The following is a 440,752-nucleotide window of genomic DNA, read 5'->3' on the forward strand; positions in this document are numbered from 1 at the left end:
TTCAGGAATCCGCCGAGGACGGCGACGAGGCTCGACGCAACCGTGAGCGGATGCGCGATAACTCCCCGGAGCGTGAGTGCAGTCATGAGTCGTTACTACCTCCGATATACTCGATTGCGAACGATGCGGCGGCGTCGAGGATGGACCCGATCACGGGAACGGCGCCGAGGGCGTCGCTCGCGGCGACAAGTGCCGGCGGAATCGCCCGGATGACGAGCGCCACCTGCAGCACAATTACGCCGACGATAACGAACGGTGCCGCCGGCCCGAGAAGGTCCGTCGAGGCGCGGGCGATCATGAGGTTCAGATCGACCCAGCCGCCGACGACTGGCCCGACGATGCCCCCGATAGCACCGCCGAAGGAATCGGCCGCTTTCCGAATCGCGTCGGCGACGCTCGTGAGGGAGTCTCGGCCGACGGCGCCGGTCGCCGAGGCGAGGCTCGCGACGACGCCGACGATAAACGAGACGACTCGCTTGCGGATGAATAGAGCCGGAGCGCTCCCGAACGCGATGAGAGTGTCGGCGTAGGGAGCGAGGTCTGATATCCAATCGGGGAGAGTGCTACTCAAGAGCATCCCTCCCGTAGACGGCGATCATGGCGAGGCCGACGACGATCGCGACGGCGGCCGGGAACGCGAGCGGGCCGAGGCTGGCCTCGCCCAAGAATCCGCGAGTGGTACGGTAGGCGAGGTCGAGCGCGTCGGTCGGGCCGGCAAAGAAGCCGGTAGCGAGGCCCGCAAGAACGTCGCGAGTCGCGTCGATCGGACTCCGCAGGAACGCGAACAGCGCGCCGATGAGCGTTGAGGCTCCGGCGGCGAACTGCGCGCCGATATACCCGAGTGCGGCGGCGGCGAGGCGCTCGCCGTTGATGCTCGCGCCGTCGACGAAGGGCGTCGAATCACTCACGGGTCACACCTCCGGCGAGCGTCGCTCGAGGTCGGCGCGTGTTGAATCACTCCTCGTCCTCGTCGGTTCCGATGATCGGGAGGTCTGTGCCGGTGAACAGTCCGAGAATCGAGTCGGACGTGAAGGGCATTTCGAGGTACTGCAGTAGGAGGTAGATACCAGCGAGCACGGCGCCGATCGACGCGGGATAGGCGAACGGGCCGAGGGCACCCCACACGCCGGTAAGGAACGCCTCGGTTGCGGCGCCTGAACCGGCGCCGATCACGTCGGCGCCACCGACAACGAGGGCCAGAATGAACTGACCAAAACCGTCGATGAACGACGTTGTCGGGACGATTATCACGTCGAACAGGGCGCCGATGAGTTCGCTGGTCTTTCCGAGGAACTGCAGCACCGGGTAGATGAACGCCGCGAACAGGATTCGCTGAACGTTACTCTCCGCGATAGACCGTAGGGATTCGAGCGGCGGGCCGGGAGTTTCTGCCACGCTCAATACCCCCTAAATCAGCCCTTTGATGCGGCCCCAAATCCCACCGAGGGCGGCGATGATGCCGCCGATGATCGGGATGTTGACCCCGCCACCGGAATCCCCCATCGGGCCACCGACCACGCCGGCCGATTCGATCGCGTCCCTCTCGTCGCCGGTGACGAGATATTTCGCGTGGACGGCGATTTTCTGGCCGGGCTGAATGGTGGTGTCGAGCGAGACCTCGTCGCCTTCGTTGTCGAACATCGAAGTCGAGTCGGACCACGTCGAGATATCTCCGAACTCGGTGTCTGAGACGCCTTCGGCGGTCTCGACGGCGAGATACCGGTTCGAGGGGAGTTCGGTCTCGGCGACGAGTTCGGCGTTCGAGTAGGACAAGTCGTAGGCCGAGGGGAGTTCGAGCCGATAATAGAGATTCACACGGTCGGAGAAGGACGGGTAGCCGTCGGCGGCGGTGAAGTTAACCGAAACGTCGGAGGTACCGAGGTCGGCGGTGCGGAACTTCACCGGCATCGTGAGGCCGTGAATCGACCCCTCGTCGAGCGCGTCGGAGAACGTCGAGAGGTCGTCGATCGCGATCGTGCCGGTCGTCTTGTGTTCGGTGACGGTCTCGGTCTCGAGGTCGTCATCGTCGTCGGTGTCGACCTTGCGTTCACCGAACGACCACGTCGACATCTTCTCGACGTTCAGGGCGGTGAGGGTCACGTCGCCGGTGCCGCCGACAAAGTGAATCTCGACGGACTCGATGTTGTCGAACGTGCCGTCTCCGGCGGTGTTCGTCGCCATTTCACCGAGTTGCCGCTGGTAGACGTAGCCCTCGCCGGTGCCGGTCGCGATCACGTCCTCGTCGAGAGAGGCCGAGCCGTTGATGCGGGCCGTCTTGTAGTCGCCGTCGGAGTCGACGACGCGCACTTGTACCTCGGCGCCGCTCCCGAGGGAGTTCACGTCGAGGACGAGCTGCAGGTAGCGGTTCGGCTCGTCGGAGCCGACAGAGAAGTTCGAGTAAGTTGCCGAGTCACCGGCCGCCGAGGCACTCACGCCGATCGCCTCGACACCGGCGGCCGGTTCGGTGTCGCTCACCGTGGCGCCGTTCGCGGTCCACTCGCTCGCGTCGAGTCCCGACGCGGAGTTGTTAGACTCGTCGGATTTGCGCGGGAACTCGCCGAGTGCGGCGGCATCGAGGTCACTCGCCTGAAACTCGAACGTGTTGTTTGCCGAGTCGTTCAGGGTTCCGGGTAGTGTTGCCTGGGTCCCGTCGTCGGCTTCGTAGGTGAGCGGAGAGTCCCAGGAGAGTTGATGCACGTCCTTCGTTACGTCGGCCTCGAGGCGAGCGCCCTGCGTGTAGTCGCTCGAGGAGTTGACTTGTGCCATCGCTGCGGGTGCGACCGCCGATACCAGGAGAAGGGCGACGAGGCCGATCGCGGGGAGGCTACGTCGCACGGTCGTCGAGCACCTCCTGGGGCGCGCGGAGATAGTCGTCGTGTTCGATACGTCGATCGGCCACCCGGATGCGGGTGGGGGGTTCGCCGGTCATACAACCACGACCGGGGCATCGGCCCCGGATAATCGCGCGGAGGGGCCGGGTGTTGATATGTAAGTCGAGTATAACGACTTGAGTAGTGGGCCGTGTAGTAACTCGCGGCAATGTTTATCTGATAATGTGAGTCATAACAGGTTGCAGTCCCACCTCCCATGAAGCGACAGATTGCGGATAGTCGGAAGTTGAACGATGCGGGCAACAGCGTAACGGTATCCTTACCGAAACGTGAACTCGAGACCTACGGAGTTTTGAACGGGGACGGACTCGCGGTCGACGAAGCGTCTCCGTACCTCGATATCGAGCGGGGTGTGATCGGCATCGAGGTACCGATTCCGTCCGAATAGCGGTCTCATCTTTTAGAATCGAGCCGTCTCGTTTATGACCGGGGAGAGGAGAGTGTCGCTGCCGGCACGAAAACGGCCCCCGGAAAGTCCCACCTCCCTGGGGGCCGACTCGGAGACGTTCTCCGAGCGGTCGTATGTCTCACTATTCTTGTATAACGGCTTTGGGGAGTTTCCCGTCTAAAGACATACTGCAAACTGGTTTCCGATTTGGTGGGGGGTATCCGACCCCTTGTGTTTTCGAGGATGAACCGGTTCACGCCACGAGTCGGCCGGAGCGAGGTGGTTCGGCGGTAGCGGCGCGCGTTCTGCGCGCCGCGTTATTTCCTCTCCTCCTTAGAGGCATTGTCGTAAGCGGATTCCGCAAACCGGTTTCGGCGGCGCTCGCGCCTCACGCCCCGAAACGGCTGTTTCGCGAGCGGCGATCGACGGCGCTCGAGGCCGGCTCGACGGCGTCGACGGTCGCGATCGCGTCGATCACGCCGAGCGCCTGCGCGTCGATCACGCCGAGCGCCGGTCTAAAGTGAAAATCGGCGCGTTCACGCCGCTAATGCCTGAAAATTATTGACGTCGAGGGGTAGAAACCGAGCGATGCGACTAAGAAAAGAGCGAGCGCCGGCCGAGGTCGTCGCTACCTCGGCGGGCCGAACTCGCGGATTCTCACGTCCTCCTCGTCGCGCCGGTGATCGGGCGACTCGAGTTCATGCTCGAGGTCGAGGAGGTTACCCTCCCACTCCGAGAGGTAAACGAACTCGCCGCGATCGCCGTCGGCGTCCTCCTGGTCGTCGGCGCGTTCCTCCTGGTCGCCGTCGCCGGCGTCGCTCGACGAGCCGCACCCGTTCGCCTCGCCGTTCTCGCGCGCCTCCTTTCGCTCGCGAGCACGTTCTTCGCGACCGAGCCGGCGCGCGGAGATAGTCTCCTCGTCGAAGTGGGGGGCGATTTTCGAGTCGATTAACTCCGAGACCTTCTCGTAGAGGTAGTCGGCGTCGAAGGCGATGATCGCGGGGTTCCCGACCGTGACCAGGAGGCCGAGGTCTTTGAGTTCGCCGACGTGATACTCGATATTCGACCTACTGTAGCCGGTAGCCGAAATGAGTTGCTCGTACGTAGCGCCGTAGTTCTCACAGATAATCGAGAGGATATCATACTGCGCGTCGGTCTGATACTTCATCGCCGCCGACCAAACGACCGGCTCGAAGCGGCTGTAGAAGCGACGAAGGTCCTCGCGACGACCGTCGGGGTGAGCGACCTCGACGGTCGGCTGTGTGCTCGGCTTAAAGTAGTCGTCGGCGACAAGGTCACCGTCGTCGACGCCGGCCCACTCGAGGTGAGAGAGGACGAGCCGACGGAGCGACTTGAGTGTAGAGTCCCACTCGGAGAGGTGAGCCGTCGAATCGCCGGCGAGACTCGCCTCGAGCTTCGGATGGTGAAGTGGGTCGTCGCGAGAGCGGTCCTCCCAATCGGTCGCCTGGTAGCACTTGAGTTCTCGAGAAAGACGTTTTGTCGTCTCCTCGCCGTCCTCGATCGCGTCGACCTCGAGGGCGTCGAAGCCGAGCCGGTCCCACCGATCGGAGGTAATACGGGCTTCCATCCACCCGGCCTTGTCTCGGCGTTTCCAGGTCTTCACCTCGGCGCCGCCGCCCACGTCGATGAGGTTCTCGCTCTTATCGAGGCACAGTTTCACCGGATGTTTCTCGTCGATATCGAACCGGACGTGAGTCTCGAGCTTGAAGATGCGCGCCGAGTCGGCTTTCATATCGCCCACGTCGACGAGGTCGGGGTCGCCACCGAGGCGCTCGAGGGCGTCGGAGAGGCAGGTAAAGAGCCGGTCGATCACCTGGCCGGAGCGCTCGACATACGTCGTTCGGATTCGGAGACGAGTGCCTTCACCGTACGGAATCGAGTAGTCGTTTCCGTCCTTGTAGGTGAGGTCCTCCGCCTGGGGCTGAATATCAATCGAGCACGACGTAGGGGGTTTCTTGAGTTCCTCCTCACCATCCTCGTCGGTCTCACGACGTTTCAGCGTAAGCTTGTATTCGTACCATTGTTTCCACTCGCCGGCCGAGTTCTCTTTACCAGCTGTCCATCCGCTCGATTTAAAGACCCAAACGTAGTCTCCGTCGGGGAGAAAGTCGGGGTCGGCCTCGACAATTTTCTCGCCGCCGGCCTCGCCGATCACGTCGCGCCACACGTCGCGACGGGAGTGGTTGTAGAGTTCGAGGCCGTCGTCGAGCACGACCGAGACGCCGACACCGTGAGTGATCGAAGCGGTCCGTCGAATCTTCGTCGCCGTCGAGCCGCTTTCGAGGTCCTGGGGAACCACGTCGGCGCCGAACTCGCCGCTCGCGAGGGATTCCGAGTCGAAGCTCATAGTTCGCCGGCCCCCTCAAAACAAACGTCCATCCCGGTGTATCCACAGTTAAGGCACTCGTACAGGTCGGCTTTCTGCAGGTCGTCGGTAGGCTCCGTAGCATATCCCTTGTCGATCACGCCACCGACGCCAGCGAATTTACACCTCGGACAGACCGGGTTTTCAGGAGCGGTCATCGGCCGAGGACCTCCTGATTCGGAACTAACCCCCGGATGCGGGGGCCTCTCTCGGGAGCGAGTCGAACGACTCCCCACCCGGAAACGTCGGGGGCGATCGCCGGCTCGCGGCGAGCGAGGTCGGCGTCGAGCGGGAGGACGAGCGAACAGTAGTCGCACGCCCACCCGAAGACCGGCACCTCGTCGACGCCGAGCGCCTCGAGGCCGGCCTCGTCGACGAGGTCGGCGTCGATGCGGTGCGGCCTCCTGGTCGAACTCACATCGCGGCTGCAGGAGGGGCACTCGAAGCGACCTCGCGAGGGGTCGCCGTCGATCGGCGCGACCTCGGCGGCGATCGGGAGCGGTGCCTGGTCGTCGAGCGTCTCCTCGTCGACGGGGAGCGAGCCGCGCGGGCCGGGGTCGGAGTGATGCGATTCGCTCATGGGTCGACCTCCTCGAGCGCTTCGCCGCAGGAGGAACAGTAGGAGTGTCCGACGAAGACTCGCGAGCCACAGTCGGGACACTCATAGGAACAGGTTTCGCGATAGGTCATCGGTCGGCCTCCTGGTCGACGGCGTAGTTCGCGAGCGGTTCGGCGAGGTCCGGCTCGAGGACGGTCGAGAGGGAGGACCCACGCCGAATCACGACCACGTCGGCGGTCGGGATGTAACGCGCCTCATCGGCCACGAACTCGTCCGCAGGGACGCGCGCGCCGCGCTCCCACAGTACCGCCGGCTCGAGCGAGGGGGCGGCCGAGCGGTCGAGCCACCGCTCGCGCAGGTGACCGGAGACGATGGGAGCGGCGCTCATCGGTCCTCACCTCCGTCGGTCGCGACGGCGCCGTTCGAGGCGATCGCGTCGAGGTCGCCGTCTCCGTCGCCGGCCGGAACACACTCGAGGCACGCCCACCCGACGCCGTCGACGGGCCGGCACCGGCGGATGCGGCCACAGTCGTCACACGGGCCGAGCGGCGCGTGTTTCCGCAGGTTCATCGGCGGCCCTCCTGGTCGGCTTCGAGATACTGTAGGGCGTGGCGAGCGTGATAGCGGGCCTCGGAGTCGTCGCTCGCGTCGAGCACGTTCTGCAGGTGACGCTCGATATCGTCGCCGGCCTCGAGACCGCGAATCGAGCCACCGTCGGGCCGGAGGGTGTCGCCGTCGTCGTGGTCGGCCGGATCGGCGCCACAGTAGGGGCACTCGGACTCACCTTCGTGGAGGTAGCCGCACCGGGGACACTCCTCGCGACCGCCGTCGGCGCTAAGGTCCGACGCCGCCGAGGCAACCTCGTCGCCGTTCTCGTCGATGAGGTACTCGTGGCTCGTGTTTTTGAGGTGTTGGTAGTGCTCGCCGCAGTCGTCACACTCGATCGCGCCGACTCGCGGGGTCGCGTAGCGAAGGCGGCCGCCACACTTGGGGCACGTCTCGGCGCGGAAACCGCCGTCTTCGGCTTCGACGAAGACCTCGTGACCACCGTCAGTCTCGACACCGTCGGCTCGGCGGCATCGGTAGCACTTGACACCCTCGCCGCTCGTCCGGCCGCCACAGGAGGGACACTCCGGGTGGTCGTCGTCTCGATGCTTGGCGCGTTCTGCGGCGCGCTCATCTATCTCACAAGCACGACACTTGCGTCGCGGCGTCGGCCGACCGCAGGTGACGCACCCGCTCATCGGTCGACCGCCTCCTGTACCTCGGCCGCATCGGCCGCTCGCGTCAGGATGTTCGCGAGTTCCCGACAGTCCCTCGCGGAGAGGTTCGCGAGGAGGCTCATCTCGACCGCGTTACCCTCCTCGAACTGCGCGAAGAAGGCGACGACGCCGGCGTTCACCTGGTCGACGAAGAGCGATACGTCGACGCCGTCCTCGTCCTGATAGAACGTGTGGGGCGTCTCGAAGCGAGCGAGCCCACCGGCTTCGATAACGGAAGACCCACCGTCTGTCTCGACACTATCGCCGCGATCGACGCCGTCGCCTTCCCGATCGCCGCGATCCTCAACGAGCCACGTCGTCGAGCGACCGTTGTGTGACCACTTCTCGGCGTGAAGACCGGCGCGCTCGGCGGCGGCTTCGAGGTTCCGACCGATGCGCCTCGCGTTCGCGTCGAGGTGTTCGGCGAGGTCGCTACTGTGGAGGTACGCAGTTGAATCGTCTCCGAGCTGTTCATGCAGGAGGGCCGCAAGGTCGTCACGAAGTTGGTCGGACGGGTACTCGGAGCCGCCCGAGTCGGTGTCCGCCATCACGCCGTCCACCCCCGATTTCCTTCGATAATATCGGTGGACTGCGTGGACCCGGATTCGGTTGCGGAAGTCCTTCGATTCGAACGGCGATTAGTTGCGGCTTCGTCTCCAACGCAGAATACCGTAGTCGCGACGCTACTGCCGCTTATCGGCGTAGTTCGACAGGAAGAAAGGGGGTAGTGGACTCGCCGGGATTCGAACCCGGGGCCTCTTCCTTGCGAAGGAAGCGATCTGCCACTGATCTACGAGCCCGCACTGTGACCCAGCCGTCGGGCGTACTTGTAAGCTTCTGTTCGGACCGAAAGGGCGATGAAACGCCTTAGCGCCGTGCGATCAGTCTTCGAGGACGATCTCGATGCTGACGTCGTTCGGCACCTGGATGCGCATGAGCTGACGAAGCGCACGCTCGTCCGCGTCGATGTCGATCAGCCGCTTGTGGACGCGCATCTCCCAGTGTTCCCAGGTGGCCGTCCCCTCGCCGTCGGGGGACTTCCGCGACGGGACCTCCAGGGTCTTCGTGGGCAGCGGGATCGGTCCGCTGAGGTTGACGCCCGTCTTGCTCGCGATCTCGCGGACTTCGTCGCAGATGCTGTCGAGATCCTCGGGGCTCGTGCCCGCCAGGCGAACGCGTGCCTGCTGCATCTATCGCTCGTTGACCGAGAGCACTTTGCCGGCCGCGATGGTCTGACCCATGTCGCGGATGGCGAAGCTCCCGAGTTCCGGAATCTCGGACGACGGCTCGATGCTGAGCGGCTTCTGCGGTCGAACCGTCACGACGGCAGCGTCGCCGGACTTGATGAAGTCCGGATTCTCCTCGGCGACCTCGCCGCTGGCGGGGTCGAGCTTCTGGTCGATGGACTCGATGGTACACGCGACCTGCGCCGTGTGGGCGTGGAAGACCGGCGTGTAGCCCGCCGTGATCACGGACGGGTGCTGCATGACGACGACCTGCGCCTGGAACGTCTCGGCGACCGACGGCGGGTCGTCGGCCGGGCCACAGACGTCGCCACGGCGGATGTCGTCCTTACCGATGCCGCGGACGTTGAATCCGACGTTGTCGCCGGGGCCGGCCTCGGGCACCTCTTCGTGGTGCATCTCGATGGTCTTGACCTCGCCACCGACGTCCGAGGGCTGGAACGACACGTTGTCACCGGTGTTCATGATCCCCGTCTCGACGCGGCCGACCGGGACCGTCCCGATGCCCGAGATGGTGTAGACGTCCTGGATCGGCAGGCGGAGCGGCGCGTCCGTCGGCGGCTCCGTGGCCGGCAGGTCGTTCAGGGCTTTGAGCAGCGTCGGGCCGTCGAACCAGTCCATGTTGCCGGACTGTTCGGCGACGTTGTCGCCCTCGAAGGCGGAGATCGGGATGAAGGAGGCGTCCTCCGTACCGAAGCGGACCTGCTTGAGGAGCTGCTTGACCTCCTCGACGACCTCGTTGTAGGTGTCCTCGCTGTAGTCGACGATGTCCATCTTGTTGACGCCGATGATCAGCTCGTTGATCCCGAGCGTCCGCGCGAGGAAGACGTGCTCGCGCGTCTGGGGCGCGACGCCGTCGTCGGCCGCGACGACGAGCACCGCGTTGTCGGCCTGGGAGGCCCCCGTGATCATGTTCTTCACGAAGTCACGGTGACCCGGACAGTCGACGATGGTGAAGAAGTACTCGTCCGTGTCGAACTCCTGGTGGGCGATGTCGATGGTGACACCACGCTCTCGCTCCTCGGCGAGGTTGTCCATGACGTAGGCGAACTCGAAGCCGCCCTTGCCCTTCTCCTCTGCTTCCTCGCGGTACTGCTCGATCACGTGCTCGGGTACGGACCCTGTCTCGAACAGGAGTCGCCCGACGAGCGTGCTCTTGCCGTGGTCGACGTGGCCGATGATGGCCAAGTTCTGGTGCGGTTTGTCACTCATAGTGGAATCACGCGCTAAGGCGCTTGGTGACGACTATTTGCCGCGAATCACCTAAAACCATTTCGATACACGCCACAGAGCAGCCCGCCGCTGTCTTGCGGTTCGTGACACCGTACCGCACGACTGCGGGGTGACGGGAGGGCTACTCCAGTCGGCCCACGTCCGAGAGGATGGCCGTCGCCGTCTCGGGCCCCCCCGCGCCGCGGCCGCTGAGGTGGAGTTGGCCGGCGTTGACCGTCTCGAACTGGACGATGTTACGCGTCCCCGTCACCGCCAGGGCGTCGTGCTGGGGGACGAGTCGCGGTCCCACGCGGACGCCGTCGGCCGTCGCCTCGCCGATCAACCGGATCGTCCGGCCGTCCTCCGCGGCCAGGTCGAGCGCGCTCGCCGGGATGTCCCGGATGCCTTCGACGTCCGCGTCGGCGAGGCTGTACACTTGCTCTCCCTCGCCGAGAACGTTCGCCAGGATGACGAACTTCAGCGCCGCGTCCGTCCCCTCCACGTCGAATGCGGGGTCGGCCTCCGCGACGCCCAGGTCCTGTGCCTCCGCGAGGACGTGTTCGTAGCCAAGTCCCTCGGCGGCCATCCGCGAGAGGATGAAGTTGGCGGTGCCGTTGAGCACGCCACGCGCCGCCGTGATCTGTCCGGGGCCGAAGTCCGCGATGGTCGAGAGGATGGGGATGGCGCCGCCGACCGCCGCCTCGAACTGGACCGTGCCCGCACTCTCGGCGTCGAGTGCCATCAGGTCCGCGTACCGCTCCGCGACGGGACCCTTGTTCGCCAGGACGGCGTGTCGGTCGCGTTCGAGCGCCGCCTCGACGTGCGAGAAGCCGGGTTCGGCGTCGCCGAGCGTCGTCGGCGTCGCCTCGACTAGGACGTCGTACTCCGCGGCCAGCGCGTCCTCGGGGTCGGCCGATCCGACGACGCCCTCCGCCTCCTTGCGGTCGAAGACAGTCTCCGCGTCGAGTCCGCCGGGGTCGACCGCCGCCGACCGTGAGTCCGCGACGGCCGTCACGGCGTGGCCGTACTCCGGGGCGAGTTCGACCACCGAGCGGCCGACGGCGCCGACGCCGATCACCGCGAGTCGGAGGCTCATTCCGCCACCCCCACCAGCGGTTCGATCACGTCGAGGTCCTTCTCGTCGGCGACCTGCCGGACGTGCTCGAACACCTCGTCGGACCTGCCGGTCCGGGTCGCCAGCCTGAGACGCGCGCTGGAGGCGCCGCTACGGCCCTCGGGCGCCGAGAGCGACAGGTCCGCGAGCGCCGCGTCGGTGCTCGATTCGATCCGCTGGAGCGTATCCGAGAGGTCGGTGTCGACGATGTCGCCGACCAGCAACAGCGTCAGTTCCTCACCGTACCGCTCGGCACCCGCCTGAATGACGTTGACCCCCTCCGCGCGGAGGGCGTCGACGATGGTCTCGAACCGATCCGGCGGGCACTCGACGTCCACCTCGACGGGGATGTGTCCCCGCGGGGTGAGGTTCCCCCGCTCGTGGAATATCGAGAGGAGGTTCCCGCCGTTCTCGGAGATGGGGTGGAGCGCCGACAGCAGTTCGCCGGGCTTGTCGACGAGTTCCAACCGGATCGTATGGGTCTGTGGACGCTCGCCGCCGTCCGTCCGTTCTCCGTCCACGTCGTCGGTGACGGCCTCGGTCTCCGCGTCGCCCGCGTCGACCATTCAGGCCGTCACCCCCGCGGCACGTCCCGTCGACGCAATAATTGTAATCGGCGACGGGGAGGGGCCGCGGGGTAGCTCCGTGCCGACACGTCGACTGCCGGTGTTCGTGCCGCGAGGCATGGTACACACTGTGCCGGTGGGGTATAAGATTGCATCGGTCGCGGACGATTCAGACCGTGGACGACTGTGCGGGGGCCGCGGCATCGTCGTCCGCCATTTCGACTGCGGCCGGGACTGCGGCCCGGTCGTGGACGAGCCGAACGACGGTTCGCTCGCCGTCGGTGTCGAAACACAGATCCCCGCCGGCGGCCTCCGCGACCGATCGGGCGACCCAGAGGCCGAGCCCGCTCCCGTGTTTGAGCTGTGTGATCTCCTCCTCACCCGAGATGACGACGCGTTCGTCCGCGGGGACGCCCGGGCCGTCGTCCGCGACGTCGATCCGAACGGCCCCGTCGTCGGCGGTGTCGGCGCTGACGTGGACCTCCGAGCCGCCGTGTTCGACCGCGTTCTCGACGAGTTCGGCGAGTGCCCGTTCGATGCTGTCGTCGGCCCAGATCCACAGGTCTCGCGGCACGTCGACGGCGACCTCCGCCCCGTCGGCCGCCGAGACGTCGTCGACGGCGTCCGTGGCGACGTCGTGGACGTTCAGCCGTGCGTTCGGCGACGACCGCCGATCCAACGCCTCGACCATCGCCTTGGTCTTGTCGGCGAGTCCCCCCACCTCCCGGGAACGCCGGCTGAGCGTCTCGGCGGTCTCGGCGAGCGACGGGTCGTCCAACTCGGCCGCCAGCTGACGTGATTGACCGATCAACACGGTCGCGTCGTTCCGGAGGTTGTGCCGGAGGACGCGGCTCAACACGGCGAACTTCTCGCGTTCGCGCGCCAGTTGCTCCGCACGCACTCGCCTGGCGTCGTGGACGCCGATGATGACGTGGGCGGCGGCGCTGATCGCGAGGACGTTCCCCGCCGCCAGCGCGTCGGCCGGCGTGACGGTCCCGAGCGCGCCGCGGTAGACGCCGTGTGCGAGCAGGACGGTCCCGAGGACCACGAGCCCGAGGAAGTTCCACGTGGCGATCCGAACCGCGTTGGGCGTCGAGAAGTCACTCCGATACAGCAGGACGCCGGCGGCGACCAGGCCGAGACAGACGAGCGTCCCCAGGACCGCTAACCCGGCCCCGACGATCGGTTGGGATCCCACCAGAAACGGCGCCAGGTTCGGAACGAACAGCGCGACGCCGGTCAGACCGACGACCGCACACGAACCGAGCCGGGCCAGCCGTTCCCGGCGCCGCCCCTCGGCGGTCGGTCCCGGGCCGAACAGTCGAACGAGTGCTCGGTCGATGCGGGCGAGTACTCCTGTCATCGGCGGAGCAAGGCAGAGACGGGTCATGAACCTGTCCGCCGAGTTATCGTCGTTGAGAGAAGAAGGGCGGCCGACGGCGTAGTCGACCGACTGCGCCGTTAGATGTAGTCGACCGACGGCGGCAGTTCCAGCTTCATACCCTTGCGCTCGCGGATCTCTTCGATCAGGTCCGGCTGGAGGTTGTCGGCGAGCACGCGGAAGCCGGCGTTCTCGGTGTTCCACGACGCGCGACCCTCGGTGGCGCTCCGGATGTCCGAGGAGAAGCCGATCATCTCCTCGACGGGCGCGATACCCTCGATGACCATGAGGTCACCCTCCTGGTACATGTCGTCGACGCGGCCACGGCGGCCCTGGATTTCGCCGGAGGCCGCACCCATGTGCTCCGAGGGGACGTCGATGCGGACGTCCTGGATGGGTTCGAGCAGGCGGATCTCGCCGTCGATGAGCGCGCGGTGGACGGCCTCCCGGACCGCGGGGATGACCTGTGCCGGACCGCGGTGGATGGTGTCCTCGTGGAGCTTCGCGTCGTGAAGCCGGATGAGCGCACCCTGCACGGGTTCGGCCGCGAGCGGGCCGTCGTCCAGGGCTTCTTCGAGCCCCTCGACGACGAGTTCCATCGTCTCGTTGAGGTGCTGGATCCCCTTCGTGTCGTCGATGAGGATGTTCGTCCCGTGGATGTGCTCCACGTTCTGGGAGGTGTCCTTGTCCATGCCGGCCTCCTGCAGCGCCTCGCGGCGCTCCAGTTCGGGCATGTCCATCGAGACGTTCCCGAGCTGGATCTCGTCGACGATATCGTCGCTCAGGGGCTCGACCGTGATGTAGAACTTGTTGTGGCGGTTCGGCGAGACGCCCTCGACCTCGCCGGAGGCCTCCTGGGGTGCCTCGCGGTAGACGACGATCGGTTCGCCGGTGTTGATCGGGATACCCTGGTTGCGCTCGATGCGCTGACCGATGACTTCGAGGTGGAGTTCGCCCTGGCCGGAGATGAGGTGTTCGCCGGTCTCCTCGTTGATCTCGACCTGAATCGTCGGGTCCTCCTTGGCGACCTGCTGGAGCGTCTCGATGAGCTTCGGCAGGTCGTCCATGTTCCGGGCCTCGACGCTCTTCGTGATGACCGGTTCGCTGATATGTTCGATGGACTCGAACGGCGTCATCTCGACGCTCGACACCGTGGAACCGGCGATAGCGTCCTTGAGTCCGGTGACGGCGGCGATGTTGCCCGCAGGGACGCGCTCCACTTCCTCGCGCTCGCCGCCCATGTAGATGCCGACGCTCTGGACGCGGTTCTGCCGAGCGGTGCCCGAGACGTACAGCTCTTGGCCCTTCTCGATAGTGCCGGAGAAGACACGCCCCGCGGCGATCTCGCCGGCGTGGGGGTCGATCCCGATGTCCGTGACCATCAGGACGAGTTCGCCGTCCTCGTCGACCAGCCGCATCGTCTCCGCGAGGTCGGACTCCGCGTCGCCGCGCCAGATGCGCGGGATACGACGGGGCTGGGCGTTCAGCGGGTTCGGGAAGTGCTCACACACCATGTCGAGGACGACGTCGGAGAGCGGCGTCCGCTCGTGGAGTTCCTGCCGCTTGTCCGCGCGTTCGAGGTCGATGATGTCGCCGAAGTCCATGCCCGTCCGCTGCATCGAGGGCATGGACACGCCCCACTTGTACAGCGCGGAGCCGAACCCGACCGTGCCGTCCTCGACGCCGACGGTCCAGTCCTCGGTGATGTCGTCCATCTCCTCGGTCATGCCACGGATGAGTTCGTTCACGTCGTGGATGACCGACAGGAGTCGGTCCTGCATCTCCTGGGGGCCCTCCTGCAGTTCGGAGATGAGTCGGTCGACCTTGTTGATGAACAGCGTCGGCTTGACGCCCTCGCGGAGCGCCTGTCGGAGCACCGTCTCCGTCTGGGGCATGGCGCCCTCGACGGCGTCGACGACCACGAGCGCACCGTCGACGGCGCGCATCGCTCGGGTCACGTCGCCACCGAAGTCGACGTGGCCGGGGGTGTCGATCAGGTTGATCAGGTGGTTGTCACCCTCGTACTCGTGGGTCATCGAGACGTTCGCGGCGTCGATGGTGATGCCGCGTTCCTGCTCGTCTTCCTCCGTGTCCATCGCGAGCTGTTCGCCCGCGGTGTCCTGGGAGATCATGCCCGCACCGGCGAGCAGGTTGTCCGTCAGCGTCGTCTTGCCGTGATCGACGTGAGCGGCGATGGCGATGTTCCGGATGTTCTCCGGTTTGTCCATCAGCCGTTCACATTCTTGTACGATCTTCTTTCGTCGGCCCATTACAGTCCCATACCGCCAGGAGGGTCAAAAGGGTAGTGCTTTGCCGGCAACGAAACCGCCGATTTCCGGCGGTTAGCCCCGCGTGTTACGTGATACCACGAGTCGGCTCGTCGGACGCCCGGACCGCAACCGTCTTACCGGTCTGACCCGTGATAACGGTAAGCATGGACGTACGCGTAGGGGCGGGCGCGCCACCGGACCCGTTTCTCGGCGCCGCCGACCTGCTCGCCACCGAACACGACCTGGATCGACCCGTTCGCGTCCGCGTCCGGGACGACCCGGACGAGCGGACCTGGACCGCACACTACGACGACCACCACGTGCTCAACATCTCCCGGCAGGCCGCCACGAGCGCCATGGCGCGGGAACTCGCCCTCCACGAACTCGCCCACATGGTCCGGTACGAACAGGGCCACGCCTCCCACACGCAGTCGACGGACGAGGCGCTCTTTCTCGCGCTCTCCGGCCGCGACGTCGAACGCCGGAAGCTGACCCACTGCTATCAGATCGCCAACCACATGCGCGACATCTACGCCGACGACATCACCCTCTCGGTGGCGCCGGCGGCCAAACTCGTCCAGTTTCTGGAGTCACAGCTCGCGGCCGCCGTCGCCGACGCCCCCGGCCCCGGTCCCACCGGCGCGGCCGCCGACTCCCGTCGCGTCTCCGTCGGCGCCGACCCCGACATCACCGCCGTCAACGCCGCCTTCGCCCTCGCCTTGGTCGAGCGCCACGGCCTGATCGACGCCGAACACCGCCTGTACGACCTGGCGCGGGCCGCCGCCGCCGACGCCCCGACCGTCGGGATGGAGACGTTCAAACGCCTCTTTCGCACCCTCGGCGAGGACCCAAGCGAGAGCGACTTCCGTCGCGACCTGGTGACGGCGACCCGGGAGTACGCCCTCGACGCGGGGCGGGCGGCCGACTAGCGGCCCGCGACCGCCGCCTCGAACACGTCGATCACGTCCTCGCGGTCCATCGCCCGAGGGTTCCGCTCGATGTTGTGCTCGGAGTGTTCGAACGCCACGTCCGCGAAGTCGGCGAAGGCCCCTCGGTCGAAGTCGTCGAACGCCGCGATGCTCGTCGGCACGTCCACGTCTTCGAGCAGGTCGAACGTCGCCTCGACGCTCCGCTCGGCGAACGCCCGTTCGGACTCGCCGGGGCGTCGCTCCGCGCCGAGTGCCGCCGCCAGGTCGGCGAACCGATCGACCTCCGCGGGCACGTTGTACCGCATCACGTGTGGCAGGAGGACGCCGTTCGCCAGTCCGTGGCCCAGGTCACACTCCATGCCGAGCGGGTAGGTGAGCGCGTGGACCGCCCCCAGTCCGGAGTTGACGAACGCCTGCCCGGCGAGCGTGGCCGCGAGGCTCATGTTGGCCCGGGCCGCGTCGTTGGCCGTCCCCTGCGTGACCGCGGGCCGGAGGTTCTCGGCGACCAGTTCGACCGCCCGGAGCGCCAGCGTGTCCGTATACGGCGTCCGCAGGAGCGTGACGTAGCTCTCGACGGCGTGTGTCAGGGCGTCTAGCCCCGTCGCCGCGGCGACCCCCGGCGGCAGCGTCGCCGTCAGATCCGGATCGACTGCCGCGAGGTCGGCAAAGAGGTGTGGGGAGAAGACGACCTTCTTCACCCCGCCCGCGCGCTCGTCGGCGAAGACGCCGATGTGGGTCACCTCGCTTCCCGTGCCCGCCGTCGTGGGCACGAGCGCCAGCGGCTTCGTCGGGTTCGGGACGTTGTCCATCCCCAACAGTTCGCGGACCGGACGGTCCGTGGCCGCGAGCGCCGCCGCGAACTTCGCGGTGTCCATGGAACTCCCGCCGCCGACGCCGACGACGACGTCGTGGTCGGCCACCAGTTCGGCCGACGCCTCGACCATCGACAGCTTCGGCTCCGGGGCGACGCCGTCGTACACTGTCACGTCGACGCCCGCGGCCTCGAGGCGGGCGCGGGGCCCGTCGACGACGCCGGTCGTCGACAGGTGCTCGTCGGTGACCAGCAGGGCCGAGTCGGCGTCGCGGTCGGCCGCGAACGGTTCGAGGGCGTCGATCGCCCCCGACCCGTACTCGACGTGGGCGGGGCTCCGGATCGCGTGTGACGTATCGAGGGACCCGATGTCCGACATATCCGCTCCGTCGGACGGGAAGTAAGTAGCTCTTCGGGCGTTACCGGGCGGCCGCGGCGACCCGCTCGGCTTCCTCTTTCTGGTTGATGGCGTAGGTGCCGACGTCGTAGTCGGCGGCGCCCATCAGCTGGTTCGCGAGCGCCTCGGCGGCGCTCGTCGGCGTCTTGTACGACCCGCGGTAGGTGCCCTCGGCGAGGAACTTCAGGGCCTGATCGACGCGGCGCTGGGGGGCCACGTCGACGGCCTGCGGGACGGAGATGCCACCGTACTTCAGGCGGACGGTCTCCTCGCGCGGCGCGGCGTTCTCGACGGCCGTGACGAGGACCTGTACCGGATTCTCGTCGGTGCCCTCGTGGACGAGTTCGAACGCGTCGCGGACGATCCGCATCGCCTGTTGTTTCTTGCCCGTGTTCTCCTCGGTCTGCATCAGGCGGTTGATCAGCCGCTCGACGACGGAGATCTCGCTTTTCTGGAACTGCTTGGAGGCGTGCCGACCCATCGTGTGGGCGATGGGGGTCACGTTGATGTACCGCTTCGTACTCGGATCGGCGTACGCGATGTCGTCGGTCTCCCAGACGCCGAACAGCAGGGCGTCCGTCTCCGTCTCGTCGCTGCCGGCCGGGGCGTCCGGATCGGGGGTGTCGCCTTCGCTCTCGGACATTATCGGACCGGTTTCTCCGCGTTACCGCGCACGAGTTCGATGAGCGAGACGCCGTTGACCTTCTCGACCTTGTAGTTCACGCCGGAGAGGTCGCCCATCGCGCGACCCTTCGCGCCGCCGATGCCGGCGATGGTGACCTCGTCGTGTTCGTCGATGAAGGAGATGGCCCCGTCGCCGGGACAGAACGCCGTCACCTGCTTGCCGTTCTTGATCAGCTGGACCCGGACGCACTTCCGGATCGCCGAGTTGGGCTGTTTCGCCTCGATGCCGACCTTCTCGAGGACGATGCCCCGTGCCTGGGGCGCCCCCTCGAGCGGGTCCGACTTCTTCCGGAGGCCGCGCTCGCGTCGCGCGTACTCCGAGTCGGACCACCGCCGCGTCTGGCGGTCCTTCTTGAGTTTGCGGGCCGCATATTTGCCGTTCGCCATAGTGCAACCTCGTTGCCGACGGAGCTACTTAAGCCTCCCTTTTCGGTCGCGGCGAAACCGTCTCAGAACGCGTTAGGGCACCCGCTACTCCGATCTGAGGAGTTCTTCAGTAGGAATCGGCGTCGGGAGAACGACGATGAGCACCGAAAGAGCGTCGAGAACCCGTGAGAGACGGAACGGCGGAAGGCTTATTCCGCCGTCCCGGGGAGACGGCGTATGCCCGCTCGCCGTGCCGCCCTCGCCCTCCTCGGAGGAACCCTGGCCGCCGCGCTGTCCGGCTGTCTCGGCGACGACACCGACGACCCGGAACCGACGACGGTGACGAACCGGCCCGTCGACGCCGCGGGATCGGTCCCGCAGTACCAGGTCGACGCCGGGAACGGCGGCCGCCTCGACGGCCCGACGCCCTCGTCCCCGACGGTCGCCTGGCGGCGGACCCCGGCACGCTACGACGCCAGCCAACCGGTCGTCGACGGCGACGCGGTCTACGTCGGCTTCGACGGCGACCTGGTGAAACTCGCGGCCGATACCGGCGACGTGGCGTGGACGGTCGACGCCGGCCACGCCTCGGACGCCACCCCCGCGGTCCACGGGGACGTCGTCTACACGACGGTCTGGAACGGCGGCGAGTCCGTCCCTCGCGGGCTGGTCGCCGTCGACGCCGCCGACGGCACGGTGCGCTGGCGTGCCCTGACCGACAACGACGTGAACGCCTCGCCGACCCCGACGGACGACGCCGTCTTCGTCGGCGGAGGATACGAGAACGGCGAGGTCGCCGCCGTCGAACACGACGGGACCGTCAGGTGGCGGCGCGACCTCGGTGCGTACGCGGCCGCGCCGGCGACCGTCGGCGACCGGGTCGTCTACGCGACCGGCGAGTCCGCCTCGGCGGTCGCCCTCGACGCCGACACGGGCGAGACGGTCTGGGACCGGTCGCTCGACGGCCGCGCCGTGGCCGCCCCGACCGTCGTCGGGGACGCGGTGCTCGTCGCCGACGAGTCCGGGCGCGTCCGCGCGCTCGACGCCGCCACCGGGGACCGCCGGTGGCGTACCGCCGTCGACGACCGGGTCACACACTCGGTCGCCCGTGGCGACGGGACGGCCGTCGTCGCCCACGGCGGCGGGGTGACGGGGCTCGGGGTCGAAGACGGCGAACGGCGGTGGTGGACCGAAATCGACCGCGATCCGACTGCGCCGGTGGTGGTCGGTGGGACCGTCCTCGTCGGGGCAGGCCGGGCGGTGATCGCACTCGGGGCGGACGGGGTGGAGCGCTGGCGGGTCGAGACACGGGAGCGGAGCTACACGGACGTCGTGCTCGGCGGCGTGACCGGGTCGCCGGTCGCCGTCGACGGAACGGTCCTCGTCGCGACCCAAGCCGGGGACGTGTACGCGCTCGACGACGGGTAGTCAGGTCAACTGCACGTCGTCGAGGTCGTAATGCCGGCTGGCGAGCCGCCGGGCGGTCTCGATGTTCCGCCCGTCGCGGCCGATGGCGGCGCCGCGGTCGGCCTCGGGCACCTCCGCGTAGGCGATCCGGTCGCCCTGCTCGCTGATCGTGACGTGCTGGACCGCCGCCGGGGCGAGGGTGTTGGCGACGAACGCCTCCGGCGTGTCGGCGTCCTCGACGAGTTCGACCGAGCGGCCGAGCGTCTCCTCGACCGCCCGTACCCGCCGGCCGCCGGGGCCGACCGCGTCGGCCATCTCGCCGGCAGCGACGAGGAAGACGACCCGATCCTCGTCCTCGTAGACGAGGCAGTCGCGGGCTGTCGCGCCGGTCTCGTCCTCGAAGCAGGCGATGTACCGACGGTCGCGATCCGACAGGGTGATCCGCATTATCGGGGTAAGGACGTCCGGATACCGGCGGGTCCCGCGTCCGCGCGCCGCCGGAACCGACGTTCGTTCTCCATCGCTAGTCGTCCGAGGGCTGTGCGCTGAACGAGCCCATCCGGAGGTCGACGTCGCCGGTACCGATGGCGACCGGCTTGCCGACGATGACGTTCTCGATGACGCCGTCGAGTCGGTCGCGCTCGCCGTGGACGGCGGCGTCGAGCAGGTGGTTCACCGTCACCTCGAACGCCGCACGGGCGAGCACCGACTCCTTCGACCCCGAGATGCCGTGGCGGCCGATGGACTCGATGGTGCCGCGGTTGGTCATGATGTCCGCGACCAGCATCAGGTGCCGGACGTTCACGTCGTCGAGGCCCTGCTCCTCGAGGGTGTCCATCGTCTCGTTGATGATGGCCTCGCGGGCCGCCTCGACGCCCAGATTCCGGTAGATCTCGTGGATGTTGTTACACGTGGTGCGGGAGGCGTCGACGCCCTCGATTTCGATCACGTCGCCGAAGGCCGACCCCTCGGTGTAGAGGACGAACTCCTCGCCGTCTTCGAGGGTCTCCTTGCGGATGACGACCCGGGAGACCTCCTCGATCCCCTTGAACACGACGTCGCGAAGCTCCTCGACGAGCTGGAGCAGTTCGCGATAGCTGGGTTCGGAGGGACCGAACTCGATGAGCGTTCCCGAGCGGCGGGTCGAGACGCCGAGCGCATCCTCGATGGTCTCGGCGATCCGGGCCGCCACCTCGTCGACGTCGTCGACGGTCGGCCACCGCTCGATCAGCGTCTCCTCGTTGAGGTCGACCTGGACGAGCATGTCCGCGACGTTCGTCGAGACGTCCCCCAGCGAGAGGATCTTCGTGGACTCGATGGACCACACCACCTCGTGGGCGCGCTCGCGGTCGGTGGCGTACTCCTCGTCGAGGTACACCGTCATCATCGGCGTGTCGGGGGTCTTCCGGGCGTCGACAAGCTCGATCAGCCGCGGGAGCCCCTGGGTGACGTCGATCTCCGCGACACCCGCGTAGTGGAACGTGTTCATCGTCATCTGGGTCCCCGGCTCCCCGATGGACTGGGCCGAGACCGTCCCGACCGGGTCCAGCGGGTCGACCCGCGTGTCGATGTACTTCGTCTCGGTCGCCTGTGCGATCTCGTTGGCCTGCTCGGTCGTGATCGGCCCGCGCTCCTCGACGGTCTCGTAGATCCGGTCTTTCAACCGCCGAGGGAGCTCAGTGTCCTCGACGACCGCCTCGATGTCCTCGGTGACGTGTTCGTACTCGGCGTCAGTCATCCGACTCCACCTCCATGCCCTGGGCCTTGTTCAGCCCGGGGCCGGCGTACTCCGAGAGGTTCGTCGGCGGCTCGCGCCCGCCGAGGAACTGCTCTTTCTCGGCCTCGGAGTCGAACTCCGCCTCGATCACGCGGTCCGCGATCCCCTCGACGTCGATCGGGTTGTCGTCGTTGGAGGAGACCTTCACCGGACTGGTGCCGTCCTCGCCGAACTCGAACTGGACGATGGTGTCGGAGGTGTCGCGGACGGTGCCGTCGTACTGGGACTCCAGTTCCGACAGCGCGTTGATGAGCCGCCGCTGGAGGTAGCCGGACTTCGAGGTCCGGACCGCCGTGTCGACCAGCCCCTCGCGGCCGCCCATGGCGTGGAAGAAGAACTCCCGCGGGGTCAACCCGTCACGGTAGGAGTTCTCGACGAAACCGTGGGCCTCGGCCGAGAGGTCGTTGGGCTGGTAGTGGCTCAGCGTGCGGTCCTCGTAGCCGCGGTTGATCCGCTCGCCGCGAACTGCCTGCTGGCCGACACAGCCGGCCATCTGGGTCAGGTTGAGCATCGACCCACGGGCACCCGAGCGGGCCATGATGACGGCCGGGTTGTCCTCGTCGAAGTGCTCCTCGGCGATCTCGCCCGCGCTGTCGCGGGCCTTGCCGAGCGTCTGCATGATCTTCATCTCCAGGGTCTCGTCGATGGTCCGACCCGGAAGGGACTCCAGATCGCCCGCCTCGTAGCGCTCGATCAGTTCGTCGATGCGCTCGTAGGCGTTGCCGATGGCATCGTCGACCTGCTCGTTGGCCGCCGGCGGGATCGACTCGTCGTCGATACCGAGCGAGAACCCGAAGTGCATGATCGCCCGCATCGCCAGCGCGGCCACCTCGTTGATGAACACGCGGGCGCGGGTCTCGGAGTACACCTTGGTGAGGGTGTCGACGATCTCGCCGCCGAACGCGCCGACCGCGTCCTCGTCGATGGTACCCGAGACCAGCTGGCCGTCGACGATCTCGACGGTGTCGCCCGCCGACGACGTGAACTCCAGGTTGAGGTCGTCGGGCAGGAGCTCCGAGAAGACGGTGCGGCCCGTCCAGTAGGGCTCGCCGTCCTCCTCGTCACCAGAAGCGACTGCTTCTGGTTGGCTCGCGAGAGCGCCGCTCTCGCGAACGCCGTCGGCCGGCGGGAGTTCGTCGACGCTCGTCGCCCGCAGCAGGTCGAGCGCCTGCGTCTCGGTGAAGCGGGGGTTGTCGTGGGTCAGCAGGTAGGTCCCGCTGATGTGGTCCTGGATGGCCCCGATGATGTTCTCGCCGAATCGCGGGCTGAGGATCTGCTCTTGGACCCGCATCAGCACGCGCGCTTCGGCCCGCGCCTCCTCGTTCTGGAGGGCGTGCATGTTCATCTCGTCGCCGTCGAAGTCGGCGTTGTACGGCGGGCAGACGGTGGTGTTCAGCCGGAAGGTCTTGTACGGCATCACGACCACCTCGTGGGCCATGATCGACATCCGGTGGAGCGACGGCTGCCGGTTGAAGATCACGATGTCGCCGTCGACGAGGTGGCGGTTGACCTCCCACCCCTCCTCGACCTTGGTGGCGAGCTCCTCGCAGTTCTTCTCGGTCACCTTCAGCCGCCGGCCGTCGGGCCGCCGGACGTAGTTCGCGCCCGGATGGCCCTCGGGGCCGTTGGCGACGTACTGCCGTGCCTCCTCGACGTTGCGCTCGGTGACGTTCAGCGTCTGGGTCATCTCCTTGGCCACCCGGTCGGGCACCCCGACCTCGTTCAGCGAGAGGGTGGGATCCGGACTGATGACCGTCCGGGCCGAGAAGTTGACGCGCTTGCCCGAGAGGCTCCCGCGGAACCGGCCTTCCTTCCCCTTCAGGCGCTGTGAGAGCGTCTTCAGCGGCCGGCCGGAGCGGTGCCGGGCCGGTGGCGTCCCGGAAATCTCGTTGTCGACGAACGTGGTGACGTGATACTGGAGCAGCTCCCAGAGGTCCTCGATGATGAGCTGGGGGGCACCCGCCTCGCGGTTCTCCATGAACCGCTGGTTGATGCGGATGATGTCGACCAGCTTGTGCGTGAGGTCGTCCTCGGAACGCTGACCGTTGTCGAGCGTGATCGACGGCCGGGCCGTCACCGGCGGCACCGGGAGGACCGTCAGGATCATCCACTCGGGGCGCGAGCGTTCGGGGTCGATGCCGAGGACCTCGATGTCCTCGTCGGGGATGTCCTCGAACCAGTCGCGGATGTCGGAGGGCATCAGCTTGTTCATGTCCTCCTCGGTGAGGTCGACGTCGAGGACCTTCTCCAACTTCTTCCGCGTGTCGCTCTTGGGGCGGAACTCGCCCGCCATGATGTCGTTGATGCGGTCGAGGTCGACGCCGACGGCCTCGGCCAGGTCGCGGGGACTGGTCCCCTCGTCGTCCTCGTCGTCGGGGTCGGGCTGCATCGCCTCCGCGATGCGCTCGGAGTAGTCCCCCGCGAGGACGTCCTGCACCTCGTAGTAGGTGGTCGGCTTCTCGTGTTTGATGTCGTGCATCACGCCGTCGCAGTCCGGGAACGGGCAGTAGCTCTGCTTGCGCGCCTGCCGGACCGCCGACTTCAGCACGTCGTTGGGATCCTCGCCGAGCTCCAGATCACGCTGGAGTTGATCGCGGTACTCCTCGCGTTCCTCCTCGGTGAGCGCGAGTCGACCGCACTCCCGGCACGTCGAACGCAGGAGCCGACGGATGAGCTTCGTGAAGCCGACGTGGATGACGGGCGCCGCGAGTTCGATGTGACCGAAGTGACCGTTACACGACCCGGAGTGCTGGCCGCAGGTCCGACACTCCAGCCCGGGATCGATGACGCCGAGCCGCGGGTCCATCAGCCCCATGTCGATGGGGTAGCCGTCGTCGTCGTAGGTGTCCGCGGTGATGACCTTCGTCGCGGACATGTCTCGGTACGTCTCCGGGTCCATCAGCCCGAACTGAATACCGCCGATCTCCTTTGGTGTTTGCATTGACATTTTTACACTGCGTCCTCGAGTTCCAGCCGCGGTCGGATGCCGAGCGCCATCATCTCGTCGAGGAGGAGCTTGAACGCGTAGCTCACCTCGAGTTCGTGGATGTCGTCCTCGTCGCCGGTGGAGGGGTCGTACACCCGGCGCTGATCGGTGTCTTCGACCGCGACCATTCCGGTCTCGGCGCTGATGTAGACGCTCTCGCGGTCCGAGGAGTCGAGTAGGCGCTCCTTGAGCGCCATCGCCGCCCCGTGACCGATCAGTACCTCACGTTCCATCTCGCCCACGCGCAGGCCGCCCTCGCGGGCGCGACCCTCGGTGGGCTGGCGGGTGAGCACCTGCACCGGCCCGCGGGAGCGGGCGTGCAGCTTGTTGCTCACCATGTGGTAGAGTTTGTGATAGAAGATGGTGCCGACGAAGATTTCGGCCTCGATCTTCTCGCCGGTCACACCGGAGTACATGATCTCCTTCCCGGAGGACTCGAAGCCGTGGTCCTCCAGCGCAGCGCGGAGATCCTCCTCGTCCTCGCCCTGGAAGGCGGTGCCGTCGACGCGGCGACCCTCCAGGGAACCGACCTTGCCGCCCAGCATCTCCAGCACGTGGCCGACCGTCATCCGGGACGGGAGCGCGTGGGGGTTGAGCACCAGGTCGGGGACGAGCCCCTCCTGGGTGAACGGCATGTCCTCCTGGGGCGCGAGGTGGCCGACGACGCCCTTCTGGCCGTGGCGGGACGCGAACTTGTCGCCGAGTTCGGGGATCCGCTCGTCGCGCACGCTCACCTTCGAGAGCTTCGAGCCGTCCTCGCCCTCCATCAGCGTGACCGTGTCGACGACGCCGTCCTCACCCGAACGCATCGTGACGCTCGTCTCGCGGCGCTTCTGGGGCGACAGGCCGCCCATGTCGTCCGGCTCCTCCAGGAACCGGGGCGGACTGGTCTTACCCAGCAGGACGGAGTTCTCGTCGACTTTCGTCTCGGGGTTGACGAGGCCGTCCTCGTCGAGGTGGGTGTAGGCGTCCTCGCCGCGGGCACCGCGGACGTCCTGGCTGGGGACCTCGAAACGGTCCTCCTGGCCGCCCGGATACCGGCGCTCCTCGCCCTCGTAGGTCCGGAAGAAATGCGAGCGGGCCAGGGCCCGGTCGACCGACCCCTTGTTCATGACCAGCGCGTCCTCGATGTTGAACCCCTCGTAGGACATGACGGCGACGACGAAGTTCTGGGCCGCCGGCCGCTCGTCGAAGCCGATCTGCTCCGTGGTCTGGGTCTTGACCATGGCCAGCTGGGGGTAATGCATCAGGTGCTGGCGCGTGTCCGGCCGAATCCGATAATTGGCCGCCGGCAGTCCGAGGGACTGCTTCATCATCCCCGCACCCATCGTAATCCGGGGCGAGGCGTTGTGTTCGGGGTAGGGGATCATCCCGGCACCGATCCCGAAGATCAGCTGCGGGTCGATCTCCAGGTGGGTGTGTTCCTCGGTGATCTCGTCCTCGTCGACGGCGACGTAGATGTCCTCCTCCTCCTCGGCGTCGATGAACTCGACGTAGCCGCGGTCGACGAGCTGTTCGAAGTCGAGGTCGCCCTCCTCGACGGCCTCGATCTCCGCATCGGTGAGCAGCGGTTCGCCGTCCTCGACGACGATCAGGGGCCGGCGGGCCCGACCCGCGTCCGCGTTGATGATGACCTCGCGGGTCCGCTCCTTGATGGAGACGTTGACCATGTCGCTGACGTCGCCCCGCCGGCGCGCTTCGCGGATCTGTTCTGCGAGCTGTTCGGGGTCGGGATGGGTCCCGACCAAACTGCCGTTGACGTATACTTTCGCCTCGCGTGCCTGAGCCATGTTAATCCGCCATCGAGTCGACGCCTTCGATTCCGGGGATGCCCTCGACCCCCATCGACGCCAGTTCGCGCTTGAGTCCCTGTTCGTCCTCCACGTTCTGGGAGAGCTCCATCGCCTGTGCGAAGTTCTTCACCAGTCCGCAGTTCGGCCCCTCCGGCGTCTCGGAGGGACAGATGCGACCCCACTGGGTCGCGTGCAGGTCCCGCGCCTCGAAGTGTGGCTGGGACCGCGAGAGCGGCGAGCGCAGGCGCCTGAGATGGGAGAGGACGCCCATGTAGTCGGTGCGGTCGACCAGCTGGGAGACGCCCGAACGGCCGCCGACCCAGTTGCCCGTCGCGATGGGGTGTTCCAGCCGCTCGGTCAGCACGTCCGACCGGACGACCGTGTTGACCGTCAGCTGCCGGTTGCGCATGTTCGCGCGTTCGAGCTGGTATTTCACGTCGCGGGCCAGCTTGTTCAGCGCCGTCCGGAACAGGTCGCGCATCAGGTCGCCGCTCACCTTCAGGCGCTTGTTCGCGTAGTGGTCCTTGTCGTCGGCCTCGCGGCGCTCCAAGGCGAGTTCGAAACACGCCTCGGCCATCCGACAGAGGTAGTACGCCTTGTTGATCCGGACCTCCTCCTCGTCGACGCCCTCCTCGTGGAGATGCGGCAGGAGGTAGCGGTCGATCACGTAGTTGGCGCGTTTGAGCTGGTAGTTCTTCCCCTGGCCGCCGGCGACCCGCTTGCCGAGCGTCTCGATGGCCTCCTCCTCGCTCTGGACTTCGGCCATCTCCAGGTTCTCCAGCATGAACTTCACGATCTCGGGATCGTCGCTGACGCGGTGGACGATCTCCTCGTCGGATTCGAGGCCGAGCGCCCGCACCAGCGTCACGAAGTCGACGCTCCCCGAAACGGAGGGGAAGGAGACCTCCAGGATCCCCTCGCGATTGCGCTCACAGAGCACCAGCGCGCGGTAGCCCCGTCGCTGGCTGAACGTCTTGGCGACCTGGATCTCGTCGCCGTACTTCGTGTCGTACTCCGCGAGGATCTTGTTCGGCGCGAGGTCCTCGCTCGTCATCAGCACCCGCTCGGAGCCGTTGACGATGAAGTAGCCGCCCGGATCGACGGGGTCCTCGCCGATGTCGATCAGTTCCTCGCGGGTCAGCTCCGCGATGTTACATTTGCGGGAGCCGACCATGATCGGCATCCGGCCGACCTTCGTCTCGGTGGAGTCGACGACGACTTCCTCCTCCTCCTCGCCGCCCCGGACGATGGCCATCTCCATGAACACCGGCGCGGCGTAGGTGATGTTTCGCAGGCGTGCCTCCTGCGGGTAGAGGAGTTCCTCGCTCCCGTCGGCCTCCCGCACCCGCGGCGTCTCGACGCGCACGTCGCCGAGTTCGACGAACACCGGCTCCTGGCCCTCCTTGTCGCCGATGTCGGTTTCGATCCGCTCTTTCTCGTCGACGACTTCCTGCATCCCCCGGTCGAGGAAGGCGTTGAACGAGCGGAAGTGGTGTTCGGCGAGGCGTTCCTGTGAGAAATACTCCCGTGAGATGGTACGTCGACTCTCTCGGTTCATTCGACCACCAGTCGGTACACTGTCGCCTGATCAGTCGTTCGCGAGTCACGGACGATTTCGATCACGTCGCCGACCTCGGCCTCGTCGGGCAACGCGGGGTCGCTCGATTTGATCTTCGGCAGGTTGGTTTTGCTGACGTTGTACTCCGCCAGTACCTCGTCGACCCGATCCGGGTCGTCGAGGACTGTATGCTCCGGAACCAGTTCGTGTTGGCTTACGTCTACCATGGATGTTCGGGTGGAGAAGTTATCACGAGATACTACGGCGCCTTTGTAGGCCCACCCATTTAACGCTTGCTAAGGAGGGCGAAGCAAAGCTATTCGACCCGCCGACCCCCGGCCGGCGAGCGACGCTCGGTACGGGGTGACACACGCTCTCCCGGTACAAAACCGTTCCGGCGCGGGTCACGTCACGACGGCACACGGCGCCCCGATATGGCAAGTCTTATTTCCCAGTCCCCGGTTGGTGTAGATGCGAAGGCCCGGATGGTGTAGTGGCCCATCATACGACCCTGTCACGGTCGTGACGCGGGTTCAAATCCCGCTCCGGGCGTCTTTCTGCCGACGCCGACGACGAACGAGGAGCGTAGCGACGAGTGAGTGCTGGCGTCCGCGAAACGCTACAGCGGATTTGAACCTGAGGACGAGCGACCACCGCGAGCGAAGTCCTCCGGGTTCAAATCCCGCTCCGGGCGTCTTTCTGCCGACACCGACGACGAACGAGGAACGTAGCGACGAGTGAGCACCGGTATCGGCTCACCCGACGACGAACGCGGCGACGAGACCGAGCAGGATCAGCAAAAAGATCAACAGTACCCCGAGGAGCATGACTCGGTCCGCTCCGTTCATGCCGAAACCGTAGGTGCTCCGTGGACAAAACGTGTGTGTGTCGCCGTTCCCGGGGGCGATCCGTCCGACGCCGAACGTTTACCCTCGCCGGGGTCGAAGCCGGGGTATGGGCGAGCCCACCTGTTATCTCGACTACTGTCCGACCTGCTCGGCGCCGGTCCCCGTCGTCGAGGGCGAGTGTCCCGACTGTGGGACGGGACTGGACGACTGACCGGCGCGGTCGCTGGCCCGCGGGTCGGCGCCGCCGTGGGGCGTCTCCCGGCGCCGCACCTGCACGCCGTGGACCGACTCGGTGGCGTCATCGACGACGACGGCGCCGCCGGGGGTCGTCGGCAGACGCTCGCGGAGCGTCCCCGAGAGGTAGGTCGGGGCGGCGGCCGCCAAGGCCTCCACGTCGGCGGCGGCGGTCAGCCGGTGGGCGATCAGCAGGTCCGCCTGCGAGACGGCGACCGACGGGAGCGCGCTCGGCCGCTGGGTGGCCGCGACCAGCGAGACGCCGGGGGTCCGCCCGCGGGTCACCACCGTCTCCAGCGCCGACGCCGCCACGCCGTCGGCGAAGGCGTGGACCTCGTCGACCATGAGCCAGGGCAGGCGGTCGGGGCAGCGTTCGACACAGACGTCGTACAGGCCGCGAGCGACGGCACGGACCAGCGCCGCGGCCGGTCTGTCGTCGAGCCCCGAGCAGTCGAGGACGGTCGCCGCACCCGAGAGGAGGGCGTCCGGCGCGAGGCCGTCGGGGGCGAACACCCCCCAGGAGTCGGCGAGGTCGAGGTGGTTGCGGGCGGCGCGCCGGACGTCGCCGTCGACGGCCGCCGTCTCGACCCGATCGATCATCGCCGCCAGGGAGTCGGCCGCCGCCGCCGCGTCCCAGAGCAGGGCGCCGACGGGGTCGGTCGGCGAGAGGTCGAACAGCGCGGGCCAGGCCGGCGGCGGGAGCGTCGCCGCGGGGACCGTGGGTGCGTCGACGGCGTGTGCCGGCACGGCGTCGCCGACGGCGAGGCCGTCGAAGCCGCCCATCGGATCGACGACGACGGGGGCAACCCCCGCCGCCCGCGCCGCGTCCTCGGCGAGGACGCCGAGCGTGTGTGACTTGCCGTACCCCCGCTTGCCGACGATCAACGCGGCGTGCGGACGGTCCAGGTCGAGCCCGACCGTCGCCCCGTCGCTGCCGTCCGCCGCACGGTAGCGCCCCAGTCGAACCGCCGGTCCCGTCCCCTCGTCGCGTCCGAGTACGTGCACGACGGGGAGTGGCCGCCCGACCGTACCTAAAGCTCCGCCCGGAGGTTCAAATGCGAGGGCGGAAGCATGCCGGGCCGTGTTCGAATCGTTCCGAGCGGATCGACGGGCCATCGAGGGGTTACCGATCAGGCTGGTCATCGCGCTGGTCATCGGCGTCGCCAGCCTGAGCGTCATGATGAACATGCTGACCGGGATCCAGGGGTTGTCGACGACGGAACTCGACGTGCGGCCGGAGCCGGAGGTGGTGAACCCTGGGGAGCGGTCGCTCGAACTGACCGTCGTCGGCGCCGACGGGTCGTCGGTCGCCGACGCGACGGTGATCGTCAAGGCCGGGAGCGCCGACCTCGACGGGGTCCGGACGGCGACCACCGGCGAGGACGGGACGGCGACGGTCACGGCGACACCGAGCCTCCGGTCGAATCAGGACGAGGGGACGCTGGTAATCGAGGTGAAACCGCCGGCCGGGAGCGGCTACGTCGACCGCCGGGGGAACGCGAAGGTACTGGTGGTACGGGGGTAGGCGGCCGGCGTCCGCCGCTCAGCGACGGTGGTGGCCGCGGCCGCCGTCGAGCCGTTCGTCCCAGTCGATCCACTCCTGTTCCCACCCGGTCGGCGCGAAGTAGCCCTGCTCGGCGAACTCGCGGTCCTCGCGCTCGGTGCGGTTGCGGGTGACGCCCCCCGCCTGTTCGCCGTCGACGAGCAGGGGTGCGAGCGTCAGGGGGCCGAACTCCTCGACGACCGCGTACCCGTCGGCGGAGTCGTCGGCTTCGACCGCGACGAGCGTCGGGTCGGGCGTCCCCATCGGCATCACGAGGCGGCCACCCGGGGCGAGCTGGTCGACCAGCGCCCGCGGCGGGCGGACCGCTGCCGCCTCGACGAGGACGCGGTCGAACGGGGCGTACTCGGGGAGGCCGTCGGCGCCGTCACGCCGGTCGACGAGGACGCCCTCGTAGCCCGCCTGCCCGAGGTTGTGGCGCGCTTCGAGGACGAGTCGGCGGACGATGTCGACCGCGTGGACGCGTCGCTCGCCGACGAGTTCCGCGAGGAGGGCGGCCGTGTAGCCGACGCCGGCGCCGACGACGAGGACGGTGTCGTCGTCCTCGACGGCGAGCGCCTCGACGAGCCTGGCGACGGTTCGTGGCGCGAGGACCGCGGTCCCGGCGTGTTCGCCGCGACGGTCGTCGTAGGGTCGGTCCTCGACGAACGCGTGCCGGGGGACCGATCGCATAGCGACCCCGAGCGACTCGTCGAGGCCGCCGAGGGCGTGGTCGAGGCCGTCGACCATGTCCTCGCGCAACACCGTTTGGTCCATGTCGGGACAACGGAACGGGTGCTTATGCATCTATTGAAACCGGGGACGACCGGGACGGGGACGGCCGACGGTCGGGGACTCACTCGTCGCTGGTCAGTTCCGAGACGCTCCCGTCGATCTCCGAGACCATCGCGGCTTGCTCCTCGGTACTGGCGACGATGTCCGTGACCGAGTCCGACACGGTGTCGGCCTTGCTCGCAGCCTGATCGACCATGCTCGCGATCTCCTCGGCGCTCGCGGCCTGTTCGTCGGTCGCGTCTGCGACCTGGGTGATGCCGTCGGAGGCCTCGGTGACCGCTTCCGCGATGTCCTCGAAGCGGGCCATCGCCTCCTCGACCTGGTCGACGCCGCCGTCGAGGCGGTCGGTCGTCTCCTGGAGGTTCGACATCGTGCGATCCGTCTCGGAGCGAATCTCGGCCACCATCTCCTCGATCTCGCCGGCGTGGTTCTGGGAACGCTCGGCGAGGCTCTTGACCTCGTCGGCGACGACGGCGAACCCCTCGCCGGCCTCGCCGGCCCGCGCCGCCTCGATGGAGGCGTTCAGCGCGAGGATGTTGGTCTGCTCCGCCAGGTCGTTGATGACGTCGACGATCTCGTCGATCTCGGCCATCCGTCCGCGGAGGGCGTCGACGTCGTCGGCAACGTCGTCGGCCGAGTCGCCGACGGTCTCCATGACAGTCATCGCCTCCCGCGCTGAGTCGCTCCCGCGATCCGCGAGTCGCTCGGCGCGAGTGCTCGTCTCCGCGACCTGCTCGGCCGTCGAGGCGACCTCCTCGACGGTCGCACTCAGATTGCTGACCTCCGACGAGATGCGGGTGATGTCGTCGGCCTGTTCGCTCGTCAGATCGTTGATCTGCTGGGCGGAGGTCGCGACGTCGTCCGCGGCCCGGTCGAGTTCCGCGATATCCATCTCGATCTCCTCGATCAACGCCTCGATCCGTGCTCCCATCCGGTCGACGTTGTCGATGATGCGGAGGAAGTCGTCTTCGAGGATCGTCTCCGCCGTGTCGAACTCGACGGTCGCGTCGAACGTTCCCGTCTCGTAGGCACTCATCGTCTCGATGAGTGCGTCGAACAACTCCTCTAGCTCGCGCTGGTGGCGGGCCGACTCGGAGATATCCTGAACGATCTCGATGACGCCGGTCAGGCCGTCGTCGTCCGCGAAGATCGGTGCGGCGATGAACCAGATGTCCCGTCCGCGAAGCGTACTCTTGTCCTCGTAGACGTTACCGGCCTCGCTACTGAGGAGCGCGTACTCCTCGTCGGCCAGTTCGACGTCCTCGTACGCGACGTGTGTCTCGGCCGGCGCTTCGAGGACCTTCTCCGCCAGCGTCAGTTTCGTCTCGTCCGCGTAAACCTGGCTCCCGAGTTCGCGTTCGCCGACGATGTCGTCCGCGGGGACGCCGAGCAGATCGGCGATCTGTCGATCCCACGCGACGACCGTTCCCGACGCATCGAGTGCGAACGAAGGGAGGTTGAACGCTTCGAGAACGCTTTGCAGATCGAACGCCTGGGCAGTCGATTGGCGGGTCGTGGCCCCACTCATCTCCTCACTGGCTACAACGGAGCATTAATAAAAGGCGGGTCATGATTCTCGACCGATAGGAATTACCCCGCCTGTCGTGGGGATTCACGGACGGTCGCGGCCGCTCAGTCGTCGCCCTGCATGGAGACGAACCGCACCGCGCCGTGGGTCTCGCGGTCGACGCCGCCGTCGGCCCGCCGGGTCAGGCTGACGAGTACCTGCCGCCCGCGGCCGACCGGGCCGACGATCCGGCCGCCGGGACGCACCTGCTCGACGACGGGTTCGGGGAGCGACGCGGGCGCACACGTGAGATACGCCCCGTCGTAGGGAGCGTGTTCCGGCCAGCCGTCGCGGCCGTCGCCCACGCGGACGCGAACGTCGTCACCGTAGCCCAGGCGGTCGAGTCGGTCGCGCGCCTCGCGGGCGAGGGCGGGTTCGTACTCGACGCTGTAGACGGTCCCGTCGCCGATGACCTCGCTCGTCACCGCGGCGTGGTAGCCACAGCCGGTGCCGATCTCCAGGACGTCGTCGCCGGAGTCGGGCGCGAGCAGGTCCGTCATCGTCGCCACCATGTGCGGGGCGCTGATCGTCTGTCCCTCCCCGATCGGGAGGGGCCGGTCGTGGTAGGCCGCGTCGCGGCGCTCGTCGGGCACGAACTCGTGGCGGGGGACGGCCCGCATCGCCCGTTCGGTCTCGGGGCGCTCGATCCGCCCCGCCTCGATCAGGCGGTCGGCGAGGGCGTCGCGGGCGCGGTCGAAGTCGGTGGGCATCCCGCCCGTCACCACGCCGACCACGCGGCGGAGGTGACGTCACGGCCGTACACCCGCTTCGTGTCCTTCGCGAACACGGAGTCGCCGTCGTGGTCGAGTTTCTCGAAGCGGTACTCGGGGGCGTCGTCACGCACCTGGACGCCGGTGATCTCGAACTCCTCGTCGCCGAACGCCGCCGTCTCGCCGACGACGAACTCGTGATCGCCGGGCACCGAGACGGTGACGCTCCGGGAGTCGTCACGCCGCCCGTCGTTCGGGTGGACGGTCACGTTGACGCGGACGTTGTCGACGGCGCGGGTCCACAGCGTCGCGACGTCCTCAACCGTCGCCTCCTCGGCGCGGGTGTCGCCGCCGACTTCGATCGAGGTGATCCGCACCTGCATGATCGCCTCGGCCGTGTCGACGACGAACTCGTCGCCCACGGCGACCGTATCGGCGGGTGGCGCGTCGACGGTCGTCGACAGCGACTCGTCGTCCTGTGAGACGATCACGTCGAGTTCGACCTCGCGGGGCGGGTCGTACCGCTCCTTGTGGACGTGGTCGCAGGCCGTACACCGGACGGTGACGTGACCGCCGGGTTTCAACACCTCGTGGACGGTCGGTTCCGTCGTCGAACAGGAGGGACAGGCGAGTGCGACGCGGTCACCCGCGTCGGGGCCGGGATGGCTCATGGCTCGACGTAGCCGGTCAGGCGGTAAAAATCCGCCCTTCCGACGACGGCCGTCGACGTGCCCGCCGACGGGATCAGAAGACGAACCGTTCGAGCAGCTGTCGGGCGAACGGCGGTCGACGGTCCGCCTGCGGGTAGACGGTGACGGTCGTACAGCCCGGACTCGGGACCGTCGGCCGGTCGTCGAACAGGGCGTTCCGGAGCCGGTGGTCGGCGCCGGTGCGCACGAGCAGGTCCGGGGACGCGAGGTTCCCGCCGTCGGTGCGGAGCGTCTCGGAGCGGACGGGGACCGACAGCAGCGACGACAGCTCGGACTGGTAGTCGTCCATCGTGCGGCTGTGTCGGTCCGTCCCCCCGTCGTCGGGGTACCAGAGCGAGATCCGACCGTCGTTCGCGGTGGCGACGGCGTCGGCCAGCGCCACGGCCCGCGAGTCGTACGGCCCGCCGTCCCCGGAGAGGGCGACGTGGGTCGGGGCGTCGTAGCCGACGTTGTCGACGAGGAACACGTCACAGGACGCGTGCCGGACGACCCAGTCGACGGGGTCGCCGAGCAGCCGTGATCGGAGGCGGAGCGGTTCGTGTTCGGCGAGGATCGCGTCCATGCCGTGGTGATCGGCGAAGTTGACGACGGCGTGTTTGGTGTCGTGGCTGACCACCTCGTCGGCCTCGACCGCGACGTCGAACTCCGCGCCGAGGGCTTCGACCCGGGCCTCGAAGGTGCGATCGGCCGCCGACTGGACGGTGGCGTTCTCGGTGAGCGGGGCCTGGTCGGGAATCTCCTCGAACCGAACGACGACCACGCGCCCGTCGTGTGGCCGGACGACGTCCGCCGCCAGCGCGACGAGGGAGCGTTCCCGCTCCGCGCCGACGGCCTTCGTCAGCGCGACGAGCACCTCGTGGGTGTCCTCGGTGGCGGCGGACTCGACGTCGGCGAGCGCGTTCCGTCCGACCTGTCGCCGGATCGCGTCCGTCGCGACGCCCTCGCGGCGCACCCGCGGGCGGACGTAGACGAAGTACCAGACGACGCTCCCGACCGTGATCACGAGGGCGCCGAGGAGCGCGACGGCTCCCATCTGTGTCAACAGGAGCACGCCCGTGATGGCGCCGAAGATCTGCATCCAGGGGTACAGCGGCGACGTGAACTCGGGGTCGTAGTCGGCGTTCCCCTCGCGGAAGGCGACGACCGCGACGTTGATCAGGGCGAAGACGATGATCTGGAAGGCGCTCGCCAGTTTCGCGATCTCGAGTATCGGGACGAAGGCGATGAGCGCGAGCAACACCACACCCGTGAGCGTGATCGAGGTGACCGGCGTCCCGAACCGGTCGCTGACGCCCGAGAGCGACGGCGGCGCCAACTTGTCCCGGCTCATCGCGAAGGGGTACCGCGACGAGGAGAGGATGCCGGCGTTGGCCGTCGAGACGAGCGCGAGGATGGCCGCGAGGATGACGGCGACGACACCCGCCTCGCCGAGGGTCACCTCGGCGGCGACGGCCACCGGCGTCAGCGACCCGGCGACGCTTCCGGGGTCGGTGATCCCGACGAGGACGGCGACGATGGCCACGTACAGGACGGTCGTGAACGCGAGCGACCCGAGGATGCCGAGCGGGATGTTCCGGCCGGGATCCTCGACCTCCTCGGCGATGCTCGCCACCTTGGTGACGCCGGCGTAGGAGACGAACACGAGACCGGTCGCGGCCAACAGACCCCCGAACCCGGAGCCGAAGAAGTCCACGTAGTTGGCCGACTGTACGGCCGGAGCGCTTCCGGCGGCGAACCAGCCGAGCGCCGCCAGCATGACGACGACGATGGCGACCTGGAGGCGGCCGGTCTGTTTCGCGCCGACGAGGTTCACCAGGATCAGGACCGCCGCCAGTCCGAGGGCGACCGGCTTCAGCGGCAGGTCGAACAGCAGGAGCAGGTAGGGGACGCCGCCGACGAGCGCGAGCGCACCCTTGAACGAGAGCGAGAACCAGGTGCCGACGCCGGCGACGGTGCCGAGCAGCGGGCCCATGCCGCGCTCGATGTAGATGTAGGTCCCGCCCGCCTCGGGCATCGCGGTGGCCATCTCCGATTTCGAGAGTGCGGCCGGAACCACCAGCAGTCCCGCGAGCAGGTACGCGAGGACGACGGCGGGGCCGGCGATTTCGAGCGCGAGCGCGGGTAGAATGAAGATGCCGCTGCCGATCATCGCGCCGATGCTGATCGCGAGGACCGACGGGAGGCCGAGGTCGCGTTCGAGTTCCTTCATGCGTTTTCGCGTACCGGTCGCGTCAGTTCGTCCACGAGGGCGGTCGAGAGAGCGGTCGACACACAGAACGGATCGTGGCCGGCGGCGGCGACGACGTCGTGACGGTCGGGGTCGTTCACCCGGACGACGACGTCGGCGACGCCGAAGTGAGTCCGGACGAGTTGGGCGAGGAGGAGGTTTCGTTCGTCCCGGGGTGTCGCGACGATCACCGTCGAGCCGTCGCCGATATCGGCCGCCGCCAACTGCTGGAGATCCGTCGGATCGCCGCGGACGACACGGTGGTCGGCCGCACCGTCGGACCCCTCGTCGACGGCCGTGACGAGGTGCCCGTCCGCGTGGAGGGAGCGGGCGATGGCTGCGGCGACGGGACCGCCCCCGAGGACACAGAAGTCGACCCCGGAGCCGTCGTCGGTCGTTTCGTCGGTCGAACGTCGGAGTGAGCGTATTTTCATGGGCTCGTGGCTGGCAGGCGTCGGTCGTCGCAGCGACGTGGTCACATCCCAATTATATCACGGAACCACATAAACTAGCCGGTCTAATCAACGATCCGTCAAAATAGTTCGTCAATATTCCCGATACCGTTACCGGACTGCGGAGGAGGTGGCCACGGACGAGGCCGTCGCCGTCGGCCGGTGTGACGGACACGCATAAGTCGCGGTGACGAGAGGGAACAGTCATGAAAGACGGGGAACTGGATGCCATCGATCGCTCCATCCTCTACTATCTCCAGCAGGACGCCCGGCGGACGTCGTCGAGCGACATCGCGGAGAAACTCGACCTGTCCCCGAGCACCGTGCGGACGCGACTCGGTAAACTGGAGGAGAGCGGGATCATTCGAGGGTATCACATCGACATCGACTACGACCTGGCGGGGTACCCGCTGTACACGAAGATCATCTGTACGGCGCCGGTAACGGAGCGGGACACGCTCGCGAACGCGGCCCGGAAGGTCAACGGGGTCACGGCCGTCCGCGAGATCATGACCGGCAAGCGGAACGTGTACGTCAACGCCATCGGAAAGACCCACGACGACCTCAACCGGATCGCCGGCGAACTCGACGAACTCGGCCTCGAAATCGTCGACGAACAGATCATCCGCGACGAGTACGTCTGCCCCTACCACGGGTTCCTCGACGGCGAGGAAACCCTGGACGAGGACGCCGAACCCTGACGGCGGGCGACGGTCTCAGCCCCCTACTCGACCGTCGGAAGTTCCACTTCCGTCCCACCTCGCGGTTTCACCGCTCGGTTTCCGGGAGGTCTACGACCTCCCCGTCCGCGTACACCGTCGGCTCCCGAAGGATTCCGTCGAGGTGAAGCGGTGCCTCGACGTCGCCACCGATGCTCGCGTCGTCGCCGATGGCGACGTGGACGGTCCCCGCGGCCTTCTCGTCCAGGAGGACGGAGCCGACGAGGTCGGTCACGCCGACGTTGGTACCGATGCCGAGTTCCGCGAGGTTGGCGGCGTCCCGGCCGACCTGCTCGCGGCCCGCTTCGACTTGCTCCTGGACGGCGTCGTCGGAGATGTGAGTGACGTAGCCGTCCTCGACCTCGAACCGGATCGGCTCCTCGATCAGCCCGTGGGGCATCATCGTCCCGTCGACGACGTAGGTCCCCGCGGCCGTCTCGGGGCTGACGAACACCTCGCCGGCCGGCAGGTTCGAGAAGTCGCCGCCCTCGTGGACCATCCCGGTGTCGGTGAGCCACTCCCGGTCGCCGGGTTCGACCGTGAGGTCGGTGCCGGCGGGCGTGGTCACCCTGATCTCGTCGGCGTCCGCGACGCGGGCGTGTACCTCCCGGCAGTGCCGGGCGATGGCCGCGTAGTCGGCGTCCAGGCCCGCGATCATCACGTCCTCGGTGATCCCCGGAAGGGTCGCGACGCGGGCGCCGGCGTCGGTCGCGTGCTTCCGGGCCCGGGTGTGGCTCAGGCTCTTCGTCGTCGGTGCGAGCACCACGTCCGCGTCGGCCATCGCCGCCGCCACCGGGGCGGGCGGTTCGGTGCCGTGTTGCTCGCCCGGCGGGTACCGGAGGACGACCGCGTCGTCGGTCACGTCGCGGGCGACTTCGTAGAGGGTGTCGCCGATGTGGCGGCGCTCGTCGTCGGTGACGACGGCACAGGACTCGCCGGCCTCCAGGGCCATGCACTGGTGGACCGCCGTCTCGGCGGCCTCTCGGAGCGCGTCGGACATGGGAGAACGGACGCACGCGGCGGGGTTATCCCTTGCCCTCCGCCCGCGTGAGAGCGGGGGGACGGAGGACAAAAGCACTATTCGCTCCCGGACCATACCACGAGTATGGTCGACCCGATCCGCGTGCTCCACGTCGACGACGATCCGGAGTTCGTGGAAATGACGGCGACGTTCCTCGAACGGGCCGACGAGCGGATCACGGTCGAAACGGCGACGGCCGTCGACGAGGCACTCGCCCAACTCGACGGGGCGGACGTGGACTGTATCGTCTCCGATTACGACATGCCCGGCCGGAACGGCATCGAGTTTCTGGAGACCGTCCGCACGGGACGGCCGAAGCTCCCCTTCGTCCTCTTCACGGGCCGTGGCTCGGAGGAAATCGCGAGTCGAGCCATCTCCGCCGGCGTCACCGAATACCTCCAGAAGGGAGGCGGCACCGACCAGTACACCGTTCTCGCCAACCGGATCGAGAACAGCGTCCGGGCGTTCCGCGCCGAGACGGCGGTGAGCCGCACCGAGGAGCGGTACCACAACCTGGTCGATACGGCCCCCATCCCGATCATCGTCTTCGACCGCGACGGCGTGTTGGTCTACTCGAACGACGCCGCCGTCGACTTCCTCAACGCCGACACGCACGCGGGCCTGGAGGGATCGACGTTCACCGACTTCCTCCACCCGGAGGACCGAGAACACGCGAGCGAGCGGTTCGAGCGCCTCATGGAGGAGGGGATTCCGCTGCCGGAAGTCGAGTTCCGACTCAGGGCGGTCGACGGGGAGATCAAGCCTGCGACCGTCGCGACCGCTCCCGGGTACTACCGCGGCGAGAAAGTCGCACAGGCGATGGCCTACCGGTGACCCGCCGCGGCTCGAAACGATTATTGCCGTCGCTACGCGACTCCGCGCTATGACACAGGTCGGCGTCAACGGCTACGGAACCATCGGCAAGCGCGTCGCGGACGCGGTGACGGCACAGCCGGACATGGAACTCGTCGGCGTCGCCAAGACGCGGCCGAACTTCGAGGCGGAGGCGGCCGCGCGCAAGGGGTACCCCCTCTACGCGGCCGTCCCGGAGCGCGCCGACCGGTTCGGCGAGGCGGGACTCGACCTCGCCGGCGAAGTCGAGGATTTGGTCGACGCCGCGGACGTCGTCGTCGACTGTACGCCCTCCGGCGTCGGCGCCGAGAACCGCTCGCTCTACCGCGACCACGACACCCCGGCCGTCTTCCAGGGCGGCGAGGACGCGGACGTGGCCGAGGTGAGCTTCAACGCCCGCGCCAACTACGCCGAGGCCGTCGGCGCCGACTCCGCGCGCGTGGTCTCCTGTAACACGACGGGGCTATCCCGCATCCTCGCCCCGCTGGAGGAGGCCTACGGCGTCGGGAAGGCACGTGTCACGTTGGTCCGTCGCGGGGGCGACCCCGGACAGACCGGCCGCGGACCGATCGACGACATCCTCCCCGACCCGGTGACCATCCCCTCCCACCACGGACCGGACGTGAACACCGTCTTCCCCGACCTCGACATCGACACGCTCGGGATGAAGGTGCCGGCGACGCTGATGCACACCCACAGCGTCAACGTCACGCTGGAGAGCGAGGCCGACGCCGCCGCGGTCCGTGAGCTGTTCGCCGACGAGTCCCGACTGTTCCTGATCCCCGAATCGGCCGACATCGACGGCTCGGGCAAGCTCAAGGAGTTCGCGAACGACGCCGGCCGGCCCCGTGGCGACCTCTGGGAGAACTGCATCTGGGCGGAGTCGATCACCGTCGAGGGCCGCGACCTCTACCTCTTCCAGGCGATCCACCAGGAGAGCGACGTGGTGCCCGAGAACGTCGACGCGGTCCGGGCGCTCACCGGCGGCGCCGACGCCGCGGAGAGCAGGGCGACCACCGAGGACGCGATGGGCGTCGGCATCGACTACTGATCCGGGGCGAAGGTCGTGCCGTCGGTCACGACGGCGTGACTTTTGCCGTTCGGGTGTCTAGTCGTGGGAACATGAAACGAAAGAAGTCCATCCGTCAGGGGAAGCTAGTAGTCGTCGGCCTGCTGTTGTTGTTCGTGCCGGTGTTGATACTCGTCGCGACGCTCGCGTTCCTCCTGGTCGCGGAGGGCCTCGTTCTCGGCGAGCTGTCGGTCGTCGAACTGCTGGAACTCTACGTGATCGAACTGCTCCTCACGGCCGTCGGCGCGTACCTCCTCTTTCGGTTGCTGGGGTACTCGATCGATGCGCACCTTCCCGGCGCACGCGAGGAGACGGGCGTGGACGGGGCAGTCGATGAGGAAGCGGCCGACGAGAAACCCGTCGAAGTAGAGTGACGGGAGCGGGAAATCAGTCGTCCCGTGACAGCGCCTCGACGCCGGGAAGCGACTGCCCGGTGAGCGCCCGCACGTAGGCGCCGCCGGCGATGGAGACGTGAGAGAAGTAGTCCTCGTCGAGGCCGTAGAGTTCGATCGCACGGGAGGTGTCGCCACCGCCGATGACGGAAAAGCAGTCCGTCGAGGCGATGGATTCGAGGATGCCGACGGTGCCGTCGGCGAAGCGTTCGTCCTCGAACACGCCGAGGGCGCCTTTCACGAAGACGGCCGCGGAGTCCTCGATGACCTCGCCGTAGTCGCCAACGGTGGTCGCTCCCACGTCGAGCAGCGGTTGGGTCTTCTCGACGCCCTCCACGGGAACCTCCGCCCGTTCCTCGTCGCGTTCGTACGCCAAGTCGGCGGGGAGACGGATGCGATCGGCCCGCTCGGCGAGGAGCTCGCGGATGCGGTCCTCGTTGTCCGCCCACTGGTGGTCGTAGAGTTCGCCGTCGCCCACGTCGTAGCCCACGTCGTAGCCGGCCGCCCGGAGGAAGAGTTCGCCGACGATGCCGCCGAGCAGGTAGTTGTCGACCCCCTCGTCGAGGGCCGACATCACGTCGATGACGTCGGTGGCCTTCGCGCCGCCGAGCACCATCGTCACTGGGCCGTCGAACTCCCGGTTGGCGATGCTGGTGTTGGCCTCGTACTCCGCCTCCATGACGCGTCCGGCGTAGGCGGGGAGGTGGCGCGGGAAGCCGACGAGCGAGGCGTGCGAGCGGTGGGCCGCCGAGTAGGCGTCGTTCACGTAACAGTCGAACTCGGGGGCGAGCGATCGGACGAACTCGCTGTCGGCGTGTTCCGTGGGGGATCTCTCCGGGAGTTCGTCCTCGCACATCCGCACGTTCTCGAGCAGGAGCACTTCGCCGGCGCCAAGGTCGCGGATGGCCGCGACGGCCGCCTCGCCGTGGACGTCGTCGACGAATGCGACGGGTGTCTCGACGTACTCGGCGAGGAGGTCCGCGTGCTGGTCGAGCGAGACGAAGGAGTCCCGGCCCGGTCGGCCCTGGTGGGCTATGACGACGACACGATGTTCGGCCTCGACGAGTTCCCGCACGGTCCGGGCGTGGCGTGCGAACCGCCGATTGTCCTTGACGATGCCGTCCTCGACCGGCGAGTTGAGATCCAAGCGGACGAGGACGCGTTTCCCGGACCCGATATCGTCGAGCGTCTTGAACATGTGCCTCGTCTCGTGGATGGCAGGTCGAGTATTTCAAACGGGCGATTCCGCCCGAACGAGCGTGTGAAATCCCCCCGTGGGTACCGGCGACGGAAAGTTTTTGACCGGGAGCGGTCTACGGTCGTCCATGAGAGGCGACGACCGCGACGACCCGTTCGGCGACATCTTCGACGAGATCGAACGGATGATGAACGAGATGACGGGAACGGGAGGCGCCGTCGGCGATGGCTCCGGGTTCTCCTCCGAGACCCACGTCGACGTCTACGACGAGTCGGGGCAGGTGCGGCTCGTCGCCGACCTCCCTGGGGTCGAGAAGGAGGGGATCGAGCTGAAGTGTGACGGCAAGACCCTCACCATCAGCGCCGCGTCTCCACACCGCGAGTACGACGAGCGCGTCCGCCTTCCCGCCCGCGTCGACGAGCACTCCGCCTCGGCCACCTTCAACAACGGCATCCTCGAGGTCACCATGGACAAGCTCGGCGACTCCGCCGCCATCGACGTCGAGTAGCGCGGTCCCGCGTTACGCCTCCGCGGTCCGCCGGATCAACGCCGCCAGCCGATCGTAGAACTCCGGGACGTACTTCGTCGCCGCGTCGACCGTCGGTCGCGCGTTCGTCTCCGCGACGACCGCCCGGTCGTCGGTCACCAGCAGGTCCACGCCCAGATAGTGGACGTCGAGCGCGTCGGCCGCCCGCTCGGCCAGCCGCCGGAGGGCCGGATCGAGGTCCACCCCAGCCGCCTCGGCCCCCCGGTGGACGTTGTGTTTCCACCGCCCCGCCGCCCGGTCGGTCTCGGGGAGTCGCCGCTCCACCGCCCCCGCGTACGCTCCGTCGACGACCATCACCCGGTAGTCGCGGGCGTCGGGGAGGTACTCCTGGAGGAGGAAGGTCTTGTCGCCGGTGGCGCGGTAGTCGTGGACCAGATCCAGGTAGTCGATCACGCCGAGCAGCGAGTCGAGGTCCGTCGCCTTCGTCACGCCCGTCCCGCGGGTCGTGGAGTTGGGCTTGACGACGACCGGCCACGACAGGTCGGCGGCGGCGTCGGCGACAGCCTCGGCGTCGACGGGACTCGAGACCATCGTCGTCTCGGGGACGGGGAGGCCCGCCGCGCCGAGCGTCGCGAGGACGCCGCCCTTGTTCCGCGAGGTGTGGACCGCCTCGCGGCCGTTCACCCACGCGAGGTCGTGGAGCGCCGACAGGGCGGCGCCAGCCTGGGTGCGCGAGGGGAAGACGAAGCCGACGTCGAACCGCTCGTCCGGGGGCGCCGAGAGGTCGATCGTCCGCCCCTCCGCGGGGAGGTGTGCGACCTCGATACCCCGGTCGGCGAGCGGGTCGCACAGCCGGTCGAAGGTCTCGGCGCGGGTCGTCACCGCGAGGCGGAGCATACCCTCAGTGACGGTGGCGCGGAGAAAAGTCCGAGGGTCGGATCAGGCGACCAGCAGTTTCTCGCCCTTCTCGACGACGATGCGGCAGGGGGGCGAGATCTTGTTGTACGAGCGGCGGAACGCGTCCTTCACCGTGGCGGCGTCCTCGGGGTCGCAGTAACAGGTGAAGACGGTCTCGTTCGCTTGGATGCGGGCGGCGGTGCCGACCGGCTTGCCGAACGCCTGTCGCATCCCGTCGGAGACACGGTCCGCGCCCGCGCCCGTCGCCTGCTTGTTCTCGCGGATGACGTGGTGGGGGAACTTCCGGAGCACCATCTTGTAGTTCTCCTGGCCGACCTCCTTCAGGAGGCGGCGGTTGGCCGACAGCCGGGAGGCTTCGAGCGCGCCGTGGCGGATCTGACACTCCTCCTCGACTTCGAGGCTGATGTGGACCGGGTAGTCGTCGGGGTCGGTCTGGAGGTTACCCATGTTGTGCTGTGCGATCTTGGAGCCCGGGATGCCCGTGATGTACTCGCGTCGCGTGTACGGGCGCTTGCTGAGTTCCCGGTACATGGAGGCCGGTTTGTCCGTCATGATTACTTGTCGTAGCCGAGGCCGAGGCGGCGAATAAAGCCTTCGATGCCGTACGACGCCGGCAACGGGCGCCTATCCGGTGCTCTTCATCCCCGCGGCGATCCCCTTGACCGTCAGGCGGAGCGTCCGCTCCTCGGAGGGGGTGCGGTCGTCGCGGGCGAGCAGTCGCGTCTGCAGCAGGTTCAGCGGATCGACGTAGGGGTTGCGCCGATCGAGGCTCTTCCGGAGCCACTCCTCGCGCACCAGGTCGTCGCGGTCCGAGACCGTCAGGGCGAGCTCGACCGCGCGCTCGTACTCCCCGCTGATGCGCGGGAAGAAGCGGTCGCGCAACTCGGCGGGCGCCAGTCCCGCGTACACTTCCGCGATCTCCATGTCCGTCCGCGCCATCGACTGGGCGGCGTTGTCGAGGGTGGTCTTGAAGAACGGCCACCGGTCGTACATCCGCCGGAGCGTCTCCATCGATCCGCCATCGTCCAGATAGGCGTCGATACCGGTCGCGAGGCCGTACCACCCGGGGATGATACACCGGGACTGCGTCCACGAGAACACCCACGGGATGGCCCGAAGGTCCTCGACGGTCCGGTCGCCGGAGCGCGAGGCCGGCCGCGACCCGAGATTGAGGTCCTCGATGACCGTGATGGGGGTCGCCGTCTCGAAGTAGGGAATGAACCCCTCGGTTTCGAGGAGGTCCTTGTAGGCCTCCCTGGCGGCCGTAGCCATCGTCTCCATCGCCTCGGTCCACGCGTCGGGGGTCTCCTTGGCCGGCCCGTCCATCGACTGGTGACGGGCGCGCATCTGGGCGTCGAGCATCCGTTCGAGGTTCCGCTCGGCGATCCGTGGGTTGCCGTACTTCTCGGCGATGGCCTCGCCCTGTTCGGTGAACTTGATCTCGCCGGTGACCGTCTCGACGGGCAGGGCGAGCATCGCCTCGTGCATCGGGCCGCCGCCGCGGGAGATGGAGCCACCGCGCCCGTGGAACAGGCGCATCTGCACGTCGAACTCGTCGGTGATGCGGGCGAGACGCCGCTGGTTCCGGTAGAGGTCCCAGTTGGCCGCCAGGAAGCCGTTCTCCTTGTTCGAGTCCGAGTAGCCGAGCATGATCTCCTGGGTGTCGCCCCGACAGTCGAGCGCCGCGGCGTACGCCTCGTTCTCGAACAGCGTGCCCATGATACGCCGGGCGCCCTCGAGGGCGCTCTCGGTCTCCAGCAGTGGCACCACGTCGAGGCCGCTGTACTCCGGGAGGTCGACCACGTCGGCCTGGTCCGCCAGGAACAGCACCTCGAGGACGTGACTCGGCTCCTCGGTCATGCTGATGCAGTAGGTGTCGATGGCGTCGGCGCCGTACTCCCGCTGCCAGCGCCGGAGCGCCTCGAACCGCCGGCAGACACGTTCGGTCGTGTCGCTCACGTCGCCCGGGTCGCCGAGGTCGACCACGTCGGCGTCCTGGAGGATGGCCTCGGTGAGCACCTCGACTCGGCCGTCCTCGTCGCGGTCGTGGTAGTCGATACCCTCGCCGGCAAGCAACTCGCCGACCGCCTCGGTGTGGTTCTGCTGGTGGTCGCGCAGATCCAGGCTCGCGAGCGAGAACCCGAAGGTGTCCACCTTCCGGATCAGCGGCGCGACGTAGGCGTCGGCGATGGATTCGGCGTCGTTCAGCCGTAGGCTCGCGTCGATGGCTTCGAGGTCGTCGACCAGTTCGTCGGCGTCGGCGTAGCCGCCGGGGCGCACGTCGCCGACGCGTTCGAGTCGCTCGCGCATCAGCTTCAGCTTCTGGCGGTAAAACTCGTGGGCGTACCGCTCCTCGGCTTCGGCGGCGACGGTCGGGAGCCGGTCGCGGTCGGCGACGAGCGACTCCTCGAACCGCTCGCCGGGCGTGATCCAGGCGGCGTCCTGGCTGAGAACCCCCGAGAGCCGCTTCAGCTCGTCGCGGTAATTCGAGAGGACGACGGAGCGCTGGCGGTCGAGCGTCTCGCTCGTCACGTCGACGGTCACCGAGGGGTTGCCGTCGCGGTCGCTCCCCGCCCACGACCGGAACTCGAAGAGTTTGGGCACGTCCACCTCCGGATACGACTCACCGAGGGTGTCCTCGAGTTCGGCGTACACGTCGCCGACGACGTCGAAGAGGGTGTTCTCGAGGTACCACTGGACGTTCCGTGCCTCGTCTTCGGGTTCGGGCGCCCGGTCGCGGACCTGCGGGGTCTGCCACAGGCTCGTCACTTCCGCCTCCAGCCGGTCCCAGGACTGTCGGCGCTCGGCGTCGGTCAGCCGGCGCTCGTCGAGTTCTTCGATCAGGGTCGTGATCGTCCGGAGTTTCGCCTTGATCGTCTTCCGGTGGGCCTCGGTCGGGTGTGCGGTGAAGGTGGGTTGGATGAGCACGTCGTCGAGCAGCCGCTGGACCGTCTCGGCGTCGGCCTCCGCTTCGACGAGCGCGGCGACCGTCGCGCGCTGGCTGTCCGTCAGTCCACCCTCCTGGGAACTGCGACGGATGGCGCGTACCCGTTCGCGCTCCTCCGCGAGGTTGATGAGCTCGAAATACGCCGTGAACGCCCGTGCGGCCGCCCCTTCGAGGTCGGAGTCGAGCGAGCCGAGCGTCGTCCGCAGCGGCTCGCGCGACGGCAGGCTCCCGTCGCGGTAGTCGATGGCCGCGGTGCGGAGCTCCTCGACCGCTTCGAACGCCTGCGTGGAGGACTGTGCCTCCAGCACGTCGCCGAGGAGTTCGCCCAGTTCCCGGACGTCCTGTCGGACGGTTCGGTGGTGGAGATCCATCGGCAGTTGGTTCCGTGACCACGTACATTAAACGCCGGGATAGTGCAGGGTTGACGGCGCTGTCGTCGTATCGTGGCGGTCGTTCGTGTCGGTGCTCGGGCTACGACGTCGCGTCGTCGGGCGGGCGACCGGTCGCCGGATCGAGCGCGACGAACTCCAGCCCGTCGCGTTCCAGTAGCGACGCCGCCCGATCGGTCACGGAGGGCGCGACGAGGACGCCGCGGATCGACGCCTCGTCGCCGAACTCGCGTTCGAGCGCGTCGACGTAGCGGCGGAGTTGACCGACGGCGTCCGGCCCCACCCGCCGGCGCTTCAACTCGACGGCCACCGGCCGCCCTGCCGCGTCTTCGCCGAAGACGTCGACGGGGCCGGCGTCGGTCTCGCGTTCCGTCGCCAGCGGCTCGAACCCGGGGTCGATCCGCTCGGGGTTGGCGACGACGTGTTCCTTGAGGTCGGCCTCGCTCCCCTGCAAGTCGAGTTCGTCGGGGTCGGTCACGTCGTAGGCGGCGAGGTGGTGGACCCGATCGAACCGGACGTCGAGGAGTTCCTCGGGCGATCGGCGGACGCTCCGCACGCGCAGTCCGCCGTCCCGAACGCTCGCGAAGTGGTCACAGCCCGGCGGTTGCCAGTTGACCGGCGTCCGCCCCTCGTCGGTGTGGACGAGCGCCGAGCCGTCGGGTTTGAGCAAGAGAAGTCGGTCACCGGAACCGAGGCTGCTCGACGCGCGGCCGTCGTATTCGACGGTACACCGCCCGAAGACGGTGATCAGGTCGCCGCGACGGAAGGCGTCCTCGAGGTGGGTGAGCGCGTCCCGGTGGGCGGGGCGGTGGAGCGTGGTGACCGTCATCCGTCGCCGGCCGTACGCCGTCGCCGTACAAAAGGAGCGCGTCGGGGGCACGGCCACGGATCGGTGTACGGGATAAAAGCACAAATAGCGCCCGCCCGTCTACGGGGACGAATGGGGCTGTTCGAACTCATCGCGGCGGTCGAAGCGGAGGAAAAGACGCTGACGGTGTTCAACCCGGAAGCGGGCGTAGCGACCGCGCTCCGCGAACACTTCGCCGACCGCAACCTCACCATCGAACGGACCGAGAGCGACGCGGGGCCCCACAACTACGCGGTGTTGAGCCGCGACGACGACTTCCTCGCCGCCATCGACGTGAGCGACGTCCTCGGGACGACGGGCGGTGTCACCCCGGAGTTCTCCCGGGAGACCTACGAGACGGTCCTCGACGAACTCGACGAGACGCTGTTTACCTCCTACGACACCGAGCGGATGGTGGCGGCCTCGAAGGAGATCGAGGACCGCGCCTGGCGTGGCGCGAGCGGCGAACTCCACGCCGGGTTCCAGACCTGCGCCCGATTCGCCTCGCAGGCCGACGTGTACACACACCTGGCCGAGCGGGGTGACCTCTCGATCCACGTCTACGCACATCCCGAGGGCCGCGAGGACGTAGGCGACGTCGGGGGGGCGAACCTCCATCTCTCGACGGCGACGGAGATCCACGACTCGTGGTTCGTCGCCTACGACGGCGGCGGCGTCGACGCCACGAAGTGTGCGCTCCTGGCCGAGGAACGGCTCCCGGGCTCGTTCTACGGCTTCTGGGCGTACGATCCGGAGACCGTCGACGCGATCATCGACCACCTCCGGGCCACCTACGTGGCTCCCGAAGCCGACGGCACCGCGCCCGACGGCGGGTGCGGCGGGACCTGAGGCCGACCGATCGACGGTCCCGGAAGCGGCGGGCTCCCGCCGCCGGGAGAAACACGATATCGTACGCCATGGCCGGTAAGTCGGCCGACGAACCGAAAACGCGGACGGTCGCCGCGGAAGGTTACGGGTCGAGGGAGTGGTCGTCCCGTCCGCCGTCGGCGAGCGCACGGTTCAGGTACGGGTCGTCCAGTGGGCGGTAGTCGATCCGCGAGGCGAGACGCGACAGTTCGGCTTCGAAGGCGCTGTAGATGGGATCGGCTTGGAGAACCGACTGCGACTCCGATTCGAGCAGGGCCACCCGCTTCGAGAGCTTCTCGACGTACCGGTCGACCGTCTCGGGGAGCGACTCGCGACGGAACAACGACTCGACCATGTCCCCGAACTCGTCGCGGGACACCGGCTTGGTGAGGTAGGCGTCGATGTCGAGGTCGACGATATCGACGTCCGGCGTCGCCGCCGTCACGAACGCGACCCGCGGACCCGCAGGGTCGTCACGGAGGGCGTCGAGCACCTCGTCGCCGGACACGCGGGGCATATGTCGGTCGAGGACCGCCACGTCGACGTCGCCCTCGTCGCAGTGGGCGAGCGCCGCCGCGCCGCAGCCCGCGCGGACGACCTCCGCGTCGATGTCGCCGAGCCACGTCGCATAGAGGTCCAACAGCGCGGGTTCGTCGTCAGCGATCAGCACGCACGGCGCGTCGGTCATCGGTTGCCCCCGGCGTTGCCGTTGCCGCCCGAGCCGCCCGAGCCGCCCGAGCCACCCGAACCGCCCGAGCCACCCGAGTCGCCCGAACCACCCGAGCCACCCGAACCGCCCGAGCCACCCGAACCGCCCGAACCGCCCGAGCCACCCGAGTCGCCCGAACCACCCGAGCCGCCCGAGCCGCCACCGGCACTGTCACCATCGTCGGATCCGCCCGAACCGCCACCGGCACTGTCACCATCGTCGGATCCGCCCGAACCGCCCGAGTTCCCGTTGCCACCGGCACTGTCATCGTCGTCGGAGCCGCCGGCATCACCGGAGCTGTCGTCGTCCGAGCCGTCCGAGTCGTCCGAGCTGTCCGAGTTGCCCGAACGGCCGTCACCGTTTCCCGAGTCGTCCGAGTTGCCCGAACGGCCGTCACCGTTTCCCGAGTCGTCCGAGTTGCCCGAACGGCCGTCACCGTTTCCCGAGTCGTCCTCCCGGCCGTTGCCGTTCCCGGCCTCGTCCGGGGGACCGGAGTCATCGTCGTTGCCCGCCTCGTCGGGAGAGCCTGCACCGTTGCCGTTGCCCTCGTCGTCTTCGTCGTCCTCGTCGTCCTCGTCGTCCTCGTCGTCCTCGTCGTCTTCGTCGTCCTCGTCGTCACCCTGTGCGGGCTCCGGCAACTCGCCCGGGCCGCGCTCGGGACCGACCCCCCGACCGGGGTTCTCGCCGGCGATGTCGCGGGCCATCTCGGCGACCTCCGGACCCTGCATTTCGTCGGCGTCCTCCCGCAGTCGGTCGAGTTCGGTCCGCTCCACGCCGGAGGATTCGAGCGCTTCGTCGGGAAGCTCGTTCGACACCTCGGAGTTCGCCTCGATCCGGGTCTGGAGCGAGCGCACCTGGGCACTGATCACGGCCATCCGGGAACGGAACTCACCGGTCGAAATCTCCCCGGATCGGTGCCGCTCGCGGAGGCGATCCTGGCGTTCGCGAAGGTCGGCGAGTCGGTCGCGGATCCGGTTGACGTCCGACGCGACCACCGCCGCCTTCGAGTCGTTGGATTCGGCTCGCGCGACGCGGGTCGCCAGCGACCGTTCGCCGATCTCTCCCTCGATTTCGGCGCCCTGAACGCCGATGACGCCGGCGAGTCGCTCCCCCGGCGCGACGGACGCGTTGTCGGTCCCCGCGGCTCCGCCGGTCGTCGTTTCGTTGTCGGTCCCCGCGTCGGTCGTCTGTGGCGACACCTCGTCGGTCGCCGTGTCGGGGGCTGCGGGCGAATCGGGCGCCCCCAGCGCCGACGCCGGCGCCGCCACCGCGCCGACGACGGCGACGAGGGCGAGTGCGAACACGACGACGTTCGGAACGTCCCTGCTCATCTTGTCCTTCGCTACGTGACTAGGGTGGATAAACTACGACGAACCTGAAGCACCGTTAACTCGGATTAAACCGTGTTTAGGTCGAGCCTGAACGGCGTCACGTCCCCCGGGGGATCCGTAGATCACTCCTCGTCCGGAAGTTTCAGGACGTTCTCGCGGCCGAGGCGGAAGCCTTCGAGCGATCCGTCGTCCCGCAGGTCGCGGACGATCTGGCTCGTCCGGGCCTCGGTCCAGTCGAACGCCTCGACGATTTCCTGTTGTTTGACCCGGCCACCCTGCTCTCTGACGAACTGGAGGACGCGCTCCTCGTTGCTCAGGAGGTCCTCCCGCTCCGACTCGGGGGCGGCTCCGGCGGCTCCGGCGGCGGCTCCGACGGCGTCGCTCCCATCGGCGGCGTCGACGTCAACCGCGGGGCCGGACGCACCGTCACGGAGCCGGTCGCGGTAGCGCCACGCGACCCCGCCGACGAGCGCGACCAACAGCCCGAGACCGAGCAAGGGGAGGGAGCCGGGGCCGCCGTCCGGCGCGGCGGTCGACGGGCCGCCGTCGCCGCCCGCCCCGTCGCCGCCCGCGGCGGTCGGGGTGGCCGTGGCGGCCGCCGATGTCTCCGGAGCGGGTTCGAGGACGATGATCGGCTCCCCGGAGACGAAGCTCGTCTCGGCGCCGCGCCAGACGACGGCGTTGGTCCGCCGCTCGTCGGGCTCCGGCGTCACCCGGGCGGTGGTGTACTCCGCGGGCCACTCCACGACGAGGCGGGTCCGCTCGTCCAGGAAGAGCCCCTCGATGGCGTCCCCGACCCGGAGGGTGTCGCCATCCACGGCGGCGAAGCCGTCCCACTGGAAGGTGTAGGCGACGACGCCGTACTGCGGAGGGGTCCGCGTCTCGGCGCTCACCGCGAAGCCGCTCGCGTTCATCTCGCGACCGGTCGAGTTCTCGGCCGCGGACACCGTCGAACGCATCCGCGACGCGAACCGGTCGGAGTAGTTCGCGGGGTTCGCCCGGATGTCCTCCTGGAGCGACTCGAAGGCGGCGGTCGTGTTCTCGTCGTCGAGGCGGGTCCAGTACTGGACGGTCCAGGTCGCGGAGCCGTTCGGCGCGACCCCGACGATCAGTCGGACCGAATCGGTGTCGACTCCCTGCTGGAAGGTCGGCCCCGGAGCCATCTGGGCCGGCGGCGTCGACCGTTCCGTGGACGCGAGTACACCGATCCCCGGAACGGCCGCGACGACGAGCAGCGCGACGGCGACGACGGTAATGACCCGACCGGACGAGCGCTCCCACATCTGCGTGTGCCTGCGTTTCCCCCGGGCATAGATAGGTCTTGTCGCTTCGGTCGAGAGCCACGGCGTCCATCATCGATAAATATCAGCTCGTAATAGTCGACACCATGGCACCGACACTCGGTACGGAGCCGCTTCGGGAGCATCCGGCGAGCACGCACGGAGGGAACCGATGACGCGCCGTCGCGCGCCCGTCTCGTCGCCGGTCGCGCTCACCGTCGCCGGGAGCGACTCGGGCGGCGGCGCGGGCATCCAGGCGGACCTGAAAACCATGGAGGCCCACGGCGTCTTCGCCACCTCGGTCGTCACCGCGGTGACGGCCCAGAACACCCTCGGCGTCGAGCGCTCGCACGTCCTGCCCGTCGCGGAGATCGACGCCCAGTACGACGCCGTCGCCACGGACTTCGACCTCGGGGCGGTGAAGACGGGGATGCTGGCGACCGAACCGGTGATCGACCTGGTGGCCGAGCGGGTGGCCGACGCCGACGCGCCGGCGGTCGTCGACCCGGTGATGGTCGCCGCGAGCGGCGACCGCCTGCTCGATCCGGACGCCGAGGCGGCCTACGAGTCGCTGATCGGCGAGGCGACACTCGTCACGCCGAACGCCGACGAGGCGGCGGTGCTGACGGGCGTCGAGCCGACGGATCGCGAGCGCGTCCGCGAGGCCGGCGAGGAACTGGTGTCGATGGGCGCCGACGCGGCGCTCGTGAAAGGCGGGCACGTCGGCGACGGCGGGACGGTGACGGACACGCTCGTCAGCACGCTCCCGGACGGGGAGCCGACGGTTCGGCGGTTCGAACACCCGCGGATCGACACCGACGCCACCCACGGCTCGGGCTGTACGCTGTCGAGTGCGGTCGCCGCGCACCTCGCCCACGGCGAGACGCTCGGCTACGCCGTCGAGGCGGCGACGGCGTTCATGGAGCGAGCGGTCCGGTACGGCCTCGACGTGGGCGAGGGACCGGGATCGGTCCACCACCTCGCCGCGCTCCGCGAGGCGGCCGACCGCCACCGGACGATGACGGACGTGGCGGAAGTCGTCGAGGCCTTCGTCGATCGGGACGTCTCGCGGCTCGTCCCGGAAGTGGGCATGAACGTCGTTGGGGCTACGGAGTACGCCGAGCGGGTCGGCGAGACGGCCGCCGTCGAGGGGCGGATCACGCGCACGCTCTCGGGCGCCGCGCCGAACCGCGGCGTCAGGCTCGGCGCGTCGAGTCACGTCGCCCGGTTCCTGCTGGCGGCCCGCGAGTTCGACCCCGATCTCCGCTTTGCCGTCAACTGCCGGTTCGACGACGAAATCGAGGCGGCGACGGGCGAGCTGGACGGGCCGGTGACTGAGTACGACCGCGACGCCGAACCCGCGGACGCGAGCGGGACGATGGGCTGGGGCGCCCGGCGGGCGTTCGGCACCGTCGACGCCGACGAACCGACACCGGTCGCCGTCCTCGACCGGGGTGCCGTCGGCAAGGAGGCCATCGTGAAGGTCGTCGCCGAGACGCCCGAACGGCTGGGCGAGCGCGTGTTCACGCTGCTGGACGCCGTCGACGCGTAGCGCCCCGGACCCACAGCGTTTTACACGACGACGGCCCGGGTGGGAGTATGACCGCCGATGGTATCGTCGGGGAGTTCCTCGCCCTGAAGGCGGAGACCGACGCCGACCTGCTGGCGATGCAGTGTGGCGACTTCTACGAGTTCTTCGCGGAGGACGCGGAGTTCGTCGGGGACGAACTCGACCTGAAAGTCTCGGAGAAGTCCTCGCACGGCTCGACGTATCCGATGGCGGGAGTGCCGGTCGACGACCTCACGCCCTACCTGAAGGCGCTCGTCGAGCGTGGCTACCGCGTCGCCGTCGCCGACCAGTACGAGACCGATGACGGCCACGCCCGCGAGATAACGCGGGTCGTCACCCCCGGAACGCTGCTGGAGACGACGGATCCCACCGCCCGGTTCCTGGCGGCCGTCGTCGCCGTCGACGGCCGCTACGGGCTCGCGCTCGCTGACGTGACGACGGGCGAGTTCCTCGTGACGACGACGGACGCGGCCGCGGAGGTGCGTGCCGAACTCCACCGGTTCGACCCCGCGGAGGTGTTGCCGGGGCCGACCGTCCGCGACGACGACTCCCTCCCGAACGGGGTGGGGACCGACGCCCCGGTGATCGAGTACGACGACGCGGCGTTCGCCCCGGGGCGGGCCGACCGGCGACTGCGCGAGCACTTCGGGGAGGGCGTCCTCGACAGCGTCGGCCTGACGGATCGGGCGGGCGTCGCCGCCGCGGGCGCCGTCCTCGCGTACGTCGACGAGACGGGGGTGGGCGTCCTCGACGCGCTGACGCGGCTGGGAACCTACGACACCGGCGACCACCTCGACCTGGACGCGACGACACAGCGCAACCTCGAACTCACGGAGACGATGCACGGGGAGCGCGAGGGGTCGCTCCTGGCGACGGTCGATCACACGGTCACGAGCGCCGGCGGGCGTCGCCTCCGGGAGTGGCTCACCCGGCCCCGGCGCGACCGGGACGTGATCGACAGACGGCTCGACAGCGTGGCGGCGTTCGCCGAGGCGGCGCTCGCCCGTGACCGGGTTCGGGAGGTGCTGGACGACGCCTACGACCTCGAACGCCTGGCGGCGCGGGCGACGAGCGGGAGCGCGGACGCGACGGACCTGCTCTCGATCCGGGACACCCTCGATACCCTCCCCGCGCTCGCCGACGCAGTCGCGGACTCCCGGCTCGCGGAGTCGCCGCTGCCGGGGATCGTCGATCGCCCGGATCGGGAGACTGCGGCGTCGCTCCGGGCGGAACTCGACGCCGCGCTCGCGCCCGACCCGCCGGGGACGGTCACCGAGGGCGGCCTCTTTCGCCGCGGCTACGACGACGAACTCGACGACCTGATCGACCGGTACGAGGAGGCCCGAGGATGGCTCGACGGTCTCGCCGACCGCGAGAAGGCCCGGACCGGGATCACCCACCTGCAGGTCGACCGCAACAAGACCGACGGCTACTACATCCAGGTGGGGAACTCGGAAACCGACGCCGTCCCCGAGGAGTATCGGGAGATCAAGACGCTGAAGAACTCGAAGCGGTACACCACCGACGAGTTGGCCGAGCGGGAACGCGAGGTGTTGCGACTGGAGGAGGCCCGCGGCGACCTGGAGTACGAACTCTTCGGCGAACTCCGCGACCGGGTGGCGGGCCACGCCGAACTCCTGCAGGACGTGGGGCGGATGCTGGCGACGGTGGACGCCCTCGCCTCGCTCGCGACCCACGCGGCGAGCCAGGACTGGACGCGCCCCGAGGTGGTCGAACCCGGGCCGCTCGTCGTCGAGGCCGGCCGCCACCCGGTCGTCGAGACGACGACCGACTTCGTCCCCAACGACCTCCACCTCGATTCGGACCGCGGGTTCCTGCTCGTCACCGGGCCGAACATGAGCGGCAAGTCGACGTACATGCGCCAGGCGGCGCTGATCGTCCTGCTGGCGCAGGCGGGGAGTTTCGTCCCCGCGCGGACCGCGACGGTGGGCGTCGTCGACGGCATCTACACCCGCGTCGGCGCCCTCGACGAACTCGCGGGCGGCCGGTCGACCTTCATGGTCGAGATGGAGGAGTTGAGCAACATCCTCCACTCGGCGACCGAGGAGTCGCTGGTCGTCCTCGACGAGGTGGGCCGCGGGACGGCGACCTACGACGGCATCTCCATCGCGTGGGCGACGACGGAGTATATCCACAACGAGGTGGGCTGTAAGTGCCTCTTCGCCACCCACTACCACGAACTGACGGCGCTCGCCGACCACCTCCCGCGGGTCGAGAACGTCCACGTCGCCGTCGCGGGCGACGACGACGAGGACGGCGACATCACGTTCCTCCGGACGGTCGAGGAGGGGCCGACCGACCGGAGCTACGGCGTCCACGTCGCGGAACTGGCGGGCGTGCCCGCTCCGGTCGTCGACCGATCCCGGGACGTGCTCGACCGCCTGCGCGAGGACCGGGCCATCGAGGCCCGCGGGGCCGGGACGGGCGACGGGGGGACCACGCAGGCCGTCTTCGACCTCGGATCCGGCGACTTCCGGACCGACGGGACGGCGGCGGCGGACGACGCGGCGACGCTCGATCCGACCACTGAGACGGTCCTCGCGGAACTGCGGGAGACGAGCGTCGCGGAGACGTCGCCGGTCGACCTCATGACGCGGGTCCGCGAGTGGCAGGACCGACTCGACGACGGCGACTGACGGGGCGGAACGGACGCCCGGCGGTGACGGCCGCCACGGGCCACTGCCCAGCCAGTTGTGACGGATTCTAGACGGCCTTTGGATTCATCTACGACGCACCTTGAAAAATCTACTTTCGATCCCCGGTCGGCGTGTCGGACGTGATGTCGAACCACGCGTCACGACGACGATTCCTCGCGGTCGCGGGAAGCACGACCATCGCGGCGCTCGCCGGGTGTAGCGGCGGCGACGGCGGTGGCGGGAGCACGGAAACCGAATCCATGGACGGCGAAACGACCGAGTCCATGGACGGCGAGACGACCGAGTCCGCGTCCGATCCCATGGACGGAGGGACGACGGAGACCGATTCGATGGACGAGGGGATGGAGTCGGTCACCGTCACCGTCCGGGTGGCGAACGTCGCCCCGACGGACGTCTACGGCGCGGAGACGCCGACGGGCGGGGCCGTCTGGCTCACGCCGGGGGTCTTCGCGGTCCACACGGGCGAGAACCCCGTCTTCACCCCAGGCGAACCGGCGTCGGTCGGCCTCGAAGCGCTGGCCGAGGCCGGGCCACCGACCGGCTTCGAGGGCGAGACCGGTCTCCTGGGCGAACTCCGGGAGCGAACGGGGAGCATGGGCGTCGTCGCCGCGGGGGCGTACACGCCGGACGACACCGTCGCGGACCCGAACGACCCCACCGGCGAGGTGCCCGGCGCGCCGCCGGTCGCACCCGGCGGTGCCTTCGAGTTCGACGTCGAGGCCCGGCCCGGACGCCGGCTCTCCCTGGCGAGCATGTTCGTGCCGTCGAACGACGTGTTCGTCGCGCCGGGAGCGTCGGGTATCGCGCTGTGGCCCGCCGACGGCACCCCGGTCGAGGGCGACGTGACCGCCGCCATCGACCTCTGGGACGCGGGGACCGAACCCAACGGCCCCCCGGGAGAGGGACCGGACCAGGCGCCCGCACAGGAGCGCCCGACGCAGGGCGCGGACGAGGACGGCGTCGTGCGCCGTCTCAGCGACGTAGACGACGGCCACGAGTACCCCGCGGCGAGCGAGGTGGTGCGCGTGACGCTCACGCCACACGGAGCGATGGACGACGGGGCGTAGCGCCGTCGCTTCGGTCGCCGGACGGGGCGGTTCGGACTCGGAGGCGAGTGCCAGTTGAGACATCTATTTCAGTCGGGGCGATGACATGGGAGGTATGGCGTCAGTCATCGTCGTCGGCGGCGGTCCCGCCGGCCTGAGTGCGGCACTGTTCACGGCGAAGAACGGCCTCGACACGACGGTGTTCGACACCGACGAGACCTGGATGCACAAGGCCCACCTGTTCAACTACCCCGGGATCGGTTCCATCGGTGGATCGGAGTTCATGGGCGTCGCGCGACAGCAGGCCGACGACTTCGGCGTCGACCGGCAGCAGGGCGCGGAAGTGACCGACGTCGAGGACGGCGACGGGGGCTTCACCGTGACGGCCGACGGGGAGGAACACGAGGCGGACTACCTCGTTCTGGCGACGGGAGCCGACCGGAGCCTCGCCGGGGACCTCGGCTGTGCGACGGACGACGACGGCGTGATCGAGGTCGGGGTGGAGATGGAGACGAGCGTCGCCGACGCCTACGCGACGGGCGCGATGGTCCGGGCCGAGGAGTGGCAGGCGGTCATCGCGGCGGGCGACGGCGCGGCGGCGGGGCTGAACATCCTGAGCAAGGAGAAGGGCGAACATTACCACGACTTCGACGTGCCCGCGGACGCGACGGAGACGTTCGGCGCGATGGCCGACGACGAGGCCTGATACGGATTATTGTAACTGTGTCCCGGTGGTTCGCCGGACTGTCCTGGCGAACCACCGGCAACGACGTACAGTGAACAGTGTGAGTCGGGGCGGAGCCGAACGTACAAACCATCGGCGCCCCTACGAACGTCCATGTCCTCACTCGCGGACGAGCCGTGTGAAGCCTGCACCAGCGACGACGAACCCCTGACGAGCGAGGAGTACGAGTCGTATCTGGACGACCTCCGGACGGACGTGTGGGAGGTCGTCGACGACCACCACCTACACGCCCACTACGAGTTCGAGGACTTCAGGGACGCCCTGGAGTTCACCTACGAGATCGGTGAACTCGCCGAGGAGGAGTGGCACCACCCCGACCTCGCGCTCGCGTGGGGCGAAGTCGAGGTGGAGATGTGGACCCACAAGATCGACGGCCTCCACAAGACGGACTTCGTGATGGCCGCACGGATGGACCGTATCTACGAGGGATACGAGCCCGCGGAGTGATACCAAGCCCTTATGGGTCCCACGCCACTGGATCGAGCATGACGATTTCTACCGGCGATTCGGTCACCATCGCGTACACCGGCCGTCTCGACGACGGGACGGTCTTCGACACCACCGACGAATCGGTCGCCGAGGAGGCCGGCCTCCTCGACGAGCAGCCCGACCGCGAGTTCGAACCGCTCACCGTCGAGGTCGGGGAGGGCAACCTCATCGAGGGGATGGAGCAGGGACTGCTCGGCCTCGAAGCGGGCGACTCCGAGACCATCACGGTCCCGCCGGAGGAGGCCTACGGCGAGGCCGACGGCGACAGCGTCCGCGAGTTCGAACCCGCGCAGTTCGAGGAGATGGTGGGCCAAGAGCCCGCCGAAGGACTCCAGGTTCGCGCACAGGGCGGCGCGGTCGGCACCGTCGTCGACGTGAGCGCCGACACCGTCAGCGTGGACTTCGAACATCCGCTGGCCGGCGAGACGCTGACCTTCGAGATCGACGTCCTCGACGTCGAATAGCGGCGTCGAACCGCCACGGGCGGCACCGTGGCGTTGATGATCCTTCCTCCCGAGCTATCGAGCGTGAGCGAGACGCCGACCATCCACGCACTGGACGACGCGACGGTCCGACGCATCGCCGCCGGCGAGGTGGTCGAGCGTCCGGCGAGCGTCGTGAAGGAACTGCTCGAGAACAGTCTCGACGCCGACGCCTCGCGCGTGACCGTCGCCGTCGAGGGCGGGGGCGTCGAGGGGATCCGCGTCCGCGACGACGGGGTCGGCATGACCGCCGCGGACTTGGAGCGGGCGGTCGAGGAGCACACGACCAGCAAGATCACGGGGGGCGACGACCTCGACCAAGTGGGCACGCTGGGGTTCCGCGGTGAGGCGCTCCACACCATCGGCGCGGTGTCGCGGCTGACGATCCGGTCGCGCCCCCGGTCGGGCGGGCGCGGGCACGAACTCACCGTCGAGGGCGGGACGGCCGGCGAGGTCACCCCCTCGGGCTGTCCGCCGGGAACGGTCGTCGAGGTCGCGGACCTGTTCTACAACACGCCGGCCCGGCGGAAGTTCCTCAAGACCGAGACGACGGAGTTCGACCACGTCAACCGCGTGGTGACCCAGTACGCCCTCGCCAACCCCGACGTGGCGACGACGCTCGAACACGACGGCCGCGAGGTGTTCGCCACCGAGGGTGCGGGCGACCTCGAATCGACCGTCCTCGCGGTCTACGGCCGCGAGGTGGCGTCGTCGATGATCGAGGTCGACGGGGGGCGACCGGAACCCGGCGCCGACCCGTCGGGCCCCGTCGAATCGGTGTCGGGGCTCGTGAGCCACCCCGAGACGACGCGGGCGGGCCGGGAGTACCTCTCGACGTTCGTCAACGGCCGCTACGTCACCGCGGGGACGCTCCGCGAGGCCGTCCTCGACGCCTACGGCGGCCAACTGGCGACCGACCGCTACCCCTTCGCCGTCCTCTTCGTCGAGGTGCCGCCCGACGCCGTTGACGTGAACGTCCACCCCCGCAAGATGGAGGTGCGGTTCGACGACGAGGCGGCCGTCCGCGAGGCGGTGACGGCGGCCGTCCGCGAGGCGCTGCTTGAGGAGGGGCTGGTCCGGACGGCGGCCCCGCGTGGGCGCTCGGCGCCCGCGGAGACCGAAATCGACCCGTCGTCGCCGGATCGGGAGGTGGCCGGGGGGGAGGCGGCCCCCGATTCCGATTCCGATTCCGATTCCGATTCCGATTCCGATTCCGATTCCGATTCCGATTCCGATTCCGATTCCGATTCCGATTCCGATTCCGATTCCGATTCCGATTCCGATTCCGATTCCGATTCCGATTCCGATTCCGATTCCGATTCCGATTCCCACGCCGGTGCCGGCTCGGACTCCGACGACGGATCCGACCGGGACACGAGCCCGACGCCCGACCGCGACGCGGGGACCGCCGCCGTCCCGACGGGGACCGAACCGGCGGACGAGCGCGGGTCCGACGACGTGGGGAGCGACACCCGCTCGGACGGGACGACCCGAGCGTCGACCCTCGACGAGGCGACGGCGGACGGCGCGGTCGGGACCGGCGGGAGCGAGGAGGTGACGCCGGAACCCGTCGGTGACGACGGTGTCGAGGGAACGGCCAGCGACCCCGCCGAGCCGGCGGCCGACCGCGACGCGGACGCCGACGGCCCGTGGCACGCCGGCGGGATCCGTCCGCCGAGCGAGCAGCGGACGCTCGACGGCGACCGGGCGGCGCCGGACCGCGACTTCGAGCGCCTGCCCGCAATGTGCGTCCTCGGACAGTACGACGACACGTACCTGGTCGCGGAGACGGCCGACGGCCTGGCCCTGATCGACCAGCACGCGGCCGACGAGCGGGTGAACTACGAGCGGCTTCGGGCACAGTTCGACGGCGACACGACCACCCAGGTGTTGGCGGAGCCGGTCGAAATCGAACTGACCGCCCGCGAAGCGGCGGTGTTCGACACCTACGAAGACGCCGTCGCTCAGTTGGGATTCCACGCCGACCGCGTCGACGACCGAACCGTCCGGGTGACGACCGTGCCCACCGTCGTCGCCGACTCGGTCGGCCCGACGCTGATCCGCGACGTTCTGACCAACTTCGTCGACGACGAGCGGGATGCCGAAGGGACGATCGACGAAGTGGCCGACGACCTGCTGGCGGATATGGCGTGTCACCCGTCGATCACGGGCAACACGTCGCTGACGGAGGGGTCGGTGTTCGACCTCCTGTCGGCGCTCGACGACTGTGACAACCCGTGGGCGTGCCCGCACGGCCGGCCGGTGGTGATCTCGTTCGACCACGACGAGATCAGCGACCGGTTCGAGCGGGACTACCCGGGACACGACTGATCACGGGAAGGTTCGGCAGTTGAGCAGTCACCGCGACATCGGTCCCCAGGATCGTCGTAGAAGGGATCGAGCCGCGAAGCGAGTGAGTTTCGCCGCCGGATCGGACGCCGTCGCAACGAACGGGGTCACGAGGGCGGTCCCGTTCGCCCGCGAACCACGCCGTCCGTGGGTGACGGCGAGACGGTCGGCTAGGAACCGAACCCGCGTACCATATTTATACATGTGGCTAACAAGTCACGATCGAAATGTGTGCGTGCTGGACTCGACGGGAGGCTCTGCGGATGGCGGGCTGTACGGCCGTAGGAGGGCTGTTGCTATCGCCGGGTACTGCGAGTGGACAGAGCGGTGAATCGTGGCCGGAATCGGGGTACGACGACGGGAATACGGACTACGCTCCCGAGAATACGGGCCCGGTGGCGAACGTGGAAGAAGCGTGGCGTCACGAACTGGATTCCACCCCCGGCGACATAACGGTCGCGAACGGGAACGTCTACGTGAGCAGTCTGCAACTCGACAACCCGCTATACTCGCTGGAAGCTACTTCCGGTGCCGAACGTTGGACTGCCCAGGGTAACGACGTTGAGATAGCGGACGGCTCCATCTACACACACGACGAGAGAAACGTGCTCGCGTTGAATCCGGGCGATGGGACCGAGCGATGGCGGTCGGAGCGTACGTTTTCGGACGTCGATATCGGTCCCCCGTCGATCGCGGACGACCAAATATTCGCCGTATCGTACGACACTGGAAACGAAACCAGTGGTGTACACGCATTAGGGATCGACAGTGGAGCCGAACGATGGCGTTTCGAGGGGAAGGGAAGAGTTATCGCCCATCCAGCGATAGGAGCCGATTCGGTGTTCGTAGGGACGAACAGCAATTATCTCTACGCGATCCGGAGGAGCGATGGGACCGAGCGGTGGCGGTTCCGTACCCAGAGCATGGTCCTATCAACGGTTCTATCCGACGGGGTCGTGTACTTCGGCGGCGACGAGTACGTGTATGCCGTCGATGCCGCCACCGGGAGCGAGCGCTGGCGGTTCCAAGCGGGAACGCCGTCTACGGGGTCAACACCGACGGCGTCGGTACCCACGATAGTCGCCGAGGATACCGTATACGCCCGAGGTGACGATACCATCTACGCGTTGAACACGACCGACGGTACGGAGCGATGGCGGATCGAAAGTGGGGGTACGGCAATTGCGATGGTCGGGGACGTGATCTATGCGTACGACGACCGTGGGCTCTATGCGCTGGATTCGGATGACAGAAGCGAACGATGGCGCGTTCAGCTGGACGATGGATTGGCAGGGTTCGCGGTGGCCAACGGAACGATCTATGCCGGAAGTCGGAACGATTCCGTATATGCCCTGAGCGGTGACACGCCGAATCAGGGTCAGATGGCGTCCACGACGACGAACACGCAGGCCGACAACGGCAGTGATCTCGGAGGAGGAACGGGGAAGCCATCCCAAGGTACCGAAGGCGGGGAGGGTGGTTCGGGGGTCATGGTCCCGCTCGCGGGTGCACTCGCTGCCGGGGCGGGGGGCGGCCTCTGGTACTGGCACCGCAGTGACGACGACGGGGAGCGGAGTCAGGGTGGAGTGACCGACGACGACCGTTCGACAGCTAGCGGATCGATGGGCGAGCGGGCACGGAGTTACGACGGCCCGGATCGGTCGTCCTCCTTAGGCGTCGCTACCCAGTTCGACCGCGCACCGGGCGAAATACCTCGCGCACCGGACGTCCCCATCGACTACGAGGACCTCGTCGAGCGGGGGACGATCGGAACGGGCGAAGAAGCCGAAGTCGTGCGAGCTACGTACCCGACAGCGGAGGGAGACGTTGACCTCGCAGTGAAACGGCCCCGTATGAGCGGAACACTACACCAGGAGAGAGTCGAGGAGATCATGGAAAGTGCCGAGACGTGGGACAAGTTGGACGACCACGATCACGTCGTCGGCGTCCTCGATTACGACGCGGACCCCGTTCCGTGGATCGCCATGGAGTACATGGACGGTGGGACGCTCTCCGAACGAGCGGGTGACCTCGACTTCGACCGCGCGTGCTGGGTCGCGGTGGCGATCGCCGACGGCGTCCACCACGCCCACCGAAGGGGGGTCGCTCACCTCGATCTCGTCCCCTCGAACGTACTCTTCCGATCGGTCGAGAACGCGTGGGACGTTCCAAAAGTCGGGGACTGGGGTATCGCGAAACGCCTGTTCGAACACTCGAAAAGCATCGAGACGATATCGCCACAGCACGCCGCACCCGAACAGTTCAGCGACGAGTACGGTGCGACGGACGATCTGACCGACGTATATCAACTCGGATCGATATTCTACGAGCTGTTCACGGGGAAGCCACCGTTTACCGGCAGACCAGCTACGGTCATGGATCGCGTTCTACACGAGGAGCCGACCCCACCGAGCGAGGTGGCGGAGGTCCCCACGGAACTCGACGACGTACTGTCGACCGCACTGTCCAAGCACAAAGACGAGCGGTACGAATCCGTTCTCCTACTGCAGCGGGCCATCCGTGACCTGTACGTCGACCGACACGGCCAGCAGTAGCTCCGTCGGGACAGGGGTTCAGTAGCGAACGATTTATTGAGAGACGAACACAGACGTCATGTCGATGGGTCGACACTGGACGCGAAGAAAGGCGATACGGGTCGCCGGAAGCGCAGCTATCGGAGGCGGGGCACTGCTGTCGGGGGGAACGAACGGGGCCGCCGGCCAGCGCGCAGAAACGTGGACGCAGTACGGATACGACGGCGCAAATACGGGACACGCACCGGACAACACGGGGTTCACCGAAAACGTGGGGGTAGACTGGCGGTTTCAGGCGGAGCGAAGCGTGATGTCGTCGCCCGCAGTCGTCAACAACGTTCTTTACGTGGCCACCGGACCGCATCAAAACCCGGGGAACGGACACGTCTACGCGCTGGATACGGGCGCTGGGACGGAGATCTGGCGTTTCGAAACCGAAGACGAGTTCGGTGCGTTTGGCCTCTCGTCGCCGACGATCGTGGACGACAAAATAATATTGAATAATGAAGGAAGAGTCCACGCACTCAGTCGGGACGATGGTAAGGCGCTGTGGAGCGAGTGGGTCAGTTCCAACGCACACACTTCCTCGACTGTCGTAGATGGGACCGTCTTCGTGGCGGGCGATTCCTCCGATGCGGGTCTGTACGCGCTATCGGCGAGCGATGGCACCGAGCAGTGGTTCTTCGGGACACAGGGGCGGGTGAGTACGACACCCGCAGTGGCAAACGGCACCGTGTACGTCGCGGCACGGGAGAGAGGGAGCGACGAAGCGACGGTGCATGCCATAGACACCGCGAACGGAACCGAACGCTGGCGATTCGACGGAGCCAGCGACGCGATTCACTCCTCGCCAGCGGTGGCCGGGGATACGGTCTATTTCGGCAGTCACGATACTACCGTATACGCCCTGAACACGGACGACGGAAGCGAACGCTGGCGATTCGAAGCAGAGCAAGAGATCTTTTCTTCGCCCGCGGTTGCGAACGGGACCGTCTACGTCGGGGCCGTCAGTCAACTCCATGCCCTGGATGCACAGGACGGAAGCGAACGCTGGCGCTTCGAGATGGGCACGTTCCGATCCTCACCGGTGGTGGTGAACGGAGTGGTGTATTTCGGCGGCACCAACGACTACGTGTACGCAGTAAACGCGAACGACGGGTCCCAACTGTGGCGGTTCGAGGCACTCAATTCGGTTTCGTCCTCTCCAGCGGTCGTGAACGGGACCGTCTACATCGGCAGCGAAGATAACAACGTGTACGCACTGACGGGCGACGCAACCTCACAGGTCGAGACGGAGAGCCGGATCCAAACACCGACCGCGACCCAACCAGCAACCGCTTCGAGTACCGGGACCGACGGCGATGAAACCGACGAGAACGGTGTCGGTGGTGACGGACGGACGTCGAGTCGAACGCCCGAGGGAGACGGTGGTAACGGGGACCTCATCGTGCCGCTAACGGGCGTACTCGCGGGGGCTGGAGGCGGAATCTGGTACTGGCGACACAACGGTGAGAACGGGGCCATCTGGACGCACGGTCCACTAGGGGGAACACAAAGTATGGGCCCCCCCGAACGAGTGCCGCAGGCCCCGGCAGTGGACGTTGTTTACGATGAGCTCACGGACGAGGAACCGATCGGGGCAGGAGGGAGCGCCGATGTGGTCAAAGTAACGCTACCGACATCCGAGGGCGACGTCCCCCTCGCGATCAAACGCCCACGGACGAGTAACACGCTGGAGGTTGACGAAGTCGAAACGTTGTTACGAGAGGCCGAGACGTGGGACAAACTCGACGATCACGACCACATCGTCGGCGTGGTGGACTATGGAGCGACTCCGCTTCCCTGGATCGCCATGGAGTACATGGACGGCGGTGATCTCTCCGAGCGAACCGGCGATCTCGAGTTCGATCAGGCGGTGTGGACTGCGGAGGCGATCGCGAGGGGCGTCCGCCACGCTCACCGTCGCGGCGTCGCTCACCTCGATCTCAAGCCCGCGAACGTCCTCTTCCGGTCGATCGAGGACGCCTGGGACGTGCCGAAGGTCGCCGACTGGGGCCTTTCGAAACATCTGATCGAACGTTCGGAAACGGTCGAGGGACTGTCACCACAGTACGCGGCACCCGAACAGTTCGATGACGACTTCGGAGTTCCCGACGACGTCACGGACGTGTACCAACTCGGAACGGTCCTGTACGAGTTGTTCACGGGGAAGCCGCCGTTCGAGGGCCAGCCGGCGAAGGCGATGCACAGAGTGTTGAACGAACGACCGACACCACCGAGCGAGATATCGGATGTGCCCCCTGCGTTGGACGACATCCTTCTTCCCGCATTGGCCAAGGAGAAAAAAGACCGCTACGAGTCGGTTTTGCTGTTACAGAAGGCACTGCAAGAGCTACGAGACGACTGAGATACCGCGTCGAATAGTCGAACCGTCGGAAAACGAATCCCCGTCACGACCATCCAACACCCCCGAAGTCAGTGGTCCTGGTACAGTTCTTGGAGATCGTTTCTGAGGAGGAGCGTCGACTGATATCGGTGGGATTTCTTTTTCGCCAAGGCCGTCAGTAGTACGTCGTCCAGCGCGGGAGGAACGTCGGCTATCTCGCTTGGCGGCGTTGGTGTCTCGTTCAGCACCTGGCCCATTATTTCGGTCGACGATCCTTCGAACGGTGGCCGCCCCGTGAACAGTTCATAGAGGACGGTTCCCAGCTGATACACGTCAGTAATGTCATCCGCTACACCGTATTCGTCGTCGAACTGTTCGGGAGCGGCGTACTGAGGTGAGAGGCCTTCGACGCTCTTGGAGTGCTCGAGCAGGTGTTTCGAGAGCCCCCAGTCGGCGACCTTCGGCGCGTCCCAGGCGCCATCGGTCGACCGGAAGAGGACGTTCGCGGGCTTGAGATCGAGGTGGGCGACCCCGCGGCGGTGAGCGTGGCGGACGCCGCGGACGGTTGCGATCGCGGTCCACACTGCTTGAGCGAAGTTCAGGCGACCAGCTCTATCACCGATATCGCCGCCGTCCATGTACTCCATGGCGATCCACGGGATCGGCTCGGCACCGTAATCAAGCACGCCGACGATATGGTCATGATCGTCGAGTTTGCTCCACGTCTCGGCCTCCCGAAGCAGCCGTTCAACCGTATCGGTGTGGAGCGTCCCGCGCATCCGAGGTTTCTTGATCGCTACTGTCACGTCCCCATCGGCGGTGGCGAGCGTCGCCTTCGTTACGTCGGCGTTACCTCCGCTGCCGATAGGTGGCCCCTCCGTCAACTCGTCGTAGGATACGGACAGGTCCGGTGCGCGGGGAACGGTATCGGGAGCGTCGGCTGGGACGTGAGTGTTCGGCGAAACCGCGTCGTCTTCGCTGTGAGTACTCGGAGGAGTAATCGTTCCAAGCACAGGGCCACTCTCAACCGAGCCACCCGATCCTGTTCCCGTTTCGGCATCGCTTCGCGCACTGCCGGCGGGACCCCCACCATCGCGGCGCCAGTACCAGAGGCCACCCCCCGCCCCGGCGGCGAGTGCACCCGCGAGCGGGACGACGAGATCCGAGTCGTCGGCGAACCCGTCGGCGTTCGATCCGCCACCAGCATCACCCCCTCCGTCACCGGCACCACCGTTAGTGGTGACCGGCGCGGTACGGGTACGTTCGGTCGTGGGACGTGTGTTCGTGGATCTTGTTTCTGTCGACACTTGTTCCGGAGTATCCCCGGTCAGGGCGTACAGGGCGTTGTCCGAGCCGACGTAGACAGAACCGTCCACGATCGCCGGTGAATTCACCCGACCGCCCGCTCGGAAACGCCATCGTTCGGTGCCCTCAGTCGCATCGAGTGCATAGAGATAGGTGTCTTGACTGCCGACGTACACGGTGTTGCCCGCGACGACGGGAGAGGCCACGCGGCCGCCGGTTTCGAAGCGCCACCGTTCGGCGCCACTCTCCGTATCAGCCGCGTACAGGGAGCCGCCGTCGCTCCCGAAATAAACGGTCCCGTCGGCTACCGCCGGCGATGAATAGAGACTGCCGTCGGTTTCGAAGCGCCACCGTTCGGTGCCGCCACCCGTGTCTACTGCAAAAAGAGTGTCCGCACTCCCGAAGTAGACGGTTTCCTCAACGACTGCTGGCGTGGAGCTGAACGTTAGCCCCGTCTCGAACCGCCAGATCCGGCTTCCATCCGCCGCATCCAATGCGTAAAAGTCGTCGTTCGAACCGGACTCCCCGTATGAGATATACAGGATGTCATCCGAAACCGTCGGGGCCGATCCGATGGGGCCGTCGGTTTCGAGACACCACCGTTCGGTCCCGTCACTCGTGTTCAGAGCACAGAGACGACTGCCGTTTGCGACGTAGATGGTGTCGTTCCATACCGTAAAGTTGCTCTGGGGCCGGTCGTCGACCTCAAAACGCCAGCGTTCGCTTCCGTCGTCCGTGTTCAGAGCGAACACGTTACTATCCCCATCCAAACCAAAGACCGTTCCGTCCACCACCGCTGGTGGGGGATAAAGCGTCGGATTTTCCAGCTCGAACTGCCATCGCTCGGCACCATCGTCGGCGTCCAGTGCGTGGAAATCGCCACTGCCAACGTAGACGCTCCCGTCGACTACCGCGGGAGAGGAAGACCCTGCCCCGAACTCCCACGCGACTGATATATTGGCGACCGGTGAGGTGTTTTCGCGTGCATATCCCGTGTTCGCGGCATCGTATCCGTGCTGTGGCCACGATTCGCCGCTCTGTCCGGTGGCGATGTCGGAATCCCCCACAATCAGCGCACCCCCGAACACAGCCCCGCTGGCCGCCCGCAACGCCCCCCGCCTCGTCCATCCCGCCGAATCGGTCATTGCCGACGTATGTGTCACCAGTGCATAATAAACGCTCCCCCGACGGCTCGGTGTCGCACCGTGGAGCCGTCCCCAGGAAGGCGAGCATCAAGGGGGCGACGATATTAGCGGCGCCCCACGGTCTGGGACACCGAACACCGTCACGAACCGGTCGTCAACGACGCGTGCGGCGCGGTCCACGTGACGGGGGCACAGCTTTTTGCGCCGGTCGGTCGAAACACGTCCGTGACGGATCTGGTCACCGTCGGCGACGCCACCCTTCGGTTCTCGCCGCCACGGGGCGAACGCATCGAGACGGCCGGCGACTTCGCCGCCCACGTCGGCGGCCCGGAGAGCAACGTCGCCGTCGCGGCGGCGACGCTCGGCCTCGACGCCGCGTGGCTGTCGAAGCTCCCGGACACCCCGCTCGGGCGGCGGATCGTCGGCGAACTGCGCCGCCACGGCGTCCGGACGGGCGTCGTCTGGGCGGAGTCGGGGCGGGCGTCGACGGCGTTCGTCGAGCGCGGCGGGGCGCCCGGCGCGCGGTCGGTGTCCGACCGCGAGGGCGCGGCCGTCGCCACGGCCACCGCCGAGGACCTCCCGCTCGGGGTGGTCCGGGAGGCCGACACCCTGTTCGTCAGCGGGGCCACGCCCGCCCGCTCGGAGGCGCTCTTGGAGACGACGGCGACGCTCCTCTCGGTCGCCGGCGAGGCGGACACGACGCGGGCCTTCGACACCCGCTTCGAGGCGACGGGACTGGAGGCCGACCGGGCCCGCGACCTGTACGACCACCTCCTCGACGCCGTGGACGTGCTGGTGATCGACGAGGCGGACGCCGAGGCGGTCTTCGGCCTCGACGGCGACGTCGTGCCCGCGGCCCACACTCTCCGGACGCGATACGACTGCACGACGGTTGTCGTCACCCGCGAGGAGGACCGTCACCCGACGGTCGGCCTCCACGGCGAGGAGATATACGAGGTGCCGCCGTTCGAGGGGGAGACCCGCGACCCGGCCGGCGTCCACGACGCGTTCGTCGGCGGGTTCCTCGCCGGGCGACGGCGCGGCGCGAACGTGAAAGAGGCGCTTCGCCAAGGGGCGGCGACGGCGGCACTCAAGCGAACCATCGTGGGGGACGTCGTCGTCGGATCGCCAGACGACGTGGCGGCGATCCGCGACGGTCGGGAGTGATATCAAAAAGTGGCAGCAGCCGCGACCGGCCGGGACCCCGGTCGGGGAACTCGGGGCGAGGCCGGCGCGAAGCGTCGGTCGGGTCGGGGAGACGCGTTGCGGGGACCGACGCCACCGGCACACGGGGAACGTCCGGAGGGCGTCGGCATCCCAACGTACCGCCGCTTGTAACATAAATCCATCAGAGGCTTAGATGCCGATTTCAGTCTCGGCAAGTGGGGTCCAACCAGCCAGTCCGCGGATCGGCGCCGACGACGGCATCCCGGCAGTGGCCCAACTTTATCGGCGGACAAGGCGAATACCCCGGGGCTTGACCCCGGGGATGAAGCCGACAACCCGTGACACAAACCATTAACTGAACACATCGCTAATCAAGAGACAGCGATGGAACACAGTCACCGCTACCACGCTTACCCAACACAAGAGGTAGCGGAGGGACTGGAACATCATCTCGATGTTCATCGCCAACTCTACAACCACGTTCGCTGGGACTACGAGAACAGTCCAGAAAACGACAAGCCGAGTGAGTACGCCCAGAACAACAAACTCCCCGAGTGGAAACAGCGGTGGCCTGTGTTCGGAGAACTGCACTCGAAAGCCGCGCAAGCCACCGTCGCCCGCTTCCACCGCAATCTCTCGAACCTTCGCAAGAAAAAAGAGAAGGGGTACAATGTTGGTCGGCTCAAGCGGCAAGCACCCACCAAGTATCGAAGCGTGACGTACAACCAGTCTGGTTTCGACCTCGATGAAAAGAGGGGCCGAGACAGGTTCGCTTACGTCCGTTTCAGCAAGATTGGGTGGATCAAGATACGGTATCACCGCCCGATTCCCGACCACGCTACCATCAAGGAGGTCACGTTCAAGAAGGAGACGACCGGCGAGTGGTTCGTCTCCTTCGGCCTCGAAACCGACGACGCCGACCTACCCGAGAAACCCGCCGTGGACTCGTTGGACGCGAGCAACAGCGTCGGGATTGACCTCGGCATCCAGAACTACATCCACATGTCTGACGGCAAGACTGTGGACTGGCTCGACCTCGAAGACGACTACGAGCGCCTTCGACGTGAGCAACGCAAACTCTCACGGAAAGAGAAAGGGTCGAGCAACTGGGAGAAACAACGCCAGGAAGTAGCTAACGTCAAGCGACACATCAGGCGGAAGGTGCTGGACTATCAGCACAAACTCACGACGTGGCTCGTCCGCGAGTACGACGCCGTATTCGTTGAGGACTTGAACGTGAAGGAGATGTTGGAGCAGTCGCATACTGCTCGGAACAAGCAGGAAGCGGCGTGGCGACAATTCATCACGCTCCTCGAATACAAATCCGACCTGTACGGCACTCACGTCAAGCAGGTCGAAGCACGAGGCACCACGAAAGAGTGCGCGTCGTGTGGCGTGGAGACAACGAAGCCTATCTGGGTGCGGGAACACTCCTGCCCGTCGTGTGGGTTTGAGACGGATAGGGATGCGAATGCGGCGATGAACGTGTTGCAGAGAGGCTTTTCTGAGTTAGGGCTGGGATGGCCCGAAGACACGCCCGTAGAGACTGTGACCGCTACGGACACGACTCACTTCGAGTCCGTGTCTGCAAGTCACGCCGTAGAAACGGGAAGCCTCGGGGCTTGACCCCGAGGCGATTCACGGGGAAACCGATCCCACGGGAAGTGAGATGCCGATCAGCGTCGCGTTGCAAGGAAGCGTCGGAATCGAGACGTCGGTGGCCGTCACCATCTGGGGGCTGATCGGCGTGTTGGGGCTGGTCACCGGATATCTGCTCGGCCTCACGGTCGGAGGGTAAACGGATGCGAACGCCGGTCACCGAGCCGGGCGTCGTCTCCCACGTGCCGGCTGTCCCGACCGTCGACGCCCCGCTACAGATGGCGCGCGTCGGCCCCGATCCCGAGACGGTCGCCCTCTACGCCGTCGTCGCCGTCGCGAGCCTCGGCCTCGGGTTCGGCGTCGGGGTCTACCGTGCGCGGCGCCGGGGGGGCGAGGACCCGTCGGCGTCGGGGCCCGAACGGGCCGGCAGCGGACCGCGAGGGTCGGCGTCGACCCCCGAACCGGGGCGCGACGCCGAATCGCAGGCGGGCGATCGGCTCGGGCAGTCACCGAGCGTGAGCGGCGGGAGAGAGGAAAGCGAGAGCGTGGCCGGAAGCGCGAACCAACCGCCCGACTCGGCCCCGCGGGCGCCCGACGTACGCGTCGATTACGACGCGTTGACCGACGAGGAGCCGATCGGCGGCGGGGGCAACGCCGACGTGACGAAGGCGACACTGCCAACGCCCGAGGGTAACGTGACGCTCGCGATCAAGCGCCCGCGGATGCAGGGGACGCTCCACGCCGACGCCGTCGAACGGATGCTCGACGAAGCGGAGACGTGGGACAAACTCGACGACCACGACTACGTCGTCGGCGTCGTCGACTACGGCGCCGAGCCACTGCCCTGGATCGCCATGGAGTATATGGACGCCGGTCACCTCGGGGGACGGGCGGGCTCCCTCGGTTTCGATCAGGCGCTCTGGACGGCCGTGGCGATCACGAAGGGCGTACGTCACGCCCACCGTCGGGGAGTCGCCCACCTCGATCTGAAGCCGGCGAACGTCCTCTTTCGCGAAGTGGCGGGCGCCTGGGACGTGCCGAAGGTCGCCGACTGGGGACTCTCGAAACACCTGCTCGAGCACTCCCAGAGCGTGGAGGGGCTCTCGCCGGGATACGCCGCACCCGAACAGTTCGACCGGTCCTACGGGACGACCGACGACATCACCGACATCTACCAACTCGGCGCCGTCTACTACGAACTCTTTACCGGCCGGCCGCCGTTCGAGGGCGAATCGACGCGCGTGATGCGTGCCGTCCTCGACGAGACGCCGACGCCACCGAGCGAGGTGGCGGACGTCCCCTCGGCGCTCGACGACGTCCTGCTGACCGCACTGGCCAAGGACAAAGCCGACCGCTACGACGACATCGTCTACCTCCGGGACGACCTACAGGCGCTGTTCGAGGGACGGCGAGCGTGAACCGCCTCGGGGTCAAGCCCCGAGGCACTCGCCTTGCTCATCTGTAGACTCGTCGGCGACGTGTCGATGCTGGACGTCCCCCTCGAACGGGACGGCCACTCCGAGCGGTTTCACTACTGGCGAACGGAGTGAGCCAGCAGGGGTTTTCCCCACGTTTTTGCAAGGCGTGGTTCCCGCAGCGAGCCGAAGGCTCGCGAGGAAACCCGACGCAGCGAAAAGTGGGAATATGCCGCCTCCCCGATTTGAACTCCGGAAGACGTGCTCGCTCCGCTGCACGCGGCTTCCGTGCTCAAATCGGCTCGGCGTCGTTTCTTCACCTGCTCGCTACGCTCACGGGTTCAGAATATGCCGCCTCCCCGATTTGAACGGGGGACAGCTCGATCTTCAGTCGAGTGCTCTCCCAGTCTGAGCTAAGGCGGCGCAGTTCCGACGAAGTGGATTACGGTCAAAAGGATTTCGAAACACCGCCGGCGGGCGGTCAGGCGACCGTCCGTCGTTCGGTGAACGTCCGGGTGGCGTTCGCCGTCCGGACCGTCGTCTCGATCCGGATGCGGCCGTCGTTGGCCTTGATCCGTACGGCGTCGGCGTAGCCGACCCGGACCGTCCGGGTCCGTGTGACCGTCTCCCCGGCGTCCAGTCGCCCGACGTCGGAGCTCCCCTCCCAGACGAGGCGGTCACCGGTGGTGATTCGGGTGGCAACGCGGACGTCGCGGGCCGTATCCGTCCCCTCGTTCGACAGCCCGATGGTGACCGTCCGACACCGCGACCCGCAGGACTCGACCGAGCGGACGCGCATGGTGACGTTCGGCGACGTCGAACCGGTCGACGAGGGCGTCGGCGTCGCGGTCACGGTCACGGCGGCAGCGCCACCGTCATCCGTGTCCGCGGTGGTCGTGTCGCCGCCCGGCGCGACGAAGAGGGCGGCCGTGCCGGCGACGGCGACGACGAGCAACACGGCGAAGACCATCTCGGTCCGGCTCCAGGAGCCGAGGACGCCCGCCTCGTCGGCGTCGGCGTCGCCGTCGCTCCCCCCGTCACTCCCCGCGTCGCCGTCGGTTCCGGTCCCCGCCGGGGCCGACGGCCCGCGCTCTCCCGACATGAGTGAACGATGGGGATCGGCGCGCATAGCTCTGGTGGCAGGGGGCGAGACGCGTTCGCTCACGCCCGAATACGGTTCCACACGGCCGAGACGGCCGTTCGTCCGGTCCGCGACCACGAGTACGACCCACAACTGCCTGCGCAAACACCTGCAGGACCGCCATCACGAGAGCGAAATCGTCGACCGGTACCCGTCGTCGCCGCCGGCGTGAGTGCCGTCACGCCGGGAGACGGTAGGTATCGACGTCGGTCCCGGTTCCGGGGTCGCGCTCGGCGGCGGCCGCGAGGGCGTCGCGGGCGAGCGCCGCAGCGTCGTCGAGCGACGCCTCGGGATCGTGACCGGCTTCGAGGACGCCGAGGGCGAGGGCCGCGCCGCTCCCCAGCGCCGCCAGCGACTCCTCGGTGACGCCGCCGTCGGGATCGATCGATCGGAGGCGCGGGACGCCCGCGTCGTCGGGGGCGGTGACGAGTACGGAGGCGTCGAACTCGGTGGCGACGTCGGCGACGAGGCGGGCGACGGCGTCGATCCGGAGGCGACCGCGCTCCGTGCGGTAGGATCGGATCTCGGCGTCGAGACGGTCGGCGACCGCGGGAACGTCCCCGCAGACCACGGCGGCGCCGACGCGGTCGAATTCGAGGACGTGCCGACGCGACCGACTCCGGATGCGGCCCCCGCTCGCGACGACGCGGTCACCGGCGAGGACGACTCCGGCGGGGCAGGCGACTCCGGCGACCGTGCTCATGGTCGTTCGTTCGCGGCGAACGGAGGTAGGCGTGTCGCTTACGCCCCGAGGAGGTCGTCGACCAGCGCTTCGGGATCGAACCGTTCGAGGTCGTCGTACCCCTGCCCGGTGCCGAGAAAGAGGACGGGCTTGCCGGTCACGTAGGCGACGGAGATGGCGGCCCCGCCCTGGGAGTCGGCGTCCGCCTTCGTCAGCACGGCGCCGTCGATTTCGGCCGCCTCGTCGAACTGCTGGGCGCGTTCGACGGCGTCCTGGCCGGCGACCGCCTCGTCGACGAACAGGGTGAGGTCGGGGTCGACGACGCGGTCGATCTTCTCCAACTGGGCCATCAGGTCGCTGGAGGTGTGGAGGCGCCCGGCGGTGTCGCCGAGGACGACGTCCACGTCGTTGGCCTCCGCGTACTCGACGCCGTCGTAGACGACGGCGGCGGGATCGCCGCCCTGTTCGTGGGTGATCAAGCGCTTGTCGAGCGCCTCGGCGTGTTCCCGGATCTGCTCGTTGGCCCCCGCACGGTACGTGTCGCCGTTCGCGAGCACCGTGGAGTACCCGCGCTCCTCCAGATAGCGAGCCAGTTTGGCGATGGTGGTGGTCTTGCCGACGCCGTTGACGCCGGTGAAGACGATGGTCACCGGCTTCTCCGCCTGCGCGATGCGCTCGTCGAAGTCGAACTGGCCGACGCTGATGACCTCGAGCAGGGCGTCCCGAAGGGCGTCCTCGACGAGGTCACCCGTGCTCGCCATCTGGGATTTGGTCTCGCCGATCAGGTTCGACCGGATCTGATCCAGGATGGCCTCCGCGACGCCCATCTCGACGTCGCTCTCCAGCAGCGCCATCTCGAGGTTCCAGAGGGGATCCTCCAGGTCCTCCTCCTCGAGGACGACCTTACCGGTGGCGAAGGCCTTGGCCCGCTGGAGGCGACCGGGCGAGTCGGCGTCGGCCTCGTCGGGCGCGTCCGTCTCGTCGGCGGTGTCGGCGTCGTCCGCCGAATCCGTCTCGGCCTCCCCGTCCGGTTCCGCCTCCGGATCGGCGTCCTCGGCACTCTCCTCGACGTCGCTCCGGAAGGTATCCAGCTTGTCTTTCAGTCCGTCGAACATCGGCCGCTACTCGTCGTCGCCCTGCTCTTGTTGGAGCTGCTGCATCTGCTGTTGTTGCATCTGCTGTTGCATCTGCTGGGCCTGCTGTTCGAGCTCCTGGCTCTCGGATTCGAGCTCCGAGATCTCGTCCTCGACGTCGTCGACGCGGTCGTCGAGCACGTCCCGCTTGCGTTCGAGGGCGTCGATGGCGTCGCCCTGGGGCTGTTCGGCCGCGTAACCGCCGCCGAGATCGACGATCACTTCGTCGATGTCCTGGACCTCGGCACGGAGGTAGGCGCCGCCGCCGAGGGGGACCTGCACCGTCGAGCCGGTGTCGAGGGTCTCGATGGCCTCGACCGCCTCGTCGATCTCGCTTTGGCGGGTGCGAAGCGATTCGATCTCGGCTTCCAGCTCCGCGATCTCCTCGTCGATGGCCTCGATCTCCTGGGTGAGCTGCTGGAGTTGCTGCTGACCGCCACCCATCATGCCGCGGTCACCCCCTCGATCTCGACCTGCGTGCGCTTGAGGCCGTGCTCGCTCCCGAGCTGGGCGAGGGTGTGCTCGCGCGCGACGTTCTCGTTGGTGGCCTCTACCGACTTCTCGAACTGTCGGTAGCCGGTTCGGTCCTGAAAGCGTCCGCTGACGACGAATTCGCTCATGTACCGAAGGGTCGTGAGGAAGCGGGAAGTATCTTCCTACTGGCGCTCGATGTAGCCGAGCGTCTCCTCGATGCGGCCGAGCTCCGGGCCCGTGGTGTCCGTGCCGACGACGTAGCCCGCGTCGGTGGCGACGAGTCCGGAGCCGACGAGGGGGGCGCCGTAGTTCACGGTGCCGATGTCGGCCCGCACGTCGAGACAGTCTTCGAGCGCCTCCAGTTCCGGCTCGCGCGATTTCGGGTGGCAGAGCACCCCCTCGTTGGTCGCGACGGCGGCGGTACCGACGGTGCGGACGTCCGCCAGGTCGCCGCGCTCGACGGGCACGTCGAGGGCGTCCTTGACCGTCCGGATGGCCTCCCGGCTCAGGTCCGGGTGGACGTACGCGCCGTAGTCGTTCGCGAGAACGACGTTGCCGGCGGCGTTGATGCGTCCCGGAAGTTCGGTCACGTCGAGTCCGGTCTCGTCCTCGATGGTCGAAATCTCGCGGTCCGTCGCCCGACCGGAGACGAGGAGCCCGTGCTCGTTGCCGACGGCGAGGGCGCCGACGGTTCCGGAGCCGCCGACCGTGGTCGACACGGGATCGACGTCGAGTTCGGCCGCGATGTCGGCCACGGTGTCCGCGTCGGCGTCCGGACGCACCAGCAGACAGTCGTTGGTCGCGCGGGCGAACACCCCGACGTACGACGATCCGGCGAAGGAGGCGCGTAACACGTTATTCTGCGGTCTCTGCTTCGACGATCGGTTCGCCGTCCTCGACGAAGCGAGCGGCGCGAACGCGGAGCTTGCTGGGCGGGTTGTTCCGGCCCTGGGCCCAGATCGCCTCGTTGATGTCCGGATCGAGACGGACCTCGCTCTCGTCGACCTTGAAGTGCGTAGCGAGGTGTTCGCGGACGATGGTCATCGCCCGGTCGGCACGCTCGTTCGACGGCTCCGCCCGTGCGTCGCGGAGCGGGACGGTGACGACGCGCTCCTCGAAGTCGTTGGCGCTCATCTATTCGTCCGTATCGTTCCGGCGCCAGTTGCGGCGCTTCGGGTTGCGGGTGACCTGCCGGTCCGTCTTGAGCATGACCCACGCGGGGACGCGGCTGTTCTGGTTCTCCAGTTTGGCGAGTCGCTTCTTCTTCGCCTTCGATTTCTTACCCATAGTGCCCCTGTCTACCCCGTCGCCGCATAAAATCTTGTTCTTTCGGGCGTTGGTCGGGGCACACCGTGGGACCGTTCGATATCGCGATATGCGATTGATGGACGGTGCGACCGTGACCCCATCCCCCGAACGGGCCTTCGGCGACCGAGCGGCGCGAAAACAGAGGGGGCGCGTGCAGCACCGGGAAATCGCCGTGCTCGCCGGCGTTTCACGTCGAACGGTAGTTCGAATCCACCCGATCCCACGCCGACGAGCGCGCCGGTGAAGTGGCTGGCGTGGATTCGAATCAGGGAGTGAAACGACCGTGGTTCGAATCCATCCGCGAACGACAGCGAGCGGATGGGAGGTTCGAGCCCAGAGGACGGAAGTCCTCGTGGTTCGAATCCATCCGCGAACGACAGCGAGCGGATGGGAGGTTCGAGCCCAGAGGACGGAAGTCCTCGTGGTTCGAATCCATCCGCGAACGACAGCGGTGCCGTCCACCCGGGACGCTCGCCCCGGAGACACCGGTGAGCGGGGAAAGGAATCCCGTGGGCGACCCGGGGACGAGGTAGCTTCGGGGCGACTCCGGACGTCGCGCATGCGGTCGTTCTCCCACGGCCCGCGAGGGATCGAACGAAAGGAGCGTGGTCGGCGTGCGCCGGTATCGAGTCCGATCGGCCGGGGTGTGGGTCGGGCGAAGAACGGGTGGCCCCGGACGGGATCTACCGGAGCCGACAGTTCCTGATAAATCTCATATCGCGATACGGAATCGATCGGGCGCGGCTACAGCGGGTACCGACCGACCGTCTCGTAGACGGGGCCGTCGTCGGTGAGCGTACTCTCCGTGAGACGGACCTCGCACACCTCGACGGAGCCGACGTCCGGGTTGGCGTCCGCGACGACCCGCTGGACGGCTGCCTTCCCGCGGGCGTCGTCCATCCGGGCGAGGGTGACGTGGGGCGTGAAGTCGTGGTCGGCGGGATCGAACCCCAGGGCCGTCGTCTCGCGTTCGACCGCCTCGTGGAGGCGGGTGAGTTCCGGGCCGCCCCGGCGGACGCCGGTCCAGACGACGCTGATGTAATCGAGCGAGGGGAAGACGCCGTAGCCGCCGAGGGTCAGTTCGAAGGGGTCCACGGCCGCGTCGTCGACGGCGGTGGCGAGGGCGGATTCGAGGGCGTCCCGGCGGTCGGGGGTAACCTCGCCGAGGAACTCGAGGGTCACGTGGGCGTTCTCGGGGTCGACGAAGCGGAGACTCCCGGCGTCGGGCAGGCGATCCTGGGCGTTCGCGATCCCGTCGGCCAGCGGGGCCACGTCGACGCTGACGAACAGTCGCATACGCACGGCTCGCCGCGCCGAGGACGTAAGTGCTGGCCCGTGACGCAGGCCTTAACCGCCCCGACGTCCAATTCCAGGGCATGGACGACGAGCAACCCCATCGCTTCTCGGAGGGGCAGGGGTTCGACGAGGAGTACGAGGAGTTCTCGCTCGATCCGCCGGAGCTGTCGGTCGATCCGACGGAGGTCGATCCGGTGGACTCGCGGGTACTGACGGACATGCTCGACGAACGCAACGTCGGGAGCGACCAGGTCGACGCCGAACAGCTGGTCGACGTCGGGCTCTCCTACATGGGTATCAACCGGTTCGAGGAGGCGACCGGGGCGTTCGAACGTGCGGCGCAGTTCGCGGCGGACGACCGGATCGAACAGGAGGCGTGGGTGAACAAGGGTGCGGCACACGCCGAACTCGAGGAGTACGACGAGGCCATCGGCGCCTACGAGGAGGCCCTCGACATCGACGGCGAGTCCGACCACGCCGCCACGGCCCACACGAACCTGGCGTACGCCCTCTGGGAGTGGGGGCGGACCGAGCAGGCGCTCGAACACGCCGAGCGCGCCGTGGAGGTCGACCCTCGGTTCGGACAAGCGTGGTACAACCGCGGTTTCTTCCTCTCGGAGCGAGGCCTCCACGAGAGCGCGGTCGACTGTTTCGACAACGCGATCCGACTGGGGATGCGCAACGCCTCGGTGCTGGAGGAGAAAGCGCGGGCCCTAGAGGAACTCGGCCAAGACGAGGAGGCCGAGCGCGTCCAAGAGCAGGCGGCGGAACTCCGCGAGGAGGCCGAGCGCGAACTCGTCGAGGATCGGTAGATGCTGATCCGCGAGCGCGACACGCCCGAGGGACTCCTCGTCGCGGTCTGTGACCGGGAGTGTCTCGGCGAGACCTACGCGGACGGCGAGGTGTCGCTGACGGTGACCGAGGAGTTCTACGGCGGGGACCCCGGCGACGCCGAGGACGTGGTGGACGCGCTACGGCGGGCCTCGGTCGCGAACCTCGTCGGCGAGCGCTGTGTCGACGTCGCCGTCGAGGCCGGACTCGTCGACGCGGAGAACGTCCTCGAACTCGAGGGCACGCGCCACGCCCAACTGCTCTGGCTCTAGCCGACCATCGAACTCTCGAGCATCTGTATCTCCGAGACGGGACCGATCTCGACGTAGTGGGTCTCGCCCGCGTCGCCGGTCGGGCGGATCTCGAGCCAGTAGGAACGGTCCGGGTCGAGGTCGAACACCACCGCACCCGCCGCCGACTGGCCCGCCGAGAGCGTCGTGGCGGCGACCGACTGGGCGTCGATCCGGTCGTCGTCGCCGATGCTCGTCGTCCCCCGGTCGTCGAAATACCGGATCTGATCCTCGTTAGTGGCGAGGAACGAGTTCTGGGGGAAGGTAGTGGAGTCGTCCTGCGGGTTCTCGAACTCCAGAAGCACGATCAGGAAGGTCCCGTCCGCGGTGGCGGGGTTGGCGCTGCTACCGACGCTGTCGGCGCGGAAGAAGTCGATAATGCGGTAACGGATCCGGTTGCCCTCGGTGCCGACGACGAACGACTCCTCGAGGGCGTGTGTGGGGCCACCGGGGCCGGATGCCGCCGTCTCGGTCGGCTCCGCCGTCGCCGTCGCCGTCGCCGTCTCGGTCGGCTCCGCCGTCGCCGTCGCCGTCGCCGTCTCGGTGTCGGTCGCCGTCCCCGTCGGCGTACTCTCCGAGCCACCGCCGCCACACCCCGCGAGCAGTCCTGCCGTGAGCGTTCCACAGATTCCCAAGACCCGTCGACGTTGCATGGTTGCATGTAAGCGGTCGGATACCTGAAGAAAGTGGTGGGTCGGGGACGTAACCGGTCGGGGTTTCGTCGGGTGTGAGACACCGAAGGGGTGTTATTCCTCCGGATCCTACAACTGGGCGATGGGAGTCCAGGAATCGTATCCGATCGACGTGGAGGCCATCCGGGCCGATTTCCCGATCCTCGACCGCCTGGTCGGGGGCGACGTGGAGACGTCCGGACAGGGTCCCGACGACGACACGCCCCTCTACTATCTGGACAACGCCGCGACGAGCCACACGCCCGAGCAGGTAGTCGAGACGATCAGCGACTACTACCGCGGCTACAACGCGAACGTCCACCGGGGCATCCACCAGTTGAGTCAGGAGGCGAGCGTGGCCTACGAGGAGGCCCACGACACCGTCGCCGACTTCGTCGGCGCGGCGGGTCGCGAGGAGATCGTCTTCACCAAGAACACCACCGAGGCGGAGAACCTCGTCGCCTACGCCTGGGGACTGGCCGAACTCGGTCCGGATGACTCGGTCGTCCTCTCGGAGATGGAACACCACGCGTCGCTCGTGACGTGGCAACAGATCGCCAAGCGGACCGGCGCCGAGGTGCGCTACATCCGCGTCGACGACGACGGCTACCTCGATATGGACCACGCCGCCGAGTTGATCGACGACTCCACGGCGATGGTGTCGGTCGTCCACGTCTCGAACACGCTGGGGACGGTGAACCCCGTATCCGACCTGGCCGACATGGCCCACGACCACGACGCGCTGATCTTCGTCGACGGCGCACAGTCGGCGCCGACCCGCCCGGTCGACGTGAAAGCCATGGACGCCGACTTCTTCGCGTTCTCCGGACACAAGATGTGTGGCCCGACCGGCATCGGGGCGCTCTACGGCAAGGAAGCGATCCTCGAATCGATGCAGCCGTACCTCTACGGCGGCGACATGATCCGTCGGGTCAGCTTCGACGACTCGACGTGGGAGGACTTGCCCTGGAAGTTCGAGGCCGGTACTCCCTCCATCTCGCAGGGCATCGCCTTCGCCGCCGCCGTCGACTACATGGAGGATATCGGCATGGAGGCCGTCCAGGCCCACGAGGAACTGCTCGCGGAGTACGCCCACGACCGCCTCGACGAGTTCGACGACGTGACGATCTACGGCCCGCCGGGCGACGACCGCGGCGGCCTCGTCGCGTTCAACGTCGAGGGCGTCCACGCCCACGACCTCTCCAGTATCGTCAACGACCACGGCGTGGCCATCCGGGCCGGCGACCACTGCACCCAGCCGCTCCACGACAAGCTCGGCATCGCGGCCTCCGCGCGGGCCTCCTTCTACGTCTACAACACCCGCGAGGAGATCGATCGGCTGATCGACGCCATCGCCGAAGCCCGAGAGCTGTTCGCGTAGCCGCGTTCGCGGCGTTTTCGACGGTGTCCACCGGTAGCCGTCGGCTCCACGCGTAGCGTCGAAAGAAAAACGGGATCGTTCGGTCGGGCGATGCGGTGCGGCGATGGATCGAGAGGGATGGGGCGCGCGCCTATCTCACATCGCGCCGCCCATGCCACCCATGCCGCCCATGCCGCCGCCCATGCCGCCGCCCATGCCGCCGGCGCCGCCGGGGCCGCCTTCGTCGCCGCCGTCGTCGCTGCCGCCGCCCTTGAGGTCGCCGGCCGCGATGACGTCGTCGATGCGGAGGATCATGACGGCCGCCTCGGTGGCGGACTCGATGGCCTGAGTCTTGACGCGGAGGGGTTCGACGACGCCCTCCTCCTCCATGTCGATGATGTCGCCCGTGTAGGCGTCCAGGCCGGCCGAGAGGTCGCCCCCGTCGTGCTGGGCGCGCAGGTCGACCAGCGAGTCGATGGGGTCGAGACCCGCGTTCTCGGCGAGCGTGCGCGGGATGACGTCGAGGGCCTCGGCGAAGGCCTCGACGGCGAGCTGTTCGCGCCCACCGACGGAGTCGGCGTAGTCACGCAGGGCGAGGGCGAGCTCCGCCTCGGGCGCACCGCCGCCGGGCAGGACCTTGCCGTCCTCCAGCGTGGTGCGCACGACGCCGAGGGAGTCCTCGACGGCGCGCTCGACCTCGTCGACGACGTGTTCGGTCCCACCGCGGAGGACGAGCGTCACGGACTTGGCGTCGGGGGTGTCCTCGACGAAGATGCGCTCGTCGCCGCCGATGTCCTTCTGGGCGACCGAGCCGGCGAAGCCGAGGTCGTCCTCGGTGATGTCGTCGACGGAGCCGACGACCGTGCCGCCCGTCGAGCGGGCGAGCCGGGAGAGGTCGCTGTCCTTCGCACGGCGGACGGCGAGGATACCCTCCTGTGCGAGGTAGTGCTGGGCCATGTCGTCGATGCCGCTGCCGACGACGACGGCGTCGGCGCCGACGTCGACCAGCTTGTCGACCATCTCGCGCAGCTGTTCCTCCTCCTGGTCGAGGAACTGCTGGAGCTGGTCGGGGTCGGTGACGTTGACCTCGGCGTCGATCTCGGTCTCCTTGACTTCGAGGTCGCCGTCGATCAGGGCGACGTTCGCGTCCTCGACGGCGTAGGGCATGCTGTCGCTGACGCGTTCCTTGTCGACGATGACGCCCTCGATGAGCTCGGAGTTGTCGATGGCGCCGCCGACGACCTTCTCGATGGAGACGTTGTCCGTGTCGACGCTACCGTCCTCGTCGCGCACGGCGAGCACGGCGTCGACCAGCAGGTCCGCGAGGTCGTCCTTGGCGCTCTCGGCGCCCTTGCCCGTCATCGCCGTGGAGGCGATCTTGACGAGGGTCTCGCGGTCGTCCGGCGACACGTCGATGGCGTTGTCCTCGAGGACCTCCTTGGCCTTCTCCGCGGCCTGGCGGTACCCCTGGGCCAGCGTCGTCGGGTGAATGTCCTGATCGATGAGCTCCTCGGCCTCGTCGAGGAGTTCGCCCGCGATGACGACGGCCGTCGTCGTGCCGTCGCCGACCTCGTCCTCCTGGGTCTCGGACACCTCGACGATCATGTTCGCCGCGGGGTGGTCGATGTCCATCTCTTTCAGGATCGTGACGCCGTCGTTCGTGACGACGACGCTCCCGCCGGAGTCGACCAGCATCTTGTCCATTCCTTTCGGACCGAGTGTGGTCCGTACGGATTCCGCGACGGCCTTCCCGGCCGTGATGTTCATCGACTGAGCGTCCTTCCCTTGGGTTCGCTGGGAGTCCTCGCCGAGAATGATCATCGGCTGACCCTGCTGCATTCGCTGAGACATAATCAACCTTTGATTGATTGTGATTCTATAAAAACGTTTCGTTTCGGCGTATGGTACGTCGTACCGCAGTCAGGTGATTAGCGGTCACGGCAACGGCTGTCACACCGGGGGGATATCGTCACTCGAAACCACGGATCGAGGAGGAGTTACAGTTCGACGCCGCGGGTGAGTTCGTTGTGTTTGCGCTCGAGGAAGCCGTAGACGGCGCCGTGGGGCGCGCCGTCGAGGATCATCTCGGCGGCCCGGCGGACGGCCTGGACCTCCTCGGGTTGGCCGATGATCCCGAGAGTGGTCCCGTAGATGACCACCTCGGCACCGGTAAGTTCCTCCATCAGTTCCCGGGTGCGACCGTTCTCGCCGATGAGCCGTCCCTTCTGTCGCTGGAGGTCGTTCCTGTTTCGGGTGGCGTCCTCGATGTCGATCAACTCGAACATCCGCATCTCGTCGTCGAGGAGGGAGAGGGCCGCGTCGGGCTTGAACCCGCGACCGATAGCGCGGACGATGTCGGGGGCGACCATCGCGGTGACGGGGTCGCCGGTGGCGTCGATGGCGACGCTCCCGCTCTCGGAGTCGATGTCGAGGCGAACCTCGGCACGCCGCTCGATCTCGCGCATGGTCTCGCCGCCCTCGCCGATGAGGACGCCGAGGCGGTCCTGCGGAACCTTCACGTGCTGCATACCGCGGACTACCGGGCGGAGCCGTTTAAGCGTTCTCGCTCGGGGATTACGTCTCCGCGCCCGTCACGAACGCACGCAGGTCCGTGGGGTCGACGTCGATCCCCTGTCGCGTGAAAAAGGCCGCCACGTTCCGGCAGTCCCGGTCGAGGAAGTCGTCGGCGTTCGGATGGTGGACCGTCACCGCCTGCCCCAGGTCGATGACGACCAGTTCCCCGTCGTGGATGATCAGGTTGTACTCGGAGAGGTCGCCGTGGACGAGTCCGGCGTCGTAGAGCCGGCGCATGTACTCCCGGACCACCTCGAAGGCCGTCTCGGGGTTCTCGACGTTCACCTCCGCGAGCCGCCGGGCGCGCTCCTCGACCAGCCCCACCAGCTCCATCACCAGGACGTTGCGCTCGACGGCGATGGGTTCGGGCACCCGGACGCCCGCGCTCCGCGCCCGCCGCAGGTTGGCGAACTCCTTTTTGGTCCACGCGAGGACGACTTTCTTCTTGTCCGAGCCGATCCCCTCGAACCGCGGATCGCCCTCCAGATACGCCCGCATCTCCTGGAAGTTCGAAGCGTTGATGCGGTAGATCTTCACCGCCACGTCCCGGTCGTCGGCGCCGAGTGCCTCGTAGACGTTCGCCTCCTTGCCCGTCGAGATGGGGCCGCCGAAGGCGTCGATGTGGCCGTCTTGGACCAGCTTGTAGATGGCCGCGAAGGTGGCGTCGTCGAACACCGACTGTGCGACCTTGAACTGGTCGGCGTCCTTCAGGCGCTTGCGGAACTCGGCGAACTCGCGGTCCCGCTTTCTGGCGATGCGGTCCGCGTCGGTGTCGGAAACGTCGATCTCCTCCCACTCGTCGCCGAAGTCCTCGCCTTCCCCCTCCTCGGGGTCGAGCAGGCCGTACTCCTCGCGGTCACTCATTCGTTCCCGTTACGTCGTCACGCCTCAAAAGTCCCGCCGCTACTCGATGTGGCCTTCGCGCCGCAGCTGGTCCGCCTCCGACTTCTCGTAGCGCCACGAGATGTCGGCCTTCTCGTCCTGCCAGTCCCACGGCTCGACGAGGACCACGTCGTCCTCCCGGATCCAGATGCGCTTTTGCATCCGCCCGGGGATGCGGGCGGTGCGCTCCTGGCCGTCCGCACACCGTACCTGTACCCGGTTGGCCCCGAGCATGTCCGTTACGACGGCGAACACCTCGTCGTCGTCGGGCATTCGAAGGTCCTTGCGCCCGCCGTTTTCGTTCTCGCTCATGGCTGACCGTTCGCGGTCGCGAGTTTTAAAACCGCCGACGTATCGTCGCGCCCTCAGGCGTCGGACGTGGCGTCACGCAGTTTCGCCCGTCCGGGCGCGATGAGTTCGTCGAGGTACGTTGCCAGCGCCCCCTTCGCGTCCGCCGGGTGCAACTCGCCCGACTCCAGATCCGCCGCCAGCGACTCGTAGTCGCCGTAGGTCAGGTCGCCGCCGTACTCGTCGGGCCGTTCGACGACCACGGTGTCGTACCGCGGGAAGACGTGGTACTCGAAGATCTGGAGGACGGGGTTCTCCCGCTCGCGGCCCGCGTCGTCCGGCTCCGGATCGCGAGTCGGCGGACAGAAGGCGCCGTTGACCTTCCCCTCGATGTCCGCCGTCGAGTCCTCCATCGAGATGGAGACGCCCTCGCTCGCGGACATCTTCCCCACGCCCGTATCGAGGTCGGCGATCAGCGGCGTGTGGAGGCAGGTCGGGGCGTCCTCGCCGATCTTCGGCAGGACGTCGCGGGCGAGCATGTGGACCTTGCGCTGTTCCATCCCGCCGATCGCGAGGTCGACGTCGAGATAGACGATGTCGAGCGCCTGCATCAGGGGGTAGACCGCCTGCGAGACGGTGACCGAGTCGCCGCTCTTGATCTCCGCCATCGCCCGCTCGGCCCGGGAGAGGGTCGTCTCCAGTTCGAGGGCGTGCAGGTCGAGGACGTACTCGCGGTCGAACTGGAACTCGGAGCCGTAGACGAACTCGGTGCGCTCCTCGTCGAGACCGTACGCGAGGAACTGCGCCTTCATACGTTCGGCCGTCTCCCTGATCTCCTCGAAGGTGCCCTTGTCGTTGAGGTAGGCGTGGACGTCCGCGAGCAGGACCGTCACCTCGAAGCCGGCCTCCTGGAGGTCCATCAGCTTCGTCGCGGTGAGCATGTGGCCGATGTGCAGGACGCCCGACGGCTCGTAGCCGACGTACGCGCGCTTGCCCTCGGGGTCTTCGGCCAGTTCCCGTCCCTCCGCCTCGGTGACCACCTCGGTCGCGTTCCGGGTGATCCGCTCGTAGACGTCCATACCGTATACCGCGGGAGCGGGAAAATATGACTTCCCCTTACGATCCCGGGAGGATGTCGCCCAGCGCCGCCCCGACGCTCATCGGGACGAACGCCACGACGACGTTGGCGAAGGCGAGCGTCGGCGCCGCCCAGTCGACCCGTCCCCACCCGGTCAGCAGGACGAACGCCATCGTCAAGGAGACGCCGACGACGCCGGCCAGTCGACGCGGGATCACCCCGAGGATGGGTTTGTGGACGCGGACGTCCTGGAAGTCGGCGACGTAGATGATCCCGACGACGAGCCCGACGCCGAAGACGATGGTCGCACCGAGGTGGAGCGGCCGGGCAGCGAGGAACTCGCCGACCTCCTGGGTGCCGCCCTCGACGGCCATCGGAATTCCGAACAGGAAGCTCCCGAGCAACGCCTCCGCGAGGTCGCCGCGGTCGTACCCCCGGATCACGCGTCCGAACGGGCTCGCCGCGGTGCTCGCGCTCGCCGCCATCGCCACGCGCATCGTCTCGCGGACCTGTCTGCGGCCCGCCGGCGTGTCGACGATGCCCTCTAGCTCTTCGAGTTCGTCGAAGAGGTCCCCCATGTCGGTCGGCTCGTCGCCGTCGCGGGTTGGGTCGGTCGTCGTCCCGGACGCGTCCTCGCTCATACCCCCACGTCGCGGGCGGGGATCAAAATCGTAGGGGCCGCGATCAGTCGCCGCTCTCGGCCCGGTGTTCGCTGATGATCTGGTCCACCATCTCCGATTTCCGCTCCTTGGAGCGCTCCTCGGCGCGTCGCTCCCAGTCCTCGACTGCGGCCACGACCTCGCTCTCGCGGGCGACCGCGAGTTCGTCCACCTCCTGGACGGTCACGTCGTCGGCTGGCGCGACGGGGACCTCGGCCTCGAACAGGACCTCGTCGGCGGCGTTCGAGAGGTTCCCCGACCGGAGGACGAGACGTGGCTCCGTCGCCGCCAGGCGCTCGGCGGTCGACCGGCCGGCGCCGCTGGCGTCCCGGAGGTAGACCACGTCGCCCGCCGCCAGCCCGTAGGCCGCGTCGGCGTCGTCGATGGCGTCCCGGGTGAACTGCTCGATCACCTTCACGGGGACGAGGTCACGCCCCTCCGAGACGTCGGCGAAGTCGGAGTGATCCAACTTCCAGAGGGTCTTCAGCCGCTCCAGCTTCGATTCGAGTTCGTCCGCGCGCTCGCGCTCCCGGTCGCACTCCCGCTCCAGCCGCTCGGTCTCGCGTTCCAGCCGGTTGACCTCGCGGCGCTCGCGGACCTCGCGGCGCTCCTCGCGGCGGGCCTCGGAGAGTTCCTCCTCGTACTCCGCGATGCGCTCGTCCCGCTCCGCCAACTGTCCCTCCAAGTCGTCGACCTGTGACTCCAGCCGCTCGACCTGGCGTTCGAGGCGCTTGATGCGACGCTCCTCCGGCGAGAGTTCCCGGGGTTCGTGGGTCGACTCCGCCTCCTCGTCGCCGTCGTCGTCGGCCAGGTCGTGGAGGACGGCCTCGACGGAGGCGTCGCCGGTGACGACCCGCTCGATCACCTCCCCGCGGTCGAACTGCGGCGGCACCTTCCGGGTGATCCGCTCGAACCGGTCGGCGTAGGCGTCGAAGGCGAAGAGCGCGGCCGCCATCGCGTCGCGTTCGTGGTCGTTGTCGTAGGACTGCTCGCGGGTGCGGTGGAGCTTCTCGTCGATCGGCAGGTCGGCGTCGGGGGCCCAGCCCGCGGCGTCGAAGCTCCGGCGGAACTTCTCGACGGTTTCGGGCATCGGCTCCACGTCGGCGGCGACGACGACCGGCCGCCCGCGCTCGATCAGCCACTCGATGACACCCGCCGTGTCCGCGGTGCGCGTCGAGAACACGTCGAGCACCTCGCCGTCGAGCGAGACGACGGCCGCGGCGGTGGTCGTCCCGGGGTCGATGCCGACGAGGACGCGGTCACGCCGTTTCACCAGCGGTTCGAACTCGATACCGTCGCGGCGCTCGCGCTCGATTTCGACGCGCGTGTCGCCGGCGCGGGACTTGCCAACCGGGAGATCCTCGGGCGCCGCCTCGACGGTGAAGGTGGCGTTGGCGTAGCCGCCGTACTTCTCGGTCACTTCGCGCTCGTAGTCGAGGTTCGCCGAATCGAGCGCGTCGGCCACCTCGCGGGTGCGCTTCTTGACGTTCCCGTGGATGCGGCGGGTGTAGCGGTCCTGGCTCCACCCGCCCGACCCCGTCGAGCGCCCGCGGGACACCTTCACCGTCGTCGTGTCGGTGAAGGCCGTCACCTCGTGGCCGACGTTGGCGGCGGCGAGGCGGGCCGCGGCCTCCGCCTCCTCCATCGGCTGCTTGCCGTAGGGGACGCCGTGACGCGAGGCGACCCGCGAGAGGGGTTCCGGTCGCTCGGCGCCGGTCACCTGGACGAGCCGCGTCCCGCCGGGCAGCCACCGGAGGAACCGCACGAGGTCGTCGTGGTCGGTCGCGAGTTCGTAGACGTTGTCCGTGGCGACGATGGCCGGCTCCTCGCGTTCGATCAGGCGCCGGAGCTTGCGAAAGGAGACGACGTCCCGGTCGAAGTTCTCGCCGTCGTAGGCGACCACCGCGTAGGAGGGGGCGTCCCCGCGGACGTCGCCGCTCTGTACGTCGACGCCGAACACCAGCGCGTCGAGCGCACTCGTCCGGGCGTTCACGACCGGCGGTAGGGAGCCGCGGAATAAATACTCCACGCCGGGGGTTACAGCACGGCGACGACCAGCGCCGTCGCCACCGCGGCCAAGGCGACGCTGATCACGCTGATGCGGAAGGCGTGGCGCCGGTCACGCCGGCGGTGTTCCGGATCCGAGACCCCGCCGGTCGCCTTCGCGTCGTTGCCGGCGCCGGAGAAGTCGTACCGACCGAGGAGCGCGAGACGCACGCAGAACCCCTCGTAGGCCTGAATCCCCCACTCGAAGGCCACGGCGAAGGGGACGAAGACGCCGGCGAGTAGCAGTTCGGGGAGGTGGCCGGCGAGGTGTGCGACGACGATGGCACCCGCGGCGACCAGTCCACCCACGGAGAGCGCGGCCCGGCGGCGGCGTTGCTGGGGACCGATGTTGCACTGGGCGGGGCGGTAGTCCACGTCGGATCGACGGACTGGAGGCAGTTGACGGTTCCGTTTCCGGTCACTCGGGGTAGGGAACCTCGACGGTCTGGCCGTCGCTCGCGACGAAGCACTCGCCGTCGAAGACCTCCCGTGCGTCCCGTTCGAGCCGCTCCCACTCCCCGGCGTACCGCGAGGAGATGTGGGTCAGGGCGAGTCGCTTGGCGCCGGCGCGGGCGGCCACCTCGGCGGCCTCGCGCGCGGTCGAGTGGCCGGTCCGGCGGGCCCGCGCGGCCGCGTCGGCCGCGAACGTCGCGTCGTGGATCAGGAGGTCGGCGTCCGCGGCCGCCTCGACGACCGCCTCGACCGGACGGGTGTCGCCGGTGTACACCAGCCGCCGACCGGGGCGTGGCTCGCCGACCACCTGTTCGGGGTCGATCACGCGCCCGTCGTCGAGTTCGACCGACTCGCCCTCGTGGAGACGGCCGAACTTCGGCCCGACCGGCACGCCGAGTTCCTCGGCCCGCTCCCGGTCGAAGCGCCCGGGGCGGTCGTCCTCGACCAGCGCGTACCCCATCGAGCGGGTGCGGTGTTCGGTCTCGACGGTGCGGACCGCGAACGCCTCGGCGTCGTAGGCGACCGACCCCGGCGCGACCTCGTGGATCCGGACCGGGTAGCCGGGACGGTGACCGCCGGCGTGGACCAGACTCTCGATCTCCCCGCGGGCGCCCGGGGGGACGTGGATCGCCAGCGGGTCGGTGCGGTCGTTGAAGTCGAGCGACTGGATCAGCCCCGGAATCCCGAGGATGTGATCGCCGTGGAGGTGCGTGACGAAGATGTGAGAGACGTCGAAGCCGGTTCCGAACCGCATCATCTGCCGCTGGGTCCCCTCGCCGCAGTCGAAGAGGAACCGCTCCCCTTCGCGGTTGACGAGGAGGGCACTCGGCGCCCGCTGTGTCGTCGGAACGGCCCCGCTGGTGCCCAGAAACGTCACGCGCATCGACATACGATCCGATCCGGGCGGCGACCGTAAACCCGTATCGGTGTCGACGGCGACGCCCGACACGGGATTTATGTCGGCCTCGGGCGAAGCCACGCGCGTGCCTGGGGACGATGCCGACCCGGTCGTCGCGACCGTCTCCCTCGCCGTCCTCGCCCTCGGGTTCGTGGCGATGGCGGTCGACCTGCCGGCGTTCTGGATCGTCTGGGCCGTCGGCTTCGGCGCCGTCGTCCCCGCGCTCGCGTATCTCCGGCGGGACGGCGGGGAGACGGACGCAGACGCCGCGTCGCGAAACGACCGCGACGTCGACGACGCGCTGTCGACCCTCCGCGAGCGGTACGCGCGCGGCGAACTCTCGGAGGCGGCGTTCGAGTCGAAGCTGACGGCGTTGCTGGAGACGGAGACGCCGGAGAGAGCGAGGGAGCGGCTCCGACGGGAGGGCGGGGACCGGGACGGTCCGCCGACCCCGGAGCGGGAGCCGAACCGGCGGTCCGACGCCGACGCCGACGCCGAGACATAGGGATTCTTACCCGTCGGTCGACTAGGGAGCGGCGATGGACGCCCCGCTCTGGACGGACGAACACTCGCCGAGCCTCGACGACCTACCGCAGTCGTCGGTCCGCGACCGACTCCGGCGGGCGGTCGACGAACCGATGAACCTCGTCGTCCAGGGGCCGCCGGGGGCCGGCAAGACGGCGGCCGTCCGCGCCCTGGCCGAGACCGCCCACGCGGACCCCGCGAACGACCTCGTGGAGATCAACGTCGCGGACTTCTTCGGCCGCACGAAGAAGGAACTCCGCGAGGACCCCCGGTTCGAGCAGTTCCTCGCCGGGCGGTCCCGGATGGCGAAACGCGACATGATCAACCGCGTCCTGAAGGAGTCCGCGAGCTACGCCCCGGTGTCGGGCGAGTACAAGACCATCGTCCTCGACAACGCCGAGGCGATCCGGGAGGACTTCCAGCAGGCCCTCCGGCGGGTGATGGAGCAGTACCACCGAACCACCCAGTTCGTGATCGTCACCCGCCAGCCCTCGACGCTCATCGCCCCCATCCGATCCCGGTGTTTCCCGGTGCCGGTCCGAGCCCCGACGACCGACGAGATCGAGGCCGTCGTCGAGGGGATCCTGGAGGCCGAGGACGTCCCCTACGACGACGACGGGTTGGAGTTCGTGGCCGGCTACGCCGAGGGCGACCTCAGGCGAGCGATCCTCGGCGCGCAGACGACGGCCGAGCAGGCCGACGAGGTGACGATGTCGACGGTTCACGAGACGCTGCGGGACGTGGGGCACGACGACGACCTGGAGTCCATCCTCGCGGCCGCGGAGTCGGGGGACCTGACCGACGCCCGGAAGACCGTCGGGACGCTCCTCGACGACGAGGGGTACGACGGCCAGTCCCTGCTCGCGGACCTGCTCTCCGTGGCCCGCAAGCGCTACGACGGCGAGGAACTCGCCCGCCTCCACCGGCTGGCCGGCGACGTCGACCACGACCTGGTGACCGGAACCGACGACCGACTCCACCTCGCGCACCTCCTGGCGACGTGGGGGGCGCGGGGCGAGGGGCGGCCGTGAGGCTGGCTCCCGGTGCCCGGCGGTACGCCCTCCCGCCGCTCGTCGCCGCGGTGGCGCTCGCGTTCGTCTCACCGCCCCTGGCCGCCCTGGCGCTCGCCCTCGGCGGGTTCGTCGTCCACTTCTTCCGCGACCCGGACCGGTCGCCGCCGCCGCGGGGCGTGGTCGCGCCCGCGGACGGCCGCGTCTCCGTCGTTCGCGAGGAGGACGGCCGCCTCCGCGTCGGCGTGTTCATGAACGTCACCGACGTCCACGTCCTCCGGGCGCCGCGGACGGGCGTCGTCGAGTCGCTAACCCACCGACCGGGCGCCCACCGCCCGGCCTTCAGCAAGGACTCGGACCGCAACGAGCGCGTGGACGTGACCCTCGACACCTGCGAGTGCTCGATGATCGCCGGCTGGTTCGCCCGCCGCATCCACCCCTACGTCTCGACGGGCGAGGAGGTGACCCGCGGCGACCGGATCGGCCACATCGCCTTCGGCAGTCGGGCCGACGTGCTCCTGCCGCCGGCCTACGACCGTGGGGACCTGCTCGTCGCCGAGGGCGACGCCGTGCGCGCCGGGGAGACGGTCGTGGCGCTCCGCGCGGCGGACGACTGAGCCGTTCACCGGAGCAGGTGGACGTGGCGCACGAGCGATCCGTGGACCCGTCGCTCGAAGGTCGCCTCGACGGTCCACCCGGCCGCGCGCGCCGCCTCGCTCCAGGATCGGTCGCCGACGACGACCGCCCGGGGTGCGACCCGGCGTGCCGCCGTCAGCGCACCGCCCACGAGGTCGGCGAGCGTGTGGCGTTCGATCTTCGACTGCCGACCGTAGGGCGCGTCGAAGACGACGGCAGAGACGGCATCGTCGCCGAGGGGGAGACGGGTGGCGTCCCCACGGACGATCGACGGCTCGGTGTCGAGGTACGCTCGACAGTTCTCGCGGGCGCCACGCACCATCTTCCGCTGGGCGTCGATCCCGACGGGCCGGGCGCCGACCAGTCCCGCCTCGATCAGGACGCCGCCGGTGCCACACATCGGATCGAGGAGGCGGTCCCCGGGGTCGACGCCCGCGAGGTTGACGAGCGCACGGGCGTCGAGGGGCGCCATGCTCCCCGGCTGGAAGAAGGGGCGGTCGGTGGGGCGGCGGTCGCCGTAGTCGCGGACGCTCTCGGCGACGAGCCAGCCGACGAGACAGGTGTCGCCCGCGAAACACGCCCGGAGTTCGTGATCGGGGGTGTCGAGGTCGACGGTGAAGCCGCGGTCGACGAGGGCCGAACCCAGGGCTCGCTCGGCGCGGCGGGTGTCGACCCCCGCGGTGCCCCGCACGTCGCGGGCGCGGACGGCGACGCTGCCCGTCCGGTCCATCGTCGCCGCCTCGACCAGCGCCCGGGCGTCCGCGACGCTCGCGGCGGCGTGTCCGAGCAGGTGGCTGGCGCGGTGGGTGTAGGCGAGCGACCGGAGGCGGTCGGCGTCGACGCCGCGGGCCGTCGCGAGGCCGGGCGCGACCACCTCGACCCCCGTCGCCGCACACGCGGCTTCCCGGGCGGCGAAGGCGTCGTCCTCGCCGGCGAGTTCGAGACCGTACACGCGTCGTCGTCCGTGGCCCGGCGCCATGAGGATACCGGACCGGCGCCGACCGCTCGCGGCGTTGACTTATCAGTTGCTCGCACCAACCTTTTTGAACCTTAAATACGACACTTAAGTCGACACATGACCGATCCCAAGGAGACGATAAACATCGAGAACGTGGTGGCTTCTACCGGCATCGGACAGGAACTCGACCTCCAGAGCGTCGCCATGGACCTAGAGGGGGCGGATTACGACCCCGAACAGTTTCCCGGCCTCGTCTATCGGACACAGAACCCGAAGTCGGCGGCGCTGATCTTCCGCTCGGGCAAGATCGTCTGCACGGGCGCGAAGTCGACGGCCGACGTCCACGAGAGCCTGCACATCGTCTTCGACAAGCTCCGCGACCTGCGGATCGACGTCGACGAGGAACCCGACATCGTCGTCCAGAACATCGTCACGAGCGCGGACCTGGGGCGCAACCTCAACCTGAACGCCATCGCCATCGGGCTGGGTCTGGAGAACATCGAGTACGAACCCGAGCAGTTCCCGGGACTGGTCTACCGGCTCGACGACCCCGACGTGGTCGCGCTCCTCTTCGGCTCCGGCAAACTCGTCATCACGGGTGGCAAACAGCCCGAGGACGCCGAGGAAGCCGTCGACGTCATCGTCTCCCGACTCGAAGACCTCGGTCTCCTGGAGTAGTCCGTCGCAGATGGGTCCCCTGCAGACGGGCGTCGGATCGGCGCCGCCGCTCGCCGTCGCCGGCACCGTCGCCCTCTTTGCCCTGTTTCTCTCCGTGACCGCCCACATCGCCGCCAGAAACGTCCTCGGCGACGTCCCGATCAAGAACGCGTTCCTGATCGGCCCCGTCCCCGCCGCCGTCGCCGTCGTCGCTGCGGCACTCGAACTGCCCTCCATCCCCGCCGTCCTGGTGGCGCTCGGCCTCGACGCCGTCCTCGTCCACTACGTCTACGACCTCGACCGTCGGCTCACCGCCGGCGTCACGGCTATCCACGCCGTCGTCAGCGTCATCCTGGGCAGTGTCGTCTTCAGCCTCTACGTGCTCGTCCGCTCGGCGCCGGGGTGATCACAGCGCGTCGACGGCCGTCCGGGCGCTCCGCGCCCCCAGCGCCCCGAACACGGAGACGACGCCGAGTCCGACGCCGGTCGTCGCCGCCCCGACGTCGCCCACCAGGAGCCCGACCCCGTAGGTGACGATACCGAGCGCGGCCCCGACCGAGCAGAGCGAGTCGACCGCGTCGACGGGCGATTCGACCGATGGCAACAGGTCGTGGTCGGTGGTGGCGGAGCTCATGGCGTGTCCTTCGTTCCCTACCCACACATAAATTGTGTATATATTCATTATGGATTCTCGTTGAACTTTCTGCGGGCGAGTCGACGGCAACTCCTATGCGTGCACGCCACCCAGATGCGGGCGATGGGGCCACGGACGCTGCTGTGGAACGACGGCGAACGTCGGCCGCGGGCGCTCCTGCGGGTCGCGTTGCTGGTCGTCGTCACGGCCTCGCTGGTCGTCGGGACGAGCCTGGGAGTCGGGAGCGTCGGGGGCGTCGGCGCGTTCCGGGCGGCGCTGGCGGCGTCGGTCGGCGAGGCCGTCGCCGCGGCCGCCGGCGCCGCCGCGGGCATCGTGCTCGTGGGCGGCGTCGTCTCCCTGTCGATCCTGATCGCCGGGCGGTACGTCGACCGGCGTCGCCTGCGGGACTTCGGGTTCCGGACGGACCGGGGGTGGTGGCTCGACTTCGGGTTCGGCCTCGCGCTCGGCGCGGGGCTGATGACGCTGATCTTCGCCCTCTCGCTCGCCGCCGGGTGGGTCCGGATCACGGGAACCCTCCGCCCGCGCGACGGCTTCGCCGCCCGGTTTCTCGGCCTCGTCGTCGTCTTCGTCGTCGTCGGCGTCTACGAGGAACTGCTCGCGCGGGGCTACCTCCTGACGAACGCCGCGGAGGGGCTGGTCGGGTGGACCGGGGAGCGGGGCGCCGTCGTCGGGGCCGTCTGCCTCTCGTCGCTCGTGTTCGGCCTCGCACACGCCAACAACCCGAACGCGACGGCGCTGAGCACCGTCGCCATCGTGCTCGCGGGGGGAATGCTCGCGGCGGGGTACGTCCTGACGGGCGAACTCGCCGCGCCGATCGGCCTGCATATCACCTGGAACCTGTTTCAGGGCGGCGTCTACGGCTTCCCCGTCTCCGGCCTCGGCGTCGACGCGAGCGTCCTCGTCGTCGTGGTGTCGGGGCCACGGCTCCTCACCGGCGGCGACTTCGGGCCCGAGGCGGGGCTGCTCGGAGTCGGCGCGATGGTCGTCGGCACGGCCGTCATCGCCCTGTGGACACGGTGGCGGACGGGCGCCCTGCGCATCGACCCGTCGGTGACGACCCCGGACCTGCGCGAGACGGGTCCCGAGGACGACGTCGACCCGAACCGATGGGAGCCACGGCCCGAGGAGTGACGGGCGTCACTCCACCAGCCGCTCGATTTCGGTGACGAGGATGTCGCTCGCGCCCATCGCCTTCAGGTCGTTGATGACGCCGAAGACGGCCCGTTCCTCGACGACGGCGTGGACCGCCACGTCGTCGGTGCCCGCCACGTCCATGACGGTCGGGCCGCCCATGCCGGGCAACACGTCGCGCACGTCGTCGAGGCGTTCCTCCGGAACGTTCAACATCAGGTACCGTCGGTCCTCGGCGGCGAGGACGGACTCGAAGGCCGTCACGAGCTGCCTGACTTTCTCGTCGTCGACGGCGTCGGGGTGGGCGAACAGGCGGACGGAGCTCGACAGGACCTCCGCGATCTCGGTCAGGCGGTTCACCCGCAGGGTCGTCCCCGTCGACGTGATGTCGACGATGGCGTCGGCCATGTCGACGTGGGGAGTGAGTTCGGTCGCGCCCGTCACCTCGACCACCTCGGCGTCGACACCCTGCTCGGCGAAGAAGTCGCGGGTGATCCGGGGGAACTCGGTGGCGACGGTGCCGCCGTCGAGGTCGGCGACCGCCCCGATCCGGCCGTCCTCGGGCGCCGCGACGACGAGTCGGCATCGGCCAAAGCCCAGGTCGAGCAGGTCCACCAGATCGTGACCCGACTCGCGGACCTGATCGAGGCCGGTGATGCCGACGGCGGCCGCGCCGTCCGCGACGTACTCGGGGATGTCGGCGGCGCGGGCGAAGAGCGCGGTCACGTCGGGGTCGACCGTGTCCGCGTACAGTTTCCGGTCCGCGCCGCCCTGGAGGTGCAGGCCGGCGCGTTCGAGCAGGTCGATCGACGGGTCGTGCAGGCGGCCCTTGTTGGGGACGGCGATGCGCATTGTCGGACTGTGGCGGGCAGGGGGGAACTGCTTTTCGGGGGCGAGGTCGCGTGACCGAAGGGAACCGCGACCTCGAACCGGAACGGCGAGCGTTGCGAGCCGTGGAGCGCGAACCGCGGAGCGGGGCGGGAAACCGCGGGGAGCGTCGCTCCGAAACGGCCCGCCTACCCCGTCCGCAACGCCTCGGCGACCCGTCGGCTCGCCGCCGGCGTCGCCCGCGCCCGTGCCTCGACGGTCAGGAACGTCGCGGCGTCGTTGCGGAGCCAGGCCGCCCGGACGCTCCCCTCCTGGGTCAGCAGTTCCTCGTCGGCCCACGCCAACTGATCGGCGAGTTCGGTCGTGGAGTGTCGCGTCAACGCCGGTTCCCCCGGCGACTCCTCGGCGGCGCGAAGCGCCTCGACGGCGGCCGTCCGCACGGCACCCACGTCGGCGGCCGACTCGATGGCGAACGTCTCGCCCTCGCGCACCCGCTCGCGGAGGGCGAGGAAGGCCTCCAGCGTGACGAAGGAGGCGTGAGCCCACGTCAGCGCCTCGGCGGGCGTCCCGTCGGCCCAGCCGTCGTCGTCGTCCGCGGGATCGACCGGCCGAAAGAGTTCCTCCAGCGCCTCGGCGGCCGGCGTGTCCGCGACGTCGACCCCCTCGACCCGCCAGGGCTCCCGCGGATCGACCGACGACAGGGCGTCCTGTTCGTCCTCGAACGCCTCGTGCAGTCGCCGCCGGGCGTCGTCCAGCCGCGGGCGCAGGTCGACGGGATCGTCGAGCGACGCGGTCAGCCGGTCGTAGCAGTGGGCGGCGTCCTCGACGGCGACGCGGGCGCGCTCGACCGCCTCGGCGACTTCGCCGACCCCGAGCGGGTTGCCGGGGCGGTAGCGGTGCGGTTGGTCGACGACGACGTCGTGTCGTCCGGACGCGATCCGATCCTCGATGGCGGCGTGGACGAGCGTCGCCTCGACGGGATCGGCACCGACGTAGCGCCACCGCTCCCGGAGTGTCCGCCGGTCCGCGCGGACCGTCTCGGCCTCGGCCGCGAGGTCCTCGCGGGTCAGTCCCTCGTCGATGGCGCGCCACGCGCCGGCGGCGAAGCGGGCGTCGGCCCGGGCGTCCGCGAAGGCCACCAGCCGCTCGAACGGGGTCGGGGCCTCGGTCGCCGCCGAGAGCCGCTCGGCGGCGTGGCTGCGCGCGTCGCGAACCCGCTCGCGGATGGCGCCGTTCGGAACCTCGTCGGGACCGAGGCTCGCGGGCACCGCATCGAGGAGCGACCGCGCCCGGCGTTCGGTCGCGGCGAGGTGGTCGGCTCCGATATCGATCGGGAGCCGGGCGGGAACCGTCGGCGCCGAACCGTCGACGGCGGCACGGATCGCGGCGGCGTCGAGTTCTGGGGACTCCGACCCCGAATCGAGGGGGTTCGCGTCGCTACAGCCGGCGAGGGTTCCGAGGAGGGCGAGCGCGCCCCGTCGGGTGAGACGGCTCATCGGGCCCCTCCGTCGTCGCTCCGGTTCCGTCGGCGTCGCAGGTGCTCGTTGCTCCGCTCGCAGGTCCCCGAGCCGCGGCTCGACCCGTAGCTGTTCACGCCGCCGGGGTCGAACGCCTCGGGGATGCGGATCAGCGTCACGAGCACGTCGCGGGCGTCGGTCTCGCAGGCGACGTCCGCGTCGCGGTAGTGGCGGGCGTAGTCGGTGTCGACCTCCGTCTCCGACCAGCGGACGTGACAGAGTTCCTGCGTGAAACACTCGCGGATGCCGATCTGCTCGACGTACACCGTGGCGGCGTCGTAGTCGGTCGAATCGAGGAACTCGCGGGCGCCCGCGGCGCCGTCGACGTCGGCGATGGACACGGCGGCCGCGTCGTCGGCGTCGGCGACGAAGCGGTGATCGGCCAAGTGCCGGATCCGCGCGTCGTCGTCCGTGCCGGGCTCGGTCGTCGGCCGGTCGCCGGACCAGAGGATCGGCTCGAGGTCGGCGTTGCGGAGGCTGTACGACTCGGGGTCGAAGGCGACGTTGCCGGTGGCCTCGGCCGGGTGGGTCGACGTCGACGACGACTCGCCGGAGCAGCCGGCGAGGCCGACCCCCGCGAGCAGCGTCGCTACGCCGTGGAGGGTGCGTCTTCGCGTGGTGGAGGGCATCTCCCGCACACTCCCGGAGCGACGCCTAAAGCTCTTTCCGCCGATCCCCGGCGCTTAACCCGCCCGGGGGTCCAGAGGGGATATGGGGACGCTCCTGATCCGCGACGGTCGCGTCCTGCGCCCGGACATGACCGTCGTCGACGCGGACGTACTGGTGGACGGCTCGGCGGGCGAGATCGTCGAGGTCGGTCCGGATCTGTCGGGCGAGGAGACCCTCGACGCCGACGGCGGGCTGGTGATTCCGGGGCTGGTGAACGCACACACCCACGTCGCCATGACGCTCCTGCGGGGCCACGCCGACGACAAGCCCCTGGATCGGTGGCTCCGCGAGGACGTCTGGCCGGTCGAGGCGGCGCTCGAACCGGCCGACATCGAGGCCGGGGCCGAACTCGGCGTCCTGGAGATGATCCGCTCGGGGACCACCACCTTCGCCGACATGTACTTCGAGATCGATCGCACGGCGGCCGTCGTCGAGCGGGCGGGCCTGCGGGCCGTCCTCGGGCACGGCGCCATCTCGGCCGGGAAGGACGACGATGCGGCCCGGGCCGACATCGAGGAGAGCATCGAGACGGCACGGACGTTCGACGGCGCCGCCGACGGCCGGATCTCGACGGCGGTGATGCCCCACAGCCTCACGACCGTCACGCCGGACCTGCTCTCGTTCGCCGCCGAGGAGGCCGCCGAGGCCGGCGTGCCGGTTCACTACCACGCCAACGAGACCGCCGCCGAGGTCGACCCGATCGTCGAGGAGCGGGGACGCCGGCCCCTGGAGTGGGCCCGGGACCTCGGCCTCTGTCGGGAGGCGGACTTCCTGGCACACGGCGTCCACCTCGACGGGGACGAGATCGACCTCCTGGCGGAGACGGGGACGGGCGTCGTCCACTGCCCGGCCTCGAACATGAAACTCGCCTCGGGGATGGCGCCGGTCCAGCGCCTGCTCGACGCGGGCGTCGCGGTGGGACTGGGCACCGACGGCGCCGCCTCGAACAACGACCTCGACCTCTTCGACGAGCTGCGCGACGCGGCCATGCTCGGCAAGCTCGCGGCCGACGACGCGAGCGCGGTCGCCGCCCCCGACGCCGTCCGCATGGCGACCGCGGGCGGGGCCGCGGTGCTCGGCATCGACGCCGGGCGGATCGAACCGGGCGCCGCGGCCGACCTCGCCGTCGTCGACCTCGACGCCCCGCACCTGACGCCCGATCACGACCTCGTGAGCCACCTCGCCTACGCCGTCCGGGGGTCCGACGTTCGCCACACGGTCTGTGACGGAACGGTACTCATGCGCGACCGCGAGGTGTTGCCGCTGGACGAACGGGCGGTGATGGCGCGGGCCGAGCGGCGCGCCCGCGATCTGCTGGCGCGGGCGGGTTAGTCGGCGGCCGGCAGCCGGATCGTCACGGCGGTGCCGCCCTCGTCCGGGCGCTCGATGTCGACCGTCCCCCCCGAGCGCTCGGCGATCCACGCGACGAGCCACAGGCCCAGACCGTCGCTGTGGTCGAGCGACGTCTCCTCGGCCGCGCGGTGGACGGCCACCTCCGCGGGCGGGATCCCCGCCCCGTCGTCGCGGACGGTCAGGGCGACGACCCCGTCACGGCGGGTGGCCCCGACCTCGATCCGCGGGGCGTCGTTGTGCCGGGCGGCGTTGTCGAGGAGCTCCTCGACGGCACGACCGACGAGCGGCGACGCCCGGACCGGCAGCGTCTCGGGGAGGGTCGTGACGACCGTCGCGTCGGGGAACGTGGCACCGACGGTGGCGACGGCCGCGTCGACGGCCGCCACGAGGTCCATCCGCCGGGGATCCATCACGGCGTCGGTCCGGAGCCGCTCCAGTTCGCGGAACTCCTCCGTGATCCGCCCGAGTGCCGTGCCGGCGTCCTGGATCGTCCGCGCCCGCGTGCGAACCGTCTCGGCGTCGACGGCGTCGGCCCCGTCGGCGTCGGTACGGAGGCGGTCCGCGGTCCCGACGATCAGGTTGAGCTTGTTGCGGAAGTCGTGACGGTGGACGCGGCTCAGGACGCTGAGTCGCTGGCGGAAGTCGTCGGCGCGACGGTGTTCGTCGGTGAGCTGTCGCCGGAGGCGGCGCTGCCGGGCGTCGTAGAGGCCGACCAGCAGACCGAGGACGGCCCCGCCGGCCGCGACGTTGAGCAGGACGACCGGGAACGCGGCGGGATCGACGGGGTCGGGGCCGAGCGCGAACAGGGCGCCGCCGATGACGGCGGCGAAGGCGAGCGTCCCGAAGAGGGTCCAGCCGCTGATCCGGAGCGCCGACTCGGCCAGGCCGTAGCGGTAGACGCAGATGGCGCCGACGAAGAGGGTGGCCGCGAGGCCGAGCGGGACGACCAGCCCGAAGATCGAGCCAAGGCGGCCGGTCGAGTCGAGGGCGGTCGCGGTGTGGACGGCGACGAAGGCCCACCCGAGGGCGACGAGGATGCCACCGCCGGCGACGGCGCGGGGGTCGGCGCCGCGGACGGCGTGCTCCCGGAGCGGCCACTGGTCCATCGTGTGGGCCTCGGCGACCACGATGAAATAACTTCCCGCCGTGGGGAGACGGTAGGGTTTTGCCACCGCTCGCGCAACGGGGCGTATGACACGCACGATAGCCGAGCGCCTCGACGACCCCGCGAGCGCACGGGCCGCGGGGCGACGGAAGATGGACTGGGCGGAGGCCCACATGCCCATCCTCGCCGAACTTCGGGAGTCGTTCGCCGCCGGGAAGCCGCTCGCCGGCGAGCGGATCGCCATGGCGATGCACGTCGAGGCCAAGACCGCCGTTCTGGTCGAACTCCTCGCGGTCGGCGGCGCGGAGGTGGCCATCACCGGCTGTAACCCGCTGTCGACACAGGACGGCGTGAGCGCGGCGCTCCACGCCGTCGACGGCGTCACCTCCTACGCCGCCCACGGGGTCGACACCGACGAGTATTACGACGCCATCGAGGCCGTCGTCGGCGTCGATCCGACGATCACCGTCGACGACGGCGCCGACATGGTCACCCACATCCACGACGAACACCCCGACCTGATCCCCCAGCTCAAGGGCGGCTGCGAGGAGACCACCACGGGCGTCCATCGCCTGCGGTCGATGGCCGACGACGGCGCGCTGGAGTATCCGATGTTCGCGGTCAACGACACGCCGATGAAGACGCTGTTCGACAACGTCCACGGCACCGGCGAGTCCGCGCTCGCCAACATCGCGATGACGACGAACCTCGCCATCGCGGGCAAGACGATCGTCGTCGCGGGCTACGGCTACTGCGGCCGCGGCGTCGCCAAGAAGGCCGCGGGCATGAACGCCGACGTGATCGTCACGGAAGTCGACCCCCGGCGGGCGCTAGAGGCCCATATGGAGGGGTACGACGTGATGCCGATGCACGAGGCCGCGGGCGAGGGCGACCTCTTCGTGACGACGACCGGCAACCGCGACGTGATCACGCGCGAGGATTTCGAGCGGATGGAAGACGGCGCCCTGCTGGCGAACGCCGGCCACTTCGACGTGGAGATCAACCTCGAAGAACTGGACGAGATGGCCGTCTCGACCCGCGAGGTCCGCGACGGCGTCGAGGAGTACGAACTCCCGGACGGTCGCCGACTGAACGTGCTCGCGGAGGGCCGGCTGGTGAACCTCGCGGGCCCGCTGTCGATGGGTCACCCTGTCGAGGTGATGGACCAGAGCTTCGGCGTCCAGGCCGTCTGCGTCCGCGAACTCGCCGTCAATCCCGACGCGTACGAGGCCGGCGTCCACGAGGTGCCCGACCGGCTGGACCGCGAGATCGCGGAGGTGAAACTCGACGCCGAGGGCATCGCCATCGACGCCCTCAGCGACGAGCAACGCGAGTACATGGACTCCTGGGACCACGGGACGTAGGGCTCACTCGGCCCGGTCGCGAAGCCGGCAGAGCCAGGCGTATCCGCCGCCGAAGACGACCCCCCAGATGAGATGGGCGATCAGCGACGGCACTTGCAGGTTCGGCACGGGCGCGGAGAGACCGACCGCGCGGAGCCAGAGCGGCATCACGACCCCCGCGGCGACCAGCCAGAGGGCGACCCCGTAGCCCACGGCGAGGGCGGAGAGCCGCCGGCCGTCCCCGTCGCGGACCCACGGCGCCGTCGCGGTCACGAACAGGAGCGCGAAGAAGACGCTGTGATACAGGTGGCTGATCCAGCCGACCGCGACGTTCTCGACGCCGTAGAGGGCACCGATGATCCCGAATTGTCCGGCGCCGAACTGGGTCACCAGCCCCATCGTGAGGCCGGCGATCAGGCCCGCGACCGCCCCACGTTCGAGCCGGTCCGGCGTGACGCCGAACCGTCGTTCGGCGGGCGCCCCCCGACGGAGCGCGACGGTCAGGGCGGTCCCGCGACCGTCGGCGACGGGCGTCTCCACGGTCAGGTCGCCGTCGACGTCGTCGAGCATGAGTCGCGCGAGCGCGAGCCCGAACCCCGACCGGGGGTCGTCCGCCTCGGGAGTCACCCGGTCGCGGACGAGGCGCTGCTGGGCGGCGGGCAGCCCCGGCCCGTCGTCGACGATGCGGACCCGGACCGGCCGGTCGGGGCCGGCGGCCTCGACGCGCACCCGTGCCGAGCCGTCGCCGTGGACGACGGCGTTCTCGATCAGGTGTTCGAACATGACAGCGAGGTGGTCGAAGCCGCACACGTCGACGTCCGGCACGTCGTCGACCTCGACGGTCGCCGACGGGTGGTCACGCCGCACCGTCTCGACGGCCGCCTCGACGTGCCGGCGCAGGGAGACCGGATACGGGTCGCCGGACTCGGTCAGCAGGCCGACCACGTCGATGGTGTCGTCGATGGCGTCGGCGTGCCGGTCGACGACGGCCCAGTCGTCGGCTCCCTCGTCGTCGGCGCCGCGGCCGCCGACCGAGGCGTACCCCCCGATGACGTTCACCTTGTTGAGCACTTCGTGACGCAGGAGGCGGTTGAGGACGGTCAGCCGGTCGGCCTGTCGGCTCACGTCCCGGCGGTGGCGCCGGAGGCCGACGGAGCGAACGCCGGTGAGCGTTCCCCCGACCGCGCCGGCGACGAGGGCGTTCGCGACCAGCCGCGCCTCGGTCGTCGAGGGCGAGACGGGCCAGACGGCCGCGTAGGTCAGTCCGACGACGGCCGCCATCGAACCGGTGCCGAGCAGACACCAGCGGGCCACGACGGCGGCCTCCGCGGCGTCGCGGGAACTCATCGCCAGCCCGAAACCGAAGGCCGTGAGGCCGAACCCGGCGACCAGGACCGGCGCCTCGCTGAGGAGGAATCCGACCGTGGACGCGTCCGGCCGGAGGGACTCGATGACCGTATATCGGGTCAGGACGTAGCCGACCGCCGCGATCACCAGCCCGCCGACGCTGAGCCGGGTCGGAGATCCGATCGAGGGCGTCATCGAACCCCTTGTTTACCGACGAGCGGGAGAAAGGTACCGTTCGAAATATCACGCGTGCGAGTCGGGCCGGCGGACGGGTGATTTAACTCGGGCCATCGCCCAGAACGGGTATGTCCGCGAACCGCAAGGGTGACCGCCGGGAGCGCGAACTCGTCAACGAACTCGACGCGGCGGGGTTCGCGGTGATGCGCGCGCCCGCGAGCGGGAGCGCCACCGAGCGTGACCTCCCCGACGTGCTGGCCGGCGACGGCAAGCGCTTTTTTGCCATCGAGGCGAAATCCAGCGCCGGCGACCCCATCTACCTCTCCGGCGAGGAGGTGGAGTCGCTGATCTACTTCGCGCGCAACTTCGGCGCCAACGCCCGGATCGCCGTCCGCTTCGACCGCGAGGACTGGTACTTCTTCCACCCCGGCGACTGCCACGTCACCGACGGCGGCAACTACCGGGTGAAAAAGGAGACGGCGCTCGCCGACGGCGAGGACCTGGCGGGGCTCGTCGGCCACTCGACGCAGGCGCGTCTCGACGACGCCTAGGCGGGGGTCGTCCGGGCACCGGCGTCGGCCCGGGGGTTCGGTCGGGACTCGGCGTCGGCGGTCCGGGGCGAGCGCAGCCGCGAGGCCGGGAAGGCGTAGGCGCGTACCGGCCCGTCGCGCTCGACGGCGTCGACGTAGACGGCCTCGAAGACGGGTTCGTGACGGCCGTAGTCGGCGTTCGAGGGGTAGTCGGCGACGAGCCGCCCCTCGTCGGTCTCGACGCGGTCGGCGCGTGCGCCCGTGGCGGCGACGACGAGGAGCCGGTCGCCCGTCTCCCGGTCGACGACGCGGTGGCCCGGGCGGCGGGCGTGACGCGCACAGAGCGACGGGCCACGGGTTGCGACGGGGACGAACGTCCGTCCGCCACAGACCGCACAGACGGCGGTCCGGCGTCCGGGCGGCGGGACCAGGCGGGCGGTGACTTCGAGGGCGACCCGGCGGAGGTGTTTACAGCGGGCGCCCCGGACCTCGTGGTCCGGGCAGGTGCAGGTCGTGGCGTCGAGGTCGACGACGTACGTCTCGCCCTCGCCGTCGGTCTCGACGGCGTACCGGCCGTCGCGGAGCGGCCGGACGGCCATGGCTTCGACGCGGGCGCGCCGGGCCCGACCGGTCGTGCCGGCGGCCGGGAGCGTGGTCTTGGAACGGGTGGCTGGCAGTGACGCGGGTGTGTGTGCTGGGTGCGTCATGGTGTGGGTGGAGTCGCCGTGATCGCAGGACTGCGGGGCGATCGGGAGCGTCGCGATCCCGGCGTGAAACCGGATCGCTCCGTCGGCGACACTAGGGGCTCGATACACCTAAACCTTCGTCTCACGCGTTCTCTGAGGGAAATCACGGCGAATCGCTGACGGCGCGAGCATCGAAGCTCTTTTGCCGGGGCCGACGGATGCCCGAACATGGAACTCGAAGAGGGGATGGTCCGGAAAATCGCCATCTCCGTCGGCGCAGTGGGCGTTTTCGTCGCGCTCGTCGTCGGCATCGGCACCGCCTACAACGACGGCGGCCTCGGATCGACCGGCGGCCTGGCGCTCGTGGTCACCATCGCCGTGTTCATCCTCGCGATGGCCGGGGTCGGCCTCTTTCTCGCGGACTGACGGGTCCGGACGGACCGTCGCGGGTCGTTCGCCCCGCCCTCATACGGATTATTGTAACTGGTTGCCGGTGGTTCGCCGGACCGTCTCGGCGAACCACCGGTAATGACTTACAATAAACAGTATCAGTCGTCGCTCTCGGACCGGTCGGCGTCGGCCACGGCCGCCGCGTAGTACCGACGCGGGTGGTCGATGGTCTCGCAGCGCTCGTCGGGGTTCACGCAGTCCCCGAACGTCGCCATCGTCGCACACGAGGGGGCCGGATACTGGCTGCCACCCCCGCCGTCGTCGGCGAGCACGGTCGCGCGGTAGGAGAGGTCGCCGTCGTCGAGGCCGGGCCACCGCTCGGCGATGGTGTCGGCGTCGAGGCCGAGCGAGACGAGGAAGGCCGTGGCGGCGAAGGCGGAGTGGGGTGGCAGGTCGCCGTCGGCCCGGTCGAGCAACGCCCGCATGCAGGGTGGGAACCGCTCGGGGGCGACGGTGTCGACGGACGGCAGGCGTTCGCGCTCGGCGAGGCGGTCCCGGAGCGCGGTCACGTCGTCGTCGAGGGCGGCCGCGAGGGCGTCGCCGCCGGCGCTCCCGCGAACCTCGAAGGGCAAGCCCGACGCCACCCGGCGGCGGACGGCCTCCCGGAGCAGTCGGTGGAGCTCCTCGCTCGCCACGGGCACCTCGCCGTCGGCCAGGTCGCGGTTGACCAGTCGCCAGTCCGCACCCCAGTCCGGATCGGTCAGGCGGAGGTAGGCCGTCACGTCGATGCGAAACGTATCGCGTCCGGGGTCGCCGCTCCCGTCCGCAACCCGCCGCACCGCCCCGTCGAGGTCGAACTCGTCGAGGAACGTCGGGAGGTCGGCCCGCGGCGTCGCGACGCTGCGCAGTTCCGCGTCGTCGGCCGCGAGGTCCGCCCGCAGGCGCTCGAAGGCCGTCTCGGCCTCCGCGTCGGCGTACTTCTCGACGGCCGCGCGGACGTCGACCAGCGAGACGAGGATGCGGGCGATGGGATACGAGAGGAGTTCGTCCCGGTCGCTCCAGCGTTCGGGCGTCTCGGAGGCGACGGTACCCGACATGAGCGCGCGTTCGACCCGTTCGCGGGCACGGTCGACGGCGGGGTCGCCCTCCGTGACCAGTCGGGGCGGGGAGATGTCCGCCTCCTGAACCGCCGCCCGCGCCGCGTCGAGGAAGGGATACCGGGCGTAGAGCGGGTCGGGACGCATCGCCGAACGGTTGTGTAGCGGGGTGGATAAGCGCGACGGTCGGGGCAGCCGGGACCACACGACCTAAGTTCGCGCCCGCACTGGAAGCGGTCGTGCCGACGTTCGACTACCCCTGTCCCGACTGCCGGGCGACAAACAGCCTCCACGATACGGATTGCCGGTTCGAGGGGACGCCGTGGGCGACGGTCGAGGCCGCCTACGTCGACGTGGTGGCGGTGCTCTCGGGGGGCGTAACCGACGCCGACGACCTCCCCGAACTGGTCGAGGAGTGGGGCCCGCTCCGGCAGGCGGCAGTCGAGCGACTCCGCCGCGACGGCCGGGTCGACGACGCCAACGACCGACTCCGCCTCCTGCCGGCCGACGAGTACCGCGAGGCGGTGTCGGTCCCCACCCGCGAGCCGATCAAGACGGTCTACGAGCGCGGGAGCGTCCCCGGCTGTCACGACAACGCCGTCTTCGCCATGATCGCGTGGTACGAGATGGTCGGGCTCTCGTGGCCGGAGACGAAGGAAAACGTCGTCGAGTGGCTCCGCGAGAGCGGGGCGTGGGACCGCGGCGGCTTCGAGGAGGCGAGCCCGGAGGCGCTGGTCGAGAAGAAACGCCACGTCTACGCGTCGGGCTACGGGTGGAAGGAGAAGGCCACGGCGGCGAAACGCGTCATCGAGCGGAGTCTGTAACGCCCCCGTTCTCGGCGCGTGGGAACCCCGCCGAACACGTCGCACGTAGACATACTCCGTAACCCCGCACAGGTTGCCGTATGGTATCGGGCGAGACGAGCGACCAGTCGGGAGAACCGTGACCCCAGCAACTGCTCGAGAGCCCGTGGTTACTCGCGGGGGCGGGGCTGCTGTATTTCACCCTCTCGTACATCGTCTGGGGGCTGATCGACCTGATGTCCGTCCAACCGGGATGATGAAGTCACCGATCGAACCGCCGGAAGGCGATTGGTGGAACGAGACGGTGAACAGACGCGAGACCATCTGGCTCGGCCTGTCGGGTGTCTGGGCCGTGACGCTGTTCGGCTGGATGGCCGGGTGGATGCAGTTCGGCGAGCAGAACCAGGTGGGCGAGACGCTGAAACTCTCCACCGCGGCCTACCGCGGGAAGGTGAACGCCTACAAGGGGTCGGCCGGTTCGGTCGCCGCCTCCCCACCGCCGGCCTCGCGCCGTTTCTCGTCGCCGTCGTCGTCCTCGGCACCGCCCCGACGGGACCCGTCGTCTTCGACTTCCAGTCGTCGCTGGCGGGGACGAGTGCGGACATCGACCCCGACCTGCTCTGTACGAAGTCGACCGATGGCGGGGAGGCGGTGGTCCACTGTCACCCGACCGAATCCGAGGGCATCGATCACGTCGTCGTGATGAGCGGCGGCGAACCGGTCACCGTCGACCGCGATCCGCCGTTCGACTTCGACGTCCGCGAGGGCCAACTGACGACCGTCACCGGACAGAAGCAGTTCCAGGTCGTCCTCGAGGACGCCGACGGCAACACCGTCCGCCGCTACACCCGGACGCTGTCGATGGTGCCCGAGTCGTGACGGCCGAAAGTATTTGTCTCGTCCCGCACGTCCTGAGCGCATGGTCTCCGATTCCACCCTCCACGCACTGCTCGGTGCCGTCGTAACGGTCGTCCTCTCGTTTATCCCCTTCTCGCCCGTCCTCGGGGGCGGCGTGGCCGCCTACCTGAACGAGGCCGACGCCTCGCAAGGACTCCGGGTGGGGGCGCTCTCGGGAATCATCGCGACGGTGCCGCTCGTCCTCTTCGGTCTGCTTCTCGTCTCCTTCCTCGGCTTTTTCGCCCTCGGCCTCCGGGGCGGTGCGGCCCTGGGGATCGGTGGCCTCCTCGTCGTCACCGTCTTCGGGCTGATCGCCGCCGTCTACACCGTCGGCCTGAGTGCGCTCGGCGGCTATCTCGGCGCGTATCTGGTCGACGAGCTGTGAACGGGGCGGGCTGGACGCCCGTCAGTCGTCGGCGAAGGCCCCGACGCCGCCGGAGACGGAGACGGCCGCCTCGTTGGCGGCGACCCACCGCAACAGCAGGAACGAGAACACGTACTTCGCCAGGACGTCGAGCGCGGAGTAGCCCCACGAGGTGAGCCCGACGGACTGCACGAGCGCGAAGCCCTCGACGCCGACGGCCCAGATGATCGGATAGCCGAGCCACAGCACGACCGTGAGCGCCCGGAGCGTCCCGAAGATATCGCCCGTGCCGGCCGACGCCGCCGACCGCGGCCACTCGACCAGCAGGGCGTACAGGACGACGGCGAAGAAGGCACAGCTGATCGCGTAGAACAGCCACCGGGACAGGTACGACGAGGTGACCAAGGCCGCGGCGAGGCCGGTCAGGCACATCCCGACGTCCGCCGCGATGACCGCAAAGAGGCTCCCGACGTCGACGTCGGCGAGCAGTCCCAGCGCGAGCAGTATCAGCGGCGTCGACAGGGCCCACGTGAGATACCGACCCCACTGGCTCATCACCTCTTCCCCGGCCAATGCGTGCCCCGCCGGCATCTCGATGAAACCGACGGTCAACCCCGACAGCAGGCCGAGGTAGCTCGAAATCGAGACGAGCGGGATCATGAGCGTCGCGGCCCAGATGAGCCGGGGACGACCCCCGGAGACGTTCCGGCCCATGTACACGAACAGCAGCGTGGCGAACCCCGCCAGGGCGACGTTGACCCACAGCGAGGAACTGAGCAACACGTCGTTCTGTATCTGCGAGACCGCTTCCCCCTGTGTCTGGAGCAAGACGCCGAGTGAGCCGATCGGATCGAGCATCGTACCCGGCGTACGTCCCGTACCCACAAATACCTGAAGACGATCCGACGATTTTACTCCGATCGTGTACTCGATGCGTCATCGACCGGACGGGTCGGCGGGTCTCCCGGGTTCGGTGCTCGTCCCGCGTGATTCGAATCCCGCGAGGCGAACTCACACCGCGTTCTACGACGTACTCGAAGCGGACGGGGAAGTCCGCGTGATCGGGATCGTGGACGTCGACGAGGCACACAAGCGCTACGGGTTCGATTGAACGGGTACGTGACTGCGTTGGTCGGTTTCCCGAAAGAGATGGCTCCGTTCCGAAATACGGGATCCGAGTCCGACGGCCCTCGTATTCGAAACTTCGAAATAGCCCCTCTCTGCGGCCAAATTCTGACGTTCTGGTACTGCCACGGGCACGATGGGAGTCCCGCGAGCGACCGAAGGGAGCGAGAGGGACTACATCGTGGCGTTCACACACGCCTCGCTGACGCTCGGCGGTGTTCACGGGCACGATGGGATCCGGTTCGCTGGCGATATGTAACCCCGATGGTAGCGAACGCAGTTCGTCCACCCAAACCTTTTGCCTGTAAGCGTTGTAAGGATTGAACAGAGGTGTCGGCACGTATGTCCAACGCCAGCAAACGAATCCCGGTCACTGAGGAGCGGTGGAAGGAACTGAACGAGCTCAAGGGGGCGGGCGAGACGTACGACGACCTGCTGAGAGAACTGATCCAGGAACACCAGCGTCGACAACTCGTCGAACGAGCGAAGGAGGTCCGTGAAGCAGACACTGACGAACTGACGGCGCTCGATGAGTTATGAGGTCCTCCTCGCGGAGGAAGCCCGTGAGTACGTCGCCGCGTTAGACGAGAAGAGCACACGCATCGTGAAGGACAATCTCCGGAAATTGGCGGACGATCCGTATCCGAGACCGGATTCGGGATCCGGTGACAAAGAGAAGCTGGTGATCGAGGGCGAGGAGCTGTATCGTCTGCATATCGGGCGAACTCACACCGCGTTCTACGACGTACTCGAAGCGAACGGGGAAGTCCGCGTGATCGAGATCGTGGACATCGACGAGGCACACAAGCGCTACGGGTTCGATTGAACGGGTACGTGACTGCGTTGGTCGGTTTCCCGAAAGAGATGGCTCCGTTCGGAAATACGGGATCCGAGTCCGACGGCTCTCGTATTCGAAACTTCGAAATAAACCCTCTCTGCGGCCAAATTCTGACGTTCTAGTACTGCCACGAGCACGATGGGAGTCCCGCGAGCGAACGCAGTGAGCGAGAGGGACTACATCGTGGCCGCGAACGACCGAAGGGAGTGAGCGGGCACGATGGGATTTGAACCACGGTCGCGGCGGAGCCGCTCCCTGATTCAAATCCCACGAGGAGTTCGGCGGGCCTCGCTGTCGCTCGGCCACGCCGTCACGGGCACGATGGGATTTGAACCCACGACCGTCGGATGGCTTCCCCCGCGGGCCGTCGGGGTTAGAAGTCCGACGCTCTATCCGGACTGAGCTACGTGCCCCCGTCGGCGAGAAGGCGGGGGGAGTCAAAAAACGGTTCGGCTCGGCGCCCAGCGGGCGGACACGACAGAGTATAAGGCCACGAGGCGGGTACGGGAGGTCGATGAAGGTACTCGGCACCGTGGGGCTCCCCGGGAGCGGCAAGGGAGAGGCCGCCACGGTCGCACGCGAGGCGGGCGTGCCGGTCGTGACGATGGGCGACGTGATCCGGGAGGCGTGTCGCGACCGGGGGCTCGATCCGGACGAACACCACGGCACGGTGGCGACGGCGCTCCGCGAGGAGGAGGGCGAGGCGGCCATCGCCGAGCGGTCGCTCCCGCGGATCGAGGCGGCGCTTTCGGACGCGGAGACGGTCGTCGTCGACGGCCTCCGGTCGCCCGCGGAGGTGGACCGCTTCGAGGCGGCGTTCGGCGACGCGTTCGTCCTCGTGAGCGTCGAGGCGCCGTTCGAGACCCGGGCGTCGCGGCTGGCCGACCGCGGACGCGACGCCTCCGACGCCGACCGGGAGGCCCTCCGCGAGCGCGAGGAGCGCGAACTCGGCTTCGGGATGGGCGAGGTCATGGATCGGGCGGACGTGACCGTCGAGAACACGGGATCGCTGGCGGCGTTCCACGACCGGATCCGCGACCTGTTGGCCGTGGAGGTCGAACGATGATCCACCGGATCGACGTACGGGTGGTCGCACCCGTTCGCGACACGGAGGTGACCGACCGAGTGGCCGACGCGGTCCGCAACCTGTTCCCGAACGCCGAAATCGACGAGGAGCCGGGACGGCTGGTGGCCGAGGCCCACTCGATGGAGGGGTTCTCCGAGCGCCTGCACGAACAGGAGATCCTCGACACCGCCCGGACGGAGTTCTTCCGGCGGGCCGACGACGACGGCTTCGCGTTCGCGCTGAAAAAGCAGGCGGCGTTCGAGGGCGTGATCAACTTCGCCGTCGGCAACCCGGACGAACTCGGCGACATCGAGGTACAGGTGACCGTCCACGAACCCGACGTGGAGGCGTTCGTCGACCACGTCGCACCGCCGACCGAGGAGGGGCGGCCGGTCGAACGCGACGACGGGTGAGGGCGGCGCGGGGCTTTTTCGGCGTGCCGACCGAGAGCGGATCCATGGAGTTCACCGTCTCGACCGACGCCCGCCTCGACGTGGTGGACGTGACCGACCGGGTGGCCGCGGCGATCCCCGACGACGCCGACGGCACCGTCACCGTCTTCGTCGAACACACCACCGCGGGCGTCGTCGTCAACGAGGCCGAACCGAACCTGCTCGACGACGTGGAGGCGTTCCTCTCGGATCTGGTGCCCGACGAGGGGTGGGCACACGACCGGCTGGACGACAACGCCGACGCACACCTGCGGGCGTTGGTGCTGGGCCCGGGGGAGACGGTTCCGGTGGTCGACGGCACCCCAGCGCTCGGCCGCTGGCAGTCCGTCCTGTTCGTCGAGTGCGACGGCCCCCGGGAGCGGACGGTCCGGGTCGTCTAGACGAACCACAGGACCGCGAGGTAGAGCAGGACGACGCCGAGGACGTCACAGACGTTGGTGACGACGGGGATCACCACGTCGTCGGGATCGAGTTCGAACCGGTAGGCCGCGTAGGTGGCGACGACGGTGACGAGGACGGCGAGGACGGCGAGCGAGAGGCCGCTGGTGATCGAGACGGCGAGGACGGTCGGGAGCGGCAGGTTCGTCGACCCGGCGAGCGCGGTCAGCCCCCACGCACCGAGGCCGACGAGCGGGAAGATGGAGGCCGCGAGCGCGACGGTAGCGACGGCGTTACCCGCGAACGTCTCGTCGTCGGCCGCGAAGGAGAGCGTCCCGAGGTGGAAGGCCGTCGAGAGCCGGGCCGCGAGGATGCTCCCGAGGTTGCCGGCGGTGCCGATGGTGACGGGCACGAGGACGAGCAGGGAGGGATAGCGCAGGAGCGTCGACTCGAAGCGCCCGAGGACGAGGCCGCTCCCGAGTTCGACGAGGGTCAAAATCAGGAGGACGGGAAGCATCGCACGCGTGATGGCGCGGACGGACCACGTCGTCGACATTCAGGCGGCCCCCAGGAGGAGCGCGACGGTTCGGACCGCGATCAGGAGAAAGAGGACGCCGAAGACGTCGCCGGTCGTCGTGACGAGGGGGCCGACGAGCGTGTCGGGGTTGTGACCGCGGCGGTAGCCGGCGAAGACGACGGCGACGACGACGGCGGTGAGCGTGACTCCCGAGAGGAGGCCGGCGACGAGGGCGATGCCGAGGAGTCGGCCGAGGCCGGCGACGGGCAGCCCGAGCGTCGAGAGGATGGCGACGGCCGCGGCGGCGGCGAACAGCGAGGTGGCGACCCCGTTGGCGAGGGCTGCGGCCGCCGCGGCGCGGAGGCGGCGGTCGCCGGCGCGGACCCGCGGCTCGATCAGTCCCTGGTGGAGGCCGGTCGCCAGCCGCGCCCCGAACGAGCCGTAGACGTTGCCGCGGGTGGCGAGCAGGGCGGGCACGAGGACGAGCAGGCCCTCGACGGTCTGGAGGTCCGAACGCATCCCGCCGAGGACGAGGCCGGCCAGCAGGCCGCCGACGAGGCTGGCACCGAGCGCCGGGAGTGCCTCGCGGTAGGCCTCGACGGCAACCTCCTGGACGCTCATCGTCGGAAGCAATGCGGGCCGGGATGAAAAGTCGGGGGGCCGGTCGACGACTACCGCGCGAGCGCGAGGCCGAGCACGATGACCGCCGCGAGGCCGAAGGCCACCGCGAGGACGCCGAAGGCGACGTCGAACGTCGACACGTCGGAGAGGTAGCCGACGACCGCGGGCGAGACGGCGCTCATGCCCAGCATCGACGTCCGCACGATGCCGAGCGTCCCGCCGACCACGTCGTCCGGGATGATCGCCATGAGGTGGGCGTCGCGGCCGGGTCGAATCCCGTGGATCCCGACCCCGAGCGCGAGCGTCGCCGTCCCGACGGTGACGAGCCCGGTGCCCGCGACGAGCAGCGTGAGCAGCGCCGTGATCGCGAGCAGGAGGAGGGCCGCGATCACACGCAGGCGACCGAGTCGGTCGGCGACGTCGCCGGTGATCGGCTGGACACCCGAGACGAGGAAGAAGCCGCTGTACAGCAGACCGGCCGCGCTGGCGTCGACGCCGGGTCGACTCTCCAGGAACAGCGGGAGGAAGGCGGTGACGCCGCTGACCGAGAACGCGATACAGACGGCAGCGACGGCGAACGCCGTCAGGGACGGGACGGTGAAGGCGTCGAGATAGGTCCGGAAGCCGGTGTCGTCACCGGTTTCGGGGATCGCACCCGCGTCGGGGAGACGGGCGGGCACGCGGAGGGCGAAAGCGCCCGCGAGGACGAGGCCGCCGAGGGCGGCTCCCAGGAAGAGCGACTGCCACCGGAGCGCGGCCGCGAGGACGGTGACCACGAGAACGGGGGCGAGTGCCCCGCCGAATTCGCCGACGGTGCCCATCACGCCGAGCGCCCGGCCGGTCCGGTCGGGGTACACCGCCGAGAGGAGTGTGATAGCGACCGTCTTGTGGGCGCCGGTGCCGAGGCCGATACCGACGACGGCGACCGTCAGCAGGGCGTACTGCGTCGAGACGAACAGCGCGAAGGACGCCCCCGACGCCACGAGCGCGCCCGCGACGATGACGCGGACGACACCGATTCGGTCGGCCAGCGCACCGGAGGGGAACTGCATCACGGCGTAGCCGGCCATCAGCGCCGAAAAGAGCGTCCCGAGTTCGGTGTTGGAGACGCCGTAGAGTTCCCGGAACGTCCCGAACAGCGGCGGAAAGGCGTACCGGAGGAACTTGGCCAGAAACCACAACAGCGCGGTCAGCGCGAGGACGTCGAGCGTCCGGAGGCGGGCAACCCACGGGTGATCGGCGTTCGGCACGGCGCGTGTCTACGGACGGTCCCGACCAAAAATCCCGGGCCGTCGATCAGCCGAACGGCCCCATGCCGCCCATGCCGCCCATGCCGCCGCCACCGTCGCCCTGCTGGAGTTTCTTCATCATCCGCTGCATGTCGCCGTCGCCCATCCCCTGGAACTGCTTGATCGTGCGTTCCATCATCCGGTGCTGTTCGAGGAGTTCGCGGATCGATTCCTCGTCGACGCCGGCGCCACGGGCGATGCGCTCGACGCGTTCCTGCCCGACGATGCGGGGGTTCTCGAGCTCCTCGTCGGTCATCGAGTCCATCGCCACGTCGAAGGTCCGCATCCGCTCTTGGGTGACGTCCATGGCGTCGTCGGGGAGCTGGTCCATCAGCCCGCCGCCCATGCCGGGGATCATGTCCATCACCTGGTCCAGCGGCCCCATGTTGTTCATCGCCTCCATCTGCTTTTGCATATCCTTGAGGGTGAACGAGCCCTCCATGATGTCCTGCGGGTCCCAGTCGTCCTCCTCCTCGCCCGTCTCGGCCATCGCCCGCTCGACGCGCTCCGAGAGCTGTTTGAGGTCGCCCATCCCCAGCAGCCGGGAGATGAAGCCGTCGGGCTCGAAGCGCTCGATGTCCTGGACCGTCTCGCCGGTGCCGAGGAAGGCGATGGAGGAGTCGGTCTCGTTGACCGCCGTCAGCGCGCCGCCGCCCTTCGCGGTGCCGTCGAGTTTCGTGATGACGACGCCGTCGATGCCGATGGAGTCGTCGAACTGGCGGGCCTGCTCCTTGGCGCCCTGGCCGATGGCGGCGTCGAGGACGAGCAGGGAGCGGTCGGGGTCGACGACCGACTCGATCTCCTCGATCTCCGCGATCAGGTCGTCCTCGAGGGCGTGCCGGCCCGCGGTGTCGACGATGTGGACGTCGGCGTCGGCGGTCGCCTCCAGCCCTTCGCGAGCGATCTCGACGGGGTCGTCGGAGTCGGGGTCGCCGTAGAACTCCACCTCGGCGCGGTCGGCCATCTGTTCGGCCTGATCGTAGGCGCCGGGCCGGAACGTGTCGGTCTGGATGACCGACGGGCGGAGCCCCTTCTTCGAGAACCACCACGCCATCTTCGCGGCGGAGGTGGTCTTGCCCGACCCCTGGAGGCCGGCGAGTAGGATGGTCTGTGGTTCGAGCGGCAGCTCCGTCGACTCCCCGATCAGGTCGACCAGTTCCTCGTAGACGATCTTCAGGACGTGATCGCGGGCGCTCGTGCCGCCGGGGGGTTCCTCCTCCAGCGCGCGCGTCTCGATCGAGTCCGAGAGGTCCATCACGAGGTTCACGTCGACGTCGGCCTGGAGCAAGGAGCGCTGAATCTCCTTGACGACCTCCTGCACGTCGTCCTCGTCGAGCCGGGATTTCCCCTGCAGTTTCGAGAGGGTGCCGCGGAGGGAACTCCCGAGATCATCGAGTACCATTTGCCCGCCGCTACGCGCCGGCGCCGGTAAAGCCTTTGTTCACGGCGAACGGCCGGGCGTGGGGGCGGGAACGAGTATAAGTCACCCCGGTTCCAACGCGTGGCGATGGACCGGCGCGCGTACCTCCGTGGGGCTCTGGCGGCGCTGACGGCCGCGTCGAGCGGTCTCGCCGGCTGTGCCGAGTCCGACGGGGCCGAGTCGACGACGGCGACGCCGACGGCCACGCCCGCGGCGACGACCGATCCCCCGACCGAGTCGGCGACGGCCACCCCGACGGCGACACCCACACCGACGCCCACCGTCGGGGAGCGGTCGCTCGACCCCTACCGGTCGTGGCTGGTGGCGCCCACGCCCGTCACACCACACACCTACGAGTTCACGCACCTCTCGCTGTCGGCGGTGCGGGCGGACGCCAGCGAGGCGTTCGCGGCGTCGCTGGATCGGTACTGGCGTCAACGCACCGCGTCGTACTTCGGCGTCGAGGTGCCGGTCGACTCGCTCGACGCCGTCCTGACGGTGAACCACTCCCGCGTCGCCAACGAGTCCTACCGGGTCGCTGGCGGCTCGTTCGACACCGACGCGCTCCGGGACGCCCTCCGCGACGCCGGCTTCGCTGCCGACGGGTACGTCGACGACGTGGCGCGGTTCACCCGGACCCGCGAGGGACGGATCAGGGCCGTCGGCCTCCACCCCGACGTGCTCGTCAGCATCGGGGCCGAGGAGTCGGCGACGGCGCCGCTGGCGACGGCCCTCGAACAGCACCGGGCCGGCACGGTCCGCGTCGACGAGGACGAGGGCCTCGCCGCCCTCGTCGAGGGCTTCGGGACGGCCGACTTCGTCACGGGACGGGAACTCGAACCGGCCGACGCGGACTACCCGCTGAGCGACGCCGTCGCCACCGGCCGCCGCCTCGACGTCCGGGAATCGACGTCGTGGGCCGAGCGCACCTACGTCCTCCCGACGGACGCGACGGTCGACCGATCGGCCGTCGAGGAGGAGATCGACACCCGTCACGTCGGCCAACCGATCGAGGAGTACCGGCGCGAGGGCCGGTTCGTCACCGTCGCCGGCGAGGTGGAGAACTCCCTGATCCGGCTGCTGTGACGCCAGAAGAGCCTTCACCCCGCATCGGCTACGCGGAGGCATGTACACCAGACGAGCGGCCGCGGGCCTCGGCGTCGCACTCCTGACGGGGGCCGCGGGCTGTAGTGCCCTCTCCTCGCCCGAACCGGCCGTCGTCGACACCGAGTTCGAGGGCGGCATCGACGCCCTGTTCGGCGAGAGCGACGTCCACGTCGTCGTCCGGAACGACGGCGCCGCCGGCGACGTCGAGGTGACGCTCGAACTGCTCGACAGCGAGGGGACCGTCCTCGTCGACGAGAGTCAGGTCGTCTCGTTCGAGGCCGACGAGCAAAAGCGCGTGACCTTCACCGTCGACGTCCCCGAGGACACCGACGACGTCGAGGCGACGGCGAGCCCGGCGTAGCGGCCGCGGGGTCGTCAGGGGTGGACCCGGGCGGGGCGACGGGTGACTCACCACGAGCGAACGGGGTGAGCGAGTGGGTCAAGGAGCGACCGACGGGAGCGACGCAGTACTTTTGCTCCAGCTTTTGCCGAGGGCTGGCGAAGCCAGCCCGCAGCGCAAAAGGTGGATGGGCTCGGGCGGATTCGAACCACGGTCACTCCGCTCGCCGTCGCTCGCTTCGTTCCCTGATTCGAACCGCCCTCGGGACGACGACCCGCTCGCTGTCGCTCGCGGGTTGTAGTGGGCTCGGGCGGATTCGAACCACCGACTTCGGCCTTGTAAAGGCCGCGTCATAACCAGCTAGACCACGAGCCCTCGTCGCGAACACCGTCCCCCGGCCGAATAACGGTTTCTGTCTCCACTCGCGAAACGCTTACCCTCGCGCGGCCGCGTCTGCAACCATGCGCCGCCGCGTGCAGTACCTCGCCGTCGCCGTCGCCCTCCTCGCCGTCCTCGCGGGCTGTTCGGGCGGGGGTGGATCGGATCCGACGGCCACCGACACGCCGGAGCCGACCGCCACGGCCGCCGGGACGACGGCGCCGGACACCCCGGTGTCGACGCCGGGAAGTAGCTACGAGACGACGACGGTCGACGTCGTCGACGAGAACGGGACACAGCTGGCGACGGTGGAGGTCTGGGTGGCCGACTCGTTCGTGAAACGCTACACCGGGCTGAGCGACACCTCGGCGCTCGAACCCGGGCAGGGGATGCTGTTCGTCCACGACAGCGAGGCACGGCACGGCTACGTCATGCGCGACATGGCCTTCCCGCTCGACATGGTGTTCGTGGCCGCGAACGGCACGATCACGACCATCCACCACGCCCCGGTGGAGGCCGACGGCGACCTGACGGAGTACTCGGGCCGCGCGAAGTACGTCCTGGAGGTACCGATGGGGTATACGAACCGGACGGGCATCGACGTGGGCGACCGGGTCCGGGTCGACGACGTGTGATCGAAAGTCACAGGCCCGCGGTGCCCGAAGCGGGGACATGAGCGAGAGCGGACGCGACGCGGAGGCCGTCGAGGCGCTCGACGACCGCGAGGGGTGGCGCGCCGAGGGGTTCGCGGCCCGCGTTCACTACCGCGGCGAGGGCGATCGGTACGCCGTCGAGTACTACGCACCGAGCGACTGCGTCCTCTACTGGAAGGTGAAAGGCGACGGGGAGACGGCGGTGCCGGTGGGGCGGGGGACGGTGCCCGACCCGCTCCGGGAGCGGGTACGCGTCGACCTCGACGCTGCGGGCGTCGACCCCGCGGTCGAGGGGCGGTCGCTGTAGCGCGATACGGCGTCGACGGGTCAGCCTTTTGCTGTCGCGTCCCCGAATGGGAACGATGGACGTCCCCGCGGACGACGACCCCTTCGAGGAGCAGCGGGAGCGAACGGCGAACCCGATGCGGCGGCTGTTCGCCGAGTACGGCGAGGAGCGCCGTGGCGTGTTCGCGGTCGGCGTCCTCGCCAGCGTCCTGGCGCGCGTGCTCGACCTGTTGCCGCCGCTCCTGCTCGGCATCGCCGTCGACGCCATCTTCCTCGACGAGGGACCGTTCGGTCTGCCGCTGGTCCCCGACCGGTGGCTCCCCACCGATCCCGAGCGGCAGTTCTGGCTGATCGTCGGCATCGTCCTCTTCTCGTTTCTGGGGGGTGCCGCCCTCCACTGGGTGCGAAACTGGGGGTGGAACCGGTTCGCCCAGCACGTCCAGCACGCCATCCGGACGGACACGTACGACGCGATGCAGCGGCTGAACATGACCTTCTTCGCCGACAAGCAGACCGGCGAGATGATGTCGGTGCTGTCGAACGACGTCAACCGGCTGGAGCGCTTTCTCAACGACGGCCTGAACGCGGCGTTCCGGCTGGGCGTGATGGTCGTCGGCATCGCCGCCATCCTGCTGTGGATGAACCCACAGCTCGCCGTCGTGGCGCTCCTGCCCGTTCCCCTGATCGCCGTCTTCACCTACCGGTTCGTGAACACCATCCAGCCCAAGTACGCGGAGGTGCGCTCGACGGTCGGCCAGGTCAACTCGCGGCTGGAGAACAACCTCGGGGGTATCCAAGTCATCAAGACGAGCAACACCGAGAGCTACGAAGCCGAACGCGTCGAGGAGGTGTCCGGCGACTACTTCGACGCCAACTGGGACGCCATCGAGACGCGGATCAAGTTCTTCCCGGGGCTCCGGGTGCTCGCGGGCATCGGTTTCGCGCTCACCTTCACCATCGGCGGGCTCTGGGTGTTCCGCGGCGAGGGCCCGTGGCTCTTCACCGGCACGCTCCGCCCCGGCGAGTTCGTCTCCTTCATCCTCTACACCCAGCGGTTCATCTGGCCGATGGCGCAGTTCGGGCAGATCATCAACATGTACCAGCGGGCGTACGCCTCCGCCGCCCGCATCTTCGGGCTGATGGACGAGGATGCCGGCATCGACGAGGCGACGGACGCCACGGAACTGGTCGTCGACGAGGGCCGGGTCGAGTACGACGACGTGACCTTCGGCTACGAGGCGGAGGTCATCCTCGACGGCGTCTCCTTCGAGGCGGGTGGCGGCGAGACGGTGGCGCTCGTCGGCCCGACCGGCGCCGGGAAGTCGACGGCGCTGAAACTACTCCTGCGGATGTACGACGTCGACGACGGGGCAGTCAGGGTCGACGGGACGGACGTCCGCGACGTGACCCTCGCCAGCCTCCGGAGCGCTATCGGCTACGTCAGCCAGGAGACGTTCCTCTTCTACGGCACCGTCCGCGAGAACATCACCTACGGGACCTTCGACGCGAGCGACGAGGCGGTGCGGGCGGCCGCGGCGGCCGCGGAGGCCCACGAGTTCGTCACGAACCTGCCCGACGGCTACGACACGATGGTCGGGGAGCGGGGCGTGAAACTCTCCGGTGGCCAGCGCCAGCGCCTCGCTATCGCCCGAGCGATGCTGAAGGATCCGGAGATCCTGATCCTCGACGAGGCCACCAGCGACGTCGACACCGAGACGGAGATGCTGATCCAGCGGTCGCTTGACCGGCTGACCGCCGACCGCACCACGTTCGTCATCGCCCACCGCCTCTCCACTGTGAAAGACGCCGACGGCATCGTCGTCCTCGACGGCGGCGAGGTGGTCGAGCAGGGGACCCACGAGGAACTGCTGGCGGCCGACGGCCTCTACGCCAGCCTCTGGGGCGTGCAGGCCGGCGAGATCGACGACCTCCCCGCGGAGTTCGTCGAGCGGGCGACCGAACGGGGCGCCCGGGCCGACGTGGACGTCGACCTGGACGATTAGCCGGCGGTTGAAGTCCCCCGGCGACGAGAGTCCGGTATGCACCTCAGCGACGTCACCTGGACGGACGTCCGCGACGCCGACACCGACCTCGCGCTGTTGCCGGTCGGGAGCACCGAACAACACGGCCCCCACGCGCCCCTCGGGACCGACGCGTACCACGCCGAGACGGTCGCCGAGGCGGGCGCCGACGCCTACGACGGCGACGTCGTCGTCGCCCCGACGGTTCCGGTCGGCGTCGCGGAGGAACATCGCCGGTTCGACGGCACCCTCTGGGTGTCGCCCGACACCTTCCGGGATTACGTCCGGGACGTGGTCGGGAGCCTCGCCCACCACGGTTTCGGCCGGGTGATCGTCGTCAACGGCCACGGGGGGAACGTCCCCGCGCTCGGCGAGGTGACGGCGACGATCAGTCGCCACGACGACGCCTACGCCGTCCCCTTCACCTGGTTCGAGGCCGTCGGCGACCACGGGAGCGAGATGGGACACGGCGGGCCGTTGGAGACGGCGCTGTTGCGCGCGACCCACCCCGAACTGGTGCGGGAGGGGCGGATCGACGCGGCCCGCGAGGGCGCGAGCGAAGCGTGGGGCGACTGGGTGCCGGGGACGGGGACGAACCTCGCCCACGACTCGGACGAGTTCACGGCAAACGGCGTCGTCGGCGATCCGGGCGCCGGCGACGCGGCGCTGGGCGAGGAACTACTGGAGTCGGCGGCCGATTCGCTCGCGCGACTGTTGACGGCGGTTTCCGAGCGGGACCCGTCGGCGTGATCAGTCCTCGCCGCCGTCGGCGTCGAGGTCCTGCAGCGACCCCCGAAGCTCCGGCACCGCGTTCGTGAGGTCGCTCACGTCGTCGTGGGTCGCCCGGATCGTCTCGATCAGCCCCTCCAGATCCTCGATGGCCGCCGCGAGGTCGGCGGCGTCGTCGAAGGCGTCGGCGCGTTCGCCCATCGTGTACCACTTCTTGGCCTGCCGGAGGTGTTCCTCGGCCTCGCCGACGTCGAGCGCCGACCGGAGGGCGTTGAGGACGCCGAGGACGTTGTCGGCCTCGGTCTCCCAGACCTCGTCGGCCTCGGGGAGTTCCGCGCGCGCCGCCGCGAGGTGCTCCTCGACGTCGTCGCGCATCTCCGCCGCGGCCTCGCCGAAGAGTTCGTCGTCGCTGAACGTCGTTTGGCTCATGACCGACGGTTCGCCGGCGTGTGAGTTAAACGCACGCCCGAAAGTGAAAGTGAAACGGCGGCGCGTCGGCCGCGTGTCCGCTACTCGACGTCGACCGGCCGCATCAGGGGGTAGCCGTCCGCCATCGTCATCTCGGTGCGGACGACGACGCCCTCGTACTCGATGCGCATCTCCACCTCCATGAACCGCCCCGTGAGTTCGACGTAGCCGTGGTCGTCGGCCGCCGCGGCCAGGGCATCCTCGTCGATATCGACGTCGACAGATTCACAGAACGGCTGGTTCTCGATGGCCTCGGCCATCGCGCGTTCGAGGCTCGCGGCGCTGTCGGGCGAGACGGGCGTGCCCGCGAACTGGTGGTAGAGCGATCCGAACTTGATGCCCGCCTCGAAGCAGGCGTGCTGGGCGTCGGTGACCATGGCTGACCGTCGGTCGGGGGAGGGGAAGGCCTGTCGCCCGAGGCCGAATCGGTCCTTACTTGGTCCGGGTCGTTCCATTGACGCCCGAATGGACGACCCGGTGTTACTGACTGGCGCGGGGGGACGCGTCGGGCAGGCCATCCTGCACGGGATCGGCGAGGGCCACGAGTGGCGGCTGCTCGACCGGGAACCGCTGTCGGCGGACCGCCTCCCGCCGGGCGTGACCGACGACGACGTGATCGTCGAGGACGTGACCGACACGACGGCGATGACCGAGGCGATGGACGGCGTCGGGGCCGTGATCCACCTCGCCGGCGACCCCCGTCCGGAGGCGCCGTGGAACTCGGTACTCGAGAACAACATCGACGGCACGCAGACGGTGTTCGAAGCGGCGGTCGACGCCGGCGTCGAGAAGGTGGCGTTCGCCTCCTCGAACCACGCCGTCTCGGCCTACGAGACCGACACGCGCACTCCCGACATGTACCGAACCGACGACGACTACCGCCTCAACGGGACGGAACTCCCCCGTCCCGGCAACCTCTACGGCGTGAGCAAGGCGGCCGGCGAGACGCTCGGGCGCTACTACCACGACAGCGAGGGCCTCTCGGTGGTCTGTGTCCGCATCGGCAACCTCACCGCTGACCACCCGCCGCGCAACTACGAGCGCGGACAGGCGATGTGGCTCTCCCACCGCGACTGTGCCCACCTCTTCGACCGCTGTATCCGGGCCGACTACGGCTACGAAATCGTCTACGGCATCTCCGACAACGAACGCAAGTACTACTCCATCGAGCGCGCCAAGGAGGTGCTTGGGTACGAGCCCCAGGACGATTCGGCGGCGTACACGCTCGCGGGCGAGCCGAGGGACGGGACGTAGTTTTCGGCGGTTCCGTACTCGGGACTGACGGAATCACACACCCTCGGGAGTCGGGTGTTCGGGGACCGTCGACGTCGTAGTCGTACAGGCCGTGAGTGGTCTGCATCCGTCGGATGGCGTCCCCCGCGGGGTAACCGACGCCGGGTGGCCAACCTACTTGTGTGCGAAGGCGCTCGTGTGCGTATGGATCGCCAGCAGATCATCGCTATCGTACTCGTGGGACTGATGGTGTTCTCGTCGCTCGCGTACGCCGTCTCGCTCTTTTGATGGCCGCTCATACGGATTATTGTAACTGGGTGCCGGTGGTGCGCCGAGACGGGCCGTCGAACCACCGGTACTGACTTACAATAAACGGTATCAGTCGGCGTCGAACAGTCCGTCTACGTCCGCGTACTCCCGCTGCCGTCGCTCGACGTGGTCGGCGAGGCGTCGGTAGACCAGGCCACGGTCGGCGTCCGCGGTCACGAACTCCAGGAGCGTCGTGGTGAACAGGGTCCGCTCGCCACCCTCGATCTCCTCGCGGGCGAACCCGATCGCGAGGTCGACGACCGCCGGATCGTAGCCGTGTTCATCGGCCAGTGCCGTCGCGGCGGCCGCCGCCGCGTCGAACCGCAGGTCCGCGAGCGCGAGGGGTCGCCCCTCGTGGCGGATCGGCGGCGGTCGGCGGCGCTCGGCGACTTCGGGGTCGGCCGCGAGGGTCGCGAGCGCCCGGCGAATCGGCGCGACGGCGACGCCCCGGTACGGCGAATCGAGACCAGCGAGGTAGTCGCCGGCGCTCGCCGCGAGGCCGGCGGCACCGCTCCAGTTGCGGGTCCGGGCGTGGTGGATCGCCGCCGTGAACTGGATCAGGCCGTGGAGGAACCGCTCGTCGTCGGTGCCGTCCGAACGGTCGAGCCACACGTCCTCCCATGGGTCGTGGGCGGCGTGGTACTCGCCGCCGTTGTAGAGGGCGATTCCGGCACGCAGCGCCGCGTCCATGCCCGCGGTTGGACACGGAGACGGAAAGTCGCGTCGTCGTAACGCACATACCCCGTCGAGTGGTATTGTATGACATGAACGAACCGAGCGGCGGAGACCTGACCGACGTCGAGCGCGAGGCGCTTCACGAGGTGGAACTGGGGGTCGAACACCTCCACCGGGCCCACGGCCACTTGGTCGCCTTCCACCACAGCACCGGGCGGGCGATGGATCACCTGGCGACCGCCGAGCGGCGACTCCGTGAGGCGGGCCACGAAGGGGCGGCGAACCGGCTACGCGACGAGTACCTCCCGCGGGGCGTGCTGCCGGCCTGCGACGACGAGGCGGCGGCCGGCCGGTGGTCGTACGACGTGCTGGAGACGTTCCAGGCGACGTTCCTCGAGGACGCGGTGGCGTTCGGCGAGGAGGTCCACGACCGGCTCGCCGACGGCCGACGGCACGTCGCCGAGCGACAGCAGGAACGGGAGTGGAAGGCACGGGCGCAGGACGGGGAGTGATCGCGGCTCGGGACTCACGGCTCCGCGTTCGCCGAGATGTTCGTTCGCCTCTCGCTACGCTCGGCGGGGTTGTGTCGGCCGCGTCCTGACGGAGTCCCACGCGAACGGCGAGGGACCGGCGGTCCCTCGGGCAGCCGGTGCGTAGCGCCGGCGACGGAAGGAGTAACCTGACGAAGTCAGGTCACGACTGAAGTGAACGTCCTGACGGAGATTTGAACCCGCCGAGACGGTCGACCTCGCTTCGCTCGGCCGCTGCGTCTCGTCTGCTCAAATCTTCCGGTGAGTTTTCCGCGGCACGGACGACTCGCTACGCTCGTCGTATTGTGCCGCTGAAAACGTCCTGACGGAGATTTGAACTCCGGTCCCTGGCTCCGCAAGCCAAGAGGATAGTCCACTACCCTATCAGGACTCATTCCTCCATACCCGGGATCGACATAAGACGGTTACGATCCGTGGCGGCGCTCGGCGGCGACGGTCAAACGGTGCTTTGAGGCTCCGGAAAGGGTATGGCCGCGCCGGGCGACGTGGGCGACATGGACCGACGGACCCTGCTCGGGACGGTGTCGCTGCTCGCGGTCGGCGGCTGTGCCGGACCGCCGGCCGAGCCGTCGCCGGCCGAGCCGTCGCCGGACGAGCCGCTCCGACTGAGCGACGCGTCGATCCGGGATACGGGGCGGTGTGACGACCCGGAGACGGCGTCGGTCGACGTCTCGGCGTCGCGGGTCCGGGTAACGGGGTGTGTGACGGGACCGAACGGGTGTTCGATCGCCAGTTTCGGTTCGGCGACGGTCGAGGGTTCCCGGTTGGTCGTGGTCGTGACGACGCGCCGCGACGCGCCGCCGGAGGTCTCCTGTACGGAGGCGCTCGTCCCCCGTGGTTACGTGGCGACGGTCGACCTGTCGAGCGGGCGGCCGCGGTCGGTGCGGGTGATCCACGACGCGGCGGGCGGGCGAGAGCGAGTCGCGGACGTGGCCGTGGATTCATAGGCGAAGGCGGGGGTATCGCGGGACGTGAGCCGCCATGGAAAACGCCCGGAATCGGCGGATGAGACGGCGACGTTCGGGCAAGGACAACGCTTAACCGGAGGGTTCGCCTGTTGCACGGTACGATGGGTGTAATCGAGGACGTCTACGAGGACCTCGACACCGACGTGGCGTTCGAGGAGTTCGAGGCCGCCGTCCACGACAAGGTCGAGCAGATGGGGGGGCTCGCCGACGAGGAGACGGCGGCGATGCTCATCGCCCACGAACTCGAGGACGAGGAGGTGAGCGGCGTCGCCGACATCGATCCCGGGATGGACGAAGTGAAGTTCCTCGCGAAGGTGATCGGGGTGGGCGACCTGCGGACGTTCGACCGCGACGGCGACGGCGACGGCGACGAGGACGGCGAGGACGCCGACGAGGGCCGCGTCATCAACGTCGACGTGGCCGACGGCACCGGTCAGGTGCGGATCTCCTTCTGGGACCGGATGGCCCAGTCGGTCGCGGACGGCGAGGTCGACGTCGGCGACGTGCTCCGGATCAAGGGCCGGCCACAGGAGGGGTACAGCGGCGTCGAGGTGAGCGTCGATCAGGCCGAGATCGACGAGGACGCCGAGGTGGACGTCGAGATCCGGGACACCTACCGGATCGAGGACCTCTCGCTCGGCCTCTCGGACGTGAACCTGCGGGGCCGGGTGCTGGCGACGGACTCGGTCCGGACCTTCGACCGCGACGACGGCTCGGAGGGGCGGGTCGCCAACCTGACGCTCGGCGACGAGACGGGACGGATCCGGGTGACGCTGTGGGACGAGCGCGCCGACCGCGCGACGGAACTCGACGCCGGAACGAGCGTCGAGGTGGTCGACGGCTACGTCCGGGAGCGCGACGGCGACCTGGAACTCCACGTCGGCTCGCGGGGCGCGGTCGAGGAGATCGACGAGTCGATCGCCTACGACCCCGAGACGACGCCGATCTCCGATCTGGAACTCGGGCAGACGGTCGACCTCGCGGGCGGGGTCATCGAGACCGACCCGAAGCGGACGTTCGACCGCGACGACGGGAGCGAGGGGCAGGTCCGGAACGTCCGACTCAAGGACGAGACGGGCGACATCCGGGTCGCGCTGTGGGGCGAGAAAGCCGACCTCGATATCGACCTCGCGGACTACGTCGTCGTCACGGACGTCGAGATCCAGGAGGGGTGGCAGGACGACCTCGAGGCCTCCGCAGGGTGGCGGTCGACGGTGACGGTGACCGATCCCCCCGAGGACGCCGCCGGGATCGACGCCGGCGGCGGGAGTGGCGGGGACGGGGGCAGCGACGGGAGTCCGGGGCTCGGTGCCTTCGGCGACGGCGGTAGCGACGGCGGTGCCACCGGCGCCGACGCGGACGCCGACGTGACGGACGACGAACCGGCCGACGGCGAGACCGTCCAGTTCACGGGGACGGTCGTACAGGCGGGCGACCCGGTCGTCCTCGACGACGGGAGCGAGACGCGGAGCGTGGAGACGGACGCGGAACTGCGACTGGGGGAGGAAGTGACCGTGAGCGGACCGATCCGCGAGGGGCGGATCGACGCGGACGAGGTGTACTAGGAGGGGGTGAGTGCGGGGGTGGCGGACCGCCGTCGGCGATACCCGATTACGGCGTGTAGGTCGCCTCCCCGTGGAGCGTGCCGGTCGGATCGTCGACCTGCAGTTCGACCGTCCGCGGATCGCCGGTGGTCGTGGTGTTCGGCGTGGTGTAGTCGAGGCGGTAGGTCGGGGCGGTGATCTCGTCGACGAGATCGGAGAGGATCACGTCGAAGTCGGCCGAGGCGATGTCGATCCACGTGCCGTCCACGAGATTCGCGACTTCCCGTTTGGTGATCTCGCCGTCCCCGAACGTGAGGTCGGTCGAGACCGCGTAGTAGGTGTATCCGCTGAGGTACCCCTCGATGTCGGATCTCGTGAGATCGGTGAAGGGTGCGTCCGTGCCCTCCTCATCGACGTGGCCCGAGGCGTCCGTGATGTCGATGATGATCCGCTGGGCGCCCGACCGGTACGTCGAGAGCGCCGTGCCGCTGTCGGGGGAGAGATTCCGCGTCGCCACGCCAAGCGCGTCGAGGTTGTCCTCCGGGAAATCGTCACCCCCGGTGGCGAAGAGACCGTTCACGGCGGTCTGAATCGCGTCGGAGTCGGACGTGAAGTCGAGGTCGGTCTCGACCGTGTCTTTGAAGCTGACCAGCGCGTAGCGGGCGTCGATACCCTCCGCCTCGACGTCGTCGATGAACGACGTGATCTGGGACTGGAGCGTGCTGATCTCGTCGCCCATGCTCCCCGTGTCGTCGAAGACGAACACGATGTCGGCTTGGCGTTCCCCGGGGTTGAACGTCGCCGTCACGTCCTGATCACAGCCGCCCTCACAGAGCGCGAAGTCCTCGGAGACGAGGTCGCCCGCGTTGCCGGCGGCGGTGTCGACACGCACGAACGTACTCAGGTCCGGGAACGCCGAGGCGTCCGTGTTCAGGATGGACACCTCCGGATCGGTGGAGACGGTCGTGTCGAAGCTACACGGCTCGCACTCGGTGTCGACCGTCTGGTCGTTGTGACGGCACTGCTCGGTGTAGAAGCCGAGGTCGAACGAGACGGAGTCGCTCTGGATCTCGTTGGCGTGGTCGACCGGGAGCCACCACGAGAAGCCGATGCAGTGCTTGCTCCCCCCCGAGAAACAGTTGCGTCCCATGCCGCCGCCCTCCGACGCGGCGATGTCGCCGGTGAGGGGGATGCCGTCGCCCGAGGCGGCATCGGTGAGGAAGTCGGCGAGCGAACCGCCGGTGACGAGCCCCTCCGGACTGGTGCCGCGTTGCTGGATGTTGTCGCAGTTGTCGTCGTACCACACGGCGACGCGGATCTCCTCCAGGAGTTCGACGTCGCTGTCGGGGATCGCCGACGTCTCGGTGACCACCTCGTCCGTCGGCCCATCCTCGTCGGGATCGTCCGCCTCGGACTCGGTGGTGCCGTTTTCCCGTGCCTCCTCGAGGTCGCCCGTCAGCCAGACGAACCCGGGGTTGTCGCACAGGTGGAAGCTGAACGTGACTTCGCCGTAGTCGCCCGGCTTGACGTCCTCGAGGTTGAGGAGGGGGAGCGGGCCGGTACCGTCCCCGTCGTCGACGTCGTCGAACGTTGCCTCCCCCCGTCCCGACTCGCTCGAGTTGTTGAGCGTCCGGAGCGACTCGCTCGCGGTCGGGTCGCGGTCGTCGGGCACGTCCGCGAGGTCGCTGTCGGAGCCACAGATGGTCGTCGCGGCGTCCTGGATCCCGTCGTCGTCGGGGTCCGGATACGCCTCGATCGACGTGTTGTCCATGTATGCGTCGAGCGAGGAGTCGCCGTCGGTGCCGACCGAATCGTCGGATCGGACCCAGACGTCCGGCGAGGTGGATCCGATCGGGAAGGCCGTCCACGTTCCCGGAGTGCTGTCCGTCGGCGGCTCCATCCGCGTCTCGACCGACCCCCCGTCGACCTGTGTTTCGTCGGTCGACCAGTCGGAGTAGTGCTCCTCCCAGTCCATCTTCAAGTCGAGCGTCCCGGCCACCAGCTCGTTGTTCTCGAACGTTTCCTGATCGCTGAAGTACGCGCTGGTACCGAGGCCGGCACCCGCCGACGCGGCACCGATGGTACCGAGCGCGGCCAGCGCCTTCCGCCGTGAGAGTTCGAAGTCGTCGTTCATGTGTGCCACCCCCTTTCGGGGACGCTCACCGGTGGAGTCGAACCACCGCCGACCGCCGGTCGCCGGAGTGAGCCTATCGTGTTACGACCACCCATACCCATAGCTAATCGTCACTTTGTGTCGGTTAATCCGGAGTTTTCCGAGCTAACGGTCGATTATCGGTCGGCGCACCGGCGGGCGACGTCGCCCGAAGATAACCCGACGGGAGCGGGGTGCACCACCACGACCGGCGGGTTCGGCGCGGCGACGGCGGCGACCGGCGCCGTCGATCGGGGTCCCGGCCGGCCGAACGCCACGCTGACGGAAAGGATTATACGCGCCACGGACGCCTATCGGAGTATGAGCGTCGAGTTGCCGTTCGCCCCGGTGGACACGATCATCCGTCGGAACGCGGGCGACCTCCGGGTGAGTGCGGGGGCGGCGGAGGAACTCGCCCGGCGCATCCAGGATCACGGGGCGGACCTCGCCGCCGACGCGGCCGACCACGCGACGGCGGACGGGCGAAAGACCCTGATGGCCGCCGACTTCGGCGTCGAGCAGGTCGTCGACAGGGAGTCGCTCGAACTGCCCGTTGCGCCCGTCGACCGCATCGCCCGGCTCGAAATCGACGGTCGCTATCGCGTGTCGATGGACGCACGGATCGCCCTCGCCGACATCCTCGAGGATTACGCCGACAACGTCGCGGCCGCGGCGGCGACGCTCGCGGATCACGCCGACCGGCGAACGATCCAAGCCGAGGACATCGAGACGTACTTCGCCCTCTTCGAATAGATGCAGTTCGGCTACACCGAAACCTGTCTCGGGCACGACACGGGCGAGCGGCACCCGGAGACGGCCGACCGGCTGCGGGCCATCCGACAGCAGCTCTCGCGCCGGCACGCCGTCGAGTACGTGGCGGCCGATCCGGCCTCGATATCGGCCGTCACCGCGGTCCACGACGAGGAGTACGTCGACGAGCTACGGGAGTTCTGTGCGAACGGCGGCGGGAACTGGGACCCCGACACCGTCGCCTCCGAGGGGACGCTGGACGCCGCGCTGGCGAGCGCGGGACTGGCACAGTGGGCCGCCGAGCGCGCCCTCGCGGGCGACGACGGCCGCCGGACGCCGTTCTCGCTCGGGCGGCCGCCGGGCCACCACGCCGTCGCGGACGACGCCATGGGCTTTTGTTTTTTCAACAACGCCGCCGTCGCCGCCCAGACGGTCATCGACGACGGGGCGGCCGACCGGGTCGTCATCTTCGACTGGGACGTCCACCACGGCAACGGGACGCAGGACATCTTCTACGACCGCGACGACGTGTTCTACGCGTCGATCCACGAGCAGGGGCTGTATCCGGGGACGGGCGACGCCGACGAAATCGGCTCGGGCGCGGGGGAGCGGACGACGTTCAACGTCCCTCTCGAATCGGGTGCCGGCGACCCCGACTACCTGCTCGCGTGGGAGACGATCGGTGCGGCGGTCGAGCGGTTCGATCCGGACCTCCTGCTCGTCAGCGCGGGGTTCGACGCCCACCGTCACGACCCCATCTCGCGGATGCGCCTCTCGACGGAGGGGTACGCCCTCCTCACCGACGCGGTGCGGGAGACGGCCGACGCCGTCGGCGCCGGCCTCGGGTTCGTCCTCGAGGGGGGCTACGGTCTCGACACGCTCTCGGAGAGCATCGCGACCGTCCACGAGACGTTCGACGGGCGGTCGCCGGTCGGGGACGACGACGAGCCGACGGCGGCGACCCGCGACCTGCTCGACGACCTGCGGGAGCGCCACGACCTGTAGTCACGGGCCGGGATCGAAGTAGCGGGCGAGAGGGACGCCGAACTCGTCGGCCAGCGCGGCCACGTCGTCGCCGACCAGCAAGTCGTAATCCGCCTCCAGGGTCGTCTCGACGTGGGCGCCGAGTGCCACGTCGAAGATGGCGTCGCCCGCGAGGAGGTCCCGGGGCGTCGTGACCTCGCGCTCGCGTTCGACGACGTAGCGGTCGGCGTCGAGAAACGGGCCGTAGGTGTCGGTCCCGGCGTAGGCCTCGTAGAACCCGGTCGCGTGCTCGCGGACGTGAACCGGGGGGCCATCGTGGCGCTCGATGGCCGGGAGTTCGTCGACGGCGAGTTCGACCAGGAGGACCGCCCGTTCGTCGGCGAACGTCGCGGAACGGAGGGGGTCGAACCCCCGGCGTTCGAGTTCTCCGACGATTCCATCGAGGGACTTGCGAAGCTGTGGGTAGAGCTGGTCGTCCACGAGGTCCGGCGTCTCGAAGACGACGGCCACCGGGGTCGTGCCCCGGCGGTCGAGGTGGGCGCGGACCGCGTCGGGCTCCAGGGGGTCCGGCTCGGACGGGTGGAAGGGGTCCTCGCGGGGGTCGGCCAAGAACTCACGGGCGTGGTGCTGGAGGCGGGCCACGTTTTCGGCGGCGCAGACGGCGGCGACGTTGCGCTCCGGGTCGGTCGGGTCGACGACGACGAGCGGGTCGTCGAAGGTCGTCGTCCCGTGGGCTTCGGGGTCGTGCCGGACGGGCGGCTGCCAGTCGGCCGCGGCACGGAGGAGCGCCTCGAACCCACCGTACTCGAGGACGAGGAGTTCGGAGAGGTAGCCCGAAAAGCCGCGAGTCCGGAGGTCGCTGCCGTAGGCACCGATGCCGGTCAGGAAGGCCTTGAACAGGCGCACGTCCCGTTTCAGGTCGGGATCGAGGCGTTCCTGCAGGTAGGCGTCGTGGAAGGGTGTCCGGTCGACCGCCGACTGGATGGCCGTCGCGTCGTCGACATCGTAACAGGGGACGAGGTCGACGTCGAACCCCCGTACGTCGCCGGTGACGTAGGGGTGTTCGGCGTACTCCTCGTGGCCGTCGGGGAGGGCGGCGCGGCCGACGGCGAGCCCGTAGCGCTCCAGTTCGTCGCGTGCGAGGTCCGGCGGGAAACAGACGAAGAGGTCGATGTCGCGGTCGTCGGCGAGCCACGTGCCGCGGGCCGTCGACCCGACTTGGACGATCCTGGCGTCGACCGGTAGCTCCGAGAGGGCGTCCCGAACCCGAGCGGTCAGGTCGTCGACGGCGGCCCGGAGTCGCTCCCGCTCGGCCGGGGCGGGCGTCACGCGGTCGGCCACGCGCGAGAGCACCGCCTTCGAATCGCTCATGGAGGGGTCATCCGTCCGGTCGGGCGAAAGGGTGTCGGTCGCGTGTGACCGACCGACGGGGACCGGGTAAAAACGAAAGCCCTTTGAGGCGACTTCGACTATCGGAAATCGAGCCGTCGTAGCTCAGATGGTAGAGCACCTCGCTGTTAACGAGGTGGTCCCAGGTTCGAGCCCTGGCGACGGCGCCTCCTTCGACGTTACCCGCGGAGTCCCCGACTCATACTGTGTATTGTACGTCAGTACCGGTGGTTCGCCGGACTGTCCGAACCACCGGGACACAGTTACAATACTCCGTATCAGCCCTGCCACGTCCACCGCGAGTCGAGGACGTAGCGGTAGACTCCGCTGACGACGATACCCACGCCGTTGGCGACGAGGTAGGGGATGGTCACAGCGGAGACGAGGGCGTAGAGCACGCCGACCTGGATCGGGATGGCCGAGCCACGGACGAGGTTCGTCCGCAGGAGTCCCCGGCCGTACTCGCGCCAGCCGTCGTGTCGGGAGTCGTAGAACGTCCAGCGGTTGTTCACGCCGTACTGGAGGATGATCGTCGTCTCGATGGAGAGGACCGCCGCGATCAGATACTGGACGTTCCCCCACTCGACGAGCGTGCCGAGCAGGGCCGTCTGGAAGCCGGCCGCGGCGGCACCGACGACGAAAAACCGGCGGATCTGTGGGGCCTCCGGACCGACCAGGATCGCCCGCAAGAAGCGCCTGAGCATCGTCAGCGATAGCCGAGGGCTTCGAGTCGTGTCTCGATGCCCTCGTCGACGCCGGCCGCGGAGTCGTCGCGGTCGACCTCCTCCAGCATCGTCACGTGGTCGAGGACGGCCTCGCGGAGTCGGTCGCGAGCGGCGACGGCCGACGGGTCGTCGTCGTCCGCCAGGTCGGTTCGTTGCACGGGATCCGACCGGCGGTCGTAGAGCTCCTCCGCACCCGTCTCGGCGTTCCGGATGTAGACCCAGTCGGCGTCGCGGGCGCTCACCAGCAGGTCCCCCTCGTCGAGCGACCGGGGGATCGGTTGCTGGGTGACGTCCTCGCCGCGGACGGTGACCGTTACCACGGGGTCGTCCGGCGGTGCGACGTCGTCCCGGATCGTCGGAAGGAGACTCTCACCGACCCACTCCGGCGCGGGGTCGACCCCGAGCAGGTCACAGACCGTCGGTGGAACGGCGTCGAGGCCGACGTGGTCGGGGACGCGGCCGGCCGGGAGGCCGGGAACGTCGACCAACAGCGGGACCTGGACGAGTTCGTCGTAGAGCTTGGGATAGTGCGCGAGGTGGCCGTGGTCCATGAACTCCTCGCCGTGGTCGCCGGCGACGACGACGGCGGTGTCGTCGGCGAGACCCGCGGCGTCGAGCGACGAGAGCAGGCGATCCAGGCTGTCGTCGACCTGTCGGACCGCAGCCTGATACAGGGCTCGCAGGTCGGCGAGGGTGCGCTCACCGACCGACCACCCCAGCCCGGTCCGGACGTGGGCGATCAGCATCCGTGCCTTGCCGACGCGGCGGTCGGTGATCTCCCGGAGGTACCGCGGCGCGGGGACGTACGGCGTGTGGGCGTCCATGTAGTGGACCCACAGGAAGAACGGCTCGTCGCTGTCCTCGACGAACGAGGTGGCCGCGCGCTCCACGTCCAGCATCCGCGAGGCGTCGGTGAAGGGTTTCTCGTCGCTGCCGCCGCGGAGGCGGTTCCCGGCCCGGCGGAACGGCGAGGTGACGAGTTGGAGCCACGCCCCCCAGGTGGGGTGGGCGGCGACGAACTCGCCGGCGCGGCCGTCCGTGCCGCCGCCGACGAACGCGTCGAAGTCGTCGAAGCCGTCGTCGTACCCCCAGTGCTCGGTGAGGAAACCGTTGGCGGCGTTGAAGCCGCCGGTCGCGACGCCCGCCGATCGGAGCCGTTCGGCGAGGGTCGTGGTGCCGTCGACGCCGATCCGGCCGGTGTCGGCGAAGGCCGGCCGGGAGGCGAGGATCGACGGGAAGGACATCGGCGTCCAGTTGCCGTGAGCGAAGGCGTTCTCGAAGACGGTACCCCGGTCGGCGAGTTCGGCGAGTGTCGGCGTAGCGTACTCGCCGCCGTAGGGTTCGATGGCGTCGGCACGCAGGGAGTCCACGGTGACGAGAAGAACGTTGGGGACGGGCGTGTCTGTCATATGAGCGGTTGTCGGCGACAGCGATGGCCGTCGATGGAGCCGACCCGACACCGTCGACGACCGCTGTTACCCCGAGTTTGAACGACGACCGTACTCAAGGTTTTGATCGTCGGCTGTCAACATCGGCGGGTGACGTGGAGCGATCCGGCGGACGGAAGACGGCGTCCGGCACGTTCAAGACGCCGGAGCGTGGACGAGCGTAGTAGGGCCCTTAGCTTAGTCCGGTTAAAGCGCCCGGCTCATACTGGCCCGCGACGGCACCGTCGCGGTCATGGGATACCGGGTGATCGCTGGTTCGAATCCGGCAGGGCCCATCCGGAGAACTCTCAGTTCCGGGCCGATTAGAAAACAGGCAATTCGAGGCTTCTAAGTCCTGTTTTCGGTGTTTCAACCACCATCGAGTAACCCCCGCTGAGACGAATGTCTACTGTTCGCCTGTTGGGGGACCTCGCCGTCGGGCGAAACTCCAACTCGAAAATAGCGCACGATTCCGCTCCGTCGCGAAGTCGTTCTCGGTTCGCTGGTCGGTCTCGCTGCATAGTCCAGTCGCTTCTCTCCCGGTAGTAGGTCGACACATGTCGCCCACCCACCACCTCACCCTCCCGTATAGGTGGTGTGTGCGGAGCGAGCGGCTGAGCGACCCTCCTTGTGGGGGTCCGAAGCCGCTCGACCTCGACCGTCCACCGCAAGCGGCGGAGCGGCCCCCTCACATGGGGGCCCGGAGCCGCGCACGCCGCCGATCGGCGGAGAGGCGGCGAACGAGATGCGGTGCGGTTGCCGTAGACTCCTCGGTATCGCCCAGTGACTGACTCGACCGGCCCGGTATCGGATCGGTCGCACGCCCTTCGTGAGTTGCTACTATACCGATGAGTACCGCTGGCTCCATCTCCGACGGATGTAACACATCCCCCCTTAGTAACTACCTCCTCGAAGAGTTGGAGTCAGAGGGCCTGCTCGGCCGTGGGCAATTACTCGATGGGTCATACACTGACCGCGATCAAGATCGCGCACGTCTCCTTCAACTGGTCGCAGAACACCCAGAGGGTATTATACGCTCTCGTCTCGTCCATGTCGGACTATACGGAATCCGGCTCTACGGTACTGATCCGTGGCGAAACACCGCCGGGTTCGCTGACCTCGACTACTATAATGCGCAAGAGCGCCACGACACGGCACTCGACAAGATTTCAGAGAAAACCTCGACCGTGAATCAGCTTGACGGTAGCGACTCAGAGTACCAGTTTACGTACAGATTTACGAAAGCCGCTGAGGAGGCCGATTTCGTCCGTCTCGAATCCTCAGGCTCGACAACTACCGTCCACCCGACACTGCGGCTTCTTGACTTGATTTCATCAGGCATTAGTGAAACAGAGAATCCCGACGACGGAACAATCTCCGATCGTAATTTCGTTCGTAGAATGCTTTCCTCCGTAGATTCGCACCTTTCAGACGCTCAGAAAGCAGCTTCCGCTGAGGGACTTCTTCGTTACATCCGGCGCATCGATGACTATCGGCTGGCTTTCGATGTCCACGTTCGCTCTCGGAAAGGCACTGAGACGCGCAGGATGACCAAGGAGTACAAGACTCGGTTCAACTCCGAGGATCGTCACGGCCGCTCGTTTGCACGGTTACAGGATTCACTAGACGCACGCACCGAGCCCGGCGCTACTGCGGCCTTCATGACGGCCACAACTGATCCTAACCTACACGACTCGCTGCTCGATTCGATACAGAATATTAATCCGAATTTCCACCGGCTTCAGCAGTACCTCTCTTCGGACCCGTCGACGAAAGATGATACTCGGAAAGTTGGTGTTCCCGGCTGGCGTCCGGACTTGGATGGCGAAGTTACCGGTCGGCCGCGTGAAACGCTCGACTACCTGAAAGTCCTCGAATTCGCCTCCGGTGGTCTTCCACATCTGCATACGCTCTATTTCAACCCTCCGCGGCGCGAATCTGATGGGATGCCGTGGCTGATCGACAAAGGGGAGTTGTCGCAGAAATGGTCCGATTACGGGCAGGGTTCCATTGTCGACGTTCGGCCGCTGGTGTTTCGAGACGACCTCCGCCCAGCTGGTGACCCGGACGATCCCGATGACGACGGTCTTTGCCACCTCGTTCCGTATGTCGAGTCCTCACTTGAACAGATAGGCGCGTCGACGTTCATACAAGGGTGTACCGAGGAGACAATCCTCAACTGGTACCGCCGAGAGCACGATCTCGATGGCGTACGATTCAATTCATCTGAGGGATGGGTCGACTGGTACCGCTACGGTGATAACGACCTCTCCCGCGAAGAGGCCGCGAAACGGGCCGGAAAGCACGATCTCGTCGATATGGAAGGCGATAATGAGGTTATTTTTCAGAAAACTGCTGGCTCATATCTCGGAAAGTATCTGAGTGCTACCTATGGGGCGCTTTCAAACGTGACTGAGTCGTTCGAAGACCGAGAAACGCTAACATCTGGAGAAGACGACTCGAAAGAGGCTGTCTGGAAACTGGCACTCTATTGGGCGACAGATAAGCAATTCTGGTCCACCTCACGCGGTATTGAGCGAGCAATTGATCCGGAAGATCAGGGGCTAGAAGATGATATTCGCGAGGCTGCTGAGTGGGCGGCTCAGGATACGGTCCTTAACCTATCTCATGCATACGCTGAAACGTGGGTTCATGAGCCCAATCTCGACGAACTCATCGAATCTGGTCGGGCACAGGCTACACTCCGCGAATTGGCTACCGACTACTGGATCTCGATTGATTACTGTGGTGCTTTCCCATACTGGGATATGCCTGTACAAACGTCACAAGCGGTGTCTCTGGAAATTCTCGAAGAGAATGTAAACGATCCAGATAGTCCCTCTATCGCCGAGGATGCTGATCGACCACCACCATTAGCACAGGTCTGGGGAGAAGCTTAGTGCTGCTTCAACTGTTGACTTGCAAGTCTCTCAATTGCTGTAGTGGTATAGGTGTGCAAGACTCAGAGGATTGAGCTCAGCACGCTGATCGTATTTATTTCGTGATGTTAGTGCTGAACTATCCGTATACCGAGTCGGCAGACTGAACGCTCAAAAATTAGGTCAGGCGTCCACAAAATATTAGATACTTAATAAATAAAGGGTCGGACTCGTCGCTAATTTACTCTTCACCGACGGAAAGAAGCTGTAATATACTTGGATATTAGACGCAATAGTGAACATTACATGATTAGTTTCACTGAATGGCTCTCTGAGAGCGTCTCCACACTCCGGAATGGAGACCGATCACTACCGGCACGGCTTCTACGGCCGGCTTATTATATTTATGTCGGTGGATTACTCACCCTCAACCAATACGTCACGTACGGGACGAATATTTACGATCGGGAGTGGGACGTGCTTCTCATCCTTGATGCCTGTCGAGTCGATGCATTACGCGAGGTTGCAGAAGAATATGATTTTATTACGGAAGTTGAATCGATGCGTTCCGTCGGAAGTACCTCTTTTGAGTGGTTAAGCCACACATTCACTACTGAATATCGAGATGAAATCAGCCGAACTGCCTATGTGACCGGAAATGCCTACTCTGAGCGAGTGTTCGGACAGGGTGGTGAAACTGGATCGGCCGCAATACCCTTTGGTCCAGCGGAGTACGACGTAGTCGCTCCCGACGAATTCGGTTATTTAGAGGAGGTATGGCGTGCCGACATATCCGATGAATGGATTGTTGGCGAGGGTGAACAGACTGGGCGGCATCCCCGATATATCACAGATCGAGCGATTTCCGTTAAACGTTCTATCGACCCGGAGCAATTGATGGTTCATTATATGTATCCACACGATCCGTTCCCATTAGCTGGAGAGGATCTCTATCGACCATTCGAGGCGCTTAAGTCCGGAACCGCCTCGCGGGAAGAAGTGTGGAATGCTTATCTTGATACGCTCCGCTTGGTTCTCGATAGCGTGGAACTGCTGTTAGAAAATATAGATGCCGACCGTGTAGCAATCACTGCGGACCATGGCGAGGCGTTCGGTGAGTATGGCTTCTATCGACATGTTATCGGCTGTCCGATACCCTGTATGCGTCAAGTACCATGGGTCGAGACAGTAGCGACCGATGAGGCAACTTACGAGCCGACGGCACCTGCTCCTGAAAGCGATCTCGGCGTTGAAGAGCAATTAGAACACTTGGGCTATCTGTAGCGGGTGATTCAAATTGGAGGCTTTCGCGCTAAGTATGCGCTGTGTATCTTGCAGGGTTTCAAAAATATGAACTATATTTGGCAAGTTGATAGCGGGGTAGTGTACCTGCAAGTTCGGGGGTGAATCTACACTGAGTCTGTTTTTAGGGTGGTAGACCTTGTAGAATATAGCCCGCACCCAGCTTGGATATTTTATATTTTCCTCGACTTTCTTTTTCAACTAATCCACCGGCGTTTAATGCATTCAGACGACGCGAAACCCCTGCACGGGACCGATCAATATTGTCCGCGATCACCGCCGGCGTGAGAGTGAGATTCGACCGCATCAAGACTAACAAAATGTCTCGATCGGTCTCTGTGATCCACTCGTAATCTTCTCGATCCTCCCTGAGCCACATCTCTTCTGCTTCAGAAAAATCAGGAACCCCATCTATGACTATCTCAGTAAATCTTTCAGGAATCTCGGGGTCGTCCTCTTCTTCGCTGTCGGCCATATGACTTCGATCACCGCCTACACAAAAAGATGTTTCCCGTTGATTGACCTCCAAGTGCTGATCATTAATTAGTGATAAACACTAAGTGACCTCGGATTAAACTCGGTGCCTGAGAGCTACCTAGTCGGTCTGTGGTGATTCCGTAGGTCTGTGAGAAAGGCCGTGCTGGTACCACGGCCACGGTAGTTCTCGTGACCAGTATGCACGGAACCACCGCGGGGCTTTCCAGCCCCAAACAATCGGACGTATCGATCAGTGAAAACTCCGACGGGAATTGTTCCTACTGCGGAGATCATGCAGATGGGATTGACGCACTCCGGCGGACAGCCGTCTGTCAACGTTGCGCCCGAATACTGTCTGAGTGGGGTCGCTGCAAGAACTGCAAGAAAACAATCACTCCACAATCCCCCAATAGACTCCCGTTCTATGACCGACTTGTCCACGGTTACTTCGCCCACTTTCTGTCTGCCCATGTGGATCGCTCAGAATGGGGCCCTCAGGAGGAGCAATGACCGACGACCTCCAGCCGCTCTCGCCACCCGAGGGCATCGAGATGTACCTCGAAGCTCGTCGCGACGAGTTGAGTGATGGAACTCTGAGCGGTCAGAAGTACCGTCTTGATTCTTTCCTCCAATGGTGCAAGGAGGAAGAGCTAGAGAATCTGAACGAGCTTGACGGTCGCGATCTCTACCGGTTCCGTGTCTGGCGTCGAGAAGGCAACGGTGACGGTCGTGAGCCGATTACACAGGTGACCCTTCGAGGTCAGCTCTCGACGCTCCGTGCATTCCTCCGCTTCGCTGAGGAGGTCGACGCAGTTCGCGAAGGTCTTCGCGCGGACGTGCCGCTCCCGACAGTGAGTAGCGGCCAGAACGTGAGTGATACCACTCTTAGCCCCGATCGAGCGGGAGATATTCTGGAGTATCTGAATCGCTACCACTACGCAAGCCGTACACACGGGATTCTGCTCCTGATGTGGCACACCGGCGCGCGGGTTGGTGCGATTCGCTCGCTGGATCTTGCTGATGTCGATCTCAGTAACGATCGACCGGGTATTCAGTTCCGGCACCGTCCGGAGACTGACACGCCGCTGAAAAACAAGGAGAAGGGGGAACGCTGGAACGCGATCAGTCCAAACGTGGCTCGGGTTCTTCAGGACTACATCGACGGACCACGCGAAGAGATGCGCGACGAACACGGCCGTTCTCCGTTGTTTACCACCGAATACGGTCGTCCATCTCTGACCACGTTCCGAGATGCGGTGTATCGAGTCACCCGTCCCTGCTGGCGCGGGGCCGAGTGTCCGCACGATAGAGACCTGGACAACTGCGAGGCGACTGATCTGGTTCACGCGAGTAAGTGCCCCTCGTCTCGATCTCCGCACGACGTTCGGAGCGGTCGGGTGACTGCATACCGTCGCGAGGACGTTCCCCGACGAGTTGTCTCTGACCGGCTGAACGCGAGTAGCGATATCCTCGACGAACACTACGACCGTCGGAGTGCTCGTGAAAAGGCAGAGCAACGGCGCGATTACCTCAGAGACCTATGACGGATCAGGTTTCAACCCACCAGGGGAGCAGTAGAGAAGCGAGGGGTAGCGAAAGCGCAGTACGTCGCTCCCGGCAGGGCCCATGAGAACCGCCGAGCGACGGCGAGGCGTGTTCGAATACCCCCGCGGATTCGAAGCAGGGAGTGGAGCGGGCGACGCGAGCGGAACGACCGAGGTTCGAATCCGGCAGGGCCCATCCAGAGTTTACACGATTCTGAGCTAACGGATTCAACCGTGTGACTGCCTGAAACCCATATTTCCACTTTTGCCGAGCCGAACATAAATTTCTGGCAGTCTGGAGTTCAATCATACTGTGAATGCGGGTCGCCGCTGTCGTGCCTTCGTTGATCACTGAGAGCGATACCCCCGTAATCATTCGCTCGTTGTGGGGGGCAACACGCGTTTGGAGCGCCGTTTCCCCTGTTATCCCTCTCTCGCTGTGGGGGCTCCACAGCTGCGAACTGCTAGTAGGTCACCACGGCGACGCATCAGATGTACACTGACTATCTGCCACGAATGGCGTGACCGATACAGAGGATGTAGTCAGCACGGGGACTGCGTTATTTTCTCAAAATGAATCCTGAACCAACCGATAGAACTTGCCTGCGTAGTTATCGACCGTCTCGGATTGCCACCGAGAAATATCAGAAATACATCAAAACGGGTACCCTCCCCTACGCTAATAGTAATTCAGGGACCGATGCAAGGACACCGAGGAAGACAACGAAGGTACCGACGGCTAGCATTCGAAGTGTTCCTGCTGAACGTCGTCGGTCCGGTGGCAGCGACTCGGCGACTCCGGAGAATCCAAGCCCGATAGCAAAAAAGACGAAAAAGTCAGAAGCGTTGAGCACGACAGCAGTGTACACCCAAATAAGGAGGCAGATGAACGATAAGAACAACATGATGAGCCCCTTCCTTCGTCCATCTGGCTCACGGAACACCATCTGTGGAAGTGACTCCATATGTACCAGCAATAGTTCGGCCCTGTAAAGCGTGCGGATAACTGAAAACCGGCCTGTACTTTCTCTTTCATCTGCATCTTCCACCGATCTATTTGCCAGCTCCAAATAGACACCACTGTTTCACTGTGCTCGGTAAGAGCTCCAATAATATGATACAAAATGAACGTACATGCTGAACGATTCGCGCAGGCGTCTTTACCGATACGAGCGCTGTATTCAGCAGCGTCCACAAGATCTCCTCAGTTTCTGTTAGTAGTGAGTTGCGAGATACAGAGAGTGAATTCAGCAATCAGATATGGTCTATGCCGAGCGAATTTTTCTATAGAACCACACATTCATAATATGGATTCCCGTGCTGGCGAAGCATCTTTGCTGACGCACCGTCTATGTCAGTCTATCACCAGAAAGAAACTCGAATCAGAGGTTAGACAACTTTATGAGCACCTTGCAGCGACCCGAGAGCGCCCCATCGAACGGGAAGCGAGCCGGTGGATCGGCGAAGCGGAGGCCATCACTGATGATCTGGTCGGCCCTGAGATCGCAGATCTCGATTCAAGTGTGATTCAAAATAGGATTGGACATGTCGCAGAACTACTCTCGAACATCGAAGGGACTGGCGATTCAACCGCCAACGAACACGTTGAAGCAGCCCGCGACCTCGCCACCACGATTCTGGAACCCAACACGGAGTAATCAGAGTTTTGTAAAAACCATCGCTGATCCGTATGTACCTCTACAAGATACGCGCTCTGTATTCAGCAGGACTGCTGAAACCTATCACCAAGCGATGGTTTCAACAAGGCCGATCTGTTGGCGCACCCGCCAGGGAATCATAGTAATGTGAAACCAAGTCGAACATTTATAGATTTGCCAAGGGGCTGACGAGAGGGGCTACCATCGTCGCTCCTTCTGTGGGTCTCCCTACGAGTAGTCCTAGTTGAGTCGTGTTGGTAGTGAAGAGCGCGATTCGGACCGGGTTACACCGTGCGGTGTGTCTCTACTGTTTCTGGGGCGTATCCAGCCTTCTGCAGGTTCGTGAGGACTTGGTTGATGGTTTCGAGGGTGTCATACAGGTTTTCTGTGGTGCGGCCGCTGCTGAGAAACCCGTTGCTGTCAGTGTTCTCGACGAGGAGGTTGGTGTGGGCGACGTCGTTGCGTAGGTCAGTGACATCGTGAAGTCGGGAGTCTGCACCGCCTTTCGTCGAGAAGCCGCACGCTTGCCAGCAGGCTTCGACGCTGGTGACGATGGTTTCGAGCGTGGAGAATTGTGCGTAGTGGAGTTCGGCTAACGCGACGTTGGCGGCTTGTGCGTCTTCGTACCGGTCTTCGATGTCGTCAAGTTCGTCTGCGGTGACCGGCGTGGTTTTCCAGTCCGGTTTCTTGTCGAGGATGAGTTCGCGGAGGTGTTCTTCGAGGTAGGTGATGCGGTCGAAGAGGTAGATGCGCGCTGGGGCGGTGTTGAGATCGGCGCGGGTGAGGATACCGGTGACGTGGTTGTGGCCGCCGAGAAAGTAGACTGGGTTCTCAATGAGTGCGGACAGGATGTCGGTGAACGAGGTGTCTCCGCTGATCATGTAGCCGATGGTCAGTGGGGTGAGGTGGTCGTCGAGGGTATCGCCGTCGTCGTCGGTTGTGACGTCGTCTTTGTGGATGAATCCGATTGGGTCGTCGTTCGCGTAGACCGGGGCGGCGTCGTAGCCGTTCTCAGCGAGCCACTCGGCAGCGGTACTTGGTGGCGTATCATGTTGAAGATGCTCGACAGAGCGAGTGGCGAGTTCGGCTGCGGTGCAGTCGTAGAGATCGCGGGGCATATCGCTCGGTGGGGAGCCGAGGGTAGTCAAAATGAGGGTGAAGAAGTGAAGGGGAGAAGTGCCGATCCACCACAAAATTAATGTCTATAGGACATATATTTCTATTTAATTATGCTTGAAGGGCATTTTGAATCGGCGGGGGCGAGTATCGAATACGGTGCTACTGGCTGCCTCTTCCCCGTCGATGAACTGGATGCGACAGTCCTCCAGTACCGAGATGCCCAGATCGCGCTCGACGATGTCAATGGATCAGATGTCATCGTCGTCGCCCCGACGAGTCTTGCAACCAGTTACTTCCTCACCCAGCACGCACTCACCGCAATCCCGGTCGACAGTCTCTCCACTGCGGTTCAGACCCAGCTCGCTAACGAACTTGACGACCCCGTAGATACGTTCGAGCTCATCCAGATCGGCAAGTGGAACCGAGACAGTCCAAACCACTCGCTCACTGAATTCACGAGCGTCTGAACCCGGTCTGCAGACGCACAGAACCCAGAAATCCCCACCAAACGACTTCGAATGACTGAGACACTCGCCGATGAGTATCCGGAAGCCGCCCCGTACATCCAGCAAGCTGTCGACGAACACGGCGAAGACTGGGTGCTGGAGAATTACTACCAGCAACTCTACCCGCTTGGGAGACTCATGAAGATGCCCGAAAAGGACGAACTCCCGTTCTACGACGCGGACAAGCACGACACGATGACGGAGAAGGAACGGATCGAAATGTATCAAGCGTGGGCCGAGTATCGAGAAAACCTCCGTACCGGAACGAAACCTAACGAGTGACTCCCACCCTACATTTTTCTCAGCGGTAGTTCTTGAGTGACGTATGGATTTGGATCGGGCGTGTGGTGCCCTCCTTGGGCTAGCGTGTGGGGATGCGCTTGGCCGGCCAGTCGAGTTTACGTCTGCGTCGGAGATCAGTGCTAAGCACGGCCGGCTTGACGAGATGGTCGGGCACGGCACGTGGAACCAGCCAGCCAGGGTGAAAGTAGAATGCTAATCTGCAGTAGTGCGTGGCCGGTTTCGGCCTGTTGAGGATGAATCTGATAACGAACGAAACAGAGTCTCGGACAGTTGAGTGGGCGACACCCACGCCAGGTGGTGGTGAGTATCTGGATACCTTGGTATTGAGCCGTGACCAAGCACGTGAGTATGGTGACGAGCTTATGATGTCCTTACAGGTGGATGGAGGGATGCTGCAAGAGCGGGGGATAGATCCCGCTGAGCCGTTTGCGTGGAAGATTGAAGACGGGGAGTTGCTGATAAGCAAATCTCACGTCAATCGTTCGAAACCGTTGTAGAGAGCGACCGAGGCGATGCCAAGTACGCCAATCAAGTACTAGACTACCGAGCGAGACGAAGGGTAGGCGACCCACGGTGGTGGTCGGTCGCGTCGATCGGAATCGAGACACTGGTCGTTCTCACGGTCGCTAGCGGTCATAGTGAGTCGTTTCTGCTGTCACCGATTATATTCAGAGAACAATTCTCGAATAGCCTATTTCTAGTTAGCCTATTCTAGATTAGTCTATTCGAGTGTTTTATTTGACTGGACGCCAGTCAGAGGATATGGAGCGCTTCGTGGATCGGGAGGACGAACTCGGCCGGCTTCGAGATTGCTATGCGTCGGATGACGCCGACATGGTCGTGATTTTCGGGCGTCGCCGTCTTGGGAAGACCGAACTCGTCCGTGAGTCACTGGAAGGCCGCGATGACGCCGTCCTGTACCAGGCAACTGAAACAACTCAACAGATCCAACTGGATGCGTTCGTGGACGTGGCGGCAGAGTCGTTTCCAGGAATCGACCGGATCGAGGATGAGTGGGAATCACTACTCGGGTATCTCGCTGACCAAGATGCGGTCGTCGTGCTGGACGAGTTCCCATACCTGATCGATGCCGACGAGAGCCTCCCATCGGTGATCCAGCGACTGTGGGATCAGGAGTTGCGTGACACTGGCGTGACCCTCGTCCTCATCGGATCCTCGATCAGTATGATGGAGGAGGCGACGCTCCTCGGGAACAGTCCGCTGTACGGCAGGTTCACTGAGAAGATCGATCTCCGGCAGCTCGATTTTGTCGCCGCGCGCACGTTCTTCCCCGAGAGCTATACCCCCGAACAACTGCTGCTCGCGTGGGGTGTGTTTGGCGGGACCCCGTACTACTTGGACGGCGTCGAACTGGACGACGACCTCGGAACGGTCGTTCAGCAGTCGCTGCTGTCACGGCAGGGATTCCTGCACGACGAGCCGGAGTACGTGCTTCGCACCGAATTGACCGAGCCGAACCGGTACTTTGCCATTCTGAAAGCGATCGCGGCCGGGAACGCGACGTCGAACGAGATCGCGCAAACGATCGGGATCGACGGCAAGCAGATTTCGACGTACACGCAGAAACTGGAGCGGCTACGACTGGTCGAACGTGAGGTGCCGGTGACGGAGGACAAGACGAAGTCACGCCGCGGACGGTACCGGATTCTCGATCCGTTGTTCAGGTTTTGGTTCCGGTTCGTCTACGGCAACGAAGACCGGTACGAGCGGTTGGGCGTCGACGCCTACGAGACGGTCATCGAACCGGAGCTTGCGGACTTCGTGAGTCGGGAGTTCGAAAACCGCTGTCAAGCCATCCTTCCTGAGTTCTATCCCGATCTGAGGTTCACCGATATCGGCCGCTGGTGGTACAACGAGTACGAGGTGGACGTGGTTGGGTTCGCTGCAGACGGGACGATGGTGACGGGGGAGTGCAAGTTCACGTCCGCGCCGCTCGATTACAGCGCGCTCGCCTCGCTCGAAGAGCATACTGAGGAGATTCGATGGTCGCCCGATGGGAGCGAAGTCAAGCACGAGTATGCCCTGTTCGCCCGAAACGGGTTCACACAATCCGTTCGGGATGCAGCGGCCGACCGCGACGATCTGCGGTTGTTCGACCTCGAGCGGATCGTCGACCCAAGGGCGTCGCACTAGAGGAGTCGAAGGGTTCGAGGTCGGTCATCATTGGTCTGTCTGGGTGAAGGCGACAGAGGACGAATTCAAACCACGCAGTACAGCGACTGAAAGCGTTAAAATCGCTTGCTGGCAGGGGACGAGTTTCTGGATACGCCCCGGCAGGCTCCATCCCACTTTTTACTCGGTCGCGGTTCGAATCCGGCAGGGCCCACCCCACCGTTTCCTCGATCGCTCCGTCGCCGTCGACCGGCTTCGAGGCCTGTGATCACCCTGACGAAAGGGTGGTCGTCCTCGTCTCTCCACCCATCACCGATCGTCGAACAGCGCTTGGAGGTCGTCCCGGAGGTAGACGATGTCGTCGTAGCGGTCGCCTTTCGCCTTCGCGAGCGCGTTCGACAGGACGTTGCCCAAGGCGTCGGGAACGTCCGCAATCTCACTCGGCGGCGTGGGCCGGTCGTTTTTGACCATATCTATCACCTCGAACGGTTGGCCCTCGAACGGTGGTCGTCCCGTGAACAGTTCGTAGAAGACGGCGCCGAGTTGGTAGACGTCGGTGATGTCGTCGGTGGACCCGTACGCGTCGTCGAACTGTTCGGGAGCGGCGTACGCCACCGACATGCCTTCGACGCTTTTGGAGTGTTCGAGCAGGTGTTTCGAGAGTCCCCAGTCGGCGACCTTCGGCACGTCCCACGCGTCCGCGACGGAGCGAAACAGGACGTTCGCCGGTTTCAGGTCGAGATGGGCCACCCCGCGAGGGGTGTGGCGTGTTCGGCGTCCGGTCGGACGCGGTATCCGCTTGCGCCGTGCATCCCATCCGTCTCGGAGAGACAGCGGGGATGCCCCCAGTCGCCGGTTTCCCGGCGTCCGGGCACGGGCCGTGCCATCGGCCTGCCTGCCTTTCGTGCCACGGTGAGCGAGCACAAGCGGGCGAGGGTCGCTTTTTACCTGCCGTGTCACCACGGCCTCGGAGGCGCCCTCTCGGGAACGGTGTAGTAGCCTTCGTCGTCCGGGCGGACCCCAATCCAACCGCCAGTTTTTGCCCGTTGTGCTTGACCACGGATACGCTGTCCGAGGGCTTAATTCCGGGTGGATACGACGAAGCTGTCGGATTCATCCCCGCGCTAAAACACGGCGCTTTCCCCTCGAACTTCCGTAACGAGTTTCGACGGAACTGCACCGTATGGAGTGTGAGCAAATCTCACGTGGGGAAGTACGTTCGCCCCCATCGGGACGGCGTGGCGTTGTTCACGATCGACACGCAGAACGACTTCACGCGGCCGGGCGCTCCGGCGGAGGGCGAGGGCACCGCCGAGGCGGTGTCGCGGATGCGGCGTCTCGTGGAGGCGTTCCAGGGGGCAGGAGCGCCGATCGTCCGCGTCGTGCGCCTGTACGAGGCCGACGGATCGAACGTCGGCCAGTGTCGGCGGGCGGGGATCGAATCCGGCGCGGGAGTCGTCCGGCCCGGAGGGCGCCGAACTGGCCGTGGAGTCGAAGCCGTCCGCGGACGTGCGCCTGGACGCCGATCGACCGTTGCGAGGAGAGTGTATAGTAGCGATTGAAACTGTTTGCCCAGCCGATCGTACGCAGTACTGCGATCGGCCGTGCAATGACTTTCAATCGCTACTATAGGCGGTGGGGCCCGCGGAGTGGACCGCGTACAAGCCTCGGTGGAGTGCTTCCCGCCGGACGAACCTCGACGACTTCCCCGCCGCCCGGTCGATCGACACCGTGGTCGTCCGTGGCTGTCACTTCCCGGACTGTCCGCGAGCGACGAGTTGGCGGACATCGGCGTGGCGGTGTGGGAGACCGCGGACGTCGTCGGATGGCTGTCGGGGGAGAGAGTCCGGCTGCCACGCCGATACCGTCGCGCGGCTGTCGTCGATCAGGTGGCGTGGTACGCCCGAAAGGGAGGGTCGACCGAAGCGCGGTTTTTGGCAACTCGCCCCCGGATCCGATCCGGTTCGCCGACTCTCAGTACCGGAGGACGGCGTCGGCGATACCGGCGGTCTGTCCGAGGCCGACCAGCGCGACCCCGACGAGCGTGAGCGACGGGGCGGCGGCGTAGACGACCGCACCGACCGCGGCGACCGTGCCGCCGCCGAGGTACGCCGGCGCCGGACCGTCGATGGCGCGGCCGGTGTGGAGCAGTCCGAGCGCCGGGAGGCCCATCCAGGCGTACAGGGAGACGGCGAGGAGGGGATCGCGGCCCGTGACGAACCCGGCGACGCCGAGGACCGTCGCGGCGAAGCCGACGACGACGATCGTCCGCCACGTCCGGAGGACGCCGGTGGACATTTCGGACCACCCGGTGATGGCGAACGTCGCCAGCAGGGCGGCCATCACGACGTGGGCGACGAACATCGCGTGGGCCGAGACGAGGTCGGCGTGCGCGCCGGCGACGACGATCCAGGCGAGGGGGACGAGCAGTCCGGGGCCGGTCTCGCGGAGGCGACGGAACATGGCGGGGTGTGGGGCGGGCGTCGCAAAGAACGCTGTCGTCGCGGACGAGGTTCAAGTAGGATCGGGCGGCCACGGACGTCCGTGATCGCGTTCTCGGCGCTCGCCCGGGCGGCGTACTGTCCGCGTCAGCACTACTACGCCGAGCACGACGAGGAGGCTGATCGACCGCCCCCGGCGGCCCGCGAGCGGCAGTTGCTCGCCTTCAGGTATCCGGAACTCAGGGCGGCGGACGACGCGACGTTGTCGGCCGAACCGATCGAGCCCTCGCCGGCGGCGTACCGCCGTGTGCTGGATCGGGTGGCCGAGCGGGCGGACTGGGCGGAACTGATCGACCCCGCGGCCCGCGAGGTGGTGCTGGAGGGGCGGGAGTGTCGGGGTGTGGCACACAAGCTCCTGTCGGGGGACGGACCGCCGACGCCGACGTTCGTCTCGCCGGGGCGACCGCCGGAGCAGGGGGTGTGGCGCCCCCAGCGGGTGCGGGCGGTGGCGATGGCGAAGGCGTTGGCGTGGGAGCGCGAACGCGAGGTGCCGTCGGCGCTGGTGGAGTATCCCGCCCACGGCGTCGTCCGGCGGGTCGAGCTGACGACGCGGAACAAGGCGGCGTTCCGGCGGACGGTCCGGACGGTGCGAGGGATGGAGGGGCCGCCGCCGCGGATCGACGACGAGTCCAAATGCGAGGCCTGCGAGTACCGCGAGGAGTGTGGCGTCCGGTCGCGGTCGCTCCGGTCGTTGCTCGGCCTCGGTTGAGCCTACGGGAGCCACGCCTCGATCTCGTCGGCCATCGCGCCACGGCGGTGGATCACGCCGCGGTCGGGGTCGACGACGGTGCTCTCGGTGCCGGGCGTCTCGCCGCCGTCGACGACGACGGCCACCCCGTCGCGGACCCGGGGATCGAGGTCGGCGACGCGGGTGACACTCGACGCACCGGAGCGGTTGGCGCTGGTGGCGGTCAGCGGCGGCGTCCGGTCGAGGAGCGCGAGCGCCGTGTCGTGATCGGGGACGCGCACGCCGACGCGATCGCGGCCGGCGGTGAGCGCGTCGGGCAGCGTCGGCCGCCGTTCGACGACGACGGTGACGGGGCCGGGGAGAAAGCGGCGCATGAACCGCTCGGCGCGGTCGGTCGGCCGGGTGTGTTCGAGCGCCGCGTCGACGTCGGGAACGCCGAGGGAGAGCGGCTTGTCCCGCGGCCGGTCTTTCAGGGCGAACACGCGTTCGACGGCGTCGGGATCGGTGGCGTCGGCGCCGAGGCCGTAGACCGTCTCGGTGGGGTAGACGACGGCCCGGCCGTCGCGGACGGCGGACGCGGCGTCGTCGAGCGCCATCAGTCGACGAGCGCGCGGATCTCGCGTTCGAGGTCGTCGTACGGCGGGAAGTCCGGCCACTCCTCGGCGACCCACGCGTACTGGACGGTGCGGTCCGTATCGATCAGGAAGGTGGCGGGACGGGCCTCGGCGACGCCGGCCATCCCGTCGAGGTCGTGGGCGACGCCGTAGGCCTCGGCGACGCCGTTCGCGGGGTCGGAGAACAGGTCGAAATCCATGTCCCGCTCCTCGATGAGTCGCTTGTGGGCGTACGGCGTCGAGATGGAGACGCCGACGACGGTGCAGTGGTCGCCGAGTTCGCGGTCCCGGAGTTCGTTCCAGATGTACGTCGCGGGGAAGGAGCCGTCCATCGGGTGGAAGACGAGACAGACGGGACCGTCGGCGGTCAGCGCGGAGAGGCTGGCGTCCTCCCAGAACTCGGCGTTGACGAGGGGGCGGGTGAAGTCGGGCGCCTCGTCGCCCTCGGCGACGTGGTCGGTCGGGGGGAGGTCGACGACCTCGAAGTCGACCATCAGTCGGCACCCCCCGTGGCGTCGACGAGTCCATCGCCGTACGTCGATTCGAGGTAGTCGACGACGTTGGCGGATTCGGACATCGTCACGCCGGTTCGCTCGTCGACGATGGCGGGGACGGGACGCGACCCCGCGACCCGCTTGACGACGTCGCGTTCGGAGTGCATGGGTTCGACGAACCGCGACGTGTACTCGAGGTCGAGAGCCTGGAGCGTCCGGACGACACGCTCGCAGTACGGACACGCCTGCAGGCGATACAGGGTGATCGGGGGGTCCTCGTCGGACATGGACACGCGTAGGGCTGGCGACGGCCTAAGCCCTTCGCTCGGGCGACGAGGCGGCGTGAGGGCAACGCTTAATTCGGGGCCGTGAGTAGGGAGAGTAGTTCCATGGGTTTGTCGCCGACAGCGAGCGCCGCGGGAGTCGGACATCCGGCACAGATCACCGACGTCGTGCCAGTGACCGATACGACCGTCACCATCGGCGGATCGATCGCGATCCTCGTGTTGATCGGTCTGTCGGCGTTTTTCTCCTCCTCGGAGATCGCCATGTTCTCGCTCGCCCGGCATCGGGTCGAGGCACTCGTCGAGGACGGCGTCCCCGAAGCCAGGGCGGTACAGGAGCTGAAATCCGACCCCCACCGACTGCTGATCACGATCCTCGTCGGCAACAACATCGTCAACATCGCCATGTCCTCCATCGCCACGGGGCTCTTTGCCATCTACCTCTCCCAGGGGCAGGCGGTGCTCGCCGCGACCTTCGGGATCACGACGCTCGTCCTCCTGTTCGGGGAGAGCGCGCCGAAGTCCTACGCGGTCGAGAACACCGAGTCGTGGGCGCTGCGGATCGCCCGGCCGCTCAAGTATTCGGAGTTGGTCCTCATGCCGCTGGTGATCGTCTTCGATTACCTGACCCGGGTCATCAACCGCGTGACTGGGGGACGGTCGGCCATCGAGACGACCTACGTCACCCGCGACGAGATCCAGAACATGATCCAGACCGGGGAGCGCGAGGGTGTCATCGAGGAGGAGGAACGCGAGATGCTCCAGCGCATCTTCCGGTTCAACCGCACCATCGCCAAGGAGGTGATGACGCCGCGACTGGACATGACCGCGGTCCCGAAGGACGCCGACATCGACGAGGCCATCGAGACCTGCGTCCAGAGCGACCACGAACGCATCCCGGTCTACGAGGGGAACCTCGACAACATCATCGGCGTCGTCACCCTGCGTGACCTCATCCGGGAGAAACATTACGGCGAGGGGGACGGCGACCTGATCGACGTGGTCCAGCCGACCCTCCACGTCCCCGAGTCGAAGAACGTCGACGAACTCCTGGAGGAGATCCAGGAGAACCGGATGCGGATGGTGATCGTCATCGACGAGTTCGGCACCACGGAGGGGTTGATCACGCTGGAGGACATGGTCGAGGAGATCGTCGGCGACATCCTCGAGGGCGACGAGGAGGAGCCCTTCGAGTTCGTCGACGACGACGTGGTGATCGTCCGCGGCGAGGTCAACATCGACGAGGTGAACGAGGTGCTGGGTCTCGATCTGCCGGAGGGCGAGGAGTTCGAGACGCTCGCGGGCTTCATCTTCAACCGCGCCGGGCGTCTGGTCGAGGAGGGCGAGACCATCGACTACGACGGGATCACGATCCGGATCGAGCAGGTGGACAACACCCGGATCATGAGCGCGCGAATCACGATCCACGACGAGGAAGACGACGAGGGGACCGCCGAGGAGACCGAGGCGGAGGTCGAGGGATAGGTCGGGAGCGTCGGCCGATCAGAGCGCGTCGATGAGGGTGAAGGCGGCGAAGGCGACGACCAGCGCGAGGACGAGCGACCCGATCCACGCGAGCACCGTATAGAGCATCTTGCGGCGGCTGACGCCGCTGCCGCCGGCGGCGTAGCCGGACCCGATGATCGCCGAGACGACGATCTCGTTGAACGAGACGGGGATGCCGAAGGCGACGGCCGCCTGTGCGATGGCGAAAGAGGGGATGAGCGCCGCGATGGACCGCCGCGGGCCGAGCGAGGAGTAGTCCTGTGCGAGCGCCTTGATCATGCGCGGGGCGCCGGTCCACGAGCCGAGCAGGAGGCCGAACCCGCCGCCCGCGAGCACCGCCGGCAGGGGGATCGCCAGGTCGTCGAGCAGCGGGACGAGGGGGCCGATGGCGAGGCCGACCTGGCTCCCGCCGGCCGAGAAGGCGACCAGGCCGCCGAGCGTGAGCAGGAACCGCCGCTGGGTCGCCTCGGGATCGGTGACCAGTCCCCGGAAGAGAACGGCGGTCACGAGGAGCGCACAGGCGAGAGCGACGGCGGGCGTGCCGCCGGGGACGCCCGTCCCGAGGGTGCCCGCGATGGAGCCGGCCCCGCCGGACGGGCCGAGCAGGGCGAACTCGATGGTGGCCACGAGGGCGCCGACGAGGCCGCCGAGGGGGGCGATGACGTACCGTTCGGGGACGGAGGGCGAGCGGAGGAGTCGCGCGGTGCCGTAGGCGATGCCGCCGCCGACGAAGGGCGTGAGCACCCACAGCGTCGTGATCTGTCGGTACTTCGCCCACGCGGGGTCGCCGCCGAGGGCGAGGCCGACGCCGACGACGGCGCCGGTGACGGTGAAGGCGGTGGCGATGGGGTAGCCGGTGAAGACGCCGATGGCGACGAGGATGGCCGCGGTGAGCAGGCCGACGATGGCGGCGGTGGCGGTCAGCGAGACGCCGCCGATCAACTCGGTGCCGACCGCCTGGGTGACGTTCGCCCCCTGGAGGACGGCGCCGGCGAAGCCGAGTAACCCGACGACGAACCCGGCCCGCATCACCGAGATGGCGTTCGCACCCACCGCGGCGGCGAACGGCGTCGACCCCGAGGAGCCGGCGCCGATCGCCCACGCCATGAAGAGACTCGCCAGTGCGGCGACCACGAACGTCAGCAGCGTTCCGGTAGCGACCATCGGTTCGTGCCGTTCTGGGAGAGGGGGGTACTAAGGGGTACCGGGCGACGGACGAGCGATCGGTTAGCGGTAGCCCTCGTCGTAGCCCTCGCGGAGCGAGAGGAGCGTCCGACGGACCAGCAGGTAGCCGAAGAAGACGAGCAGCAACATCAGCCCCGCCAGCGCGAGGAACACCGGGTCCCCGAGGAGTCCGGAGAGCTGAAGCGTGACGGCGGAATCCGACATGGGACGAGGGTCGGACGGATCGCACAAAGCCGTTTCGCCACGTCTGACAGAGTCAAATGAGCCTTTGAGCCTACGATGTTTATATCATGTCGTCGGACGTACCGGTAGTTGCGTGGTCCCCCGACCCCGCTTCGGCCCTCCACTCCGACGCTTCGGCCCTCCACTCCGACGCTTCGGCCCTCCACTCCGACGCTTCGGCCCTCCACTCCGACGCTTCGGCCCTCCACTCCGACGCTTCGGCCCTCCACTCCGACGCTTCGGCCCTCCACTCGTGTTTCCCGACGACGGTCAGTCCCGCAGCGGCACCCGGATCCGTTCGATCACGTCGCCGTCGGGCGTCCGGACGACGCCGACGAGTCCCGACGCCGGACGGTCGACGTCCCGAACCACCGCCGGGAGGTCGTCGTCGACGCCCCAGAGTTCGGCGTGGCCGGGGCGGTTCCCGCGGGGGTCGGCGTGGCTCCCCGGGTTGAGGAGGGTCGGCCCGCCGTCGTCGGCGTCGACGACCGTCGGCCGGTGGGTGTGTCCCGAGACGACGAGTGCGGCGCCGCGCTCCCGCCCGAACAGCGAGAGCCCGGTCGCGCCGCCGCGTTCGGTGTGGGTGACTGCGACCGGAACGCCGGCATAGGTCGTCGAGGCGGCCGCCGGCAGTCGTGCGCTGACGGCCTCGACGTCGGCGTTGCCGTGGACGGCGACCAACCGGTCGGCGGCCGCGCGGAATGCGTCGAGGACGGCCGGCGTCGTGAAGTCGCCGGCGTGGATCACGAGGTCGGCGGCGTCGACGGCCTCGCGCGTCCGCCCGGTCAGGTGGGGGTCGTCGGCGCCGTGAGTGTCGGAACAGACGACGAGCATGGCCCGAGGGAGGGGCCGCGCCGACAACACGGTTGCGGTCGGAAGGTTGAATCGGGGGCCGGCCGAGTGAATCGATATGGCCGGCAGCAAGTCCGTGGTCCTCGCCGCGCTCGTCGCGAACGGCGCCATCGCGGTGCTGAAGTTCGGCGCCTTCCTGCTCACCGGGAGCCCGTCGATGCTCTCGGAGACGTACCACTCCATCTCCGATACGGGCAACCAGGTGTTCCTCCTGATCGGCATCCGGTACAGCGCCAAGCAACCGAGCCGCGGCCACCCCTTCGGGTACGGGAAGGCGCAGTTCTTCTACAGTTTTCTGGTGTCGGTCCTGCTGTTCGGCATCGCGGGCTGGGAGAGCCTGAAACACGGCTACGACGCCATCCGACACGGCCACCAAGCCACGCCGGGGACGGTGACCATGGCGGGCGCTACCTTCGATACCGTCTACGTGAGCGTCGCCGTCCTCCTCGGCGCCATCGCCTTCGAGACCTACGCGTTCGTGAAGGCGAACGCCGAACTCCGGCGGCAGATGGAGGAGTACGGCTGGACGAACCTGGTCGAGGCGTTCCGGTCGACGAGCGACGTGACGACGCTCACCGCGTTCACCGAGGACGCCATCGCCCTCGGCGGCGCCGCCCTCGCGCTCGTGGGGATCGTCCTCTCGCGGGTGACGGGCAACCACATCTACGACGCCGTCTCCGCGGCGCTCATCGGCCTCCTCCTGATGGGCTTCGCGCTCGCGTTGGCGTGGGAGAACAAGCGCCTCCTGCTCGGCGAGAGCGTACCGGCGGACCTCGGCGACGACTTCGAGTCGCTCATCCGGGAGCATCCGGGCGTGACCCACGTCGACCGGTTCCGGACGATGTTCGTCGGGCCGGCCGAGATCCTGGTCACCGCCGACGTGAGCTTCGGGGACGGCCTCGACACGACGGCCCTCGACGAAGACATCGGCCGCATCGAGGAGAAACTCCGGGAGCGCGACGACCGGGTGGAGTTCGTCTACGTCGAACCCGAGCTGTAGGGGGTCTAGTCCGCCGACTCGACGACGGCCGCGATCCGATCGAGCGCCAGCGAGACGTCCGTCCGGTCGACGTCGAGGTGGGTGCAGAACCGGACGGTCGTTCCGCCGAAGGGGACCGCACCCACGTCGCGGGCCGCACAGGCGTCGACGAACGCCGCGGCGTCGAGGCCGGTCCCCGCGACGTCGGCGACGACGATGTTGGTGTCGGGCGTCGGCGCCGACACGCCGTCGAGGGCGTCGAGGCCGGCGGCGAGGCGTTCGGCGTTTTCGTGATCCATCGCGAGGCGGTCGCGGTTCGCGAGCGCCTCCAGGCCGGGCGCGGCGACGATGCCGGCCTGGCGCATCCCGCCGCCGTGGCGTTTCCGCTCCCGGCGGGCCGCCGCGACGAACGCCTCGCTGCCCGCGAGCATCGACCCGACCGGCGCGCCGAGTCCCTTCGAGAGACAGAAGAGGACGGAGTCGACGGGGGCGACCATCTCCGCCGGGTCGGTATCGAGGGCGACGCAGGCGTTGAACAGGCGGGCGCCGTCGAGGTGGACCGGCACGTCGTGGTCGTGGGCCGCCGCGGCGGTCTCGCGGACGCGCTCGACGGGGACGGCCACGCCGCCGCGGGCGTTGTGCGTGTTCTCCAGCCAACAGAGGTCGGTCCCCGGGCGGTGGAGGTCCCGCTCGTGGCAGTGGGCGTGGATCTGCTCGGGTGGGGGGACGGCCCGGTCGCCGGCGTCGACGGTGCGGGTCTGGAGGCCGGCGTTCGTCGCGAGGCCGCCGAGTTCCCAGCGGACGACGTGAGCCTCGCTATCGACGAGGACCTCGCTCCCGTGGTCGGCGTGGACCGAGGCCGCGACCTGGTTTCCCATCGTCCCCGTCGGGACGAACAGGGCGGCCGCACAGCCCACGACGTCGGCCGCCCGCCGCTCGAGTTCGTTCACCGTCGGATCGTCGCGGTAGACGTCGTCGCCGACCGCGGCGTCGCGGGCCGCGTCGCGCATCGCGTCGGAGGGTGCCGTCACCGTGTCGGAACGCAGGTCGATCATGACCCGAGTCCGGGGGCCGGCGTGAAAAGCGTGCGGTCGGCGGGGCAGCCAAGCAGCCGACGGCCGAGCAGGGACGCGTACCCCGCGGCCCCGAACAGCGCGAGGAGGTCGCCGCCGACGGCCGGACGACCGCACGACGTCACTCGGACCGGGGCGCCAGGACGATCAGGGCGACGCTCGGCTCGACGGCCCGGGGTGAGATCTCCTGCTCGCCCTCGAAGCGGGCGATCTCGCCCGCCGTCAGGTCGTGTGTCCGGTCGCCGAGTTGCAACTCGACTTCCCCCTCGACGAGGTAGAGGACGATGTCGCGCCCGGGGTGAGAGTGGGCTGGAACCGACTCGTCCGCATCGAGGGAGAGTCTGACCGTCTTCGGCTCCCGGTCGGGGAAGACGTTCGCGTGGGGCTGTCCGTCCAGTTCGTCGAGGGTATGCATCGTGGTCATTGTGAGTGGGTTGATCGCCGTCGTTCGTCGACTGGCGGTTCGCGTGCGGTGGCCGACGGGACGGCCGCCGGTCCGGAATCGGTGTCGGTCGTCGTCACGCCGACTCACCCCGACAGACGTCACAGCCGATCGACCAGACGGCGATGATCGCGACGACTGCCGGGACGTGGGCGAGCACCAGCAACGGGAGGACGAGCCGACCGAGCCCGAGGCTCTGCCCCAGCGTACGAACGCCGGACCCGAAGACCGGAAGGGAGAGGAGCGCCGAGAACGTCACCGCGGCCCTGATCGTGATCGACCGCTCGTCCAAGGCGTGCCGGAGGTGGCGGAGGTGGCTCCGGATCACGGCGCTACCACCCCGATCGGGGGGCCGAGACGCCCGGTCGCCCGCTCCGATCCGCTCGTTTTAGGCTGGCCTAAAATCATGCGGATGCGACTGCGCGGGGCTGTCGGAAAAGCGTTGGCGCGAACATGTTCTAGTCAGGCCACGCACCTCCCGGCGTCGCCGTCGGCCGCCGGACAGCGCCCGAGACAGGCCGAATCGACGAGTCCCCGGAGGCGAGCGATGCCGTCCTGCGGGAGCGCCACCCCGATGTCGAAGGCCGTCTCGTCGTCGAGGGACGTCTCCAGCATCGAGTCGAAGAAGCCGACGACGAGGTACCGGCGGACGTACGGGAGCGCCTCGCCGCCCACGACGTCCGCGGGTTCGAGGCGGGCCGGACGTTCACCGGCGACGTGGGCGACGCGGGGCGCCACCACTTCTCGACGTGCGGACCCGCGGCGACCACCAGTCCTCCGTCGTCGAGTGAGGGCGCGACGGGAACGTCGTTCGGCACGACCCTTTCGCGGGCGGCGGCGGGAGGTCCGGTCGATGACGGACAGTTACGACGACCTGCCGCTGGTCTACGCCTGTTCGGGCTGTTCGAGCGCCGCACGGATGGCGAACGACCTCGCGGTGCGACTCGACCACGAGCGGCTGGCGGAGATGTCCTGTATCGCGGGCGTCGGGGGCGACGTGGAGCCGCTGGTGGCCACCGCGACGGCGGACCGGCCGACCTCGTCGTCGACGGCTGTCCGCTCGAATGCGCCCGGAAGAGCCTGGAACGACACGACGTGACGCCGGATCGCCACGTGAACCTCGCCGAGCGAGGGGTCCCCAACGAGTATCACACCGACTACGACGGCGAGCGGGCGGCGGCGCTGTTCGACGACCCGACCGAGACGGTGGCGGAACTGGAAGCGACCGCCTGAGCGGCCCTACTCCTTCGGGAGCCGCGCGACGAACTCGTTCTGGCCGACGCGGTCGACCGTATACCCCTCGGCGTCGAAGGAGTCCACTTCGGCGTTCATCTGGTGGTACAGCGGCGTGGGTGCGTGGTCGTTGACCAGCGTCAGCGCCTCGCCGCTCTCCAGTTCCTCGAACGCATCGAAGATCTTCGGATGGCGTTTCGGCGGCGGAATCTCGCGGAGGTCGAGTCGTCGTTCGGTCATCGCAGTGTAGCCGTGGGCGGGACGCCGTGTGACCCTTACCGCGAAGGCCTTCGGGTCGGGCCGGTGGCGGCCCGGGACGTCACCCGGCGGCTCACCCCGCCCGACCGCCCTCGACCGTCCGGCGGACGCTCCGGAGCGACTTCCCGAGGAAGTAGCCCACGAGTGCCCCGAGCAGGCCGGTTTCCGGGCTGCCGAGGGCGAGGCCGGCGACGCCACAGAGCGCGCCGAGGGCGAGTCCCGGGCGGGCGGCGAGCGACGACGGCGGGAGCACGACGCCACCTCCGTTCCGGAGGGCGGAGAGCGTTCGGGCGAACCGGTTCGCGTCCCTAGACGAGCGAGAAGATCAGGAACGGGAGGACGAAAAGCAGGACGAACAGGGCGAGGAGACCGAGGCCGTAGCTGACGGCCGTGGCGGCGCCGGCGGTCCACGCGGGGTGATCGAACCGATCGAGGGAAACCATGGCGGCGATACGACCACCCGACCCATAGTAGTGACGTCGACCAAGTGGGTGCGACGGCCCATCGTCGCCGGTTCGTAGCAACATTTATTCCGGGATTCGAGAACGTCTCTAGTCATGGCCGTCCAAGGCACCGTAACCAGACCGACGTTCTGGGGCATCGGACACGTCGGCGAACTCGTCTTCTACCTGCTCTCGGCCGTCGCGATCCTGACGTTCGCGTACGGCGTCTACCGGCGAATCGAGCGATACACCACCGGGCAGGCGGACCGGATCGACCGGCTCGACGACCTGCCGCGCCGGGTCGTCGACGCGGCGCGGGTGGTCCTCTCGAACCGGACGCTCCTCGACCGCGACGTCGTCGGCGGGCTCATGCACGCGTTCATCATGTGGGGATTTCTCACACTGCTGATCGGGACGACCATCCTCGCGGTCGACATGGATATCTGGACCAAGCTGTTGGGCCAGCCCTCCTTTTTCGTCGGCGACTTCTACCTCTCGTACTCGCTGGTGATGGACGCGATGGGGCTGCTGTTCGTCGTCGGTCTCGGGGTCGCGCTCTACCGGCGGTACGCCGCCCGGAAGTGGCGGCTGTGGGGGAAACACACGGGGCTGGAGGACGACCTCTTCGTCTGGGCGCTCTTCCTCCTCGGCGTCGGCGGCTACCTGACCGAGGGGGTTCGCATCCTCGGCACCGGCTTCCCGTCGTTCGAGACGGTGAGTTTCGTCGGCTGGTTCGTCGCCGAGGTGCTGGCCGCCGCGGGGATGAGCGCGGCGACGGCCGAGGCGGTCTACCCGGCGGTCTGGTGGTCACACTCGCTGCTCGCGCTGGCGTTCGTCGCCGCCCTCCCCTACGGCAAGCCGTTCCACATGCTCTCGTCGTACGCCAACGTCGTGACCCGCGACGAGAAGGCGGGCGCGCGCCTCCCCGGGATCCCCGCCGACCTCGACGCCGACACCGGCGCCGAGGCCGTCGAGGACTTCACCTGGAAGGAGCTGCTCGATCAGGACGCCTGCACCAAGTGTGGCCGCTGTTCGTCGGTCTGTCCGGCCGAATCCTCGGGCCGCCCGCTCGACCCGCGGGACGTGATCCTCGACCTGAAGGCGTACCGCGAGCAGGTGGAGGCGGGCGAGAGCGAGGAAGTCGACATCGTCGCCGACGGCGGGACGAGCGTCATCGCCGCCGAGACGATGGAGTCCTGCATGGCGTGTATGGCCTGTATGGACGCCTGTCCGGTCGAAATCGAACACCTCACCTCCTTTACGCGCATGAACCGCCAGCTCACGGACCAGGGCGACGTCGACTCGAACGTCCAGGACGTGTTCGACAACGTCATGCGGAAGGGCAACACCTTCGGCGAACGCCCCGAGGAGCGCGCCGACTGGACCGACGACCTCGACTTCGAGGTCGCGGACGCCCGCGAGACGGACGTCGAGTACCTCTGGTACGTCGGCGACTACCCGAGCTACGACGAGCGGAACAAGCGGGTGGCCCGCTCGCTCGCTCGGCTCCTCGAACGCGCCGACGTCGACTACGGCATCCTCTTCGAGGACGAGAAGTACGACGGCAACGACGTCCGCCGCCTCGGCGAGGAGTTCCTCTACGTCGACCTCGCCGGCCACCACGTCGAGCAGTTCGAGGCGGTCGACCCCGAGGCCATCGTCTGTACCGACCCGCACTCGTACAACACGTTCGCAAACGAGTATCCGGAAGTCGAATACGAGGAGTTCGCGGACGACCCGCTGATGGAGTTCGACTACGACGGCGAGTGGAACGCCGACGGCGCGGTCGACGTCCTACACTGGACCCAGGCGGTGGAGGAACTGGTCGCCGAGGGCGCCCTCGGCCTCGCGGGCGACGAACTCGACTACACGGTCACCTACCACGACCCGTGTCACCTCGGCCGGTACAACGACGAGTACGAGGCGCCGCGGGAACTCATCCGGGCGACGGGGGCGACCCTCGCGGAGATGCCCCGGAACCGCGAGGACGCCTTCTGCTGTGGGGGCGGCGGCGGCGGCCTCTGGATGGACCACGACGAGGAGACCAAGCCGAGCGAGGAGCGGATGCGCGAGGCACTCGAAGATACGGACGCGGGCGACGCCGTCGAGAAGTTCGTCGTCGCCTGTCCGATGTGCATGACGATGTACGAGGACGGACGTAAGACCGGCGGCTACGAGGACGACATCGAAATCGTCGACGTCGCGGAACTGCTCGTCGAGGCGGTCGAAGGCGCCGACTAGCGAGCCTCGGCGTTCCCCATCGCCCGGTCGCGCGCGTCGTCGGCCCGGACCTCGATCTCCGCGGTTCGCTCCTCGATCACCGCGACGAACGAGGGGTCCGCGATCCGATCGAGGTTGTGTCGGGCGGTGCGAAGCGACGCGTGGAGCGCCGCGTCCACCAGCAGGACGCCAGTGACGGCGTCGGCGACGGCGGTGGGGCTCCCCCGTTCCGTCACGTCGACCGCCAGTTCGAGGACGGTCAGACACGCCTCGGCCGTCGTGATCGGGACGCCGGTGGCCCGCTTGAGGCCCGCTTCGTCCGGGCCGTCGGCCGCGGCGAACAGGCCGTCGACGACGGCCGCGTCCGCCGCGGCGAGGTCGCTGAGGTGGTCGCGCTCGGTCCGGAGGTCGTCGCGCACGTCGGCCAGCGTCCCCCCCGTCGTATCGGCGGAGTGGACACAGACCATCTCGCACAGCGCCGTGCCGAGGGCGCCGGCGACGGCGGCGCCGGTCCCGCCGGCGGGCGCCACGCGGGCGGACGCGACGTCGTCGAGGAACCGGTCGAGCGCTCGCGTGTCGAGTGTCACCGTATCCGTCGGGTTCGCGTCGCCGGCACGTAAGCGGTTCGCGTGGGCGCTGTGCGAAGGCGGGCGACGTCCGTGGTTCGCGAGCGAACCGGTCGGCCGCGGCCTCTACCACGGGCGGACTCCGAAAGGCTTTGCCGCCCGCGACGGAACGGCCGTGCATGGACCCGCGCATTCGCACGCACGCAGAGATCATCGTCGACCACTCGACGCGGATCGAGGCCGGCGACGACGTGGTCGTCAGCATGCCGGCGGTCGCCGAGGACCTCGCGGTCGCGCTCCACGAGGTGCTCGGCGACCGGGGGGCGAACCCGGTGTACCTGAACAACTCCGAGCGGGCGAGCCGGGCGTACCTCCGCGCGAGCGACGACGAGGGCTTCGAGACGCCCGCCCACCAGCTCGCGCTCTACGAGGAGACGGACGCGGCCATCATCGCTCGCGGGGGGCCGAACGCCTCCGAGCAGAGCGACGTGACCCCCGAGACCAACGCCGCCTACCGCCGGGCGATGCGGCCCGTCCTCGACGAGCGGCTGGGGACGCGCTGGTGTCTCACGCAGTTTCCCTCCTCCGGGCACGCCCAGCTCGCGGGCATGAGCACCGAGGCGTACGAGAACTTCGTCTGGGACGCCGTCACGCTGGACTGGGACGAACAGCGCGAACACCAAGCGCGGATGGTCGACATCCTCGACGGCGCCGACGAGGTGCGGATCCGGAGCGGCGAGGGGACGGACGTCCGGATGTCGGTCGCGGGCAACCCCACGCTCAACGACTACGGCGAGCACAACCTCCCCGGCGGCGAGGTGTTCACCGCGCCGGTCAAGGAGTCCGTCGAGGGCGAAGTCCACTTCGACATGCCCCTCTACCGGAAGGGCAAGGAGATCGAAGGGGCGCGAATCCGGTTCGAGGACGGGAAGGTCGTCGGCCACAGCGCCGAGCGCAACGAGGCGGTGCTCACGGGGATTCTGAACACCGACGAGGGGGCGCGCTACCTCGGCGAACTCGGCATCGGGATGAACCGCTCCATCGACCGGTTTACCTACAACATGCTGTTCGACGAGAAGATGGGCGACACCGTCCACATGGCGGTGGGGAACGCCTACGCGGACACCGTCGGCGAGGAAAACGAACGCAACGAGAGCGCCGAACACGTCGACATGATCGTCGACATGTCCGAGGACTCGACCATCGAGGTCGACGGCGAGGTCGTCCAGCGGAACGGAACTTTCGTCTTCGAAGAGGGCTTCGAGTAGCGGGTCGGCCCGACGTGGCCGCGTCCGCGGACGGTCCCCCGACGTAGCTTTTTGTCGGCGACGGACGTCGCGGGTCGTATGTCACGCACGGGGGAGAAAAACCGGTGGCTCATCGCCGCCTCGGCGATGCTGATCCACCTGTCCATCGGCTCGGTGTACGCCTACAGCGTCTACCAGCGGCCGCTCCAGGAGACCCAGGGGTGGACGGTCGGTGACGTGACGCTCGGTTTCACCGTCGCCATCTTCACCCTCGGGCTGTCGACGGCGCTGTTGGGTCGGTACGTGGAGCGGTACGGCCCGCGGATCTCGGGGCTCGCCGCGGCCGTCGCCTTCGCCGGCGGGACGATGCTCGCCGGCGTCGCCGTCCGGGTCGGGAGCCACGTCGGGTTCGTGATGACCTACGGCGTCGTCGCGGGCGTGGGACTCGGCCTGGGCTACATCAGCCCCATCTCGACGCTCGTGAAGTGGTTCCCGGACCGGCGGGGTCTGGCGACGGGCCTCGCCGTCATGGGGTTCGGCGCCGGCGCGCTGGTGACCGGGCCGCTCGCGAACCACCTGATCGAGGCGACGGACATCCCGACGACGCTGTTCGTCCTCGGGGCGGGATACTTCGTCGCGATGGCGGCGGGCGCGTGGTATCTGGAGAAGCCGCCGGAGGGGTGGATGCCGGCGGGGATCGACCCCGACGCGGTCGTCGAGGCCGACAGTCACGGCGTGATCGTCGCCGCCGACCTCGAACAGCGAACCGCGAGCGAGGCGATCCGGACGCCGCAGTTCTCCCTCGTCTGGCTGATCGTCTTCATCAACGTCTCGGCGGGGATCATGCTCCTGTCGGTGGCATCGAACATGACCCAGTCGATCACGGGCGCGAGCGCGGCCGTCGCGGCCACCGTCGTCGGGCTGCTCGGCCTGTTCAACGGGCTCGGCCGCATCGGGTGGTCCAGCCTCTCGGATTACATCGGCCGGACGACCACCTACGGCACCTTCTTCGTCGTCCAGATCCTCGCCTTTCTGGCGTTGCCGAACGTCACGACCGTCCCGCTGTTCGCGGCCGTGCTGTTCCTGATCGTCACCTGTTACGGCGGCGGGTTCGCCTGCCTCCCGGCGTATCTCGCGGACCTGTTCGGTACGAAGGAACTCGGGGCGATCCACGGCTACACCCTCACGGCGTGGTCGATGGCCGGGGTCGCCGGCCCGACGCTGGTGGCACGGATCGTCGAACTGACCGGCTCGTACGACCTCGCGTTCTACGTCGTGGCCGGGATGCTCGGCGTCGGCCTCGTGTGCGTGGGACTGCTCCGCTGGCGGGTGAGCGTCGTCCGCGAGGCCCAACTCGTGGGGACGCCACACGGGACGGAGCGGTAGGCGCCGGGAGTCGTTCCACCTCAGAACGCGGTCCGGAAGAACACGGTCGTCCCGACGCCGAGGAGGAGCGCCGCGAGGACCGAGCCGGTCCGCCGGGCGGCGATCACCGTGACGCCGGCCGCGAGCCACGTCGGCGGCCCGGCGGTGACGACGGCGGGCGCGAGGATGGCGACGACGACGGCTCCCGGGAGGGCGTCGAGGGCGGCCGCGGCGCGGTCGGAGAGGTCGACGCGGCCGAGCAGCCAGAGACCGCCGGCCTTGGTCAGGTAGGTGACGACGGCCATGGCGAGGACGACCCCGACGGTGAGCGGAGCGAACGGCTCACCCGTCACGCCGGATCACCACCGTCAGCGCGCCGGCGAGTGCCCCACAGGGGACGTACCACCGGCCGGGGAGCGCCGCCTCGGTCAAGACGGCGACGGCGGCGGCGACCGCCCAGGGAGCGACCGTCGACCGGCCCTCCCAGAGTTCGGTCGCGATGACGAGGAAGACGGCCGTCAGCGCGAAATCGAGGCCGTAGCGGGCGGGGTCGCCGACGAGGCTCCCGGCCGTCGCACCGACGACGGTGGCGACCACCCAGAACGACCAGACTGCGAGGCCGGAGCCGAGCAGGAAGGCGCCCTGCCGGCTCCCGGATCGGAGTTCGCCCATCGTCAGCGCCCAGTTCTCGTCGGCGGTGAAGAACACGCTCGCGTAGGCGTGCCGGGGCGCGAGGTGACGGAACCACGGTCGGAGCGCGGCGCCCATCAGCAGGTACCGGAGGTTGACGACGAGCGTCGTGCCGACGACGGCCACGACGGGGACGGGATCCGCCCAGAGTTCGACCGCGACCAACTGCGCGGCGCCGGCGAGCACCGTCGCGCTCATGAGCGTCGCCTCGGCCACGCTGAGGCCAGCCTCGCGCGCCAGCACCCCGAAGACGACGCCGTAGCCCGCGACGCCGAGCGCCACGGGGACACACCGGAGGTAGCCGTCGCGAACGCCCGTCGGTCCGAACCGCACCTCGTCGACACCACCGCCATCGGGATCGGGATCGCTCGACATCGTGGACCGATCCTGCGGGCGCGGGAGCGTAAACTCTCGGAGAAGCGTGTTTCTCCCGGCGTGCGGACAGGTCAGTCAGGCGCTCCGTCGTGGAGACGGGCGTCCGTCAGGACCGTGCGGACGGCGGCGCGACCGGCGGGGGTCGGGGCGTAGCCGTCGTCACCGTCGGCGACGAACCGCCCGCGGAGCTGGCGGAGGTGGTAGTTGAACTGTCCCTTGTCCGCGACGGACGTCGCGGCACGGAGCGACGAGTAGGCGAGGGGACCGTCCGCTCGGACGAGCGCGAGGAGGATTTCGAGGCGGTGCGGATGGGAGAGGACCGACAGCGTCTCGGCGGCGGGGTCGACGGCCGCCGTCGACGGCGGCGCCCCGGGGGCCGGCGCGTCGCTCCACGTCCAAGTGGGGATCGCCATACGAGCGCGTCACGGAAGCGACCGGCAAAACGGTTCCGGTGCGGCGGGCCGCCCGCGGTCGGTCCGTCTACTCCTCGTCGAGGTCGAGTTCGAACTGCTTGTTCTCGACGGCGGCGTTGAGAACGACGCTGGTGTTCGACTCGCGGATGTTGGCGTCGGTCAGCAGGGTCTTGATCTGGTCGTTCATGCCGTCGGTGTCGGGGAACTTGCCGATGGCGATGACGTCGTAGTCGCCGGTGACCTCGTAGACGCTGGTCATCTGCTTCTGGTTGCGGAGCGTCTCGGTGACGTCGGGGAGCGCGCTCCCCTCGACTTTCAACTGGAGGATGGCCGTCACGTCGTAGCCGATCGCGTCGTAGTTGACGCGCGGGGTGTAGCCCTCGATGACCCCCTCGTCCTCCAGGTCGCGGAGGTGGTTGGAAACGGTCGTGACCGAGACGTCGAGCTCCTCGGCGAGGCTCCGGAGACTGGCGCGTCCGTCGCCCAAGAGTGCGTTGATGAGCTTGGCGTCGAGATTTTCGTACGTCATGGCAGTTACGCACGTCCCGGGGGGTATAGAAGTTTACGAATATCCAATTCCGATCGAAGCGAAGATGAATTTGCAGACAACAAAAAGGGCTTAATACTAGGAGTATAGATTACAGCTGTCCAGAACATGACGGACGAAACTGCGGCGGCTGACGGCGGTTTGACGGCGGAAGAACAGGACGTCATCGACGAGATCGACGAGGAGAACGTCGACTTCCTCCGGCTCCAGTTCACCGACATCCTCGGAACGGTGAAGAACGTCTCGGTCCCGGCGAGCCAGGCGGAGAAGGCGTTCACGGAGGGCATCTACTTCGACGGATCCTCCATCGACGGCTTCGTCCGCATCCAGGAGTCGGACATGCGGCTCGACCCCGACCCGTCGACGTTCGCGATCCTCCCGTGGCGCGACGACGAGGAGGGCGCGACCGCCCGCCTCATCTGTGACGTGATCGATACGTCGACCGGGGAGCCGTTCTCGGGCGACCCGCGTGGCGTCCTCAAAAGCGCCATCGAGCGGGCGAACGAGATGGGCTACGAGGTCAACATGGCGCCCGAGCCCGAGTTCTTCCTGTTCGAGGAGGACGAGGACGGCCGCGCGACGACCGTCACCAACGACGCCGGTGGGTACTTCGACCTCGCGCCGAAGGACCTCGCCGGCGACGTCCGGCGGGACATCATCTACGGGCTGGAGAGCATGGGCTTCGACATCGAGGCCTCGCACCACGAGGTCGCCCAGGGTCAACACGAGATCAACTTCACGTACGACGACGCGCTGTCGACCGCCGACAACGTCGCCACCTTCCGTGCGGTCGTCCGCGCCATCGCGGCCGAGCACGACCTCCACGCGACGTTCATGCCCAAGCCCATCGCACGGATCAACGGCTCGGGGATGCACACCCACATGTCGCTGTTCACGACGGACGGCGAGAACGCCTTCCACGACGGCGACGACGAGTTCAACCTGAGCGACACGGCCAAGAGCTACCTCGCCGGCATCCTCGAGCACGCCCCGGCCATCACGGCCATCGCCGACCCGACGGTCAACTCCTACAAGCGGCTGGTTCCGGGGTACGAAGCGCCCGTCTACGTCGCCTGGTCCGACCGCAACCGCTCGGCGCTCATCCGCAAGCCCGCGGCGCGCGTGCCCGCGGCCTCCCGGATCGAGCTCCGGTCGCCGGACCCGTCCTGTAACCCCTACCTCGCCTTCGCGGCCATGATCCACGCCGGCCTCGACGGCATCGAGCGCGACCTCGACTGCCCGGAGCCGGTTCGGGAGAACATCTACGAGTTCGACGAGGAGAAACGCGAGGAGTACGGCATCACGACCCTGCCCTCGAACCTCGGCGAGGCCGTCGCCGCCCTCGAGGAGGACGAAGTCATCCAGAACGCCCTCGGCGACCACGTCTCCGAGAAGTTCGTCGAGGCCAAATCCCAGGAGTTCGGCGAGTACATCGTCGAGGTCTCCGACTGGGAGATCGACCGCTACCTCGAGAAGTTCTGATAGCGATTATTGTAAGCCAATGCCGACGTGTTGCCGAACGGGGCGGCAACACGCCGGTAAACGGTTACAATAATCGCTATGACCGCGACCGCCCGCGACCTTTTTCGACGCGTCGACCGCCGAGCCGCGGCTCGCGCGTTCGTCGACGATCAGCGGAGGGCAATCAGTCCCGGAAGCGCGAGCAACAGCGCCACGACGCCGCCGGCGATGCCCGCCGTGGCGGGGAGCGAGACGCCGCCCTCGAGGACGAGGGCGACGACGGCGGCGACGGCGGGCAGGACGGCGAGCGAGGCGACGAGGCGCCGCGTGGAGTCGGGCGCGGCGACGACCCGGTCGGCGGCGAGATGCCAGCCGATGAGTCCGCCCCCGGCGGCGGCGACGGCGACCACGGTGTCCTTGACGACGGCGACGGCGACGGCGACGACGCCGACGCCGACGGCGACGCCGAAGACGCGGCGGGTGTCGGCGACGGTCACCCGCTCGGGGACGACGCCGGGCCCGAGGCGGAGGGTCGCGGCGAGGAAGGCGAGGCCGGCGGCGACGCCGGCGACGACGTCGACGAGGTAGTGGACGCCGATGACGACCCGGGAGAGCGCGACCAGGGCGACGAGCGTGCCGGCGGCCGCCACGAGCGTGCGCGAGCGCCGCCGGGCCGGGAGCAGGGCGACCAGGGCGCCGTAGACGACGGTCGCCCCGAGGGCGTGGCCGCTCGGGAAGCCGTAGCCGTCGACCCCCGCACCGGGCGGGCGGGGGAGCGCGAAGGCGTGTTTGAGCGCGAGCGTGAGCGTGAAGGCGCCGAGCGCGAGGCCGAGGGCGGCGGCCATCCGGGGGGCGTCGACGTCGAGTCGGTTCGCCAGCAGGTAGGCACCGACGACGAGGACGAACAGCGTCAGCGGATCGCCGAGACGGGTCACGAGGCCGGCGAGCGCGACGACGGCCTCGGGCAGCGTCTCGACGACGGCCGTCTCGCCCACACCCCGGTCGGCGACGCGGGCGGGGAGCGACATATCTCGTGGCTGTGGGTGGAGCGTCATATATTCCCGCCTTCCGGTGTCACCCCTCAGCGCCGGAACCGACGCACGGCGTCGAGCGCGCGGCCGGGCGTGTTCAGCAGGGAGAGCCCGGCGCCCACGAGGACGAACAGCGCGTAGAGGCCGAGCGTCGAGAGGAAGATGACGATCATCGCGACCAGCGCGATCAGGTCGGAGAGGAGGTAGAAGGCGCCGAGGGTCATGATCGTCCCGTAGAGGAGGACGAGGTAGGGGCCCCAGCCGCGGGCGTGCCCGCGGCGCATCCGGCGACGGACGTACGCCTTCAGGTCGTCCTCCAGTTCCGGCCGGTCGACCGTCCGATCCTCGACGTCGGCCTCGAAGGCGTCCAGGTCGGCACGGACCGCCTCGACCCGTTCGGCGAGGTCCTCGATGTCCGGTGCCGGGGAGGGCTCCGCGTCGCGTCGCGTGTCGTCTCCGGTCATTGCCGTCGTCACGTCGTCTCGGCCCCGCGGATGTTGTACCTGCCGGTTCGGGGCGGTCGTTCGTCCCGCGAGGACGGCGTTGAGCGTCGCGCCGACGAGCAACACCATCCCCGCGAGGTAGAACCACGTCACGAGCAGGAGGACGGCACCGAGAACGCCGTAGACCGCGAACCGACCGCTCGTCGTCGCGATGGCGGCGTAGAGCGCGAAGGCGGTCCCGAGGAGCGCCCAGCCGAGCGCCCCGAGGAGGGCACCGGGCACGGCCTCGCGGGGTGAGAGATCGACCGCGGGCGTCACGTAGTACACCGGGAAGAGGGCGGCGAGGAGAACGGCGAAAAAGAGCAGGGGAGCCCCGACGGACGCCACGGGCAGGCGGAGGACGGCGACGGCGCCGATGAGGGCGATCCCGCCGAAGGCGCCGACGCCGACGGCGACGAGGGACGTCACGCCGGCACGGACGCTCCCGAGGAAGCCACGGGGGGTCGTGCCGTAGATCCGGGCGAAGGCGGTGTCGACGCCGCGAAAGAGCTTGAGCGAACTCCAGAGGAGGAGGGCGACACCGACGAGGGTGACTCCGCCCTGGCCGGTCGTGTTCGCCAGCGCGTCGCCGACGAGCCCCCGGCCGACGGGGAGGAGATACCGGCCGGCGAGGTCGACGACGGCCGTCCGAAGCGACGGGCCGCCGACCGTCGTCGCGACGAGGGTCGCAAGCACGAGCAGGGGGAGCACGGAGACGAAGGCGTAGTAGGCGATGCTGGCGGCCAGCGTGGAGACGTCCCGGTCACGAACCTCGCCGGCGACGGCGCGCGCGACGGCGAGCGACCGAGCGAGTCGAGCGGACACGCCGCCCGATTCGGGCGGCGAGGGCAAAAGACCGTGGTCGCGCCGGCTCGCGGCGGCACCGCCGTCCGCCACCGGCGCCGTCAGCGCCCGTCCAGCCACGTCGCGACGAGCAGGAGCGTGAGCAGGCTAAAGGCGAGCAGGGAGAGGTTCGGGATGGTGAGGCCGACCACGGGCGCCCGCCACTGCACGGCCGCACACGGCCCGGCGAGGGTACACCGTGCCGTCGTCGCCTGCAGGACGGAGTGGTACGCCGCGAGACCGAGGCCGGGGAGCGCGAGCGGCAGCGCGGTCCGGTAGACGTCCGGCCGCCGGTCGAGGGCCGCGACCCCGAGGACGACGACGAGCGGGTACATGAGGATCCGCTGGTACCAGCACAGCGTGCAGGGAACCAGCCCGAGGCCGAGGCTGAACCAGAGGCTACCGGCCGTCGCCACTGCCGCGATGGCCGTCCCGAGGGCCAGTCGGCGCCGCGTGTCGGCGGGAGCCACGGGCGGTCAGGGCGCCACGCCGACCGTCAGGAGCGTCCCCCACTCCCGGTAGCGGTCGACCATGTCCTCGCGACGGTCCCAGTCGTCGGTCGGGAACGCCGCCGCCGACGGGATCTCGATCTCCCGGTCGGGGATCGTGTCCTGCTCGGCCACGTGGAGGCCCGCCGCGCGGAACGCCTCGCGGTACCGCTCGCGGTCCCAGAGTTGCATCTCGACGTCGACCTGCTCCTGCCACCGGTGGGTGTGTTCGCTCTCCTCGAAGAAGTTCACGGCACAGAAGAAGGTGCCGCCGGGACGGAGAACCCGTCGGATCTCAGCGAGGGTCGTCGCCGGATCGGTGGCGTAGTAGAACGCCTCCATGGACCAGACGTGATCGACGGTGCCGTCCCGGAAGGGGAGATGTTGGAAGTCGCCGGCGAGGAAACCGAGTGTCGGATCGTCGGTGTACGATCGGGCGTTGCGGACCATCGCCGTCGAGGCGTCGAGACCGACGCCGGACCCGATATCGCGCGTCTCGCGGAGCGCCCGGAGGGCGTAGCCCGATCCGGTGCCGAGGTCGAGGACCGTCTCGCCCGCCTCGACGGGCATCCGCGCGAGCGCCTCCTTGGCGGTGTGCCAGTGGCGCTCCTCCATTCCCCTGTCTTTCCCCTCGGCCGCCCACGCGTCGAACTCCGCCTGTACGCTCATCACCGGATCACGAGGGGAGCGAGCCACAAACCTCTGCTGGAACGCGCGGCGATCACAGCAGCCCCTTCACGGTGTTGATGACCGTCCACGTCGCCTGCTTGACTGGGTTGCCGTCCTCGCCGTCGATGACGACGCCGCGGCGGTCCGCTCCCCGTCCCGCCGGACGGTCCGTTCCGCACGGCGTCGACGTCGTTGCCGGCGAGCCGGTCGAACACGTGCCGCTCGGGGGCGTCGTCGGCCCGCTCCCGTCGGTCGTGTTCCACCGGGGGCTGCTGGGCGGGGCGCTGCTGGCGACGGTCCTCTTCTGGCAGGCCGTGTTTCGGGATCCCCCCGTTTCCCCGTCGGATCGTCGGACTGCGGCGATAGCCGTCGTCCGGCACGGCGGCCCGTTGCTGGGTCTCGCCGCCGTGCGGTGACGCCGGTCGCCCGATTCCCACACGGCGAGAAGTGTCATCTATTTATTAATATTGGAGGGTCGAAGCGTCACCCGAGCCATGCCCGTAGCTGATCTCGCACGCGACGACGTCGTGACGGCCGACGCCGAGGCGTCGGTGGACGAACTCGCATCGACGCTGAAGGAACGGAACGTCGGGAGCGTCGTCGTCACGCGGGACGACGAGTCGGTCGGGATCGTCACCGACCGCGACCTGACGGTCCGGGTGCTCGCGGCGGGGATCGACCCGACCGACACGACCGCTGCGGACGTGATGACCGAGGATCCGTGTACGATCGACCGGCGGGCGGGGTTCTACCGGGCGACGGAGCTGATGAGCGAACACGGCGTCCGGCGACTCCCCGTCCACGACGAGGACGGCGACCTGGTGGGGATCCTCACGGCGGACGACCTGACCGAGTTGCTGGCCGACGAGATGGACGGGGTCGCGGAGATCATCCGCGCACAGCGTCCGCCGTACTGATACCGTCCCCGTGTCGCGGGGTTCGCCACCCGGGAGTGGCGGCCGTCGGTGTCGACTGACGGGCCCACGGGGCGGAACCGCCGTCAGTCCGCGGTCGCGACCCGGATCGCCTCGACGTCGGCGTCGGTCTTGAACGTCGTCCCGCCGTAGTGGGCGCGGGAGGCATCGTGGCCGGCCGCCCGGAGGTCGGCCAGGAACTCGTCCATCGCGTTCGCCGAGCGCCCCCACTGCTTGCAGAGGCGGTGCTGGTCGTAGTGGGTCGGCTCGTCGAGTTCGGCCGCGACGGTCTCCAGCATGCGGCTGGCACGGTCGGCCTCGCCCATGTCGTCGGTCAGCGCGTCGCGGACGGCGGCGACGAATTCGGGGTCGCGGATCGCGCCGAGCCAGAGCGGCCCCGCGGTGACGACCCGGCCGCTCCCGCAGGTCGGACACGTCTCAGGTGGGTGGGCGATCAACCCCCACTCCGCGTCGCGGGCGAGGCAGTCCTCGCAGTGGTGGACGTAGCCGAGTTCGTCGATGCACTCGTCGGCGCGGGTGGCCCGCCCGTCGAGTTCGAGGTAGGTCCGGGCGTAGTGTCGGGAGACGTGCGAGCAGACCGGACGGGCGGCGGTGTCGTAGCGGGCGGCGGTCCGCACCATCGCCGAGAGCAGGACCCGAAGCCCCATCTCGGGATGGTAGTCCGTGTTGCGGGGGACCGCGCCGTACGAGCGGACGCCGCTCTCGAAGTGGGCGCCACAGAGCGGCGCGGTGTCGGTGGCGGTGACACAGACCAGGTCACGCGCGCCGACGAACGCGGCGTCCGCGAAGGGGACGGGCGTGCCGAAGGGGTCGAGATCGATCACGTCGAACGTCGACTCGTGCATGAGGGCGTTGGCGTTTCGCTCCACCACCGCGACGTCGTCCGCGAGGCCGGCGCGGGCGGCGTTCTCGCGGGCGAGGGCGACGGCGTCGGCGTCGGTGTCGGCGGCGGTCACGGCCCAGCCCTCGCTCGCGGCACGGAGCGCGCGGACGCCGCTGGCGGTCGTGGCGTCGAGATAGGAGTCGGCGCGGGGTTCGCGGTCCCGGTAGGCCCGGAGGACGGCCACGGTCACGTCGCGGTTCAGTTCCTGCGTCGGGTTGTAGAAGACGCCGTCGCCGCGGCCCTCGCTCGCCCCGTCGCGGGCGTCGGGCACCTCGAACTCCACCTGCCCCTCGGTGACGCGCATGGTTGGCGTGGGCGGGGCGGGCCGAAAAGCGCCGCGGTTCGATCGGAGTGGTGTCCGACGCCAGTCCGCCGGTCGTCCGACCGACCGAACCCCTTTAGACGGCGAGGCCCGAGGATTCGCGTCGTGAGCGAGGTGGAGGACTGGCGGGCGGCGCTCGCGTCGGCGGGAGAGCTATCCGGGCCCATCGTCGACGCCATCCTCTCGGCCCACGGCGACCGGGGCCAGCGGGCCATCGAGGCCGTCTCGGAGGAGCGCGTCAAGCAGTACCGGGATTTCACGGTCGTCGTCGGCCACGACGACGAGTACATCGTCGAGGACGGCGGCTGTACCTGCAAGGACGCCGAGTACAACCTCGACACCGACGATCCGAGCCAGCGGTGCTGGCACGCGCTGGCCGTCGAGGTGGCCGAGCGTGTCGACGCCGTCGACCACCACGACATGTGGTACTCCGAGGTTCGGGAGTTCCTGTAGTCGGCGAGCCGAGAGGAAGAACTTTCACCCGGCCACACCCACCTCCGTCATGCTCGATTACGTCGACCTGGAGACCGACCTCGATCAGGAGGAGCGACTGATCCGGGACACCGCCCGCGAGTTCGTCGACGAGGAGGTCCGCCCCGACATCGGCGAACACTTCCTCGACGGAACGTTCCCGACCGATCTCATCCCGGAGATGGGCGAACTGGGGTTTTACGCGCCGAACCTCGACGGCTACGGCCTGCCGAACGTGAGCGAGCGGGCCTACGGACTCCTGATGCAGGAACTCGAGGCCGGTGACTCGGGCGTCCGCTCGATGGCGAGTGTCCAGGGGGCGCTGGTGATGTACCCCATCCACGCCTTCGGGACGGCCGACCAGAAGGAGCGGTGGCTCCCCGCTCTGGGGCGGGGCGAGGCGGTGGGCTGTTTCGGCCTGACCGAACCCGAACACGGCTCGGACCCGTCGTCGATGGCGACGACCGCCGAGCGCGACGGCGACGGCTACCGGCTCTCGGGGTCGAAGACCTGGATCACGAACGCGCCCATCGCGGACGTGGCGGTGGTCTGGGCGCGGGACCGCTCCGCCGAGGGGAGCCCGGTCCGGGGCTTTCTCGTCGAGACGGACCGCGACGGCGTGACCACCCAGCCGATCCACGAGAAGCTCTCCCTGCGGGCGTCGATCACCGGCGAGATCAGCCTCTCGAACGCGTGGGTCCCCGAGGCGGACGTCCTCGACGTCGAGGGGATGAAAGGACCGCTCTCCTGTCTCACCCAGGCCCGGTACGGCATCGCGTGGGGGGCGGTCGGCGCCGCCCGGGACTGCTTCGAGACGGCCCGGGAGTACGCCACCGAGCGCGAACAGTTCGGCAGACCGATCGGCGCCTTCCAGCTCCAACAGGAGAAACTCGCCGAGACGGCGACCCGGATCACGACCGCCCAACTGCTGGCCCACCGGCTCGCGGACCTGAAAGAGCGGGGTGACCTCCGGCCCCAGCAGGTGTCGATGGCCAAACGCAACAACGTCCGGATGGCCCGCGAGGAGTCCCGGCGCGCCCGCGAGATGCTCGGCGGCAACGGCATCACCGCCGACTACCCGCCGATGCGGCACCTCGCGAACATGGAGACGGTGTACACCTACGAGGGCACCCACGACATCCACTCGCTGATCCTCGGCGAGGACCTGACGGGGCTGTCCGCGTTCGAGTGACGGACGGTCGTGTGTGGTGTGTGCCCATCACCCACGTTTCCAAGGGCGCCCTGGCCGTACGACCGAGGTGAACGGCCATGTGTCCCGCCACGTGCCACGGTCCCGACGGCCTCGACCTCTCCCGGGAGGAGGCGTGGGTCCTCCACGTCGCGATCCTGGCTCACGTCGAGCGACGGGTCGAGGCCGGCCGATCGCCCGACCGGGGGGTCGCGCTCCTGGATCGGGTCGAGGCGTGCGAACCACTCGATACGGGCGATCGCTCCCTCGTCCGCGGCGCGCTCACGACGTATCTGACCGACGCGCCGGAACGCGACCGCGAGCCGGCGCGGTCGATCCTGTCGACCCTCGACGCTCAGCCCTCGTCGAGCCAGTAGTCGACGTCGTCGTCGCGGCGGTAGTAGCCTTCGACCGTTCGCGGGTCGTCGCCGCCGGGGGGCGATCCCGCGTAGACGCCGATCTTTCCCGAGTCGGGGTAGACCGTCACGTCCGGATCGTTCATCGTCGAGACGGCCAGATACCGCAGGGGGTCGTCCCCGTCGTTGACGACGCGGTGAGCGCCGTCGGAACCGACCGGGAAGGCGACGTAGTCGCCCGATCGGAGCGACTCGACGCCGTCGGCGGTTCGGAGCTGTCCCGCTCCCGCGAGGACGTAGACGGCCTCCTCGTTGCCGGTATGAAAGTGAAAGGGCCAGGACTTCTCCCCGGGCGGTAGTTCGTAGAGCGAGCAACCGAGTCGGTCGCCGCCGGCGGCGGTAGCGAGTCGCTTCCGCCGGAACCCCGTCTCGCCGCGGTCGACCGTCTCCCAGTCGAGGTCGGCTTCGTTGACGCGCATGGCGGCGGTTCGGGCGCCGCCGTCAAATGTCGAGGGGTGCGACGGCGGCGCACCGAGCGCCGCACGCGGCCGCGGAGCCGGGGGTCCGCAAAAAATATATAATCTATAGAGTGCTACAAATGACAAGGTATGTCACAGTTGGGGATGTCCCGGTGGGACGAACGCCACGCGGCGCTGTCGGCGTGCGTGGGCGCGTACTTCGCGGTGCGGCTCGCCCAACTGCTCGTCAGTCCCCTCGTGCCGTCGCTCCGGGCGACGTTCGGCGTCTCCCGCGGGACCGTCGGGGTGATCCTCACCGGAATGTGGCTGGTGTACGCCTGTTCGCAGGTGCCGAGCGGCGCCGCGGCCGACCGCTACGGGCCGCGCCGGGTCGTCCTCGCGGCGTTGGGGTGTACGACCGCCGCCGCGCTGGCGCTCGCGGCCGCGCCGTCGGTACTCGCGTTCGGCGCCTTCGCGCTCGCCCTCGGCATGGGTGCGGGGCTCTACTACACGCCGGCGACGGCGTTGCTCTCCGAGCGGTTCGACGACGTGGGTCGTGTCATCGGCGTCCACCGGATGGGGAGTCAGGCTGCGGGCCTGGTCGCACCGGTGCTGGCGGCGCTTCTCGGCGCGCGTTTCGGCTGGCGGGCCGCCGTCGGGAGCGGTGCGCTCGTGGCCGCGGGGTGTCTCGCCGCCGTGGTCCTGCGTGGGTCGGCGACGTCGCCGTCGGTCGCCACGGCGACGGACGGCGGCACGACGGTCGGGCCACGGACGCTGCTCGGTGTCCTCGCTCGACCGTCCGTCGCGTTCGCCGCCGGACTGGCCGCCGTAGGGGAGTTCGCCGCGCTGGCGACGCTCTCCTTTCTGCCGACGTTCCTCGCCGAGCACCACGGGGTGTCGACGTCGGTGGCGGGCGCCCTCTTCGGGGGGTATTTCCTCGTCGTGGCGTCGCTCCAGCCCGTGAGCGGGTGGCTCTCCGACCGCCTCGGCCGCGACGCCGTCACCGGGGTGCTGTTCGCCGGCGGCGCCGTCGGCTACGCGGCGCTCGCCGTCGGGGAGGGACTCGCCGTCGCCGGCCCGGCCGTGATACTCGTCGGCGCCGCGATGGCGTGGGGGCCGCCCGTCCAGTCGCGGGCGGTCGACGCCCTCGCCGACGCCGAACGCGGCGTCGGGTTCGGCGCGGTCCGGACGGGCTACATCCTCGTCGGCGCCCTCGGCCCGGCGGCGGTCGGGGGGCTCGCCGACGCCGCCGGCTGGGCCGTGGGTGTCGGCCTCCTCGCCGGGATGCTCGGGTGTGCGACCGTCGCCCTCGCACTCGCCCACCTCGTCGGTCACGAGCGCCGACCGCCCGGGTCGTCGACGTTCGGCCTGTTCGTCGCCTCGGACGGGGACGGGACGTGAGCCCCGTCACGCGACGGCCCACGCCAGCAACGCCACGCCGACGAGCGTCGCCGGGGCGTCGCGCCACGTCGGCGAGAGCGCGGGGAGGGTCGGGTTCCACGCGAAACAGCGGGCTTGGAGGGCGAGCGCGAACCGGTCGGCACGGCGGAACACCCGCCGGAGGCCCGTGACGCCGATCAGCCGGATCCGCTCGCGGAGGGAGCGCTCGGAGCCGAGGCGGGCGTGCATCGCCGCCCGGACGGTCGCGAGGTCGTCGCGGAGGACGGGGAGAAAACGGAGGACGAACCCGACGCCCGCACCGAGGACGACGCCGACCCGTCCGGGCAGCAGCCACTGGATGGCGACCCGCGACTCGCGGACGCGGGTGGTGCGGATGTAGGCCGTGGAGACGAGCAGGAGGAGGAGGACCCGGTAGCTCGCCAGCGCGGGCGTGACGGCGTCGGCGACGACGAACCACGGGGCGCCGAGGGTCGCCGCCTCGACCAGCGGCCCGGCGACGAGAAAGGGCAGGAACGCGCGGTAGGAACGGAGGCTGGCGGCGACCGGCGTCGCGGCCAGTCGGCAGACACCGCCGACGAAGGCCGTCAGCGCGACCAGTCCCGCGGGCGTCGTGTGGGCGAACGCCGCGACGGCGACGGCCGCCTGGACGAACAGCTTGGTCCGGGGGTCGAGGCGGTGGACGTAGGTGTCGCCCGCGACGTATCGGAGGTTCATGGGGGGCGGACGCCACGCTCGGCGAGCGCCGCGGGCGAGGGATCGGCGTCGTCGAGGGCGACCGCCCCGTCCGCGAGGACGACGATCCGGTCGGCGAGCGCCGCCACGTCCCGCAGGTCGTGGGTGACGACGACGATCCCGACCCCCTCGTCACGGAGCGCCCGCAGTCGGTCCAGAACCGACCGCCGGGCGGCCCAATCCAGGCCGGTGAACGGTTCGTCGAGGACGAGGTGGTCGGGATCCATCGCCAGCGCGCCCGCGATGGCGACCCGCTCCCGCTCGCCGCCGGAGAGTTCGTCGATGCGCTCCTCGCCCCGGCCGGCCATGCGGACGGCGTCGAGGGCGTCGGCCACGCGGCGGTCGATGTCCGCACGCTCGAGCCCCAGGTTCTCGGGGCCGAAGGCCACGTCCGAGCCGACGGTGGCGGCGACGAAGCCGTCGCGGGGGTCCTGAAACACCATGCCGACGGCGGAGCGGGCGGCGACCGGGTCGTCGTCGACGGGGCGGCCGTTCACCGACACGGTCCCGCGGTCCGGTGTGAGCAGGCCGTTGAAGCCGCGGACGAGCGTGGTCTTGCCGGAGCCGTTGGCGCCCGCGAGGACGAGGAACTCCCCGTCCCCGACGGCGAGGGAGACGTCGTCGACGGCGAGGACGTCCTCGCCGTACCGGTAGGTGTACCCCTCGACGGTGATCGTCATCGGGCGACGAGGGCGTCGCTGCGGACGATGGCGACCGTCGCGGCGACCTTCAGGCCGGCCACGGGCAGGAAGGGGACCACGACGGCCGACACGGCGGCGACGAGGCCGATAGCCTGGACGAGGGCGTAGCCGACGGCGCCGGCGGCGTAGACGACGGCCGTCCCCGCGACCAGCGCGAGGACGAGTCGCGGCACGGGGATAGCGTCGGGCGCGGTGAGGCCGTCGAGCCCGTGGGCGACGGCGCCGACGGTCATCGCGGCGAGCGGGAAGCCGATCAGGAAGCCGCCGGTCGGGCCGAGGACGACTCCCAGACCGGCGTTGCCGCCGGCGAAGACGGGGAGGCCGATCAGCCCCGCGAGCAGGTAGAGCGTGAAGGCCACGCCCGCCCACAGGGGGCCGAGGACGACCCCCGCGAGGTACACCCACAGCGTCTGGAGCGTGATCGGGACGTTCGGCGCGAGCGGGTGGACCATGTCCACGGGCGCCGTCGCGCTCGTCGCGGCGGCGAACAGCACCGCGCGGGCCACGTTGCCGGTGGCCTCCTCGCCGACCAGTTCGACCGAGTCCGTTGCGGTCGTCATACCGGCCCGACGCTCGTAAATCACTTAGTACGTAGTGGTTGACGGGACGGGTCGCCGACGGGTTTTTACCGCCGAGCGGGTTTCGTGTCAGTATGGACGACAAGACCGCGGAGCTACGGGACGTCTTCCTCGATGCGACGGGGACGGAGACGGTCACGGAGCGCCAGTCGGCGGCCCGCGGTTCGCTCGTCGACGCCGTCGATCCCGAGCGGGTGACCGCGCGCCTGCGGGAGTTGCTCGAGACGATGCGCGAGCGGTACGACTTCGAGACCGGCCTGGAGACGGAGGCGTACCTCCACCTCGTCGACGGCTTCCACGCGGGGGCGACCGACGCGGACCTCGCGGAACGGCTCGGAACCGACGTCGGGACGGTCGTCCGGGCGCGACTCGACTGTCACCTCGTCCGGGCGGACGACCGTGATCACCCCGCCTTCGCGGCGATCCGCGAGCGGATCGTCGACGGGGCGGACGACGAAGCCGTCGCCACGGACCTCGACTGCGACCCCGAGGCGGTCGCGCACGTCCGTCGCGTCGTGGCGGCGGACCGCGAGGCCACCCGCGCCAACGAGCGGTTCCGCGACGCCTTCGCCGACCTCCTGACGGACGCGGACCTCTCCGGGCGCCTGGCGCGTGACTCCCGCGAGGACGGCCTCCGCGAGGCGACCGAGGACATCGAGACGGACGTGTCGCTCTGACTCCTTGCGAAGACTCTTAGGCGATCCGGAACCAGTGAGTGTCAATGGCGCAGTCGTCGCAAAACCAGGAGTTGATCGACCGGTTCGTCAGGTTCTACCGGAACTACTACCGCGACGAGATCAGCCGCCTCGCCCAGCGCTACCCCAACGAACAGCGGTCCCTCCACGTCGACTACGACGACCTCTACACCTTCGATCAGGACCTCGCGGACGACTTCCTCTCCCAGCCGGAACAGATCGGCGAGTTCGCCGAGGAGGCCCTCCGGGTGTACGACCTGCCCGCGGACGTATCGCTCGGACAGGCCCACGTCCGCCTGCGGAACCTCCCCGACACGGTCGACATCCGCTCGATCCGCGTCCACGACAACCACGTCGGACGCCTGATCGCCGTCTCGGGCATCATCCGCAAGGCCACCGACGTCCGCCCGAAGATCACCGAGGCCGCCTTCGAGTGCCAGCGCTGTGGCACGATGACGTACATCCCCCAGTCCGACGGCGGCTTCCAGGAACCCCACGAGTGCCAGGGCTGTGAGCGACAGGGCCCCTTCCGCGTCAACTACGACCAGTCGGAGTTCGTCGACTCCCAGAAGCTCCGGGTCCAGGAGTCACCCGAGGGCCTGCGCGGCGGGGAGACCCCCCAGAGCATCGACATCGACATCGAGGACGACATCACCGGCGAGGTGACCGCGGGGGACCACGTCACCGTCACCGGCGTCCTCCACATCGACCAGGTGACGGAGGGCAACGAGAAGTCACAGCTGTTCGACCTCTACATGGACGGGGTCAGCGTCGAGATCGAGGACGAACAGTTCGAGGACATGGAGATCAGCGAGGCGGACAAGCGAAACATCGTCGAACTGTCGAACCACCCCGACATCTACGAGGAGATGGTCGCCTCCGTCGCGCCCTCCATCTACGGCTACGACGAGGAGAAACTCGCGATGATCCTCCAGTTGTTCTCGGGCGTGACGAAGGAACTCCCCGACGGCTCGCGGATTCGGGGGGACCTGCATATGCTGTTGATCGGGGACCCCGGGACGGGGAAGTGCCTCGATGGAGAGACCCTGGTGACGCTGGCTGACGGTCGTGAGGTGCCGATTCGAGCCCTCGTCGAACGGAATCTCGACGATCCGACGGCCGTGGACGACGGCGTCTACGACGAGACGGACATCGATGTGGCCTCGGTCACGAAGGACGGGACGGTCACGACACGGCGAGCGACGAGAGTGTGGAAACGGGAGGCACCCGAGCGCCTATATCGGATCCGGACGACGAGCGGTCGGGAAATCGAAGCGACGCCGTCGCATCCGCTGTTCGTACAGGACACTGGGCACCTCGAAGCGACCAGAGCCGACGAACTCACCGTCGGCGACCGTGTCGCAGCACCGCGAAAACTCGACCTCAAGAGCAACGACACGCTCGATATCGGGTATCGGGAATCAAAAGCCCCGAACGCCGTCCGTCTCGACCTGCCGGATCGGTGGACACCCCGTCTTGCACGCCTCGTTGGATTCATCATTGCCGAAGGACACGCGGTCCGCCACGACGACAACACCGCAGACGTTCGGATCACCAACCAAGACGACGAGATTCTGTCCGACGTCAGTCGGGCTCTGGACGACCTCGGACTGACGTACACCATCGATGAACCGCGGACGGGTACCTCTGCAAGCAGAGTTCGATGTACGGCCAGCGAGTTCGTCAGTTTTCTCGAAGGCCTCGAGCCGGCGATCCTAGAAGGATCCGGGGAGCAGCGAGTCCCGGAGGCCGTGCGTACTGCGAGCGAAACGACCAAGCGGGAGTTCCTCCGCGCGTACGTCGACGGCGAAGGACACGTCTCGACGAAACAGCGTGAACTCACCGTCGCGTCTATGAGTCCTGAACTGTTGGAGGGGATTCGATCACTCCTGTTGGATTTCGAGGTCCAATCGACGCTTGAACAGCGTTCCAACGGCAGCTATCGTCTCCGAATCAGCGGTAACAGTTTCGAGAGATACGTTCGCCGAATCGGCTTCGTCACCGATCGTAAGACGGTAGCAGCGGAGGCGTTCGAGTCGGTCCGCAGTAACACGAACGTCGATACTGTCCCCGACATCGGCGACGACCTCCGGCGGATCCGCGAACGGCTTCACCTCTCGCAGTTCGACTGTGGCGTCCCGCGAACGACGTACCAACACTACGAACGCGGCGACCGGAATCCGAGCAGAGGGAGCCTCGAAACGATCGTCGAGGCGTTTCGGGAACGTCTCGACTGGCTCCGAGCGCAACGAGAGCAGTTGCAGGACGGGAACTGGGAGGCCGTCGAAACGGTTCGAGACGATCTGAACCTCTCCCAGACGGAACTCGCTTCTGGGATGGACATCTCCCAGACCGCGGTGAGCTATTACGAACGGACTGACGCCGTACCTGATGGTGGAAGCGTCACCAGTGCAAAGAGTGTGCTACTCGACAGCATCGACGAAGCGCTCGACGTCTCGGAGACCGTCGAGAAGCTAGCGGCGTGCTGTACTAACGACGTGATCTGGGAGCGGATCGAGTCAATCGAAGCCGTCGAACCGGACGACGACTGGGTGTACGACCTCGAAGTCGTCGGCACACACACGTACCTCGCCAACGGGCTCGTCTCACACAACTCGCAGTTGCTCTCGTACATCCGCAACATCGCCCCCCGCTCCGTCTACACCTCGGGGAAGGGCTCCAGTTCCGCGGGGCTCACGGCCGCCGCCGTTCGCGACGACTTCGGCGAGGGGCAACAGTGGAGCCTCGAAGCGGGCGCCCTGGTGTTGGCCGACCAGGGCATCGCCGCGGTCGACGAACTCGACAAGATGCGACCGGAGGATCGGTCGGCCATGCACCAGGCGCTCGAGCAGCAGGAGATTTCGATTTCCAAGGCCGGCATCAACGCCACCCTCAAGTCCCGCTGTTCGCTCCTCGGCGCCGCGAACCCCAAGTACGGCCGGTTCGACCAGTACGAACCCATCGGCGAACAGATCGACCTCGAACCCGCCCTGATCTCGCGGTTCGACCTCATCTTCACCGTCACCGACCAGCCCGACCCGGAGGAGGACGCCGCCCTCGCGGAGCACATCCTGCGGACGAACTACGCGGGCGAGTTGAACACCCAGCGGACGGAGGTGGCGAACGCCAACCACAGCCAGGAGGAGGTCGAATCGGTGACTGACACGGTCGATCCGGCCATCGACCCCGAACTGCTGCGGAAGTATATCGCGTACGCCAAACGAACCTGCTATCCGACGATGGACGACGAGGCGAAGTCGGCCATCCGCGATTTCTACGTCGACCTCCGGGCGAAGGGCGCCGACGAGGACGCTCCGGTGCCGGTCACCGCCCGCAAGCTGGAGGCGCTGGTGCGGCTGGCGGAGGCGAGCGCGCGCGTCCGGCTCTCGGATACCGTCGAGCGCAAGGACGCCGAGCGCGTGATCGACATCGTCCGCTCCTGTCTGCAGGACATCGGGGTCGACCCCGAGACGGGCGAGTTCGACGCCGACGTCATCGAGACTGGGACCTCCAAGAGCCAGCGCGACCGCATTAAGAGCATCAAGGACGTCATCGAGACGGTCGACGCCGAGTACGAGGGCGAGGCCGGCGCGCCGCTCGACGCCATCGTCGAGCGCGCACAGGCCGAGGGCATCGAGGAGGAGAAGGTGATGGATCAGATCGAGCAGCTGCGCCGGAAAGGCGACGTGTACAGTCCGAAGACGGACCAGTACAAGGTGGTCTGATGGACCGCATCTCCGCGATCAGGAACGTCGAGGAGGCGCTCCGGGCGTTCGAGGCGGGGGAGGCGGACCTCGCGGCGACCGAGGAGCGCGTGCTCGCCGCGCTCCGGACGTACGCGACGGAGTTCGAGGACGGGAGCGGTCTCGGCGCGTACGTGGGCCGCGGGGCGGAGGCCGTCGAGGACGTGGTGGTGATCGCGTCGTCGCCGGCCGAGGCGCGTGATCGGATCGCCGACCACGCCCCGGCGGCGCCGTCGTCGTTCGACGTCGAACGCCTGGACTGACTGCCGGTACCGTCAGGATTAGGTGATCGGTCGCGACACGGGACGGCAACGGTGCTACTCGTCGTCACGTACTCGCGGGACGCACGCACCACGCTCCGGAACGTCTGTCGCAGCCACGAGGGGACGGTGGTCCGACGGTTCGGGCGGGCAGCGCTGCTGGAGGAGACCGAGCTGGGAGCGTTTCTCGCCTTGCGGCTCCGGGCGAAACACGGCGACGATACGCAGATCGAACGCACGCACCCGTTCAACGAGTTCCAGGCGGTCCCCGATCCGGTGCGGACCGCCGCCACGGCCTACGAGGATCGCGAGACGCCGAGCACGCCGTACGCCAAGTTCGCGGCGGGGACCGAGCATCCCGATCCGGAGGCGATGCGCGATGCCGACCTGTAGGCGGGGGCGAACCGAAGGGGAACGACACGGATGCGGGTGAGGATCGACGGGGACGTCCACGAGGGGCGTGCGATCGACCTCCGCGGTGTCGACACGGCGGCGCTCGTCCGGGCGATCCGCGGTGCGGAGGCGCCGATCCGGGTCGAGTGCCCCACGCCGGGAGCCGTCCACGAACACGTCGCCCGGCTCCCGCCGTCGGCGTTCGACCGGCGGGCGGCGCTCGCCGACGCGGCACGGGCGCGGGGTCACGAGGCCGAGACGGCGGCCGAACTCGAGACGGCGCGGCGGGAACTGGCCGCAGCGTCGCCGCCGACGGTCGACGTCCGGGAGGCGCGTCGGCGTGTCGCGGCGGCGGGCGCCGAGGAGGAGCGCCTCCGGGAGCGCGTCGCCGAACTCCGGGGGCGGATGCAGGCGCGGCGCGAGACGGGCGCCGGCACGACGGCGGTCGAAGCGCAGTTGGAGGCGGCGACGAGCGACCTCGCGGAGGCCGAAACCGAGCGAATCGCGGCCGAACAGGCGCTCGACCGCGCGGAACGGGCGGCACGGGAGGCCCGCGACCGGCGCGAGAAGCGCCTCGAACTCGAGGATCGGGTGGCGAACCTCGAACGGCGGGTCCGCGAGGAACTGGCGGCCGCGGTGTGGGGGGCGTTCCGGTCGGCCGTCGAGGCGGTCCCGGGGAGCGCGACGGTCGGCGAGTCGCCCGGGGACTACGACGGCGACGCGACGACCGCCGCGCTCGGTGTGGCTCGCCTCGCCCCCCTCGACGCGCCGGTCGTCGTCGAGAGTCTCGACCGCGTTGCGGGGGCTGCGGCGGCGGCGACGACCCTCGACGCGCCGGTGATTTATGTTCGGTGACGCGGCCAGTCCGGGTCATGGAGTCCGACTGGACGCTCACGCGGCTCGACGGCCGCGACGACGTCGCCCTCGTGACGGTCGAACTGCACAACCCGTCGCCGGTCGACCGCCGGGTCAGGGTGACGAACCGGCTGTCCGGCCCGCTCCTGCCCCCGCGCCGCGCCGGCGTGCCGGAACGAGGATGGGACGCCGACGGGTTCACGGGCGTCGTTCCCGCCGGCGACCGCCTCGCGCTCGGGTACGCCTGCCCGGCGCCCGACGAACGCCCGCCGGTCGAGATCAGCGACGAGGGGCGGGCAACGACCGAGGAATCGGGGGCGACGGTCGCGGCAGCGATCCGTGGGTTGGCCGAGGCGCGCCCGCCGGCCGACGCGCTGCCGGACGGGCCGGCAACGAGCGAGGCGGACGGGACGGACACGGGGGACCGGAACGGCGGGTCGGAGGAGCGGACCTGCGAACCGCCGTCACCGAACGGGGACCCGCCGGCGACCGAGTGCGAACCGCCGTCACCGAACGGTGGGTCGCCGACGGTGGCGCCGCCGGCGGTCGAGTCGTGGCTGGCGGCGGCCGAACGGCGGATCGAACGCGGCGAGCGACTGACGGACGCGTCGGCCGAGACGGTCGCGTCCGCGCTCGACGGCGGCGACGTCGCCGACCTCGGCGACCGGATCGCGGCCGACGCCGAACGGCTCCGGGCCGTCGCGGAGCGGGCGGAGGGACTCGCGGAGCGGGCGGGAGCGGTCGACGTGCCCCACGCGGCCCTCCGGAGGCTCGCGTGATCGTCGCCGTCGCCGGCGGGAAAGGTGGCGTGGGGAAGACGACTGTCGCGTACAACCTGGGGGCGGCACTCGACGCCGTTGTCGTCGACGCCGACCTGGGGATGGCCGACCTCCCCCGCGGTCGGGGGCCGGACCTCCACGACGTCCTCGCGGGGCGGGCGGCCCCGACGGAGGCCGTCCGCCACGGACGGGTGTCGTTGTTGCCCTGTGGTCGCTCGCTCGCCGGCGCCCGCGCGGCGGACGTCCGCGAACTCGCTGACGCGCTCCGGACGGTGGCGTCACGAGCCGGCGACGTGATCGTCGACTGCCCGGCCGGCCTCCGTGCCGACGTGGGGGTCCCCCTCGCCGTCGCCGACGCCTGCGTCCTCGTGGCGTCGCCCCGACGGTTCGCGTTAGCCGACGTGGTCCGAACGCGGGAGTTGGCGCGGGAACTCGACGCGGGGCTGGTCGGCGTCGTGCTCAACCGGACGACCGGCGACGACGACCCGCCGGTGGACGCGCTCCGGCGGACGCTCGGGGCGCCAGTCTCGGCGGTGCCGGCCGACCCGCGCGTCGGTCGGTCCGTCGACGACGAGCGGCCGATGGTGTCGGCGTCGCCGGATTCGAACGCCGCCGCGGCGTTTCGCTCGCTCGGCGACGCGGTTCGGACCTGCGAGCGGGAGCGTGGCGGTCACTCCGTCAGCAGCGCGTAGGTGTTGCGGACGGTCACGGGGGTGACGCCGGCCACGTCGGCGGCATCCTGCTGGGTGAGCGACGCGCCGGCCTCGCGGGCGGCCGTGTAGAGACAGGCCGCGGCGACGCCGCTCGGGTTGCGGCCCGCGATGTCGCCCGACTCGCGGAGGCGCCGCGCGTGGGCCTCGGCGTTCCGGCGGACCGCTTCGCTCACGTCGAGTTCGCTGGCGTAGCGGGGGATGTACTCGACCGGGTGGATCGGACCGGTGGCGATATCGAGTTCGCGGTTCAGCGCCCGATAGGCCGCGCGGTGTTCCGTCTCGCTGGCCTTGGCGGCGTCGACCACCTCGTCGACGGTCCGGGAGACGGAGCAGATCCGACAGGTGGCGTACACCGTCGCGGAGGCAAAGCCCTCCAGCGACCGGCCACGGAGCAGGTCCGCTTCCTGAGCCGACCGGAACAGCGAACACGCCGACTCGCGGACGTGCCGCGGGAGCGATAGTGCCCCGACCAGCCGCCTGATCTCCGTGAACGCGTAGACTTGGTTGCGCTCGCGTTTCGTCGATATCTGGGCCCGGTTGTGCTGGGTCCGCATCCGCGACAGCCGACGCCGCTTCCGCCCCTTGATCCGGGTCGATCGACCGATGTCGGTCGAGAGACCGCGGTCGTGTCGCGACTGGGTGAGCGGCGCGCCGGTCCGCTCGGGCGACGTCTCGTCGTCGGCGAAGGAGCGCCACTCGGGCCCGTGGTCGATCCGGTACTCGTCGACGACGAGCCCACACTGCCCGCAGACCGTCTCGGTCCCCTGGGTGTTCAGTCGCCCGCTGCACTCCGGACACTCCGTCCGTGCCTGGCTCATCACAGTCGAAAGTTGGTCCCGATGGAGTATTTAAACGGGGGCGCGAGCCGGGAAATTCGAGGGGTTCGCCGGCGAGAAGCGTACCGGTCACCGGTACGTTCTACCGTCGGCTCCGCGGATCGGCGGTAGGTTTTACAACCGAAGCGAGGCCACTGTGCGGCGATGGGACTGTCCGACATCGCCGCGGGGATCGAGGTACACGAGCGGCAACGGGAACGTGGGGTCCCGACGGTGGACGCGACGGGTGGCGACCTGGTCGCCCGCCTGGACGGCCACGCGGAGGCGTTGCCGTGCACGCCCGAGGCGGCGGCGACGGTGCTGGAGACGTACGCGGGGGGGACGAGCGTCGGTGACTGCGCCCGGGAGGCGGGGCTGGCACCGATGACGGCCGCCAAACTGCTCCACCGCTGTGGCGTCACGGGGCTGTCGCCGCTCGGTCCGACGGGACGTCGGATCGTCCGGGACTGGCTGGCGGGCGACCTCCCCCGGACGGAGGCGACCGAACTCGCGGGCGCCGACGAGGCGGACTTCGCGCTGGCGGCGTACGTCGAGACGCACGACCCGGTTCCCGACCTGGCGGACGCCGTCGAGGGCGTCTTGGAACCCGACGCGACGGCGACGGTCGACAAGCGGGACGCGCTGGCGGAGACGATGAGTTCCGTCGGCGACCTGCGGTAGCTACCGCGGGACGAAGTCGCCGACCGAGTCGAGCAGCCCGGTTCCGTCCTCGACCGAGGGGTCGGCGTCGAAGACGACGTCGGCCACCTCGGCGACGGCCGTCGCGACCGTCCCCTCGTCAAGACAAGTCGGCGCGGCCGTCACCGCCGCCGTCGTCTCGGGCAGGGCAGCGTCGGCGACCGACAGGTCGCCACGGGTCGCGACGACGGCGTCGGCACTCGCTCCGATGTCCTCGATTCGGCCACGGAGTCGCTGGACGGCGTCGCGTCCTCGCGTCGTCGCCGGCGCGACGACGACGGTTCGATCGGCGGCGTTCACCGCCGCGACCGACTGGTTCGCCGCCACGGGCGGCGTGTCGACGACCACGTGGTCGAACGCGTCGGCCGCGGCGGCGATGCGCGACTCGAAGCGCCGGGCCGCGTCGGCGGATTTCGCCCGGGCCAGGCGCTCGAACGGTGCCGCGGCGGGACAACAGGCCAACCGTCCGCCGTCGGCGTCGAGCGGCAGGTCGACCAGCCCCGCTTCGAGCGGCGCCTCCCGTCGGTCGGTGAGCAGCGCCGTCAGGTCCGGGTCGAGTCGCCCGGAGAGGTAGTCGGACAGCCCCTGTGTGGCGAAGGCGGCGTCGAGGACCGCGACCGACCGGCCGTCGGCCGCGAGGAGCGCCCCGAGTTCGACCGTCAGTCGCGTGGTCCCCGCCCCGCCCGTCGCCCCGACCAGCGCCGCCACCGTGCCGGCCTCACCGTCGCTCATACCACCGCATGCGGCGGCTTCCGATTAAAATGGTCGGACGGCGATCGGTGACGACCGGGCGTTCGTCGGCGTGGACGCCGACGAAGTGAGCGCGTTCGCGCGACAGGCGGGACAAGAGCCTTGTCGCCGACGGACCGAGGGCGAACATGGTCCCCACGGGAAACGACTCGACGGTCACGTGGGCGGCGCTCCCCGACCGGGAATCGGACCGGCTCCGACTGCTCCTCTTTCACCTCGGGGCCGGCGTCGCCGCCGTCGTCGGCCTCCTGCTCGTGGCGGTGCTCGTCGCGCTCGCCGTCCAGGGTGGCCTCGGGGGCGACACCGGGACCGTCCTCCTCGTCGTCGTACTCCTGCTGGTCGGGGGGCCGATGTCGCTGTGGTACCTCCGTCTCGCGTCGACGTACGGCACCGACCACGAACTCGGCGCGGTCCTGCCGAACGCGGGGTGGCTCCGTCGTCGCTACCTGCCGGTGGCCGCCGTCGGCGGACCCCTCCTCCTCCTGCCGTTGGCGCTCCGACCGGGGCTCCTGCTCGCCTACCCGCTCGCCTTCGTCGCCGCCAGGTGGGTCGTCGACCTGCGGTACACGGTCGGCAGCCTCGATCCGAAGACCGGACGGCTCCGGCGAGCGGTCGGCGCGGCCGCCGTTGAGCACGCCGAGGCCGAGCGACTCGATCCGGACGAACGGCTGGTGCGGACCCACGACCTCTCGCCGCTCCGCCGTGTCCATCGACTCCACGTCGGCGAGTACGCGGTGTTCGTCCTCCGGTATCGACGCCGGGGCTGGTGGGGTCGGCCGGTCCTCCTCGTCGTCCCCGCGGACGCGGCCGAACGGGTCGGCGCCGCCCTCGAACGGATCGTCCGGACGAGCGACTGGGGGGCGGGCGATGGCCTCGACCGTTCGGTCCGAATCGCGCTGGGGACCCTCGGAGCAATCTTCCTGTGTGCGACCGGAATCTTCGCCGTCTTCGCCGCCGAGCGGTTGGCGGTCGTCGCGTACGCGGTGGCGACGCTGGGGCTGTTCGGCGCGGGGATGTTGGTCGCGGCGATCCGGGGATGACCGCCGGTGTCGAACCCGTTATCCCGGTCGGGGCCGAAGGCCGACCGATGCTCGAACCCGGCGATCCGGCGCCCGACGTCTCGGCGCGCAACCAGGACGGCGAGTCGGTGACACCCGACTTCGGGGAGCCGACGGTCGTCTTCTTCTACCCCGAGGACTTCACGAAGGGCTGTACGGCCGAGGCCGCGGAGTTCCAGGCGGCGCTCCCGGAGTTCCGCGAACTCGGCGTCGCCGTCTACGGCGTCTCGATGGACGACGCCGAGCGCCACGCGGAGTTCGCGGACGCGGAGGGACTGCGCTTCGACCTGCTCGCCGACCCGGACGGGACCGTCGCCGAGGCGTTCGGCGTCTCGACGGAGCACGGATACGCCGACCGCCGCACCGTCCTCCTCGCCGACGGCGAGGTGCTCGCGACCTACGCCCCCGAGCCGGCCGGCCACGCCGCGGACGTCCTCGACGACGTCCGCGGGAAGTTCGTCGTCGAAGGGTAATCACCACGCCGCCTCGAGGACCGACCGGATCTCCGCGGGCGTGGGATCGATTCCGTCCGGCGCGACTTCCAATAGCCCGTCGTCGTTGATCTCGGCCGCGATGCCGGACAGATCGTCGTGCGTGAGACCGTCGATCGCGCGGAGTTCGGCAGGGAGCCCCAGGTCGGCGGCGACGTCCGCGACGGCGTCGACGACCGCTTCGGCGGGATCGGCCGCGTCGTCGACGCCGAGCGCCCCGGCCAGCAGGTCGCGGCGACCGTGGACCCGGTCGAAGACGTAGCGGAGGACGTGCGGCGCGAGGACGCCGTGGACGACGCCCTGGTGGGCGTCGTAGTCGTGGGAGAAGCCGTGGCCGAAGGCGTGGATGATCGACGCCCGGTAGGTGCCGGGCGTGGAGATGCCGTACTGGGCGAGGACGACCCCACAGACGGCGTCGTAGAGGCGGTCGGCGTCCATCGACTCGCTGGGGAGGGTCGGGAACCCCGCGGACATGAGCGCCAGCGCACGGGTCGCGGTGGCGTCGGTGACGGGCGTGGCGTACGGCGAGTAGAGGCATTCGACGGCCTTGTCGAACCCGTTCATCGCGGAGGCGGTGAGGACGGATTTCGGCGTCGTCTCGAACAGCGCGAGGTCGTAACAGAGCGCGGTCGGCATGAGTCGCGCGTCGCTCAGGGAGCCGTTGGGAATCTCGTGGGCGGGCGTGCCGGCGGGGTCGTGCGAGAGTCCCACGCCGGCGATCACCGAGAGGTCGGCGCCGGCGAGGGTCGTCGGCACCGCGACGACGGGCAGGGGATCGGCGTCGACGGGAACCGTTCCCGTCTCGACGGCCCGCTCGGCGGCGGCCGCGGGGTCGTCGTGGCTCGCCAGCGCGGCGACCACCTTGGCCACGTCGAGGCTGCTCCCGCTCCCGACGGCGACGAGGGCGTCGACCCCCTCGCGCCGGGCGCGGCGGGCGCCCGAAAGCCCCGTCAGCAGGTGTTTCTCGGGGGTCGTCTCGTCGAAGACGCCGGCCAGGCGGTCGCCGAGACCGGCCGCGACCGGATCCATCACGGCGGGGGTCGCGCCCACGTTCGATCCGGTGACGACGAGGGCGGATTCGAGGCCCCGGGCGGCCAGGACCTCGCCGAGGTCGGCGACCCGACCGCGGCCACAGCGGAGTTCGCCGGGGTCGTAGTCGAAGGTGAACTCCCGGTCGGACGGAGCGGTGGACATACGTCCCGGTACGGTCGGCCCGGTGTTAAGCGCGGGCACCGCGGCATATCGGCGCCGTCCGGCGCGTCCTGAGACGGGGCACCAACCTATATGCATCGGACGCCGAAACGGGCGAAATCGCATGCCCTCCAGACAGCGTCGGCTCCTCCTGGGAGCCATCGGTACGGCGATCGGTGGCAGTATCGCCGGCTGTCTCGGCGGTCCGTCCGCGGGCGGGTCGACGGACACCGGGACCGACGACGAACCGCTCTCCCTCCCTTCGGCAGTCACGCGCGGCGAACTGCCGGACGGCGAGGTTCGGCTGAAGGAGTCGGGAACGGTCAGCCTGCTGAACTTCTTCACGACGTGGTGCAAGCCGTGTCAGCGCGAGATGTCCGAGTTCCGGAAGCTCCGCGCGGCGTACGAGCCCGACCAACTGCATATGGTTTCGATCACGCCGGAGGTCGACGAGACGCTCGTCGAGGAGTTCTGGGCGGAGTACGAGGGGACGTGGCCCGTCGTCATCGACGGCGCGCTCGAAGCCACCGAGCGGTGGAACGCCAACGCGTACCCCACGAACCTCCTGTTCGACGCGGACGGGAAACCGGCGAGCGGCGACGACCCGGAGGTGCGGGCGCGCACGTTCGCGGAGTTCGACGGCCTCGTCGGGCCGCTAGTGGAGGAGTCCTGAATGCTCGGGGACGTGTCGGCGGCCCCGTTCGGGTTGGCGTTCTCCGCGGGAGCGGTAACGTTTTTCGCCCCCTGTGCCTTTCCCCTCCTGCCCGGCTACCTCTCGTATTTCCTGGGCGATACCGCGTCGCGGGCGGGCGCCGACGCGGCGTCGGGCGCGCTCGTCGGTCGGGTGCGTCGGCCACTCGTCCGGGCAGGGCTGATAAGCGTCGTCGTGAGCCTCGGCATCACGCTCGTCTACGTCGGGCTGGCCGGAACAACGGCCGCGCTCGGAGCGCGGGCACTCGCGGACATCGCGGTGCTCGAAGCCGTCGTCGGCGGCCTGTTTCTGATCGCCGGTGTCGCGATGGCCGTCGGCTGGCGGGGTCGCTCGCCCGTCCACGTCCGACTTCCGGAGCGGCGACGGTCGGTGGTCGGCTTTTTCGTCTTCGGCGTCCTGTACGCCGGGGCCGCCGCGGGCTGTACGGCGCCGCTGTTCGTCGCCGTCGTCGCGAAGGGACTGGCGTCGGCGCCGGCGGTCGGCGTCGGCATCGCCGTCGCGTACGCCCTCGGGATGAGCGCCGTGTTGACGGCGGTGACCGGACTCTCCGCGCTCGGCGGCACGTCGGTCGTGTCGGTCCTGCGCGAGCACACCGAGCGCATCTACCGCGTCTCGGGGGCCCTGCTCGCGGCGTCGGGGCTCGCGGAGATCTACTACTACTTCTACGGGTTCCCGGCGGTGATCCCGCGATGAGGGGGCCGGCCGTGCCGTTCGTCTGTCTGTTGGTGGTCGCCGCCGGCTGTGTCGCGCCGACGGGACAGTCGGGGCCGCCGCCGGGACTCTCGACCGACGACGTGACCGATACGAACGCGCTGATTCGGGCACACACGGACGCTCTCGACGACCAACCGTTCACCGTCCGATCGACCACGACGATGCGGCCACGGAGCGGGAACTACACCGTCGTCAGCAACCGGACGTGGCGCGTGGCTCCCGGCGATCCGATCCGTGGCACGGTGGTGAGTCGCCGGGACGCGGTGGGCGACCCACCGGAGCGCGTCGCCGCCGGCCCCGACAGCGTCGCCGCCTGGCGCGACGGGGCGACGACGTACCGACGCGTGCGCCGAAACGGGACGAGTGCCTACGGCCGGGTCCCCCTGTTCGACTCGCCGGTGAAACTGAACGCCGCGCTCCAGCGGACCCGCCTCTACCGGCTGAGCACCCGCCGGAACGCGACGGTCGAGCCGGTGTTACGGGACGGACGACGCCGCTACCGTGTGACCGCCGCGCTGAACGACACCGCCGTGGCCTCGAACGGGTCGCTGACGCTCCTGATCGATGCGGACGGCGTGGTCCGCAGGCTGGAGAGCGAACGGACCGTTCGGTACCGCGACGGGAAGCGCGACCTCTCGACGACCGTCCGCATCACCGGAGTCGGTACCACGACCGTGGAACACCCCGACTGGTACGGGGCAGCCACGGAGTCGGCGCGAAACGGCACCGCCGGCTGAGCGACGCCCGCCTCACTCCCCCTCGGCGCGCAGCCGCTCGACGATGGCGTCGGTGCGGTCCCGGTCGCCGAGGTCGGTCACCGTCGACCCCACGGCGACGGAACCGCCCTCGATCACGTCGGCACAGATCCCACCACGGCCGTCGCCGAGGGCTCTGGCGACGCCCGCCTCCTCGGCGAGTTCCTCGACGTGTGCGCAGGGCGGACGGGGACGGGTCCCGACGAGCGTCGCCTCGCCGAGTCGGAACCGGTGATCGAGGAGGTCGTGGACGTCGAGACCGGCGACGACGACGTTGCGCCGGTGGCGGCCGTCGGTCAGGTCGATACCCGCCTCGCGCTCGATTTCCGCGAGGGCCTCGCGGGCGACGAGCGTCACCTGACAGGTGTCGTAGGGGGAGTAGTACCCCTCGCCGGTGCAGTAGCGGTCGCCGCGCAGGCCGGCGTCGGCGACGGCCTCGACGCGGTCGACCGACGCCATGGGTTCGGAGCCTGCGGGCGCGACGAAGAGATCGGTGACGCGAGCCATACCCCATCTTGGCGGCCGTGACGCATAACCAGTGGGCTCATACTGTTTATTGTAAGTCATTACCGGTGGTTCGCCGAGACGGTCCGGCGAACCACCGGCAACCAGTTACAATAATCCGTATCAGAGCGTCCGCCCGACGAGGGTGACGAGCGGGACGAGGACGGCCAGGTACGCGGCCGCCGACACCGCCCACCCCCGTCGGATGGCGGGAACCCGACCGTCGGCGACCCGCGACCGGGGCAACACGACGACGGCGAAGAAGGCGACCATCAGGGCATAGAGCAGGCCGGCCGCGATCGCGGTGACGACGAGCGACGGGCCGAACAGGGCCGTGCCCGTCAGGGAGAGCCAGACGAAAAGCGGGCCGGTCAGGATGCCGGCGAGGTAGTGGACGACGGCGGCGAGACGACCGGGGGCATCGTCCGGCGGTCGGCCGGTCAGGACGCCGGCCGCGACGAACGGCGGCGTCTCCCCCTCCGGAAGGCGGGCCATCACCACGTCCATCACGAGCGTCGCGACCACGGCGGCGGCGACGCCGACCGGGAACAGCAACGATACGGCGGGCGACGCCGACGGCAGTGTCGACATGCGGGCCGTACGGACGCGACCGACTTCGACCTGACGGTGGTCGGGTGACGGCTGCCCGCCGATCACGAAGGTAATTTTTCCGATAGATAATGGGAAAGTACGCGGGATCGACCACGAACGAGCGCGAATGTCTCGGAAGTCGAAAACTAGCGTAAAGATCGTTATATAGGGATCTGTTCCGATTTTACGAATCCGTTGCCATCGTCGATGAGGGAATTGTCCGGATCGATCACGACATATCATATTGCAGAAAGTTTTATGGACATGTAGCTCATCGGACTAGTCGAGATGAGTGCCACCCACCTCGCCGCCGACGTGAGCGAGCGCGACCGACCGAACATCGACGTGCCCGAGACGCTCCGATCCGCGGAATCGAAACTCGTCTACGTGTTCCTCGCTGCCACCGACGGGGCGACGGTCGAAGAACTGCACGAAGCCCTAGACCTCCGGAAGATCACGCTCTTTCCGGTGTTGGACACGCTGGCCGAGCGGGACGCGATCAACCGCGACGGCGCACGGTACGTCCCGGCGGCGTAACGGCGTCGGCGGGGCTCCCGGCGGACTCGGCGTCGGGGCGGTCGATCCGCTCGTGGTGGCGGATCGGTTACCGTGGCAGGAATCGACCGTGAGAATCGGTGCCCGTGGCCAGCGGGCAGGTGATGTGGCATATCGCGAACCCAGGGTGAACGCCCACCGGGAGCGGATGGGCGTGTCGGCCATGGACGAGCTGATGGGTAGCATTCCCAGTCCGATCACCCTGAAGACTGACCGGCTCGTGTGGCGTTGACGATGCGGCGAGACCAGATCGTCGAATCGGTCACCAATCGCCCCTATTTGTTCGTATGTTCGATCACCTCTCGCATCAGGGTGCACGCATCGTTAGTATAAATGCGTTTGTTTGCATTTCCTTTGACTCATTTATCTGTATAATGAGGGGCGGGACGTCGCCGGTCAGGCGGACTCGATGGCCGCGGCCACCTCGGCTCGTTCGTCGTCGTCCAGCTCCGGACGCTCGTCGATCAGGGCGTGGATCGGGCGGCCGCCGTCGTCGGCGAACCGCGGGACGATGTGGACGTGGACGTGGGGGACCTCCTGCCCGGCCAGTTCACCGTTGTTGACGGCGACCGTCGTCGCCTCGGCGTCGACCGCCCGCTCCACGCGGCCGGTCAGGTCGTGGACCGCGGCGAAGACGTCGGTCGCGAGGTCCGCGGGGAGGTCGTCGAGGCGTTCGTGGTGTGCTTTGGGGATGACGAGCGTGTGCCCGCGGGCCAGCGGGTTGGCGTCGTGGAAGGCCACGACGGTGTCGTCCTCGTAGACGGTGTCGCTCGGAATCTCGCCGTCGACGATCGAACAGAAGATGCAGTCGGTCATGGGTGCGGATAGTGTGTCCACGCTAAAGAAACTACGCGGCGGCGGTCACCACGAGGCGCGACGCTGGAGGCCGGCGGTCAGGCCGAACAGGCCGAACCCGAGGCCGAAGAGCACGACGGCCGCGGCGAAGGTGAGCGCGGGTTGGCCGTTGGTCATCCCCTGAAGCAGGAGGACGCCGACCCCGGACTCGGCGACGAACCACTCGGCGACGACGACGGCGGCGAGGCTCCGCACGACCGAGAGTTTGACGCCGGCGAAGAGGGCGGGGACGGCGTGTCTGAACCGGACCGCGAGCCGACGCCGGGGGGCGGCGTCGACCAGGTCCAGCAGGTCGGCGTGTGCGGCGGGCATCCGCCGCAGTCCCGCGGCGGTGCCGACGGTGACCGGGAACACCGCCGCGATGGCGACGAGGACCACCGCCGCCTCGAAGGAGATGCGAACCCACACGAGCAGGAGGGGGACGAGCGCGAGGTCCGGGACCGCACGGAGGCCGATCAGCGACCCCTCGACGGTCGAGCGGGCCTCCGGGACCAGCGCGGTGGCGGTGCCGACGGCGAGTCCGACGGCCGCGCCCGCGCCCCACCCGACGCCGAACTTCGTCAGCGTGTCGACGCTCGTGGAGAGGAAGAGCGCGGGGAAGGCGGCGAGCGTGGCGGCCACGGCCGCGGGCGTCGGGAGGAGGGTCGTCGCCGCGGCGGCGACGTGCCAGCCACCGAGGAGGAGGAGGACGGACGCGACGGCGGCGGTGCCGCGGGCGGGGAGCGACGCGCTCCCGAGGACGCCGGTGGATTCGAGCAGGTCGGTCACGTCCGTGGCGTCGGCGTGGAGCCGGCGCTCGACGGCCGCCACCGCGACGAACAGCGCCACGCCGAACGCCGCGAGGACGAGGACGTACGCGAACAGGAGCGCGGTGTCGAAGCGCTTGGCCGTCGCGAGCAGTTGGTGTCCGATGCCACGCTCGGCGGCCAGGAACTCCGCGAGAATGACCCCCTGGATGGCGACCGGCGTAGCGAGTTTCAGCCCCGTCACGAACGTCGGGAGGGCGTTGGGGACGCGGACGTAGAGGACGCGTCGCCAGCGCGGGACGCCGACCGACCGGAGGAGGGTCAGTTGGCCCGCGGGTACCGACCGGAGGCCGTCGAGGGTCGCCACCGTCACCGGGAAGAAGGTGAGGAGGGCGGCGATGAGCGTCCGGGTCAGTAGCGTCGCGTCGAACAGGAGGATCAGGAGGGGGGCGAACACCACCACCGGGACGACCTGCACCCCGAGGAGGAGTGGCGTTCCGAGCAGTCGGATCGGACGGGAGACGGCGAGCGCGAGCGCGAGCAGGACGCCGACGCCGACCCCGAGGCCACCCCCGAGGATCACCTCGTAGCCCGTGTAGGCGACGTGGGGGGCCATCTCGGGGGCCCGACGGACGAGCGTCGCGGCCACCGTCGCGGGCGCCGGGAGCAACAGCGACGGCACGCCGACGACGACGGCGAGGGCGTGCCAGCAGAACAGGGCGGCGGCCGCGACCAGCAGCGCCGCCGACCGCCGCCCGAGGGCGGGTGCGCGCTCGGCGCCGGACAGCGAGCGCGTCCCACCCACGGGTCAGAACTCGTACTCCGCCGAGACCCGGTCGGCGTACGATCCGACGTAGGGGTCGTCGCCGTCGAGGTAGGCGTTGGTCCACGCGTCGTCGACGGCGACGTCCGCCGAGAGGAGGTCGGCCTCGGTCAGCGCGTCCGCGACGGTCCCCCAGGCCGTCGCGGACTGCCACCCCCAGCCGTGTTCCCGCACCGCGTCGGTCAGGATCAGGCGCTTCGCCGTGTGCTTGATCTTCGTCACGCCGAGGTCGTAGGAGGCCTCCAGTCGGGGCTGGGCGTCGACGAGGTGGTCCATCGCCCCCTCGGGGTTGTTCGACGCCCACGCCCACCCGCGGGCGGTGGCCCGGAGGTACGCCCGCAGGGTCTCGGGGTTCGACTCCACGAAGGCGGGGTTGGCGACGACCGACCGCCCGACGGTGGGGATGTGATCGGCGATCCACAGCATCGCGGAGTCGTGGCCGTCGCGGCCGAGCGAGATACCGTCGGGGAAGGCCCCGAGCGCGGCGTTGGCGTCGCCGGACAGCACCGAGGAGGTCAGCCCGCCCCACCCCACTTCGAGGAAGGACACCTCGCCGAGGACGCCCGCCCCCTTCAGGATGGCCTTCAGCAGCGCGAGGTTCGAGGCCGCCGGCGGGACGGCGACCGTCTTGCCCGCGAGCGACGCGGGCCCGTCGAGCTGTCCGCCGAAGGCCTCGGCGGTGGTGTAGACCACGCTGTTCGGACCCTGCTGGGCGGCGGCGTAGGCCTGGAGCGCCACGCCCTCGTCGCGGGTGCCGAGCGTCGCCGCGGCACTCGTCAGCCCCAGCGGATACTTCTCCAGGCCGACCTGTTTCGCCGTCGAGGCGCCGCCCTTCCCGGAGACGATGTCGACGCTCAGGCCCTCGGCCTCGTAGAACCCCCGCTCCCGGGCGACGAAGTGCCCGGCGTGGGTGGCGTTGGCCTTCCAGTCCAGGAGCAACTGGACCGAGGACCGCTCCGGCGTCGGCGTCGCCGCCGTCGTCGGTTCGGCCCCGCTGTCGCCGGCCGTCCCGCCGAGACAGCCGGCGACACCGACCGCGAACGTGGCGCCGAGCGCACCGAGCACGCGTCGTCGTGAGGGTGTCGTCGTCATGGTTGGATCTCCGACCGGCACCGAGGCCGGCCGATTCGTTCGGTGTCCGGTAGTTCGACGGTTGATTTAAAAATGTTTCGCGGGATGGTTTATACGTGGCGGGCGTCGACGAGGGCGGGACACCGGCGACAGTCCGGGTCGAGGACGAGGGCGTCGTCGGGGGTCGGGACGTCGGGGGCCGGCCATCGCCTACAGGGCGTCCGCGAGGGCCGGCGCCACGGAGACGGCGGTCACGTCGCGTTCGATGGTGTCGGTGGCGTAGATGGCCTCGACGCCGGCGCGTTCGAGTTTCGTCCGCGCCGCCCGCGCGAGCAGGGGGTGGACGCAGGCGACGTACACCGCGGCCGCCGCCCGGTCGTCGAGGACGGCGATGGACTCGCTCATGGTCGTCCCCGTGGCGACGATGTCGTCGACGACGACCACGTCCCGCCCCTCGACGGCGGCGTCGCCCGGCGTGATCTCGACCTCCGTTCCCGAGTGACGCACCTTGTCGAAGTAGTCGACGGCGCCGCGGCCGTAGGCGTCGCGCACCGACTCGGCGAGGGAGACGGCGCCCGCGTCGGGCGAGAGGAAAAGCGGGTCGGTCAGCCCCCCGGGCAGAGGGGTCGCCAGCCGCGACGCGGCCCGCACCACGTCGCAGGGCACGTCGAAGCAGTCGGTCACCGACGCCTCGTGGGGGTCGACGAGGACGACCCGGTCGGTCCCCGTCGATATCGCGCGGGCGACGGCCCGGGCCGACACGGGTTGCCCGGGTTCGAACGCACGCTCCTGTCGCCCGTAGCCCATGTAGGGGAGGACCGTCACCACCTCCTCGACGCCCGCCTCGCGGACGGCGTCCTGTAACTGCAGGAGTTCGACGTGTGCGGCGTCGGTGGTCGTCGCGGCGACGACGACGGCCCGGTCGGCGTCGGCGGGGACCTCGACCGACGCCATCCGTTCGCCGTCGGGGAACCGCTCGTAGCGGACCGCGGCCAGCGGCTCCCCCGTCTCCGCGGCTAGGGCCGCACCCAGCGCCTGTGACTCGGAACCCGGAACGATCATACGGGGGGGTCGACGGCCGGGCCGAAAACCGTTTCCGTTAGGCCTGCACCGCCAGCCGCGAGACGCCGGTCACACCCAGCGTCCGCGTCCGCCAGCCGTCGCCCGCGTCCGCCAGCAACGTCCCGTCGGTGGTCACCGCCACCGTCGCCGCCTCGGTGAACCCCACGTCGACGATCCGGTCGGTCGCAGGCGTCTCGACGGCCGACCACGCCGCGACGTCCTCGCGGACGAGGAGGCCGGCGTCGCCGACGGCCGCGGCCCGGTCCCCGTCGGCGCCCACCGCCGCGAACGCGCCGTCGCGTTCGTCCATCCAGCCGTTGCCCAGTCGGTAGAGGCCGTCACCGGTCGCCGCGAACGGCAGGTCCCGGCCGTGGACGTCGCGGACGTCGGCGAGGCCGACCGGCCGCAGGCCGTCGTCGACGACCCGGTGGACGCCGTCGGCCGCGGCGATCATCCCCGCGTCGACCGCGCGGGGGTCGTCGACGGTCCCCAGCCGCGTCCAGCCGTCGTCGAGGCGGGCGACCCGGCCGTCGGGGGCCGCCGCCAGCGGCGCCCCCTCGCGGTCGAAGCCGACGGCGACGGCGGTCCCGAAGTCGGTGGCTTCGTAGCTCCCCACGAGGACGTCCCCGTCGGTGGCGAGGACGCGGCGGTCGCCGGTCGCGGCCACGTCCCGGACGGCCGCCCGGTGGTCGAGGCCGAACTCGCCGACGAGGTCGGCCGAGAGCGAGGCGACGACCAGTCCCTGTTCGGCGGCGACCAGTATCTCGGTGGCGCCCGTCCGGTCCGCGTAGACCCGCTTCTCGTCGATGGTGACGTCGTGGCTCATACCCCACCTCCGTGGGGAGCGGTGAAAAACGGTGGTGGGCCGTCGTCGGCCATCGACTACGCGTCCGCCGCCGTCTCGACCGCCCGCGACCGAACGTGTTCGAGGAAGTTGTCGAACAGCCGCTTGGTCCGACAGGCCGCGGCGTAGGCGTCGGCGTCGATGCCGTCGACGACCGCCTCGATGCGAGCCTCGGGGAGGTCCTTCCCACGGGTGACCGTCTCGGCGCTCGATCGGTCGTACTCGGGGTGGAACTGCACGCCCCAGCAGTCGCCGCGCCGGAACGCCTGGATCCCCCGGTCGTTCTCCGCGAGGACGGTCCCGCCGGGGGGGAGGTCGGCCACGCGGTCGGAGTGGGTCTCGAAGGCGACGAAGGGCGAGTCGATCCCCGCGAGCAGGGGATCGGCGTCGACGACGTCGATCTCCCGGTAACCGATCTCGACGTCGTCCATCGCCTCGACGCGGCCGCCGAGGGCCGCCGCGAGCGCCTGGTGCCCGTAACAGACCCCGAGGACCGGCAGACCGCGGTCGACCGCCCGTTCGATCCAGGTGAGCAGGTCGTCGATCCAGGACTCGTCCCAGTAGACCGAGGCCCGCGACCCGGTGACGACCACGCCGTCGTAGTCGAAGTTCGGCGGCAGGTCGCCGACAGTCACGTCGAACTCGGCGAGGTCGGCGTCTAGCTCCCGCCGGAAGTTGCGGCGGGTGTGGTCGGCGCCGTGGGAGGCGTCCAGAAGGGCGAGACGGGGGCGCTGCATACGCACGGTGAGGCCGCCGAGACGGTTGGCTCTTACGCCCCGAGGAAGCCGAACAGTCGATCGTTGACCGCGCGGGAGCGCTCGATCCCGATCAGGTGGCCACCGTCGAGGCCGACGAACTCCCCCCGTGGCAGCTCGCGAGCGAGGCGTCGGCCGCACTCGACCGGCCAGACGGCGTCGTCGCGGCCGTGGATCACGAGCGACGGGACGTCGACCTCGTACAGCCGATCCGAGACGTCGAACGCCTCGACGGCGGCGGCCTGTGCCGCCCACGCCTCGGGGGTGGCGTCCTCGGCGGCGCGCCACTCGACGACCTGTTCGACGACGTCCGGATGGGCGTCGAGGAAGTCCCGCGAGAGGGCGGCCGCGAGCGACGCCTCCAGGGCGTCGGGATCGGACGGGTCGCCGTACAGCGGATCGAGGGTCAGGTCGGCGCCGACGGGGGCGGTGCCGAGGAGGGCGAGCGACCGCGGGCGCGAGGAGAGGCGCGCGAGTTCGAGCGCGACCATTCCCCCGAGGCCGGCGCCGACGACGTGGATCCGCCGACTGCCGTGCGCTTCGAGGACGGCCTGGACGTCGGCGACGAAGTCGTCGACGGTGTAGGGACCGGGCGGAGCGTCGGAGCGGCCGGTACCGCGGAGATCGGTCACTACCGTCTCGAAGGGGCCGGTCAGGCCCGCGTGTTGCCACCCCCACTGCCAGGCGCCGTAGCCCGCGTCGCCGAGGAGCAGGACCGTCCCCCGGTCCGGATCACCGTCGACCTCGTAGTACAGGGACACGGAGCCGTTGGACGCGGTGGACATGGGCGACCGTAGACGGGCGAACCACTTGAGGCGTTCCCGTCGGGCCGCGCCGGGTGACTATCGGGAGACGCGAGCGAAGAGCAACGACAGGCCGAGCGCGATGGCCGCGACCCCGACGGCGAGCAAGCCGCCGCTCAGCGCCAGCGACGGGACGTCGACGGGGTTCGCTCCGGTCACGAGCGCGACCGGCGACACCTGCCGAAGGAGCGAACTGCTGGGAACCGAGACGCCGACGAGCGCCACGATACCCGCAAGGAGCAGTCCGTACACCGACAGCGCGGACGGACTCGGGAGCCACGACGACTTCACGCGACGAGGTGCCGCGTCTTCGTACATCAAGGCTCGCCCCCGATCCTCAGGAGTGATACTCGGCGGCGTGACGACGGAGTCAGGCGTTTCGGATCGCCCGCAGGACGTCGGGAGCGTCGTCGAGGGCGTCGTCGAGGGCGTCGACGTCGGGGCCGCCGCCCTGTGCGAAGTCGGGCGGGCCGCCGCCGCCGCCGCCGACGCGACCCGCCAGACGGCCCACGACCTCGCCGGCGTTGAGGTCGACGTCGTCGGGGACGCCGACGACGAACTGGGCGCTGCCGCCCGCGGCGCTTCCGAGGACCGCCACCGCGCCCTCGTCGACGATGGCGTTCGCGGTCGCACGCAACTCGTCGGCGTCGGCGTCCATCCGCCGAATCACGGCCGAGACGTCGCCGACCTCGACGGCGTCGGGATCGGCCGCCGCCGCGCGCACCTCCGCGAGTTCCTCCTTCAGGCGGTCGATCTGCTTACCCCGTTCCTTCCACTCCTCGAAGAAGCGCTCGGCCGTCTCGGGGACGTCCTCGGGATCGACGTCGAGGGTGTCGGCGGCGGTGTAGAGGGCGTCCTCGGTGCGCTGGGTCGCCTCGATGGCGGCCTCGCCGGCCGCGAAGACGAGGCGTTCGACCCCGTCCTGGATCGGCTCGGTTCCGAGGATCTTGATCGCGCCGATGTCGCCCGTCCGGGAGACGTGGGTGCCCGCACACGCCTGCACGTCGTCGTCGACGTGGATGAGGCGGATCTGCCGTCCCGGGGGGACGCCGCCCTGGTACAGGTCGAAGCCGTGTTCGGCCTCCGCCTCGTGTCGGTCCGGCCACTCCTGGGTGACCGACAGGTTGTCCGTCACGACCTTGTTGGCGACGCGTTCGATCTCCTTTACCTCCTCGCGGGAGAGCCGCCGAAAGTGGCGGATGTCGAGCCGTGCACGGTCGGTCCCCTTCTGTGCGCCCGCCTGCCGGACGTGATCGCCGAGCACCTGCCGGGCGGCGTGGCCGACGACGTGGGTCGCCGTGTGGTGTCGCATCAGGCTGAACCGGCGGTCGGCGTCGATCCGGCCGCGGACGAACTCCCCCTTGCCGGGGTCGTCGGCCGTCCGGTGGAGGACGACGCCGTCGCGGCGCCGGACGTCCGTCACCTCGACGGTCGTCTCGTCGGTCGAGAGCGTCCCGGTGTCGGCCGGCTGTCCCCCGCCCTCGGGGTAGAACATCGTCTGGTCGAGGACGACGTCGTAGCCGTCCTCGCGCTCGAACACGTCGAGGACGACCGCCTCGAACTCGATCCGCTCCTGGTCGTCGTAGAAGAGCCGCTCTGTCTCCGGAAGGTCGGCCAGCCGCTCGTCGCGGTCGGTGACCGACTCGGTGTCGCCGCCGCCCTCGTGCCGGGCGGCGACCAGCCCGTAGAAGTCGTCGGGCACGTCGACCGCGGCGCCGTACTCGTCGGCGATGTCGGCGACCATGTCGGGCTGGATACCGTGGGAGTCGTACAGCTCGATCAGCGTCCCCCGGGGGATCGGCTCGTCGCGTTCGGCGTACTCCTCGGCGATACTCTCGACCTTGCGACGGCCGCGTTCGAGCGTTTCCCGGTACTTTCGCTCCTCCGTCCGTACCATGTCGCGGACGGTGTCGCGGTTGGTGTAGCCCAGGCGCTCGGCCTGCATGTCGACGAGTTCGTCGAGCGGCGCGTCGATGTCGAGCCCGTCGACGAGGCGTTTGGTCCGCCGGAGCACCATCCGTGCGAGATAACCCGTGCCGACGTTCGACGGGACGATGCCGTCGCCGAGCATGTACGCGAGCGTCCGGCAGTGGTCGGCGATGGCGTAGACGTCCTCCAGGGGTTCGAGGAGGGCGGTCAACTCCGCGGCGTCGACGCCGAGTTCGTCGGCCACCTCGGCCCGGGCGGAGGCCAGGTCGTCGATCTCGTCGACGTCGAGGTAGCCCGAGAGGCGGGCGGCCTCCTGGATCAGCGCCCGCTCCTCCTCGGAGTGGTCGATCCCCGCGTGGTCGGTCAGGAAGTCGATCATCTCGGGGTAGACCGCCTCGTAGACCGTCGGCGTCCCCTGGCTCATCCAGGTCCACCGCTCCAGCCCGTAGCCCGTGTCGACGATGTAGGTGTCCATCGGGCTGTAGCGGTTGCCGTCTTTCATCTCGTACTCGCCGTCGGGGTCCTGCTCCATCGACATGAAGACGAGCGTGGCGAGTTCGAGGCCGCGATAGATCACCTCGAAAGCGGGGCCGGCGTTGCCGCCGCCGACCCACGGGTCCTCGATGTAGACGATGTCCGCGAGGTCGACGCCCATCGACTCGAAGAAGCGGTCGCAGTACTCGACGGTCTCGTCCTTCCAGTACACCTCGCCCTCGTAGGCGTACTCGCCGTCGGCGTCGTCGCGGACGTTGAACGCGTGGTGGGCCATCATCTCGAAGGCCATGGTGTGCCGGCCGGTCTTGCCCACGTTGTCGATGTCCTGCATCCGGATGCAGGGCTGGGAGATGGTGAGTGGGTTGGCCGGCGGCGGCGTCTCGCCGGACGTCACCAGCGGCTGGAAGTCGTAGATGGAGGCCTGGGTCAGGAGGACGTCGTCGCGCCAGCGGTTCGCCGCGACCGGGTAGGGCTCGATGCGCTCGTGGCCGTTGTCCTCGAAAAAGGAGAGGAAGGTCTCGCGCATCTCCTCGAGGGTGTACGCCTCGTCGAATCCGGGATCACCGATGAAGGCGTAGTCGTCGCAGGGGGGCTCGCCGCAGGTCTCGCGGTCCACCCGCGCCCAGAAGTGTACGCCACACGAGGCACACTCCTGTCGAGTGAACCCCTCCTCCTCGAAGTACTCGAGGCGGTAGGCGTCTTCGAGTTCGCTCATTACCACCACGTTGGCCCGTCTCCGCCTAAAACAGTTCCGGGAACGGCCCTCACGCCCCGTGACGGGGGCACACGGCATTCGACCGGCTCACTCCGACTCCAGTGCCAGCGCCGCCAGCATCGCCTCCAACTGCACCCGCTCGTTGGCCCCCTCGGTGATGCGGTAGTCGGCCTCGCCCAGGCGCTCCATCAACTGGACGGTTCGGCGGTCGTCGAGGTCGAAGTCCCACGCCGACCGGTGGAGTTGGTCGATGACGTCGCCGCCGGCCATGCCGGAGTCGACGAGCAGCGTCTCCAGCGTCGAACGGGCGCGGGGGAAGTCGCCCTCGATGGCGGCCTCGACCATCGACTCGATCTCCTCGGGGCGGGCGGTACCGGTGACGGTGTAGACGGCCTCCTCGTCGACGACGTCGCCGGTCGTCGCCGCCGCCTGCAACGTGTTGATCGCCCGTCGCATGTCGCCGCCGGCGGCGTAGACGATGGCGTCGAGGCCGTCCTCGGTCGTCTCGATGCCCTCCGCGTCGGCGATCTCGCGGACCTGCGCCGCGATGGCGTCGTCGGACAGCGGCGAGAACCGGAAGACCGCACACCGGGACTGGATCGGGTCGATGATCCGACTGGAGTAGTTACACGAGAGGATAAAGCGGGTGTTGTCCGCGAACTGCTCCATCGTCCGGCGGAGCGCCGACTGGGCGTCGGAGGTGTTGTGTGTCAGAATCCCGTTGGCGAGCATGAAGTTCGGCGTTCCCTCCATACTGATGTTGTAGGCCTTGCCCCGGTGGCTGTGTTCGATGCGACTGATCTCTACGGTGTCGACCGTCCGGAGGCCGCCATCCGAGAGTACTGCAGGATCGAACTCCGACCGCTCGTAGTGTTCGTGGTGGGGGAGTTCCGAGTCGCCGACAACGACGAACGTGTATTCGTCGCCGTAGGTGTCGAGGAATTCCGTTACTTTCTCCGTCTGTCCCCACAGTTCGGCAACGCCCTTGACCTCGATTACCGTATCGTCGACCAGGAAGTCCGGGTGAAACACGGAATCGGACAGTTCGAACGCGGGCTCGTACTCGTAGTCGATGTTCGCGTCCTGCAACGCCTTAGCGACCTCGTACTCCCAGTCGGAGCGGACGAGGTGACCGAGTTCGTCGCTGTGTCTGACGTTGCCGCCAGTCGGTTCGTGTCCCTGTAGTGCGTCCGAGACTTTCTGTGCGATCTCGGGGTCGCGCATGGGGTTGTCGTCGCCGCTGATATCACGGACCGGATAATCCGTACTCTCGACGCTCTTTTCGATGATCGCCGCTCGCTCGTCGTCGCCGAGGCCCTCCCACCACTCGGCAGAGGCCGACCCGATATCCTCTTTCACCCGTTCGGGATCGGCATCGACGACCCACTCCTCCCACGGCGTTCCGGACCGCATCTCGCTGATCGTTTCGCGGACGCGCTCGACCGTCCGCTCGTCCATTTCCCAGACGTGGACGCCGTGGAACTCGCCACCGTAGTTCGGGTTGTTTTCGCCCGCGAACCTCCCGTCAGAGAGTTTCTCGACGATCTTCCGGCGTCGTTCGTCCGACCACGTCGTCCCGTGCATCGGGTTCCGTTCGCCGCTCATATCCCGGCTGTGCCCTTCGTCCTTGCAGTCGACGGAGCAGAAGCGTCCGGCGGTCCACGCATCACAGATCTCACACCGCGACACGCCGATGTCGTCTTTGAAATCCGCGATCTCGTCCCCCGGGGACAGTTCGTGCAACTCCCTCTCGACGAGTTTCCCGTCCTCGTCGATCACGAAGAACGGGTGGCTCGGACTCGCCAGAACGGACCGGCCATCCGCCAGTTCGATCTCGAAGAAGTCCGCAACGCCCGAATCGACGAGTTTCCCGCTGTCGGACTGTATCTCGTTCGTCTCGAAGTCGACCGACGGGATCGGCTCACCGTCGTCGCTCACTTCTTCTATCGGCTTCACTTCGGGGTTTGACGGATAGCCGGTGACCACCTCTGTCCCCGGCGGTACGCACAGAGAGTCGGCCTCGTCGAGGAAGATGATCCGGTAGTCGAAACCGCCGAACGAGGAGCGGGCGAAGTTCTTGATCCGGTCGCGCACGACGTCGATGCCGCGCTGGTCGGAGGCGTTGAGTTCGAGGAAGTTGCCCCGCCAGTCGTCGGCGTACACCTCACGGGCGATGGCCGTGGCGCAGGTGGTGTTGTGCATCACCGACGGCACGCCGCCGGCGACGTAGTTGCGGGTTCCGGGGACGGCGAGGTCGTAGACCCGACGTGCTTCGTCGACCGGTTCGACCGATTCGACCTCGTCGAAGTAGAGGTCGGCATCGGTGAGCGTGTGTAGCGTCGTGAGCGCGTCGAGGACCGCCGCGGACGGGAGTCCGGACGCGATGGACCGGATGCGATCGGCGATGGTTCGGAACCGCGTCAGCGATCCGAGGTCGTTGCCGCCGTCGAGGAGGCTCTGGACGTCCGTCCCGTGCATGTCCGTCCCGTCCGCGACGTGCTCGTATGGAATCTCCAGCGTCTCGATGGCGTCCCGAAGCGTCGCTCGAACGTGCTCGACGTCGACGTCGACGCCGTCTTCGTGAAGCCGATCGAGCAGTTCGATCGTTCGGTCGCTGCCGGGCGTGCGGCGGCCGTCCGCGTACTCCAGCAGTCGGTCGGATCCGACGCCGACCCGTTCGGCGAGGGTTCGTCGCGTCTCGATCGGTTCCAAGTCGTCGCGCGTGCCGACCCCCGTCGCGGGGATCGATGCAACGGCATCGAGATCTGCGGCGAGTTCGTCGATCCGTTCGAGCGTCCGCTGCGCGTCGTCGAGGCGCGCCGTCGCCGCATCCACGAGGGCGTCGACGCAGTCGAGATACCGCTCGCGACCGGGGGATTCGGGATTCAGACTGTCGGGGATGTAGTCGCCTTTCGTCAGGTAGAGCCGCTCACAGAGCGTATCGGCGGCGGCCTGTGTCGGCACCGTATCGTCGTTCGGATCCGGATCGCGGGCGGCGTTGGTTTCGAGCCGATCCGCCTTCTCGTCGATGCTGAACCCGACGCGGTCGGCGAATCGCTCGAGATGTCGGGCACTGGAGACGTACAGCGTGTGGTACGCCCGCTCGGTTCCCGAGCCGTTCGTCGGCGCCTTCCGCTCGCGCTTGCGTCGACTCGGGATGCCGAATCCCGAGAGCAAGTACGAGAGAAGGGTGATGAGGTGTTCGTCCTTCTGTGTCAACTCGATAATCCCGTGTTCGGTAACGTGCGCCTCGGCGTCGAAGACGGCACGGAGGAACGCCGTCCGACTCGCCTCGTCGGCGCGGACGAGCGTGGAACCGATGCCGGCCGTCCCGCCGTCGACGTCGAAACAGGCTGCGAGGAAGTGTGTCAGCGTCCGCGTGTGAAGCTCGCGGTACGGAACGCCGTCCTGTGTTCCCCGTCGCGGTTGGAGACCGAACACCGACTCGGCGGCGGTCTCGAACCGGTCGAGTAGCCCGTCGTCCGTATTGTAGAACTTCACCCGACCGCCATCGATCCGGGCCTCGCTCACGGCAAGCCCCACGAACGACGCCAGCGTCGGCGTGAGTTCCCACGGTGGCGTGATCGGCTCGGAACGCTGGTTGTTCCGGGTGACGTACTGGACGGCCGTAACGTGCGTGCGTAGTTCGTCGCGGGCGACGTCGAGACCACGGAGGGACGACAGCGAACAGACGGTACTCGGTTCGTCCAAGTCCACGTCGAGGTTTCGGCGGTAGGACTGGACGGTCTTTGTCGTCGTGCCGGCGGCGTCCGCGATAGTGGCGTCCGACTCCCCACGTCGGAAGCCAGCGACCACGCGTTTCTTCTTGCCGACGTAGTTCTCCTCGGCCGGGATGTCGTGGTCGGCGGCGAACGACTCGGTGACGTGGACGACGGTTCGGTCACCGTCCATCGCACCCATCCAGTCGAGGCGACCGTCGCCCTCGGGAAGCGGCGTTCGACGGGGCCGAACGACGCGGATCCCGGCAGTGAGGTCGCCGGCACGTACCCACTCCAGTCCGTCGTGAGCCACGGTCAGGAGTCTGTGTTCCGGCGTCACGGTCAAATCGTTTCCATCCCGCGTCGTGACACGGACGAGGTCGTCCGTCGTCTTTCCGAAGACGTGCGACGGTGTCGTGAACTCGAACGACCCGTCGTCGCGGAACGTCAGCACTTCCAACCCCGCGTCCGGGTCGTCGAACCCCTCTACCCCACCGACGGCGTCACCGATTCGCTCGACGCCGCGGTTCGTCAGGACCGGGGTATCGCCCGTCACGCACTTTCCGACGCCGGCCGGCCCCGAGAACAGCAGGTGCGGCAGGTCGTCGCGCTCGATGTAGCTCTGTAGTCGGTCGACGATGTCGCCCTGTCCTTTCACCTCGTCGAGGGTCTGGGGGCGGTACTTCTCGATCCAGATCTCCCGGCCCGCCGACGACCCCTCGGAATCGCTCATGTCCTATCGAGGGGTCGGTCGGCACATAAACCGAGCGGAACCCGAAGGTTCAGGCCCGTCGGTCGACTCCAACCGTCCATGCCGACCGTTCGTGCCGAGGTCGTCGGCGAAGGCGTCAGGGCGGTCGACGTCGCCCCCGACGCCACCTACGGCGACCTGCTCGCGGCCCTCGAGTTCAGCCCCCACGAGGCGGCCGTCCTCGTCGACGATTCACCCGTCCCCGAGGACCGCACGGTCGACTTCGAGGCCGACGTGCGCGTCCTCCGGCTGGTCAAGGGGGGCGACGGGACGCGACCGGCCGATATCGACGACCGGGTGCGAGTCGGATCCGCCGACGCCGACGATCACCTCGACGTCATGCGCGTACTCGACGGCGCGGTGCTCTCGGTCGACGCCCGGACCGTTCGGGAGCGCATCGACGACGGCGCGGCCCTCGTGGCGACCGTCGAGGGGCGGGTCGTGGGCGCCCTCGTCCGCGACGGCGACCGGGTGACCGCCGTGGCGACCCGGCGCCGGTGGCGCGACCGGGGTGTCGGCACCGCGCTGGTGTCGGCCGCCGCCGCGGAGCGGGACCGCCTCGTCGCCGAGTTCGACCCCGACGTGCGGCCGTTCTACGAGTCGCTCGGGTTCGAGGTCGAGCCGACGGGGGACGGCGACCGCCTCCGGGGCCGGTTATCGCGGGAGTCGGCGCGAGAGCGCGGCCCCGATGTCGTCGGTCCAGTAGAGCAAGGCGACGGTGAGTAGGAAAACGAGGGTCGAGAGGTCCCACGCGAGGCCGGTCAGCGTCGAGCCGAACAGCGTGGTCGCTCCGAGCAGGGGCAAGAGAAGGGAGAAGGCACAGCCGACACAGGAGAACAGGCCCAGGACGCCGGAGAGCACCGCCCGCGACGCCGAGAGCAGGCGGGCGTAGACGAGGTAGGTCATGGCGACGTAGCCGACGACCTTGAACGGGATGATCGACAGCCTGACCCGCGGCGTGCCGTAGACGACGATCGGACCCAGCCCCGGGATGTTCCAGTGGATCGAGGCGACCGCACCGCCGTTGAGCGGCCCGTCGATCCCGAGCTGGAGGGTGCCGCCGACCACCAGGAGGAGCAACAGGTAGCCCCCGGACAGGGCGGCCGCGACGCCCCACTGACGGCGGGTGACGCTCGGCGTCTCGGTTCGGATCACCGCCCACACCCCGGCGTTGATCCAGAGGAACGGGTAGACGACGTAGCGGGGTTCGGTGACGATCACGTCCGAGACGGCGAGGTAGGCGGTGACGAGTGCGAGTTCGGCCGCGACGACGAGGAACCACCAGCGGATGGCGGCCGTCTCCGCAGCCAGGAGCCGGCGAACCCGCGAGAGGGGACCGTAGGCGCCGCTCACGGAGGGATCACGGCGCGGGGGCGCTCGGGTGCCATATTCGGGCGTCGGGGACGGAGGACCATGGAGGTGTCGACATCCGGGCTAGACGAGCGCCGCGACGAGGTCCCGGCCCTCGTCGAGGATGGCGTCGACCCGCTCGCGGCTCTCGGCCTCGGCGTAGACGCGCATCTTCGGTTCGGTCCCGCTCGGCCGGACCAGGAGCCAGGAGCCATCCGAGAGCAGGAGTTTGAACCCGTCGAGCGTGACGACATCCTCGACGGCCCGACCGGCGACGGTCTCGGGGATGGCGTCGCCGAGGGCGTCGACGACCGCCGCCTTCCGCTCGTCGGGGCAGTCGACGCTCACCTTGTCGGCGACGATGTCGCCGTGGACGTCGAGCAGGCGGTCCACGCGGGTGTCGAGGGGTTCGCCGGCGGCCACGTCGGCCGCGAGCAGCGCCATCAGGACGCCGTCCTTCTCGGGGACGTGCCCCCGGATCGAGAAGCCGCCGGACTCCTCGCCGCCCATCAGGGCGTCGTGTTCGACCATGGCCTCGGCGACCCACTTGAAGCCGACCGACGTCTCGACGACCTCCTCGCCGTGGGCGGCGGCGACCCGGTCGATCAGGAACGTCGTCGAGACGGTTCGGACCGCGGGGCCGGAGCGTTCCGCCAGGAGGGCGTCGTAGACGGCGGCGAAAAAGAGGTTCTCGTCGAGGTAACCCCGGTCGGGCGTGACGACCGCGAGGCGGTCGGCGTCGCCGTCGTTGGCGATGCCGAGGTCGGCGTCGTGGGCCGCCACGGCGTCGACGAGGCCGGACAGGTGTTCGGCGCTCGGCTCGGGCGGCACCCCGCCGAAGGCGGTGTCCCGGTCGCAGCGCCGGCGGATCACCGTCGCGCCCGCGGATTCGAGGAGGGCGTCGGTCACCCGGCGGCCGCTGCCGTGCATGGCGTCGTAGACGACGGTGAGTCCCGCCAGGTCGGGGTCGACCAGGTCGCGGGCCTGGGCGGCGTGGGCCGCGACGAGGTCGACGCGGTCGATCGACCCCCGGGGCCCGTCGGCGCGGGGGTCCGCGAGGCGGGCCTCGATAGCGTCGGTCACTGCGGGCAGCGCCGGCGCGCCGTCCGCGGGGATGAACTTCACGCCGTTGTACTCGGGGGGGTTGTGCGAGGCGGTGACCATCAGCGCCCCGGAGAGGCCCCGGTCGACGACGGCCCACGCGATCACGGGGGTCGGCCGGTCCCGTTCCGGGAGCAGGACGTCGAAGCCGTTGTCGGCGAGGACGTCGGCGAGCGATTCGGCGAAGCCCTCGGAGGTGGCCCGGGCGTCGTAGCCGACGGCGACCGGCGCGTCGAACCCCTCGTCGGCGAGGTAGTCGGCGACCGCCTGCCCGACGGTCCGCACCCGTTCGTCGGTGAACGTGTCGAGACGGGCGCGCCACCCGTCGGTGCCGAAGGAGATGGCGTCCATACGCCACCCTCCCACGGCGGTGGCAAAAAGGTGGGCGTCGGCGGGGTGGACGAGCGTCCACCGAACGGGGGGTGGACGAGCGTCCACCGTTCCGGCGGTTGGCGAAAGCGAATTATTGTGCCATCCGTTACCATCCATTGGGGTGAGGCGTATGTCCATCGTCGAAACCCTGAAACGGGCGTTCACGGCCGACGAACGCGTCGTCTACCGGTGTGATGCGTGTGGGGAGACGTTCGACGTGGGGACGAGCGTCGACGACCCGTCGTGTCACGCGTGTGGTAGCACCGACGTGGAACTGATCAATCGGGTGTGACGACACGGACGGTGGGTGGTCAGTCGGTGTCGGCGTCCGGGTCGGTGACGAGCCGTTCTTTCGCACGGCGCGAGAGCGACTTGATCTCGTGTTCGCGTGACATCGCCGCCGAGCGCGTCTCGTAGCGTTCGACGTGGCGGAGTTCGACCGGCGTCCGACCCCGGGTGTACTTCGCGCCCTCGCCCGCCTCGTGTTCGGCCACGCGTCGCTCCACGTCCGTCGTGTACCCCGTGTAGTACGTGCCGTCGACACACTCGAGCACGTAGACGTAGTGCACGTCGAGGGGTGGAGACGGGGGTCTATAAGCGTGTGGTCGCCGGGCGGGACCGACCGCGACGGCCACGGCCGGCGGCCGAATTGCGGTGTGGAAGGTGGCTTCGCGTGGTGGTCGAACGTCGCTGCAGTGATTAGGCGTTCGGGGTGCGACGTCTGGAGGCTTCGGCGATGCCGGCGTTGGCCGAACAGCTCGGACAGGCCAGGATTCGCCCGTTCGCGTCGGCGAACACCCGTTCGAAGCGTTCCGAGACGTGCGACCCGCAGTGATCGCAGCGTGCCATGATTGAACCGGCTACCACCGGTGCCGGTACCACGTTTTGGGATCACACACCTAAATGGCTAACGCGCGCGCACGCGTTCGTGCCCAACCGTCCAGAGGAGACCCCCGAGCGGGTCGTGATCGACCGATCGGCGGTGGCGGTCAGGCGTCGTCGCCCCGGCGGGCGTCGGCGACGGCCCGTGCGATCAGTCCCGCCTGGGCGCCGGCGGAGAACCCGTCGTCGATGTTGACCGTCGAGAGGACCGTACAGGACTGGAGGGTACTGGCGAGCGCCGACTCGCCCTCGCCGCTGTAGCCGTAGCCCGTCGACACCGGGAGTCCGATCACCGGCGTGTCGATCAGGCCGGCGACCACCGTCGGGAGCGCGCCCTCGCGACCGGCGGCGACGACGGCCACGTCCGCCCCGCGAAGGGCGTCGAGGTGATCGACGATCCGCCCGAGGTGGGCGACGCCCACGTCGTCGACCCGCTCCACCGTGGCGCCGACGGCCCGGGCCAGGACCGCCGCCTCGCCCGCGGCCGCGGCGTCGGAGGTGCCGGCGGTGACGACGGCCACCGTCGCGTCGACGTCGGGCGGGTCGAAGCCCGGCGCCTCGACGACCAGCGTCCGGGCGCGTTCGTCGTGGTCGACGGTCATCCCCGCCGCCAGGTCGTCGGTCACGGCGGCGACGTGGCCGTCGTCGGCACGGGTGACGACGGCGCGGCCGGTGGTCTCCAGGGCCGCATCGACCATCGCCGCCACCTCCGTGGGAGTCTTGCCGTCCCCGAGGATTGCCTCGGGAATACCCCGACGGCGCTCGCGTGCCGCGTCGAACCGACCGGCGTCGGTCGTGGCGTAGCCGGCGAGTCGGGCCTCCGCCTCGGCCGGGGACAACTCGCCACTCGCCACCGCATCCAGAAGCTCGCGCATACCCGTCGTCCGACCGTGAGACACTCGTAGGTGTCGGTTTTCGGCCCCAGTATTTATATATCTGGGGCGAACCGCGCGAGAACGGCACCTGTGGCGGTACGTGCGGCCGATTTGGGAAATCTTATTAATAAGGGTGGGTATGTACTGCTCGTATGGCAGACCTCATCGTCAAAGCCGCCGTCAAGGAAGCGCTCCAGGACAAGAACGTCGCTTCGGACTTCTACGATGCCCTCGACGAGGAAGTCGAGGAACTGCTCGAGGACGCCGCCCGGCGCGCCGAGCAGAACGACCGGAAGACCGTCCAGCCGCGCGACCTCTAAGTCGGTCCCCACTTCTCGACTTTTTTCGACCGGACAGCGACGGCGTCACTCGGGCCTTCGTACGCGAACGCCGTCGGCGTGGCCCACGTGGATTTCGTCGGCCATGTCGACGAACAGGCCGTGGGCGACGACGCCCGGCGTCGCCGCGAGGGCCGTCGCCAACGATCCCGGGTCCGTGACGGGGCCGAAATCACAGTCCAACACGAGGTTGCCGTTGTCGGTCACCACCGGGCCGTCCTTCCGCTCGGCGGCCCGGAGCGTCGGCGTCCCGCCGTGGTCGCGGATCGCCCGTCGGACGGTCGCCCGGGCGTCCGGCAACACCTCGACCGGAACCGGTCGGTCGAGGGTCGCCGTCTCCTTCGATGGGTCGGCGACGACGACGAACCGCTCCGCGGCGGCGTCGACGACCTTCTCGCGGGCGTGGGCGGCGCCGCCGCCCTTGATCAGGGCGAGGTCGTCGCTCACCTGGTCGGCGCCGTCGATGGCGACGTCGATCCGTTCGACTGCGTCGAGGTCGGCGAGCGGGACCCCCACCTCGCGGGCCAGGTCGCGGGCGGCGTAGGAGGTGGCGACGCCGCGGACGTCGAGGCCGGCGTCGACCGCCCGTCCGAGCGCTCGGATGGCGTGGGCGGCCGTGCTCCCGGTGCCGAGGCCGACGACGTCGCCGTCACTCACCAGGTCGGCAGCGTGTTCGCCCGCGCGACGCTTCGCCGCGTCCGATCCACCCGGCGTCTTCATGCACACGGGTGTGCGGGCGGCGGGCAAAAACGCCGCGGTCGACTGGCCGGAGTCGGCGCCACCAGCCCGAGCCGACCCGGTCGGCACCGGGGCGACCGGTACCGCCGGTGGGCCGGCCCGTGGCTCGTGCGACGGCAAACTGGGAGGGTCCGGCGGGGGACGCCGTGCCGGCTACGCGTCGGGCCAGCGCTCGATGTAGACGGTTTCGTCCGTGTAGAAGCGAATCATATCCTCGCCTTGCGCGTGGAGGTCACCGAAGAAGGACACCTTTCGGCCGCCGAAGTGGAAGAAGGCCATCGGCGCGGCGGTGCCGGCGTTGACCCCGAGGTTTCCGACGTCGGCACGGTGGCGGACCGTGCGTGCGTCGGCACCGCTGCTGGTGAACAGACTGGCGGCGTTGCCGAACTCGCTCCCGTTGAGGATTTCGATGGCCTCGTCCAGTCCCGAGACCGGGACGAGCCCGAGCACCGGTCCGAAGATCTCCTCGCGTGCAATCGTCATCTCCGGAGCGACGTCACCGAAGACCGTCGGACCGAGGAAGTTGCCGTCCTCGTAGCCGTCGACGGTGACGTCGCGTCCGTCAAGGAGCAGTTCGGCGCCTTCGTCGACGCCGGTCTGGATCAGTTCACGCACTCGCGTCTCGTGTTCCGGCGTGATGAGAGCGCCGATGTCGGTTCCCTCGTCGAGACCGTCGCCGACGGTCTGGGCGCGAGCTCGCTCGAGGAGTCGGTCAGCGAACTCGTCGTATACGGATTCGTCGACGACGACGACGTCGTTCGCCAGACACCGCTCCCCTCCGCAGGCATACGCCGACGAAACCGTCTTGCGGGCGGCGAAATCGAGGTCGGCGGTCTCGGTGACGATTATGTGGTTCTTGGCGCCGCCCTGTGCCTGCACTCGCTTGCCGTGTGTGGCCGCACGCTCGTAGACGGTCCGGGCGACCGGCGTGCTACCGACGAACGACGCCCCGACCACGTCCTCGTTGTCTAGCAGCGCGTTCACCGTCTCCACACCCCCGTGGACGAGTTGGACGACGCCGTCCGGGAAGCCCGCTCGGTCGATGAGTTCGAAGAGCCGTTCGGTGACGACGGGGACCTGTTCGCTCGGCTTCAGGATGAACGCGTTGCCCGTCGCAACCGCGTAAGGGAGGAACCACAGGGGGATCATCCCGGGGAAGTTGAACGGGGTGATCGCGGTGAACACGCCGAGGGGCTTCCTGACGGCAGTCTCGTCGATATCCGGTGCGGCGTTCGGGAGGTGCCCCGCCTGCATCATCGACGGGATGCCACACGCCACCTCGACGTTCTCGATCCCCCGCCGCAGTTCGCCGTTCGCCTCCGCGCGGGTCTTTCCGTGTTCGCGGACGAGGACTTCGGCGAGTTCCGATTGGTGCGCTTCGAGCAGACGCTTGAGCTCGAACAAGGGCTGTATCCGCTCCTCGACCGGTGTCGATTCCCACGTCTCGAACGCCGCCATTCCGGCCTCCACGGCGTCCTCGACGTCGGCCGCGGAGCTGAAGCCGACGTAGGAGATGGACTCGCCCGTCGCCGGGTTGACGACCTCCTGTCCGTTCGGGCCACGTGGGTCCCGCCAGTCGCCGTCGACGTAGTTCCGAACATCGTTCCACGGTGGGGTATCGTCGAGTGACATGCGACACCATATATCGCCATACCAACAATAAGGTTTTTGGAAAATTTTCTATATTCGAGGAATATAGTAGGAACTGATACTGAATTTCTCTTTGAACATAGGAAATCATAGCTACTGCCGCCGTGGCGACGCTCGGTCGGTCGGCAACCAGCCCTGGAGTCGACACGGGGCGCGTCGCCGACGCGGTCACGGCTGATCGATCGAGTCGCGTGAGCGACGCGTACGGGCCCCGATTCCGAACGGTGTCCGGGGTGTGTCGACGGGAGGGCGGAATGCACGGGCGAGGCTCGTCGAGAGTGGCCAGGCGATCGGTAGACACCGGAACCGGAGCTCGAATCGCGCCTGGCGGTATCCGAGCGTCGCCGAACTCGGAGGCCGAGGCGGACACTCGAAACCCCGGAGTTGGGCTACACGGTCCGGATCACGGCCAGAGTCCGCGCGTGCTCTTTGCCTCCGCGACGCGGGAGAGCGCGACGATGTAGGCGGCCTCCCGCCAGGTCACGTCGCGCCGGGTGAACTCGGCCCGAACGTCACGCCACGCGGAGAGCATCTCCGACTCCAACTCCTCACGAACCCGGTCCAGCGACCACTGACGGCGGTTGATATCCTGGAGCCACTCGAAGTAGCTCACGGTCACGCCGCCGGCGTTGGCGATGATATCGGGGACGACCGGAACGCCACGCTCGGCGAAGATGCGGTCGGCTTCCGCCGTCGTCGGTCCGTTGGCGCCCTCGACGATGATATCCGCCCGCACCGCATCGGCGTTCGCGCTCGTCAACACGTTACCGACGGCGGCGGGGATCAGCACGTCGACGTCGAGTTCCAGTAGCGCCTCGTTCGTGATCCGTGAGACGCCTTCGGTTGCCGAGACGGCTTCCGGCCGTTCGTCGTGGGATTCGATCTCGTGTGTCTCGAGACCGTCCGCGTCGTAGATACCGCCGCTCACGTCGCTGACCGCGACGACCGTCGCGCCCCACTCGTCGAGTAGCCGAGCCGCCTTGGCACCGACGCTTCCGAAACCCTGCACGGCGACCGTAGTCGACTCCAGTGGCAGGTCGTAATGATCGACCGTCTCGCGCGTGATGAGAGCGACGCTTCGGCCCGGTGCCTCGGACCGACCGTAGCTGCCGCCGATGACTGGAGGCTTGCCCGTGACGACACCGGGGACGGTCTCACCTTCCTGCATACTGTAAGCGTCCATAAACCAAGCCATCGTCTGGGCATCGGTGCCCATATCGGGGGCCGGAATGTCCACTGTCGGGCCGACGAAATCGCGCATCTCCTCCGCGAACCGCCGCGTGAGACGTTCCCGCTCGGACTCGCTCAACGCCTTCGGATCGACGACGATACCGCCTTTCGCGCCACCGAAGGGGAGATCCATCACGGCACACTTCCACGTCATCCACATCGCCAGGCCGATACACTCGTCTTCGGTCACGTCCGGGTGGTATCTGAGACCACCTTTGTACGGGCCACGGACGTCGTCGTGTTGTGCGCGATACCCGGTGAAGATCTCGACGGTCCCGTCGTCACGCTCCAGCGGCACCGACCCGCGGAACACCTTCGTCGGGTGTTTCAGACGTTCGACGACCCCCGCGTCGACGTCGATTTGTGCCGCCGCACGCTCGAGTTGCGCACGAGCGGTCTCCAGCGCTGATTCCGGTTCCTCGTCCGCCGTTGTCGCCGTCTTCTGCTCAGACATTCTGGGATCCGTCCGAAGGTGTCTCCTCCGGGACCCCGTATTGTCCCTAATATTAATTAATAATATTGGATTCAGCAGTATCGTCTTATTTTCCAATATTTTCCGTATATTTCCTATTCAGATGTATTTTATTCAGTATTTGGGGGGCGGGGGCACACCGAGTCACTCGCGGGGAGGTAGCGACGACGATCGCCGTCGCTGGCGAGGGAGTGAAGACGCGACGCTCGCTGGGTGATTCACGAACGGGCCGAGCGGCGCCGTCGAGTTCGTCTAGACGCTGGTGAACGCGAACAGCCGGCCGTCGGTCGTGATGGCATAGAGGTAGCCGTTGGCGGCCATCACGTCGACGATCGGGTCGTATATCTCCTGTTGCCAGCGCTGCCGGCCCGAGGTGACGTCGACGGCGGCCAGCAGGATGCGCTCGCTGGTGGGGTCGCTCCGCCCGACCGCATAGAGGACGTCGCCGACGAAGATCACGTCGCCGCGGACGCCGAAGGGGACCGTCCAGCGCTCGTCCCCGGTCGACAGGTCGAGGCCGTGGAGCGTCCGCCGGGTGCCGTAGACGGCGACGCCGGCGCCGACGGCGAGGGTGGGAGGCCGGACCGACGACTCGGCGCTGACGGCCCACCGCCGGGTGCCCGTCGCGGCGTCGAAGCCGGCGACGCCGGCGCCGGTCGTGGCGACGACGACGTCGTCGGCCACCGCGATGCGGCCGACCGGACCGTCCATAGCGACGTGCCACCGCACGCCGGGGGAGGCGGGGTCGACCGCGTACAGGTGTCCGATCCCGGTCGTGGGTTCGCCGTCGGGATATCCGGTCCCGACGTAGGCGACGCCGTCGCCGACGGCGGCCGCGCGGATCTTCCGGTCCCGACGGTCGCTCCCGCGCCCCCGGTTCGGCGCGAACGACCAGCAGTGTTCGCCCGTCCGGGCGTCGACGACGCGGTAAGACTCCTCGCTCGGCATCACCAGACTCGTCCCCGCGGTCGCCAGGCCGTCGACGAACCGCCCGGGGAGGTCGTAGACGGTACGGAGCGATCCGTCGGCGCGGTCGATGGCCTGGACGCGCACGTCCTCCGGGGAGCCGAAGGGGACGTACACCGTGTTCCCGGCCGCGACCGGCGGCCCGATGGGCATGGCGTCGACCCGACGCCGCCACTGGATCTCGCCGTTGCGCCGCGGGTCGTGACACAGCACGGCCGCCATCGGCACGCTCGGATCGGCGTCGGCGTCGGCCGCCACTAGATAGACGAAGTCCTCGTCGGCGACGGGGAAGGTGACCTGCGCTTCGAGCGCCGACATGGTCCAGCGCTCGTTGAGCGGGAAGCCGGTGGGACCGTTGGCCGCGGGCGCGGCGTTCGTCCCCGCGGGGTCGTGGTGGGGCATCGGCCACGTCCCGTCGGCGACGGACGACGCCGTCAGGGCACAGCTCCCGGGCCCCCGCTCGAACGAGCCTTCGAGGGAGTCGTCCCCGTCGGTGGGGGCGGCGGCGGCGACGCCGGCCGACGCGGTAGCGCGGGTCGTCGTCGGGGGCGGCGACGTGGTCGTCCCCGTCTCCGTCGCCGTTCCCTCGTCCGCGCGGCCGCCACAGCCCGCGATCACCCCCCCGACCACGGCCGCGAGATATCCGCGGCGTGTGAACGTGTCACGTGGCATTTTCGTTCGCACGCGGGATTCCGCGAGTAAATGTGTTCCGCCGATCCTACAGGCGGTCGAGGACGGCCTCGGCGTCGTAGGAGAGCGTGAGCGACCGGGATCGTCCTCGGCCCTCGACATCGGCGTAGTCGGCCTCGATGACACCCAACTGGTCGAGTTTGTTGACGATCTCCGAGTAGCGGGTGTAGCCGAGATCCGTCGCCTCGTGGAACGCCTCGTAGACCGTCCCGGCCTGCTGGCCGTCGTGTTCGGCGATGGTCTCGACCAACGCCCGTTCGGACTCCGAGAGCTCGCGCAGACAGCGCGAGAGGTGGACGTACTTGGACTTGTCGTAGGCCTCCTCGACGTCCTCGACGCTGATCGTCTTGCTGGCCCGCATCTCGGCGTTGAGCCCCGCCCGGCGCAACAGGTCGATCCCGACCCGGAGGTCGCCGCTCTCGGCGGTGAGTTCGGCGACGCGGTCGAGTTCCTGCGCGCCGATCACGCCGTCGTGGAAGCCCCGGTCGACCCGTTCCCCGAGGATGTCGACGATCTCGTCGGCGTCGTAGACGGGGAAGTACACCTCCTCGGGGCGGAAGACGCTCTGGACGCGGCCGTCGAGCTCCTCCATGATGTCCAGTCCCAGGTCCGAGGAGACGACGATGACGCCGATGCGGGCGCCGGCCGACCCCTCGTGGGCGCGCAACAGCGAGTAGAGGGTATCCGAGGCCTCGTTCTCGTAGAAGAGGTAGTTCACGTCGTCGAGCGCGACCACCAGCACCTCGTCGTCGTCGACGAGGCGGTCGGTGATCTGCCCGAACAGCTTCTTGAACGAGATGCCCGACGAAGGGGGTTCGTAGTCGAAGACGTGTTCGAACACCCGGGAGAAGACGGCATAGCGCGTCGAATCGAGTTGGCAGTTCACCCGGACGGTCCGGACGCCGGGCTGGCCCGACAGCTCGCCGAACAGCTTCAACACGGCGGTGGTCTTGCCGGTGCCGGGCGGCCCCCGAACCATCGTGTTGAGCGGTCGGGAGCCCCGCACCGCCGGCCGGAGCGCGTACTTCAAGTTCTCCAACTGCGTCTCGCGGTGGTCGAACGTCTCGGGCACGTAGTCGATTTCGAAGACGTGTTCGTCCCGGAACACCGACTCGTCCCACGACAGCATCCCCTCGTCGGGGTCCTCCGTCATCACTTTCACCTCGCTCGCGTGACCACTTAACAGTTGCCGCGAGTCGAACGCGACGGGCGCGCCCGACGCGCTACTCCTCGGTTTCCGCACCCGGTGCGTTGCGCTTCACGCCCTCGATAGCGTCGTGGACGCCGCTCCGGGAGGCGTACCCCTCGCCGCCGTCGGCGAGGACGTTCCCGTTACGGTGGCGGAGTCGCCACCGCCAGTCCGAGGCCGCCCATCGCGATGCTCGCCTCCCGCAGCGCCGACGCAGGGCTGCTGGGGAGAAAGAGGACGATGCCGACGACCCCCGGCTAGCAGTCCGAGGACGAACAGCCAGTATCCCCGTATCTCGTCGGACGTGCGTGGGGCGCCGATCCGACGTGCATACAGGCTGGAATTATTATCCGACATATATGAACGCGACCCGAGACACCGATAAACGCCCGAGTTTTTGACCGATCGGGTGACAGTTCCCCCTCAGAACTTCTCCAGGAGCCGCCGGTAGAAGTCGTCCTCGTCGGTCGGGGGGTCGTCGTCGGCCGTTCGTTCGGCCGACTCCGTCGCCAGTTTCTCGACGATGAGTTCGGGCGTCGAGCGCGCGAGGTGGTCGGTCACCGGCGAACGATTCACCCGGAGTTCGCCGTCGACGAGCCCCACCGCCTCGATGCCGTCGACCGCCACGTCGATCCCCGCGGCGTCGCGGATTTCGCCGGCGAGGTGGGAGACGAAGACGGCGGTGACGTCGCCCCCATCCAGTGATTCGAGGATGCCGGCGATGATCTTCGCACTCGCGCCCGGCTCCGTGATGCTCTCCAGTTCGTCGACGAGAACCAGCCGCGAGTCGGTACCCGTCACGAGGTCGGCGAAGTCCCGGAGCGTCGCCTCGAAGGCGCCGGCGTCGAGGGTCCCCTGGCTCTTGGCGTAGTAGTGGAGTTCGGAGACGCGTTCGACCCGAGCGGCCGCGGCGGGGACCGGGAGACCCATGTGGGCGAGGACGGTCACGAGCGCCAGCAGGTCGAGCGTCGAGGTCTTCCCGCCGCTGTTGACTCCCGAGAGGAGGGTCACCCCGGAGACGGCGTAGTCGACGGGTTCGACTTCGGCGAAGGGCACGTCGAGCAGCGGCGACCGGCCGCCCTCGACGGCGACGCCGGACACGTCGTCGTCGACGTCGGGGAGGGTGCAGTCGAAGTCGTCGGCGAACCGGGCGACGGCGAGTTCCACGTCCCGCTCCAAGGCCGCCCGGACCAGCCGGTCGGCGGGGTCGCGGAGGGCACGCAGGTCGTCGGCCAACTCCGTCTTGATTCGGCCGGCCCGGCGGTCGCGGGCGGCCGCGAGTTCGGTGCGGAGCCGCGAGACCGCCTCCGCGTCGTGCTCCAGCGGGAAGGTGGGGTCGCCGCCGAAGACGCGCTCGGCCAGGTCCGCCTCGTCGGCCAGGTCGAGGCTGTCGATCAGGTGATCGCGGGCCTTCGCGACCGCGTGGTCGAACTCGTCGGCGAGTTCCCGGGAGAGCAGGGCGTCGACGCGGGCGCCCTGCTCGACCAGGGAGAGGAAGTCGGTCCCCTCGATGGTCACGTCGCGCTCGCGGATGGCGGTCCGGAGGTGGTCGTTGGCGACCGATTCGGCGGTTCCGACCGCGGCGTCGAGGTCGTCGACGGCGGTCGTGAGCCGGTCGAGTTCGTCGTCGCCGACGGGCGTGCCGTCGTCGTCGAGGCGGGAGAGCGCGTCGCGGAGCGCGTCGAGGTCACAGGGCGGCTCCATCCCCGCGGCGTCGTGGACCCGCGCCGCGGCGAGCAAGGTGTCGCGGTTCGCCGCGAAGAACGCGAGGAGGCGCTCGGGCACCACCTCGGCGGGGTGTTCGAGGGCGTCCGGGCGTACCCGCACGTCGCCGGCCACGTCGACGCCGGCGAAGGTCTCGTCGAGGGCGATCACCGTCGCGTACGACCGGGCGAGTTCCGCGAGGTCGCGGGCGTCGTCGACCACCTCGACCGAGAGTTCGGGAACCGCCTCCTCCGCCTCGGCGTACCGCTCGGCGTCGGCGGTGGCGAGACAGCGGTCGCGCACCCGCGTTGGCGGCGGGTCGGCGAGCGGAGTCACGTCCGAGAGCGCATCGAGGGTCGCGGGGTCGGCCTCGCGGTCGGTCGCCCGGTCGACGAGGGCGCGGACCTCCGCGATCCGCGAGGGCGCGCCCGTCGGGACGAACGTCTCCATCCGCCGGGCGGCGTAGTCGGTGACCGTGCGTTCCTTCAGGAGGTCGAGCACGTCCTCGTAGACGTCGCGGGCGCGGTCGGTCGCGAGGAACTCGCCGTCGGCGTCGTGTTCGTGGCGGACGGCCGCGCGGGCGATGGCGGCGGCCCGACCGGCGGAGATGCCCGGCGCCTCGGCGAGCGCGGCCACGTCGCCCTCCCGGAGCGCCCGCTCGGGGTCGTCGAGGTCGGCGAGCGCGGCCGCCGTCTTCTCGCCGACGCCCGGGATGGCCGTGAGTTCCATGCGGCAACGAGTATCGCCCCATCCGGCAAAACGTTGCGGGTCGGATCAGGACCCGTGGCGGGTGACGTGATAGAGGACGCCCCACAGGAACGAGAGCGCGAGGACGACCACGAATCCGCCGGTCAGTTCGCGGGACAGCGGGACGCCGATCAGGGTGACGAGGTGGCGGCCGACGACGGCCCCCGCCTCCGCGAGCGGTGGGGTGTACGTCCAGACGTACTTCGAGAGGACGGTCCCGACGATCAGGCTGACGAACGCCGACATGGCGTGTGACGCCCCCGTCTTGGCTGGCATCGTCGTTCTGCCCGTCCCTTGAGGGGTAGCGGGGATGAATCTTTCTCCCGGACGACGCGCTTTTGCCCGTCGGCGCGGAAGGGCGGACGATGACTGCACTCGACGCGAAACTGGACGCCGCCCGCGCCGACCTCGCCGAGCGCGACGGGGTCGTCGTCGCGTTCTCCGGCGGCGTCGACTCGGCGGTCGTCGCCGCCCTCGCCTACGACGCCCTCGGGGACGACGCCCTGGCCTGCACGGCCCGCAGCGAGACCCTCCCCGCGTCCGAACTCGACGACGCGGTCCGGGTGGCCGAGGAGATCGGGATCCCCCACGAGACCGTGACCTTCTCCGAACTCGACGACCCGGACTTCGTCGCCAACGGCGACGACCGGTGTTACCACTGCCGGACGATGCGCCTGGGGCGGATGTACGACGTGGCCCGCGAGCGGGGCATCGGGACCGTCTGTGACGGGACGAACGCCTCGGACCCGGGCGAGGGTCACCGGCCCGGGCTCCGCGCCGTCGAGGAACTCGACGTGTTCTCGCCGCTACTCGCCCACGACGTCACCAAGGCGGAGGTCCGCGAGGCCGCCGAGCGCTACGGCCTCTCGGTCGCCGACAAGCCCTCGATGGCGTGTCTCTCCTCCCGGATCCCGACGGGGCTCGAGGTGACCGAGGAACGGCTGACCCGCGTCGAGAAGGCCGAGCGACTGCTGCGGACCTGGGGGTTCTCGCAGTTTCGGGTACGCGACCACGACGGCCTCGCCCGCATCGAGGTGGCGCCCGAGGAACTCGACGCCGCCCTCGACCGGGAGTTCGTCCGCGCGGCGCGCGAACACCTCGACGACGTGGGCTTCGAGCACGTCACGCTCGACCTGCACGGCTACCGGACGGGGAGCGTGAGCCCCGACGAGGACGACGAGGAACCGCTCGTCGCCGACGTGTTCGCCCAGGAGTACCCCACCGGCGGGGACTGAGCGGCTACGCCGAGACGCCGTCGAGGAAGTCGGTCCGGTTCTCGGCGAGCAGGCTCGCCCGCCCGTCGCGCACGCGGAGTTCGTTCAGCGCGCAGTTGTCCTGCTCGCCCTCCACGACCGCCGAGACGACGTCGCGGCCCTCGACGGCGCCGACGAGGAGGTAGAGCGGGCCGCCGTGACAGACGACGGCCACCGTCTCCTCGGGGTCGCTCTCGGCGACGAGTCGCTCCCAGCCGGCGAGGACGCGTTCCCGCACGTCCCGGAGGCTCTCGCCGCTCTCCGGGCGGGCGTCCACCGCGTCGTGGCCGGCCCGGCGTAGCGAGAGACGGTCGTGGTCCTCGAACATCGCCGCCTTCGGGAGCCCCTGGTAGCGGCCGAAGTCACGCTCGCGCCACGCCGACTCGAAGGTGGGGTCACAGCCGACGTGTTCGGCGAGGTGAGTGGCGGTCCGCCTGGCCCGCCGGAGGTCGGAGGCGAGGACGCGGTCCACGTCGTATTCGGCGGCGACGGCGGACCCGAGGGCCCGCGACTGTGCGTGTCCGCGGTCGGTCAGCGACGTCGGCGCCCAGCCCTGGAGGCGGCCGTCACGGTTCCACGTCGTCTCGCCGTGTCGGGCGAGCAGGACGGTGGTCATGGGACCCGCTACGGCCGTCGCCCACAAGAGCGTTCCTCGGGACGGGACCGGACGGCATCCCCGCGCTCGGTTCGGGAACCGATCACAGGGGTCAGTTGCCGGTCCACCGGAGCAGGGCGAGCGTCCCCTCGAACAGCGAGATCATGGTCGCAGCGACGATGATCGGCGCCATGCCCGTCGGGTCGGGGCTGACCAGGAAAGAGAGCCCGAGGAACCCGCCCCAGAACAGCAGGCGCCGACCTTCGAGCCACTCCCGGGTGGTGAGGTTCATCATGATCGCGAGCATGATGAAGAGGGGAATCTGGAAGACGAGCGCCATATAGCCCATGAGGACGAGGATGAGGCCGAACGTCTCCTTGAGTCCGAAGGCGATGAGTTCGACGGACTCCTCGGTGTAGAGCGTGAAGTACGCGAAGATGGCCGGGAGGACGACGAAGTGGGCGAAGCCGACGCCGATCAGCGCCAACACGAGACTGGTCGGGACGGCGGCGAGGTAGTAGCGGCGTTCGCGGGGAAAGAGCCCGGGACGCATGAACAGGTACGTCTCGTAGACGGCGATTGGGAGGCCGACGACGAAGCCGGCGAGCGCGGCGACCTTCAGTTCGGTGAGCAGGAGTTCGAGCGGGCCGTACAGGCGGGGCCGCAGGTCGGGGTCCGTCGCCGCCCCCGGGATGTGGGAGTTCCAGAGGTAGTTGATGACGCCGTCGGCGAAGGGGAAGACCGCGAGGGCGACGACGCCGCCGACGACGAGGACGACCGCCAGCCGGCGCACCATCTCCTCGATGTGGGCGGCGAGGGGCATCTCCTCGTCCGAGGCCGGCCCCTCGCCGACGAGGCCGTCGTCGACGTCGCCGGCCGGCTCGGGGGCCGACGGCGGCTGGGGTTCGACCGTCGTCTCCCCCCCGACGACCGAATCGCTGCTCGTGGTGGGCGCCGAGTCAGCGTTCGCGTCCGCGTCCGAACCGGCGTCGGTCTCCGCAGTCGACGCCGCGTCGGCGTCGTCGTCCTCACGGCCCTGGGGCGCCGTGCCGTCGTGCAGGTCACGGTCGGTCGGGGGCGTGTCGTCGGCCCCGGCGGGGTCGTCACCGCCCTCGGCCTCGGCGGTCACCTCCGGCGCGAGTTCGAGTTCCGGGTCGTCGGCGAGCTCCTCGTCCGGGACGGGGGCGCCGACGGCGTCGGAGACGCTCCGGCGCTCGTCGATGTCGAAGGGGTCGTCGGTCCCCGTCGCGCCCTCGGGGGCCGTCCGGTCGGCGGCGAGCGCGGAGTCGTCGTCGAGGTAATCCTCGATGGAACCGCCGGCGTCGGGCGCGTCCTCCGGCGAGTAGACGGTGTCGGTGTCGGGGTCGAGCGCCGGGTCGTCGGCGTCGGGAACGGACTCGGCGTCGCCGTCCGCGGCACCGCGGCTGTCGGCGGCGGTGTCCGCGTCGCCGTCCGCCGGGTCCGGGTCGCCGTCCGCCGTCGGCTCGGACGACGCTTCCGGCTCCGAGTCCTCAGCCATTCACCCGAAGTATCTCCCCGGCTGTTATAGGCCTTTTTCCATCGGATCGGCGGACGGGACACGCTGCTCGGGTGGGCTGGGAGAGAAAAGATTGATGACGCCGAGACGGGTTCGGTGTACCATGTCGAGCGCGCTTGACGAGGACACCCGTCGGACGTTGGACGCCGGGCGGGAGACGGCCGGTGCGATGCTTCGCTCCGCCCAGAAGGATCTTCAGAAGGTGTTCATCGTCTTCCTCGTCGGGTTCATCGGCTCGTTTTACGCCCTGCGGCTCTACATCTGGGAGTTCCTGCGCAACGTGACGGAGGCACGAATGTCGGCGGCGACGGCGGAGGACCTCCAGATCATCGCCCAGACGCCGTTCGACGTGATCCTCCTGCAGGCGAAGATCGGGCTCATCACCGGGATCATCATGGCGATACCCGTCTTCCTCTACTTCTCGCGTGACGCCCTCGAGGAACGCGGATGGTGGCCGTCGACGCCGGTCGCGCGGTGGAAGATCGCCGCCGGGGGCCTGCTCTCGGCGACGCTGTTCGTGGCCGGGCTCGTCTACGGCTACGCCGTCTTCTTCCCCGTGATGTTCTCCTTTCTCGCGAACAACGCCATCTCCGCGGGGTTCAAGCCGACCTACTCCATCGTCCTCTGGGCGCAGTTCATCTTCCTGCTGACGCTCTCGTTCGGCCTGGCGGCGCAGTTGCCGCTGGTGATGAGCGCGCTCTCCTACACCGAAATCGTCCCCTACGAGACGTTCCGTGACCGCTGGCGATACGCCGTCGTCGGCATGGTCGCCGCCGGCGCGCTGTTCACCCCGCCCGACCCGTTCACGCAGATCATGTGGGCGGTGCCGATGCTCGTCCTCTACGGGTTCAGCCTCTACCTCGCGAAGGTGGTGGTGACGGCCAAGCGCGGCAGCGAGCGCCTCGACGTGTGGACGGCCGCCGGCCGACACTGGAACCTCATCCTCGGCGTCGGCGTCGTCGGCGGCTTCCTGGTGTACGCCTTCTACGCGTACGGCGGCCTCGAACGCGCCAACGACCTGCTGGCGTGGATGGGGACCAGCCGACGCCTCCTGACGCCCGGATCGACCCTCCCGGTCACCCCCGCCGTCGCCCTCGCGGTGTGGACGACGGCCGGCGGACTCGTCGCCGGCGCGGTCGGCTTCATGTACTACGTGTACGCCGAACTCGAAGCCGCGGTCGAGCCGACCGAGGTCGGCGACCCGACCGAGATCGACCTCTCGGCGCTCGACGCGGACGGGATCCGCGCGGCACCGCCGGAGGCCTTCGCCGACCTGAGCGAGGAGGAGGCGCTGACGATGGCCAACGAGGCCATGGACGACGACGAGAAGGAGAAGGCCCGGGCCATCCTCGAACGGTTCGACGAGGCCGAGGAGCGGCGGGCGGCCGAAGGGGAGGGCGAGGGCGACGCCCCCCAGTCGGCGAGCGAGGAGATCGGCGACCGGGCGAGTCGCGCCGGCGGCACCTTCCTCGACGAGTTCACCGACGGCGAGACCGACGAGGACGACATCGGCGGCTACTACACCGACGTCGCGTTTATCCTCGACAGCCTCACGTCGCGGGCCTTCCGCATCGCCGCCGTCTTCGGGATCGTCCTCGCGTCGACGTTCGGATGGCTCTACACCGGCGGCATCGGCCGCGTCTTCGAGCAGTTCCTCTCGCAGTTGCCCGACGACGTGACTGCCACCGACCAGATCGAGGTGGTGGCCCTCCACCCCATGGAGGCGCTGATCTTCGAGGTGAAGTTCTCGACGCTGATCGCCGTCCTCGTCACCCTCCCGATCGTGGCGTACTACGCGTGGCCGGCGCTCCGGGAACGCGGGTTCGTCCGCGGCAACCGGAACCTCATCTTCGGGTGGGTCGCGGCCCTCGTCGTCGGCCTGTTCGCCGGGTTCGCCCTCGGCTACACCACCGTCGCCCCGACGGTCATCTCCTATCTCGTCGCCGAAGGCGTGCGGGCCGAGATGGTCATCGCCTACCGCATCACCAACTTCTTCTGGCTCATCTTCTTCACCACCGCGGGCATCGGCCTCCTCACGGACGTGCCCGTCCTCATGCTCCTGCTCAACACCGCCGGCGTCTCCTACCGGACCATGCGCGACCGCTGGCGGGAGGTGACCGTCGGCATCCTGGGGTTCGCCGCCGTCGCCACGCCCGCCGACGTGATGACGATGTTCCTCGTCACGATTCCGCTGATGGTCGCCTACGGCGTCGGCCTCGGCGTGTTGTTCGCGGTGACGCTCGGCGGCCGCCGCGACCTCTCCGGGAGCGAACCGTCGGAGGGCGATCAGGGCGCCGACGCCGAGGTGTGACCGCGCCTCACGCCTCGACGAGCGTCAGGCGGAGGTCCATCACGTTCGTCCCCGTGGGGCCCGTCACCACCGCGTCGTCGACGGCCCGGAGCGCCGGCGTCGCGTCGTGGCAGTCGAGGTGGGCGACGGGATCACGTCCCGCCGCTTCGAGCCGGGACGCCGTCGTGTGATCCACGAGTCCCCCGGCGACGTCGGTGGGGCCGTCGGTGCCGTCGGTCCCGAGCGCGAGCGTCGTCACCCGGGGTTCGTCGGCGAGGGCGACCGCCGACCGCAGGGCGAACTCCTGGTTCGGGCCGCCCTCGCCGGCGCCCTCGCCGACCCGGACGGTCGTCTCGCCGCCCGAGATCAGCACGCACGGCGGGCTGGCCGGCCGCCCGTGGGTCACCGCCTCGCGGGCGAGCGCCGCCAGACAGGTCGCCACCTCGCGGCTCTCGCCCTCGACCGTCGAGGAGAGGATCAGCGGCTCGTAGCCGCGAGCCGCGGCCCGGTCCCGGGCGGCCTCGACGACGTCGGCGGGTCCCGCGAGGACGAGGACGTCGCCGTCGGTCGCCCCGGGCGTCTCGGGAACCGCGCCGTCCCGGCCGCGGCGGAGGTGCCGGGGGACGGCCGGCGGGACGGCGTCGGTCAGGTCGTGACGGTCGAGGACGGCGAGCGCGTCGGCGAACGTCGACCCGTCGCCGACGGTCGGGCCCCAGGGGTCGCCGGCGGGTTCGTCGACGACGACGAGCGTCGCGAGCGTCGCCGGCGCGACCCGCTCGGCCAGCCGGCCGCCCTTGAGCGTCGAGCAGTGTTTCCTGACGGCGTTGATCTCGTCGATCCGGAGCCCCGCCCGCAGGAGCCTGTCGGTCACGTCCGCGAGGTCGGACAGCGAGAGGTCCCCGGCGGGGGCGGCGAGCGTCGCCGAGGCGCCGCCGGTGATGGCGGCGATCACCAAGTCCTCGGGCCCCGCCGCGTCGGCGAGTTCGTGGACCCGCCGGCCGGCCCGCAGGCTCTCGGCGTCGGGGATCGGATGACCGGCGCCGACGACGGCGACGCCGTCGATGTCGCGTTCGCCGCCCGCCTTCTCGGCGACGACGCCGTCCGTGAGGCGGTCGCCGAGACGGGAGCGCAGTTCCGCAGCGACGGCGGCCGACCCCTTGCCCGCCGCGAGGAGGTAGACGTCGTCGACGGCGGCGAGGTCGACGGTGCGCTCGCCGATCCGGAGTCGGTCGCCGTCGCGGGTCACGGCCGCGGGGACGGTCCGACGGGGGTGGACGGCGTCGACGGCCGCGGACGCGATATCGAGGAGGTCACGTCGGGCCGTGACGTTGCCGTGGTCGACGAGCGCCGACCGGTTGCGGACGGTCGTCACGGGTCGAGGGTCCCCTCGGCGGGCGGGCCGAACGTCGCGGCGTCGCCCAGTTCGTCCTCGATTTCGAGGAGACGGTTGTACTGTTCGGTGCGTTCGCCGCGGGTCACGCCGGTCTTGATCTGTCCGGCGCCGAGGCCGACCGCGAGGTCGGCGAGCCACGTGTCGGGGGTCTGTCCGGAGCGTTCCGACACCTGCACCGCGTAGCCGTTCCGGGTCGCCAGCCGCGACGCCTCCCGTGCCGCCGTGACGGTCCCGACCTGGTTCACCTTCCAGAGGAGGGCGGTCGCGGCACCGCGGTCGACGCCCCGCCGCAGTCGCTCGGGGGAGGTGACGAAGAGGTCGTCGCCGACGATCTGGACGTCGAGGCGGTCGGTCAGGTCGGCGTAGCCGTCGAAGTCGTTCTGATCGAGCGGATCCTCCAGCGAGACGACGGGGTAGGTGTCGACGAGTTCCTCGTAGAACGCGAGAAGCTCCGCCCGGGAGAGGGTCTCGCCGAGGAGGGCGTAGGTCCCCGTCTCGGGGTCGTAGAAGTGGGAGGCGGCCACGTCCGCCGCGAGGGCGAACTCGCCGTCGTAGCCACACGCCTCGATGGCCCGGAGTTCGAGGTCGAATGCCGTCCGCGGGTCGTCGACGCCGATCGGGTTGTACCCCCCTTCGGCGCCGACGTTGAGCGACGCCTCGCCGTACTCCGCGCGGACGATGTCCCCGAGTTCGTAGTACACCTCGGCGGCCATCCGGACGGCTTCGGCGACGGAGTCGGCGCCGACGGGGACGACCTGGTGTTCCTGGAAGGGGAGGTCCCCGCCGGCGAGTTCGCCGCCCTCGATCAGATCGAAGAAGGGGAGCGGGAGGACGTGCGTGTCGGCGCCGCCGACGTACCGGTAGAGGGGCTGGTCGGTCGCCGCGGCCCCGGCCCGGAGGGTGGCGAGCGAGACGCCGGTGATGGCGTTGCCGCCGAGCGGGTCCTCGGGGTCGTCGAGCGCGTCGAGGCGGGCGTCGACGGTTCGCTGGGCGGTGGCGTCGTGGCCGACGAGCGCGGGGGCGATCCGGTCCTCGACGTTCGCGGCCGCCTGTCGGACCCCACGGCCCCGATACCGGTCGTCGCCGTCGCGCAGGTCGATGGCTTCGTGCTCGCCACGGGAGCGACCCCGGGGAACGTCGGCCCGGCCGGTGCCGGCGGCCGTCTCGACGGTGACCCGTAACGTCGGCTCCAGGCGATTGTCGAGGATTTCGCGTGCGGTGATGGCTTCGATGGACGCGTCGGTCATTCGTGGCTACGCTACGTCGGGCGGGGGGCAAATAGTTGGGGAGCGCGGCACCCCGGAACGGGGGGCCGACCCGGACGGCGAAGCCGTCGTATTTAAACCCGGGCGGGAAATATGGCCGAGAGAACACCATGAGAATATTCGAACGAGTATGCGGGCGCGGAGCGGGGGGCACGGCGTGAGCAAGATCAGCGTCGAGATTCCGGACGAACTCCTCGCCGACCTCGACGAGCACGTCGGCGAGGACGGGAAGTTCGTGAACCGGAGCGACGCGATCCGGGCGTCGATCCGGAAGAATCTGGACCTGCTCGACGAGATCGACGCCAGACACGGGCGTCTGGAGGCCGACGAATGAGCGCCGGACGGGACGCGTGGCCGGTGGGCCGCGTCGCGATCCTCGCGCTGTTCGTGACGGCGCTGGTGACCGCACAGTTGACCGCCTCGAAGGTGCTGGCGATCCCGCTGCCGGTCGCGGTACCGCGGATCGGGGCGACGGTCTCCCTGCCCGGGGCGGCGCTGGCGTACGCGCTCACCTTCTTCGCCTCGGACTGCTACGCGGAGCTGTACGGCCGGCGGGCGGCACAGGTCATGGTGAACGTCGCCTTCGTGATGAACTTCGTGTTGCTGGCGCTGGTGTGGTCGACCATCATGGCGCCGGCGTCCCCGAACTCGCCCGTCGATCCCGCGTCGTTCGCGGCGGTGCTCGGCGCGAGCACGAACATCGTCGCGGGGAGCCTGCTCGCCTACATCGTCAGCCAGAACTGGGACGTCCTCGTCTTCCACCGCCTCCGGGAGGCGACCGAGGGCGACTTCCTCTGGCTCCGGAACATCGCCTCGACGGCGACGAGTCAGGCCATCGACACCGTCATCTTCGTCGGCGTGGCCTTCTACCTCCTGCCGCGGTACGCGGGGATCGGCGAGGCGACGCCGTGGTCACTGGTCGTCGGGCTGATGCTCGGCCAGTACCTCCTCAAACTGCTCATCGCGCTGGTCGACACGCCGTTCGTGTACGCCGTGGTCGGCCTCGTCCGCTCGCGGGCCGACGCGGCTGCGAAGGCCGCGGCCGCCGCGACGGGCGAGCCCGAACGCGAGTGACGCGGCGGGTCTCACACCCGCTCGGCGAAGGCAAAGCGCGGTTTGACCTCGTCGATCCGTACCTCGATGCGGTCGCCCACCTCGGCGTCGGGGACGAAGACGGTGAACCCCTCGACGCTGGCGATGCCGTCGCCCTCGTCGCCCCGGTCGACGATCTCGACGACGAGTTCGTCGCCGGCGGCGATCGGCGCCGTGAGATACCCCTTGGCGACGAGATACACCTCGGAGGACGAGTCCCGGGAGGCGTCCGGGCGGATCGAGCGCACGTACTCGAAGGTGTCGTCCATGTCGGCACGGAGATCCGCGAGGTCCGGGCCGTCGAAGGCCTTTACGACCAGGTCGCCGCCCGGGGCGAGGACGTCCTCGGCGACGCCGAGGGCCTGCCGGGCGAGATGGATCGATCGGGCGTGGTCGACGGAGTACTCGCCGGTCATGTTCGGAGCCATGTCCGAGACGACGACGTCGGCGCCGGCGTCGCCGACGGTCTCGCGGAGGCGGTCGACCGTCGCGTCCTCGGTCATGTCGCCCCGGAGCGTCTCGACGACGGCGTGATCGAGCGGGCGGATGCGCTGGCGGTCGACGCCGACGACGGTCCCGGCGTCGCCGACCGCCTCGGCGGCAACCTGGAGCCACCCGCCGGGTGCGGCCCCGAGGTCGACGACGACGTCGCCCGGGGCGAGCAGGTCGGCCGCCTCGTCGAGCTGTTTGAGCTTGTAGGCCGACCGGGCGCGGTAGCCCTCCTGTTTCGAGCGGTTGTAGTACTCGTCGCGACCGGTCATGGGCGACTCACCGGGAGGCGTGACCGCGAGCGAGCGGTCGCGGGATCGGCGTTCATACCCGGACCGAGGTGGTCGATCCGGAAATGCACGTCGGATGTCTGGCCGGCCTCAACACTCCTTCAGCAGGCGCTCGGCGAGCGGCGCCCCGTCGTACCGGACCGTCGAGCGGTCGGGGAGGTAGTCGATCACGCCAGCGGCGTCGAGTTTCGGCAGGTGGACGTGTCCGAGCGAGACGACGAGCCGATCCACCGGTGCCGGGTCACGCTCCGCGAGGGCCTCCGCGAGCGTCGCGACGGTCGTCACCTCCGTCTCCCCGCCGGAGAGGACGCGGATCACCCGCCGCCGTCGCGCGTCGGCCAACACCTCGAAGACGGCATCCAGTCGCTCGGTGTCGGCTTCGTCGTGTCGATTCTCCCCCGGGTCGTCGTCGACCGTGCTGTCACACGTGTTCGATGTAGTCATCGGATCCCCCCCCAGAACGCAGCTACCGGTTCCGTGTGAGCACTCATGAAGCTATTGGATGAACGGACTGTCATGTGTGCTGTCACTCGTCCTCGGGCAACAGGGCGTTGGTGACGAAGGTCACGATGCCGCGGCGCAGTCGCTCGGTGACGGCCTGATCGGAGATACCGAGGTCGTCGGCCAGTTCGAGGGTCGTACAGCGTCGGGGGATGTCGTAGTAGCCGCGTTCGACCGCGAGTTCGAGCGTCCGTCGCTGTCTGGGTGTCAGCCCGTACCAGGCGCCGGTTCCCGCAGTGGGGTTGTAGACGCGCTCGATTTCGACGGGGGTGTCGAGGTCCTCGGCACCGGATCGGAAAGTCGAGAAATCGTCGTGGCTCGGGAACTCCGCCTCGAAGGTCCACGCCTCCGGCGTTCCCGTCCCGCGGCGGATGGAGCCGCCGTGTTCGGCGAGCAGTCCGAAGAAGGGGTCGACCTCGGGGTCCCACGAGACGAGACGGAGCGAGCAGTCCTCCGACACGTCCACGAGCTCGAACCGATAGCCCTCCGCGTCGGCGAACTGATCGCGGCCGTCGAGGCGGCCGTCGGCGAGGTCGGAAAGCGAGAAAACCGGCGCCGAGCCGTCTTCTACCCCGTTCACCCGTTCGAGTTCCGTCGGTCCCCCCGACCGCGTCGGGATCCGCCGACCGAGCTCGAACTGGTGAGTCGGTATTCGCAGTTCGACGATGACAGCTATTGATCGTAGGGGAGTAGCCGACGGGGGATCATAGCAGGTATGCTTGGTTAACCAAGTTTCGTTCGGTGACGGGTCGATCGTGATAAACGTGGACGCCGCCGGTACGCGCGCTCGCCCGCGACGAACAGCGGGTATTTTTAACGCCCGGGGCATACCACCGGATACATGTTCAAGGCCATCGTGAGCGCGTCGACGCTCCGGGATGCCCTCGACTCCGTGAGCGTGCTGGTCGACGAGTGTAAGGTTCGGCTCAACGAGGACGGCCTGTCGATCCGGGCGGTCGATCCGGCGAACGTGGGGATGGTGGACCTCTCGCTGGACGCCGCGGCGTTCGAGTCCTACGAGGCCGACGGCGGCGTCATCGGCGTCAACCTCGCCCGACTGGAGGACATCGCGGGCATGGGCAACGCCGGCGACCTCGTCCACCTCGAACTCGACGAGGAGACCCGCAAACTCCACATCCGGATCGACGGCCTCTCCTACACGCTGGCGCTGATCGACCCGGACTCGATCCGACAGGAGCCGGACATCCCCGACCTCGATCTACCCGCACAGATCGTGGTGGAGGGCAACCAACTCGACCGCGGCATCACGGCCGCCGATATGGTCTCCGATCACATCAACCTCCGCGTCGACGAGGCGGTGGAGACGTTCCACATCGAGGCCGAAGGCGACACCGACGACGTCGACTTCGAGATGGGTCCCGAGGACCTCATCCACCTGGAGGCGGGGCCGGCCGACTCGCTGTTCTCGCTCGACTACCTCAAGGACATGAACAAGGCCATCCCCGGCGACGCCGAGGTGACGGTCGAACTGGGCGAGGAGTTCCCGGTGAAGCTCCACTACGAGTTCGCCGAAGGCCTGGGACAGGTGACGTTCATGCTCGCGCCGCGCATCCAGAGCGAATAACCGTCGACCGCCCACCGCTCACCCGTCCCCGCGTCGACCCGTACCGCTCGCGATTTCGGTGCTGTTCAGATTAGCTGATTCCATGCGAAGGCGAACGATCTGAGCCACTCGTTTGCAGTTTCTGCTTCGGCGTTGCTAAAACAGTTCGAGAAACTGGTAGTTCTGCGTTTTACTTCACGAAAGACACGTTCGACGCTGTTCCGATTTCCATGACGTTCGTATCTGAAATCGAGGCCGTGGCGACGGCAGGCGTCGTTCAGAGGTTTCGCACCGTCGACGAGAAACACCGCGTCGTCAACGTCGTGTTTCTCGCGTAGTTCGCGGAAGAACGAATGAGCGATAACATTGTTTCTCGTCGGTTCAAGCCTTGTGTGTAGTAATTCGTTCGTCTCTGGATCAACCGCAGCGTACAGCCAGTACTGCTCGTCATTGAGTCGGATCACGGTTTCGTCAACCGCAACGTGATCCGGGCTTCGATCTTCTTCGGGCTGTAGATCAGCCTTGTGAACCCAGTTGTGAACGGTGGATCGTGCCCGCTCAACACCAAATATTTCAAGAATAGAGACAGTATTCGAAAGTGATAGTCCAGCAAGATGGAGCTGAATACTGAGCTTCATCAACAGCCGCGGTGTTGCCTCTCGTTCCACAAAACCTAACTCGATTCGGTCGATACAACCGTTGAGGCGGGCGATTTCAGCCATGAACCAGCAGAAACTCGCACCGCCTCACCTTTCAATCCTTATCTGAACACTACCGCGATTTCTACCCCATCATTTATTATCGTCTGATTTTTCGCCGCCATCGAGAAGGTCTGCACGCTGTCACTATTTCCGTTGGAGTTATGTATCTCCGCGCATTTCAGCGGGATGTTTATATGTCTTCATCACTAACTGTGGGTTAAGAAGCGTCACGGCGACACGGTCCCCGCGTCGGTCGTCGGTGACGATCACCCCATCATGACAGAAGCACGCGTCTGGACGACCGAGAGCACCGAGATTCGAGAGCGAGAGGAGTCGACGGCCGAACACGCCTGCCCCGAGTGTGGCGGCGCGCTGGTGACCGACGAGGAGCACGGCGAGACGGCCTGCAGCGAGTGTGGGCTCATCGTCGAGGCCGACGAGGTCGACCGCGGCCCCGAGTGGCGAGCCTTCGACGCCCGGGAACGCGACGAGAAGTCCCGGGTCGGCTCGCCGACGACGAAGATGATGCACGACAAGGGGCTGTCGACGACGATCGACTGGCAGGACAAGGACGCAAACGGGAAGACGCTGAGTTCGCGCCAGCGCGAGAAGATGCAGCGGCTCCGCACCTGGAACCGGCGGTTCCAGACGCAGGACCACCAGGAACGCAACCTGCGGCAGGCGCTCGGCGAGATCGACCGCATGGCCTCGGCGCTCGGCCTGCCCGAGAACGTCCGCGAGACCGCAAGCGTCATCTACCGACGTGCGCTGGAGGACGACCTCCTGCCGGGTCGATCGATCGAGGGCGTCGCCACCAGCGCGCTCTACGCCGCCGCGCGACAGGCGGGCGTTCCGCGAACCATCGACGAGATGGCCCGCGTCAGCCGGGTCGAGGAGACCGAGTTCAAACGCACCTACCGGTACGTGGTGCGGGAACTCAACCTCGAAGTCGCTCCGGCCGACCCGGTGAGCTACGTCACCCGGTTCACGTCGGAACTCGATCTCTCGGACGAGGCCGACCGACTGGCACGGGGGATGCTCGACGCGGCCAAGGAGCGCGGCCTCCACAGCGGCAAGAACCCGGTCGGCCTCGCGGCCGCCGCCGTCTACGCCGCGCCGCTGCTCACCAACGAGGAGATCACCCAGCGGGAGGTGGGCGAGGTGGCCGACATCAGCGAGGTCACCATCCGCAACCGGTACCGGGAACTCCTCGAGGCCTACGAGGACGTCGACGGGGCGGTCGCGGCCTGAGGCGGATCGGTACCGAGTCACCCCCCGGAGCGTGGATCGCCGGAGACGGCTCACGAGGCCGTCCGAACCCCGTACCCCGGAATCCTTTTACGCGAAAGCACCTTATTCGGAGCCAATCATGGGCATGGGCTCGGATATGTACCGACAGCAGATCCTCGATCACTACAAGAACCCCCGCAACCACGGGGAACTCGAGGATCCGACGTTCACCCACGTCGGCGAGAACCCGTCGTGTGGCGACACGATCAGGATCGACGTGCGCCTCGACGACGACGGGGAGACCATCGACTACGTGAGTTTCTCCGGCGACGGGTGTGCCATCAGTCAGGCGAGCGCGAGCATGCTCACCGAGCGCCTCCCGGGGACGACCCTCGACGAACTCGCCGGGATGGACCGTGACGACGTGGTGGAGATGCTCGGCGTCGACATCAGCCCCATGCGGATCAAATGCGCCGTCCTCGCGGAGAAAGTGGTCCAGGACGGAGCGAAGATCCACGAGGGCGAACTCGACATCGACGAGACGACGACCGAGGAGTAGCTACTCGGCCCCCCGGTCGACCTCCCGACCGATCCCTCGCGCCATCGCGATCAGAAACGCCAGTCCTCGCTTGACTTCCGGATCCCGGAGCGCCCGCACCAGACCGAGCGGCCCCACCTCGCGGTAGGCGGCGTCGGGGGAGCCCGCGTCACCGAGCGCCCGGAGCAGCGTTCGGGCGCCTCGTACCGTCCCCGGATCGGCCGCCTCGTCGGCCAGTTCGCCGAGCGACCCGGCGGTGCCGGCGACCGAGGACACCATCTCGTCGTCCGCCGCTTCGGTCGCGAGAGCCACGACGTCCGCGAGTTCGACGAGGTGATCCAAGGTCCCGTCTCGCTGGAGGTCGGCCACCGTCTCGACCGCCTCGGCGAGTTCGTCCCCCCGGTCGCCGACCGAGGCGGCCAGGCGAGGCGTCCCGTCTTGGGCGAGCTCGTCGGCCGATTCACCGAGTGTGGACGCGTTCTCGGCCACCGAGGACACCATCTCGTCGTCCGCCGCCTCCACGCCGAGTGTGGCCACGTCGAGCAGTTCGTTCACCACGTCCAGACGGCGGACGAACGCCGCCACTGCCTCGGGGTCCTCCGCGATGGCGGCGGCGAGTTCGTCGTCGACGTCGGTGGTCTGCGCGTCGTCGACCACGTCAGATCAACCCCCGTGCGGTCAGCCAGTACGCCTCGTTGTACGCACCTTTCGCCCAGTGGACGAGCCGTGATTCCTCACGGAGGACGGGCATGGAATCGTAATCGAAGGAGACGAACGTCGCCTCGTCCATCCCGGCCTCGAGGAAGCAGAGCACCTTGCCGTCGTAGGTGGCGGTCGGCGTGTGGCCGCGCACCGACGCGGCGAGGCGGTCGGCGACGGTCCCCGCCTGGTAGTGAGCGACGCTCCCGGCCATCGGCCGCTCGATGTCGGTCGTGTCGCCGATGGCGTACACGTCCTCGGCGTGAACTGCCGCCAACGTCCGTGGGTCGGTCTCGACCCACCCGTCGTCGCCCAACCCCGCGTCGGCCACGAGGTCGACGCCCGCGTGCGGCGGAATGGAGACCAGAAGGTCGTAGTCGACCGTCCGCCCGTCTTCGGCGTGGAGCGTCCGGTCGTCGGTGTCGACGTGGTCGACCGCGAACTCGGTGTGACTCTCGACGCCGCGGGCCTCGAACCGATCGTCGGCCCAGTCGGCCACCGGCGGAAGCTTGTGGGTCCGTTCGGTGGGAGCGGTGTAACCCACCGTCGCGTCGACGCCGCGGTCACGGAGCCAGTCCTCGACCATCAGCGTGAACTCCACGGGCGCGGCCGGGCACATGTGCGGCATCCCCGCAACCGTGAGGACGACACGACCACCGTCGAAGTCGGCGAGCGCGTCACGCAGTCGCTCGGCGCCGTCCGCACTGTAGAAATCGTGGGCACCCTCGGCGAGTCCGGGGATACGGTCGGGGACCAGCCGAGCCCCGGTGGCGACGGTCAGGTAGTCGTACTCGAGTGTGTCGCCGTCGTCGAACTGCAGGCGCTTGGCCGACGGGTCGACGTCGGTGATCCGTCCCGTCCGGAGCCGGATTCGTCGGTCGAGCAGGTCGTCGAGTGGCCGCCGCGCCTCGGACGGATCGGCCCGACCGAAGGCCACGTAGAGCCAGACGGGCTTGTAGACGTGCGTCGCCGTCTCGTTGATCAGCGTCACCTCGACGTCACCGGCGTCGATCTCCGTGTCGAGTTTCGCCGCGAGTTTGTTGGCGAGTACGGTCCCACCGGTGCCGCCACCGAGGACGGCGAGACGGGTCGTCATGTGAGTATCACCGGGGGACGGTACGGCTTCCGCCCACCTAATATTGTGCGGTTATTCCAAGAAACCCGTTCGTCGATCGCCGACGAATTCGTGCCGATGTGCGCGGACACCGGTCCACTCCCCCGGCATAACCGCCCTAGATCACGTATATACGCAGTTCCAGTTACGTGTGGCGTATTCAGTGGGTGCGAGCCACGGGGACGTCGGCGGCTGACGATATTGGGGGTTCAAGATCCAACCATCTGATTGATAGGCAGTAGTAGTCGTTGGGAGTCGGCGCGCGCTCGAACGGAGCCCAGTCCGACGCCGGCGGTCAGGAGTTCGTGAGAACGGCAGGGACCGTGTTGAGTCGCGACGGGGGGTCGAATCGTCGTCCCGTCGGTGCTGCGTTCGGCCGGCAGGCCGGCGAGGGTCGCGTGGCGTTACTCGGGGACGAGCCCCTCGTCTTTGACGCGCATCACGGCCTCGCCGTCGGCGAGGTTGGGCGCGTCGACGAGACGGACGATCCGTTTGTCGCCTTTCGACTTCCGGAGATACATCCGGAACGTCGAGGTGTGGCCGAGGATGTTGCCCCCGATGGGTTGGGTCGGGTCGCCGAAGTAGGAGTCGGGGTTCGAGGCGACCTGGTTGGTGACGAGGACGGCGGCGTTGTAGAGGTCGCCGATCCGCATCAGGTCGTGGAGATGTTTGTTGAGCTTCTGCTGTCGCTCGGCGAGTTCCCCCCGGCCGACGTACTCGGCGCGGAAGTGAGCGGTCAGGGAGTCGACGTTCAGCAGGCGGACGGGCCATTCGGAGTCCTCGTGTTCGCTCGCGAGCTCCTTCGCCTTCTCGGCCAGCAGGATCTGGTGGTTGGAGTTGAACGCCTTCGCGACGTGGATCTTGTCCAGCACGTCGGTGACGAGTGCCTCCATGGCGTCCTCGTCGCCGGGCGAGCCCTCGATGCCGCGGTCGTCCATCGTCGCCTGAATGATCTCGTCGTCGAGGCCCCGGACCATGTCGTCGATGCGCTCGGGACGGAACGTGTCCTCGCTGTCGACGAAGATGGCGCTCCCGCGGAGGCCGCCGTACTCGGTGGGCAACTGGACGTTGACCGAGAGCTGGTGGGTGACCTGTGACTTGCCGGCGCCGAACTCGCCGTACACCTCGGTGATCGACTGGGTCTCGACGCCGCCGCCGAGCAACTCGTCGACCTCGGGGACGTTCCAGGTGAGCTTGCCGATCTGTTCGCGACGTTCGAGGACGGTCGCCCCCGTCTCGAAGCCGCCGACGTCCGCCGCCTCGCGGGCCGCGTTGATGATGTCGCTCGCCGTCGATTCGCCGATGTCGGCCGTGTTGGAGAGCTCCGCGGGACTCGCCACCGCGATGCTCTGGTAGCTCTCGAAGCCCGCTTCGACCAGTTTGTCGGCCGTCGCCGGCCCGACTCCCGGAAGGTTCTCGAGGTCGTCTTCTGCCATGTGACTCCGCTTGTGCCCCTCCGCACATAAAGCCTCGTTAACACCGTGGTGAAAGTGAAACGGCACGACGGCGTGGCCGTCGATACCACGGAGCGCGGTGGTTCATGCGGGAGCGGGCGCTACGTCCACGGGTGGCCGCCGTCCGTGCCGGGCCACAGCGGGTACCAGTAGCTCTCGTCGTCCTCCACGTCGAGTTCGCCGTCGAGGACCGACTGGAGTTTGAACTCCAGTCGGTTGTCCCGTTCGCGGCCACCCGTCGGGACGAAGGGGTAGTACGCCCCGCGGCGGAAGGAGTAGAGCCAGTAGGCACGGGTCCCGTCGCGGGCGCGCTCGAACCCGAAGACCGCCGCGAGCAGGCGCGAGCCGTATCCGCGCTCGACGAACGTATCGGCGGCGAAGTGGACGCTCGTCACCAGGTCCTCGGGGTCGTCGTCCTCGAGGACGACCCAGTGGTAGCCGTGGTCGTCCTCGTGGCGGTAGAACGTCGTCCCCGTCTCGGCCTCGCCGGCGCGGAGGATCTCCTCGACGTCGTCGACCGTCGCGTCGAAGTCGGTGCTGTCGACCGAGGAGAAACAGAGCGCCGCGGCGCCGACGGGGGCGAAACCGAGGTCGGCCTCCATCGTGAGGTAGGCGGTGCTCATGCCGAACAGGTCCTCGGGGTCGGCTTCGCGGGTCGCGTCGGCGTCGGTCCGGACGCCGAGCACCGACCGGAGCGTATCGAACAGGCCCATCAGCGCCGTTCCATCTCCCCTTCGAGGTCGCGCAGGCGGTCGACGCGCTTCTCGGTCGGCGGGTGCGTCGAGAACAGGCGGCCGACGACGCCGCTCCGGAGCGGGATGACGAAGAAGGCGTTCATCTCCGACTGCTCGCGGAGGTCACGGTCGGGGACGTCGTCCATCCGGCCGGAGATCTTCAGCAGCGCCGACGCGAGCGCCGACGGTTGGCCGGTGATGGCCGCCGCCCCGCGGTCGGCGGCGTACTCGCGGTAGCGCGAGAGCGCCCGGACGAGCAGGAAGGAGACGATCCAGACGACCAGCGAGACGAGGATCGCCACGACGACGCCGCCGCCGCCCTGGCGGTTGCGGCCGCCGCCGAACAGCCACCCCCACCGCACGACCATGAAGGCGAGCGTCGAGAGGAAGGAGGCGATCGTCATCACCATCACGTCCCGGTTCTTGACGTGGGCGAGTTCGTGGGCCATCACGCCCTCGAGTTCCTCCTCGTCGAGGGTGCGGAGGAGCCCCTCGGTGACACAGACCGTCGAGTGCTTCTGGGACCGGCCGGCGGCGAAGGCGTTGGGCATCTTCGTGTCCGCGACCGCGACGTCGGGTTTCGGGAGGTCGGCCTGTTGACAGAGGCGGTCGACCATGGCGTGCAGGCGGGGATACTCCTCGGCGTCGACGCGTCTCGCGCCCATGCTGTACAGCGCGAGGCGGTCGCTGAAGAAGAACTGTCCCAGCGAGAACAGTCCCATCACGAGGACGATTCCGAACAGCCCCATGTACCGCGACAGGATCGCGACGAAGACGATATAGAGGACGAACAGGAGGAACATCGTCAGGACCATCCGGCCCCGAAGCCCCCAGTCGGGTTTCCACTCCATGTGCGGGGGTAGACGCGGCGGTCGGTAAACGTTATCGGCGATCCGTGTCGCGGGGCTTAACCGCCGCGGGCGACTACGGCCCGGCGATGAGCGACACCGAGTCCCGGGAGTTCTGTCCGCGCTGTGGCGACCCGGTGCCGACGCGAACGGAGCCACTGCCCGGCGAGCCACGCGACCGGGACCGCCGCCTCTGTGACGCCTGTTACTTCGAGGACTTCGACCTCGTGGACGCACCCGAGCGGATCGAGGTGCTGGTCTGTTCCGGCTGTGGTGCCGTCCACCGGGGGAACCGGTGGGTCGACGTCGACGCCCGCGACTACACGGACGTGGCCGTCGACGAGACCCGCGAGGCGCTCGGGATCCACGTCGGCGCCCGGAACGTCACGTGGGCGGTCGATCCCGAGCAGGTCGACGAGAACACCATCCGGATGCACTGCCAGTTCACCGGCGTCGTCCGCGAGACGCCGCTGGAGGAGTCGGTCGTCGTGCCCGTGAAGATCTCGCGGGGCACCTGCGACCGCTGTGGGCGTATCGCCGGGGGCTACTACGCGAGTACGGTTCAGGTGCGGGCGACCGACCGGACGCCCACGGCCGAGGAACGGAGCCGCGCCGTCGAGATCGCGGAGTCCCACGTCGCCGACAAGGAGGGGGACGGCGACCGCGAGGCCTTCGTCAGCGAGGTGAAGGAGACGGACGACGGCCCGAACGTGAAGCTGTCGACGAACGGCCTCGGCGAGGAGGTGTCCCGGCGCATCGTCCGCGAACTCGGCGGGAGCGTCGAGAGCTACCCCACCCTCGTCACCGAGGACGGCGACGGCAACGAGGTCTACCGGGTCACCTACGCGGTGCGGCTGCCGAAGTTCACGCCGGGCGACGTCATCGCCCCCGACGACGACGCGGGGCCGGTCCTCGTCCGGAGCGTGAGCGGGAACCTGAAGGGGATCCGACTGGCCACCGGCGAGCCCTACGAGGCGTCGTTCGACGACGAGGAACTCGCAGCCAGGCGACTGGCGACCCGCGAGGACGCCGTCGAGACGACGGTGGTGGCCGTCGAGGACGCCCACGCGGTGCAGGTACTCGACCCGGAGACCTACGAGGCGAAGACGATCCCGCGCCCGGACTTCTTCGACGCGGACGCGGAGACGGTTCCCGTCGTCAAGACGCGAGCCGGCCTCCACGCCCTGCCTGACTAGTCGGCGTCGGCCGACCGGTCGGCCGTGGACGTGACGTCGCCGGCGTCGACGTCGATCCCCGCCCGCTGCAGGTGTCCCGTCACCGCCGACGCCATCTCCTCGTCGGAACAGCCCGCGCGCCGGGCGGCCTGCGAGAGCGTGAGCGTCCCGTTGCGATACAGGATCACCGACGACTCGATCGTATGAGTGCGCATTTGGGTGTATTTTCGAGGAATAGCTACAAGTACCTAAATCTTTCTAGTAATACAACCCGCGTTTGACAATCTTGTCCACAATAGAAGAAACGTATGGTCAGTTATTGTTTGAGTCTCGGTACCACGGATCACTCGCCCCACACGTCCGACAGCGGGTGGTCGTCGGCGCCGTCGTCGCCCGACTCGCCCCCGTCGGACGCCGTGTGGGGCCGCGCCCCGGTCCGCCCACCGCTCCGTGTGCCGGGCGTCGTGTCCGTCCCGTCGAGTGCCGCGTCGGGGTCAAAGGCCGGGAGGGTCGGCCGCTCCATGTCGTCCACGGCGTCCGCGAACCAGGGCGGCATGTCCCCCCGGGCGCGCTCGAAGAGGTCGAGGAGGCTCGAATCCGCGAGGTAGGTGGCGCCGTGGTCGTCGGGCGCGCGGACGATGCGGCCAGCGGCCTGGATCACCGTCCGGAGGGCGACCCGGTAGTACCACGCCCACTGCCCGTCTTCGAGCCGACGGGCCACCCGCGAGTCGGCGGTGTTGAGATAGGGCGCCTTGCAGAGTACCTGCCAGCGGGCCAGGTCGCCACGCAGGTCCAGCGCCTCCTCCATCTTCACCGAGAGGAAGACGTCGGGGTCGTCGGTCGCCTTCCAGTCCTCCAGGGCCCGGTCGCGGTCCGCCCGATCGTGGGTCCGGAGACGGGCGTCGACGCCGAAATCCGACAGGCGGTCGGCCAGGCGGTCCTGAATCGCGTAGGAGTGACAGTGGACGAGACCCTTCTCGGAGGGGTGCCGAGCCATGAGTCGAACCAGCAGGCGGGCCACGTCGGGCAGCGTCCCGTCGCGGTGTTCGTAGGTCATCTTTCCCCGGGTCACGTCGTAGAGCGGGCGGTTCTCCAGGGGGAAGGTGTGGGGGACGTCGACGAGGGCGACGTTCGCGGGGTCGAGACCGACCCCGCGACAGAACGCCGCCTTGTCGAGGATGGTCGCCGAGAGGAGGGCGAACTTGTTCCCGCGGTCCCAGACGGTGTGATGGAGGTACCGACCGGGGTCGAGCGGCTTGATCGTGATGGCGCCGCCAGCGTCGTCGGGCTGGTCGACGACCCAGGTGGTCGTACTGGTCGGGTCGCGGTAGTCGGAGACGAACCACTGGAGCTCCGACCGAAGCTCCTGTAACCGGTCGCGGCGGGCGGCCTCGCCCGGCGTGAGTTCCGGCGATTTCGTCAGATCCGACGCCGCGCGCTCACAGACGCCGGCGAGCGTCTCGGCGAAGCGGGCCGTCCGGTCGAGCGGGTCGTCCGCGTCGTCCAAGTCGGGCACGCCCACCTCGTCCCAGACGGGGACGGTGTCGGACCGGAGGTCGACGGTGGCGTACATCTCCGCCCACTCCGCGAGGCCGTGGGCCTCGTCGATCACCACCACGTCGCGCTTGCCGAACACCTCCGACCCGGCGGTCTGCATGAAGTAGGCGAGCGTCATCGCCGCGATGGATCGGTTGGAGGCGATGGCGCGGTCGGCGTAGTAGGGACACCGGTGTTTGACCGTACAGTCGTAGCCCGACTCCCGCGCACAGGGTGCACGGTCCACCGGCGTCGTCGTCTCGTCGGGGAGGATGCAGGTGTAGTTTCCCTTCCCCCGGATCACGTTGAGGTCGTCGAGCAGGTCGTCCGCGGCCACGTCGTCGAGCTGTGACACCTGCGGCGTGGTGTAGTAGGCGCCGGTCGCCTCGGCGGGGTCGGCCTCGTCGGGCGTCCGGGCCGCCCCGGCGACGGCGCGGGCCAGCAGCGACTTCCCGCTCCCGGTCGGGGCACGGACCAGCACCACGTCGTTGCCCGCGGCGAAGGCCGAACGGATGTCCGCCAGGGCGTCGCGCTGGTTGCCACGGAACGACGGGGCCGGGAACGAGGCGGGGATGCGCTCGGGGTCCACGGTGACCACAGCCGGGCGCCGCAGGTAATACTGTCGGCAACGGTTCGACGTCCGGGGATGTCGGACCGTTCCGTCGACTTCCGTTCGACTGTAAAACTATCTTCCTGCTAGGAGAGAATCCCGCCGTTTACGCCGGGAGTGAATCCGACACTTCCTACGCAGTCCACCGTCGATGACAGACCGGATAGTCCACGCCAATCCGGGCATTAAATAACTGCTTCGACATAGGCTATGTATGGCGATTCAGGTCACGCGCACCTTCGTTGGTTCCATCCAGAACCACCGGCAGGTCTGCGATGGCCTCGACTCGCTCGGGGATTCCGCCTCGAAGATCTGGAACGTCGCACGATGGACAGCCCAACGAGTTTGGGACGCAATCGGTACGATTCCCAACGAAGGTTCGCTTAAATCGTATATGAAGAACCGCTCGTGCTGGAAAGACTTGAACGCACAATCCAGTCAGAAAGTCATTGAAGAACTTTCTGACGCTTTCCAGTCGTGGTTCGACCTACGACAGAAAGACGACAAGGCAAATCCGCCCGGCTACCGGAAACACGGCGACGAACGACCACGTTCCACGGTTACGTTCAAAGAAGACGGGTTCAAACACGACTCCGAGAACAATCGAGTTCGACTCTCGAAAGGCTCGAACCTGAAGAAACACTTCTCGGACTTCTTGCTCTGCGAGTACCAGACTCGTCCTGACGTTGACCTCTCTGAAGCCAACTCGGTGCAGAACGTTCGTGCGGTCTGGAACGGTGACGAGTGGGAACTGCACTTCGTCTGTAAAGTCGAACTCGAAACAAACGACCCAGCAGGTGACGAAGTGGCCGGTATTGACCTCGGTATCACAAATATCGCTACGGTCGCGTTCCCGGACGAATACGTTCTCTACCCCGGTAACTCGCTCAAGCAGGACAAGCACTACTTCAAGCGTGCTGAGTACGACACGGAAGGTGAGAACGGCCCGTCTGAGAAGTCGATGTGGGCACGTCAGAAACTCACTGACCGTGAGACGCACTTCTACCACGCCCTCTCAGACGCCATCATCACAGAGTGTGTCGAACGCGGTGTGGGCACGCTCGCAGTAAGTTGGCCCGAGACTGTTCGAGAGTCCGACTGGGGGAAGACAGGCAACAAGAAACTCCATACGTGGGCCTTCGACCGCATCTTCCAGTACCTCGAATACAAGGGCGAAATACGCGGTGTTGAGGTGCTAAAGGAGAACGAGTGGGACACCTCGAAGACCTGTTCGGCGTGTGGAGACGACACGAAAGCGAACCGTGTTGAGCGAGGGTTGTACGTCTGCCAGTCGTGTGGCTTGGTCGGGAACGCAGATTGCAACGGAGCGGAGAACATGCGGCAGAAGATAACTCCGAATCCTCACGGTGAGGATAGGAGTAACGGCTGTGTGGCACAGCCATCGACACACTTGTTCGACCGCGAGAGCGGGACGTTTCACACGAGAGAACAAGTCGCGTCGTAGACCGGCAAATATCCCACCTGCGGTACGGGAAGCCCCGCCGTTCACGGCGGGGAGGATGTCACTCGGACAACGCCGCCACGTCGTCGGCGGTCACCTCGCGGTCGTCGGGGAGGCGCTCGATGCAGTCGAAACAGAGGAAATGTTCGGTGCCGTCCGCGAGTTCGAGCGTGACGCCGCCGGTCGTCGTCGCCTCGAACGTCCAGAAGTTCCCGGCGCCGCCCGCGACGGGAACGTCCGTCCCGCAGCCGTCACAGGGGTCGGAGCTCATACCCGAAGCCGACGGGCCGGGACGGGAAAGCCCTGCGGGTCAACACTCGCCCGCGTCGGCGGCGACGCCCAGCGAGAACGACACGGAGTCCGTCTGCACGCGGTTCGGCGCATCCGCCGGGAGCTCCCACCGGAACCGGACGGCGTGGGCCCCCGCGGCGACGCAGGCGTCGGTCAGCGGGATCCACTCCGAAACGGCGTCGAGGCCGGCGAGCGATCCCTCGTAGACCGGCCGGCCGTCGGCGTCGTCGTACCACAGACGGACCCGCACGTATTCCTGTAGTTCACCCGGCGGGCCGCCGTCGCCCGCGCTCCGCTCTGCGTCGGTCACGCCGCCCTCCGCGACGTCGGTCACGGTCCCCCGAACCCAGAGGCGTGCGGGCGACCCCGACAGCGAGAGCGAGAGGTCGACCGTCCCGCCGTCGCCGGGCACTACGTCGTCGAGGGCGACGGGGGGAACGGCGGCCGCGACCGGATCGTCGGGCGGGACGGCCGTCCCGGTGCCGGCGGGCGGCGGATTACGGTCGCCGTCGAGCCATCCCGATCCGTCGGCGGGCGAGCCGTCGGCGGTCTGATCGGACGGCCGCTCGGTCGAACCGCCGTCGTCCACGGGCGTGTCGGGTGCGGGCGTCGGATCCGCGTCGGTGGCCTCGCCCGCCGGCGTCGGGGTGGACGTCGGCGGACGGTCGGCCGTCACGTCGTACTCGATCGAGAGGTCCGGGTCCGAGGCCGGGTCGTCGTCGAATCGGGGCGCGGTGCCGAACCCCGCGCCGACGACAGCGAGCAGTCCGGATCCGAGGAGGACGAGCAGACGGCGACGGGAGGAGTCGTCCTCCGCCGCGTCCGGGTCACCGGCGTCGCTCATCCGGCGTCACCGGCCGTGGGGATCCGCCGTGCGGTCCGATCGGGGACGCGGTGCGATCTCATGGGCGCCGCTACGCGGGAGGGGGAAATAGGTAATCAGGCGCTAGCCGACCGCCGGGACGCAGCGCGGATCGTCAGGGTGAGCCTGAAGCCGCGTCGTGGGGGCCGCGGCGTCGCCCCCAGCCGAGGTCGGGCCGCTGGAACCGGCGCCCGTGCCGGCGATGGGGAGACCCGCCGCTGGTCGGGCGGTGGTGGGTCACGTCACCGGGGCGCTGGTGTCGACGGCGGTTCCCGTCCTGCGCGGGCGGAACGGACGGTCACTCCCCCTGGAGTTGCTTGAACTGATCCAGGAGGGCCTCGGTGGAGTCGCCGGACTCGTACGAGAGGGTCCCTCGGAACTCCGACCGGTCGTCGTCGGAGAGGTCGACCTGCCCGGTCTTCTGCGCGCGCCGCTCGTGCTCGTCCTCGTCATAGGCACCCATTGACATGGTACGTGGTGACTTGGAGGTGTCCTGATATATATGTAACGGACGATTCGGGGGGACGACGCGGAACGCGTAAATCGTCCGAGGACGTACCGTCCCCCGTGGCACGACCCCTTCGTTTTCGACACGCCCCCGGCCGCTGGACGGACGGCCGCGTCCGCGCCGAGGTGTTCGAACCGCTGGACGGCAACCTGGGTGCGACGAGCAGTCGCCCCTGGTTCAAACCCCCCGAGGGGTACGAGGCCCGGCGGTTCGACGTTGACAACGGCGACACCGCGCTCTTCTGCTGGGACGACGACGGCGCCTACTGGCTCGGCAACACGGAGACGCCGTCGAGCCTCTGGCGCACCGAGAAGTACGGCTTCACCGAGGTACCGGACGGCGTCGCCGACTGGGCGGAGCGCGAACTCCGCGCGGAACTACACGAGCAGTCGCCGTGGCTGGAACCCTATCCGCATCTCTCGTGGTTCTTCCTCCCCGTCTTCCTCTCGAAGGACGGCCGCTGGACGACCCGTGAGTTCTTCGACGAACACGCGGCGGGGTTCCCGGACGCCGACCGCGACGACGCGCTGGCCTTCTACGAGCGGTTCCTGTCGGCCGGGATCCTCGACGAATACCGCGAGACGATGGCGGGCAAGCTCGGCACCTCGGAGCGCCTGGATCTGACGCGCATGGCGGCGACCATGGGTGAGTTTCACACCGCGAAGCTGCTCGTGGACGCCGGCTACGAACCCCGGCCCGAAATCGAGGTGACGACGGGCCACTCCATCGACTTCCAGGCCCGGACCGACGAGGGCGAACAGCCGCTCGTCGAGGTGACGCGGCCGCTACCGCCGAACCGCCGCTCCGCGGGGACGCCGGCCGCCGCCGTCCGGGACACCGCGAAGACGAAGACGGACGGACAGCTGTCGGCACACGCCGGCGGCGTCGTGCTGTTCGTTGACTGCTCGTCGTTCCCCGACGACGACTGGCTAGCGGTCGAACAGGCACAGCCGGAGGTGGGACACCGGCCGGCGGTCGTCTACCGAACCCGGCCCGACGGGCGGACGACGGGCTACACGAAGGGAGCGGTACCGCTAGAACTGGAATCGGCCTTCGACTAGAGCGACAGCGGGGTCGGGCCCGACTCGCCGAGCGCCGTCGGGTCGCGGTCGCTGTAGAAGCGACGGCCGATGGCCTTGTGTCCGACCGCCGAGCGGACCGAGAGACGGACCTGCTCGGGCGTGTCGAACTCCTCGGTGGCCAGTCGGTTCAGCACCTCGCCGACCCGCTCGGTCCCGCGCTGGAGTTCGAGTTCGTGGTCGCCGTGTTCGGCGATGATCTCGTCGGTTGTCGTGGGGAATTCGAGGGCGTCGATCATTTCGCCAGTGCCGTTGAACTTCATCACTGGGTTAGAGGCAGCGGAGAACTATAATGGTTTTCCATGTACAACCTTAGTTCGGATGAAGTCTTTAATCATCCTTAATTGAGGACCGTTACCGCGTGTGGGAGTGACACGCGTCCGTCGCAAGGCCTATCGGCGGGGCTGGCGAGGGGAGTCCATGGACGTGGTCGCCGACCTACACGTACACACGCCCGTCTCGGACGGGCGGTTGTCCCTCGATGCCCTGCCGTCGGCCGCGCGGGCGGCCGGCGTCGAGACCGTCGCGATCACCGATCACGACCGCCTCCACCCGGACCTCGACGCCCCCGTGACCGTCCGCGACGGGATCACGGTGATCCGCGGGGTCGAACTCCAGGTCGAGACGGCGACGGGGCGGCTCGACCTGCTCGGCTACGGCGTCGAGGGGACGGCGGGGCTGCGGGCGGAACTCGACCGCCTCCAGCGCGACCGGATCGAGCGCGCCCGGCGCATGACGGCGCGGGTCGAGGACCGCCTCGGCGTCGACCTGGACGTCGCGTTCGAACCCGGCGTCGGGCGGCCACACGTCGCCCGGGCGGTCGACGAGAGCGACGCCGACTGCGACTACGCGGGCGCGTTCGAGCGGTTCATCGGCGACGACGGTCCCTGTTACGTCCCGCGCGAGGTGCCGCCGGTGGACCGCGCCCTCTCCCTGCTGACCGCGGCCTGCCCCGTCGTCTCGCTGGCCCACCCGTTCCGGTACGCCGACCCGGAAGCCGCCCTCGAACTCGCCCCACAACTCGACGCGGTCGAACGGTACTACCCGTACGACGCCCCGGTCGGGACGGAGCGCCTCGACGCGGTGATGGAGCGCCACGACCTGCTGGCGACCGGGGGGAGCGACGCCCACGACGAGCGGCTGGGCATCGCGGGTCTCGACACCGCCGCGGCCGCCCGGATCACGTCGCGTCTGCCGGATGCGCAGCCTTAAACCGGCGTGAGCCCCTACTCCGGGTATGAAGTGCCACTACTGTGATCGCGAGGCCGCCTACGCGGCGGAGAAGGAGGGTATTCGCGTCGGCCTCTGCGAGAACCACTTTCGCGAGCGGTTGGAGGAGCTCGCGGAGTCCGACGACCTGGCCGCCCTCCGCGAACGGATCGACATCGACCGCACCGAGTAGCCCTTCTCCCGCCCCACATCCGGACCGGCCTCGTTGCCGTCGCGGACGACCCGCCCCGACTCACAGTACCGTCCCGAACCAGAGGTAGAGCCCGGCCAGTATCGACTCGAAAGAGAGGGTGCCGAGCGCCGAGAGGAGCACGAACCGCCGGTCGTCCATGCCGGCGAGGCCGGCGGGCACCGTCACCATCCCCCGCGTGAACAGGAGCGTGTTGCTCAGGGGGACCACCACCGGCCCCCAGCGGTCGAACCACCCCTCGAAGCGGGCGAGGGAGTCGTCGCTGACGCGGAACCACCGGGACTGGAGGAGCCGTTCCCGGCCGACCCGCTTGGCCAAGAGGAAGAGGGCAAACTGCCCGACCGTCGCGCCGGCGACGGCGACGGCGACGACGACGACGGCGGTCCGGACGGAGCCCCCGAGGAGCGCGAGGGCACCCGGAACGACGAGTTCGCTCGGGACGACGTAGAGCAACATCGCGCCCTCGAGGACGAACACGCCGAAGAGGACCAGCAGACCGTAGTCGGCGGCGACCAGCTCGCGGAGGGCGGTGGGCAGTTGCGCGACCTGGAGCGGCGGCGTGGACACACCTCGCCCTGTGCCGTCGAGGGACTAATCGGTTGCGTTGTCGTGAATGTGCGGGAACGACGGGGTTTTGGGCGTCCCGAGCGAGGCGGCCGTATGGACCAGACAGACCGCCCGCGGCGACTACGCCGGGACGGCGTCCGCTCGCTGGTCAGCGAGACCGAACTCCGCGCGACCGACCTCGTGGCGCCCGTGTTCGTCGACGCGACGACCGACGAGCGGGTGCCCATCGAGTCGATGCCCGGACACGAACGGGTCCCCGTCGACGAGGCGGTCGACCGCGTCGAGGAAGTGTTGGCGACGGGCGTCGAGGCCGTCATCCTCTTCGGGGTGCCGGAATCGAAGGACAACGAGGGCTCGCGCGCCTGGGCGCCGGACGGCGTCGTCCAGCGAGCGACCCGCGACGTCACCGAGGCGACGGACGCGACGGTCATCACCGACGTGTGTCTCTGTGAGTACACCGACCACGGCCACTGCGGGGTGTTGGAGGCGGACGCCCGCGACGATCCGACCCTGACCGTCGACAACGACGCGACCCTGGACCGACTGGCACGGACGGCCGTCTCCCACGCCGAGGCGGGGGCGGAGATGGTAGCCCCGTCGAGCATGACCGACGGGATGGTTGGCGCCATCCGGACGGCGCTCGACGACGCCGGCTTCGCCGACGTGGCGATCATGTCCTACGCGGCGAAATACGAGAGCGCCTTCTACGGTCCCTTCCGCGACGCGGCCGACGGCGCCCCCGCCTTCGGCGACCGGCGACATTACCAGATGGACCCCGCGAACACGCGGGAGGCGCTCCGCGAGGTGCGACTCGACGTCCAGCAGGGTGCGGACGTGCTGATGGTGAAACCCGGCCTCCCCTACCTCGACGTCGTGAGCGCCGTCCGCCGGGAGTTCGACCGACCCGTCGCCGCCTACAACGTCAGCGGCGAGTACGCGATGCTCCACGCCGCCGCCGAGAAGGGGTGGCTCGACTTGGAGGCCGTCGCCCGGGAGTCGTTGCTCTCGCTCAAGCGTGCGGGTGCCGACCTGATCGTGACCTACTTCGCCGAGGACGTCGCGCCCGACTGCCGGGACGCGTGAGCACGCGGCCGACCGACAGTCATAGGGAATCTTACACTACGTTCGTCTAATTATTCGCCGCTCACTGCCCACAGAGTAGCCATCTTACGACCTTATACAACCCTTATCCACTATTAAACCGGACGAACATCCACCGAATCCCCTTCATATCAACAATTGTAAACGCTAACCCTTATATTATGTCGTAACAGTATCTTCTATCGCGATTCGGAGAACGAACATGGCACGCAAATACGGAAACACGAACGTCTGTCCAAGCACTGCTCGCGAAGTACCGTCGGCGGAGGTGGCCGGATGCTGACGCCGCTGCAGGTCGATCCCTCGGCGCTGGCCTCAGGTGTCAACAACGTCTGGGTGTTGACCGTCACCTTCCTGATCTTCTTCATGCACGCCGGCTTCGCCATGCTGGAGGCGGGGCAGGTACGCTCGAAGAACGTCGCCAACCAGCTGACGAAGAACATGCTCACCTGGAGTATCGGCGTCATCGTCTACTTCCTGATCGGGGCCGGCGTCTCCGGGATTGTCGGCGGGGCGGCCGATCCGTTCGCCTACATCACCGGCGGCTCCGACACGTGGATCGGCTGGCTCTTCGGCGCGGTGTTCGCCATGACGGCGGCGACCATCGTCAGCGGGGCCGTCGCCGGCCGCGCGAAACTCCGCGCGTACGTCACGTACACTATCATCCTCTCGGCGGTCATCTACCCCGTCGTGACGGGGCTGACGTGGGGTGGCGGCTACCTCTCGTCGGTGCTCGGCGTCGGGTTCAGCGACTTCGCGGGCGGCATGATCGTCCACGGCATGGGCGGCATCGCCGGCCTCACGGCGGCGTGGGTCCTCGGCCCGCGGATGGACCGCTACAACGACGACGGGAGCGCGAACGTCATCCCCGGCCACTCGATGACCTTCGCCGTGCTGGGGACGCTCATCCTCTGTTTCGGCTGGTACGGCTTCAACGTCGGCACGGCGGCGACGGTGTTCGTCGTCGAGGAAGGCACCATGGCCCTCGGCGCCTTCGCCGACACCGTCGGCCGCGTGGCGCTGACGACGACGCTCGCGATGGGCGCGGGCGCCATCGGCGCCGCCGGCGTCTCGCTGCTCCAGACCGAGAAGGTCGATACGCTCTACGTCGCCAACGGGATGCTCGCCGGCCTCGTCGGCATCACGAGCATCCCCAACCTGTCGACGTGGTGGGGCGCGCTGCTGGTCGGCCTGCTGGCCGGCGGACAGCTCCCCATCGTCTTCAAGTTCGTCGAGAAGCGGCTCAAGATCGACGACGTCTGCGCCGTCTACCCCGTCCACGGGAGCGCCGGCGCGATGGGGTGTATCCTGCTCCCCTTCGTCTCGATCAACGGCTTCTCGACGCAGGTCCTGCTGGCACAGATCGTCAGCGTCACCGTCATCGGCGCCTGGACCATCGCCGCCACCGCGGTCGTGTTCGGTGCGCTGAAGGCCATCGGCCAGGCTCGCGTCGATCCCGACCACGAGCGTGAGGGGCTCGACGTCGCCGAGCACGGCGTCGACACCTACCCCGAGTTCGGCGACCAGCCCGACGCGGTGCCGGACGGCGGCGAGGAGATCCGCACCGACGGCGGCGAGGACGAGCGCGACATCAAGATGGTCGTCGCGATGCTTCGCCCGGAGAAGCTGGGCGACGTGAAACAGGCCATCGCCGAGGTCGGTGCCCCCTCGATCACCGTGACGAACGTCTCCGGCCGCGGCTCCCAGCCCGCGAAGAAGGGCCAGTGGCGCGGCGAGGAGTACACGGTCGACCTCCACCAGAAGGTGAAAATCGAATGCGTGGTCGCGGACGTACCCGCCGAAGACGTCGCCGAGGCCATTCGCGAGAGCGCGAACACGGGCGAACCCGGCGACGGCAAGATCTTCATCATGCCCGTCGACGAGGCGATTCAGGTCCGGACGGGCAAGGAGGGGCCCGACGCGGTCTGAGACCGTCCTCGACGCCGACCCCGATCGCGATCCCGACCGCGACCCGCTCCGGCCCGACGGTCTCCCCTGGTTACGGTTCCGTCGCCGGCGCCGGCTCGCGGTGAGCACCTTTTCTCCGACCCAGTACATTCTTTCCGCCGCCGCACACACCGGTAGGTATGAACCACGAGAACTCCCGCGAGCTGTACGACCGGGCGCTGTCGGTCCTGCCCGGTGGCGTCAACTCGTCGGTCCGAGCGTCGATGCCTTACCCCTTCTTCGTCGAGGACGGCGACGGCGCACACGTCGTCGACGCCGACGGCAACCGCTATCTCGACTACGTGATGGGCTACGGGCCCCTGCTGTACGGCCACGACCTCCCCGACCCCGTCGAGGCGGCGATCCAGTCCCACGCCAGCGCCGGGCCGATGTACGGCGCGCCGACGGAGGTGGAGGTCGACCTCGCGGAGTTCGTGACCCGCCACGTCCCCTCCGTGGAGATGCTCCGGTTCGTCAACTCGGGGACCGAGGCGACGGTCTCCGCGGTCCGTCTGGCGCGGGCGTACACCGGGCGGGACAAGATCGTCGTCATGCAGGGCGGCTACCACGGCGCCCAGGAGTCCACGCTCGTCGAGGGCGGTCCCGACGGCGCTCGACCGTCCTCGCCGGGCATCCCCGAGAGCTTCGCCGAGCATACGATCCCCGTCCCGTTCAACGACACCGACACCATCGCCGACGTGTTCGCGGAACACGGCGACGACATCGCCGCCGTGCTCACGGAGCCGATGCTGGGCAACATGGGCGTGGTGATGCCCGTCGACGGCTTCCACGAGTCGCTTCGCGACCTCTGTGACGAGTACGGCTCGCTGTTGATCTTCGACGAGGTCATCACGGGCTTCCGGGTCGGCGGCCTCGGCTGTGCCCAAAGCGAGTTCGGGATCACGCCCGACCTGACGACGCTCGGCAAGATCGTCGGCGGCGGCTTCCCCGTCGGCGCCGTCGGCGGCCGGGCCGAAATCGTCGAACATCTCACTCCCGGCGGCGACGTGTTCCAGTCCGGCACCTTCTCCGGGCATCCGGTGACGATGGCCGCCGGGCTGGAGACCCTGCGGTACGCCGCCGAGAACGACGTCTACGACCACGTGAACGCGCTCGGCGAGCAGTTGCGTGCCGGCATCACCGACATCCTCGAGGAGCGGGCGCCGGAGTACACCGTCGTCGGCACCGGGAGCATCTTCAAGACGATCTTCACCCGCGAGGGGCGCGGCGGCGAGGGCCGTTGCGAGGCCGGCTGTCGCCAGCGCGAAGACTGCCCGAACTACGACGCCTGTCCCAAGACGGGCGCGGACGTGGCCGCAGCCGAGACCAACCGCTGGGAGCGGGTCTTCTGGCAGGAGATGAAGGATCGGGGGATCTTCCTCACCGCCAACCAGTTCGAGGCGCAGTTCGTGAGCTACGCCCACACGGAGGCGGACGTCCAGCGAACGCTCGACGCCTACCAGGACGCGCTGTAGACCGAACACCGCGCGACAGTGTGCGACACGAGAGACGGCCGTTATCGATCGGGACGATAGTGTGATCGCACACTACGATTTATACAGGGAGATCACCTACCCGTGGACGTGGGCAGTGAGAACGTCGACTCCGAGAGCAAAGTGTCGGGGAACCAGGCGAACATCCCCGCTCGCATCCGCCGGGAACTCGACATCGACGACGGCGACACGCTCCGCTGGCACGTCGAGGACGACGGCACGCTCCGCGTCCGGGTCGTTCAGCAGCGAAGCGGTACGTTCAGCGACTTCGACGGCTACGACGGTGAGCAGGAGACCGCAGTCACGACCGACCACGATGCGTGGGGCGTCGACACGGAATAGATGCCGCGAGCACTCGTCGATACGACGGTCCTCTTCGCCGCTGCGTACCGTCGTGACGAGGCACACGACGGGGCCCTCGCCATCCTCACGGGCATCGATACCGCCGACCTTCCGGAGGCAGTGATCCTCGACTACGTGCTCGCAGAGACGCTGAACGGACTGACGAACCACGCCGGACACGCGGCCGCCGTCGACTTTCTCGACCGAATAGAGGAGAACGCGCGCTGCCACATCGACACCCTGACCGCGGACGAGTTCGCGACGGCGAAAGCGCTCTTCCGGCGGCACGAGGGGTTCTCGTTCGTCGACGCCGCTATCGTGGCGTATATGCAAGCGGAGGGGCTCGGCTACCTCTACGCGTTCGACGACGACTTCGACGCCGCCGCGGACGTCTACCGCCTCGACACGGCGACCGATCCCTATCAGCCGGAGTGACGTTCGCGGTCACCCCTCGTCCTCGCGCTCGTGATACGGCGGCACGAACACGTCCGCCTCGACCATCTTCTCGATCTGTCGCTCGGTCACCTCCTCGGCGTAGGTGTCGTGATCGACGGGTTGGCGGTCCAGCCACAGGTTCTTCGGGTAGATCTCGCGGTCGTAGATGGGCTGGATCAGCTCGGTCCGCAGGTCCTTGATCCAGTTGGTCAGCGGCGAGGACGTGCGGTGTTCGCGGAGCCCTTCCACGTCGATCGGGGCGGCGCAGTACGAGGACCCGGCGCCGTAGGCGTGTTCGGCGAGGATCTGCCCGCGGTGGTCGACGATCATCGATCCGCCGCCGAAGGTGTCGACCGGCGTGTCGGCGTCCGGGGTGACGTAGTACGTCCCCAGGTTGGGGGCGACGACGTAGCAGGTGTTGTCGAGAGCGCGGGCGCGGTTCTGGATCTCCCAGCTGTCGTTCGCCACGAGGGGTTCGGGGCAGGCGATCCGGCAGATCACCTCGGCGCCGTTCATCGCGAGGCCGCGGACGTACTCGGGGTAGGCGCCCTCGATGGCCAGCGAGATGCCGATGCGACCGATCTCGGTGTCGACGACGGGAAAGAGGTCGTCCAGGTCGTCGCCGTGGTGGTCGGTCCAGTCGTCCCACACGTCGTGGGGGGAGACCGATCGCTCGACGGGGAGCAGGGGCGTCACCTTCCGGTGGGTGTGGATCACGTCGCCGTCGGGGTCGATCACGAAGGCCGTGTTGTAGAATTTCCCGTCGTACTCGGGGGCCTTCTCCTTGGCCGAGGCGACGATGAAGGTCTCGAACTCCTTGGCGTACTCGCCGAGGGTCTCGGTTTCGGGGCCCGGGATGTCGATCGCGATCTCCTCCCGGTAGGTCGCGTGGTCCATGTCGAACACTTCGTCGGTGAACCCCTGGAGCGCGCCCTCGGGGAGGACGGCGAGCCGGACGGGGAGCTCGAGGCCGCTGAGCCACGTGGCCGCCGAGAGGGCCTCGTGCACGTGCTCCAGGTTCCGCTCGATGTCACTGCGTTCCTCGACCCCCCACACGGTCGGGGAGAGGCCGACGGCGTTGTATTTCGGGATCTTCGACATGCGTCGGGGGGTCTCGGGTCCGACGGATATCGTTTGTGCCGTCGATCGGAACTGGTGGGCTTTTCACCCTCGGGAGCGACCGATCGGACATGAATACAGGCGGGACAATCCGGCTGGCGACACGCGGATCCGACCTCGCCCGCCGACAGACGGCGAACGTTCGCGACCGCCTCGACGGGCGACGCCGCAGCGTCGAGACGGTGGAGGTGTCGACCCGCGGCGACGAGATCAGGGACGAACTCATCCATCGCCTCGGGAAGACGGGGGCGTTCGTCCGCGCGCTCGACGAGCGGGTGCTCGACGGGGACGTCGACGCCGCGGTCCACTCGATGAAGGACATGCCCACGGAGTCGCCGCCGGAACTCGTGGTCGCCGGCGTGCCGGAGCGTGCCCCCGCGGGCGACGTGCTGGTGACGCCCGACGGGAGCGACCTCGACGACCTCCCGGCGGGCGCTGTCGTCGGCACTTCGTCGCTCCGGCGGGGCGCGCAACTGCGCCGCGAGCGGCCGGACCTCGACGTGGAACCGCTCCGGGGCAACGTCGACACCCGGGTGGAGAAACTGCTCGCGCCGACCCTCCAGCGCGAACACCAGCGGCGGCTGGACGCCGAGGACGAGGACGAGGGGGAGCATCCGGACGCGTTCGATCGCTCCGCCGAGGCGTGGTTCGACGACCTCGCGGAACTGGAGCGGCGGGCGCTGGAACGGGCGGTCGATCGGGAGTACGACGCGATCGTCCTCGCGGAGGCGGGGCTGGAGCGAAGCGGGCTGCTGGGAACCGTCGGGACGGTCCGGCTGCCGAAACCGCAGTTCGTCCCCGCGCCGGGCCAGGGTGCCATCGCGGTGACGGCGCTGGCTGAGGGCGAGGCGACGGCGACGATCCACGACCGGGTCGACGACCCGGTAACCCGCGTCGAGACGACCGTCGAGCGGACGGTCCTCGCGGAACTCGGCGGCGGCTGTATCGCCCCGATCGGCGTCCACGCGGTCGTCCAGGGGGAGTACGTTCACGTGGCGGTGCAGGTGCTTTCCCTCGATGGCGAGGAGGCGATCGAGCGGACCGCCGACCTGCCGATCACGGACCACGCGGCGGCGGCGGCGTCGCTGGCCGCCGAGTTGCGCGAGGCGGGGGCGGCCGATCTGATCGACCGCGCCCGCGAGGAGGCAGAGGAGTGACCGGGGAGGAACCGAGCGGGCGGCCGCGCGTGGCGGTCTTCCGCCCGGACGACGACCGACTGGCCGCGGCCCGGTCGCTCCTCGCGGACCTCGGCGCCGAGGCGGTCCCCGACCCGATGCTCGCGGTCGAACCGACCGGCGAGCGGCCGCGGGAGGCCGACTACGTCGTGTTCACGAGCAAGACCGGCGCCGAACTCGCCGCGGACGCGGACTGGGAACCGGGGGCGGCGACGGTCGTCGCCATCGGGCCGAAGACCGCGGACGCGCTGGAGGCGGCGGGCTACGCGGTCGACCTGGTGCCAGACGCGTTCTCCTCGACCGGGCTGGTCGACCTACTCGCTCCCCGGGTCGGGGCGGCGACGGTGGAGGTGGCCCGGAGCGACCACGGCAGTCCCGTCCTGCTCGACGGCCTGCGCGACGCGGGCGCCGCGGTCCACGAGACGGTGCTCTACCGGCTGGTCCGCCCCGAGGGGGCGGGCGAGTCGGCGACCCTCGCCGCGGACGGCGCCCTCGACGCCGCCTGCTTCACCTCGTCGCTGACGGTCGAACACTTCCTCGACGCCGCCGCCGAGCGCGGGATCCGTGCGGACGCGGTCGGTGGCCTGAACGCCGCCGTCGTCGGCGTCATCGGGGAGCCCACGCGGGAGACCGCCGAGGGCGAGGGGATCGCGGTCGACGTGGTGCCCGCCGAGGCGACCTTCGAGGCGCTGGCCCGCGAGACGGTCGCCCGCCTCGACTCACGCTGACGAGGGTTTATCACCGGTGGCGCACGAGTCGTCGACGATGACGGGTCCCGTACCGGAACTCGCCGAGCGCGCGGCGGCGTGTGCCGACCGGCTCCGGACCGCGGACTCGGTGTTGCTCGCCTCCCACATCGACGCGGACGGCCTGACGAGCGCCGCCGTCGCCGCGACGGCGCTGGAGCGCGCGGGCGTTCCCTTCGAGACGGTCTTCGAGAAGCAACTCGACGAGGCGGCGGTCCGGCGGATGGCGGCGACCGACCACGACACCGTCCTCTTCACCGACTTCGGGAGCGGCCAACTCGACGTGATCGCCGGCTTCGAGGGGCGGGGCGCGTTCGTCCCGGTGATCGCCGACCACCACCAGCCGGCCGACGCGACGACGACCTACCATCTGAACCCCCTGCTCGTGGGGATCGACGGCGCGAGCGAACTGTCGGGGGCGGGGGCGGCGTACGTCCTCGCACGCGCGCTCGAAGCCGACGGGGTCGACAACCGCGACCTCGCGGCACTGGCGGTCGTCGGCGCCGTCGGCGACATGCAGGGCGGAGTCGACGGCCTGACCGGCGCCAACGGGGGAATCGTCGCCGAAGGGGTCGCGGCGGGCGTCCTCGGCGAGGGCACGGACCTGGCGATGTACGGCCGACAGACCCGCCCGCTCCCGAAACTGCTCCAGTACGCGAGCGACGTGCGGATCCCGGGGATCACGGGCGACGAGGCCGGCGCGGTCGAGTTCCTCGCGGGGCTGGACGCCGACCTCCGGGGGGACGGCGAGTGGAAGCGGTGGGTCGACCTCACCGACGACGACCGGCGGACGGTCGCGAGCGCCCTGCTCAAGCGGGCGGTCGCGAGCGGCGTGCCCGCCGACCGCGTCGACGACCTGATCGGGACGACCTACACGCTCACCGCCGAGAGCGAGGGCACCGAACTGCGCGACGTGAGCGAGTTCTCGACGCTCCTGAACGCGACGGCGCGGTACGAGCGCGCGGACGTCGGGCTCGCGGTCTGTCTCGGCGACCGCGGGGCGGCCCTGGAGCGCGCCCGGACGCTCCTCCGGAACCACCGCCGGAACCTCTCGAACGGGCTGGAGCTGGTGAAATCGGAGGGGGTCACGGTCGAGGGAAACGTCCAGTGGTTCGACGCGGGCGGGCGGATCAGGGAGACCATCGTCGGCATCGTCGCCGGGATGGCCCTCGGGGCCGACGGGATCCGTCGCGACCTGCCGATCGTCGCCTTCGCGAGCGTCGAGCCGTCGGCGGAGGGTGAGGGGCTCGAGGAACGGAAGGTCTCGGCCCGCGGCTCACACGCGCTGGTCCGGGAGGGGCTCGACCTCTCGGCGGTCATGCGCGAGGCCGCGCGGTCCGTCGGGGGTGACGGCGGCGGCCACGACGTCGCCGCGGGGGCGACCATCCCCGCGGACGAGCGGGCGGCGTTCGTCGAGGCCGTCGACCGCCTCGTGGGCGAACAGCTCGGGTAGCGAACCGGTTCGGGTCAACCCTTTCCCGTGGCGTCGGGGTAGAACGGGTATGAGCGAACGGGTGACGGCCGACCGGTCGCACGGGGACGGCGTGGTCGACTCGGTCGAGGCGTTGATCGGCGACACGCCGCTGGTCCGCCTCGACGGCTTCGCCGAGAACCTCCTCGGGAAGGTGGAGGCGGCCAACGCCTACTCGGTCAAGGATCGGATCGCCCGGGAGATGGTCGACGCGGCGGAGGAGTCGGGCGAGCTCCCGCCGGGCGGGACGATCGTGGAGGCCACGAGCGGGAACACCGGCATCGGCCTGGCGACGGTTGCGGCCGCCCGCGGCTACGACTGCGTCCTGACGATGCCGGCCTCGATGTCCGAGGAGCGCCGGGCGATGCTGTCGGCGCTCGGTGCGGACCTGGAGTCGACGCCCGCCGAGGAGGGGATGGGCGGCGCGAACCGGCGGGCCGCGGAACTGGCGACGGCGGACGACGCCGTCCTCGCCCGGCAGTTCGAGAACGAGGCGAACCCGCGCGCCCACCGGCGGACGACGGGGCCGGAGATCGACCGCGCCACCGACGGCGACGTCGGTGCCGTCGTCGCGGGCGTCGGGACCGGCGGCACCATCACCGGCCTCGGCGAGTACTTCGGCGAGCGGGACCGCGACGTGACGACCGTCGCCGTCGAGCCCGCGTCGTCGCCGACGCTCTCGGAGACCTGCACCGACGGACACGACATCCAGGGGATCGGGCCGGGATTCGAACCGGACGTCCTACGGCCGGAACTGGTCGACGAGGTCCGTGGGGTGACGGGTGACGAGGCACGGACGGCCGCGCGTCGCCTCGGCCGCGAGGCGGGACTGCTCGTCGGCATCTCCTCGGGGGCGGCACTCGCCGCCGCGACCGACTACGCGGCCGAACACCCCGGGGAGACGACGGTCGTGCTCCTCCCCGACACGGGCGAGCGGTACCTCTCGACGGACCTGTTCGAGGCGTGACCGCAGCGTCTCACGGCTGATAGCGGTCGTCGGTCGCGGGCGAGCGGTGCACGTCGGCGACTCCGCATTCCCGTGCCGAAATCCGCCGACTGCGCGCCCCGAAGTGTCAGACCAAAGGACAAAGGTAGAAACGTGTTCGCCCCGAATTGCGCATATCAGCGATGAAAACGGGGATCCCTGCTCCGCGGCCGGCACGTGGGGTTCGGAGGCGGCCGTGAGCCCCGGTCGAGCGCGCGGACAGAGTTCCGTCGTGGGCGTCGTGCTGGTCGTGGCGCTCGTCGTCGTCGTGACGACCAGCGTCCTGTTGATCGGCGGCAGCGCGCTGCGCGACGTGCAGGACCGGACGGAGGCCGGTCAGGCGGAACTGGCCATGTCGAACGTCGACGCCGAAGTGAGCGAGGTGGCCTTGGGGTACGCCGACGCGCGCCGGGTGTCGATCGGCGGGAACGGGCGGGCGACGCTGAACGAGTCGGCGGGGCGGATCACGGTCGAACGGGTGGGCACGAACGGGACGCCCATCGTGAACACGACGCTGGGTGCGGTCGAGTACCGAGCGGGCGGGACGACCGTCGCCTACCAGGGCGGTGGCGTCTGGCGGTCCGAGGCGGGGCGCGCACGGATGATCTCGCCCCCGGAGTTCCACTACCGCTGGGGGGTCGGATCCGGGAACGATCCGACGCTGACCTTCCCTATCGTGGTGCTCCGGGGGTCGGGCTCCTCGGCCGAGGCGCTCCGGTTCGCGGACGGCCCGACGCGGGCGGCGTTCCCGAACGCCAGCGCGGGGCTGGAGAACCCGCTATCGTCGGGGACCGTCCGGATCACCATCTCCGGCGAGTACTACCGGGGGTGGGCCGACTACTTCGAGACGCGGACCGACGCGGACACGGTCAGAGTCGACGACGCCAACCGGTCGGTCGTGGCGGTGCTCAGCGTGCCGTCGCGGGGTCGCGAGGTCGGGGATTCGATCGCGGCCTCCTCGCCGACGGTCACCGTCCAGGGCGGCGCGACGGTCGACAGCTACAACTCCTCGCAGGGGAGCTACGCGGCGACGCGGGGGGAGAACGGGAGCGTCTACGTCGGCGAGGACCTCGTCAACGCGGGGGGAGGGACCATCTACGGCGACATGCGCGTCGACGGCGACTTCGAGGCCGGCGGGGGAATCGAGGTGAAGGGCCGACTGATCGCCGACGGGGACGCCGACCTGACGGGGGGCGGCGTCACCGTCGACGACGAAATCGTGGCCGACGGCGACCTCCGCCTCGGCGGCGGCGGGCGACTGGACAGCCCGGCGACCGTCAGCGGGCAGGTGGTCGAGACGGGCGGCGGCGTCACCGTCGCCGCGCCGGTCGTCGCCGGTGGGGATTATCTGAGCGGGTCCGGAACCATCGAATCCGGGGCCGACGTCCACGTGGGCGGCGATTTCTACCCGGCGAACGGGCAGAACATCGACGGCAACGTGACGGCCGCGGGCACGTTCGAGAACGGGCCGAGCGTCAGCCCGAACGTGAACGGGGTCGTCGTCGAGAACGGCCCGGCGCCGAACCTCGGGGCCGTCTCGGCGGCGCGCGATCTCCGGCCGCCGGATCTGCGGCCCGTCGACACCACCATCGACACGAAAGTCGACGCCGCGGCGACGACGAACGACAACGACGGGAGCGACGCCGGCCGGATCGAGGCGGGGAACTGCGGGAGCGGGTGTACGCTGACCAACGGGACGTACCACCTCGACTCCCTCGATCTGTCCGGCGGGAGCAGCCTCACCTTCGACACCACCGGCGGGCCGGTGTACGTCGCCGTCGACGGCGACGTGTCCACCTCGGGCGGGTCGCCGGTGGACGTGGTCGGCTCGAACGAGGTCCACGTCTACGCGACCGGCGACTACACGATCAAGACCGACTGGACGAGCGTCGGCGACCGCGGCGACCAGATCTGGCTCTACGGATCGAGCGCGTCGACCGTGACCGTCCAGGGCGGGGCGAACTTCTACGGCGTCGTCTACGCGCCGGGGAACCAGGACGTGACCGTCCGCGGCGGGGCCGCGGTGTACGGCGCCATCGTCGGCGCCGTGAGCGACGTGCAGGGCGGGACGGCCGTCCACTACGACACGGTGCTCGCGGACCAGCGACCCGTCCTCACGGGCGGGGGCGGCGCGCCGGTGACCTACCTGCACGTCACGGTCAACGAGATCCGAGTCGAGGACGGCTAACCGTCCGACTTTTGCCCGCGCCCCCGAAAGGTTGGCCATGGCCGACTTCGACCCCGAGAAGTTCGAGGACAAGTACGCAAACTACTTCACCGAACTCCAGCGGGCGTACAAGAACGCCTTCGAGACGATGAACGATCGGTTCGACTCCGAACTCATCCACGCCATCGACCAGCAGGTGCTCAACGAGTCCGAGCCGTTCTACGAGGACGGCGAGTTCCGGATCGAGCTCCCGGAGAACCCGACCGACCGCGTGACGGCCGTGGTCGTCGACGAGGAGAAGTTGGAGACGACGCTGGAGCGGTACGTCGAGGAGATCAGGACCGAACTCCGGTCCGTGTTCGGCCTCGACGAACGTGACGAACCAAAGGCCTAAGCCCGTCGGTGTCCTTGGTTCGCGCATGAGTACTGACGCTCAGGACGCCGACGGCGAGGACGACCTGCGGGAGCGCGTGACCAACTTCCTGCGGCGGAACTTCCCGCAGATCCAGATGCACGGCGGGAGCGCCGCGATCCAGCACATCGACCTCGAGACGGGCGAGGTGAGCATCCAGCTGGGCGGCGCCTGTTCCGGCTGTGGCATCTCCCCGATGACGATCCAGGCGATCAAGAGCCGGATGGTCAAGGAGATCCCCGAGATCACGAAGGTCCACGCCGACACCGGTATGGAGGGCATGGGCGGCGAGGGCGGTCACGGCGGCGGCGACGGCGGCATGGAACCCTCGTTCCCCGGCGAGACGACCGACGACGGCGAGTCGAGCGACGAAGGCCCGCAGGCTCCGTTCTAACGCTCCGTTCGCCGCGGCGTTTTTCACCGATTCCGAGCGACCGCCGTATCCCGACCGGGGCCATCGGCGGACCGAGTAAGGTTTAATCGGCGGCGGTCCGTCTCGCGTCCATGGACGTTCGTGAACTCGCCGTGAGCGCGGAGTACCGCGTCGCCGTCGAGGCGGGCGACGACTGGCGGGGAGCGATCGAAGCCGTCGCCGCCGACGAGGGCGTCGCGGCGGCGTGGTTCACCGGCGTCGGGACGGTCCGCGACGCCGACGTGTGGTATTACGACCCCGACGCCGAGGAGCATCGTGCGGTCCGGTTCGACGAGCCGCTGTCGGTCGCGGCCTGCACGGGCGGGGTGTCGACGGGCGAGGACGGGGAGCCGTCGGCCCGTCCCTACGCCGTCCTGACGCGGCCGACCGGACAGGCCGTCGGCGGCTATCTCAACGCCGCCGAGGCGGTCACGGGACGGCTGTACCTCCGAGCCTTCGAGACGGCGTTCGACGACGGGTGGACGGAGCCGTGAGACCGGCGGACGAGCGATACTTCGAGCGGATCGAGGACCGCCTCGACGAGGCGTTCGACCACGCGAAGCGGGCGAAATCCCGGGGTGCGGACCCGAAGCCCGAGGTCGAGATCCCGGTCGCCCGCGACATGGCCGACCGCGTGGAGAACATCCTCGGCATCGACGGGGTCGCCGAGCGGGTGCGCGAACTCGACGGGCGGATGAGCCGCGAGGAGGCGGCGCTGGCGCTCGTCACCGACTTCGTCGAGGGGACCGTCGGCGACTACGAGAGCGACGCCGGCAAGATCGAGGGAGCGGTGCGGACGGCCGTCGCCCTGCTGACCGAGGGGGTCGTCGCGGCGCCCATCGAGGGGATCGACCGCGTCGAGTTGCTGGAGAACGACGACGGGAGCCGCTTCGTCAACGTCTACTACGCGGGGCCGATCCGCTCGGCCGGCGGGACCGCCCAGGCGCTCTCGGTGCTGGTGGCGGACTACGCCCGCTCGCTGCTGGGGATCGAGGAGTTCCGCCCGCGGGACGACGAGATCGAACGCTACGCCGAGGAGATCGGCCTCTACGACGCCGAGACGGGGCTCCAGTACACGCCCAAGGACAAGGAGACGAAGTTCATCGCCGAGCACATGCCGATCATGCTGGACGGCGAGGCGACGGGCGACGAGGAGGTGTCCGGCTTCCGGGACTTGGAGCGGGTCGACACCAACGCCGCCCGCGGCGGCATGTGTCTCGTCCTCGCGGAGGGCATCGCGTTGAAGGCGCCGAAGATCCAGCGCTACACCCGCGACCTGGAGGAGGTATCGTGGCCGTGGCTCCAGGACCTCATCGACGGTACCATCGGGGCCGACGACGGTGCCGACGACGCCGACGGCGACGAGGACGACGCAGACGGCGACGGGGACGACGACGCGAGCGAGGCCGAGGCGGGACCGCCCCGGGTCGAGCCCTCCGCGAAGTACCTCCGGGACCTGATCGCGGGGCGGCCGGTGTTCGGTCACCCCTCGGAGTCGGGGGGCTTTCGGCTCCGATACGGCCGCGCCCGGAACCACGGGTTCGCGACGGCGGGCGTCCACCCGGCGACGATGCACCTCGTCGACGACTTCCTGGCGACGGGGACACAGATCAAGACCGAGCGCCCGGGGAAGGCCGCGGGCGTGGTGCCGGTCGACACCATCGAGGGGCCGACGGTCCGCCTCGCGAACGGCGAGGTCCGCCGCATCGACGACCCCGCGGAGGCCCTGGAGGTACGCAACGGCGTCGAGGCGATCCTGGATCTGGGCGAGTACCTCGTCAACTACGGCGAGTTCGTCGAGAACAACCACCCGCTCGCGCCGGCCTCCTACACCGTCGAGTGGTGGGAACGGGAGTTCGAGGCGACGGCGGCGGACGTCCAAGCGTTGCGGGACGACCCGCGCGTCGACCTGGCGGACCCGACGGCCGCGGAAGCCATCGAGTGGGCCACCGAGTTCGACTGCCCGCTGCACCCCGTCTACACCTACATGTGGCACGACGTGAGCGTCGACGCCGTCGAGACGCTGGCGGCGGCGGTGGCCGACGGCGAACCCCGCGTCGCCGAGAGCGACGGCGGCTACGGGGCGATCCGCCCGCAGGACGACGAGGGCGACGTCGACGTCCTCGTGATCGAGCGGACCGAACCGCTTCGGCGGACGCTGGAGACCCTCCTCGTCGAACACGTCGCGAGCGAGGAGGGAATCCGGATTCCGGACTGGCGGCCGCTGGCCCGGTCGCTCGGGATCTCGTCGGAGCGCGAACGGGCGTGGACGGCGGCGGACCTGTCGGCCGCGGCCCGGGAGTACGACGGCGGCGACAACGCCATCCGCGCGGTCAACGAGGTGGCGCCGTTCACGATCCGGGAGCGGGCGCCGACCCGGATCGGCAACCGGATGGGCCGCCCGGAGAAATCGGAGCGCCGCGACCTCTCGCCGGCGGTCCACACCCTCTATCCCATCGGCGAATCCGGCGGCAGTCAGCGCGACGTCGGCGCGGCGGCCACCGCCCGCACCGACGCGGGGCTCGGCGTCGTGGACGTCGAGGTGGGCCGGCGGGCGTGCCCGGACTGCGGGACCGACACCCACCGGACCCTGTGTCCGGACTGTCGGACCCACACCGAACCGGTCTACGAGTGTGGCTCCTGTGGGCAGTTCGTCGACCCGGACGAGTCGGGGCGCGTCCACTGCGAGCGGTGCGAGCGGGACGTGACGAGCGTCGAACGGCGCCGCCTGAACGTCGGCGAGCGCTACCGCGAGGCCCTGGAGACGGTCGGGGAGCGGGAGGCCGCCTTCGACATCCTGAAGGGGGTCAAGGGGCTCACCTCCGCGAACAAGACGCCGGAACCGATGGAGAAAGGCGTGTTACGCGCCAAACACGACGTGAGCGCGTTCAAGGACGGGACGGTCCGCTACGACATGACGGACCTGCCGGTGACGGCGGTCCGACCCGAGGAACTCGACGTGACCGCCGACGACTTCCGGGAACTCGGGTACGAGACCGACATCGAGGGCGACCCGCTCCGGTTCGACGACCAGTTGGTCGAACTCAAGGTCCAGGACATCGTCCTCTCGGACGGCGCCGCCCAGCATCTCATCCGGACTGCGGACTTCGTCGACGACCTGTTGACGGAGTTCTACGACCTGCCGGCCTTCTACGAGGTCGAACAGCGGGAGGACCTGGTCGGCGAACTCGTCTTCGGGATGGCGCCACACACCTCGGCGGCGGTTGTCGGGCGGGTCGTCGGGTTCACCTCCGCGGCGGTCGGGTACGCACACCCGTACTTCCACGCGGCGAAGCGGCGGAACTGTGACGGCGACGAGGACTGCGTCATGCTCCTGATGGACGGCCTGATCAACTTCAGTCGAGAGTACCTTCCCAACCAAAGGGGGGGCAGAATGGACGCCCCCCTCGTCATGTCCTCGCGGATCGACCCCACCGAGATCGACGACGAGGCCCACAACATGGACGTGGTGCGGCAGTACCCGAGGGAGTTCTACGAGGCGACCCGGGAGATGGCCGACCCGGAGGACGTCGACGTCGAGATCGCGGAGGCGTCGCTGGGGACCGACGGGGAGTACCACGGCTTCGATCACACCCACGACACCTCGGACATCGCACTCGGGCCGGACCTCTCGGCGTACAAGACGCTGGGGTCGATGATGGAGAAGATGGACGCGCAGTTGAACCTGGCGCGGAAACTCCGCGCGGTCGACGAGACGGACGTGGCCGAGCGGGTCATCGAGTATCACTTCCTCCCGGACCTGATCGGCAACCTCCGGGCGTTCTCGCGCCAGGAGACCCGGTGTCTGGACTGCGGGGAGTCCTACCGCCGGATGCCGCTGTCGGGCGACTGCCGGGAGTGTGGCGGGCGCGTGAACCTCACCGTCCACGAGGGGTCGGTGAACAAGTACATGGACACCGCGACGGAGGTGGCCGAGGAGTTCGGCTGTCGGCCGTACACGAAACAGCGCCTGGAGGTGCTCCAGAAGAGCTTGGAGAGCGTCTTCCAGAACGACCGGAACAAGCCCTCGCGTCTCGACGACTTCATGTGAGGCCGGCGGCGTCGTCGCGGCGTCGTCGGGTTCGCCCCGTCCGGAACACTTAGTGTAGTCGGTTCTACATCGGTATGGCATGGGGAGAGGTACACGGGGACGCGTCGTAGCGACGGGAGTGATCGTGTTGCTCGTCGTCTCGGGGATGACGGCGACGGTGGCGGCCGCACCCACCCTGGACGTCACGGTCGATGGATCGGGCGTCGGCGACGGGGAGTCGATCACCGTCACCGACGACCCGCAGTTCCGCATCGAGGCGAGCGGCGAGTCGTCGGTCGAATCGATCGAAGTGATGGTCGGCGGGGAGACGCGCCACTCGTTCCAGCCGGGATCGGAGTCGTTCTCGGAACTGGTGGAACTCGACATCGACGACGGCGAACACGAGGTGCGGATCGTCGCCGAGGGCTCGGGGACGACCGAGTGGACGGCGACGATCCGGAAGGACTCGGACGGGCCGCGGGTGAGTTACACGTCGCCGTTCAGCGGGCCGGGACAACCGACGGGGACGGTGGTGATCGAGCACTCGGACGCGACACTCGCCGCCGACCTTTCGGACCGGAGCGGCGTCCAGTTGGTCCGGATCGAGCGGAACTACGAGTGGACGTTCGGCGGCCAGTCACAGCGTGACCGCGAGACCTACCGGATCTCGGATCCCGGGGAGAACTTCTCCCGGCCCATGCTGTTCGGCCTTGGGGAGAACTCCCTGCGCGTCGAGGCCCGGGACGTCCACGGGCAACGGACCACCCACGAGATCACCGTCAGGGTCGAGGACGCCGAGCGGCCGTCGATCGACCTCGACCGGTTCGAGCGGAGCGGGAACACGCTCGAGATCGCCGGCGTCGCCGAGGACAACGTGAAGGTGCGGTCGCTCGACGTGCGGGTCGGACGGAACCGCAAGTCGGTGTTGACCGAGACGTCGAAGGAGCCGACCCGCGAACGGCTCTCGGCGGAGTTCGAGAGCACCGTCCAGCTTACGGGCGACGTCCAAGAGGTCACGCTCATCGCGACGGACGTTGCCGGCAACACCCGGGAGTGGACGGTCCCGATCGACTACCGGGGACACATCGTGCCGACCATCGACATCGACGACGAGGCGACGCGGATCGAAGGCGACAGCGTCGCCGTCACCGGGACGGTCACCGACGGACAGTTCGGGCGGGTCGTCGTCGAGACGGTCGACGCCGACGGGAACGTCGTCTCGACGGCCACCGCCTACGACGGCGACACGACCGACCAGGTCGACGTGCGGGCGCGGCTCGGTCGCGCCGACGGGGAGACGACCGTCGTGGTCCGGGCCGTCGACGTCGACGGGGAGGAACACGAGGAGACGCTGACGCTGGATGCGGGGGGATCCGAGACGGCGACGAGCGCCGAGACGGTGACGCCGGCGGCCACCGACGCACCCTCGACGCCGGCGGCCACCGACGCACCCTCGACGCCGGCGACGACGGCGGCACCCGCCGTCGACGACGCGCCGCAGCTGGCGCTCGGGGGGACGACGAGCCGGATGCCGGTGCCGCTCCCGCTCCCGTTCCCGCTCTCGATCCCGCTGCCGATCCCCTTCGCCGGGACCGTCGTGGCGGTGGTGGTAGTCGGCCTGGCGATGGCCGTCAGCGCCGTCGGGGAAGCGGGCGTCGAACCCGGTGCCGGACCGGCCGCGACCGACGAACCGGCCGCCGGGACCGGCGAGTCGGCGGACCGCCGGGACGCCGCGTCGACGGCGGGCGGTGGGACCGAACCACGGGACCGGGAGCGTCCCGGCGGGGCGACGTCGACGCCGCGTTCCGACGCCAGGGGCGGCGAGACGGCTCCGCCACCGGGCCATAACGGAGCCAGCCCGGAGACGGGACGGCCCGCCGGCGAGCCGGCGAACGACCCGTCCGCCACGGGCGAGACGGGGGGAAGCGGGGGGGCGGCGCCGGAACCGGAACCCGAACCGGAACCCGCCGTCGACGTGACCGACCACCTCGGCGTCGGATCGATGGCCGACGTCGGCGCCGACGAGGTGGCCAGCCTGGCGACGGAACTCGACGCGGACGAGACGGAGACGGTGGCGACCGCCGCCCGCGTGCTGGCGGCACTGGCCGAGGAGCGGCCGGGACTGGTCGCGGGCACCGAGGCCGAGTCCCGGCTCCGTGACCTGCGTCTCGACCCGGATCCGGCGGTGAGTGAGGCGGCGAGTACGGCCGTCCGCCGGCTGACCGACGAGTGATCACAGTCGGCGAGTGTTCCACCCGAGGGCGGCGTTGACGGGACAGCGGCGGAGGGCCGCGGTGACGAACATGACGACCGCGAACACGAGGATCGCTCCGACGGTGACCGTCCGAACGCGAGCGGTCAGGCCGCCACCGTAGGCGACGAGGGCCGTCGCCGACAGGGTGGCGAGGACGCCGAGGCCGATCCGAACCGCGCGGTCGGTGCCGCCGACGTTCGGTTCCATGGGGGACGTACGCTGCGCGGCGGCAAAAGCCGTCGGTTACTCCAGATAGCCCAGGTCGCGCAGGCGTTCCTGTGCTTCCTCGTCCATGTCGGCGACGGCGTCGTCGGTCACGTCGGCGTCGGCGGCGCCGGTCCACGCGCCGCCGACGGCCGATTCGAAGTCCGCGAGGGCGCGCTCGACGGCACGGACGGCCGGGTCGTCGCCGACGGCGGCGGCACGGTCCTCCGTCTCCCCGGGGTCCTCGTCGAGGCGGTAGGCCTCGTCGGGGATGCGGTCGATCCGGACGTACTTCGCGTCCGGGCGGCGCGCGGCGCGCATCCGGGCGTAGAACCGGGAGTCCTCGGGAATGTCGATGCCGGCGCCCGCGGCCTTCTCCTCCAGTTGCTTGAGTTCGACCACCGATCGGGAGTACTCGACGAAGCCGACGGCACCGTCGGGCGCGGCCGCCTGCCCGGGGTCGGGGTCGTCGACGGCGTCGAAGGCGCGGTAGTCGTCGGCGAGCAGGGAGCGGGTCGGGTCGCGGGCGACGGCCGTCTCGCCGGGGGCGGCGGGGTCGCCGCCCGCGACGTCGAGGGCGTCGAGGACGGTGTGGTACAGGTCGACGAGTTCGACGGTGTCGGTCCGCCGGTCGGCGGTCAGGTCGGGATGTTTCACCATGAGGGGGACGTTCACCAGCGGGTCGTAGAGGCAGAACTCGTGGCCGTAGAGGTCGTGTTCGCCGTGGAGTTCGCCGTGGTCCGCACAGACCACGACCGTCGTGTCGTCCCACTCCCCTCGCTCCTTGAGCCAGTCGAACAAGCGGGTGAGCTGGGCGTCGATGTGGGCGATTTCGGCGTCGTAGAGGCCGCGGATATCGTCCCACTCGTCGTCGTCGATGTCGCGGGCACCCGAGTTGTACTCCTTCGAGTTCTGACAGACCGCCGTGTCGTCGACGCCGGGGGCGAACTCCGCGGCGAACTCGTCGGGCGGGTGGTACGGCAGGTGGGCGTCCATCAGGTTGACGAACGCGAACCAGTCCTCGGAGTCGTCGACGAACTCCATCGTCCGATCGATCACGGCGGGGGTCTTGGAGTCGGCGCCCTCGCCGCCCGCGAGGTACTCGTGGGCGACGTTGCCGAGCGAGACGAGTTTGTCGGCGATGGTCCGGAGTCGGTCACTGTCGTTCATCGTCTTCCAGGCCCGGGCGAGCGGGCCGGAGAGCAGGTCGCCGGGCATCACCTCGAAGAAGTTGTCCTGGGCGTCGAAACCGTCGGTGAGGTGAGTGTAGGGGGTGATCCAGGCGTTCGATGAGTAACAGGCGGTGTCGTAGCCGGCGGCGGAGAGCGTCTCGGCGAGCGTGGTGGCGCCCTCCAGATAGGGGTTCTCCTGGTCGGCGCCGTGCTGACTGGGGTAGAGGCCGGTGAAGAGGGAGGCGTGAACGGGGAGGGTCCAAGGGGCGGGGGCGACGGCCTCCTCGAAGACGGTCGCCTCGGACGCGAAGTCGGCGAGACCGGGCGTCGTCGGCCGGTCGTAGCCGTACGGCGTCAGGTGGTCGGCCCGAACGGTGTCCATGACGACGAAGAGGACGTTCCCGGGGGCGTCGCGCGACATGTCTCCCCGTGGGTCGGTAGAGCGAATAAAGGCCGCGGTCCCGGCTGTCGGACTGCGGGCCGGCTATCGCCAGTCGTCGAGTCCGGTCGCGTCGTCGAGTTGGACGGACACCCAGGCGTCGTCACGGGAGACGTCGGCGATGACGAACTCCGGGAGTCCCGGCCCCTCGTCCACCGCGGCCATGACATCCGAACCCTGCCCGCCTGCTGCCGTCACGTCGGGCGCCATGTGTGACACATGGTCACACCCTCATATAAACACGTCGATACGACGGCGGTCACGGCGCCGAGACGGGTGGACGGGGCGTCGAAAGGCGTTCGCAGAGTATTAGAGGGTGGGCGGCGGAACGGGGAGCATGCACGTAGCCGACGCGATGACGCCCCGCGCGGACGTCGTGACGGTCGAACTCCCGGGGACCCGGGACGACGCCCTCGAATATCTGCAGGAGCGGGGCTTCTCGTCGATTCCCGTCGTCAAGCCGACGGACGACGGCGAAGCGTACCGCGGCCTGGTCTCGCGGGACGACCTCATCGAGAACCCGGACGAGGACCAGCTCGCGCTGTTGATGCGGGAGGTACCGACGACGACGGCGGACGCCGACCTCGTCGAGGTGGCCCGCATGATGGTCGCCGAGGACGCCCGGCGGATCCCCGTCGTCGACGGGGAGCTCGAGGGGATCCTCACCGTGACCGACGTGGTCCGGGCCATCGCCCGGGGGGACGTGGACGGCGGGACGAACGTCGATGCGCTGGCGTCCCGGGACGTGAACGCCGTCTACCACGCGACGCCGCTGCCGGTCGCCGAACGGGAGATCAACTACGCGAACGTCCCCTACGCGGTCGTCCTCGACGACGACGGCGAGATGACGGGCATGCTGACCGAGGTGGACATCATCGAGGTGGCCCGCGTCGTCGAGGGCGAGGACGACACCGGCGAGAGCATCGCCAACCAGGACGACGAGTGGATGTGGGAGGGGATCAAGGCCGTCGGCAACCGCTACTACCCCACCCGGAACGTCGAGATCCCGCGCGAGCCCGTCAGCACCTTCATGACCGACGACCTGGTGACGGTGTCGGGACACCGGACGGCCAAGGAGGTGGCCCGCGTCCTGCTCTCGAACGACGTCGAACAGGTGCCGCTGGTCGACGGCAGCGCGCTCGTCGGCATCGTCCGGGACGTCGACCTGCTGGAGGGCGTATGAGCGACGCGCGAGCCATCACCGAACTCGCGAAGCGCCGCGGCTTCTTCTTCGGGGCGAACGAGTCGTACGGCGGCGTCGCCGGGTTCTACACCTTCGGCCCCGAGGGGGCCGCCCTCAAGCGCAACGTCGAGGCGGCGTGGCGGGATCGCTTCACCGTCCGCGAGGGCAACGACGAGATCGAGGCGCCGACGATCATGCCCGAACCGGTCTTCGAGGCCTCGGGCCACCTCGACGGCTTCGACGACATGCTCGTCGAGTGTGGCGAGTGCGGCGAGAGCCACCGCGCCGACCACCTGGTCGAGGACGCGAGCGACGTCGAGGAGGCCGAGAGCCTGCCGATTCCCGAGGTCGAGGAGCTCGTCGCCGAGTACGAGATCGCCTGCCCGTCATGCGGTGCGGCGCTGGCCGGGCGCTCGATCGAGGAGTTCAACCTCATGTTCGCGACGGCCATCGGCCCCGGGAGCGGCCAGCCCGGCTACCTCCGCCCCGAGACGGCCCAGGGCATCTTCGTCGAGTTCCCCCGCCTGAAGGAGTACGCGCGCAACAAACTCCCGTTCGGCGTCACCCAGATCGGCCGGGCCTACCGCAACGAGATCAGCCCCCGCAAGGGCATCGTCCGAACCCGCGAGTTCACGCAGGCTGAGTTGGAGCAGTTCGTCGATCCCGACGACGACGACCCGCCCCTCGACCGCGTCGCGGACGTGTCGCTGCGGCTCTACCCCGCCGACGAACAGGAGGACCCCGATGGCGAGTACGTCGAGGCGACGGTCGCCGAGGCCGTCGAGGAGGGAATCGTCGCGAGCGACTGGGTGGCGTACTACCTGGGCGTCGCGCGGGAGTGGTACGACCGGATCGGCGTCGACGGCGACCGGTTTCGCTTCCGTCAGCACCTGCCCGGCGAGCGCGCCCACTACGCCGCGGACTGCTGGGACGCCGAGAGCGAAGTGAGCGGGGCGGCGGGCGACCTCGCCGACCCGACTGCGGGCGACTGGATCGAGATCGCCGGCTTCGCCTACCGCGGCGACTACGACCTCTCGAAACACGCCGAACACGCCGACGACGACTTCACGGTCTTCGAGCAGTACGACGAGCCCCGGACCGTCGAGCGGGCGGTCGCCGACCCCGACATGAGCGTCCTCGGCCCCGAGTTCGGCGGGCGGGCCGGCGACGTCGCGGACGCACTCCGTGCCCTCGCCGAGCGCGATCCGTCGGCCTTCGACGGCGACGAGGTGACCGTCGAGGTCGACGGCGAGGCCGTGACCGTCGACAGCGCGGTGGCGAACTTCCGGATCGAGGAGCGGACGGAGGCGGGTGAACACGTCACGCCCCACGTGGTCGAACCCTCCTTCGGCGTCGACCGGACGGTCTACACCCTGATCGCCCACGGCTACGACCACGACCTGATCGACGGCGAGGAGCGCACCTACCTCTCGCTGTCGCCGGAGGTGGCGCCGACGGACGTGGCCGTCTTCCCCCTCGTGAGCGACGGGGCGCTCGAAACCCTCGCCGCGGACGTCGTGGCCGACCTGCGGGCGGCGGGGCTGTCGGTCGCCCACGACGACTCCGGCAACATCGGACGGCGCTACCGCCGGCAGGACGAGGTCGGCACGCCGCTGTCGGTGACCGTCGACCACGAGAGCGTCGAGGAGACGCCCGCCACGGTGACGGTCCGCGACCGGGACACAACCGCACAGGTACGGGTCCCGGTCGACGAACTCGCGACGGAACTGGAGCGGGTCCTCGAGAGCGGCGGGAGCTTCGACGCCCTGCTCGCGGACTACGACCGGGTCGAGACGGACGTCACGCGCACCTGAGGATGGGCGGGGAACTCCGGCGGCGCGCCGTCCACGCCAGCGGCGTCGGCTTCCCGGCGCTGTACCTGCTGGACCTCGCGGCGTGGCGGACCGTCGGCTACCTCCTCGTCGTCGGCTCCGCCGTCGCCGCGATACTGGAGGCGGTGCGGCTCCTGATCGGCCTGGACTGGGCCGTCTACGAGACGCTCACCCGGGAGTACGAACGGGACAACGTCGCCGGCTACGCCCTCTACATGTTCAGCATGACCGCCGTCGCGTGGGTCTTCGACCCGCCGGTCGCGGTCCCCGGGATGCTCATGCTCGCGCTCGGCGATCCGGTGAGCGGCCTCCTCGGCTCGAACGAGGCGGGGCGGGCCAAACGCGCCGGGGTCGTCGCCGCCATGTTCGCCGTCTGCTTCGCGCTCGGGACGCTCGTGTTGGTCCGGACGGTGGCGCCCCCGACGGCGGCCCTGGCCGCGGCCGTCGGCGCGGCGGGCGCCACCGTCGCCGACGGCTACACCCCCGTCGTCGCCGGCTACGTCGTCGACGACAACATCACCATCCCCCCGGCCGCCTGCCTGGGGATCTGGCTCGTCCTGCGGTTCGGCGCGTAGGGCCCCCACCGTGGGCCGCCGCCCTGCACGCACACCATTATACACCTTAGAAAAGATAATATGACGAATAGATAGAGTTATATGTGGACGTTCGAATTTCGAGTACGGATACAGATGGAGAACGTGAACTTCTCTTGGCCTTCCGGTGCCCGTTCGTTTGGAGACAGCGACGGTTCCGAGGCGAACCGGTCGAAACGCGCGGTCGGCGTGTCGCCGAGGGGGCGGTGAGCCGCGATGTACGACGAGGAGATGGCGGACATCGGCGACGCGGCGGCGGCACAGATCGAGTTGATCGAGAAGCGTCTTCCGGCGTATCTCGTCCACGCGGCGATGGCGGGGGCGTACATCGGCATCGCCATCGTTCTGGTCTTCGTGCTGGGGACGGGGCTGCTGGGGACGGTCTTCGAACCGCTCAGCGGCATCCTGATGGCCGCGACCTTCGGGCTCGCCCTCAGTCTCGTGCTCATCGCCGGCTCCGAGCTGTTCACCGGGAACGCGATGATCATGGGCGTCGGCGCGCTGTCGGGGCGGACCGACTGGGGCGACCTCGGCAGGGTGTGGACGTACTCGTGGGTCGGCAACCTCTTCGGCTCCGTCCTCGTGGCGGCGATGGCCGTCTACGGTGGGGTGTTCGCCGACTCGTCGCTCGTCGTCGACGTTGCGGCGAACAAGATGACACTGTCGCCGCTGGAGCTGTTCATCCAGGCGGTGTTCTGCAACTGGCTCGTCGTGTTGGCCGTCTGGTGTAACTTCCGGCTGGAGAACGCCGTCGCGAAACTCGTGATGGTCTGGTGGTGTCTGTTGGCGTTCATCGGGGCGGGGTTCGAACACAGCGTCGCCAACATGACCGTCCTGACGCTCGCGAACCTCCTGCCGCACTCCACGGCGGCGGTGTCCTGGAGCGGGTGGCTCTACAACATCTCCATCGTCACCGCCGGCAACGCCTTCGCCGGCGTCGTCATGATGGGCGGTGCCTACTGGTACATCAGCGAGTCCTACAAGCTCGAACTGCCGAGCGGTTCGACGTCGGTGTCGACGTTCAGTAGCGCCGACGACGACTGATCCGTCTTCGGCGCGCACCGCGCACGCATCGCCGGTCCCGAACCGGCGGGCGAACCGCGTTCGGATCGCAAATACGATGAACGTACGTCGAACTGAGTCGGTTTTTCTGGACAGAATACAACCTTATATCCCGGGTATTCCATAATAAACCGGACATCCATCCGTCGAGATGGCCCCTAATACAAGAATATAAACGGTTATGCTTATACATCGCCATCAACAGATACTCTCCTGTGCGAAATATTGAATCTTCAGGCCGTAACACACGTGAATTTGGACGAACTCCGAACTTCGGTGGTCGCGATGAGTAGCAAGAAGGAGACGTGGAAGGAGGGGATGTACGGCGACGAGGTCCGCGAGAAGCTCCTGGAGTTCGCCGAGAGAGGGTGGGAGTCCATCCCCGAGGACGAACGCGACATGTGGTTCTCCCGGTTCAAGTTCTGGGGGGTCTTCCACCAGCGGAGCGGGCAGGAGAGCTACTTCATGCTGCGGCTGACGAACGCGAACGGACAGCTGAACGCCGAACAGCTCCGGGCTATCGGCGAGGTGGCTCGGGACTACGCCACCGGCCCGGTCGAGAACCCCGAGTTCGGCGACGCCTGGATCGATCTGACGACCAGACAGTCGATCCAACTGCACTGGATCAACCTGGAGGACGTCCCGGCCATCTGGGAGAAGCTGGAGTCCGTGGGCGTGACGACGCGGTCCTCGGGCGGCGACACGATGCGCAACATCGTCGGCTGTCCGGTCGCGGGGAAAGACGAGGAGCAGGTGATCGAGACGCAGTCGCTGCTGGAGCGCCTCCAGGAGGACCTCCGTGGCGACGACGAGCTCGCGAACATGCCCCGGAAGTTCAACATCAGCGTCACGGGCTGTCGCGAGGGGTGTGCCCAGGACGCGATCAACGGTATCGGCCTCGAACCCGCCGAGAAGGAGATAGCGGGCGAGGTCGTGACGGGGTTCAACGTCCGGATCGGCGGCGGCCTCGGCGGGCGCGAACCCCGCAAGGCCCGGGACCTCGACGTGTTCGTCACGCGGGAGAACGCCTACCACGTGATCCGCGGGTTCGTGGAACTGTACTACGAGCACGGGCGCCGTGACAACAGACAGAAAAACCGGAGCCGGTTTTTCGTCGACGACGAGGGGACGGCGGCCATCCGGGAACGCCTGCAGGAGGAGTACGTCGACGTCGACCTCCGGCGGGCGGGGCGGAACGTCCGCGAGGAGTACACCTACAACGCGGGGCGGCCCCCCGAGGCGGGGAAATCCGACCACGTGGGCGTCCACGACCAGCCCGACGGGCGGAAGTACGTCGGCCTGAGCGTCCCCGTCGGGCGGATGACCGCCCGGGAGACCATCGCGCTCGCCGACGTGGCCGAGGCGTACGGCTCCGGGAAGATCCGGCTCACCCGTCGGCAGAACCCGCTCATCATGGACGTCGAGGAGGAAGCCCTCGAGGACCTGCTGGCCGAACCGCTCCTCGAGACCCACCAGCCGAACCCGACGCCGTTCGACCGCGGCGGGATGGCCTGTACGGGTACGGAGTTCTGTGACATCGCGCTGACGGAGACGAAACTGCGCCTGACGCGGATCCTCCGCTGGCTCAACGCGAACGTCGAGGTGCCGGACGACGTGGAGACGATCAAGATCCACTACTCCGGCTGTACCGCCGACTGCGGGCACGCCTACACCGCCGACATCGGGTTGCAGGGGATGCGCGCCCAGAAGGACGGCGACATCGTCGAGGCGCTCGACATCGGCGTCGGTGGCGGCCTCGGTCCCCATCCCGGCTTCGTCGAGTGGGTCAGCCAGCGGGTGCCCGCCGACGAGGTGCCGGGCGCCATCCGGAGTCTGATCGGTGCGTTCGCGGCCCACCGCGAGGAGGGGCAGACCTTCCGCGAGTGGGTGGAGTCGTTCGGCACCGAGTCGGTCGTCGACCTCTGTGAGCCGACCGAGACCACCTACGAGGATCCGTACATGCACGACGCCAAGCAGACGTGGTACCCGTTCGCGGAGGGGGAGAGTCCGGCACCGACCACCGTCGATGACGTGCCGATCACCTCGGACTGACCGATGCCCATCAGACTGCTCGACGTGACCGCGTACACGACGTTCGACTTCGTGTCGGGAAAGGCCGTCGGCCCGGACTGGAGCGACGCGTCCGCGGCCGTCGTCGACGTGGACCGCCCCGACGAGGCGCCGGGGACCGTCAGGCTCCGGATGGAGTTCGACGGGTCGGATCTGGAACACGTCGCCCCCCACGCGGACCACCTGTCGTTGTCGCCGGAGCAGGCCCGGGGCCTCGCGGCCGAACTGGAACGCAAGGCGGCGAACGCCGAGGCCGGCGAGGACGTCCCGGGAGGGCGCGGCCGATGACCGACGCCGTCGGCGGGGGGCGAAGGATGCAGCCCGGAACGGTGTCCCTCGTCGGCGCAGGGCCGGGCGATCCGGACCTCCTGACGGTGAAGGCAAGGCGGCTCCTCGAGGACGCCGACGCCGTGCTCTACGACTCGCTCGTGAGCGAGGCGATCCGCGACCTGCCGCCGGCGTCGGTCGAGCGGATCGACGTCGGGAAGCGGGGCGACGGCGAGCGGACGACACAGGCTGCGATCAACGACCTGCTGGTCCGGCGGGCGGCCGCCGGCGACGACCTGGTGCGGCTCAAAAGCGGCGACCCCTACGTGTTCGGTCGGGGCGGCGAGGAGGCCGAACACCTCGCGGCGGCGGGGATTCCGTTCGAGGTGGTGCCGGGGATCACCAGCGCCGTCGCCGGGCCGAGCCTGATCGGCGTCCCGGCGACCCACCGCGACCACGCGTCCAGCCTGACGGTCGTGACGGGTCACGAGGACCCGACCAAAGAGGAGGGCGCCCTCGACTGGGACGCCCTCGCCCGGTCGGTGTCCGCCGGCGGGACGCTGGTGATCCTCATGGGCGTCGGCCGCCTCCCCGACAACGTGGCGGCGCTCCGCGCGGGCGGCGTCGCCCCCGACACGCCCGTCGCCATGGTCGAACGCGCCTCCAGACCCGACGAGTTCGCCGTCACCGGAACGCTCGACACCATCACCGACCGCGCCCAGGGGGTGGGGATCGATCCCCCGGCCGTCACCGTCGTCGGCGACGTGGTGTCGGTCCGCGACCGGGTGGCCGACGCCCTGCGGGCGGCCGGAACCGTCCGTTCCGCCGACGCCGTCGACGACCCGGCGGTTCCGACGGAGTGACGCCGGCGGTTCGCAAGGTATTAGTACCGAGACGGGCTGTATTCCGACAATGGACCGGACGGAGTCCCGTACGTCCGAACCCGTCTGCCCCACGTCCGCAGTCCGCCGACCGCGACGACTGGGCCGTTAGGCCCACCTACTACACTTCTCCAGTCCCGCGTTCCGATTTCCAGACATCGCGTCCGTGAGCGCCCCGTTTCTCATTTAATTTCGATAATAAAAACGCAGAATATAAGTCCGACAAGGGCGAAGTCGCCGGTAATGACACGTGTGGCACTCGCGTTCTCCGGCGGACTCGACACGACAGTATGCGTCCCGCTCCTGGAGGAGGAGTGGGGGTACGACGAAGTCGTCGGCGTCACGGTCGACGTCGGCCAGCCCGAAGCGGAGTTCGCCGAGGCCGAGGAGACGGCCGAGGCGCTCGGCCTGGAACAGTACGTCGTGGACGCCAAGGCGGAGTTCGCGTCGGTGTGTCTCGACTCCGTCCGGGCGAACGCCACCTACCAGGGCTACCCGCTCGGGACGGCACTCGCGCGGCCGGTCATCGCCGAGGCCATCCTCGACGTGGCCCAGGAACACGACTGTGACGCCGTGGCCCACGGCTGTACGGGGAAGGGCAACGACCAGTTGCGGTTCGAGGCCGTGTGGCGCGCCTCCGACCTCGACGTCATCGCGCCCGTGCGCGAACTCGGCCTGACCCGCGAGTGGGAGATCGAGTACGCCGACGAGAAGGACCTGCCGGTCGAGGCCGGCAACGAGGGCGTCTGGAGCATCGACACGAACCTCTGGAGCCGGTCGATCGAGGGCGGCGACCTCGAACAGCCCGGTCACGTCCCGGGCGAGGAGATTTACGACTGGACGCGCTCGCCCGCGGGCGACAGCGAGGAAGTCGAGATCACCTTCGAGGACGGCTACCCCGTCGCCGTCGACGGCGAGGAGATGGACCCCGTCGCGCTCATCGACCACCTCAACGAGGTGGCCGGCGAGTACGGCGTCGGCCGCACCGACATGATGGAGGATCGGATGCTCGGGCTGAAGGTACGCGAGAACTACGAGCATCCGGCGGCGACGACGCTCCTGAACGCCCACGAGACCCTGGAGAGCCTGGTGCTCACGAAAGAGGAGCGCGACTTCAAGAAACTCGTCGACGACGAGTGGTCCCAGAAGGGCTACGAGGGGCTGGTCGACGCGCCCCTGATGGGGGCACTCGAGGGCTTCATCGACGAGACCCAGACCCGCGTCACCGGCACGGTGACGATCCGGTTCGAGGGCGGGCAGGCCCGCCCGGTCGGCCGGGACAGCGAGTACGCCGTCTACGACGAGTCCTTCGCCTCCTTCAACACGGAGGACGTGGGCGACATCACGCAGAACGACGCGACGGGCGTGGCGAAGTACCACGGCTTCCAGGAGCGCATGGCGGCGAAGGTACTGGCGAAGGTCAAAGGCGAGGGAACCGAAGCGGTGACCGACGGCGCGGACTGGAGCGAGGAGTGATGCACGTCGGCCTGCTGTACTCGCGGATCAGGCGGGACGAGAAGCTCCTGCTCTCGGAGCTTCGGGACCGCGACCACGAGGTGACGAAAATCGACGTCCGGAAGGAGCGGTTCAACATCGGCGACGCGCCCGAGACGTTCGACGACATCGACATCGCGGTCGACCGGTGTCTGGCGACGAGCCGGAGCCGCTACGTGACGCGCTTCCTGGACGCCTACGGCGTGCCCGTGGTCAACGCGGCCGACACCGCGGAGCTGTGTGCCGACAAGGTGAAAAACAGCCTCGTCCTGGAGGCCGCGGGCGTGCCGACGCCCAACACCGACGTCGCCTTCACCACCGACAGCGCCCTCGAATCCATCGAGGACTTCGGCTACCCCTGCGTGCTCAAGCCGGTGATCGGGTCGTGGGGCCGCCTGATGGCCAAGGTGGACTCCCGGAGCGCCGCCGAGGCCATCCTCGAACACAAGGCCACCCTCGGCCACTACGAACACAAGGTGTTCTACATCCAGGAGTTCGTCGAGAAGCCGGGGCGGGACATCCGCGTCGTCGCCACCGACGGCGAGCCCGTCGCGGCGATGACCCGCAGTTCCGACCACTGGCTGACCAACGCCGCGAAGGGCGGCGAGGTCAACGAGTTCGAAATCGACGACGAGGTGGCCGACCTCGTGAAGCGGGCCTCCGACGCCGTCGGCGGCGGGTTGCTGGGCGTCGACCTCATGGAGACGGGCGACTCCTACACCGTCCACGAGGTGAACCACACGGTGGAGTTCAAGGCGCTCGACTCCTGTGTCGACTTCGACGTGCCCGCGGCCATCGTCGACTGGCTGGAGGGGAAGGCCCGGCAGGAGGCGACGGCATGAGCTACACCGCGAGCGTCGTCGGCGGCAGCGGCTTCACTGGCGGCGAACTCCTCCGCCTGCTCGACGGCCACCCGGAGTTCGAGGTTGTCCAGGCGACCAGCCGGAGCTACGAGCGCAAGACGGTGGGCCACCAGCACCCCAACCTCCGGGGGATGGACCTCCGGTTTACCGACCCGTCGGAACTCGAACCCGTCGACGTGCTCTTCGCGGCGACGCCCCACGGCGTCTCGATGGAGCGCATCGACGCTTTCCGGGACGCCGCCGACACCGTGGTGGACCTGAGCGCGGACTTCCGGCTGGGGAGCGAGACGCAGTACGACGAGTGGTACGACGGCCACGACCGGCCGGAGCTACTGGCCGACGCCGAGTACGCCCTGCCGGAGCTCAACCGCGAGAACCTCCCCGGCGCCGACCTGATCGCCTCCGGTGGCTGTAACGCGACGGCGACCATCCTGGGACTGAAGCCCCTCTTCGACGCGGGCGTCCTCTCGGGCGACGAGGACGTCGTCGTCGACGTGAAGGTCGGCTCCTCGGAGGGCGGTGCGGGCGGCGGCGCGGCCTCCTCGCACCCCGAGCGGTCCGGCATCGTCCGCCCGTACGCCCCGACGAGCCACCGTCACGAGGCCGAAATCGAGGAGTTCCTCGGACTCTCCGTGTCCTTTACCGTCCACGCGGTCGACATGACCCGCGGCGCGGCCGCGACCTGTCACGTCTTCCCGGACGGGCCGGTGGGGAAGAAGGACATGTGGAGCGCCTACCGCGAGAGCTACGGCGACGAGCCGTTCATGCGCACCGTCGCCGGCGGTGGCGGCGTCTACCGCTACCCCGAACCGAAGGCGGTCGCCGGTACCAACTACGGCGAGGTCGGGTTCGAGATCGACCCCGGGAACGAACGGGTGGTGGTGTTCTCCGCCATCGACAACATGATGAAGGGCTCGGCCGGACAGGCGGTTCACGCCGCGAACGTCGCCCTCGGAATCGAGGAGACCGCAGGGCTAGCGTTCCAGGGACTCCACCCCGTGGGCGCGCCATGACTTCAGAAAGACGTTCCTGCTCGCGGGCTCACGGCGCCGCCGTTCGCCGCTCCGCGGGCTGCGCCTTCCAGCGTCACGCGAGCCACCGGAGGTGCCTCGCGTGACCGTCGTCGTCAAGATCGGGGGTGCGAAGGCGGTCGATCCGGCCGGCGCCGTCGCCGACGTGGCCGACCTGGTCGAGACGGGCGAACCCGTCGCCGTCGTCCACGGCGGCTCCACGGCGGTCGACGACCTGCTGGATCGCCTCGACATCGACCCGACGTACGTCGAGACGCCGGACGGCGTGGTCGGCCGCTTCACCGACGAGGCGACCATGGAGGCGTTCACGATGGCGATGGGCAAAGTCAACACCGACCTCGTCGCGGCGTTCCGCGCGGCGGGCGTCGACGCCGTCGGCCTCTCGGGGGTCGACGGCGGCCTGCTCACGGGCGCCCGGAAGTCCGCAGTGCGGGTGGTGGAGGACGGCAAGAAGAAGATCAAGCGCGGCGACCACTCGGGGCGGATCGAGTCGGTGAACGCCGGCCTGCTGGAGTCGCTGCTTGGCGAGGGATACACGCCCGTCGCGGGCCCGCCGATGCTCGCCGACGACGGCGTGGCGGTGAACACGGACGCCGACCGGGCGGCCGCGGCCGTCGCGGGCGCGCTCGGCGCTCGGCTGGTCGTCCTCACGGACGTCGCGGGCGTGTACGCCGACCCCGACGACCCGTCGACGCTGATCGACTCGGTGACCACCCCCGCGGAGTACGACGCGCTGACCGACGCCGCGGAGGGGTTCATGACCAAGAAGGTGATGGCCGCGACGGAGGCCCTCGAATCGGGGGCGTCCGAGGTGGTCGTCGCCGACGCCAACGCCGACGCGCCCGTGACGGACGCGCTCGGCGACGGCGGGACACATATCCACGCGAGCGCACTGGAGAATACATGAGCGGATTCGTCTTTTCGGAGAAGCCGATCGGGATCGAACGCGGCGAGGGGGCGACCCTCTACGCCGACGACGGGACCGAATACCTCGACTTCGGCGCGAGTTACGCCGTCGCGGCCGTGGGTCACTGTCACCCGCGGGTCGTCGACGCCGTGAAATCGCAGGCCGAGGACCTGCTGTACGTCCAGGCATCGTATCCGGTCGAGGCCCGGACGACGCTGTACGAGAAGCTGGCGACGGTGTCGCCGCCCGGCCTCGACAACGTCTGGCTGTGCAACTCGGGCACCGAGGCCAACGAGGCGGCGATGAAGTTCGCCCGCAACGCCACCGGGCGGGAAAAGATCGTCGCCACCCGCCGTGGCTTCCACGGCCGGACGCTCGGCGCCCTCGCGATGACCTGGAAGGACAAGTACAAGAAGCCGTTCGAACCGCTCGCGGGCGGGATCGAGTTCGTCACCTACGGCGACGGCGAGGAACTCGCCGAGGCGGTCGACGAGGAGACGGCGGCGGTCTTCCTGGAGCCCATCCAGGGCGAGGGCGGCATCCACCCTGCCCCCCCGTCGTACCTGAAGCGGGCACGCTCGGTTACGCGGAAGGCCGGCGCCGCCCTCGTCTTCGACGAGATCCAGACCGGCGTCGGCCGCACCGGAACGCTGTGGGCCTGCGACCGCGCGGACGTCGCTCCCGACATCCTCACGACCGCGAAGGGGGTCGCCAGCGGCCTGCCGCTCGGCGCGACGGTCTGTGCGGACTGGATCGCCGACGCCGACCCCGAACACGGGTCGACGTTCAGCGGCAGCCCCGTCGTCTGTGCGGCCGCCAACGCCACCCTCGACGTCGTCGTCGAGGAGGACCTCCCGACCCACGCCGCGGACGTGGGGAGCTACCTGATGGAGTCGATCGAGGCAGCGGACCTCCCGGTCCGTGACGTCAGGGGCGAGGGGCTGATGATCGGCGTCGAGGTGAAGCGGGGGTCGAACCGCCTCCTGCGGGACCTGGCGCTGGAGGAGGGGATCCTCGCGCTCCCGGCCGGGCGGACCGTCCTCCGGCTGTTGCCGCCGCTGATCGTCGAGGAGGACCACGCCGATCGGATGGTCGAGGCCCTGGAGGCGGTACTGTGACCGTGAGCGAGACCGACGGGACCGAACTGACCGCGGCCCAACGGCTCCTCGTCGACCTAGTCGAGATCCCGTCGCCCTCGGGCGAGGAGGAGGCCGCGGCCCGGCGCCTCGTCGACTTCTTCGAGGCCCACGGCCGCGAGGTTCGGATCGACGAGGTGGGCAACGTCCACGCCCCGGGGGACGACGCCGTCCTCCTGACCTCCCACATCGACACGGTGCCGGGTGACATCCCGGTCGAGGTCACGTCGACGGACGGCGAGCCGGCGCTGTGGGGGCGCGGGAGCGTCGACGCGACCGGGTCGCTGGCGGCGATGGCCGTCGCGGCCGTCGAGACGGGCGTGAGCTTCCTCGGCGTCGTCGGCGAGGAGGTCGACTCCCGGGGCGCCCGACACGTGATCGAGAGCGACCGGCCGGAACCCGGCGCGGTCGTCAACGGCGAGCCGAGCGGCTGGACGGGCATCACCCTCGGCTACCGCGGCCTGCTGGCGGGGACGTACGTCGCCACCAGCGAGTCGGGCCACACCTCGCGCCCGGAGAACAACGCGATCCAGGACGCGATGGACTGGTGGTCGCGGGTCGAGGCGGAGTTCGACCCCGACGAGTATCTGCCCGTCTTCGAGCGGGTCACCTGCAAGCCCACGTCGTTCGAGGGGGGCGCCAGCGTCGACGGCCTCTCAGTCGAGGCGACGATGGAGATCCAGCTCCGGGTTCCACCGAAGTACACCGTCGACGACGTCCGCGAGATGGCCGACGGCCAACTCGACGCGGGCACCGTCCACTGGTACGACCGGGTCCCGCCGGTGATGGAGAGCCCGCGGACGCCCGTGGCGCGGGCGTTTCGGGCGGCCATCCGTGAGGCCGGCGGCGATCCGCGGCTCCTGCGCAAGACCGGGACGGCCGACATGAACGTCTTCGCGTCGGCGTGGGACTGCCCCATGGTCACCTACGGTCCCGGCGACTCGGACCTCGATCACGCGCCCGACGAACACCTTCCGCTCTCCGAGTACGACCGGTCGGTCGACGTGTTGCTCGACGTCTGCGAGCGGCTCACGGAGGGAGAGGCATGAGTGTCGAGACGACCGACCTGCTGGACGTGGACGACCTCACGGCCGCGGAACTGGAGACGGTGCTCGACCGCGCGGCGGCGATCAAGGCCGGCGAGGACGACACCGACCTCTGCCGGCGGACGCTCGCGATGGTGTTCGAGAAGCCGAGCACACGCACCCGCACCTCCTTCGAGACGGCGATGACGCGGCTCGGCGGCCACGCCATCTTCCTCGGCCCGGACGACATCCACCTCGGGCGGGGGGAGCCGGTGAAAGACACCGCCCGCGCGCTCGCGGGCTACGCCGACGCCATCATGGCGCGGCTGTTCGATCACGCGGACGCGGCGGAACTGGCGGCGTACGCCGACGTGCCCGTCGTCAACGGGTTGACCGACGACGCCCACCCCTGTCAGACGCTCGCGGACCTGCTGACGATCCGCGAGGCGTTCGGCGGGTTCGACGACGTGACCGTCGCCTGGATCGGCGACGGCAACAACGTCGCCCAGTCCTTCGTCCTCGGGGCGGCACTCGCCGACTTGGAGTGTACCGTCACGACCCCGCCGTCCTACGGCGTCGACGCGGGCGTGATGGACCGCGCGGCCGAACTCGGGACCGCGCCGACGGTCGTCGACGACCCCGAGACGGCCGTCGCCGACGCCGACGTCGTCTACACCGACGTGTGGGTGTCGATGGGCGAGGAGGACGTCCGCGAGGAGAAACTGTCGGCCTTCGAGGGCTACCAGGTGAACGCGGACCTGCTCGCCGGACACGACGCCAAGGTGATGCACTGCCTGCCCGCCCACCGCGGGGAGGAGATCACCGACGACGTCATCGAGAGCGACCGCGAGTTGATCTGGCAGCAGGCGGAGAACCGCCTGCACGCACAAGCCGGCCTGTTGGTCGAACTGCTCGACTAGCCGATCCCCGGCGACACGACGAATAGTCAACTGTCCAACCCTTGTCCTGTGTACCCCGTCGACATAACTCCGGCGGCGACGTGTGTCTCCCGCGTCCGATCCCCGAACGGGGTTGTTCCCGCTCGTTCTGTGGTGTGACATGGCAACACAGACCGAAAGCGCGACCGGAACCGGCGAACTGGACGGCAACTGGCGGGCGGGCGTCATCGGCGGGGTCGCCGGGGCGCTGGTCATGGGGGCGCTCGTCCTCGCGATGAACGCCCCGACGCTGGCGGTCGCGATACCGTCGCTGTACACGCTGGCGCCGCCGCCGAGTCCGGGACTCGGCATGGTGGTCCACGTCTCCCACGGGGCGGTGCTGGGTGTGGTCTTCGCGGCGCTGGTCGACATGAGCGGCGTGCGGACACCGACGAAGCGGGTCGGCCTCGGCATCGCGTGGGGCGTCGCGACGTGGATCGGTCTCGCGGCCCTAGTCATGCCGCTCTGGTTGAGCGCGGTCGGCTCCCCCGCGTCGCCACCGTTCCCCAACTTCGCGCCGCCGTCGCTCCTGTGGCACGCCGTCTACGGGGCCGTCCTCGGCGCCGTCTACGTGGCGACCGAGGACGCGGTGTAGACTGTCAGTCCCAGTCGTCGAGGGCGTCCTCGATAGCGGCGACGGTCCGTTCGAGTTCGTCGCGGGGGATGGTCAGCGGCGGCTGGAACCGGAGGACGTTCGAGTGGAAGCCACCGACGCCGATCACGATGCCCGCCTCGCGGAGGTGGTGACCGACGTGTTTCGCGAGTTTCGGATCGGGCGCGGGCGCGACGTCCATCGGGCCGGTGTCCGAGGGGTCGACGAGTTCGACCCCCTGCATCAGCCCGAGGCCGCGGGTCTCGCCGACGACGTCGTACGCCTCCAGGTCGGCGAGGCGGTCGCTCAGCCACGCCCCCCGTTCGCGGGCGTCGTCGACGATACCGCCCTGTAGCTCCTCGATGGTCGCGAGGGCCGCCGCACAGGCGACGGGGTTGCCGCCGAACGTCGAGAGGTGATCGCCGGACTCGAAGGCGTCGGCGATCTCCGGGCGAGCGGTGAAGGCCCCCAGCGGGAGGCCGTTGGCGATCCCCTTCGCCTGGGGCATGATGTCGGGCACGACGTCGAAGTGGTCCGACGCCCACAGCTCGCCGGTGCGGCCGTAGCCGGACTGGACCTCGTCGACGATCAACAGGGCGCCGTGGTCGTGGGCGATCTCCTGCACCCGGGAGAGCCACCCCTCCGGCGGGACGATGATGCCGCCCTCGCCCATCACCGGTTCGACGACCACCGCCGCGAGGTCGTCGGCGGTGTGCGTGTCGATGACACGTTCGACGTCCTCGGCACAGGCACACGAACAGGGACCGCCGTCGCACAGCTGACACCGGTAGGCGTAGGGCGGCGCGACGTGGGCGACGTCGTTGATCGTCGGCGCCATGTCGGATTTGTAGGCCTTGTTGCCGGTCAGCGCGAGGCTGCCGAGGGTCCGGCCGTGGAACGACATCTCCAGGGCCAGCACTTCCTTGTTGCCGGTGTACTTGCGGGCGAGTTTGATCGCGCCCTCGACGGCCTCGGTCCCCGAGTTACAGAAGAAGGATTTCTGCAGGTCCCCCGGCGTCACCTCGGCGAGTTTCTCGCCCAGTTCCGCCGCGGGCTGGTGGGGGTGGACGTACGTACAGCCGTGGACGAACTCGTCGAGTTGCTCCTTGGCGGCCTCGACGACCGCCTCGTTGCCGTGGCCGACGTTCGTCACGGAGATGCCCGAGAAGACGTCCAGATACTCGTTGCCGTCGAAGTCCTCGACGGTCCACCCGTCGGCCCGCCGCACCGGGACGTTCAGCTCCTTCCAGATCGGCATCAGGTACTCCTCGTACTGCGCTTCGACCGTCGCGTTGGTCGTCCTCGATGTGTGCTCCTGTGACATCCGTTACCCGTGGCTATGTGGACGCTTTCCCATTAAATTAAGCATTCTCGAATAATGCTCCAATATTCGGGGTGAAAATAGGTTCGTATACGAACGAGGTCAGCCCTCGACGGCCGTCGCGCCGTAGTCGTCGGGGAGCGCCTCGTCGGGGACGACGCCGTCCTCCCAGCCGCGGCGGTCGTAATACTCGTCGAGCGCCCGGTCGAGGTCGGGGAGGTCGTAGGGGAGGCGGTCGTCCGCGCGGTCGAACCCGCGCTGGTTGTTGAAGTGGCGTTCGAGGGTCACGACGCGGTCGCCGACCGCGAGCAGGTCCGCCATGTCGGCGTCGAACAGTCGCTCGTAGCGGTCCGGGTTCATGTACGACCGGGAGAACTTACAGACGACGCCGCTGTCGTTGAGCGCCATCAGGTTCTCGCGGTGGACGAGGGTGTCGGCCTTGCCGAGCGTCCCCGAGGGCTCCAGGGCCTGCTCCTCGTCGACGAGCGGATACTCGACGGAGTAGAAGGTCGCGTACATGTGGTCGGCGCCGCGGTTGGCGACGGCGTACGAGAGCCCCTGGCCGTGGAGGACGCGGCCCTCGTGGGCGGCGAAGTCCATCCCCTTGACCGACCAGTTCTCGACGCCCAGGTCGTCGTGGACGCGGTCGATACCCTCCGCGAGGATGTCGCCGACGCCCTCTCGGCGGGCGATCTTCTCGACGGTCTCGTGGATCAGGTCGGTGTCGCCGAACGCGTCGTTCGCGGCGAGGTAGGCCGCGACCGTGTTGCCCGCGGAGATGGCGTCCAGCCCGTAGCGGTCACAGAGCTCGTTCGACTTCATCACCTCGACGATGTCGTCGACGCCGGAGTTCGAGCCGAAGGCCATCGCCACCTCGAACTCCGGGCCCTCCGTCTCGACGCCCGCCGCCTCGTCCTTCGTCGGCAGTTTGCAGGCGAAGGCACAGGCCGAACAGGTGCCTTTCTTGTACTTCTTCTCCTCCACTGCCGCGCCGTCGATCCCGTCGACGCCCTCGAACTGTCGCTCGGAGAAGTAGTAGGAGGGGAGTCCCTCGACCTCGTTCGCCAACTCCATCACCGCGACGGTCCCCTGCCGTTTCATGATGTCGTCGGCCGTCGCCGCCTCGCGGTGGACCTCGTTCTGGGTCGCGTCGATCTCGATCCCGCGGTCGGCGTCGCCGCCGACGGTGATCGCCTTGACGTTCTTCGCGCCCATGACCGCCCCGAGACCGCCGCGGCCGAAGGCGCGCTCCTCGGAGGTCATGATGGACGCGAACCGGACCTCGTTTTCGCCGGCCGGGCCGATCACCGCCGTCCGATCGCTGCCGATGCCGTGTTCGGCTTCGAGGTAGTCGACCGTCTCCGGGACGGTCGCCCCCGCGAGGTCCGGGACGGGTTCGAACTCGACGCCGTCGTCGCGGACGTGGATCGCCAGCAGTTCGTCGCTCTGGCCGGCAATCTCGACCGCCCCGTACCCCGTGTCCACGAAGTTCCGCGACATGAACCCGCCGGCGTTGCTCGACAGCAGACCGTCGGTCAGTGGCGAGATGCCCGTACAGTTCATCCGCCCGGTGAAGCTCATCGTCGAGGCCTGCATGGGCCCCGTCGTGAACACGAGCCGGTTCTCCGGACCGAGCGGATCGGCGTCGAAGGGGATGCGCTCGTGGGCCAGACGCGTCGCCACGCCGCGGCCGCCGATGTACCGTTCCTGGATCGTGTCGATGTCGGCCGTCGTCGCCTCGCGCTCCCCGACGTCGAGCGCCAGTAGCGGTCCGGTGTCGTGTATCATATTCGAATACTGTCCTGTGCTCTCAATAAATGTTGTTGTGTGTCCTCCCGAACCTATTCGATGCGGAGACAATACAGGTTACGCCACGATGTTGGGACGTGATACAACCACTCGGCGCGCGCAGGAGTGTGGGTCGGGGCGGCGGGCGCGTCTCAGTCCTCGACGACCGAGTCGACCAGCGCCTCCGTCCCGAAGTCGTTGATGGGGTACGGCTCGCGTTTGACCGTCGTGATGACGAACCGCGAACTCGTGCGTCTGATCTCGTCGATGGCCTCGTAATCCTCGATCAGCGACTCGACCATCTGCCGGCTCGTGACGTGGGCGACGACGATGAAGTCGGTGTCACCCATCGTGAAATACACCTGATTTACCCCTTCGATGTCGGAGAGTTTCTCGCCGACGGTCGTGTGGTACCCCTCGTCGAACTCGGCGTACACCTCGCTGATGACCGTGATGTCGAGGCCGAGCTTCGAGAGGTCCATGTCGCCGAGGTCGTTTTCCAGGACGCCCCGCTCGCGGAGCTGGTCGAGCCGGTAGTGGACCGTCGATTTCGGGATGCCGGTGTGTTCCTGAATGCGATCCGGACTCGTGATGCCCTCCGACGCGACCGTCTTCAGAATGCGGATGTCTTTCTCGTCCATAGTGTCCTCGTCGCGTTCCCCGCGACCAGTCTGGAACCGATGTCGACTCCTCCCGGTATCAAACTTTCCAAGTCTTGGACGAGGTTCATCGTTCGCCGATCGAGTGAGACGACGTTCACTCGAAGATGAGTTCGCCCGAGGTGGCGGGGAACCCGACGGAGACTTCGGCGCCCTCGTCGAACGCGCGGGTCGTCTCGTTGATCTGCCGTTCGACGTGGAGTTCGACGGGACCCACGTCGACGTGGTACTGCTGGATCGACCCCTTGTAGATGGCGTCCTCGACGGTACCCGTCCACTCGTTGGTCGTGTTCAGCGTCTCGCCGCCGTCGACTAGCTGGACCCGCTCGGGACGGACGGCGGCTGCCGCGTTCCGGCCGTCCGCGTCGTCGACGGACTCGACCGTGACGTCGAGGCCGTCGGTCCTGATGGTGCCGACGCCGTCGCCGGCCTCGTAGGTCCCCTCGAAGAGGTTCGTCTCGCCGAGGAAGTTCGCCACGAAGGTCGTCTCGGGGTGTTCGTACACCTCGCTGGCCTCGCCCACCTGTTCGATCCGCCCGTCGTTCATGACCGCGATCCGGTCGCTCATCGTCAGCGCCTCCTCCTGGTCGTGAGTCACGTAGAGGAAGGTGATGCCGAGTTCCTCCTGGATCTTCTTCAGTTCGACCTCCATGTGCTGGCGGAGCTTCCGGTCGAGACTCGCCAACGGCTCGTCGAGCAGGAGGACGTCGGGTTCGCGGACGAGCGCCCGGGCCATGGCCACGCGCTGTTTCTGTCCGCCGGACAGCTCCGTCGCCCGCCGGTCGTGGTAGTCCGGGAGTTCGACGAGTTCGAGGATGTCGTCGATGCGGCGGTCCCGCTCGTCGGCCGGGACGCCGTCCATCTCGAGGCCGAACGCGACGTTCTCCTTGACGGTCATGTGGGGGAACAGCGCCCACTCCTGGAACACCATGCTGGTGTCGCGCTCGTTCGCGGAGAGCGGAGTCACGCGGTTTCCGCTGATGAACACGTCGCCGTCGGAGGGCGTCTCCAGGCCCGCGATCATGCGGAGCGTCGTCGATTTGCCACACCCCGACGGCCCCAGCAGGGTCAGGAACTCCCCGGCCCTGATCTCGAGGTCGACGCCCTCGACCGCGACGAGGTCGCCGTACTCCTTCCGGAGCGCCTCTAGCTGTATCCGCCCGGTCTCTTGGACAGTCCCGTCGGTCATCTCACTGTCGGGGGATAGTCGTGGTGAACTCATGGATCGTTCGGTTCCGACCGCTCAGATCCCGGCCCGGGCTTTCGCCTCGGTCCAGAGGTCGGTCCAGGTGTCGGTGATCGGCGAGAACTCGTAGGGCGTCGTGTTCTGGGAGATCTCCGCCGCGGCGTCGAACCCGTCCTCGTTGAACATGAGCGCCTGCTGTTGGCTGTCGTCGAACATGTCGAAGGACTCGGTGTTGACCGGCGGGCTCTTCGCGGAGGGCTTCCAGGCGACGTTGTACTGCCCCTGTGCGGAGATGATCTTCCGCTGGAACTCGACGGCGAGCTCCCGGTTGGTCGGGTTCTTCACGATGCAGAGCCCCTCGGTCCACTGCATCCCGCCCTGCTCCGGGATGACGACGTCGACCCAGTCGTTGCCCTCGGCGCGGAGCTGGCTCATCGCGAAGTTGCCGACGGGCGCCATCACGATGTCCTCCTGCAGGAACGCCTGCCGGATCGCGCTGGTCCCGGAGTAGACGGCGTTCATGTTCGAGAACATGTCGACGAGCTTCGAGCGGATGTCCTCGAGCTGTGACTCCGTCTGCTCGAAGGGCGGGTAGCCGAGCGAGAGCGCGATCTTCGGGATGTTCCACGTCGGCCAGTCCATGATGCCGATCTCCCCCTCGTACTCGCCGTTCGGCCCGCCGGTCCAGAGGGTCTCGTACGACTGGTAATGCTCCTCGGGGACCTGATCCGTGTTCACGGTGAGCGTGTCCCACCCCCACCGCGTCGGGAGGGCGTACATCTCCCCGTCGTGACGGAACGAACTGAACGGCTCCTGGAACCGCTCCAGGAAGTTCTCCCGCTCGGGGTAGTCCGCGGGGTCGAGCGGTTCGATCGTACCCGCCTGTGCGTGGCGCTGTGCCCACGTGTTGTTCAGCGTCAGGAGATCGAAGGTCTCCGTCCCACCGCTCTGGAGCGTGTTGAACCCCTCCGGGTCGCTCGAGAGGAGTTTGATGTTGACCGTCGCGTCGTGTTCGCTCTCGAACTCGCTGACGATTTCGTCGGTGCCGTACCCCTCCCAGGTCAGGATGTTCAACGTGTTCCCGTCACCGGAGGCGCTTCCGGTGGTCGTCCCGTCGGAACCACCGTCGCCGCCATCGCTGCCGTCGCCGCCGTCGCCGCCGCCGCCGACCTCACGACGGCCGGCACAGCCCGCGAGCCCCGCGGCCCCGACGCTGCCCGCCGCCACCAGGAAGGCACGACGGCCCGATCCGTTCGATACGCCACCCTCGCCCGCGTTCGACCTCGAATCCGTCATACACACCAATGCAAAATCTAACGACTTATACTTACTCCTTGTTTCGGACAAGATCTGATTATGTACTCTATTTATGAATGAAGTCCATGTATTAATCGTCACACCGTACCACGTGTCTACTTTCGCCGGCGCCGCCCGGCCGTGGTCCCGTCGATCGGGACGATCGGTGGCCACCACAACATATATTGGACATAGTATTACTAATCTGAGCCATGGCAGAACAAGCGTCTCAAGAATCGAAGGGAGGTTGGTCTCTGTTCGAATCACCACCCATCTCCCGGGACCTCCTCGTGACCGCGGGGCCGCTGGTGTTGCTGGAGTTGTTGTTCTTCATCGGCCCGGTGCTCATCATGTTCTACATCGCGTCGATGCGCATGGAGGACCTGGTGCTGATCCCGGACTACGGGATCCGGAACTTCTTGGCGGTGTTCACGGAGTTCGTCAACCGGACCGCGTTCGTGAACACGACGACGCTCGCGGTGTTGACGACGGTGACGGCGGCCGTCGTCGCGTACCCGCTCGCGTACTACATCGCCCGGTTCGGCGGGCGGTACAAGAACCAACTCGCGGTGCTGGTGATGATCCCCTTCTGGACGAACTTCATCGTCCGCGTCTACGGGTGGAAGATCATCCTGGGTTCTCAGGGCGTCCTCAACTCCGCGCTCATCGCGGTCGGTATCCTGAACCAGCCCCTCGAGTGGATCATCAACACCCAGTTCTCCATCTGGCTCGGGCTGACGTATCTGTGGTTGCCGTTCATGATCCTCCCGCTGTACTCGAGTCTCGAAAAGATCGACGGCGAGATCATCGAGGCCGCCTACGACCTGGGCGCCTCGCGGTACGCCGTGTTCCGCCGGATCGTCCTCCCGCTGTCGCTGTCGGGGCTCGTCGGGGGGTTCATCTTCGTGTTCATCTTCAGCATGGGGGCGTACATCGTCCCCGCGATGCTCGGCGGCGGCGAACTGTTCATGGGGACCCGGATCGCCTACGAGTTCGGCATCGGCGGTGACTGGCCGATGGGCGCCGCGCTCGGGAGCGTCCTGATGATCGTCGTCGTCGGGGTGCTGTGGTCGCTGCTCGGCTACGTCAACCTGGAGGAGATGTTCCAATGAGCACGCAGTCGCAACACGAGCGGGGAACCGAGTTCTCCGTGGCGTCGGTCGTCCGATTCGTCGAACGCAACTGGATCCGCGCCTGGTCGGCGCTGGTCTTCCTGTTCCTCTATGCGCCCATCATCGTCCTCATCGTCTTCTCCTTCGAGCGGGGGACCTTCTCGACGGTCCCCTGGGACGGCTTCACGTTCCGGTGGTACCGGCAACTCGCGGCCAACAGCCGGCTGATCGACGCCGCGGTGAACAGCCTCTACGTCGGCGCCGTCGTCACGACGGTCGCGACGGTGCTCGGTACCCTCGGGGCCGTCACCCTCGTCCGGTACGACTTCAAACTCAAGAGCCTCTATCGCCTGCTCGTGGTCGCGCCGATGACCATTCCCGGCCTCATCCTCGGGGTGGCGCTGCTCAACTGGTTCAACTACATCGGCATCTCGACGTCGCTGAAGACGGTCATGATCGGACAGCTGGTGTTCGTCACGCCGTTCGTCCTCATCACCGTCACCTCGCGGCTCCGAGGGTTCGACCCGGCCATGGAGGAGGCGGCACGTGACCTCGGCGCGAGCCGGTGGCAGGCCTACCGCCGCGTCACCCTGCCGATCCTCATGCCCGGCATCGTCAGCGGCGCGCTCTTTGCCTTCACGCTCTCCTTCGACGACTTCCTCATCGCGTTTTTCACCAGCGGCGTGAAAAACACCCTCCCCATCTACATCTGGTCGAAGATCCAACACGGTACGAGCCCGGTCATCAACGCCATCAGCACCCTCGTGCTCCTGTTCAGCATCTCGCTGGTCCTCATCAGCTACTACTTCACCGACTGACGCCGGCAGTCGGATGCAATTCCGTACGACGATGGCTCGTAAAGATGTACTGAGTTCTATAATATTCTCGAATGTGGTATACGATACAAAATTTTAAATTTCGAGCGGTCTAGCCGCACCTATGGATCTCTGGAGCGACTACGAGGCGCGGTATCGCGAGCGGACCGCCGAGAGCGAGCGGGCCTACGAACGTCTCACGGAGGACGTTCCCGCCGGCGTCGCGAGCACCTACCGCGCCTGGGACCCGTATCCCTTCGTCGTCGACCGGGCCGAAGGCGTCCACCTCCACGACGTCGACGGCAACGCCTACGTCGACTTCGACATGAACAACGGAGCCGGCATGGTCGGCCACGCACACCCCGCGGTGACCGAGGCCGCGGCCGATCAGCTCTCGGATGGAACGCTGTACACCCACCCCCACGAACTGCTCGGGGAGGCCGCGGCGGAGCTGAAAAAGCGGTGGTCGATGGTCGACAAGGTGCGGTTCACGAACAGCGGCACCGAGAGCACCATGCACGCCATCCGGGTCGCCCGCGCCTACTCCGGGCGGGACAAGCTCCTGAAGATCGAGGGGTCCTACCACGGCGTCCACGACTACGCCCTCATCAGCAAGTCGACCCCGGCGGGACAGGTCGGCCACCCGAAGCGCCCGAACAAGGTCGTCGAGAGCGACGGGATTCCGGACGAGGTGGCCGAGACCGTCGAGGTCGCCCCGTTCAACGACCTCGACGCCGTCGAGGACATCCTCGACGAACACGTCAACGAGATCGGCGCGCTGATCGTCGAGCCGGTCGTCCTCGCCAAGGGCGTCACGCAACCGTACGACGGGTTCCTGCAGGGGCTCCGGGAACTCTGTGACGAGTACGGCGTCGTCTACATCTTCGACGAGGTCAAGACCGGCGTGAAGATCGCTCCGGGCGGTGCGGCGGAGTATTACGACGTCGAACCCGACCTCGTGACGATGGCAAAGAGCATCGGCGGCAACTTCCCCGTGGGTGCTTTCGGCGGCCGCGAGGAGGTCATGTCCGTCATCGAGGATCACACCGCCCACTACGGCACCTACAACGGGAACCCGCTGGTCGCCCGCGTCGTCAAGACGGTCCTCCAAGACGTCCTCACCGAGGACGCCTACCGACACGTCAACGACCTCGGGGAGCGACTCGCCGCGGGCTACGAGGAGATCATGGCCGACGCCGGCATCACCGGCCACGTCGAGAGCGTCAACTCCCAGGGAATCGTCTCGTTCACCGACCGCCGGATCGAGGACTACCGCGACTATCTCGATCACGTCGACGTGGAGTTCCACGAGAACTTCTGGTTCGGGATGCTCAACCAGGGGGTCGTCCCCCACCCCCACGACGCGTCACAGCAGTGGACCATCTCGGTCCAACACGAGAAACGCCACATCGACGAACATCTGGAGGCGTTCAAGGAGATCGCGCCGCGGCTCGCCGAGGAACAGGGCTAGAGCGTCTCGACGTACTGGGTCCGCTCCCAGTCGGTCACGGTCTCGCGGAACGACTCCAGTTCCCGCCGCTTGCTCGCGGTGTAGGCCCGGACGAGGTCCTCGCCGAGCAGGTCCGTGAGCTTCGAATCCGCCTCCAGCGCACGCAGCGCCGCCTCGGGGGACCCGGGCAGTCGCGGCGCCGCGCCCGTTGGGTCGCCTTCGATCGGATCACCCGGATCGAGTTCGCGGCGCAGGCCGTCGTAGCCGGCCGCGAGCGTCGCCGCGGCGACCAGATACGGGTTCGCGCCGGCGCTCGGCATCCGGTTCTCGATCCGCGGGGTCCCCCTCGGCACCCGGATCCCGGTCATGCGGTTGTCCGCCCCCCAGGACGCCGTGTACGGTGCGAACCCGTCCGGGTCGAACCGCTTGAACGCGTTGAGCGTCGGCGCCCCGACCGCGGTGAGGGCGTCGGCATGCGCCAGGACGCCGCCGACGAAGTGCCGGCCGAACGTCGAAAGGGCGCCGTCGTCCGCGGGGGCGAAGACGTTCTCGTCGCCGTCGAAGGCGGAGACGTGGAGGTGGTAGCCGCTCCCTTCGCGGTCGCCGAAGGGTTTCGCCATGAACGTCGCCCGCTGGTCGACGAGGCGTGCGGTCCGTTTCACCAGTCGCTTGAAGTCGAAGGTCGTGTCCGCCTGGGACAGGGGACGGCCGTAGTCGAAGAGTACCTCCAGCTGGCCGGGGCCGTGTTCGTGCTGGAGGGAGGTCAGGTCGACGCCGTAGTCGTCGGCGTAGTCGGTGAGTCGGTCGTAGAAGGGGGCGACCGCCTCGGTGGCCCAAGTGATACACTCGTGTTTGTGGTCGGTCGCGGGTTCGTAGCCGCCGTCGACCGGATCCAGCAGGTAGAACTCCAGTTCGCTCCCGAGATACCACCGGTAGTCGAACGCCGCCTCCAGCCGCGAGAGCACGGAGCGGAGGACGGTCCGCGGCGCCGCCGCGACGGGCTCGCCGTCGTAGTGCAGGTCACAGATGACGCGGGCGGCGTCGTCCCGCCAGGGCAGGCGTCGGAACGTCGAGGGGTCGGGGTGGACGGTGCCGTCGCCGTAATCGATCTCCGCGCCGAAACCGCTTCCCGTGGGCACCTCGCTGCGCGGCGTCTGGACCAGCAGGAGCAGGTTCATCGGGAAGCCGTCCCGCCAGTTGTCGAGGAAGTAGTCCGCCCGCACCTGTTTCGAGCGGGAGATGCCGTTGATGTCCCCGAACTCGACGAACACGTGGTCGACGTCCGCCGACTCGATGCGCCGCTCCATCTCCGTGCCGTCGTCACTGGTCATGGGTCCCTCGGTGATGCATCGTCCTCCGTGTGCGACGCGGAGTATTTGTATTTTCCTCAGTCGTGGAGGGCGTCCAACGTAGCACGCTCGATTCGGACACGAACCGATCACGGAACGCTTTATTGTATCGGAGAGCCTCCATCCGACAATGACGATACTCGTCCTCGACGACGAAGTACAGCCGGACTACCGGTATCTCGGGCCGGAGATCGAACGTCTCACGCCGGACGGCGAGTATCACGTGTACGCGGACGATCCGGAGACCCCCGATCTGGACGTCTACGACGGCGTGATCATCAGCGGGAGCACCGCCAGCGTCTACGAGGAGGACCACGCGTTTATCGACCGGCAGCGCGACCTGGTGGCGTCGTGTCTCGACAGCGGAGTGCCGCTGTTGGGGATCTGTTTCGGTCACCAACTCGTCAACGACGCCCTCGGCGGACGGGTCGTGGAGGACCGACGCCGGGCGACGTTCGTCGGGATGGACGTGACGGCGCCGGACGACCCGGTCCTCGACGGCGTCGGCGACGTGGTGCCCGTCCTGCACGCCGACCTCGTCGTCGAGCCCGGTCGGGGGATGGAAACCATCGCGACGACCGACTACAACGACTACTTCTGTACCCGACACGAGTCGGCGCCGATCTGGACGGTGCAGTACCACCCCGAGTTCACCGAGCGCGTCGAGGACAACCCGAGCGACTGGTCGCGGGGCGGGTACGACTTCGCTGACTCGAACGCGACGGCGACGATCACCAACTTCGCCGCGGTCTGTGAGCGGCGGGCCGACTGATACGGATTATTGGCCTTGTTGAAACCCTCAGGCAGTGATCGGTCTCAGTTGGTGTGCTGAATACAGAGGCTGTATGCAGCACGTCCCGTTGACGCTATCTCTACCTAGGCCAGTCGGGTTCGTCGTTTCCCTACGTGGTCGGAAGGACAACAGCGTTCTCGATTCGACGCCCTACGGCCCAGCGTTTCGCGGGCACGTACTCATGCCCAGGACGGAGTAGACTGGACAGGAGCGAGTCGCTGCCGTTCCAAGCATGATGAGCGCAACGACACCGAGCGCCGGTGAGGCAAGAGCTGGCGCGGCGAGCTGCCCGACGAGAATCGCAAGGGAAAGCACTCCGGCGACTGCACCGACTATTGTCCGCACTGATTTATCGGTGGCTCCGACATTGACGTCCATATTATGGAGTCGCGCTACTGTATGTTAACAATGCCTCGGTTGTGCACTATTCTTGCAAGACCCGTTCGGGTGCGTAACCACCGTCGGCCTACGTGACGGATACGCGCTCCCTATTCAGCACACAGTTCCTATCAGCCGTTGAGCGTTTCAACAGAGACGGATTATTGTAACGGTGTACCGGTGGTTCGCCGGACTGTCCTGGCGACCCACCGGTACTGACTTACGATACCCAGTATGACTCACTCGGCGAACAGCCGTTCGAGCAGCGTCACGAGGAGGAAGGCCCCGAGGATGCCGGTCGAGTCGGTCGGATCGTGGGTCGGCGAGACCTCCATCAGGTCGGCGGCGCCGACGGCGTCGTGGGTGCCCAGGACCTCCATCGCCCGGAGCGCCTGGTGGGAGCTGAGCCCGTCGGGCTCCGGCGTCCCGGTGCCCGGCGCGACGCCCGGATCCACGGCGTCGATGTCGAAGGTGACGTAGACCGCGTCGGTCCCGGCGGCGGCGGCCTGGACGGCGCTCGTGACGACGTCCGTGATCCCGCGTTCGTGGACGTCCCGCATCGTGTAGCAGTCGATCCCCGATTCGGCGACGAACTCGGCGAAGTCGGGGCCCTCGTAGCCGCGGATGCCCACCTGGCTGACGTGTTCGTAGTCGCTCCACGGGCTCTCGGCGACGAGGCGCGTACTCGACCCGTGGTAGTGGCCCCCGAAGACGGGGCTCTCGGTCACCGTATCGCTGTGGGCGTCGATCTGAACGAGGCCGACGGTGTCGTGGCCGGCACCCTCGGCGAACCCGCGGACGGCGGGGTAGGTGCAGTAGTGGTCGCCGCCGAGCAGCACCGGAAACGCCCGCTCGGCGACCGTCGCGACGTGGGCCTCGATGCTCTCCACCGTCCGCTCGCGATCCATCGGGAAGACGGGGACGTCGCCGCAGTCGGCGACCGAGAGGTCGGAGAAGTCGACCTGCGCCCCGGTGTTGACGTTCGTGAGCCCGCCCTTGTAGTTCGAGAGGTAGGCCCACCACGCGCTCGCCCGCCGGAGCGCCTCGGGACCGTAGCGGGCGCCCGGGCGGTTGCTCAGGGCGCCGTCGTAGGGGGCACCGAGGACACCCACGTCGGCGGCGACGTCGTCGACGTCGCACGGATCGCCCTTGAGGAACGTGTTGTGCCCGGCGTAGGCCATCTCGACGCCCGCCCCGTCGTGAGCGTCACGGAACGCAGCGGCCGGCGTCCGACGAGGGTCGGTCATCGAGCCCTCAGTCGGCGCCAGTCGACGTCTCGCTGTCGCACGCGACGGCCGGTGGTAGTGAGCGGTCGCATGGCGGAGGCTACCGTGTCGGCGATGTAAAGCGTGCCGACCGCGTGCCCCGAAGCGGTCCCCGCACCCGCCCGAGGGTTTTAATCCGGGCACGCGTAAGCCCGATCCGTGGCAGACACGGCGGGACACGAGCGGTTCTTTCCGTACGAGTCGCCGTACCCGAACCAGCGCGAGGCGATGGACCGCATCGCCAACTCGCTCGCCCGCGGCCAGGACGTGTTGCTGGAGGGCGCCCCCGGCACCGGCAAGACGCTGTCGGCCCTGGTGCCCGCGCTCGCACACGCCCGCGACGAGGACCGGACGGTCGTCATCACGACGAACGTCCACCAGCAGATGCGCCAGTTCGTGGAGGACGCCCGCGCCATCGCGAGCGAGGAGCCGATCCGGGCGGTCGTCTTCAAGGGCAAGGGCTCGATGTGTCACCTCGACGTCGGGTACGAGGAGTGCCGGAGCCTCAAGGAGACCACGCGTTCGCTGGTCGAGGCCGAGGCGGACCGCCGGGAACTCGCCGAGCGGAGCGAGGCGCTCCTCGACGACGTGCGCGCGGGCGAGGAGGCGGCCGCCGAGGCCCGGGCGGCCGTCGTCGACGAACTCGAAGCGATCGAGGAGGAGATCGAGGAGTTGGAGTCCGCGAACGTCTGTGAGCACTACCGCGCGAACCTGACCCGGGACACGGAGGCCTTCGAAGACTGGCTGTTCGAAGACGTCCGCACCCCGGAGGAGATCTACGCCTACGCCGACGAGCGGGGGCTCTGTGGCTACGAACTCCTCAAGGAGGGGATGGAGGGGGTCGACCTCGCGGTCTGTAACTACCACCACCTCCTCGATCCGACCATCCGCGAACACTTCTTCCGGTGGCTGGGCCGCGATCCCTCGGAGGTCGTCACCGTCTTCGACGAGGCACACAACGTCGAGTCGGCGGCCCGCGATCACGCGACGCGGACGCTCTCGGCCCGGACCCTGGAGGGCGCGCTGGCTGAACTCGACGAGGCCGACGACTCGCGGGCGGGACGCGCTCGCAACGTGATCGAGGCGTTCCTGACGGGGCTGGAGTCGGCCGTCGACGACGCGCTGGGGTTCGGCGAGCGCGAACAGGTCGGGGAGAACTGGCACGACCTCGACGTCGCCAACGACGACCGCCGCGACGATCTCACGCTCGCCTTCCTCGACGCCTACGAGGGGGGCGGAATCGACACCGAGATCGACCTCGCGTTGCAGGTCGGGGAGGCGCTCGCCGAGGCCTACGAGGAGGCCTACCGGCGCGGCGAGACGACGACCCGACAGGAGTCGCCGACGCTCCAGGCGGCCGGCTTCGTCGCCGACTGGATGGCCGAGGGGACCGACCTCGGCCGCCACCCGATGGCCGCGGTGCGGCGCGACGCGGGCACCGACGAGGTGTACGGCCGAGCGGAGCTCTACACCGCGATCCCGCGGCGAGTGACCGAGGACCTGTTCGACGAGGTGGCCGCGAGCGTGCTGATGAGCGCGACGCTCCGCCCGTTCGACGTGCTCGCGGACGTCCTCGGCCTGTCGGACCCCGCAACGCTCACCTACGGGCTGGCGTACCCCGAGGAGCGCCGGCGGACGTTCGCCGTCGAGGGGCCGGCGCTGTTCGCCAGCGATCGGGAGGACCCCGAGACCCAGGCGACCGTCGCGGAGACGCTCGCCAACGTGATCCGGATGACGCCCGGGAACACGCTCTGCTTTTTCCCCTCCTACGCCGAGGCCGAGCGGTATCACGACCTGCTCGGCGCGTCGGACGCTTACCTCGACGAGGCGGGGACGCCCACGGAGGACCTCCGCCGACGGTTCGTCGCCGAGGACGGCGCGGCCCTGTTCACGTCGCTGTGGGGCACCCTCGGCGAGGGGGTGAGCTTCGACGGCGACGACGCCCGAGCCGTCGTCGTCGTCGGCGTGCCGTATCCGAACCTCTCGAAGCGACTGGAGGCGGTACAGGACGCGTACGACCGAGTCTACGACGACCGCCTCGACGCGGGGTGGCGCTACGCCGTCGAGATCCCGACGATCCGCAAGACCAGACAGGCGCTCGGGCGGGTCATCCGCTCGCCCGACGACTACGGGGTGCGGGTCCTCCTCGATAAGCGCTACACGCGCGCCGGCCGGGATATGGGGAAATACGGCGTCCGCGACTCGTTCCCGCCGGAGGAGCGCGACGAACTCATCGACGTGGCGACCGAGAAAGTCGAGTTCGCGATCCTGAACTTCTTCGCCGACCTCGACGCCTACGACGGCGACCCGCCGGCGCCGTGACCGTCCCGAAAGCATTTCACGACCGAATCCGCTCGCGTCGAATATGCGACGACTGGTCCCCCTACTCGTCGCGTGCTCGCTCCTCCTCGCCGGCTGTTCGGGGGTGGCGCCGGAGGCGTCACCGACGGCGACGGAGACGACCGACGCGACGACCACGACGGCACCGACAGCCGAACCGACCGCGACGACTGCGGCGCCGGAACCGGTCGGCGTCGAGTACGTCGTCCGGGCCGGAACGATCCCCGACGACGTCGAATCGGTGACCGCGACGCTCCAGGTGGTCTTCGTCGAGCGGAGCGCGGACGTGGGACCGTGCTGGCGGGAGACGTTCGCCGGCCCGTACAAGCCGACGGTGACGCCCATCGCGCCGCCGGAGGGCGAGTGCCACCGGTCGGCGACGGTGACCGTCGACCTGACCGAACTCGACGGCGACCGGTCGCTCGCGCGGATCACCGCGCCCGGCCGGTTCGACGCGGGCCACGCCCTCGTGGTCACGAACGTGACGGCGACCTACGGGAACGGCACCGCGGTGGAGGGGGTCCGGGTCGACGAGCGCGCCGCCGTGGTGGCGGGCGAACCCGCGGGCCCGTACCGCGTGACCCTCTCGCTCGAATCCTACCGGGACGAGGACCGGCCGTACGACTTCTGGTTCGTCGGGGAGGGTCCCGAGAGCGGGTGAGGGGGGTACTGTTGCGATTAGCGCGATTGGATTGGAGACACCTCGAAAGCCCCGCCTCGCTGGAGTCGGGGGCCTCGCTGCGGTCCTCGGCCTTCGGCCTGCGGTCCTTGCGTCGGCCGCCTTCCTCCAGCGAGGCGCCCCTTTCAGTCCCACCCGCATCGGTTGGCCGACCGGCCGCCGCTGGGTGGGACTGAAAGGGGCCGGCGTCTCGGCGAACCCGGACGACGCAAGCACCGCAACGCAGTGAGGAGCGCAGCGAGTCCCGGGAGCCGAGACGCCGGGGGCTTTCGAGGTGGTCTCAGTTTCGAATGCGTATCTCAACACTACCGGTGAGGGGAGGCCACGCGCTTATGTCGCTCCCCGCCTAACCCCGGGCGATGCGCCAGCAGTCACGGCCTCCCGGTCCCCGTGGAGAGCCAGTCTTCGGCAACAGCAGACAGTACGCCCGGGACCCCTTCTCGTTCCTGACGGCGTGTGAGTCGGCCTACGGGGACGTGGTGGCGGCCGACCTCGGTCCGATGGAGACCTACATCGCGACGAACCCCGCCGACATCGAGCGGATCCTGGTCGGCGACCACGCGAAGTACCGGAAGCCGGCGTTCCAGGACGACGCGCTCGGCCGCCTCCTCGGCGACGGTCTGCTCCTGAGCGAGGGCGACCGGTGGCGGAAGCAACGCGACCTGGCCAACCCCGCGTTCGACATGTCGCGGATCGCCGACATCGCCGACGTGATGGCCCGACACGCGACCGAGGCCGTCGAAACGTGGGCGGCGGGCGACGACCTGGACCTGGAACTGGAGATGGCACGGCTGACGGTTCGGATCATCGCCGACGCCATGCTGGGGGTCGACCTCGGCGAGGAGCGGGTGCGGACGATTCAGGAGAACCTCGAACCCCTGGGGGCGCGGTTCGAACCCGACCCGATCCGGTTCGTCACGCCGGACTGGCTCCCCACGCCCGAGAACCGGGCGTACGAGGCCGCAGTCCAGCGACTGGAGGACGTGGTGGCGGACGTGATCGACGAGCGCCGCGGCACCGAGGGCAGCGCCGACGACGAGGACCCGCCGATGGACCTGCTCTCGATCCTGCTGCGGGCGCAAAACCGGAACGAACAGACGGACGAACAGCTCCGCGACGAGGTGGTGACGATGCTGCTCGCGGGCCACGACACGACGGCGCTGACGCTCACCTACGCGTTCTACCTGCTCTCGGAGCATCCCGACGCCGAGCAGCGGGTCCACGCGGAACTCGACGACGTCCTCGACGGCCCGCCGACGTTCGCGGACGCCCGGGAGCTGACCTATCTGGATCGGGTGCTCCAGGAGACGATGCGGCTCTATCCGCCCGTCTACGTGATGTTCCGGGAACCCGTGGTGGACGTGAAACTCGGGGGCTATCGGATACCCGAGGGGGCGGCGATCATGCTCCCCCAGTGGGCGGTCCACCGCTCGCCGCGGTGGTGGACGGAGCCGGAGCGGTTCGACCCCGACCGCTGGACCCGGGAGCGGCGTGCCGACCGCCCGCGGTTCGCACACTTCCCGTTCGGCGGCGGGCCACGCCACTGCATCGGCAAACACTTCTCGCTCCTGGAGGCGAAGATCATCCTCGCGGTCGTCGGTCGCGAGTACCGCCTCGAATACGCCCGCGACGAGCCCTTCGACCTCCGGGGGTCGCTGACGATGCATCCCGAAGACGGGATGCCGATGCGGGTTCGGGAGCGCTAGGGTCGGGGCAGGGACACGCGCCACGCCGTCTCCCGCCGGGCGCGACTCCAGAGGTGGAGTTCCGACACCGTCCAACTGACGGGCTCGATATCCGTCGCCAGCAGTCGGTCGACCGCCTCGGGCGGGCCGTCGCGGGCGAGGGTGACGTGGGGCACGTAGGCCGCGCCCTCCAGGTCGTCGTGGACGACGCCGAACGTCTCGACCAGCCGCCGGTGCAGGTCCCGGAGTCCCGGGCTCTCGACGGCGAGGTAGACCACGGGTCCGGGACCGTGGGTGGGCGTCTCGAAGGCGTCGACGCCGGTCACCGTCGCCTCGAACGCGGGCGTCGGCGAGAGCGCCGTGCGGAGGCGTTCGCGCAGGCGGTGGTAGTCGTCCTCGTCGGCCGCGAACCGCTTGCAGACGACGGCGTGGCGGTCGCGGAGCCGGTCGAACCCCGTCAGTTTCGGGTGGAGGTCGTTCGCCAGACGCTCGACTGCGCCGGGGATGGGGACGTTGAGGCTGTACACGTCAGATGCGGTCGAGAAGCCAGAGGACGATCAACACGACGACGAGGAGACCGAGGAGGTCCGGGAGGAACCCAAGCAAGCCGAAGAAGATGTCGAACACCTCGCCGACCACCCTGAGGACGAGCCAGACGAGGACGAGGAGGAGCACCAGCTTGAGCAGGTCTTCCACGTCGAGTAGCGCACGGTTCATGCCCGAATGTGGGCAGGGGACATGCAAAAGGGTAGTGGCGGTCCCCTCGTTCCGATACGGGAACCGCTCACACGGAGTGTTCGAACCTCAAGCCTTTTTGTGCGAACCGAGCTACCGACAGTCCGACAATGGGTCGTGACGCGGTCGACGGTACGTCGCGCGGTGACCGGTACGGTTCACTCGAAGACGGGCGGACGGCCGGAACGGGGGGGTCGGGAACGACCGTGTGTCCGTCCGATCGGTCGGACGGGACGGTCGGAGAGGCCGCGTCCGCTCGGCTCCGACAACGAACCCCCGCGGCGACGGCCGCTCACTGCGCCCGCCATCGATGACTGCGTCCGCATACAGCCGTGCGCAGAAGTGGTTCCTGAAGTACCAACACGTGTTCGTCTTCACGGCGCCGCTCGTCTTCGTCGTCGCAGTCCTCACCTCGGCGCCCACGACGGGGACCACGGACGTAACCTACTGGCTCGAATTCTGGTGGCTGTTCCCCGTCTTCCTGCTCGGTGCGACCATCGTGAACACCGTCGGGATCAGCGGGTCCGCCCTCTTCGTGCCGTTTCTCATCTTCCTGTTCCCCCTCTTCGCCCAGCCGCTCGAACCGGAAACCATCGTGAAAGTCGGGCTCATCAGCGAGGCGTTCGGACTCTCGAGTTCGTCGGTGGCGTTCGTCCAGTACGGACTCGTCGACCGACGGCTGGCACTGACGCTCGTCGGCGGGTCGCTCCCCTTCGTCGTCGGCGGCGCGTTGCTCTCCTTCGTCATCCCGGAGCCGCTGTTTCACGCGCTGCTCGGTCTCGCTCTGCTGGCGGCCGCTTACCTCCTGTTCAAAACCAATCTCGATCACGGCGGCGGGACCGATAGCACCGCCACGGACGGGGGCGCGGCGGTCGGCGGCGAACTCCCCGACGACAGCGGCAAACTCGGGCCAGCGGGCGTCGAGACGGCCACCGACGGGACGGTGACACGCGTCGACCGCGAAGGCGACGACTACACCTACACCCGTGCGGGCTACCTGCGCCGGGCCGCGAACTACAGCGTCGGCGGCACCTTCCAGGGGCTCGCGGGCTTCGGCATCGGCGAACTGGGGCTCATCTCGATGCTCGGGACGCGGATTCCGGTGCGCGTGGCCATCGGGACGAACCACATCGTCGTCGCCCTGACGGCGGTGCTGGCCTCCCTCGTCCACGTCTTCGGCGGCGGGGTCGTCGGCGGTCACTCGCTCAGTCTCGCCTCGACACCCTGGAATATGGTCGTGTTCACGGTGCCGGCGACGGTGACGGGCGGACAGGTCGCCCCCTACGTGTCGAACGCCCTCAGCACCCGAACGATCAAGCGGTTCGTCGCGATGCTTTTCGGCATCATCGCGACGGCGCTGTTCCTGATGGCCGTCGGCCTCGGGTAGCCGGACTCGGTATCGCCACCGCGCCACGGGGGAGAAGGTGAATCAGCGATCCGGATCGAGCGCGTCGACACGCATCTCGACGTAGCGTCGTGGCCACTCGGCGAGATGCGCCGTGAGACGGCCGAAGAGACCCTGCTGCGCGGGGTCTTCGGGAGTCGATCGTCCCTCACTACGCAGGCCCGGTGAGTCGGTTTCGTGGCTCATCGATTGAGACGGTCGTGTGTCGCGGGTAATAAAAATTGGTGACGGATCCCACGGTCCCGTCGCGGAGGGCTAGCCACCGGCGGCGAGGGACGACCCACGCTCAGAACTCGGAGTCGAGTTCGGGGGCGACGCCGTCGTCGGCGTCCTCGAACTCGAACTCGGCGCGGAGTTCGCGGATGCGGTCGCGGATGTCGGCCGCGAGTTCGAACTCCAGGTTGTCGGCGGCGGTCTCCATCCGGTCTTCGAGCGCCTCGATCCGGGCGCGGGCCTCCTCGTCGGTCTCGGGGGCGTCGCCCGTCACCCCGGAGGTGTCCGTCTCGCTCCCCGGAAGGTTGGTCTCGCCGACCGCCTTCTCGATGGTCGTCGGGTCGTGACCGTGTTCCTCGTTGAACTCGCGCTGGATGCGGCGGCGACGGCGGGTCTCGTCGATGGCCGACTGCATGGCGTCGGTGACCTCGTCGGCGTACAACACGACCTCGCCGTTGACGTTGCGGGCCGCCCGTCCCATCGTCTGGACGAGCGTCGTCTCCGAGCGGAGGAAGCCCTCCTGGTCGGCGTCGAGGATGGCCACCAGCGACACCTCGGGGATGTCGAGCCCCTCGCGGAGGAGGTTGATGCCGACGAGGACGTCGAACTCCCCGAGGCGAAGCCCCCGAATCAGTTCGTGACGCTCCAAGGTGTCCGTCTCGTCGTGCATGTACTCCACCGCCACGCCGGCCTCCGAGAGGTACTCGGTGAGGTCCTCGGCCATGCGCTTGGTGAGCGTCGTGACGAGGACGCGTTCGTCGCGTTCGATCCGCTCGTCGATGCGGTCCATGAGGTCCTCGACCTGGCCGGTGGCGTCGGCGACTTCGACCGCGGGGTCGACCAGATACGTGGGCCGAACGATCTGTTCGACCACCTGGTCGGAGTGCTCCCGTTCGTAGTCGCCCGGGGTGGCCGAGACGTAGAGGGTGCGGTTCGTCTTCTCGACGAACTCGTCGAAGGTGAGCGGGCGGTTGTCGTAGGCGGTCGGGAGGCGAAAGCCGTTCTCGACCAGCGAGTCCTTGCGGGACTTGTCGCCCTCGTACTGCCCTTTGATCTGGGGGAGGGTCTGGTGGGACTCGTCGATGACGGTGAGGAAGTCGTCGGGGAAGTAATCGAGGAGGGTGTAGGGCGCCTCGCCGGAGTCCCGGTCCGAGAGGTGGACGGAGTAGTTCTCGATGCCCGAGCAGTAGCCCGTCTCGCGGAGCATCTCGATGTCGAAGGTGGTGCGCTCCTCGATCCGCTGGGCGGCGACGAGGTCACCCTGGCGCTCGAAGTAGGCGACCCGATCCTCCATCAGGGCCTCGATCTCTTCGATGGCGTTTTCGAGGCGCTCCTCGGGGATGGAGTAGTGTTCCGCCGGGTGGATCAGGGCGGCGGGTTCGCGGCTCTTCACCTCGCCTTCCAGCGGATCGAGTTTCGTCAGGCGGTCGATCTCGTCGCCCCAGAACTCCACTCGGAGGGCGTAGCGGCCGTACATCGGGAACACCTCGACGGTGTCGCCCCGCACCCGGAAGGTGCCCTGGGTGAAGTCGACGTCGTTGCGCTCGTAGTTGAGGTCGACCAGGCGGGCCAGCAGTTCGTCGCGGTCGATCGCCTGGCCCGCTTCGAGGCGGAGGGCCATGTCGACGTAGTTCGCAGGGTCGCCGAGGCCGTAGATGGCCGACACCGAGGCGACGACGATCACGTCCTCGCGGGTCAACAGCGAGCGGGTGGCCGAGTGGCGCAGACGGTCGATCTCGTCGTTGATCGAGGCGTCCTTGTCGATGAAGGTGTCCGTCTGTTCGACGTACGCCTCGGGCTGGTAGTAGTCGTAGTAGGAGACGAAATACTCGACGGCGTTGTCGGGGAAGAGGTTCCGGAACTCCTCGTAGAGCTGTGCGGCGAGGGTCTTGTTGTGGGCGATGACGAGCGTCGGCTGCTGGAGTTCCTCGATCACCCACGACACCGTGTTCGTCTTGCCGGAACCGGTCACCCCGAGGAGCGTCTGCTCGGCCATCCCGGCCTCGTAGCCGGCGACGAGTTCCTCGATGGCGTCGGGCTGGTCGCCCGCGGGCTCGAAGGGAGCGTCGACCCGGAAGGCGCGGTCGGCGTCGGGGCGGTCGGGCTGGAGCGGCCCGGAGTTCTCGTCGCTCACGATGGGTGTACGTGGGTACTGGACGGACTTGACGGATTCGCTCCGCCGGTCGAGGCCGACGCGGTCCGAACGCATATTCGAATTCGGGACTAACGGACCGTTATGGACGGCGCGTGCCCGGGCGGCCGGCGTGGACTCGCCGGGAACGAACACGACGAACGACGGGAGGGAGGATGAGCGGAACGACGGTCGACGCCGCCGAGTACGTCCCGGTGGATCGCTGGCGACGACTGGGCCGGATCGACGCGATCCGAAAGCGGGTCAAGCGGATCGCGATCGGGGCGGGAGTCGTCTTCCTCGGCTTGACCCTGGTGCCGTCTCGCGGGGACCTGTCGCTGCTGGTCACGGCGATACGCCTGCTCTCGCTGTTGACCGGCGTCTCCGCGTGGTCGGTGAGCGAGGCGCTCGGGACGGCGACCGACGACGAGGACGGCGACGGCTCCGCCCTCGCGGCGGTCGGGGTCCTCGTCCTCGTGGCGCTGGCGTGGGGCGCCGAGCGCTCCGATGCAGGGTCGATACTCTGGCGGCTCCTCCTGGGCGAGACGGCGACGGCCGTGAGCGACTCCGGCGTCGGTGGGATGGGCACGGACGTCGGGACTGGATCGGCGGACAGCCCAGTCACGGAGCGAAACGTGGATGGGGAGTCGCGACCCGCCGGGACCCCCCTCGGGCTACTGCTCGTGTTCCTCATCGGCGGCGCGGTGATCCTGTCGTCGTGGCCTCGAGCGGGAGGGTTCGAGTCGGGGGGACTGGCCGTGTTCCTGCTGCTGACGGCGGTCGTCGGGGGCGTTGTGGGACTGTTCGCGGGACTCTCGCTGCAGTGATCGGGGGACGCGGCGACCGGGGCGACGGCGGATCGTGGACACGGTCGACCGTTCCCTTTCGGTCGGTGGCTGACGCCGGAGCGTGGCGGATCGCCGCCGGACGTCGGGAGTGCTCCGAAAAAACTTCATCCCCGACGGCGTAGCGTCGCGTATGGCCCAGCAACTCGAACTGGCGAGCGAAGAACTGCGCGCCGCGGCCGACTTGGCCGACGGCGACGAACAGGACCGACTGGAAACACAGGCCGACAGCCTGGCCGACCTGGTGGAGACGGGGGCGGACCACGGCCGCCTGGCGCGCCACGAGAACGCGCTCCGGGAGGTCGAAGCGGCGACCGGCGACGAGGTCGGCGAACACATCCAGGCGGCGATGGACGCCATCACCGAACACCGGAAGACCCTCGACGGGGTGTGAGTCACCGTGCGGGTCGTTCCCGAACCCCTCCGCTTCGAGTGGAGATCGACCCGCCGGCTCAACAGACGTTCTTCGGTTTGATACCCATGGATTCGAGCGTCTCGACGTAGTCCTCGTAGGTCGCCTCGACGACGGCCGTCGCGGCGCTCCGGGCGCGGTCCCAGTCCGCGTCCGAGTCACAGCGGTCGTCGAGCGCGGCGACGATTCGATCCCGGTCGGCGTCGGCCTCGTCCCGGAGGTCACGGAAGGTGCCGGCCGTCGAGGGGTCGGCGTCGCCGACGAAGAAACCGACCATCTGGCCGACCGTCCGGTCGAGGACGAGCGAGTGGCCGAGGGCGCCCCCGAGGCGCGCGACGGGGTCGTCGAACCCGGCGAGCGTCCCGTAGGTCCGGCGGTCGGCGGGGTCGGCGTCGGCGTCGACGGTGTCGGCCCGGTCCGTGGCCGTGTCCGCGAGGTCGGCGAAGAGGTCCGCGGTCCCGCCGTCGGCCGCCCAGGCCTCGAACCGTTCGGCGGCCGCCGACGCGTCCGCCGCCGCCGCGGCGCGGACCGTCGAACCGGTCATCTCCCCCTCCGTCAGCGCGTAGAGCCACTTCGAGGAGCCGAGCCGCGAGAGCTCCGTCTCCAAGTCGTCTGTCAGCGTCTCGACGAGCGTCGTGCCGTCCATGGACCGCGGTACGAGGGGGGCCCGTTTGTATGCATCGCCAGCGGCTCGCCGTCCCGTACCGCTCCCGTCGCTACCCGGTGGACGGTCGAAAGAACGTGAGGACGGTGTGGCCGTGAGCGGCTAGTCGCCGCTGCCCTTCTCCGCGGCTCGCTACCGCTCGCCGCTCCGCTGCGAGGCCGACTAGTCGTCGGCCTCGCCTTTCTCGACCGGGGCACCGACGAGGTTGCCCCACTCGGTCCAGGAGCCGTCGTAGTTGATGGTGTCCTCGTAGCCGAGGAGTTCGTGGAGCGCGAACCAGGCGACCGAGGATCGTTCGCCGATCCGGCAGTAGGCGACGGTCGTCCCCTCGCCGTCGATGCCTTCCTCGGCGTAGAGGTCCTGGATCTCCTCGCGGGTCTTGAACGTGCCGTCGTCGTTGGTGACGGCGGCCCACGAGATGTTCTTCGCGCCGGGGATGTGGCCGCCGCGCTGGGCGGTCTCCTGCAGTCCCGGGGGCGCGAGGATCTCGCCGGAGAACTCCTCGGGGCTTCGGACGTCCACGAGCGGAAGGCCGCGCTCGATGGCGTTCTCGACGTCCTCGCGGTAGGCGCGGATGCTCTCGCGGGGGCCGGACGCCTCGTAGTCGACCGCGGAGAACTCGGGGACCTCCTCGGTGAGCGGATAGTCGTTCTCGAGCCAGTAGTCGCGGCCGCCGTCCATCAGGCGGACGTCGTCGTGGCCGTAGTACTTGAACTGCCAGTAGGTGTAGGCCGCGAACCAGTTGGAGTTGTCCCCGTACAGGACGACGGTGGAGTCCTCGGAGATGCCGTGGCTCCCCAGGAGGTCCTCGAAGTCCTCCTTCGAGAGGATGTCGCGCGTCGTCTGGTCCTGCAGCTGAGTCTCCCAGTTGAAGCCGATGGCGCCGGGCGCGTGACCATCGTCGTAGGCCTCGGTGTCGACGTCGACCTCCACGAGCCGGTGGTCCGGATCGTCGCTCTGGAAGGCGTCCAGGTGGTCGTCCACCCAGTCCGCCGACACCAGAACGTCTTTCGCGTACGCTGAGTCTGACATAGCAACAGTCGTTACGACACCCTCCCCTATAATCCCCACACTGACGGCAGAGGCGGCCATTCCTCCACCGAAGCGGAAAATATTGCAGCATCTACCGGGACCGAGCGGTTCAATGCGGGGACTACCCCGACTGACGGGCGTCGGGCGAGCGGTGAACCGGCAAATATTGTCTCGGTATGGGACGGGCGCCGAAGCGCCGTCACTAAATCCGACGGGCCTGTAGCGGCGGGTATGAACGAGGACATCGTCGTCACCCCGGAGTGGCTCGCCGCCAACCGCGACGAGGTGCGGGTGGTCGACGTGCGCGACGCCTGGGAGTTCGACGGCATCGGTCACGTGCCCGGCGCGGTCAACGTCCCCTTCGACCGGTTCCGGAGCGAGGCGGGCGACGAGGGGATGCTCCCCGGAGCGGCACACTGGACGGAGCTGATGGAGGCGGCGGGAATCGACGCGGACGACCGGCTGGTCGCCTACGACGACGAACACGGCGTCTTCGCGGCCCGGTTCCTGGTGACGGCGTTGCTGTACGGCCACCGCGACTGGCACCTGCTCGACGGCGACTTCAGTGCGTGGAACCGGGAATACGAGACGACGACGGAAGCGACAGAGGTGGCGCCGTCGAGTTACGAGGTGCGGGAGCCGGAGTCCTCGCCGCTGGTGGATTTCGAGACGGTGCGGGCGGCACTCGACACCGAGGCCGTCATCGTCGACACGCGGGAGGAGTGGGAGTACGAGGAGGGACACCTCCCGGGCGCGGTACAGCTCGACTGGCGGGAACTCGTCGACGAGGAGAGCCGGGGGCTGAAATCCCGCGGGGAACTGGAGTCGCTACTGGCCGACCGGGGGATCACGAGCGACCGACGGATCGTCCTCTACTGCAACACGGCCCGGCGCATCAGCCACACGTACGTCGTCCTCAGACACCTGGGATACGAACGGGTCGACTTCTACGAGGGCAGTCTCACCGAGTGGAACGAGCGGGGCGGACCGCTGGAGGGAAGCGAGGTCGAGTGACCGTAGGGAACGAGGCCTCGGATCGGAGCGGGGAGCGGGAGCGAACCGCGGAGAAAGGCGACGCCGAGTGAGCGGGAGCGAACGAGCCCTCGAATCGATCCGGCACGTGCTACTCCTCCCCGACGTGGACGTCGTTGAGTTCCGTGGAGAGGAGTTCCGCCGTCTCGACGACGAGGCCGACGACGAGCGGGCCGGCGATGACCCCGACGGCACCGACCGTCAGGAGGCCGCCGACGAAGCCGACGAAATAGAGGCTCCCGGGCAGGTCGGCGGTTTCACGCGACAGCCGGGGGCGGATCACCACGTCGGGAAGCCAGGCCACGAGGAGGGACCCGGTGACGAACACTAGGAGGGCCTGGGACGGGTCGCCCGACGCCAGGTGGACGAGAGCGAGGACGGCGATCAGGATCGATGGTCCGATCACTGGGAGGAACTGCAGGATGGCCGCGAGGACGGCGAGCGTGAGGAAGTAGGGGTAACCGAGCAGAAAAAAGAGCACGAGCGCGACGGCGAAAGTGCCGACGGCCGTCGCCGCCTGCAGGACGTAGATACCGAAGAGGGTGGCGCGGGTCCGTCGACTCAGCGCCCGGACCACGTCGCGGTAGCCGGCCGGAACGACCGCGAGGGTCGCCCGGTGCGTGTCGGCCGGGCGGGAGAGGAGGGCGAACAGCACCATTCCGAACACCGTCAGCTTGAGGGCGAGGACGGGGGCGACGACGGCGAAAGATCGGGCGAGCTGACGGCCGAAGGAGACGGCGACGGTCCGGGCCTGTGAGAGGGTGACGCTCGCCGAGAGCCCGTAGAGTTCCACCGAGAGAGTCGGTGGGAGCGCCGCGAGGAAGGCGACGATGGCGTCGATGCGGGTGACGACCACCAACACCGGCGGCGCGGCGAGGACGACGACGGCGAGGGCGGCCACGAGCGTCGTGACGAAGCTGGCCCGCCACAGCGAGAACCCTCGGCGGGTCAGCTCCTCGCGGAGGGGAAAGAGGAGGTAGGCGACGGTGATGGCGAAAAAGACCGTCGCGAGCACGTCAGCGAGGAGGGCGCCGGCGACGAGCGCCAGGAGGGCGAGGAGCGCACCCAGGACGTATCGACGTTGGAGGGTCACGCCGTCACCTGCGGCGGGCGCAATGAAAGTCGTTTCCCAGCCGCCGACCGGGGCGGGCCCGGAACCGCGTCGGCGAGCCATCGAAGAACGGACGGACACGCGGAAACACCGCTCCTTTACCGCGGGAGAGCGAGGTGGGGGTATGGTCGGCGCGACGCGGCGGTTCAGGTTGGCCGACACCGCCCAGCAGATCGTCGGGGGGTTCCTCCTAGCGGGCCCGTTCGTCGTCACGGAGGAGGTGTGGACGCTGGCCGCCGACATGACGTGGATACAGGCGCTGGCGACCGTCGGGATCGTCCTCGCGATCGGGTACGGGACGCTCTACAAGGCCGACGACCGGGACCCCGACAGCGAGTCCGAGGTCGGTGGCGTGCCGCTCCGGTTCGTCTCCCTGATCCTCGTCTCCTACTGCTCGGTGCTCGTCCTCGCCCTGTCGTTCGGGGCGCCCGGGACGTTCCTCGACGGGGAGGCGGGGCGGACGGTCGGAGTCGGCGGCCTCACCGTCGCGGTCGGTACCATCGAAGTGACGCTCAAGGCCGTCAGCGTCGGCGCGGTGTTCAGCGTCATCGGCGCCGCGACGGCCGATTCGCTGTTCTGATCGTCCGTGGCGGCCACCCGCAGTCTTAAGTCCGTTCGGTCGGAGAGACGGGTATGGATTACACGCTCGCCATCGACGGCGCGCCGGAGACGATTCCCGGCGGGACGGGTATCCTCCTGTTGCACCCGAGCATCGGCGAGACCGACCGCATCGACACCGACTTTCTGAAGACCGACACGGACAACTTCCTCGTCGTTTCGACCCGGACCACCGCTCGCGAGGTCGAACAGAAGCTCGAACACTACGACGTCGACGAGTCCCGGGCGGACATCCTGGATACGCTCTCCGTCGAACGGGGCTACTCCCGACGCCCCTCGGACCGCGTCCACTACGTCGCCTCGCCGGACGACCTCGACGGCATCGTCGCCAAGACGGAGGCCTTCCTGGGGAGCCACGAGGGGAAACGGCGGGTGAGCGTCGACTCGCTCACCGAGATGGCGTACTACGCGGACGAGGACCGGGTGTACGAGGCGACGAAACAGCTCCTCGATCTGCTGGCGGAGTACGACGCAGTCGGCCTGTTCCACCTCTCGAAGGAGGTCCACGACGAGGCGACGCTGACCCGCTTTCGCGAACTGTTCGACGGCGTCCTCGATCTGGGGGTCGACGGCGACGTCACCGCGACGTTCGACACCTGACGGGTCATACTGTTCATTGTAAGTCAGTGCCGGTGGTTCGCCAGGAGTCCGGCGAACCACCGGTGAACAGTTACAATAATCCGTATCAGTCGACGGGCCCCTCGCTCAGTTTCTCGAAGGTCGTCGCCGCCCACCGGACGGCGTACTCGGGGCCGTAGTCCACGTAGGCGGTCGTATCCAGGGCCGCGAAGGGGGCGGGCAGGTCCAGTCCGTGCTTGATCGCCGAGCAGGCCAGTTCGGTCGCGTCGGCGAACTCCGTCTCCCCGCGGGCGACCGCGCCGGGGAGGTCCGCGACGCGGCCCCGGAGGCTGTCGCCGGCGTCGGCCCACGCGTCGTGGAGGCGGGGCTGGTCGTCGTCCCAGTCGGCGAAGATCGGTCGGGTCCGGCGGCCGAGCCACCCCTCGTAGAGCGCCGCCGCGATCTGGTAGACCGCCGCGGGTCCGAGCGGGATCGCCGCGTCGAGGTCGGGGTACGCGTCCCCGAAGAAGGGGAGAAACGACTCGGGCACGTCGAGACCGATCCGGACGAACGCCTCCGCGAGGAGAAACTCGAGGAAGGCGTCCGGCGTACCCGCCGCACGGGCCTTCACGAGGACGGTCGGGGGGACGGTCTGGCGGGTCCACATCACCGTCCCGTCGCCCGGGAGGCCGACGGTAAAGTCCGAACCCGCGTACCGGTGAAGCGGCCGAGGGGCATCCTCGGGCACCCACGATTCGGGGTAGGTCGCTGGATCGAGGGCGTCGACCAGCAACCCGAGGTCCTCGGCCGTCGCCGGCGGCAGCGTCTCGAAGTCGGTGTCGGCGTCGAGGACGATCGAGTCCGGAGCGTGTCGCTCACGGACGGCCTCCAGGTGGTCGGGGAGCGCCCGGCGCTCGAACATCACCCGAGCAGGGCACCCACGACGAGGATAGCCGCGAGGACCGCCGATACGCCGACCGTCGCTACCACGACCTTGGTCGCCTGACTCATACCGGAGGATCGGTGCGGTCCCGCATAAACGTTGTAGTCTCCGTCGCCACGCACTGCGACCTCGGGGAGCGATTTCGACGCCCGACCGGCGAAACACCTTCGTTTCCCGTCCACACGGTTCTCGCTATTAAATCGCTTCGAAGGGGCTCTGAGGGTATACTACAGTTGAAACAAAGGGGTGTGGATCGGTGGCACAGAACGGGAAGAGATGGTGGCACGACGGGACGGTCGGAACGAGCGTCGCTGAGGGGTGGACGGGACGGATAGTCATGAATCCGGCGGAAGGGTTACGCGTCGTCGCGCCAGGTGTCGGCCACCTCGATGACGTAGTGGCCGTCCTCCTGCAGGGAGATGATGCACTCCTGGCGGTCGTACAGTTCCATCAGGTTGAGTTCGTACTGCCCGGGTTCGAGGATCTTGATGCTCTCGAACTGGTCGTTGAGCTCCGCTCGGAGGTCCTCGATCCCCGGCGACTCGTCCGACGTCGGCGGGACGGCGTGGGCGGCGTCGTCGACCGACTGGGGCGGGGACGCGGCGTCGTCGAGCTCGTCGGGCGAGACCACGTCGCTCCGGGCGTCCGCCTGCGCGGTGTCCTCCTCGAGGGCGCTCGGGTCGGACTCGGCCTCGATGAGGTCGTCGTCGGTGCCGGCGGCCGTGTCGTCCGCCGAGGCCGGCGTCGAGTCCGAGGCCGCGCCGGGATCGGCGTCGGCCGATACCGTCCCCCCGGATGTCGACTCCCCGGCCGAGGGCGACGGCGAGGGAGCGGGTGACGTGTCGGCAGTCGTTCCCGTGGACGTTCCGGCGTCGGCGCCGCCACCCCCCGGTTCGTCGCCGAGCGTCGGCGTCTCGGTCGCGGAGTCCGGTTTGAACTGGAACTTGTTCCCCCCGCAGTCGGGACACCCGGAGAGCATCTCCTTGGACCCGTCGGCGAAGACGCGTTCACAGTTCGTACACTGGTGGGGCATTACTTGCGTGAGACGAGGGCGCTGATGAGGTTCTCGTCCTTGTGGAGCGTCTGGATCTGGTTCGCCGGCCCGATGACGGTGAGTTTCTTCGTCGACTCCCGTCCCATCAGCCGGTCGAGGAAGCTCCGGTCCGCGGTCTCGGAGCGGGGGTAGGTCTCGATCTCGATCCCGTTGAACTCGTCGGGGCTGATCTCGGTCATCGTCACCTCGATGAGTTTCGACTCCTCGTCGGGGGAGAGCCCCTCCTCGAGGATGACGATGTTCCCCTCGCGGACGCCGTCGAGGATGAGGCGGATCTTCTCCATACCCGTGAGGTCCTCCATCCGCGCCCCGCTGATGAGGTCGATCTGGACGCCGTCGACGTCTGGCGGAGTTGCTTCAGGCATGATTCATCACCCGAAGTACTCCGCGATCTTGTCGTACACTTCGTCCATGTTGTCGCCTTCCAGCGCCGAGAGCGGGATCGTCTCGTGTTGCGGGAAGGCGTTCTCGATCTGCTTGATGTTCGAGTCCTCGAGGTCCGTCTTGTTCGCGAGGATGAGCACCGGGAGGTCCTGGCTCTCGATGATCCCGATAAGCATCGTGTTCACCTGCGTGAACGGGTCCTCGGTACTGTCGAGGACGTAGATGACGCCGTCGACGTCCTCGCGGAGCCAGTGCATCGCCTCCGCGACCCCCTCGGTCGCCTCGCGGGAGCGACGAACCGCGTCCTCCTCCTCGATGTCGTGTTCGAGGAACTCCTTGTAATCGACCTTCGTCGTGACCCCGGGAGTGTCGACGATGTCGATGGTGACCGTACTCCCGTTGCGCTCGATCTCGACGTTCTCCTTCCGGCGGGCGCGACGGGTCTCGTGGGGGACGTGACTCTCCGGGCCGACGGCGTCCCCCGTCCAGTCGCGTGCGATCCGGTTCGCGAGTGTTGTCTTCCCGGCGTTCGGCGGTCCGTAGATCCCGATGCGCTTGGGATCACTGGCCGAGAACAGTCGATCCGTAACTCGTGTGATGCTGTCTCTGAGTCCTGTGAGCAGTCCCATCCTATCCTCCCGCACCTCCCGTCTACCGCCGCGAGAGGGCGTATGCGGGATGAAGGTCTCCGCGTTCACTTAAGTGTGCGTCAGACAACCATAACCGACCTGTCAGTAGCGGGCGACGTCGGACGGCGAAACGCGCGGGCTACGGCGGACCGCCCGCCGACGAAACCCGGGTGACGGGAACGACCGGCATCACGGGATCGAGACGACGATACTGGCCGCCCCCCACCCCTTCGTTTCGGGTGGAGACGGACAGCCCCGTGGTCGACGGACCGGGTGACAATGGTGGTTCGATGACACGAAGCCGGGTCGATCCCTAGAATCCACACACACTCCTAGTGAAAATAGAGTTGCAGATGGAGTACGGGTATGGTTTAATCGCCTTGTTCTTATAGCTTGCTGTACTAGTAATCCCTTCTCACCCCCACCCCCTCTTTCACCGTTCCACCCGAAACGAAGGGGTGGGGGGGTCCGGCCCGGGCCCGGGTTGCGTCCGTCGGACGAGTGATAGGCGACGACCGGTTTCGCCCGAATCGCCATGCATCGGGCTGCAGACACGCTCTCGCGACTTCCCGGTTGCGAGGACCGACGAGGGGGAAGGTTTTTCTACCGCCTGCTCCTCTGTTTCCCCTGGATCATCTGGACGCGCCGAGGGGTTCGGCGGTGGGAAAAACGACCCGAACCGTCCCGTCTCGGCGCGTCTTCCAGTGGAAACGGCGGGGTTTCACCGAATGGACGCGAACGACTCACCTTCCGACGATCGCTCCGAGGTCGACGCCGAGGAGCACGATCTGGACGCGCCCGCTCGCGACCGGACGAGCGACATCTCCGGCGACGTCGACATCGACGACGTCCTCGAGGACGAGGACGAGGACGAGGACGAGGACGACAACCAGGGACTGTTCGACGACCTCCTCTCCGGCGAGCCGATCTTCGAGAACAAGGAGGTGCTCCGCCCCTCCTACACGCCACACGAACTGCCACACCGGAACGAGCAGATCAATCAGATGGCGACGATCCTCGTCTCGGCGCTGCGGGGGGATACACCCTCGAACATCCTCATCTACGGGAAGACCGGGACGGGCAAGACCGCGAGCGCGAAGTTCGTCAGCAAGGAACTCGAATCGACGTCCCAGAAGTACGACGTCCCCTGCGAGGTCGAGTATATCAACTGCGAGGTGACCGACACCCAGTATCGCGTCCTGGCACAGCTCGCCAACAAGTTCATCGAGAAGAACCGGGACGTCATCGACGGACGGCTCGACGACCTCGCGGCCCTCCGGTCGTCGGTCACGGAGGGTGATCGCACGCTCGCGGACACGCGTTTCGACTCCCTCGACGCCATCGACGAACGAATCGACACGCTCGAAGCCGACCGGGAGGATATGGAGTCCGTCCCCATGACGGGCTGGCCCACCGACCGCGTCTACAGTTCCTTCTTCGAGGCGGTCGACTATCACGAACGCGTCGTCGTCATCATGCTCGACGAAATCGACAAACTGGTCGAGAAGTCCGGCGACGACACGCTCTATAACCTCTCGCGGATGAACTCCGAACTCGACAACTCCCGTATCTCGATCATGGGCATCTCGAACGATCTGAAGTTCACCGACTTCCTCGACCCCCGTGTCAAGTCGAGCCTCGGGGAGGAGGAAATCGTCTTCCCCCCCTACGACGCCAACCAGTTGCGGGACATCCTCCAGCACCGTGCCGACGTTGCCTTCGAGAACGGCGCCCTCACCGAGGACGTCATCCCCCTCTGTGCCGCCTTCGCGGCCCAGGAACACGGCGACGCCCGCCGCGCCCTCGATCTACTCCGGACCGCCGGCGAACTCGCCGAACGCGGACAGGCCAACACCGTCGAGGAGCGACACGTCCGGCAGGCCCAGGACAAGATCGAACTCGACCGGGTCATCGAGGTAGTACGCACCCTCCCTACCCAGTCGAAGATCGTCCTCTTCGCGATCATCCTCCTGGAGAAAAACGGCGTTCACAACATCAACACGGGCGAGGTGTACAACATCTACAAGCGGTTGTGCGAGGAAATCGACGCCGACGTCCTCACCCAGCGGCGCGTCACCGACCTCATCTCCGAACTCGACATGCTCGGCATCGTCAACGCCGTCGTGGTGAGCAAGGGACGCTACGGGCGGACCAAGGAGATCAGCCTCTCGGTTCCCGTCGAGGAGACCGAGGCCGTCCTGCTCTCCGACTCCCGGCTCGGCGACATCGAGAACGCCCAGCCGTTCGTGCAGGCCCGGTTCGACAACTGAGCGTCGTCGCCGACGGGCACTGCGTCGTCGAACGCGCTACCCGATCCGAGCGGCAGCGCTACGGCGTGGGTGCCTGCGCCGCCGGCGACGGCGTCGACACCCGGCGTGGCGTCGTTCGGTCGACCCCCGGTGGGCCTCCGACGGTCGGGGTGTCGACGGTCACGGCTGCGGCGGTCGGTCCCGTCGCCGTGTGGGTCGTCGTCCCGAGGACGGTCCCGGAGACGCCGAGACGCACCCAGCCGAGATACGGGATCCGGACGCGGGCGACCCCGACGATCCACTCCGGCTTGACGGGCTTGCTGATCCCGTTCACCTGGTCGTACGCCCCGTTGTGGTCGCCTTTGGTTACGAACCCGGCGTTCGGTGCCGGACAGTTCGGCACCTCGCCGCAGTCGCTCCCGGTGACGTAGTCGGGGTTCGCGCGGTCGTACCAGTTCTCCCCCTCCTCGACCCAGAACTGTGCGCGGTGGATCACGGGCGGTCCGGCGTCGGCGGGTTCGTCGTAGACGATCACCGACCCGTGGGCCCCGAACTTCCAGTAGCCGACCTCGCGACCCGTCTCACGGGTGACGACGCCCGTCCCTTCGTGGGCGGCGTCGGGTGCGAACCGGCTGGTGTCGGTGATGAAGACCAGGTCGCCTTTCTGCATGTGTGGCTCCATGCTCCCGCTCTCGACGGCGACCATCGGCGGCCACACGCCGCTGATCGCAAAGAGCAACAGTCCGATGGCGACCACGGCACCGACGCTCAGCGCGGTCTCGCGGACGACGAGTCGGAGGCCCTCGTTCCCGGCCACCCGGTCGAGCGGCCCCGCCCGGTCCGACCTCTCGGCGTCGTGGTCCGCCGCCCGATCGGCCAGTCCCGCCGGACCCGGTCCCTCGGCGTCGTGGTCCGCCGCCCGATCGGCCAGTCCCGCCGGACCCGGTCCCTCGGCGTCGTGGTCCGCCTCCCGGTCGGACGGCCGCGGACCGTCGTCGGCACTCATCGGTTGCCGTTTACCGTCACCGGAGTTGAAGCTTCTGGACTCCGGGGGCTTCCAGCATCCTTTTGCCGGCGCTTCCCGTGCCTCCCCTGTGTCCCTCGAGACGCCCGCCCGGATCGCCCGGGAACTCGCCCGCCGTGGCTACAACGCCGAACGGGAAGCGGTGACGCTCCTGGCGGGCGCCGCCGACCCTGCGACGGCCCTCGACGCCGCCGTCGAGTCGGCCCCCGACGACGCGCTCCGACTCACGACCGACCACGTCCGGTCGGCGCTGTCGTCGGCCGACGCCGCTTCCGGGACCGGCGGCGACGACGCGGCCGCCGCCCCTCCGTCCGCCGACGCCATCGACCCCGAACGTCCGGACGCCGCCGCCGACAACACCGCCGTTTCGACTCCACCAGAAAAACCAAAAAATTCCGCGACCGAAAGTAGTTCTCCAGTCGAAACAAAGGGGTCTTCGGAGCTGGATACGGGGTCGGAGTCGGGGACGGCAACCCGCCAACCCCAGCAACCGGACGTCGCCGGCGACATCACCGGCCGGAGTACCGGCACCGGCGAGTACGGGGACTTCGTCTCCGTGTTCCGTGACCGGTACGAGAAGCTCTCGGAACAGCTACGGGGGCGGGTGAACCACCGTCCGGCGTCGGCCATCGACGACATGCCCGGCGGGAGCGACGTGGCCATGATCGGACTGGTGAACGACGTCCGCTCCTCGGCGAACGGCCACTGGATCGTCGAACTCGAGGACACGACCGGGACCTTCCCCTGTCTGATCACGAAGGACCGGGACATCGCCGACCTGGTGGACGAACTCCTCCTCGACGAGTGTGTCGCCGTCGAGGGCACCCTCTCCGACGACGCGGGCATCGTCTTCGTCGACGCGCTCCACTTCCCCGACGTACCCCGGACGCACCGACCGAACACGGCCGACCGGCACGTGCAGGCGGCGCTCGTCTCGGACGTCCACGTCGGCAGCCAGGAGTTCATGGCCGACGCCTGGGAGCGGTTCGCCGACTGGCTCCACACCGATGAGGCCGCGGCCGTCGAGTACCTGTTGCTCGCCGGCGACATGGTCGAGGGGGTCGGCGTCTACCCCGACCAGGACGAGGAACTCGATATCGTCGACATCTACGACCAGTACGAGCGGTTCTCGGAGCATCTCAAGGCGGTCCCCGGCGACATGGAGATCGTGATGATCCCGGGGAACCACGACGCCGTTCGGCTCGCGGAGCCCCAGCCGGCCTTCGACGAGGAGCTCCGGGACATCATGAGCGCCCACGACGCGCGGATCGTCGGCAACCCCTCGACCGTGACCGTCGAGGGCGTCTCGGTTCTGATGTACCACGGCGTCTCGCTCGACGAGGTGATCGCCGAACTCCCCGAGGGGAAGGCGAGCTACGACGACCCCCACCGTGCGATGTACCACCTGCTGAAGAAACGGCACGTCGCCCCGAAGTACGGCGGCCACATGCGCCTGGCTCCCGAGGAGCGGGATTACCTCGTGATCGAGGACGTCCCCGATATCTTCCACACCGGACACGTCCACAAGCTCGGCTACGGGAAGTACCACAACGTCCTCGCGGTCAACAGCGGCTGCTGGCAGGCCCAGACCGCCTTCCAGAAGAGCGTCAACATCGACCCCGACGCCGGCTTCGCCCCCATCGTCGACCTCGACACGCTGAACCTGACGGTCCGGAAGTTCGCCTGACGGCGGCCCTAGGACGGATCGAGCCGGTAGCGAACCGTCGGTTTCCCGTCGAAGGTCGGACCGTGGCCATCGCGTTCGAAGCCCGTCGCCTCGGCGGCCGCCTGGACGCCGTCGTCGCCGCTGATCGCCAGCAGTTCGACGGTCATCCCCTCGTTCGTGGCGAAGCGGACGGGTTCGCCGAGCAGCCGCTCGCAGGCCGTCTCGGTCCCCGCCAACTGTGTCACGTGGACGGTCCCCTCCCGGACGTCGAAGCTGACGAATCCGTCCACGTCGCGGGCGTCGCCGTCGTCGGCGTCGGCGTTCGGCCCCGCGGCCGTCGGTTCGCGCACCGCGACCCGGACCGTCCGGTCGTGGATCAGGTTCCGGATCACGTCGGCCGGCACGTCCGCGATGGCCGAGAGCGCGTCGGCGTCGGCCTCGACCGCGTCGCGCACTTCCATACCCTCACTAGCGGCGGGAGGCGCTTAAACGCTCGCCGTCGTTCCGCCGCTTCGCGGATCGTTGGCGGCGGCGCTCAGTCGTCGCCGGGCGCCTCCGCCGGTTCGACGCCGACGTCTCCACGGCCGACGCCTCGTACTCGGGGATCTTCGCGCGCTCGTCGAGGACGTCGTTGGTGAGGCGGTTGGCCGACGACGCCGCGAAGTGGATCGTCGTCCAGATGGTACCCTCCTTGATGTCGTCGGTCACCTGCGCCGCGACGTCGATCTCGCCGCGCCGCGACCGGGGCGTCACGACGTCGCCGTCGCCGACCCCGTATCGCTCCGCGTCGGTGGGATGGACGTCGACGAAGTTCTCGGGATGCTGACGGTCGAGCGTCGGCGACCGCCTGGTCATCGTCCCCGTGTTGTAATGTTCGATCAGCCGTAAAAGCCCATGGCGTCCGCCCCGTGTTCGTCGCGGATGCGCTCCATCCCGTCGACGATCCGCCCGTAGGCCTCCTCTCACGTCGCCTCGCGGAGGTCGCCGCCGTCCCGGACCATCGGCTCGGTCAGCCGGTCCTCGTGCTCGACCACCTCCGTCGCCGCACCCCCCTCGATGCAGATCCGACCGTCGTTGACCGGCGCGTCCCCCCACGGCACGAACCGCATGTCGTCGGTCACGGCGATGCCACAGCCGACGCCACAGTACGGACGGATGGTCTTCGTCGTCTCTTGTCGGTCGTCCATGGTCGAGTTCCAGAGTGTCATAATACTAACCATACGCACAAAAACACCGGGCTCGCCGGCCAAGCCCGGATCACGCCCCGGAGCGAGTGAACACAGTTATTACCGTCCACCTCGCTACCCCCTGCCATGATTGCGTACCGGTCGGCACCCGCGGAGGCTCCACGATGCGCGTAGTGGCGAAGTTCGGCGGCACCTCGCTGGGCAGCGGTGACCGAATCGAACGCGCGGCCGACACCGTCGCGAAGGCCGTCGCGGAGGGCCACGAGGTCGCCATCGTCGCGAGCGCCATGGGATCGACGACCGACGAACTCTTAGAGGAGATCACCTTCGAGGCCGAGGATCCCGACCGCGCGGAGATCGTCAGCATGGGCGAGCGGACGAGCGTCCGGATGCTGAAGGCGGCGCTGGCCTCCCGCGGCGTCGACGCAACCTTCGTCGAACCCGGATCGGCGGCGTGGCCGATCATCACCGACGAGTACGGCGAGGTCGACGCCGAGGAGACGCTGCAACGCGCCCAGGACCTCGCCGACGACCTCGACAACGTCGTCCCCGTCATCACGGGCTTTCTGGCCCAGACACTCGACGGTAAGGTGACCACGCTCGGGCGCGGCGGCAGCGACACCACGGCCGTGATGCTCGGCAAGTTCATGGACGCCGACGAGGTGGTCATCGTCACCGACGTCGAGGGCGTCATGACCGGCGACCCCCGGGTCGTCGAGGGCGCACGCAACGTCGGCAACATCACCGTCGACGAACTCCGGAACCTCTCCTTCCGGGGCGCCGAGGTTGTCGCCCCCAGCGCCCTCTCCTACAAGGACGAGGACCTGACGGTCAGGGTCGTCCACTACCAGCACGGCGACCTGCTGACCGGCGGCACGAAGATCGAGGGCCAGTTCCAGAACCTCATCGACATGCAGGACGAACCCCTCGCCTGCATCACCGTCGCCGGCCGCGCCCTGCGGAACCGGCCGGGCATCCTCGCCGACCTCACGCAGTCGCTTCGCGACGAGAACATCAACATCGACGCCGTCGCCAGCGGCATGGACTCGGTCACCTTCTACGTCGACGAGGATATCTCCGAGGACGCCGAGTACGTCCTCCACGAACGGGTCGTCGAGGACGAGACCCTCTCCTCGGTGACCGTCGAGAGCCACTTCGCCGTCATCCGGGTCACGGGCGGCGAACTCCCGAACCGCCCCGGGATCATCCTCGATATCGTCCAACCCGTCTCCAAGGCCGGTATCAACATCCACGACCTCATCACCTCGGCCACCTCGGTCGCCATCTTCGTCGACTGGGACGACCGCGAGGAGACGCTCAAAATCGTCCAGGAACAGACGATCTGACCGGCCAGCGCCCCCCTCACCGCCCCTCGTACAGCCGCGTCCCGATCCGCTCGGGCAACCCCGCCTCCCGCACCGCGTCGACGACGGCGTCGACGTCGTACTCGACGCGCCGTTCCTCGACCGCCACCGCCCCGCCACCCGCCCCGTCGGTCAGTTCGACCACCGCGTACCCCGCCCGCCGGTCGCCGTCCCGCGGTTGGCCGACGCTTCCGGGGTTCATCACGACGCCGTCCGCGAAGACGCGGTGGCCCTGGACGTGGGTGTGGCCCGTCACCAGCAGGTCCTCGTCGCCGAGCATCCGCGGCGAGAACTCCTCGGGGTAGGTGTACCGGTCGGGGTCCTCGGGGTGACCGTGGACGAGTTTCACCCGCCCGTCGGCGACGACCCGCTCGGGCGGCAGGTCGGCCAGCCACGACAGGGCGTCGTCGTCGAGGGCCGCGCGGGCGTGATCGACGCCCGCCTTCGCCATCGCGTTGAACCGGAACGCGGTGTCCCGGGCGACCGCGCGGTCGTGGTTCCCCATCACCGTCGGCACCCCCCGCTCCCGGACGGTCGCCACGCAGTCGGCCGGCCAGGGATTGTACCCGACCACGTCGCCCGCACACACGAGGCCGTCGACGCTCGGCATGTCGTCGAGGACGGCTTCGAGCGCGATCCGGTTCCCGTGGATGTCGGAGACGACGCCCAGACGCATGGGCGTCGCTTGCGGTCCCGGTCGGTTAGGCGTTGCCGTCCCCCGACAGGTACGACCTCGCGGCCCGTCGCCGACGCCAGCGAACTCAATCCCCGTTGACGACGGCCGTCTCGACGCCGCCATCGACGGCGACCCCCGCCGCACAGACGGCGTGTTCGAAGTCCAGGTCGTACGCCTCGCGGGCCGCGGCCGCCGCGTCCGCCGCCGCGAACTCGAACGGTCGGGGCCGGTCCTCCTCGTACGTGGCGACGAGGGTCGGTTCGTCGACCCGTTCGACCACCAGCGCGTCCCGGCGGACGATACCCACCGTCGCGGCGTCGTCCGCGACGACCCCCGCGACCCGTGGGGTGTCGTAGTCGTCCTTCTCGTAGTCGAGCGAGAGGAGAGCCGTCGCCAGCGCGTCCCGCGCCGGGTAGCCCAGGTCGAGTTTCTCCGTCACCGGATCGACGTGGGAGCCGTTGCCGAGCACCGCCCGGCCCTCGCTCTCCCGCACGCAGTTGTAGGAGACGTAGGGGTTGTCCGTCTCGGGGGCCTCGGGCGTCGGCGCGACGGTGAGCGTGCCGTCGCGTTCGACGATCCGACGGTTCGGGAACGACCGGGAGGAGACGCGGTAGGCGCCGATTCCCGGTCCGACGACGACGAAGCGGCCGACGTACATACCCGACCCTTTCGCCACCGGCTACCTGGGTCTTTCTCTTCCGGGGCCGCCGAGTGTGGCGTCCCGCGTACCCTCGACCGTGCCGTTCCCACCGACTGAAAACGACGCCCCAGCTTTTCCTTTCGTCTCGTTGACCGTTTTTGGCATGAGTTCGTCGTACGAAACCCTGCTCGGGTCGGAGATGGACGAATCGGGCATCGACGAGTTCCTCAGACGAACCGGCGTTGGGGTGCTCTCGATGAGCGCCGACGGCGTCCCCTACGGCGTCCCGTTGTCGTTCGGCTACGACGGGGAGCACCTCTATTTCCTGTTCGTCGGCCGGTCCGCGGAGCTCAGAAAGGAGACCTACGCCGAGCGGTCCGAGGAGGCGAGTTTCGTCGCCTTCGACGTCGACGCCGACGGGAACTGGCGGAGCGTCATCGTCGCGGGACCGATCGACCGGATCACTCCCGGCGAGTGGGACGCCGCGCGGGCGGCGTTGGCCGACAACGCGTTCGAGTCGGACCTCCTCTCGGCACACGACCTCCGGGAGCATCCCAACGTGTGGGCACTCGACGTCGAGGAACGGTCGGGGCGGGTCGTCGGCTCCGAGTGAGTTTCGCCGTCCCCGCTCGCGACACCCTCACTCGACCCACGACCTCTTTGCCGTCCGGCTTCGACCACCCCGCGTATGGCACTCGCCGGTACGGTCACCGCCTGGCCCGCGGTCGGCTCGTTCGCGGCCGTCGCCGGGACCCTCGTGCTCGCGCGGTACGTCCTCGACTACCGCGACCGGCCGGGTGCGACGTGGTTCCTCGGCGTCCTCCTCGCGCAGTCGGTGTGGTGTGGCGCCTACGGCACCGCCCTGCTGACCTCCGATCCAACGGTCCGGGTGGCGCTCGAACAGGTCGTCTGGATCGGCACCGTCTGGACCGGTCTCGCCTTCCTAGCGTTCGCGCTCGAATACACGGGTCGGGGCGACGTCGTCTCCGGCCCGGCGTTCGGAACCGTGGCCGCTCTCGGCGTCGTCGCGACGGCACTGGTCGTCACGAACCCGCTCCACGGCGCGATGTGGACCGGCTTCCGCCTCGATCCGGTCTTCGGCGTCGCGACGGCGACGTACGTCCTCGAACCCGCCGCGTACCTGACCACCGGGGGCGCGACGCTCGCGGTCACCGTCGGGGTCGTTCTCCTCGTCGACACCTTCCTCAACTACGGGCCGCTCTACCGCCGCGAGACGGCCGCCGTCGCCGTCAGCGCGCTCCCACCGGGCTTCGCCCTGCTCGCCTGGGCCGGCGGCGTCGGCCCGATCCCCCAGCTGAACCTCGCGCCGATCATGTTCGTCCCGCACGTCGCCCTCGACGCCTACGCCTTCGGCCGCGCCGAACTGTTCGAGCGGGATCCGACGACCGTCCGCGCGGCCGAGCGGACCGCCATCGACGACCTCGCCGACCCGATCGTCGTCGTCGACCGGGAGCGCCGGGTCGTCAGGTACAACGCGGCCGCCGGGGCGGCGTTCGTCGCCGACGTCGGCACCGACCCCCTCGACGCCCCACTTACCGAGCTACTCGGCGTCGCCGTCGGCGACGACGGCGATCCGGAGCCGGCGACCATCGAGTCGACCGTCGGCGGCGAGCGTCGGACGTACGCGGTGTCGACGTCCACGCTCCGGGATCCGAGCGGCACCCACGTCGGCTGGACTGTCGTCTGTTCGGACGTGACCGAGCGGGAACGCCGCCGCCAGCAACTCGAAGTCCTCAACCGCGTCCTCCGACACAACCTCCGGAACGACGCCGGCGTCGTCCACGGCTACGCCGAGATCTTGGTCGATCGGGTGAACGACGACGCGACCCGCGATATGGCCGACGCCATCGAGCGCCGTGCCGCCGCCCTCGCCGCCCTCGGCGACAAGGCACGGACGGTCGAGCGGTTGATCGACGGCGAGCGTCCCCAAGACGTCGACGTCACCGCGTGTCTCGACCCCGTCGTCGCCGACGTCCGCGAGCGCTATCCCGACGCCGACGTCGCCCTCGACACCCGTGCCGCCGTCACCGCGTCCCTGTCGAAGCGCGCGCTCGTCGCGGCCGTCGAGAACCTCCTCGAGAACGCGGTCCGGCACCACGACGGCGACGGCGTCGAGCGGGCGGACGGGGGTGCGTGGGCCCGCGTCGTCGTCGAGCGGGCGGACGGGACGCTGCTCGTGCGCGTCCTCGACGACGGCCCCGGCATCCCCGACGCCGAACTCGAGGCGGTCGAAGCCGGCGAGGAGACGGACCTCAGCCACGGCTCCGGCCTCGGCCTGTGGATCGTCCACTGGGCGGCCGGGGCGCTCGGCGCCGATCCGACGTACGCCGACCGGGAGCCACGGGGGACCGTCGCGACGCTCCGGGTTCCGACCGACGGCAGCCGACTCACGTCTCGATGAGGTCGAGGATACGCCGGTAGACGTCCCCGAACGCCTCGTCGGACCGACTCCGCGGGCGCTCGATGTCCACCTCGACGACCTCCCGGATCCGCCCCGGATCCTTCGCCATGACGACCACACGGTCGGCGAGTTTGACCGCCTCCTCGACGTCGTGGGTGACGAAGAGGACGGTCTTTCCGGTCTCCGCCCAGATGTCGAGCAGTTCGTCCTGGAGCATCTTCTTCGTCTGTGCGTCCACGGCGCCGAACGGCTCGTCCATCAGGAGGAGGCTCGGATCGACCGCGAGTGCACGGGCTAGCGCGACCCGCTGTTTCATGCCGCCGGAGAGGTCGCGCGGATAGCTGTCCGCGAACCCGTCCAGGCCGACCAGGTCGAGCAGGTCACGGACGCGTCGCTCGCGCGTCTCGGCCGGGACGTCCCCGCGCTCCAGTCCGAACCCGACGTTGCCAGCGACGGTGCGCCACGGGAACAGGTGATACTCCTGAAAAACCAGACCGAGGTCCGTGCTGGGGCCGTCGACCCGTTCGCCGTCGAGTGAGACGCTCCCCGTCGTCGGCGGTTCGAGGCCGGCGATGATGCGAAACAGGGTCGTCTTTCCGCATCCCGAGGGGCCGACGAGACAGACGAACTCCCCTTCGGCCACGGCAAAGGAGACGTCATCGAGCGCCTGCACCGGTCCATCCCCGCCCTCGAACCGCTTGCCGACGCCGTCGATGCGGACGCGTGCGTCGGCGTCGTTCACCGCCACGCCAGCGCCCTCCGTTGGAGCGCCCGAAAGGCGACGTCCACGAGCAGATACATCAGGCTCAACACGAGGATGTAGGTGATGACGACGTCGACTTGGAGGTTGTTCGACGCCCGGAGGATACGCCGGCCGATGCCGGCGACGCCGAAGATCTCGGAGGCGACGACGAGCATCCAGCAGCGGCCGATCCCCGTCCGGATCCCGGTCGTGATCTCGGGGAGCGACGCCGGGACCACGACGGTCCGGATGAGTTCGAGGTCCCCCTGGACGCCGAGGCTACGGGCAACGTCCAGCAGATCCTCGGAGACGCCTTCGACGCCCCCGTAGGTGGCGTAGAAGTTGATCCAGAACGCGCCGACCGCGATGATGAAGGCCGCACCGGCGTGGTTGATGCCGAACCAGGCGATGGCGAAGCCGATCAGCGCGAGCGGGGGCACGGGACGGAGCATCCGCACGATCGGCGAGGAGACGTCGTCGACGTACGGGCTCCACGCCAGCGCGATCCCGGCCGCGATCCCGAGACCGGTCCCCGTCACCGCTCCGGGAATCCAGTGGAGGACGCTGTTGCCGAGCGCGACGAACACCTCCCCGCTCGCCGTCTGTTCGTAGAACGTCCCCGCGACGACGAACGGGCTCGGGAGGACGTACGCGGGCTGGGTGAGGGAGGCGGCGGTCCAGAGCGCGAGGAAGACGCCGACGCCGCCGAGCCCCCGGAGTGCCCGCCGCCAGTCGAGGACTGCGAGACCGTCGCCCGCCGTCCCGTCCTCGACGTCGACCTCCTCGGTCACGTCGATCGCCATCGCTCACCCCGTACGCGGCCGTTCATAGCTCCTCGTAGACGCTGTAATCGAAGATCCGTTCGAGCGACAGTTCCTGGTCGATCTGTCCGTTCTCGTTCGCGAACCGGGCGAAGATCTCCGTCCCGTTTTCGATCTCCCGGGGATCGGTGACGAAATTCGAGAGCGGTCCCTGGAGCGCCGAACGCGCCTGCTCCGCCGCCATACCGATGCTCGACTCGACGATTTCGGCCGTCGCCTCGGGTTCTTCCCGGATGAACTCAGTCGCGCGGACGTGCTGTTCGAGGAACTGCCGGGCGATCGGCGTTCCCCGAATCCCGTCGCTCATCAGCGTCACCGCCGCGGGCTGTCCGGGCATGATCTCGGCGGCGGTTCGGAACGTTCCGATCGGCACGTCCTCCTGAGCGGCCCGCGTCGGCACCGGTTCCATGATCGACGCGCCGTCGACCTCGCCGTTGGCGATGGCCTGCCAGACGGCGTTCGCGCCGTTGATCTCGATGATGTCGACCGCCGACTCGTCGACCCCCTCCTGCTGGAGCCAGTAGCGGAGGAGAACGTCCGGGACCGACCCCTGCGGGAAGGTCCCGAACCGAAACTTCCGCCCCCGCTCCTCGCGCCACGCGGCGAAGGCGTCGGCCCCGTGTTCGTCCCACAGCCCTCCGAGGTCCTCGTGGGCCATGATCGCCATGGGTTCCTTGATGTTCGCGGCGGTCACTTTCGCCGGGATGCCGCGGTCGATGACGATCATCGACGGGACGATGCCGAACATCGCCACGTCGAGTTCGCCCCCGCCGTACGCCTGCACGATGGCGGGCCCGTCGGTGAACTCCCGGCTCTCGATGCTCGCGTCGACGTTCTCGAAGTAGCCCTCCGATTCCATCACGAAGTACTGGAGATCGGGAAAGATCGGCATGTACGCCACCGACACCGAGTCGACACCGCCATCGCCGCCCGTACAGCCGGCGAACCCGGCCGTCACCGCGGCACCGGCCCCCGCGAGATAGGTTCGGCGTGAAATCTGCGTCATGTCCGTGGTAGTGGATACGTCTGTATAACCCGCCGGGAACTGGCAAGGCTGGTCCGTACTCCGGATCGATCCAAACTGTCGAAATCGCTGGCTTCGTCTCTTCTATCCGACGATCGCTGGTTCTATCCGTTCCCCTCTCTCCGAGATAGCGGCAATTGTATCTGCTATCGTCGTCGGGCGTCCCCGCCCAAAGAGCCTTGGACGGTCCCGACCGAACTACCCCCGTGTTCGATCCGTCGGAGTACGACGCGAACGAACTCCGCTCGCTCGCCGGCGTCGACGACGCCGACGCGGGTACGGGGGTCAGCCTCCCGCCGGTCGAGGGATCGGGCTACCGGCCGGCCGCGCCGGACGAGCCCTCCCGCGCACAGTGCGAACGGCTGGTCGCCATCGGCGGCGTCGACCCCGCCGCCCTCGGGGAGCGACCCTACCTCCCCGCGTTCCCGGACGCGCCCGCGGCCCGCCGCGTCGGGCGCGACTGGATCGCCTACCTCGTCCGGACCGCGGGCGAGGCGCCGACCCGGGACGCCATCGGCCGCTACCGCGCGCTGGGCTGGCTCGGCGAGGACGCCGCGGCGACCCTCGCCGACCGCGTCGCCGACGCCGTCGCCGCCCTCGATCCGGGCGACGGCGAACTCGACCGTGCGGACCACCTGCTGAGCTTCGCGCACGTGATCCGGTTGCTCGGGATCGACGACTGAGCGCCGTCCCGTCGCGGCCGTCCCGTCGACGGCGACGCCACGGAACGCCGGACCCGGCGGACCCCCAACCGTCGGTCGCCCGTCGGTCGCCGAGCGACTTCGCAACACTCATATGCGTTTCGTGGGTACTGACGGGTGTCACCGGACGCCGACTCCGGATCGGTCAGTCCCATGGGGTAGCGGCCAATCCTGAAGCCTTCTGGGGGCTTCGACCCAGGTTCGAATCCTGGTGGGACTATTCTCCCGACACCACCCGACAGCTCGCTCCACGTCGGGGACTCGCGGCTCGTGCGGACAAAGCGTATGTCCCTCCGTCGTACACCCGATACGTATGCCACCTCGTTCCCGACGCGCCGTCCTCGGCACCGCGGCGTTCGCCCTGACCGGCGCCGTGACCGGGTGTCTTGCCGCCCCGCGGACCGACCCCGAGCCGATCGACGACGACGGCCGCCCGCCCTCGACGGGCGCGACAGCCCAGTTCCGGGGCGGCCCCCGGCGCCAGGGGATCTTTCCCGACGCGACGGTGCCCACCGATCCGACCGTCGAGTGGGTCCACCGTGGCGTGAACACGGGCGATCACACGGCCGCGAAGGCCAGTCCCGTCCCCACCCCGGACGGCGACGTCGTCGTCCCCGGCGACACCGGCGAGGTTCGGCGGTTCACCCCGGACGGCGACGTCGTCTGGACCGCCGCCGTCGAGGAGACGGCCCGGGGGATCCACGGCACCCCCGCCCTCGCGAACGGGACGGTCTACGTCGGCGCGTACGACGGCGCGCTCTACGCCTTCGACCTGGAGACGGGCGAGCGGTTCTGGCGCCGGAAGCTCGGCGACGCCATCGGGTCGAGTCCGGGCTATCACGACGGCGTCGTCTACATCGCCGTCGAGTATTACGAGCCGAGCGGCGCGATGTTCGGCGTCGACGCCGTCACCGGCGAGGTGGTGTGGGAGGACCGGCGGCCGACGGACCACCCCCACTCGACGGCCGCGGTCGACCGCGAGGCCGGACGGTTGGTGGTCGGCGCCAACGACGGTCACCTGTACGCCTGGACCTATCCGGACCGGTCGTTCGCGTGGGCCTTCGAGACGGGCGACGCGATCAAGGGCCCCGTCGCCACCCACGACGGCAGCGCCTTCTTCGGCTCCTGGGACCGCCGCGTCTACCGGGTCGACCTCGCCGACGGCAGTCGGGAGTGGGCCGTCGAGACCGACGGCCGCGTGATGTCCGGGCCGGCCGTCGAGGCGGCGACCGACACCGTCTACGTCGGGAGCCACGACTCGCGGTGTTACGCCCTCGACGCCGCGACCGGCGCCGTGCGGTGGACGTTCGACACCGGCGGCCGGATCACCGGCTGTCCGACCGTCGCCGGCGACCACGTCCTCGTCGGCTCCTACGACGGCTCCTGTTACGCCCTGGAGAAAGGGACCGGCGACCGGGCGTGGGCGGTCGACGGCGTCGGCGAGGTGACGAGCACGCCGGTAGTCGTCGACGGCGCCGTCTACTTCGCCGACCGCGCCGCCGAGGCGTACCTCGACGGCGACGCCGAGGGACGACCCGGTGGGGTGTACAAGGTCGGCGGCGGGTGACGTCCGTGAGCGGCCCCTCCCTACCGGTTCGGCGCCGGCCCGTTCGGCAGTTCGAGGATCGGCGACCCCCCGCGGCCGATCCGTTGACGATGTCCGACGACTGACGGTCTTCGCGTGACGCGACGGCATCCAGAGGGCCTAATAGCCTCACGAGCGTACGACCTCGTAATGAGTGAGGCATTACTGGTCGTCGCGCACGGCTCCCACCTCAATCCCCGGTCGAGCACGCCGGCACAGGACCACGCCGACGCTATCCGGGCGTCGGGCGCGTTCGACGAGGTCCGGGAGGCCTACTGGAAGGAGGAGCCCTCGTTCCGCAACGCCCTCCGGACGGTGGCCGCCGACGAGGTGTACGTCGTCCCGCTGTTCGTCAGCGAGGGCTACTTCACCGAGGAGGTGATCCCGCGGGAACTCCGACTCGACTTCGACGTCGCGGACTGGGAGTCCGACGGCACGAGCGCCGACTCGGTCACCCTCCGCCCCGCGGACGTGGACAAGGCCGTCCACTACTGTGGGCCGGTCGGGACACACGACGCGATGACCGACGTGATCGTCCGCCGGGCCGAGACGGTCACCGGCGACCCGGACGTCGGCGACGGGGTCGGCCTGGCCGTCGTCGGTCACGGCACCAAGCGTAACGAGAACTCGGCGAAGGCCATCGAGTACCACGCCGGCCGCATCCGCGACGGCGGCCGGTTCGCCGAGGTCCGAGCGCTGTTCATGGACGAGGAGCCCGAAGTCGACGACGTGACCGACCACTTCGAGAGCGAGGATATCGTCGTCGTCCCCCTCTTCATCGCCGACGGCTACCACACCCAGGAGGACATCCCCGAGGACATGGGCATCGCCGACGACGGCGGCTACCCGGTTCCGGCCCGCCTCGACGGACACGACGTCTGGTACGCCGGCGCCATCGGGACGGAGCCGCTCATGGCCGACGTGGTCCTCGAACGGGCGGCCGACGCGGGCGCCGACGTCGACGTCGACGTCCGGATCACGCCTCCGACGACGGCCGTCGCCGACGGTGACTGAGATGGCGGACGCCGACCCCACGCCGGCCGACGCCGTCCGGGTGGCCGCCGCCGACGGCGTCGACTTCGACGGCCTCGAAGTCACACGCGGGCCCGACGGCTTTCGCGTCGCCGTGCCCGACGCCAGCTACGACGGCCTCTCGGCGGCCGCGCTGGACGACGTCGTCGACCGGCACCGCGCGCACGTCGAGAACTGGCTGTTCTGGCACCAGCACGCCCCCCAGCATGACCCCGACTGGGCGTTCCTGCGGTGGGTCGAGCGGGCGGACGACCTGTCGGCCCCGGAGCGTCACGCGCGACTCGGGGGCGACGGCGTCACCCGCGAGTGGGGACAGGCCGCCGTCACCGCCCGCCTGACCGAGGGGGGCCGGCGCCGCTACGAACTCCGGCACGTCGACGATGTCGACGCCGACCGCGAGGCGCTGACCGTCCACACCGACCCCCACGAGGCGCGCCGGCTCCGGAAGACCGACGACGACGGCGACTACCGGCCGCTGTCGACGGCGCCGACGCTCCCCCACGGGTGGGTCTTCGCCGACCTCGACCCCGCGGCGGCGGTGCGGGCCGTCGACGGCCTCTACCCGGCGACGCTCGTCAACTGGCACCGCGAGCGCGAGGGGGAACTCGACGTCACTCACTGGCACGAGGCCGTCTCGCGCCAGACCGGCATCTACGGCGTCGTGGAGACGTGGGACCGGGGCGAGGGCCACGAGCACGTGAACTGGGTCGCCGAGGCCTGCTGTGACGACTCCCAGTGTCTCAAGCGCCGCGAGTGGGAGTACGACGACGGGACGGCGCTCACCCCCGACGGCGGGTCGGGCGTCTTCCCCTGTCGGGAGCCGTGTTCGCTGGTGATCGCCGCGGCGCGGAAGTGGACGCGACTGGAGGCCGAGCGGTCCCGCACCTACGAGTTCGAGTTGACGCCGAGCGAGAAAGAACAGATCGAGACGCTCATCGACGCCGTCGCCGACGGCCGGGCGGGCGAGGTCCGCGACGCCGACACGAGCGACGGCGCGAACCGGTACCGGGCGCGGTACCTCCGCGCCAAACTGTTCGACGACGAGGGCAACCTCGGTGGCGTGCCGACGGACGCCGACGGCTGAGGCGCCGCCCTCGCCGACGGCCGCTCGTCCCTCCGTTCATCATCTGCCAACAACAACGATTTGTACGCTCGTATCCAAATCCGGACACAGTAATGACGGACGACACACCCTCTCGCGGTACAGGCGATGCGGACGACGGGTTCGCGGCCGACGGTGGCGAGACGGTCACCAAGACCGGTCCGAAGTCCAACGAGGACTGGTGGCCGGACCGACTGAACTTGGACATTCTGGACCAGAACGCTCGCAGCCTCGGACCGTACGACGACGACTTCGACTACGGCGAGGAGTTCGAAAAACTCGACCTCGAGGAGGTCAAAGCCGACATCGAGGAGGTAATCACGACCCCCCAGGAGTGGTGGCCGGCGGACTACGACCACTACGGCCCGTTCATGATCCGGATGGCGTGGCACAGCGCCGGTACGTACCGCGCCGCCGACGGTCGCGGCGGTGCCGCCGGCGGCCGACAGCGCTTCGCGCCGATCAACAGTTGGCCCGACAACGCGAACCTCGACAAGGCCCGTCGACTGCTCGAACCGGTCAAACAGAAGTACGGTCGCAAGCTCTCGTGGGGTGACCTGATCGTCCTCGCCGGCAACGTCGCCGTCGAATCGATGGGCTTCCGAACCTTCGGATTCGCGGGCGGTCGCGAGGACGACTTCGACGGCGACGACGCCGTCGACTGGGGTCCCGAAGACGAGTGGGAGGCGAACGAACGGTTCGACGAGCCCGGCGAGATTCAGGAGGGCCTCGGCGCGTCGGTCATGGGCCTCATCTACGTGAACCCGGAGGGCCCGGACGGCAACCCGGACCCGATGGCCTCCGCGAAGAACATCCGGCAGACGTTCACTCGGATGGCGATGGACGACAAGCAGACGGCCGCCCTCATCGCCGGCGGCCACACCTTCGGCAAGGTTCACGGCGCCGAGAACCCGGAGGAGGCACACGGACCCGAACCCGAGGCGGCGCCGATGGAGAATATGGGCCTCGGCTGGCAGACCGACGACGACGTCAAACGCGGCGGGATGACCACCAGCGGCATCGAGGGTCCCTGGACGTCCGCGCCGACCGAGTGGGACATGGGTTACGTCAACAACCTACTCGAGTACGAGTGGGAACCCGAAAAGGGCCCGGGCGGCGCCTGGCAGTGGAAGCCGAAAGACGGGGAGGCAGTCGAGCCCGCCCCCGACGCACAGAACCCCGACGAGGAGACCACACCCATGATGCTCACGACGGACATCGCGCTGAAACGCGACCCCGAGTACCGTGAGATCATGGAGACCTTCCAGGAGAACCCGATGGAGTTCGGGATGAGCTTCGCCAAGGCGTGGTACAAGCTGACCCACCGCGACATGGGGCCACCCGAACGGTTCCTGGGCCCTGAAGTCCCCGAGGAGACGATGATCTGGCAGGATCCCGTCCCGGACGTCGACTACGACCTCGTCGGGGACGCCGAGGTCGCCGAACTCAAGGAGTCGATCCTCGCGTCGGATCTGTCCACCTCACAGCTCGTCAAGACCGCCTGGGCGTCCGCGTCGACGTACCGCGACAGCGACAAGCGTGGCGGCGCGAACGGGGCGCGGATCCGCCTCGAACCCCAGCGAAACTGGGAAGTGAACGAACCGCAGCAACTGGAGACGGTGCTGTCCACCCTGGAGGACATCCAGCGTGATTTCAACGCCTCTCGGTCCGATGAGACGCGCGTCTCGCTCGCCGACCTGATCGTGCTGGGCGGCAACGCGGCCATCGAGCGCGCGGCCGCGGACGCCGGCTACGACGTCGAGGTTCCGTTCGAACCCGGACGGACCGACGCCACGCCCGAGCGGACCGACGCCGACTCCTTCGACGCGCTCAAGCCGAAGACCGATGGGTTCCGGAACTACCTCCGGGACGACATCGACCGACCGGCCGAGGAGTTGTTGGTCGACAAGGCGGATCTGCTGAACCTGACCGCGACCGAGATGACGGCGCTGGTCGGCGGCATGCGCGCACTCGGCGCGACCTACCAGGACTCCGACCTCGGCGTCCTCACCGACCGCCCGGGGACGCTGACCAACGACTTCTTCACGAACCTGCTCGACATGGGCACGGAGTGGGTGCCGGTCTCGGAGGCCGGTAACGTGTTCGAGGGCATCGACCGAGAAACCGGCGAGGTCGAGTGGGAGGCGACCCGCTTCGACCTCGTCTTCGGCTCGAACGCCCGCCTCCGCGCCATCGCCGACATCTACGGTTCCCCGGACGAGGAGCAGGCGTTCGTCGAGGACTTCGTCGACACCTGGAGCAAGGTGATGCGCCTCGACCGCTTCGACCTCGACTGAGCGCGGCCGCGACGCCGCCGTCCCCGCCGTCGTCTGGACGGCGACCGCTCCCCCCGTTCGTTCCTTCGAACCGCGAACGGCGCGTTCCATCCCCGATCGGTGCGTATTCGTCGGTCCCCCGCCTACGGTCCCTCGATGGTCTCCGAGCGCGCGGGCGACGTGACCCCGTTCCTGGCGATGGACGTGCTGGAGCGAGCGAACGACACCGACGACGTGATCCATCTGGAGGTGGGCGAACCGGACTTCGATCCGCCCGAGCGGGTGACCGAGACGGCCGTGGCGTCGCTGCGGGCCGGCAACACGAACTACACCGCGGCGCGCGGCAAGCCGGCGCTTCGCCGGGCCATCGCCGCCCACTACGACCGGACGTACGGCGTCGACGTCGACCCCGACCGGATCGTCGTCACCCCCGGATCGTCGCCGGCGCTCCTGCTCGCCATGGCGGCGCTCGTCGACCCCGGGGACGAGGTGGTCCTCACCGACCCGCACTACGCCTGCTATCCGAACTTCGTGCGGACGGTCGGCGGACGCGTCGAGACGGTCCCCCTGCGCCCGGCCGAGGGCTTCCGGCCGCGCGTGTCGGCGTTCGAACGGGCGATGGGGTCGGAGACGCGGGCCCTGTTGCTCAACTCCCCGGCCAACCCGACCGGGGTCGTCATGTCCGGCGGGACGCTCGCGGACCTCGCCACCCTCGCGGCCGAACACGACGCCACGCCCGTCGTCGACGAGGTGTACCACGGCCTCGCGTACGACGCCGAGACCCACACGATGCTCGAGTACACCGACGACGCCGTCGTCCTCGACGGCGTCTCGAAGCGCTTCGCGATGACCGGTTGGCGGCTGGGGTGGATGGTCGTCCCGCCGGCGCTCGTCGACGCGGTGAACCGCCTCGCGCAGAACCTGCTCATCTGTGCCCCCAACTTCGTGCAGGACGCGGGGGTCGCCGCCCTGGAGACGCCGCCGGAACGACTCGACGCCGTCCGCGAGACCTACCGCGAGCGCCGCGACCTGCTCGTCGACGCCGTCGCCGACTGGGGGCTCGACCTCGGATACACCCCGCAGGGCGCCTACTACTTGCTGGCGGACGTGAGCGACCTGCCCGGCGACGCCCTCGACGTCGCGGACCTGTTCCTGGAGGAGGCCGGCGTCGCGGTCACCCCCGGCGTGGACTTCGGCGACGCGGCGGCCGACTACCTCCGATTCTCCTACGCGACCGACGCCGACGCCATCCGCGAAGCGATCGACCGGCTCGACGACCTGCTGGCGACCGTCGAGCGCTGACGCCGGCTCACTCGACGACGTCGACGTCGGTGATCTCGAAACGCGCCCCGCCGGCCGCCCCCTCGGTCACGCGGATCGACCACCCGTGGGCCTCGGCGACTTCCTTGGCGATGGCGAGGCCGAAGCCGGTGCCGTCCTCGTCCGTCGAGTAGCCGCTCTCGAAGACCCGCTCGTGTTTCGCCTCGGGGATCCCCGGCCCGTCGTCCGCGACGAAAAACCCCTGCCCGTCGTCGAGCGTGCCGACGGTGACGGTCACGTCATCGTCCGTCGACCCGTGTTCGACCGCGTTCCGGAGGAGGTTCGTCAGCAGGTGTCGGAGGCGCCCCGGATCGCCCCGCAGCGTCAGTTCCGTCTCGACGACGAGGTCCGCGGCCGGCGTCTCGACGTGGTGCCAGCAGTCCGCGACGAGGTCCGTGAGCGCGACCGACTCGATCTCGTTCACCCGTTTCCCCTCCCGAGCCAGCCTGAGCAGGTCCGTGATCAGCTCGTCCATCCGGCCGAGCGCGCGTGCCGCGTCGTCGAGGTGGTCGCTGTCGGACTCCTCGCGCGCCAGTTCGAGTCGCCCTTCGGCCACGTTCAGCGGGTTCTGGAGGTCGTGGGAGACGACGCCGACGAACTCCTCCAAGCGCTCGTTCTGCCGGCGGAGCTCCGCCTCCCGGCGCCGGCGTTCGGTGATGTCCACCGCGATGCCGATCACCTCCGAGACGGCGCCGTCGTCGACGATCGGCTGGTAGGCCGTCTCGAAGAACCGTTCACCGATCTTCTGGACCATGGTGACCACCTCGCCGTCGAGGGCCCGTTCGATCGCGTCGATCACGTCGGGCTGGTCCGCGTAGCGATCGAGCGCCGACTCGCCAACCACCTCGCCCGGTTCGAGGCCGAGCGTCTCCAGGCCGCGCCCCTCCGACAGCGTGAACGTGCCGTCGGCGTCGAGCGCGAACAGCACCACCGGCACGTTCGAGACGACCGTATCCAGCCGCTCTTTGGTCTCCCGGAGGTCGCGTTCGTACTCCTTCCGGGCGGAGATGTCGCGGCTGATGACGACGAACCGCTCGTCACCCTCCAGATCGAGGCGTCTGAGGTGGATCGCGACCGGGAACGTCGAGCCGTCGCAACGACGATAGACGCCCTCGAACCGCCGACGGTCGCCGACGTCCATCCGCTCCCAGATCGCCCGCACCTCGTCGGCTTCGACCGACTCGTCCAGCTCCCACACCTTCATGCCCGTGAGTTCGTCGGCGTCGTACCCCGTCTCCTCGCACAGCTGGGGGTTCGGATCGACGATGTTCCCCTCGGTGTCGTGGACGTTGATCATGTCGGGCGAGTTCTCGAAGAGGGCCTCCAGCCGGGCCCTGCTCCGCCGCAGTTGTGTCGCCCGCCGCTCCCGCTCGGTCACGTCCTGGAACTGCGAGAAGACGGCGACGGCGTCGCCGTCGTCGTCGGTCACGACCCGGTTGTACCACTCACAGACGATCCGCTCGCCGTCCGGGCGGACGTTCTCGTTGACGCTCCGGTAGCCGCCGCGGTCCGACAGGAGGGACTCGACGACCTCGCCGACCCGTTCGGTCTCGGACTCGGGGACGATCCACTCCCAGGACTTCCCGAGCAGCTCCTCGGCGTCGTAGCCGAGGATCTCGAGGGCGGCGTCGTTGACGCGTGCGACCTCGAAGTCGTCGTTCCACTCGATCACCCCGAGCGGCGACTGCTCGAAGAACAGCGAGAGGCGCTCGCGGCTGGCTTCGAGTTCCCGTCGCGAGCGATACTGCTCGACCGCGTTCGCGATCCGGTTCGCGAGGACGGTGTACTGGCTCGTCCCGCTGCTTTTCTCCAGGTAGTCGGTGACGCCGGCCGAGATGGCCTCGCTGGCGATCTCCTCGCTGCCCTTGCCGGTGAAGAGGACGAAGGGGAGGTCGCCGTGTCGCTCGCGGACGGCGGCCAGGAACTCGATGCCGTTCCGCCCCGGCATGTCGTAGTCGGAGACGACACAGTCGATCCCGCCCGCGTCGAGACGGTCCAGCCCCGCGGCGGCGCTCGTCGCCGTCTCGACGTCGAACCGCTCGTCTTCCCGTTCCAGAAACTCGCCAGCCAACTCGGCGAACTCCGGATCGTCGTCGACGTGCAACACCCGGATGGATGGCTCCATCTTCACCGGTTGGTCGGGACCCGGTCACCAAAGTGATTCCGGCGCCTGCAGGACGTGTCCGGCCGTTTCGCCGCCAGCTATTTGCGCATCTCGCCCGTCTGCGACACGCGATGGCCGGCTACGCCGCGATGGCTCGACGTCTCGATTCCCGTCACCTGCGGGCGGCGGTCCGCGGGATCCGGGCGGCGCCGCCGGACGCCCCCGATCACGCGACCGATCCGGCGCTCGTCGACCGGTTAGAGCGGCCGTTCGAGGGCGTCGACGACGTCTACACCCGCCTGAACGACCTCGAATCCCGATTGCGGGCCGCCGGCGACCGCCGCGCGGTCTTTCTCACGATCTACACCCGCATGACCGCCGCCGTCCGGGCGGCCATCGCGGACGGCCGCTTCGCCGACCCCGCGTGGCTGCGCCGGTACACCGTCACCTTCGCCGACCACTACCGGCGGGCCCTCCTGTCGTTCGAGCGCGGCGATCACGACGTCGTCCCGGGCCCGTGGCGCGTCGCGTTCCGGACGGCCGTGGCCGGCTCGGCGCTCGTGGCACAGGACGCCTTCCTCGGCATCAACGCGCACATCACCTACGACCTCGCGTTGGCGCTCCGGGACGTCGGGATCGACCCCGACCGTGCGACGAAACGCGCCGACCACGACCGGATCGACGGCGTGCTCGCGCGCCTCGTCGACGCCCAGCAGGCCGCCCTCGTCGACCTCTACGCGCCGGGTCTGTCGAGGATCGACGACACCCTCGGCCGGTTCGACGAGGCGCTCTCCCTGTTCTCGATGACCGAGGGCCGGGCGTGGGCGTGGCTGGTGGCGACCGTCCTGACCGACGTCCCCGCCGCCCCGGCCCGCGCGGCCGTCCACCGGTTCCTCGAGGCGACTGCGACGGGGAGCGCTCACTTCGTCCGCTCGCCGCCGGTCGATCCGGCCGTCGTGACGGCACTCCGCCGGGTCGAACGCGACCGCGGGGGCGGCGCCATCAACGTCCTCGCGGCGTCCTTCGACGAACACCTCGCCTAGGATTAACTCGCCCGCGAACGACGTGTGGAGTGTGACCGAACCACACGTCGCGGCCGCGGGGACCTCCCCGCTCGGCCGAACCGACCTCACGGGCCGGGACCTCTTCGCGGCCGCCCTCACCGAGGCGTTCGAGGGATTGCCCGACCCCGCCGACGTCGTCGATGCCGTGTACGTCGGCAACCAGTCCGAATCCTACGAGGGACAGATCATGTACGGGACGCTCCTCGCGGAGTGGGCGGGTCTGCGTCACGTGCCCGCCGAACGCGTCGAGGGTTGTGCGGCTGCGGGCGCGATGGCGCTCCGTCACGCCGTCGAGGACGTGCGAACCGGCCGGCGGGACGCGGTGCTCGCCTGTGGCGTCGAGAAGATGACCGCCGGGGGCACCGGCGGTGCCACCACCGCGCTGGCGTCCGCGTTCGACCGCGCGCTCGAAGCGCGGTCGGGCGTCACGGCGCCGAGCCAGTACGCCCTCCTCGCCCGACGATACCTCCACGAGACCGAGGCGACCGAGCGGGACCTGGCTCGGATCGCGGTCAAGAACCACGCCAACGCGGTCGCCAACCCCCGCGCGCAGTTCCGCCGCGAGGTCGACGTCGAGACGGTCCTCGACTCCGACTACGTGGCGCCGCCGCTGAAGCTGTACGACTGTGCGCCGCTCACAGACGGTGCGGCCGCCGTCCTCGTCGCGAGCGACGACGTGGCGTCGACGCTGCCCGGCGGGACGGTCCGGGTTGCGGGCGTCGCCGCCGGCGCGAACAACATCGCCGTCGCGGAGCGGAACCTCTCCTTCGTCGAGGGAGCCCACGAGGTGACGACCCGCGCCTACGCGGACGCCGGAATCGACCCCGCGGACGTCGACGTGGCCGAAGTCCACGACGCGTTCACGGTTTCGGAGGCGCTGCTCGCCGAGGCCGCGGGGCTGGCGCCACGCGGCCGGGGTTTCGAGAGCGCGCTCCCCCCCGCCGAGCGCTCGGCTGGCTGGACCGACACGCGTCTGAGCACGAGCGGCGGGCTCAAGGCCCGCGGCCACCCCATCGGCGCCACCGGCCTCGCCCAGGCGGTCGAAGTGTACGAACAACTCACGGGCACCGCGACGCCCGAGCGACAGGTCGACGACGCGACGACCGGCCTGCTGATCAACGAAGGCGGCGTCGCCGACGCCGTCACCGTCGCACACGTCCTCGCCACATGACCGACGACCCGTCCGATCCCACGACCCCGCCGCGCACCGCCGACGCGTTCACCGCCGACAGCCCCTTCACCCTCCCCGGGTTCTTCGCCGCGCTCGCCGAGGGCGACCTGCTCGCCGCGGTCTGTGCGGACTGCGGGACGCGTCTGCTCCCGCCGCGGCCGGCGTGTTACGCCTGCGGGAGCCGGAACCTCCGGACCGAACCCCAGCCCCGGACCGGCGAGGTGGCGACCTACACCGAGGTCCGCACCCCGCCGCCGGCGCTCGCCGACCGGGCGCCGTACACCGTCGCCGTCGTCGAACTCGACTCCGGCGCACGGCTGACCGGCCGCGTCACCGCCCCCTACGACGTGCTCGACATCGGGACGCGCGTTCGGCTCACGACCCGCCCGCCCGACGACGACGAGCTGGCCATGGCCCGCGACCACGAGCGCGAGTGGCCGATCCACGAGTTCGAGCCGGTCTGATACTGTTTATTGTAAGTCATTACCGGTGGTTCGCCGAGACGGTCCGGCGAACCACCGGCAACCAGTTACAATAATCCGTATGAGTCAGTCGTCGCCGTCCTCCACCGGCGCCCGCCTCTCGGCGCCCGCCACGTCCGTCGGGTCGATCCCCCGTCGCCGCGCGGCGACCGACGAGAGGCCGTACACGAGGCCGACGAGCGCGACGACCCCGACCGGGAGCAAGAGCCACGGGTTCACGCGGGTGTACCCCCAGATCACGAGCAGGGTGGCCGCGACGGCGACGACGGTGACGGCGTAGTACAGTTGCGTGCGGACGTGATCCACGAGGTCGGCACCGGTGAAGGTCGCCGAGAGGACGGTCGTATCCGAGATGGGCGAGGCGTGATCGCCGAAGATGGCGCCGGAGAAGACGCTGCCGACGACGGCCGCCACCATGGCGTGACCGCCGGTCAGGTCCCAGGCGACCGGGACGGCGATGGGCGTCACGATACCCATCGTCCCCCAGGAACTCCCGGTCGAGAAGGCGATGAACGCGGCGGTGAAGAGGACGACGACCGGCAGGAACGCGGGGTCGAGCACCTGCCCTGCGATCCGGCCGACGTACTCCCCGGTGCCGAGCGCCTCGACGACGTTGCCGATGGCCCACGCGAGCACGAGGATGGTCACTGCGGTGAGCATGATGCCGAACCCGTCGATGGTGGTGTCGACGCTCTCGCCGAGCGAGAGCTCCCCGGTGACGACGCCGATGGCGTACGTCGAGGCGACCATCCCGAAGGATCCGAAGATGAGCGCCACCGCGTAGTCCGCGTCGACGATCGTATCGTAGAGCGACGCGCCGGGGCTGTACCCGGTGTAGAGCGCCGATCCCAGGGTGATGGCGATCAAGACCCCGATAGGGAGAAAGAAGGCAAGCAGCTTCGGGTCCTCGACGTTCGGCTCGCCGAGTTCGGCCGCCACGTCCTGCATCGGCCGGGCATCCTCGCGGGTCACCTCACCCGTCGTCGCCGCGCGGCGCTCCGCGGTGAGCATCTCGCCGTAGTCCCGCCCGGTCAGGACGACGATGCCGACCATGGCCACCGCGAGGATGGCGTAGGTGTTGTAGGGGATCGACCGCAGGAAGACGGCGAAGGCGTCGGGGATCTCGCTCGCCGCGAGGTCGGTCGCCTCGTAGCCCGACTCGATCATCGAGAGCTGGAAGGCGACCCACGAGGAGATGGCGAGCGTCGCCACCGGCGCCGCCGTCGAGTCGACGAGATAGGAGAGCTTCTCCCGGGAGATGTGCAGGTGGTCCGAGACGTCACGCATCGTGCTCCCGACGACCGCCGTGTTGGCGTAGTCGTCGAAAAAGAGGAGCATCCCGAGCAGCCAGGTCACGAGCCCGACCTTCCGCCGGCTGTCGAGGCGGGCGATGGCCCAGTCGCGCACCGCGTGGGAGCCGCCGAGGCGCCAGATCATTGCCACCGCCGACCCGAGCAACAGCGTGAAGATGAGGATCTGGGCGTGGAAGGTACTCTCGCCGACGGCGGCTGCGATCCAGTCGAAGGTCTGCCCCAGGCCCACGCCGCCGGTGAAGATGACGCCGCCGGACCACACCCCGAGGAAGAGCGACAACACCGCCTTCCGCGTGACGATGGCGAGCCCGATGGCGAACAGCGGCGGTACGAGCGAGAGGGCGCCGAACTCGGCCATGGGCCTCGCTACGGCGGGGCCCCAATTAGTAGTACCCGGATCCGGATCGCCGCCCGCTCCCGTTCGTGCCTGGATTTATGTCCGCGGCGCCCGTATCGCGTCGTATGGTTTCTACCGGTGACACCGCACCCACGTTCACGGCCACGCTCGGCACCGCCGAACACGAATCGTTCGACCTCGCGGACCACCTCGGCGACGGACCCGTGGTCCTCGCCTTTTTCCCGGGGGCCTTCACTCCGCCCTGTCGCAACGAGATGCTTGCCCTCCAGGAGCACCTCGACGACTTCCACGACGCCGGGGCCACCGTCCTCGGCGTGAGCGCCGATTCGCCGTTCTCCCAGGGGGCGTTCCGCGAGGAACACGGCCTCGAGTTCGACCTCGTGAGCGACATGGGCGGCGACACGATCCGGGCGTACGACCTGGAGATGGACATTCCGGACCTCGGCCTGCACGGCATCGCCAACCGCGCCGTGTTCGTCCTCGACGACGACGGCGTCGTCACCTACAGTTGGGTGGCCGACGACCCGACGAACGAACCCGACTACGACGCCGTCCTCGACGCGGTCCAGTCGGCCTGACCGGGCACCCGCGGCCGCACCCGATCGGCCGCTCGGCCACCTGCGGTGTTATCGCCAGGCCGCCGTCGACGTGTCCCACCCGAATCGCGGTCGTGATACGCATCGAACGGTCCACCCCTCCGGAGCGAGTCGACGCAATCCGTCTTCGACCGAACTGATCGCGGCGGAACCTATCGATTCACGGCCGCGCGGAGCGTCCCGAGCAGCGTCGTCTCGGCGGGTTCGAACCGCCGGAGCTGGGCGGCGTCGGTGAACGCCGCCCGGGCGAGCAGGAGGCTCGTCGTCATGCTGGTCAGCCCGCCCGCGGCGAAGATCATGCCCATGATGACGAACTGGTATTCGGCGGCGTAGATCGGGTTGGCGCCCCCGAGGATCATCCCCGACATCATCCCCGGAATGTACACCAGCCCGAGCGTCCGCATCGCGTCGACGACGGGGATGAGGGAGGCCCGCACCGACTCGGTGACGAACTCCGAGATGGCCCGCTCGGGGGGGACGCCGAGCGCGAGGACGGCCTCGATCTCCTCGCGGTTCGACGCCACCTCGCCCTGGAACCGATCCAGCGTCAGCGAGTTGGTCTTCATGGCGTTGGCGATGATCATCCCACCCACGGGCACGAGGTTGCGCACCGTCCGTTCGATGGCGCCCGCGGCGACCATCGTCACGATGACGACCGTCGAGCCGAGCGCGAGCGAGAGTACGGAGATGCGGAAGGCGTTCGGGACGCCGTCGCCGCGCTTGCGCGACTCCCAGGCGGCGTAACAGACCATCGCCCCGAGCAGGAGCGCGGAGTACGACAGCGGGACGGAGAAGAGCGCGCCGATGAGCGCGCCCATCGCGAGCACCTGGACGAACCCGCGGACGAACGAGCCGCCGAGTTCCCGCTCCAGGTCCAGGTTCCGGAGCGAGGAGATGCCGACGACGACGGCCGCGAGCGCCGTCGCGGCGGCGACCTGCACGAGCCCGCGGACGACCACCGGGTCGGTCAGCCGGTCGGGGACGGCGATCACGCGATCACCTCCCGTGGGACGCCCACGTCGACGATCCGTCCGTCGGCGAAGCGGGCCACGCGGTCGGCCAGCCGTGCGGCCTGTCGCTCGTCGTGGGTCACGAGGATGGCCGTCCGCTCGCCCGTCGCGAGCAGGTCGGTCAGCAACCGTTCGATCGCCGCCTCGGCCTCGCTGTCGAGGCTCGCGGTCGGTTCGTCGAGCAGGAGGACGTCCGGATCGTTGACGACGGTCCGCGCGATGGCGACCCGCTGGGCCTCGCCGCCGGAGAGGTCGGACACGTCGCGGTCGGCGTAGCCGGCCAGCCCCACGTCGACGAGCAGCTCGGCGACCCGCTCGTCGCCGACGGACTCGCCGCGGAGCCGCGGCCCGATGGTGACGTTCTCGACGACGGTGCCCTCGCGGAGCGCCGGCTGCTGGGGGACCAGCCCCACCCGCTTCCGTAGCGTCTCCGGATCGAGGCTCCGGTAGTCGGTGCCGTCGAGGTACACCGTCCCGCCGGTCGGTTCGTCCAGGCGGTCGAGCAGACGGAGAAACGAGGACTTCCCGGCTCCCGAGGGCCCCACGACGGCTACCGTCTCCCCGGCGTCGACGGCGAGGGAGACGCCGTCGAGGATGGTCTCGCCGTCGACCGCGTACCGTAGTTCGTCGGCGCGCAGTTTCGTCATTGGTGGATTGCCCGCCGTATCGGGGGCGTACCGGTCGTACGGCGCCGTCTCGCATGAACGTTCGCCCCCCAAGAACGAAGACCCTTCCGTGTGAATTGGTACCGCATGACTTCCGACACCGACCTCGACACCGGCGAAGTTCCGATCGGCGGTGCGGTCGTCGAGCGGGTGGCCGAACGCGGGGACGTCGATCCGGGGCGGATCGTCGACGCCCTCCTCGCGCTCAACGCGGAGTTGCTCGGGCGCCACTCGGCGTTCGAGCGGTCGGCGGAGTACGTCACCGTGGACGGGACACGTGCCTACCGGATCGACGAGGAAGGGTGGCGGGATCTGCTCGCCGACTTCGACTTCGAGGCGCCGGTCGAGCGGGCCGTCCGGGCGGTCCACACCGAGGGAGCGCGGCTCCGCTTCGCGTCGGCCGTCGGCGTCGACGACCACTTCGCCTCGGACGAGGCGGGCGTCGTGATCGGGGTCGACACCGCCGAGCAGTTCTGATACTGTTTATCGTAAGTCATCACCGGTGGTTCGCCGAGACGGCCCGGCGAACCACCGGTAACCAGTTACAATAATCCGTATGAGCCCGTCGCCTGCCGGGAACGGAACGATAACAAGCCAGAGGGGCCACGGGACCGACACCGTGTTGAACCTCGACGGGGACCGCGGGCTGGCGATCGTTCCGTGGCGGTCGAGCACGCTCTACGTCGTCCTCGCCTGTTCGCTGATGGGGGTGATGGGCGTCTCGCTCGTCAGCCCGGTCCTCCCCGACCTGCGGTCGGTCTTCGGCGTCTCGGACACCCGCATCGGACTGGTCATCACCGCCTACACCCTCCCGGGTGTCGTCGTCACGCCCTTCGTCGGCCTCGTCGCCGACCGGTTCGGCCGCCGTCGCGTGATGGTTCCCCTCCTCTTTCTCTTCGCCGCCGCGGGCACGGGCGTCGCCTTCGCCCGCACCTTCGCCGAGGTGGTCGCCCTCCGCCTGCTCCAGGGCGTCGGCGCGAGCGCGCTGATCACGCTCGCCGTGACGCTGATCGGCGACGTCTACGACGGCCGACGGCGCGACGCCGTCATGGGCCTGAACGGGAGCACCGTCGGCACCGGCGCCGCGTTCTACCCGCTTCTCGGCGGGGCGCTCGCGGGGATCCGCTGGAGCGCACCCTTCCTCTTTTTCGGCGTCGGCGCCCTCGTCGGCCTCTTCGCCCTCGTGGCGCTGACCGAGCCGACGGGGACACGTTCGACCGACGTGCGCACCTACCTCGCCCGCCTGCGGACCGTCGCCGTCCTGCCGCGGGCGCTGGCCATCTTCGTCGCGCTCTTCGCCGCGTTCTTCATCTTCTACGGCGCCGTCCTCACCGTCCTGCCGCTCCTCCTGAGCGACGCCTTCGGCCTCGGAGCCGGTCGCATCGGTGCCACGCTGTCGGCCGTCGCGGCCGCGAGCGCCGCCGTCTCCTCGCAGTACGGGCGGCTCGCCGAGTGGCGGTCTGCGCCCGAACTCGTCGCCCTCGGCTTCGTCGCCTACGGCGTGGGACTGCTCGCCGTCCGTCTCGCCCCTTCGCCCCTCGCCGTCGGCGCGTCGCTGCTCGTCTTCGGCGTCGGCTTCGGCGTCGTCATGCCGTCCGTCGACACCGCCGTCGTCACGCTCGTCGACGACGACCTCCGCGCCGGCGTCATGGGGATGCGGACCAGCGTGTTGCGCCTCGGACAGACGCTCGGCCCCGTCGGCTTCACCGGCACCGCGGGGCTCGTCTTCGCCTCGCCCCTCGACGGCTATCGCGTCCTGCTCGTGGTCGCCGGGGTCGCCGCGGCCCTCGCCGGCGCCGTGGTCTACCTCTCCCTGCGGCGCTGATCAGGCCGCGGCCCTCGCCGGCGCCGTGGTCTACCTCTCCCTGCGGCGCTGATCAGGCCTCGGCCCGTCGCTTCTGCTCGACGGTCACGACCGGCACCTCCGCGTTCGAGAGGATCAGCTTCGAGACGCTCCCGAGCAGGATCTTCCCCAGCCCCGTGCGCTTGCGCGACCCGATGACGATGTAGTCCGGGTCGATGTCCTCGGCCACCTGCAGGATGTGGTTCGCCGTCCGCCCCGTGGGCAGGTCGCGGCGCGTCTGCTCGGGCATGATCCGAAGGTCGACTCCCTCCAGATCGCCGATCGCCGACCGCACGATTTCGGTCACCTCCTCCCGGGCCCCCTCCTCGTCCCCCTCCTCCGGGACCACGTGGAGGATCACCAGCTCCATGTCCATGCTCGTCGCCAGGTCGTCTGCCGTCTCGACGACGCCCTTACAGCCCGGATCCCTGTCGATCGCTGCCAGTATCACCATACCAACAGCAATTCCTCACAATAATTAAATGACTTTCGAACGCGTCATTCGTTACTACGCCGCCGATCCGGCGCCGGTCCGGTGTGGCCGTCGGTTGTCCGCCGGCGACGGCGCCACGTCGGGCGATTTCGACGGCGACGCCGCCCGCGTTCGGATGGTTATATTCCCTTAAGGAATATACCCTTCATGATAAATCATGCAAAAAGTGCGCCATTCCGCGTTTATACCATCTTCACTGTCTTTCATCGGATCGAACATGCGGCACAGCGCCCATCGAGTCACCATCGCGTCGACGCGCGTCGACGCACCCGGAGGCATCGACCGTCAGCGGTCCCGACCACGTCCCCGTCCCGAGGCGGACACCCCGACGGGGGGTGTGTGGCGGTGAGCACCGGGTCCGTGGACGCGGCGACGGAGTCGCGGATCTCCGAACCGCCGGCCACGCTGAAGGAGTTCCTGAGCTACATGGGGCCGGCGTGGGTGTTCACCGCGTCGCAGATCGGCGGCGGCGAGGTGCTGAGCGTTCCGCTCGGCGGCGCCTACCTCGGCATGGAGGGCATCTGGCTCATCCCCCTCATCACGTTCACGAAGATCTTCGGTCAGTACTACCTCGTCCGCTACGGCGTCATGACCGGCGACACGTTCCTCGACGCCCTCTACGAGAAGAGCTGGGCGCTGAAGTGGATCTTCTACTACGTGTTCCTCGGCGGCCTGATCTACGCCATCGGGCTCTCGGGCCACCTCGGCGAGACCGCGGGTGCCTTCTTCGAGCTGTATCCGGGCATCTCGACGAACCTGTGGATGGTGCTGACGGTGCTGGCCGGGCTCGGCATCGTCATGACGCGGTCCTACGACCTGATCGAGAAGATCGCCACCTCGTTGCTGTGGATCTTCCTCGTCCTGATCGCGTTCGTCTCGCTCAGCACCGCGGACCAGTGGATCGGCGGCCTCGCGGGCGGCCTCGTCCCGTCGGTCCCCGGCCAGGTCTCCGGCCTGGGCGTCGGCGGCATGGCCTTCGTCCTCACGATGTTCGGCTGGATCGGCGCCGGGTTCGGCCCGACCGTCTCCTACGTCTGGTTCGCGAAGGACAAGGTGATGGGGATGTTCGAACCACTCGACGACGGCCACGACATCGACAAGTACGACCTCTCTGACGAGGAGATCGACCGTCTCAAGGGTTGGGGCGACATCGTCCTCTGGCAGAACCTGCTCTCCTCGACCATCCTGGCCGTCTTCTCCTTTTTCATGTGGACGGCCGCCGCCGCGACGCTGCACACCCAGGGCATCCAGCCCAGCGGCTTCACCGTCATCCCCGAGATGGCGGCCATCTTCACCACCCAGTTCGGCCAGTGGTCGGCGACCCTGTTCCTGCTGACGACCGTCGCCGCCCTGTTCTCGACGCTCATCGGTCCGCTCTACGGCATGTCGCGGCTCTGGGAGGACGCATTCGCGCTCCACGGCGTCTTCGAGAACTTCGACGTCACCCGTGACACCGTCTTCCGCGGGACGGTCCTGCTGTTCGCGGCCATCCCGCTCTCGCTCAACCTGGTGTTCGAGGCGCCGCTCATCCTCTTTGCCCTCTCGGGCGCCCTGTTCGCCCCGGTCATCGGCCTCATGTACCTCTCCGTGATGTACATGTCGTTCGACATCGACATCGATTCGCTCTCGCCGACGCGACGGTGGGCCGTCGCGCTGGCCGTCTTCGCGGGCGTCGTCATGATCGTCTCCGGACTCTGGGAGGCCCGCGGCTCCATCCAGACGCTCCTCGGGCTGTAGCCCCCGTACCTTTTCCTCTCCGCGGCCGCACGCCGCGTGCATGCCCTTCGAGGCCGTCGCCACCGAGACGCTGCTCGCCGGCCGGAGCGACTGGATCGACCGGGAGGCGGCGGCGACGCTCGCCGACCGACCGCTGGAGGCCGTCGACACCGAGTTCCCACACCACGTCGGCGCGGTCGACTCGCCCGACGGGCCCGAGCGCCCACGCGAGCGCCACCCCGTGTTCTACGGCTGTTTCGACTGGCACTCCGCGGTCCACTGTCACTGGACGCTCGTCCGCGGCCTCCGCCTGGTCGACGACCACCCCGACGCGGACGCCATCGGCCGCAGTCTCGACGCGCGGCTCACCCCCGCGAACGTCCGCCGGGAGGTCGACCGCTTCGAGGCCGACCCGTCCTTCGAGCGGCCGTACGGCTGGGGGTGGTTCCTGCGTCTCGCCGCCGAACTCGCCCGCTGGGACGACGACCGGGCCGACGCGTGGCGGTCGACGCTCGCCCCGCTCGAACGGACGATCCGGACCCGCGTCGCGGACGACCTCCTCGCCCGGTCCCGGCCGTTCAGGGTCGGCACCCACCACAACTCCGCGTTCGCCCTGGGGTGTGTCCTCGACTACGCGCGGACCGTCGGGCGCGACGACCTGGCCGCCGCGGCCGCCGAGACGGCCCGCGACTGCTTCGCCGACGACCGGGACTACCCGATCGAGTACGAACCCCTCGGCTGGGACTTCCTCTCGCCGGCCCTGATCGAGGCCGACCTCCTGCGTCGGGTGTCCGACCCGCCGCGGTTCCACGCCTGGTTCGATCGCTTCCTCCCCGACTTCGACGGAACGGATCTCGACCCCGTGGACGCCGGGGCCGACGGCGGCGTCGCGCTCCACCTCGTCGGCCTGAACCTCTCCCGGGCGTGGTGTCTCGCCGGCCTCGCGGACGCCCTCGACGGCCGCCGGGCCGCCGGGCTGTCGCGGTGTGCCGAACGCCACGCGGAACGCGGGTTGGCGCGAGCGTTCACCGACGACTACGCCGGCGCCCACTGGCTCCCGTCGTTCGCGCTGTACCTCCTGACGCGAAACGAGGACGGGATCGGATAGAAGGGTCAGTCGAGCCGCGGTTCGACGTCGTCGAGGTCCTCGCGGGCGGCGTCGAGCAGGAGTTTCCGCTCGGCGCGGGCGACGACCCGGCGCACCTCGTCGACCGCGTCGATGTTCGAGGACAGCGAGCTGATTCCCTTCTCGACGAGGAACTTCGCCATGTCCGGGTGTGATCCGGATTGGCCCGTGATGGTGGTGTCGACGTCGTGTTCGTTACACGCCTCGATGACCTCCGCCATCGCCTCCAGGATCGTGGGGTGGAAGTCGTCGAAGCGGTCCGCGACCATCGCGTTGTTGCGGTCCACCGCGAGCATGAACTGGACGATGTCGTTGGTACCGAGCGCGACGAAGTCGATGCCCTCGTCGATGATCTCGTCGATAGCACGGATGCTGGCCGGCGTCTCGATCATCGCCCCCCAGTCGTGTGTCTCGCGATCGATGCCCACCTCGTCCATCAGCTCCCGCGCCCGCCGCACGTCCTCGGCGTCGTTGGGCAGCGGGAACATGACCTCGACGTTGTCGTAGCCCATGTCGTGCAGGCGCTTGAACGCCCGCAGTTCGAGTTTGACCATCTCGGGTTCCTTGAGGCTCCGCCGGATGCCCCGGTAGCCGAGCATCGGGTTGTGCTCGTGGGGTTCGTTCTCGCCGCCCTCCAGTTCCGCGAGTTCGTCCGTCGGCGCGTCCAGCGTCCGGGCGCGGACCGGTCGCGGGTAGAAGGCGTCCGCGACCTTCCGGATCTCCTCGGATATCTCCTCGACGAAGGCGTCCTCGCCGTGGTCGGCCACGTACTTCTCGGGGGTCTTGCTCGTCGAGAGCAGGATGTGTTCGAGGCGGAGCAGGCCGACGCCGTCGGCGCCCGTGTCGGCCGCCCGCTGGGCGGCGTCGGGGATGGAGACGTTCACCTTCACCTCCGTCGCCGTCGTGGGGGCGCCCCCGGTCGACGGGTCGGCGCGCTCCCCGGCCGGGTCGGCCTCCGCGTCCGCGGCCGTCGACGACTCCGTCTCCGGCTCCGCGACGACGACCGTCCCCTTCTGGCCGTCGAGCGTGATCCGCTGGTCGTCGGACAGGACCGCCGTCGCCTCGCCACAGCCCACGATGGCCGGCACGCCGAGTTCGCGGGAGACGATGGCCGCGTGGGAGGTCATCCCGCCCTCGTCGGTGATGATGCCCGCCGAGCGCTTCATCGCGGGCACCATGTCGGGGGCGGTCATCTCGGTGACGATCACGTCGCCCTCGTCGATCCGGTCGGCCTCGTCGATATCCTCGACGATCCGCACGGGTCCCGTCGCGACTCCCGGACTCGATCCGTAGCCGCTGACCAGTTCCTCGCCCGGTTCCTGCACCTCGTCGATCGCTTCGGTCTCGTTCGCCGTCATTTAGATGTCGCCGATCCCCATCACGTCGTTCGTCAGTTCGATGCTCTCCGCCGCGTCGGCCTCGCCCATCATCGCGCGGATGGCGTCCACGTTCTCCGGCACCACGTCGCTCTCGCGGTGGATCGACTGGAACAGGTGGAGCTGTGGCCCCTCCATCGTGATGGAGTCCTCGAAGATCTGGTTCTCGTAGAGGTTCATCCGGTCGCGGCCGCGGTCGAGGGCGAACTCCTGCAGTTCCCACCCCGAGTCGATGCCGAGGTCGCCGTCGACGACGTGGATGCGGGACTGCGAGGCCAGCAGGTCGCGGACCTCCGCCGCGCTCGGCTCCCCGCCGAGTTCCACGTTGACGCCGTGGAAGTGGTGGCGTACCGTCGGCACCTTCATCCCCATCGTCGTGATCGGGCCCATATCGGGGATGACCTCGAGCGCGTCCGGGCCGTGGTGGGACGGCATCGTCACGGGGTCCGCCGAGATGACCGCGTGCTCGCCCCGACAGCGGACCAGCGTGATGCTCGCGCGTTCGACGCCGTACTCCTCGTGGAGCGGCGCGAACATCCGGTTCAGCCCCGTCGTGTTACAGGAGACGATCCGGACGTAGTCCTTGTCGGTCGCCTCGGAGTAGTTGGCGCGGGCGGTGAAACTCGCCTCGGCCACGTCCGCCCCCTCGCCGCCTTGGAACAGCGCGGGCGTGTCGTACTCCTCGTAGATGGGGCGGTACTCGGCGCCCATCCCCGCCGGCGTCGCGTCGGCGACGATGTCGCTCGCCTCGATGAGGTCGTGGACGTCGCCCGCGACGTCCATCCCCACCTCGGCCCACCGGTCGTGTCGACCCTCGGGTACGTAGATGTCGTACCCGCGGTCGGCGGCCGCGTCCGCCGTGTGGTTCGGACTCGCCTTGCCGATGCCGACCAACTCCATGTCGGGCATCGAATCCACTGCGTCGGCAACCCGCTTGCCGATGGTACCGTAGCCGTTGACGCCTACGCGAATCATACGCTCCGTTGACCGCTCCCGCATATAGTGTCGACGTATTTCGCAGGTTTTGCATTAACTTTCGTGCTTAACTCGGGGGCCGTCTCATCCCCGATGTCGGCGCTCGACGCCACCCCACCATGGTCAACCCGAAACAACAGGTCTCCAGTCGCGGTATCCGCGTGCTCGGGGTCTTCGTCCTCGCGTACCTGCTGGTCGGCTCGTACATGTACTTCTATCTGGACCTCCCGACGCTCGCGTACGTCGCCTACGGCATCCTCAGCTGGGTCGGCGGGATGCTCCTGTTCTACCGCCTCCACACGAACTTCATGGCCGACTTCGAGCCGTAGCCCCGAGTACTATCACGAACGATCGTTTACGTTTCCGGCAGGATACCTCATTATCGACCGTTTTAATCACGATCGATAATTACCTCGGTAAATATATTTGGGTCCAGCCATAATTTGCTAGGAGAACGATGGCCGCCGTCTCAGATACTCACGACGACCGATTCGGGCCCGCATCCGGGAAGCGGACGCCCGACGCACAGGTCGCCCTCGGGGCCGTAATGCTCGCGACGGTTCTCGCCGTCGCCGCCGCCGGATACGTCCTCGGCTCGGGCGCCGCGGCCCGGACGGCCGTGGTGATGCTTCCCCTCCTCGTCGCCGCGTCCCTCCGCACCTCCCTCGCCGACCACTCGGCGTACGTCTCCCTCTCCCGACGCCGCTAGGGTCGATAGAGAACGTCGTACCCGTGGGCGACGTACGTCAGCGTTCCCGCTTCTAGCTGTCGACGACGGCTCGACAGCCACGACTCCACCGCCGGCACCGCCACCGCGTCCGCGACGAACGACAGGATCCGTTCGAGGAAGTACCGCTCGTCGGCCGGGTAGTCGCCGTCCCGGGGGTGGACCACCCAGTCCGACGCCCCGGCCGCCAGCAGGTCCCCGCCGCGCGCCCGACAGCGGTCGAGCAGGTGCCGACCGGCCCGGACGTCCCGTCCCGGTTCGTCGTCGATGGCCCGGTGGTACGCCTCGAGGACGGCGTCGTCGTCGGGGTGGTCGGGCTGGAAGAGCGTCTCGCCGTCGAACGTGATCGGCGCGTACACCAGCCCGTCGGGGCCGAGCGCCGCCGCGAAGGCGTCCAGCGCCGAGTCGATCGGCACCAGATCCATGAACGATCCCGCGACCACCAGGTCCGCCCGCTCGTCGTCGAACGCCTCCAGCGCGTCGCCCGTCTCGAACCGTACCGTCAGGTCGCCGACGCGGAACCCCGCGTCGGTGCGCTCGGCGTCCAGTTCCGTCGCCCGCAGGTCCCGCGCGCGCTCGACGACCGCCGGATCCCGGTCGACGCCGCGGTACGACCCGGCGGTCACTCCCCAGTCCAGGAGCCGGGGGACGGTGACGCCGGTGCCGGCCCCCGCCTCCAGCACCCGGGGTGCCGACGGGAGCGCCGCCCGGAGACGGTCACGGACCCGCCGGTCGAGCGCCCGTTCGTCGACCGTCCGTTTCGCCTCCAGATACCGCTCCTCGGCGTGCTCCATCACAGCGCCCGCTCGTGGCTGGCCCACGCGTCCTCGTCCTCCCACATCCGGATCGTCAGGCGCGTGGGCGTGTTCGTCGGCACCGCCTCGACGAACCGGTCGCCGAAGACCCGCGCGAAGCGCTCGACGCTCGGGTTCGCGTCCGCGAACTCCGGCAGGTCGTTCAACAGCGTATCGCGGTAGCGGGCTTCGAGTTCGTCGAGCGCGGCGTCGACGGCGTCGATGTCGACGAGGTAGCCGTACTCGTTCAGGTCGGGGCCGGCGAACCGAACCGCCACTTCGAAGTGGTGACTGTGAATCTCGCCCTCGGGGCCGGGGTCGGGGACCGTGAGGAAATGTTGGGACACGAAGTCCCGCGACACGGAGAGCCGATACATATCCGGCGGTGGGCCGCGAGCGCCTTATACGCTCGGCCTATTCGAAGGTGAGCAACACCTGGAGCGCGTTCTCGGGGCCGCTGTCGAGCAGCCGGTACGCCTCCGCGGCGTTCTCGAACCCGATCCGGTGGGTGACGAGACGCTCCGTCGGGAGTTCGCGGAGACGGTCCCACGCCGTGTCCATCCGCCGTTCTTTCGTCCACCGGCCGCGGACTTCGGGCGCGAGCGTGCTCACCTGGCTCGACGACACGTCGATCCGGTTGCGGTGGAAAAAGCCCCCGAGGTCCGTCTCGGCGCGCTTGCGCCCGTACCACGAGCCGACGACGATCCGTCCGTCGTAGCCCACGACGTCGACGGCGTCGTCGAGCGTCTCGGGCGACCCCGAGAGTTCGTACGCCAGGTCGGCGCCTGCGGGGTCGCCCCGTTCGCCGACCCGCGCCGCCACCGCGGGCCGGAGCGTCTCGTCGGCGCCCAGGCTGGCGGCCATCTCCCGCCGCTCCGCGACGGGTTCGACCACCGTCAGCCGTTCCAGCGGGAACGCCGAGAGGACGTGCGTCGTGACGAGGCCGACCATGCCGGAGCCGAAGACGACGACCCGTTCGCCCACCCGCGGGCGGCCGTCCATGACTAGCGTCGTCGCCGTCTCGGCCGTCGGCAGGAGCGCCGCCGTCTCCGTCGCGACGTCCTCCGGAACGGGCACGAGGTCGGCGGGCGACGCGGCGAAGTGACTCTCGTGGGGGTTGAACGCGAAGACGCGTCGGCCGTGCCACGACTCGTCGACGTCGTCCCCCAGCGCCACCACGTCGCCGACGGTGGCGTAGCCGTACTTCAGCGGGTAGGAGAGGTCGCCGCCCAGCGCGTCGATGGTCGCGTCGGCGGCCAGATCCCGCGGCATCTCGCCCCGGTAGATCAGGAGTTCGGTCCCCGAACTCACCGCCGAGACGCGGGCCGCGACGAGCACCTCGTCGGGGTCCGGGGTCGGCACCGACTCGTCCTCGACGCTGACCGTCCGGGGGTCGGTGAAGTACAGCGATCGGCCGGTCCCCGGGACGGGCCGCTCCGGGTCGTCCGCGTCCTCGACACGCTCTGTCACGCCCCCACTAGCCACGCTGCTCACTTCATACTACCGCCCGTCCGGACGGCGCGCCCCCGACTACCCGTCCAGCCGCCCGGTGACGGCGAGGTAGTCCCGAACGAACGTCGCGAGCGACGGGACGACCACGACGAGCGCCGCCGGGTGGACGACCGCTGCGGGCAGCAGCGGCGTCAGCGCCACCGTGATGAACGCCATCTGGAGCGCCGCCAGCGGCCGCCGAACCCGACTCTCGGGCAGGTCGCCGACGGGTCGCCCCCGCCGGCGGCGCCACGCCGTCCCCGCGCGGTACACGTAACGAGCGGCCGACAGCGACAGGTAGGCGGAGGGAAGTCGTCCCCAGGCGACGCCGACCAGCGGCGCGACAAGAAAGCCGAGCGTGTCGAAGGCGTGATCGAGTTTCGTCCCGAGCGGCGTCGTCCGCTCGGTCCGCCGCGCGAGGCGGCCGTCGGCGAAGTCGAGGGTGACCCCGGCGCCGTAACAGAGCGCGGGTGCCCAGCGAACCGCCGGGGGCGACGCGCCGGTCCCGACCGGCCCGGCGACCGACGACGGCGGGACGACCAGAAACCCCGCCGCCGCGGCGTACAGCAACCCTCGGGTGATCGTCACGAGGTTCGGCGGCGCGGCGGCCGCGGCCGGTCGGTCGGCGTCGACGTGGTAGGCGAGGAACCCGACCACGTAACACAGCGTCGCTCCGGTCACCAACGCCCAGCGGTTCGCGGCGGCGCGCGTGGTTGCGTCGGCCACGAACGTCCAGCCGCCGACGGCGACGCCCGCGGCGGCGACTGCAGTCCCCGTCACCGCCGCGGCGCCCAGCCGTCGCTCCCGGACGGTCCCCCCGCTCATCGCTCGAACTCGGAGTCAACGAGCGACGCGAACCGCTCGGTGCCGTCCGGCGGGAGGCGGTACCCCGCCGCGGCGAGGTTCTCGACCACGTGGTCGGGATCGACGCTGGACGGGATGGGGACGACGCCGTCGCCGACGTGCCAGGACAGGACGGCCGTCGCCGGCGAGACGCCCATCTCGGCGGCCACCTCCGTCACCACCGGTTCCTCGAGGAGGCCCGGCACCGAGAGCGGCGAGTGGGCGACCACCCGGATGCCGCGCTCGTGACACCACGCCACCAGGTCGTCGCGAGGCCGATACGGGTGCCGGGGGATCTGGACCACCGACGGGGGAATCCGCGCGAATTCGACGAGGTCGGCGAGGGTCGACAGGTCGACGTTACAGATCCCGAGCGTCGCCGTCAGTCCCCGGTCGTGGACCGCCTCCATCCGACGCCAGGTCGCTTCGAGGTTCACGTCCACCCGGTCCCGCTCGCCGTCCGACGTCTCGGGGAACGTGAGTGCCTCCTGTGTCTCGACCGGCAGTTCCGCGAGTCGTCGCAGCGGCCCGGTGTACGCCCACGACTCCGGCCAGTGGACCATGTAGCAATCGAGGGAATCGAGGCCGAGGTCGGCGAGCGTCGTCTCGCAGGCCTCCGCGACGTGGCCGTGGTTGGTGTTCCACACCTTGCTCGCGACGAAGAGGGCCTCGCGGTCGGGACTCCCCGGATCGGCGATGATCTCGCCGATCCGCGCCTCGTTGCCGTAGAGCTCCGCGGAGTCGAGGAGACGATACCCCGCATCGAGCGCCCGTTCGATGGACTCCCGACGGTCGACGTAGGTGCCGTCGCGGTAGCGCGAACAGCCGAACCCGACGGGCGGCAGACGGAGCGCGGCGTCCGGCGGACCGGGTGAGGCCACGTCCCCGCCGTCGTCACCGCCGCCTTCGACGCCCCACACCACCGACCGTCGGGCGGGTCGCTCGACGACGCTCGCGTCGACCGCGACCGGCTCGCCGAGGTCGGCCGCCCGCTCGATGGCGTTACAGATGGCGACGACGTGGGCGCCCCGCCGGGCGGTCGAGCGGTCCGGGCGTTCCCGGCGAACGCTCGCCGCGAGCCGTTCCGGCCCGGCGAGATACGGCGTCCGCCGTGGCGGCGCCGTGAGCGGGTTCGGGGTGTACGCCCGGCCCGCCCGACCGACCGAGACGGGGGTGTGGTCGTCGGCTCCGAGGCCCCCCGCGTCGGCGAGGTACAGCGAGCCGTCGTCGCCGTGACACTCGAGGCTCGTGAACTCCCGGCTCCGGTGGGGGGCGTAGAAGCTTGCGGTGAGGCGCACGAGCGGGCCGTCCGCGAACTCGACCGTCGCCTCGACGTGGCTCGGACGCTCCGGGGTGCGGGACTCGCGGTCGGGCCAGGGATCGGTGGCGTCGGCGACCCGCACCCGGCTCGCGGGGCCGAACCACGCCACGAGGAGGGTCAGCGGATACACCGCGCCGTCGTACAGCGGGCCCACCCGGAGGAACGAGTCGGGGTCGTCGTGCCACTCGGTCACGCGGCCGACGTGGGCGTGGGCGTACGCCAGGCGCACCGGGCCGAGGCGGCCGTCGTCGAGCGCCCGGCGGGCGAGTCGCTGCCCCTCGCAGTCCGGGTTGATCGGCGCACACCCGAGCGCGAGGTCGTGTCGGGTCGCGTACGCGACGAGGTCCCGCGCCCGCTCGGCCTCCAGCGCGAGGGGCTTCTCGCTCCAGACGTGTCGCCCCGCCCGAAGCGCCCGCTCGGTCACCGCCGCGTGGGCGCCGTGTCCGGTCAGGTTCACGACGAGCGGCGCGTCCGTGGCGTCGAGCAGGGCGTCGAGGTCGGTGTACGCCGCCGCCCCCGTGTCGGCCGCGAACGACGCCGCCCGGTCGGCGTCGAGGTCACAGGCCGCGACCGGCGAGAGCGGCGACGAGTCGAGGGCGGCGGCGTACTTCCCCGCCACCGCCCCACACCCCACGAACGCACACTCCATACCCGTCGGCAGGCGGCGGCGGTGAAAAGCCTCCCGCCCGGCTTATGTCCCTCCCGCCCCCAGGGACGACGATGGCCCGGATCGCGGTCCTCCACAACACCCTCGACGGACGCGGCGGCGCCGACGCCGTCTGCCTCCACGTCTGCGAGGCGCTGCAGGACGCCCACGACGTGACGCTGTTTACCCTCTCGCGGTCGTCGCTGTCGACCCTGAACCGCCTGTTCGACACCGGCGCGGCCGTGTCCGTCCACCGCCCGCCGGGCACCGCCCTGGTCTCCCGGGCGTTCGACGCCCTGCCCGAGCGGGTCGGCCCGGCGCTGGCCCCGCGCAGCGTCCTCCTCGCCCGCGCGTTCGCCCGCCACGCGCCCCGGTTCGACGCGGCCGTCAGCACCGCGAACGAGTTCGCGCTCCCCCTTCCGTCGGTCCAGTACGTCCACTTCCCACAGTTCAACAGGCGGTGCGCGCCGACCGGCGGGGCGGGCCGCCTCGATCCGCTCTGGAGTCGGCTGGCCGGCCTCGCCGACCGGCGACTCCCGGCCGACGCCTGCCTCCTCGCCAACTCGGCGTGGACGGCCGACGTCGTCGAGGACGTCTACGGCCGCCGGCCGACGGTCCGTCACCCGCCGGTCGACCCGCCGTCCGACCCGCGTCCCTGGGACGAGCGCGAGGACGGGGTCGTGGTCCTGGGGCGACTGGCGCCCGACAAGCGGCCGCTCCGGGCGATCCGGATCGTCGACGGCGTCCGCGACCGGGGCCACGACCTCCACCTCCACCTGGTCGGGTCGTCGTCGCCGATCTACGCCGACTACGCCGACCGCGTCGCCGCCGCGGCGGCCGCCCGCCCGTACGTCCACCTCGACCGGGACGCGTCCCGGGAGCGCCTCGATACGCTCCTCGAGACGCACCGCTACGGGCTCAACTGCAAACCCGAGGAACACTTCGGGATGGCGGTCGCGGAGTACGTCGCCGCCGGGATGGTGGCCTTCGCGCCCGACGCGGGCGGGCAACGCGAGGTGTTGGACGGCCGGTCCGACCGCCTGTTCGACTCGACGGCCGACGCCGTCGACACCGTCGTCGCCGCCGTCGCGGCCGACGACCGGCCGACGCTCCCCCGTGACCGGTACGCGAGCGATCGGTTCCACGCCGCCGTCCGGGCCCACGTCGCGTCGACCCTGTAGCCGTCGCTGGCGGGCCTCTACGAGCGTTGCCGGGAACTGGCGCCGTCGGCGTGGTGTGTCACCGGACTCCGCTACCCGGCCCGGACCGCAGAAGAGGTCAGTCCTGCCCGGCGCCGTCGCGCGTCTCGCTCAGATGCTCCCAGATTTCCGTACAGCCCGCGCCGGCTTCGACGTCGGAGAGATGGTTTCGCTCTTCGGCGTCTTCGTTTCGCTCGGCGTCGCCCTCCGCCGAGCCCGTCACGGTCTCGCTTTTCTCGGTCATCGATACACGGTAGGCAGTACGTACGCATAAGGCCGTGTTACCGCGTAATCACTACCCGTTCTCCCGCATGGAGGCGTTCCTTTCCGGTATCCGTGACGGGGGGTCGTGGCGGGAATCGACTGCATGCGGTCGATTCGGGGGGAACTCCCGCCTGTGACGACCGGCAATCGTCACGGATGCCGACGGGCTTACCGCCGTCGGGGCGCAAGTCGCGGTCATGACGACGGACGTTCACCAGCTCGACGACGGTGCCTGGGTCAGTGTCAACGACTCCCGCGAGGTGAACGTGAGCGACCTCTGGCGGCTCACGAACCACGATTTCTGTTCGTGTCGGCTCGCCGATTTCCTCGCCGAGGGGTTCGTCGAGGTGGGCGCCGACGGTGCGAACGTCGAGGGACGGATCGCCGGCCGCTGTATCCAGTGTGGTACCGAGGGGGTCACCGACTGGCTGACGCTCGGCCGCGTCGATCCGGCCACCGGCGAGTTCCGCCCCGTCGTCCCCGGTAGCGTCCACGTTCCCGGTTGCCGCCGTCGCCCTCCACTGTCCCCCTGACCCGTCGCCGGTCGGCTCACACATAGAGGCAAATGTTGTCGCGTTTCCGGAGAGGCGGGAAGGTTGGCGGGCGGACCGACGGTATATACGTTTGGGTACATTCTATCCCGGCATAATGCCGTCAAAGGTCGAGCGCTGGAAAGACGAAACTTACGGGATGGAGATCCGGGATCACCTCCTCCGATTCGCCGAGGAGGGCTGGGACGCCATTCCTGACGACGAACACGACGCCTGGTTCGAGCGGTTCAAGTGGTGGGGACTGTACCACCAGCGGAAGGGCCAGGAGAGCTACTTCATGATGCGGATCGGGACGCCGATGGGACGGATGAACCCCGAACAGCTCCGGACCGTCGGCGAGGTGGCCAAGGAGTACGCCACCGGCCCGGTCGAGAACCCCGAGTTCGGCGACGCCTACGCCGACTTCACGACTCGGCAGTCGATCCAGCTCCACTGGATCAAAGTCGAGGACATCCCCGACATCTGGGACGAACTCGAATCCGTCGGGCTCTCGACGATCCAGGCCTGTGGCGACTCGTGGCGCAACATCGTCGGCTCCCCCGTCGCGGGACGTGACGCCGACGAACTGATCGACGTCTGGCCCATCGTCCAGGAACTCCACGAGACGTTCAAGGGCAACGACCTCTACTCGAACCTGCCCCGGAAGTGGAAGGTCGCCATGACCGGCGACCGCCGTGGCTCCGGCCAGGGCGACATCAACGACCTCGCCTTCGAACCCGCAGTCAAGGAGATCGATGGCGAGGCGATCGAGGGGTTCAACGTCAACGTCGGTGGCGGTCTCTCACGGAAGGAGCCTCGCTTCGCCCGCGACATCGACGTCTTCTGTCGCCCCGAGAACGCCGCCGACGTGGCCGCCGGGATGTCCGCGCTCTTCCGTGACTACGGCGACCGCGAGGACCGCTTCAACGCCCGTATCAAGTTCCTCGTCGACGAGTGGGGGCCCGAGAAGGTCCGCTCGGTCCTGCAGGAGGAGTACGTCGACTACGAACTCCCGACTGCGGGCCAGGGCCTCCGCGACGAGTACGACTACAACGCCGGTCACTCCGACTCCCACGGCGACTACGTCGGCGTCCACGACCAGAGCGACGGCCAGAACTTCGTCGGCCTCTACGTCACCGTCGGTCGGATGGGTGCCGACGACGTGATCGAACTCGCCGACCTCGCCGAGGAGTACGGCTCCGAGATGATCGGCCTCACCCAGCGCCAGAACGTCATCGTCGGCGACATCGCCGACGGGGACCTGGACGACTTCCTCGACGAGGACCTGCTCGACGAGCACTCGCCGGACCCCCACCCGTTCATGCGCGGCTCCATCGCCTGTACGGGCACCGAGTACTGCTCGCTTTCCATCGTCGAGACGAAAAACCGGATGGTCCGGTACGGGCGCTGGCTCCGGGACAACGTTTCCCTCCCCGAGGGCGTCGACGACTTCCACATCCACCTCTCGGGCTGTACCGCCTCGTGTGCCCAGCCACAGATCGCCGACATCAGCCTCCGCGGCATGAAGACGCGCAAGGACGGCGACGCCGTCGAGGCGTTCGACGTCGGCCTGGGTGGCGGCCTCGGCGAGAATCCGACCTTCGCCGACTGGGTGAAGATGCGTGTCCCCGCCGACGAGGTGCCGGGCTACATCGCCAACCTCCTCGAAGCCTTCGAAGCGGAGCGCGAGAGCCCCGAACAGTCCTTCCGTGACTTCGTCGCCGAACGCGACGAGGACGAACTCGCCGCCCTCGCGGACGGCGAGGAGACGAGCTACGAGGACCCGTACCTCGGCAACACGAAGATGACGTGGTACCCCTACGCCGAGGACACCGACATGGACGCCTCGCCCGCACCGACCGACCCCAACGACCAGCCGCTCCCCTCGGACGACTGAGATGGCCGACCGCGTGCTGAAGGTCAACGCCTTCACGACGTTCGACCTCCTCGACGCCCGCGTCGAGGGCCACGGGTTCGAGGAGGAGGCCTTCGCCACGCTGAACGTCCGGACGGCCCGGAAGGAGCCCGAGGAGGTATCGCTCGACCTCGAACTCGACAACACCCAGCTCGACAGCGTGCCCGCCCACGCCGACCGGGTCAGCCTCTCGGCCGAGGAGGCCCGGACCCTCGCGGCCGAACTGCAGCAGGCAGCGGAGCGCGTCGACGGGGCCGAGGACGCATGATCCGTCGGTCCCGTCCGCCGACCCTCGCGACGGCGGCACGATCGAACCACCACACACCCCAACGATGAGTACGACGACCACCGGCACGGTGTATCTCGTCGGGGGCGGCCCGGGCGACCCCGAACTCATGACGGTGAAGGCCCGCCGGCTCCTCGACGAGGCGGACGTCGTCCTCCACGACTCGCTCGTGGGCGACGGCGTGATCGAATCGATCCCCGACCCAACGCGGGTCGAGAACGTCGGCAAGCGCGCCGACGGCGAGCGGACCCCCCAGGCCGAGATCAACGACCGTCTGATCCGCGAGGCCGAGGCGGGCCGGGACGTGGTCCGCCTGAAGGGCGGGGATCCGACCATCTTCGCCCGCGGCGGCGAGGAGGCCGAACACCTCGCGCGCCACGGCGTCCCCTTCGAGGTGGTCCCGGGGGTCACGAGCGCCATCGCCGCCCCGGGCGTCGCCGGCGTCCCGGCGACCCACCGGGAGCACGCCTCGGCGCTCGCGGTCGTGACGGGTCACGAGGACCCGACCAAGGCCGACAGCGCCCTCGACTGGGGCGCCCTGTCGGCGCTCGTCGACGCCGGCGGGACGCTGGTGATTCTCATGGGCGTCGGCCGCCTCCCCGACAACGTGGCGGCGCTCCGGGCCAACGGCGTCGCCCCCGACACGCCCGTCGCCATGGTCGAACGCGCCACCCTCGACGACGAACGGGTCGTCGCCGGCACGCTCGACACCGTCGTCGACCGGGCCGACGAGGCGGCCGTCGAACCCCCCGCGGTCACCGTCGTCGGCGAGGTGGTCGGGGTCCGCGAGACGGTCGCTCACTGCCTCGGCGGCACCGACGCGGCCGTCGAGGGGCCCACCCTTGCCGTCCCCGAACGGGTCGTGGGGGTGACCGACAGTGACTGACGCCGGCGGCGACTGGCCGCTCAAGCGCCTCATGACCGAGGTGGTCGGCTCCGGCACCAAGTCCGCCGAGGACATGACCCACGCGCAGGCCGCCGAGGCCATGCGCCGGATCTTCGACGGCGACCCCGACCCGACGACGCTCGGTGCCTTCTGGCTCGCCAACCGCTGGAAGCACAACACCGCGACCGAACTCGCGGCGTTCACCGACGAGATGTGCGACCGTGTCGACTACGCGGCGCCGGACGCGGACCCCGTCGACTGCGGCGCCAACTACGACGGCAAGGGACGGTCGGCCGTCCTCGGCGTCGCCGCCGGCGTCGTCGCCGCCGCCGCCGGGACGCCCGTCGTCGCTCACTCCGGCGACCGCGTCCCCACGCAGAAACAGGACGCCTACAAGCACGTCCTCGACGAACTGGGCGTCGCGACCGAACTCGCGCCCGCGGACTCCGCGGCCATGGTCGACGACGTCGGCTTCGGCTTCTACTACCAGCCGTCGTTCAACCCCGCCGTCGTCGACCTGTTCGACCGCCGGGACCGAATGGGCGTCCGCACGTTCGTCAACACCGTCGAGACGCTCGCCAACCCCGCCGGCGCGAGCGTCCACCTCGGCTCCTTCTATCACCTCGCCTTCGCGAAGAAGGTGGTCGAGACGTTCCAGGGTAGCGAGTTCCACGACCTCGACCGCGTCGTCATGTTCCAGGGCATGGAGGGGTACGACGACATCCGCCCGGGCTACACGAAGGTCGCGGACTGGCGGGCCGACGGCACGTTCGACGACTACGAGATCGAGACCGCGGAGTACGGCATGGACTTCGAGACCGAGGACCTGGAGGTGGCGAACGTAGCCGCCGACAGCGCCCGCCTCACCCGGGAGGTGGTCGACGGCGAGCGTACCGACCACTGGTACGACGCCGTCGCGCTCAACGCCGCGTTTCGGATCTACGCCGGCGACGACGCCGACTCGCTCGCGGACGGCCTCGACGCCGCCCGCGACGCCATCGACGACGGCTCGGCCGCGGCCGTCCTCGACGACCTGCAGGCCGTCTGAGGGGGTTTAACTCCCCGCCCCACCATCCACGACCATGAGCGACGACACCGACGACGTCCGCCGTCCGAGCGACGTGGGCGACACCGACGCCCCCCCGGTCGAGGCCAAGCCCTACAAGATCATCTTCGAGGCGAACAAATGCATCGGCACCGGGAAATGCGCCGAGGTGTCGGCCAACTGGGATCTCGACCTCGACACCGGGCTGGCGCGCCCGAAAACCTACTACGTCGACGAGGCCGACCTCGCGCACAACGTCCGGGCCGCGGAGGTCTGCCCGGCGAAGAAGGGACGCGGCGTCATCCACGTGATCGACCGCCGCACCGACGAGGAGGTCGCCCCCGACCCCGCGGGCGACGGTACGCTGAGCGTCGACTGGTAGGTCACTCGTCGTCGAGCGTCGCCTCGACCACCCGCTCGGCCGCGGCCCGAACCTCGCTCTCCTCCCCCTCGCGTGCGGCCTCCCACACGGCCGCCGACTCGGCGACTGCTCGGACTGTCGCCCGGCGGGCGTCCGGTTCGGTCGACCGGAGCTCCGTCCGGAGGTCGGCGACGACCGTCGCCACCGTTCCCGCGCCCGCCACGGTCGACTCCAGTTCCCGGCGCAGGTGCCGACTCACCGCCGGACTGGTGCCGCCGGTCGTGACCGCGACGGTGACGGGGCCGTCCCCGACCGTCGCCGGGACGACGACGCTCCCCGGGTCGCGCTCCCCGCTCCGGTCGGCGCGGTTGACGAGGACGCCCGCCTCGCGGGCGTGGCGCTCGATCGCTGCGTTGAGTGCGCCGTCGTCCGTCGCCGCGACGACCAAGGCGGGGTCGGCGGCGTCGAGCCACGCGGGCACGTCGGCCGGCGTGGGCGCCGCGCGGACGAACTCGCTCGCGCCGAAGTCGGCGTCCGTGAAGGTGGGGCTGACGACGACGACCCGCGCCTCGCGTGCGAAGCGGCGCGCCTTCCGGGCGCCGACCGGGCCGCCGCCGAACACCAGCACTACCTCGCCGTGGAAGTCGTGGACGAGCGGGATCACGGTGACACCTGGCGGTCGTCGGTGAAAAGTCGTCCCCCGCGGCCCGAACCGTTTTGGTCTCCCACCCCTATCCCGATCCATGCTCGGACGGGTGCTGGGGTGGCTCGGACTGGGTGACGGCGACACCGCCGCCGACGCCGACGCCGCCGATGCCGACCTCGACTGGGCCGATCCGGACATCGAGTACGGCGGGGACGGACCGCGTCGGCGGTACACCTGCGCCGAGTGCGACACCACCATCGAGGGGTTCGGTCCCGACCGGCAGGTCACCTGCCCCGACTGCGGGACGGTGTTCAAGGGTGTCCTCGTCCCCGACCACGCCGTCTGCCCGGACTGCGAGTCGCGGATCGACGACGCCGAGTTCTACCCGGAGACGCGCCGCGACACCGAGTTCGCCGACTGCGGGGCCTGTGGATACCGCTGGGAGAGCGACCCACGGTGACGGTTTGCGAGGCCTCGTTCCCTGCGGTCACTCGGCCTCGCATCTCCTCCGCGGCTCCCGCCCGTCGCCGCTCCGTTCGAGGCCTCGTTCCCTGCGGTCACTCGGCCTCGCACACTGTCTCCGTCCCGCCGTCCGCACCCCGCAGCGTCACCTCGTGGCGGGTGTGGCGGGCGTGGGTCCGCGCCCAGCGACGCGCGGCCGACTCCGAGAGCCGTTCGACGCCGTCGGGACAGTGCCGGCAGGTCGCCCGCCACGTCGCCACGTCGTCGGGGTAATGGCCGGTGTGGCGTTCGTGGTCGAGCGCGAACTGTTCGACGGCGCGGTTCCCCGCCATCAGTTCGTCGAGTTCGTACGAGAGGTCCCACTCCCGTCCACAGCGTTCACAGGTGACCGTCGGGAGGTCGTCGATCCGGTCTGACACGGGCCCGTGTACGTCGCCGACGCTCTTGAACGATTGGACGGGGCGGCGGTAGGGGGGGAGCCGCCGCCGTCCGCCGGCACGGGGAGCGGTCCCGCTCGCCCGGACGACGGACGTGGTATTATCGTGGGGGTACCGAGGTAATACTTCCGTCCGATGGGGCCTAGAACAGGCCGCTGACGTTCCCGTCGGCGTCGACGTCCATCCCCTCGGCGGCGGGTTCGGCGGGCAGACCGGGCATCGTCAGCACGTCACCGGTGAGGACGACGACGAAGCCGGCGCCGGCGTCGGGGTAACACTCGCGCACCGTGAGCGTCCAGTCGAGGGCCGGCGCGCCCTTCCGACTCGGATCGTCGGTGGTCGAATGCTGGGTCTTCGAGAGGCAGACGGGCATGTCGCCGTAACCCTGTTCGTCGAGGCGTTCGAGGTCGTCGAGCGCGTCCTCCGTGAAGTGGACGTCGGCGGCGCCGTACACCTCGGTGGCGACCGTCCGGATCTTCTCCGCCAGGTCCGCCTCGACGTCGTAGAGCGGGGCGAACTCGCCCTGGTCGCTGTCCGCGAGGTCCTTCGCCGTCTCGGCCAACTCCGCGGCGCCCTCGCCGCCGTCGGCGAAGGCGTTCGAGACGACGACCGGGTAGCCCTCCCGTTCGCAGTGGTCGATGATCGCCTGGATCTCCGCGTCGGTGTCCGTCGGGAAGCGGTTGATGGCGACGACGAAGGGGACGCCGAACTGCTCGATGATGCCCGCGTGGTGATCGAGGTTCGTCATCCCGGCCTGCACCGCCTCGGGGTCGGGTTCCTTCAGGCGATCGTAGTCGACCGGCCACATATCGAGTCCGTGATACTTCATCGACCGGACGGCGGTCGTCAGGACGGCGGCGTCGGGCGCGACGCCCCGCCGCGAGACGATGTTGCCGAACTTCTCGAAGCCGAGGTCGGCGGCGAATCCCGCCTCGGTGACGAGGTAATCCCCCAAGGCGAGGCCGAGTTTGTCCGCCACGAGCGAGTTCGTCCCGTGGGCGATGTTGGCGAAGGGGCCGCCGTGGACGAAGGCGGGCGTGCCCTCGATGGTCTGGACGAGGTTCGGGCGCAGGGCGTCCTTCAACAGCATGGCCATCGCGCCCTGGATGCCCAGGTCGTCGACGGTGACGGGTTCGTTCTCCGAGTCGTAGGCGACGATGGTCCGTGCGAGACGCTCTTTCAGATCGGCCAGCGAGTCGGCCAGACAGAGCACCGCCATCACCTCGGAGGCGGCCGTGATCTGGAACCCCTCCTCGCGGGGCGGGCCGTTGGTCGACCCACCGAGGCCGACCACCACCTCGCGGAGCGCGCGGTCGTTCATGTCCAGCGCGCGCTTCCAACTCACCTCGTCGACGTCCACGTCGAGGTCGTTGCCGTAGTGGATCTTGGTGTCGAGGGTCGCCGAGACGAGGTTGTGGGCGGTCGTCAGCGCGTGGAGGTCGCCCGTGAAATGGAGGTTGATGTCCTCCATGGGGAGCACCTGGGAGTGACCGCCGCCCGCGGCGCCGCCCTTGATGCCGAAGACCGGCCCGAGCGACGGCTCGCGCACCGCGACGACGCCCCGCTCGCCGATGTGGTTCAGCCCCTGTCCGAGGCCGACCGTCGTGACGGTCTTGCCCGCCCCCTTGGGCGTCGCCGTCGTCCCCGTCACGAGGATCAGCTTCCCCTCGTCGGCGTCCGACAGCGTCCGCTGGATCGCGTCCTGTTCGATCTTCGCGATGCCCTTGCCCTGCGGGTCGAGATCCGACTGCGAGAGGCCGAGGTCGCCGGCAACGTCGGCGATCGGGCGCGTCTCCGTCGCCCGTGCGATCTCCATGTCCGTCGGTGCGTCGTCGCCGCCTGTGTCGTCCGAAGTCATCCGTTCGAGGTAGACGACCACCACATATGTAAGCCGCGACCCGGGCGATTTTCACATCGTTTTTTATCGGCGGAAAACGTTATCCAGCCATCATTTCTCCACGTCGAGCAGGGCGACGCGCTCGTGAACCAGGTCGGTCAGGTCGCCGTCGACGGCGTCGAGTTCCGCCGCCGGCACGTCGAAGAAGGCCCGCACGCGCTCGGCGTCGACCGAATCGAGCGTCGACGCCGGGTCGAGCGCGAGGCGGTCGCGCAGGGCGGCCGCCGCGGCCGATTCGGCCCCGCCGTCCCCGTCCGCGTCGTCGACGACCACTGCGACCCGCCGCTGTCCCTCGGCGACGCCCATCTCGAGGGCGTCGTCGATCTGTCGGCGGCCCGCGGCGTACAGCAGGATCTCGACGCTCCGCTCCCGGGCGACGTTCTCCCCGCGGTCGAACGCGCGGTCGGCCAACTCGACCGCCCGCTCCAGGTGGCCACGGTCGACCAGATAGCGCGCGTCGAAGGCTTGGACCGTGAGGCCGTACTCCTCGGCGACGGCGTCGAGGGTCGAGAGCGTCCCGTCGAGGTCGTCGACCTCGATGCACCCCTCCACGACGATCATCCGAAATCACCCAGGCTGGCCTGGCCGTCGGCCTCGTCCGCCCCCTCCGTCGCGGGGCCGTCCGCGTCGCCCCCGTCGTCGACGGCCGCCCCCTCGGCGGCGCTCACGCCGTCCATCGAGGGGTCCTGCCGGCCGGCGTTCTCGAGGACCCGCTCGGCGGTGCGTTCGCGTCCCCGCAAGGCCCCGAGGACGACGGACTTCTCGGCCTCCCGGAGGTCGGCGCGGGACTCGACCCCGGCCTCGTAGAGGCGACGGGCGCGCTTGCGGCCCACGCCGCGAACGCCCGTCAGGTCGAGCAACTCCTCGCGGACGCCGTCGGCGACCCGCTTTTTCGCCTCGCGCACCGCGACGACCGAGTCGAGTTCGAGTTCGACCGCTAGGCGCTCGGCGGCGCCGAGCAGCCACTCCGCGGTGTCGACCTTCCCGCGGACGTCGCCGGGGCCGACGCCGTACCGCTCCGTGATGCGGTCCTCGTCGACCTCGCTCGCCCAGTCCTCCAGCAGTTTGGCCGTCTTCAGCGCCGCCAGCCACTCCTCGAAGCGAACGTCCTCGAACTCCGAGGGGACACGGCCGAGCAGTTCCGTCTCCCGCTCGTAACACAGTTCGGTGTAGGTCTCGCGGTCCCCCGACTTCAGGTAGAGCTGGTACATGTCGGGGGCCCGACAGACGAGGTGATAGAGGCCGAGCGCGGTGGGGTCCTCGGCCGCCCGCAGGCCGTCGACGATTTCGGCCGCGCTCATGGGGTCCAGGTAGAGCCGCGAGACGGTGTGGCCCAGGCTCGTCGCCGCGAGTTCGTCGCCCGACCGCTCGACGAAGTCGTTGGCGACCAGATACTCGATCACGCTGTCGACGACCGACTCCAGGCGCTCGGTCGTGTCGCTCTGGGCCGCGTGCAGCGTCCGGTCGAGGAAGTCGAGGAGGCCGTCGCGGCTGCGGGCGAACCCGGAGGCGACCGTCGCCAGCAGGTGCGTCCGCATCGCCGGCTCCCGGGCGAGTTTCGACTGCACCGGCTCCGGGTCGGCGTGGACGTACCGATCGAACAGTTCGTCCATGGTGTCGTGGTCCTTCGCGAGCAGGACCGCCTCGCCGTAGGGGTCGAGCCCCGGCCGCCCGGCGCGGCCGAACATCTGGTGGACCTCGAGGACGTCGAGTGGTTTCATCCCGCCGAACTCGCCGTCGTACCGGCGCCAGTCGCGCACGATCACCCGCCGGCTCGGGGTGTTGACGCCCGCCGCCAGCGTCGGCGTCGCACAGATGGCCTTCAGCAGCCGGTCGCGGAAGGCGTCCTCCACGAGCGACCGGTGTTCGGCCGAGAGCCCGGCGTGGTGGAAGGCCGCGCCCTTCCGGACGACCGCCGCCAGGTCGTCGCTGGTCTCGGTGTCCGAGACGCCGGCCACCTCCTCGGCCAGGGCGACCAGATCGTCGCGTTCGTCGTCGTCGAGGTGGCGCTCGGTCACGTCGGCCTGCCGGCGGGCCGCCGCCTCGGCGTTCCGCCGGGAGTTGACGAAGACGAGCGACGACCCGCCCTCCGCGAGCGCGTCGTCGACGAGCGCGGCGGTCGGCCGCTCGCCCCGACCCACGGGCACCTCCCGTCGACTGTCGTCGTCGAAGGTGATGGCGTCGCCGTAGTGGACGCCGGTCCGGAGGTCGACCGGCCGCCACTCCGACGCGACGAGTTCGGCGTCCAGCCAGTCGGCCACCTCGTCGGCGTTGTCGACGGTCGCCGAGAGCGCGACGACCTGCAGCTCCGGGTTGATCCGTCGAAGCTTCGCCAGCGTCACCTCCAGGGTCGGGCCCCGGTTCGGGTCGTCGACGAGGTGAACCTCGTCGGCGACGACGCAGGTGAGGTCCTCGATCCACGGCGCGCCGTTGCGCACCAGCGAGTCCACCTTCTCGCTCGTCGCGACGACGATGTCGCGGGAGGCCAGCCACTCCTCGCTCGACTCGTAGTTCCCCGTCGAGATGCCCACGTCGACGTCGAAGTCGGCCCAGCGCTCGAACTCGGCCTTCTTCTCGCTGGCGAGCGCGCGCAGCGGGACGACGTAGAGGGCTTTCCCGCCCCGCTCGACGCTCGACAGCATGGCGAGTTCGGCGATCAGGGTCTTCCCGCTCGCCGTCGGGACGCTCGCGACGAGGCTGTCGCCCCGGGTGACGCCGGCCTCGACGGCCGCGGCCTGTGGCGGGTAGAGCTCCTCGATCCCCGAGTCGACGAGGAACTCGGGAACGCCCGACGGGAGGCCGGGCACGTCCGTGGGATTCATCGGTCGGTGGTCCTTGGCGCGGCCCCGCGTTTACGCTTTCGGGTCGGCGGCGGGTGCGTCGCGTCGCCCCCGCTTCCGCCGTCTCAGCGCGCCACGATGACGCCTTTCATCCCCAGGGCTCGGTGGGGCGTACAGTGGTAGCGCCACGTTCCCGCCTCCGGGACGGTGTACTCGAACGTCGGCGAGTCACCCGACACCGGGTCCCCGCTGTCGAAGTCGCCGTTCTCCGCCACGACGTTGTGGAGGCCGCCGCTCCCCGTCCACTCCCAGACGACCGTCGCTCCCACGTCGACGCGGACGGCGGCCGGGCCGAAGGCGAATCCGCCGCCGTTCCCCTCGGCGCCCACGGCGACGGTCACCTCGTCCCGACCGGTCCGGTCGACGACCGTCCCGTCGTAGTTGCTCGTCCCCGCGAGGTAGTCGTCGATCCGGCTTCCCCCTCCCGCGCTCGGCGCCGTTCCGGTCGGCGTCGGGCTGTCGGCCGCGGCCGTCGTCGCCGCCGGCGTGGGTGTTCCGGTCGGCGTCGAGGTGTCGGTCGCCGTCTCCGTCGGCGTCGACGTTCCATCCGCTCCGGTGCCGTCCCCCGAACAGCCCGCTAGGGCGACGAGGCCGACGGCGGTACCGAGCGCTCGGACGAATCGCCGTCGTTCGCGTCTCATCGTGCCGACGTTTCGACGACGTCGTGTTAAGTCGTTCGGTCAAAAACTTTCGTTCATAGTAACATATCTAGCAAAAGCGAATGAATGGTTATCTATCTACCGAATATGAAGATATTAATACAAAGATATATACTGCGCATGAACGTGTGTTTCTGCAGACATATGTCGAACGAGGAAACGGAACGGTGGTTCGACGGGGGACGCCGGCGGTTCCTGGCGTCCCTCGGCGGTGTCATGCTCGGCACGGGGAGCGCGGCCCTCGGCGCCGGCGAGGCGGTCACCGGCGTGGCGGCACAGGAGGGCACACCGGAGCCCGGCGAGCGGATCACGAGCGCCCGCCGGGTCGGGCCACGGGACGTGGGCGCGGAGAACTACCACACCCTGTGGGCCTACCGCAAGCGCCAGTCGGTCGAGACGTTGCTCGGCGACCCGGCGGTCAACGACCTCGCGAGCGACTGGATCGCCTCCTTCGAGGCGTACGACCCGCTCACGAACGGGCTCGACGCCGTCAGCATCCAGGGGACGACGGATCTGCAGGTCGACGGGAGCCGGGAGAGCGGCACGTTCGACGTGACCGCGGTGGGTCGACAGGTCGCGTACGGCCTGGTCGACCGGACGACCGACGAACTGGTCGGTCTCGAAATCACGGACCCGATGGACGTCGAGTGGGAGCGAGGGTACGACCAGCCCTCGCGGCGACGGCGCCACGAGTTCGTCCTCGGGCACGACGAGGTCTGGCAACATCTCGACGGCCGGGTGTGGTATCCCTTCGTGAAAGTCGCGGAGGTCATCACCGCCTACGACGACTACCCCCACGGCGAGGTGACGCCCATCGCCTACTACTTCAAAAACGAGGACGGCGGTCTCTCGCTTCTGAGCACGTTCGTCGACGTCTCCGGCGAGGAGTTCGAACTCCTCGACGTGACGCGGGTCGACCGGTTCGTCAGGACGTCGCCGATGGAGATGGCGCGGGCCACCGAACCGACGGGCGAGACGGCGCTCGGCTCCCTGCCCGTGCCGCCGATGGCCCAGCGTCCGCAGATCACCGGGCCAGAGGGCTTTCACAACATCGAGACGCCACCGAGCACCATCGAGCAGTCGAGTTGGGAGATCACCTGGCAACCCCCGCAGACGGAGGGGGCCGTCGTCGACGCCAGCTACGACGGGACGCCGGTCTTCGAGGATCTCGCGGCGGTCGCGACGCCCACCGGCTACGACCTCCCCGAGCGCGACGGCCGCAACACCCGGGAGTGGTTCTTCCCGGACGATTCGCCCGTCTTCAGCGGCAACCTCCTCTACTGGGACATCCACAGCCCGACCTTCGGCGGGCCGGGCGTCCTGGGGACCACCGACCACCCCGAAACCGGGGACCACCCCGAGGGCTTCCGGCTCCGGACCCACTTCCACACTGGCGCCCTTCCCAACGCCAGGGACTTCCACTCCGGCCACCGGTTCGGTCCGTACAACTACTACATCAACTTCGACTTCTACGAGGACGGGGTGTTCATGCCCTCCTGGCAACGCCAGGGGCCGGGTTACATCACGGAGTACCTGTTCGATCCGGACCGCCGCGACCACGAGGGCCCCGTCCAGTATTACCTCTCCTTCTGGGCGTTCCGCCCCGCGCCCGGCGGCGCCGACGGCGTCGAGACCCACGTCTTCGACGGCGACGAGTGGCAACAGCCCGAGGAGGAGGTGTACGTCGAGGGCGACGACCGCACCATCGTCCGGTTCTCCCACCGGACGTTCTCCCAGTCCATCGACATCCCGCTCGACGACTACAAAGAGATGGTGATCGTCAGACCGGACGAAGACGAGATCGGGGAGGCGACGCGGGTGCTCGACGCCGAGACGGAGCTCGACTTCTACCACCCGGCACAGTACGTCGACGGCGAGCGCATCCAGGGACGACCGGTCGTCGCGTGGCTCGTTCTGGAGGCGCCGATCCACGAGGTTCCCCATCCCTCCGGCATCTCGACGTTCACCGCGCTCGGCGAGTTCCACCTCTCGGGGTACTGACCGGCGCCTCGGCGGGAGTTTTAGGCGTGGCCCCGTCACGTGTACCCATGTCCACGCTCACGATCGACGCCGGCGAGCTGACGGCCGCCGAGATCATCGACGCGCTGGAGGACGGCCAGCGTGTCGTCGTTCGCCTCGAAATGCTCGGCGGCGTCCACGAGGTGACGCTCCGGCACGACGGTACCACCTACTACTGCGACACCCCGACCACGCTTCACAAACACGACTCGGCCGACGAGATGCGGACCTGCATCGAGCGGATGGGGTACGGCCGGGACTGACGGACCGCGGCCGGAGCGCCGCCCGATCCCGCTGCCGCAGTTTTAACGTCACGCGTGCTGAACGTGAGGTATGGCCGACGCGCCCGACATCGACGAACTCGTCGGCGTCGAGGAACCGACCTTCCAGCACGTTCTCTCCTGTGTCTTCGGCATCCAGACCCACGAGAGCCGGACGTACCTGACGCTCCTCGACAACCCCGGGAGCACCGTGGCGGAGCTCGCGGAGGAGCTCGACCGCGACCGGAGCAACGTCAACCGATCGCTGACGACCCTACTGGAGAAGGGCCTCGTCGAGCGGGAGCGCCGCCTGCTCGATCCGGGAGGGTACGTCTACCAGTACACCGCGACGCCGCTCCCGGAGGCGAAGGAGCTGATGCACCGCACCCTCGACGAGTGGGTCGAACAGGTCCACGTCGCCATCGACGGCTTCGGCACGGAGGCGGAATGAACCCGTCCCGTTTTTGCCCCGCGGGTCCATCCTTCCGCCAATGAGCATGAACCTGACCGCGGCCGCCCCGGCGGCACCGGCCACCGCCGACGACGGCGTCTGGCTCGCCTGCATCGAGTGTGGCGAGACGTTCGCCCCCTTCTCGTCGATCCGGTACACCTGCGATCACTGCGACGGCCTGCTAGAGGTGCGCTACGCCGACCCGCCGACCTTCGAGGACTTCTCGGGCGACGGCGTCTGGCGCTACGCGGCCGCGCTCCCCTTCGAGGAGGGCGTCTCGCTCCCCGAGGGGTCGACGCCGCTCCACCACGTCCCCCGGCTGGAGGAGGAGGTGGGCGTCGAGCGCCTCAGGATCAAACACGAGGGGATGAACCCGACGGGGAGCTTCAAGGATCGGGGCATGACCGTCGGCGTCCGCGTGGCGAAGGAACTCGGCGTCGGCCGCTTGGCCTGTGCCTCGACGGGCAACACGAGCGCCGCGCTCGCGGCTTACGGCGCCCGCGGCGGGATGGCGACGCTCGTGCTCCTGCCCGCCGGCAAGGTGGCCGCCGGCAAGATCGCCCAGGCCGCCCTCCACGACGCCCGCATCCTCGAGGTCGACGGCAACTTCGACGACTGTCTCGACATCGTCCAGGACCTCGCGGCCCGCGGCGAGGTGTACCTGCTCAACTCGCTCAACCCCTTCCGACTGGAGGGTCAGAAGACCATCGGCCTGGAGATCTTAGAGGAATTCCACGCGGACCACGGCACGTATCCGGACCGGATCGTCCTCCCGGTCGGCAACGCGGGCAACACCTCGGCGCTCTACAAGTGCTTCCGGGAACTCGTCCAGAGCGGGGCGATCGACCCCGGGGACGTGCCGAAACTCACCGGCGTCCAGGCCGAGGGCGCGGCGCCGATGGTCGAGGCGGTGGAGGAGGGCAACGACGGGATCCGCCGCTGGCCCGAGGTCGAGACCATCGCCACCGCCATCCGTATCGGCAACCCGGTGAACGCGCCGAAGGCGCTGCCGGGGATCCGGGAGACGGGCGGCACCGCCGTCGCCGTCTCCGACGAGGCGATCACCGACGCCCAGCGGGCGCTCGCCGGCGAGGGCGTCGGCGTCGAACCCGCCTCCGCGGCCTCCATCGCCGGCCTGCGGAAACTCCGCGACCGGGGCGTCGTCGACGACGACGAGCAGGTGGTCTGTCTCACCACCGGCCACCTGCTGAAGGATCCCGACGCCGCCTTCACGGCCGGCAACGACCCCGAACCCGTCCCGAACGACACCGAGGCCGTCCTGGAGCACATCGCGGAGTGAGGCGGCGGTCGGCCCGTCGACCCGCGGGCCCACGCGACCGGCCGACGCGATCCCGTTGTGATTTTCCGGAGTTAACGCCCGGTTCTTGTGTGTGGGGCCGTTACACACGGCCGAATGGGGTATTGAACGAACACACCAAGACGGTCCACAAGCACGAACTGGGCAGCACGGACCTCCACACGGTCTGTGGCGTCACCCACCACCTCGCGTCCGATCACCTGCGGCGGATCACCGTCGAACGGGCGGTTTCGGACCACGGCGCGACGAAGTGTGGTCGGTGTTTCGAGAGCGGTGGCGGCTACTGACTCGGTCCGTCGCCGACACCGGATCGGTTCGGCCTCGCGGCGGCCCGGGAGTCCCGCTCAGGCGCCGATTTCGGGGTCGGCCGCCAGGTCGTCGAACCCGGCGAGCCGGTAGGCTCGCGAGTCGGTGCAGTCCTCGTGGTCGGCCGCCAGGGTGCCGATCGCCAGGTCGTAGCGGTGGGCGAAGTCCGCGTAGTCGTCCGCGTCGGCGACGGCGTCGAGCAACGCCTCGGCGGTCAGGTCCTCGGCCACCTCCGACCGGAAGGCCGCCGCCTTCGTCGCCGCCGCCTCGGCCGTCTCGCCGTCGGCGTCGAACCGCGATTCGAAGCCCTCCGCGACCGTCGATCGAAACGCGTCGTCGTCCTCACTCATGGACGGATTCAGGGGCGCCGGACACCTATACGTTGCGCGTTCGACGCCGTCGGACGACCGTCTGACGGGGGTTTTTGATCGCGTGTGAGGAAATGTCACACATGGTACCGAGCGGCCTCCCGACCGGGACGGTCAGTAGCGGTCGCGACGGGCCCGAGTCCCCGCGCGACCGCGACGACGCCGCCCCCGACGCCCGGGCACGCATCGCCGAACTGGAGCGGGAAAACGAGGCGTTGCGCGCCGCGGTCGAGAAACAGCGCCGCGAGAACGAGCGGATCGTCGCGCAGTACGAGCGGTTGCTCGATCGGCACCGGGACGCGTCGTCGGAATCCGACGATCCCGATCCCGCGCCCGATCCGGACCCCGCCGACGCCGGCGCCATCGAGCGGCTCACCAGCTTCCTCGGCCGCTAGTCGTCCGCGGTGCCGGTTTCGCCGCCCTCGTCCTCGCCGAGCGTGATCTGTTTCACCTCGATGATGCGCTCGTCGGCCTGAATCTCGCCGACGGCGCCGTTCGGCACCGGCGAGTCGAGGTTGTAGACGGTCATCGCCTCGCCGCCGAGGGTCTCGCGGCCGTTGAACATCCCCGCGATGTTGACGTCGTTGTCGCCGAGGACGGTCCCGATCAGGCCGAGGACCCCGGGACGGTCGTAGTTACGCACCACGAGCATCTGGCCGTGGGGGACGGCGTCGACCCGGTAGCCGTCGATGCGGACGATCCGGGGGTCGTCGCCGGTGAAGAGCGTGCCACAGACGCCGATCTCGTCGTCGCCGTCACCGACGGTGACGGTGACGAGGCTCTGGAAGTCCTCGCTCTGGCGGGTCTTCTCCTCGGTCACCTCGATGCCGCGTTCCTCGGCGATCTTCGGCGCGTTGACCGCGTTCACCTGCCACTCCAGGGGCTCGAAGACGCCCTTGAGCCCGCTCGCGGTGACGAACTCGACGTCCTCGTCGGCGATGTCGCCCTCGTAGCGCACGCGGACCTCCGAGATGCGACCGTCGAACATCTGGGCGGCGACCTTGCCGGCCGTCTCCGCGAGTTCGATGTACGGCTGGACCCTGGGGAACGCGCTCTCGTCGATCGAGGGGGCGTTCAGGGCGTTCGCGACCGGTTCGTCCGCGAACGCCGCGACGATCTGGTCGGCGATGCTCGTCGCGACGTGTTCCTGTGCGGCCTCCGTCGACGCCCCGAGGTGGGGCGTGACGACGACGTCGTCGACGGCGAGCAGCGGGTTGTCCGGCGAGACGGGTTCGTCCGCGAACACGTCGACCGCGGCGCCGGCGAGCGTGCCGTCCTCGACGGCCGCCGCGAGGGCGTCCTCGTCGACGACGCCGCCGCGCGCGCAGTTGACGAGGTAGCCGCCCTCCATTAGGGCGAGTTCGTCCCCGGCGATCATCCCCTCGGTCTCCGGGGTCAGCGGCGTGTGGACCGTCAGGAAGTCCGCGCGCTCCAGACACGCCTCGAACTCGACGAGTTCGGCGCCGAGCTGGTCGGCCCGCTCCTGTCCGATGTAGGGGTCGTACGCGACCAGGTCCATCCCGAGCGAGCCCAGGCGCTTTGCCACCTCCTGTCCGACGCGACCGAGGCCGACGACCCCGAGGGTCTTGGCGTTGAGCTCCGTCCCGAGGTAGTCGCCTTTCGCCCACTCGCCGGTCCGCAGGCGGGCGTGGGCCTGCGGGATGGAGCGGGCGGTCGCGAAGGTCATGGCGACCGTGTGTTCCGCGGCCGCGCGGACGTTCCCCTCGGGGGCGTTGGCGACGATGACGCCGTGGTCGGTCGCGGCGTCGATGTCGATGTTGTCGACGCCGATCCCCGCCCGGCCGACGATGACCAGATCCGGGGCAGCCTCGAACACCGCTTCGGTCACGTCCGTCCCCGACCGCACCACGAGCGCGTTGGCGTCCGCGACGGCGTCGAGCAGGGCCGCCCCCTCGACGTCGTACGCGGTCTCCACCTCGTGGCCCGCGTCGCGAAGGCGGGTCAGCCCTGCGTCGGCGATCGGATCCGTGACGAGTACCTTCATACTCGAACCGATCCGAGGGCGGCTGTTAAGCGTTTCCAAACGCGTCGTCCGTCCCTGGCGACGGTCGGAACCAGACCGCCCCGACGGGTGGCGAGGGATTCAAACCCCCGGCCGGCGAGGGGTCGGTATGCGACTCGTCGCCTTCGACTTCGACGGCACGCTGTCGGACTCCGAGATGACGGTCCTGCTCGGGGCCCAGCGCGGCGTCGACGACCGCATGGCTTCGATCACCGAACGGGCGATGAACGACGAACTCAGCTACGCCGAGAGCCTACGCGAGCGGGCGTCGCTGCTTGAGGGGCTCGCCCTCGACGACGCCGACGACGCCTTCGACCGGGTGCGCCTTCGCTCGGGTGCGGCCGACCTGATCGCCCGCCTGAACGACGCCGGCCACCACACGGCCGTCCTCACCGGCGGGTTCGAGCGCGGCGTCGAACGCGCGCTCGACCGCGAGGGCGTCGCCGTCGACACCGTGATCGCCAACCGCCTGCCCGCGAGCGGGGGCCGCCTGACCGGCGACGTCGAAGGGCCGCTGATCGAGGGGACGAAAGACGAGGCACTGGAGTCGCTCGCCGCCGACCGCGACCTCCCCCTGTCGCGGACCGTCGCCGTCGGCGACGGCGCCAACGACCTCCCGATGCTCGAAGTCGCCGGCCTCTCGGTCGGCTTCCTCCCCAAACCCGCCGTCCGCCCCGCCTGCGACACGGTGGTGGCATCGATGGATCGGCTAGGGCGGGTGTTCGAGGAGCACGGACTCCTCGGGTGATCGGGTCACGTCGCCGCGTCGATGGCCCGATCCAGGTCGGCGACGATGTCCTCCACGTCCTCGAGGCCCACCGAGAGGCGGACCATGTCGGGCGTGACCCCCGCGGCCGCCTGCTCCTCGTCGGTCAACTGCTGGTGGGTGGTGGAGGCGGGGTGGATCACCAGCGTCTTCGCGTCGCCGACGTTCGCGAGCAGGGACGCGAGTTCCACGTTGTTCACCGTGCCCTTCGCGGCCTCGTAGCCGTCCGCGAGGCCGAAGGTGATCATGCCGCCGTAGCCCCCGTCGAGGTACTCGCTCGCCGCGTCGTGGGTCTCGTGGGACTCCAGTCCGGGGTAGTTCACCCACGCGACGTCGGGGTGGTCCGCCAGATGTTCGGCGACGGCCATCGCGTTCTCGCAGTGGCGGGCCATCCGCATCGGGAACGACTCCAGTTTCTGGAGCGTGACCCAGGCGTCGAACGGCGACTGGGTGTTGCCGAGGTCACGCAGGCCGCGGGCGATGGCGGCGTAGGTGAAGCCCGCGGGCGCGAACGTCTCGTGGAAGTTGACGCCGTGGTAGGCGGGGTTGTCCTGCCCGATTTCGGGGTAGTCCTCGGCGTACGCGCCCCAGTCGAAGGTGCCGCCGTCGACGAGGACCCCGCCGACGGTCGACCCCGACCCGTGGAGCCACTTGGTCGTCGAGTTCCAGACCAGGTCCGCGCCGTGTTCGACCGGCCGGCACAGGTACGGCGTGGCGAACGTGTTGTCGACGAGCAGCGGCACCCCGTGGTCGTGGGCGATGTCGGCGACACGCTCGATGTCGGGGGTGACGAGCGCGGGGTTGCCGATGGTTTCGAGGTGGACGTAGGCGGTGTCCTCGTCGATGGCCTCGGCGTAGGCGTCGTAATCGAGGGTGTCGACGAAGCGGGTGGTGATCCCCCGGCGCTCGACGGTGTGGGTCAGGTAGGTGTAGGTCCCGCCGTACAGCGCCGACGCGGTGACGATGTTGTCGCCCGACTCCGCGAGGAGGAAGGTCGCGAGGTCGAGCGAGGCCATCCCCGAGGCGGTGGCGGCGGCGCCGACGCCGCCCTCCAGCGAGGCCAGGCGCTCCTGGAGGGTGCCGACGGTGGGGTTCATCAGCCGCGAGTAGATGTGTCCCTCCTTCTCCAGGGCGAACTGCCCCGCGGCGTCGTCGGCGTCGTCGAAGACGTAGGAGGTGGTCTGGTAGATTGGCGGCGCCCGCGCTCCCGTCGAGGGGTCGGGTGACTGGCCGGCGTGGAGGCTTCGCGTGTGGAATCCGGGTTCCTCGTCTGGCATAGTTAACCGTTCGCCCCCTACGGGTTAAAACCGGCAGACAGAAGCGGACTCTGCCGGCGTCTGCGACGCCGCCACGAAACGTGGCTCGGTCCGCGGGAGCCGCGGTGTCGCGCGGGCGATGCCGTTCGGCTCAGTCGGTGCCGAGGTAGAGTTCGGCCACCTCGTCGCTGTCGAGCAACTCCTCGCCGGTCCCCTGGAATCGGTTCTCTCCCATGTCGAGGACGATGCCGCGATCGGAGCGCTTGAGCGCCGCCCGGGCGTTCTGCTCGACCATCAGGATGGGCGTGCCGGCGTCGTTGATCTCGACGATCTTCTCGAACATCTCCTCGACGAGTTGGGGGGCCAGCCCCGCCGACGGCTCGTCGAGGACGAGCAGGTCGGGATCGAGGATCATCGCGGTTCCCATGGCGACCATCTGCTGTTGCCCGCCGCTGAGGGAGCCGGCTCGCTGCTCCGCGCGCTCCTCGAGGACGGGGAACTGCTCGTACACCTCCTCGAGTCGCTCGTCGAAGTCGAACCAGTCCTTGCCCTCGGCCGGCCACGCTCCCATCTTCAGGTTCTCCATGACCGAGAGGTTCGGGAAGATGTTGTCGTTCTGGCGGACGTAACAGACGCCGTATTCGACGATTTCCTCCGGCGGCTTGTCGGCCAGGTCGGTGCCGTCGAAGACGACCGACCCTTCCCGCGCCTCGACCACGCCGACGATGGTCTTCAGCAGGGTCGACTTCCCCGCGCCGTTCGGGCCGATGATCGTAACCATCTCGCCGTCGGCCATCTCCATGTCCACGCCGTGGACGATGATCGCGTCGCCGTAGCCGCTGACGACGTTCTCGAGTTCGAGTAACATCAGACTTCGCCTCCCAGGTACGCTTCGAGCATCCGCTCGTCGGACTGCACTTCCTCCGGGGTTCCCTTCGAGAGCACTCCGCCGTCGTGCATCCCGATGACGGTGTTGGAGATGCGCATGATCGCCTCGATGTCGTGTTCGACGACGAGGAACGTCATGTCGCGCTCGTCGCGCAGGTCCATGATGCGCTGGAGGAGGCGATCGGTCAGGTCGGGGTTGACGCCGGCCATCGGCTCGTCGAGCAACAGGAGCTCCGGGTCGGCCATCAGCGCCCGTCCGAGTTCCAGCAACTTCCGCTGGCCGCCCGAGAGGTTGCCGGCGTACTCGTCGCGCAGGTCCCAGAGTTCGAGGAATTTCAGTAGCTCCTCGGCGCGGTCACGCGCATTCCCCTCGAACTCGCGGACGCTACTGGTGTTCGCGGCCGCCGCGAGCACCTTTTCTCCGGGGTTGTTCTGCGACGCGAGCAGCATGTTGTCCATCACCCGCATCCCGGTGAGCTCCTGTGCGATCTGGAAAGTCCGCACCAGACCGCGCTGGGTCCGCTCGTTGGGCGCGAGGTCGGTGATGTCCTCGCCGTCGAACGTCACGGTCCCCTCGTCGGGCTTGTGGAAGCCCGCGAGCAGTTTGAACATGGTGGACTTGCCGGCACCGTTCGGACCGATGACGCCGACGATTTCCTGGCGCTCCACCTCGAAGGAGACGTCGTCGACGGCGACGATGCCGCCGAACGTCTTCCGGAGGCCGTCGGCTTCGAGGAGCGTCATCGGGTCGCCTCCCCGAACAGGCCGTCCGGACGAGTCAACAGCCCGATGATCAGTGCGACGAGACCGACGCCGAACTTGTACTCCGAGGGGATGACGGCGACGCTCACTTCCTGTGCGAGGCCGATGAAGTAGCCACCGGCGACGGCACCCTTGGGGTCACCGATACCGCCCAGGATGACCGCCGCGAAGATGGCGATCAGGGCGGTGAAACCCATGTTCGGGCGGATCTGTGCGTCGAGTCCGAGCATGATGCCGCTGAGGCCGGCAATGGCACCGCCGATCAGCCAGACGTACAGGACGAGTTTCTCCGTGTCGACGCCGCGGATGCGCGAGAGCATCCGATCGTCGGACGCCGCGCGCATCGCGATGCCGATCCGGGTCCGACGGAGCATGACGTAGACACCGAGCAGCAGGAGCAGGCTCACGACGATGATCGCAACCTGCTCGACGCTGAACCGGATCCCCAAGAACGAGGGGTTGGCCTCCATCGGGAGCTCGTAGAAGTGCCCGCTGGGCCCCCAGATGGCGCGCAGCAGGTTCCGGATGAAGAAGGCCACGCCGATCGAGACGATGAGCAGCGTGATCGGGCTCCGGGTCCGGAAGTGCTGGAAGACGAGTTTGTCGAGGACCACCGAACCGACGGACATGAAGAGGATGCCGGCGACGATGGCGACGCCGATCGGCAGTCCGACCTGTGCGTTGACCGCCCAGGCGACGTACGCACCGGCGGCCATGTAGTCGCCGTACGCGATGTTGATGAAGTTGAGGATGCCGAAGATGAGCGTCAGCCCCAACGCGGCGACGGAGATGATGCTTCCGACGACCAGTCCGTTCCAGATGAGTTGTGGATCAAGTACCATCGATGATCACTCCGACGTACCGGCCTGCAACCGCTCGGCGTCGCCGAGCAGGCCCTCCGGCCGGTAGTAGAGGACGAGAATCAACACCACTCCGACGACCATCAGTCGGATGTAGGAGAGTTGGTCGCCGAAGGGCACGTCGCCGGGGATGAACCGCGTGATCTGTCGGAGCCCCACGATGACGCTGGCCCCGAGGATCGCGCCGCCGTAGCTCCCGGCACCGCCGATGATGACGGCCGCCCAGATCAGGAACGTGATGCTAGGCAGGAACATGATCGACGAGATGGCGTAGACGTAGTGCGCCCAGAGGCCGCCGGCGAGGCCGGCGATGGCCGCGCCGATGCCGAACGACTTCAGCTTGAAGACGTAGGTGTTCTTGCCGAGTGCGAGGGGCACGTCGTCGTTCTCGCGGATCGCGTGGAGCACCCGGCCGAACGGGCTGGACGAGAGCCGTTCGAACAGCAGGTAGCAGACGGCGACGATGGCCCACACGAGGACGAAGTAGAAGAGGTCGTAACTGACCGGGATCGCGCCGTCGAGCGGGCGGGGGATGTTCTTCAGCGTCTGGGCCCCCGTCGTCAGCCACGCCTCGTTGTGGATCAGCAGCCGGATGAGCTCCGCGGCACTCAGCGTCACTATCGCCAGGTAGTCGCCCTCGAGCCGGACGCTCGGGAGGGCGATCAACACGCCGACGACGCCGGCGAGGGCGGTCCCCGCGACGAGGCCGACGATGATCGGGAAGTCGAACCCGACGACTCGCGTCGCGAGGCTGCCGGTCGCCGGCGGCGTCGTGAGTATCGCGGACGTGTACGCGCCGACCGCGAAGAAGGCCGCGTGTGCGAAGTTCAACAGCCCGGTGTCGCCCCAGTGCATGTTCATGCCGATCGCCAGCAGCGAGTAGATGCCGGCGATGATGCCGACGACCAGCAGTAGGTCTACAAGCGCCATGGTTCGATGTGGTTCATGTGTTGAATATTGGGAGTTGGTGTGCGTCTGCGGACGTTACAGACGAGCCTCAAGCGGTCAGTTCCTCGGTCGAGAACTTCGTCAGCTCGGTCCACTCGCCGCCCTCGACTTCGAGGACGGAGAACGGTCCGACGGGGTCGCCGTCCTCGTCGAAGTTCTGCGGGTTCGACGCGCCCTGGTAGTTGATCTCGTTGCCGGCTTCGAGTTCCTCCTTCCCTTCGGAGAAGGTGGTGACCTCGGTGCCCTCGGGGCGGGCCACCGGGTTGATGTTGTCCGTGATGGCCTGCCGGGTGGCCTCGCCGGCGCGCTGGGCCGCCAGCGCGATGAGGTTCATCGCGTCGTAGCCGGCGGCACCGAAGGTGCCCGGTGCCTGACCGTGCATGTCCTGGTGGGCCTGCTGGAACTGGTCGTACGCCGGGCCGGGCGCGGGAGCCTGCCCGAAGATCGGTGCCTCCGCCATCACGTCGGGGCCGATGCGCTCGATGAAGTCGGCCGTGATGACGTCGTTCCCGATGAAGATGGGGATGTCGAGGTCGGCCTCGATGTAGTTGCGCATGAACAGCGCCGACACCTCGGTGCCGGCGGTCATGGAGATGACGTCCGCCCCGGAGTCGGCGATCTCTTGCATCTCGCTGCGGTAGGAGTCGGAGTTGATGGCGAGGGCCACGTCCGCGACCTGCTCGCCGCCCTGGCCGGTGAAGTAGTCCGCCACCGCCGCCGAGAAGCTCTGGGACCCCTTGTCGTCCTTGTACACGACCGCCATCTGGGTGTAGTCGTTGTCGAGGGCGTACTGGCCCTGCGCGCGCCCGGCGATGGCGTCGCTCGGGACCGTCCGCCAGAGGTAGTCGTCGGGGCCACCCACGTCGTCCAGTTGAGTCGTCCCCGCGGAGACGGAGAGCATCGGCAACTGGGCGTCCGCGACCGGCTGGAACAGGTTCGGGATCACCGTACTCGACGGGCCGAGCGTGGCCACGACGCCGGCTTCGTCGAGCGTGTTGAACCCTGAGACGGCCGCTTGCGGCGTCGTCTCCGTGTCCTGTTCGTTGATCTCGATCTCGCTGCCGAGGACACCGGCGTCGTTGATGTCGGCGAGGGCGACGTCGCGGCCGCGGGCAGCGTTCGGACCGACCCAGCCGAGCCCCTGGCTGAACGGGGCGAGGGTGCCGACGAGGATCGAGTCGCCACCGCCACCGCCACCACCATCGCCGCCATCGCCACCGTCACCACCACCGCCATCGCCGCCGTCGCCACCGCCCCCACCGGAGCAACCGGCGAGTCCAACGATACTTGCCGCGCCTGCTGCCTTGACGAATCGCCGTCGTCGAACGGTCCTGTCGGACATCTTCAATCATATGCACAGTTGCTTACTTGCATTAACGTTTGTGGAATAAGCGAATGATAACAACCCACACCAACAGACGACGGACGTCCGATTCCGACCCACCGCTATTCGGATGCCGAAGACGGCGTCGGATCACCCGTGATCGTCGGTCGAGTGTCCTCGGAGCGGGCCGGGTCGACGGGTGGCCGCGCCCTCACCCGCTGAACAGCGAGTTGTGGACCGGCGCGAAGTCCGCCTCGGCCTCGCCCCCGTCGTCCTCGCTCGCGGTGTCGTGGATGGCGCGGCCGTCGAGGCCCTCCGCGAGGAAGTCCCGGAGCGGCGGCCCCACCTTCTCGGGTTCGACGAGAAAGGCGTCGTGGCCGTGGTCCGACTCGACGACGTGGTGGGCGACGGGGACGCCCGCCGTCCGGCAGGCCTCGGCGAGCGACTCCGACTGCGCGACGGTGAAATGCCAGTCGCCGGTGAAGGACATGAGCAGGGCCTCCCCCTCGAAGGCGCCGAGCGCGTCGGCGTCGCCCTCGTACCCCTCGCTGAGGTCGTAGTCGTCCATCGCCCGGGTGAGATAGAGGTAGGAGTTGGGGTCGAAGCGGTCGACGAACTTCTCGGCCTGGTAGTCGAGGTAGGACTCCACCTCGCGGTAGGGGAAGTAGGCGGCGGCGCGGTCGGCGGGGAACGACCGGACGGCGTCCCGCCCGGCCGCTCGGCGGCCGAACTTCTCGCGCATCGACGTCTTCGAGAGGTACATCACGTGGCCGATCTGTCGGGCGAGCGCGAGGCCGTCGGTCGGCCGCTCGCCGCCGTAGTAGTCCCCACCCCGCCAGGCGTCGTCGGTGGTGATGGCCCGGCGGGCGATGGCATCGAGAGCGAGACACTGCGAGTCGAGGCGTGCGGCGGCCGCGACGGGGACGATCCGTGCCACGTCGTCGGGATACTGCACCGCCCAGTCGAGGACGTTCATGCCCCCCGCGCTCCCGCCGACGACGGCGTGCAGACGGCCGACGCCCAGGTCGTCGAGCAGACGGCGCTGAGCCTGCGTCCAGTCGCCGACCGTCACGGGTGGGAAGTCCGTCCCCCAGGGCTCGCCCGTCTCGGGGTTCTCGGCCGGCGGGCCGGAACTTCCGTAACAGGAGCCGGGGACGTTCGCACAGACGACGTAGTACTCGGTGGTGTCGATGGCCTTCCCCGGCCCGACGATGTCGTTCCACCACGCCCGCGCCTGCCCGGCCGTCTCGGCCAAGCCGGCGCTGGCGACGTTCTGGCTCCCGGTGAGCGCGTGACAGATCAGGACGGCGTTGCTCCCCTCCTCCGTCGCCTCGAAGTCGCCGTAGGCCTCGTATGCCACCTGCAGGTCGTCGATGGACTCGCCACACTCGAAGGTGAACTCGCCCAGGCTCCGCGTCCCGCTCTCGACGGAGGTCACCGCAACCCACGCTCCAGGTCGGCGACGATGTCGTCGACGTCCTCCAGGCCCACCGAGAGGCGGATCATGTCGGGCGTGACCCCGGCGGCGCGCTGTTCCGCCTCGCTCAACTGCGAGTGGGTGGTGGAGGCGGGGTGGATCACCAGCGTCTTCGCGTCGCCGATGTTGGCGAGGAAACTCGCCATCTCGACGGTCTCACACAGGTCCTTCGCGGCCTCGAACCCGTCCGCGAGGCCGAAGGTGATCATGCCGCCGCCGCCGTCGAGGTACTCGCTCGCCGCGTCGTGGGTCTCGTGGTCCGCGAGGCCGGGATAGGTCACCCACCCGACCGCCGGGTGGTCGACCAGGAACTCGGCGACGGCCGCGGCGTTCTCGCAGTGACGATCCATCCGCAGGGGGAGCGTCTCCAGCCCCTGGAGGGTGACCCAGGCGTCGAACGGCGACTGTCCGTTGCCGAGGCTCCGGAGCGAGCGGTACCGCGCGGCGGCCGCGAAGGCCCGTTCCCCGAACCGCTCGCTGAAGTCGAAGCCGTAGGCCGGGTTCTCCCCGGCGAGTTCGGGGTAGTCGACCTCGGGATGGTCCCAGGGGAAGGTACCGCCGTCGACGAGGACGCCACCGAGCGTGGTTCCCGAGCCGTGGATCCACTTCGTCGTCGACTCCCAGACGATGTCTGCGCCGTGTTCGAGCGGCCGACACAGGTACGGCGTGGCGAAGGTGTTGTCGACGAAAAGCGGCGCCCGGCGCTCGTGGGCCACCTCGGCCAGTCGCTCGAAGTCCGGCGTCAACAGGGACGGGTTCGACAGCGTCTCGACGTGGACGAAGGCAGTGTCGTCGTCGACGGCCTCGGCGTAGGCGTCGTAATCGAGGGTGTCGACGGTCCGGAACTCGATCCCCCGACGCGTGGCCATCTTCGAGAAGTACGTACTGGTCCCGCCGTACATGTCGGAGGCGGCGACGACGTTGTCGCCGGCCTCGGCGAGGATGCTCGTGGCGGCGTCCAGCGCGGCCATACCCGCGGTGGTGGCGACGGCGTCGGTTCCCCCCGACAACGCGGCCAGTCGCCGTTCGAGGGTCCGGGTCGTCGGGTTCGAGAACCGCGAGTAGATGTTGTCCTCGACGTCCAGGCTGAACCGCTCCGCCGCGTCGTCGGCGTCGTCGAAGACGTACGACGTGGTCTGGTAGATGGGCGGCGCACGGGCACCCGTCGCCGGGTCCGGCTCCTGCCCGGCGTGGAGGCTTCGGGTGTGAAAGCCGTCGGTCATGTGTATGGTGCATATTTCCGGAACAACTTATAACCGTGAGGTACGGACCGAACGGAGCGTCGTCGTCGCCGGGGGCGGTATCAAAAGGACCATGTCGCCGCGTGCCCCCGTTTCCGGCAGTGGTGGCATGACCGAGAAACGCGAATACACGGACGACTACCCCGACAAGACGCTGTACATCCCCGGCCCCACCGAGGTGCGAGAGGACGTCCTCGATGCGATGTCCCAGCCGATGTTCGGCCACCGGATGGACCGGATGACCGACCTCTATACGACCATCGTCGAGGACACCAAGGACTTCCTCGGCACCGACAAGGAGGTCATCATCCTGACGGCCTCCGGCACGGAGTTCTGGGAGGCGTCGACGCTCAACCTCGTCGACGAACACATCCTCTGTACGACCTGTGGCGCCTTCGGCGAGCGTCACGCCAACGTGGCCGAGCGGTTGGGCAAGGACGTCGATCGACTCGAATACGAGTGGGGGCAGGCCGTCAAACCCGAAGACGTGCGCCGACGCCTCGAACGCAGCGACGCCGACTACGACGTCGTCACCTGCGTGATGAACGAGAGTTCGACCGGCGTCCGGAACCCGATCGAGGAGATCGGCGACGTGGTCGCCGACTATCCGGACACCTACTTCGTCGTCGACGCGGTGTCGGCGCTCGGCGGCGACCACGTCGACATCGACGCCCACGGGATCGACGTCATCTTCGCCTCGACCCAGAAGGCCTTCGCCATGCCTCCCGGTCTCGCGGTCTGTGTCGTCAGCGACGACGCCTACCAGCGCGAGCTCGAGTCGGACTCCGCGTCGTGGTACGGCGGCTTCCAGCGCTGTCTCGACTACTACGACCGGAAGGGCCAGACCCACTCCACGCCCGCCATCCCGGTCATGCTCGCCTACCGCGAGCAGATGAAACACATGCTCGACGAGGGCCACGCGGCGCGGGATCGGCGCCACCGCGAGATGGCCGAGTACACCCGCGAGTGGGCCCGCGAGCACTTCGATCTCTTCCCGGAGGCGGGTTACGAGTCACGGACGGTGAGCTGTATCCGGAACACGCGGGACATCGACGTCGCCGCGACCATCGACGCCGTCTCCGAGCGGTACGACATGGTCTTCTCGAACGGCTACGGCGACCTCGGCGAGGAGACGTTCCGGATCGGTCACATGGGCGAACACACGGTCGAAAGCGTCGAGGCCCTGACCGACGCCATCGAGGACGTCGCCGACCTATAGGTCGGCCTCGCGGAACCACAGCAGGCCCAGCAGGGGCGGGACGAGGATCCACAGCACCAGCATCAACGTCGCGGACACCTGCATGTTCACCTGGCCCCCCGTGTACAGCGACCCCTCGAGGAACGCGTTCGAGACGATCTTGAACGATCCGGTGGGGTTGATCAGGCGGAGCATCCGCAACACCTGCTGGCCCGTGAGGGGGAGCCACGACGGCCCGCCGCCCATGCCGAGGTAGAGCTGGAGCGGGAACCTGACGGCCCCCCACAGCGGCACGAACAGGAAGTAGATCCCGATGGCGCCGGCGACCGCCCGCCTGCTCGACGACGCGGCCGCGGAGAACCCGACCGCGATGGCGACGAAGGCCACCCCGAGGATCGCCGTCAACAGCGTGTAGCCGACGTAGGACACGACGTCGAAGTTCACGGGTGGCGCGACCAGTAGGACCACCGCGGGCAGGAGAAAGCCCACCGAGATGGGCGCGGCGATGGCCGCCGCCCGTCCGGCCACCTTCCCGAACACCACGTCCGCCCGCGAGTGTGGCAGGGAGAGCAGGAGCTTCAGCGACCCGGACTCCCGCTCGCCGACCACGGCCTTGTACGCGACGACGAGCGCGAGCAACGGCACCAGCGTCGTCACCAGAGCGTCACGGACGACCAGGGAGTTGAGCACCGCGTTCGAACTGATCGTCTCGCCCGACGCCGGCCGGACGAGATACGCCGCCGCCGACACCAGCAGGACGAACAGCGTGGACAGCCCCGCGACCCACCGCGACCGGATGGCGTCCTGGAAGTCCTTGCGCGCCACGGCGGTCCACGTCATGCCGACACCTCCCCTTCCTCGCCCTCGGTGTACGCGAGAAACAGGTCCTCCAGCGACGTCTCCTCGGTCTGGAAGTCCTCGACCGTCACCCCGACGTCCTCCAGCGCGCCGATGACCGACGTCTTCGCGTCGGCCTCACAGGAGACGGTGACGGTGCCGCCGTCGGTCGTCGCCGAGGTGACGCCGTCGAGTGCCCGTACCGCCCCGAGGTCCTCCTCGCTGGCGGCGTCGACGGTGACCGTCAGCGTCTCGCCCTCGTCGACGGCGCCGCGCAGGCCCTCGATGCTGTCCTCCGCGACGAGTTCGCCCGCGCGCATGATGCCCACGCGGTCACACACCGCCTCGACCTGCCCCAGCACGTGACTGGAGAAGAAGACGGTCGTCCCGCGGTCGGCCTCGGCCCGAACGATATCGCGCATCTCGCGGGCGCCTCCCGGATCCAGGCCGGAGGAGGGCTCGTCGAGGATCAACAGGTCGGGTTCGCCGACCAGCGCCATGCCGAGGACGAGTCGCTGGCGCATCCCCTTGGAGTAGCCGCCGGCCTTGCGGTCGGCCGCGTCGGCGATGCCCACCCGTTCGAGCACCGCGTCGGGGTCGCCGTCCACCTCCTTCGAGCGCATGGCGAACTCGACGTGTTTGCGCCCGGTGAGACGCTCGTACACGTCGTATCCCTCGGGGAGGACGCCCGTCCGACGGCGCACCGCGACGCTGTCGCGGCCGGCGTCCATGCCGAGGACGCGCACCTCGCCTGCCGTCGGGCGGACGAAATCGAGCAACATGTTGATCGTCGTCGACTTCCCCGCACCGTTCGGTCCGAGAAAGCCGAACACCTCGCCCTCGGGGACCGTGAGGTCGAGGTCCGAGACGGCGGTGACGTCGCCGAAGCGTTTGGTCACGCCGTCGAGTTCGATTGCGGCCATGGGAACCCCTTGGTCCAGTCCTGGTTAAAGAGTTTAGGTGTGGGCCTCAGACCGTCTCCTCGGGGTCGTGGTTTTCGGCCATCCGCTCGGCCTCCGCCGCGTACCGTTCCCGCAGCGACGCCTCCTCCACGGGGGCGAGTGCGTCCCGCTCCGCCTCGACGGCCGCGGTGACGCCCCCCGACCGCTCGACGGCGATCGGTGCGCGCTCGATCCGCCGGACTGCCTCGCCGTCGGTCGTCGCGTACACCAGCGAGATCAGCCCCTTGTCGTCGTAGGTCCGCTCGACCAGCCACAGCCGCGTCGATCCGTCGCTCATGGTCGGACTATCGTCGCCCGCGGGTTATATTCGCCCGGATCGTCCGCCTCGACCTACCGGCCGTCGGTGCGCGCTTCGTTCGCCCGCAGTTCGTCCACGCTCCGCACGAGTTCGTCGACCGCCGCGTCGGCCTCGTCGGCCGCCGCGACGATCCGATCGGCGGCCTCGGCCGTCTCGGTCGCCCGATCCCGGAGCGTCTCGATGGTCGCGGTCAGCTCCTCACCGGTCGCCGCCTGGTCGTCGGCCGTCCGGGACACCTCCGCGACGCCGTCCGCCACCCGGTCGATGGTCTCCGCGATCTCCTCGAACGTCTCCAGTACCTCGTCGATCTGTTCGCTCGCCGTCCCGATCCGCTCGACCGACCGGGTGGCGGCGTCGACGGTCTCGTCGGTCTGGGCCTGGAGCGTCTGGATGTCGTCCGTGATCTCCTCGGTGTGTTCGTGGGTCTGCTCGGCGAGACTCTTCACCTCCTCGGCGACGACGGCGAACCCGTCGCCGTCCTCGCCCGCCCGCGCCGCCTCGATGTTGGCGTTGAGCGCCAGCAGGTTCGTCCGGTCGGCCACCTCCGAGATGACCTCGACCACCTCCTCGATGTCGTCCATCCGGTCGCCGAGGGCCGTCACGTCCTCGACGAGTTCCTCGCCCACGTCGACGACGCTCTCGGTCGCCTCGCGGGCGTCCTCGCTCGCGTCCAACCCCTCCGTCGCCGCGCCCCGTGCCTCGTCGGCGGCCGACTCCACCTCGTCGGTCGTCGCCGCCACTTCCTCGATGCTCGCGCTGAACGACTGCATCTCCTCGGCACCCTCCTGGAGCAGGCCGTTCTGGTCGTCGACGTTCTCCGCGATGTCGGCCGCGGCCGTCGCCGTCCGGTCGATGGCGTCGGCCAGCGACTGCGTCTCGTCGTCGACCTGGCTGGCGAGGCTCTCGAACTCCTCGGCCGTCCGGTTCAACTCCGTGACGACCCCCGCGAGGCGGTCGTCGACCGCCCGTCCGTCGGCGTCGAACGCCGCCCGCGAGTCGAGGCGACCGTCGGCCAGGTCGTGGAGCGTGCCCCTGACCTCCTCGACCAGGTCCGCGACCGCCTCCTGTCGTCTGACCTCGTCGGTCCGGTCGCGGATGGCCTGGATGACCGCCACGAACTCCCCGTCCTCGTACAGCGGCATCGACGTGTGTCGGAAGTGACGCGTATTCCCCCAGCGGTCGGTCAGCGTCTCGTCGGTCGCGTACAGCGACAGCGCCTCGTCTTCGAGTTCCACGTCCGACCGCTCGTCGGCCGATTCCGGGGCGTCGAGTACCGTCTGGGCCAGCATCTCCCGCTCCCGTCCGTCCGGGTAGAACACCGTGCTCGGAGCCGTCGACCCGATGGCCACGTCGTCGCCGTTCCCGGTCAGCTCCTCGATGCTGTGGTTCCACGCCGCGATGGCGCCGTCCCGATCGAGGATGAACACCGGCATCCCCACACCGTCGATGAGGACGTCGTCGTCGACGTTGAGGTCCACTTCGACCGTCTCGTCAGTCTCGTGGGCCCCGTTCGTCGCTCCCGTTTCGTCCGTCTCGACGTCGGCGTCCATCGATTCGATCGTGACGGCGTCGTCTCGACCGCCGTCGGTCCGACCCCGTTCGGAACGGGTGTCGCCCGCCGACGGTTCCGATCCGTGTGAGTCGGGAGCGTGATTCATGTGACTGCCGTAGCCACGTCTCTCCTTAACGTTTTCCTACGATTCTCAACGATGAAACTCGCGGTCGACGCGTCAGGCTCATCCGTGCGGAATCGCTACGGACGCGGTGATGGACGCGAGTGGGGTTCGCGAGCGCGCCGCCGACCTCCCGACCGACCCGGGCGTCTACCTCTTCTACGCGGATGCGGACGTCCAGTACGTCGGCAAGGCGGTCGACCTCCGGGACCGCGTCCGCGCCTACGCCGACCCGCGAAGCGACCGCATCCGGCGGATGGTCGACCGCGCCGACCGGATCGACGTGGCGGTCACCGACACCGAGACCCAGGCGCTCCTGCTGGAGGCAAATCTCATCAAGCGCCACCAGCCGCGGTACAACGTCCGCCTGAAGGACGACAAATCCTACCCGCTGGTCCAACTCACCGACCACCGGATCCCCCGGATCGAGGTGACTCGGGACCCCGACGAGGGGGCGACCGTGTTCGGGCCATTCACCGAGAAGGGAAGCGTCGAGACGGTCGTGAAGGCGATCCGCGAGGTGTACGGCCTCCGTGGCTGTTCCGACCACAAGTATCGCGGCCGGGACCGTCCCTGTCTCGACTACGAGATGGGCCTGTGTAGCGCGCCCTGCACCGACGAGATCGATCCCGCCTCGTACGCCGAGGACGTCCGCGCGGCGGTCCGCTTTTTCGAGGGCGAGACGGGCGCACTGGCCGATCCGCTCCGCCGGGGGATGGCGGCTGCCGCGGAGGCACAGTCCTTCGAGCGCGCCGCCAACCTCCGGGACCGCCTCGACGTCGTCGAGTCGTTCCACGGGTCGGGTGGCGAGGCGGTGACCGCGCCGGCCGACGAGCGCACGGTCGACGTGCTGGGTGCGGCGGTGGAAGGCGACCGGGCGACGGTCGCCCGTCTCCACAGCGAGCGTGGCCAACTCGTCGACCGGTCGCGACACCGCCTCGACGCCCCCGAGGGCGAGGACCGCACCGCGGCCCTCCTCGCGGCGTTCATCCCTCAGTACTACGCCGACCGCGACCTCCCCGACGCCGTCCTCCTCCCCGAGCGCCTCGACGACGACGAGGTGCGTGCGTGGCTGGACGCGGCGGGCGTCGCCCTGCGCGTCCCCGGCGCCGGTCGCGAGGCCAAACTGGTCGACCTCGCGCTCAAGAACGCGCGCAGTCGGACCGGCCGCGACGACGGCGGCGCCCGCCTCGCCGACGCGCTCGGCCTCGACGGACGGGTCGAGCGCATCGAGGGGTTCGACGTGAGCCACACGGGCGGTCGGTCGGCCGTCGGCAGCGACGTCTGTTTCGTCGACGGGAGCGCCGAGAAGGCGGCCTACCGCCGGAAGAAGCTCACCGACCGCAACGACGACTACGCGAACATGCGCGAACTCGTCCGCTGGCGGGCCGACCGGGCCGTCGACGGGACGGACGACCGCCCCGATCCGGACCTTCTCCTGATCGACGGCGGCGAGGGGCAACTGGCGGCCGCCCGGGACGCCCTCGCCGAGGCAGGGTGGGACGTCCCCGCCGTCGCGCTGGCGAAGGCCGACGAGCGGGTGATCGCGCCCGACGGCGTCCACGACTGGGACGCCGACGCGCCACACCTCCACCTCCTCCAGCGCGTCCGCGACGAGGCCCATCGCTTTGCCGTCCAGTACCACGGCACCGTCCGCGACGAGGTGTCGACGGCCCTGGACGAGGTGCCGGGCGTCGGCCCCGAGACGCGACGGCGACTCCTCCGACGGTTCGGGAGCGTCGAGAACGTGCGGGCGGCCTCGGTCGCGGATCTACGGGACGTCGAGGGTGTCGGTGAGAAGACGGTCGAGGCGCTGATGAGACGACTGTAGCGAGCAGGCGGCGCCCTGTCGGCGACGCGGGACGTGGCGCCGCGCTCCCGCGAGCGTCCCGCGGCCCTCGTCAGGTCACGGGGCCGGTGGCCGCGGGATCGATGATAAACCTCAGGCGATCTTCCCGTACTGGTCGGCGAGTTTCTCGGCGGCCTCGTCCATCAGGTCGGTCTCGTAGTCGGCCAGGTCCCACTCGACGACCTCCTCGACGCCGTTCGCGCCGAGTCTGAGGGGGACGCCGAACGCGGTGTCCGCGTGGCCGTACTCGCCGTCGAGGGCGATGCTCCCAGGGAGCACTTCGCCGGTGTCCCGGAGGACGGCCTCGACCGTGTGGGCGACGCCCGTCGCGGGCCCCCACTCGGTCGCACCCTTGCGTTCGATGACGTCCATCGCCGACTCCTGGAGGTTGCCGAGGATCTCCTCACGTTCGTCGGCCGAGAACTCGGGGTCGCGGCCGTCGACCCGGACCTTCGAGAAGACGGGCACCTGCGCGTCGCCGTGTTCGCCGAGGATCGTCGCCTCGACGTTCCGGACGGGCGTGTCGAACCGCCGGGAGAGGACGTAGCGAAAGCGCGCCGAGTCCAGGCGGCCGCCGAACCCGATCACCGTGTGCCGGTCGCGGTCGCCCGTCTCGTAGAGGTGACGGTTGAGGAGGTCCACCGGGTTCGAGGTGGTGATCGAGACGAAGTCGTCGTTGTACTCGGCGATGGAGGAGCCGATGTCCTCCATGATGGGGGCGTTGTCGCCCGCGAGGTCGATCCGGGTCTGTCCGGGCTTGCGGGGGATGCCCGCCGTGATGACGACCACCTCCGACCCCTCGGTCGCCGCGTAGTCGCCCTGCCGGACGACCGTGTTCGAGTCGTAGGCGACGCCGTGGTTCACGTCGGCCGCCTGCCCGACCGTCTCGGCCTCCATGTCCGGGATGTCGACCAGGACGAGTTCGTCCGCGATGTCGCGGAGCGCGATGTTGTACGCCGTCGCGGCCCCGACGGTGCCCGCCGCGCCGATGACGCTCACTTTCGTCATTTCACCTACCTTTGGCCGGGGGTCCCGATTAAACGCTTCGGAACACCCGACCGTCGGACGGCGGCGATGTCCCCTGATCGCCGTCCCGTGGGGTTTTTCGACCTCGGCCGCCTCTCTCCGTCCATGAGCGAGTTCGACAAGGAGGCGGAGCGCGAGCGACTCCGGGAGAAGTACGAGCAGGACCGGGAGAAGCGCGCGTCGACACAGCGCATGAGCGAACTCCTCCTGAAGGGGGCGACGATGACCAACAACCACTGCGACGCGTGTGGGGACCCCATCTTCCGCTACGACGGCGAGGAGTTCTGCCCGACGTGTCAGGCCCCGAACGCCGACGCCGAGGACGCCTCGTCCGCGGCAGCCGAGGCGGACGCCGACCCCGCCGAGACGGGCGCCGACGCGACCGGAGCGGACGCCGACCCCGCCGAGACGGGCGCCGACGCCCAAGCGGTCCGGGACGAGACGGACACGGAGGCCGGTCCCTCGGCACCGGCCGTCGCCCGGGACCGTCGCCCCGCTCCGACCGGCGGGGACGCCGACCCGCCGGCTGCCGACCGGTCTCGTGGTGCCGCCGGGGGCCGCGGCGCGGGGACCGGAGCCGCGCCGGACCTCGACGACACCCGGGCGTCGCTCTCGCGGACGCTCGATCGGTTCGCGCGCGCAGCGGAAGAGACGGACGACCCCCGTCGCGCCAGGGAGCTGCTGGCCGCCGCCCGCGAAGCCGCCGAGACGCTCGCGGCGCTCGACGGGCGCAGTCGGTTCTAGTCGTAGTCGCTGCCGACCACGGTCCGGATGCGGTCGGCGGTCACCTCGCCGACCCCGTCGACCGCCAGCAGGTCTTCCTCCCGGGCGGTCATCACCGCCTCGACGCTCCCGAAGTGTTCCAGGAGCGAGCGGGCGGTCACGGGGCCGATGTCCGCGATGGCACCCACGACGTACTCCTGTTGCTCGTCGAGGGTCTTCGCGCTCTTCTCGCCGTGGACGCTGACGGCGCGGTCGCTGGTCGTCTGTTCGCGTTTCGCGAGCACTGCCAGCAGGTCAGCCGTGTCCGCCTCCCCTTCGGTCCGCAGGACGCTCACGCCGAAGTCGACCGAGAGCGACGCCAGCGCGCCGCGGATGGCGTCGGGGTGGACGTTTCGCTCCTCGTAAAGTCCCTCACCCTCCAGCAGGACGACCGGCCGCGCGTAGTGACGGGAGAGGTCGCCCACCTGCTCGAACAGCGAGCGGTCGCCGCCGGTGAGCGTATCGAGGAAATCGGACACGGTCTTGCGCTCGACGGCCACGCGGTCCGAGACGACGTAGTCGCCGACCGATAGCGTCTCCAGTCGCGTCTCGACGCCCTCGCGGGTCGAGAGGTCCCGTGCGATGGCCGAGTCGAGTTCCCGCTGGTCGACGACGATTTCGACCCCCTCGTCGTCACCCTCGGCGGTCGCGACGACGCCGTCGTCGTCCGTCGATCCGGAGCCGTCGTCCGCGCTCCCGAACTGGGCCAGCCCCGGCTGTGCGCTCGCCCCGCCGTCGGCCTCCGCGGCGCTCCCTCCCTCGTCTCCGGCCGACGACTCGTCGTCGAACGAGTCGAGGGCGGTCTGGCCGTCGTCGAGTTCAGCCGCCATCTCGTCGGCGACGCCTTTCAGCTTCGCCAACTCGTCTTCCATCTCCTGCTCCCGGCGGCGGGAGATCCAGAAGAACGCCTCGTCGCGGGTGTCCTCGGCCATGAGGACGACGACACGGCCTTCCTCCTGGCGCCCGGTCCGGCCCTTCCGCTGGATCGATCGGATCGCCGTGGGAACGGGTTCGTAAAACAGGACCAGGTCGACCTCGGGGACGTCCAGTCCCTCCTCGGCGACGGAGGTGGAGACCAGCACCTCGAACTCGCCGGCCCGGAAGGCGTCGAGCGTCTCGCCTTGCTCTTTCTGGGTCATGCCGTCGGAGCCGTCCTTGTCGCCCTGGCCGACGAACCGCTGCACGTCGAAGCTCTCGCTCAGGAAGTCGGTGAGTGCCTCGGCGGTGTCCCGCGACTCCGTGAAGACGATGACGCGCTCGCCGCCGCCGATGCCGAGGGTCTGGGCCAGCAGGACGCGGGTCTGCCGGAACTTCGGGTGGAGGTCGTCGAACTCCTCGGCCGTCCGCATCGCGTCCCGCACCTTCGGCTCCGCGACTAGCCGCTGACTCGCCTTCGACGCACCCGAGGCGCGGGCGGCGTTGCGCTGGCGCTCGAAGTATCTGCGGAGGGACTCCACCGACTGTGTCTCCGCGAGTTCCACGGCCCGACGAAGCTTCATCACCTCGGCGTGGACGGACATCCCCTCGTAGCCCTCGGACTGGTCGGCGTCGATGAGGTCCTGCAGCTGTCCGCGCATCCGGTTGAGGTCCCGCTGTGAGAGGTCCGGACTCGTCGTGTTCGTGACGCCGAGTTCCTTCAGCGTCTCCAGGCGGTCGACGATCACCTCGTTGATCGCGTCCCTGATCTCCAGTATCGTGTCAGGGAGGGTTACCCGCTCCCACTCGACGTCCGTGTCGTGGGTGTACTCGGCCACGTCGGCGTCGTCCTCGGTCATCACCGCCACCTCGTGCAGGCCGAGGTTCTCACAGACGGTCATGATCGCCTCCTCGTCGCCGCCGGGCGAGGCGCTCATCCCCGTCACCAGCGGCGCCTCGGCGTCCGCGTGGTAGCGCTCCGCGATGTAGACGTAGGCGTAGTCGCCGGTCGCGCGGTGACACTCGTCGAAGGTCAGGTGTGTCACGTCGGCAAGCGAGATGCGGCCGCCGATCAGGTCGTTCTCGACGACCTGCGGCGTCGCGATGACCACCCGGCTCTCGGTCCAGAGGTCGGCCCGGTCGTCCGGTCGCACCTCCCCGGTGAAGACGGTTATCGCGTCGTCCGGAACCGTGAGCGCCTCGCGGTAGAACGCGGCGTGTTGCTGGACCAGCGGCTTGGTCGGCGCGAGAAAGAGCGCCGTCCCGCCGACCTCGTGGAGGCGGTCGGCGGTCACGAGCAGGCTCACCGTCGTCTTGCCGAGGCCCGTCGGCAGGCAGACGAGGGTGTGGTCCTCGCTCGCGGTGTCAGCGAGTCGCCGCTGGTACTCCCGCCGCTCGATGACCTCGGGGACCAACAGGGGGTGGTCGACGTACGCTCGGTCGTCGTCGGTGGCCGCCATCGTCCGAACGTGGTCGCCGGCGGGGTTAAGGGTTGGCGAACCGCGGTGAAAGTGGTCCGTCCCGGCGGCCGCCGTCTCCGAGGGCGCCGCCCGTCTAGACCATCCGCTCGCCGTCGTCGTCGTACAGTTCGATGGCGTCGACCGGACAAGTCCGTGCCGCGAACTCGGCGTCGAGTTCGGCGTCCTCGGGCACCTCGCGAACGAACAGGTCCGGGTCCGTCTCCTCGCTCCCCGCGAGGTCCGCCTTCCCGTCGTCGCGGTTCTCCTCGAACGCCGCCCACTCCTCGACGCACTGGTACATCCCGATGCAGGTGTCGCGGTCGAACTCGACGTGCATACGCTCCCCTAGCAGGTTCTCGGGCATAGGCGTGGTGCCCGACTCCGGCCCGCCGCTCCGGCGGGCCGCCCGGCCGCGCACGCGACTCAGTTCGTCGTCGACTTCGACTCGCCGCCGTTCTCCGGCGGTTCGACGCCCTCGACGACCTCCGCGATCTCCGTCTGCTTCTCGGTGTCGACGTGCCAGCGGTCGACGCTGTCCTCGTAGCTCGCCAGCCGGTCGCTCACCGCCGCCTTGAGGTCGTCGTCGTTGATGTTCACCTCGAAGACGAACTGATCCTCGTCGCCGCCACGCGCCGTCTTCTGGATGTTGGCGCTCACGAGTTCGTTGTCGAAGTAGTAGGGGGCGAGCTGTGTCATCACCTTCCGGTAGACGGTGTCCTCGACCGCCCGGAGTGCCTTCCGCCCCGCCGAGTCGGCGGCCCGGGCGACGTAGTTGATCGAGTCCTGCCACTGTTCGACCGCGCCCTCGTTGTCGCCCTCCTCGACGCGCTCGTAGGACTCGGAGAGCTTCTCGCCGGCCGTGCGGAGGTCCTCGTCGGGGTTCTTGCCCGCCTTCTCGCCTTCCCCCTCGCCGACGCTCGCCTGCTCGGCCGTCTTCTCGTTGACGTCCTCGCCGAGGCGCTCGTGGGACTTGGGTCGCCACTCGTCCCACTCCTCGAACGCCTCGCCGCCGCCGCCGGCCTCGCGGAGGGCGTGCGTGATGCGTTCGCCGTGTTCGACGATCTCCGGCCACGTCCCCCGGCGCTTGAATCCGGACACGCTCTCTTCCATCGCTTGTCAGGCCCTCAGGGCGTCGGTGCACAAAACCGTTCCGTGCCACGCCGAGCCGTGACGCCTGCGACGACGACCTTTTTGTATCGCCACGACCGGGTTGGCGTATGGGTTACCACGTCGTCGACACGGACGAGGTCGAACCGGACCCCGACCGCCCCTGTACGCGCCGGTCGCTGTCCGACCCCGCCGGCCTCTCGGAGATGGCGATCAACCGCTACACGGCCGAACCGGGCGAGGAACTGCCGCTCGCCTACCACTACCACGACGACCAGGAGGAGGCCTTCTACGTCCTCTCGGGGACGCTCCACGTCGACACGCCCGAAGGAACCCTGGAGGCGGGGCCGGATACGCTGCTCACGGTCGACCCCGGCAGCCCGCAGTTCGCGTACAACCCCGAGGACGCGACCGAGACCGTCGACGTCGTCGCTATCGGCGCGCCGGCGGTCGACGGCGACGTCCACGCCTACGAGCCCTAACGGTTCCAGACGAACCGCGTCACCGCGTCGTCGATCCGCGTCGAGACCCGCGCGAGCCACGCCTCCGGGGACGCCCGCTCCATCGACTCGCGGTCGACCTCGATCCGTTCGTCGCCGAACGGGTCGTGGTCGTCCTCGTCGACCGCGTCGACGACGACGCTCATCGAGCAGCGGCCGCACGCTTCGGTATCCTTCGCCATCGTCCGTGTTTGGGCCGCCAGCGGCTTAAATCCCGGCCGCGATGCGCTTTTCACCGTCGCCGGAGTACGCCCCCCCATGCACCGACTCGCGACGCCGACACCGACCCGCCGCCGTCGCCGCCGATGAGCGACGACCCGGCGGCCGCCCCGTCGGGGGCCGACCCCGCGTCCGAATCGCCGGACTCGCCGGACGCCCCCGCCGACGACTGGGGGGCTCCCGAGGAGGCCCGGGCGGCCGACCTCCCCGACGAGGTGGTCGAGGCGATCCCCGACTGGCCCGACGACCCGTATCTCGACCGGGTGAGTGACCGTCTGATGCACAGCTACGACCTGGACAGGGACGCCCACGTCGCGGGCGAACGCTGGGACCTCTACGGCGAACTGCGGGTGGTGAACCAGAAGCAGTTCGTCCACCCCGCGCTCTCCTACGCCGACCACGAGTCCGAGGAGTACCTGTTCGCCCGCCGGGTCGGCCGCCCCACCGTCGCCGAACTCGAACGGCTGGTCGACCTCGGGCACGACGTGGCCGACGAGCGCGTGACCGGCCACGAGGAACATTACCGGACCGACGTCACCTTCGTCCTCGTCGCCGACGAGATTCCCGACGACGTCCGCGAGTTCGTCTCCGGGTTCCGGGACCGCACCCTGCTGAAGTTCGGCTACTACGGCCACTACGAGGTGAACCTGATCGTCGTCGCGCCGGCACGACGCACCGCCGTCGCCAGCGACGTCGCCGACGCCGTCCAAGCCTTCGCGCTCTGGCGGGACCTCGCCGACCCCGATCCCGGGCTGCTCGACCGGCTCACTCGCCGGTTCTGGAAGTGATATGCGCCGCCGATCCCTCCTCGCCGGTCTCGCGGGGCTCGCGGGCTGTGGCCTCGTCCCCGAGGAGAGCGAGCCGATCGAGGCGAGCGCGTCGGCGCCGGCGACCCTCCCCGACGACGCCGCGGCCGCGGCGGGGTACGCGCGGGCCGTCGCCGAGACGGTCACCGTCGAGACGACGGTCGATACGGACCTCGCCGGCGACGTGGAGCTGAGCGCCAGCCGGGACGTCGTCGCGACGCTGTTCCGCCGGGTCTACCGCGCCGACGCGGGGCGACGGTTCGGCCTGGTGACCGCGCCAACGGTCCGCATCGTCGAGAACAGCGAGACGCGGTACGATCCGGTTCCGGCGCTCGATCCGTCCCGCGTCGTCGAGTTGGCGACCGATCGGTCGGTCGCGACCGTCGCCGACTGGACCGAGTCGGGGAGGGGCACGCTCCTCGGGACCGAGACGTCACGGGAGACGGCGACGGCCGACGACGACGAACTCGCGCTGGTTCGGGCGCGCGCTCGCGCCGGCGACGACGCCGTCACCGCGATGGCGCTCGCCCCGACGGCCGACGGGACGGTCGCGCCGCTCGCCGACGTCGCGTACGACGGATAAAAAAGCGCGTCGTCGGCGTCAGTCGTCGCTCGGGGCGCCGGCCGCCCCGCCCTCGCCCCGGACGCTCCGGATGTTCGCGTAGCCGATGCGGACGAGCGACAGCGCGAGGTAGATGAGCACGAACGCCAGCGCGGCCTGGACGGCACTGGAGATCAGCGCCGACGTGCTCTCGGCCCCACCCTGGAGGATGTTCGTGTAGATGTTCTCGTAGATAGCCAGCCACAGCAGCCCCAGGACCGTGATGACCGTCATGATGGCCATCGGGACGCCGGTGGAGATGAGCTGCTTGGAGTCGTCCCAGTTGGCGAGCCACACGGTCGCGGTCAGGAGCGCGAGCGCGGCGAGCAGCTGGTTGGCGCCGCCGAACAGCCCCCACAGCACGACCCACTCGCCGGACGCGACGAGCGCGTAGGCGGCCAGCGTCTGGATGACGGGGTTGGTGTAGCGACCGCGGGCGAGGTTACCGAGGCTGACGCTCTCCAGCCCGGTGGCGGTCTGGCCCGCGGGCATTCCGACGATCTCCTCCATCATGTACCGACCGAGGCGGACGGCGGTGTCCGTCGAGGTCAGGAGGAAGCTCACCAGCACGAGCGCCATGAAGACGCTGGCGGGCGTCTCGGGCAGGCCGAAGCTGGTGAGGATGATCCCCCCGCCGGAGGCGAAGTTGGGGAGCGCGCCCCCGATGCCGCCGGCGGCGGCGTCGCCCGCGAAGCCCGCGACCGCGAGCGTCGACAGCGCGACGGCCGCGAGCAAGCCCTCGCCGAGCATCCCGCCGTAGCCGATGAGGCGGGCGTCGGTCTCCTTGTCGAGTTGCTTCGCGGTCGTCCCCGAGGAGACCAGCGAGTGGAAGCCGCTGATCGTCCCGCAGGCGATGGTGATAAAGAGGAGCGGGAACAGCGGGAGGAAGACGCCCTCGACCCCCCAGAACCCGTTGTACATGCCGATCGAGGAGTCGATGGTGAGTGGCTGGCTGCTCGTGCCGAAGATGGTCCCGACGATCACGGCGAGCAGCGCGCCCCCGACGCCCGTGTACAGCAGGAACGACGAGAGGTAGTCACGCGGCTGGAGCAACACCCACACCGGGAGCGCGCTGGCGATGCCGGCGTACACCAGTACGACCGGAATCCACGCCGCGGTGTTGGCGCCGAGCGATCCCGCGGCGGGCACCCAGCTCCCCGCCCCCGAGAGCAGCACGAACGTGCCCGCGGGGTGCGAGCCCTCCGCCAGCGGGAACAGCGCGAACGGGTACTGGAGCCCGACCCAGACGCCGCCGAAGACGCCGGCGACGAACAGGACCGTCCCCGGGATGAACGGGCCGTCGAGCTGGTAGAGGTAGACGCCGAACACGAGCGCGAGCACCACGTAGACGAAACTCGCCGTCGCCACCTGTGGGAACGCGTTGAAGACGATGGCCACCACGAGGGCGAACACCGCCACCACCAGGATGATGGTGAGGAACGCGAACCACAGCAGCATGTTCTTGCCCTTCCGGCCGACGTACTGGCCGATGATGTAGCCGATCGACTTCCCCTCGTGCCGGAGCGAGCCGGACAGCGAGACGAAGTCGTGGACCGCACCCATCAGGGGGTTGCCGATGGCGATCCACAAAAGCGCCGGCAGCCATCCCCACACGGCCCCCGCGGTGATCGGACCGACGATCGGCGCACCGCCGGCGATGCTCGAGTAGTGATGCCCCAACAACACCGGTTTCTTCGACGGTACGTACTCCTGTCCGTCTTCGTACTTGTGTGCTGGCGTCTCGGCGTCCTCCTCGAGCCCCACGAACTGCGCGAGGTAGCGCGAGTACCCGACGTAGCCGAGCGTGAACGTCACCAGCACCGCGAGTACGATCCAGATTACTTGTGTCATGTGTCGCCCGATAACAAAGATAATGAAAGTCCGACTTAAGCGTTGGTGTCCCGTGTGAACGTGCCGGTCAGCCGCCACGACCGACGAACGTCGGCGCCTCGGCGCTCGGGTCGATGTCGAGTTCGTCGGCCACCGCGGCCAGCAGGTCGCCCCGGATCTCCCGCGGTCGGGATTCGATTTCCGCGACCAGCGGCGGGTCGAACCGCTCGCGGACCTGTTCGAGGCGCTCGCGCTCCGTCTCGATCCGGTCCCGGAGGTAGCGGGCGCCGCGCCCGTCCTCGTCGTCGTCCGGGGCCGGCGTCAGTCGGTTCGCGACCAGTCCCCGGACCGACAGGTCCCGCTCGGCCATCCCCTCGATCGATCGCCCGGTCTCGTTGACCGACAGCTGATCCGGGTTGAGCACGAGGAAGAAGGCGGCGTCGTTCCGGAGGGCGCCGCCCGCGAACTCGAAGAAGTCGCGGCGCTCCTCCAGCCGTTCGAGGACCGGATCGCCCGCCATCACCCGCCGGGGCTCGTTGTTGCCGATCGCCGCCTTCTCGAAGAGGTCGATGCTCTGTCGGCGCTTGTGGGTCAGGCGATCGATCCAGTCGCGCAGGAACTCCGGCAGGCCGAGCAGTCGGAGCGTCGATCCCGTGGGTGCCGTGTCGAACACCACCCGATCGTAGTCCTCGCTCCCGCGCATCACCTCGACGAACCGGTCGAACAGCGCCGCTTCGTACGCGCCGGGCGTCTGGTGGGCCATCTCCAGCTGTCGGTTGATCTCGTTGACCATCGACGCCGACACCTGTTCGGAGAGCTGTTGGCGGATGCCGTCGAGGTGGTTCGCCACCTCCGTCTCCGGATCGATCTCCATCGCCGACAGTCCCTCGATCCCGTCGACCGACTGCGGGGTGTCGTCGAACGACTGGTCGAACACGTCCGACACCGAGTGGGCGGGATCGGTCGAGACGATCAGCGTCTCCACGCCCGCCGTCGCACACCGCCGGGCGTACCCACAGGAGACGGTCGTCTTGCCGACGCCGCCTTTGCCGCCGAAGAAGACGAACGGCTCCATCTCAGAAGTGGTACTGCTGGCCCTTGCGTTCGAGATACGAGTCCCGGTCCCACAGGCGACGCTCCCACGCCTCGAACTCGTCTTCGAGGTAGGGGAGCAGTTCGGCCGTGTAGTAGGAGACCGGCGAGGGGATGCCGAACGCGTCGGGGAAGCAGGCCAGCAGGAACGCGTCCTCGCTGTCCTCGGCCTCCTTCTCGATTTTCTCGTACGCCGGATGGGAGATCATGCCGTGGTACAGCCCCCGGAGCCACTCCCGCAGGGTCTCGCGGTAGGCCGCGATGCGGTCGGCGACTGTCATCGTCTCTCATCCAACCGTCGCCGAGATATAAACCCCGTGCCGGGTGTGCGCCGCCGCCGAGACGCCGGGCTTCAAGCCGTCGCGGCCCCCACGTTCCCCCATGACCGACTCGGACCGCATCCCGGTGACCGTCCTGTCCGGGAGCCTCGGCGCGGGCAAGACGACGCTGCTGAACCACCTGCTCGCGAACGCCGACCGCGACGTCGCCGTCCTCGTCAACGACATGGGCGAGGTGAACGTCGACGCCGAACTCCTCGCGGAGGGGTCGGCCCCGAGCGGGGCGGTCGCCGAACTCTCGAACGGCTGTATCTGCTGTGAGCTCCGCGGTGACCTCGAGACGGCGGTCGTCCGCCTCGCCCGCGAACGCGACTTCGACGCGCTGGTGGTGGAGTCCTCGGGCATCTCCGAACCCGCGCCGGTGGCGCGCCTGTTCACCACCGACTCCGCCGCCGCCGCCCGCTACCGCGTGAACGCGCTCGTGACCGTCCTCGACACGCGGCTCTTCCTCGACACCTTCGACGGCGACGGCGTGCCCGAACGCCGCGGGACCGCCGACGACCGCCCGCTTTCGGACCTCCTCGTCGAACAGGTCGAGGTGTCGACGCTCGTCGTGCTCAACAAGGCCGACCTGTGTACCGACGCGGAACTCGACCGGGCCGAGTCGCTGGTCGCCGGCCTCCGTCCCGGCGTCGAGACGCTCCGCACGGAGTTCTCCGCGGTCGACCCCGCTCGCCTCCTCGACGCCGGCGGCGTCGACGTCGACGCCCTCGCCGACCTCCCCGGCTGGAAGCGGGCCATCGAGGCGGACCACGGCGGCGACCACCACCACGCCCACCCGGACGAGGTGTACGGCGTCTCCTCCGTTACGTACCGCCGCCGCCGCCCGTTCCACCCCGAGCGGATCGCGTCCGTCCTCCGCGATCTCCCGCCCACTGTCGTCCGCTCGAAGGGAACGATATGGGTCGCCGGCAACGAGTACAGACAGTCCGTGGGGCAGGCGGGGGCGTCGGTCCGGGTCACCGCCCGGGGGCCGTGGATCGCGTCGCTCCCCGAAATCGACCGCAAGACCTACCGCGCGAACCGGCCGGACCTCGACTGGCACGAGACGTACGGCGACCGCCGGACCGAGTTCGTCGTCATCGGCACCGACGTCGACGAGTCGGCCCTCCGCGACCGGCTCGACGACGCGCTCGTCACCGACGAGGAGTGGGGCGACGGCCCGGCGGGCGAGGCCGCCGTCGACGCCACCGAGCCCTTCCCGACGACGGACGGCGAGACGGCGGTCCTCCGCGAGCCCTGATCAGCAGGCACACCCGGAGCCGGCCGCCCGCTCGAACCGCATCGGGTCGCCGCAGTCGGGACACTGCGGCGTCCCCTCCGCCGCCCGGTCGAGCCCCTCGTCGTCGACGTCGACGTCGCGGACGCGGACGCCGCAGTCGTCACACCAGAACGCGCCGGCCGAGCCGTCGTCGCCGGCGTCGTCGGGCGCGCGGTTCGTCGAGGCCGAGAGCACCGCCGAGACCGTGTCGATGAGTCCCATACTCGACGTCACCCCGTCCTCCGGGCTAAATCCACGTCGTTCGTGCGGGGCCGGCACACGACCACACGGCCGGCCTCATACGGATTATTGTAACTGGTTACCGGTGGTTCGCCGAGACGTTCCGGCGAACCACCGGTAATGACTTACGATAAACAGTATCAGACCGCCCCCTCCAGCCCGTCGAGCAGTCGGTCGAGTTCGCCGCCCCGCTTCCAGGCCCCGAGGCGGTCGGCCAGGGGCACGGGCAGGGCGAGCGACACCCGCGACCGGGCCCGGACCCGCGACCCCTCGTCCTCGGCCGTCACCGTCACCCGCGTCTCCATCCGCTCGAAGGGGCCGTCGCCGACCTGTTCGTACCGGTAGCCGTCCGCCAGTTCTTCGAACCGGAGCCGGAAGGATATCCCCGGTCCCGTGGCGGTGACGAGCGTCGCGTCCCCGTCCTCGGTCACGGTCGTCGCCTCGAAGCTCCCCTCCCACGCCAGCAGCGCCCGCGGGGAGAGCCGTCGCTCGATTTCGCGGGGACTGGCGGCGACGAACCGGTCGCGTTCGACGTCGTGCACGGTACCGATCGGGGCACGGGAAGACATAAGCGTCACGTGGGGCGCCCCCGGCGACGACCGATCAGAGCAGGGGGAGCGACAGGGTGACGAGCACCGCCCCGAGCGCCAGCGCGAGGTAGCGCAGGCGCTCGGCGTCGGCCCGACGGACGTCGACGGCCGCGGGCGTCCCCCGGCGGACGAACTCGTGGTACGCGCCGCCGCCGATCGCGACGGTGACGACCGCCGACGCCGCGAGCGACGTCCGGAGCGAGAGGCCGTACGCCAGCCCGTAGAGCGGGCCGACCGAGAGCGCGAGCATCGCGCCCAGCCCGGCGACGACGACGAACGGGATGGGGTCGACCGGCCGGCCGTCCCGGTTCCGGAGGCGACGGTCCATGGGTGTCGGTGGGGCGCCAGGGACAAGAGGTAAGTGGCGGTCGGACCGCCTCACACGCATGGCCGACGACGCCGAGGGGTTCGACGACGCGGTGGCCGACGCCGAGGGCGACCCCCGGGTGATCCTCGCGCTGAACCTGGTGCTGTCCTCGCTGTTCGCGTGGGTCGTCGTCTGGGGGCTCTCGGCCATCGACATCGTCGCCTACGGCGCCGTCAACGTCGCCACCCTGGCGGCCGTCCTCGTCGGCGTGACCTACCTGATCACGCAGCGGTGAGGGCGGTGTCGGCAACCCACGGGGGCCGTGCAGTCACTCGCCGAGTTCACGCAGGGCGTCCCGGAGGTAGAGGACCGTCTCGTAGCGTTCGGATTTCTCCTTCGCGAGGGCGGTCAGCAACACCCTGTCCAGGGCTTGGGGCACGTCGGCGACGTCGCTCGGCGGCGTCGGCTCCTCGTCGAGGACGCGACGCATCGCCTTGCTGGGCCGGCCCTCGAACGGCGGGCGCCCGGTGAACAGCTCGTACAGCACCGCCCCGAGCTGGTAGATGTCGGTGATGTCGTCGGGGTTGCCGTACTGCTCGTCGAACTGCTCGGGGGCGGCGTACTGTGGGGACAGTCCTTCGATGCTCTTGGAGTGGTCCAGCAGGTGTTTCGAGAGCCCCCAGTCGGCGACCTTCGGTACGTCCCATGCGTCCTCGACCGACCGGAAGAGGACGTTTTCGGGTTTGAGATCGAGGTGGGCGACGCCGCGGCGGTGGGCGTGGTGGACGCCCTCGGTAATGCCGAGCGCCGTCCACAGCGCCCGGTCGAACTCCAGTTCGCCCGCCCGGTCGCCCAAGTCACCGGCGTCCATGTACTCCATGGCGATCCAGGGGACGGGACTGGCGCCGTAGTCGACGACGCCGACGACGTGGTCGTGGTCGTCGATCTTGTCCCAGGTTTCGGCCTCCTCCATGAGTCGGTCGACGGCGTCGGTGTGCAGCGTCCCCTGCATCCGCGGGCGCTTGATGGCGAGGATCACGTCGCCGTCGGGGGTCGGCAGGGTCGCTTTGGCGACGTCGGCGTTGCCGCCGCCGCCGAGGGGTTCCTCGTCGGTCAGGGCGTCGTACTCGACCGAGACCTCAGGTGCCTGCGGAATTCGGTCGGGAGCGCCATCGGGGCGTTCCGGCACGTCGGTGCTTGTCCCGTCCCCGGATGCGGGGGACGCAGGCTGGTGATCCGGTGTCGATCCCCCTGCCAGTGTCGCGTTTCCTTCGGTTCCGGGGCCGTCGCTGCCCCTCCGCTTCCAGTACCACAGCCCTCCCGCGCCGGCGCCGGCGGCCCCCACGCCCGCGAGTGGGAGGAGTGGAACGTCGGAGTCACCGCCCTCGGTGCTACCGTCGCCGTCGCCGTCGGACGGATCGGCCGGCGGTGGCGTGGTGCGTGTGGGCGTGGTCGTCGACGTCGGGTCGGCGGCCGATGTCGGCGTCGCCTCGCCCTCGGAGAGCGCGTACACGGCGTCGTCGCTCCCGAAATAGACCCTCCCCCCCGCCACCGCCGGCGACGAGCGAACCGATCCCTCCGTCTCGAAGCGCCACCGCTCCTCGCCCGAGGCCGCGTCCAGCGCGTACACTCCAGTATCGCCGTTCCGGATCCCGACGTGGACGGTGCCGTCGACCACCGCCGGCGACGACCGGACTTGCCCGTCCAGGGAACGCCACCGGATCTCTCCCGACGCCGCATCAACCGCGTACACGCTGTTTTCGGGACTTATTCGGCCGACGTAGACGGTGCCGTCGGCCACCGCCGGTGACGCGATCACCGTGCTTTCCATCCCGAGTTGCCACCGCTCTTCGCCCGACGTCGCGTCCAGCGCGTACAACGTCCCGTTCAGGCTCCCGAAATAGACCGCCCCATCGGCCACCGCCGGCGATGAAAGCACCACGCCCTCGGTCCCGAAGCGCCACCGCTCTTCACCCGACGTCGCGTCCAGCGCGTACAGGTTGGTGTCGGCGCTCCCGACGTAGACGGTGCCGTCGACCACCGCCGGTGAGGAGTTCACCGCGTTCCCCGCCTCGAAGCGCCACCGCTCCTCGCCCGACCCCGTGTCCAGCGCGTACAGGTTGGCGTCGTCGCTCCCGACGTAGACGGTGCCGTCGACCACCGCCGGCGACGAAAATACGCCGTCCCCCGTCTCGAAGCGCCACCGTTCCTCGCCGGAGTCGGCGTCCAGCGCGTACAGGTTGGCGTCGTCGCTCCCGACGTAGACGGTGCCGTCGACCACCGCCGGTGGGGAGTTCACCGCGTCTCCCGTCTCGAAGCGCCACCGCTCCTCGCCGGAGTCGGCATCCAGCGCGTACAGGTTGCTGTTCCCCCTCCCGACGTAGACGGTGCCGTCGACCACCGCTGGCGACGAAACCACCGGTGCCCCAGTCGCGAACCGCCACCGCTCCCCGACGCTCCTCATCGGAGCCGTGTTCGCCGGTGCGTGTCTCGTGTTCGCGTTCTCGTATCCGAACCGAGGCCACGCTTCCGCGCTCTGCCCGCTCCCGACACCGGACGTCCCCGACGCCAACACACCGCCGACCGCCACACCGACCGTCCGCACGACGCCGCGTCGAGTCAACGACCCGACGATCTCCCCCTTCTCCATCCTTGCCTCGGTGTATCACACGTCAAATATAAATCGTTCGTCCTCGGAACCGACGGGATCGCCCCCGTCGAATCACTCGCCGAGTTCACGCAGGGCGTCCCGGAGGTAGAGGACCGTCTCGTAGCGTTCGGATTTCTCCTTCGCGAGGGCGGTCAGTAACACCCTGTCCAGAGCTTGGGGCACGTCGGCGACGTCACTCGGCGGCGTCGGCTCCTCGTCGAGGACGCGACGCATCGCCTTGCTGGGCCGCCCCTCGAACGGCGGACGCCCGGTGAACAGCTCGTAGAGGACGGTCCCAAGCTGGTAGATGTCGGTGATGTCGTCGGGGTTGCCGTACTGCTCGTCGAACTGTTCGGGGGCGGCGTACTGCGGGGACAGCCCCTCGACGCTCTTGGAGTGGTCCAGCAGATGTTTCGAGAGTCCCCAGTCGGCGACCTTCGGCACGTCCCAGGCGTCCTCGACCGACCGGAAGAGGACGTTTTCGGGTTTGAGATCGAGGTGGGCGACGCCGCGGCGGTGGGCGTGGTGGACGCCTTCGACGATCCGAACGGCACTCCACACTGCCTGGTCGAACGGGAGGTCGCCGGCACGGTCGGCCAGGTGGCCGGCGTCCATGTACTCCATGGCGATCCAGGGGACGGGACTGGCGCCGTAGTCGACGACGCCGACGACGTGGTCGTGGTCGTCGATCTTGTCCCAGGTTTCGGCCTCCTCCATGAGTCGGTCGACGGCGTCGGTGTGCAGCGTCCCCTGCATCCGCGGGCGCTTGATGGCGAGGATCACGTCGCCGTCGGGGGTCGGCAGGGTCGCTTTGGCGACGTCGGCGTTGCCGCCGCCGCCGAGGGGTTCCTCGTCGGTCAGGGCGTCGTACTCGACCGAGACCTCAGGTGCCTGCGGAATTCGGTCGGGGGCGCCGGCCCGTGAGCCACCGCCCGTCCCGCGGGAGTCGGTGGTGGGGCCGCCTGCCGAACCGGGGTCGGTGCCCGGGGCGCTCCCGCCGGGCGTGGCGGCGCCCTCGCCGTTCCGTTTCCAGTACCACAGCCCTCCCGCGCCGACGCCCGCAGCGCCCACGCCCGCGAGCGGAACGAGGGGCAGGTCGGAGCCGTCGTCGGCACCGGAGCCCCCTGCGTCGCCGCCGCTCCCGGACGGCGCGGTGGTCGTCGCCTCGGGCGTTGCGGTATCGCCGGCGAACGCGTACACACCGCCGCTTCCGACGTAGACGGTGCCGCCGACCACCGCCGGCGACGAAACGACCGACGCAGGTGACTGAACGGCCCACTGCTCCCCGCCCGAGTCGGCGTCCAGTGCGTACGTGACGTCGGCGCTCCCGACGTAGACGGTGTCGCCGGCCACCGACGGCGACGAGTTCACCGACGACCCCGTCTCGAAGCGCCAGCGCTCCTCGCCCGACCCCGCGTCCAGCGCGTACACGGTGTTGTCCCGACTCCCGACGTAGACGGTGCCGTCGGCCACCGCCGGCGTCGCACGGACCGTGTCCCGCGCCGCGAAGCGCCAGCGCTCCTCGCCCGACCCCGCATCCAGCGCGTGGACGACGTTGTCCCGACTCCCGACGTAGACGGTGCCGTCGGCCACCGCCGGCGCCGAGAACACGGCCGCCCCTGCATCGAAGCGCCAGCGCTCCTCGCCCGACCCCGCGTCCAGGGCGCTGACGCTGGTCGCAGCCGGGACCGCGACGTAGACGGTGTCGTCGACCGCCGCCGGCGCCGTGATCGAACTCACTCCCATCTCGGCGCGCCACCGTTCGTCGCCCGACGCCGCGTCCAGCGCGTGGACGACGCCGCCGCCCGCCCCGCCGCTTCCGACGTAGACGGTATCCTCGGCCACCGTCGGGGGCGAACTCACCTCCCCCACCGTCGCAAAGCGCCACCGCTCCTCGCCCGATTCGGCGTCCAGTGCGTACAGGTTGGAGTTCACACACCCGACGTAGACGGTATCGCCCGCTACCGACGGCGACGCAACCACCGCATCCCCCGTCTCGAAGCGCCAGCGCTCCTCGCCCGAGGCCGCGTCCAGCGCATAGACGCCGCCGCCGCTCCTCCCGCTTCCGACGTAGACGGTGCCGTCGACCACCGACGGCTGATGCTCGACGCTCCCACCGGTCTCGAACTGCCACCGTTCCGTGACGTTCGCCACCGGCCCGGCGTTCTCCGGTGCGTACCCGTCGTTGGCCGCGTTGAACCCGAACTGCGGCCACGACCCGCCGCTCTGTCCGCTCGCCTGGTCGGTCATCCCCCAGGTCAGCACGCTTCCGGTGACTGCCGCCCCGAGGGTCCGTAACGCTCCCCGCCGCGTCCACGTGCCACGTACACCCGACCCGTCCATCTGTCCAGCGAGTATCACGCGACTCAAATAAACGATTCGCCGAGCGAACGACGACCCGTCGCTGACGCTTATTTTAAGTGGCCGCCGGCCGGTTCCCCGACGATGACCATCGAAGACCGCGACGACGCGTACCTCATCACGCACGCACTCGCGAAGGACACGCTCTCGAAGATCCGCGACGCCGACACCGAGCAGGTCGCCTTCCGGAAGGGACTCGTGAAACTCGGGCGCATCTGTGGCTACGAGATCATCGACGGCGCGATGGAGACGGAGTACGTCTCCATCGAGACGCCGCTCGCCGAGACGACCGGCGAGCGCGTGAAGGGACTCGACGACGTGGTCATCATCAACGTCCTGCGGGCGGCCACGCCGTTCGTCGAGGGGCTGTTGAAGGCCTTCCCGCGCGCCAAGCAGGGCGTCATCAGCGCCGGCCGCGACGAGGAGGCCGGGATGAACGAGGACGGCGAGTTCCCCATCACGGTCGACTACGTCAAACTCCCCGAGATCAGCGAGGACGACACCGTCATCGTCGCCGACCCGATGCTCGCCACCGGATCGACGATGTCGGCCGTCCTCGACTACGTCCTCGAGGGACAGGCGGCCCCCGAGAACCTCTTCGTCCTCTCGGCGGTCAGCGCCCCGGACGGCCTGCTCCGCGTCTCCGAGGCCGTCCCCGAGGCGGACCTGCTGACCGTCGCCATCGACGACCACCTCGACGAGAACGGCTTCATCGTCCCCGGCCTCGGCGACGCCGGCGACCGCGCCTTCCGGACGACCTGAGACGGGCGGCGCGTCCAACCCCCTCGCTTCACGTCGAAAATCGCCCGACGACGAACCGACGAGCGCGGAGAATTCTCCACCGAAGCGGACCCCCCGAGCGCTCCGTATCCCTCCGGAGGGCTCCGGATCACTCTAGTTCGACACGGCCGCCCGTCGCGGACCGGAGGCGGTCCCGGAGGCCGTCGGCCTCGGCGACGGGCACGCGCACCTCGAAGGCCACCCGCTCCTCGTAACTCGCCTCGAAGTCGACGCCCTCGCTCTCGAGGATTCCGCGGACGGTTCCCGAGTCGTCGTAGTCGACGACGGCCGACACGCGCTCGTGGGGTCGCTCCTCGACCACGCCGGCGGCGTCGACGGCGTCGCTCACGCCGCGGGCGTACGCCCGGGCCAGCCCCCCGACGCCGAGGTTGACGCCGCCGTAGTAGCGGGTCACCACCGCGACGACGTTCCGCAGGTCGCGCTGGACGAGGACGTTCAGGGCGGGTTTGCCTGCCGACCCCGTCGGCTCGCCGTCGTCGCTCGCCCACTCCCGGAGCATCTCCCCGCCCGGGGCGGGCACGCGGTAGGCCGGCACGTTGTGGGTGGCGTCGTCGTACGCCGCCCGCACCTCGTCGACGAACGCCTCGGCCTCGTCGACCGACTCGGCGGGTGCGACGTGGCCGAGGAACTCCGACCCCTTCACCTCGAACTCGGACTCCGCCCGCTCGGCCACCGTGCGGTAGGTCTCGGCCATCAGAACTCGACCCGGCGGACGTACGGCAGTTCGCGGATCTCGACCAGGAGATCGCCCGGAAGGGTGGCGTCGGTGATGACGTACAGTTTCGCGTCGTCGACGAACTCGGGATCCTCGCTGATGACCTGCCGGATGGAGATATCCCGGTCGGCGATGGCCGTCGTCACGTCGGCGACGATGCCCGATTCGGTCTCGTCGTCGACCCAGACCGTCAGCACCGAGAGGTCGAGCACCGGTGCCAGATCCATCAGGCTGGGGATGGCCGTGATGTTCTGGAAGATGCGGCGGAGCTCCGGATCGTCGAGGATGGCGTCGGTCGTCGAGTCGACCACCCGCCGATCGACGCCGATCTCGCGAGCGATCCCCGTGTTGGGGATCTCGATGCCGCCGGAGACGACCCGTCCCTCGTCGTTGACGGAGAAGCCCCGTTCGAGCAGGAGTCGGATCACCTCCTGCTGGCTCGGACTCCCCTCGAACTTCTCCATGATCTCGTCGAACATTCGTCCGACGACTTGTCCGGGACGGTTGATATACCTGCGGCCATCGACCCGGTCCGTCGCCGCCAGCCGCGTGTCGGTCATCCCCATCGACTTCCGTCCAAACGCTTACTACACTCCCCCCGCCACCCCTCCCCATGTCCCACACCGTCGTCTTCACCGACCACACCTTCGACGACCTCGATGTCGAACGCCGGATCCTCGACGAAATCGACGCCGAGTTGATCGACGGCGAGGCGAGCGACGAGCCCCTTCCCGACCTCGTCGCGGACGCCGACGCCGTCATCGCCATGTACGCCGACGTCGACGCCGCCCTGCTCGATGCGATGCCCGACTGCCGGGTCGTCTCCCGGACCGGCATCGGCGTCGACAACGTCGACATCGACGCCGCGACCGAGCGCGGCGTCTACGTGACGAACGTCCCCGACTACTGCATCCCCGAGGTGTCGACGCACACCTTCGCCCTCCTGCTCGCCCTGGCACGGAAGGTCGTCGCCTTCGACGCCCGGGCGGCCCGCGGGGAGTGGGACGAACACGCCGGCCGACCGATGCACCGCCTCGACGGCCGGACGCTCGGCCTCGTCGCCTACGGCGACATCGCCCGGGCGGTCGCCGAGAAGGCCCGCGCGTTCGGCATGGAGGTGATCGCCCACGACCCCTACGTCGATCCGGCGGACGTCGGCGACGGCGTGACCCTGGTCGAGGACCTGTCGACCCTGCTCGCGGCGTCGGACGCCGTCTCCATCCACGCGCCGCTCACCCCGGAGACGGAGGGGATGATCGGCGCCGCCGAACTCGACGCGATGAAGGAATCCGCGTTCCTCGTCAACGCCGCTCGCGGCGGCATCGTCGACGAGGACGCCCTCGCCGACGCCGTCGAGCGGGGGGCCATCGCGGGCGCCGGCCTCGACACGCTCGCGGAGGAACCGCCGCCGTCGGACTCGCCGCTGCTGGATCCGGAGGACGTGATCCTCACGCCCCACGCCGCCTACAACTCCGCCGAGAGCGTCCGCGAACTGCGGGAGAAGGCCGCCCGGAACGTCCGGCAGACGCTCGCCGGCGAGGTACCCGACTACCTCGTGAACGGCGACGTGATCGAGTAGCTACGTCCGAACCGACGGCTGTGGCCGGCGGGCCCCCCCGATCAAAGGAGGTACGCCCGGAGCAACTCACCGACCGTGTCGGGTATCATCAACATCCCCACGATGACCAGCACGATCATAAGCATCAGTACGATGAGGAGAAGGGAGACGACACCCTCGGTCGGGACGGTTACGCTTGGGAGTCCACCCATATCGATCCGCACTTTCTCCGCCTGTTCGCGTTCCTGACGGGTCCGTTCGTCCTGTGCCTTCACCGTTTCGAGCGCGCTGAACTGTGACTGTATCTCCGAGTACTGCTGCATCAGATCGGAGGTCTTCTTGAGCAGATCCCGCTGACGTTCGTCCAGTTCGTCCACTCGCTGGGCCAACTCCGAAATCCGATCCTCGTTGGCGTCGATCGAGCCACTCAACTGGTCGAGTGACTCGACTATCTCGTCGTTCGACTCGGGCGGATCGTCCGAATTCATCGGCGGACGGCCGGCGAATCAGTCCCCATCCGATCCGTCCGGGTGGTTCCGGTCCGTCCGCCGGTCCTTCCTTCGTTCCCAGTCCCCTGGACTCACTCTCGGGTCCTCCCACGGCGTGCCGGTTTCACGGATACGACTGTCTCGTTAGTGATTCATATTCAACATTTCTGTTGGCAGGAACCGACCCGAAAAGAACCTCCCCGGAGTCGACCAAGTAGGTTACGGCCTAGTTAACTTTATGTCCGTAGCTCTCAACGGGGAGGTATAGCCATGATCACGGAAGGGCGGACGCCGGACGACGCCGGCAACGAGGAGTTGGTTCACGAGGTCACACAGCGGACGCGAGGGCGAATCATCCAGGATATCCTCGGTCACCCCTACAAGAGCCCCTCGTTCGACGAGATCGACTTCATGAACCCCGGGTTGAGTAGCGCCACGCTCAGGGAACACCTGAACAAGCTGATCGAATACGGTCTCGTCCGGAAGGTGGAGGCCCCCGAGGACGAGCGAACCCGTGATTTCCCGTTCGTCTTTTACACCCTCTCCGACACCGGCCGGGAGTTCCTGGAGACACACAACCTGTACGTCGACGAGGAGGAGGAGATCGAGCGCGAGTACGCCGAGGTGGACAAACCGGAACACATCCTGAACAAGCAGAACGACGCTCCCCGTCCGACGGCGTTATTCGACTGATTCGCGCCCCGGACGGATCCCCCTCTCGCGATCGCTACCCGTCGGCCCCGGCCTCGACAACCCCCGCCGTCCATCGGTCAGGACGATCCGATCCGACCCCGCCAACCGGCGGACCAGTCCCTCCTCGTCCAGATACCTGACCGTCGCCAACACGGTCATCAGCGGGAGCCGCAGTCGATCCGCGATCCGATCGGGCGTGGCGTCGCCGACGCGTTGCAGGTACAACACGACGAGTTTCGATGTGTCGCTGTCGAGGGTCTCCAGCGCCTGCATACGCGAGGCCTCTCCGCCCGCCGACAAATAACTAACGACGGACGTCGAAAGAGAGTACGACAGCGGTCGTATCGATTTACAGCTCGCCTTTCGTGCTCGGCGTGTCCGACCGGCGCTCGTCGATCCGGGTCGCGTCGTCGAGCGTGCGCGCGAGCGCCTTGAACAGCGCCTCGACTTCGTGGTGGGCGTTCTCGCCCGTCACCTCGACGTGACAGGTGAGGCCGGCCGCGGTCGAGAGCGAGCGCGCGAAGTGACGCGCCATGACGCTCGTGAACTCGCCGACCCGCTCCTCGGAGAACTCGCCGTCGAAGCGAAAGAGGGGGCGGCCGCTCACGTCGACGACGACGCTCGCCACCGCCTCGTCCAGCGGGACGCGCCGGTCGGCGAAGCGGCGGATCCCCCGTTTGTCGTCGAGTGCCTCCTCGAACGCCGCGCCGAGGACGAGGGCGACGTCCTCGACGGTGTGGTGGTCGTCGATCTCCAGGTCGCCGTCGCAGTCGACGGTGAGGTCGAACAGCCCGTGTTTGGCGAACGATTCGAGCATGTGATCGAAGAAGCCGATGCCGGTGTCGACGCGGGCGTCCCCGTCGCCGTCCACGTCGAGTGTCACCTCGATCGTCGTCTCGGTGGTTTCACGGGTCCGAGCGGCGGTGCGGTCCATACACGCCCCTCTCGGGGCGTGCCTAAGTCGGTTTTGGGCCTACGCGTCCATCGCCTCGGCGAGCGTGAACGCGCCCTCGTAGAGCGCGGTGCCGACGACGACCGCCGCGGCGCCCGCCTCGCGACACGCCCGCACGTCGTCGAGGGTGGCGACGCCGCCGCTGGCGATCACCGGGATCCCCACCGCGTCGGCCAGCCGCTCGATCCGCTCCGTGCGCACCCCCGACAGCTTCCCCTCGACGTCCACGTCGGTGTAGAGGATGGCGCCCGCGCCCAGCTCCTCGTACCGTCCCGCGGCCTCGACCGGATCGAGTCCCGTCCCTTCGGTCCACCCCGAGACGACCACCTCGTCGCCCTTCGCGTCGAGGCTCACCACCACGCTCCCCGGCCGCTCCTCGTCGATTTCGGCGACGATCCCCGGGCGCTCGACGGCCGCCGTCCCGAGGATCACGCGATCCACGCCCCGGTCGAGCAGGTCGGTCGCGTCCCCGACGGTGCGGATGCCGCCCCCCAGCTGGATCGGCACGTCCACCGCGTCGACGACCGCTTCGACCGCCGCCGCGTTCGCCCGCTCGCCCTCGAACGCGCCGTCGAGGTCGACGAGGTGGAGCGTGCGTGCGCCGGCGTCGACCCACCGCCGTGCCGCCTCGACGGGGTCGCCGTACCGCTTTTCGGTGCCGCGCTCCCCCTGGACCAGCTGCACCACCTCGCCGTCCTGCATGTCCACCGCCGGGATCACCTCGAACTCCGGGAACAGCGTCATGTCGCCACCGGACGTGGCGGCGGCGTAAATGCCGACCGGTCGGCGGGGCGGACGGCGCCGGCCGTCGCCCAGCGGTCGCAACGGATTTGTGGACCGGGCGTCCACCTCATCCCGAATGCAACTGTTCGGCTCCAGCGGCACGCGCGGTGTGGTCGGCGAGGAGTTCACACCCGACCTCGTCAGGCGTGTCGCGAGCGCCGTGGCCACCGTCTGGGACGCCGACCGCGTCGCCGTCGCTCGCGATACCCGCCTCTCCGGGGGACCGCTCGCGGACGTGGCTGCCGGCACCCTCGCGGCCGCCGGCGCCGACGTCGACCGACTGGGGGTCGTTCCCACGCCGGGGGTCGCCTACTACTGCGCCCGCGAGGGCGTCCCCGCCGTCCACCTCACCGCCTCACACAACCCGCCGGCGTACAACGGCATCAAACTCCTCGGCGCCGACGGCACGGAACTCTCCGTCGACGGCTACGACGCCGTCGAGACCCGCGTCGACGCCGACGACGCCGTCCTCGCGTCGTGGGACGGCGTGGGGGAGGCCCGACGGATCGACGGCGTGAACGACGACTACCGCGCGGACCTGCTTGCACACGCCGACCGCGAGGCCATCGCGGCCGCGGACCTCACCGTCGCCCTCGACCCCGGTCACGGCGCCGGATCGCTGGTCTCGCCGGCCTTCCTCCGCGAACTCGGCTGTGCCGTTCGCACCGTCAACGCCGACCCGGACGGCCACTTCCCCGGACGCGACTCCGAACCCGTCGCCGAGAACCTGGCCGCTCTCCGGCGACTCGTCCGCACGACCGACGCGGACGTGGGGATCGCTCACGACGGCGACGCCGACCGTGCCGTCTTCGTCGACGAGACGGGTACCTTCGTCGACGGCGACACCTCGCTCGCGGCGCTCGCGGCCGCGGAACTCACCGCCGGCGACGTGGTCGTCTCCGCGGTCAACGTCTCCCAGCGACTCGTCGACGCCGTGGCCGACGCCGACGCCGAACTCGACGTGACGCCCATCGGCTCGACGCACATCGTCACGCGGGTTCGCGAGCGCCGCCGCGCGGGCGACCGCGTCCCCATCGCCGGCGAGGGCAACGGCGGCGTCTTCTACCCGGAGTATCGCCTCACCCGCGACGGCGCCTACGTCGCCGCGAAGTTCCTCGAACTGCTGGCCGACGCCGACGCGCCGGCGAGCGACGTCGTCGCCCCCTTCACCGACTATCACTTCGTCCGCGAGGACCTCACCTACGACGACGCCGCCGAGCGGGCCACCCTGCTCGACGCCGCCGAGGCGTACGCCCGCGAGGCCGACGCCGCCCTCGAGACGACCGACGGCTACCGCCTCGACTACGGCGACGCGTGGGTGCTCGTCCGCCCCAGCGGCACCGAACCGAAGGTCCGCATCTACGCCGAGGCCGGCGACGCCGACCGGGCGGCGGCGCTCGCGACCGACCTGCGTCGCCACCTCGACGCGGCGCGCTAGCCGTCCGTCTCGGTCTCCGCGAGCGCCGCCTCGATCCGGTCGCGTTCCTCGCGGGCGGCCGTCAACTCCTCCTCGACGGCCCCCTGTTCCAGCCGCTCGCGCTCCCGTTCGTCCAGTTCGTCGCGGGCGAGCGCCGACTCACGGAGGCGGTCGTAGTCGATCCGGCCGGGCAGGTCACGGAGGCGTCGCGCCGCGGCGACGACCGACTCGGGGGCGAAGCGGGCGACGACCGAGACGAGTTCCGAAGCCCGGTACCGCAGTGACTCGGCGTCCGGCGGCGGCCACGACACCGTCAGCGGGTCGGCGTCGAGGCGTTCGAGGTAGGTCCGGTGGGTGCCGACCCGCGTCCGCAGGGCCGCGGGGTCCTCGACGTAGTGTGAGAGCTTCGAGTTCGAGTAGTCCGCGTACTCCAGGAGCGTCGGGATGGACTCCTCGCCCGCGGGCGCCTCCATCACGTACGATCGAAGGTCCGGCGGCGTTTCGGGGAGAGCCGCGAGCGGGTAGGCCCGGCTCGCCTCGACGACGCTGAACACCTCGCGGGCGCTCGCCTCGCGCCGGAACTCGGCCCAGGCCCCGCGTACCGCGTCGTTGTACTCCTCGACCGGGTCGCGCAGGCGCTCGACCGGCGCGTCGAGGTCAGCCTCGCCCAACCGCCGCAGGCGCTCCAGCGAGTCGATCCGCTCCCCCAGATCACGGAGGCGTCGCCGGGCGTCCCGGCGGGCCGCCTCGAAGTCCGCCCGGGCCTCCTCCCGCGCTTCGAGCAGGCCGGCGAGCTCTGCTGCGGGCGCCAGCTCCGCCCGTGCCCGCTCGAAGTCGTCCTCGCCGAGGCGCCGCTGGTCGAGCAGGTCGTTCGCCGCCTCGAAGGCCGACCGCGCCGGCAGGTCGTCGTCGAGCCCTTCGGTCAACTGGACGAACGCCTCCTGGAACTCGACGAACGCCGCGAAGTCGCCGGTGCCGGTCGCCCGACCCTCGTACCGGTCGAGCAGCCCCGTCGCCTCGCGGTGGGCCTCCCGGACCGTCCGGAGTCGCTCCTCGCCGTGGTCCGCGACGGCCGCCCGGGCGTCGTCGAGTTTCGCTCGGGCCGCCCGCAGGGTGGCGGCCGCGTCCTCGCCCTCGTCCGCGCCCTCCCCGCTCATCCGTCGTCGTAGACGTCGTCGGGGTCGAAGACCCGCTCGCCGACCGTCTCGCCCTCGACGGTCCGGTGGAAACAGGAGCGGTGGCCGGTGTGACAGGCGCCACCCTCTTGGTCGACCAGATAGAGCAGGGCGTCGGCGTCACAGTCGACCCGCACCTCCTCGACGCGCTGGACGTGCCCGCTGGTCGCTCCCTTCTCCCAGAGTTCGTCCCGGCTCCGGGAGTAGTAGTGTGCCCGTCCCGTCTCGCGGGTGCGTTCGAGCGCCGTCGGCGAGACGTACGCGAGCATCAACACCTCGCCCGAGTCGGCGTCCTGTGCGACGGCCGGGACGAGGCCGTCGGCTCCGAAATCAACGTCCACGTCGACGTCGGCGTCGGCGGTCATGCCCGTCCCTGGGTGCCTCCCCCCGATAGGTCTTGTGTCGTCACACGACGCCGAGGGCGCCGAGCAGGCCGAAGAGGACGTCACCGTAGGTCAGGGCGAGACAGAGCCCCAGAAAGAGCGGGACGATGAAGGGGACGCCGGGCGAGATCCACACCGAGTCGCGGGTCGTCACCACCCGCAACCCCTCCCGGAGCGTCTCGGGGGTCGTCCCGTAGGCGCTCCCCTCTATCTCGTCGAGGAAGCGCTCGGCCGCCCACGGGTCGTCATGGTCGGCGTCCGGAGCGGTGTCGCCCTCGCCCGTGCTCCCCGCCGACGTCGGTCGCTCGGCGGCTGTCACATCGGCGTCGACCGCCCCGTCCGTCGGCTCGAACGTCTCCCCGACGCGTTCGGGGTCGCGGTGGGCTGCCGGCGCCGCCCGGAGCGCGTCCAGCGTGGTGCCCCGCCACCGAAGGTACATCCGCAGCGCGTCGAGGTCGAGGCCTCCCCGCGTGAACCCCTCGGTCGTCTCGAACAGGCGGCCGTGCTCCGCCGGGAGCGCGGACACCTCGGTCCGGCGGCCGAGGAACATGACGGTCCCCCGGTCGCCCCGCAGGCCGTTGCGGACGCCGAGGTAGACGGGGTAGGCCAGGCCGACCAGCACCGCGTTCGTCAGGATCGTCATCGAGAAGACGCCGACGTCCGTGACCACCGCGGGGTAAGCGCCGCTGGCGAGGTAGAAGACCGGGTATGTCGGAAAGAGGACGGCGAGGGTCATCATCGCCTTGGCGTCGGCGCCGCCGAACCCCCCGATCCACCAGAGACCGTAGGCGAGGGGGACGACGACGAGGAGGCTGATCCCCACCCGGACCAGAAAGAGGCGGTCGTCGACGCCCGCGACCGGGAGGTGGCCGAGCGCGTCCCACGCGAGCGTCAGGAGGCCGACCACGAGCAACGGATACCAGAGCCAGTTCGGGAGGCGACGGGTACGCACGTCGCGCCAGGCCGCCCACCCGAGCGCCGGCACCGCGATCAACCGCAGCAGGTCCGTCGTCGCCGCGAGCATTACCGAACCCCGAGGCGCGGGGGAATTAGTGTTTTCGACGGCGCCGCCGCTACCGGGCGTGAAAGAATGGAGGAATCGGAACCGTGCGACCTCGTACGGACTGACGTCCGACAGGCCGTCTCAGATGACGCGGTTCTGCAGGTAGTCGAGGTGCTTGGCGTTGTAGACCAGCTTCACCTCGTCGGCCGCCGGGCTACCGATGCAGGTCAGCCGGACGTCCTTCTCTTCGACTTCCTCGTCGGAGAGGATCTGCTGCATGTCCATGTCGAGGTCGCCCTCCTGGACGATGGCCGCACAGTTCGCACAGGCGCCGGCACGGCACGAGAAGGGCCAGTCGTAGCCTTGCGCCTCGGCGGCTTCGAGGACGTACTCGCCCTCGTTGACTTCGAGGGAGCCGTAGTCGACGTCCTCGAGGTCGGCGTCGGCGGCCTTCTCGAAGAGGTCGTCGTCGTCCATTTCCCAGCCGTGATCGTCCATTACTTCGTAATTGAGGTATTCTACCGTGGGCATCAAGCGATAGTTGAGTGGCCACCCCATTAGACTTTGCTGTTCGGCAAAGCGTCGCCGCGTCGTCGTCGACGAACGTGTTCGATTTCGCGGACGTCGCTACCTTCGACCCGAGTATTGACAGGTGGGATATGTGACGGATCGCCGAGAACACGGCGCCGACGGCCCGGTCGTCCGTAACGACTACCGGTTGAACGAGCGGCCGACGATCCGGGGAGTACACGCCCCCGGTCGTTCCGCCACGTAACGACTACCGGTTCAGGGTGTGGATCGCCTGCCCGAGGGCGTTCTCGACGGCCTCCATCGTCGCCTCCGAGAGCGTCGGATGCGTGTGGACCGTCGCCGCCACGTCCTCCAGCCGGGCGCCCATCTCGATGGCAAGCGTCGGTTCGGCGATCAACTCCGAGGCCTCGGGGCCGACGATCTGTGCGCCGAGCAGGAAGCCGTCCGCGCTCGCGACCACGCGGACGAACCCCTCGGTCTCGCCGGTCGTCAGCGCCCGCCCGCTGGCGTTGAAGGGCATCTCGCCGACCACCGGGTCGTAGCCCTCCCTCGCCGCCTCGTCCGCGGTCAGGCCGACGGTCGCGATTTCGGGATCGGTGAACACCGCCGCCGGGATCGCCCGCGCGTCGAACGCCGCCGGTTCGCCCGCGATGGCCTCCGCCGCGACGATCCCCTCCGCCGAGGCGGCGTGTGCGAGCATCGGCTCCCCCGCCACGTCGCCGACGGCGTAGATCCCCTCGACGTCCGTCTCGCACCGCTCGTCGGTCGCCAGGAAGCCCTCCTCGGTCGGCTCCAGCCCCGCCGCCCCCGGGTCGAGCGGGCCGGTCACCGGGTCCCGTCCCACCGCGACCAGCACCCGGTCGGCGCCGTAGGTCGACTCGGTGCCGTCTTCGGTCTCCGTGGTGACGACGATCCCGCCGTCGGCGGCGTCGCGCCACCCGCTCGCCCCCTCGCCGAAGTGGAAGTCGACGCCCAGCGACTCGGCGCGCTTCCGGACGATCCGCGAGATGTCGTCCTCGTACCCCGGGAGGACGTCGTCGAGCATCTCCACGACGGTCACGTCGCTCCCCAGTTTGGCGAACACCGTCGACAGCTCCATCCCGATGTAGCCGGCGCCGACGACGACCAGCCGATCCGGGACCGTCGTGAGCGAGAGCAGGTCGGCCGAATCCAGAACCGGCTCGTCAGCGAAGTCGAACCCGGGGAGTGCGACGGGTCGGCTCCCCGTCGAGACGATGCAGTGTTCGAAGGCGACGGTCTCCGAGCCCTGTCCCTCCCCCTCGTGCTCGACGCGGACGGTCCCCTCGTCGACGAACGTCGCGGTCCCGTCGAGCAGGGTCACGCCGTTGGCCTTACACAGCTTCTCGACGCCGCCGGTGAGCCGGTCGACGACGCCCTCCTTCCACTCGTGCATGCCTCCGAGGTCGACCGCGGGGTCGGCGTGGATCCCCATCTCCTCGGCCGTCGCGGCGTCGTGGGCGACGTCCGTCGCCGTGATGTACGCCTTCGAGGGGATACAGCCGCGGTTGAGACAGACGCCGCCGTACGCGTCGCGTTCCACCAGCGTGACGTCGAGGTCGCGCTGGGCGGCGCGGATGGCGGCGACGTAGCCGCCCGGCCCCGCGCCGATGACCAGTACTTCCGTTCCGGTAGTCACGTCTCCGACGACCATCGTTGGTCACACTCGGGACGCGCCCGACCATAAAGGCGGGCGACGGCGGCCTACTCGTAGACCGGGAACTCGGCACAGAGCCGGTCGACCTCGTCTCGCACCTCGCTCGCCACGTCCGGGTCGTCCGGGTGGTTCAACCGCTCGACGATGAGTTCGCCCACCGTCTCCATCGCCGCCTCGTCGAAGCCGCGGGTGGTGAGCGCCGGCGTTCCCACCCGGATGCCGCTGGTGACGAAGGGCGACCGCGTCTCGCCCGGCACCGTGTTCTTGTTGACCGTGATTCCCACGTCGTCGAGGGCGTCCTCGGCGTCCTCGCCGGTCAGGTCGGGGTGGGAGTCCCGCAGGTCCAGGAGGAGCAGGTGCTTGTCCGTGCCGCCCGAGACGGGCGTGATCCCCGCCGACCGGAACACGTCGGCGAGCGTCTTCGCGTTCGCGACGACCCGCTCGGCGTACTCGGTGAACGCGGGGTCGAGCGCCTCGCCGAAGCCCACCGCCTTGCCCGCGATGTTGTGCATCAGCGGCCCGCCCTGTCCGCCGGGGAAGATGGCCTTGTCCACCGCCTCGGCGTGTTCCTCGGTCGTCATGATCATCCCGCCGCGGCCGGCGCGGATGGTCTTGTGCGTGCTGCCGGTGACGAAGTCGGCGTCCCCGACGGGGTTGACGTGGACGCCTGCCGCCACCAACCCGGTGACGTGGGCGATGTCGGCGAGGTGGTCGGCCCCGACGTCGTCGGCGATGGCGCCGAGCCGCTCGAAGTCGAACTCGCGGGGGTACGCCGAGGACCCGCTGACGATCATGTCCGGGTCGAAATCGGCGGCCTGTGCCGCCACCTCGTCGTAGTCGATGTAGCCCGTATCCGGGTCGACGCCGTACTGTTCGACCTCGTAGAGCTGTCCGGAGAAGTTGACGTGGTGGCCGTGGCTGAGGTGGCCGCCGTGGTTCAAATCGAGCGAGAGGATGCGGTCGCCCGGCTCCAGGGCCGCGAAGTAGACGCCCATGTTCGCCTGCGTCCCGCTGTGGGGCTGGACGTTGACGTGTTCGGCGCCGTAGAGCTCTTTCGCCCGCTCGATGGCGAGGTTCTCGACGGTGTCCATGTGCTCGCAGCCGCCGTAGTACCGTTCCCCGGGGTAGCCCTCCGCGTACTTGTTCGTCATGACGCTCCCCTGGGCCTCCATCACCGCCTCGGAGACGTGGTTCTCCGACGCGATCATCTCGAGGTTGCTCTCCTGTCTGCGCTCCTCGCCGGCGATGGCCTCCGCGACCGCCGGGTCGGTCTCCCGCAGGTGCGAGTGGTTCGCTGTCACGGCGTAAACCACGGAAAACAGGGAAATAAGTAGCGTGGTCCGTCACAAACTTTCCCGCGGGTCCCGCCCTATTCCAGCGCGTGCCACGACAGCCGCGGGTTCCGGGCCGCGTCCGCCTGGTCGATCCGGCGGGCGGTCGTCTCCGTCGGCGTCGCCGCCAGGTCCTCGGGATCCGTCGCCGCGACGGCGTCGAACGCCGCCGCCAGGTCGTCCAGTCGCGCCTTCGACTCCGTCTCCGTCGGCTCCGTCATCAGCGCCTCGTCGACGATTTCGGGCCACTTCGTCGTCGGCGGATGGACGCCCTGATCGAGCATCGCCTTCGCCACGTCCGCGGCGTCCTCGTCAGCGCTCGCGACGAACTCGTGGTGGAACGGGCCGTAGGGCACCTCGTACTCGATCCGCTCGGCGAGGTAGTTGGCGTTCAGGACCGCCGTCTCGCTGATCCGCTCCAGCCCCGCGTCCCCGTGCCGGAGGATGTAGGCGTACGCCTTCACGAGCACCAGCCAGTTGCCCGTGAACTCGTGGACCCGGCCGATGCTGTGTTCGGGTTCGTAGGCCTCGTAGTCGCCGTCGACTTCCCGCACCTGTGGCGTGGGGAGGAAGGGGGCGAGGTCGGCGTTCACGCCGATGGGTCCCTGCCCCGGCCCGCCGCCCCCGTGGGGCGTCGCGAACGTCTTGTGCAGGTTGAAATGCATGATGTCGAAGCCCATGTCGCCGGGACGGGCCTTCCCGAGCAGGGAGTTGAGGTTCGCGCCGTCGTAGTAGAGCAGACCGCCCGCGTCGTGGACGATCTCCGCGATCTCGGCGATGTCGCGCTCGAACAGCCCCAGCGTGTTGGGGTTGGTGAGCATCAGCAGCGCCGTCTCCTCGCCCGCGGCCGCCTCCAGGGCCGAGACCTCGACCCGGCCGTCCTCGTTGGACGGCAGTTCCACCACGTCGTAACCGGCCATCGCCGCGCTCGCGAAGTTGGTCCCGTGAGCCGACTCGGGGACGATCACCTCGCTTCGCTCGCCCTCGCCGTTGGCCTCGTGGTAGGCCTTTGCCACCTGGATGCCCGTGAACTCGCCGGCCGCGCCCGCCGGCGGCTGGAGCGTCACCGCGTCCATCCCGCCGACCGTCGCCAGCGTCTCCTGCAGTTCGTACAGCAGGCGCAGGATCCCTTGCTTGTCGTCGTCGCTACGCAGGGGGTGGACCCGGTTGCCCGGGTGGGCCGCCACGTCCTCCGTGAACGCGGGGTTGTACTTCATCGTACACGACCCCAGCGGGATGGGCCCGGAGTCGATGCCGTAGTTCATCTGCGAGAGCCGGGTGTAGTGGCGCGTCACCTCCGGTTCCGCGAGGTCCGGCAGCGTCAACTCGTCCCGCGTCAGGTCGTCCGGCAGCGACGACTCGACGGCGACCGTGTCGGTACTCTTCTCGTTCAACAGCGGTTCGTACCGGTCGCCGTCGTACCACCGCGCCTGCTGGTGGGGGGCCTCGCTCTCCCCGTCGGCGTCGTCGGCCGCTCCCTCGGGACGTTCGTGCTGTTCTTGGCTCATGCGCCACCCCCGTAGCCCGCGAGTGCGTCGAGCAGGTCGTCCACCCGGTCGCGGTTGGCGTCGGTCACACAGACCGCCAGCCGTTCCTCGCCCGCGTCCTCGACGGTCCGGACGGCCAGCCCCGCGTGCCGGCAGTGATCGACCACGTCCGCCGCCGGCGCCGCCGTGTCGACCAGCGCCTCCCGGAAGTGGTGGCCGTCGTAGACCGGCGCCTCGAACCCGTCGAGGGCGTCGATCCGCTCGCAGGCCTCCGCGACCCCCGTCACGGACTCCTCGGCGAGGTCGACCAGGCCGTCGGGGCCGAGCCACGCCGCGTGGATGGCCGCCCGGAGCGCCAGCCACGCCTGGTTGGTGCAGATGTTCGAGGTGGCCCGCTCCCGCCGGATGTGCTGTTCGCGGGTCTGGAGGGTCAGCGTGTACGCCCGGTTGCCCGCCGTGTCCTCGCCCGCGCCGACGAGACGGCCCGGCACCTGCCGGAGGAAGTCCTCGCGACACGCGAACAGGCCGAGTCCCATGCCGTAGGTCGTCGGCAGGCCGAGGACGCCAGCGTCGCCGACCACCACGTCGGCGCCGTACGCCGCCGGCGGTTCGAGGAGCGCGAGGGCGACCGCGTCCGAGCCCACACAGAACAGCGCGTCGTTGTCGTCGGCGAGGTCACCGACGGCGGCCAGGTCCGGTTCGAGGACGCCCCGTGCGTTCGGCGTCGCGGCGTACACCATCGAGGTGTCCCCGTCGATCCGCTCCGCGAGGCCGTCCACGTCGACCGTTCCCCCGCTCGTCGGGTAGGATTCGACCGTGATCCCCGGGCCGTCGGTGTAGTTCTCCAGCACCGACCGAACCCGGTCGGGCAGATCCGCGGGCACCAGCACCGTGTCGCCGTCCGTCGCCCGGACGCGGTCGGCGAGCAACACCGCCTCGCCGAGCGCCGTCGAGCGGTCGTACATCGAACAGTTGGCGACGCCGAGGCCCGTCAACTCGACGACGAGCGACTGGAACTCGAAGAGCGCCTGCAGGAAGCCCTGGGTGACCTCGGGCTGGTACTGGGTGTAACTGGTCAGGAACTCCCCCCGGAGGGAGAGGTGATCGACCACCGACGGGACGTAGTGTTCGTAATGTCCACCGCCGAGGAACTCGGTGAGGTCGGCCGACTCCTCGAGGATCCCCTCGACGGCCGCCCGCGTCTCCCGCTCCGAGTGTGCTTCGATCCCGTAGTCGCCGTCGAACCGGACGGGGTCGGGGATGTCGAACAGTTCGTCGGGATCGGATACCCCGACCGCGTCGAGCATCTCCGACCGCTCCGCCTCGGAGTGAGTCACGTACGGCATGGTACTCGTTCTCGGAACGCTCGACGTATATATTCGGCGCTGTGAGCCGTTTTCCCGGGTCTATCATGTGGGTTCCCGGCACCGGTCGGGGGCCGACGGGAGCTTCGTCGCTCAGTTCACGCGCTCGACTTCGTAGCCCGCGTCCTCGATGGCGCCCATCACGTTCTTGGCGTGGCCCTCGCCGCTCGTGACCACCTGGAAGACGAGGTAGGCGTCGCCCACCTCCAGGTCGCCGACGGCCCGGTCGTGACGCACCGTCCGGATGTTCGCGCCCCGGTCGCCGATGATGCCCGAGATCCGCCCCATCTCGCCGGGCTGATCCCGGATGCGGATCCGCAGGCGGAGCAGCTGACTCCGGTCCGTCAGGGCGTGTGTCAACACCGTCTGGAGCATCGACATGTCGATGTTGCCCCCACAGAGCAGGGGCACGACCGTCTCGCCCTCGACGTCCACGTCGTCGCTCAACAGCGCCGCGACCGACGCCGCGCCCGCCCCCTCGACCAACTGTTTCGACCGCTCCAGCACGACGAGGATGCTACGGGCGATGTCGTCGTCGCTCACCGTCACCACCCGGTCGACGTGCTCCTCGATGAGGCCGAGGGTCAACGCCGAGACGCTCCCCGTGGCGATGCCGTCGGCGATGGTCTTCGGCGACTCCTCGTCGACGGGGACCCCCTTCTGGAGGCTGTCGGGCACCGTCGCCGCCAGCTCCGCCTGGACGCCGATCACCCGCACGT

Annotated in this window: 455 protein-coding genes, 8 tRNA genes and 4 pseudogenes (2 of these 467 cut by a window edge); 203 read left to right on the top strand and 264 right to left on the bottom strand. The window is 68.8% G+C overall.

Going from position 1 to position 440,752, the window contains the following annotated elements; all coding sequences use genetic code 11:
• From NO364_RS13780 to NO364_RS13870, 19 genes are all read right to left on the bottom strand, one after another.
• A protein-coding gene (locus tag NO364_RS13780) for a hypothetical protein (RefSeq protein WP_257627826.1) crosses the window boundary here: on the bottom strand, positions 1 to 86 show its 5' end (the start). 208 nt of this gene lie to the left of the window's left edge; only the first 86 of its 294 coding nucleotides appear in the window; the start codon lies at positions 84 to 86; the stop codon falls past the left edge of the window.
• Entirely contained in the window at positions 83 to 571 is a 489-nt protein-coding gene (locus NO364_RS13785; protein WP_257627827.1) for a hypothetical protein, read from the bottom strand. Before NO364_RS13785 ends, NO364_RS13780 begins: the two co-directional genes overlap by 4 nt.
• A complete protein-coding gene (locus NO364_RS13790) occupies positions 564 to 908 on the bottom strand; it encodes a hypothetical protein (RefSeq protein WP_257627828.1) in 345 nt (114 codons plus the stop codon). Before NO364_RS13790 ends, NO364_RS13785 begins: the two co-directional genes overlap by 8 nt.
• A gap of 46 nt (positions 909 to 954) precedes the next feature.
• Positions 955 to 1,395 (bottom strand): hypothetical protein, encoded by a 441-nt coding sequence (locus NO364_RS13795; RefSeq protein WP_257627829.1) that lies wholly within the window; start codon positions 1,393 to 1,395, stop codon positions 955 to 957.
• 12 nt (positions 1,396 to 1,407) lie between these two features.
• Positions 1,408 to 2,835, bottom strand: a complete 1,428-nt coding sequence (locus NO364_RS13800) for a hypothetical protein (RefSeq protein WP_257627830.1) — start codon at positions 2,833 to 2,835, stop codon at positions 1,408 to 1,410.
• A gap of 1,072 nt (positions 2,836 to 3,907) precedes the next feature.
• On the bottom strand, positions 3,908 to 5,647 hold the full coding sequence (locus tag NO364_RS13805) for a DUF7845 domain-containing protein (protein WP_420191803.1): 1,740 nt from the start codon (positions 5,645 to 5,647) through the stop codon (positions 3,908 to 3,910).
• A complete protein-coding gene (locus NO364_RS13810; RefSeq protein WP_157573408.1) occupies positions 5,644 to 5,823 on the bottom strand; it encodes a hypothetical protein in 180 nt (59 codons plus the stop codon). Before NO364_RS13810 ends, NO364_RS13805 begins: the two co-directional genes overlap by 4 nt.
• Positions 5,820 to 6,245: a hypothetical protein gene (locus NO364_RS13815; protein ID WP_257627832.1), complete on the bottom strand. Its 426-nt coding sequence runs from the start codon at positions 6,243 to 6,245 to the stop codon at positions 5,820 to 5,822. The genes NO364_RS13810 and NO364_RS13815 overlap by 4 nt, the downstream gene beginning before the upstream one ends.
• A gap of 106 nt (positions 6,246 to 6,351) precedes the next feature.
• Positions 6,352 to 6,612: a hypothetical protein gene (locus NO364_RS13820; protein ID WP_257627833.1), complete on the bottom strand. Its 261-nt coding sequence runs from the start codon at positions 6,610 to 6,612 to the stop codon at positions 6,352 to 6,354.
• On the bottom strand, positions 6,609 to 6,794 hold the full coding sequence (locus NO364_RS13825; protein WP_257627834.1) for a hypothetical protein: 186 nt from the start codon (positions 6,792 to 6,794) through the stop codon (positions 6,609 to 6,611). Before NO364_RS13825 ends, NO364_RS13820 begins: the two co-directional genes overlap by 4 nt.
• On the bottom strand, positions 6,791 to 7,468 hold the full coding sequence (locus tag NO364_RS13830) for a hypothetical protein (protein WP_257627835.1): 678 nt from the start codon (positions 7,466 to 7,468) through the stop codon (positions 6,791 to 6,793). The genes NO364_RS13825 and NO364_RS13830 overlap by 4 nt, the downstream gene beginning before the upstream one ends.
• A complete protein-coding gene (locus NO364_RS13835) occupies positions 7,465 to 8,034 on the bottom strand; it encodes a DUF7123 family protein (RefSeq protein ID WP_257627836.1) in 570 nt (189 codons plus the stop codon). The genes NO364_RS13830 and NO364_RS13835 overlap by 4 nt, the downstream gene beginning before the upstream one ends.
• A 180-nt stretch (positions 8,035 to 8,214) precedes the next feature.
• Positions 8,215 to 8,286: transfer RNA gene (locus tag NO364_RS13840), tRNA-Ala, on the bottom strand.
• 81 nt (positions 8,287 to 8,367) lie between these two features.
• Positions 8,368 to 8,676 carry a 30S ribosomal protein S10 gene (gene rpsJ, locus NO364_RS13845; protein WP_157690315.1) on the bottom strand — a complete coding sequence of 103 codons (309 nt, stop codon included), beginning with the start codon at positions 8,674 to 8,676 and terminating at the stop codon, positions 8,368 to 8,370.
• Positions 8,677 to 9,942, bottom strand: a complete 1,266-nt coding sequence (gene tuf / locus NO364_RS13850; RefSeq protein ID WP_257627837.1) for a translation elongation factor EF-1 subunit alpha — start codon at positions 9,940 to 9,942, stop codon at positions 8,677 to 8,679.
• A gap of 142 nt (positions 9,943 to 10,084) precedes the next feature.
• Positions 10,085 to 11,038 carry a homoserine dehydrogenase gene (locus NO364_RS13855; protein WP_257627838.1) on the bottom strand — a complete coding sequence of 318 codons (954 nt, stop codon included), beginning with the start codon at positions 11,036 to 11,038 and terminating at the stop codon, positions 10,085 to 10,087.
• A complete protein-coding gene (locus NO364_RS13860; protein ID WP_199243644.1) occupies positions 11,035 to 11,622 on the bottom strand; it encodes an amino acid-binding protein in 588 nt (195 codons plus the stop codon). The genes NO364_RS13855 and NO364_RS13860 overlap by 4 nt, the downstream gene beginning before the upstream one ends.
• A 169-nt stretch (positions 11,623 to 11,791) precedes the next feature.
• On the bottom strand, positions 11,792 to 12,985 hold the full coding sequence (locus NO364_RS13865; protein ID WP_157690312.1) for a sensor histidine kinase: 1,194 nt from the start codon (positions 12,983 to 12,985) through the stop codon (positions 11,792 to 11,794).
• Between the two features lie 98 nt (positions 12,986 to 13,083).
• Positions 13,084 to 15,273 carry an elongation factor EF-2 gene (locus tag NO364_RS13870; protein WP_157690311.1) on the bottom strand — a complete coding sequence of 730 codons (2,190 nt, stop codon included), beginning with the start codon at positions 15,271 to 15,273 and terminating at the stop codon, positions 13,084 to 13,086.
• Between the two features lie 164 nt (positions 15,274 to 15,437).
• On the opposite strand from NO364_RS13870, the gene NO364_RS13875 reads away from it, so the two are divergent.
• Entirely contained in the window at positions 15,438 to 16,202 is a 765-nt protein-coding gene (locus NO364_RS13875) for a DUF5781 family protein (RefSeq protein ID WP_157690310.1), read from the top strand.
• Here the strand turns inward: NO364_RS13875 and NO364_RS13880 are convergent.
• Genes NO364_RS13880 through NO364_RS13890 form a run of 3 tightly spaced genes read right to left on the bottom strand, consistent with a single transcriptional unit; the run spans position 16,199 to position 18,481 of the window.
• On the bottom strand, positions 16,199 to 17,392 hold the full coding sequence (locus NO364_RS13880; RefSeq protein WP_157690309.1) for an iron-containing alcohol dehydrogenase: 1,194 nt from the start codon (positions 17,390 to 17,392) through the stop codon (positions 16,199 to 16,201). The genes NO364_RS13875 and NO364_RS13880 overlap by 4 nt on opposite strands.
• 40 nt (positions 17,393 to 17,432) lie before the next feature.
• Positions 17,433 to 18,053 (bottom strand): 30S ribosomal protein S7, encoded by a 621-nt coding sequence (locus tag NO364_RS13885; protein WP_157690308.1) that lies wholly within the window; start codon positions 18,051 to 18,053, stop codon positions 17,433 to 17,435.
• Complete coding sequence (locus NO364_RS13890) at positions 18,053 to 18,481, bottom strand: 30S ribosomal protein S12 (RefSeq protein WP_092635289.1); 429 nt, start codon at positions 18,479 to 18,481, stop codon at positions 18,053 to 18,055. Before NO364_RS13890 ends, NO364_RS13885 begins: the two co-directional genes overlap by 1 nt.
• A 216-nt stretch (positions 18,482 to 18,697) precedes the next feature.
• Here NO364_RS13890 and NO364_RS13895 point away from each other — a divergent pair, with 216 nt between their 5' ends.
• Positions 18,698 to 19,888, top strand: coding sequence for a PQQ-binding-like beta-propeller repeat protein (locus NO364_RS13895; protein WP_157690307.1), 1,191 nt, complete (start codon positions 18,698 to 18,700; stop codon positions 19,886 to 19,888).
• On the opposite strand, the gene NO364_RS13900 is transcribed toward NO364_RS13895, so the two are convergent.
• From NO364_RS13900 to NO364_RS13925, 6 genes are all read right to left on the bottom strand, one after another.
• Positions 19,889 to 20,314, bottom strand: coding sequence for a NusA-like transcription termination signal-binding factor (locus NO364_RS13900; RefSeq protein ID WP_157690306.1), 426 nt, complete (start codon positions 20,312 to 20,314; stop codon positions 19,889 to 19,891).
• A gap of 76 nt (positions 20,315 to 20,390) precedes the next feature.
• Positions 20,391 to 21,605: a DNA-directed RNA polymerase subunit A'' gene (gene rpoA2 / locus NO364_RS13905; protein WP_157690305.1), complete on the bottom strand. Its 1,215-nt coding sequence runs from the start codon at positions 21,603 to 21,605 to the stop codon at positions 20,391 to 20,393.
• Entirely contained in the window at positions 21,598 to 24,585 is a 2,988-nt protein-coding gene (locus NO364_RS13910; protein WP_157691234.1) for a DNA-directed RNA polymerase subunit A', read from the bottom strand. The genes rpoA2 and NO364_RS13910 overlap by 8 nt, the downstream gene beginning before the upstream one ends.
• A gap of 8 nt (positions 24,586 to 24,593) precedes the next feature.
• Positions 24,594 to 26,420 (bottom strand): DNA-directed RNA polymerase subunit B, encoded by a 1,827-nt coding sequence (gene rpoB, locus NO364_RS13915; protein ID WP_157690304.1) that lies wholly within the window; start codon positions 26,418 to 26,420, stop codon positions 24,594 to 24,596.
• A 1-nt stretch (position 26,421) separates the two neighbouring features.
• Positions 26,422 to 27,981 carry a DNA-directed RNA polymerase subunit B'' gene (locus NO364_RS13920; RefSeq protein ID WP_157690303.1) on the bottom strand — a complete coding sequence of 520 codons (1,560 nt, stop codon included), beginning with the start codon at positions 27,979 to 27,981 and terminating at the stop codon, positions 26,422 to 26,424.
• A complete protein-coding gene (locus NO364_RS13925; RefSeq protein WP_157690302.1) occupies positions 27,978 to 28,208 on the bottom strand; it encodes a DNA-directed RNA polymerase subunit H in 231 nt (76 codons plus the stop codon). Before NO364_RS13925 ends, NO364_RS13920 begins: the two co-directional genes overlap by 4 nt.
• A gap of 252 nt (positions 28,209 to 28,460) precedes the next feature.
• Between NO364_RS13925 and NO364_RS13930 the strand changes: the two genes are divergently transcribed.
• Positions 28,461 to 28,533: transfer RNA gene (locus tag NO364_RS13930), tRNA-Asp, on the top strand.
• Between the two features lie 428 nt (positions 28,534 to 28,961).
• Here NO364_RS13930 and NO364_RS13935 read toward each other — a convergent pair.
• The gene (locus NO364_RS13935; protein WP_257627839.1) at positions 28,962 to 30,068 is read right to left on the bottom strand and encodes an ATP-binding protein; all 1,107 of its coding nucleotides are present in this window, start codon (positions 30,066 to 30,068) and stop codon (positions 28,962 to 28,964) included.
• A 76-nt stretch (positions 30,069 to 30,144) separates the two neighbouring features.
• Here NO364_RS13935 and NO364_RS13940 point away from each other — a divergent pair, with 76 nt between their 5' ends.
• Positions 30,145 to 30,588, top strand: coding sequence for a DUF7382 domain-containing protein (locus NO364_RS13940; RefSeq protein WP_157690290.1), 444 nt, complete (start codon positions 30,145 to 30,147; stop codon positions 30,586 to 30,588).
• An 18-nt stretch (positions 30,589 to 30,606) separates the two neighbouring features.
• Here the strand turns inward: NO364_RS13940 and NO364_RS13945 are convergent, their stop codons facing one another.
• From NO364_RS13945 to NO364_RS13970, 6 genes are all read right to left on the bottom strand, one after another.
• Positions 30,607 to 31,380 (bottom strand): protein-L-isoaspartate O-methyltransferase family protein, encoded by a 774-nt coding sequence (locus tag NO364_RS13945; RefSeq protein ID WP_257627840.1) that lies wholly within the window; start codon positions 31,378 to 31,380, stop codon positions 30,607 to 30,609.
• A 79-nt stretch (positions 31,381 to 31,459) separates the two neighbouring features.
• Positions 31,460 to 32,926: a methyl-accepting chemotaxis protein gene (locus tag NO364_RS13950; RefSeq protein ID WP_257627841.1), complete on the bottom strand. Its 1,467-nt coding sequence runs from the start codon at positions 32,924 to 32,926 to the stop codon at positions 31,460 to 31,462.
• 104 nt (positions 32,927 to 33,030) lie between these two features.
• Entirely contained in the window at positions 33,031 to 33,675 is a 645-nt protein-coding gene (locus tag NO364_RS13955; RefSeq protein WP_157691232.1) for a protein-L-isoaspartate(D-aspartate) O-methyltransferase, read from the bottom strand.
• 8 nt (positions 33,676 to 33,683) lie between these two features.
• Positions 33,684 to 34,346 (bottom strand): HVO_0476 family zinc finger protein, encoded by a 663-nt coding sequence (locus NO364_RS13960; protein ID WP_157690287.1) that lies wholly within the window; start codon positions 34,344 to 34,346, stop codon positions 33,684 to 33,686.
• 73 nt (positions 34,347 to 34,419) lie between these two features.
• Entirely contained in the window at positions 34,420 to 36,594 is a 2,175-nt protein-coding gene (locus NO364_RS13965; protein ID WP_257627842.1) for a universal stress protein, read from the bottom strand.
• Positions 36,591 to 37,046, bottom strand: a complete 456-nt coding sequence (locus tag NO364_RS13970; protein WP_157690285.1) for an NAD-binding protein — start codon at positions 37,044 to 37,046, stop codon at positions 36,591 to 36,593. The genes NO364_RS13965 and NO364_RS13970 overlap by 4 nt, the downstream gene beginning before the upstream one ends.
• Positions 37,047 to 37,270: 224 nt before the next feature.
• Between NO364_RS13970 and NO364_RS13975 the strand changes: the two genes are divergently transcribed.
• Entirely contained in the window at positions 37,271 to 37,765 is a 495-nt protein-coding gene (locus tag NO364_RS13975) for an Lrp/AsnC family transcriptional regulator (protein ID WP_157690284.1), read from the top strand.
• A 67-nt stretch (positions 37,766 to 37,832) separates the two neighbouring features.
• Here NO364_RS13975 and NO364_RS13980 read toward each other — a convergent pair whose 3' ends face one another.
• On the bottom strand, positions 37,833 to 38,783 hold the full coding sequence (locus tag NO364_RS13980; protein WP_257627843.1) for an aminopeptidase: 951 nt from the start codon (positions 38,781 to 38,783) through the stop codon (positions 37,833 to 37,835).
• Positions 38,784 to 38,888: 105 nt separating this feature from the next.
• Here NO364_RS13980 and NO364_RS13985 point away from each other — a divergent pair, with 105 nt between their 5' ends.
• The 3 genes from NO364_RS13985 (at position 38,889) to NO364_RS13995 (ending at position 41,099) form a co-directional block, all read left to right on the top strand.
• Positions 38,889 to 39,638: a response regulator gene (locus tag NO364_RS13985; RefSeq protein WP_157690282.1), complete on the top strand. Its 750-nt coding sequence runs from the start codon at positions 38,889 to 38,891 to the stop codon at positions 39,636 to 39,638.
• Between the two features lie 49 nt (positions 39,639 to 39,687).
• The gene (locus NO364_RS13990) at positions 39,688 to 40,707 is read left to right on the top strand and encodes a type II glyceraldehyde-3-phosphate dehydrogenase (protein WP_157690281.1); all 1,020 of its coding nucleotides are present in this window, start codon (positions 39,688 to 39,690) and stop codon (positions 40,705 to 40,707) included.
• Positions 40,708 to 40,778: 71 nt separating this feature from the next.
• Positions 40,779 to 41,099 (top strand): hypothetical protein, encoded by a 321-nt coding sequence (locus NO364_RS13995; protein WP_199243642.1) that lies wholly within the window; start codon positions 40,779 to 40,781, stop codon positions 41,097 to 41,099.
• 13 nt (positions 41,100 to 41,112) lie between these two features.
• On the opposite strand, the gene NO364_RS14000 is transcribed toward NO364_RS13995, so the two are convergent.
• The gene (locus NO364_RS14000) at positions 41,113 to 42,315 is read right to left on the bottom strand and encodes a phosphoglycerate kinase (RefSeq protein ID WP_257627844.1); all 1,203 of its coding nucleotides are present in this window, start codon (positions 42,313 to 42,315) and stop codon (positions 41,113 to 41,115) included.
• 127 nt (positions 42,316 to 42,442) lie between these two features.
• Between NO364_RS14000 and NO364_RS14005 the strand changes: the two genes are divergently transcribed.
• The gene (locus NO364_RS14005; RefSeq protein ID WP_157690279.1) at positions 42,443 to 42,823 is read left to right on the top strand and encodes an Hsp20/alpha crystallin family protein; all 381 of its coding nucleotides are present in this window, start codon (positions 42,443 to 42,445) and stop codon (positions 42,821 to 42,823) included.
• Positions 42,824 to 42,835: 12 nt separating this feature from the next.
• On the opposite strand, the gene NO364_RS14010 is transcribed toward NO364_RS14005, so the two are convergent.
• The 4 genes from NO364_RS14010 to nucS form a co-directional block, all read right to left on the bottom strand.
• On the bottom strand, positions 42,836 to 43,699 hold the full coding sequence (locus tag NO364_RS14010) for an ATP-grasp domain-containing protein (RefSeq protein WP_157690278.1): 864 nt from the start codon (positions 43,697 to 43,699) through the stop codon (positions 42,836 to 42,838).
• Between the two features lie 42 nt (positions 43,700 to 43,741).
• On the bottom strand, positions 43,742 to 44,272 hold the full coding sequence (locus NO364_RS14015) for a 50S ribosomal protein L16 (RefSeq protein ID WP_157690277.1): 531 nt from the start codon (positions 44,270 to 44,272) through the stop codon (positions 43,742 to 43,744).
• Between the two features lie 72 nt (positions 44,273 to 44,344).
• Complete coding sequence (ppc, locus tag NO364_RS14020; RefSeq protein WP_157690276.1) at positions 44,345 to 47,038, bottom strand: phosphoenolpyruvate carboxylase; 2,694 nt, start codon at positions 47,036 to 47,038, stop codon at positions 44,345 to 44,347.
• A 100-nt stretch (positions 47,039 to 47,138) separates the two neighbouring features.
• Positions 47,139 to 47,885 (bottom strand): endonuclease NucS, encoded by a 747-nt coding sequence (gene nucS / locus NO364_RS14025; protein WP_257629120.1) that lies wholly within the window; start codon positions 47,883 to 47,885, stop codon positions 47,139 to 47,141.
• Between the two features lie 111 nt (positions 47,886 to 47,996).
• Here nucS and NO364_RS14030 point away from each other — a divergent pair, with 111 nt between their 5' ends.
• Positions 47,997 to 48,752, top strand: a complete 756-nt coding sequence (locus tag NO364_RS14030; protein ID WP_157690274.1) for a DICT sensory domain-containing protein — start codon at positions 47,997 to 47,999, stop codon at positions 48,750 to 48,752.
• A 121-nt stretch (positions 48,753 to 48,873) separates the two neighbouring features.
• On the opposite strand, the gene NO364_RS14035 is transcribed toward NO364_RS14030, so the two are convergent.
• The 3 genes from NO364_RS14035 to NO364_RS14045 form a co-directional block, all read right to left on the bottom strand.
• Positions 48,874 to 49,458: a response regulator transcription factor gene (locus NO364_RS14035; RefSeq protein WP_257627845.1), complete on the bottom strand. Its 585-nt coding sequence runs from the start codon at positions 49,456 to 49,458 to the stop codon at positions 48,874 to 48,876.
• Positions 49,455 to 50,810, bottom strand: coding sequence for a DUF7096 domain-containing protein (locus NO364_RS14040; protein ID WP_257627846.1), 1,356 nt, complete (start codon positions 50,808 to 50,810; stop codon positions 49,455 to 49,457). The genes NO364_RS14035 and NO364_RS14040 overlap by 4 nt, the downstream gene beginning before the upstream one ends.
• A gap of 122 nt (positions 50,811 to 50,932) precedes the next feature.
• Positions 50,933 to 52,093 carry a helix-turn-helix transcriptional regulator gene (locus NO364_RS14045; RefSeq protein WP_257627847.1) on the bottom strand — a complete coding sequence of 387 codons (1,161 nt, stop codon included), beginning with the start codon at positions 52,091 to 52,093 and terminating at the stop codon, positions 50,933 to 50,935.
• A 169-nt stretch (positions 52,094 to 52,262) separates the two neighbouring features.
• Here NO364_RS14045 and thiD point away from each other — a divergent pair, with 169 nt between their 5' ends.
• From thiD to NO364_RS14090, 9 genes are all read left to right on the top strand, one after another.
• On the top strand, positions 52,263 to 53,642 hold the full coding sequence (gene thiD, locus NO364_RS14050) for a bifunctional hydroxymethylpyrimidine kinase/phosphomethylpyrimidine kinase (protein WP_257627848.1): 1,380 nt from the start codon (positions 52,263 to 52,265) through the stop codon (positions 53,640 to 53,642).
• Positions 53,643 to 53,689: 47 nt separating this feature from the next.
• On the top strand, positions 53,690 to 56,317 hold the full coding sequence (mutS, locus tag NO364_RS14055; RefSeq protein ID WP_157690269.1) for a DNA mismatch repair protein MutS: 2,628 nt from the start codon (positions 53,690 to 53,692) through the stop codon (positions 56,315 to 56,317).
• A gap of 143 nt (positions 56,318 to 56,460) precedes the next feature.
• A complete protein-coding gene (locus NO364_RS14060; RefSeq protein WP_257627849.1) occupies positions 56,461 to 57,405 on the top strand; it encodes a spondin domain-containing protein in 945 nt (314 codons plus the stop codon).
• A gap of 94 nt (positions 57,406 to 57,499) precedes the next feature.
• The gene (locus NO364_RS14065; protein WP_257627850.1) at positions 57,500 to 58,090 is read left to right on the top strand and encodes an NAD(P)/FAD-dependent oxidoreductase; all 591 of its coding nucleotides are present in this window, start codon (positions 57,500 to 57,502) and stop codon (positions 58,088 to 58,090) included.
• A 132-nt stretch (positions 58,091 to 58,222) separates the two neighbouring features.
• A complete protein-coding gene (locus NO364_RS14070) occupies positions 58,223 to 58,576 on the top strand; it encodes a 4a-hydroxytetrahydrobiopterin dehydratase (RefSeq protein ID WP_257627851.1) in 354 nt (117 codons plus the stop codon).
• 38 nt (positions 58,577 to 58,614) lie between these two features.
• Positions 58,615 to 59,082: an FKBP-type peptidyl-prolyl cis-trans isomerase gene (locus tag NO364_RS14075; RefSeq protein WP_257627852.1), complete on the top strand. Its 468-nt coding sequence runs from the start codon at positions 58,615 to 58,617 to the stop codon at positions 59,080 to 59,082.
• 36 nt (positions 59,083 to 59,118) lie between these two features.
• The gene (gene mutL, locus NO364_RS14080) at positions 59,119 to 61,431 is read left to right on the top strand and encodes a DNA mismatch repair endonuclease MutL (RefSeq protein WP_420191802.1); all 2,313 of its coding nucleotides are present in this window, start codon (positions 59,119 to 59,121) and stop codon (positions 61,429 to 61,431) included.
• 281 nt (positions 61,432 to 61,712) lie between these two features.
• The gene (locus tag NO364_RS14085) at positions 61,713 to 64,004 is read left to right on the top strand and encodes an outer membrane protein assembly factor BamB family protein (protein ID WP_257627854.1); all 2,292 of its coding nucleotides are present in this window, start codon (positions 61,713 to 61,715) and stop codon (positions 64,002 to 64,004) included.
• A 64-nt stretch (positions 64,005 to 64,068) separates the two neighbouring features.
• Positions 64,069 to 66,390, top strand: coding sequence for an outer membrane protein assembly factor BamB family protein (locus tag NO364_RS14090; RefSeq protein WP_257627855.1), 2,322 nt, complete (start codon positions 64,069 to 64,071; stop codon positions 66,388 to 66,390).
• A gap of 68 nt (positions 66,391 to 66,458) precedes the next feature.
• On the opposite strand, the gene NO364_RS14095 is transcribed toward NO364_RS14090, so the two are convergent.
• Positions 66,459 to 68,819, bottom strand: a complete 2,361-nt coding sequence (locus tag NO364_RS14095) for an outer membrane protein assembly factor BamB family protein (protein WP_257627856.1) — start codon at positions 68,817 to 68,819, stop codon at positions 66,459 to 66,461.
• Positions 68,820 to 69,044: 225 nt separating this feature from the next.
• Here NO364_RS14095 and NO364_RS14100 point away from each other — a divergent pair, with 225 nt between their 5' ends.
• From NO364_RS14100 to NO364_RS14115, 4 genes are all read left to right on the top strand, one after another.
• Positions 69,045 to 69,986: a sugar kinase gene (locus NO364_RS14100; RefSeq protein ID WP_257627857.1), complete on the top strand. Its 942-nt coding sequence runs from the start codon at positions 69,045 to 69,047 to the stop codon at positions 69,984 to 69,986.
• A 384-nt stretch (positions 69,987 to 70,370) separates the two neighbouring features.
• Positions 70,371 to 71,612: an RNA-guided endonuclease InsQ/TnpB family protein gene (locus tag NO364_RS14105; RefSeq protein WP_257627858.1), complete on the top strand. Its 1,242-nt coding sequence runs from the start codon at positions 70,371 to 70,373 to the stop codon at positions 71,610 to 71,612.
• Positions 71,613 to 71,655: 43 nt separating this feature from the next.
• On the top strand, positions 71,656 to 71,784 hold the full coding sequence (locus tag NO364_RS14110; RefSeq protein ID WP_257627859.1) for a hypothetical protein: 129 nt from the start codon (positions 71,656 to 71,658) through the stop codon (positions 71,782 to 71,784).
• Positions 71,785 to 71,788: 4 nt separating this feature from the next.
• Complete coding sequence (locus NO364_RS14115; RefSeq protein WP_257627860.1) at positions 71,789 to 73,003, top strand: serine/threonine-protein kinase; 1,215 nt, start codon at positions 71,789 to 71,791, stop codon at positions 73,001 to 73,003.
• A 346-nt stretch (positions 73,004 to 73,349) separates the two neighbouring features.
• On the opposite strand, the gene NO364_RS14120 is transcribed toward NO364_RS14115, so the two are convergent.
• The 10 genes from NO364_RS14120 to thpR all read right to left on the bottom strand — a co-directional run bounded on the left by NO364_RS14120 (position 73,350) and on the right by thpR (position 79,034).
• A tRNA-Phe gene (locus NO364_RS14120) sits at positions 73,350 to 73,423 on the bottom strand.
• Between the two features lie 58 nt (positions 73,424 to 73,481).
• Complete coding sequence (locus NO364_RS14125) at positions 73,482 to 74,102, bottom strand: hypothetical protein (protein WP_157690262.1); 621 nt, start codon at positions 74,100 to 74,102, stop codon at positions 73,482 to 73,484.
• 217 nt (positions 74,103 to 74,319) lie between these two features.
• Positions 74,320 to 74,844 carry an Ntn hydrolase family protein gene (locus tag NO364_RS14130; protein ID WP_157690261.1) on the bottom strand — a complete coding sequence of 175 codons (525 nt, stop codon included), beginning with the start codon at positions 74,842 to 74,844 and terminating at the stop codon, positions 74,320 to 74,322.
• A gap of 38 nt (positions 74,845 to 74,882) precedes the next feature.
• Positions 74,883 to 75,938, bottom strand: a complete 1,056-nt coding sequence (gene ftsY / locus NO364_RS14135) for a signal recognition particle-docking protein FtsY (protein ID WP_157690260.1) — start codon at positions 75,936 to 75,938, stop codon at positions 74,883 to 74,885.
• Positions 75,939 to 75,944: 6 nt separating this feature from the next.
• Positions 75,945 to 76,400: a prefoldin subunit alpha gene (pfdA, locus tag NO364_RS14140; RefSeq protein ID WP_157690259.1), complete on the bottom strand. Its 456-nt coding sequence runs from the start codon at positions 76,398 to 76,400 to the stop codon at positions 75,945 to 75,947.
• Positions 76,400 to 76,576, bottom strand: a complete 177-nt coding sequence (gene rpl18a, locus NO364_RS14145; RefSeq protein ID WP_157690258.1) for a 50S ribosomal protein L18Ae — start codon at positions 76,574 to 76,576, stop codon at positions 76,400 to 76,402. The genes pfdA and rpl18a overlap by 1 nt, the downstream gene beginning before the upstream one ends.
• A gap of 36 nt (positions 76,577 to 76,612) precedes the next feature.
• Positions 76,613 to 77,284: a translation initiation factor IF-6 gene (locus NO364_RS14150; protein WP_157690257.1), complete on the bottom strand. Its 672-nt coding sequence runs from the start codon at positions 77,282 to 77,284 to the stop codon at positions 76,613 to 76,615.
• Between the two features lies 1 nt (position 77,285).
• A complete protein-coding gene (locus NO364_RS14155) occupies positions 77,286 to 77,564 on the bottom strand; it encodes a 50S ribosomal protein L31e (RefSeq protein WP_157690256.1) in 279 nt (92 codons plus the stop codon).
• The gene (locus NO364_RS14160; RefSeq protein ID WP_049937522.1) at positions 77,565 to 77,717 is read right to left on the bottom strand and encodes a 50S ribosomal protein L39e; all 153 of its coding nucleotides are present in this window, start codon (positions 77,715 to 77,717) and stop codon (positions 77,565 to 77,567) included.
• A 765-nt stretch (positions 77,718 to 78,482) separates the two neighbouring features.
• On the bottom strand, positions 78,483 to 79,034 hold the full coding sequence (gene thpR, locus NO364_RS14165; RefSeq protein WP_157690255.1) for an RNA 2',3'-cyclic phosphodiesterase: 552 nt from the start codon (positions 79,032 to 79,034) through the stop codon (positions 78,483 to 78,485).
• An 80-nt stretch (positions 79,035 to 79,114) separates the two neighbouring features.
• On the opposite strand from thpR, the gene NO364_RS14170 reads away from it, so the two are divergent.
• Both NO364_RS14170 and NO364_RS14175 read left to right on the top strand, forming a co-directional pair.
• Positions 79,115 to 79,846 carry a tetratricopeptide repeat protein gene (locus tag NO364_RS14170; protein WP_199243640.1) on the top strand — a complete coding sequence of 244 codons (732 nt, stop codon included), beginning with the start codon at positions 79,115 to 79,117 and terminating at the stop codon, positions 79,844 to 79,846.
• Complete coding sequence (locus tag NO364_RS14175; protein ID WP_257627861.1) at positions 79,847 to 80,137, top strand: DUF424 domain-containing protein; 291 nt, start codon at positions 79,847 to 79,849, stop codon at positions 80,135 to 80,137.
• Here the strand turns inward: NO364_RS14175 and NO364_RS14180 are convergent.
• Positions 80,134 to 80,808, bottom strand: coding sequence for a DUF4352 domain-containing protein (locus NO364_RS14180; RefSeq protein ID WP_157690254.1), 675 nt, complete (start codon positions 80,806 to 80,808; stop codon positions 80,134 to 80,136). The genes NO364_RS14175 and NO364_RS14180 overlap by 4 nt on opposite strands.
• A gap of 121 nt (positions 80,809 to 80,929) precedes the next feature.
• Between NO364_RS14180 and sufS the strand changes: the two genes are divergently transcribed.
• Complete coding sequence (sufS, locus tag NO364_RS14185; RefSeq protein WP_257627862.1) at positions 80,930 to 82,207, top strand: bifunctional cysteine desulfurase/selenocysteine lyase SufS; 1,278 nt, start codon at positions 80,930 to 80,932, stop codon at positions 82,205 to 82,207.
• A gap of 135 nt (positions 82,208 to 82,342) precedes the next feature.
• Here the strand turns inward: sufS and thsA are convergent, their stop codons facing one another.
• The 9 genes from thsA to rnz all read right to left on the bottom strand — a co-directional run bounded on the left by thsA (position 82,343) and on the right by rnz (position 91,049).
• Complete coding sequence (gene thsA / locus NO364_RS14190; protein ID WP_257629121.1) at positions 82,343 to 84,007, bottom strand: thermosome subunit alpha; 1,665 nt, start codon at positions 84,005 to 84,007, stop codon at positions 82,343 to 82,345.
• Positions 84,008 to 84,183: 176 nt separating this feature from the next.
• On the bottom strand, positions 84,184 to 84,714 hold the full coding sequence (locus NO364_RS14195; protein WP_257627863.1) for a KH domain-containing protein: 531 nt from the start codon (positions 84,712 to 84,714) through the stop codon (positions 84,184 to 84,186).
• A 46-nt stretch (positions 84,715 to 84,760) separates the two neighbouring features.
• The gene (gene rio1 / locus NO364_RS14200) at positions 84,761 to 85,624 is read right to left on the bottom strand and encodes a serine/threonine-protein kinase Rio1 (RefSeq protein ID WP_157690251.1); all 864 of its coding nucleotides are present in this window, start codon (positions 85,622 to 85,624) and stop codon (positions 84,761 to 84,763) included.
• Positions 85,625 to 85,663: 39 nt separating this feature from the next.
• A complete protein-coding gene (gene eif1A, locus NO364_RS14205) occupies positions 85,664 to 85,954 on the bottom strand; it encodes a translation initiation factor eIF-1A (protein ID WP_157690250.1) in 291 nt (96 codons plus the stop codon).
• A gap of 53 nt (positions 85,955 to 86,007) precedes the next feature.
• Entirely contained in the window at positions 86,008 to 87,009 is a 1,002-nt protein-coding gene (locus tag NO364_RS14210) for a tyrosine--tRNA ligase (RefSeq protein ID WP_257627864.1), read from the bottom strand.
• 37 nt (positions 87,010 to 87,046) lie between these two features.
• Complete coding sequence (locus tag NO364_RS14215; RefSeq protein ID WP_199243638.1) at positions 87,047 to 87,649, bottom strand: DUF2391 family protein; 603 nt, start codon at positions 87,647 to 87,649, stop codon at positions 87,047 to 87,049.
• A gap of 43 nt (positions 87,650 to 87,692) precedes the next feature.
• Positions 87,693 to 89,660, bottom strand: coding sequence for a DUF460 domain-containing protein (locus NO364_RS14220; RefSeq protein WP_257627865.1), 1,968 nt, complete (start codon positions 89,658 to 89,660; stop codon positions 87,693 to 87,695).
• Between the two features lie 44 nt (positions 89,661 to 89,704).
• On the bottom strand, positions 89,705 to 90,088 hold the full coding sequence (locus tag NO364_RS14225; RefSeq protein WP_257627866.1) for a hypothetical protein: 384 nt from the start codon (positions 90,086 to 90,088) through the stop codon (positions 89,705 to 89,707).
• Between the two features lie 43 nt (positions 90,089 to 90,131).
• Positions 90,132 to 91,049 carry a ribonuclease Z gene (gene rnz / locus NO364_RS14230; protein WP_199243823.1) on the bottom strand — a complete coding sequence of 306 codons (918 nt, stop codon included), beginning with the start codon at positions 91,047 to 91,049 and terminating at the stop codon, positions 90,132 to 90,134.
• Positions 91,050 to 91,149: 100 nt separating this feature from the next.
• On the opposite strand from rnz, the gene NO364_RS14235 reads away from it, so the two are divergent.
• Genes NO364_RS14235 through NO364_RS14245 form a run of 3 tightly spaced genes read left to right on the top strand, consistent with a single transcriptional unit; the run spans position 91,150 to position 93,216 of the window.
• The gene (locus tag NO364_RS14235) at positions 91,150 to 91,569 is read left to right on the top strand and encodes an SHOCT domain-containing protein (RefSeq protein WP_257627867.1); all 420 of its coding nucleotides are present in this window, start codon (positions 91,150 to 91,152) and stop codon (positions 91,567 to 91,569) included.
• A 34-nt stretch (positions 91,570 to 91,603) separates the two neighbouring features.
• Positions 91,604 to 92,620: an AAA family ATPase gene (locus NO364_RS14240; RefSeq protein WP_257627868.1), complete on the top strand. Its 1,017-nt coding sequence runs from the start codon at positions 91,604 to 91,606 to the stop codon at positions 92,618 to 92,620.
• A complete protein-coding gene (locus NO364_RS14245; protein ID WP_157690244.1) occupies positions 92,617 to 93,216 on the top strand; it encodes a protein sorting system archaetidylserine decarboxylase in 600 nt (199 codons plus the stop codon). The genes NO364_RS14240 and NO364_RS14245 overlap by 4 nt, the downstream gene beginning before the upstream one ends.
• Before the next feature lie 5 nt (positions 93,217 to 93,221).
• On the opposite strand, the gene NO364_RS14250 is transcribed toward NO364_RS14245, so the two are convergent.
• The gene (locus tag NO364_RS14250) at positions 93,222 to 94,187 is read right to left on the bottom strand and encodes a methyltransferase domain-containing protein (protein WP_420191801.1); all 966 of its coding nucleotides are present in this window, start codon (positions 94,185 to 94,187) and stop codon (positions 93,222 to 93,224) included.
• 123 nt (positions 94,188 to 94,310) lie between these two features.
• Here NO364_RS14250 and NO364_RS14255 point away from each other — a divergent pair, with 123 nt between their 5' ends.
• Together NO364_RS14255 and NO364_RS14260 are read left to right on the top strand one after the other, a co-directional pair.
• A complete protein-coding gene (locus NO364_RS14255) occupies positions 94,311 to 94,871 on the top strand; it encodes a TATA-box-binding protein (RefSeq protein ID WP_157690242.1) in 561 nt (186 codons plus the stop codon).
• A 10-nt stretch (positions 94,872 to 94,881) separates the two neighbouring features.
• Entirely contained in the window at positions 94,882 to 95,256 is a 375-nt protein-coding gene (locus NO364_RS14260) for a DUF7473 family protein (protein WP_157690241.1), read from the top strand.
• Here the strand turns inward: NO364_RS14260 and NO364_RS14265 are convergent, their stop codons facing one another.
• Positions 95,257 to 95,484, bottom strand: coding sequence for a hypothetical protein (locus tag NO364_RS14265; protein ID WP_157690240.1), 228 nt, complete (start codon positions 95,482 to 95,484; stop codon positions 95,257 to 95,259).
• 123 nt (positions 95,485 to 95,607) lie between these two features.
• Between NO364_RS14265 and NO364_RS14270 the strand changes: the two genes are divergently transcribed.
• On the top strand, positions 95,608 to 96,636 hold the full coding sequence (locus NO364_RS14270; RefSeq protein ID WP_257629122.1) for a CPBP family intramembrane glutamic endopeptidase: 1,029 nt from the start codon (positions 95,608 to 95,610) through the stop codon (positions 96,634 to 96,636).
• A gap of 6 nt (positions 96,637 to 96,642) precedes the next feature.
• Here the strand turns inward: NO364_RS14270 and hisG are convergent, their stop codons facing one another.
• The 3 genes from hisG to NO364_RS14285 form a co-directional block, all read right to left on the bottom strand.
• The gene (gene hisG, locus NO364_RS14275; protein WP_157690239.1) at positions 96,643 to 97,488 is read right to left on the bottom strand and encodes an ATP phosphoribosyltransferase; all 846 of its coding nucleotides are present in this window, start codon (positions 97,486 to 97,488) and stop codon (positions 96,643 to 96,645) included.
• Between the two features lie 164 nt (positions 97,489 to 97,652).
• Positions 97,653 to 98,960 carry a hypothetical protein gene (locus NO364_RS14280; RefSeq protein ID WP_257627870.1) on the bottom strand — a complete coding sequence of 436 codons (1,308 nt, stop codon included), beginning with the start codon at positions 98,958 to 98,960 and terminating at the stop codon, positions 97,653 to 97,655.
• Positions 98,957 to 99,610: a hypothetical protein gene (locus NO364_RS14285; protein ID WP_157690237.1), complete on the bottom strand. Its 654-nt coding sequence runs from the start codon at positions 99,608 to 99,610 to the stop codon at positions 98,957 to 98,959. The genes NO364_RS14280 and NO364_RS14285 overlap by 4 nt, the downstream gene beginning before the upstream one ends.
• Positions 99,611 to 99,692: 82 nt before the next feature.
• Here NO364_RS14285 and NO364_RS14290 point away from each other — a divergent pair, with 82 nt between their 5' ends.
• Positions 99,693 to 100,982: an amidohydrolase gene (locus NO364_RS14290; protein ID WP_157690236.1), complete on the top strand. Its 1,290-nt coding sequence runs from the start codon at positions 99,693 to 99,695 to the stop codon at positions 100,980 to 100,982.
• On the opposite strand, the gene NO364_RS14295 is transcribed toward NO364_RS14290, so the two are convergent.
• On the bottom strand, positions 100,979 to 102,109 hold the full coding sequence (locus NO364_RS14295; RefSeq protein WP_257627871.1) for a sensor histidine kinase: 1,131 nt from the start codon (positions 102,107 to 102,109) through the stop codon (positions 100,979 to 100,981). The genes NO364_RS14290 and NO364_RS14295 overlap by 4 nt on opposite strands.
• A gap of 85 nt (positions 102,110 to 102,194) precedes the next feature.
• Between NO364_RS14295 and NO364_RS14300 the strand changes: the two genes are divergently transcribed.
• Positions 102,195 to 103,472 (top strand): adenosylhomocysteinase, encoded by a 1,278-nt coding sequence (locus NO364_RS14300; protein ID WP_257627872.1) that lies wholly within the window; start codon positions 102,195 to 102,197, stop codon positions 103,470 to 103,472.
• A gap of 3 nt (positions 103,473 to 103,475) precedes the next feature.
• Here NO364_RS14300 and NO364_RS14305 read toward each other — a convergent pair whose 3' ends face one another.
• The gene (locus NO364_RS14305; protein ID WP_257627873.1) at positions 103,476 to 104,993 is read right to left on the bottom strand and encodes a sensor histidine kinase; all 1,518 of its coding nucleotides are present in this window, start codon (positions 104,991 to 104,993) and stop codon (positions 103,476 to 103,478) included.
• Between the two features lie 110 nt (positions 104,994 to 105,103).
• On the opposite strand from NO364_RS14305, the gene hjc reads away from it, so the two are divergent.
• Positions 105,104 to 105,526, top strand: coding sequence for a Holliday junction resolvase Hjc (gene hjc / locus NO364_RS14310; RefSeq protein WP_257627874.1), 423 nt, complete (start codon positions 105,104 to 105,106; stop codon positions 105,524 to 105,526).
• Here the strand turns inward: hjc and NO364_RS14315 are convergent.
• Positions 105,523 to 106,212 carry an SWIM zinc finger family protein gene (locus NO364_RS14315; protein WP_157690231.1) on the bottom strand — a complete coding sequence of 230 codons (690 nt, stop codon included), beginning with the start codon at positions 106,210 to 106,212 and terminating at the stop codon, positions 105,523 to 105,525. The two genes, hjc and NO364_RS14315, sit on opposite strands and share 4 nt — an antisense overlap.
• A gap of 207 nt (positions 106,213 to 106,419) precedes the next feature.
• Between NO364_RS14315 and NO364_RS14320 the strand changes: the two genes are divergently transcribed.
• Entirely contained in the window at positions 106,420 to 106,617 is a 198-nt protein-coding gene (locus tag NO364_RS14320) for a DUF7472 family protein (protein WP_157690230.1), read from the top strand.
• 122 nt (positions 106,618 to 106,739) lie between these two features.
• Here the strand turns inward: NO364_RS14320 and NO364_RS14325 are convergent, their stop codons facing one another.
• Positions 106,740 to 107,825, bottom strand: coding sequence for a DNA primase large subunit PriL (locus tag NO364_RS14325; RefSeq protein WP_257627875.1), 1,086 nt, complete (start codon positions 107,823 to 107,825; stop codon positions 106,740 to 106,742).
• Between the two features lie 92 nt (positions 107,826 to 107,917).
• On the opposite strand from NO364_RS14325, the gene NO364_RS14330 reads away from it, so the two are divergent.
• The 3 genes from NO364_RS14330 (at position 107,918) to NO364_RS14340 (ending at position 109,763) form a co-directional block, all read left to right on the top strand.
• Positions 107,918 to 108,502: a DUF7474 family protein gene (locus tag NO364_RS14330; RefSeq protein ID WP_157690228.1), complete on the top strand. Its 585-nt coding sequence runs from the start codon at positions 107,918 to 107,920 to the stop codon at positions 108,500 to 108,502.
• 357 nt (positions 108,503 to 108,859) lie between these two features.
• A complete protein-coding gene (locus tag NO364_RS14335; protein ID WP_257627876.1) occupies positions 108,860 to 109,360 on the top strand; it encodes a hypothetical protein in 501 nt (166 codons plus the stop codon).
• A 40-nt stretch (positions 109,361 to 109,400) separates the two neighbouring features.
• Entirely contained in the window at positions 109,401 to 109,763 is a 363-nt protein-coding gene (locus NO364_RS14340) for a DUF5518 domain-containing protein (protein WP_157690226.1), read from the top strand.
• Positions 109,764 to 109,784: 21 nt separating this feature from the next.
• Here the strand turns inward: NO364_RS14340 and NO364_RS14345 are convergent, their stop codons facing one another.
• Entirely contained in the window at positions 109,785 to 110,600 is an 816-nt protein-coding gene (locus NO364_RS14345) for a bacteriorhodopsin (RefSeq protein WP_257627877.1), read from the bottom strand.
• A gap of 73 nt (positions 110,601 to 110,673) precedes the next feature.
• Here NO364_RS14345 and NO364_RS14350 point away from each other — a divergent pair, with 73 nt between their 5' ends.
• The 3 genes from NO364_RS14350 to NO364_RS14360 all read left to right on the top strand — a co-directional run bounded on the left by NO364_RS14350 (position 110,674) and on the right by NO364_RS14360 (position 111,693).
• Positions 110,674 to 110,853, top strand: a complete 180-nt coding sequence (locus NO364_RS14350; protein WP_257627878.1) for a hypothetical protein — start codon at positions 110,674 to 110,676, stop codon at positions 110,851 to 110,853.
• A 356-nt stretch (positions 110,854 to 111,209) separates the two neighbouring features.
• Positions 111,210 to 111,407, top strand: coding sequence for a hypothetical protein (locus tag NO364_RS14355; RefSeq protein WP_114448940.1), 198 nt, complete (start codon positions 111,210 to 111,212; stop codon positions 111,405 to 111,407).
• A complete protein-coding gene (locus NO364_RS14360) occupies positions 111,397 to 111,693 on the top strand; it encodes a type II toxin-antitoxin system RelE family toxin (RefSeq protein ID WP_257627879.1) in 297 nt (98 codons plus the stop codon). The genes NO364_RS14355 and NO364_RS14360 overlap by 11 nt, the downstream gene beginning before the upstream one ends.
• Positions 111,694 to 112,018: 325 nt before the next feature.
• On the opposite strand, the gene NO364_RS14365 is transcribed toward NO364_RS14360, so the two are convergent.
• Positions 112,019 to 112,118 (bottom strand) — tRNA-Arg (locus NO364_RS14365).
• A 101-nt stretch (positions 112,119 to 112,219) separates the two neighbouring features.
• On the opposite strand from NO364_RS14365, the gene NO364_RS14370 reads away from it, so the two are divergent.
• The 3 genes from NO364_RS14370 to NO364_RS14380 are packed head-to-tail and all read left to right on the top strand — an operon-like array spanning position 112,220 to position 113,603.
• Entirely contained in the window at positions 112,220 to 112,771 is a 552-nt protein-coding gene (locus tag NO364_RS14370; RefSeq protein ID WP_257627880.1) for an AAA family ATPase, read from the top strand.
• Positions 112,768 to 113,184: an RNA-binding domain-containing protein gene (locus NO364_RS14375; RefSeq protein ID WP_157690222.1), complete on the top strand. Its 417-nt coding sequence runs from the start codon at positions 112,768 to 112,770 to the stop codon at positions 113,182 to 113,184. The genes NO364_RS14370 and NO364_RS14375 overlap by 4 nt, the downstream gene beginning before the upstream one ends.
• Before the next feature lie 44 nt (positions 113,185 to 113,228).
• Positions 113,229 to 113,603, top strand: a complete 375-nt coding sequence (locus NO364_RS14380; RefSeq protein WP_157691218.1) for a secondary thiamine-phosphate synthase enzyme YjbQ — start codon at positions 113,229 to 113,231, stop codon at positions 113,601 to 113,603.
• Here NO364_RS14380 and NO364_RS14385 read toward each other — a convergent pair.
• From NO364_RS14385 to NO364_RS14400, 4 genes are read right to left on the bottom strand one after another with little or no spacing between them, the layout of a single operon-like run.
• A complete protein-coding gene (locus NO364_RS14385) occupies positions 113,600 to 114,157 on the bottom strand; it encodes a magnesium transporter (protein ID WP_157690221.1) in 558 nt (185 codons plus the stop codon). The two genes, NO364_RS14380 and NO364_RS14385, sit on opposite strands and share 4 nt — an antisense overlap.
• A complete protein-coding gene (locus NO364_RS14390) occupies positions 114,158 to 114,739 on the bottom strand; it encodes a magnesium transporter (protein ID WP_157690220.1) in 582 nt (193 codons plus the stop codon).
• Positions 114,740 to 114,789: 50 nt separating this feature from the next.
• On the bottom strand, positions 114,790 to 115,989 hold the full coding sequence (locus NO364_RS14395) for an MFS transporter (RefSeq protein ID WP_257627881.1): 1,200 nt from the start codon (positions 115,987 to 115,989) through the stop codon (positions 114,790 to 114,792).
• Positions 115,990 to 116,035: 46 nt separating this feature from the next.
• On the bottom strand, positions 116,036 to 117,430 hold the full coding sequence (locus NO364_RS14400) for a signal recognition particle protein Srp54 (RefSeq protein WP_157690218.1): 1,395 nt from the start codon (positions 117,428 to 117,430) through the stop codon (positions 116,036 to 116,038).
• Between the two features lie 105 nt (positions 117,431 to 117,535).
• Here NO364_RS14400 and NO364_RS14405 point away from each other — a divergent pair, with 105 nt between their 5' ends.
• Positions 117,536 to 118,534, top strand: a complete 999-nt coding sequence (locus tag NO364_RS14405; protein ID WP_157690217.1) for a hypothetical protein — start codon at positions 117,536 to 117,538, stop codon at positions 118,532 to 118,534.
• Positions 118,535 to 118,574: 40 nt separating this feature from the next.
• Entirely contained in the window at positions 118,575 to 118,916 is a 342-nt protein-coding gene (locus NO364_RS14410; protein WP_157690216.1) for a hypothetical protein, read from the top strand.
• A gap of 280 nt (positions 118,917 to 119,196) precedes the next feature.
• Here NO364_RS14410 and NO364_RS14415 read toward each other — a convergent pair.
• Positions 119,197 to 119,270: transfer RNA gene (locus NO364_RS14415), tRNA-Val, on the bottom strand.
• A gap of 86 nt (positions 119,271 to 119,356) precedes the next feature.
• Here NO364_RS14415 and NO364_RS14420 point away from each other — a divergent pair.
• From NO364_RS14420 to NO364_RS14435, 4 genes are read left to right on the top strand one after another with little or no spacing between them, the layout of a single operon-like run.
• Complete coding sequence (locus NO364_RS14420) at positions 119,357 to 119,908, top strand: DUF192 domain-containing protein (RefSeq protein WP_157690215.1); 552 nt, start codon at positions 119,357 to 119,359, stop codon at positions 119,906 to 119,908.
• 37 nt (positions 119,909 to 119,945) lie between these two features.
• Positions 119,946 to 120,233, top strand: a complete 288-nt coding sequence (locus NO364_RS14425; protein ID WP_257627882.1) for a DUF7538 family protein — start codon at positions 119,946 to 119,948, stop codon at positions 120,231 to 120,233.
• 55 nt (positions 120,234 to 120,288) lie between these two features.
• Positions 120,289 to 122,214 carry an ABC transporter ATP-binding protein gene (locus NO364_RS14430; protein WP_257627883.1) on the top strand — a complete coding sequence of 642 codons (1,926 nt, stop codon included), beginning with the start codon at positions 120,289 to 120,291 and terminating at the stop codon, positions 122,212 to 122,214.
• A 36-nt stretch (positions 122,215 to 122,250) separates the two neighbouring features.
• Positions 122,251 to 122,982 (top strand): creatininase family protein, encoded by a 732-nt coding sequence (locus NO364_RS14435; RefSeq protein WP_157690212.1) that lies wholly within the window; start codon positions 122,251 to 122,253, stop codon positions 122,980 to 122,982.
• On the opposite strand, the gene NO364_RS14440 is transcribed toward NO364_RS14435, so the two are convergent.
• Complete coding sequence (locus NO364_RS14440) at positions 122,983 to 123,390, bottom strand: DUF5790 family protein (protein ID WP_257627884.1); 408 nt, start codon at positions 123,388 to 123,390, stop codon at positions 122,983 to 122,985.
• Between the two features lie 80 nt (positions 123,391 to 123,470).
• Positions 123,471 to 123,806, bottom strand: coding sequence for a dihydroneopterin aldolase family protein (locus NO364_RS14445; protein WP_157690210.1), 336 nt, complete (start codon positions 123,804 to 123,806; stop codon positions 123,471 to 123,473).
• Between the two features lie 88 nt (positions 123,807 to 123,894).
• On the opposite strand from NO364_RS14445, the gene azf reads away from it, so the two are divergent.
• Positions 123,895 to 124,683: an NAD-dependent glucose-6-phosphate dehydrogenase Azf gene (gene azf, locus NO364_RS14450; protein WP_257627885.1), complete on the top strand. Its 789-nt coding sequence runs from the start codon at positions 123,895 to 123,897 to the stop codon at positions 124,681 to 124,683.
• 357 nt (positions 124,684 to 125,040) lie between these two features.
• Here the strand turns inward: azf and NO364_RS14455 are convergent, their stop codons facing one another.
• Positions 125,041 to 125,661, bottom strand: coding sequence for a DUF309 domain-containing protein (locus NO364_RS14455; RefSeq protein WP_157690208.1), 621 nt, complete (start codon positions 125,659 to 125,661; stop codon positions 125,041 to 125,043).
• 74 nt (positions 125,662 to 125,735) lie between these two features.
• On the opposite strand from NO364_RS14455, the gene NO364_RS14460 reads away from it, so the two are divergent.
• Entirely contained in the window at positions 125,736 to 126,158 is a 423-nt protein-coding gene (locus tag NO364_RS14460) for a hypothetical protein (protein WP_157690207.1), read from the top strand.
• Positions 126,159 to 126,494: 336 nt separating this feature from the next.
• Here NO364_RS14460 and NO364_RS14465 read toward each other — a convergent pair.
• Positions 126,495 to 126,567: transfer RNA gene (locus NO364_RS14465), tRNA-Arg, on the bottom strand.
• 97 nt (positions 126,568 to 126,664) lie between these two features.
• On the opposite strand from NO364_RS14465, the gene NO364_RS14470 reads away from it, so the two are divergent.
• On the top strand, positions 126,665 to 127,144 hold the full coding sequence (locus tag NO364_RS14470) for a hypothetical protein (protein ID WP_157690206.1): 480 nt from the start codon (positions 126,665 to 126,667) through the stop codon (positions 127,142 to 127,144).
• Between the two features lie 122 nt (positions 127,145 to 127,266).
• A complete protein-coding gene (locus NO364_RS14475; protein ID WP_257627886.1) occupies positions 127,267 to 128,730 on the top strand; it encodes a single-stranded DNA binding protein in 1,464 nt (487 codons plus the stop codon).
• Between the two features lie 46 nt (positions 128,731 to 128,776).
• Here the strand turns inward: NO364_RS14475 and NO364_RS14480 are convergent, their stop codons facing one another.
• Entirely contained in the window at positions 128,777 to 130,843 is a 2,067-nt protein-coding gene (locus tag NO364_RS14480; RefSeq protein ID WP_257627887.1) for a vWA domain-containing protein, read from the bottom strand.
• 339 nt (positions 130,844 to 131,182) lie between these two features.
• Here NO364_RS14480 and NO364_RS14485 point away from each other — a divergent pair, with 339 nt between their 5' ends.
• A complete protein-coding gene (locus NO364_RS14485; RefSeq protein ID WP_157690203.1) occupies positions 131,183 to 131,614 on the top strand; it encodes a histone family protein in 432 nt (143 codons plus the stop codon).
• A complete protein-coding gene (locus NO364_RS14490; protein ID WP_257627888.1) occupies positions 131,615 to 132,616 on the top strand; it encodes a histone deacetylase family protein in 1,002 nt (333 codons plus the stop codon).
• Here NO364_RS14490 and cca read toward each other — a convergent pair whose 3' ends face one another.
• Entirely contained in the window at positions 132,617 to 133,966 is a 1,350-nt protein-coding gene (gene cca, locus NO364_RS14495; RefSeq protein WP_157690201.1) for a CCA tRNA nucleotidyltransferase, read from the bottom strand. It lies immediately after the preceding gene.
• A 112-nt stretch (positions 133,967 to 134,078) separates the two neighbouring features.
• On the opposite strand from cca, the gene NO364_RS14500 reads away from it, so the two are divergent.
• A tRNA-Asn gene (locus tag NO364_RS14500) sits at positions 134,079 to 134,151 on the top strand.
• A gap of 111 nt (positions 134,152 to 134,262) precedes the next feature.
• Here the strand turns inward: NO364_RS14500 and NO364_RS14505 are convergent.
• Positions 134,263 to 134,688, bottom strand: coding sequence for a GtrA family protein (locus NO364_RS14505; RefSeq protein ID WP_257627889.1), 426 nt, complete (start codon positions 134,686 to 134,688; stop codon positions 134,263 to 134,265).
• A 2-nt stretch (positions 134,689 to 134,690) separates the two neighbouring features.
• A complete protein-coding gene (locus NO364_RS14510) occupies positions 134,691 to 136,118 on the bottom strand; it encodes a sulfatase family protein (RefSeq protein ID WP_257627890.1) in 1,428 nt (475 codons plus the stop codon).
• A gap of 205 nt (positions 136,119 to 136,323) precedes the next feature.
• Here NO364_RS14510 and NO364_RS14515 point away from each other — a divergent pair.
• The 3 genes from NO364_RS14515 to NO364_RS14525 all read left to right on the top strand — a co-directional run bounded on the left by NO364_RS14515 (position 136,324) and on the right by NO364_RS14525 (position 140,299).
• Positions 136,324 to 136,432: transfer RNA gene (locus tag NO364_RS14515), tRNA-Ile, on the top strand.
• Positions 136,433 to 136,984: 552 nt separating this feature from the next.
• A complete protein-coding gene (locus NO364_RS14520) occupies positions 136,985 to 139,036 on the top strand; it encodes a DUF8148 domain-containing protein (protein ID WP_257627891.1) in 2,052 nt (683 codons plus the stop codon).
• Positions 139,037 to 139,492: 456 nt separating this feature from the next.
• Entirely contained in the window at positions 139,493 to 140,299 is an 807-nt protein-coding gene (locus NO364_RS14525) for an alkaline phosphatase family protein (RefSeq protein ID WP_257627892.1), read from the top strand.
• A 142-nt stretch (positions 140,300 to 140,441) separates the two neighbouring features.
• On the opposite strand, the gene NO364_RS14530 is transcribed toward NO364_RS14525, so the two are convergent.
• Positions 140,442 to 140,792, bottom strand: coding sequence for a winged helix-turn-helix domain-containing protein (locus NO364_RS14530; protein WP_257627893.1), 351 nt, complete (start codon positions 140,790 to 140,792; stop codon positions 140,442 to 140,444).
• Between the two features lie 508 nt (positions 140,793 to 141,300).
• Between NO364_RS14530 and NO364_RS14535 the strand changes: the two genes are divergently transcribed.
• Positions 141,301 to 142,338 (top strand): tyrosine-type recombinase/integrase, encoded by a 1,038-nt coding sequence (locus NO364_RS14535; protein WP_257627894.1) that lies wholly within the window; start codon positions 141,301 to 141,303, stop codon positions 142,336 to 142,338.
• A 674-nt stretch (positions 142,339 to 143,012) separates the two neighbouring features.
• Here the strand turns inward: NO364_RS14535 and NO364_RS14540 are convergent.
• Entirely contained in the window at positions 143,013 to 143,303 is a 291-nt protein-coding gene (locus NO364_RS14540; protein ID WP_157691216.1) for a DUF8011 family protein, read from the bottom strand.
• 342 nt (positions 143,304 to 143,645) lie between these two features.
• Between NO364_RS14540 and NO364_RS14545 the strand changes: the two genes are divergently transcribed.
• The gene (locus NO364_RS14545; RefSeq protein ID WP_233255235.1) at positions 143,646 to 143,996 is read left to right on the top strand and encodes a DUF8152 family protein; all 351 of its coding nucleotides are present in this window, start codon (positions 143,646 to 143,648) and stop codon (positions 143,994 to 143,996) included.
• Between the two features lie 284 nt (positions 143,997 to 144,280).
• Here NO364_RS14545 and NO364_RS14550 read toward each other — a convergent pair whose 3' ends face one another.
• Positions 144,281 to 145,114, bottom strand: a complete 834-nt coding sequence (locus tag NO364_RS14550) for a CBS domain-containing protein (RefSeq protein WP_257627895.1) — start codon at positions 145,112 to 145,114, stop codon at positions 144,281 to 144,283.
• A gap of 111 nt (positions 145,115 to 145,225) precedes the next feature.
• Between NO364_RS14550 and NO364_RS14555 the strand changes: the two genes are divergently transcribed.
• From NO364_RS14555 to NO364_RS14570, 4 genes and pseudogenes are all read left to right on the top strand, one after another.
• Positions 145,226 to 145,582: a DUF8165 family protein gene (locus NO364_RS14555; protein ID WP_257627896.1), complete on the top strand. Its 357-nt coding sequence runs from the start codon at positions 145,226 to 145,228 to the stop codon at positions 145,580 to 145,582.
• 51 nt (positions 145,583 to 145,633) lie between these two features.
• Positions 145,634 to 145,903 carry a DUF8110 family protein gene (locus NO364_RS14560; RefSeq protein ID WP_157690196.1) on the top strand — a complete coding sequence of 90 codons (270 nt, stop codon included), beginning with the start codon at positions 145,634 to 145,636 and terminating at the stop codon, positions 145,901 to 145,903.
• 43 nt (positions 145,904 to 145,946) lie between these two features.
• Positions 145,947 to 146,099 (top strand): annotated as a pseudogene (locus NO364_RS14565) (ADP-ribosylglycohydrolase family protein); the annotation flags it as partial.
• A 587-nt stretch (positions 146,100 to 146,686) separates the two neighbouring features.
• On the top strand, positions 146,687 to 148,078 hold the full coding sequence (locus tag NO364_RS14570; protein WP_257627897.1) for an ATP-binding protein: 1,392 nt from the start codon (positions 146,687 to 146,689) through the stop codon (positions 148,076 to 148,078).
• Between the two features lie 288 nt (positions 148,079 to 148,366).
• Here the strand turns inward: NO364_RS14570 and NO364_RS14575 are convergent, their stop codons facing one another.
• Together NO364_RS14575 and NO364_RS14580 are read right to left on the bottom strand one after the other, a co-directional pair.
• A complete protein-coding gene (locus NO364_RS14575) occupies positions 148,367 to 148,807 on the bottom strand; it encodes a serine/threonine protein kinase (RefSeq protein WP_257627898.1) in 441 nt (146 codons plus the stop codon).
• On the bottom strand, positions 148,789 to 148,944 hold the full coding sequence (locus NO364_RS14580) for a hypothetical protein (RefSeq protein WP_199243632.1): 156 nt from the start codon (positions 148,942 to 148,944) through the stop codon (positions 148,789 to 148,791). Before NO364_RS14580 ends, NO364_RS14575 begins: the two co-directional genes overlap by 19 nt.
• A gap of 303 nt (positions 148,945 to 149,247) precedes the next feature.
• On the opposite strand from NO364_RS14580, the gene NO364_RS14585 reads away from it, so the two are divergent.
• Complete coding sequence (locus NO364_RS14585; RefSeq protein WP_257627899.1) at positions 149,248 to 149,619, top strand: isochorismatase family protein; 372 nt, start codon at positions 149,248 to 149,250, stop codon at positions 149,617 to 149,619.
• A gap of 412 nt (positions 149,620 to 150,031) precedes the next feature.
• Here NO364_RS14585 and NO364_RS14590 read toward each other — a convergent pair whose 3' ends face one another.
• A complete protein-coding gene (locus NO364_RS14590) occupies positions 150,032 to 150,520 on the bottom strand; it encodes a hypothetical protein (protein ID WP_157690184.1) in 489 nt (162 codons plus the stop codon).
• Positions 150,521 to 150,601: 81 nt separating this feature from the next.
• On the opposite strand from NO364_RS14590, the gene NO364_RS14595 reads away from it, so the two are divergent.
• Positions 150,602 to 151,267: a CRISPR-associated protein Cas4 gene (locus NO364_RS14595; RefSeq protein ID WP_233255234.1), complete on the top strand. Its 666-nt coding sequence runs from the start codon at positions 150,602 to 150,604 to the stop codon at positions 151,265 to 151,267.
• A 2-nt stretch (positions 151,268 to 151,269) separates the two neighbouring features.
• On the opposite strand, the gene NO364_RS14600 is transcribed toward NO364_RS14595, so the two are convergent.
• The 3 genes from NO364_RS14600 to NO364_RS14610 are packed head-to-tail and all read right to left on the bottom strand — an operon-like array spanning position 151,270 to position 152,641.
• Positions 151,270 to 151,842 (bottom strand): L-threonylcarbamoyladenylate synthase, encoded by a 573-nt coding sequence (locus NO364_RS14600; protein WP_257627900.1) that lies wholly within the window; start codon positions 151,840 to 151,842, stop codon positions 151,270 to 151,272.
• A complete protein-coding gene (locus tag NO364_RS14605; RefSeq protein WP_157690182.1) occupies positions 151,842 to 152,354 on the bottom strand; it encodes a redoxin domain-containing protein in 513 nt (170 codons plus the stop codon). The genes NO364_RS14600 and NO364_RS14605 overlap by 1 nt, the downstream gene beginning before the upstream one ends.
• Positions 152,354 to 152,641 (bottom strand): glutathione S-transferase N-terminal domain-containing protein, encoded by a 288-nt coding sequence (locus NO364_RS14610; protein ID WP_157690181.1) that lies wholly within the window; start codon positions 152,639 to 152,641, stop codon positions 152,354 to 152,356. Before NO364_RS14610 ends, NO364_RS14605 begins: the two co-directional genes overlap by 1 nt.
• A 102-nt stretch (positions 152,642 to 152,743) precedes the next feature.
• Between NO364_RS14610 and NO364_RS14615 the strand changes: the two genes are divergently transcribed.
• Entirely contained in the window at positions 152,744 to 154,123 is a 1,380-nt protein-coding gene (locus NO364_RS14615) for a hemolysin family protein (RefSeq protein ID WP_257627901.1), read from the top strand.
• Between the two features lie 18 nt (positions 154,124 to 154,141).
• Here the strand turns inward: NO364_RS14615 and NO364_RS14620 are convergent, their stop codons facing one another.
• From NO364_RS14620 to NO364_RS14630, 3 genes are all read right to left on the bottom strand, one after another.
• Positions 154,142 to 155,308: an inorganic phosphate transporter gene (locus tag NO364_RS14620; RefSeq protein WP_157690179.1), complete on the bottom strand. Its 1,167-nt coding sequence runs from the start codon at positions 155,306 to 155,308 to the stop codon at positions 154,142 to 154,144.
• Between the two features lie 63 nt (positions 155,309 to 155,371).
• A complete protein-coding gene (locus tag NO364_RS14625; protein WP_199243631.1) occupies positions 155,372 to 155,533 on the bottom strand; it encodes a DUF7859 family protein in 162 nt (53 codons plus the stop codon).
• A gap of 288 nt (positions 155,534 to 155,821) precedes the next feature.
• Positions 155,822 to 156,385: a metallophosphoesterase gene (locus NO364_RS14630; protein WP_157690178.1), complete on the bottom strand. Its 564-nt coding sequence runs from the start codon at positions 156,383 to 156,385 to the stop codon at positions 155,822 to 155,824.
• 76 nt (positions 156,386 to 156,461) lie between these two features.
• Between NO364_RS14630 and NO364_RS14635 the strand changes: the two genes are divergently transcribed.
• Complete coding sequence (locus tag NO364_RS14635) at positions 156,462 to 157,403, top strand: cation diffusion facilitator family transporter (RefSeq protein ID WP_157690177.1); 942 nt, start codon at positions 156,462 to 156,464, stop codon at positions 157,401 to 157,403.
• Between the two features lie 5 nt (positions 157,404 to 157,408).
• Here NO364_RS14635 and NO364_RS14640 read toward each other — a convergent pair whose 3' ends face one another.
• From NO364_RS14640 to NO364_RS14655, 4 genes are all read right to left on the bottom strand, one after another.
• Positions 157,409 to 158,437: a threonine aldolase family protein gene (locus tag NO364_RS14640; RefSeq protein ID WP_257627902.1), complete on the bottom strand. Its 1,029-nt coding sequence runs from the start codon at positions 158,435 to 158,437 to the stop codon at positions 157,409 to 157,411.
• 139 nt (positions 158,438 to 158,576) lie between these two features.
• Complete coding sequence (locus NO364_RS14645; protein WP_257627903.1) at positions 158,577 to 158,879, bottom strand: cupin domain-containing protein; 303 nt, start codon at positions 158,877 to 158,879, stop codon at positions 158,577 to 158,579.
• 94 nt (positions 158,880 to 158,973) lie between these two features.
• A complete protein-coding gene (locus NO364_RS14650) occupies positions 158,974 to 159,225 on the bottom strand; it encodes a hypothetical protein (protein ID WP_257627904.1) in 252 nt (83 codons plus the stop codon).
• A 134-nt stretch (positions 159,226 to 159,359) separates the two neighbouring features.
• Positions 159,360 to 159,635 (bottom strand): hypothetical protein, encoded by a 276-nt coding sequence (locus tag NO364_RS14655; protein ID WP_257627905.1) that lies wholly within the window; start codon positions 159,633 to 159,635, stop codon positions 159,360 to 159,362.
• Positions 159,636 to 159,750: 115 nt separating this feature from the next.
• Here NO364_RS14655 and NO364_RS14660 point away from each other — a divergent pair, with 115 nt between their 5' ends.
• Complete coding sequence (locus NO364_RS14660) at positions 159,751 to 159,996, top strand: putative zinc-binding protein (protein ID WP_269846462.1); 246 nt, start codon at positions 159,751 to 159,753, stop codon at positions 159,994 to 159,996.
• On the top strand, positions 159,993 to 160,130 hold the full coding sequence (locus tag NO364_RS18145; RefSeq protein ID WP_269846461.1) for a hypothetical protein: 138 nt from the start codon (positions 159,993 to 159,995) through the stop codon (positions 160,128 to 160,130). Before NO364_RS14660 ends, NO364_RS18145 begins: the two co-directional genes overlap by 4 nt.
• 6 nt (positions 160,131 to 160,136) lie before the next feature.
• Here NO364_RS18145 and NO364_RS14665 read toward each other — a convergent pair whose 3' ends face one another.
• The 3 genes from NO364_RS14665 to NO364_RS14675 all read right to left on the bottom strand — a co-directional run bounded on the left by NO364_RS14665 (position 160,137) and on the right by NO364_RS14675 (position 160,831).
• Positions 160,137 to 160,370 (bottom strand): DUF2249 domain-containing protein, encoded by a 234-nt coding sequence (locus NO364_RS14665; protein WP_157690170.1) that lies wholly within the window; start codon positions 160,368 to 160,370, stop codon positions 160,137 to 160,139.
• Between the two features lie 91 nt (positions 160,371 to 160,461).
• A complete protein-coding gene (locus tag NO364_RS14670) occupies positions 160,462 to 160,641 on the bottom strand; it encodes a hypothetical protein (protein WP_157690169.1) in 180 nt (59 codons plus the stop codon).
• A gap of 55 nt (positions 160,642 to 160,696) precedes the next feature.
• Positions 160,697 to 160,831, bottom strand: a complete 135-nt coding sequence (locus tag NO364_RS14675) for a hypothetical protein (protein ID WP_257627906.1) — start codon at positions 160,829 to 160,831, stop codon at positions 160,697 to 160,699.
• 114 nt (positions 160,832 to 160,945) lie between these two features.
• Between NO364_RS14675 and NO364_RS14680 the strand changes: the two genes are divergently transcribed.
• Positions 160,946 to 163,072 (top strand): 4Fe-4S dicluster domain-containing protein, encoded by a 2,127-nt coding sequence (locus NO364_RS14680; protein WP_157690168.1) that lies wholly within the window; start codon positions 160,946 to 160,948, stop codon positions 163,070 to 163,072.
• Here NO364_RS14680 and NO364_RS14685 read toward each other — a convergent pair.
• A complete protein-coding gene (locus NO364_RS14685; protein ID WP_257627907.1) occupies positions 163,069 to 163,638 on the bottom strand; it encodes a cyclodeaminase/cyclohydrolase family protein in 570 nt (189 codons plus the stop codon). The two genes, NO364_RS14680 and NO364_RS14685, sit on opposite strands and share 4 nt — an antisense overlap.
• Before the next feature lie 158 nt (positions 163,639 to 163,796).
• Between NO364_RS14685 and NO364_RS14690 the strand changes: the two genes are divergently transcribed.
• Together NO364_RS14690 and NO364_RS14695 are read left to right on the top strand one after the other, a co-directional pair.
• Positions 163,797 to 164,885 carry an aminopeptidase gene (locus tag NO364_RS14690; protein WP_157690166.1) on the top strand — a complete coding sequence of 363 codons (1,089 nt, stop codon included), beginning with the start codon at positions 163,797 to 163,799 and terminating at the stop codon, positions 164,883 to 164,885.
• A gap of 78 nt (positions 164,886 to 164,963) precedes the next feature.
• Positions 164,964 to 166,250 (top strand): L-lactate MFS transporter, encoded by a 1,287-nt coding sequence (locus NO364_RS14695; RefSeq protein WP_257627908.1) that lies wholly within the window; start codon positions 164,964 to 164,966, stop codon positions 166,248 to 166,250.
• A gap of 20 nt (positions 166,251 to 166,270) precedes the next feature.
• On the opposite strand, the gene NO364_RS14700 is transcribed toward NO364_RS14695, so the two are convergent.
• The 4 genes from NO364_RS14700 to lrp form a co-directional block, all read right to left on the bottom strand.
• Positions 166,271 to 166,582 carry an AzlD family protein gene (locus NO364_RS14700; protein ID WP_257627909.1) on the bottom strand — a complete coding sequence of 104 codons (312 nt, stop codon included), beginning with the start codon at positions 166,580 to 166,582 and terminating at the stop codon, positions 166,271 to 166,273.
• Positions 166,572 to 167,294, bottom strand: coding sequence for an AzlC family ABC transporter permease (locus NO364_RS14705; protein WP_257627910.1), 723 nt, complete (start codon positions 167,292 to 167,294; stop codon positions 166,572 to 166,574). Before NO364_RS14705 ends, NO364_RS14700 begins: the two co-directional genes overlap by 11 nt.
• 71 nt (positions 167,295 to 167,365) lie before the next feature.
• The gene (locus tag NO364_RS14710; protein ID WP_157690163.1) at positions 167,366 to 167,707 is read right to left on the bottom strand and encodes a winged helix-turn-helix domain-containing protein; all 342 of its coding nucleotides are present in this window, start codon (positions 167,705 to 167,707) and stop codon (positions 167,366 to 167,368) included.
• Between the two features lie 67 nt (positions 167,708 to 167,774).
• On the bottom strand, positions 167,775 to 168,236 hold the full coding sequence (gene lrp / locus NO364_RS14715; protein ID WP_157690162.1) for an HTH-type transcriptional regulator Lrp: 462 nt from the start codon (positions 168,234 to 168,236) through the stop codon (positions 167,775 to 167,777).
• Positions 168,237 to 168,362: 126 nt separating this feature from the next.
• Here lrp and glnA point away from each other — a divergent pair, with 126 nt between their 5' ends.
• Positions 168,363 to 169,736, top strand: coding sequence for a type I glutamate--ammonia ligase (gene glnA, locus NO364_RS14720; RefSeq protein WP_157690161.1), 1,374 nt, complete (start codon positions 168,363 to 168,365; stop codon positions 169,734 to 169,736).
• Positions 169,737 to 169,885: 149 nt separating this feature from the next.
• On the opposite strand, the gene NO364_RS14725 is transcribed toward glnA, so the two are convergent.
• The 4 genes from NO364_RS14725 to NO364_RS14740 form a co-directional block, all read right to left on the bottom strand.
• A complete protein-coding gene (locus tag NO364_RS14725; RefSeq protein ID WP_257627911.1) occupies positions 169,886 to 170,743 on the bottom strand; it encodes a phosphatase PAP2 family protein in 858 nt (285 codons plus the stop codon).
• Between the two features lie 53 nt (positions 170,744 to 170,796).
• Positions 170,797 to 172,053: a YihY/virulence factor BrkB family protein gene (locus tag NO364_RS14730; RefSeq protein WP_257629123.1), complete on the bottom strand. Its 1,257-nt coding sequence runs from the start codon at positions 172,051 to 172,053 to the stop codon at positions 170,797 to 170,799.
• 80 nt (positions 172,054 to 172,133) lie between these two features.
• Positions 172,134 to 172,541 (bottom strand): disulfide bond formation protein B, encoded by a 408-nt coding sequence (locus NO364_RS14735; protein WP_157690158.1) that lies wholly within the window; start codon positions 172,539 to 172,541, stop codon positions 172,134 to 172,136.
• A gap of 6 nt (positions 172,542 to 172,547) precedes the next feature.
• On the bottom strand, positions 172,548 to 173,228 hold the full coding sequence (locus NO364_RS14740; protein ID WP_257627912.1) for a class I SAM-dependent methyltransferase: 681 nt from the start codon (positions 173,226 to 173,228) through the stop codon (positions 172,548 to 172,550).
• A 77-nt stretch (positions 173,229 to 173,305) separates the two neighbouring features.
• Here NO364_RS14740 and NO364_RS14745 point away from each other — a divergent pair, with 77 nt between their 5' ends.
• Together NO364_RS14745 and NO364_RS14750 are read left to right on the top strand one after the other, a co-directional pair.
• A complete protein-coding gene (locus tag NO364_RS14745) occupies positions 173,306 to 173,644 on the top strand; it encodes a hypothetical protein (RefSeq protein ID WP_257627913.1) in 339 nt (112 codons plus the stop codon).
• 78 nt (positions 173,645 to 173,722) lie between these two features.
• On the top strand, positions 173,723 to 174,145 hold the full coding sequence (locus NO364_RS14750; RefSeq protein WP_257627914.1) for a CBS domain-containing protein: 423 nt from the start codon (positions 173,723 to 173,725) through the stop codon (positions 174,143 to 174,145).
• An 83-nt stretch (positions 174,146 to 174,228) separates the two neighbouring features.
• Here the strand turns inward: NO364_RS14750 and NO364_RS14755 are convergent, their stop codons facing one another.
• Positions 174,229 to 175,350 (bottom strand): tRNA (guanine(26)-N(2))-dimethyltransferase, encoded by a 1,122-nt coding sequence (locus NO364_RS14755; protein ID WP_157690154.1) that lies wholly within the window; start codon positions 175,348 to 175,350, stop codon positions 174,229 to 174,231.
• A gap of 123 nt (positions 175,351 to 175,473) precedes the next feature.
• On the opposite strand from NO364_RS14755, the gene NO364_RS14760 reads away from it, so the two are divergent.
• The 3 genes from NO364_RS14760 (at position 175,474) to NO364_RS14770 (ending at position 177,405) form a co-directional block, all read left to right on the top strand.
• A complete protein-coding gene (locus NO364_RS14760; RefSeq protein WP_157690153.1) occupies positions 175,474 to 175,821 on the top strand; it encodes a hypothetical protein in 348 nt (115 codons plus the stop codon).
• Positions 175,822 to 175,870: 49 nt separating this feature from the next.
• Positions 175,871 to 177,031 carry an acyl-CoA dehydrogenase family protein gene (locus NO364_RS14765; RefSeq protein ID WP_157690152.1) on the top strand — a complete coding sequence of 387 codons (1,161 nt, stop codon included), beginning with the start codon at positions 175,871 to 175,873 and terminating at the stop codon, positions 177,029 to 177,031.
• 77 nt (positions 177,032 to 177,108) lie between these two features.
• On the top strand, positions 177,109 to 177,405 hold the full coding sequence (locus NO364_RS14770; RefSeq protein WP_157690151.1) for a DUF7853 family protein: 297 nt from the start codon (positions 177,109 to 177,111) through the stop codon (positions 177,403 to 177,405).
• On the opposite strand, the gene NO364_RS14775 is transcribed toward NO364_RS14770, so the two are convergent.
• Positions 177,384 to 177,863 carry a cupin domain-containing protein gene (locus NO364_RS14775; RefSeq protein WP_157690150.1) on the bottom strand — a complete coding sequence of 160 codons (480 nt, stop codon included), beginning with the start codon at positions 177,861 to 177,863 and terminating at the stop codon, positions 177,384 to 177,386. The genes NO364_RS14770 and NO364_RS14775 overlap by 22 nt on opposite strands.
• 129 nt (positions 177,864 to 177,992) lie before the next feature.
• On the opposite strand from NO364_RS14775, the gene NO364_RS14780 reads away from it, so the two are divergent.
• Positions 177,993 to 179,243: an MFS transporter gene (locus NO364_RS14780; RefSeq protein ID WP_257627915.1), complete on the top strand. Its 1,251-nt coding sequence runs from the start codon at positions 177,993 to 177,995 to the stop codon at positions 179,241 to 179,243.
• A gap of 6 nt (positions 179,244 to 179,249) precedes the next feature.
• On the opposite strand, the gene NO364_RS14785 is transcribed toward NO364_RS14780, so the two are convergent.
• From NO364_RS14785 to NO364_RS14795, 3 genes are read right to left on the bottom strand one after another with little or no spacing between them, the layout of a single operon-like run.
• Positions 179,250 to 179,957 (bottom strand): energy-coupling factor transporter transmembrane component T family protein, encoded by a 708-nt coding sequence (locus NO364_RS14785; RefSeq protein WP_257627916.1) that lies wholly within the window; start codon positions 179,955 to 179,957, stop codon positions 179,250 to 179,252.
• Positions 179,954 to 180,655, bottom strand: coding sequence for an energy-coupling factor ABC transporter ATP-binding protein (locus NO364_RS14790; protein ID WP_257627917.1), 702 nt, complete (start codon positions 180,653 to 180,655; stop codon positions 179,954 to 179,956). The genes NO364_RS14785 and NO364_RS14790 overlap by 4 nt, the downstream gene beginning before the upstream one ends.
• Positions 180,652 to 181,236, bottom strand: coding sequence for a biotin transporter BioY (locus NO364_RS14795; protein ID WP_157690147.1), 585 nt, complete (start codon positions 181,234 to 181,236; stop codon positions 180,652 to 180,654). The genes NO364_RS14790 and NO364_RS14795 overlap by 4 nt, the downstream gene beginning before the upstream one ends.
• A gap of 92 nt (positions 181,237 to 181,328) precedes the next feature.
• Between NO364_RS14795 and NO364_RS14800 the strand changes: the two genes are divergently transcribed.
• The 7 genes from NO364_RS14800 to NO364_RS14830 are packed head-to-tail and all read left to right on the top strand — an operon-like array spanning position 181,329 to position 188,671.
• Positions 181,329 to 181,931, top strand: coding sequence for a conditioned medium-induced protein 4 (locus tag NO364_RS14800; RefSeq protein ID WP_157690146.1), 603 nt, complete (start codon positions 181,329 to 181,331; stop codon positions 181,929 to 181,931).
• Positions 181,932 to 181,975: 44 nt separating this feature from the next.
• On the top strand, positions 181,976 to 185,674 hold the full coding sequence (locus NO364_RS14805; RefSeq protein WP_257627918.1) for an LAGLIDADG family homing endonuclease: 3,699 nt from the start codon (positions 181,976 to 181,978) through the stop codon (positions 185,672 to 185,674).
• Positions 185,674 to 185,955, top strand: a complete 282-nt coding sequence (locus tag NO364_RS14810) for a DUF7854 family protein (RefSeq protein WP_157690144.1) — start codon at positions 185,674 to 185,676, stop codon at positions 185,953 to 185,955. The genes NO364_RS14805 and NO364_RS14810 overlap by 1 nt, the downstream gene beginning before the upstream one ends.
• Before the next feature lie 51 nt (positions 185,956 to 186,006).
• Positions 186,007 to 186,345, top strand: a complete 339-nt coding sequence (locus tag NO364_RS14815) for a DUF7855 family protein (protein ID WP_157690143.1) — start codon at positions 186,007 to 186,009, stop codon at positions 186,343 to 186,345.
• Positions 186,346 to 186,375: 30 nt separating this feature from the next.
• Positions 186,376 to 187,200, top strand: a complete 825-nt coding sequence (locus tag NO364_RS14820) for a DUF7856 family protein (RefSeq protein WP_257627919.1) — start codon at positions 186,376 to 186,378, stop codon at positions 187,198 to 187,200.
• 17 nt (positions 187,201 to 187,217) lie between these two features.
• The gene (locus tag NO364_RS14825; protein ID WP_257627920.1) at positions 187,218 to 187,979 is read left to right on the top strand and encodes a DUF7857 domain-containing protein; all 762 of its coding nucleotides are present in this window, start codon (positions 187,218 to 187,220) and stop codon (positions 187,977 to 187,979) included.
• Positions 187,976 to 188,671, top strand: a complete 696-nt coding sequence (locus tag NO364_RS14830; protein ID WP_257627921.1) for a nucleotide-binding protein — start codon at positions 187,976 to 187,978, stop codon at positions 188,669 to 188,671. Before NO364_RS14825 ends, NO364_RS14830 begins: the two co-directional genes overlap by 4 nt.
• Here NO364_RS14830 and NO364_RS14835 read toward each other — a convergent pair.
• A complete protein-coding gene (locus tag NO364_RS14835) occupies positions 188,650 to 189,510 on the bottom strand; it encodes a transcription initiation factor IIB (RefSeq protein ID WP_157690139.1) in 861 nt (286 codons plus the stop codon). The genes NO364_RS14830 and NO364_RS14835 overlap by 22 nt on opposite strands.
• 162 nt (positions 189,511 to 189,672) lie before the next feature.
• Between NO364_RS14835 and NO364_RS14840 the strand changes: the two genes are divergently transcribed.
• On the top strand, positions 189,673 to 190,188 hold the full coding sequence (locus NO364_RS14840) for a DUF7858 family protein (protein WP_157690138.1): 516 nt from the start codon (positions 189,673 to 189,675) through the stop codon (positions 190,186 to 190,188).
• Here the strand turns inward: NO364_RS14840 and NO364_RS14845 are convergent, their stop codons facing one another.
• Complete coding sequence (locus tag NO364_RS14845) at positions 190,189 to 190,938, bottom strand: P-loop NTPase family protein (RefSeq protein ID WP_257627922.1); 750 nt, start codon at positions 190,936 to 190,938, stop codon at positions 190,189 to 190,191.
• Between the two features lie 146 nt (positions 190,939 to 191,084).
• Here NO364_RS14845 and NO364_RS14850 point away from each other — a divergent pair, with 146 nt between their 5' ends.
• Together NO364_RS14850 and NO364_RS14855 are read left to right on the top strand one after the other, a co-directional pair.
• Positions 191,085 to 191,996, top strand: coding sequence for a hypothetical protein (locus tag NO364_RS14850; protein ID WP_257627923.1), 912 nt, complete (start codon positions 191,085 to 191,087; stop codon positions 191,994 to 191,996).
• Positions 191,997 to 192,043: 47 nt separating this feature from the next.
• Positions 192,044 to 192,487 (top strand): peroxiredoxin, encoded by a 444-nt coding sequence (locus NO364_RS14855; protein WP_157690135.1) that lies wholly within the window; start codon positions 192,044 to 192,046, stop codon positions 192,485 to 192,487.
• Here NO364_RS14855 and NO364_RS14860 read toward each other — a convergent pair whose 3' ends face one another.
• Positions 192,488 to 193,699, bottom strand: coding sequence for an iron-containing alcohol dehydrogenase family protein (locus tag NO364_RS14860; RefSeq protein WP_257627924.1), 1,212 nt, complete (start codon positions 193,697 to 193,699; stop codon positions 192,488 to 192,490).
• 121 nt (positions 193,700 to 193,820) lie between these two features.
• Here NO364_RS14860 and NO364_RS14865 point away from each other — a divergent pair, with 121 nt between their 5' ends.
• From NO364_RS14865 to NO364_RS14875, 3 genes are read left to right on the top strand one after another with little or no spacing between them, the layout of a single operon-like run.
• Positions 193,821 to 194,369, top strand: coding sequence for a TlpA family protein disulfide reductase (locus NO364_RS14865; protein WP_157690133.1), 549 nt, complete (start codon positions 193,821 to 193,823; stop codon positions 194,367 to 194,369).
• Positions 194,370 to 195,101, top strand: coding sequence for a cytochrome c biogenesis CcdA family protein (locus tag NO364_RS14870; protein ID WP_157690132.1), 732 nt, complete (start codon positions 194,370 to 194,372; stop codon positions 195,099 to 195,101).
• On the top strand, positions 195,098 to 195,859 hold the full coding sequence (locus NO364_RS14875) for a DUF7537 family lipoprotein (protein ID WP_257627925.1): 762 nt from the start codon (positions 195,098 to 195,100) through the stop codon (positions 195,857 to 195,859). The genes NO364_RS14870 and NO364_RS14875 overlap by 4 nt, the downstream gene beginning before the upstream one ends.
• A gap of 12 nt (positions 195,860 to 195,871) precedes the next feature.
• Here the strand turns inward: NO364_RS14875 and NO364_RS14880 are convergent, their stop codons facing one another.
• Together NO364_RS14880 and NO364_RS14885 are read right to left on the bottom strand one after the other, a co-directional pair.
• On the bottom strand, positions 195,872 to 196,384 hold the full coding sequence (locus NO364_RS14880) for an MOSC domain-containing protein (protein WP_257627926.1): 513 nt from the start codon (positions 196,382 to 196,384) through the stop codon (positions 195,872 to 195,874).
• A gap of 120 nt (positions 196,385 to 196,504) precedes the next feature.
• Positions 196,505 to 196,972: a hypothetical protein gene (locus NO364_RS14885; RefSeq protein WP_257627927.1), complete on the bottom strand. Its 468-nt coding sequence runs from the start codon at positions 196,970 to 196,972 to the stop codon at positions 196,505 to 196,507.
• Positions 196,973 to 197,260: 288 nt separating this feature from the next.
• Here NO364_RS14885 and NO364_RS14890 point away from each other — a divergent pair, with 288 nt between their 5' ends.
• A complete protein-coding gene (locus NO364_RS14890; RefSeq protein ID WP_257627928.1) occupies positions 197,261 to 197,509 on the top strand; it encodes a TrmB family transcriptional regulator in 249 nt (82 codons plus the stop codon).
• Between the two features lie 414 nt (positions 197,510 to 197,923).
• Here NO364_RS14890 and NO364_RS14895 read toward each other — a convergent pair whose 3' ends face one another.
• From NO364_RS14895 to NO364_RS18415, 10 genes are all read right to left on the bottom strand, one after another.
• On the bottom strand, positions 197,924 to 198,343 hold the full coding sequence (locus NO364_RS14895) for an HIT family protein (protein WP_257627929.1): 420 nt from the start codon (positions 198,341 to 198,343) through the stop codon (positions 197,924 to 197,926).
• Positions 198,344 to 198,388: 45 nt separating this feature from the next.
• Complete coding sequence (locus NO364_RS14900) at positions 198,389 to 199,933, bottom strand: ABC transporter permease (protein WP_157690126.1); 1,545 nt, start codon at positions 199,931 to 199,933, stop codon at positions 198,389 to 198,391.
• 3 nt (positions 199,934 to 199,936) lie between these two features.
• Entirely contained in the window at positions 199,937 to 201,043 is a 1,107-nt protein-coding gene (locus tag NO364_RS14905) for an ABC transporter substrate-binding protein (protein ID WP_257627930.1), read from the bottom strand.
• Positions 201,044 to 201,232: 189 nt separating this feature from the next.
• Complete coding sequence (gene prs / locus NO364_RS14910) at positions 201,233 to 202,084, bottom strand: ribose-phosphate diphosphokinase (RefSeq protein ID WP_157690124.1); 852 nt, start codon at positions 202,082 to 202,084, stop codon at positions 201,233 to 201,235.
• Between the two features lie 37 nt (positions 202,085 to 202,121).
• Positions 202,122 to 202,910 carry an HVO_0234 family beta-propeller protein gene (locus NO364_RS14915; protein ID WP_257627931.1) on the bottom strand — a complete coding sequence of 263 codons (789 nt, stop codon included), beginning with the start codon at positions 202,908 to 202,910 and terminating at the stop codon, positions 202,122 to 202,124.
• Between the two features lie 56 nt (positions 202,911 to 202,966).
• Positions 202,967 to 203,665: a type 1 glutamine amidotransferase gene (locus NO364_RS14920; RefSeq protein ID WP_257627932.1), complete on the bottom strand. Its 699-nt coding sequence runs from the start codon at positions 203,663 to 203,665 to the stop codon at positions 202,967 to 202,969.
• 32 nt (positions 203,666 to 203,697) lie between these two features.
• Positions 203,698 to 204,468, bottom strand: a complete 771-nt coding sequence (locus NO364_RS14925; RefSeq protein ID WP_257627933.1) for an alpha/beta fold hydrolase — start codon at positions 204,466 to 204,468, stop codon at positions 203,698 to 203,700.
• A gap of 57 nt (positions 204,469 to 204,525) precedes the next feature.
• Positions 204,526 to 204,804, bottom strand: a complete 279-nt coding sequence (locus NO364_RS14930) for a hypothetical protein (RefSeq protein WP_157690120.1) — start codon at positions 204,802 to 204,804, stop codon at positions 204,526 to 204,528.
• A 52-nt stretch (positions 204,805 to 204,856) separates the two neighbouring features.
• Positions 204,857 to 207,625 carry an alanine--tRNA ligase gene (gene alaS, locus NO364_RS14935; RefSeq protein WP_257627934.1) on the bottom strand — a complete coding sequence of 923 codons (2,769 nt, stop codon included), beginning with the start codon at positions 207,623 to 207,625 and terminating at the stop codon, positions 204,857 to 204,859.
• An 87-nt stretch (positions 207,626 to 207,712) separates the two neighbouring features.
• Positions 207,713 to 212,077 (bottom strand): LAGLIDADG family homing endonuclease, encoded by a 4,365-nt coding sequence (locus NO364_RS18415; protein ID WP_420191798.1) that lies wholly within the window; start codon positions 212,075 to 212,077, stop codon positions 207,713 to 207,715.
• A 78-nt stretch (positions 212,078 to 212,155) separates the two neighbouring features.
• On the opposite strand from NO364_RS18415, the gene samp2 reads away from it, so the two are divergent.
• Positions 212,156 to 212,821, top strand: a complete 666-nt coding sequence (gene samp2 / locus NO364_RS14955) for a ubiquitin-like small modifier protein SAMP2 (protein ID WP_394352050.1) — start codon at positions 212,156 to 212,158, stop codon at positions 212,819 to 212,821.
• Here samp2 and NO364_RS14960 read toward each other — a convergent pair.
• Positions 212,750 to 213,448 (bottom strand): DUF7546 family protein, encoded by a 699-nt coding sequence (locus tag NO364_RS14960; protein WP_157690118.1) that lies wholly within the window; start codon positions 213,446 to 213,448, stop codon positions 212,750 to 212,752. The two genes, samp2 and NO364_RS14960, sit on opposite strands and share 72 nt — an antisense overlap.
• Positions 213,449 to 213,529: 81 nt before the next feature.
• Entirely contained in the window at positions 213,530 to 214,897 is a 1,368-nt protein-coding gene (locus tag NO364_RS14965) for a phosphoglucomutase/phosphomannomutase family protein (protein WP_257627935.1), read from the bottom strand.
• 151 nt (positions 214,898 to 215,048) lie between these two features.
• Here NO364_RS14965 and NO364_RS14970 point away from each other — a divergent pair, with 151 nt between their 5' ends.
• The gene (locus NO364_RS14970) at positions 215,049 to 215,210 is read left to right on the top strand and encodes an FmdB family zinc ribbon protein (protein ID WP_199243627.1); all 162 of its coding nucleotides are present in this window, start codon (positions 215,049 to 215,051) and stop codon (positions 215,208 to 215,210) included.
• A 19-nt stretch (positions 215,211 to 215,229) separates the two neighbouring features.
• On the opposite strand, the gene NO364_RS14975 is transcribed toward NO364_RS14970, so the two are convergent.
• The 3 genes from NO364_RS14975 to larB all read right to left on the bottom strand — a co-directional run bounded on the left by NO364_RS14975 (position 215,230) and on the right by larB (position 216,675).
• The gene (locus NO364_RS14975) at positions 215,230 to 215,487 is read right to left on the bottom strand and encodes a GIY-YIG nuclease family protein (protein WP_157690116.1); all 258 of its coding nucleotides are present in this window, start codon (positions 215,485 to 215,487) and stop codon (positions 215,230 to 215,232) included.
• Positions 215,488 to 215,617: 130 nt separating this feature from the next.
• Positions 215,618 to 215,767, bottom strand: a complete 150-nt coding sequence (locus tag NO364_RS14980; RefSeq protein WP_199243625.1) for a DUF7563 family protein — start codon at positions 215,765 to 215,767, stop codon at positions 215,618 to 215,620.
• A gap of 140 nt (positions 215,768 to 215,907) precedes the next feature.
• A complete protein-coding gene (larB, locus tag NO364_RS14985; protein ID WP_257627936.1) occupies positions 215,908 to 216,675 on the bottom strand; it encodes a nickel pincer cofactor biosynthesis protein LarB in 768 nt (255 codons plus the stop codon).
• Between the two features lie 152 nt (positions 216,676 to 216,827).
• On the opposite strand from larB, the gene NO364_RS14990 reads away from it, so the two are divergent.
• Positions 216,828 to 216,995, top strand: coding sequence for a DUF1931 family protein (locus tag NO364_RS14990; RefSeq protein ID WP_257627937.1), 168 nt, complete (start codon positions 216,828 to 216,830; stop codon positions 216,993 to 216,995).
• A gap of 45 nt (positions 216,996 to 217,040) precedes the next feature.
• Here the strand turns inward: NO364_RS14990 and rpiA are convergent, their stop codons facing one another.
• The 8 genes and pseudogenes from rpiA to NO364_RS15030 form a co-directional block, all read right to left on the bottom strand.
• Entirely contained in the window at positions 217,041 to 217,733 is a 693-nt protein-coding gene (gene rpiA / locus NO364_RS14995; RefSeq protein WP_257627938.1) for a ribose-5-phosphate isomerase RpiA, read from the bottom strand.
• A 171-nt stretch (positions 217,734 to 217,904) separates the two neighbouring features.
• Positions 217,905 to 219,383 (bottom strand): CoA-acylating methylmalonate-semialdehyde dehydrogenase, encoded by a 1,479-nt coding sequence (locus NO364_RS15000; protein WP_257627939.1) that lies wholly within the window; start codon positions 219,381 to 219,383, stop codon positions 217,905 to 217,907.
• A gap of 421 nt (positions 219,384 to 219,804) precedes the next feature.
• The gene (gene gdhB / locus NO364_RS15005; protein WP_157690111.1) at positions 219,805 to 221,085 is read right to left on the bottom strand and encodes a glutamate dehydrogenase GdhB; all 1,281 of its coding nucleotides are present in this window, start codon (positions 221,083 to 221,085) and stop codon (positions 219,805 to 219,807) included.
• Positions 221,086 to 221,355: 270 nt separating this feature from the next.
• Complete coding sequence (locus tag NO364_RS15010; RefSeq protein ID WP_157690110.1) at positions 221,356 to 222,741, bottom strand: outer membrane protein assembly factor BamB family protein; 1,386 nt, start codon at positions 222,739 to 222,741, stop codon at positions 221,356 to 221,358.
• Between the two features lie 46 nt (positions 222,742 to 222,787).
• The gene (locus NO364_RS15015) at positions 222,788 to 223,912 is read right to left on the bottom strand and encodes an ORC1-type DNA replication protein (RefSeq protein WP_157690109.1); all 1,125 of its coding nucleotides are present in this window, start codon (positions 223,910 to 223,912) and stop codon (positions 222,788 to 222,790) included.
• 70 nt (positions 223,913 to 223,982) lie between these two features.
• Positions 223,983 to 224,129: pseudogene (locus NO364_RS15020) on the bottom strand (YegP family protein); the annotation flags it as partial.
• Positions 224,130 to 224,371: 242 nt separating this feature from the next.
• On the bottom strand, positions 224,372 to 226,381 hold the full coding sequence (locus NO364_RS15025; protein WP_157690108.1) for a helix-hairpin-helix domain-containing protein: 2,010 nt from the start codon (positions 226,379 to 226,381) through the stop codon (positions 224,372 to 224,374).
• A 45-nt stretch (positions 226,382 to 226,426) separates the two neighbouring features.
• Complete coding sequence (locus NO364_RS15030; protein ID WP_157690107.1) at positions 226,427 to 226,675, bottom strand: hypothetical protein; 249 nt, start codon at positions 226,673 to 226,675, stop codon at positions 226,427 to 226,429.
• A gap of 89 nt (positions 226,676 to 226,764) precedes the next feature.
• Here NO364_RS15030 and larE point away from each other — a divergent pair, with 89 nt between their 5' ends.
• Positions 226,765 to 227,634: an ATP-dependent sacrificial sulfur transferase LarE gene (gene larE / locus NO364_RS15035; protein WP_257627940.1), complete on the top strand. Its 870-nt coding sequence runs from the start codon at positions 226,765 to 226,767 to the stop codon at positions 227,632 to 227,634.
• Between the two features lie 4 nt (positions 227,635 to 227,638).
• Here larE and NO364_RS15040 read toward each other — a convergent pair whose 3' ends face one another.
• Both NO364_RS15040 and tatC read right to left on the bottom strand, forming a co-directional pair.
• The gene (locus NO364_RS15040) at positions 227,639 to 228,268 is read right to left on the bottom strand and encodes a histidine phosphatase family protein (RefSeq protein ID WP_157690105.1); all 630 of its coding nucleotides are present in this window, start codon (positions 228,266 to 228,268) and stop codon (positions 227,639 to 227,641) included.
• Between the two features lie 91 nt (positions 228,269 to 228,359).
• Positions 228,360 to 229,766 (bottom strand): twin-arginine translocase subunit TatC, encoded by a 1,407-nt coding sequence (tatC, locus tag NO364_RS15045; RefSeq protein ID WP_257627941.1) that lies wholly within the window; start codon positions 229,764 to 229,766, stop codon positions 228,360 to 228,362.
• A gap of 121 nt (positions 229,767 to 229,887) precedes the next feature.
• Between tatC and NO364_RS15050 the strand changes: the two genes are divergently transcribed.
• Positions 229,888 to 232,095 (top strand): twin-arginine translocase subunit TatC, encoded by a 2,208-nt coding sequence (locus NO364_RS15050; protein ID WP_257627942.1) that lies wholly within the window; start codon positions 229,888 to 229,890, stop codon positions 232,093 to 232,095.
• Between the two features lie 7 nt (positions 232,096 to 232,102).
• Here NO364_RS15050 and NO364_RS15055 read toward each other — a convergent pair whose 3' ends face one another.
• Both NO364_RS15055 and eno read right to left on the bottom strand, forming a co-directional pair.
• Complete coding sequence (locus NO364_RS15055) at positions 232,103 to 233,446, bottom strand: glycerate kinase type-2 family protein (protein WP_157690102.1); 1,344 nt, start codon at positions 233,444 to 233,446, stop codon at positions 232,103 to 232,105.
• Positions 233,443 to 234,714: a phosphopyruvate hydratase gene (gene eno / locus NO364_RS15060; RefSeq protein WP_257627943.1), complete on the bottom strand. Its 1,272-nt coding sequence runs from the start codon at positions 234,712 to 234,714 to the stop codon at positions 233,443 to 233,445. The genes NO364_RS15055 and eno overlap by 4 nt, the downstream gene beginning before the upstream one ends.
• A gap of 175 nt (positions 234,715 to 234,889) precedes the next feature.
• Between eno and NO364_RS15065 the strand changes: the two genes are divergently transcribed.
• On the top strand, positions 234,890 to 235,066 hold the full coding sequence (locus NO364_RS15065; protein WP_157690100.1) for a ribbon-helix-helix domain-containing protein: 177 nt from the start codon (positions 234,890 to 234,892) through the stop codon (positions 235,064 to 235,066).
• Positions 235,063 to 235,806, top strand: coding sequence for a queuosine precursor transporter (locus tag NO364_RS15070; RefSeq protein WP_157690099.1), 744 nt, complete (start codon positions 235,063 to 235,065; stop codon positions 235,804 to 235,806). The genes NO364_RS15065 and NO364_RS15070 overlap by 4 nt, the downstream gene beginning before the upstream one ends.
• Before the next feature lie 11 nt (positions 235,807 to 235,817).
• Here NO364_RS15070 and NO364_RS15075 read toward each other — a convergent pair whose 3' ends face one another.
• The 3 genes from NO364_RS15075 to NO364_RS15085 form a co-directional block, all read right to left on the bottom strand.
• Entirely contained in the window at positions 235,818 to 236,585 is a 768-nt protein-coding gene (locus NO364_RS15075; RefSeq protein ID WP_157690098.1) for a 23S rRNA (uridine(2552)-2'-O)-methyltransferase, read from the bottom strand.
• Between the two features lie 108 nt (positions 236,586 to 236,693).
• A complete protein-coding gene (locus NO364_RS15080; protein WP_157690097.1) occupies positions 236,694 to 237,047 on the bottom strand; it encodes a DUF7344 domain-containing protein in 354 nt (117 codons plus the stop codon).
• An 82-nt stretch (positions 237,048 to 237,129) separates the two neighbouring features.
• Complete coding sequence (locus NO364_RS15085; RefSeq protein WP_257627944.1) at positions 237,130 to 237,933, bottom strand: helix-turn-helix domain-containing protein; 804 nt, start codon at positions 237,931 to 237,933, stop codon at positions 237,130 to 237,132.
• 12 nt (positions 237,934 to 237,945) lie between these two features.
• Between NO364_RS15085 and NO364_RS15090 the strand changes: the two genes are divergently transcribed.
• Complete coding sequence (locus NO364_RS15090) at positions 237,946 to 238,689, top strand: DNA polymerase sliding clamp (protein WP_157690095.1); 744 nt, start codon at positions 237,946 to 237,948, stop codon at positions 238,687 to 238,689.
• A 65-nt stretch (positions 238,690 to 238,754) separates the two neighbouring features.
• On the opposite strand, the gene NO364_RS15095 is transcribed toward NO364_RS15090, so the two are convergent.
• Complete coding sequence (locus tag NO364_RS15095) at positions 238,755 to 239,390, bottom strand: IS6 family transposase (protein WP_257627697.1); 636 nt, start codon at positions 239,388 to 239,390, stop codon at positions 238,755 to 238,757.
• Between the two features lie 255 nt (positions 239,391 to 239,645).
• Between NO364_RS15095 and NO364_RS15100 the strand changes: the two genes are divergently transcribed.
• Together NO364_RS15100 and sufU are read left to right on the top strand one after the other, a co-directional pair.
• The gene (locus NO364_RS15100; protein ID WP_157690093.1) at positions 239,646 to 240,620 is read left to right on the top strand and encodes a transcription initiation factor IIB; all 975 of its coding nucleotides are present in this window, start codon (positions 239,646 to 239,648) and stop codon (positions 240,618 to 240,620) included.
• Positions 240,621 to 240,738: 118 nt separating this feature from the next.
• Positions 240,739 to 241,158, top strand: coding sequence for a Fe-S cluster assembly sulfur transfer protein SufU (gene sufU, locus NO364_RS15105; RefSeq protein WP_257627945.1), 420 nt, complete (start codon positions 240,739 to 240,741; stop codon positions 241,156 to 241,158).
• On the opposite strand, the gene NO364_RS15110 is transcribed toward sufU, so the two are convergent.
• The 5 genes from NO364_RS15110 to htpX all read right to left on the bottom strand — a co-directional run bounded on the left by NO364_RS15110 (position 241,159) and on the right by htpX (position 245,989).
• On the bottom strand, positions 241,159 to 241,794 hold the full coding sequence (locus NO364_RS15110; RefSeq protein WP_257627946.1) for a helical membrane plugin domain-containing protein: 636 nt from the start codon (positions 241,792 to 241,794) through the stop codon (positions 241,159 to 241,161).
• 1 nt (position 241,795) lies between these two features.
• Positions 241,796 to 242,932 (bottom strand): NAD(P)/FAD-dependent oxidoreductase, encoded by a 1,137-nt coding sequence (locus NO364_RS15115; RefSeq protein WP_257627947.1) that lies wholly within the window; start codon positions 242,930 to 242,932, stop codon positions 241,796 to 241,798.
• Positions 242,933 to 243,354: 422 nt separating this feature from the next.
• Entirely contained in the window at positions 243,355 to 244,386 is a 1,032-nt protein-coding gene (gene radA / locus NO364_RS15120) for a DNA repair and recombination protein RadA (protein WP_157690089.1), read from the bottom strand.
• A gap of 119 nt (positions 244,387 to 244,505) precedes the next feature.
• Complete coding sequence (gene pspAB / locus NO364_RS15125; protein ID WP_257627948.1) at positions 244,506 to 245,117, bottom strand: PspA-associated protein PspAB; 612 nt, start codon at positions 245,115 to 245,117, stop codon at positions 244,506 to 244,508.
• Positions 245,117 to 245,989 carry a zinc metalloprotease HtpX gene (gene htpX / locus NO364_RS15130; protein WP_257627949.1) on the bottom strand — a complete coding sequence of 291 codons (873 nt, stop codon included), beginning with the start codon at positions 245,987 to 245,989 and terminating at the stop codon, positions 245,117 to 245,119. The genes pspAB and htpX overlap by 1 nt, the downstream gene beginning before the upstream one ends.
• Positions 245,990 to 246,075: 86 nt before the next feature.
• Here htpX and NO364_RS15135 point away from each other — a divergent pair, with 86 nt between their 5' ends.
• The gene (locus NO364_RS15135) at positions 246,076 to 247,182 is read left to right on the top strand and encodes a 60S ribosomal export protein NMD3 (protein WP_157690086.1); all 1,107 of its coding nucleotides are present in this window, start codon (positions 246,076 to 246,078) and stop codon (positions 247,180 to 247,182) included.
• Here NO364_RS15135 and NO364_RS15140 read toward each other — a convergent pair.
• Positions 247,179 to 247,376 carry a DUF7317 family protein gene (locus tag NO364_RS15140; RefSeq protein WP_157690085.1) on the bottom strand — a complete coding sequence of 66 codons (198 nt, stop codon included), beginning with the start codon at positions 247,374 to 247,376 and terminating at the stop codon, positions 247,179 to 247,181. The genes NO364_RS15135 and NO364_RS15140 overlap by 4 nt on opposite strands.
• A 128-nt stretch (positions 247,377 to 247,504) precedes the next feature.
• Positions 247,505 to 249,286 (bottom strand): ATP-dependent DNA helicase, encoded by a 1,782-nt coding sequence (locus NO364_RS15145; protein WP_157691196.1) that lies wholly within the window; start codon positions 249,284 to 249,286, stop codon positions 247,505 to 247,507.
• A 235-nt stretch (positions 249,287 to 249,521) separates the two neighbouring features.
• On the opposite strand from NO364_RS15145, the gene NO364_RS15150 reads away from it, so the two are divergent.
• Positions 249,522 to 250,772 carry an RNA-guided endonuclease InsQ/TnpB family protein gene (locus tag NO364_RS15150; protein ID WP_257627950.1) on the top strand — a complete coding sequence of 417 codons (1,251 nt, stop codon included), beginning with the start codon at positions 249,522 to 249,524 and terminating at the stop codon, positions 250,770 to 250,772.
• A gap of 58 nt (positions 250,773 to 250,830) precedes the next feature.
• Here NO364_RS15150 and NO364_RS15155 read toward each other — a convergent pair whose 3' ends face one another.
• The 3 genes from NO364_RS15155 to NO364_RS15165 form a co-directional block, all read right to left on the bottom strand.
• A complete protein-coding gene (locus NO364_RS15155; protein WP_157690083.1) occupies positions 250,831 to 251,040 on the bottom strand; it encodes a DUF7561 family protein in 210 nt (69 codons plus the stop codon).
• A gap of 39 nt (positions 251,041 to 251,079) precedes the next feature.
• Positions 251,080 to 251,904, bottom strand: coding sequence for a hypothetical protein (locus tag NO364_RS15160; protein WP_257627951.1), 825 nt, complete (start codon positions 251,902 to 251,904; stop codon positions 251,080 to 251,082).
• Between the two features lie 316 nt (positions 251,905 to 252,220).
• Positions 252,221 to 252,391 (bottom strand): DUF5786 family protein, encoded by a 171-nt coding sequence (locus NO364_RS15165; protein ID WP_257627952.1) that lies wholly within the window; start codon positions 252,389 to 252,391, stop codon positions 252,221 to 252,223.
• A gap of 98 nt (positions 252,392 to 252,489) precedes the next feature.
• Between NO364_RS15165 and NO364_RS15170 the strand changes: the two genes are divergently transcribed.
• Positions 252,490 to 253,491 (top strand): DUF5784 family protein, encoded by a 1,002-nt coding sequence (locus NO364_RS15170; protein ID WP_157690080.1) that lies wholly within the window; start codon positions 252,490 to 252,492, stop codon positions 253,489 to 253,491.
• Here the strand turns inward: NO364_RS15170 and NO364_RS15175 are convergent.
• Positions 253,488 to 253,772, bottom strand: a complete 285-nt coding sequence (locus tag NO364_RS15175; protein ID WP_257627953.1) for a DUF5789 family protein — start codon at positions 253,770 to 253,772, stop codon at positions 253,488 to 253,490. The two genes, NO364_RS15170 and NO364_RS15175, sit on opposite strands and share 4 nt — an antisense overlap.
• 157 nt (positions 253,773 to 253,929) lie before the next feature.
• Here NO364_RS15175 and NO364_RS15180 point away from each other — a divergent pair, with 157 nt between their 5' ends.
• Positions 253,930 to 254,721 carry a PHP domain-containing protein gene (locus NO364_RS15180; RefSeq protein WP_157691194.1) on the top strand — a complete coding sequence of 264 codons (792 nt, stop codon included), beginning with the start codon at positions 253,930 to 253,932 and terminating at the stop codon, positions 254,719 to 254,721.
• A gap of 25 nt (positions 254,722 to 254,746) precedes the next feature.
• Positions 254,747 to 254,911 (top strand): DUF6757 family protein, encoded by a 165-nt coding sequence (locus NO364_RS15185; protein ID WP_256405714.1) that lies wholly within the window; start codon positions 254,747 to 254,749, stop codon positions 254,909 to 254,911.
• Positions 254,912 to 254,971: 60 nt separating this feature from the next.
• Here NO364_RS15185 and NO364_RS15190 read toward each other — a convergent pair whose 3' ends face one another.
• Positions 254,972 to 255,496, bottom strand: a complete 525-nt coding sequence (locus NO364_RS15190) for a DedA family protein (RefSeq protein ID WP_233255229.1) — start codon at positions 255,494 to 255,496, stop codon at positions 254,972 to 254,974.
• Positions 255,497 to 255,589: 93 nt separating this feature from the next.
• Between NO364_RS15190 and hemB the strand changes: the two genes are divergently transcribed.
• The 5 genes from hemB to NO364_RS15215 all read left to right on the top strand — a co-directional run bounded on the left by hemB (position 255,590) and on the right by NO364_RS15215 (position 260,814).
• Positions 255,590 to 256,579, top strand: coding sequence for a porphobilinogen synthase (gene hemB, locus NO364_RS15195; protein WP_157690078.1), 990 nt, complete (start codon positions 255,590 to 255,592; stop codon positions 256,577 to 256,579).
• Positions 256,580 to 256,873: 294 nt separating this feature from the next.
• Positions 256,874 to 258,526, top strand: a complete 1,653-nt coding sequence (locus tag NO364_RS15200) for an ammonium transporter (RefSeq protein ID WP_257627954.1) — start codon at positions 256,874 to 256,876, stop codon at positions 258,524 to 258,526.
• 158 nt (positions 258,527 to 258,684) lie between these two features.
• Complete coding sequence (gene hemL, locus NO364_RS15205) at positions 258,685 to 260,019, top strand: glutamate-1-semialdehyde 2,1-aminomutase (RefSeq protein ID WP_157690076.1); 1,335 nt, start codon at positions 258,685 to 258,687, stop codon at positions 260,017 to 260,019.
• Positions 260,020 to 260,127: 108 nt separating this feature from the next.
• A complete protein-coding gene (locus NO364_RS15210; protein WP_157690075.1) occupies positions 260,128 to 260,379 on the top strand; it encodes an AbrB/MazE/SpoVT family DNA-binding domain-containing protein in 252 nt (83 codons plus the stop codon).
• Complete coding sequence (locus tag NO364_RS15215) at positions 260,380 to 260,814, top strand: type II toxin-antitoxin system VapC family toxin (RefSeq protein WP_157690074.1); 435 nt, start codon at positions 260,380 to 260,382, stop codon at positions 260,812 to 260,814.
• 9 nt (positions 260,815 to 260,823) lie between these two features.
• Here NO364_RS15215 and NO364_RS15220 read toward each other — a convergent pair whose 3' ends face one another.
• Positions 260,824 to 261,915: a nitrilase-related carbon-nitrogen hydrolase gene (locus NO364_RS15220; protein ID WP_157690073.1), complete on the bottom strand. Its 1,092-nt coding sequence runs from the start codon at positions 261,913 to 261,915 to the stop codon at positions 260,824 to 260,826.
• 89 nt (positions 261,916 to 262,004) lie between these two features.
• On the opposite strand from NO364_RS15220, the gene hemC reads away from it, so the two are divergent.
• The 10 genes from hemC (at position 262,005) to NO364_RS15270 (ending at position 275,564) form a co-directional block, all read left to right on the top strand.
• Positions 262,005 to 263,090, top strand: coding sequence for a hydroxymethylbilane synthase (gene hemC, locus NO364_RS15225; protein WP_157690072.1), 1,086 nt, complete (start codon positions 262,005 to 262,007; stop codon positions 263,088 to 263,090).
• Positions 263,087 to 263,836 carry a uroporphyrinogen-III synthase gene (locus tag NO364_RS15230; RefSeq protein ID WP_199243622.1) on the top strand — a complete coding sequence of 250 codons (750 nt, stop codon included), beginning with the start codon at positions 263,087 to 263,089 and terminating at the stop codon, positions 263,834 to 263,836. The genes hemC and NO364_RS15230 overlap by 4 nt, the downstream gene beginning before the upstream one ends.
• A gap of 37 nt (positions 263,837 to 263,873) precedes the next feature.
• A complete protein-coding gene (gene recJ / locus NO364_RS15235; RefSeq protein ID WP_257627955.1) occupies positions 263,874 to 265,307 on the top strand; it encodes a RecJ family nuclease in 1,434 nt (477 codons plus the stop codon).
• 49 nt (positions 265,308 to 265,356) lie between these two features.
• Positions 265,357 to 266,292, top strand: a complete 936-nt coding sequence (gene cysK / locus NO364_RS15240; protein WP_257627956.1) for a cysteine synthase A — start codon at positions 265,357 to 265,359, stop codon at positions 266,290 to 266,292.
• A 214-nt stretch (positions 266,293 to 266,506) separates the two neighbouring features.
• Positions 266,507 to 268,498, top strand: a complete 1,992-nt coding sequence (locus NO364_RS15245; RefSeq protein ID WP_257627957.1) for a DUF7289 family protein — start codon at positions 266,507 to 266,509, stop codon at positions 268,496 to 268,498.
• Positions 268,499 to 268,535: 37 nt separating this feature from the next.
• Positions 268,536 to 268,871, top strand: a complete 336-nt coding sequence (locus NO364_RS15250; protein ID WP_157690068.1) for a DUF5783 family protein — start codon at positions 268,536 to 268,538, stop codon at positions 268,869 to 268,871.
• Positions 268,872 to 268,896: 25 nt separating this feature from the next.
• Positions 268,897 to 269,283 carry a NifU family protein gene (locus NO364_RS15255; RefSeq protein ID WP_157690067.1) on the top strand — a complete coding sequence of 129 codons (387 nt, stop codon included), beginning with the start codon at positions 268,897 to 268,899 and terminating at the stop codon, positions 269,281 to 269,283.
• 110 nt (positions 269,284 to 269,393) lie between these two features.
• On the top strand, positions 269,394 to 269,795 hold the full coding sequence (locus NO364_RS15260) for a PPC domain-containing DNA-binding protein (protein WP_257627958.1): 402 nt from the start codon (positions 269,394 to 269,396) through the stop codon (positions 269,793 to 269,795).
• Positions 269,792 to 273,352, top strand: a complete 3,561-nt coding sequence (locus NO364_RS15265) for a DNA polymerase II large subunit (protein WP_257627959.1) — start codon at positions 269,792 to 269,794, stop codon at positions 273,350 to 273,352. Before NO364_RS15260 ends, NO364_RS15265 begins: the two co-directional genes overlap by 4 nt.
• Before the next feature lie 79 nt (positions 273,353 to 273,431).
• Positions 273,432 to 275,564, top strand: coding sequence for a hypothetical protein (locus NO364_RS15270; protein WP_257627960.1), 2,133 nt, complete (start codon positions 273,432 to 273,434; stop codon positions 275,562 to 275,564).
• On the opposite strand, the gene NO364_RS15275 is transcribed toward NO364_RS15270, so the two are convergent.
• The 3 genes from NO364_RS15275 to NO364_RS15285 all read right to left on the bottom strand — a co-directional run bounded on the left by NO364_RS15275 (position 275,565) and on the right by NO364_RS15285 (position 277,610).
• Positions 275,565 to 275,792: a YgaP family membrane protein gene (locus tag NO364_RS15275; RefSeq protein ID WP_157690063.1), complete on the bottom strand. Its 228-nt coding sequence runs from the start codon at positions 275,790 to 275,792 to the stop codon at positions 275,565 to 275,567.
• Between the two features lie 36 nt (positions 275,793 to 275,828).
• Positions 275,829 to 277,382, bottom strand: coding sequence for a sulfatase (locus tag NO364_RS15280; RefSeq protein ID WP_257627961.1), 1,554 nt, complete (start codon positions 277,380 to 277,382; stop codon positions 275,829 to 275,831).
• A gap of 63 nt (positions 277,383 to 277,445) precedes the next feature.
• Positions 277,446 to 277,610 carry a DUF7556 family protein gene (locus tag NO364_RS15285; protein ID WP_199243620.1) on the bottom strand — a complete coding sequence of 55 codons (165 nt, stop codon included), beginning with the start codon at positions 277,608 to 277,610 and terminating at the stop codon, positions 277,446 to 277,448.
• A 127-nt stretch (positions 277,611 to 277,737) separates the two neighbouring features.
• On the opposite strand from NO364_RS15285, the gene NO364_RS15290 reads away from it, so the two are divergent.
• The 15 genes from NO364_RS15290 (at position 277,738) to NO364_RS15360 (ending at position 293,277) form a co-directional block, all read left to right on the top strand.
• Positions 277,738 to 278,583 carry a CBS domain-containing protein gene (locus NO364_RS15290; protein ID WP_257627962.1) on the top strand — a complete coding sequence of 282 codons (846 nt, stop codon included), beginning with the start codon at positions 277,738 to 277,740 and terminating at the stop codon, positions 278,581 to 278,583.
• Entirely contained in the window at positions 278,580 to 280,397 is a 1,818-nt protein-coding gene (glyS, locus tag NO364_RS15295; RefSeq protein WP_257627963.1) for a glycine--tRNA ligase, read from the top strand. The genes NO364_RS15290 and glyS overlap by 4 nt, the downstream gene beginning before the upstream one ends.
• Positions 280,398 to 280,399: 2 nt before the next feature.
• Positions 280,400 to 280,990, top strand: coding sequence for a diacylglycerol/polyprenol kinase family protein (locus NO364_RS15300; RefSeq protein WP_257627964.1), 591 nt, complete (start codon positions 280,400 to 280,402; stop codon positions 280,988 to 280,990).
• A 234-nt stretch (positions 280,991 to 281,224) separates the two neighbouring features.
• Positions 281,225 to 282,052: a formate/nitrite transporter family protein gene (locus NO364_RS15305; RefSeq protein WP_157690058.1), complete on the top strand. Its 828-nt coding sequence runs from the start codon at positions 281,225 to 281,227 to the stop codon at positions 282,050 to 282,052.
• A gap of 303 nt (positions 282,053 to 282,355) precedes the next feature.
• Positions 282,356 to 284,122, top strand: a complete 1,767-nt coding sequence (locus NO364_RS15310) for a nitrite/sulfite reductase (RefSeq protein WP_257627965.1) — start codon at positions 282,356 to 282,358, stop codon at positions 284,120 to 284,122.
• A gap of 3 nt (positions 284,123 to 284,125) precedes the next feature.
• The gene (locus NO364_RS15315; protein ID WP_157690056.1) at positions 284,126 to 284,428 is read left to right on the top strand and encodes a DUF6360 family protein; all 303 of its coding nucleotides are present in this window, start codon (positions 284,126 to 284,128) and stop codon (positions 284,426 to 284,428) included.
• Positions 284,425 to 285,270 (top strand): uroporphyrinogen-III C-methyltransferase, encoded by an 846-nt coding sequence (gene cobA / locus NO364_RS15320; RefSeq protein WP_257627966.1) that lies wholly within the window; start codon positions 284,425 to 284,427, stop codon positions 285,268 to 285,270. The genes NO364_RS15315 and cobA (NO364_RS15320) overlap by 4 nt, the downstream gene beginning before the upstream one ends.
• A gap of 261 nt (positions 285,271 to 285,531) precedes the next feature.
• On the top strand, positions 285,532 to 286,764 hold the full coding sequence (locus tag NO364_RS15325; RefSeq protein ID WP_157690054.1) for an argininosuccinate synthase: 1,233 nt from the start codon (positions 285,532 to 285,534) through the stop codon (positions 286,762 to 286,764).
• Positions 286,764 to 287,624 carry a lysine biosynthesis protein LysX gene (gene lysX / locus NO364_RS15330; protein ID WP_157690053.1) on the top strand — a complete coding sequence of 287 codons (861 nt, stop codon included), beginning with the start codon at positions 286,764 to 286,766 and terminating at the stop codon, positions 287,622 to 287,624. The genes NO364_RS15325 and lysX overlap by 1 nt, the downstream gene beginning before the upstream one ends.
• Entirely contained in the window at positions 287,621 to 288,658 is a 1,038-nt protein-coding gene (gene argC, locus NO364_RS15335) for an N-acetyl-gamma-glutamyl-phosphate reductase (RefSeq protein WP_157690052.1), read from the top strand. The genes lysX and argC overlap by 4 nt, the downstream gene beginning before the upstream one ends.
• A gap of 100 nt (positions 288,659 to 288,758) precedes the next feature.
• Positions 288,759 to 289,583: an acetylglutamate/acetylaminoadipate kinase gene (locus NO364_RS15340; protein WP_157690051.1), complete on the top strand. Its 825-nt coding sequence runs from the start codon at positions 288,759 to 288,761 to the stop codon at positions 289,581 to 289,583.
• On the top strand, positions 289,580 to 290,701 hold the full coding sequence (locus NO364_RS15345; RefSeq protein WP_257627967.1) for an aspartate aminotransferase family protein: 1,122 nt from the start codon (positions 289,580 to 289,582) through the stop codon (positions 290,699 to 290,701). Before NO364_RS15340 ends, NO364_RS15345 begins: the two co-directional genes overlap by 4 nt.
• A 2-nt stretch (positions 290,702 to 290,703) precedes the next feature.
• Positions 290,704 to 291,768: a [LysW]-lysine hydrolase gene (locus NO364_RS15350; RefSeq protein ID WP_157690049.1), complete on the top strand. Its 1,065-nt coding sequence runs from the start codon at positions 290,704 to 290,706 to the stop codon at positions 291,766 to 291,768.
• Positions 291,765 to 292,664 (top strand): ornithine carbamoyltransferase, encoded by a 900-nt coding sequence (gene argF, locus NO364_RS15355; RefSeq protein ID WP_257627968.1) that lies wholly within the window; start codon positions 291,765 to 291,767, stop codon positions 292,662 to 292,664. The genes NO364_RS15350 and argF overlap by 4 nt, the downstream gene beginning before the upstream one ends.
• A 139-nt stretch (positions 292,665 to 292,803) precedes the next feature.
• Positions 292,804 to 293,277 carry a DUF6789 family protein gene (locus NO364_RS15360; protein ID WP_257627969.1) on the top strand — a complete coding sequence of 158 codons (474 nt, stop codon included), beginning with the start codon at positions 292,804 to 292,806 and terminating at the stop codon, positions 293,275 to 293,277.
• Positions 293,278 to 293,281: 4 nt separating this feature from the next.
• On the opposite strand, the gene NO364_RS15365 is transcribed toward NO364_RS15360, so the two are convergent.
• From NO364_RS15365 to NO364_RS15385, 5 genes are all read right to left on the bottom strand, one after another.
• Positions 293,282 to 294,598, bottom strand: coding sequence for an aspartate aminotransferase family protein (locus NO364_RS15365; RefSeq protein ID WP_257627970.1), 1,317 nt, complete (start codon positions 294,596 to 294,598; stop codon positions 293,282 to 293,284).
• 99 nt (positions 294,599 to 294,697) lie between these two features.
• On the bottom strand, positions 294,698 to 296,383 hold the full coding sequence (locus NO364_RS15370) for an aldehyde ferredoxin oxidoreductase family protein (protein WP_157690045.1): 1,686 nt from the start codon (positions 296,381 to 296,383) through the stop codon (positions 294,698 to 294,700).
• 152 nt (positions 296,384 to 296,535) lie between these two features.
• Positions 296,536 to 297,024, bottom strand: a complete 489-nt coding sequence (locus NO364_RS15375; protein ID WP_157690044.1) for an Lrp/AsnC family transcriptional regulator — start codon at positions 297,022 to 297,024, stop codon at positions 296,536 to 296,538.
• Positions 297,025 to 297,139: 115 nt separating this feature from the next.
• Positions 297,140 to 298,231: an ABC transporter ATP-binding protein gene (locus NO364_RS15380; protein ID WP_157690043.1), complete on the bottom strand. Its 1,092-nt coding sequence runs from the start codon at positions 298,229 to 298,231 to the stop codon at positions 297,140 to 297,142.
• Between the two features lie 54 nt (positions 298,232 to 298,285).
• On the bottom strand, positions 298,286 to 299,524 hold the full coding sequence (locus tag NO364_RS15385) for an ABC transporter substrate-binding protein (RefSeq protein ID WP_257627971.1): 1,239 nt from the start codon (positions 299,522 to 299,524) through the stop codon (positions 298,286 to 298,288).
• Between the two features lie 212 nt (positions 299,525 to 299,736).
• Between NO364_RS15385 and NO364_RS15390 the strand changes: the two genes are divergently transcribed.
• From NO364_RS15390 to NO364_RS15400, 3 genes are all read left to right on the top strand, one after another.
• Positions 299,737 to 300,636 carry an ABC transporter permease gene (locus NO364_RS15390; RefSeq protein WP_157690041.1) on the top strand — a complete coding sequence of 300 codons (900 nt, stop codon included), beginning with the start codon at positions 299,737 to 299,739 and terminating at the stop codon, positions 300,634 to 300,636.
• Positions 300,633 to 301,454 carry an ABC transporter permease gene (locus NO364_RS15395; RefSeq protein ID WP_157690040.1) on the top strand — a complete coding sequence of 274 codons (822 nt, stop codon included), beginning with the start codon at positions 300,633 to 300,635 and terminating at the stop codon, positions 301,452 to 301,454. Before NO364_RS15390 ends, NO364_RS15395 begins: the two co-directional genes overlap by 4 nt.
• 121 nt (positions 301,455 to 301,575) lie before the next feature.
• On the top strand, positions 301,576 to 302,922 hold the full coding sequence (locus NO364_RS15400; protein WP_157690039.1) for an aspartate aminotransferase family protein: 1,347 nt from the start codon (positions 301,576 to 301,578) through the stop codon (positions 302,920 to 302,922).
• Here the strand turns inward: NO364_RS15400 and NO364_RS15405 are convergent.
• Entirely contained in the window at positions 302,919 to 304,232 is a 1,314-nt protein-coding gene (locus NO364_RS15405; protein ID WP_199243617.1) for a glutamine synthetase family protein, read from the bottom strand. The genes NO364_RS15400 and NO364_RS15405 overlap by 4 nt on opposite strands.
• Positions 304,233 to 304,380: 148 nt before the next feature.
• Here NO364_RS15405 and NO364_RS15410 point away from each other — a divergent pair, with 148 nt between their 5' ends.
• Positions 304,381 to 305,022, top strand: a complete 642-nt coding sequence (locus tag NO364_RS15410; protein ID WP_157690038.1) for a type 1 glutamine amidotransferase — start codon at positions 304,381 to 304,383, stop codon at positions 305,020 to 305,022.
• A gap of 171 nt (positions 305,023 to 305,193) precedes the next feature.
• On the opposite strand, the gene NO364_RS15415 is transcribed toward NO364_RS15410, so the two are convergent.
• Both NO364_RS15415 and NO364_RS15420 read right to left on the bottom strand, forming a co-directional pair.
• The gene (locus NO364_RS15415; protein ID WP_157690037.1) at positions 305,194 to 305,421 is read right to left on the bottom strand and encodes a YgaP family membrane protein; all 228 of its coding nucleotides are present in this window, start codon (positions 305,419 to 305,421) and stop codon (positions 305,194 to 305,196) included.
• 239 nt (positions 305,422 to 305,660) lie between these two features.
• Positions 305,661 to 306,668 carry an agmatinase family protein gene (locus tag NO364_RS15420; RefSeq protein WP_257627972.1) on the bottom strand — a complete coding sequence of 336 codons (1,008 nt, stop codon included), beginning with the start codon at positions 306,666 to 306,668 and terminating at the stop codon, positions 305,661 to 305,663.
• A gap of 177 nt (positions 306,669 to 306,845) precedes the next feature.
• Between NO364_RS15420 and NO364_RS15425 the strand changes: the two genes are divergently transcribed.
• The 3 genes from NO364_RS15425 to NO364_RS15435 all read left to right on the top strand — a co-directional run bounded on the left by NO364_RS15425 (position 306,846) and on the right by NO364_RS15435 (position 311,411).
• Complete coding sequence (locus tag NO364_RS15425) at positions 306,846 to 309,008, top strand: ATP-dependent DNA helicase (RefSeq protein WP_257627973.1); 2,163 nt, start codon at positions 306,846 to 306,848, stop codon at positions 309,006 to 309,008.
• A gap of 43 nt (positions 309,009 to 309,051) precedes the next feature.
• Positions 309,052 to 309,687 (top strand): hypothetical protein, encoded by a 636-nt coding sequence (locus tag NO364_RS15430; RefSeq protein WP_157690034.1) that lies wholly within the window; start codon positions 309,052 to 309,054, stop codon positions 309,685 to 309,687.
• Between the two features lie 377 nt (positions 309,688 to 310,064).
• Positions 310,065 to 311,411, top strand: a complete 1,347-nt coding sequence (locus NO364_RS15435) for a cytochrome P450 (RefSeq protein ID WP_257627974.1) — start codon at positions 310,065 to 310,067, stop codon at positions 311,409 to 311,411.
• On the opposite strand, the gene NO364_RS15440 is transcribed toward NO364_RS15435, so the two are convergent.
• Positions 311,408 to 311,917, bottom strand: a complete 510-nt coding sequence (locus tag NO364_RS15440; protein WP_257627975.1) for a 2'-5' RNA ligase family protein — start codon at positions 311,915 to 311,917, stop codon at positions 311,408 to 311,410. The genes NO364_RS15435 and NO364_RS15440 overlap by 4 nt on opposite strands.
• A gap of 1 nt (position 311,918) precedes the next feature.
• The gene (locus NO364_RS15445) at positions 311,919 to 312,107 is read right to left on the bottom strand and encodes a DUF7554 family protein (RefSeq protein WP_157690030.1); all 189 of its coding nucleotides are present in this window, start codon (positions 312,105 to 312,107) and stop codon (positions 311,919 to 311,921) included.
• Positions 312,108 to 312,435: 328 nt separating this feature from the next.
• Between NO364_RS15445 and NO364_RS15450 the strand changes: the two genes are divergently transcribed.
• Entirely contained in the window at positions 312,436 to 313,512 is a 1,077-nt protein-coding gene (locus NO364_RS15450; RefSeq protein WP_157690029.1) for a sulfite exporter TauE/SafE family protein, read from the top strand.
• 42 nt (positions 313,513 to 313,554) lie between these two features.
• Here the strand turns inward: NO364_RS15450 and NO364_RS15455 are convergent, their stop codons facing one another.
• Both NO364_RS15455 and uvrB read right to left on the bottom strand, forming a co-directional pair.
• On the bottom strand, positions 313,555 to 313,716 hold the full coding sequence (locus NO364_RS15455) for a hypothetical protein (RefSeq protein WP_199243616.1): 162 nt from the start codon (positions 313,714 to 313,716) through the stop codon (positions 313,555 to 313,557).
• A 100-nt stretch (positions 313,717 to 313,816) separates the two neighbouring features.
• The gene (gene uvrB / locus NO364_RS15460) at positions 313,817 to 315,877 is read right to left on the bottom strand and encodes an excinuclease ABC subunit UvrB (protein ID WP_233255324.1); all 2,061 of its coding nucleotides are present in this window, start codon (positions 315,875 to 315,877) and stop codon (positions 313,817 to 313,819) included.
• Between the two features lie 173 nt (positions 315,878 to 316,050).
• Here uvrB and NO364_RS15465 point away from each other — a divergent pair, with 173 nt between their 5' ends.
• Together NO364_RS15465 and NO364_RS15470 are read left to right on the top strand one after the other, a co-directional pair.
• Positions 316,051 to 316,701: a hypothetical protein gene (locus NO364_RS15465; RefSeq protein WP_257627976.1), complete on the top strand. Its 651-nt coding sequence runs from the start codon at positions 316,051 to 316,053 to the stop codon at positions 316,699 to 316,701.
• A 151-nt stretch (positions 316,702 to 316,852) separates the two neighbouring features.
• Positions 316,853 to 317,113, top strand: a complete 261-nt coding sequence (locus NO364_RS15470; protein WP_157690026.1) for a DUF7553 family protein — start codon at positions 316,853 to 316,855, stop codon at positions 317,111 to 317,113.
• Positions 317,114 to 317,171: 58 nt separating this feature from the next.
• Here the strand turns inward: NO364_RS15470 and NO364_RS15475 are convergent, their stop codons facing one another.
• Both NO364_RS15475 and NO364_RS15480 read right to left on the bottom strand, forming a co-directional pair.
• On the bottom strand, positions 317,172 to 317,777 hold the full coding sequence (locus NO364_RS15475) for a transcription antitermination protein (protein ID WP_257627977.1): 606 nt from the start codon (positions 317,775 to 317,777) through the stop codon (positions 317,172 to 317,174).
• A 180-nt stretch (positions 317,778 to 317,957) separates the two neighbouring features.
• Complete coding sequence (locus NO364_RS15480) at positions 317,958 to 318,827, bottom strand: sulfurtransferase (RefSeq protein WP_157690024.1); 870 nt, start codon at positions 318,825 to 318,827, stop codon at positions 317,958 to 317,960.
• A 231-nt stretch (positions 318,828 to 319,058) separates the two neighbouring features.
• On the opposite strand from NO364_RS15480, the gene NO364_RS15485 reads away from it, so the two are divergent.
• Positions 319,059 to 319,841, top strand: a complete 783-nt coding sequence (locus NO364_RS15485; RefSeq protein ID WP_257627978.1) for a sulfurtransferase — start codon at positions 319,059 to 319,061, stop codon at positions 319,839 to 319,841.
• A 109-nt stretch (positions 319,842 to 319,950) separates the two neighbouring features.
• Here NO364_RS15485 and NO364_RS15490 read toward each other — a convergent pair whose 3' ends face one another.
• Entirely contained in the window at positions 319,951 to 320,952 is a 1,002-nt protein-coding gene (locus tag NO364_RS15490; RefSeq protein ID WP_257627979.1) for an AI-2E family transporter, read from the bottom strand.
• Positions 320,953 to 321,094: 142 nt separating this feature from the next.
• Here NO364_RS15490 and NO364_RS15495 point away from each other — a divergent pair, with 142 nt between their 5' ends.
• Complete coding sequence (locus NO364_RS15495; protein ID WP_257627980.1) at positions 321,095 to 321,550, top strand: DUF2391 family protein; 456 nt, start codon at positions 321,095 to 321,097, stop codon at positions 321,548 to 321,550.
• A 53-nt stretch (positions 321,551 to 321,603) separates the two neighbouring features.
• The gene (locus NO364_RS15500) at positions 321,604 to 322,188 is read left to right on the top strand and encodes a DUF7090 family protein (protein WP_157690020.1); all 585 of its coding nucleotides are present in this window, start codon (positions 321,604 to 321,606) and stop codon (positions 322,186 to 322,188) included.
• A gap of 85 nt (positions 322,189 to 322,273) precedes the next feature.
• Here the strand turns inward: NO364_RS15500 and NO364_RS15505 are convergent, their stop codons facing one another.
• The 5 genes from NO364_RS15505 to NO364_RS15520 all read right to left on the bottom strand — a co-directional run bounded on the left by NO364_RS15505 (position 322,274) and on the right by NO364_RS15520 (position 325,156).
• Positions 322,274 to 323,068, bottom strand: coding sequence for a DUF7089 family protein (locus NO364_RS15505; RefSeq protein ID WP_157690019.1), 795 nt, complete (start codon positions 323,066 to 323,068; stop codon positions 322,274 to 322,276).
• Entirely contained in the window at positions 323,068 to 323,157 is a 90-nt protein-coding gene (locus NO364_RS18420; RefSeq protein WP_420191796.1) for a hypothetical protein, read from the bottom strand. The genes NO364_RS15505 and NO364_RS18420 overlap by 1 nt, the downstream gene beginning before the upstream one ends.
• Before the next feature lie 287 nt (positions 323,158 to 323,444).
• Complete coding sequence (locus NO364_RS15510) at positions 323,445 to 324,122, bottom strand: OapC/ArvC family zinc-ribbon domain-containing protein (protein WP_157690018.1); 678 nt, start codon at positions 324,120 to 324,122, stop codon at positions 323,445 to 323,447.
• Positions 324,122 to 324,508 (bottom strand): DUF2073 domain-containing protein, encoded by a 387-nt coding sequence (locus NO364_RS15515; RefSeq protein ID WP_157690017.1) that lies wholly within the window; start codon positions 324,506 to 324,508, stop codon positions 324,122 to 324,124. The genes NO364_RS15510 and NO364_RS15515 overlap by 1 nt, the downstream gene beginning before the upstream one ends.
• 6 nt (positions 324,509 to 324,514) lie before the next feature.
• Positions 324,515 to 325,156: an Era-like GTP-binding protein gene (locus NO364_RS15520; RefSeq protein WP_157690016.1), complete on the bottom strand. Its 642-nt coding sequence runs from the start codon at positions 325,154 to 325,156 to the stop codon at positions 324,515 to 324,517.
• A 728-nt stretch (positions 325,157 to 325,884) separates the two neighbouring features.
• Between NO364_RS15520 and NO364_RS15525 the strand changes: the two genes are divergently transcribed.
• Positions 325,885 to 327,426: a Cdc6/Cdc18 family protein gene (locus NO364_RS15525; RefSeq protein WP_257627981.1), complete on the top strand. Its 1,542-nt coding sequence runs from the start codon at positions 325,885 to 325,887 to the stop codon at positions 327,424 to 327,426.
• A 58-nt stretch (positions 327,427 to 327,484) separates the two neighbouring features.
• Here NO364_RS15525 and NO364_RS15530 read toward each other — a convergent pair whose 3' ends face one another.
• Complete coding sequence (locus tag NO364_RS15530; protein ID WP_257627982.1) at positions 327,485 to 328,411, bottom strand: S26 family signal peptidase; 927 nt, start codon at positions 328,409 to 328,411, stop codon at positions 327,485 to 327,487.
• A gap of 88 nt (positions 328,412 to 328,499) precedes the next feature.
• Between NO364_RS15530 and NO364_RS15535 the strand changes: the two genes are divergently transcribed.
• Complete coding sequence (locus tag NO364_RS15535) at positions 328,500 to 330,116, top strand: DNA-directed DNA polymerase II small subunit (RefSeq protein WP_257627983.1); 1,617 nt, start codon at positions 328,500 to 328,502, stop codon at positions 330,114 to 330,116.
• Between the two features lie 8 nt (positions 330,117 to 330,124).
• On the opposite strand, the gene NO364_RS15540 is transcribed toward NO364_RS15535, so the two are convergent.
• The 3 genes and pseudogenes from NO364_RS15540 to NO364_RS15550 form a co-directional block, all read right to left on the bottom strand.
• Positions 330,125 to 330,556, bottom strand: a complete 432-nt coding sequence (locus NO364_RS15540; RefSeq protein WP_157690012.1) for a hypothetical protein — start codon at positions 330,554 to 330,556, stop codon at positions 330,125 to 330,127.
• A 74-nt stretch (positions 330,557 to 330,630) separates the two neighbouring features.
• Positions 330,631 to 330,980 (bottom strand): annotated as a pseudogene (locus tag NO364_RS15545) (molybdopterin dinucleotide binding domain-containing protein); the annotation flags it as partial.
• Positions 330,981 to 331,057: 77 nt separating this feature from the next.
• Positions 331,058 to 331,282, bottom strand: coding sequence for a hypothetical protein (locus tag NO364_RS15550; protein WP_257627984.1), 225 nt, complete (start codon positions 331,280 to 331,282; stop codon positions 331,058 to 331,060).
• A gap of 164 nt (positions 331,283 to 331,446) precedes the next feature.
• Here NO364_RS15550 and NO364_RS15555 point away from each other — a divergent pair, with 164 nt between their 5' ends.
• Entirely contained in the window at positions 331,447 to 332,628 is a 1,182-nt protein-coding gene (locus NO364_RS15555) for an aspartate kinase (RefSeq protein ID WP_157690010.1), read from the top strand.
• Positions 332,629 to 332,644: 16 nt separating this feature from the next.
• On the opposite strand, the gene NO364_RS15560 is transcribed toward NO364_RS15555, so the two are convergent.
• Both NO364_RS15560 and NO364_RS15565 read right to left on the bottom strand, forming a co-directional pair.
• A complete protein-coding gene (locus NO364_RS15560) occupies positions 332,645 to 333,322 on the bottom strand; it encodes a metallophosphoesterase family protein (protein ID WP_257627985.1) in 678 nt (225 codons plus the stop codon).
• A gap of 85 nt (positions 333,323 to 333,407) precedes the next feature.
• A complete protein-coding gene (locus NO364_RS15565; protein ID WP_257627986.1) occupies positions 333,408 to 333,980 on the bottom strand; it encodes an IMP cyclohydrolase in 573 nt (190 codons plus the stop codon).
• 145 nt (positions 333,981 to 334,125) lie between these two features.
• On the opposite strand from NO364_RS15565, the gene NO364_RS15570 reads away from it, so the two are divergent.
• Both NO364_RS15570 and NO364_RS15575 read left to right on the top strand, forming a co-directional pair.
• Positions 334,126 to 334,575: a pyridoxamine 5'-phosphate oxidase family protein gene (locus NO364_RS15570; protein ID WP_257627987.1), complete on the top strand. Its 450-nt coding sequence runs from the start codon at positions 334,126 to 334,128 to the stop codon at positions 334,573 to 334,575.
• 75 nt (positions 334,576 to 334,650) lie between these two features.
• Positions 334,651 to 336,384, top strand: coding sequence for a sensor histidine kinase (locus tag NO364_RS15575; protein WP_257627988.1), 1,734 nt, complete (start codon positions 334,651 to 334,653; stop codon positions 336,382 to 336,384).
• Here NO364_RS15575 and NO364_RS15580 read toward each other — a convergent pair.
• The 3 genes from NO364_RS15580 to NO364_RS15590 are packed head-to-tail and all read right to left on the bottom strand — an operon-like array spanning position 336,371 to position 338,953.
• Positions 336,371 to 337,132 carry an ABC transporter ATP-binding protein gene (locus tag NO364_RS15580; protein WP_257627989.1) on the bottom strand — a complete coding sequence of 254 codons (762 nt, stop codon included), beginning with the start codon at positions 337,130 to 337,132 and terminating at the stop codon, positions 336,371 to 336,373. The two genes, NO364_RS15575 and NO364_RS15580, sit on opposite strands and share 14 nt — an antisense overlap.
• The gene (locus NO364_RS15585) at positions 337,123 to 337,929 is read right to left on the bottom strand and encodes an ABC transporter permease (RefSeq protein WP_157690004.1); all 807 of its coding nucleotides are present in this window, start codon (positions 337,927 to 337,929) and stop codon (positions 337,123 to 337,125) included. The genes NO364_RS15580 and NO364_RS15585 overlap by 10 nt, the downstream gene beginning before the upstream one ends.
• Before the next feature lie 22 nt (positions 337,930 to 337,951).
• Positions 337,952 to 338,953 (bottom strand): ABC transporter substrate-binding protein, encoded by a 1,002-nt coding sequence (locus NO364_RS15590; protein WP_157690003.1) that lies wholly within the window; start codon positions 338,951 to 338,953, stop codon positions 337,952 to 337,954.
• 224 nt (positions 338,954 to 339,177) lie between these two features.
• On the opposite strand from NO364_RS15590, the gene NO364_RS15595 reads away from it, so the two are divergent.
• From NO364_RS15595 to NO364_RS15620, 6 genes are all read left to right on the top strand, one after another.
• Positions 339,178 to 339,654 (top strand): FlaD/FlaE family flagellar protein, encoded by a 477-nt coding sequence (locus tag NO364_RS15595; protein WP_157690002.1) that lies wholly within the window; start codon positions 339,178 to 339,180, stop codon positions 339,652 to 339,654.
• A 331-nt stretch (positions 339,655 to 339,985) separates the two neighbouring features.
• Positions 339,986 to 341,239, top strand: coding sequence for an outer membrane protein assembly factor BamB family protein (locus tag NO364_RS15600; RefSeq protein WP_257627990.1), 1,254 nt, complete (start codon positions 339,986 to 339,988; stop codon positions 341,237 to 341,239).
• A gap of 168 nt (positions 341,240 to 341,407) precedes the next feature.
• Entirely contained in the window at positions 341,408 to 342,271 is an 864-nt protein-coding gene (locus NO364_RS15605; protein WP_257627991.1) for a CbiX/SirB N-terminal domain-containing protein, read from the top strand.
• A 1-nt stretch (position 342,272) separates the two neighbouring features.
• On the top strand, positions 342,273 to 343,373 hold the full coding sequence (locus NO364_RS15610) for a DR2241 family protein (RefSeq protein WP_257629125.1): 1,101 nt from the start codon (positions 342,273 to 342,275) through the stop codon (positions 343,371 to 343,373).
• 92 nt (positions 343,374 to 343,465) lie between these two features.
• Positions 343,466 to 345,688 (top strand): catalase/peroxidase HPI, encoded by a 2,223-nt coding sequence (gene katG / locus NO364_RS15615; RefSeq protein WP_257627992.1) that lies wholly within the window; start codon positions 343,466 to 343,468, stop codon positions 345,686 to 345,688.
• A gap of 135 nt (positions 345,689 to 345,823) precedes the next feature.
• Positions 345,824 to 346,969, top strand: a complete 1,146-nt coding sequence (locus NO364_RS15620) for a pyridoxal phosphate-dependent aminotransferase (protein ID WP_157689998.1) — start codon at positions 345,824 to 345,826, stop codon at positions 346,967 to 346,969.
• A 7-nt stretch (positions 346,970 to 346,976) separates the two neighbouring features.
• On the opposite strand, the gene NO364_RS15625 is transcribed toward NO364_RS15620, so the two are convergent.
• Positions 346,977 to 349,112: a PAS domain S-box protein gene (locus NO364_RS15625; RefSeq protein ID WP_257627993.1), complete on the bottom strand. Its 2,136-nt coding sequence runs from the start codon at positions 349,110 to 349,112 to the stop codon at positions 346,977 to 346,979.
• Positions 349,113 to 349,222: 110 nt separating this feature from the next.
• Between NO364_RS15625 and NO364_RS15630 the strand changes: the two genes are divergently transcribed.
• From NO364_RS15630 to NO364_RS15640, 3 genes are read left to right on the top strand one after another with little or no spacing between them, the layout of a single operon-like run.
• Positions 349,223 to 350,134: a DUF5995 family protein gene (locus NO364_RS15630; RefSeq protein ID WP_257627994.1), complete on the top strand. Its 912-nt coding sequence runs from the start codon at positions 349,223 to 349,225 to the stop codon at positions 350,132 to 350,134.
• Between the two features lie 31 nt (positions 350,135 to 350,165).
• Positions 350,166 to 351,326: a thiolase C-terminal domain-containing protein gene (locus tag NO364_RS15635; RefSeq protein ID WP_257627995.1), complete on the top strand. Its 1,161-nt coding sequence runs from the start codon at positions 350,166 to 350,168 to the stop codon at positions 351,324 to 351,326.
• Complete coding sequence (locus tag NO364_RS15640) at positions 351,323 to 351,790, top strand: Zn-ribbon domain-containing OB-fold protein (protein WP_157689994.1); 468 nt, start codon at positions 351,323 to 351,325, stop codon at positions 351,788 to 351,790. The genes NO364_RS15635 and NO364_RS15640 overlap by 4 nt, the downstream gene beginning before the upstream one ends.
• An 84-nt stretch (positions 351,791 to 351,874) precedes the next feature.
• Here the strand turns inward: NO364_RS15640 and NO364_RS15645 are convergent, their stop codons facing one another.
• Positions 351,875 to 353,479, bottom strand: coding sequence for a Na+/H+ antiporter NhaC family protein (locus tag NO364_RS15645; protein WP_257627996.1), 1,605 nt, complete (start codon positions 353,477 to 353,479; stop codon positions 351,875 to 351,877).
• 104 nt (positions 353,480 to 353,583) lie between these two features.
• Here NO364_RS15645 and NO364_RS15650 point away from each other — a divergent pair, with 104 nt between their 5' ends.
• Complete coding sequence (locus tag NO364_RS15650; RefSeq protein WP_257627997.1) at positions 353,584 to 354,057, top strand: redoxin domain-containing protein; 474 nt, start codon at positions 353,584 to 353,586, stop codon at positions 354,055 to 354,057.
• A gap of 170 nt (positions 354,058 to 354,227) precedes the next feature.
• Here NO364_RS15650 and NO364_RS15655 read toward each other — a convergent pair whose 3' ends face one another.
• Both NO364_RS15655 and NO364_RS15660 read right to left on the bottom strand, forming a co-directional pair.
• Positions 354,228 to 355,067, bottom strand: coding sequence for an ABC transporter permease (locus NO364_RS15655; protein WP_199243614.1), 840 nt, complete (start codon positions 355,065 to 355,067; stop codon positions 354,228 to 354,230).
• Positions 355,064 to 355,732 (bottom strand): ABC transporter ATP-binding protein, encoded by a 669-nt coding sequence (locus NO364_RS15660; protein WP_157689991.1) that lies wholly within the window; start codon positions 355,730 to 355,732, stop codon positions 355,064 to 355,066. The genes NO364_RS15655 and NO364_RS15660 overlap by 4 nt, the downstream gene beginning before the upstream one ends.
• Positions 355,733 to 355,837: 105 nt before the next feature.
• On the opposite strand from NO364_RS15660, the gene NO364_RS15665 reads away from it, so the two are divergent.
• Both NO364_RS15665 and NO364_RS15670 read left to right on the top strand, forming a co-directional pair.
• Positions 355,838 to 356,227: a DUF8048 family protein gene (locus NO364_RS15665; protein ID WP_257627998.1), complete on the top strand. Its 390-nt coding sequence runs from the start codon at positions 355,838 to 355,840 to the stop codon at positions 356,225 to 356,227.
• 142 nt (positions 356,228 to 356,369) lie between these two features.
• Positions 356,370 to 357,575, top strand: a complete 1,206-nt coding sequence (locus NO364_RS15670) for an MFS transporter (protein ID WP_233255228.1) — start codon at positions 356,370 to 356,372, stop codon at positions 357,573 to 357,575.
• Positions 357,576 to 357,627: 52 nt separating this feature from the next.
• Here the strand turns inward: NO364_RS15670 and NO364_RS15675 are convergent, their stop codons facing one another.
• The gene (locus NO364_RS15675) at positions 357,628 to 358,047 is read right to left on the bottom strand and encodes a universal stress protein (RefSeq protein ID WP_157689988.1); all 420 of its coding nucleotides are present in this window, start codon (positions 358,045 to 358,047) and stop codon (positions 357,628 to 357,630) included.
• A gap of 384 nt (positions 358,048 to 358,431) precedes the next feature.
• Here NO364_RS15675 and NO364_RS15680 point away from each other — a divergent pair, with 384 nt between their 5' ends.
• Both NO364_RS15680 and NO364_RS15685 read left to right on the top strand, forming a co-directional pair.
• Positions 358,432 to 359,823: an Nramp family divalent metal transporter gene (locus tag NO364_RS15680; RefSeq protein ID WP_157689987.1), complete on the top strand. Its 1,392-nt coding sequence runs from the start codon at positions 358,432 to 358,434 to the stop codon at positions 359,821 to 359,823.
• A 40-nt stretch (positions 359,824 to 359,863) separates the two neighbouring features.
• The gene (locus NO364_RS15685; RefSeq protein WP_257627999.1) at positions 359,864 to 360,910 is read left to right on the top strand and encodes a DUF2891 domain-containing protein; all 1,047 of its coding nucleotides are present in this window, start codon (positions 359,864 to 359,866) and stop codon (positions 360,908 to 360,910) included.
• A gap of 5 nt (positions 360,911 to 360,915) precedes the next feature.
• On the opposite strand, the pseudogene NO364_RS15690 reads toward NO364_RS15685, so the two are convergent.
• Positions 360,916 to 362,241, bottom strand: a pseudogene (locus NO364_RS15690) (putative PEP-binding protein); the annotation flags it as partial.
• A gap of 45 nt (positions 362,242 to 362,286) precedes the next feature.
• A complete protein-coding gene (locus NO364_RS15695) occupies positions 362,287 to 363,279 on the bottom strand; it encodes a type II glyceraldehyde-3-phosphate dehydrogenase (RefSeq protein WP_157689984.1) in 993 nt (330 codons plus the stop codon).
• Positions 363,280 to 363,398: 119 nt separating this feature from the next.
• Here NO364_RS15695 and NO364_RS15700 point away from each other — a divergent pair, with 119 nt between their 5' ends.
• Positions 363,399 to 363,608 carry a hypothetical protein gene (locus NO364_RS15700; RefSeq protein WP_157689983.1) on the top strand — a complete coding sequence of 70 codons (210 nt, stop codon included), beginning with the start codon at positions 363,399 to 363,401 and terminating at the stop codon, positions 363,606 to 363,608.
• Positions 363,609 to 363,736: 128 nt separating this feature from the next.
• On the top strand, positions 363,737 to 363,988 hold the full coding sequence (locus tag NO364_RS15705; RefSeq protein ID WP_157689982.1) for a hypothetical protein: 252 nt from the start codon (positions 363,737 to 363,739) through the stop codon (positions 363,986 to 363,988).
• On the opposite strand, the gene NO364_RS15710 is transcribed toward NO364_RS15705, so the two are convergent.
• The 5 genes from NO364_RS15710 to NO364_RS15730 are packed head-to-tail and all read right to left on the bottom strand — an operon-like array spanning position 363,985 to position 369,104.
• Positions 363,985 to 364,800, bottom strand: a complete 816-nt coding sequence (locus NO364_RS15710) for a class I SAM-dependent methyltransferase (protein WP_157689981.1) — start codon at positions 364,798 to 364,800, stop codon at positions 363,985 to 363,987. The genes NO364_RS15705 and NO364_RS15710 overlap by 4 nt on opposite strands.
• Positions 364,800 to 365,177: a 6-pyruvoyl trahydropterin synthase family protein gene (locus NO364_RS15715; RefSeq protein WP_257628000.1), complete on the bottom strand. Its 378-nt coding sequence runs from the start codon at positions 365,175 to 365,177 to the stop codon at positions 364,800 to 364,802. The genes NO364_RS15710 and NO364_RS15715 overlap by 1 nt, the downstream gene beginning before the upstream one ends.
• A gap of 37 nt (positions 365,178 to 365,214) precedes the next feature.
• Positions 365,215 to 366,270 carry a zinc-dependent alcohol dehydrogenase gene (locus NO364_RS15720; RefSeq protein WP_157689979.1) on the bottom strand — a complete coding sequence of 352 codons (1,056 nt, stop codon included), beginning with the start codon at positions 366,268 to 366,270 and terminating at the stop codon, positions 365,215 to 365,217.
• A gap of 60 nt (positions 366,271 to 366,330) precedes the next feature.
• Positions 366,331 to 367,116: a CDP-alcohol phosphatidyltransferase family protein gene (locus tag NO364_RS15725; protein WP_157689978.1), complete on the bottom strand. Its 786-nt coding sequence runs from the start codon at positions 367,114 to 367,116 to the stop codon at positions 366,331 to 366,333.
• The gene (locus NO364_RS15730) at positions 367,113 to 369,104 is read right to left on the bottom strand and encodes an aldo/keto reductase (protein WP_257628001.1); all 1,992 of its coding nucleotides are present in this window, start codon (positions 369,102 to 369,104) and stop codon (positions 367,113 to 367,115) included. Before NO364_RS15730 ends, NO364_RS15725 begins: the two co-directional genes overlap by 4 nt.
• A gap of 71 nt (positions 369,105 to 369,175) precedes the next feature.
• Between NO364_RS15730 and NO364_RS15735 the strand changes: the two genes are divergently transcribed.
• Entirely contained in the window at positions 369,176 to 370,282 is a 1,107-nt protein-coding gene (locus NO364_RS15735) for a glycosyltransferase (protein ID WP_157689976.1), read from the top strand.
• A gap of 97 nt (positions 370,283 to 370,379) precedes the next feature.
• On the opposite strand, the gene NO364_RS15740 is transcribed toward NO364_RS15735, so the two are convergent.
• On the bottom strand, positions 370,380 to 370,544 hold the full coding sequence (locus NO364_RS15740) for a hypothetical protein (RefSeq protein WP_199243612.1): 165 nt from the start codon (positions 370,542 to 370,544) through the stop codon (positions 370,380 to 370,382).
• 217 nt (positions 370,545 to 370,761) lie between these two features.
• Between NO364_RS15740 and NO364_RS15745 the strand changes: the two genes are divergently transcribed.
• The 6 genes from NO364_RS15745 to NO364_RS15770 all read left to right on the top strand — a co-directional run bounded on the left by NO364_RS15745 (position 370,762) and on the right by NO364_RS15770 (position 375,608).
• Positions 370,762 to 371,097, top strand: a complete 336-nt coding sequence (locus tag NO364_RS15745) for a DUF8134 family protein (protein WP_157689975.1) — start codon at positions 370,762 to 370,764, stop codon at positions 371,095 to 371,097.
• Between the two features lie 115 nt (positions 371,098 to 371,212).
• On the top strand, positions 371,213 to 372,991 hold the full coding sequence (locus NO364_RS15750) for a nitrite/sulfite reductase (RefSeq protein ID WP_257628002.1): 1,779 nt from the start codon (positions 371,213 to 371,215) through the stop codon (positions 372,989 to 372,991).
• 1 nt (position 372,992) lies between these two features.
• Entirely contained in the window at positions 372,993 to 373,277 is a 285-nt protein-coding gene (locus NO364_RS15755) for a DUF6360 family protein (RefSeq protein WP_157689973.1), read from the top strand.
• A gap of 64 nt (positions 373,278 to 373,341) precedes the next feature.
• Entirely contained in the window at positions 373,342 to 374,181 is an 840-nt protein-coding gene (gene cobA, locus NO364_RS15760) for a uroporphyrinogen-III C-methyltransferase (RefSeq protein ID WP_257628003.1), read from the top strand.
• Between the two features lie 31 nt (positions 374,182 to 374,212).
• Positions 374,213 to 375,229, top strand: coding sequence for an anthranilate phosphoribosyltransferase (locus NO364_RS15765; protein WP_157691182.1), 1,017 nt, complete (start codon positions 374,213 to 374,215; stop codon positions 375,227 to 375,229).
• A gap of 34 nt (positions 375,230 to 375,263) precedes the next feature.
• A complete protein-coding gene (locus tag NO364_RS15770) occupies positions 375,264 to 375,608 on the top strand; it encodes a ferredoxin (protein WP_157689971.1) in 345 nt (114 codons plus the stop codon).
• Position 375,609: 1 nt separating this feature from the next.
• Here NO364_RS15770 and NO364_RS15775 read toward each other — a convergent pair whose 3' ends face one another.
• Positions 375,610 to 376,251 carry a precorrin-2 dehydrogenase/sirohydrochlorin ferrochelatase family protein gene (locus tag NO364_RS15775; RefSeq protein ID WP_157689970.1) on the bottom strand — a complete coding sequence of 214 codons (642 nt, stop codon included), beginning with the start codon at positions 376,249 to 376,251 and terminating at the stop codon, positions 375,610 to 375,612.
• Between the two features lie 79 nt (positions 376,252 to 376,330).
• Here NO364_RS15775 and NO364_RS15780 point away from each other — a divergent pair, with 79 nt between their 5' ends.
• The gene (locus tag NO364_RS15780) at positions 376,331 to 376,693 is read left to right on the top strand and encodes a hypothetical protein (RefSeq protein ID WP_157689969.1); all 363 of its coding nucleotides are present in this window, start codon (positions 376,331 to 376,333) and stop codon (positions 376,691 to 376,693) included.
• Positions 376,694 to 376,790: 97 nt separating this feature from the next.
• On the opposite strand, the gene NO364_RS15785 is transcribed toward NO364_RS15780, so the two are convergent.
• The 5 genes from NO364_RS15785 to NO364_RS15805 form a co-directional block, all read right to left on the bottom strand.
• Positions 376,791 to 377,114: a DUF8062 family protein gene (locus NO364_RS15785; RefSeq protein WP_157689968.1), complete on the bottom strand. Its 324-nt coding sequence runs from the start codon at positions 377,112 to 377,114 to the stop codon at positions 376,791 to 376,793.
• A 160-nt stretch (positions 377,115 to 377,274) separates the two neighbouring features.
• The gene (locus NO364_RS15790) at positions 377,275 to 378,990 is read right to left on the bottom strand and encodes a formate--tetrahydrofolate ligase (protein WP_157689967.1); all 1,716 of its coding nucleotides are present in this window, start codon (positions 378,988 to 378,990) and stop codon (positions 377,275 to 377,277) included.
• A 90-nt stretch (positions 378,991 to 379,080) separates the two neighbouring features.
• On the bottom strand, positions 379,081 to 379,590 hold the full coding sequence (cgi121, locus tag NO364_RS15795; RefSeq protein ID WP_257628004.1) for a KEOPS complex subunit Cgi121: 510 nt from the start codon (positions 379,588 to 379,590) through the stop codon (positions 379,081 to 379,083).
• On the bottom strand, positions 379,587 to 381,851 hold the full coding sequence (locus tag NO364_RS15800; protein WP_257628005.1) for an ATP-dependent DNA helicase: 2,265 nt from the start codon (positions 381,849 to 381,851) through the stop codon (positions 379,587 to 379,589). The genes cgi121 and NO364_RS15800 overlap by 4 nt, the downstream gene beginning before the upstream one ends.
• An 83-nt stretch (positions 381,852 to 381,934) precedes the next feature.
• Positions 381,935 to 382,510, bottom strand: coding sequence for a halocyanin domain-containing protein (locus NO364_RS15805; RefSeq protein WP_257628006.1), 576 nt, complete (start codon positions 382,508 to 382,510; stop codon positions 381,935 to 381,937).
• Positions 382,511 to 382,672: 162 nt separating this feature from the next.
• Here NO364_RS15805 and NO364_RS15810 point away from each other — a divergent pair, with 162 nt between their 5' ends.
• From NO364_RS15810 to NO364_RS15830, 5 genes are all read left to right on the top strand, one after another.
• On the top strand, positions 382,673 to 384,529 hold the full coding sequence (locus tag NO364_RS15810; RefSeq protein WP_157689963.1) for a hypothetical protein: 1,857 nt from the start codon (positions 382,673 to 382,675) through the stop codon (positions 384,527 to 384,529).
• Positions 384,530 to 384,576: 47 nt separating this feature from the next.
• Positions 384,577 to 384,810, top strand: coding sequence for a DUF8001 family protein (locus NO364_RS15815; protein ID WP_157689962.1), 234 nt, complete (start codon positions 384,577 to 384,579; stop codon positions 384,808 to 384,810).
• 70 nt (positions 384,811 to 384,880) lie between these two features.
• On the top strand, positions 384,881 to 385,258 hold the full coding sequence (locus NO364_RS15820; protein WP_157689961.1) for a helix-turn-helix domain-containing protein: 378 nt from the start codon (positions 384,881 to 384,883) through the stop codon (positions 385,256 to 385,258).
• Positions 385,259 to 385,298: 40 nt separating this feature from the next.
• Positions 385,299 to 386,558, top strand: a complete 1,260-nt coding sequence (gene thrC, locus NO364_RS15825) for a threonine synthase (protein WP_157689960.1) — start codon at positions 385,299 to 385,301, stop codon at positions 386,556 to 386,558.
• Between the two features lie 122 nt (positions 386,559 to 386,680).
• Positions 386,681 to 386,863: a hypothetical protein gene (locus tag NO364_RS15830; protein ID WP_257628007.1), complete on the top strand. Its 183-nt coding sequence runs from the start codon at positions 386,681 to 386,683 to the stop codon at positions 386,861 to 386,863.
• Between the two features lie 57 nt (positions 386,864 to 386,920).
• On the opposite strand, the gene NO364_RS15835 is transcribed toward NO364_RS15830, so the two are convergent.
• The gene (locus NO364_RS15835; RefSeq protein WP_157689958.1) at positions 386,921 to 387,232 is read right to left on the bottom strand and encodes a hypothetical protein; all 312 of its coding nucleotides are present in this window, start codon (positions 387,230 to 387,232) and stop codon (positions 386,921 to 386,923) included.
• Between the two features lie 101 nt (positions 387,233 to 387,333).
• Between NO364_RS15835 and NO364_RS15840 the strand changes: the two genes are divergently transcribed.
• On the top strand, positions 387,334 to 387,645 hold the full coding sequence (locus tag NO364_RS15840; protein ID WP_257628008.1) for a hypothetical protein: 312 nt from the start codon (positions 387,334 to 387,336) through the stop codon (positions 387,643 to 387,645).
• Here NO364_RS15840 and serA read toward each other — a convergent pair.
• A complete protein-coding gene (gene serA / locus NO364_RS15845) occupies positions 387,642 to 389,255 on the bottom strand; it encodes a phosphoglycerate dehydrogenase (protein WP_157689956.1) in 1,614 nt (537 codons plus the stop codon). The two genes, NO364_RS15840 and serA, sit on opposite strands and share 4 nt — an antisense overlap.
• A gap of 127 nt (positions 389,256 to 389,382) precedes the next feature.
• On the opposite strand from serA, the gene serB reads away from it, so the two are divergent.
• Complete coding sequence (gene serB / locus NO364_RS15850) at positions 389,383 to 390,021, top strand: phosphoserine phosphatase SerB (RefSeq protein ID WP_257628009.1); 639 nt, start codon at positions 389,383 to 389,385, stop codon at positions 390,019 to 390,021.
• A gap of 5 nt (positions 390,022 to 390,026) precedes the next feature.
• Here serB and NO364_RS15855 read toward each other — a convergent pair whose 3' ends face one another.
• The 8 genes from NO364_RS15855 to NO364_RS15890 form a co-directional block, all read right to left on the bottom strand.
• The gene (locus tag NO364_RS15855; protein ID WP_157689954.1) at positions 390,027 to 391,316 is read right to left on the bottom strand and encodes an O-acetylhomoserine aminocarboxypropyltransferase/cysteine synthase family protein; all 1,290 of its coding nucleotides are present in this window, start codon (positions 391,314 to 391,316) and stop codon (positions 390,027 to 390,029) included.
• 130 nt (positions 391,317 to 391,446) lie between these two features.
• On the bottom strand, positions 391,447 to 392,166 hold the full coding sequence (locus NO364_RS15860; RefSeq protein ID WP_420191871.1) for an ABC transporter ATP-binding protein: 720 nt from the start codon (positions 392,164 to 392,166) through the stop codon (positions 391,447 to 391,449).
• Entirely contained in the window at positions 392,163 to 392,927 is a 765-nt protein-coding gene (locus NO364_RS15865; protein ID WP_157689953.1) for an ABC transporter ATP-binding protein, read from the bottom strand. Before NO364_RS15865 ends, NO364_RS15860 begins: the two co-directional genes overlap by 4 nt.
• A complete protein-coding gene (locus NO364_RS15870; protein WP_257628011.1) occupies positions 392,924 to 393,787 on the bottom strand; it encodes a branched-chain amino acid ABC transporter permease in 864 nt (287 codons plus the stop codon). The genes NO364_RS15865 and NO364_RS15870 overlap by 4 nt, the downstream gene beginning before the upstream one ends.
• A 6-nt stretch (positions 393,788 to 393,793) precedes the next feature.
• A complete protein-coding gene (locus NO364_RS15875) occupies positions 393,794 to 394,735 on the bottom strand; it encodes a branched-chain amino acid ABC transporter permease (RefSeq protein WP_157689951.1) in 942 nt (313 codons plus the stop codon).
• Positions 394,736 to 394,802: 67 nt separating this feature from the next.
• A complete protein-coding gene (locus NO364_RS15880; RefSeq protein ID WP_257628012.1) occupies positions 394,803 to 396,095 on the bottom strand; it encodes an ABC transporter substrate-binding protein in 1,293 nt (430 codons plus the stop codon).
• Positions 396,096 to 396,288: 193 nt separating this feature from the next.
• Positions 396,289 to 397,515 (bottom strand): homoserine O-acetyltransferase MetX, encoded by a 1,227-nt coding sequence (gene metX / locus NO364_RS15885; protein WP_157689949.1) that lies wholly within the window; start codon positions 397,513 to 397,515, stop codon positions 396,289 to 396,291.
• Positions 397,512 to 398,777: an O-acetylhomoserine aminocarboxypropyltransferase/cysteine synthase family protein gene (locus NO364_RS15890; RefSeq protein WP_157689948.1), complete on the bottom strand. Its 1,266-nt coding sequence runs from the start codon at positions 398,775 to 398,777 to the stop codon at positions 397,512 to 397,514. Before NO364_RS15890 ends, metX begins: the two co-directional genes overlap by 4 nt.
• A 127-nt stretch (positions 398,778 to 398,904) precedes the next feature.
• On the opposite strand from NO364_RS15890, the gene NO364_RS15895 reads away from it, so the two are divergent.
• Positions 398,905 to 400,014 carry a pyridoxal-phosphate-dependent aminotransferase family protein gene (locus tag NO364_RS15895; protein ID WP_257628013.1) on the top strand — a complete coding sequence of 370 codons (1,110 nt, stop codon included), beginning with the start codon at positions 398,905 to 398,907 and terminating at the stop codon, positions 400,012 to 400,014.
• Here the strand turns inward: NO364_RS15895 and NO364_RS15900 are convergent.
• From NO364_RS15900 to NO364_RS15915, 4 genes are read right to left on the bottom strand one after another with little or no spacing between them, the layout of a single operon-like run.
• Entirely contained in the window at positions 400,009 to 400,833 is an 825-nt protein-coding gene (locus NO364_RS15900; protein ID WP_257628014.1) for an ABC transporter permease, read from the bottom strand. The genes NO364_RS15895 and NO364_RS15900 overlap by 6 nt on opposite strands.
• Positions 400,830 to 401,753, bottom strand: coding sequence for an ABC transporter ATP-binding protein (locus NO364_RS15905; RefSeq protein WP_157689945.1), 924 nt, complete (start codon positions 401,751 to 401,753; stop codon positions 400,830 to 400,832). The genes NO364_RS15900 and NO364_RS15905 overlap by 4 nt, the downstream gene beginning before the upstream one ends.
• 46 nt (positions 401,754 to 401,799) lie before the next feature.
• Positions 401,800 to 402,069, bottom strand: a complete 270-nt coding sequence (locus tag NO364_RS15910) for a DUF7967 family protein (protein ID WP_157689944.1) — start codon at positions 402,067 to 402,069, stop codon at positions 401,800 to 401,802.
• A 53-nt stretch (positions 402,070 to 402,122) separates the two neighbouring features.
• On the bottom strand, positions 402,123 to 403,748 hold the full coding sequence (locus NO364_RS15915) for a methyl-accepting chemotaxis protein (protein ID WP_257628015.1): 1,626 nt from the start codon (positions 403,746 to 403,748) through the stop codon (positions 402,123 to 402,125).
• 109 nt (positions 403,749 to 403,857) lie between these two features.
• Here NO364_RS15915 and NO364_RS15920 point away from each other — a divergent pair, with 109 nt between their 5' ends.
• The gene (locus NO364_RS15920) at positions 403,858 to 405,594 is read left to right on the top strand and encodes an excinuclease ABC subunit C (RefSeq protein WP_257628016.1); all 1,737 of its coding nucleotides are present in this window, start codon (positions 403,858 to 403,860) and stop codon (positions 405,592 to 405,594) included.
• A gap of 111 nt (positions 405,595 to 405,705) precedes the next feature.
• On the opposite strand, the gene mdh is transcribed toward NO364_RS15920, so the two are convergent.
• Entirely contained in the window at positions 405,706 to 406,620 is a 915-nt protein-coding gene (mdh, locus tag NO364_RS15925) for a malate dehydrogenase (RefSeq protein WP_257628017.1), read from the bottom strand.
• A 123-nt stretch (positions 406,621 to 406,743) separates the two neighbouring features.
• Here mdh and NO364_RS15930 point away from each other — a divergent pair, with 123 nt between their 5' ends.
• Positions 406,744 to 407,382: an Sjogren's syndrome/scleroderma autoantigen 1 family protein gene (locus tag NO364_RS15930; RefSeq protein WP_157689941.1), complete on the top strand. Its 639-nt coding sequence runs from the start codon at positions 406,744 to 406,746 to the stop codon at positions 407,380 to 407,382.
• Here the strand turns inward: NO364_RS15930 and NO364_RS15935 are convergent.
• The 3 genes from NO364_RS15935 to NO364_RS15945 all read right to left on the bottom strand — a co-directional run bounded on the left by NO364_RS15935 (position 407,379) and on the right by NO364_RS15945 (position 410,885).
• On the bottom strand, positions 407,379 to 409,775 hold the full coding sequence (locus NO364_RS15935; protein WP_257628018.1) for a DEAD/DEAH box helicase: 2,397 nt from the start codon (positions 409,773 to 409,775) through the stop codon (positions 407,379 to 407,381). The two genes, NO364_RS15930 and NO364_RS15935, sit on opposite strands and share 4 nt — an antisense overlap.
• A gap of 94 nt (positions 409,776 to 409,869) precedes the next feature.
• Complete coding sequence (locus NO364_RS15940; protein WP_257628019.1) at positions 409,870 to 410,112, bottom strand: ferredoxin; 243 nt, start codon at positions 410,110 to 410,112, stop codon at positions 409,870 to 409,872.
• Between the two features lie 86 nt (positions 410,113 to 410,198).
• The gene (locus NO364_RS15945; protein WP_257628020.1) at positions 410,199 to 410,885 is read right to left on the bottom strand and encodes a DUF5828 family protein; all 687 of its coding nucleotides are present in this window, start codon (positions 410,883 to 410,885) and stop codon (positions 410,199 to 410,201) included.
• 107 nt (positions 410,886 to 410,992) lie between these two features.
• Here NO364_RS15945 and NO364_RS15950 point away from each other — a divergent pair, with 107 nt between their 5' ends.
• Positions 410,993 to 411,364: a cupin domain-containing protein gene (locus NO364_RS15950; RefSeq protein ID WP_157689937.1), complete on the top strand. Its 372-nt coding sequence runs from the start codon at positions 410,993 to 410,995 to the stop codon at positions 411,362 to 411,364.
• Here the strand turns inward: NO364_RS15950 and NO364_RS15955 are convergent.
• Entirely contained in the window at positions 411,361 to 411,564 is a 204-nt protein-coding gene (locus tag NO364_RS15955) for a DUF8007 family protein (RefSeq protein ID WP_157689936.1), read from the bottom strand. The two genes, NO364_RS15950 and NO364_RS15955, sit on opposite strands and share 4 nt — an antisense overlap.
• Positions 411,565 to 411,687: 123 nt before the next feature.
• On the opposite strand from NO364_RS15955, the gene NO364_RS15960 reads away from it, so the two are divergent.
• Complete coding sequence (locus tag NO364_RS15960; protein ID WP_257628021.1) at positions 411,688 to 412,389, top strand: DUF8052 family protein; 702 nt, start codon at positions 411,688 to 411,690, stop codon at positions 412,387 to 412,389.
• Between the two features lies 1 nt (position 412,390).
• The gene (locus NO364_RS15965; RefSeq protein WP_257628022.1) at positions 412,391 to 412,990 is read left to right on the top strand and encodes a DUF6517 family protein; all 600 of its coding nucleotides are present in this window, start codon (positions 412,391 to 412,393) and stop codon (positions 412,988 to 412,990) included.
• Positions 412,991 to 413,008: 18 nt separating this feature from the next.
• On the opposite strand, the gene NO364_RS15970 is transcribed toward NO364_RS15965, so the two are convergent.
• From NO364_RS15970 to NO364_RS15980, 3 genes are all read right to left on the bottom strand, one after another.
• On the bottom strand, positions 413,009 to 414,859 hold the full coding sequence (locus NO364_RS15970; protein WP_157689933.1) for a carbon starvation CstA family protein: 1,851 nt from the start codon (positions 414,857 to 414,859) through the stop codon (positions 413,009 to 413,011).
• A gap of 67 nt (positions 414,860 to 414,926) precedes the next feature.
• On the bottom strand, positions 414,927 to 415,913 hold the full coding sequence (locus NO364_RS15975) for an ArsA family ATPase (protein WP_257628023.1): 987 nt from the start codon (positions 415,911 to 415,913) through the stop codon (positions 414,927 to 414,929).
• Between the two features lies 1 nt (position 415,914).
• Entirely contained in the window at positions 415,915 to 416,211 is a 297-nt protein-coding gene (locus NO364_RS15980; protein ID WP_157689931.1) for a DUF7990 family protein, read from the bottom strand.
• Positions 416,212 to 416,311: 100 nt separating this feature from the next.
• Between NO364_RS15980 and NO364_RS15985 the strand changes: the two genes are divergently transcribed.
• Complete coding sequence (locus tag NO364_RS15985) at positions 416,312 to 417,511, top strand: CobW family GTP-binding protein (protein ID WP_157689930.1); 1,200 nt, start codon at positions 416,312 to 416,314, stop codon at positions 417,509 to 417,511.
• On the opposite strand, the gene NO364_RS15990 is transcribed toward NO364_RS15985, so the two are convergent.
• The 3 genes from NO364_RS15990 to NO364_RS16000 all read right to left on the bottom strand — a co-directional run bounded on the left by NO364_RS15990 (position 417,512) and on the right by NO364_RS16000 (position 418,687).
• The gene (locus tag NO364_RS15990) at positions 417,512 to 417,751 is read right to left on the bottom strand and encodes a hypothetical protein (protein WP_157689929.1); all 240 of its coding nucleotides are present in this window, start codon (positions 417,749 to 417,751) and stop codon (positions 417,512 to 417,514) included.
• 158 nt (positions 417,752 to 417,909) lie between these two features.
• Positions 417,910 to 418,311 carry an SRPBCC family protein gene (locus tag NO364_RS15995; RefSeq protein ID WP_157689928.1) on the bottom strand — a complete coding sequence of 134 codons (402 nt, stop codon included), beginning with the start codon at positions 418,309 to 418,311 and terminating at the stop codon, positions 417,910 to 417,912.
• Positions 418,312 to 418,372: 61 nt separating this feature from the next.
• Complete coding sequence (locus NO364_RS16000) at positions 418,373 to 418,687, bottom strand: hypothetical protein (RefSeq protein WP_157689927.1); 315 nt, start codon at positions 418,685 to 418,687, stop codon at positions 418,373 to 418,375.
• A gap of 58 nt (positions 418,688 to 418,745) precedes the next feature.
• Between NO364_RS16000 and NO364_RS16005 the strand changes: the two genes are divergently transcribed.
• A complete protein-coding gene (locus NO364_RS16005; protein ID WP_157689926.1) occupies positions 418,746 to 418,961 on the top strand; it encodes a DUF8107 family protein in 216 nt (71 codons plus the stop codon).
• Between the two features lie 33 nt (positions 418,962 to 418,994).
• On the opposite strand, the gene NO364_RS16010 is transcribed toward NO364_RS16005, so the two are convergent.
• Together NO364_RS16010 and NO364_RS16015 are read right to left on the bottom strand one after the other, a co-directional pair.
• Complete coding sequence (locus NO364_RS16010; protein WP_257628024.1) at positions 418,995 to 421,316, bottom strand: outer membrane protein assembly factor BamB family protein; 2,322 nt, start codon at positions 421,314 to 421,316, stop codon at positions 418,995 to 418,997.
• A 72-nt stretch (positions 421,317 to 421,388) separates the two neighbouring features.
• Positions 421,389 to 423,659 carry an outer membrane protein assembly factor BamB family protein gene (locus tag NO364_RS16015; protein ID WP_257628025.1) on the bottom strand — a complete coding sequence of 757 codons (2,271 nt, stop codon included), beginning with the start codon at positions 423,657 to 423,659 and terminating at the stop codon, positions 421,389 to 421,391.
• Positions 423,660 to 423,761: 102 nt separating this feature from the next.
• Between NO364_RS16015 and upp the strand changes: the two genes are divergently transcribed.
• Positions 423,762 to 424,439, top strand: coding sequence for a uracil phosphoribosyltransferase (gene upp, locus NO364_RS16020; RefSeq protein ID WP_157689925.1), 678 nt, complete (start codon positions 423,762 to 423,764; stop codon positions 424,437 to 424,439).
• A gap of 127 nt (positions 424,440 to 424,566) precedes the next feature.
• Here the strand turns inward: upp and NO364_RS16025 are convergent, their stop codons facing one another.
• Both NO364_RS16025 and trpY read right to left on the bottom strand, forming a co-directional pair.
• Complete coding sequence (locus NO364_RS16025) at positions 424,567 to 425,172, bottom strand: IMPACT family protein (protein WP_157689924.1); 606 nt, start codon at positions 425,170 to 425,172, stop codon at positions 424,567 to 424,569.
• Positions 425,172 to 425,672: a TrpY family transcription regulator gene (trpY, locus tag NO364_RS16030; RefSeq protein ID WP_157689923.1), complete on the bottom strand. Its 501-nt coding sequence runs from the start codon at positions 425,670 to 425,672 to the stop codon at positions 425,172 to 425,174. Before trpY ends, NO364_RS16025 begins: the two co-directional genes overlap by 1 nt.
• Positions 425,673 to 425,806: 134 nt before the next feature.
• Between trpY and NO364_RS16035 the strand changes: the two genes are divergently transcribed.
• Positions 425,807 to 426,772 carry a C-terminal binding protein gene (locus tag NO364_RS16035; RefSeq protein WP_157689922.1) on the top strand — a complete coding sequence of 322 codons (966 nt, stop codon included), beginning with the start codon at positions 425,807 to 425,809 and terminating at the stop codon, positions 426,770 to 426,772.
• 41 nt (positions 426,773 to 426,813) lie between these two features.
• Here NO364_RS16035 and NO364_RS16040 read toward each other — a convergent pair whose 3' ends face one another.
• Positions 426,814 to 427,239, bottom strand: coding sequence for a hypothetical protein (locus NO364_RS16040; RefSeq protein WP_157689921.1), 426 nt, complete (start codon positions 427,237 to 427,239; stop codon positions 426,814 to 426,816).
• A gap of 270 nt (positions 427,240 to 427,509) precedes the next feature.
• On the opposite strand from NO364_RS16040, the gene NO364_RS16045 reads away from it, so the two are divergent.
• Positions 427,510 to 427,932 carry a PadR family transcriptional regulator gene (locus NO364_RS16045; protein ID WP_157689920.1) on the top strand — a complete coding sequence of 141 codons (423 nt, stop codon included), beginning with the start codon at positions 427,510 to 427,512 and terminating at the stop codon, positions 427,930 to 427,932.
• Here NO364_RS16045 and NO364_RS16050 read toward each other — a convergent pair.
• From NO364_RS16050 to hisA, 3 genes are all read right to left on the bottom strand, one after another.
• Positions 427,921 to 428,205, bottom strand: a complete 285-nt coding sequence (locus NO364_RS16050) for a hypothetical protein (RefSeq protein WP_157689919.1) — start codon at positions 428,203 to 428,205, stop codon at positions 427,921 to 427,923. The two genes, NO364_RS16045 and NO364_RS16050, sit on opposite strands and share 12 nt — an antisense overlap.
• 76 nt (positions 428,206 to 428,281) lie before the next feature.
• Positions 428,282 to 428,866, bottom strand: a complete 585-nt coding sequence (gene hisB, locus NO364_RS16055) for an imidazoleglycerol-phosphate dehydratase HisB (protein WP_157689918.1) — start codon at positions 428,864 to 428,866, stop codon at positions 428,282 to 428,284.
• Between the two features lie 39 nt (positions 428,867 to 428,905).
• A complete protein-coding gene (gene hisA / locus NO364_RS16060) occupies positions 428,906 to 429,622 on the bottom strand; it encodes a 1-(5-phosphoribosyl)-5-[(5-phosphoribosylamino)methylideneamino]imidazole-4-carboxamide isomerase (RefSeq protein ID WP_157691176.1) in 717 nt (238 codons plus the stop codon).
• A 121-nt stretch (positions 429,623 to 429,743) separates the two neighbouring features.
• On the opposite strand from hisA, the gene glmM reads away from it, so the two are divergent.
• On the top strand, positions 429,744 to 431,105 hold the full coding sequence (glmM, locus tag NO364_RS16065; RefSeq protein WP_257628026.1) for a phosphoglucosamine mutase: 1,362 nt from the start codon (positions 429,744 to 429,746) through the stop codon (positions 431,103 to 431,105).
• Here glmM and NO364_RS16070 read toward each other — a convergent pair.
• The 9 genes from NO364_RS16070 to ilvA all read right to left on the bottom strand — a co-directional run.
• Complete coding sequence (locus tag NO364_RS16070) at positions 431,102 to 432,241, bottom strand: DUF7118 family protein (RefSeq protein WP_157689916.1); 1,140 nt, start codon at positions 432,239 to 432,241, stop codon at positions 431,102 to 431,104. The two genes, glmM and NO364_RS16070, sit on opposite strands and share 4 nt — an antisense overlap.
• Positions 432,238 to 432,624 carry a phosphoribosyl-AMP cyclohydrolase gene (hisI, locus tag NO364_RS16075; RefSeq protein WP_257628027.1) on the bottom strand — a complete coding sequence of 129 codons (387 nt, stop codon included), beginning with the start codon at positions 432,622 to 432,624 and terminating at the stop codon, positions 432,238 to 432,240. The genes NO364_RS16070 and hisI overlap by 4 nt, the downstream gene beginning before the upstream one ends.
• 40 nt (positions 432,625 to 432,664) lie before the next feature.
• A complete protein-coding gene (locus NO364_RS16080; protein ID WP_157689914.1) occupies positions 432,665 to 433,666 on the bottom strand; it encodes an A24 family peptidase in 1,002 nt (333 codons plus the stop codon).
• Between the two features lie 120 nt (positions 433,667 to 433,786).
• Positions 433,787 to 434,176 carry a ferredoxin Fer gene (fer, locus tag NO364_RS16085; RefSeq protein WP_257628028.1) on the bottom strand — a complete coding sequence of 130 codons (390 nt, stop codon included), beginning with the start codon at positions 434,174 to 434,176 and terminating at the stop codon, positions 433,787 to 433,789.
• Between the two features lie 247 nt (positions 434,177 to 434,423).
• Positions 434,424 to 435,848, bottom strand: a complete 1,425-nt coding sequence (gene lpdA / locus NO364_RS16090) for a dihydrolipoyl dehydrogenase (protein ID WP_257628029.1) — start codon at positions 435,846 to 435,848, stop codon at positions 434,424 to 434,426.
• Positions 435,849 to 435,898: 50 nt separating this feature from the next.
• Complete coding sequence (locus NO364_RS16095) at positions 435,899 to 437,152, bottom strand: serine hydroxymethyltransferase (protein ID WP_305880322.1); 1,254 nt, start codon at positions 437,150 to 437,152, stop codon at positions 435,899 to 435,901.
• A gap of 68 nt (positions 437,153 to 437,220) precedes the next feature.
• Positions 437,221 to 438,690 (bottom strand): aminomethyl-transferring glycine dehydrogenase subunit GcvPB, encoded by a 1,470-nt coding sequence (gcvPB, locus tag NO364_RS16100; protein WP_157689910.1) that lies wholly within the window; start codon positions 438,688 to 438,690, stop codon positions 437,221 to 437,223.
• A complete protein-coding gene (gene gcvPA / locus NO364_RS16105) occupies positions 438,687 to 440,015 on the bottom strand; it encodes an aminomethyl-transferring glycine dehydrogenase subunit GcvPA (protein WP_257628030.1) in 1,329 nt (442 codons plus the stop codon). The genes gcvPB and gcvPA overlap by 4 nt, the downstream gene beginning before the upstream one ends.
• Positions 440,016 to 440,126: 111 nt before the next feature.
• On the bottom strand, positions 440,127 to 440,752 hold the 3' portion of the coding sequence (ilvA, locus tag NO364_RS16110) for a threonine ammonia-lyase (RefSeq protein WP_157689908.1). Its footprint extends 592 nt past the window's final position; 626 of the gene's 1,218 nt are visible here — the last part of the coding sequence; its start codon lies beyond the right edge, outside the window — the gene reads right to left on this strand; its stop codon occupies positions 440,127 to 440,129.

Origin of the sequence: Haloplanus salinarum, assembly GCF_024498175.1 — an archaeon.
Classification (GTDB): domain Archaea; phylum Halobacteriota; class Halobacteria; order Halobacteriales; family Haloferacaceae; genus Haloplanus; species Haloplanus salinarum.

Excerpts from the sequence above, each read along its gene's own strand:
- NO364_RS14045 (WP_257627847.1), bottom strand. The coding sequence starts at position 52,093 with ATGTGGGAGCGCTCGTCCGGTCGGGTCATTACCGTCGTCGCCGTCGCG.
- NO364_RS14640 (WP_257627902.1), bottom strand. The coding sequence starts at position 158,437 with ATGATCGACCTGCGTTCCGACACGGTGACGGCACCCTCCGACGCGATG.
- NO364_RS15750 (WP_257628002.1), top strand. The coding sequence starts at position 371,213 with ATGCCGTCAAAGGTCGAGCGCTGGAAAGACGAAACTTACGGGATGGAG.
- NO364_RS13835 (WP_257627836.1), bottom strand. The coding sequence starts at position 8,034 with ATGGCGGACACCGACTCGGGCGGCTCCGAGTACCCGTCCGACCAACTT.
- NO364_RS15495 (WP_257627980.1), top strand. The coding sequence starts at position 321,095 with ATGGTCGGCGCGACGCGGCGGTTCAGGTTGGCCGACACCGCCCAGCAG.
- hemC (WP_157690072.1), top strand. The coding sequence starts at position 262,005 with ATGAATACAGGCGGGACAATCCGGCTGGCGACACGCGGATCCGACCTC.
- NO364_RS14745 (WP_257627913.1), top strand. The coding sequence starts at position 173,306 with ATGACCGTCCACGTCGCCTGCTTGACTGGGTTGCCGTCCTCGCCGTCG.
- hisG (WP_157690239.1), bottom strand. The coding sequence starts at position 97,488 with ATGCGCATCGCCGTCCCCAACAAGGGCCGCCTGCACGACCCGTCGATC.
- NO364_RS14805 (WP_257627918.1), top strand. The coding sequence starts at position 181,976 with ATGGCGCAGTCGTCGCAAAACCAGGAGTTGATCGACCGGTTCGTCAGG.
- mdh (WP_257628017.1), bottom strand. The coding sequence starts at position 406,620 with ATGACGAAAGTGAGCGTCATCGGCGCGGCGGGCACCGTCGGGGCCGCG.
- NO364_RS15075 (WP_157690098.1), bottom strand. The coding sequence starts at position 236,585 with ATGACCGGTCGCGACGAGTACTACAACCGCTCGAAACAGGAGGGCTAC.
- NO364_RS14040 (WP_257627846.1), bottom strand. The coding sequence starts at position 50,810 with ATGAGCAGGGACGTTCCGAACGTCGTCGTGTTCGCACTCGCCCTCGTC.
- trpY (WP_157689923.1), bottom strand. The coding sequence starts at position 425,672 with ATGTTCGACGAGATCATGGAGAAGTTCGAGGGGAGTCCGAGCCAGCAG.
- NO364_RS14015 (WP_157690277.1), bottom strand. The coding sequence starts at position 44,272 with ATGACGGACAAACCGGCCTCCATGTACCGGGAACTCAGCAAGCGCCCG.
- NO364_RS14270 (WP_257629122.1), top strand. The coding sequence starts at position 95,608 with ATGGGGCCACGGACGCTGCTGTGGAACGACGGCGAACGTCGGCCGCGG.
- NO364_RS14355 (WP_114448940.1), top strand. The coding sequence starts at position 111,210 with ATGTCCAACGCCAGCAAACGAATCCCGGTCACTGAGGAGCGGTGGAAG.
- NO364_RS15185 (WP_256405714.1), top strand. The coding sequence starts at position 254,747 with ATGAAGTGCCACTACTGTGATCGCGAGGCCGCCTACGCGGCGGAGAAG.
- NO364_RS14870 (WP_157690132.1), top strand. The coding sequence starts at position 194,370 with ATGCTCGGGGACGTGTCGGCGGCCCCGTTCGGGTTGGCGTTCTCCGCG.
- NO364_RS14130 (WP_157690261.1), bottom strand. The coding sequence starts at position 74,844 with ATGAGCACGGTCGCCGGAGTCGCCTGCCCCGCCGGAGTCGTCCTCGCC.
- NO364_RS15220 (WP_157690073.1), bottom strand. The coding sequence starts at position 261,915 with ATGTCGAAGATCCCGAAATACAACGCCGTCGGCCTCTCCCCGACCGTG.
- NO364_RS15160 (WP_257627951.1), bottom strand. The coding sequence starts at position 251,904 with ATGAGCGACGCCGGTGACCCGGACGCGGCGGAGGACGACTCCTCCCGT.
- NO364_RS14155 (WP_157690256.1), bottom strand. The coding sequence starts at position 77,564 with ATGAGCGCCAACGACTTCGAGGAGCGCGTCGTCACCGTCCCGCTCCGC.
- NO364_RS14865 (WP_157690133.1), top strand. The coding sequence starts at position 193,821 with ATGCCCTCCAGACAGCGTCGGCTCCTCCTGGGAGCCATCGGTACGGCG.
- NO364_RS15855 (WP_157689954.1), bottom strand. The coding sequence starts at position 391,316 with ATGCCAGACGAGGAACCCGGATTCCACACGCGAAGCCTCCACGCCGGC.
- NO364_RS16045 (WP_157689920.1), top strand. The coding sequence starts at position 427,510 with ATGATCACGGAAGGGCGGACGCCGGACGACGCCGGCAACGAGGAGTTG.
- thiD (WP_257627848.1), top strand. The coding sequence starts at position 52,263 with ATGACGCGCCGTCGCGCGCCCGTCTCGTCGCCGGTCGCGCTCACCGTC.
- NO364_RS14115 (WP_257627860.1), top strand. The coding sequence starts at position 71,789 with ATGCGAACGCCGGTCACCGAGCCGGGCGTCGTCTCCCACGTGCCGGCT.
- larE (WP_257627940.1), top strand. The coding sequence starts at position 226,765 with ATGACTGCACTCGACGCGAAACTGGACGCCGCCCGCGCCGACCTCGCC.
- NO364_RS14005 (WP_157690279.1), top strand. The coding sequence starts at position 42,443 with ATGAGAGGCGACGACCGCGACGACCCGTTCGGCGACATCTTCGACGAG.
- NO364_RS14010 (WP_157690278.1), bottom strand. The coding sequence starts at position 43,699 with ATGCTCCGCCTCGCGGTGACGACCCGCGCCGAGACCTTCGACCGGCTG.
- NO364_RS15135 (WP_157690086.1), top strand. The coding sequence starts at position 246,076 with ATGAGCGACACCGAGTCCCGGGAGTTCTGTCCGCGCTGTGGCGACCCG.
- NO364_RS15040 (WP_157690105.1), bottom strand. The coding sequence starts at position 228,268 with ATGACCACCGTCCTGCTCGCCCGACACGGCGAGACGACGTGGAACCGT.
- NO364_RS14255 (WP_157690242.1), top strand. The coding sequence starts at position 94,311 with ATGACCGATCCCAAGGAGACGATAAACATCGAGAACGTGGTGGCTTCT.
- NO364_RS15940 (WP_257628019.1), bottom strand. The coding sequence starts at position 410,112 with ATGCACGTCGAGTTCGACCGCGACACCTGCATCGGGATGTACCAGTGC.
- NO364_RS14840 (WP_157690138.1), top strand. The coding sequence starts at position 189,673 with ATGGGACTGTCCGACATCGCCGCGGGGATCGAGGTACACGAGCGGCAA.
- NO364_RS15600 (WP_257627990.1), top strand. The coding sequence starts at position 339,986 with ATGCCACCTCGTTCCCGACGCGCCGTCCTCGGCACCGCGGCGTTCGCC.
- sufS (WP_257627862.1), top strand. The coding sequence starts at position 80,930 with ATGGGAGTCCAGGAATCGTATCCGATCGACGTGGAGGCCATCCGGGCC.
- NO364_RS15900 (WP_257628014.1), bottom strand. The coding sequence starts at position 400,833 with ATGACGTGGACCGCCGTGGCGCGCAAGGACTTCCAGGACGCCATCCGG.
- NO364_RS15505 (WP_157690019.1), bottom strand. The coding sequence starts at position 323,068 with ATGTTCGAGCGCCGGGCGCTCCCCGACCACCTGGAGGCCGTCCGTGAG.
- NO364_RS14610 (WP_157690181.1), bottom strand. The coding sequence starts at position 152,641 with ATGTCCGACGAGGACCCCCCGATCACCCTGTATCGCCTGCAGGCGTGT.
- NO364_RS15800 (WP_257628005.1), bottom strand. The coding sequence starts at position 381,851 with ATGAATCCCACGGACGTGCCCGGCCTCCCGTCGGGCGTTCCCGAGTTC.
- NO364_RS14540 (WP_157691216.1), bottom strand. The coding sequence starts at position 143,303 with ATGGAGTCACTTCCACAGATGGTGTTCCGTGAGCCAGATGGACGAAGG.
- NO364_RS15985 (WP_157689930.1), top strand. The coding sequence starts at position 416,312 with ATGACCGACTCGGACCGCATCCCGGTGACCGTCCTGTCCGGGAGCCTC.
- thsA (WP_257629121.1), bottom strand. The coding sequence starts at position 84,007 with ATGATCATTCTCGGCGAGGACTCCCAGCGAACCCAAGGGAAGGACGCT.
- NO364_RS15695 (WP_157689984.1), bottom strand. The coding sequence starts at position 363,279 with ATGATTCGCGTAGGCGTCAACGGCTACGGTACCATCGGCAAGCGGGTT.
- NO364_RS14740 (WP_257627912.1), bottom strand. The coding sequence starts at position 173,228 with ATGAGCGTACAGGCGGAGTTCGACGCGTGGGCGGCCGAGGGGAAAGAC.
- prs (WP_157690124.1), bottom strand. The coding sequence starts at position 202,084 with ATGATCGTTCCGGGTTCCGAGTCACAGGCGCTGGGTGCGGCCCTAGCC.
- NO364_RS13960 (WP_157690287.1), bottom strand. The coding sequence starts at position 34,346 with ATGAGCCATCCCGGCCCCGACGCGGGTGACCGCGTCGCACTCGCCTGT.
- NO364_RS15980 (WP_157689931.1), bottom strand. The coding sequence starts at position 416,211 with ATGACAGTCGCCGACCGCATCGCGGCCTACCGCGAGACCCTGCGGGAG.
- NO364_RS15570 (WP_257627987.1), top strand. The coding sequence starts at position 334,126 with ATGAGTTCGTCGTACGAAACCCTGCTCGGGTCGGAGATGGACGAATCG.
- NO364_RS15575 (WP_257627988.1), top strand. The coding sequence starts at position 334,651 with ATGGCACTCGCCGGTACGGTCACCGCCTGGCCCGCGGTCGGCTCGTTC.
- NO364_RS16070 (WP_157689916.1), bottom strand. The coding sequence starts at position 432,241 with ATGAGCGGGGAGGGCGCGGACGAGGGCGAGGACGCGGCCGCCACCCTG.
- NO364_RS14305 (WP_257627873.1), bottom strand. The coding sequence starts at position 104,993 with ATGACGCCCTCGATCGGATCTCCGACCCGGCTCAGCGTCGGCGGGCTG.
- samp2 (WP_394352050.1), top strand. The coding sequence starts at position 212,156 with ATGCCGACCGTTCGTGCCGAGGTCGTCGGCGAAGGCGTCAGGGCGGTC.
- NO364_RS13865 (WP_157690312.1), bottom strand. The coding sequence starts at position 12,985 with ATGACAGGAGTACTCGCCCGCATCGACCGAGCACTCGTTCGACTGTTC.
- NO364_RS14605 (WP_157690182.1), bottom strand. The coding sequence starts at position 152,354 with ATGGTCGACTTCGAGGTCGTCGACCTCCCCCCGACCGACCACGTCGCC.
- NO364_RS15555 (WP_157690010.1), top strand. The coding sequence starts at position 331,447 with ATGCGCGTAGTGGCGAAGTTCGGCGGCACCTCGCTGGGCAGCGGTGAC.
- NO364_RS16040 (WP_157689921.1), bottom strand. The coding sequence starts at position 427,239 with ATGAATTCGGACGATCCGCCCGAGTCGAACGACGAGATAGTCGAGTCA.
- NO364_RS15150 (WP_257627950.1), top strand. The coding sequence starts at position 249,522 with ATGGCGATTCAGGTCACGCGCACCTTCGTTGGTTCCATCCAGAACCAC.
- NO364_RS13920 (WP_157690303.1), bottom strand. The coding sequence starts at position 27,981 with ATGAACCGAGAGAGTCGACGTACCATCTCACGGGAGTATTTCTCACAG.
- NO364_RS15835 (WP_157689958.1), bottom strand. The coding sequence starts at position 387,232 with ATGAGTGAGGACGACGACGCGTTTCGATCGACGGTCGCGGAGGGCTTC.
- NO364_RS15390 (WP_157690041.1), top strand. The coding sequence starts at position 299,737 with ATGGCAGAACAAGCGTCTCAAGAATCGAAGGGAGGTTGGTCTCTGTTC.
- NO364_RS15950 (WP_157689937.1), top strand. The coding sequence starts at position 410,993 with ATGGGTTACCACGTCGTCGACACGGACGAGGTCGAACCGGACCCCGAC.
- hemL (WP_157690076.1), top strand. The coding sequence starts at position 258,685 with ATGAACCACGAGAACTCCCGCGAGCTGTACGACCGGGCGCTGTCGGTC.
- NO364_RS14850 (WP_257627923.1), top strand. The coding sequence starts at position 191,085 with ATGGTCCCCACGGGAAACGACTCGACGGTCACGTGGGCGGCGCTCCCC.
- NO364_RS14180 (WP_157690254.1), bottom strand. The coding sequence starts at position 80,808 with ATGCAACGTCGACGGGTCTTGGGAATCTGTGGAACGCTCACGGCAGGA.
- NO364_RS15455 (WP_199243616.1), bottom strand. The coding sequence starts at position 313,716 with ATGAGCCACGAAACCGACTCACCGGGCCTGCGTAGTGAGGGACGATCG.
- NO364_RS14000 (WP_257627844.1), bottom strand. The coding sequence starts at position 42,315 with ATGTTCAAGACGCTCGACGATATCGGGTCCGGGAAACGCGTCCTCGTC.
- NO364_RS15585 (WP_157690004.1), bottom strand. The coding sequence starts at position 337,929 with ATGGCGATCGACGTGACCGAGGAGGTCGACGTCGAGGACGGGACGGCG.
- NO364_RS15290 (WP_257627962.1), top strand. The coding sequence starts at position 277,738 with ATGCACGTAGCCGACGCGATGACGCCCCGCGCGGACGTCGTGACGGTC.
- NO364_RS16010 (WP_257628024.1), bottom strand. The coding sequence starts at position 421,316 with ATGGAGAAGGGGGAGATCGTCGGGTCGTTGACTCGACGCGGCGTCGTG.
- NO364_RS15070 (WP_157690099.1), top strand. The coding sequence starts at position 235,063 with ATGAGCGCCGGACGGGACGCGTGGCCGGTGGGCCGCGTCGCGATCCTC.
- rio1 (WP_157690251.1), bottom strand. The coding sequence starts at position 85,624 with ATGAGTGACCGCGAGGAGTACGGCCTGCTCGACCCCGAGGAGGGGGAA.
- NO364_RS15250 (WP_157690068.1), top strand. The coding sequence starts at position 268,536 with ATGGCCGACTTCGACCCCGAGAAGTTCGAGGACAAGTACGCAAACTAC.
- NO364_RS14125 (WP_157690262.1), bottom strand. The coding sequence starts at position 74,102 with ATGTCGGGAGAGCGCGGGCCGTCGGCCCCGGCGGGGACCGGAACCGAC.
- thrC (WP_157689960.1), top strand. The coding sequence starts at position 385,299 with ATGAGCATGAACCTGACCGCGGCCGCCCCGGCGGCACCGGCCACCGCC.
- NO364_RS14490 (WP_257627888.1), top strand. The coding sequence starts at position 131,615 with ATGCAGTTCGGCTACACCGAAACCTGTCTCGGGCACGACACGGGCGAG.
- NO364_RS15395 (WP_157690040.1), top strand. The coding sequence starts at position 300,633 with ATGAGCACGCAGTCGCAACACGAGCGGGGAACCGAGTTCTCCGTGGCG.
- NO364_RS14505 (WP_257627889.1), bottom strand. The coding sequence starts at position 134,688 with ATGCTCAGGCGCTTCTTGCGGGCGATCCTGGTCGGTCCGGAGGCCCCA.
- NO364_RS15280 (WP_257627961.1), bottom strand. The coding sequence starts at position 277,382 with ATGTCGCGCGACGCCCCCGGGAACGTCCTCTTCGTCGTCATGGACACC.
- NO364_RS15930 (WP_157689941.1), top strand. The coding sequence starts at position 406,744 with ATGAGCGAGTTCGACAAGGAGGCGGAGCGCGAGCGACTCCGGGAGAAG.
- NO364_RS14875 (WP_257627925.1), top strand. The coding sequence starts at position 195,098 with ATGAGGGGGCCGGCCGTGCCGTTCGTCTGTCTGTTGGTGGTCGCCGCC.
- NO364_RS14060 (WP_257627849.1), top strand. The coding sequence starts at position 56,461 with ATGTCGAACCACGCGTCACGACGACGATTCCTCGCGGTCGCGGGAAGC.
- alaS (WP_257627934.1), bottom strand. The coding sequence starts at position 207,625 with ATGAGCGAACTCGAAGACGCCTACCGCCTCGAGTACTTCGAGGAGGAG.
- hjc (WP_257627874.1), top strand. The coding sequence starts at position 105,104 with ATGTCCGCGAACCGCAAGGGTGACCGCCGGGAGCGCGAACTCGTCAAC.
- NO364_RS15475 (WP_257627977.1), bottom strand. The coding sequence starts at position 317,777 with ATGGACGGCACGACGCTCGTCGAGACGCTGACAGACGACTTGGAGACG.
- NO364_RS15430 (WP_157690034.1), top strand. The coding sequence starts at position 309,052 with ATGCGACGACTGGTCCCCCTACTCGTCGCGTGCTCGCTCCTCCTCGCC.
- NO364_RS15765 (WP_157691182.1), top strand. The coding sequence starts at position 374,213 with ATGACCGAGGTGGTCGGCTCCGGCACCAAGTCCGCCGAGGACATGACC.
- NO364_RS14635 (WP_157690177.1), top strand. The coding sequence starts at position 156,462 with ATGGCCGGCAGCAAGTCCGTGGTCCTCGCCGCGCTCGTCGCGAACGGC.
- NO364_RS14240 (WP_257627868.1), top strand. The coding sequence starts at position 91,604 with ATGGACGCCCCGCTCTGGACGGACGAACACTCGCCGAGCCTCGACGAC.
- NO364_RS15915 (WP_257628015.1), bottom strand. The coding sequence starts at position 403,748 with ATGAATCACGCTCCCGACTCACACGGATCGGAACCGTCGGCGGGCGAC.
- NO364_RS13900 (WP_157690306.1), bottom strand. The coding sequence starts at position 20,314 with ATGCGGATCACCCTGTCGGATCGCGACCGTCGGTACATCGCCTGCTTC.
- NO364_RS14620 (WP_157690179.1), bottom strand. The coding sequence starts at position 155,308 with ATGGTCGCTACCGGAACGCTGCTGACGTTCGTGGTCGCCGCACTGGCG.
- NO364_RS15300 (WP_257627964.1), top strand. The coding sequence starts at position 280,400 with ATGGGCGGGGAACTCCGGCGGCGCGCCGTCCACGCCAGCGGCGTCGGC.
- NO364_RS16015 (WP_257628025.1), bottom strand. The coding sequence starts at position 423,659 with ATGGACGGGTCGGGTGTACGTGGCACGTGGACGCGGCGGGGAGCGTTA.
- NO364_RS15735 (WP_157689976.1), top strand. The coding sequence starts at position 369,176 with ATGGCCCGGATCGCGGTCCTCCACAACACCCTCGACGGACGCGGCGGC.
- NO364_RS15030 (WP_157690107.1), bottom strand. The coding sequence starts at position 226,675 with ATGCCAGCCAAGACGGGGGCGTCACACGCCATGTCGGCGTTCGTCAGC.
- NO364_RS15820 (WP_157689961.1), top strand. The coding sequence starts at position 384,881 with ATGGCCGACGCGCCCGACATCGACGAACTCGTCGGCGTCGAGGAACCG.
- NO364_RS15420 (WP_257627972.1), bottom strand. The coding sequence starts at position 306,668 with ATGACCGACCCTCGTCGGACGCCGGCCGCTGCGTTCCGTGACGCTCAC.
- NO364_RS16000 (WP_157689927.1), bottom strand. The coding sequence starts at position 418,687 with ATGGACCGTCGCCTCCGGAACCGGGACGGCCGGCCGGTCGACCCCATC.
- NO364_RS13955 (WP_157691232.1), bottom strand. The coding sequence starts at position 33,675 with ATGCCCACCGACTTCGACCGCGCCCGCGACGCCCTCGCCGACCGCCTG.
- serA (WP_157689956.1), bottom strand. The coding sequence starts at position 389,255 with ATGAAGGTACTCGTCACGGATCCGATCGCCGACGCAGGGCTGACCCGC.
- NO364_RS15970 (WP_157689933.1), bottom strand. The coding sequence starts at position 414,859 with ATGACACAAGTAATCTGGATCGTACTCGCGGTGCTGGTGACGTTCACG.
- NO364_RS15140 (WP_157690085.1), bottom strand. The coding sequence starts at position 247,376 with ATGCGCACTCATACGATCGAGTCGTCGGTGATCCTGTATCGCAACGGG.
- NO364_RS14535 (WP_257627894.1), top strand. The coding sequence starts at position 141,301 with ATGACCGACGACCTCCAGCCGCTCTCGCCACCCGAGGGCATCGAGATG.
- NO364_RS15755 (WP_157689973.1), top strand. The coding sequence starts at position 372,993 with ATGGCCGACCGCGTGCTGAAGGTCAACGCCTTCACGACGTTCGACCTC.
- NO364_RS13820 (WP_257627833.1), bottom strand. The coding sequence starts at position 6,612 with ATGAGCGCCGCTCCCATCGTCTCCGGTCACCTGCGCGAGCGGTGGCTC.
- rpoB (WP_157690304.1), bottom strand. The coding sequence starts at position 26,420 with ATGGCTCAGGCACGCGAGGCGAAAGTATACGTCAACGGCAGTTTGGTC.
- NO364_RS15675 (WP_157689988.1), bottom strand. The coding sequence starts at position 358,047 with ATGGTGATACTGGCAGCGATCGACAGGGATCCGGGCTGTAAGGGCGTC.
- NO364_RS14290 (WP_157690236.1), top strand. The coding sequence starts at position 99,693 with ATGGGGACGCTCCTGATCCGCGACGGTCGCGTCCTGCGCCCGGACATG.
- NO364_RS15525 (WP_257627981.1), top strand. The coding sequence starts at position 325,885 with ATGGACGCGAACGACTCACCTTCCGACGATCGCTCCGAGGTCGACGCC.
- azf (WP_257627885.1), top strand. The coding sequence starts at position 123,895 with ATGGACGACCCGGTGTTACTGACTGGCGCGGGGGGACGCGTCGGGCAG.
- NO364_RS15905 (WP_157689945.1), bottom strand. The coding sequence starts at position 401,753 with ATGGCCGCAATCGAACTCGACGGCGTGACCAAACGCTTCGGCGACGTC.
- NO364_RS14755 (WP_157690154.1), bottom strand. The coding sequence starts at position 175,350 with ATGCGCGTCACCGAGGGGCAGGTGGAGTTCGAGGTGCCCGACGCCCGC.
- NO364_RS15945 (WP_257628020.1), bottom strand. The coding sequence starts at position 410,885 with ATGGAAGAGAGCGTGTCCGGATTCAAGCGCCGGGGGACGTGGCCGGAG.
- NO364_RS14345 (WP_257627877.1), bottom strand. The coding sequence starts at position 110,600 with ATGCTCGATCCGATCGGCTCACTCGGCGTCTTGCTCCAGACACAGGGG.
- NO364_RS15740 (WP_199243612.1), bottom strand. The coding sequence starts at position 370,544 with ATGACCGAGAAAAGCGAGACCGTGACGGGCTCGGCGGAGGGCGACGCC.
- NO364_RS14285 (WP_157690237.1), bottom strand. The coding sequence starts at position 99,610 with ATGCCCTCCACCACGCGAAGACGCACCCTCCACGGCGTAGCGACGCTG.
- NO364_RS13815 (WP_257627832.1), bottom strand. The coding sequence starts at position 6,245 with ATGAGCGAATCGCATCACTCCGACCCCGGCCCGCGCGGCTCGCTCCCC.
- NO364_RS15270 (WP_257627960.1), top strand. The coding sequence starts at position 273,432 with ATGGGGAGAGGTACACGGGGACGCGTCGTAGCGACGGGAGTGATCGTG.
- NO364_RS14340 (WP_157690226.1), top strand. The coding sequence starts at position 109,401 with ATGGTCTCCGATTCCACCCTCCACGCACTGCTCGGTGCCGTCGTAACG.
- NO364_RS16050 (WP_157689919.1), bottom strand. The coding sequence starts at position 428,205 with ATGCAGGCGCTGGAGACCCTCGACAGCGACACATCGAAACTCGTCGTG.
- serB (WP_257628009.1), top strand. The coding sequence starts at position 389,383 with ATGCGACTCGTCGCCTTCGACTTCGACGGCACGCTGTCGGACTCCGAG.
- NO364_RS14765 (WP_157690152.1), top strand. The coding sequence starts at position 175,871 with ATGCTCGATTACGTCGACCTGGAGACCGACCTCGATCAGGAGGAGCGA.
- glyS (WP_257627963.1), top strand. The coding sequence starts at position 278,580 with ATGAGCGACGCGCGAGCCATCACCGAACTCGCGAAGCGCCGCGGCTTC.
- NO364_RS14800 (WP_157690146.1), top strand. The coding sequence starts at position 181,329 with ATGGACGACAAGACCGCGGAGCTACGGGACGTCTTCCTCGATGCGACG.
- NO364_RS13855 (WP_257627838.1), bottom strand. The coding sequence starts at position 11,038 with ATGAGCCTCCGACTCGCGGTGATCGGCGTCGGCGCCGTCGGCCGCTCG.
- NO364_RS14750 (WP_257627914.1), top strand. The coding sequence starts at position 173,723 with ATGCCCGTAGCTGATCTCGCACGCGACGACGTCGTGACGGCCGACGCC.
- NO364_RS14895 (WP_257627929.1), bottom strand. The coding sequence starts at position 198,343 with ATGACCGACTGCATCTTCTGTTCGATCGTCGACGGCGAGATTCCGAGC.
- cysK (WP_257627956.1), top strand. The coding sequence starts at position 265,357 with ATGAGCGAACGGGTGACGGCCGACCGGTCGCACGGGGACGGCGTGGTC.
- NO364_RS14680 (WP_157690168.1), top strand. The coding sequence starts at position 160,946 with ATGGCCGTCCAAGGCACCGTAACCAGACCGACGTTCTGGGGCATCGGA.
- NO364_RS14970 (WP_199243627.1), top strand. The coding sequence starts at position 215,049 with ATGTCCATCGTCGAAACCCTGAAACGGGCGTTCACGGCCGACGAACGC.
- NO364_RS13810 (WP_157573408.1), bottom strand. The coding sequence starts at position 5,823 with ATGACCGCTCCTGAAAACCCGGTCTGTCCGAGGTGTAAATTCGCTGGC.
- sufU (WP_257627945.1), top strand. The coding sequence starts at position 240,739 with ATGGGCATGGGCTCGGATATGTACCGACAGCAGATCCTCGATCACTAC.
- pfdA (WP_157690259.1), bottom strand. The coding sequence starts at position 76,400 with ATGGGTGGCGGTCAGCAGCAACTCCAGCAGCTCACCCAGGAGATCGAG.
- NO364_RS14795 (WP_157690147.1), bottom strand. The coding sequence starts at position 181,236 with ATGACGACCGCAACGGACTCGGTCGAACTGGTCGGCGAGGAGGCCACC.
- NO364_RS15840 (WP_257628008.1), top strand. The coding sequence starts at position 387,334 with ATGGTACCGAGCGGCCTCCCGACCGGGACGGTCAGTAGCGGTCGCGAC.
- ftsY (WP_157690260.1), bottom strand. The coding sequence starts at position 75,938 with ATGTTCGACGGACTGAAAGACAAGCTGGATACCTTCCGGAGCGACGTC.
- eif1A (WP_157690250.1), bottom strand. The coding sequence starts at position 85,954 with ATGAGCGAGAACGAAAACGGCGGGCGCAAGGACCTTCGAATGCCCGAC.
- argC (WP_157690052.1), top strand. The coding sequence starts at position 287,621 with ATGAGCTACACCGCGAGCGTCGTCGGCGGCAGCGGCTTCACTGGCGGC.
- fer (WP_257628028.1), bottom strand. The coding sequence starts at position 434,176 with ATGCCCACGGTAGAATACCTCAATTACGAAGTAATGGACGATCACGGC.
- NO364_RS15710 (WP_157689981.1), bottom strand. The coding sequence starts at position 364,800 with ATGGAGCACGCCGAGGAGCGGTATCTGGAGGCGAAACGGACGGTCGAC.
- NO364_RS14435 (WP_157690212.1), top strand. The coding sequence starts at position 122,251 with ATGCACCTCAGCGACGTCACCTGGACGGACGTCCGCGACGCCGACACC.
- NO364_RS14930 (WP_157690120.1), bottom strand. The coding sequence starts at position 204,804 with ATGTACGAAGACGCGGCACCTCGTCGCGTGAAGTCGTCGTGGCTCCCG.
- tatC (WP_257627941.1), bottom strand. The coding sequence starts at position 229,766 with ATGGCTGAGGACTCGGAGCCGGAAGCGTCGTCCGAGCCGACGGCGGAC.
- NO364_RS15470 (WP_157690026.1), top strand. The coding sequence starts at position 316,853 with ATGGCCCAGCAACTCGAACTGGCGAGCGAAGAACTGCGCGCCGCGGCC.
- NO364_RS15090 (WP_157690095.1), top strand. The coding sequence starts at position 237,946 with ATGTTCAAGGCCATCGTGAGCGCGTCGACGCTCCGGGATGCCCTCGAC.
- katG (WP_257627992.1), top strand. The coding sequence starts at position 343,466 with ATGACGGACGACACACCCTCTCGCGGTACAGGCGATGCGGACGACGGG.
- NO364_RS14105 (WP_257627858.1), top strand. The coding sequence starts at position 70,371 with ATGGAACACAGTCACCGCTACCACGCTTACCCAACACAAGAGGTAGCG.
- NO364_RS15880 (WP_257628012.1), bottom strand. The coding sequence starts at position 396,095 with ATGTCCGACAGGACCGTTCGACGACGGCGATTCGTCAAGGCAGCAGGC.
- cca (WP_157690201.1), bottom strand. The coding sequence starts at position 133,966 with ATGAGCGATTCGAAGGCGGTGCTCTCGCGCGTGGCCGACCGCGTGACG.
- glnA (WP_157690161.1), top strand. The coding sequence starts at position 168,363 with ATGACGGACGAAACTGCGGCGGCTGACGGCGGTTTGACGGCGGAAGAA.
- NO364_RS15345 (WP_257627967.1), top strand. The coding sequence starts at position 289,580 with ATGAGCGGATTCGTCTTTTCGGAGAAGCCGATCGGGATCGAACGCGGC.
- NO364_RS15910 (WP_157689944.1), bottom strand. The coding sequence starts at position 402,069 with ATGAGCGACGGATCGACGCGGCTGTGGCTGGTCGAGCGGACCTACGAC.
- htpX (WP_257627949.1), bottom strand. The coding sequence starts at position 245,989 with ATGGAGTGGAAACCCGACTGGGGGCTTCGGGGCCGGATGGTCCTGACG.
- NO364_RS15285 (WP_199243620.1), bottom strand. The coding sequence starts at position 277,610 with ATGGCGCCCGACGTGACGGCAGCAGGCGGGCAGGGTTCGGATGTCATG.
- tuf (WP_257627837.1), bottom strand. The coding sequence starts at position 9,942 with ATGAGTGACAAACCGCACCAGAACTTGGCCATCATCGGCCACGTCGAC.
- NO364_RS14695 (WP_257627908.1), top strand. The coding sequence starts at position 164,964 with ATGTCACGCACGGGGGAGAAAAACCGGTGGCTCATCGCCGCCTCGGCG.
- NO364_RS14855 (WP_157690135.1), top strand. The coding sequence starts at position 192,044 with ATGCTCGAACCCGGCGATCCGGCGCCCGACGTCTCGGCGCGCAACCAG.
- NO364_RS14485 (WP_157690203.1), top strand. The coding sequence starts at position 131,183 with ATGAGCGTCGAGTTGCCGTTCGCCCCGGTGGACACGATCATCCGTCGG.
- NO364_RS13875 (WP_157690310.1), top strand. The coding sequence starts at position 15,438 with ATGGACGTACGCGTAGGGGCGGGCGCGCCACCGGACCCGTTTCTCGGC.
- NO364_RS15810 (WP_157689963.1), top strand. The coding sequence starts at position 382,673 with ATGTCGAACGAGGAAACGGAACGGTGGTTCGACGGGGGACGCCGGCGG.
- NO364_RS14890 (WP_257627928.1), top strand. The coding sequence starts at position 197,261 with ATGAGTGCCACCCACCTCGCCGCCGACGTGAGCGAGCGCGACCGACCG.
- gcvPB (WP_157689910.1), bottom strand. The coding sequence starts at position 438,690 with ATGAGCCAAGAACAGCACGAACGTCCCGAGGGAGCGGCCGACGACGCC.
- NO364_RS14075 (WP_257627852.1), top strand. The coding sequence starts at position 58,615 with ATGACGATTTCTACCGGCGATTCGGTCACCATCGCGTACACCGGCCGT.
- NO364_RS14770 (WP_157690151.1), top strand. The coding sequence starts at position 177,109 with ATGTGTCCCGCCACGTGCCACGGTCCCGACGGCCTCGACCTCTCCCGG.
- NO364_RS15115 (WP_257627947.1), bottom strand. The coding sequence starts at position 242,932 with ATGACGACCCGTCTCGCCGTCCTCGGTGGCGGCACCGGTGGGACCGTA.
- NO364_RS14085 (WP_257627854.1), top strand. The coding sequence starts at position 61,713 with ATGGCGGGCTGTACGGCCGTAGGAGGGCTGTTGCTATCGCCGGGTACT.
- NO364_RS14160 (WP_049937522.1), bottom strand. The coding sequence starts at position 77,717 with ATGGGTAAGAAATCGAAGGCGAAGAAGAAGCGACTCGCCAAACTGGAG.
- NO364_RS15975 (WP_257628023.1), bottom strand. The coding sequence starts at position 415,913 with ATGGAGCCGTTCGTCTTCTTCGGCGGCAAAGGCGGCGTCGGCAAGACG.
- NO364_RS14390 (WP_157690220.1), bottom strand. The coding sequence starts at position 114,739 with ATGAGCGTCCAGGAGGTTGCCGTCGAGGCCTACCGCGAGGCACTCCCG.
- NO364_RS15990 (WP_157689929.1), bottom strand. The coding sequence starts at position 417,751 with ATGGGACTCATCGACACGGTCTCGGCGGTGCTCTCGGCCTCGACGAAC.
- NO364_RS14860 (WP_257627924.1), bottom strand. The coding sequence starts at position 193,699 with ATGTCCACCGCTCCGTCCGACCGGGAGTTCACCTTCGACTACGACCCC.
- NO364_RS13975 (WP_157690284.1), top strand. The coding sequence starts at position 37,271 with ATGAAAGACGGGGAACTGGATGCCATCGATCGCTCCATCCTCTACTAT.
- NO364_RS14360 (WP_257627879.1), top strand. The coding sequence starts at position 111,397 with ATGAGTTATGAGGTCCTCCTCGCGGAGGAAGCCCGTGAGTACGTCGCC.
- NO364_RS15010 (WP_157690110.1), bottom strand. The coding sequence starts at position 222,741 with ATGCCACGTGACACGTTCACACGCCGCGGATATCTCGCGGCCGTGGTC.
- NO364_RS14420 (WP_157690215.1), top strand. The coding sequence starts at position 119,357 with ATGCGCCGCCGCGTGCAGTACCTCGCCGTCGCCGTCGCCCTCCTCGCC.
- NO364_RS15050 (WP_257627942.1), top strand. The coding sequence starts at position 229,888 with ATGTCGAGCGCGCTTGACGAGGACACCCGTCGGACGTTGGACGCCGGG.
- NO364_RS14905 (WP_257627930.1), bottom strand. The coding sequence starts at position 201,043 with ATGACGACGACACCCTCACGACGACGCGTGCTCGGTGCGCTCGGCGCC.
- NO364_RS15660 (WP_157689991.1), bottom strand. The coding sequence starts at position 355,732 with ATGACGAAACTGCGCGCCGACGAACTACGGTACGCGGTCGACGGCGAG.
- NO364_RS14350 (WP_257627878.1), top strand. The coding sequence starts at position 110,674 with ATGCGTCATCGACCGGACGGGTCGGCGGGTCTCCCGGGTTCGGTGCTC.
- NO364_RS14325 (WP_257627875.1), bottom strand. The coding sequence starts at position 107,825 with ATGCGTCCCGACCCGCTCTACGCCCGGTATCCCTTCCTCGACGCGGCG.
- NO364_RS14600 (WP_257627900.1), bottom strand. The coding sequence starts at position 151,842 with ATGGCGCTCGACGACGCCGCGTCCGCCGTCCGCGACGGCCGGGCCGTC.
- NO364_RS13980 (WP_257627843.1), bottom strand. The coding sequence starts at position 38,783 with ATGTCCGACGCGCTCCGAGAGGCCGCCGAGACGGCGGTCCACCAGTGC.
- NO364_RS14170 (WP_199243640.1), top strand. The coding sequence starts at position 79,115 with ATGGACGACGAGCAACCCCATCGCTTCTCGGAGGGGCAGGGGTTCGAC.
- NO364_RS14790 (WP_257627917.1), bottom strand. The coding sequence starts at position 180,655 with ATGACGATCACCGTCGAGGGGTACACCTACCGGTACGGCGAGGACGTC.
- NO364_RS14470 (WP_157690206.1), top strand. The coding sequence starts at position 126,665 with ATGGCCGCGCCGGGCGACGTGGGCGACATGGACCGACGGACCCTGCTC.
- NO364_RS13910 (WP_157691234.1), bottom strand. The coding sequence starts at position 24,585 with ATGCAAACACCAAAGGAGATCGGCGGTATTCAGTTCGGGCTGATGGAC.
- mutS (WP_157690269.1), top strand. The coding sequence starts at position 53,690 with ATGACCGCCGATGGTATCGTCGGGGAGTTCCTCGCCCTGAAGGCGGAG.
- NO364_RS14590 (WP_157690184.1), bottom strand. The coding sequence starts at position 150,520 with ATGTTCCGTCGCCTCCGCGAGACCGGCCCCGGACTGCTCGTCCCCCTC.
- NO364_RS14215 (WP_199243638.1), bottom strand. The coding sequence starts at position 87,649 with ATGAGCGAGGACGCGTCCGGGACGACGACCGACCCAACCCGCGACGGC.
- hisI (WP_257628027.1), bottom strand. The coding sequence starts at position 432,624 with ATGACCGCCGACGCCGACGTCGACGTGGACGTTGATTTCGGAGCCGAC.
- hemB (WP_157690078.1), top strand. The coding sequence starts at position 255,590 with ATGGACCAGACAGACCGCCCGCGGCGACTACGCCGGGACGGCGTCCGC.
- NO364_RS14030 (WP_157690274.1), top strand. The coding sequence starts at position 47,997 with ATGGGGCTGTTCGAACTCATCGCGGCGGTCGAAGCGGAGGAAAAGACG.
- cgi121 (WP_257628004.1), bottom strand. The coding sequence starts at position 379,590 with ATGATCGTCGTGGAGGGGTGCATCGAGGTCGACGACCTCGACGGGACG.
- NO364_RS16025 (WP_157689924.1), bottom strand. The coding sequence starts at position 425,172 with ATGGCCGAGACCTACCGCACGGTGGCCGAGCGGGCGGAGTCCGAGTTC.
- NO364_RS13950 (WP_257627841.1), bottom strand. The coding sequence starts at position 32,926 with ATGAGTGGGGCCACGACCCGCCAATCGACTGCCCAGGCGTTCGATCTG.
- NO364_RS15015 (WP_157690109.1), bottom strand. The coding sequence starts at position 223,912 with ATGACGGAGGACCCCGACGAGGGGATGCTGTCGTGGGACGAGTCGGTG.
- NO364_RS13985 (WP_157690282.1), top strand. The coding sequence starts at position 38,889 with ATGGTCGACCCGATCCGCGTGCTCCACGTCGACGACGATCCGGAGTTC.
- NO364_RS15315 (WP_157690056.1), top strand. The coding sequence starts at position 284,126 with ATGCCCATCAGACTGCTCGACGTGACCGCGTACACGACGTTCGACTTC.
- NO364_RS14625 (WP_199243631.1), bottom strand. The coding sequence starts at position 155,533 with ATGTCGGATTCCGCCGTCACGCTTCAGCTCTCCGGACTCCTCGGGGAC.
- NO364_RS14455 (WP_157690208.1), bottom strand. The coding sequence starts at position 125,661 with ATGGACGCGGCGCTGCGTGCCGGAATCGCCCTCTACAACGGCGGCGAG.
- rpoA2 (WP_157690305.1), bottom strand. The coding sequence starts at position 21,605 with ATGACTGACGCCGAGTACGAACACGTCACCGAGGACATCGAGGCGGTC.
- NO364_RS15360 (WP_257627969.1), top strand. The coding sequence starts at position 292,804 with ATGGCAACACAGACCGAAAGCGCGACCGGAACCGGCGAACTGGACGGC.
- NO364_RS15620 (WP_157689998.1), top strand. The coding sequence starts at position 345,824 with ATGGTCTCCGAGCGCGCGGGCGACGTGACCCCGTTCCTGGCGATGGAC.
- nucS (WP_257629120.1), bottom strand. The coding sequence starts at position 47,885 with ATGACGGTCACCACGCTCCACCGCCCCGCCCACCGGGACGCGCTCACC.
- NO364_RS13895 (WP_157690307.1), top strand. The coding sequence starts at position 18,698 with ATGCCCGCTCGCCGTGCCGCCCTCGCCCTCCTCGGAGGAACCCTGGCC.
- NO364_RS15530 (WP_257627982.1), bottom strand. The coding sequence starts at position 328,411 with ATGAGTGCCGACGACGGTCCGCGGCCGTCCGACCGGGAGGCGGACCAC.
- argF (WP_257627968.1), top strand. The coding sequence starts at position 291,765 with ATGAGTGTCGAGACGACCGACCTGCTGGACGTGGACGACCTCACGGCC.
- NO364_RS15565 (WP_257627986.1), bottom strand. The coding sequence starts at position 333,980 with ATGTACGTCGGCCGCTTCGTCGTCGTCGGACCGGGAATCGGCGCCTAC.
- lpdA (WP_257628029.1), bottom strand. The coding sequence starts at position 435,848 with ATGGTCGTCGGAGACGTGACTACCGGAACGGAAGTACTGGTCATCGGC.
- NO364_RS14110 (WP_257627859.1), top strand. The coding sequence starts at position 71,656 with ATGCCGATCAGCGTCGCGTTGCAAGGAAGCGTCGGAATCGAGACGTCG.
- NO364_RS14710 (WP_157690163.1), bottom strand. The coding sequence starts at position 167,707 with ATGGCGATCCCCACTTGGACGTGGAGCGACGCGCCGGCCCCCGGGGCG.
- NO364_RS14380 (WP_157691218.1), top strand. The coding sequence starts at position 113,229 with ATGGAGTTCACCGTCTCGACCGACGCCCGCCTCGACGTGGTGGACGTG.
- NO364_RS13885 (WP_157690308.1), bottom strand. The coding sequence starts at position 18,053 with ATGTCCGAGAGCGAAGGCGACACCCCCGATCCGGACGCCCCGGCCGGC.
- NO364_RS15485 (WP_257627978.1), top strand. The coding sequence starts at position 319,059 with ATGAACGAGGACATCGTCGTCACCCCGGAGTGGCTCGCCGCCAACCGC.
- NO364_RS15375 (WP_157690044.1), bottom strand. The coding sequence starts at position 297,024 with ATGGACGAGAAAGACATCCGCATTCTGAAGACGGTCGCGTCGGAGGGC.
- NO364_RS15715 (WP_257628000.1), bottom strand. The coding sequence starts at position 365,177 with ATGTATCGGCTCTCCGTGTCGCGGGACTTCGTGTCCCAACATTTCCTC.
- NO364_RS15630 (WP_257627994.1), top strand. The coding sequence starts at position 349,223 with ATGGCCGGCTACGCCGCGATGGCTCGACGTCTCGATTCCCGTCACCTG.
- NO364_RS13890 (WP_092635289.1), bottom strand. The coding sequence starts at position 18,481 with ATGGCGAACGGCAAATATGCGGCCCGCAAACTCAAGAAGGACCGCCAG.
- NO364_RS15435 (WP_257627974.1), top strand. The coding sequence starts at position 310,065 with ATGCGCCAGCAGTCACGGCCTCCCGGTCCCCGTGGAGAGCCAGTCTTC.
- NO364_RS18420 (WP_420191796.1), bottom strand. The coding sequence starts at position 323,157 with ATGAGTCAGGCGACCAAGGTCGTGGTAGCGACGGTCGGCGTATCGGCG.
- NO364_RS18415 (WP_420191798.1), bottom strand. The coding sequence starts at position 212,077 with ATGAGCGATTCCGAGGGGTCGTCGGCGGGCCGGGAGATCTGGATCGAG.
- rpl18a (WP_157690258.1), bottom strand. The coding sequence starts at position 76,576 with ATGAGCGAATTCGTCGTCAGCGGACGCTTTCAGGACCGAACCGGCTAC.
- NO364_RS14300 (WP_257627872.1), top strand. The coding sequence starts at position 102,195 with ATGACACGCACGATAGCCGAGCGCCTCGACGACCCCGCGAGCGCACGG.
- NO364_RS15200 (WP_257627954.1), top strand. The coding sequence starts at position 256,874 with ATGCTGACGCCGCTGCAGGTCGATCCCTCGGCGCTGGCCTCAGGTGTC.
- NO364_RS14885 (WP_257627927.1), bottom strand. The coding sequence starts at position 196,972 with ATGTCGACACTGCCGTCGGCGTCGCCCGCCGTATCGTTGCTGTTCCCG.
- NO364_RS15890 (WP_157689948.1), bottom strand. The coding sequence starts at position 398,777 with ATGACCGACGGCTTTCACACCCGAAGCCTCCACGCCGGGCAGGAGCCG.
- NO364_RS15450 (WP_157690029.1), top strand. The coding sequence starts at position 312,436 with ATGACTGCGTCCGCATACAGCCGTGCGCAGAAGTGGTTCCTGAAGTAC.
- NO364_RS14920 (WP_257627932.1), bottom strand. The coding sequence starts at position 203,665 with ATGCAGCGCCCCCGTCTCGCCCTTCTGGACGCCTCCCACGGCGCCGAC.
- NO364_RS15550 (WP_257627984.1), bottom strand. The coding sequence starts at position 331,282 with ATGGACGACCGACAAGAGACGACGAAGACCATCCGTCCGTACTGTGGC.
- NO364_RS15610 (WP_257629125.1), top strand. The coding sequence starts at position 342,273 with ATGGCGGACGCCGACCCCACGCCGGCCGACGCCGTCCGGGTGGCCGCC.
- pspAB (WP_257627948.1), bottom strand. The coding sequence starts at position 245,117 with ATGGGCCTGTTCGATACGCTCCGGTCGGTGCTCGGCGTCCGGACCGAC.
- NO364_RS15305 (WP_157690058.1), top strand. The coding sequence starts at position 281,225 with ATGTACGACGAGGAGATGGCGGACATCGGCGACGCGGCGGCGGCACAG.
- radA (WP_157690089.1), bottom strand. The coding sequence starts at position 244,386 with ATGGCAGAAGACGACCTCGAGAACCTTCCGGGAGTCGGGCCGGCGACG.
- NO364_RS15875 (WP_157689951.1), bottom strand. The coding sequence starts at position 394,735 with ATGGCGCTTGTAGACCTACTGCTGGTCGTCGGCATCATCGCCGGCATC.
- mutL (WP_420191802.1), top strand. The coding sequence starts at position 59,119 with ATGATCCTTCCTCCCGAGCTATCGAGCGTGAGCGAGACGCCGACCATC.
- gdhB (WP_157690111.1), bottom strand. The coding sequence starts at position 221,085 with ATGTCTGAGCAGAAGACGGCGACAACGGCGGACGAGGAACCGGAATCA.
- eno (WP_257627943.1), bottom strand. The coding sequence starts at position 234,714 with ATGACCGACGCGTCCATCGAAGCCATCACCGCACGCGAAATCCTCGAC.
- NO364_RS15260 (WP_257627958.1), top strand. The coding sequence starts at position 269,394 with ATGGACGTTCGTGAACTCGCCGTGAGCGCGGAGTACCGCGTCGCCGTC.
- NO364_RS14480 (WP_257627887.1), bottom strand. The coding sequence starts at position 130,843 with ATGAACGACGACTTCGAACTCTCACGGCGGAAGGCGCTGGCCGCGCTC.
- NO364_RS15590 (WP_157690003.1), bottom strand. The coding sequence starts at position 338,953 with ATGACGCAGATTTCACGCCGAACCTATCTCGCGGGGGCCGGTGCCGCG.
- NO364_RS14780 (WP_257627915.1), top strand. The coding sequence starts at position 177,993 with ATGTCACAGTTGGGGATGTCCCGGTGGGACGAACGCCACGCGGCGCTG.
- NO364_RS14210 (WP_257627864.1), bottom strand. The coding sequence starts at position 87,009 with ATGGACGTCTACGAGCGGATCACCCGGAACGCGACCGAGGTGGTCACC.
- NO364_RS14315 (WP_157690231.1), bottom strand. The coding sequence starts at position 106,212 with ATGACGCACCCAGCACACACACCCGCGTCACTGCCAGCCACCCGTTCC.
- NO364_RS15745 (WP_157689975.1), top strand. The coding sequence starts at position 370,762 with ATGACGACGGACGTTCACCAGCTCGACGACGGTGCCTGGGTCAGTGTC.
- NO364_RS15325 (WP_157690054.1), top strand. The coding sequence starts at position 285,532 with ATGACACGTGTGGCACTCGCGTTCTCCGGCGGACTCGACACGACAGTA.
- NO364_RS15520 (WP_157690016.1), bottom strand. The coding sequence starts at position 325,156 with ATGGGACTGCTCACAGGACTCAGAGACAGCATCACACGAGTTACGGAT.
- NO364_RS14425 (WP_257627882.1), top strand. The coding sequence starts at position 119,946 with ATGAGCGAGAGCGGACGCGACGCGGAGGCCGTCGAGGCGCTCGACGAC.
- NO364_RS14430 (WP_257627883.1), top strand. The coding sequence starts at position 120,289 with ATGGACGTCCCCGCGGACGACGACCCCTTCGAGGAGCAGCGGGAGCGA.
- cobA (WP_257627966.1), top strand. The coding sequence starts at position 284,425 with ATGACCGACGCCGTCGGCGGGGGGCGAAGGATGCAGCCCGGAACGGTG.
- NO364_RS14385 (WP_157690221.1), bottom strand. The coding sequence starts at position 114,157 with ATGTCGACGACGTGGTCCGTCCGCGCCATCACGCGTGCGATGCTTCCC.
- NO364_RS15000 (WP_257627939.1), bottom strand. The coding sequence starts at position 219,383 with ATGTCACTCGACGATACCCCACCGTGGAACGATGTTCGGAACTACGTC.
- NO364_RS15085 (WP_257627944.1), bottom strand. The coding sequence starts at position 237,933 with ATGCCCCGGGCGTTAAAAATACCCGCTGTTCGTCGCGGGCGAGCGCGC.
- NO364_RS14825 (WP_257627920.1), top strand. The coding sequence starts at position 187,218 with ATGGAGTCCGACTGGACGCTCACGCGGCTCGACGGCCGCGACGACGTC.
- NO364_RS14675 (WP_257627906.1), bottom strand. The coding sequence starts at position 160,831 with ATGGTTTCCCTCGATCGGTTCGATCACCCCGCGTGGACCGCCGGCGCC.
- NO364_RS15510 (WP_157690018.1), bottom strand. The coding sequence starts at position 324,122 with ATGCCCCACCAGTGTACGAACTGTGAACGCGTCTTCGCCGACGGGTCC.
- glmM (WP_257628026.1), top strand. The coding sequence starts at position 429,744 with ATGCAACTGTTCGGCTCCAGCGGCACGCGCGGTGTGGTCGGCGAGGAG.
- NO364_RS15815 (WP_157689962.1), top strand. The coding sequence starts at position 384,577 with ATGTCCACGCTCACGATCGACGCCGGCGAGCTGACGGCCGCCGAGATC.
- gcvPA (WP_257628030.1), bottom strand. The coding sequence starts at position 440,015 with ATGCCGTACGTGACTCACTCCGAGGCGGAGCGGTCGGAGATGCTCGAC.
- NO364_RS15935 (WP_257628018.1), bottom strand. The coding sequence starts at position 409,775 with ATGGCGGCCACCGACGACGACCGAGCGTACGTCGACCACCCCCTGTTG.
- NO364_RS14915 (WP_257627931.1), bottom strand. The coding sequence starts at position 202,910 with ATGAGCCACGACGTCACCATCGACGAGAAGCGGGTCTACGCGGACCGG.
- NO364_RS14980 (WP_199243625.1), bottom strand. The coding sequence starts at position 215,767 with ATGGCACGCTGCGATCACTGCGGGTCGCACGTCTCGGAACGCTTCGAA.
- NO364_RS15410 (WP_157690038.1), top strand. The coding sequence starts at position 304,381 with ATGACGATACTCGTCCTCGACGACGAAGTACAGCCGGACTACCGGTAT.
- NO364_RS14460 (WP_157690207.1), top strand. The coding sequence starts at position 125,736 with ATGAACGAACCGAGCGGCGGAGACCTGACCGACGTCGAGCGCGAGGCG.
- NO364_RS15465 (WP_257627976.1), top strand. The coding sequence starts at position 316,051 with ATGAGCGGAACGACGGTCGACGCCGCCGAGTACGTCCCGGTGGATCGC.
- NO364_RS15480 (WP_157690024.1), bottom strand. The coding sequence starts at position 318,827 with ATGTCAGACTCAGCGTACGCGAAAGACGTTCTGGTGTCGGCGGACTGG.
- NO364_RS14410 (WP_157690216.1), top strand. The coding sequence starts at position 118,575 with ATGTACACCAGACGAGCGGCCGCGGGCCTCGGCGTCGCACTCCTGACG.
- NO364_RS15705 (WP_157689982.1), top strand. The coding sequence starts at position 363,737 with ATGGCCGCCGTCTCAGATACTCACGACGACCGATTCGGGCCCGCATCC.
- NO364_RS15665 (WP_257627998.1), top strand. The coding sequence starts at position 355,838 with ATGACTTCCGACACCGACCTCGACACCGGCGAAGTTCCGATCGGCGGT.
- NO364_RS14070 (WP_257627851.1), top strand. The coding sequence starts at position 58,223 with ATGTCCTCACTCGCGGACGAGCCGTGTGAAGCCTGCACCAGCGACGAC.
- NO364_RS15770 (WP_157689971.1), top strand. The coding sequence starts at position 375,264 with ATGAGCGACGACACCGACGACGTCCGCCGTCCGAGCGACGTGGGCGAC.
- NO364_RS13970 (WP_157690285.1), bottom strand. The coding sequence starts at position 37,046 with ATGAAAATACGCTCACTCCGACGTTCGACCGACGAAACGACCGACGAC.
- NO364_RS14845 (WP_257627922.1), bottom strand. The coding sequence starts at position 190,938 with ATGAGCGACGGTGAGGCCGGCACGGTGGCGGCGCTGGTCGGGGCGACG.
- NO364_RS14835 (WP_157690139.1), bottom strand. The coding sequence starts at position 189,510 with ATGAGCCAGGCACGGACGGAGTGTCCGGAGTGCAGCGGGCGACTGAAC.
- NO364_RS14820 (WP_257627919.1), top strand. The coding sequence starts at position 186,376 with ATGCGGGTGAGGATCGACGGGGACGTCCACGAGGGGCGTGCGATCGAC.
- NO364_RS15965 (WP_257628022.1), top strand. The coding sequence starts at position 412,391 with ATGCGCCGCCGATCCCTCCTCGCCGGTCTCGCGGGGCTCGCGGGCTGT.
- cobA (WP_257628003.1), top strand. The coding sequence starts at position 373,342 with ATGAGTACGACGACCACCGGCACGGTGTATCTCGTCGGGGGCGGCCCG.
- NO364_RS14175 (WP_257627861.1), top strand. The coding sequence starts at position 79,847 with ATGCTGATCCGCGAGCGCGACACGCCCGAGGGACTCCTCGTCGCGGTC.
- NO364_RS15180 (WP_157691194.1), top strand. The coding sequence starts at position 253,930 with ATGGACGTGGTCGCCGACCTACACGTACACACGCCCGTCTCGGACGGG.
- NO364_RS15640 (WP_157689994.1), top strand. The coding sequence starts at position 351,323 with ATGACCGACGACCCGTCCGATCCCACGACCCCGCCGCGCACCGCCGAC.
- NO364_RS14375 (WP_157690222.1), top strand. The coding sequence starts at position 112,768 with ATGATCCACCGGATCGACGTACGGGTGGTCGCACCCGTTCGCGACACG.
- NO364_RS15310 (WP_257627965.1), top strand. The coding sequence starts at position 282,356 with ATGAGTAGCAAGAAGGAGACGTGGAAGGAGGGGATGTACGGCGACGAG.
- larB (WP_257627936.1), bottom strand. The coding sequence starts at position 216,675 with ATGCGCGAGCTTCTGGATGCGGTGGCGAGTGGCGAGTTGTCCCCGGCC.
- NO364_RS14475 (WP_257627886.1), top strand. The coding sequence starts at position 127,267 with ATGGGTGTAATCGAGGACGTCTACGAGGACCTCGACACCGACGTGGCG.
- NO364_RS14775 (WP_157690150.1), bottom strand. The coding sequence starts at position 177,863 with ATGCGCGTCAACGAAGCCGACCTCGACTGGGAGACGGTCGACCGCGGC.
- NO364_RS13805 (WP_420191803.1), bottom strand. The coding sequence starts at position 5,647 with ATGAGCTTCGACTCGGAATCCCTCGCGAGCGGCGAGTTCGGCGCCGAC.
- NO364_RS16080 (WP_157689914.1), bottom strand. The coding sequence starts at position 433,666 with ATGCTCGCGGCGACGACGGACCTGCTGCGGTTGATCGCGGTGCCGGCG.
- NO364_RS15515 (WP_157690017.1), bottom strand. The coding sequence starts at position 324,508 with ATGCCTGAAGCAACTCCGCCAGACGTCGACGGCGTCCAGATCGACCTC.
- NO364_RS14665 (WP_157690170.1), bottom strand. The coding sequence starts at position 160,370 with ATGACCGAACGACGACTCGACCTCCGCGAGATTCCGCCGCCGAAACGC.
- NO364_RS15445 (WP_157690030.1), bottom strand. The coding sequence starts at position 312,107 with ATGAACCGTGCGCTACTCGACGTGGAAGACCTGCTCAAGCTGGTGCTC.
- NO364_RS15175 (WP_257627953.1), bottom strand. The coding sequence starts at position 253,772 with ATGAAGTTCAACGGCACTGGCGAAATGATCGACGCCCTCGAATTCCCC.
- NO364_RS14530 (WP_257627893.1), bottom strand. The coding sequence starts at position 140,792 with ATGGCCGACAGCGAAGAAGAGGACGACCCCGAGATTCCTGAAAGATTT.
- NO364_RS14810 (WP_157690144.1), top strand. The coding sequence starts at position 185,674 with ATGGACCGCATCTCCGCGATCAGGAACGTCGAGGAGGCGCTCCGGGCG.
- NO364_RS14370 (WP_257627880.1), top strand. The coding sequence starts at position 112,220 with ATGAAGGTACTCGGCACCGTGGGGCTCCCCGGGAGCGGCAAGGGAGAG.
- NO364_RS14445 (WP_157690210.1), bottom strand. The coding sequence starts at position 123,806 with ATGGTCACCGACGCCCAGCACGCCTGCTTCGAGGCGGGCATCAAGTTC.
- NO364_RS15380 (WP_157690043.1), bottom strand. The coding sequence starts at position 298,231 with ATGACCGACGGGACTGTCCAAGAGACCGGGCGGATACAGCTAGAGGCG.
- NO364_RS15025 (WP_157690108.1), bottom strand. The coding sequence starts at position 226,381 with ATGGAACTCACGGCCATCCCGGGCGTCGGCGAGAAGACGGCGGCCGCG.
- NO364_RS14570 (WP_257627897.1), top strand. The coding sequence starts at position 146,687 with ATGGAGCGCTTCGTGGATCGGGAGGACGAACTCGGCCGGCTTCGAGAT.
- NO364_RS14195 (WP_257627863.1), bottom strand. The coding sequence starts at position 84,714 with ATGCAGCACGTGAAGGTTCCGCAGGACCGCCTCGGCGTCCTCATCGGC.
- NO364_RS14095 (WP_257627856.1), bottom strand. The coding sequence starts at position 68,819 with ATGACCGATTCGGCGGGATGGACGAGGCGGGGGGCGTTGCGGGCGGCC.
- NO364_RS16005 (WP_157689926.1), top strand. The coding sequence starts at position 418,746 with ATGGCCGACGACGCCGAGGGGTTCGACGACGCGGTGGCCGACGCCGAG.
- NO364_RS15500 (WP_157690020.1), top strand. The coding sequence starts at position 321,604 with ATGGATTACACGCTCGCCATCGACGGCGCGCCGGAGACGATTCCCGGC.
- NO364_RS15685 (WP_257627999.1), top strand. The coding sequence starts at position 359,864 with ATGCCCTTCGAGGCCGTCGCCACCGAGACGCTGCTCGCCGGCCGGAGC.
- NO364_RS14295 (WP_257627871.1), bottom strand. The coding sequence starts at position 102,109 with ATGGACCAGTGGCCGCTCCGGGAGCACGCCGTCCGCGGCGCCGACCCC.
- NO364_RS14990 (WP_257627937.1), top strand. The coding sequence starts at position 216,828 with ATGGCAGACCTCATCGTCAAAGCCGCCGTCAAGGAAGCGCTCCAGGAC.
- rpiA (WP_257627938.1), bottom strand. The coding sequence starts at position 217,733 with ATGAAGACGCCGGGTGGATCGGACGCGGCGAAGCGTCGCGCGGGCGAA.
- NO364_RS15095 (WP_257627697.1), bottom strand. The coding sequence starts at position 239,390 with ATGGCTGAAATCGCCCGCCTCAACGGTTGTATCGACCGAATCGAGTTA.
- NO364_RS15400 (WP_157690039.1), top strand. The coding sequence starts at position 301,576 with ATGGATCTCTGGAGCGACTACGAGGCGCGGTATCGCGAGCGGACCGCC.
- NO364_RS16035 (WP_157689922.1), top strand. The coding sequence starts at position 425,807 with ATGTCCCACACCGTCGTCTTCACCGACCACACCTTCGACGACCTCGAT.
- NO364_RS13880 (WP_157690309.1), bottom strand. The coding sequence starts at position 17,392 with ATGTCGGACATCGGGTCCCTCGATACGTCACACGCGATCCGGAGCCCC.
- NO364_RS14260 (WP_157690241.1), top strand. The coding sequence starts at position 94,882 with ATGGGTCCCCTGCAGACGGGCGTCGGATCGGCGCCGCCGCTCGCCGTC.
- NO364_RS15960 (WP_257628021.1), top strand. The coding sequence starts at position 411,688 with ATGAGCGACGACCCGGCGGCCGCCCCGTCGGGGGCCGACCCCGCGTCC.
- hisB (WP_157689918.1), bottom strand. The coding sequence starts at position 428,866 with ATGGACCGCACCGCCGCTCGGACCCGTGAAACCACCGAGACGACGATC.
- NO364_RS15645 (WP_257627996.1), bottom strand. The coding sequence starts at position 353,479 with ATGGCCGAGTTCGGCGCCCTCTCGCTCGTACCGCCGCTGTTCGCCATC.
- NO364_RS15870 (WP_257628011.1), bottom strand. The coding sequence starts at position 393,787 with ATGGTACTTGATCCACAACTCATCTGGAACGGACTGGTCGTCGGAAGC.
- NO364_RS14925 (WP_257627933.1), bottom strand. The coding sequence starts at position 204,468 with ATGTCCACCGCGTCCAACGGCTCCGTGTCCCTGTACTACGAGGTCGAC.
- NO364_RS14630 (WP_157690178.1), bottom strand. The coding sequence starts at position 156,385 with ATGCTCGTCGTCTGTTCCGACACTCACGGCGCCGACGACCCCCACCTG.
- NO364_RS15725 (WP_157689978.1), bottom strand. The coding sequence starts at position 367,116 with ATGAGCGGGGGGACCGTCCGGGAGCGACGGCTGGGCGCCGCGGCGGTG.
- NO364_RS13995 (WP_199243642.1), top strand. The coding sequence starts at position 40,779 with ATGAAACGAAAGAAGTCCATCCGTCAGGGGAAGCTAGTAGTCGTCGGC.
- NO364_RS13945 (WP_257627840.1), bottom strand. The coding sequence starts at position 31,380 with ATGGACCAAACGGTGTTGCGCGAGGACATGGTCGACGGCCTCGACCAC.
- NO364_RS14090 (WP_257627855.1), top strand. The coding sequence starts at position 64,069 with ATGGGTCGACACTGGACGCGAAGAAAGGCGATACGGGTCGCCGGAAGC.
- NO364_RS15605 (WP_257627991.1), top strand. The coding sequence starts at position 341,408 with ATGAGTGAGGCATTACTGGTCGTCGCGCACGGCTCCCACCTCAATCCC.
- thpR (WP_157690255.1), bottom strand. The coding sequence starts at position 79,034 with ATGCGACTGTTCGTCAGCGTCGACGTGGCCCCGCTGGCCGACGGGATC.
- NO364_RS15895 (WP_257628013.1), top strand. The coding sequence starts at position 398,905 with ATGACCGAGAAACGCGAATACACGGACGACTACCCCGACAAGACGCTG.
- NO364_RS15275 (WP_157690063.1), bottom strand. The coding sequence starts at position 275,792 with ATGGAACCGAACGTCGGCGGCACCGACCGCGCGGTTCGGATCGGCCTC.
- NO364_RS14645 (WP_257627903.1), bottom strand. The coding sequence starts at position 158,879 with ATGACCACGATGCATACCCTCGACGAACTGGACGGACAGCCCCACGCG.
- NO364_RS14690 (WP_157690166.1), top strand. The coding sequence starts at position 163,797 with ATGGACCCGCGCATTCGCACGCACGCAGAGATCATCGTCGACCACTCG.
- NO364_RS14660 (WP_269846462.1), top strand. The coding sequence starts at position 159,751 with ATGACGGACAGTTACGACGACCTGCCGCTGGTCTACGCCTGTTCGGGC.
- NO364_RS14440 (WP_257627884.1), bottom strand. The coding sequence starts at position 123,390 with ATGAGCCAAACGACGTTCAGCGACGACGAACTCTTCGGCGAGGCCGCG.
- NO364_RS15730 (WP_257628001.1), bottom strand. The coding sequence starts at position 369,104 with ATGGAGTGTGCGTTCGTGGGGTGTGGGGCGGTGGCGGGGAAGTACGCC.
- NO364_RS13825 (WP_257627834.1), bottom strand. The coding sequence starts at position 6,794 with ATGAACCTGCGGAAACACGCGCCGCTCGGCCCGTGTGACGACTGTGGC.
- NO364_RS14785 (WP_257627916.1), bottom strand. The coding sequence starts at position 179,957 with ATGAACCTCCGATACGTCGCGGGCGACACCTACGTCCACCGCCTCGAC.
- NO364_RS13965 (WP_257627842.1), bottom strand. The coding sequence starts at position 36,594 with ATGAAGGAACTCGAACGCGACCTCGGCCTCCCGTCGGTCCTCGCGATC.
- NO364_RS14560 (WP_157690196.1), top strand. The coding sequence starts at position 145,634 with ATGACTGAGACACTCGCCGATGAGTATCCGGAAGCCGCCCCGTACATC.
- ppc (WP_157690276.1), bottom strand. The coding sequence starts at position 47,038 with ATGGATCTCCACCACCGAACCGTCCGACAGGACGTCCGGGAACTGGGC.
- NO364_RS14035 (WP_257627845.1), bottom strand. The coding sequence starts at position 49,458 with ATGACCGACGCGCCGTGCGTGCTGATCGCTGACGACGAACCCGCGCTG.
- NO364_RS14880 (WP_257627926.1), bottom strand. The coding sequence starts at position 196,384 with ATGGCTCGCGTCACCGATCTCTTCGTCGCGCCCGCAGGCTCCGAACCC.
- NO364_RS15215 (WP_157690074.1), top strand. The coding sequence starts at position 260,380 with ATGCCGCGAGCACTCGTCGATACGACGGTCCTCTTCGCCGCTGCGTAC.
- NO364_RS15790 (WP_157689967.1), bottom strand. The coding sequence starts at position 378,990 with ATGACTTCGGACGACACAGGCGGCGACGACGCACCGACGGACATGGAG.
- NO364_RS14550 (WP_257627895.1), bottom strand. The coding sequence starts at position 145,114 with ATGCCCCGCGATCTCTACGACTGCACCGCAGCCGAACTCGCCACTCGC.
- NO364_RS13830 (WP_257627835.1), bottom strand. The coding sequence starts at position 7,468 with ATGAGCGGGTGCGTCACCTGCGGTCGGCCGACGCCGCGACGCAAGTGT.
- NO364_RS15155 (WP_157690083.1), bottom strand. The coding sequence starts at position 251,040 with ATGAGCTCCGACCCCTGTGACGGCTGCGGGACGGACGTTCCCGTCGCG.
- NO364_RS15700 (WP_157689983.1), top strand. The coding sequence starts at position 363,399 with ATGGTCAACCCGAAACAACAGGTCTCCAGTCGCGGTATCCGCGTGCTC.
- NO364_RS15955 (WP_157689936.1), bottom strand. The coding sequence starts at position 411,564 with ATGGCGAAGGATACCGAAGCGTGCGGCCGCTGCTCGATGAGCGTCGTC.
- NO364_RS15780 (WP_157689969.1), top strand. The coding sequence starts at position 376,331 with ATGCTCGGACGGGTGCTGGGGTGGCTCGGACTGGGTGACGGCGACACC.
- NO364_RS14320 (WP_157690230.1), top strand. The coding sequence starts at position 106,420 with ATGGAACTCGAAGAGGGGATGGTCCGGAAAATCGCCATCTCCGTCGGC.
- upp (WP_157689925.1), top strand. The coding sequence starts at position 423,762 with ATGACCATCGAAGACCGCGACGACGCGTACCTCATCACGCACGCACTC.
- NO364_RS15370 (WP_157690045.1), bottom strand. The coding sequence starts at position 296,383 with ATGATACACGACACCGGACCGCTACTGGCGCTCGACGTCGGGGAGCGC.
- NO364_RS15625 (WP_257627993.1), bottom strand. The coding sequence starts at position 349,112 with ATGGAGCCATCCATCCGGGTGTTGCACGTCGACGACGATCCGGAGTTC.
- NO364_RS13870 (WP_157690311.1), bottom strand. The coding sequence starts at position 15,273 with ATGGGCCGACGAAAGAAGATCGTACAAGAATGTGAACGGCTGATGGAC.
- NO364_RS15255 (WP_157690067.1), top strand. The coding sequence starts at position 268,897 with ATGAGTACTGACGCTCAGGACGCCGACGGCGAGGACGACCTGCGGGAG.
- NO364_RS14555 (WP_257627896.1), top strand. The coding sequence starts at position 145,226 with ATGCTTGAAGGGCATTTTGAATCGGCGGGGGCGAGTATCGAATACGGT.
- NO364_RS15165 (WP_257627952.1), bottom strand. The coding sequence starts at position 252,391 with ATGTCAATGGGTGCCTATGACGAGGACGAGCACGAGCGGCGCGCGCAG.
- NO364_RS15365 (WP_257627970.1), bottom strand. The coding sequence starts at position 294,598 with ATGTCACAGGAGCACACATCGAGGACGACCAACGCGACGGTCGAAGCG.
- NO364_RS14405 (WP_157690217.1), top strand. The coding sequence starts at position 117,536 with ATGGACCGGCGCGCGTACCTCCGTGGGGCTCTGGCGGCGCTGACGGCC.
- NO364_RS15415 (WP_157690037.1), bottom strand. The coding sequence starts at position 305,421 with ATGGACGTCAATGTCGGAGCCACCGATAAATCAGTGCGGACAATAGTC.
- NO364_RS14265 (WP_157690240.1), bottom strand. The coding sequence starts at position 95,484 with ATGAGCTCCGCCACCACCGACCACGACCTGTTGCCATCGGTCGAATCG.
- rnz (WP_199243823.1), bottom strand. The coding sequence starts at position 91,049 with ATGCGCGTGACGTTTCTGGGCACCAGCGGGGCCGTTCCGACGACACAG.
- NO364_RS14545 (WP_233255235.1), top strand. The coding sequence starts at position 143,646 with ATGGATTCCCGTGCTGGCGAAGCATCTTTGCTGACGCACCGTCTATGT.
- NO364_RS13990 (WP_157690281.1), top strand. The coding sequence starts at position 39,688 with ATGACACAGGTCGGCGTCAACGGCTACGGAACCATCGGCAAGCGCGTC.
- NO364_RS14510 (WP_257627890.1), bottom strand. The coding sequence starts at position 136,118 with ATGACAGACACGCCCGTCCCCAACGTTCTTCTCGTCACCGTGGACTCC.
- NO364_RS15560 (WP_257627985.1), bottom strand. The coding sequence starts at position 333,322 with ATGCGTCTGGGCGTCGTCTCCGACATCCACGGGAACCGGATCGCGCTC.
- NO364_RS15920 (WP_257628016.1), top strand. The coding sequence starts at position 403,858 with ATGGACGCGAGTGGGGTTCGCGAGCGCGCCGCCGACCTCCCGACCGAC.
- NO364_RS13925 (WP_157690302.1), bottom strand. The coding sequence starts at position 28,208 with ATGGTAGACGTAAGCCAACACGAACTGGTTCCGGAGCATACAGTCCTC.
- NO364_RS15650 (WP_257627997.1), top strand. The coding sequence starts at position 353,584 with ATGGTTTCTACCGGTGACACCGCACCCACGTTCACGGCCACGCTCGGC.
- rpsJ (WP_157690315.1), bottom strand. The coding sequence starts at position 8,676 with ATGCAGCAGGCACGCGTTCGCCTGGCGGGCACGAGCCCCGAGGATCTC.
- NO364_RS14965 (WP_257627935.1), bottom strand. The coding sequence starts at position 214,897 with ATGGACGCCATCTCCTTCGGCACCGACGGGTGGCGCGCCCGTCTCGAC.
- NO364_RS14520 (WP_257627891.1), top strand. The coding sequence starts at position 136,985 with ATGAGTACCGCTGGCTCCATCTCCGACGGATGTAACACATCCCCCCTT.
- NO364_RS15405 (WP_199243617.1), bottom strand. The coding sequence starts at position 304,232 with ATGACCAGTGACGACGGCACGGAGATGGAGCGGCGCATCGAGTCGGCG.
- NO364_RS14065 (WP_257627850.1), top strand. The coding sequence starts at position 57,500 with ATGGCGTCAGTCATCGTCGTCGGCGGCGGTCCCGCCGGCCTGAGTGCG.
- NO364_RS14615 (WP_257627901.1), top strand. The coding sequence starts at position 152,744 with ATGGGTTTGTCGCCGACAGCGAGCGCCGCGGGAGTCGGACATCCGGCA.
- NO364_RS14705 (WP_257627910.1), bottom strand. The coding sequence starts at position 167,294 with ATGTCGAGCGATCCCGATCCCGATGGCGGTGGTGTCGACGAGGTGCGG.
- NO364_RS15540 (WP_157690012.1), bottom strand. The coding sequence starts at position 330,556 with ATGGAAGTGCGCGACGCGGTCGAGGCCGACGCCGACGCGCTCTCGGCC.
- NO364_RS15100 (WP_157690093.1), top strand. The coding sequence starts at position 239,646 with ATGACAGAAGCACGCGTCTGGACGACCGAGAGCACCGAGATTCGAGAG.
- NO364_RS14280 (WP_257627870.1), bottom strand. The coding sequence starts at position 98,960 with ATGAGCCGTCTCACCCGACGGGGCGCGCTCGCCCTCCTCGGAACCCTC.
- NO364_RS14400 (WP_157690218.1), bottom strand. The coding sequence starts at position 117,430 with ATGGTACTCGATGATCTCGGGAGTTCCCTCCGCGGCACCCTCTCGAAA.
- NO364_RS15865 (WP_157689953.1), bottom strand. The coding sequence starts at position 392,927 with ATGACGCTCCTCGAAGCCGACGGCCTCCGGAAGACGTTCGGCGGCATC.
- NO364_RS15385 (WP_257627971.1), bottom strand. The coding sequence starts at position 299,524 with ATGACGGATTCGAGGTCGAACGCGGGCGAGGGTGGCGTATCGAACGGA.
- NO364_RS14580 (WP_199243632.1), bottom strand. The coding sequence starts at position 148,944 with ATGGCACGGCCCGTGCCCGGACGCCGGGAAACCGGCGACTGGGGGCAT.
- NO364_RS14725 (WP_257627911.1), bottom strand. The coding sequence starts at position 170,743 with ATGTCGCTCCCCGCCCGCGTCGCCGACCGGGGTGTGGGCGAGACGGCC.
- recJ (WP_257627955.1), top strand. The coding sequence starts at position 263,874 with ATGACGGGTCCCGTACCGGAACTCGCCGAGCGCGCGGCGGCGTGTGCC.
- NO364_RS15080 (WP_157690097.1), bottom strand. The coding sequence starts at position 237,047 with ATGACTACATCGAACACGTGTGACAGCACGGTCGACGACGACCCGGGG.
- lrp (WP_157690162.1), bottom strand. The coding sequence starts at position 168,236 with ATGACGTACGAAAATCTCGACGCCAAGCTCATCAACGCACTCTTGGGC.
- NO364_RS15805 (WP_257628006.1), bottom strand. The coding sequence starts at position 382,510 with ATGAGACGCGAACGACGGCGATTCGTCCGAGCGCTCGGTACCGCCGTC.
- NO364_RS13860 (WP_199243644.1), bottom strand. The coding sequence starts at position 11,622 with ATGGTCGACGCGGGCGACGCGGAGACCGAGGCCGTCACCGACGACGTG.
- lysX (WP_157690053.1), top strand. The coding sequence starts at position 286,764 with ATGCACGTCGGCCTGCTGTACTCGCGGATCAGGCGGGACGAGAAGCTC.